Here is a 461,373-nt window from a genome sequence, read left to right on the forward strand (position 1 = left end):
GCAGGCCCGCAATCACCGGCCGCGACGTCGACGGGGCCGTGCGAAACGGCTGGCGGCTGCGGATTACCTTGAAGTCGCACTGGAACGGCTCTTCGCCGTCGTCCCCTCCGCCACCCGACGCATAGTCCGGTTCCACAAGACGCGTCGTGGTGTCGATCACGAGGTATTCCTGGTTGGCTTGTGTAAGCGGAAAGTCCTGGAGCGTGAAAAGCACGCCGGTCGCGAGACCGCACGCATCGGTGCTGCCCACACTCGTCGCGAGCGGCACGTTTAGCGCGTCGGCTCGCACCTGGGCATAGCGCTGACCATCGGAGAGACGCTCGTCGTAACCGACGTAGTCGTATGCGTAGTCGTAGATGTCGAGGCCGCTCACGTTGTGCACGTCCTCCGTGTCGGTCAACTCTTCGGTGGCGAGCAGCGACGCCTTCGGCTTGAGGTAGTCGTAGTCGTCGAGCTGTACCTTCGTCGTGTTCACCGCATGGGCAGTTTCCCAGTCGCTGATCGACGCTTTCATCCGCTTGCCACGCTCGATCGGCGGCGCATACGGTATCTGCTCGAAGCCGGGCACCGTCGAGTGCGCGCCGAGCGCGTCCGCTAGCACCATCGTGTGCGTGCTCTGCGTGTGCGTGAAGTAGTAGTAGATGCCTTCCTGCTCCATCAGGCGGCTGATGAAGTCGAAGTCGCTTTCGCGGTACTGCACGCAGTAGTCGCGCGCCGGATAGCTGCCGCTCAGACTCTGCTTCAGATCGCTATAGCCGACATCGCCAAGTACCGACTGGATGATCTGCGGCACGCTCATGCTTCGGTAGATGCGGCAGTCGCGCCGGCGCGTGGCGAGCCAGGGCTTCGGCACGAGCCTGAACGTGTAGACCGCATAGCGCACGTTTTCGATGTTGACGAACCCGCCCTGCTCGGCTTCGCAGACAATCCCGTTGAAGTAGCGCGTATAGCCTTGCGGAGAGACGAGCTTCACTGTCATCGGCGTGCCCAGCAGCGAGCGCAGATCCACTTCGATGTTCTTGCTGATCGCTTCCAGCCGGTACGAAAACAGCTTGCCGAGCGACTCGCTAGCCGTCATGTTCGCGAACAGAAGGCTCGAGCCGAGCGTGGAGGTGAGCGTGATTGCGTGTGCCATGAGATGAGTTGCGTGCCGAGGCGCATGAGTCGTCGTGTTGTTACTTAGAACGACTGGGCTCCGCGTTTATTCCGTCGCTACGCACTTCGATGTCGGAACACGCCAGACCCGTTCAAGATGCACGCGGTCGTATCATTCGGCGCCTACCCCCGCTTGCACCCCGGAGATCAGTCTGGCAAGGCCTGATGCCTGAGCGCGCTTTGCGGGTTGCAGGTAAATTTCAAACTCCGGCACGGTGCTGGAAATTTCAAATCCCGTTTGCTCGAGGTATTCCGACGAGAATTCAATTAACGTTTGCAGGTGCGCTACCGCTGCATCAAAGACAGACTGATCGACTACGGCATCGTCCTTGATCAACTGGTAGAAGGAGACCTTGTCTACCAGGATGCCACTGTTGAGAATGACCGCCGCCACAGCCGGAGTCCTACTAATACTGTCTGAAAACCAGGAATTGAAATCTCCCAGTGTCAGCACGTCCTTCTTCTGATACAACGCCTGGGCATCCCTGAACATCTGGTTCATCCGTTGGATCTGGAAATACCGCCTGATCATTTGCCACAGAATCTCCAACGCCGACAAAATAATCGAATAGACAGGGGACGCAAGCGCCGCTGATTTTGCGTCAACCGCCAGTTTTCCTGAAGTCTTGGCAATGTTGTACACCCCTTCCGCAATGTCACTTGTCATCTCCTTACGGAGAGTGCTGGCGAGCATCTGGCTGATGCCGGGTTTTATTGAAATTTTTCTCTCGCGAGCCCGCTGCTCGATTTTCACCAGCGACGCCGCCGCTGTATCGAGCAAGCTATCGAGCACATCGAAAGAATCGGTCACCACTGCCCCGACAATGGGACACAAAAAAGTCACCAGACTTTTAGTCAGATTGCGCTGGACCTGCCCGGCCTTCTCAAACCGTTCATCGAGATCGATAGTCCGTAAGCGGACAGGCTGACCAAACTCGGCGCGAAAGAATTCCTCGATCGATTTGGCTCTGGCCTCAACAAACTGGGTAACCTTGGTGACCAGCGCCTGGTTCATGGCTGGCAGGGGGCGCGAAGCAAGTTGCAGCACATCTTTTGCCGACATCGACTTCGTACGCTCGACCAGCCGGTCCAGCACGCGCTCCTTGAGGTTCAGGTTATTGAAAGTGCGTCCCGCTGCATCGATAGACGAGGCCACCGTCTGCGCCTGCAACGAGGCAGCATTGTTGGCAAAATCGAATAAATTATCTATCACGCCGTCCGTTATGAACTGGTAACTTGACTCGGAGCATTCCAGCTTGGAGAGAAACATCAGAATGGTTTCCCGCGTCTTCCTTTCGTATTTAAGATAATTGCTCTCTCCAAATATCTCCTGCATGACCGAAACGAGGCTGCCTTTCTTCGAAATATTCCGCTTCGATTTACTCCAGTTCTCGTAGCTTTGCTCCTTCAGCCTTTTCCATTTCTCAAAGGCCGCAATCAAACGGTCGTAGCGATCCCTCGCAACCACAAAGGTATAATTCTCGATGCATAGATTGAGCGCGACCAATTCAGGACTAGCGGGACGCGTCATTGCCAGTATTTTTTGCGTCCGGTTCGCATCTTCCGCAGGTTGGCCCGTTTGCTCCAACCATTGCGCATATGTGAAAGGCAGTACGGGAAGTGTTTTGTCGAGTATTTGCATTATTTCCTCAGAAGCGTCTTCGCACGAAGGATTAAAAAAACGTGGCGCTTGGGGAATGCCCCATCACAACGTTGCGGCGGCCATGTCGATGGCAACCTGCTCAAGCGCATCGAAGCGATAGGCAAATTCACCGTCCTCCACGCTGACGTCCACGCACTCCACTTCCTCGCCTCGCATCGTCCGCGCCAAAAACTCACGGCTGATTTCCGGCAGCAGGGTATTGGTCAGAATCGCATCGATCATCCGCCCGCCTGATTCGCTCTCGGTGCAACGGCTCACCACCAGTCCCACTACTGCGTCGTCATACTCGAACGGCACGCGATAGCGATCTTCCACACGCCGCTTGATGCGCTCCAGTTGCAGCCTCACGATCTTCGCAAGCATGTCGCCGCTCAGCGGGAAATAAGGCACCGTCACAAGCCGCCCCAGCAATGCAGGTGGGAACACGTCCAGCAATGGCTCTCGCAAGGCCTTCGTGAGGTCTTCGACGTCCGGCATCCGTTGCGGATCCCTGCACAGCGCGGCAATCAGATCCGTGCCCACATTCGTGGTGAGCAGGATCAACGTGTTCCTGAAACTGATCGAGCGCCCTTCGCCGTCCTCCATCACGCCCTTGTCGAAGACCTGGAAAAAGATCTCGTGCACATCGGGATGCGCCTTTTCGATCTCGTCGAGCAGCACCACCGAGTACGGCTTGCGACGCACGGCTTCGGTCAGCACGCCGCCTTCGCCATAACCGACGTATCCCGGCGGCGCGCCCTTCAAAGTCGAGACCGTATGCGCTTCCTGAAACTCGCTCATGTTGATGGTGATCAGATTGTGCTCGCCGCCGTACAGCGCTTCGGCCAGCGCCAGTGCGGTCTCGGTCTTGCCCACCCCCGACGTGCCGGCCAGCATGAACACACCGATCGGTCTCCCGGGATTGTCGAGACCGGCACGAGACGTCTGGATGCGCCTCGCGATCATCTCCATCGCATGGTCCTGACCGATCACACGCTCGCACATCACGGACGCGAGATTCATTACAGTCTGCAGTTCGCTGCGCAGCATCCGGCCCACCGGGATGCCGGTCCAGTCCGCGGTCACCGCAGCGACGGCCTGGTAGTCGACGTTGGGCAGGATTAGTGGGCTTTCGCCTTGCAATTCGACCAGTTGCGCCTGGAGTTGCCTGAGTCCGGCGAGTGCGACGGCTTTTGCGTCGTCGTCCATCTCAGGGTCTTCGCTTCTCAAGCGCGCGCGCAAGGCCAGAATCTGCTCAACCAGAGCTTTCTCTTCCGCCCACCCGGCTTCGAGATGCCGCAAACGCTCACGCTCACTCGCGAGCATCGCGGCAGCTTGCGGCTCGCGCTCTCCAACGTCGACTCCGACCGTCTTCTCGCGTGCAATGATGGCTTGCTGCGTTTCCAGTGCCTCGATGCGCTTCATCGCATCGTCGATCTCCGCGGGTACCGCATGCTGGCTGATCGCGACGCGCGCACAAGCCGTATCGAGCAGGCTCACGGCCTTGTCCGGCAATTGCCGCGTCGGGATGTAGCGATGCGACAGCTTGACGGCCGCTTCGAGTGCCTCGTCGAGGATCTGCACGCGATGGTGCTGTTCCATCACGTTCGCGACGCCGCGCAGCATAAGGATCGCCTTCTCCTCCCCCGGCTCGTCGACCTGCACTGGTTGGAAGCGGCGCGTTAGCGCCGGATCCTTTTCGATGTGCTTACGATATTCGGCCCAGGTGGTCGCACCGATCGTGCGCAGGTTGCCGCGCGCCAGCGCGGGCTTCAACAGATTCGCCGCGTCGCCGGTGCCCGCGGCACCGCCCGCGCCCACCAGCGTATGCGCCTCGTCGATGAAAAGGATGATCGGCTTGGGCGAGGCCTGCACTTCGTCGATCACCTGACGCAGCCGGTTTTCGAATTCGCCCTTCATGCTTGCCCCGGCCTGCAGCAGACCGATGTCGAGCACGCGCACCTGCACCGCTTGCAACGGCGGCGGTACGTCGCCACGCGCGATGCGCAACGCGAAGCCCTCGACTACCGCCGTCTTGCCGACGCCGGCCTCGCCGACCAGCATCGGGTTGTTTTGACGCCGGCGCATCAGCACGTCGACCAGTTGACGAATCTCGCCATCGCGGCCCACTACCGGATCGATCTTGCCGTCGCGGGCCTGCGCGGTCAGATCGACGGTGAACTGGGCAAGCGCCTGCTGCTTGCCCAGTTGCGCGGGTGCCAGCGCACCGCTGCTCTCACCGGGCGCGACCTGATCGGCACGAAAACCGTCAGCGGCATGCTGACCGTCTTCCGGCGACCCCGAGACAATGCCTGCGAATTCATCCGCAAGGGTCTCGGCGCGCACCTTCTCGAACTCGCTGGACACGTTAAGAAGTGCATGGCGCAGATGGCGCGTTCTCAGCAGCCCAACAATCAGATAGCCGCTGCGCACCTGGCTTTCGCCAAACATCAGCGTGGCGAAGACCCAGCCGCGCTCGACGGCCTCTTCCACTTCGGCGGACAGATCGGAAATGCTGGTTCTGCCACGCGGCAGCCGTTCGAGCGCGCCGGTCACGTCGCGCGCAAGATGCGAAGGATTCAGTCCGAAGTGACTCACGATGCGATGCAGATCCGAATCCTGCAACTGCAGGATCTGGTGAATCCAGTGCGCCAGTTCGACATACGGGTTGCCGCGCAGCTTGCAAAACACGGTGGCACTTTCGATAGAGCGGTAGGCAAGCGGATTGAGCTTGCCGAACAGCGCGCCGCGACTGATTTCAGCCATGGTTTCCGATCCTGTATAACGTGAGGCAGCCGACGTACGGCCGCCGTTGGGTTGAACGATGCGCGCGCCACTGCGGCGCGGACTTTATTTCACGGGCCTCAGTACGACTTCGTCCGCATCGGCGGGCTTCGGATAACGACCCATCCAGGTGTTGAAGCCCATGCGGCCGGCCTTGCCGAGGTAAGTCAGCGGTACGTCCTCTTTCTTCAGGACGAGTTGCAGATCCCATCCCTTCTCGTCGCCGACATACATCCTCACCGCGGCCACCAGTTGCCGTAGCGCGTCGCTGCCGGGCAGGAAGCGGTTGAATTCGTTGCGGTCCAGCGGCCCGATACGCAGCCGGAAACGCTCTTGCGCGCCTCGCACATGTGCGCCAAGCAGTGCGTCTCTGCCCAACGAAGCCATGCCGCGCCCCATGTGCAGACAGGCATCGCGCGGCAGCTTCATCCAGCCCGCGACAAACTCGATCACACGCACAGGCACGCCGAAGTAATGCTCGAGAAAGCTCATGAGTCCCTCGGCGTTGCGCGACTGCGCGACAAGGAGCCCAGCGAAGAAGCGCTTGTACTCATCGGGCAATGCATCGCGTTTCTCCAGATGCGGCGTAGCGATGCCGATCAGCGCACCGATATAGGTGCGAAACCGGTCCTCTTCCGGACGATCCATCTGCACGGTCGGTTGCGCATCGGCCCACGCGCGATAGAAGAGACTCAGCATCCGATGATGAAACACGTCGGCAAACGCGACCAGCGTGCGATCTTTCGCATTGCGCTCGCGGTCCACGGCATGTTCGGTCAGATGCAACGGCAGAGGTCCATACGGACCGAACAGGCCGAGAAACAGCCCATAAAGCCGTCCAGGTCGATCAGCGGTGCGTGCTTCGAAGCGCTCGATGCTGCGCGCCGGAAATTCCAGCGAAACCGCATGACCCAGCCGCACCGGATCTTCGGCCGGCCGCGTGGAGTGTCCGAGCCTGGGCAACGCCGGGTACGCACATTCGAGAAGCCGCATGGCCTCGAAGAACTCGAATGCTTCGGGCCGCGCGCGCAGCGCCGCCTCGAGCGCTAGAGGATCGGCCGTTTGCCGGGATTCGCGTGCCATCGGGCAACCTCGTTTCGTTCGAGTGTGCGCAACACTGTCTCGACAAACGAATTCAGCGAAACGTAGCGCGCAAAGAAGTGCTGCAGAACCGAAGCAAGCAGAAATGCGCCGCTGCCCTCGAAAGCCGCATCGTCGCAGGTCAGCGTGACTTCCAGGCCGCGGCCATAAGTGACCGGTCCCGGCACAGGAATGCGGCGCGTGACCGGCACGGCCGCAACGTGCTTGATGCCTTCGATCTGGCGGCGCGTGGCGGCATCGAACTGGTCGTGATACAGACTGAGCATTTCGCGCAAGGCAGTTGCACCTGCTTCACCCTCCTCATCGAGCAGCGACAGGTAGTTCAGTTGCAGATGGCTGATCAGACGCCAGGCGGATTCGCCTGTCGCGGTGGGCGCACGCGGCCGGGTCGGCCCGGCCACGCAGCGGATCGACGCCACCGGCGCATCCGTATCCAGCGTGAAGTCCGTGTACGACTTGCCCACCGGCATATGCAACGGCAGATCGCGATTCGTGCACAGCAGGCGCAAGCCCAATTGACGCAACGAGGTCGCATAGGGCGCGTCGTTCGCGTCCACCAGCGCGATAAAGGTCTCGCTGCCGACGTAGCTGGAGCGCGCGCCCCGCTGCTTCTGACGGCTCGATAGCACGCGCGGCTCGCGACGTAGCGTATAGAACGCGGACTGCGGACTGTGCCATGTCCGCGCGGTGCTGTCGTAGAACGGCCGGAAACTTTGCTCGGGCTCCTGACGATCGCCGTAACCCTGCACGTCCAGCACGCTATGCACTTCGAAGTCCATCGGGCGCGTCCGGTCCCCCAGCACGTGATATTCCGTGGCCCCTTGCTGCAGATGGATACGGTCTGCGCGGCGTTCGAACAGATTGACTGCCGGTGTGCAGAAGAGCCGGAAATTGCTGGCATGGATGGCGTTATGCAGACGCGCGACGCTGCGGTCGAGCCACACCACGATCTCGAACTCGTTGCCGGCGGCACGCGCAAGCAGCGTGCGCAGGCCAGTGAACTCGACGAACAGGAAGCGCTCCGGACAGGCAAAGTATTCCTGCAGCAGACGATAACCGCTGAACGAACGGCCTCCGTACGGCAGCAGCGACTCATCCTCGTCGAAGCCCGCTGCGCGCAGCGCTGAGGCCTCGCGATGCACCTCGACGGCCGTCCCGTCCTGCGCAGCCGCACGCACCGTATATCCGGCGCCATTGGCCAGAAGTTGCTCATAGACCAGACGCGGCAAATCGTCGGCGCCGCCGAGAAAGACGGGCAAACGATCGAGCGCGAGGGCCTTCGCCGGCACACCCGAGAGCGTCCTGAACTTCAACCGCAAACCCGCGCGCGCCTGCGTGCCGGGTGGCGGCACGAGCCCTGCGGCGGCCAGCGCCGCGGGTGTGTCGAAGTATCTCGCCTCGGCAATCGCGAGCGGCCACAGCGTGACTTCGTGCGCGGTACGGTACTCGCAGGCTGTCCGCTCGCCGAAGCCAGTGAGGCTGCGCATCACGGTATGCCGCGCGATCGGGTGGCCGGCCGCCGGCAAGTCTTCAGCCTCATCCGGATGAAACTGCACTACTGCCATCGACGGTACCGGCGTCAGGTAGTGCGGGTAGATCATCTCCAGCAGATGTTGCGTGAACACCGGGAACTGCGCGTCGATCTTCAACTGCACGCGTGCAGCCATAAACGCGAATCCTTCGAGCAAACGCTCGACATACGGGTCCGCGCATTCGAACCCTTCCAGCCCGAGCCGCCCCGCGATTTTGGGGTGCTCGCTCGCGAATTCCGCACCCATTTCCCGGACATGCTGGAGCTCGCGGTTGTAATAGCGTAAGAGTCGTGGATCCATTACATTCAGCCGAAAAGTTGCGAGACGTGAAACTCGCCAGTCTCGAGATCGACGTCGGTGCGCAGATACAGGCTAAGCGGCATCGGCTGCGCCCACATGTCCGCTTCGATCCGGAAACGCAGCGAGCGGCTGTCCATGCGGGCATGGTCCGGCTCGACACTGACCTGAACCGTACCGGCGATCAGACGCGGCTCGAAATCGCGCAGCGCCGAGCGGATACGCTCCTGCAACAGCGCGATGTCGATGCCCGACAAGGCCGTACCGGTAAGATCAGGAATCCCGAAGTTCAGAACTGACTTACCCGCGTGCGTGAAACCCGCGGATTCTTCGCTGCTCCATTGACGCGTGCAGTTGAGCAGCCAGGCGATATCGCGAGTCACGTACTCGCGAAGACGCAGCGCGGTGATAACACGCTCCTCCCGACTCTCTTCACGCTGTGCAGGAGCAAGGTCGGTCAACCGGTCGAGCAGCGAAGGCTGCAGGCGCTCCTGGGGTGTCAGCTCTGCCATGCGGCGGGCTCCGTAACATTAGGGGATCCGGACGGACCCCCGGTATTGCGCCGGCTGGCTTATTCCTTGGTGACCTGCTGGATGTCGTAGGTGAAATCCTTGGTGCCACCGCTCGCCTTGCCCGTATCGTCCTGAGGCTGGAACGAATACTTGAACTTGCCGAAGTGCAAGGTGATGTTTTCGGTCAGCCGCTCGTCGCCGCCGCTGCCACCGGTCGATACCGACGTGACCAATACGCCTTCGCTGAGCTCGATGGTCACGTAGTCGGTCTGCTGACCGGTCGCGTTCGTCACGTATAGATAGGCGGTATCGATTCGCGCACCCGTGCAGCACGCCTGCAACAGCGCGTTAGAGCAGGCGTCGACGTACTTGGTGACGGTAATGTCCTGGATGTTTGCCTTGCCGCCCGACGCATAGCCGGCGCCGGTGTGCAGGTTGCCGGTATTGCTGCAGCCCCATGACCAGGCGATGATGGGCACCTGGTTCTTGTGCTTCGAATGGGCGGAGGCGCCCTGGATTGTCACCGCGCCAGAGCCGAATTTCAGGTGCATGTCGAATGCCATATATTCCTCTACTTGTGTGCTGTAAAAGTTTGCCTGCCAGGCTGACAGGCCTTTGGACCCGGAGCATTGCCCTCCGGGTAGCGACTAAAAGTGACTTACGTGTGAGCTCAGGCCGCCTGCGCAGACGGCAAGCGCGAGACGAGGCGTAGTGAAACGGTCAACCCTTCGAGCTGGTAGTGCGGCTTGAGGAAAAACTTCGAGGTGTAATAGCCGGGGTTGCCTTCCACTTCTTCCACCACGACTTCCGCGGCAGCGAGCGGCTTGCGGGCCTTCGTCTCTTCACTGGAGTTCTTGGGGTCGCCATCCACGTAATTCATGACCCAGTTGGAAAGCCAGCTTTCCATCTGCTCCCGCGTGCTGAACGAGCCGATCTTGTCGCGCACAATGCACTTCAGGTAATGCGCGAAACGGCAGCAGGCAAACATGTAGGGCAAGCGGGCCGAAAGATTCGAGTTGGCCGTGGCCGAGGGATCGTCGTACTCTTCCGGCTTCGCGACCGATTGCGCCCCGATGAACGCCGCGATGTCCGTGTTCTTGCGGTGCACGAGCGGCATCAGGCCCATCTTGTCGAGTTCTGCCGAACGTCGATCGGTAATCGCGATCTCCGTGGGACACTTCATGTCCACGCCGCCGTCGTCACTGGGGAAGGTATGAACCGGCAGGTTCTCGACTGCACCACCCGACTCGACGCCGCGGATCCGCGTACACCATCCGTAGTATTTGAACGAGCGGTTAATGTTCACCGCCATCGCATATGCTGCGTTCTGCCATGTGTACTTCGACGAATCCGCGCCTTCCGTGTCTTCTTCGAAATCGAATTCTTCGACCGGATCGGTCTTCGCACCATATGGCAAGCGAGCGAGGGTACGGGGCATCGTCAGCGCGAGATAGCGTGCATCGTCCGTTTCCCGCAGTGAACGCCAGGCGGCGTAGTCAGGCGTCGTGAAAATCATCGACAGGTCACGCGGGTTGGCGAGTTCGTTCCAGTTCTCCATACCCAGCAAAGAAGAGCCGGCCGCCGATATAAACGGGGCATGCGCTGCCGCCGCGACCTGCGCGATGCCGCGCAGCAACTCCACGTCCTGCGGACCGTGGTCGAAATAGTAGTCGCCGATCAGACAGCCATACGGCTCGCCGCCTAACTGGCCGTATTCCTCCTCGTAAATGCGCTTGAAAACAGGACTCTGGTCCCACGCGACACCCTTGAAGCGCTTGAGATTTTTGGCAAGCTCTTTCTTCGACACGTTCATCACCCGGATCTTCAGCAGCGGATCCGTTTCGGTGTTGGTGACGAGATGATGCAGCCCGCGCCACGCGCCTTCCAGTTGCTGAAACCCGGCGTCGTGCAGAATCTGGTTCAACTGCTCGCTGAGCTTGCGATCGATTTCGGCGACGTACGCATTGATAGTCTGCGTCAAATCGTCGGATACGACGTTGGAATCCTGAAGCACGTGCTCAGCCAGCGTGCGTACCGCAGCTTCGACCTCTTCCCTCGCGCGCTCATTCTTGGGCCTGAATTCCTTGCTCAGCAGTGCCGAGAATTCGCTGACCTCGGTGAGGGCGCCCTGTACACCTTGCTCGATCTGGTTCTGGCTTTCCATGACTTTGCCTCACTCCTTCCCGGATTCATCAGCGGCTTTCGGTACCGCGCCCAGTGCCTGCAGCAGTGCCGGATCCTTGATCGCCTGGGCAATCAGCTTTTCTGCGCCCGACTTGCCGTCGAGATACGTGCCCAGATTGGCTAGCTGCGTGCGCGCCTCGAGCAATTTCCTGAGCGGTTCGACCTTGCGCGCCACCTCGGCAGGCGAGAAGTCGTCCATGCTTTCGAAGGTCATGTCGACTGCGAGGTGGCCTTCGCCCGTCAACGTGTTGGGCACACTCAGGCTCACCCGCGGCTTCATCGACTGCATGCGGCTATCGAAGTTGCTGACATCGAACTCCAGTGCCTTGCGTGCTTCAATCGCAGGAAGCTCGGCGGCATTGGCACCGGACAAATCCGACATCACGCCCATCACGAACGGGAGCTGTACCTTCTTCTGCGCCCCATACAGCTCGACGTCGTACTCGATCTGCACGCGCGGCGCCCGGTTGCGCCCAATAAATTTCTGACTGTTCTGCCTCGTTGACATTGGCTGCTTCCTTTCAGTGTTGACCATGTGATGGATTCGACGATGCGCTCGATCTGTACGGTGAACGCTGTCCGCACCTACAAAACGCTCAGCGTCGCGATCTATTCCGTCTAAATTTTTCCGCGTTCGTCAGGTGCTGTGCTTGCCGGCGTGATCCCCGCCCGCTGGCTACACAACGCCCCAGAGTTGGGGGATATTCCGCAACCACTTTAAATTTGCGCGCTTTGTCATTCGCGGCGGCCACGGAATAAACCGCGCGTTCGAGCGTTTTATGGGGACGCCTTCTCCGTACTTCGTCGATGTCATGGCGCTTCAGGACATGAAACTCTCAACTCAACCCAGCAGCGCATTGCGTGGCAAACAGACCTTGTTGGCCCTGCTCGTCTTCGTCGCGATTACGTCACGGGCGCAAGCGGCGTGGCAACTCGTGCGTGCCGATGCACGCCCGGTCGCCATCCACGACACGGGGCTGTATCAGCCGGACATCGGGCAACGCTTCGGGACGGACGACATCGTCGAGACACCGGCAAGCGGCGGCATACAGATTCAGGACGAGGCGGGGAACATCGTCGCGCTGGGTCACGACACGCGTGTGATGTTGTCGCGCGACGCGCATATCGCGTTGCTAAAGGGATGGATGAAGGTGCGCAATGCGTGCAACACGAATGATTGCGCCGCACCGGTTATCGAAACAGAGCGCAGCCGATTTTTGCCGGCAGCCGATACGGCGCTCGTGATTGCGGCGAAAGCCGCGGGCTATCAGGACACCGACGCGGTGTTCTGCGAGAGCGGCACGGCAAGCGTCAGCGCAATTGCAGGTTCGCACGGCAAGCCGGTGTCATTACGCGTCGACGCGCACGGCTTCGCCACGCACTCCACGGCACAGGAACCCGTCACTTTCGCGACGCGACCCGATTCCGCATTTATCGCGTCGATGCCGGTCGCCTTTCGCGACGCATTGCGCACCATCCCCGCGCTAACCACCGTGCACAACGATCCGCCCAAAGACATGCGTCCCGTCGCTTACGCCGATGTGTCGGACTGGCTCGCAAGCAGCCTGGCAGTGCGTACTGCGCCGCCCACACGTTTTACGGCGCGGTTCCGCGCACGTCTTTCCGATGGGGCGTTTCAACACGCCATCAAGCAGAACATCCGTGAGCTGCCCGACTGGCGTCCGCTCGTTTATCCGCCGCCACGTGTCCTCGCGCGCAGCACAGCATTCCAGCCGCGATCACCCTATTCCTCCGACTCCGTACACCCATGAAGATCTCGCTCGCCATCAAGTTCAATCTCGTGTTTATCGCGATCTTCGCGATCGGGCTCACGGCTATCGGTCTCGTTGCCGATCGGGTTCTGCAACAGCAGGCGCTGGAGGAAACACGTCACGATGCCGACGTGCTGTTGAGCGCCGCCGGCGCCGTGCAAAACTACACCGCCCAGCACATCACGCCATTGCTCGCAACGCAGATCCAGTATTCATTCGTGCCAGAATCGGTGCCGGCGTATTCTGCAATCGAAATGTTGAATACGCTGCAAAGCGCGTTTCCAAACTTTTCGTACCGCTCGACCATGGTCAACCCGACCAATCCGCGCGACCGGCCCACTGACTGGGAAACCGAGGTGATCAACCACCTTCACGACCATCCCGAACTGAAGGAAATCACGGGGCAACGCCGCACGCCTGGGGGCGAACAGTTGCTGTTCCTCGCGCACCCCAGCAGCATCACCGATTCGAGCTGCATGCAATGCCACAGCACGCCCTCCGCGGCCCCGCGCACGATGCTCGACAAGTATGGTCCGGCGAACGGCTTCGGCTGGACCATGAACGAGGTCATTGGCGCGGAGTTCGTCTCGGTGCCGATGTCGGAGTCGATCGCTCGCGGTCACGCGGTGTGGCGCAGCCTGATGGTGTCATTGAGCGCGGTGTTCGCGGTTGTGCTCGTCGTGCTCAACCTCATGGTGCACTTTCTGGTAACGCGCCGTCTGCAGATGCTGTCACGCGCGGCTGACGAAGTGAGTCTTGGCAAGTTAGGAGACGTTGCGTTGCCGGCAGGCGGGCGCGATGAAATCGCATCGTTGGCCGTTTCGTTCGGACGGATGCGCACGAGCCTCATCGCAGCCTTTGAGATTCTCGAGGAAGGTCAACGGTAACCAGGCGACGCGTCATGGACCACGAAGATACTTCGCGCACGGCCAGCTTGCCACGGCAGATAGGCCGCTATCAGGTCGAACGGGTGCTCGGCCGCGGCGCAATGGGCACGGTATATCTCGCCACAGATCCGCATATCCAGCGGCAAGTGGCGTTGAAAACCATTCGCTCTGCACTGCTTGACGACACAGGAACCGGCGACGATCGGCCTTCCGGCAGCGAATTGACCGAACGCTTTCTCAACGAAGCGCGCGCCGCCGGGCGTCTCGTGCATCCGCACATCGTCAGCGTATTCGACTACGGGGAGACCCATGGTGTCGCATTCATCGCGCTGGAATACGTGCCGGGCGAAACGCTCGCGCAACGTCTCGCCCGGCGTGTCCGCAGCGGGAGTGCAATACCGGTGCTCGAGGCGCTGAGCTGGTTCGCGCAACTGCTGGATGCGCTCTCATATGCCCATGAGCTTGGGGTCATCCATCGGGACATCAAGCCCGCCAATCTTCTGATTACGCCGCGCGGCGACTGCAAGGTGACGGATTTCGGCATCGCCCAGCTCGATACCGGGCGTCTGACCCAGGCAGGCATGATGATCGGCACGCCGAGCTACATGTCGCCTGAACAGTATGCGGGCGGGAATATCGACGCGCGTAGCGATCTCTTCTCCGCCGGTGTCGTTCTCTACGAAATGTTGACGGGTAAGTGCCCATTCAGCGGAACGTCAGCGGCAATGATGCACCAGGTCATCAACGAGATGCCGTCGCCTCCGTCCAGCCACGTGGCAGATCTTCCTGCTGAACTCGACGCCATGGTGATGAAGGCGATCGCCAAGCGCCCCGAGCAGCGCTTCGCGACTGCCCTGAGCTGGCGGAACGCATTGCTTGTCCTGCACGACACCTTGAAGGACACGCTCGATCCTGACCATACCGTGATCGCTGCGAAGCTGCCGCGCAAGGCGCTCGAACCCCTGCCGGTAGCCGCGTCCGACCTGTCAGGCAGCTTTCTCGCTACATTAGAGGAGCGGCTTGCCAGCCACGTTGGGCCGATCGCCTCGCTGCTGGTGCGGCGCGCCGCATCGCAGGCGACCGATTCACGAGCGCTCGCCGCGCAGTTGGCCCGACATCTGCCCGACGAAGCGGCTCGCCGCGAATGGGGCACCATGCTCAAGCAGCATCTGATGGAGTCAGGGCAAGGCTCTTCGTTTCAAGTTGTGAGCGAGACACGGGCCTTCGAAAGCGCGCACGCAGCGACCGCGACGCTCGATCCCGCTCATATCGAAGCCGCCACGCGACAACTGGCGGTGCACGTGGGCCCCATTGCGCGGATTGTCGCAGGACGCGCAGCACGAGGCGCGGACACAGCCACCTTCCATACGCGTCTCGCCGATGCGCTGCCGTCGTCAGTGGATAGAGAGGCTTTTCTGCGTGCACTTCGCGAGTCGGCCACCTGACCTTCGTCGACTTACCTGAAGCTCGTGCTTCTCGTCAGTTCTTCCCATGTATCAAGCTCGCGACCCAGGTCGTCGAGCTTGCTGCGAATCAGATCGAGCGCGTCGCCACCGAGCACCAGATGCAATGGCGGCTTATCTGCTTCGAGCGCGGCTATGATCGCCTTGCCGCCGAGCACGGGATCGCCCTGCTGCTTGCCGTGCGCAGCCGTCACGCCGTCCCGCGCCTTGCCGACGGTGTCCGCATAGGCCGCAAGACGCACGTTCGATTGCTTCATCGAGCCACCGCGGAAATCGGTGCGAAAAGCACCTGGCTCAACGACGGTCACCCCCAGGCCAAAGGGAGCGAGCTCTTTGGCCAGTGTCTCTGACAGCCCCTCCACTGCGAACTTTGCCATGTGGTAAAACCCGACGCCCGGGAAGGTTGTCAGTCCACCTACCGAACTGATGTTGACAACATGTCCACGGCCACGCTCGCGCATACCTGGCAGGACGGCCTTTATCATGTTCCAGGTGCCGTACACGTTCGTCTCGAACATCGCCCGGACGTCGGCATCCTCGCCTTCCTCGATCGCGCCGAGGTATCCATACCCGGCATTGTTGACCAGCACGTCCACCGCGCCAAACTGGCGCTCAGCAGCACGGACGGCGGCTTTCGCCTCGTCGGGTTTCGTGACGTCGAGCTGGACAGCCAGCGCGACGGCCGGATGCTCCTTGACGATGTCTTCGACAGCGGACACATCCCGTGCACTCACGACGACCCGATAGCCCGACTCCAAAGCCTGTCGCGCAAGTGCACGGCCCAAACCCTTCGAGCATCCAGTAATCAGCCAGACCGCGTTCTTTCCGAGCATTGTCAATCTCCTACGTTATCAGTTCATCGCCGCTTGACCCGCAAGCCGCACCCCGGCTCGCTCGCGCCTAAACCCGGCACCTCTGGGCTGAGTATAGAAAGGGTTTCGCTTCTTATCAGGCTGGATAACCAGGATGAATCATGCGATCTGATCGAACAATCGCAGCCGCGCTGCCGCTATTACTTCGGAGGTAGTTGGCGCATTACCGGCACAAACTTAATCTACGTCTGTCGTGCGATCACTACCTAACGTACGCACTTAACTCTTAAGGAAAAAATCATGGCTAAGTTTCCCGTTTATACGCTCGAATCCGCACCCGAACAGTCGAAGCCGTCGCTGCAGGCACTCGCGCAAGCGTTTGGCATGGTGCCCAATATTGCAGGCGCGATCGCCGGATCGCCGAAGCTGATCAACGGTCTGGTCGGCGTGTTCCAGCAGGTTCATACCGGCAGCTTTACGGAAGCACAGATCCAGACACTTCTGCTGACGAATGCCGTCACGAACGGCTCCACCTGGGCGGTCGCCTTCCATACGTTCCTGGCACTCAAGGAAGGCCTTCATGAAGCAGACGTCCAGGCGATCCGTACGCGCGGCTTGCCGCAAGACAGCAAGCTCGCCGCGCTTTCGCGTCTTGCACGTACGTTGATCGAAAAGCGTGGTCGTCTCGACGATCGCGATGTCACGTCGTTCACGGCTGCCGGATTCGACCAGTCTCTGGTGCTCGAAGTCATCCTGGTCGTGGCCGCATCGACCATCACCAACTATGCCGGCAGCGTCGCCAATCCTCCGCTGGAGGAAATGTTCGGCGAATACGCCTGGACTGCCTGACTATAAGTTGAACGTCGAACCTGTTGTTGAGTGGTGAGGCATTCGTCAATTCGGATGCCTTACTAGCTCCTTGATTGACGAAGTCACTCCGAAGTCCGCGCGGTGAACAGTCTAACGACCGTCCGCGCTATCGATACCGATGCGGTTCACGCCAGAGGCAACTTATAAAAGAGCGTATCGATCTCGGCCGCAAACCGCTCAGTGGGAAGCTCACTACGTGGCACTCTCTGGAAACCATTTTTTTCGTAAAACCGCTGCGCAGCGACGGTTAGTTCGATGGTACCGAGGCATAGAGTTGTTGCGCCACTCTGACGAGCATGCTGCACGAGATGGTCCAGAAGACGTTGCGCCGTGCCTATCGTGGTGCCGCGGAATTCCTTGAGGACATAGAACCGTTTCACCGCAATCAACCCGTCGCCGAGGTCTTTCAAGGAAGCGGTACCGACCACCCGGCTGTCGCTGATCGCAATCCAGAACCCGCTGGCACCCTCTTGATAAGCGTGGGCCAGATCGCCAAGATCACTCTCCGCGCGTGGGTCGTCGTGAATGCCGAATTCCGCCCAGACTTGCGAAATGAGCGACCAGACATCACTCTCCCAGGACTGGGAGAATCGTTCGATCTGAACAACGGCGATGTCTGATCTCATGGTTTGAGCCCGATCTGATACAACACATCTAGCTGCCAGCGAAGTGATCGTTCAAGCCGGCAAACTGCTTTGCATAACCTTCACGTCCCTGCTCTGCCGCAAAGCGCAGCGGGAGCACACGCTTGACCAGCACTTCGTGCGCGTCAGGCTGCGACTCCAGAATCGACATGACTTCGTCAATATACTCCGTAAGCGGCATCGCGTTGGGGTCGCTGGCCTGTTGCTCGCCCATCAGTTCGGTCTGCACGTAAGGCGGCGCGATTTCCACAACATCCACATTCGTGCCCTTAAACTGATAGCGCAGTGACTCGCTAAACGAGTGGATTGCTGCCTTGGTGGCGCTGTACGCCGGCGTGATGGCGAGCGGCAGGAATGCCAGTCCCGACGACACGGTCAGCACCGTCGACTTCGCCTGCTTACGCAGCAGTGGCAACAATGCAGCAGTGAGACGGATAGGGGCGAGCAGGTTCGTGGCGATCGTCGCCTCGGCGATACTCGTATTCACATCGGCCGCACGCCAGTCTTCAGGCTGCATGATGCCAGCATTGTTGAGGAGCGCGTTCAGCGTGGGATAGTCGCGAGCGATTTGCGCCGCAAAGCGGGCAATGTCTTGCGGATCCGTGAGGTCCAGCGTGGCTGTCTCGATGCCTGGATTGGCCTCGCGCACAGCATCGAGTGCGGACTGGCGGCGCCCCGCGACGATGACCTTGTTGCCACGACGATGAAATGCTTCCGCGAGCGCGCGCCCAATGCCCGAACCGCCGCCGGTGATCAGAATCGTGTTTCCGCTAATTTGCATGACTGTTCTCCTGTATGAGGTTGTGCTAGCGTATGGCAAGCACTCTCATTCGGGAAGTAGGCACCGGTTTGTGTGGTACGAACATCAATGTGCGTAATGCGGATTCTCAATGGCGAACGGCAAAAAAGAAAATCGACGGGTCGTATTCAAATCGACGACCGGGCACTCGTCCTCAGCGGAACTCGATGCACTTGTGCTCGACGTGCTCGGCCGCGTCGCGGACAAATGGACGATGTGCGTCCTTGAGGTGCTCAATCAGAACGGCGTAGTGCGTTTTACGCGCGTCGGCGAACTGGTCGGCTCGATCAGCCAAAGAATGTTGACGAAGACGTTGCGACAAATGGAGGCCGACGGACTCGTGTTGCGTACCGTGCATCCGGAGGTTCCCCCACGCGTCGAATACTCGTTGACTGAACTGGGCACGAGCCTGTGCGCAGCATTCTGCGAAGTGTGGCAATGGGCCGAAAGACACGAACCGGAACTACGCGAATTGCGCAAGAAAAGAGAACCCTCATGAACCGCGTCGCCGCCCTTCCGATGTACAACGTCACGCCCGCGCTCGCCGCCGAGTGGCGCGCATTCCTTGCTGACGTTTTAAAGGCAGTGGACCCGCATGCCGCCCTGATCGATCCGGGTGAAGACCTGCATGCGCTGTGGCGCCGCCCCGACCTCCTGATATCCCAGACCTGCGGTTATCCGCTTGTCAGCGGTTTGCAGCGTCACGTTCAATTGATTGCGACGCCGCAATTCGACGCGCCAGGCTGTGCGGGCGCGAACTACTCGAGCGCGTTGATCACCCGAGCGAACGCGCCGTTCGACTCTCTGGACGCATACCGCGGCACACGCGCTGCTTATAACCAGGACGATTCGAATAGTGGCATGAATGTATTCCGACATGCGGTGGCGCCGCTTGCAAAGCACGGTCGATTCTTTAGCGAAGTCATCCGCACCGGTTCGCACCTCGGCTCGCTGCGAGCGGTGGTGGAGAACCGCGCGGATGTCGCCGCAATCGACTGTGTCACGTTTGCGTTTATGTGCGACGAGTTGCCCGAACTCGCGCAGCAGGTGCGAGTGCCAGGCTGGACAGCTGCATCGCCGGGCTTACCGCTGATTGCCGCGAACGATGTGCCGCAGAGCACCGTCGAATCGATGCGCGCGGCGCTGGACGACGCCCTCGCTTCACAACCCATGCGTGCGAAGCGACTGCGTCTCAAGGGATTTTCACGCCTGTCGCTAGGCGACTATGCGCGCATCAACCAGATGGAAAACGAGGCGCGGGCCCTGGGGTATCCGCACCTTGCCTGAGCGGTCTGGACTACGCGCAATCAGCCGACATCCAGCACCAGCAACTGCGCACCGTCCGCTACCTGATCGCCCACCGCGTACAGCACCTCCGACACCGTACCGGCCGCCGGCGCTCCGATGGTGTGCTCCATCTTCATGGCTTCCATGACGATCAGCGGCGTACCTTTCTCGACAACCGCACCCGGTTCGACAAGAACCGCGATCACCTTGCCGGGCATCGGCGCGGTGAGGCGCCCTTCGCCATGTTCGGCATCGGCCGCGTGCGCGAGCAGGTTTTGCCATTCGAAAGCCAACGCCTCGCCCAGACAGAACACATGGAACACGTCGCCATCCACGAAGACGCGCCCGGTGACGTGCGAGTCGCCGATCGTCGCACCGAACTCATGTGCACCTGTTCCGCTCCACCACGTAAAGCCGTCGCGCTGACCATCATGTTCCAGTGTCTGCACGCCGCCATCGCGAGCAAACGTCACTGCAAAGGCGCTTTCGTTTTCGACGTCGCGCCATGCAAGGGTCTGCGTATAGCCGCTATTTAACCGCCAATGCGACAGCGCATCCCACGGCGATGCGCCATGGGCCGTACCGCCTTCACGCGTCAGCAAGGCCGCACAGGCCAGCGCCACGGCTTCGCGAAATGGCTTTTGCACCGGCGCAAACAACGCAGCGTGATGCCGCTCGATCAGGCCGGTATCGAGATCTCCACTGGAAAACGGCTCGCTCGTGACGATACGCTGCAAAAACTCGACATTGGTATGCGGACCCACCACCTCGCAAGCGCGTAACGCCCGGCTCATCCGCGCCAGCGCCTCGGCACGCGTCGCACCGTGGACGATCAGCTTCGCAATCATCGGATCGTAGTACGGCGTAATCGTGTCGCCTTCGCGCACGCCGCTATCGATCCGCACCGCAGCGCGCGAACCGGGTACCCCTGGCGAACCGATCGCAAACTCCACGCCCTCAGGCATGCGCAGATGCTTGAGCGTGCCCGTCGACGGCAGGAAGCCGCGTGCCGGATGCTCGGCGTAGATACGCGCTTCGATGGCATGACCATCGAGTTTCAGTTGCGTTTGTGTCAGCGGCAACGGCTCGCCTGACGCTACGCGCAATTGCCATTCCACCAGATCGAGGCCCGTTACCATTTCGGTGACCGGGTGCTCGACCTGCAGGCGCGTATTCATCTCCATGAAGTAGAAGTCGCTCGCACCGGTCATGATGAATTCAACCGTGCCGGCGCCGACATAATTCACCGCACGCGCCGCCGCGACCGCCGCTTCGCCCATCGCACGCCGCAACTCGGCGGCAAGGCCCGGCGCTGGGGCTTCTTCCAACACCTTCTGATGGCGACGCTGCACCGAACAATCGCGGTCGAACAGATATACGGTGCCGCCCTGCTGATCGGCGAACACCTGCACTTCGACATGGCGCGGCCGCGTCAGATACTTTTCGATCAGCACACGATCATTGCCGAAGCTGCTTGCGGCTTCGCGCTTGCACGATGCAAGCGCCGCCGCGAAGTCTTCGCTGCGCTCGACCACGCGCATGCCTTTGCCGCCACCACCTGCGCTCGCTTTGAGCAGCACCGGATAGCCGATTGCATCTGCTTCACGTTGCAGCAGTTTGGCATCCTGATCGTCGCCATGGTAGCCCGGCACCAGCGGCACGGCAGCAGCATGCATCAACGCTTTGGCAGCCGCTTTCGAGCCCATTGCCGCGATCGCTTCGACCGGCGGTCCGATGAACGCAATGCCTGCGGCTGCGCACGCCTGCGCGAAGTCTTCGTTTTCCGACAGGAAACCGTAGCCTGGATGCACCGCCTGTGCGCCGGTTGCGAGCGCCGCCGCGATGATGCGTTCGTAGCGCAGATAGCTCTCCGCCGCAGTCGCGCCGCCGATATGCACCGCCTCATCGCACGCCGCGACATGCTTCGCGTTGGCGTCCGCATCGGAATACACCGCTACGCTCGCGATGCCGAGACGCTTGCAGGTTGCGGCGACCCGGCAGGCAATCTCGCCGCGGTTAGCGATCAGAATCTTGTTGAACATGAGGTGTCTCGATGAAGTGTCCCGTTCAGGACCGTTGTTCTGCGGGTAATCGTGGCGTCCGGCGGCATCTTGCCCAAGGCCTCATGTGCGCCACGACGGCGTGCGCTTTTCGAGGAACGACGCCACTCCTTCGCGACCTTCCGCACTGGCGCGCACGCGCGCGATACGCGAGGCCGTGTCCGCGATCAGCGCTTCATCCAGTTCGCGCACCGCGATGTCCTGCACGAGTTGCTTGCAGGCTCGCACGGCGTGCGGGCCGTTGGCGCACAGCGTGTCGGCCAGTTGCTTCACGGTGGCGTCGAGTTGCTCTTCACTGACCGATTCGCTGACGAGGCCCAGGCGCAGCGCCGTTGCGCAGTCGAACAATTCCGCGGTGGTGAAGTAGCGACGCGAGGCCTGTTCGCCCAGCGCGCGGATCACATACGGCGCGATGGTGGCGGGAATCAGACCGAGGCGTGCTTCGGAAAGGCAGAAGCGCGCGGTATCCAGCGCCACTACGATGTCGCACGCGCAGATCAGGCCCATGCCACCCGCGTAGGCGTCACCACTGACGCGAGCGATCACCGGCTTATTGCAGCGGTAAATCGCCGACAGCATGGCGGCGAGGCGCATTGCGTCGGCACGGTTCTCCTCGTCGGAGTAACCGGCCATCTTTTTCATCCAGTTCAGATCCGCGCCCGCGCAAAACGCCTTGCCGTTTGCTGCCAGCACGACCGCTCGCACGTCGTCGCGCCCGTCGAGCGACTGGAACGCCGCGGTCACTTCGGCAATCATCGTTTCGTTGAATGCGTTGCGTACATCGGGTCGGTTCAGCGTGACTGTCGCTACCTGACCGGCTATCGTCAGGATCAATGTTTCGTATTGCATATCGATTCGCTCCTTCCGTCGAGCTGCCGCGTTACATCCTGAACACGCCGAAACGCGTGTCTTCGATCGGTGCATTCATTGTCGCGGACAGTCCGAGGCCGAGCACATCGCGGGTCTGCGCCGGGTCGATCACACCGTCGTCCCACAGGCGTGCACTTGCATAGTACGGGTGCCCTTGATGCTCGTATTGCTCGCGGATCGGCTGCTTGAACGCCTCTTCCTCCTCCGCACTCCAGGCGCCGCCCTTGCCTTCGATCCCATCGCGTTTAACGGTGGCCAGCACGGAGGCCGCCTGTTCTCCGCCCATCACCGAGATGCGCGCGTTCGGCCACATCCACAGGAAACGCGGCGAATACGCGCGACCGCACATGCCGTAGTTGCCCGCACCGAACGAGCCGCCGATGATCACGGTAAATTTCGGCACCTTGGCCGTCGCGACGGCCGTCACCATCTTCGCGCCGTTGCGTGCGATACCTTCGTTTTCGTACTTGCGACCCACCATGAAGCCGGTGATGTTCTGCAGAAACACAAGCGGGATCTTGCGCTGGCAGCACAGCTCGATGAAGTGTGCGCCCTTGAGAGCCGACTCCGAAAACAGAATGCCGTTGTTAGCGATAATGCCGACCGGATGGCCCCAGATATGCGCGAAACCAGTGACAAGCGTCGTGCCGTAGCGGGCCTTGAATTCGTCGAAAGCGGAGTCGTCGACGATACGCGCGATTACCTCGCGGATATCGAACGGCTTGCGCGTATCGACAGGGATCACGCCGTAGATGCTCTGCGCGTCGTAACGCGGCGGTTTCGGCTCCTGCAGCGCCACCGGAACCTGCTTGGTACGGTTCAGATTACCGACGATGCTGCGCGCAATCCCCAGCGCATGCGCGTCGTTTTGCGCCAGATGATCGACCACGCCCGACAGGCGCGTGTGCACGTCGCCGCCACCGAGGTCTTCCGCGCTCACTACTTCGCCGGTCGCGGCTTTCACGAGCGGCGGCCCGCCGAGAAAAATCGTTCCCTGGTTCTTGACGATGATCGACTCGTCACTCATCGCCGGCACGTAAGCGCCACCCGCCGTGCACGAACCCATCACCACCGCGATCTGCGGAATGCCGGCTGCGGACAGGTTCGCCTGGTTGTAAAAGATGCGCCCGAAGTGATCGCGATCGGGGAACACGTCATCCTGATTCGGCAGATTGGCGCCGCCCGAGTCCACCAGATACACGCACGGCAGATGGTTTTCAGCGGCAATCTCCTGCGCCCGCACATGTTTCTTCACGGTGACCGGATAGTACGTACCGCCTTTGACGGTGGCGTCGTTGCAAACAATCACGCATTCCTGCCCGGCGATGCGGCCAATACCGGTGATCACGCCGGCACCCGGCGCATCGTCGCTATACATGCCGAACGCCGCCAGTTGCGACAGTTCCAGAAACGGCGTGCCCGGGTCGAGCAGTTGCGCGATCCGGTCGCGCGGTAGAAGTTTTCCGCGTCCCACGTGCTTGTCGCGCGCGGCCTGCCCGCCGCCAAGCGCAAGCTTCTCGACTTTGGCGCGCAGGTCGGCAACCAGCACCTCGAGCGCAGCCGCGTTGTTGCGGAAATCGTCCGAGCGGGGATTCAGCTTTGTTTCGATGATCGGCATTGCTTGGCTCTCCTGAGCGCCGCTGTTCTATTCGCCGCCCGGTTCGACCAGGCGGGTTGAGTGGCAACTGAGTGGCAACCGGGTGCCACCAGTCAGACCGTTTCAGCAAACAGTTCGCGGCCGATCAGCATACGGCGGATCTCGCTGGTGCCCGCGCCGATCTCATAGAGCTTCGCATCGCGCCACAGACGGCCCACCGGGTACTCGTTGATATAGCCGTTGCCGCCGAGGATCTGGATCGCTTCGCCGGCCATCCACGTGGCCTTTTCAGCGGTGTAGAGAATCACACCGGCGCAGTCCTTGCGCATCTGGCGCACGTGCTCGGAACCCATTGTGTCGAGTTGGCGACCCACCGCGTACAGATACGCACGGCAAGCCTGCAGCGTGGTGTACAGATCGGCCACCTTGCCCTGGATCAGCTGGAATTCGCCGATCGACTGGCCGAACTGCTTGCGGTCATGAATATACGGAACCACCGCGTCCATCACCGCGACCATGATGCCGGTCGGGCCGCCTGCCAGCACGGCGCGCTCGTAATCGAGCCCGCTCATCAACACCTTCACGCCGCCGTTCAACTGGCCGAGGATATTTTCTTCCGGCACCTCGACGTTCTCGAACACCAGTTCGCCCGTGTGCGAGCCGCGCATGCCGAGCTTGTCGAGCTTCTGCGCCACCGAGAAGCCCTTCATGCCCTTCTCGACGATAAACGCCGTGATGCCGCGCGGGCCGGCTTCGAGATCGGTTTTCGCATAGACCACCAGGGTGTCGCAATCCGGGCCGTTGGTGATCCACATCTTGGTGCCGTTCAGCACATAGTGGTCACCCTTCTTGTCCGCGCGCAGCTTCATGCTGACCACGTCCGAGCCGGCGTTCGGCTCGCTCATGGCGAGTGCGCCGACGTGCTCGCCGGACACGAGCTTCGGCAAGTACTTCCGCTTTTGCGCCTCGGTGCCGTTGCGATGAATCTGGTTCACGCAGAGGTTCGAATGCGCGCCGTACGACAGACCCACCGAGGCCGACGCCCGCGAGATTTCCTCCATGGCGATCATGTGGGCCGTATAGCCCATATTGGCGCCGCCGTACTCTTCCGACACCGTCATGCCCAGCACGCCCAGGTCGCCGAATTTCTTCCACAGGTCCATCGGAAACTGGTCGGTGCGGTCGATTTCAGCGGCGCGCGGCGCGATTTCTTTCGCCGCAAAACCCGCGAGGCTGTCACGCAGCATTTCGATCTCTTCACCGAGCGGGAATTGCAAACCGGGCAGGTTACTCATTGCAGTGTCTCCAGGAATACGTGGGATTAGCGAATTTCACGCTAGATTTACGTATACGTCAATAGGTATTTTTGAGTGATACTCAGATACGGTAAATGTACTCCAAAGCGCCGTTTCAGCATGCTAAACTCGCCCACACCGGCAGCCTCCAAGGCTCAAAACTGAACTGGACTCATATGATGGCCGCATCGAAGCCTGCACCGACCGCCATGGCGAGGGCCACACCCAAGACAGAGGCGCTTGCATCGCGCCGCGAGCCGGCAGGGCGTAAATCGCAGCAACGCGTGAAGGAAATCCTTCAGGCGGGCCGCGACGTGTTCTCCGAAAAGGGTTACGAACGTGCGACCACGGCAGAGATTGCGCAACGGCTCGGCATCTCCGAGGCGACCGTGTTCAGTTATTTCCGCGGCAAGCGCGAGTTGTGCGCACGGGTGATCGGCGACTGGTACGACGAAATCATCGATGCAATTGAAACGGGTCTGCCGCGCGATGGCAGCGTGAGGCAGCAATTCGCGTTCATCGTCCGCATGCATCTTCGTTTGATGCTGGTGAACGGCACGGATCTGTGCGCGCTGGTGCTTTCCGAGGGACGTGCGCGGCATCACGAGTTGAGCGAAGCGTTGACCGATCTGCAGCGGCGCTACACGGCACCGCTGATGCGCGTGCTCGCCCATGGCCAGGAAACCGGTCAGATTCGTGCGGATGTGCCGTTACGGCTGCTGCGCTCGATGGTGTTTGGACCCATGGAACACGTGCTGTGGGATGCGACGCTTGCCAATCGCCGCACGGATATCGAAGCCACTGCCGACAGTCTGATCGAGGTGCTGTGGGCGGCATTGCAGCCGCCCGATGCGGCGCTCGCCGCCCTGGTGCAGTTCCGGCATGAGGTGGGTGAAGCGAGCCGGCGGCTGGAAAAGGCACAAGCGGCGCAAGCGGCAGAAGCGGCGAAGGCAGCACACAAGGCCGCCAGCGCCTAGGAATGCGCGAGGTTCACACCGGCGCCACGCCAACATAGTTCTCCGCCATCGCAGTAGCCGCTGCCCGCGAGGTAGTGACATGCTCGAGCTCCGCCACCTGAAGTTGCTGCTCGAACGGCGAGGCATCGTCGAGCCGGTGCATCATGCGCGTCATCCAGTACGAGAAGTGCTCCGCGCGCCAGACGCGCTTGAGCGCGGTAGCGCTGTAGTTATCCAGCAGATCCCGGCGGTTTTCCGCGTAAAAGGCCCGCAAGGCAGCGGTCAACACACGCACATCGGCGATCGCCAGGTTCATGCCCTTGGCGCCCGTCGGCGGCACGATATGGGCCGCATCGCCAGCCAGAAAGAGCCTGCCGTGCTGCATGGTGGTCGAGACAAAGCTGCGCATGGCAACAATGTTCTTCTGGAAGATCTTGCCGTCCACCACTTTCTGACCGTCGGAAGAATCGACCCGCGCGTGCATTTCGGCCCAGATGCGATCGTCGGACCAGTTGTCGACGGAGTCCTTCGGGTCGCACTGGAAATACATCCGCTGCACGTTCGCCGAACGGGTACTGACCAGCGCAAAACCCCGTTCGTGGCGCGCGTAGATCAGTTCGCCGGAAGACGCCGGCCCTTCGCACAGGATGCCAAACCATCCGAACGGATAGACGCGCTCATAGTCCTTGCGCAAGACCGCAGGAATCGACGCTCGCGACACTCCTTGCGACCCGTCGCAGCCAATCACGAAGTCGCACTGAAGCTCGCACGCCTCGCCTTGATGGCGAAAGCGGATCGAAGGCGTATCGGTATCGATACCGTGAATCGAAGTATCCGACACGCTAAACAGCAAGGTGCCACCCGCCTCCACCCGCGCCGCCACGAGGTCCTTGATGACCTCGTGCTGGGCATAGACGGTGATCGAGTGGCCCGTTAGTCCGGTCAGGTCGATCCGGCGGCGCTTGCCCTCGTAAGCGAGTTCAAAGCCATGATGCAGCGCGCCCTCGGCCTTCATGCGCGCGCCGACACCGGCCTCGCAGAGCAGATCCATGGTGCCCTGCTCGAGCACGCCGGCGCGGATGGTGGATTCGATCTGCGCGCGCGTGCGCGATTCGAGCACGACGGACTCGATGCCACGCAGATGAAGCAGATGGGAAAGAAGCAGGCCTGCCGGCCCGGCGCCGATGATGCCGACTTGGGTACGCATAGATGTCTCCTGTCGCGGTCGGTGAGAGTTGGCGCTTTAGCGCCGACTCTCACCCATGCAACGCAGTTGCGATTGGCGGTAATTGATTTGTGGATCAAGTGTGCCGACCGCGGACCGTATCGCGCAACGCTATATGACAGATAACAACTATGCCGTTTTGAGATAAGGCCGTGACTTCAGGTCAACATCGGCGTCAAGTCCGGATCGCCTTTGGCCATCGCCCGCTGATAAGCAGGCCTTGCACCGATGCGCTGCAGGTACGCGAGTATGTTGGGATAAGGCGTGAGGTCGAGAGGATGGAACAGGCGCATCGTGGTCAGCAAACGACCATGACCATAGCAGGCGAGGATGAACTCGACGATAGCAGCGGACCCGGCCAGCAACATGGCGTCGACTTCCACAAGCGTGCCACCTCGCGTTTCAGGTTCCATGTAACCTGAATTCCAATACGTTAGCGTGAAAGTCGCCACTCTTGACATGGTCGCGCTCGCAACTCATGGACACATGCAATCGGATTTGCCAGGATAAGGGAAGGCATCGAACTTGCTGAGCCCCTTGGAAAAGTCGTCGCACCACGCGGCACCCCAAACAACGAGGACAACCGCATATGGCAACGCGCACGAAACCGCAGATCAGGGTCGGCATTGGCGGCTGGACGTACGCCCCATGGAGAGGCGTGTTCTATCCAGAGGACCTGACGCAAAAGCGCGAACTGGAATACGCGAGCCGCCAGTTGACCACCATCGAAATCAACGGCACCTTCTACGGTTTGCAGAAGCCCGAGAGCTACATGAAGTGGCACGACGAGACACCCGACGATTTCGTGTTCTCGCTCAAGGCGCCGCGCTACGCAACCAACCGGCGCGTGCTGGCAGAAGCCGGTGACAGCATGGAGCGCTTCTTCGCCAGCGGCCTCACCCACCTGAAAAACAAGCTCGGGCCGATCAACTGGCAATTCGCCACAACCAAGCAATTCGATGCAGAGGATTTCGAAGCATTTCTGACGCTGCTGCCCAAAAAGCTGGACGGGCTCACGTTGAGGCATGCGGTCGAAGTCCGGCACGAGAGCTTCCGCAGCGAGGCCTTTGTCGCGCTGGCGCGCAAATACGGCGTCGCTATCGTGCTCGCGGTAGACGGCGAGCATCCGCAGATCGCCAACCTCACCGCGCCCTTCGTGTACGCCCGGATCATGGGGACTTCCGAAAATCAGGCCCAGGGCTACTCGAAGAAGGCGCTCGACGCATGGGCGGAACGGGCCAGCCAGCTCGCCGCGGGCACTGTACCGGACGACCTCGAACCGGTCGCAGCAGACACCGGCGCGAAAAAGGGACACGACGTATACCTCTACGTGATCGGCGGCTTCAAGGAACGCAATCCCGCCGCAGCGCGAGGGATCATCGAGCGACTACATCAATAACTCATCCGCCCTCGAAAGAAACAGCTTCAACACCGCAGACGTATTCGATTTGCTGTAGCCGATCACCAGATCGATCGTCGGCGCCTCGCCTTCGAGCGGACGGCTCACCACCGACCATGGCAGCAGATTGTTCGCGTACTCGGGCATCAGCGCGAGACCGCGCGTAGAGGCTACTAACGACATCGCCATCGCGAGGTTGTCGACACCATGTTCGGGCGCGACCTCAATCGCCTTGTCCTTCAGATACTTCAAGATCACCTGATGCAGCACCTTGGCCTTGTTGGTCGCCATGATGAAAGGCTCACCCGCGAAATCCCCGGGTCGGATGGTGGCCCGCTCAGTGAGGCGGTGATCGCTCGGCATCAGCACGACCAGTTTCTCCTGGCTCACGACGCGATAGTCGAGATCGAAGCCCGGTTCCGCGCGTAGAAACGCGAGATCGAGCTTGCCGCGCGCAAGGGCGTCCGCCAGATCCGGCGAGTAGTGGCTCGACACCGTCACGTCGACCTTCGGCAATTCCTCGCGCAGCACCTGCATCGCGCGCGGCAACCACGTCATTTCCTGCCCTGTCAGAAAGCCAAGCGCAAAGACCGGCTTGCTCGGCTGCGCCGCGCGCCGCGCCGCTTCGCCCGCTGCATCCACCTGGGAGAGCGCGAGCCGCGCGTGATCGAGAAACGCCTTGCCTGCGGCCGTCAGTTCGACCCCGCGCGCGCTGCGGCTAAACAGGTCGGCGCCGACCTCCTCCTCCAGATCGCGGATCTGCCGGCTCAAGGACGGCTGCGAAGTGAACAGCCGACGCTCGGCCGCGACCGTCAGGCTGCCGGTCTCGGCAACCGCAATGAAATACCGCAAATGGCGTAGTTCCATAGGCCCTCGAATTCGATCCATGCCTGATAGGCATGCCTGCCAGCTTACAAAGTCGTTTAGCTTTCGACAAGACCTCACTACATTACCGATCAGGCGGCGACGGGACGGCGGTCCACTCAGGACGGCGACCCGAAGCCGATTTCAATCCATGCTTGCAATATATATCTACCCAGCAACGGAAAGATCGTGGCTCACCTGTTCACTCCCAGAAAAGTCGGCGATTTCGGTGTTCGGCGCCGAGCGCGTAGGTGTGCGGATCTCGCCGTCCGGCGAATGGGGCGGTATCTCCGATAGCAACCCGGAAGCCACCTTTAGCTACGTGGCTAAAGTACTCGACGGTTACGGTTTGGCCTATCTTCACGTGATCGAACCGCACATCAAAGGAGACGACACGTTGCATGAAGGTCACGCACCGGCGGCGGTGAAGTATCTGCGCCCGCACTTCTCAGGTCCGATCATCGCCGCAGGCGGCTTCGATGGCGCCAGTGCCGAAGCGATCGTCGCGTCTGGCGACACCGACCTGGTGGCTTTCGGTCGTCACTTCTCGTCGAACCCGGATCTGCCCTATCGCCTGCAGCACAACCTGCCGCTCACGCCATACGTGCGCTCCGCGTTCTGGGGCGGCGACGAAAAGAACTACTCGGACTTCCCGGCTTACGAAGAAGCCGAGACGGTGTGCTCCTGAGCACTCGCCGTAACGCTCAACGCACGACACCACCAGCATCCACTCACGTCACGAGGTTTCTATGTCACGCACAGTTCAGTTTGCCAAAGCCGGCGCTCCCGAAGTGCTCGAATTCGTCGAGCATCAGGTGCGCGCCCCCGGCCCGCATGAAGTTCGCATTAAAGTGAAGGCAATCGGCATCAACCGCGCCGAATCGATGTGGCGTCTCGATGACTATATCGAGCCCGTCAAGTTTCCGGCCGTTCTGGGGTACGAGGCCGCCGGCGTCGTCGATGCGGTGGGACCGGAGTTGAACGGGATCGCGGCCGGCGACGAAGTCAATGTCATGCCGTCGTTTTCGATGAACAGCTACGGCACGTACGGCGAAATCGTCATCGTGCCGGAACATGCGGTCGTGAAGCATCCCAAGTCGCTGTCCTATGCTGAGGGCGCCTCGGTGTGGATGATGTTCGTCACTGCATACGGCGCGCTGATCGAAGACGCCAAGGTCACGAAGGGCGACTTCGTCATCATTCCGGCGGCCTCGAGCAGCGTGGGCCTTGCGGCGATCCAGATCGCCAATTACGCGGGTGCAACCTCGATCGCGCTCACACGCACCTCGGAAAAGCGTCATCAGTTGCTCGACGCCGGCGCGGCACACGTGATTGCCACGGAAGAAACCGACCTGGTGCAGGAGGTCAAACGCATCACGGGCGGCAACGGCGCACGCGTCGCCTTCGACCCGGTCGGCGGCCCGACCTTGACCAAGCTGGTCGAGGCGTTGTCCTTCAACGGCATCCTGTACATCTATGGCGCGCTCAGCACCGATGTCACGCCGCTGCCGATCCTCGACATGATCGCCAAGGTCATCACTGTCAAAGCTCACAACATCTGGCTGACGAGCGGTGACGAGGCCCGGCGCAAGGCCGCGGTCGAATATGTCCTGAAGGGGCTGGAAAGCGGCGCGCTCAAGCCAGTGATCGACCGCACCTTCAAGTTCGACGAAATGGTTGAGGTGCACCGCTATCTGGAGAAAAACGGCCAGTTCGGCAAGATCGTCGTCACTGTCTGAGCACAAGGGGCGCCTCGCCGCGCCCCTTCATTGTTGGCCGAACCCAAACATTGTTTTCAGGGAACGCGCATTTATCTCACGTGAGCCGGCCGATAAGATGCGTTCGAGGGTGTCGCCAATGACACCAGCCTTCCGCCTTCAGCCCCGTTGTGCCGCGCGCCGTCACGACGGGCGTTCGCGTCTTTGCGACGCGTCGCGGGTTGCCGCGCTCAGCCGTCCCGACCCGTCGTGGCGGGCAGAAGCGGTCCTGGAGAGCGGAATCAGATAAAGGATTCGACGTGAACGTTACAGGACCCGAGCCAGACCTGGCAGCCACGATGAACGCACCCACGGGGCGCAGCCGGCACCTGAAGGCAGATGCGGCGCAGCGTAACAGTGTAGTTGAACGTGCCTTTTCGACCGCTGGCGAGGCGCTTGCGCGTCCCCGCCTCGCAGATCCATGGGCAGTGGTGATTGCCGGATTGAAAGAAAGCGCCTTGTCCACGCAGGACGAGATGCTTGATAGCGATGTGGAAGAAGCGGCGGGTACGGGCCGCATGCAAGGCGCGCCTCGCCTCTCCGCGACGCGCTCGGGTCGCGATTGCGCCAATCCGGCGCGCCGGGGTGCAGCGGCGGATCGTTCGCGCGGAAGGGCCGCCGACAACAAAAGCGCCGTGGTGACGTTTGTCGAGCGTTTCACCGCCAAATCGGTTTCGATTACGTGGCGCGACTCCACCGCCGCCAACTACTGCGAACAGTTGTGGATTCGCAGGATCGCGCGCTCGCAGGGCATTTGCGCCATCACGGGATCCAGCATCGTACGCGGCGACGCGGTTTATGGGCCTGCAGGCCGCACTGCGGCACGGCCGGCCAATGCCGCGCAAATGGTGCTCGCCGAAGCGATCGAGGAACTCGAAGCGTCGCTGTAACGCGCATCGAATCTGCAGGGTGGTCTTCTGGCCGCGCGACGGTACAACAGCGCGGCCAGATCACCAGGCTGTGGCTGCCTGGGAGGTTTTTTTGATCTTCCGGTCATGCAGCCCCAACATACTTTCATTTCCCCGACACCCTCCTATAGCAAGCCTCATTGGGCCACTCAGCGCCCATCATGCGGCATTGCGTTTGCAGCACATGCCCACGAGGCATGGCCACCAGCCCACAAAGTCTTTTTCCTTTGTGCTGTGCACCCCTAAATTAGCTCTCATGGCAGCGACGCGAACGTCTACCCCTTCGCGTCACAGCTCTGAACTACCGGATGACGAACACGCATCCGAACTTCACAGGCACAGCAGCTTTTAACCTCACTGGAGATTGACCATGACTAGCCTGACTGGAAAAACCGCCCTCGTCACCGGCGCTTCGCGTGGCATCGGCCGCGCCAGCGCCCTCGCACTCGCCAGACAGGGCGCAGAGGTCCTGATTCACTACAGCAGTGGCGAGAAGGAAGCCGACGCTGTCGTTGCCGAGATCCGCGCAGCCGGCGGCAAGGCACAGAAGGTCGGCGCCAATCTGCGTGCGGCAGACGGTCCGCACAAGCTGGCAGCAGCCGTGCGTGAAATGGTCGGCGAACGGCTGGACGTTCTGGTGGCCAATGCCGGCATCTCCAAGGCCGCGAGCATCGAGGACACCACCGTTGAAGATTTCGACGATCTGTTCGCGGTGAATGTGCGGGCGCCCTACTTCCTCGTGCAACAGTTGCTGCCGGTGCTTGGCCAGGGCAGTAGCGTCGTGCTGCTGTCGTCGCTTGCCGCCCATTCCGCGGTGGGCGTGCTGTCGGCCTATGCCTCGACCAAAGGCGCGGTCGATACGCTCGTCAAGCATTTCGCCTCCGCACTCGGCGAACGTGGCATTCGCGTGAATGCGGTTGCGCCTGGCGTAGTCGCCACCGACATGTCGAACTTCACGAAGACGGATGCCGGTCGCGACATCACGCTAGGCATGCAGGCATTGAAGCGCATCGCGCAGCCCGACGACATTGCCGGTGCGGTCGCGTTCCTCGCTTCCGATGCAGCCCGCTGGGTCACGGGCGACACGCTGCACGTGGATGGCGGCTCGAAGCTCTGATTGAACAGTAATCCGGAGGCGGCCTTTGTTATTTCGCCGGACGTCCGAACGCGTATGGTCTAGCCTGTCTTCATGTGATCGAACCGCGTGTGACAGGCACCGAGACACTCGTGGAAGACCTGGCACCGGTCGCGTCATGGTTCCTGCGCAAAATCGTCAAAGGGCCGATCATAGCGGCAGTGGCCCGCAACACCCGTCTCGCCGAGCGCGGCCCACGCTGCGCGGCGAATCAACCCAAGGAGTGTTTCAATGTCAAGCAACCTGAACCAGACAGGCAAGACCGTCAAGATTCCAGGCGCCGATCATCCGATCACCGTCGAGCCGAATCCGGCGCGCATCGTCGTCAAGCTCGGCGGCAAGGTGATCGCCGACACCCGCGAAGCATTGACGTTGCGCGAAGCGGCCTACCCTGCTGTCCTGTACATCCCCAGAAAGGACACGGACATGACGCTGCTGGAGCGCACCGAACATACGACCTATTGTCCGTACAAAGGCGATTGCTCGTATTTCTCGATCCCGTCCGGCGGAGAGCGTTCGGTCAATTCGGTCTGGACCTATGAACATCCGTACACGGCAGTCGCGGCAATCAAGGATCACCTCGCCTTCTATCCGGACCGTGTAGATTCGATCGAAGTGCACGCCTGAGCCGGCGAACTTCGCGACTTCATGACGGTTATGACTTACCGCGTGAGCAGCCTCCCGGCTTGCTCACGCGGTCCCTCTCTTCAACGATCTTCCACAGACGACCGCTCACCCGCCAAACACCTCGACCATCTGGGCATTGAACCCGTTCACGAGTTCATGCTCACCCGGCCCGGGATTGCCGCGGAACAGCATGGCCGCGTCCACCAGCACCTCATCGGTGTCCGTACCGAGCACTGCGATAGTCTCGTTGATAAACGCATCCAGCGGCATCGCCTGTTCAGCTTCGCGGCTGTTCATCAGGTCGGTGCGCACCCACGGCGGCGCGATTTCGAGGACTCGCACCGTGGTATCGCGCAACATGAAGCGCTGCGACATGATGTATGAATGCAACGCGGCCTTGGTCGACGAATACACTGCAGTCACGGCCAGCGGCACGAACGCCAGCACTGAGGTCGTATAAGCGACCACCGCATTGTTCTTCGTCTTGAGATGCCCGAGCAGCGCCGAGGTCATGCGGATCGGCCCGATCAGATTGGTCTCGACGGTAGAAACCAGCAGCACATCGTCGATCCGGCCCGCAGCGCTATCCGGTTGCATGATGCCGGCGTTATTGATCAGCACGTTGAAGTCGGGATAGTCGCGGATCAGTTGCGCCGCGGCCCGCTCGATGCTTGCCGCGTCAGTCATGTCCAGCTCGATGGCGGCCATGCCGGGGTTGGCTGCGACCACCTCGTCGAGAAGGCCGCGACGGCGTCCGCTAATGATCACCTTGTTGCCGCGCTGATGCAGCGCCTCGGCCAATGCACGCCCGATACCCGAGGTGCCGCCTGTGATAAAAATCGTGTTTCCTGTCAGTTTCATGATGGTGTCCTAAATAATTTTCAAGGCATCGTGGTTTCGGAGTCCAATGTTTCTGGGCTAGGACTTTACTCCGGGAAACGGTCGCCGAACATCGGCAGACCGCTCGCGGATTGCTCCCTGGTTGCCTCGTCCTGCAATACGTCCCAGTGCTCGGCGAGCTTGCCGTCTTCGAAGCGGACCACGTCCGCTGCAATCCACGCGGCTGGCCTGCCGCTGCCGGAGAAACGGCCATGCGCGATCACGTAGTCGCCTTCGGCCACGATCAGCTGGTTCTCATAACGTAGCGTGTCAGGCAGCGTGCGGATCAGACCGAACAGCCCGTCGCGCCCCGGTGCAATGTGTGCGCTGTGCTGGATATAGCGGTCCGACCAGAAGCGTTCGGCGGCCGCGTAGTCGCGCTTGTTGAAAAGCGTATCGAAAGCCTCGAGGACGAGGGCCTTGTTCTGCTCAGGCGTGGTTGTGCTCATGTCAGTCTCGATAGATGAAGGTAGATGAGTCGAAGCGCCGCCGGACGTCCCGGACGTCGACGGAACGCAGAGCCGGAACGGTTGCGTGGTGAAGTAAAGATAACGGCGGCTGAGCGGCAGCGGTAGCCGCTCTTTTTCGCTATCTCTTATGTATGCGGCGCATAGATGGCCGCGCTTCACGGCGCAGATCGGCCATGAGGTGTTCGACGACTGCGCGCCCTGCCGCGCGGGTTGCCCGGCCCATTGGAAAGTACGCATGCACTGGGACGTCGTCGGTCGTCCAGTCGGCCAGCAGCCTGACGAGCGAACCATCGGCCAACTCGCGCCGGCACGCCCATTCGGTCGTGGAGGTAATGCCGATGCCCCCTACCGCGGCAGCGACGGCGCCCTCGTTTTCGTTGGTCGAAAAATGCGCTTCGAGATCGACCACCACCTCTTCGCCCGCACGCTCGAATTTCCAGCCCGACGGGACCACCGACGCCGGCCCGCCGACGATGCGATGCCGCGTGAGATCCTCCGGCCTCTCCGGCGCGCCATAACGGTCCACATAGTCGCGCGAGGCGATGATCACGCGCTGGATCTGCGTAATCAGCGTGGCGGTTGCGCTCGAATCGACCAGCCGCCCGAGCCGGATAGCGACATCCACCGCATCCTTGACGAGATCCTGCGGACGGTCGCCCAGCAAAACCTGCAGACGTAGCTCCGGATGAAGTTCGAGAAACGGTGTTAGACGCGGGATGACCTCGCGAATCGCCACACTGGCCGGCATGCTCATGCGCAGCATGCCGCGCAGTTCGCCGCCATCGCGTACGCTGTGTTCGGCGTCTTCGAGCGCGATCAGGATTGAATCGAGGCGCGCGAGGAACTCGGCGCCGGCCTCGGTCAGCACGACGGCACGCGTGGTCCGCGTGAGCAGCCGCGCGCCGAGGTCGGTTTCCAGATCGGCGATGATGCGCGATACCTGCGATTGCGACAGCCCGCATTCGCGCGCCGCAGCGGAGAAGCTGCCAAGACGGGCGACACGGGTGTAAAGCTTGAGGGAGAGGATGTCCTTCACGGTGGCGGCTGTAGGTGGTTGCTGGAGGCGGGTGAGCCTGGGCAAAGGCTATACGATTGATGCATATTTCGCAAATGTCAGGCGAATCCAGTGCATGGTTGCCGGGTCGCGTGTCATCCTGATGTTCGAACCAGGCCGCATTACAGAAATCGCTTGCCCAATCTTTTGGGAAAGGCTACCTTTACGCCGTTCTACACGCTGTCGCGGGAGAGACTGTCACGCCGAAAGGCGGTGGCGGCGCCGACGGAGCAACCGCCCCGGAAACTCTCAGGCACAAGGACCGCCCAGCGGGAACATCTGGAGAGCGGCGCTTTCAGCGCCCACCGAAGGGGATTTCCGTCCGCCCGGCAACGGGATGCACACGGAAAGAAACTCTCAGGTACATGGACAGATGGGGCATGGAAGCCGGAAACGGCCGTGCTCACTCACTCTGGACCATGACATGTCACGTATAGCCATCATCGGCGCCGGCATTACCGGCGTCACGACCGCTTACGCCCTTGCGCAACGCGGCTTCAACGTCACCGTGTTCGAACGCCATCGCTATGCTGCGATGGAAACCTCTTTCGCCAACGGCGGCCAGCTCTCGGCCAGCAACGCGGAAGTGTGGAACAGCACCGCGACGGTCCTCAAGGGCCTGCGCTGGATGCTGACCCGCGACGCACCGCTCCTGCTCAATCCCCTGCCGAACTGGCACAAGTACTCGTGGATGGGTGAATTTCTGCGGCAGATTCCGCACTACCGCGCGAACACGATTGAAACCGTGCGGCTCGCGATTGCCGCGCGGCAGCATCTGTTTTCGATGGCGGAACGCGAGGGGATCGATTTCGACCTCGAACGGCGCGGCATCCTGCACGTGTACAAAACCCGCAAGGAGTTCGATGCAGCCGCGAAGGTGAATGCATTGCTCAAGGAAGGCGGTCTCGAGCGCGAGCCCGTAAGCGCTGACGAAATCCACCGGATCGAGCCCGCGCTCGACGGCACCTTCCACGGCGGTTTCTTTACACCGTCCGATTCGACCGGCGATATTCACAAGTTCACGCGCGGTCTCGCTCAGGCATGCGAACGCCAAGGTGTCGAATTCCATTACGACACGGAGATTGCTTCGATCACGCGTGATCAGACGGGCGCGTTCAGCATTGCGGCCACGAAAACGGGGCAGCCGTTTCAGCAGTCGTTTGCGCGGGTCGTGGTGTGCGCCGGTGTCAGGAGCCGCGAATTCGCCTCGATGCTGGGCGACCACGTCAACATCTACCCCGTCAAAGGTTATTCGATCACCGTCTGTCTCGACGATGAAGCGAGCCAGCAAGGCGCTCCGTGGGTCAGCCTGCTCGACGACAGCGCGAAGATCGTCACCAGCCGCCTCGGCGCCGATCGCTTCCGCGTGGCAGGAACCGCTGAAATCAACGGCTTCAACCGCGATATCAGGGCCGAACGGATTGCGCCCCTGGTCGACTGGACGCGCCGTTATTTTCCGCAGGTGAATACGTCGCGCGTCATACCGTGGGCCGGTCTGCGCCCCATGCTGCCGAGCATGTTGCCGAAGGTGGGCAAAGGCCGTTTGCCGGGCGTGTTCTATAACACCGGCCACGGGCATCTCGGCTGGACACTTTCGGCGGCCACGGCTGCAGGTGTAGCGGACGTGATCGAGCAGACCAGCCGGCGCGCGGCCTAGCCCTCTCCGGCTGCTCGCGGGCGTTCAGAAGCAGCTTGCGCTCTCGCCTCAACGTGTGCATCATGCATATATGCACACTGCACACGTTGAGGCATCGTCATGACGCAGCGCACCGAAAACCTCCTCGGCGTACTCGCCCTGCTGGTGACAGACGAGATGAACGCGCTGAACACCGTGGCCGCCCTCGCCGGCCCCACGGCGCGCGCCATGCTCAACGCCGTTGGCCAGTACCCCGATTCGTCCATCGAAGTACTGCGCGATGCGGTGGACCTTTCGCATCCGGCGGCGGTCCGTGCGGTGGCGGGGCTCGTCGAAGCGGGCCTGATCGAGAAAAAGCCCGGCCCCGACAAGCGCGCTGTAGCGCTCGCCCTCACCGCCACCGGCAAGCGTGAAGCAAAGCGCATGCAGACCGCGCGCGAACGGATGTTGCAGCGCGTGGTCAGCCGTCTCGACGCGGACGAACGCATCGTGTTCGAAGACCTGCTGATCAAGATTCTCTGGCATGAAACGCGTGATCCAGCGCATGCCATGCAGCTGTGTCGTCTGTGCGACGAGGGCCCTTGCCTGAAGGCAGGCTGCCCGGTCGAATGCCGCGACCAGGGCTTGCCCATGCCACAGCGGAGCGGCGCATGAATTCCGCGGTCTCTGCACGCTGGCGTGCGATTGGAGCGCTGACCGCCGTGTCGGCGTTCACGCAGATCGGCCAGTTCGGCATCGGCTTCATGGTCTTGCCTGTGTGGCTGGCTCATCAAGGGCTCGACGCACCGCGAGCCGGGCTCTTTTCCGCAGTTCAGTGGGCGGGCATGTTTACCGGGTTGCTTTCGGCGCCACGGCTGGTGGAGCGGTTCGGCGCCAGGCGCACCGTGTTGCTCGCGCTGGCGGCAACGGTCATCGCCTTCGCCAGCATCCGCGCACTAACCTGGCCTCTATGGATCGTCCCCGGCTTTCTGATCGGACTCGGCATGGGGCTGCGCTGGATCGCGAACGAGACCTGGCTTTACCGGCTGGTTCCTGCGGATGCCAGCGGGCGCGTGGTCGGCATGCACGAAGCGTTGATCGCCGTCGCGGGGGTGATTGGTCCAGCGCTTGCTGCGTGGTGCGGGGTCGACGGGCCGATCATTTTTATAGCCGGCGCGGCATGTACGTTCGCCGCGGCCGTCCCGCTCTGGCTGGCAGGTTCCGATGCCGCCGGTGACGCAAACACACAAAGCAGCCAACTCGCTCGCGCGTCCGGGGTTCATGAAGTTCCTGATGAAGTTCCTGATGAAGTTCCTGACGATACCGAATCTGACGAAGCCGCCGATGCTCTCCAGGCCGCCCGGTCCGCTCAGCACGCCGCCAGCAGGCAGGCAAACGGTATCGACCCGCTGATCGCCCTGGGCATGGTGGTCGTGGTGGTAGGCGGCCTGGGCGATGGCGCGCTATTCGGCCTCTTTCCCCTCTTCGCCAATGGCCGCGGCCTAAGCGTCACACAGACCGCCACACTGCTGACCTGTTTCGGCGTTGGCGGCATGGTCCTGCAGTTTCCAGTCGGCTGGCTAGCGGATCGCACTGACCTGCCGACGGCGGTCATGTTTTGCGCCGCAATCAGTGCGCTATCGATTGTCTCATTCGGACTCGCAGCGCCCGCTTCATGGCTGCTCAGCGCGAGCGCGCTGCTGCTAGGCGGTCTGAACAGCGCATTCCTCACGCTCGGTGTCTACGCCGCGGCCTCCGGCGCGAAAGCCGCACTCATTCGCAATATGCGGCTGATTTCGCTGACTTTCTGCGCCAGTTCGATTGTCGGCCCTTTGCTCGCCGGTTTTGCAATGAAAGCGCTCGGCAACGACATGCTGATATGGCAGTTGGCGCTGGCGAGCGGCGCACTCGCCGTCTACACGCTGGGTCTGCTCGAGGGCCGGCGTCAGCCGCGCGGAGCGTCCTCCACGAGCTAACGCCAACGTCAGTGCCGCTGAAGCATCAACGTGTACCGGCTACCTTGCGCTGCCGCCACAGGCACAACACATCGCATGCAATATGCGCCGCGGCAATCGCGGTGATCTCGCTCTGATCATAGGCCGGCGCCACTTCCACGACATCGGCGCCAATCAGATTCACACCGGTCAGGCCGCGCACGATCGCCAGCCCTTGCGCCGACGACAGGCCGCCTGCGACCGGCGTGCCCGTACCCGGTGCAAAGGCCGGGTCGAGGCAGTCGATATCGAAGGTCAGATACGCGGGACGCTCGCCGACAATCGACATGATCCGCTCCACCGAGGCTCGCGTACCGTGCTCGTGCACCCACGCGGCATCGAGGATATTGATGCCCATGAAGTCGTCGTTCCACGTGCGGATGCCGACCTGCACCGAGGTCTGCGGGTCGATCAGGCCGTCCTTGACCGCCTTGTAGAACATTGAGCCGTGATTCAGGCTGTCCGGGCTGTCGTCGGCCCAAGTATCGCAGTGTGCGTCGAAGTGGATCAGCGACAGCGGCTTGCCATACTTCTCGGCATGCGCGATCAGCAGCGGATAGGTGATGTAGTGATCGCCACCCAGCGTCAGCATCTTCGCATCCGAGCGCAGGATCGTGCGCGCATGCTCGACGATTGCGGGCTTGATAGTCAGCGGATTGTGCGCGTCGAACCAGCAGTCGCCGTAGTCGGTCACGGCGAGATCGTCGAACGGATTGAAGCCCCACGGATAAGGGTACAACTCGGACAACTGCACGCTTGCCGCACGCACCGCAGCGGGACCGAGGCGCGCACCGGAGCGAAAGGTGGTCGCCAGATCGAGTGGAACACCCGAAATAGCCACGTCGACACCGTCGAGCTCGCGCGTGTACTTGCGTCGCATGAACGACAGCACGCCCGCATAGGTGTTTTCGATCGAGGAACCGTACAGGGACGGACGGCGGATTGCACCGTCGCCATAGAGAAGTTCAGTCATGGGATGACCTGATAAAACATGCCGGCAACACGCGCGAGGTTTCCCGAGGTTGTACGCGTATCGCCCGGCTTCGGATTCATTGGGAACGCGACGGTGCCGTAATCGCGCACCGCCGCGCTGGCTTGCGAATCCTTTAGCGCAGCCGCACCAGCGTAGACTTCAGCTCGGTGTACTTCTCCAGTGCGTGCAACGACTTGTCGCGGCCGTTGCCCGATTGCTTGTAGCCGCCGAACGGGAAATTCATGTCTCCCCCTTCGTCGTAGCAGTTGACCCACACAGTGCCGGCCCGCAGGCTGCGCGCCATTTCGTGAGCGGTGGTCAGATTCGAAGTCCAGACTGCAGCAGCCAGACCGTATTCACTATTGTTCGCAATCCTGATGGCTTCTTCCGCCGTATCGAACGTGATGACCGACAGCACCGGTCCAAAGATTTCTTCACGTGCAATTTTAGCATCGGCCTGGGTGTCGAAAATGGTCGGCTCGATATAGTAGCCACCGCTCTCCTGCTTCACGCGGCCGCCCCCGAGCAGCAGCTTCGATTCCGCGCGGCCCGCTTCGATATAGCCCAGCACGCGGTCCAGTTGCACCTGGTCGACAATTGCGCCCATCGAGGTCTTCGGGTCCAGCGGATTGCCCGGTGTATAACCGCGTGCAGCGGCGATCAGCTTGTCGAGGAACACGTCCTTGATGTCGCGATGCACGAGCAGGCGCGAACCAGCCGTGCACATCTCGCCCATGTTGTAAAAGATCGCGCCCGCGGCGGCGTTGGCGGCGCGGTCGAGGTCCGCACAGTCCGGCATCACGATGTTGGGCGACTTGCCGCCCAGTTCGAGCCATACGCGCTTCAGATTCGACTGCCCGGCGTACTGCATGATGAGTTTGCCCACATTGGTCGAGCCGGTGAAGGCGAGACAATCTACGTCTGGATGCAGCGCGAGCAGCTTGCCCGGCTCACCGGCGCCCGGCACGACATTGAACACGCCCGCCGGAATACCCGCTTCGTGGGCAAGTTGCGCGATACGGATGGCCGTCAGCGGCGACTTCTCGGAGGGCTTCAGCACCACGCTATTGCCGGCCGCCAGCGCCGGGCCGAACTTCCACGACGCCATCAGGATCGGAAAATTCCACGGCACTACCGCCGCCACGACGCCGATCGGCTCACGCGTGACCAGCCCCACCAGATGATGATCGGCCGGGGCCACTTCGCCACCGATCTTGTCGATCGCCTCGGCAAACCATTCAACGCAGTACGCGGCGCCCGGCACGTCCACCGAAGTCGTATCGCCGATCGGCTTGCCGGCGTCGAGCGTTTCGAGCAGCGATAGCTCGTCGAGGTGCTCGCGCATCAAGCCGGCCCAACGCAGCAGGACAGCTTTGCGCTGGCGCGGATTCAGCCCGGACCACACATGCGAATCGAAGGCGCGGCGCGCCGCCGCAACCGCCGCGCCGACATCGTCCGCCGCGCTATCGGCCACCTTGACGAGCAGCTTGCCGTCGATCGGGCTCAGGCAATCGAAGGTGCGCCCGCTCGCAGCATGGCGATATTCGCCGTCGATAAACGCGCGGCCTTCGATCGAAAGCGTTGCGGCCTTGTCCTGCCAGTAAGCCAGAGTCTTTTCCATCAGGATGCCTCAATGTTATGCGTTCGACGTCCAGCGTGAGAGCCGCCCTCGCAGCCATCACGAGCGTCGCAACGACGTTGACGCGGAAAGTCTAGAAGCTCGGCGGCGAATTCGCCGAGACGATTTCGCAGACGTGTTCCGCGCTGGGATTGCGAAAACGGTGCGGCAAACGGCTTTCGAAGTAGTAGCTGTCACCGGGGTCGAGCAGCCACGTAGCGCCGTCCACGGTCAATTCGATCTGACCGCTGACGATCACCCCGCCCTCGTGTCCGGTGTGCACGAGCATCTCCGGTCCGGTGTCTGAAAGCGGTTGATAGACTTCCCGCAAGATGCCCATGTTGCGGTCTTTCACACCCGCACCGGCGAGATAGAACTCGATCGACTCGTTGCCGAGATTCGGCATGTCGGCGCGGCGCGACACCACGGAGCGGTCAGCTTCCACTTCGAACGTGAAGAATTCGGCGAGGCTCATCGGTATGCACTCGAGCAGCTTCTTGAGCGACCCGACTGAGGGACTCACGCGATTTTGTTCGATCAACGAAATAGTTCCGTTAGTGACGCCCGCCCGTTTGGCCAGCTCGCGCTGAGACAGGCCATTCTTCTTACGGATGTACTGCAGGCGGGACGCAACTTCGATGGACATCGCTGCACTCTCAGAGTGGATGAACCCGTTTAAGGAATCAGCAGGATCGCGTCGGGTCTGCGCGAGTGTTGAATATTCTAATCACTTTAAGGCTGCCGCTGCTGGGGAAAACCCTTTGATGCATTCGAAATACCGGCTATTGCAATACGCATACCCAACCCGCGGGTTTTGGCCTATTGCCTCGGGTAAGCCCTGATAAATCTTTTATAAAAATGATTTGACGGCAATATTGGCTCGTATATGCTGGTTCACAGGGGGTCGTCATGCCAACGTCACAGATCCTCCAGCGAGTGTTTTGCGACGAAGCGAAGCAGTTTCGCTGCGGCACCAGGCGATCAACCCGCGTCACGTTTCTTTAAACGCCCTGTGCGTTTCTGAACGAGGCGTTCAATACTTTCAACGTCGCTAGTCGAGTGTAATCGTGAGAGTCCGAGGCCCTTTGGTTAGGTGGGAACGCAGTCAGGCGAGATGTCTTCGTCCTGAAGGCACCATCGCCGACGGCAGCAACGGCAGCCTTGCGTTTCGCCGCTTTCTGTCCGTCTTCACGATCCTGTCCCGCCGTTCTGTCCGACGCCACAATTCCGTCTCTGCGCGCGCTTTCATCGCCGTACGCACCGACGAAGTCGCTTCCCTGCTGCCCTAGCGCCTCTCTATTTACCGTTCGGTTCACCTGTTTGCCTGAGCGTATGCGTGTGCCTTTACCGGCACCAGCGCTTGTGCGTGCATCGTTTCGTCTGTTGTCTGCGCATTCGTATCCGTTGCGCCAGGTAATGGGCTGAACCGAACGGCTTTCCTGATAGCAATGCGCGGCATGGTCCGCTAACGACCTCCGCCTGCACTTCCGGTGGCTTTGCGCCCTGCGCACGGCTGCGGAATCGTGCCGCGCCTGTTTTAACGTTGTTCGCGCCGCGTCCCGCGGGGAATAAACACGTCCATTCATTTAGTCATGCGAACCAGACCCCTGGTCGGCATTAGCGCCGACAGAACGATGACGGGAGTGCACCCGTCGCACACGGTCGGCGAGAAATATATCGCCGCTGTCGTCGACGGCTCACACGCGCTGGCGATGCTGCTGCCCGCGCTCGGCAACCGTCAGGCCGCTGCCGAGATTCTCGCGACGGTCGACGGCTTGCTGTTTACCGGCAGCTATTCGAATGTCGAGCCGCACCATTACGGTGGCGAGCCCAGCGTACCGGGCACGCTGCACGATGCTGCACGCGACGCGACGACGCTGCCGCTCCTCGCTGCAGCGATCGACGCCGGTGTGCCGGTCCTCGCCGTCTGTCGCGGCTTTCAGGAAATGAATGTGGTGTTCGGCGGGACGCTGCATCAAAGCGTTCACGCGGTGGCAGGTTTAAACGACCACCGTGAGAACAAGGAAGACGAACTGGACGTGCAATACGCACCGTCGCATTCCATCGCGCTGACCGAGGGCGGCCTGCTGCAGCGCCTTGCAGCGGGAGCGAATGAGGCACGTGTGAATTCCTTGCACGGACAAGGCGTCGAGCGGCTAGGCAACGGCCTCGTGGCCGAAGCCACTGCGCCGGACGGATTGATCGAGGCGGTGAGCGTCAGGAATGCGCGTGCCTTCGCTTTGGGTGTGCAGTGGCACCCCGAGTGGAAGCACGCGAACGACGCGCTGTCCACCGCGATCTTCCGGGCGTTCGGCGATGCATGCCGCGATCGAATGCGCACCAGGGCCGGCTATGGCGCGGCATCCGCCGCCACGCACGCCTGAGCTGGTCCGCGCAAAAACTGAGAGAACAATCATGCAAGACATCGACGAATTTCTGAAGCAACACCGCATCACCGAGATCGAAGCAATCATTCCCGACATGGCCGGGATCGCGCGCGGCAAGATCATTCCGCGCAGCAAGTTCGAATCCGGAGAATCCATGCGCCTGCCGCAAGCGGTGATGATCCAGACCGTCACGGGGGACTATCCGGAGGACGGTTCACTGACCGGCGTCACCGATCCCGACATGGTCTGCGTTCCCGACGCTTCGACCATCCGCCTGATTCCGTGGGCAGTCGATCCCACCGCGCAGGTGATTCACGACTGCGTGCACTTCGACGGCACACCGGTCGCCATCTCGCCGCGCCGGGTGCTGCGCCAGGTGCTCGAACTGTACAAGGCCCGTGGCTGGAAGCCGGTTATTGCGCCGGAACTCGAGTTCTACCTCGTCGACATGAACAAGGATCCGGATCTGCCGCTGCAACCGCCGATCGGCCGGACCGGCCGTCCGGAGACAGGCCGCCAGGCGTACTCGATCGAAGCGGTCAACGAATTCGATCCGCTGTTCGAAGACATCTACGAGTACTGCGACATTCAGGAGCTCGAAGTCGACACGCTGATCCACGAAGTCGGCGCAGCGCAGATGGAAATCAACTTCATGCACGGCGACCCGCTCAAGCTCGCGGACAGCGTGTTTCTGTTCAAGCGCACGGTGCGCGAGGCCGCGCTGCGTCACAAGATGTATGCGACGTTCATGGCCAAGCCGATGGAAAGCGAGCCGGGTTCGGCGATGCACATGCATCAGAGCCTCGTCGACGAGGAGAGCGGGCACAACCTGTTCACCGGCCCCGACGGCAAGCCCACGCGACTATTCGACGGATATATCGCCGGCCTGCAGAAATATACGCCCGCGTTGATGCCGATTTTCGCACCGTACATCAACTCCTACCGCCGCTTGTCGCGTTTTATGGCGGCTCCGATCAACGTGGCGTGGGGCTACGACAACCGCACGGTGGGCTTCCGGATTCCGCATTCGGGGCCGGCTGCACGGCGCATCGAAAACCGCATTCCAGGCGTGGATTGCAATCCCTACCTCGCCATTGCCGCAACGCTTGCGGCCGGCTACCTCGGCATGACGCAAAATCTGCGGCCTACCGAGCCGCTGATCAGCGACGGCTACGAACTGCCCTATCAATTGCCGCGCAATCTCGAAGAGGGCCTGACGCTGATGGGCGGGTGCGAACCGATCGCCGAAGTGCTCGGCGAGAAATTCGTCAAGGCCTATCTGGCATTGAAGGAAACCGAGTATGAAGCGTTTTTCCGCGTGATCAGTTCGTGGGAACGCCGGCACCTGCTGCTGCACGTTTAAGACGTGCGTAAGCCAAGAGAACAACTGGAGGCAACATGAGCTACAGAACAGAAGAAGTCGCGTACGTGCAACCGGCCCAGCCGGCGGCGTTCGCGCAGGTATCGCAACAACGCAGCACTGCTGAGTATCGCGCGCTCGACGCGGCACACCATATTCACCCGTTTTCGGACATGGGTTCGCTCAACAAGGCCGGCAGCCGCGTGATCGTCAAGGCCAAGGGCGTGTATGTATGGGATTCCGAAGGCAACCAGATCATCGACGGTATGGCGGGTCTGTGGTGCGTGAACGTCGGCTACGGCCGCAAGGAACTCGCCGACGCCGCCTACCGGCAGATGCTGGAGCTGCCCTACTACAACACCTTCTTCAAGACCACGCATCCGCCGGTGATCGAACTGTCGGCGCTGCTCGCGGAACTGGCGCCCGCTCCGTTCAATCACTTCTTCTATTGCAACAGCGGTTCGGAAGGCAACGACACCGTGCTGCGCATCGTCCATCAGTTCTGGGCCACGCAGGGCAAGCACGCGAAGAGGTACGTGATTTCGCGCAAGAACGGCTATCACGGTTCGACAATCGCCGGCGGCACGCTCGGCGGCATGGGCTACATGCATGAGCAGATGCCGTCGAAAGTCGAGAACATCGTTCACATCGACCAGCCGTATTATTTCGGCGAAGCCGAGGGTAATCTGACGCCGGAAGAATTCGGCCTCGCCCGCGCACAGCAGCTGGAAGCCAGGATCCTAGAGATCGGCGCGGAGAACGTCGCCGCGTTTATCGGTGAGCCTTTCCAGGGGGCGGGGGGCGTGATTTTCCCGCCGTCGACTTACTGGCCGGAAATCCAGCGCATCTGCCGCAAGTACGACATCCTGCTGGTGGCAGATGAAGTGATCGGCGGTTTCGGGCGCACCGGTGAATGGTTCGCACATCAGCACTTCGAGTTCGAACCCGACCTCATCACGCTCGCCAAGGGCTTGACGAGCGGCTATGTGCCGATGGGCGCGGTCGGTCTGCATGACCGCGTCGCCAAAGTCATTGTCGAAAACGGCGACTTCAATCACGGCCTCACCTACTCGGGCCATCCGGTTGCGGCAGCGGTGGCGGTCGCCAACCTGAAGCTCTTGCGCGACGAGAAAATCGTCGAGCGCGTCAAGACCGACACCGGTCCGTACTTCCAGAAGCAGTTGCGCGAGGCCTTCGCGAACCATCCGATCGTCGGCGATATCTCCGGCGCCGGGCTGGTAGCCGGTCTGCAACTCGCGCAGGAGCCTAAAACGCGCAAGCGTTTTGCCAATGGAGGTGAAGTCGGCACCATCTGCCGCGACTTCTGCTTCAACGGCAACCTGATCATGCGCGCTAGCGGCGACCGGATGCTGCTGTCGCCACCGCTCGTGATCACGAAGCAGGAAATCGACGAGATCGTGTCGAAGGCGAAAAAAGCCATCGACGCGACCGCACAACAACTCGGAATTTCGTAACGGCAGTTCTTTTCCGGCCCGGGCGCAACAACCATGACACGCGCCCATGCCGGGATTCTAACTTCAAGGGAAAAACGCCATGAGCGCTAGTCATACTGGACGTCATCTTCGACATGCGGTTGCGGGGGCCGCGCTTCTCGCCGTCACGAGCTTTACTGCGCTGTCGGTCTCACCGGCGCTTGCGGCCGACACGGAACTGAACGTGTACAACTGGTCGGACTACATCGCCAAAGACACGATTCCGAACTTCGAGAAGCAGGACGGCATCCACGTGAAGTACGACAACTACGACAGCGACGATACCTTGCAGGCCAAGCTGCTCGCAGGGAGTTCGGGTTACGACATCGTGGTGCCGACGTCCAACTACATGGCCAAACAGATTCAGGCCGGCGTCTACCAGAAGCTGGATAAATCCAAGCTGCCGAACCTGGCGAACCTCGACCCGGTTCTGATGAAGATGATTACCGACGCCGATCCGGGCAACCAGTACGGCGTGCCCTGGGCATACGGCACCGACGGCATAGGCTATAACCTGCAAGCCGTACAGAAGGCACTCGGCGCCGATGCGCCGGTGGATAGCTGGTCGCTGGTGTTCGATCCGGCCAACCTCTCCAAGCTGAAGGGCTGCGGCGTGTCGTTCCTCGACCAGGCTGTCGACGTGTTCGCTGCCGTGCTGCAATACATGCACAAGGATCCGAACAGCACGAACCCGGCTGACTATCAGGCCGCCTTCGAAGTGCTGAAGAAAGTCCGCCCGTATATCACCCAGTTCAACTCCTCCGGTTACATCAACGACCTCGCCAACAACGACATCTGCGTCGCCGTGGCGTGGTCGGGCGACGTCGGCATCGCCAGCCGCCGTGCCGCTGAAGCGAAGCGCTCGTACACGGTCAAGTTTTCCAACGTCAAGGAAGGCGGCCTGCTGTGGTTCGACGTGATGGTGATCCCGAAGGATGCGCCGCACGCTGAAGCCGCACTGAAGTGGATCAACTACATCGAAGATCCGAAGGTCAACGCCGCGATCACCAACGAAGTCTTCTACCCGACCGCCAACAAGGCTGCACGTCAGTTCGTGACGCCGGGCGTCGCTCAGGACACCACTGTTTATCCGGGTGACGACGTATTGAGCAAGATGACGCTGATGAAGCCGATGCCGAGCGACATTCTGCGCCTCGAAAACCGTCTTTGGGCTCAGCTCAAAACCGGCCACTAATCTTTAGACACCGCATATCAGCGGATATAACCGCGGAGCAGGGATCGCTCGATCCCTCTCCGCCTGAATCAGGCAATAAGGCAGTCAGCCTGCGCCTTGCAAGCGCAGTCCCATGTTTCCCGATCGCAGCAGACCTTTGTGAGCCGCCCCGCGCGCCCCACACGGGGACGCTTACGCCCGCGATCCGTAAGGAATGGTTACGCCATGAACTCGACGACCTCAAATAGCGCCGCCCAGGCGGCTCGTAATGCTGCAAAAGCCGCGGTTACGACTAAAAGCAAGTCCGACGAATTCGTCCGCATCGAAAACGTCGTAAAGAAATTCGGCGACAGCACCGCTGTCGATAACGTCAATCTGACCATCGCGAAGAATGAACTCTTCGCACTGCTTGGCAGCTCGGGCTGCGGCAAGTCCACGCTCCTGCGCATGCTCGCCGGGCTGGAAACGGCCACCTCGGGACGCATCTTCGTCGACGGCGAAGATCTCGCGGCGATGCCGCCGTACAAGCGCCCGGTCAACATGATGTTCCAGTCGTATGCGTTGTTCCCCCATATGAGCGTGGAGTCGAACATCGCCTTCGGCCTCAAGCAGGAAGGCACGCCGAAGAACGAAATCAAGGAACGCGTTGCCGATGCGCTGCATCTCGTGCAGATGAGCCGGTTCGCGGGCCGCAAGCCGCACCAGCTCTCGGGTGGCCAGCAGCAGCGTGTGGCGCTGGCCCGCTCGCTCGTCAAGCGTCCCAAGCTGCTGCTGCTCGACGAGCCGATGTCCGCGCTCGACAAGAAGATCCGCCAGAAGACCCAGCTCGAGCTGGTCAACATCATCGAGAAGGTCGACGTGACCTGCGTGATGGTGACCCACGATCAGGAAGAAGCGATGACCATGGCCGGGCGCCTCGCCGTGATGAGCGAAGGCCGCATCGTGCAGATTGGTACGCCCTCCCAGGTTTATGAGTTTCCGAACAGCCGTTTCTCGGCCGAGTTTATCGGCACGACCAACATGTTCGAAGGCGTGGTGGTGGAGGACGAGCCCGATCACATCTTCGTCGAAAGCGAGGATCTCGAAGCACGCATGTATGTGAGCCACGGCATCACGGGTCCGCTCGGCATGCCGGTGGGCATCTCGGTACGCCCGGAGCGCGTCAGGGTTTCGCTCGAGAAGCCGGGCACGCCGCACAACTGGGCCCGCGGGGTCGTCTCGGATGTCGCGTACATGGGCAGCTATTCGCTGTATCACGTGCGCCTGCCGAGCGGCAAGACCGTGGTGTCGAACCTGTCCAGCTCGCACCTGATGAACGAAGGGGCGCCTGCCTATAACGACGACGTGTTCGTCCATTGGTCGCCGGCGAGCGGCGTGGTGGTGACGCAATGACACCATCCGTCTCCACCTCCTCCGTGGCGCCCAGCGCACTCGCCCGGCTGCTGAAGCGCCTGACCGCCCTGCTGCCGTCGGGCCGCACAACGGTGATCGGCGTGCCGTTCATCTGGCTAACGCTGTTCTTCGCACTGCCCTTCGTGCTGGTACTGAAGATCAGTTTCGCCGATCTGCGCCTGAGCATTCCACCGTACTCCGACCTCGTCAGCATGAAAGACGGTGTCGTGCATCTGGCGATCCAGCTCGGTCACTACGCGTTTCTGCTGCAGGACGACCTGTATATCGCGACCTACATCAGTTCCCTGAAGATGGCGGCCATCTCGACCTTCTTCTGCCTGCTGATCGGCTATCCGATCGCGTACTACATTGCGCGTTCGGAGCCGGCCAAACGCAATCTGCTGATGATGGGCGTGATGCTGCCTTTCTGGACCTCGTTCCTGATCCGCGTCTATGCATGGATAGGCATCCTGAAGGACGACGGCCTGCTCAATCACACGCTGATGGCGATCGGCATGATCCACTCGCCGCTGCGGCTATACCACACCGATATCGGGGTCTATATCGGCATGGTCTATTCGTATCTGCCATTCATGGTGATGCCGCTGTATGCGCACCTGGTGAAGATGGACCTGACGCTGCTCGAAGCCGCCTACGACCTCGGCGCCAAGCCGTGGACCGCCTTCACGCGCATCACGTTGCCGCTGTCGAAGAACGGCATCATCGCCGGCAGTCTGCTGGTGTTCATCCCCGCAGTGGGCGAATACGTGATCCCCGAACTGCTCGGTGGCGCAGACACCCTGATGATCGGCCGCGTGATGTGGGACGAGTTCTTCAACGATATGGACTGGCCGATGGCGTCCGCCGTCACGGTCGCGATGGTTCTGCTGCTGCTCGTGCCGATGGCCGTGTTCCAGTACTACCAGGTCAAGGAACTGGAGGGCGCGAAATGATCCGGCCGAACAGAAAGCTTTCCAACACCGTCCTGACGCTCGGGTTCCTGTTCCTTTATATCCCGATCATCAGCCTCGTCGTGTACTCGTTCAACGAGTCGAAGCTCGTCACCGTGTGGTCCGGCTTTTCGCTGAAATGGTACGGGGCGCTGCTGCAGGACGACGAGTTGCTCAGCGCGGCGTGGCTGTCGCTGAAGATCGGGCTGTTGACGGCATGCGCCTCGGTCGTGATCGGAACGTGGGCGGGTTTCGTGCTCGCGCGCTTCGGGCGCTTTCGCGGCTTCACGATGTTTGCCGGGATGATCAACGCGCCACTCGTGATTCCTGAAGTGATTCAGGGCATCTCGCTGCTGCTGCTGTTCGTCGCGCTCGAACAGATGCTCGGCTGGCCAAAGGGCCGCGGCCTGTTCACGATCTGGATCGGCCACGTGATGTTGTGTGTCTCCTACGTCGCAATCATCGTGCAGTCACGCGTCAAGGAGCTGAACAAGTCGCTCGAGGAAGCCGCGCTCGATCTCGGCGCAACGCCGTTCAAGGTGTTCTTCCTGATCACGCTGCCGCTGATCTCGCAGGCGCTGATGTCCGGCTGGCTGCTGTCGTTCACGCTCTCGTTCGACGATCTGGTGCTGTCCGCGTTCCTTTCCGGTCCCGGTTCCACCACGCTGCCGCTTGTCGTGTTCTCGCGAGTACGTCTCGGTCTGAATCCGGAAATGAATGCGCTCGCAACGATCTTCATCACGGTTGTAACGATCGGTGTGATTGCAGTGAACCGCTGGATGCAGATTCGTGAACGCAAGCGCACCCGCGATATGCAAATGGCGTTTGCCGTTGCCGAAGCCGCCGATGCGGCAACCGTTACCCCTCAACCCGCCGCCGTGCGCAAGTCGCTCGGTACCGTCCGAGTTTAAGCAGTTCCTGGCAATACGACCAACAAGGAGAATGTGCATGAGAAAGAAACTCATCTGCCTGCTAGTGGCGGGGAGTCTGCCTGGCGTTGCCATGGCGGACGCCACCAGCGATGAGATCAAGGCGCTTCAGGCCCAGCTGAACGCCTTGCAAAAAGAAGTGAAGCAATTGCGCTCGGAGGTCGCAGCCAAACCCAAGGCGGTAGCCGCCGCACCGGCGCCAGCGCCGGCTGCGGCACCTGCCGTGGCCGCAGCCCCGGTGGACATTTCGTCGCCTGACTACGGCAAGTCGCAAGCGACGCTGACCAACGACCAGGTCGACTCGATGAAGCAGCAGATCGCCAACCAGCAGCTGAAGGTCGATTCGCTGGTGGATGCGCAGAACACCGGTCCGATCGCAGGCCTCTCGATCACCGGCTATATCGATCCGACCTATGTCTATAACCGCGCGCCAGGCACCTCGTCGTTCCTGTTCGCGAACCACGAAAGCAGCTACAACTACTTCAACAGCACGTTCGGCGATCTCTACCTCGACATCAAGAAGACTTTCGGTGTCGGCCCGATGGCGCCGTCGGCCGAAATCACGCTGATGCCGAACCGCGGCAACGGCATTACGCTGCTGCAGAACGAGCACGGTACGATCAGCGACAACATCCTGAACACGGCAGTCGTGACGGTACCGGTGACGGCGACGACGACCTTTGTGGCCGGCTTGATGCCGAGCTTCGGCGGCTATGAAGTGCAGCAGTCGAACCAGATGACCACGCTCACGCACAACCTGCTGTATGACTTCTCGGATCCGGGCAGCTATGTTGGCGTAGGTGTGAACTACACGGGCGACGGCAGCAACTGGGCGTGGAAATTCATGCTGGGCAACGAACAGTACCGCACGTATGGTTCCGTGGTGCAGACGGGCACCAACGCGTTGGGCGATCCGATCACCAGCAGCAACAAGATCCCCACTTTCACGGCACGGGTCGACTACACGTGGTCTAGCGCGCTGGATCTGGGTGGCTCGTTCAACATCGGCCGGCAAACGCTCGCCTCCGGACTCGACTCCAACGGCAATCCGGTGTACGGCGTGGGCGGTGCAGCGCCAAGCGCCTTTGGCACTTTCTTCTTCGCTGAAGCCGATGCCGCTTACACGCTCGCGGACGTCCAGTACAACGCCGAGCTCGACTACGGTCAGCAACAGAACGCTGCATTCAACGGCGGCCAGGCGCAGTGGTACGGCATCTCGCTGCTCGCGCACCGCAAGTTCACTTTGCCGACGGTGGGCCGCATGGGTGTGACGGCGCGTTACGACCTGCTAGCCGACACCAAGAACGGCGGCGGCGGCGGTGGCATCGCGCTGAACTCGAACGGGATGGACACGGCAGACGGTTTTGGCATCGGTGCAAGCTGCCTCGCGAATTCGAAGGCGAACGGCGGCCTGGGCTTCGAGTGCAAGGGCGCCGTCCACCAGGACGTCGCACTGGACCTGCTGTTCTATCCGACCCAGCAGATCACCGTGAAGGTGGAATACCGGCATGACTGGGCCACCCAGGATACGTTCCTGCGCAACGATGGCTCTTATAGCAAGTCCAACGACATGCTGGCCACGCAGTTCATCTACGCGTTCTAACCTGTACCGCCGAAGCGCGATTGCCTGCCTCGAGGTGTCGCGCCTCGGCCCTTATTGTGTTTTCTGCCTATGCTCCGGTTCTCGAACCAGCCCCATGCCGCGTCGTACTACGCCGCGACGCTCAACGATACGACCCGTCATGCCCCGCTCGACGGCACATTGAAGGTGGATGTCTGCGTGATCGGCGCCGGCCTCACCGGCATCTCGACCGCGCTCAACCTCGCGGAACGCGGCTATTCCGTTGCGGTGCTCGAAGCCTCGAAAGTCGGTTGGGCGGCGAGCGGGCGCAATGGCGGCCAGTTGATCGGCGGCTTTGCGTGCGATATGGATACGTTCGCAAAGCACATGCCCGCCGAAGACGTCAAACGTATGTGGGAGATGGGACTCGAGACGCTGGATATCGTCAGGGATCGCGTCGCCAGACATCAGATCGACTGCGATCTCAAGTTCGGCTATTTTCATGCGGCGAACAAACCGCGCGATGCCGCAGCGCTAAGGCAATGGCGAGATGAAGCACACACGCGCTTCGGTTACGACCGTTTCCGTTACATCGAGCAAGACGGCCTGAGCCACTACGTGCAGTCGACACGCTATCTGGGCGGCCTGTTCGATCCGGACAGCGGCCACTTGCATCCGCTTAATTACACGCTTGGCCTCGCGCGTGCGGCGTGCGCAGCGGGCGTGCAGATTTTCGAAGACAGTTGCGTGAGCCAGATGCGTAGCGAGGGCAATGGACATGTGATCGAAACCGCTCATGGCGAGGTGCAGGCACAATTCGTTGCGCTCGCCTGCAACAGCTGGCTGGGTGCACTGGCACCTGAACTCGCGCGCAAGATCATGCCGGTGGGCACGTACGTGATTGCCACCGAGCCGCTCGACCCCGCGCGTGCGCGGGCCTTGATGCCGGCGCAAGCCGCCATCTGCGATAGCCGGTTCGTGCTCGACTACTTCCGCCCCGCGCCGGATCACCGCGTGTTGTGGGGCGGCAAGGTCAGTTACTCGACGTTTGCGCCGCGCGATCTGGGCGAAGCAATGCGGCGCGATATGCTGAAGACTTTCCCGCAACTGGCCGACGTCAAGGTCGACTATGCGTGGGGCGGTTTCGTCGATATCACGATGAACCGCGCACCGCATTTCGGACGCCTCTCGCCCACTGTGTACTTCGCGCAAGGCTTCTCCGGTCACGGTGTCAACACCACGGGGCTGGCAGGCAAGCTGATCGCCGAGGCGATCGACGGCCAGGCCTCGCGCTTCGACCTGTTCGGCAAGATTCGCCACCGCGATTTTCCGGGTGGCGCTACACTGCGCACCCCTGCCCTCGTGCTCGCGATGGCCTGGTATCGAATGAAGGACCTGCTTTGATGGCTGACAGTCTCGACCGCCGTGCGGATGCACTGATCCGCGACTCCTATTACGAAGCGAGCGCCGTGCGCCCGCTCGCGGATGATCCGATGCTCGATGCCGCACTCGAAGCCGACGTCTGCGTGATCGGCGCGGGTTTTGCCGGGCTCTCGGTTGCGCTCGAGTGCCGGGCGCGCGGCATGTCGGTGATCGTGCTCGATGCGCACCGTCCCGGCTGGGGTGCGTCGGGGCGCAATGGCGGACAGACGCTGGTGGGTTTCGCCAAAGACGAGATCATCGAAAGGCAGCTCGGGCTCGATGGGGCACGCGCGGCCTGGGCAATGTCCGTGGAAGGCGTGGCGCTGGTGCGCGAGCGCATCGAACGGTATGGGATCGATTGCGATTTCACACCGGGCTATCTGACCGTCGCGACCAAACCGAAGCGCGTGCCCGATCTGCGCTCGTGGATGGACGATGCTTCGTCGCGCTGGGGCTATACGAAGCTTTCGTGGATCGACACCGATGAGATCCGCGCTCGCGTCGCATCCCAGCGTTATCTGGCCGGCGTCTATGATCCGTTCTCCGGGCATCTGCATCCGCTGAAATACTGTCTGGGTCTTGCCGAAGCGGCGGGCCGCGAAGGAGCGTTGCTGTTCGCGCGTTCGCCGGTGGTCGAAGTGGTCCGCGGCGAACGGCCGGTCGTGCGGACTGCGACTGGTGAAGTGCGTTGCCGCTTTGTCGCTGCGTGCGGCAACGCGACCATCGGCAATGTGCTGCCCGCGACGGTCGCGGCGCGGATCGCGCCGATCGCGTCGTATATCGTCGCCACCGAGCAGCTCGGGCAAGCGCGTGCGTCCGCCTTGATCGCCAGACGGGAAGCCGTGTGCGACAACAATTTCTTCCTCGACTACTTCCGCATCTCGGCCGATCATCGTGTGCTGTTCGGCGGCCGCGCCAGTTCGACGGGTGCGTCGCCTGCGCAGCTGTCCGAGCAGATTCGCAAGCGAATGGTGGACGTGTTTCCGCAGGTGGCCGATGCGCGGGTCGAATATGCTTGGGGCGGCTTCGTGGATGTCACGCGCAATCGCGCGCCGGATTTCGGCTCGATCGATCCGAATTACTTCTATGTGCAGGGATTTTCCGGGCATGGCGTGGCGTTGACCGGGATTGCCGGGCGCGTCATTGCTCAGGCCATTGCCGGTGAGACAGCGGCATTCGATCTGTTCGCCGGGCTGCGTCATACGCGCTTTCCGGGTGGGCCGGCGTTGCGCGGACCGGCGCTTGAGCTTGGGATGCTGTATCACCGGATTCGCGAACTGCTGTAGCTGTCACTCGGCAAAACGGACCCGCGCCACCGCTGGCGCGGATCGCCTCGCCCGAACTGAAGGACCGGAACGGCGTGATCAAGGCACAATGACGTACCGCACTACTGCTGTTGACCGTCAACACCGTGCTGATGTATCTCTTCATATTCCGCTTCCGACCCGCTACAGGCGAGACGCCATGACTGCCCAACTCACCCCCGCTATCGCATCCAAATTCGCTAATCTGGCGCTGGATCACCTCACCCGCGAGTATCCGAACAAGCTGACGCATTCGCTTGAAGGTCCGCAAGACGTCCAGGGACCACGCGCACTGCACCCGATCTTCTACGGCAGCTACGACTGGCATTCCTGCGTGCATGGCTACTGGCTTATCCTCCATCTTCTCGAACGCTTTCCCGGGTTGCCCGAGGCGGCGCGCATCGTCGCCGTCGTCGACGAGCATTTCACCGAAGCCAATGTAGCCGGCGAGCGCGCCTATCTCGACCTGCCGCAAAATCGCGGCTTCGAGCGGCCGTACGGCTGGGGCTGGCTGCTGGCGTTATCCGCACAGATCGACGCGCTGAAACTGCGCAAGCATCCCCACGCCGCGCGCTGGAGCGAAACCTTCGCACCGCTAACCGAAGTCTTCATCCAACGCTTTGAAGAGTTTCTGCCCAAGGCCACCTATCCGCTACGCGTGGGCACGCATTTCAACATGGCGTTTGCGCTCGCCCTGACGCTTGACTTCGCACGGCAAACCTCACATGAATCGCTGGCGGCGCTGGTGATCGAAACCGCGCGCCGCTGGTATCTGGATGACGTCGCGTGTCAGGCGTGGGAACCGGCGGGAGATGAATTCCTCTCGCCGTCGTTGATGGAAGCCGAGTTGATGCGGCGAGTGCTGCCGGGCGCGCAATTCGCCACATGGTTCGACGCATTTCTACCGGAGCTCGCCGCGCAAAAACCAGCCACCCTGTTCGAACCGGTCACCGTGACCGATCGCAGCGACGGCAAGATCGCTCACCTCGACGGCCTCAATCTGAGCCGCGCATGGTGTCAGCGCTCGATCGCCCGCGCGCTGCCGGACGACGACGCGCGTCGCACGCTGCTCAACGAAGCGGCCGAGCGGCATCTGGACAGCGCGCTCGAGCATGTGGCCGGCGACTACATGGGAGAGCACTGGCTCGCAACCTTTGCGACGCTCGCGCTCGAAACGTAATGAGTGCCTCGGCTCCGGCGCACTGACACACCACCCCTCACGACCCACGTCCACTGTTTCTGTAAACGGTGGACACAATTGTTCTGGAACTTGGCGAGCGCGTTTCTTTCTTAAGAGAATCGAGGGAGACAATCATGCTTCGCCTAATTGCGGCGCTCGGGGTGGTGGCAGTTCTGGCCGGCTGCGCCGTCGCGCCAGGTTATGGATATCCGTACTACGACGGGCCGGCCTACCCGGACTACGGACAAGCCTACTATCCCGACTACGGTTACGGGTACGGCTATGGATACGCACCGGCCTACGGTTCGGTCAGCATCTGGGGTGGCGGCGGCGGTTGCTGTTACTACGGGCACGGCGGCCGGTACTGGCATGGCGGCAGCGGCTGGCACGGAGGCGGTGGCTGGCATGGTGGCGGTGGCCACGGCGGTGGCGGCGGTAACTGGCACGGTGGCGGCGGACACGGTCAGGGGCATTGAGCCGTTCGGCCCCTCTCGCTTCGGCCGGCCATGAAGCCGGCCGGTCAGGTTTTTGCAATTCCTTAACATTAACGTTCCACAACTGGGGCTAAGATAGCGGGCCGTTCACCAACAAGGTCGATCTGACCCAGGAAAACCCCATGAAGAAAATTTTGCTTGCCATCACGCTCGCCGCCGTCACTATTGGCGTCATCGCTCCGGCTTCCGCCGAGGAACACCATCCGGTGTGCCACAAAGTAAAGGTTCATGGCCACTGGCAAAAGCGCTGCCACTAAGGCGCTGCCTGAGCCGCGGCTGACGCCGGGGCTTGCTGCCGCTGGAAACTACAGCGGCTGCGCAAACCGGCAGCAAAGAAAAAAATGGCCGCAGATTGCTCTGCGGCCATTCCATATGCGCGGCTTCACTTCACCACGTTCTCATCACTGTGCGCCCAATCTGGCGCGGCCCCGTTAATCATCCCCGTAATCAGAATTAGCAACACTTAGTTACGTTTGGTTACAGTCTAGGCGTTTTGGGAAAGCTTTCTATCATGGTTTTCCTTAGTATCCTCGCGACCCGCCACAGCCCGGCCGCAACCGCCCGTAGCGCTTTCCTGGCGCTTCATGCAGCTTGCCATCCTGCCAATTTGAGCTAGAGTTTTAATTAGACAAAACAACAAAAAGCTGGCGCAGACCAGGTACAAACCACCGCGGGGGCGGAAGATGCTTACACTAATCGATCAGGACATCGCGCATATCACGCGCGTTATGAAGCCATCGGTGTGCGGGGATTTCGGCGGATGCATCCTGCCACCGGACTACTGGCGCAAGCGTCTGTTCAGACTGCTCGACGCCCATCACGTCACCAAACCCCAACTCTGCTCAATCGACGACTTGCTGTTGCAACTCGATGAGCTCGATGCGGCCATCAGGCACGGCAAGGTGACCGCCGATACGTAGCTCCATCGCTTTACTGCAGTCCCGGTCAATCCATCGCTGCGCTTCAATGCGGCGCGGCGGCGGTCTGCGCGTCATTCACATGCGTGTCCCGGCTCGGCTTCGATGCGGAATCCTCGTCGATCCGCAGTAGCCGTCCGGCGTTCGCGATCACGATGAACGTGCCGACGTTGTGCAGGATCGCCACCCACACCGCTCCTAGCAAACCGAGCGCAGCAAGCGCCATGATCTCGACAGTCCACAGCAATCCGATCGCCGCATTGATGCTGGCGGTGCGGCGGCAGCGCCGGCCAAGCCGGATGCAGGTCGGGATGCGGCGCAGATCGTCGCCGAGCAGCACGATATCGGCAGAGGCCACCGCGATATCGATCCCGCGTTCGCCCATCGCGATGCTGGTCGCGCCAGCCTTGATCGCCAGCACGTCGTTCAGGCCGTCGCCGACCACGAGCGGATGATGGCCCGCTTCGAGTTCGTGCATCACGTAGTCGAGCTTGTCGTGCGGCAGCGCTTGGGAGACGACCGTCTCGATGCCGACCTCGGCGGCCACCTTGCGCGCCACGGCATCGCGATCGCCCGTCAGCAGGGTTTGGCGCACGAGGCCAAGCTCGCGCAGTTCGGCGAGCGCACCGGCGGCTTCGGCGCGCAAGGCATCGGCGAAGCCGAACCAGGCGAGCAGCTTACCGTTGAGCGCGAGGCCGACACACGGGCCGTCGATGGAATCGGGCGACGGTTGCAAAGCCGTTACGTGGTCGCGCAGTAATTCCGCGCGACCGAGCACGGCGGTGCCGTCCGGCGTTTCCGCGACGACCCCGAGGCCGCGCAATTCGCGGGTGCGCTCGAACGGCGTGGCGTCGTGCCCGGTGGCTGATGTGGCTGACGTGGCTGAAGTCGCTGACGCGGATGATGTAGCCGATGCAGTAGACGCGTCCAACGCCGCATACCGCGTCAACGCCCGGCTCACCGGATGCGCACTTCCAGCCCCCAGCCGCGCCGCCAGCGCAACGGCCTCCGCTCGCGCCACGCCGGGCTGCGCGAACACATCCGCCACGCGCAGTTCTCCATGCGTGAGCGTGCCGGTCTTGTCGATCACCAGCGAATCGATCTCGGCAATCCGATCGAGAAATGCGGCGTTCCTGAACAACACGCCGTGCCGCGCACCCACCGCGATCCCGGCAATCGCCGTGGAAGGCGCGGCCAGCACCAGTGCGCACGGACATGCAGCGACGATCACCGCCAGCATCGCCGACGCATTGGCCGACGCGAACCAGACAATCGCCGCGATCAGCAGCACCAGCGCCAGATAACCGCCCATGTAGCGCTCGAGCACCTGGGTGATCGGCGGCTTCACCTGTTCTGCGCGTTGCAGCAGTTCGACGATTTTGCCGAGCGTCGAGTGCTCGCCCGCATGCGTAACTTCGATGCGCAGCGGGCCGTCGAGATTCAACGCGCCGCCGAACACCGCGGCGCCTTCATCCACATCGAGCGGCAACGACTCGCCGGTGATCGGCCCGTTGTCGACGCTCGAGCGGCCGCGCCGCACCAGGCCGTCGGCGGGAATCCGCGAACCGGCGGCCACCTCCACCATATCGCCGGCGCGGATCGCCTCGTAAGCCACTTCTTCGATCGTGCCATCGGTCCTGACGCGCCGGACGTTGCCCGAGGTCAGCCGGCCAAGCGCGCGGATCGCCTCTTGCGAACCCAGCACGCTGCGCTCTTCGAGCGCATGTCCGAAGGTCATGACGATCGGCAGCAAGGCCGCGGTCGTCATGTCGCCGGTCGCCCACGCTGCCAGCATGGCGAGCGCAATCAGCCGGTCGGTGACGCCATGCAGACTCGGCGACTTCAGGCTGTACCAGGCGCCGGTGAATACTGGCCCCGCCACCAGCAGCGACGAGAGTCCCGCCAATACTTCGGCGAGCTGCGCGCCGCCGGGTGCGAAGTAGCGCCATGCCATCGACAGCAGCAGCAGGCCGCCCGCCAGCAAAGCAAGCGCGATCTGCCGCGTGACGATGCTCCGTTCTGTAGCTGAGAGCGCGATGCCCGGTCCATCGTCATCGTGCGAATGAGCGGCGTGCGGGTCGTGGTCGTGGCTATGGCCGTGTTCATGCCCGGCGCCGTCAGCACCATGGGCACCATGCGCCAAATCACCCTCCCCACCGGGCGTAGCACGCTCAACCGGATCGATATGCGCGCTCATTGCATTTTCCCCGGCAGCACCAGACTCGATGCATCGTGCGGATCGATCGTCGTCACGCGTCCAGCCTTTGACAGGATCTGCTGGATCCGGTCGCGGTACGCACGCGCCAGCAAGCCCGGATCGCTGTTGGCGTCGAGCGGCGTTTCGAGTTGCAGGATCGTGGTGGTTTCAGCCTGCGCCGTCGCGACACGCTCGCTGGCGCTCGCCTGCGCGCTCTGCAGAATCTGATCCGCTGACTGCTGCGCGCCCTGGCGGATGTTCTCAGCCGTCGTGCGTGCATCGGCAATATTGCGGTCGGCGGTCTGCAGCGAGGTGAGCACCGAGTTGAACGCATCGACCGCAGTTGCCGGAAACTGCGCCTGCACATCCATGCGCGCTACCTCGATACCGAGGCCCGTATGCGCAGCCGCGAGCGCATTCAAATGGCGCTGCACCGCCTGCGCCATGTCGCCGCGCAACTGCTCGCGCTTGACCGCCATCTGCTGGTCGGACGACAGCAGTTCGGGACGCGCCACCAGAATCGAATCGAGGTCGCGCCCCGCCGTCACTTCGACCACCGCCGCTGCAACCACACGCTGTAACGCCGATTCGAGGCGCTCTTTTTGCAGCACGTAGGCGTACGGATCGACGACGCGATAGTAGAGCGTCGCGCTCAGTTGCACGACGCCTTCGTCGCCGGTCAGCACATAGCCTGAGCCGGCCAGCGCATCGGGCAACGTCGGGCCGGCGTTATCGGGCGAGCCGGCGTCGGAGTCGGGCGAGGCAGAGCCGAGCGATGTAGCTTCTGATGGGATTCCTAACGAATTGGCCTCACCAGGCGGCAGCGGCATCGTCTGACTGGATTGAGCCGATTGACTGGATTGCGTCGTAGCAGCCGGATCCGCAGCGCGAGCGCGCGGGTCGCGATCAAGCGAACTGATGCGCTGTTCCAGCACACGCGCGCCGCCGGGAATCAGCAGCACGGTTTCGAACGGTTGCGGCATCGCCACCAGCAACCCCGCGTCCTGCGTGCGCACGAAGGCGCCGAAACGCATCACGACAGCCCGGCTATCCGCGGGAATACGGCGGATATTCGAAGTGGCCCACACCCCTGCCGCGAGTAGCGCAATCACCACCACGAACCAGAACGCAAGGCGCACGGCCTGTGCGCCGGGTCCGAGCGACGGTGGTGTTGGCGACGACGTCTCCATGGCGGTACTCATGGGGTGTGCTTGCCCTTCTTCGATGGCGCAGGAGCTTGCGCTTGCGCTTGCGTCTGCTCGGCTTGCGTCACACCGAGTCCTGCGGGACCCTGCACGAGCACATTGAACGGCGCGGCGTCGGTGCGCAGGATCAGGTTCGTATTGGTGTTGACCACGCCGTTCAGCGTATCGAGCGAGCGCAGCATCGTATAAAGATGCGGGTTGCCCGCATAACTCTTGCCGTAGATCGCCGCCGCATCCTGGCGCGACTGCGCCTCGATCTGCGCAGCCTTGACGTTGGCATCGGCAATGGCAATGCGCGCATCACGATCCGCATCGGAACGAATCTGCGCGGCTTGCCGTTTGCCATCCGCGGTGCGTTGCGCAGCCACTGTTTCACGTTCGGCCCGCATGCGCTCGACAGTCGCCGAGAGCGTCACGGCGGGCAACGTCAGTTGCTCCAACCCGACCTGCACCACATGCACGCCATACGCCTGATAGAGCTGCGAATCGACCTGACGTCGCAGTTCATCTTCGAACGCGGCGATGCGCACCTGGCCCGGATTGGTGTTCACGAGCCAAGCGAGATCGAAGTCGGCCGAGGTGGTCTGCAACGCGGAGCCGAGCAGCGAGCGAATCTGCCGCGCCGCCTCATCAGGTTCGTTGCGCACGGCGCGCACAAAACGGCCGACATCGCTCGCGTTGGCCGGCACACGCCACGCCACATAGGCTTGCACGATGATGCGCAAGCCATCACGCGTGCCGACGTCCTGCAGGCCACTCGAGGTCGTATGCAAACGCAGGTCGACCGGCACGGCTGCTTCGATCGGCGCCGGCAAGCGCCACGCGAGGCCAGGCTCGAGCAGCACTCGCACTGGTTCGCCGAAGCGCGTCACCACGGTAGCCTGACCCGCCTGGACCTGAATGAAGCTCGCGACCGCAAACGCGATCACGACGCACAGCGCCGCCAGCGCCACACGCCAGTAGAAACCGGGGCCGCCGGTTGCCGCACCGCCGTGGCCGTGCGCATCACCGCCGCGGTGGTGATGCGCGTGACCATGAGCGTGCGCATGCGAATGATTCAAACTCACAATATCCCCCGAAGCCGTCTGTCCGATGCCACGCGGCGAGTACGTCGCCGTCAATAAACCCGCCGCGCCCCTGCCGCGTCGCCCGCACCGTATGAGCGCAGATCGATCGTGGCGCGGTTGCCGTCGACGAGCCGGTCGTCGATCACCGTGATATGGGCGTTCTGCAAACCCTTCTGCAGGCTATGCAGGTAGTACTCGAGCACAAACGCCGGGCCGCCTGCCTGGGCTGCGATCACGTCGGCGCTGAAACTGGTTTGCTGGACTTGCGCGGCCGAGGTGATATCGGCGGCCTGCGCGGTGGCTTGCGCAACCGCGGTCTCGGCCTGCTGCTGCGCATCGCCGAGCGACTGCGCGGCAAGCCCGCGCGCCTGCGCGACGCTCGCCTCCGAGCGGATCTGCGCTGCCTGCACGCTGTGCCACGCCGCCGATGCCCCCGCCGGCGGATGCACGCTTTCGATCACCACTGCCACCACATCGATGCCGCTCGACAGGCGATCGAGCTGGGTTTGCACCGCCCGCCGCAGCGTGTCGGCCATCACGGTCTGCCGCGTTTCGAGCAACGAATCGATCGTATGCGAGGCGAGGTAGCGCACCACTTCGCGATTGGCAATGGCCCGCACGGTGCCGGGTACGTCCTCGGCGCGATATAGCGAGGCGCGCGCCGCGGCATCCGAGAGACCAATGCGGTAATCGAGCCGCACGTCGGCGCTGACAATCTGGAAGTTCTGCCGGTCGCCACTCGCACCGGCGATCACCTGGCTCGTCTCGCCCTGATGCACGACGTCCCACAAGCGGTTCACCTGCTCGGGCGTCTGCGCGTCGGCGGGCACCAGCGGCGACGCGGCCGCGCTCTCTTCCGGCGAACCGGAGACGATCAGTTGATGGACCGCGCCGTTATCGATTGCGCGCGCCTTGCCAAACGGCCACGGCAGCGCCACATGCAGACCCGGTTGCCAGACCGCGACCGGCGCGCCGAATCGCTCGTAGACCGCACGTTGCTCGGGTCCGAGGATCACGATGCCCGTCAGCAGCCAGGCACACACGACGATCGTGCCAATGGCCGCGGGCAGCAAACGCACCACGCTTTGCAAGACCCAGTTCTGACGCAGATCGATGCCGTAGCGATTGCGCAGTTGTGCGCTGAAGCGGGCCAATGGCGAGGGCCGCAGACGCAGCAGACTCGCGATGAGACTGTCGGGCACGCTGGCGTCGCCGCTGCGCATATGGGGCGGCGCGAACCACGAGAACACGGCACGCAAGGCGAATTCAAGGGCAATGGCTGCGTTGAAAACCGCGAGGGCCCGCACCGGCCACACCGCGGCGATTTCCGCATAGGCAAGCAGCACGGCGCAGATCGCTGCGACCATCGCGCTCAGGAGCGCCACGCGCAGCACATTGGCGAGCGAGCCCCAGGCGCGGCCACGCGCGGCGTGCATCGCAAAGTACAGCTCAGCGACGAGCGTGCCGAACGCCAGCGCGAAGGCGGCGAGGCCGGCGATCAGCGCGGCGCTGGGCGGCCGCAGCACGGCAGCAAGCGCAAACTGGACCGGCGCGCGCCACGCGAGCGAGGCGACGGCCACGGAAAGCGCCGCGCACAGCAGCACCGCGAAGGGCTGCCAGCGAATCGCGCGCAGCGTCGCAAAGATCGTGTTGCTTAACGCGCCCCACCACGCGCGTTGCCACACACGGAAGCCTTGCGGATGGGGTGTTTTTTCCGCGGCGCGCGAACCGCCGGTATGAGCGAGACGGGCCGCCAACGCGACCGTAAACACATCGAGCCATGCGCTCGACAAGGCGGCACACCAGCGGATATCGAACCAGCCACCCTTGATGAGCGGCAACGCGGCGAGCACGAGAGCCAGCACCAGGCTGACCGAGGCGATCCGAGTGGCGGAAACCGGATAGCTGTGCGGTGTTTCTTCGTCGCTTTGCATCTGATGCAACATCGCTATCCTTGGATGACCCGCGCCGGGCCCCTGAACCCGGTCAACTAAAAACTGTATGTATTTCGTCAGGATTTTTTGGCAGCGCCGGCGGCGTGCGAGGCGAATTTAACGCGTCGGGATTCGAAACTCAAGCGAATCATGAACCTGGTGTGTTTAACGGCCGGCACGCTATTGCTGGATTGCATCCGGCGAATATCGACTTTCAAAGAGGCTTGAAAACGATTTACGCTGCCGGTTTAGTGACTGCCCCCGCAAACCCATTGCCGGCAGCAGAATCCGCAACGCACCTGCCTTGAAAATAGATAATCTGAAAAGCGAGGGCTTTTAAGGCGGTGGCGCCGTGGCTTGTCCGGGTTTTATGCGCGCGGTATGATTCTTCCTGAACGCCTACGAGATCACCTACGTAAAAACGGCCACCCAGGGTGGCCGTTGGTTTTTCTACCGCTTAATCGACGCCCGACACCCGGGCGTGCGCGCGAGCTCAACTCAAGCGCGTCAACTTTCTTCTTCGCCACTATGGACATCAACAAACAACTCGCCGCTCTCACCACGTCCGAACTGCAGACGGCCGGCGCCAGCCAGGCGACCGCCATCGCTGTGAGCGTGCTGCTTCGCCACTTTCAATCGCCCGCGCTTTCGAAGCTGCTGACAAATGCGTTCGAAAATCATCAGGCTGTGATGCTGCAGACGCCGTGGCCCGATCAGATGCTGCAATCGTTCGAAGCGACACGGCGCTTTCTCGAAGGCGCCGCTAAACCGGCCGCCAGCGACGACATTGCGCAAAACGCAGGCTGAAACTGACGCGGCTGAAACTCACCGCGCAAATGCGCCGGCCGGCGCCAGCACATTACGACTGACGAGCCACTACAGCACGCGTACGCACGCGAAGCTTGCCGACCATCTGGCTCTGCAACGCGGTGCGGCTTTGAGCGTGCGCCACCAGCTTGTCGATCGTCACGCGCGCCACGGCCCGATGCGTGCGCCTGACCAGATGGGTCAAACGCTTTTCGGTGGCTGGGCGACGTGCCCACATGAAAGCCGCAAGCCAGCCGATCACCGTCCAGCCGAGCAGCACATTGACCATCGTGATCGCAAAAGCGTCGTCGCGGTTATGCGCGTCCGCTTCGATCGACGGGATCATGTAAAGCGTAAATGCGCCGAGAACGGCTATGCCTTCAAGTATTTGCGTCATGACATCACCTCATTTTTCTGCCGCTCTAGTGCGCGATGACGTGACGGGCGGACCGGCTGCCTTGAGCCTTCAGGCCCACGCACACGTCCGACACCGTCACGCGACGCAATCAATGACCTGCGTACAGGCTGCGCGTCGTGGCCGAGAACTGACGGCTGCCCGATTCCGACGTAGCGCTAGCCACGCCGCCGTAAGAGCTGTCTGCCGTTGCGTTGCCGGTGCTGTCGCGTTCGGCGGCAACCACTTGCGCGCTCTGGCCGCGTTGCGAGACCGGTGCGCCGACCGACGGACGATAGAACGGTGCCGGGCCGTAGCCGCTGGCAAAAGCCGGAGCAGCCACGGCTGCGGAAACGGCGACGAGCAATGCTGCGATCAGTTTGGTTTTCATGATGAACCTCCAATGTGCTTTCGAGTAACGGGGTGCGCTGCGAACTGCCCTGTGCAGCGCGACATTGGAAGGTAGTTTAGGGGAACCCTATCGAAAGTCTATGTCGATAGGGCGAAATCACAATTTTCAGATTTCGAACAATTCCGCTGGGCAACCCTACTGGCGAGTCAATCTCGGTCCGGTGCGCCGAGCGGGAAGTACGCGCGGTATGGACGCGCTTCGTCGACGGCGCGCGAAAGACGGTCGCGCAAGCAGGCGTCGACGGTAGGCCAGCACATTGGCAAACGAAGCATCGATCCTATGCGTCCAGTCCGCGTAGAACAGAAACGGCGCAGCGGCGCAATCGGCCAGACTAAAGGTATCGCCTGCCGCCCATTCGCGGCCGGACATGGCCTTGTCGAGCCATGCGTAGGCGGTATCGAGCATGGCGCGGGCATCGGCCACGCCACGGGGATCGCGCTCGGCTTCGCCGCGCAGGCAGTCGCCAACCACTTTCTGCTGCGGCGTCGAGATGTAGTTGTCGAAAAAGCGGTCCATGCTGCGGACCTCGAGCGCCGCGCGCGGATCCGTCGGCAACAGCGAGACCGGCCCAGGATGGTAAAGGCCCAGATATTCGATGATGACAGTCGCCTCCATCACCGGACGGCCAGCGTCGACGAGCACCGGAAACTTTCTGAACGGCCACAACGCCGTGAGCTCTTCCATCACCTCCGGTTTGTCGTGGGACAGTTGGCGGAACTCGAACGGCGTGTGGTTTTCGTACAGCGCGACCAGCACCTTCTGGCAATACGAGGAAAAGGGGTGAGCGTAGAGCTTCAATGTCATCGCGATCTCCGGGCGTCAGGAAAGCTGCCCGGGCAAGGATAGCCGGGAAAAGCAGCTTTACCCTACGACGAACCGCGGTCGCCTGAATCGACAAGCACACCAGTTTGAGCGCGCCTGGTGGCGAACGCCTGACGCGACACCCTCAATTAGCCGGCAAAACAAGCCGCACCCACAGACCACCATCGGGATGATTACCCAGTTTCAGACTGGCGCCGCAACTACGCGCCAGTCGCGCGACCACCGAAAGCCCCAGGCCCCAGTGCTGGGTCAGGCTGTGTGTCTCGTTCAGACGCACGAACGATGGCGTCGCGCCCGGCATCTGGCTCGCGCTGATGCCATGGCCATGATCGCGCACGCTGAGGTGCCAGCCGTGCTGATCGCGTGACGTCCTGATCTCGATGGGCGGCTCGCCGTGCGCGAGCGCGTTGTCGACCAGATTGGTCATCAGGCGTTCGAGCAGCGGCCGCGACATCATGAACTGCGGCCCCGCCTTCAGATCGCAGGCGAACAATGCGCCGTCCATGGTGCCGATCATCGAAAAGCGGTCGCGCAGGAAACTATCCACGGAAACCTGTTGCTCTTCACTGTCGCCGTGTCCCGCCACGTCGAGCAGTTGCTGTGCGATGTCGGAAAACGAATCGATATCTTCGACGAAGCCCACCCGCTTGTTCCACTCGCTGACTTCGAGCGCACGGGTTCGCAGGCGTGCAGCCTGGTACTCCATATGCCGCGCGAGTCCGGCAAGCACCGCAGCCTGCGCTTCGATCGCCTCGTTGCGGCGCCGGGCCATTTCGTTGAAGGCGCGCACCACGTGACGCAATTCGCTCGGTCCTTCCTCGCGGACGGTTGGCGCGACGCGGCGGCCACAAGCTGTTTCGCGCGCGGCGTGTGCCACGTTGCGCAGCGGGCGCTGCACGCGCCAGAGGCTCAGACACGCGAGGATGAGCATCACGAGCGACATCACCCACTCCGCGACCGCGAAGCGCGAGTCCAGCGGCGCTGCCGGAGCAGCGCCGGCGAAAGGCGAATCGTCATGAAGTCCGTTCGACGAACCCGGCGTCGACGGTGCGGCGATGTCCATCAAAGCGCCGGCAGCGGGTACTTCATAGACGGCCGGGCGAACGTCGACAATCCTCGGCCTTGCTGCGAGATCGAGCTTCATCGTCGCCGGCACCAGCGAGACGGGCGCCACTGGCGCACCCCACGTCCCGCCGGCGTTGTCCAGCGGATCGTCGGCGAAAGCGCGCCCGGTGAAGACAGCAGTCTGCAGAGCACGGTCGTCGCTACCCGCGGCCGGATCGGAAACCAGCAGCGTGACGCAGGCATGGACCGAGATCAGCACCAGCATCGACAGCAATATGGTTCTTACAAACAAGGTATTCAACGATTCCTCTTCGTTGTCAGTCGAAGGTCACTCGGGCCGGATGGGGCGCCGGGCAAACGGGATGTTTGGCGGTCAGGGTAAAGAATCTGCTTTTGCGTCCGTTAACCTTAAGAGAGACGGTAGTGTATGGATGCGAACCGCACGTACGAACCCGCACCCTGATAGTCCCCCACTCCGGCCACATTAAAACCTGCGAATAAGCCCCTGCGCGCGACAAGTCCTTACACAATATTTCCTAGACTTTCAAAAAGTAAGATCAGCGGGAGATTTTCTCCAGCTCCAGGCCCTTGGTGCGCGGGCCCATCAGACCGATCGCCAGCATCACGATCAGCATCGCGCCTGCGATAAACACGAACACGCCCGTGGTACCGAACGCCTTGAGCACGGCGGCGATCAGAAAAGCCGTAAAAATCGCCGAGAAGCGGCTCCACGAGTACACAAAGCCGACGGCCCGCGCACGGATGCTGGTCGGAAACAGTTCCGACTGGTAAGCGTGGAAGCTATACGACATGACGTTGTTGGCCAGCGTCAGGCCCACGCCGAGGCTCACCAGCAGCACAGCCTCCGAGACCTGACTGAACCATAGCCCGCAGACGATGTTGGCCGCCGCCATCACGACGATCACCGTCTTGCGCTCGAAGCGGTCGCCGATAAACAGGCCGATGATCGGCCCGATCGGCGCCGCGAGCGCGATCACGCTCGAATACATCAGGCTCGTGGTCACCGTGATGCCCTGCCTGATCAGCAGCGTGGGCACCCAGTTCGCAAAACCGTAGAAACCAACGGTCTGAAACACGTTGAAGATCGTCATCATCAGGGTGCGGTTGCGGTACGGCGGCACCCACATGTCGCGAAAGCTGCCGCGCGGAGCAACCGGCATCGGCGCAGCGGGCGGCGGCAGTTCGCGGCCATATTCGCTGCGCACGCTGGCTTCGAGTTCGCTCATCACGCGATCCGCTTCGGCGAGCCGCCCCTGCTGGGCAAGCCAGCGCGGACTCTCCGGCAACGCGCGGCGGATCCACCAGACGAACAGCGCACCATGCGCGCCGATCAGCACCACCCAGCGCCAGCCGTCGAGACCCAGCAACGCGTGTGGCACGAGCAGATAAGAAAGAAACGCCACCACCGGCACGGACACGAAGCCGACCGCCTGCTCGCAGGCGAAGGCCCGTCCGCGGATTTCCTTGGGCACCAGTTCAGAAATGTACGTCCCGATCGTGACAAGTTCGACGCCGATGCCGACGCCCGCCAGGAAACGCCAGAAGTTGAGACCCGTAGCGCTCTCCTGGAAAGCCATCACGACGTTGGCGACGGTGTACCACAGCAGCGAATACGTGAAGACTGCGCGGCGGCCGAAGCGGTCGGCAAGAAAGCCGCACGCGATGGTGCCGATAAAGAGGCCGGCGAACAACGCGGCGATAAAGCTCGCGACACCGGTCGTGCCGAACAGGCCATGGGTCGTAGCCGTCAGCAACCCGCTTTTGACGAGACCCGGCGCGACGTAGCCGGTGTAGAGCAGATCGTAGAGTTCGAAGAAGAAGCCGAGGCTCAGCAGAACCACGAGCTTCCAGATGGAACGCGTGGCGGGCAAGCGGTCGAGGCGCGCGGAAATCGTGCCGGCATCCAGCACCGCTGCGCCGTGCGCGGACGTGATGGACCCGGACGGGTCGGGGCTTGCCATGAGGTCTCCTTCTTCGGGTATGAGGCCGGTCTTGAGCCGGCGCTCCGAAGCAGGAGTGCCGGGCCAAAGACCCGGCGAGCATTCTAGCCGCGTGCGCGCTTCACGTGTTCGAAGGATGCGATCGCGTCATTGCAGACCTAGCGGATTTCTCTGGCCACGTTCTGCAACTGCTTGAACGCGCGGAACCGGGCCTCGTGCCTTGCTGCGACGTCGCCAGTGGCCGGCTCGTAGGTCTTGCTGATCTGCGACATCCGCGCCATTGCCGTGCGCACGTCGTCGAACTGTCCGCCCGCCACGCCGCCCAGCATGGCTGCGCCGAGCAGGACGGGCTCTTCCGCCTGGATGGCGAGAACGGGCTTGCCCGTCGCATCGGCGAGCAGCTGGCGAACCAGATCGAGCCGCCCCGCTCCACCGCTGATCACCACGCGCTCGATCGGCGCACCAGCCGCAGCCTGCACTTCGATGATCTGGCGCAGGCCGTAACCGATGCTGCAAATGCCGGCAATGTAGAGAGCAACCAGGCTGTCCAGGTCGTCTTCCATTCCAAGGCCTGCAATCACGGCTCTGGCGTGGGGATCGGCGAACGGCGCACGGTTTCCGAGGAACTCTGGAACGACATGCAGGCCGTCGGCCAGCGATACCACCCCGGACAGGTTGTCCGCCGCCTGCGCGGCAAGCGAGGCCAGCAAGGTAGGCAAGGATTGGCCCTCCTGCTCGGCACGGCTTCGGGCATCGGAGGCCGCGGGATGCATCGAAATCAGCCGTTCGATCGCAGCGCCCGCCACCGATTGACCGCCCTCGTTGAGCCATGCGTCCGGTACCATCGCCGAAAAATAAGGCCCCCATACGCCGGGCACGAACACAGGCGTGCGGGTCGTCGTCATCGTGCATGACGAGGTGCCGAAGACGTAGGCGAGACACGACTCGGGCGCACCATCTGCGCCCACCGTGCCGATGCCACCGGCATGCGCATCGATCACGCCTGTGGCAACCGGCGTTCCCCTGCGCAGGCCAAGCTCTGCCGCGGCCTCTGCCGTCAATCCGTTGCCCAACGGCGTCCCCGCGTCGACGACACTCTGCCCGATACGCGCAAAGCCCTCGTCCGCCAGCACGCCCAGGCCGACGCTGCGGAAATAGCTTTCGTCCCAGCGCCGCTCGTGCGCCAGATAGGTCCATTTGCAGGTGACAGTGCAGGTGGAACGCGAAAGATCACCGGTCGCGCGCCAGGTCAGGAAGTCGGTCAGATCGAAGAACTGCCATGCGGCCGCGAAGACCTGCGGCCTGTTCTCGAGCAGCCAGAGCAGCTTCGGCGTCTCCATCTCCGGCGAAATCTTGCCACCGACAAACTTCAGCACCTCGTGGCCGCCCGCGTTGATGCGCTCGGCCTGCTCAACCGCACGATGGTCCATCCACACGATGATGTCGCGCTCAGCCTGCTCCGACGGCCCCACAGGCAACGACTGCCCGCTCTCGCCCAGCACGACGAGCGAGCAAGTGGCGTCAAAGCCGATCCCGGCGATCTGATCGGGCGACACTGCAGCCTGCGCCAGCGCCTCCTTGACGGAATCGCAGACGGCGCTCCAGATCTCGGCGCTCGACTGCTCGACAATCGAGCCGCTCGCGTGAAACAGCGTGATGTCGCGTTTTGCCGTGGCCACCATGTGGCCGGCGAGGTCGAAGATGCCGGCCCGGGCGCTGCCCGTGCCCACGTCCACGCCGACGACGTAGCGCGCGGCGTGCGCGCTGCCTGCCGCGCTGGAGGTTGGATTGTCAGAAGTCATAGTCACAGATCGACGCTATTCGGAAGTATCACGATATCGCGAATGGTCACATTGCGGGGCCGCGTCAGCATGAAGAGCACCGCTTCGGCGACCTCGTTCGGCTGCATCAGGCTGCCGGAGGCGAGCGCCTCGTCCATCTTCGCCTTCGGCCAGTCGTCGAGCAATGCCGTGACGACCGGACCTGGCGCCACCGCGCCGACCCGCACGCCGTGCTTCGAGAGCTGGCGCCGGGTTGTATGAACGAAGGCCTGCACCGCGAATTTGGAAGCGGTGTAGATCGGCTCCCACACTACCGGGACGATCCCCGCGATCGAACTGGTGAAGACGATATCACCCGATTTCTGCGCGACCAGATGCGGCAGCACGGCGTGCACCGAGCGGAAAGCGGCATTGATGTTCAGGTTCAGCATGCGGTCCCACTCGTCGGGATTGCCGTCCTTGATTTCACCGCCGACGTAGGCGCCGGCGTTGGCGTGGAAGATATCGAGGCCGCCGGCGAGGTCGAGGATCTTCGGCAGCATTCCCGAAACCTCTGCGGGCTGAAGCAGATCGACGACTAGCGGAAAAGCGTTCGGTCCCAGTTCGGCGCAGAGTTGTGCGAGCCGGTCCTGTGCTCGATCGATCAGCACGACTTTCGCGCCTTCCGCGATGAGCGCACGCGCGCATGCGAGGCCGATACCCGAGGCCGCACCTGTGATGGCGGCGACCTTTCCTTTGATGGATTCAGACATTGATTACTCTCCAGTCCCATGCAGTTGACTGCGGTCGACCAGCGTTTGCGCTTTAGCGCGTTACGCTGGTCCCGCGCAACGAAGTTACGAAATTCTCTGGATTTACGCGCGGCCATGTGAAACGCGGGACTGACGCGCCAGCGAATCGACGATCACCGCAATCGCCAGCACCGCGCCAGTGATCATGAAACGCAGCGACGACGACAGATTCAGCAAGGTCAAACCACTCGCAATCGACTGGATCACAATGATCCCCAACACCGCCGAATACGCGCTGCCGCGCCCGCCGAACAGACTGGTGCCGCCGATCACCGCCGCCGCAATAGCGTTCAGATTGACGTCGCCGGTGCCCGCCTGCTGACTGGCCGAAGCCAGCCGTGCCGCGGTCAACACGCCGCCGAGCGCGGCAAGGCTCGCGCACAACACAAACGCGCTCGTATAGATAGCGCCGACATTGATACCCGCCCGCCGCGCCGCCTCGTGATTACCACCGACCGCATGCATCGAGCGGCCCCAACGCGTCCTCTTCAGCGCATAGTCCATGGCGACCGCGATGCCGAGAAAGAGGCCAAACATCAACGGAACACCTCGTCCGCGGTTAAGGTAGGCCACAACAATCTCCAGCAGCACCGTGATGGCAAGCGCGCGTATGACGAGGCTACCGACCGACGGCGCAGAAAGATTCGACGCCTGACGCCGCTCCCGCGTCCGCAACCCAAGCACCAGCATCACCGCACCCGGTACCAATGCAATGACATACGAAACGAAGGCGGGAATGACGATCAACTGACCGAGGTTCACCATCGCGGTGTCATAAGGCAGATTGATCGACCCGCTGGCACCAAGCACGTAGAGCTGCATCCCGAGTATCGCGAGCAGGCCAGCCAGCGTCGCCACAAAGCTTGGCATGCCTAACCGGTTGAGTAGCAGCGCATACACTGCACCCACCACCGCGCCGACGACGATGGCCGCGAGAATAGCCAGCAGCACTGGCCAGCCGTGATTGACCCACAGCATCCCGAGGAGGGCCGAAGCGAAGCCGCTCATCGAACCTACCGATAAATCGATCTGCCCCACCATCAGCACGCAAACGATGCCCAGCGAAATCACGCCCACCGTGGAGCAGTCGAACAGCAGATTGACCAGGTTATCGGCCGATAGAAACACCGGGTTCAGGCTAGTGAACACGGTCCATATGATGATCAGCCCCGCGACCACCGGCAGCGATCCGAGATCGCCCGAACGCACCCGCTCGACGAACGCGGACACGGTGCCGCCAATCCCGCTGGCGTGCTTGACACGCACGTCGCTGCGATCGAGCAGCGTGGCAGGCTTCACCGCGCCCTGCGTATCAGGCTGTGGAGCGCCTTGCAGTTCTTTACTCATGATGGTTCCTTTGTCTAGGCGCCCTGCTCGGCCTGGCGCCGCCCGGCGCGGCGCGACACAGCGTTCTCGGTGGCACCGGTAATCGCCGCCACCAGTTCCTGATTCGACGAGTCGGGATAGAACACGCCGTTGTTGCGTCCGAGACGCAGCACGACGATCCGGTCCGCCACCGCGCGAACGTCCTCCATGTTGTGGCTGATCATGATCACGGCATGGCCACGGTCGCGGACCCGCTCGATCAGGTTCAGCACCTCGGCGGTCTGCGCTACGCCGAGCGCCGCCGTCGGCTCATCGAGCATGATCAGCTTCGGATCCAGTAGCAGCGAGCGGGCGATCGCCACCGTCTGGCGCTGGCCGCCCGAAAGCGACGCGACCACATCGCGCACACTCGGGATGCGGGCCGAGAGCTCGTTCAGCAGCGTCCAGGCCTTGACCTCCATTGCAACCTCGTCGAGGCGCAGCGGATTCATCTCGCGCCCAAGGTAGATGTTCGCGACGACATCGAGGTTCTCGCACAGCGCGAGGTCCTGAAACACTGTGGCGATGCCGAGATCGAGCGCCGCGGCCGGATTGGTCAGCGCGACCTCCTTGCCGCCGAAGGTGATCGTTCCGGAGCTGGGTTGATGGACACCGGCGAGCACTTTCACCAGTGTCGATTTGCCGGCACCGTTGTCGCCCACCAGGGCGACGACTTCGCCGGCATGCACGTCGAGTTCGATGTCCGTCAGAGCCGAGACCGCTCCGAAGTGCTTTGAGACGCCACGCAGGCTCAGCACCAGCTCGCCTCGCGTGGACCGTGTGTTGGAGTTGTCAGTCATGGGACGGATACCTCATCAAAAGTAGCCGGATCCGGCACGAGCCGGATCCCATCCAGCGTCTGCTTGCGCTGGATCAGTTCGCTATACCGAGTTTCTTGCACCCGTCGGCATAGCGGTCGGTGCACAGATCCTTGGCGTTCGCGAACCCCTTGTCGACCACCTCCGCCTTGAGGTTCTTCGCCGTGATGACAGCCGGTTTGAAGAGTTGCGTCGGTGTGTTGAAGAGCGTCGTTTCACCCTTCGGCGTCTGGCCGTTCAGGAAGCCAACGGCCACCTTCGCTGCCGCTGCCGCGACGATCTCGCTCGGCTTGAGAATCGTGTTGTACTCGTCGCCTGCGATGATCAACTGCAGCCCGGCGAGCGTTGCATCATTGCCCGTCACCGGCGGCACCGGGTTGACGCCAGCCGCCTTGAAGGCCGCGACGGCCCCGCCGCCCGTGCCATCGTTGGCCGCCACCACGCCCACGATCTGCGAGCCGAAGCGCGTGATCTGACCGCTGACCCACTGCTGCGCCTTCGGCGGCGCCCAGTCCGGCGTGTCATATTCGGCGAGCGTCTTGTAACCGCTGCCCGCTAACCCGGCGTGGATGCCCTTCTTGATCAGCCCTGCCGCTGCGTCAGTCGGCGAACCGTTGACCTCGAGCACACCACCCTTGGTCGTCGGCACATTGGTTTCCTTCAGATGCTCGACGAGCGATTGCGCAATCGCCTTGCCGATACCTTCGTTGTCGAACGACACGTAGTAGTTGGCCGGCGTCGATGGCACCGGGCGGTCATACGCAATCACCTTGATGCCCTGCCCCTGCGCCATATGCACCAGCGAAGCGGCGGCCGTCGAATCGACCGGGTCCAGCACGATCACCTTGGCACCCTGTGCGATCACCGAGTTGAACTGTTGCTGCTGCGTCGCGACGTCGGCATTGGCGTTCTGATAGAGCACCTTGCAGTCCGGACAGAGCTTGCTCATTTCGGCCTTGAAGCCGGGGAAGTCATGTTGTTCGTAGCGGGTCGACGCCTGATCGGGCATCAGAAAGGCGACCGTGCCACTGGGTGCGGCGAACGCCGCCGTCGTGCCGAGCATGCTCAGGGTAAGTGCGCTGGCGCCGATCAGTTTGTTAGGAAAGCTATTCATTGAGTGTCTCCGTTTATTAGAAAATTCCGGCGCTATTGCTGCCGTGGTGGGGCGTAAAACAGGTGCTGACCGAACGCCTACGAGGCGTGCGCGGCCTCGGGCGATTCCTTGGCGCTTGCAGCGTTGAGCTGCTGATACGCGCGCCATCGCGACGGCGGCATTTCCTTTAGCAACAGGAACTGCCGGTTAAAGTTCGAGAGGTTGTTGAAACCGACCTGATAGCAGATGTCGGTGATACTCAGTTCGCCCGCCATCAGCAACTGGCACGCGAGATTGATGCGCAGCCGGTTGACGTACTGCACGAAGGTGAGGCCCGCCTGCCTGCGGAAGTATCGTGAGAAGGCGCTCACGCTCTGCCCCGCGAGTTCGGCTAACTCTGTTTCCCGCAACTCCTGCGACAGGTTCTTGCCAATGTAGGCAAGCACGTGATTGATATGAGTCTCGACGTACGAGGTCGGATCCGAACGATAAGCGGCGCTCGCCAGCTTGACCTGTTCGGTGCTTTGCAGAAGCACATCGAGCAACGCAACGAACAGCGTGATGCGCCGGATGCCTTGCGCGCCCAGCATCTCGCGCATGATCGGTTCGGCCGCGATGCCGGTTTTCGGCGTGAACAGGACACCCCAGCGCGAGGCGTCGAGCAAGGGCTCCACGCGCTTGAGTTCGGGGAAAGCCGCGATGGCACGCGCAGCGAATTCGGCATCGAACTGCAGGACAAGACAGCGTTCGTCCACACGCGTCTCTTGCGGCACACTGCTCACCCAGTTGTGCGGCAGGTTCGAGCCTGTCATCACGAGATTGCCGGGCTCAAAGCTACCGATGTGATCGCCAACGAAGAATTTCCCTGTTGTCGATGTGATCAGATGAATCTCGTATTCGGGGTGGAAATGCCAGCGCACGGTGCGATAGGGGTACCCGTGCGACCAGACCTTGAACGATTCGTCGCGCGGCACGGCGACCAGTTCCAGATCGGGCTGGGCGATATTGGCGCTGCGGACATCCGCGCGCGCCGTGGCACCCCGGGTGGTGTGCATCTGTCTTCCTCCTGAGTCTCTTTTCAGCCAGTCCGCGTACGCTGCACCGCGCCTAGCCATGACTGAAAATTAACCCTCTTGCAGATGTTCCACCACTGAAAATCGGGCCGCTAACCGATACTTTCTTGCATTCGGGTTAGCCCGTATGACATGACGATTTCAGGCGGGAGAACACGAACTGGTGGTGGTAACCCTTGGCGGCGAGAACGCGCGCCATGTCCTCGTTGGCCGCGGTCCAGTCATGCATACCATCGGCAAGCGGCGCGACCGGCCATCCGGATCCTTCGTCAACACCACATGCGCATTCTGTTCGACACGCGGCAACACCTCCTGCTCGACCCATTCAGCACAGGTGCCGGACACCGCGTCATATTCGCGGCCCCGTTCGGCACCCTGCGCATCCTGTCCGCCGGCGCCTGTACCGATCGCTATCATCGGGGACAGTTTGTGCGAGTGGATAAGATTGTCCTGCGCGTTGAACAGCTTCTGCGCCTTGAAGAAGCCGTGCGGGCCGCCGTCGCCTTAAACGATGAAGGGTGCTGCCGTACCTGGGATGTAGCCGGCCGGGACATAGACATCGACCTCGCGACTCCAGTTGCGATGACGCTATCTGCCGAGTCCATGATGAAAGTATGGACCGTGCCGTGAGGCACATCGGCTTGGGCAACGATCTCTGGTGACGGCTGATGCGTACGGCGCGAGTCTGGAATCGCTGCATCATCTGTCGAAGCGCAAAGGCTTTGAACTGGTGTGTTGCGACGGCATGGGCAACAACGCGTTTTTCGTAAGACGCGACCTGTACCCGCTTCTCGGCATCGTCAGCAACGATCCATCAGTCCTGTTCCGGCCTGCCATGTACAAGCTGCGCTACGTCGGCCACAACACGTTCCTGAGCGGCCATCCTTATCGCTACGCTCCAGCTGAGCAGATCTGAATGGACCAACCGCACGCCACCTTTGCCGCGATTTGCGAGGCCTATGCGCTAAAGCCAGGCGGCCCGGCACGCCGGATCAGCGAGCGGGGCTGGCATTTGCCAACCAATCGCGGCGAGTTCGAGTGGTTCGTGGCGGTGTGGGTTTCGGAGGCTGGCACGGCGGCGCCGGCGACGCGTTCCGTGCGAACCCCGACTACCAGTTCATGGTGGGGGGCCAATGGGTTGCGCATCCCGGCAACATCGTGGACTACACCGTTCAGATCACGGCACCCGATGATCCCGTTATGCACGGTCTCGCCGATTTCTCGATGCACTCAGAGCAGTACTTCATGCATTTTGATCCGAGCAACGAGGTTCTTGCGACGACCTGCTTCGACGGGCCGTATGTTCGGGAACATGAGCCACAGGTAACGGGTGTCGTCATGCCAGTCGCGTGGAAACGCAAGTGGGGCAAAGGCAGGGTGTTCTATTCTTCGCTAGGGCACGTCAACGCCGATTTCGAGGTCCCGCAAGCGCGCGAAGTCATGTTGCGTGGACTGCTTTGGGCCGCGCGCTGAATAGGGTGACGCGGTTGCCCGGACGTGAACCAGCATTGATGAATAACAAAAAGCGCCCAGACCGTGAAGGCCTGAGCGAAGCCATCGGGAATCCGACGGCGGAGGTGTTCAAAACAAAACCGGCTCGCTACTGCGGTCCAACCCGCTAGCGAGCCAGTTTCGTGGATGGTGACGTGTCGCGGCGCAATGCCTTGACTGCACGGTATTCGCTATGCCGACGCGTCAACATCGTTCAACGTGTGCCTGGCTAAACCTTAGTGGCCGTACATCTCGTTCCACTCAGCCTTCGAAATGGCCCGGTGTCCTGTATCCGACGAACCGTTTGCGACGCCGCCGACGTCAGTTGCACCGTTTTGTGCAGCGACTTTGGCTTCTGCAGCCTGCAGGTCAGCCGGGTACGTGGCATTGTCGGCCGAGGCGGGGTTATAACCGGCCTTTTCCAGTTGAACCAGTTGACTGCGCACTTCTGCACGCGTCAAAGGTTGATTCGATTGAGCAAATGAAACCACCGGAGCGGAAAGAGCGACAGCGATGGCGACAGCCTTGATGATCGAGTTCATGATTAAAACCTCCACAAATTGTTTTACACGGCGCTGCAAACAGGTTGGTGTGCAGCAGGTGAATACAGTCTATGAGGCGAGCAGCCCAGGGTAAATACCTAAGTTTGGAAATGACTTTTCTCGGAAATCTGACAATCGGGACGCCCGCTCGGCGCAATGCCGACGGCCGCGGGCAGCGGGGCCGGATCAACACCTCGCCCCGGATCCTGCGCTCAGCCCACTCGCGCGCTCAGAAGTCGGTCGCCCGCGGTGGCGGCAGGAATGCCCGCTTCAGATGCGAACTCGAGTCGTCGTTATGGCGGAACAATGTGCCCTTCAGCGCGCTTTTCGACAGACCACGAACGCTCACCATTCAATTTGAATTGGTGTCCGAACTATCGGTCTTAACCATCCGTGCCTGCGTATTGTTGTCACCGACGCCATGCTCGAACAGGCGCCGAAACACGCGCGTGTGAAACATCCGAAGCACATCGAATTGCACATCAAAGCCGACATCGAAAAACTCGAGGCGTCAGGCGCGAACAACATAATACGAATGCTCTGAGCAATGCATCGCTCATCTCATTCCCAGGTTTACCCTCGGCCACCCTTGCATCAGCGGATGGCATTCACGCAAATTCGGTCGTTTTTGCAGTATTTTTCTCGCCGAGGAAATTTTTTACACTCGAGCAATGATCAGATCAGAGTCTCTCCCAGATTCTGAAATCCCCTTACCACGAAATCTGTTCGACCGATGTTTGACGGAGAAATCGCATCGGCCTCTGCGGGCGCAATCCCCTGTATCAACGAACTCCCATCTGTTTAAAACCATCACGTTTAATTCGGATTCCATATTGATTGTCCGAAAATTCCAATCTCACTCTATCCCGGTAAATCTAACGCTATTTGACAGTTTTTAAGTTCGTATTACGAGTAAATCCGCTCGCACCCGCTCTATGCGTGTGGTGCCGAACAGTGTGTCTGTACCTGCTCCACTACCTTTCATTTGCGTCTGTATCAACGGGATGCATCCCCTTTGCGTCGGGTATAGAGGTGTACGCGCCACGCGCACGGATCACATTCCGTCATATCCAGATCTGTTCTACGAGCGGACTTCGGGGAATGGTTAGGAGACCCACGATTCCGCCTGACACGGTCACGAAGACCCGGCCTCTGTAAATGGGAGGACTTTGAACGGCTCCCCAGGAACCGGCTTCGAATAGATAATTAGGGGTACGATATGAAAAGATATAAAAGTGCATCCGGCTCGATCGGAATGTGCAGGATAGCGATTGCAACCGCAGTGACCTTATATGCGGGAATGGCTTGTGCCCAATCGAATCCATACGCCGCGCAAACTGCGCCACTCTGGAAGAGCGAGAGTAGTCCCCCGCAATTTGTGTTGGCTCAAGACCCGACACAAGATTGTCCCCAGTCAAGCACGCATGGATGCCGCAAGGAGGACGGTAATGGCCTGCCGGCGTTGCTCAGTGGCCTGCAAGATTCGGATACCGGTGGCACGGTAGGTCCGCAAAGCGCATTCGGCGCGGGCACCCCGTCGAGTGGAACGAATGGCACGGCGTCCGGAAGCCAGGGATCAGGGAGTGGTGGAACCGGCAATGCCGGGGCCGGGGCTGCAGGTGGTGGTAAAGGTAGCGGTGGTGCGGGTAGTGGGAGTGGTGGGTCTGGGAGTGGTAGTTCGGGCAGTGGTGGATCTGGTACGGGCGGATCTGGTACGGGTGGATCTGGTACGGGCGGATCTGGTACCGGTGGTACTGGCACGGGCGGCTCGGGTACCGGTGGTACTGGCACCGGCGGCTCGGGTACGGGTGGCTCTGGTACGGGTGGCTCTGGTACGGGTGGCTCTGGCACGGGTGGCTCTGGCACGGGTGGCTCTGGCACGGGTGGCTCGGGCACGGGCGGCTCGGGCACGGGTGGCTCGGGCACGGGTGGCTCGGGTACGGGTGGCTCTGGTACGGGTGGCTCGGGCACGGGTGGCTCGGGCACGGGTGGCTCGGGCACGGGTGGCTCGGGCAGTGGTTGTGCGGGCGACAGCGGCCACGGTAGCGGCGACGGCGGTCACGGCTCTGGTGACGGTGGTCACGGCTCCGGTGACGGCGGTCACGGCTCCGGTGACGGTGGTCACGGCTCCGGCGACGGTGGTCACGGCAGCGGCAACGGTGGTCACGGCAGCGGTGACGGTGGTCACGGCAGCAGCAACGGAGGCCACGGCTCCGGCGATGGCGGTCACGGCAGCGGTGACGGAGGCCACGGCTCCGGCGACAGCGGCCACGGCTCCGGCGACAGCGGCGGTCACAGCAGCGGCGGTCATAGCGGCGGCTTCGGCGGCTTCGGTAGTGGTGGCTTCGGCAGTGGTGGCTTCGGCAGCGGCGGTCACGGGGGCGGCTTCGGCAGTGGCGGCCACGGAGGCGGCAGCAGTGGCGGTTGCGGCGGTGGTCACGGCGGCCACTAACCTCAACAACTCCGCACTAAAACCGCTCTAGCGAACCAAAAGCATCTTCGCGTAAGCCCTACGCGAAGATGCTTCATCCCATGCGCGAACGTCGTCCAGACCCAACGCAACGAAACCCACACAACCACCAAAATCAAACCATCCGGGCCTTCACAACGTGCACTGAACACGCACCCCAAGCCCGCGAATCGGCACTCCCCGCTCGCCCGAAAACGAGCCAATCACCTCAATAAACTCACCCTATCCCCCGCCACGGCAGAAAACGTCGTGCGCCTGGCAGTGATGCACGGTTCTTCGTCATTGCCCGTCAAGGGGCGTTGACCAATACTGGTCTCCATCAACGCGACTTCGGACGGACATCATGAACCACCCTGTCGAACACCTCTCACTCGCTGCCGCGCCCGCTTCGGCTAACGTCCGCGGCGCCACGTTTCGCGCACTCGCCGAACACGCTGTGCATGCGAGTGAAGACGATGTCCTCGACGAGTATTTGATGCTGACGTTTCCCGCCAGCGATCCAGTCTCACCTGGCTTTTTCACCTGAATAGCAGCATCGGGTCGCAGGCGCCCCGCTTCACCGCTCGCGGCCAGAACACTCGCCAGAACCGCTATCAACAGCTCCTCAATTATCAATAAGGAATACTATATGACTACCACCATCGCCGGAATCAAGATCCCCGACAGCATCATGGCACGTGCTGCTACTGAACTGGTCCGCGACACCGAACCGGACCTGCTCTACAACCATTCCCGGCGTGTGTTCCTGTTCGGCGCACTCTCCGGTCAACGCAAAAATCTCAAGTACGATCCGGAGCTGCTGTATATCGGCGCCATGTTCCACGACATGGGGCTCGTCGACGCATACAGTAGCAAGACAGACCGCTTCGAAGTCGATGGTGCAAACGCAGCGCGCGACTTCCTCACGCAGTATGGCGTGAACGAATATGACATCGAGCAGGTCTGGACGTCCATCGCACTGCATACGACTCCGGGAGTTCCCGAACACATGAAGCCCGTCGTCGCGCTGGTCACCGCCGGCGTCGAGATGGACGTGCTCGGTCTCACCTATCACGAGTTCAGCGAAGAACAACGGATCCAGGTCGTCGCCGCGCACCCGCGCGAGAAGTCCTTCAAGAACGACATCATCGATGCGTTCGCTCAAGGCACGATCAAGAAACCCGAAACCACGTTCGGCAACGTCAAGGCTGACGTTCTCGAGCTTCGCGACCCGACCTACAAGCGCCTGAATTTCTGCCAGATTATCCTTGGCTCCGCATGGGACGACAGCCAGGCCGGTCACTCTCACCACGCCGGCTGCGGCTGCGCGGACTAAAGGAGGATCGTCATGCAGCACCTCGCACACGGAGAAAACGCAATGGGCGCGGCCAATCGCATGGGAGCGCCCGATACGCCGGCGCAGCTGGAACGGATCTTCCAACGCGCGAGGCCTTCCTCGTAATTCTGGACAGGAAACGGCGAGTCCGCAGGCAATGACCGCCTCTGCGCCTCTCGCCGTCCCTCTATATCTTTGGAATCAAAGGAGTTGATTAGCATGGCGAAGCTCACAACCGTATTCGGCGCGCCCGTCGTCGACAACCAGAACATCAGGACTGCCGGACAACGTGGCCCCGCATTGCTCGAAGACGTGTGGTTTCTCGAGAAGCTGGCGCATTTCGACCGTGAGGTGATCCCCGAAAGGCGGATGCACGCGAAGGGATCCGGCGCATTCGGAACCTTCACCGTCACACACGACATCACGCAATACACGCGGGCAAAGATTTTTTCGGCAATCGGCAAGAAGACCGAGATGTTTGCCCGCTTCTCGACCGTTGCCGGCGAACGCGGTGCGGCTGACGCGGAACGCGATATCCGCGGTTTTGCGCTCAAGTTCTATACCGAGGAAGGTAACTGGGATCTGGTTGGCAACAATACGCCGGTCTTTTTCCTGCGCGATCCCCTTAAATTCCCCGACCTGAACCATGCAATCAAGCGCGATCCGCGCACGGGTCTGCGCAGCGCAGAAAGCAACTGGGACTTCTGGACGCAGCTTCCTGAAGCGTTACACCAGATCACGATCGTGATGAGCGAGCGAGGCATTCCTAAAACTTTCCGTCATATGCACGGATTCGGAAGCCACACATTTAGCTTTATCAATGCGAAGAACGAGCGCTATTGGGTCAAGTTCCACTTCCGTTCGCAGCAAGGAATCGAAAACCTGACGGATGCCCAAGCTGAAGCGCTGGTCGGCCGCGATCGCGAAACACATCATCGCGACCTTTACGAAGCGATCGAGCGCGGCGAATTTCCTCGCTGGACTCTGTCCGTGCAGATCATGCCGGAGAAGGACGCCGGCAGCTATCACATCAACCCATTCGATCTGACGAAGGTCTGGCCGAAAAGCGACTATCCGCTCATCGAAGTGGGCGTGATGGAATTGAACCGTAATGCCGAAAACCACTTCGCCGATGTCGAGCAGGCAGCGTTCGCGCCGGCCAACGTCGTACCAGGCATCAGCTTCTCGCCCGACAAGATGTTGCAAGGGCGCCTCTTCTCGTACGGCGACGCCCAGCGCTATCGTCTGAGCGTGAACTACCATCAGATCCCCGTGAACGCTCCGCGCGGCGCAAGGTACGTGCACAGCTATCACCGCGACGGGCTCATGCGCGTCGACACGAACTCGGGTGGCGCGACCTCCTATGAGCCGAACACGCGCGGCGAATGGCAGGAACAACCCGATTTCCGCGAACCGCCGCTGTCAATTGAAGGCACGGCCGATCACTGGAATCATCGTGTGGACGACGACTACTACTCTCAGCCCGGCGCGCTGTTTCGCCAGATGACCCCCGCGCAAAAGCAGGCGTTGTTCGAGAACACCGCGCGGGCCATGAACGGCGTATCGAAGCCGATTCAGCAACTGCATATCGAGCATTGCACGATGGCCGACCCCGCCTACGGCGCGGGCGTCGCCAAGGCCATCGAGGCGCTGGAAAAGCAGTCTGTGTAGTCTTCGTCGCGGCGTGGCGGTCTACAGCCTGATCGAAACTTCTACATCGTCCGCCAAGCCTTGCGAGAAGTATCTGCCGCTCGAACGCACGATTTCCAGGTACTCCGGGCTCCAGTCGGCGTTGTCGGCCACGAGCACGGAGCCCGCGCGCAGGCGCGGTTCGAGCAGCGAGCAAACCGCCGGGTACAGCGCCTTCGCTCCATCGAGCAGGACCAGGTCGACGTGCTCCGGCAGTCCGCTCGCAAGCGTTTCGAGCGCATCACCCTCGCGCACCTCAACCAGGTCGCCGAGACCGGCAGCGGCAATCGTCCTGCGCGCCGCGGCAACCTTCGAAGGCTCGAACTCGGTGGTGATCAGCAGTCCGCCGCCGTTGTCCCGCAACGCTGCGGCCAGGTGCAAAGTCGATACGCCAAACGACGTACCGAACTCGACAATCGAGTTCGCCTTCGTCATGCGCGCATACATATAGAGCAGCGCGCCGGTCTGTCTCGAGACGGCAAGATGGAATTCCTTCGCACGCCTATAAAAGCCCTGATAGTCCTCGGATCGCGCGCTTGCCATCAATGCATCGCGTTCCGCGGATGAGAGCGCGGCCATCTGCCTGTGCATAAGCGCCCGCGATGCGTCTGCATCGGCGAATAGCTGTTCCAGAACGGTAGATACGGGCGGTTGAGTCAGTGTGATCATGAATGAACCCTTTGAACGGAATACACGTTGTTGTGCACGTGGATAGAATACGAACAATTAGTCGCATTTACTATTCGCATTCGGAAGGCACAGACATGAAACGCCGGCAAGGCCCCGTCGTGACAGCACGTAAGCGTCCACAGCAGGAACGTTCAACCCGCCTTGTAGCGGACATTCTTGAAGCCGCAGTTCGCGTTTTAGAGCGGGAAGGCGCGCCGCGTTTTACCGCAGCACGGGTAGCGGAAGCGGCTGGGGTGAGCGTCGGCTCTCTCTACCAGTACTTCCCGAACAAAGAGGCCATGCTGTTCCGGCTGCAGACAGAGGAATGGACCAGAACCCACGCGTTGCTGGAGAGCATCCTCAACGACCCGACGCGCCCTCCTCTGGACCGGCTGCGCTCAGCCGTGCAGGCATTCTTCCAGACCGAATATGAGGAAGCTGCGTTTCGCATTGCACTCGAGGATGCAGCGCCGCTTTATCGCGAATCGCTCGAGGCGCGCGAGCAGAAACAAGCCGGTATGCGCGTGGCAGTCGCCTTCGTGAAAGAAGCGCTTCCTGATCTGACGACCGCGCGCCGTGCGTTTGTTGCCGAGGTGTTGGTGACAACCATGTCGCAAGTCGGTGAAGCGGTTTCCGAAAAGGCGAAGTCGAAAGCCGATGTCGAAAAATGGGTCGCGGAAATGGCCGACATGTTATGCGCGTATGTGGAACACCTGGCCGCACGATAGCCGGCCAGCGCATCTAAATTTGATCCGTCAACATCACATAATCGCATCCGTCGCCTGCAAGGTCAGGAGTGCCATCAGTTGTGCGATTTCGTCGCGCATCTTGCGGCGGTCCACAATCATGTCTATCGCGCCCCGCCGCAGCAGGAACTCCGGGCGCTGATATCCTGCCGGCAACGTCTCGCGTACTGTTTGCTCGATTACCCGCTCGCCCGTAAACGCGATCATTGCCTTCGGTTCGGCCATCACCACGTCGCCGAGAAAGGCGAAGCTTGCCGATACGCCACCTGTGGTTGGATTCGTGAGCACGGAGATGAACGGCAGTCGCGCGTCCGCCAGCCGCGTCAACATGGCGGTGGTTTTGGCCATTTGCATCAACGAATACACGCTTTCCTGCATGCGTGCGCCGCCAGACGCGGCAATGCAAACGAAAGGCGTACGTTGCTCGAGGGCGTTTTGTACGCCGCGCACAAATCGTTCGCCGACAGCCGAACCCATCGAACCTGCCATGAATCCGAACTCGAAGCACGCCACCACGGCCGGAATCGAGTGGATGGCCCCTCCCATGACCACCAGGGCGTCAGTCTCGCCCGTGTCTTCCATTGCTTCGCTCAGGCGATCGGGATAGGTGCGGTTGTCCTTGAAATTCAGAGGGTCGACCGGCAACACTTCGCGGCCAATCTCACAGCGCCCTTCCGCGTCGAGCAGATGATCCAGCCGCTCACGGGCGCCAATAGGCATGTGATGAGAACATTTAGGGCAGACATGAAGATTCGCTTCGACGTCGCCGCGATAAAGCACCGCTTCGCATGCTGGGCACTTGAACCACAGGCCTTCAGGAATGACCTTGCGGCGCGCCGGATCGCTTTGCTTGATCTGCGGCGGCAATAAGTTGTCGAGCCAGTTCATACCCTCTCCCGTTCACAGCGTCATCGCAACCACATTCAGTGCGACGACATGAATGACAAAAGTCAGCGAGCAGATAATCAGTAACTGGGCGTCCATGACCGATCCGGTAGTCGCGAGCCGTCCAAAGTCTACCTGATCGAGGAACGGCAACCGTGGGCTCGCCAACCAATCAAGGCCGAAGTCCAGGCAAGCGCGGGCCAATCTGATATTCGGGCAAGGTCACGATCGCCAGATCGCTACGAGCCCCCATTTTGCCGCTGTGAATGCCGTGCGGCGGACCTCCTGCCTGCGTAGCTGCGCACGCCAAACTCCAGGATCGTGGACAATTAGCGAATTCACGCCGTTGTACGTTCAACCTGCGTACGTTCGACCTGCATCCAGAGGAGCGTTTTATGTTCAAACCTGTAAGACATGTCGCTGCTGCGGCCGCGATCATGGTGTCCGGTTTTGCTGTAGCGGCGGACCAGCCCGCCCCCACGTATCTGCCGGCCTCAGCAGCGGCGACGTTCGAGAACGCGCCGGCGATCGTGGAAGGCGCTTCGGGCAAAAACGTCAAATCGACGATCTATGTTTTCATGGACCCCAACTGCATCTTCTGTCACTACGCATGGAAAGCGTTCCAGCCCTACGAAGCCGCCGGCTTGCAGGTGCATTGGATCCCGATGGGCTTCCTGAAACCGGATTCGGCCGGCAAGGCCGCCGCACTGCTCCAGGCGCCGGATGGTCCGGCGTTGATGCATGAACTCGAGACGAAATTCTCCGAGAAAGAAGAGTCGGGCGGCATCGCACCGTTGGCAAAGGTGCCGCCAGCGACGCAAACCAAGCTGGACGGCAATATAAAAACGTTCCAAAGCCTCGGCTTCGACGGCACGCCGACCATCATCTACATGACGAGCGGCGGCCGCTGGGCAGATGTCAGCGGCTTGCCGCCTTTGAGCTCATTGCCGGCCATGCTGAATCTGCCGGAACAGCCGATTACCGATCCGTCTTTGCAGCGGTTCCGCTAGATCGCCACTGCTTTCCACAGACATTTTCATTTTGTGACTATCAATCTCATGCAAAACCGGGCACTTATTATTGGCGCAAGCGGTATCGTCGGCAGCAACCTGGCCGACCAGTTGCTTTCGACCGGCTGGACTGTTGCCGGTCTTTCGCGCGGCCGCACAGCGTTGCCGCAGGCGGTCGAACCGATTGCCGCCGATCTGACCTCCGCCGCATCCGTAAGCGAAGCGTTGGCGGGAAAATCCTTTAGCCATATCTTTTTCACTGCATGGTCTCGCCAGGCGACGGAGAAGGACAACATTCGCGTGAATGGCGGCATGGTTCGTCACGTGCTGGATGCCGTTGGGCCCTCGGGCAGTGTTTCGCATGCGGCGCTTGTCACGGGCCTGAAACATTATCTCGGACCGTTCGAAGCGTACGCGACGGGCGCGGTACCCATTACGCCGTTTCGCGAGGAACAGGGCCGCCAGGTCGTGGAGAATTTCTACTACGAGCAGGAAGACCGTGTGTTCGAAGCCGCGCAACAGTATGACTTTAGCTGGAGCGTGCACCGGCCGCATACGATCATTGGCTACGCGATCGGCAACGCAATGAATATGGGCGTCACGCTCGCCGTCTACGCGACGCTTTGCAAACAGACGGGCCAACCGTTCCTGTTTCCCGGCTCCGCAGCGCAGTGGAACAGCCTGACCGACATGACCGACGCGCGCCTGCTCGCACGTCACCTTGAATGGGCCGCCACGTCCGACGCTGCGCGCAACGAAGACTTCAACGTGGTCAACGGCGATGTGTTCCGCTGGAAATGGATGTGGTCGCAGATCGCCGGCTATTTCGGCATCGAAGCCGTGCCGTTCGACGGCGAAGTCCGTCCGCTCGAGACACGCATGCAGAAAGCCGCGCCGGCATGGACCGAGATCGCTACACGCTTCAACCTGAAGGAAGCGGATATTGGCAAGCTGGTGTCATGGTGGCACACCGACGCTGACCTTGGACGCCCCATGGAAGTGGTCACGGACATGACGAAGAGCCGCAAAGCTGGCTTCCTCGATTATCAAAGCACCCCGGACTCGTTTTTCGCGCTGTTCGACAAGCTTAAGACCGAGCGGATCATTCCGCAGTAAGGTACGAACTCCTGACTATCCCGCACGGTCCGGAAAAGTCAGCGTGACAAGCAAGCCGCCGTCCGCCGCATTGACCAGACAAAACGTCCCGCCATTGCGGCGCACCAGTCTTCGCACGATCGAAAGTCCCAGCCCGCAATGGGCATCGCCGCCACGAGCCTCATCGAGACGGACGAACGGTTGCAAGGCGTGCTCGAGCTGGTCGTCGGGAATCCCGGGGCCGTGATCGCGCAGCGTCAAAACGCATTTGCCGTGCTGCAGGCTGGTCGCGATTTCGACGGGCGGTTCGCCGTACGTCATGGCATTCTCCAGCAGATTGGCCAGGATGCGGTCGAGGTCGACCAGCGGCAGTCTGAAGTGTCCAGCAGCACGCAGATCCAGCGTCACGAGCGAGCTTTCCGTGTCCCCGTCCTGCGGAACGTTGCCGTACTGGCTCTGACAAAACGAGTCCACGGACACGAGCGGCGATCCATCCGCACGGTCGCGCACGAAATCGAGGAACTGCTTGACGATGCGCCCGAGCGATTCGACATCGCCCAGGAAACCCATCCGCTCTGCGCCGTGCGGCAGCAGATCGGCGCGAACCTGCATCCGTGTGAGCGGCGTGCGCAGATCATGAGCGACGCCCGCCAGCATCATCGCCCTCTCCTGTTCGTATTCGCTGATCTCGCGAATCATCTCGTTGAAGCTGACGATCAGTTCCGCCACCTCGCGCGGCCCGCTCACACTGACGACGGGTGTGCTGACGCCAATACGAAACTCGCGTGCCGCATTGGCCAGCCTGCGCAGCGGGCGCTGGGCTTGCCAGGCTCCGAGAAACGCCACCGCGATGGCCAACGCGAGCATCAAGGCCAACGCGGTGTGCATGCGGGCTTCCGTCAACGTAGCGCCCGGTATGCGGATCCAGTTGGCGTCGCCGGCATAGCGCACCCAGACCGTACCTGTGTCGCCGGACAACACGACCTGACTGCCCGGCGGCAGATTCTCACGCAACGCGTTCTCGTACAGTCCGTGTGTTTCGCGCCGTGAAGGCGGTCCGTCGCCTGGGTTCGTATCGCGCCCGTCGAGATAGGTGGCGCCGAGCGCCGAAGCAATGTGCCTCGTCGCCTCGATACCATCACGCCGCGACTCTTCGACCACCTGGATGCCGCGCGACGCATGCTCGGCATGCATCTGGTTGGCTTCGCGGCCGAGCATGAACACCATGGCCGCGTAGGCCAGCACGAGCAGGCTCGTGGTCATCAGTGCCGCGCGTCCAAAGAGTGTATTAAACGGATTTTTCATTGCCGTCGCCGCCATCGCTCGGAGCAAACATATAGCCCACCCCGCGTACGGTCTGGATCACGCAGGGTTGGGAGGGGTCCTCTTCCAGCAGTCTGCGCAGGCGCCACACGGCCAGATCCATGCCGCGCTCGGTGATGTCCGCGTCGGGGCCGTACAGCATGTCGAGCAGTTTCGTGCGCGACAGCGTCTCCATCGGATGCGTCACCAGCACTTCAAGCAGCGCGTAGTTCGTGCCCGTCAGCTTGATGCGCTTGTCGTCGCAGAACAGGGCGCGCGCAGTGAGATCGAGGCGAAACCGGCCAAAGCGGTAAATCGCCTGGCGTCCATTGACAGCTGGGGACGGCTGGCCCGAATGACGGCGCAGCACCGCTTTGATACGCGCCAGCAGCTCGAGCGGCGTGAACGGCTTGCCCAGATAGTCGTCGGCGCCGAACTCGAGCCCCACGACCCGATCCATTTCGTCCGCAAGCGAAGTCAGCATGATGACGGGAATAGTGTCGCCCGCCTCGCGCAATTGCCTGAGTGCGGTCAAGCCGTCCACGCCTGGCATCATGACGTCAAGCACTACGATGGATGGCCGCTCGAGCGCGAGGCGATTGGCGATATTGGTGGCGTTATGCAAAACCGAAAACTCGATGCCGCGCTGCTGGAAAAATTTCCTGAGGAGGTCACGCAGACCGGCATCGTCGTCTACGAGCAGGACCTGAATCGCTTCACTCTCCATCCACACCCTCCTGTCAGCCCTGATTGAAACGTGAACCCGCAGGCGAGTCGCCGGGGGCTCATGTCAGTGCCGTGACAGGCACTGAAACGTCAAACCGACAATGCTACCCAGATTCAGCCTGGTGTTGTGCCGGCGTCTCAGCAGGTCATTTCGAAAGACTCCTGTAAGGGTGGCGTGAATAAACAAGGCGGATTGGTACGCGTCGAGATCGGCGGATAACTGGTCGCACGAGACCGCGTGGAGCAACGCCTGCTCGATCTGGGTCTCCGCCAGACGGTTGGCAGCCCGGACGCGCCGCCAGAATTGCGCCGTCTCCTCAGTCGATTCGCAGCGCGCAAACACGATGCTGTAGAGGTGGCGCATGCGCGTTTCGCGCAACGCCCGCGAGAGCCGCACTTCAAGTTCCGTGCGCAGCGTACCCAGTGGATTGGGCTCGTCCGGAGGCAGGGGAACGCCGAAAGGGTCGAGCGGCAGAGCAAATCGCTCAAAAATGGCATCGAAGATCGCGTCTTTATTTCTAAAATGACCGTAGATCGCCCCTCGGGTCACCCCGGCCGCATCGGCGATTTCGTCCAGCGTGGTTTGCGTGACGCCATGACTGAAGAACATGGCCTCTGCTGCATCGAGAATCGTTGCACGCGTGTCGAGCGCTTGCGCCTTCGTCCGCCTCATTAGCATTCAGCCGCTTTCTGTCGCGCATCCATGCCCTGCGACACCGCGGCTGCTCAATAGCTCAGATGATGCGATCATAGCCGCCGTGCATGGGAGCGGACGTTAGGCTTTTTTTCGGATTATTTCAAAGTGAAATTTATCGAAGTGCGATTTCATTTAACGTGCTCCTGCTTTTTGCACATCGAGTAAGATCACCGCTCATTCTGCTGTTGCGGTTCCACCGATGTCGGGTGCGCAAATCAGTGTGGCGCTCATCTGTTGCCCGACAACATAGAAGTTTTGAATACGGCTAAACGGAGTTCACTTGAGCAACCAGTCTCCACTCGGTCGACTCGCTCTATATGTATCCAGGATGAGTAGTCCGGTTCGCACGGACGCTTCCTCCCGGTCGACCTTTGTATCACCCGACTCACGCCGTCCCCGCAAGCCAGCGCCAGCAACGGCGCCGCTGCGCACCCTGCGCACCGGCTGCGCGCTGGCGGCTACGCTATGCCTAGCGGCTTGCGCCGTCGGTCCCGACTATCACAAGCCGCCGCAGGACATTCCCGCCACCTTCAAGGAAGGCGCCGACTGGCAGCGCGCGCAGGCCAACCCGCAAGGGGCGCTTTCCAGCACCTGGTGGCTCGACTACCACGACGACACGCTGTCCCACCTTGTGGATCAGTCGCTTAAGGCAAACCAGTCGATCGCCGCCGCGGAAGCCGCCTACCGGGTCGCCAAGGCCACGATCGATGCGAATGTCGCGAGCCTGTTCCCCACCATCGGGGTGGATGCGTCGGGCTCGCGCTCCCGTACGGCCGCGGTCGAGAGCATCACGGGTCAGCCTTATACGAGCAACCTCGTGTCCGCCAGCGCGTCCGCCAGCTGGGAAATCGACCTGTGGGGCAGCGTCCGGCGCTCGATCGAGTCGGCCAAGGCCAGCGCTCAGGCCAGCGACGCCCAGCTCGCCGGCGAGCGTCTGTCGATCGCCGCCAGCCTCGCCATCGATTATTTCGCACTGCGTCAGGCCGATATCGACATCGATTCGCTGAAGCAGCAGCAACAGATCGACGCCAAAATTCTGGAGATGGACCGCGCGGGCTTCCTGCAGGGAACGGTCTCGAACGACACGCTCCTCGATGATCAGGACAACCTCGAACTCGTGATCGCCGACCTGCAAGCCACGGAGACCTCCCGCGAGCAGGACGAACACGCCATCGCGGTGCTGATCGGCGAGCCGCCGGCCAGCTTCACGCTGCCGGCGCAAAGCGACTACACGTTCGCGACCCCCGCCGTGCCGCTCGGATTTCCGTCGGAATTGCTGGAACGGCGCTATGACGTCGTGAGCGCGGAACGTACGGCCGCCGCGGCTAACGCCAAGATCGGCGTCGCCGAGGCCGCTTTCTTCCCAACGCTTACGCTCTCGGCGCAAGGCGGCTTCGAACACAACGCCCTGGCGCATCTGTTCTCGATGCCGAGCCGCTTCTGGACGCTCGGCCCGGATCTCGCCGCGACGATCTTCGACGGCGGTGCGCGCTCTGCGGCGGTCCACGAGGCCGAGGCCACGTACGACCAGCAGGTCGCCACGTATCGCGGGACCGTGCTGTCCGCGTTCCAGAGCGTCGAAGACAGCCTGTCGTCTTACAACCATCTGCAGCAGCAGGAGCAGGCGTTCGCCAACATCTACAAGCGCAACCAGCAGCTTTTCTCGAGCCAGCAGGCCCAGATGCAGGCAGGCACAGCGAGCCAGGAAGCCGTGTTGACGCAGCAGCTCACGCTGTTGCAGGCCGCGCAGAATCTGAAGGACACACAGGCAGCGTTGACGGAAAGCAGCGTCACGCTGGTCAAAAATCTCGGCGGCGGCTGGCAGTGGGATGACGCCAAGGGTGTAGCAGTCAGCACCAGTGCGAATGCCGCGCCGCAATCGTCGAATCAAACATCGGGAGCCCCGTCGCAATGAAAGATCGCCTTGAACGTGATCGCTTTGGAGAGCGAAGCGTCCAGTCCAGCGACGGCCGGTTGCGTCGGAAATCGGAAAAAAATGGAGTCTCCATGAAGTCAATACCGTTGCTGTGCGTTGCCCTGTTTGCACTGTCCGCGCTTTCCGGTTGCGGCAAATCCGGTCAGGCGTCGGCGCCGCCTCCGCCGCAGGTCGGCGTGGTTACAGTCCAGCCGACCACCGTGGCGCTGACGCGCGATCTGGTCGGACGTCTTTCGCCTTACCTGAGCGCCAATGTCACCGCGCGCGTTTCCGGCGTGCTGATCAAGCGCGTCTACAAGGAAGGCAGCGACGTCAAGGCCGGCCAGGCGCTGTTCGAGATCGACCCGACCTTCTATCAGGCGCAGTTGAACAACGACCTCGGCATTCTCGGCGAAGACGAGGCCACGTACCTCAACGACAAGGTCAATGCAGCGCGCTTCCACAAGCTGTTGCCGGTTGGCTCGGTTTCGCAACAGACGGTCGACAACGCCGATGCGCTGGTGCGCACCGACGCGGCCAAGGTCAAGGCCGACCAGGCACTCGTGGATAGCGCGAAGGTCAACCTCGGCTATACCAAGGTGACCTCGCCGATCAGCGGCATCGCCAGCCAGCAGCAGGTTACCGTCGGCGCCGTGGTGGGCAGCAGCACCGCCGACGCCGGTTCCAGCGGCACCTTGCTGACCACGGTCAATCAGGTCGATCCGCTCTACGTGAACTTCACCATCAGCGCTTCGGATCTGCTGACTCTGCGTGAAGCGGCCAGCCGCGGCAACGTCGCGCTGAGCCAGCAGGACAAGACGACCGTGCAGATCGTGTTGCCCAATGGCAGCCCGTACAACCAGACAGGCACGCTGGATTTCTCCGACGTCACCGTGAACGCAACCACCGGCGCCGTGAACCTGCGCGCGCTGGTGCCGAACGCACAGCACACGCTGCTGCCGGGCATGTACGTGACCATGAACGTCAACCTCGGCCAGCAGCACGACGTTTTCCTCGTGCCGCAGGAGGCGCTGCAACGTGACACGGTCGGCGCCTATGCGCTCGTCGTCGATGGAGGCAGCAAGGTCGTGCGCAAGGACGTCACGGCAACCGACAACTCCGGCAACAACTGGATCGTCACCGGCGGCCTCGCAGCCGGCGATCAGGTGATCGTCACCGGGCTGCAAAGCGCGCACGAAGGTGCTCAGGTGAAGGCAAGCCCGTGGCAGGCACCGGCTGCTGCACAAGGTGGCTCGGCCACCGCCGCAGCATCAGGGGTTCAGACCGCCGGCAACGCACAATAAGGACTTCGTCCCATGCCAAAGTTTTTTATCGATCGCCCAGTCTTTGCCTGGGTGATCCCGATTCTCATCTGCCTGATAGGGGTGATTTCGATGCTGAATCTCGGCATCGACTCCTATCCGGACATCGCGCCGCCAGAAGTAACGGTCACGGCAACTTACCCTGGCGCCAGCGCGGCGACCATGGAATCGACCGTGACCCAGGTGATCGAGCAGCAGCTGACCGGCATCGACAACCTGCTGTACTTCAACTCGGCATCCAATTCCAACGGCACTGTCACCATTACGCTGAGCTTTGCGACCGGCACCAATCCGGATACGGCGGAAGTGCAGGTGCAGAACAAGGTTGCGCTGGCCCAGCCGCTGCTGCCGGCCGCGGTGACCCAGCAAGGTGTGGTGGTCGCCAAGGCGAGCCCTGACATTCTGCTGTTCATCTCGCTGCAGTCGAGCAACCCCGCCATCGACGCTTACCGTCTGAGCGACATCGTCGCCTCGCAGATCCAGCCGGTGATTGCGCGGGTCAACGGCGTGGGCAACACGTTCGAGCTGGGATCGGAATACGCCGTGCGCATCTGGCTGAATCCGGACAAGCTGCAAGGCTATGGCCTGTCCACGACCCAGGTGCTCAACGCCGTGAGCGCACAGAACGCGCAGTTCGCCACGGGTTCGCTCGGTGCCGATCCGGCAGTCAAGGGCCAGGTCTTCACCGCGACGGTGTCCGGCGATTCGCTGTTCTCCTCGATCAAGCAGTTCAACAACATCATCCTGCTCACCAACAATAACGGCACGGTGGTCAGGCTGAGCGATGTTGCACGCATCACCTTCGGTGCGCAAAGCTACGGCTCGGCGGCGGTCTATAAGGGCAAGGCTGCCGGCGGTATGGGCGTCTACCTGCTGCCGGGCGCCAACGCTCTTGCCGTCGCCAAGGCGGTGAAGGCCGAAATGGGCGTGCTCGCCAAGGATCTGCCGCCGGGCGTCACCTGGAATGTGCCTTACGACACGACACCGTTCATTACCGCTTCGATTACCGATGTGGTGCGTACGCTGATCGAGGCCATTGCGCTCGTGTTCGTGGTGATGCTGATCTTCCTGCAGAACCTGCGGGCCACGATCATTCCGACGCTCGTCATTCCGGTCGCGCTGCTGGGCACGTTTATCGGCCTCTCGCTGCTGCATTACACGCTGAACCAGCTGACGCTGTTCGGGATGGTGCTCGCCATCGGCATTGTGGTGGACGATGCGATCGTCGTGATCGAGAACGTCGAGCGCATCATGACCGAGGAGAACCTCCAGCCTCGAGAGGCGACCCGCAAGGCGATGGGCCAGATTACCGGCGCCATCATCGCGATCACCGTGGTGCTGTCCGCCGTGTTCATCCCTTCCGCTTTGCAGCCTGGCGCCACCGGCATCATCTATGCGCAGTTCGCGCTGACCATTGCGGTCTCGATGGCGATGTCGGCGTTCCTCGCCATGTCGTTCACGCCAGCCCTTTGTGCCGCGATTCTCAAACCGACGGATCACCACAAAAAGAATGTCGTGTTCCGCTGGTTCGACAAGGGCTTCGACCGGGTCAACGCAACCTACTTCAGGCAGATCGGCGGCGCGGTACGTCACGCGCCGCGCTGGATGATCGTGTTCCTGCTGCTGGTTCTGCTGACGGGCTTCCTGTACACCCGTCTGCCGACCAGCTTTGTGCCGGACGAAGATCAGGGCTTTATCCTCGCCCTCGTCAATCTGCCGACTGGCGCCACGCTGCAGCGCACGGATGCGGCGATGACCGCGATGTCGGAGAAGCTCGAGCATAGTGCGATCGCCAAGGACATCGACAGCGTGTTCCAGGTCGAAGGGTTCAGCTTCGTCGGCAGTAGCGAGAACGTCGGCATGGCGTTTATCAAGTTGACCGACTGGGGCCAGCGCTCGCAAACCGCGATGCAGCTCATTCCGCAGGTCAACAGGCTCTTGCATGGCCAGCAGGACGCGCAGATCTTCGCCGTCAATCTCCCGACCATCCGCGGCTTGAGCCAGTTCGGCGGTGTCGACATGTATCTGCAGGCGCGTGCGGGCCAGTCGCGTGCGGAACTGGCGAAGGCGGAAGGCATCCTGCTGGCCAATGCTGCCAAAAATCCGACGCTGTACGGCATTCGTCCCAATTCGCTGCCCGAAGCGCCGCAGTTGCAGGTGTCTGTCGATCGTGTGCAGGCGCAGGCCATGGGGCTGTCGCTCACGGATGTCTACAACTCCATCCAGATGGAGCTCGCGCCGTTCTATGTGAATCAGTTCACTTATGGCGGCCGGGTCAAGCGCGTGTATCTGCAGGCCGATGCCCCGTACCGGATGGGCGTGGACGCGTTCGAGCACATCTACACGCCGAGTGGCATCACCAGCGCATCGACGGGCGCGACCAGTACAGCCACGAGCACGACCAACACCAGTGGCTATCTGACCAACGTCAACCCCTCGGCAACCGATACCTCGCTGAGCCCGTACAACATGGTCCCGTTGTCCAGCGTGGTGAAGTCGCACTGGGATGTGGGTCCGGTCGCGCTGCCGCGCTATAACGGCTACTCGGCAATCGAAATCGTGGGCAACCCTGCGCCGGGCTATTCCACGGGTCAGGCCATGGATGCGGTCCAGAAAATCATCAACACCCAATTGCCATCGGGTTTCGCCGCGGACTGGACGGGTCAGTCCTACCAGGAAATCATCGCCGGCAATTCGGCAACGTTGCTGATGATCCTGTCGATCGTGGTGGTGTTCCTGTGTCTCGCGGCCCTGTACGAAAGCTGGTCGATTCCGGTCGCCGTGCTGCTGGTGGTGCCGCTGGGCATGCTCGGTATGTTGTCGTTCTGTCTGTTGACCGGCGTGCCTAACGACATCTACTTCAAGATCGGTCTTGTCACCGTGATCGGTCTGGCTGCGAAGAACGCCATTCTGATCGTGGAGTTCGCGGTGGAAGGACAGGCCCACGGCATGACGCTTTACGATGCCGTGCTGACCGCGGGCAAGCAGCGCTTGCGCCCGATCCTGATGACCTCGATGGCCTTCATTCTTGGGGTATTGCCGCTCGTGCTGTCGTCAGGGGCTGGCGCCTCTTCCCGGCATGAAATCGGCACGGGCGTGATTGGCGGGATGATCTTTGCGACCTTCTTCGGGCTCTTGCTGATCCCGGTGTTTTACGTGGTCGTGCGGCGTGTGCTGGGCGATAAGCTCGACGAGGTCTCGCACAGGCTGCCGCACCATGGTGGAGATGATGCAGGTGGCACAGGCGGCACGGGTGGCACAACGGCCACAGGTGACGCGAATCCCTGAGACGGGGTCTCCGTGATCTGAAACGCCTCGGTGCTACCGAACGGGCGTTGCCGGCAGAGATGCGCGGCAACGCCCGTTTTTTATTGAGGCTCGTCAGCGGTCAGTGACGCTCGGGAAAGCGCAGCTTCGAATGATTGCGGCCGTACGAAAAATAGATGATCAAGCCGATCACCAGCCACACGACGAGCCGCATCCACGTGACGAGCGGCAGTCCCACCATCAGCAACAGGCAGAACAGAATCCCCAGCACCGGCACGATCGGCACGCCCGGGGCCCGGAACGGGCGCGAAGCGCCGGAGTCGCTGCGCCGCAAATAGATCACGGCGCCGCAGACGAGAATGAACGCGAACAGCGTGCCGATGCTGACCATCTCGCCCAGCACGCTGATCGGCGTCAGCGCCGCCACGATGGCGACGATCGTGCCGATCATGATCTGGCTCAGATGCGGAGTCTGAAGACGCGGATGAACCCGCGCGAAAAGCGGCGGCAGCAAACCGTCCTGCGACATCGTGAAGAAGATCCGGCTCTGTCCATACAGCAGCACGAGAATCACGGTGGTGAGCCCCGTCAGCGCGCCGATCTTGATCAGGACTGAGAACCATGTGAGGCCGATGGCATCCACGCCCTTGGCGATCGGATCAGGCACGTTCAGATCCGCGTACGGTACGAGCCCGGTGAGGACCCCGGCGACGAGGATATACAGCACGGTACAGATAATCAGGGATCCCAGGATACCGATCGGCATGTCGGTCTGCGGCTTTCTCGCCTCCTGCGCTGCGGTGGATACTGCATCGAAACCGATGAACGCGAAAAACACCACGGCCGAGCCACGCAGAATGCCGCTCATGCCGAAGTTGCCGAACTCCCCTGTATTCGCCGGAATGAACGGATGCCAGTTGGCCGGCTTGATGAAAAACATCCCCAGCGCGATGAAGGCCACCACCACGATCAGCTTGACCGCCACCATGATGTTGTTGAGCCGTGCGGACTCCTTCGTACCGAGCACCAGCATCGTAGTCAGGATGGCGATGATCACGATGGCCGGCAGATTGACGATACCTGTGGCCGTGGTGCCGTCGGCGAGCTTGATGATGGTGCCGGGGGCGGTCGACAGGGTCGGCGGGATGTTGATTCCCGCGTTATGCAGCAGACTCACGATATAACCGGACCAGCCGACTGCGACGGTCGCGGCGCCCATTGCATATTCGAGGATCAGGTCCCAGCCGATGATCCACGCGAAGATCTCGCCGAGGGTTGCATAGGTGTACGTATAGCTGCTGCCGCATACGGGCAGCATGGCAGCCAGTTCCGAGTAGCACAGGCCAACGAACGCGCACGCAATGCCACCGAGGATGAACGAAAGAATGATGCCCGGGCCGGCGAACTGCGCCGCCGCGGTGCCGGTCAGGACAAAGATGCCGGCGCCGATGATGGCGCCGATTCCCATCGCTGTGATGCTGGTGGCGCCCAGCGTTTTCGACAGCGAGTGGCCTCCCTCCGTATCCGCGCTTCCGACGATATCGGCGACGGATTTCCGTGCCATGTAGCTCGTATCAGCCATGATGAGTCGTCCCGTTCAAATGGTTTTTGGACGCGAACCGACTCGGCTTGCTTCGGCCCGCGAAGCACGACAAAAGCATCTGTTACCGAATACTGGCAGGGCTAAGGTGGAGAGAAAGTGGAATTAAGTGTAGTCCGAATCAGAAGTAAAGTGAAATAACGGCTCGGCGCCGCTTGCAGAGTCTTGTCAGCCCTGGTCCGTCTCGAGCATCCTCATCGCGGCTTTTTCCGCATTCGCCACGTGTAGCCGGGCGGCCGCCTCTGCAGCTTGCGCATCGCGCGCCTTGAGCGCTTTGTAGAGCTTGTCGATTTCCCGCAAGCTGGCTGGCAGGCGGTCGGGATGCATCAGGGACGTGGCGCGTAGCAGATTGACGCGTGAATAGAGGCTCGTCAGGATCTCCTTGATCAGGCCGTTGCCGCAGTTGCCGAGCAGCACGTCATACAGGTCGCCCTTGGCCTTCAGCACGGCATCCTGATTGCCGGAGTGTGCCGCCACCTTCAATGCCTGGGCGCGCTCGCCAAATTGTGCGATCGCCGCATCGTCGGCGTGACGGGTAAACTCGGCGGCGGCAAATCCTTCGAGCAGGCCGCGGATCGCATACAGCTCGGTCGCTTCCTCCCTGGAAATGACCGCGACAGTCGGCCCCTTGTGCGGCACAATGCGCACCAGCTTCTCGGCTTCGAGCCGGCGCAGCGCTTCGCGGATCGACGTGCGGCTCACGCTCAACGACTCGCAGAGTTCACGCTCGATCAGGCGCGCCCCAGGCGCAAAGCGTCCCGACATGATCGCCTGCCGGAGCACGTGCTCCACCTGGTGACGTAGCGTCTCAGGCCGTATCAGCTCCATATCGGCTGCCATGATTGTATTCCCGTCTGACAATTCACATGGCTGCTATGGTACTCGAATCCCTGTGACAGGCAAAATCCCCGGCAGGAACCGGGGCTGAGGCTTCGCTCAGAACCGGTAGCTCGAGAACAACCCATATGTGAGCTGGGTTTTCTTCTCGACAATGGGACTCCCGCTGACATCGCCGCGGAGCCTGGCGGCGATCACGGTAGCGCCCACGTCCCATTGCCTGGAAAGCCTGTAGTCAGCCTTGACGGAGACGTTCAGCGAAGCGACGCCCGCCCCCGGCGCGTATTCAGGCAGACCGGAACGCTGGCTCTGGCCGGGGTCGACACCGTAGAAAGTCCGGTTGTACTGGCTGCTGCCCCACGTCAGTCCGGGCCCAGCGCTCAACGTGAGCGCGTCCACCGGCTGATACTTTCCTTCCAGGCCCAAGGTGGCCACCGTGCCCTCGTGCTTGCCGAGAATGTCGGTCATGACGCTGCCGCGCGCCGTGAACCAGTCGAGCGTATAGCTGCCGAACAGGCCGGCATGGGCGGTACGGGAGATGTCGCCGATGCCTTGCAGGCGTGCATCGTCGGACTGGTCGCGCGGCTGGATGAAATCGTACGACAGCAACGCGGCGAGCTGCCAATGCGAGTCCTTATAGAGGTAGGCACCCATCCCCAGCGGCGTATTTGCCTCGGGCACCGTACCGATGAAATAACGCCCGTTGCTCGCGCCGAGTAACGGAATCGGCTCAAATTTGCGATCGCTCGCGCCCGGATATTCGGGCAGGCTCAAAACTCCCGTGCCGACGGTGAAATGCCAACCGTCGGGCAACATCGCGTTCGGCGATGCGGGCGCTGTAACGTCATCAGCCATAGCGTCAATCGAACCGGCACACAGTATTGCGCCGAGTAACAGATATTTTGAATAATGATGGACGCGTACTTTCATCGAAATCTCCGGGCTGGAAGCTCATGACTTCAGCCGATCAGGGAAGGGAAGCGGCATGATGCGCAGCGCGGGCATGGGCGGCCAGCCGCTTGCGATGAAACGACGGGAGGTGGCGCGAGAAGGGATAAAGACGGCGCGAGTCGCGGGAGGCTTTCAATCAAAAAAGCCGTCAACCGGTTTCAACAAAAAAACGACATTTATCGTTCGAAGCTATTACCGCTGTAATCGTTGAAACGGCTTTATCGTAAAATCAGCCCGCGGCGGTAAGGGGTATTAACAAAGCCATCGCGCTGCACAAAAATAGTCACGGATCTTCATAATCAGATCCCTCGACAAAAACTCGCTCAGCTGCGTGCGCTCGCCTCGAAGACCGCCTAAACAAATTTTCAAACAATAGAAAAGATGGAGAGACGGATGAAAAAATTCCACCTGATGGCGAGTTCCGGCGCAGCCGCTGCAGCACTCGCAATGTTCGCGCCCAGCGCATTCGCCCAAAGTTCAGTCACGCTGTACGGCCTCGTCGATACGACGGTTCGTTACCTGTCGAATGCAAATGCGAACAACGACGGCCAGGTTGCGATGGGAGAAGGCGTCGAAACACCGAGCCGGTGGGGCTTGAAGGGTACCGAAGACCTGGGCGGCGGCCTCTCGGCCGTGTTCCGGTTGGAGAACCAGTTCCAGCTCTGGTCAGGCAAGCTCGATAACAGCAGCAACCAGTTGTTCCAGCGTCAGGCGTACGTCGGGCTGTCGAGCAGCCAGTACGGCACGGTGACGTTGGGCCGCCAGCAGACGCCGTTCTTCGAGCAGATGGGCAACACCTACGACCCGTTGACCGTCGCCGACTTCTGGCAGGACAGCTACGTGTATAACCCGGTCGGCCCGTTCCTGTTCACGAACAGCTCGGTCAAGTACAGCGGCACGTTCGCCGGCCTGACGGTCGAGGGCATGTACGGCTTCGGCGGCGTGCCGGGCAGCGTCGGCTCGAACAGCATGTACGGCTTGACGGCTTCGTACTCGATTGGACCGCTGTCGGCCGACGTCGGCTTCCAGCAGAATGACGTCGAGGGCAAGAAATTCAACATCGTCAACGTAAGCACCGTGTATGCGTTCACCCCGGCCGTGAAGGTGCTTGCGGGCTGGCTGCATTCGCAGGACGAAACCGGTACGGCCGACTTCGCCCAGCAGCAGGTCGGCGCGCCGTTGCTGGCATCCGCGAGCCCGGACCGTATTGACGACAGCTTCTATGTCGGTTCGAGCTGGCAAGTGACCTCGCCGCTGACGTTGACAGTAGCGGGCTACTACGATCACGCCCGCAACGCGGCGTTCCTCGACGGCGCGCTCGGCGTCGGTATCAACTACTCGGCCACGGTGCTCGCCGAGTATGCGCTGTCCAAGCGCACCGAGGTCTACGGCACGGTCGACTTCACCCGCGGCAACGGCGCGTTCCTCTCCGACTACCCGGGCCGCAACAACCAGACCGGCGTCGCAGTCGGCCTGCGAAATCTGTTCTAAATCCGCAGCATCTCCGCGAGGTGGCTGAAACGGCCGCCTCGCGGACGATCCTTTGCTGCTGGCCTCACCCTCTGAAGGCATCGCGTCAACAATGGCGCTCCAGGGAATGCACGCTAACTGCTGGTCGTTGCGACCAGCAGTTCCTCAGCGTTGTTCGGCGGGCGCAAGCCATCGGTCCTGCCGGCGAAGTAGCGTTGTGTCAGATCAGCCGCGGATACGTGCCGTGCTTCTTCAAAGCCCGCTTCGCAGGCCATTTCCCGGATCTCCGCCGGGGTGAAGAAACTCACGAAAGGCGTACCGCTTGCCCGCGCGCCCTTCTCCGCCATCTCGAGCCCGGGTCGCACCTCCGGGTCCGCCAGTTCCAGCGGTAGCAGAAACGTCATGGCGAGCGTCGACCCTCGGGCGAGCGCCGCCACTTCGCGCAACGTGGCCGAGTTCGCCTCTTTGCTGAGATAAATGCTGACGCCCGTCGACACGACAATGGCCGGCTGGCTCTCATCGAAACCGGCGGACACGAGCCCTTCCCGCCAGCTTCCCCCCGCCTCGAAGTCCACTGGCACGAAACGTAACCAGTCCGGCACGCCGAAGCCGAGTTCGATCAGGCGCTGACGCTTCCATGCCTGCGGGCCGGGCTGATCGATCTCGAAGACCTTGAGATGGGACGCAATCTCCGGGCGCCGCTGCGCGAAGCTGTCGAGGCCGGCGCCGAGAATCACATACTGACCGACGCCGCGGCCGGCCTGTTCCACGACCAGATCCTCGATGAAGCGGGCACGCGCCACGATCGAGGCGCGAAACGGCCGCGTGAACTGCGGGTCCATGTCACCACGGCTGCGCCAGTTCTCGTCCGGCGACAGCAGCTTGAGGCCGATCTCGTCTTCCAGCACATGCGGCAGCGAGTCGGACTGGACATGCAGTGCACGCCACAACGCGACTCGCGCTGCGGTGCTGTCGGGTGCGATATCGTGCCCGTCGGTCATGACTGTGGCTCCTGTGGGTTCGTGTTCGTCTGGACAAAAAAACGATGCGCAACGCTAGGCCACGACCGTCTTCAATGAGGCGATATCGCGCCGGGGCGGCGCGCCAAACATGCGCGCGTATTCACGGCTGAATTGCGATGCGCTTTCGTAGCCCACCTGATACGCGGCCACTTCGGCGTTGGCGTCCCCTGTCACCATCAGATGACGCGCTTCGAGCAGGCGTAGCTGCTTCTGGTATTGCAGCGGCGTCATCGAGGTGAGCGCCTTGAATTGCCTATGGAATGCGGAGGGACTCATTTGCGCCACGGCCGCCAGTTCCTCGATGCGGATCGTCTCGGCGAACTGGTCCCGTAACGTATGGATCGCTGTAACCACTCTCTGCGCATGACTGTTCGCCAGCACAACCTTGGCGACCTCGCCGCCATGAGGCCCCGTCAGCAGCCAATAGCAGATCTCCCGCATGATCATCGGCGCGAGGATGGGAATCGCCCGCGGCGTATCGAGCAGACGCACCATACGCAGCACGCAGTCGGCAAGCGGACCGTCGAAGTCGGTGACAAATACACCGCGGCCCAGATTGTCTTCCAGTTCGGGCGGCGCCTCGAGACGCTCCATCACATCGCGCATCACCGCAAGGTCGAATTGAATCACGATGGCGAGGAACGGTTCGGCTGGACTCGCCTCAACCACCCTGCTGAATGCCGGCATCTCGACGCTAACGACCAGCGCTCGCCCTGCCGGATAGTCGTAGCGCCGGTCGCCGAAAGTCGTCCACTTGGTGCCTTGCACGACGACACACAACGCGGGCTTCATGATCAGATGAGACGCAGGCTTTTCATGATCCGCGCGGAGGATGGCCATTCCATCAATCGCGGTAATGAACGGGCTCCCCTTACCGGCCTGCTGATCGGTATAGCGTTTGACCGCTTCAATCAAGGCATTGGACATATGCATTCCCTCCTTTCCTGAATGGTACATGCTCACGTATCCAAAGGAGGGGCTCCGAGCAGGATCAGGCAAGAAGCGAAGCAGTTCGGGCATTCAGTGTCCCGGGCGGCCGGAATAAGCTTGACTCCTGTTCAACCGGAAGTGGAGCACAGCATGACCGCAGGAAATACAGGCACAAAAATCGCAATCGTTACTGGAGGCAGTCGCGGTCTGGGACGTAATACGGTGATCAACCTTGCGCGGCGCGGCGTCAATTCGCTCTTCACCTATCGCGCGAATCGGGCAGAAGCCGACAAGGTCGTCAGCCTCGTGGCAGAGGCGGGGCAAAAGGCCATTGCACTGCCGCTCGATACCGGCAAGGTGACCGCGTTCGACGCCTTCGTGGAACAGGTTCGAAAGTCGCTTCCCGAGTTGGGCGCCGAGCGTTTCGACTTCCTCGTCAACAACGCCGGCACTTCGAATCACACCCCATTCGAGAAGACGACCGAGGAAGAACTCGACGGTCTCTACAACGTCCATTTCAAGGGCGTTTTCTTTCTCACGCAAAAACTTCTGCCGCTCATCAACGATGGTGGCCGCATCGTGAATATCTCTTCGGGACTAACCCGTGTCGCTTTTCCGGGCAGCGGGTCGTACGCGTCCATGAAGGGCGCGGTCGAAGTGCTGACCCGTTATCTCGCGAAGGAACTCGGTCCTCGCAAGATCGCCGTCAACACCGTCGCTCCGGGCGCGGTCGCGACCGACTTCAGCGGCGGCATGGTGCGCGACAATCCCGAGATTAACAAGCGCGTGGCGGAAGCGACCGCGCTCGGCCGCGCGGGCGTGCCCGACGACATCGGCCCGATGATCGCCTCGCTGCTGTCCGAGGATAACCGCTGGGTCAATGCCCAGCGTATCGAAGTCGCCGGCGGCATGGTGATCTGAGACGAGGCGCTCGTGCCCGGTTAGCCCCTCTGCGTACCAAGGGCTACCCAGCCGCCTGCTCAACCAGCGCGCAAGGCCTTAGCGAGATCGGCGAGGCGATACGGCTTGTGGACGAACGTGAACTCGCCGAGCTCGCCATGTTCGCGGCGCAGCACCGCAAGTGGATAGCCCGAGGCAAGCACGATCTTGACAGCCGGAAACTGCTCGCGAACCAGCCGCGCCAGCTCCAGTCCACTGATTCCGTGCGACATCACGATGTCGCTAAAGAGAATGTCGATCCGCGAACGCCGCATCAGGATATCGACGGCGTCCAGGCCATTACTGGCCGTCACCACCTCGTAGCCGATGCTTTGAAACAGCTCGGACGCGGCGGCCAGCAGGTCAGGCTCGTCTTCCACAAGCAGGACGGTTTCCGCCGTCAGATGCGCTGAATAGTCCTTGGCAGGGACGGGAGCGCCCGCTATGGCGGGAAGATAGATCTCGATCGTCGTGCCATTGCCGCCCACGCTGCGGATCACAACATCGCCGCCCGACTGGGTAATGAACCCATACACCTGGCTCAAGCCGAGTCCCGTCCCTTTGCCTATCTCCTTCGTGGTAAAGAACGGCTCAAACGCTCGTGCAGCAACTTCGGGCGACATGCCCGTGCCGGTGTCCGATACCGCCGCCCTGATATAAGTGCCGGCCGGAAGTCCTCCGACGTCGCCAACCTTGAGCTCGACGCGCTCAGTGCTGATCGCGATTGTTCCGCCCCCGGGCATCGCATCGCGCGCATTCACTACCAGGTTCAGCAAGGCGGCCTCGAAACGTGCAGCGTCCAACAGCACCACCGTCTGCTCCGCGGCCAACTCGACCTCGAGACTGATTGAGTCGTTCACGGCCCGATGCAGCACCGGTTCGAAGGCCCGGATGATCGTGTTCACGTCATGGGACTCGGCCTTGAGTGGCTGTTGCCGGGCGAACGAGAGAAGCTGCTGGGTCAGCGAGGCACCACGGTCGACGGCACGCTGCATCGCATCCAGCATGCGCGTGTCCAGATGGGTGCGCGATTGTGCGGAGAGCACCTGCAGCCCGTTCGAAATCACGGCCAGCAGATTATTGAAGTCATGCGCGACACCGCCCGTCAGCTGGCCGATCGCCTCCATCTTCTGCGATTGAAACAGCGCGGCATTGGCGCGTTCCAGTGCAGCGGCCGCTTCCTTGCGCTCGGTGATATCGCGAGTCACTTTCGCAAATCCGAGGAGCGTGCCGAATTCGTCGCGGATCGCATCCACCACCACGTTTGCCCAGAAGCGGCTCCCGTCTTTGCGAACCCGCCAGCCCTCCAGTTCCGCCCGGCCGTCGCGCGCCGCCATCGCGAGCGTCAGCGCCGGCACACCGCGGGCGCGATCTTCCTCGGTATAAAAGCGGGAAAAATGCTGACCGACGATCTCGTGTTGCTGATATCCCTTGATACGCGCTGCCCCGGCATTCCAGCTGGTTATTTCTCCGGCGGGGGACAGCAGATAGATGGCGTAGTCCGTGACCCCATGAACAAGGAGACGGAACTGTTGCTCGCTCTTGCGCAACTCTTCCTCAGCCACCTTGCGTTCGGAAATATCACGCGTGATTTTCGCAAATCCCACCAGCTCGCCGGAATTGTCGCGGATGGGATCGACCACAACGCTGGCCCAGAAGCGCGTGCCGTCCTTGCGCACCCGCCATCCCTCGTCTTCGAACTTGCCTTCCTCGAGTGCCGTGCGCAACGCCCGTTCCGGGACGCCGGATGCGCGGTCCTCATCCGTATAGAACTGGGAAAAGTGTTTTCCTATGATCTCGCTGGCGACGTAGCCTTTGAATCTTTGGGCCCCGGCATTCCAGCTGACGATGTAGCCGCGCGTATCCAGCATGTAGATCGCGTAGTCCTTTACGCTGGTCACAAGCAGTTCGAATCGCTGGGCATCGGTCAGTCCGGCGGGCGCTGCGTGATTGTCGGTTGTCATCGTCGTGGGTGGAAAAGTCGATACCTGGCCGGAGACACTCTATCCTGCCAGCGAAGTCAGCACACAACCTCCTATGAGGCAAATTCTAGATCAACCCCACCGGCAGGGGTGGCGTATTACCGATTTTTGACAAGAAACCCGCCTACGCCCCTGAACCTCGTGGGTCAAATCACCCACGTACGGCCGGAAACACCACCGAAGCAGTCAGCCCCACCCCACCGGCGCCATCGCCCAGCACGACTTCGGCCCGATGCGCCCGGGCGATTTCGCGGACGATCGACAATCCGAGCCCGCTGCCCTCCTCGCCGGAGGCCCGAAAGAACGGCTCGAACACCCGGTCGCGTAACTCGGGGCCGATCCCCGGGCCTTCATCCGCGATGGTCAGAACGACCCGGCCGTCCTGCGAGCTCAAGGTAAGCGCGACATGGCCACCGGCTGGCGTGTAACGAATCGCGTTGTCGAGCAGATTGAACAGCAGCACCGAAAGCAGCGGCTCGTTGCCCATCACTTGCCCTGGTTCGTCGAGATGCGCGGACAATTCGACGCGGCGTCGTTGCGCGAGCAATGCGAGCTGTTCAAGTGTCCCGGTCGCAACCACGCGCAGATCGACGGGCGCACCTTCGAAGTCGGCGTAGTCCGCGGCCTCCGCTTGCGCGAGCAGCAACAACTGGTTGGTGAGCGCCACCAGCGACTGGTTGCTGCGGTGCATGGCCAGCAGCGTCTCTTTCAGTTGACCAAGATCGTCCTGGCGTCGCGCGTATTGCAGTTGCGTGCCGAGCAAGGTGAGCGGCGTACGCAACTGATGCGCCGCATCTGCGATAAAGCGCCGCTGCATGGCGGTCTTCCGTTCGATGATATCGAGGCACTGGTTGAACGCGGTGACGATGGGGCGCAACTCATTGCGCAAAGGATCGGCATGCACTCGCAGCGAGGCATTCGGCGCACGCGCCAGCATGTCTTTCGCGAGCCGCATCAATGGCTGCAGTTCGAACGTGAGTCCGACGCAAACCAGCACCACGGCAATCGTCACGATGCCGGCAAAATGCAGCATCTGCGGCCGCCATAGTTCGGTGGCTGCCGCATCGCGTTGCATGAGCGTGCGCCCCACCGAAACGACAACCTGCTTCGTTGCGCCCGAGTCGTACATTGGGCGGATCAGCGACACCGCGCGAATCGGGTGTCCGCTCACCGCTGCGTCATACCAGAGCGGTGTATCGCCCGGCACGCGCAACGGAAAATCCGAGGTGCCCGCAATCGTCGCACCGCCCACTTCGCGAATGCTGAAATACACCTCGTCGCCATACGGCGAACTCAGGATCTCGATCGCGCTCGGCGAGATCTCCGCGTGCAGATAGCCATTTTCCCATTGGATGTCACCGGCCATCACGCGCGCCGACGACAGCAACGCTTCGTCCTGCAACAGGCTCGCTGTGCGCTGCGCGTTGTCGCGAGCGATCAGACCCGCCGCGAAGACATACACGGTCATCGGCAATAGCAGCCACAGCAGAAGCCTTAAGCGCAGGCTATTCGTCATCGGCGCCGTCTTCGAGCAGATAGCCGAGGCCGCGCAGCGTGATGATGGTCGCGGTGCTCTTTTCAAGCTTCTTGCGCAGCCGCGACACGTAGATCTCGATGGCGTCTTCGCTGGTCGCCGTATCGGCGTTGCTGAGCGAATCCGCCAGCAGGGCCTTGGCCACCGTCTTTTTGGCACGCAGGATCAGCGCCTCGAGCACTGCGTGTTCACGCGGCGTCAACGTCAGCGGCTCGCCCTCCACCGCGAACTGGCAGCGGTCCATGTCGTACGTGAGATTGCCGCATTTGAGGCGGTTCGAACGCGACGACGATTGCCGCCGCGCCAGCACCTTCACGCGCGCAACCAGTTCACGCGCATCGAATGGCTTGACGATGTAGTCGTCGGCGCCTGCGCCTAGACAGATCACTTTTTCGTCGACGGCGCCGGTCGCTGTCAGGATCAGCACCGGCGTTGCATCGCCCCGCTCGCGCATACGGCGCAACACGCTCTTGCCAGAGAGCTGCGGCAGATTCAGATCGAGCAGCACGACGTCGTAGGGCACGGCGCGCACGGCGGTGTCGGCCGCTTCGCCATCGCTCACACGGTCGAGCATGAAGCCATCGTCCTGCAGAATCCGCGCGAGCCAGTGCGCGAGCTGATCGTTGTCTTCGACGAGCAGTAGCCTCATCGCCTCTATCCCCAATGCGTTCATGCCGTCCTGTACTGCTCCCGCGACTGGGTCGAACGGTACAGAACGAGCGTTGCGACTATCCCGCACAGCGCAGCAAACGACATCCATGCGCCCGGGGAAGCCTTGTCACCCGTAGTATGAATCAGCCAGGTCGAGATGGCCGGCGTAAACCCGCCGATCACCGTGGCGAGACTGTACGCCATCGAAAAACCGGTGGTCCGCACATGCGCCGGCATAAGCTCCGTCAATGCGACGACCATCGCACCGTTGTACCACGCATAAAGCAGCGACAACCACAGTTCGACCAGCAGCAGACGGGCGAACGACGGTTGCGTCACCATCCATTGCATGACCGGATACGCAGTCAGGATCGCGAGCACGGTGCAGGCGATCAGCACAGGACGACGGCCGATGCGATCGGACACGGCACCGGCGATGGGCAACCAGATGAAATTCGACACGCCCACACAGACCGTGACCAGCAGCGAATCGAGCGAAGACAGCTTCAGCACGACTTTGCCAAACGTCGGCGTGTAGGCCGTGATCAGATAGAACGATGCCGTCGTCATGATGACAAGACCCATGCCGGCGAGGATCAGCCGCGAATGCTGCACCATCGACTTCGCGATCTCGCCCATAGCCGGACGATGGCGGCGCGCGGCGAATTCTTCGGTCTCCTGCAGAGAACGGCGCACGTAGAACAGGAACGGCACGATCAGACAGCCGACGATGAACGGGATACGCCAACCCCATGCGTTCATCTCCGAAGCAGGGATGAGACGGTTGAGCAGCACGCCGAGCGACGCCGCGAACACCACCGCCACCTGCTGGCTCGCGGACTGCCACGAGCAGTAGAAACCGCGATTGCCCTTGGTCGCGATCTCCGACAGGTAGACCGATACGCCACCCAGTTCGACGCCCGCGGAAAAACCCTGCAGCAGCCGTCCAAACAGGACGATAGCGGGCGCGAGAAGACCGATCTGCGCATAGCCCGGCACAAACGCGACGCACGCAGTGCCGACCGCCATCAGCATCAGGGAGAGGATCAAGCCCTTGCGGCGGCCGTGATGGTCGATGTAGGCGCCGAGCACGAGCGCGCCGATCGGACGCATCAGAAAGCCCGCGCCAAACACGGAAAGCGCGAGCATCAACGAGGCGAACTCGTTGCCGGTCGGAAAGAACGTGGCAGCGATTGCGGCCGCGTAATACCCGTACACGGTGAAGTCGTACATCTCGAGAAAATTGCCGCTGGTGACGCGAAACACCGAGCGCAGGCGCGATTCCCTTGAAGCAGCAGGGACGGCAGCGGCAGCCGTTTCGTTCAATGAAGTTGCAGATGTCATGGTGACCTCGATTGGGAGGGACAGGCCCGTGCCCGGCGGCCATCGGGGCAACCAGGTACGGCTTCGTTCAAAGTGGAAATGCGTCGAATGCCTCAGTGGGCCGGTACGGCATTGGCCTCGTCGGCAAAGCGGTTGGTGTAGGTTCGCGCCAGATCGACATGGCGCGGCTCAATGGCCGGATTGACTGCCGCGAGCGCAGCCAGGACCGTTTCGGGCGCGCCGACCGGCATCCTGCCGTCGCGCGAAAACGCTGGCATCGATGCAGCGAGCGTCTGTTGATAGAGCGCCCCGTTCGCGCCGATAAAGTCCTTCGGCAAAACCGCCATGACGTCGCCGGCACTGTGCGATGAAATAAACGCGAGAGCCCGTGTCATCGCGCGGACCAGGTGCCGGGTTTCGTCCGGATGGGTGGCGACCCACTTGCGCTGCGCATACACGCATGCGCCGGCAAAGGGGCCACCCAGCACCGCACGCGTGCCCTCGACGCTGCGCATGTCCACCAGCACCTGCGCGGTGCCGGCGGACAGCAGCCGCGAGGCCGTCGGCTCTTCGATCATGCCGGCGTCGACCGTGCCTTTCGTCATGGCATCGACGAAGCTGTTGTCCGAACCGAGCGGCACGACCGTGTACGAGTTGGTGGTGAGGCCCGCACGCTGCGCGAGATAACGGCTCAGGAAATACGTGGAAGCGCCAAACCCCGTCACACCGAGCCTGCGGCCGTTAGCGTCAGCCATGGTCTGCATCGGCTGCGGCACTTTGGTCGACGCCAGTTCGGCGAGTCCTGCCGCGCGGTTCAGAACGACAATAGCTTCGACTTCGAGACCGCGGCTCTGCAGATCGATCGTATGGTCGTAGATACCCACTGCGCCCTGGACGGCACCCGCGATCAGTTCGGTGGCGGTATCGACGCCGGCCGGTTCCGAGAGAATCTCGACGTCCAGCCCTTCGTCGCGGAAGTAGCCGAGGCGGGCCGCCAGCGTGACCGGCAGATACATGATCTTCGACGCGCCACCCGTCATCAGCGTCAGCTTCTGCGCGTCAGCAGGCGGCGTCCAGCACAGAACCGCGCAAGCGGTCGAAGCTAGCGCCGTGAAGCGGGCGAAGGGTGGCATATCGGAAGGGTCTCCATGGTCAAGGGCGCCGGCCCGCTATCTACGGATCGTCTGGTGCAGCGCTTGCCGCGAGTATAAAAAACCGACGCCTTCTGCCTGCTTTCGGCAGGGAGGAAATGTTGTGGGTGTTTACCCTCGTCCGGCATGAGCGCCGCTCAAGCTCCGTCGGCCCGATCCCACGGAGGCACGCCACCAAACGCATCGACCAGGAAATCGATCACCGCGCGGGTCTTGGCGCTCAGGTGCCGGCGACTGGGGTACAACGCGAGCACGTCGATGTCGGGCAACCGATACTCCGGCAACACCTGAACCAGCTTGCCGACGCGCAGGTCGTTGCCGACCAGAAACGTGGGTTGCCAGATCACGCCTTGCCCAGCGAGTGCGGCTGCGCGCGCCGTATCGCCGTTGTTTGTATGCATGTGACAGTTGACCTTCACGGTGTGAGCCTTGCTGTCGCTGTCGATCAGTTGCCACTCGTCGCCGGTGGCCGCATACGAGTAGCCGATGCATCGATGCTCGATCAGGTCGGCTGGTTTAACGGGGTGTCCGCAACGCGCCAGATAGGTTGGCGACGCACAGAGGATATTTCTCGATGTCGCCAGCTTGCGGGCTGCCTGGTTAGTCGAGCCGGCGCGGGAGATGCGAATGGCGAGGTCATAGCCTTCATCGACAATATCGACGACGCGGTCGATCAACGCCACGTCGAGTTCCACTTCGGGATATTTCCGCATGAACTCGGGCCATAGCGGCGCCAGGTACAGAATCCCAAAGCTCACAGGTGCATTGATGCGCAGACGGCCACGCGGTTCGACCGAGGCCGAGGATACGAGCCCCTCAGTCTCGGCGACATCGTCGAGGATAGATTTGCAGCGCGAGTAAAAGGTCTCGCCGCCCTCGGTAAGAGACAGCCTGCGTGAAGTGCGATTCAGCAGGCGCGTGCCGAGATGCGCTTCCAGTTCATTCACGTAGCGGGTCACGTTGGCAGGCGACGTCTCGAGCACATCGGCTGCGCGCGTGAAGCTGCCGCGGCTCACCACGGTCACGAAGACTTCAAAAGCACGCAGCCTGTCCATGGGGCTCCCCGATCATTCATAAATACTGAATGATATACCCATGTTTTGTGCCTTTCTGCATTTATGGCTGAAGCCTATATTGCTTCTCACGGACCAGGGCATTGGGCACTGGTCAACAAACTGCAGCAGGAGATTGAACATGCAACGCTTGACAGGGAAAGTCGCCATCGTGACCGGCGCCAGTGCTGGAATTGGCCGTGCCACCGCAAAACTGTTCGCCGCGGAAGGCGCAAAAGTGGTGATCGCGGCGCGCCGCGAAGCCGAACTTGAAACGCTCACTGCCGAGATCGCGAGCGCAGGCGGTGAGGCCGCGTTTCTGGCGGGCGACGTGCAGTCAGAGGACTTCGCGAAAGCGCTGGTCGCGCTCGCAGTCAGCCGCTTCGGCCGTCTTGACATCGCCTATAACAACGCCGGCACGCTGGGCGAAATGGGCCCGACCACGGGTGTGTCGGAGGCAGGCTGGTCGTCCGCATTGGCGATCAATCTGACGAGCGCCTTCCTCGGTGCGAAGCATCAAATCCCCGGAATGCTGAAGCAAGGCGGTGGATCGATCATCTTCACGTCGACGTTCGTCGGTTATTCATTCGCTTTCCCGGGCACCGCCGCATACGCTGCGAGCAAGGCCGGGTTGATCGGACTGACCCAGGCACTGGCTGCCGAGTACGGGCCACAAGGGGTGCGCGTCAACGCCATCCTGCCGGGCGCAGTGGACACGCCGATGTACCGGGACATGAATGACACAGCCGAGTCGCAGGCCTTCGTGACCGGGTTGCATGCGCTCAAGCGGGTCGCACGGCCGGAAGAACTCGCGCGCTCGGTGCTGTATCTCGCGTCCGATGATTCATCCTTTGTGACCGGCACCGCTTCGCTCGTCGATGGCGGTGCGTCGATTACGCGTACCTGAATCCCCTCGCGCCATGAGACGTTCAAGACGCTTCGTTTGACGCCGTCGTCGGCGTCAAACGAAAGCGCCTTGCCCGGATCTCGCTCATCGCATGATGAAACCCCCATCGACGGAAATAGACTGACCAGTCACGTAGCTCGAGGCATCGCTGCAAAGCCAAAGCACAACATCGGCTATCTCTTCCGGTTTCCCATACCGGCCCATCGGAACCGCTTTCAGCAGTGCGTCGAGAGCCTCGCTCTGGCCGGAGGCCGCCATCTGCTCGGCCATCGGCGTCCAGAACAAACCTGGACAGATGGCATTGATCCGGACACCGCGTGACGCGTATTCAAGGGCGGCACTCTTCGTCAGCCCCAGTACCCCATGCTTCGCAGCGTGATAGGTGCCGCGCTCCGCTCCGCCAACCAGTCCGCCCAGCGACGAACAATTGACGATCGCACCATTGCCCTGCTTGCGCATCTGTTGCAATTCGAATTTCATGCAACTCCAGACACCGCCCAGATTGATCGACATCACGCGGTCGTAGTCGTCCCGGGACGAATCGGCGGTTTCAGCAAGGACATTCTGAACGCCGGCGTTGTTGTAGGCGACATCCAGCCTTCCAAAGACCGCCACGGTTTGCGCAACCATTGCTTCCACCTGCGCATCGTCGGCCACATCGCACTGGACGGCGAGGACCGCACAACCTTGGGCCTTCAGTTCGTCTGCCGCTGACTCCACGGCGTCTTTGTGCCAGTCTGCCAGTACGACCGAGGCCCCCGACAAAGCGAAAGCCTTCGCCGTGGCCAGACCAAGCCCGGAGCCCGCGCCCGTGACGAGTGCGACCTTGTTCTCAAAAGTTATATTCACAACGCGTTCCTCCAGCCTCTTACGGCTCAGGTTTTCAGTGCTGTTTCTGCCTGGCGCGAGCGGCAGATCAGCCGATCACGCGCCGGCCTTCCACCGGGTAGTTCGGATCCGTATATCCGGGCGTCGATGCATGGCCCGGAGGGACGAGACTGTCCACAAACTTTTCGTCTTCCGCTCCCAGTTGCAGCGTCAGTGCGTCCATGTAGCTGTCCCAGTGCGCTTCCGTGCGTGGCCCGGCGATGGCGGAACTCACCAGCTTGTTCCTGAGCACCCACGCGATGGCGAATGCGATCGAGGTGGTATTGCGCTCAGCGGCGTGCGCCGCGACCTTCTGTGCAATGGCGAGAGATTCCGGACGCCACTCGGTCTGCTGGATGCGCTTGTCACCACGCGCAACGCGAGAGTCGGCAGGCGGAGCATCGTCGAGTGCGTATTTGCCCGTCAGCACGCCCCGTGCGAGCGGGCTGTACGGCACGACGCCGATGCCGTAGTGTCCGGCGGCAGGCATCAGTTCGACCTCGGCCGTGCGGTCGACCATGTTGTAAACCGGTTCGATTGCAACGGGACGATCAATGCCGAGCTGATCGGCCAGGCGCACGATTTCCGCGATACGCCAGGCGCGGAAGTTGGACAGACCGAAGTAACGCACCTTGCCTTGGCGAATGAGGTCGCCGATGGCACGAACCCCTTCCTCCAGCGGCGCGTCAACAAGCGACCGGTGGAAGTAGAGAACGTCGATGTAGTCAGTGCCGAGGCGCTTCAGGCTGGCGTCGACTGTCTGGCAGATCCATTTGCGCGACTGCCCCTGTTCGTTCGGACGGGCGGTTGCCGAGGCCGGGTAGCCGAACTTGGTTGCCACGACCCAGTCGTCGCGTCGTTCCGCGATTGCCCGGCCGATAATTTCTTCAGATCGGCCAGCGTGGTAGACATCCGCGGTGTCGAGGAAGTTGACACCTTGATCAAAGGCCTTGTCGATAATCCGGCGGGAGGTAGCTTCATCCGTTTCGCCGCCAAACATCATCGTGCCCAGACACAAGGGCGAAACCTTGAGGGCGCTGCGACCCAGATACCGATAGTCCATTCTCATCATCTCCATGCAGGCTGCGCCTGCGGTTACCAGAGCGTGCGCGCCGGAAACGGCGCACCTGCCGGCGTTTTGATCGCCGTCTGTATGGAGGATGATAGGTCGAGGGTATCTAGCGATAAAGCCCGTAAAACGGCAAACCCTCATGAACTGAAATCATGAATCCCGTTTTCGGCGTCCGGGCTCTTCCGTGCGATAACGGATCGCATCGATCACCACGGTCATCGCCCGCGAGAACTCACGACGGGTCGCGTAGCAGGCGTGCAGCCCTGGGAACGTAGGACACCATTCGTCCAATACCTTCACGAGACGACCCGCTTCGACATGAGACTGGGCGAGATCAGCCGGGATGTAAGCGAGGCCATATCCCGACAACGCTGCAGCCAGCATCTGATACGTCCCGTTGAACGCGAGCTGTCCGTCCACGCGAACCTGCACTGCACGGCTGCCTTTCTTCAACTCCCACGGATAAAACCCGCCCAGCGTCGGCAAACGAAGATTGATGCAGTTATGTGTGGTCAGGTCCTGAGGCTTCTTTGGCAACGCACGCGTCTTCAGGTACTCCGGTGCTCCGACAATTGCCATGCGCATTTCGGGCGCGAGGCGGACCGCGATCATGTCCCTGGCTACCTGGTCGCCGTGACGAATGCCGATGTCGTACCGGTCTGCCACGATATCCGAGAGACCGTAGTCGGTGATGATCTCCACCTTGAGGTCTGGATATTCACGAAGGACCGGCGACAACCTGGGCCACAGGACTGTCTCGGTCGCGTAATCGGTTGCGGTGATGCGGATCGTACCCGCGGGTTTGTCCCGAAACTCGGTGACGGCTGCCAGTTCGGAATCGATCTCTTCAAAGCGGGGCGCGATGGTCCGGATGAGTCGCTCGCCAGCCTCCGTCGGCGCGACGCTGCGCGTGGTTCGGGTCAGGAGCCTCATGCCGAGCCGGGTTTCAAGCGCCCGGATGGTATGGCTCAAGGCCGATTGCGATACGCCGAGTTGCGCAGCCGCACGCGTGAAGCTGCGCTCGCGCGCCACGGCAATCAGCGCCAGCAGGTCGTTGTAGCTTTCTCGACGCATTGATGAACTCATCTCATAGGTGTTTGCCGATTCTAGCGCCTAGTCGGCCATGAGTGGGTACGTTAAATTTCAGATATGGCGCTATCGAGGAAACTGCCGATGAGGATATTCGCAATGGCCATGATGTCGCTTGCGCTAGGCACCGCGGCCTGTTCGCAGTTCGAAAGGAAACCTGATATGGAAACTCTGGATCGCTCGTCCTCCGTCAACCTGCTTGCCGGGATGGACACCGTTTCACCCGCCCTTGAGCGCTATACGCACGATGTGGTGCTGGGCGACCTGTGGAAACGTCCGCAGCTTTCCGCACGGGACCGCAGCATAGTCACCCTCTCGGTATTGATTGCGCGTAACCAGAGCACAGAGTTGCCGTTCTACCTCGATCTCGCACTCGACAGTGGCCTTAAGCCGAGCGAGATTTCGGAAATCATCACGCACCTGGCGTTCTATTCCGGTTGGGCCAATGCGACCGCGGCGGTGAAGATAACGAGCGCCGTTTTCGAGCGCCGCGGGATTACGGCGGCGCAACTCCCGCCAGCGGCGGTTGACCTTCTCCCTCTCGACGAGGCGGCAGAAGCCCAGCGCGAAAGCACCGTGCAGCAAAACTTCGGCGCCGTCTCACCCGGAGTCGTTCAGTTCACCCGGGACGCGTTGTTTAACGACCTGTGGCTGCGACCAGGTCTTGCGCCCCGCGACCGTAGTCTCGTCACGGTCAGCGTGCTGGTTGCCACCGGGCAGGTCGCGCAACTGACCTATCACCTGAACCGTGCAATGGATAACGGACTGACGAAGGCACAGGCGTCGGAGGTGATGACACAACTGGCGTTCTATGCGGGTTGGCCGAATGTATTTACGGCACTTCCAGTCGTTAAGGACGTACTTGAAAAGCGACCCGGCTGAGGTCTCGCGCCGGGTCTGATGGCAGGAGCAAACGTTCCTGCCGATTCAGCACAAGAGAAACTGGATGTCACAAAAACTGAATGGCGCCACCCGGCTGTACCCGATTATCGGCGACCCGATCAGATTCGTGAAATCGCCGCAACAGCTGACCCGTGGTTTCGAGGCACGAGGCCACAACGCCTTGTGCCTGCCCATGCAGGTCGCGAAGGACAACCTCGATGCGGTCATGCATGCGCTGACACTGACCGGCAATGTCGATGGCCTGCTCGTCACCATGCCGCATAAATTCTCGGCATTCACATACTGTGCGACCAGTTCCGACACTGCAAGGTTGCTAGGTGGAGTAAGCGTCATGCGGCGCAATGCGGACGGCACATGGCACGGCGACATGCTCGACGGACTCGCATTTGTAAAAGCGCAGATCGATCACGGCGCGCGCGTGAAAGACGGTCGTGCATTACTGGTGGGCGCCGGCGCTGCGGGCAGCGCGATCGCTATCGCTTTGCTCGAAGCAGGCGTGGGCGAACTCATCATCCACGATGCCGACGAATCTCGCGCAACCCGCCTGAACGGACTTGTTGCCGAACTTGCCCGGGGTCGTATACGCGTTGGCGCAGCCGACCCCGCGGGATGTACTTTGGTATTCAACGCAACACCCATGGGCCTGGCAGAGGACGACCCGCTTCCGGTCTCCGGCGAACTGCTGGATTCGTCGATGTTCGTTGGCGATGTGATTGCGGGGCATGGAGTGACACCGTTGCTGATTGCCGCCCAGTCAGCGGGCTGCAAAACGGCGAACGGCGTCCAGATGGTCGACGCAGTGCAAGAGATGATGCTTGATTTCTTGCTGCGCTAGAAGCACGACGCCATCCAAAGTCACACGCACAAATGTAGCGTTCCGGATGCGCCTGCCAGATCGGATGCTCATGGTAACGCGCGTCGGCGCTACTGCTTCAATACGATCCACGCATCCCTATCGACACCCACCCGAATCGCATCCAGACTCGACCCTGCGCACGGACCTTCGATGCAATGTCCGTCCTCGAAGCGAAACAGCGCGCTGTGGTGCGCGCACATCACCACCTGCTTGCGATAGCACAAGACTTCGCCGGGCTCGAAATCGAGCGGCACCGAAAAATGCGGGCAGCGGTTGGCATAGGCCCAGACCTGCTCGCCACGCCGCACGATCACCATGGGCACACGCTCATCCGTTCCATCCACAACCCGCGCGCCGCCATCCGGCACGTCGGCGAATAGGCAGAGGCGCGTCCCGTTCATTGCCTACACCCTCCGCTCGGGATTGCCGAGGCTCCAGTCCCACGGCCGCACTTCAACGCGATCGAACAGTCCCGCCTGCATGTACGGATCGTTGCTCACGAACGCCATCACATCGTCGATACCTTCCGCTTCGACGACCAGCAAGGTGCCGTTCATCGCGTCGCATTGCGGCGCCAGCGTCGGACCGCCGAGGCGCACGAGCACCCCGTGTGCGGCGCTGCGCAGCCAGCTTCGATGATTCGGGCGCACGCGTTCGCGCACGTCGCGCATGCCAGGTTTATCGGTGGCAAATACGGCGAAGAAACGTCGCATGTCTTCCTCCATGAATTCGTCTTTGCGCTCAGGCCGGCGCCGAACCTTGCCACGCGCGCTGCAGCAGCGCGCGAATCGCGTCGCGTTCGATGGGGCGTGGATTCGCATAGGGATTCTTGCACGCGAGATTCGCCGCTTCGTCGAGCCCTTCTTCCGGCATGCCGATCTGCTCAAGCGCCGCCGGAATATCGAGTGTGCGGTTGAGCTCGAACAGCAGCGGACCAGCATCGGCCGCAACGTTGCCGCCGAGCGCACGCGCCACTCGCGTCAGCGCGCCGGGTGCTGCGGCATGGTTATAGTGCGCGGTATGCGGCAGCATCGCTGCATGTGTTTGCGCGTGCGGCAGATTGAACGTGCCGCCGAGCGTGTGACACAGTTTGTGATGCAGCGCCATGCCCACCGATCCGAGGCACGTTCCCGCGAGCCACGCGCCGTACAGCGCGCGGCTGCGCATCGCCTTGTCATCAGGTGTACGGACGATGACGGGCAACGCTTCGCCCAGCGCGCGGATCGCTTCTTCCGCCATCAGGCTGATGACAGGGTTCGCGTCTTCGGCATAGAGCGCTTCCACCGCGTGCGCCATCGCGTTGATGCCCGACGCTGCCGACACCGCCGCCGGCAACGATAGCGTGAGCGACGGATCGTAGATCACCGTGCGCGGCAACACGCGCGTGTCGCGGCCCGTTCGCTTGAGACGGCCTTCGGTGAGCCCGTAGATCGGCGTCATCTCGGAACCGGCGTAAGTCGTGGGCACTGCAACGATCGGCAGCGACGATTCGAGCGCGATCGCCTTGCCAAGCCCGATCGTCGAGCCGCCGCCCACGGCCACGCAACAGTCGGCATCGAGCGCTTGCGCTGCATCACGTGCGGCGCGCGCCACTTCGACCGGCACGTGCATCACGGCCTGCGCATGCACGCCTGCGGCGCGTGCGCCGAGCACGCGCGCTACTTCATCGGCTAGCGGACGCTGGTCGGGCGTCGCGAGAATCAGCGCGCGGCGGGCGCCGAGGCGCTCCACTTCCGCGGGCAGCGTCGCGAGCGCGCCCCATTCGAACACTACGCGCGAAGGCGTGCCCTGATAGACGAAGCGCTCCATGCGAACCTCAGCGCTGGAAATGCGGCGGCACATTGCCATCGACATTGACCCATACCGATCGCGCTTCCGTGTAGTCGTGCATCGCCTCGAAGCCCATCTCGCGGCCGTAGCCCGATTTCCCCACACCGCCGAACGGACTACCCGGATTGACGCGCTTGTAGCAGTTGATCCAGCACATGCCCGCCTGAATCTGCCCAGCGATGCGATGCGCGCGCGACAGATCGCGCGTCCACAGTCCGCTGCCAAGGCCGTAGTCAGTGCCATTGGCGATCGCCAGTGCTTCTTCATCGGTACGAAAACGCAGCACCGTCACGAACGGCCCGAACACTTCTTCCTGCGCGATGCGATCGTTCGGCGTCGCAGCTTCGACGACGGTCGGCCGCACGTAATAGCCGTTCGCGAGCGCAGCGTCGCGCGGCGCGGTGCCGCCGGTCAGCACGCGGCCACCCTGTTCGCGCGCGACATCGACATACGCGAGCACGCGTTCGAGATGCTGCCTGGATGTGAGCGGCCCCATTTCGGTCTCGGGATCGAGCGGATTGCCAACGCGAATCGTCGACGCCAGCGCGACAAAGCGCTCGAGGAAGGCATCTGCGATACGCTCGTGCAGGATCAGTCGCGATCCAGCGATGCAGGCCTGCCCCTGGTTGTGGAAGATCGCCCACGCTGCACCGTTGATGGCTGCGTCCAGACTGGCATCGTCGAAGACGATGTTGGCGCCCTTCCCGCCCAGTTCGAGTTGCACGCGCTTGAGATTGCCCTGCGACGCCTCGACGATACGCCGCCCCGTCGCCGTCGAACCGGTGAACGCGATCTTGCCGACACCTTCATGTTCGGCGAGCCGCTGTCCGGCCGTGTGGCCGTAGCCCGCGACGATGTTGACGACACCCGCCGGAAAGCCGACCTCGGCCATCAGCTCGACGATGCGCAGCGTCGAAAGCGGCGTGATTTCCGAGGGCTTGAGCACAACCGTGTTGCCGGCGGCCAGCGCGGGGCCCATCTTCCAGCTCGTGAACATCAGCGGGAAATTCCACGGCACGATCTGCCCCACGACGCCGATCGGCGCGCGTTGCACGTAGTTGAGAAAGCCGGTTTCGACGGGAATCACGGAGCCTTGCAGCTTGTCGGCCATGCCTCCGAAGTAGCGGAAGCACGCGGCCGTACGCGGCACGTCGAGCGCACGCGAATCGCGGATCGGATGGCCGGTGTCGAGCGATTCGAGTTGCGCGAGCTCTTCGGCGTTGGCTTCGATCGCGTCGGCAAGACGCAGCAGCAGACGGCCTCGATCCGCGGCCGCCATCGCGGACCACTTCGGGAATGCGCGCGCGGCGGCTTCTACGGCGAGATCGACATCGGCGGCAGTGGCGGCGGCGATTTTCGTGATCAGCGAGCCGTCATGCGGATTGAGCACATCGATCGTGCCGCCTTCGACGGCATCCGTGAACCGGCCGTCGATGAACAGTTGGGTTTGCATAGTAGTCCTTCAGGGAGTGCAGGCGCAGTGAACCGAGTAACCGGTGGCTCAGAAGTCGACCGGATAGGGCTTCAGTTCGCCGCTCTCGTAGCGCTTCGGCAGGCCTGGCGTAGCGTTCTCCCAGACGAGCAGCATCGAGCGTTTGGTCGAATAGCCTTGATGGCGGATATCGGCCGGCATCGCGCAGATGTCGCCCGCGCGCATCGTGATCCGCGCGCGCGGCGCGCCCGTGTTCTTGTCGCCGATGTCCCAGACGATCTCGTCCGAAAGCTGCAGGAACCACTCGACGCGATCGTTGCCATGAAAAACCGGCAGGATGTATTCCTCGGTGGTCGGACAGAACAGGCTTTGCCCGCACACCGACGTGACCGACGGATTCCACGTGACGTCCGAGCGCGACAGATACTTGAACAGATTGAACGCGTGCAACTGCCCTTCGAAGCCGGGTTCGACATGCACTTCGGGCTCGTCCTGCACGACGTCGGCGAATGCGCGGTTCACGGGAAGCTCGTCGCGCAGCGGCGAGTCGCCTTCGAGGCCCGGCATGCGGCGTGTCGCAACACGCGTGCGTTCGATCGCTGCGTCGTTGTCGCCGTGCTTGCGGCCGAATGCCGTGCCGGTTTCTTCCGGCGCCGCGAACGGATCGAAACCTTCGTTGGTCCAGTCGTGCAGGATCGCCTTGAAGGTCGCCATGATCGTCGGCGTTTCGAAGGTCTCGATATAGTCGACGCCCGCCTCCTTCATGATGCCGTTAAACGAGCCCGCGTACACATCGACCTTGCCGTAGTGATTACGCGTGCCGAACACATGATCGAAATTAACCCAGCCGTAGAAGAAGCCCCACGCGACATCGCGCATCATGGCACGCAGGAAAGCGTCGGCGGGAACGTTATGGGTGCGGATCTGACCTTTGGCCGGCCAGTTGATCTTGACGAAGTACTCGTCGCGCTTGAATTCGAATTCGCCGAGCGTGAAGCGGCGATAGCCGGTTACGGTGTCGGGTTCGCTTGCGCGCACGGTGTCCGCGGCAAAGCCGGCCGGATGGTCGTTGGTCGTGAGGGTTGCCATGGCTTGTCTCCTGAATGGGGCGATGTTCGGTTCGGCGATGCGTTTCAATGCAGGCAGATGTCGGCCCACTTCTGTACCGAGAGCTCGCCGACCATCGTCTGCACGAGCGCGACGCCGCTTTTCTCCGCGCTGAAGCGGTACGCACAGCCGGCCGGCAGCAGCGCCTGGTGGCCACGGCGCAGTACCACGTGGCCCATCGGACGGCCAGCGGGGTTGGCGCCCGCGTGAACGGTGCCGATGCCGCTCTTCGGCGGCGCAGCCAGCTGGATAAAGTCGATGCGGACTTCGCCATCCATCAGGATCACGAATTCGTCGTGCGCGCAGGCAAACCAGGCGGACTGTCCTTCGGTACGCAACGTCTCGATCACATAGTCGAGGTTCTTGCCGACCACGACCTTTTCGTAGGGCGTGGAGTGGGCCGCGACTTCGAAGACGTTGGAGAACACGTAGTGGCGCGCGTCGCCGCTCGTGATTTCGATCTCGCCCTTGCGGTAGCCGTCGAGCGAGGCAAAAATGGTGTGGAATGACGACTCGGTCATCGCTGTCTCCTGTGATGAAAAGTGTTTGTCGTTGGATTGAACTTTAGGAGCACAGCAGGACGGCAACAACCGGCAATCGGGCGACTACGGCATTTGCGCTTTGCAAATAATCGCCGCGCTAGCTCACCCAGCCGCGCTCGATCAGCGGCCGATCCCATGCAGGCTCGGGGCCGAGATATTCGGCGAGAAACTCGACGAGCGCTTTCACCTTCAGCGCCTGTCGTTGCGTTGCGGGATAAACAGCTGCAAAGCTCAGCGCCGACAACGTGTACTCCGTCAGGATCGGCACGAGCGAGCCGTCCAGCAGCGCGGCGCTCGCCACAAGCGTCGGCAGACATACGACACCGCCGCCCGTCAATGCGTAGTCGCGCAGCAGGTGCACGGAGTTCGACCGGATCATGCCCGGCAACTCCATTTCGACGACTTCGTCGCCGCGTGTCATGGTCCATCGATTGCGCGACGGATAGCCCGAATACAGCGCCGTGGTGTGCTGCAGCAAATCGCGGGGATGTTGCGGCGCGCCATGCTCGCGGACATACGCCGGGGTCGCGCAGAACAGCCGGCGCACCGCGAAGAGCCGTCGCTCGATCAGTGATTCGGAAATGGGCGGGAAGATCTGGAACGCGACGTCGAAACCTTCTTCGATGGGATCGACGACCCGGTCGTTGACGATCACGTCGAGCTGGATGCCGGGATAGCGACGATTGAATTCGGCGAGGGGCGCTCCGAAGTGGCCTAGTGCGAAGCCCGGCAGCACCTGGATGCGCATCCGGCCAGTGGGCGTCGCGCGCAGTTCGCGCATCTGGTCGGTCAGTTCGTTGACGCGCCCGACCACTTCCGCGCATTCGCGATAGAACGCTTCGCCCACTTCGGATAGCCGCACATGCCGCGTGCTTCGATGAAAGAGCGGTGCGTTGACGAACTTCTCCAGTTGCTGGATGCGGGTCGTGATGACCGAGCTCGTCACGCCGAGTTGCCGCGACGCTTCGGCAAAGCTGCTAGTCTCCGCTACGCGCACGAAGGCTTCGATACTCAGAAAACGGTCCACGCTGCTTCCCTCTCCGCCGATCGCACCGGCCGCTCCGGTTCAGCACGTCAGTGTACATGGGCCGTGCTGCAACAGCCGGCGGCGCATCGCTCCGGAATGCCTGGGGTTTTTCCGGAGCAATGCGCCGCGCGTAATCGTGCGGAATCGGATGAGCTAGTCGGGCCGTCCAGTCGCTGGCAATTCGAGCGCAGCGCGGATATTGCGCCGGCGCAGGATAGCCGGCGCAGTTTCTTCGAGCAGCAGACTCACGCCGATACCGAGCAACACTGCGCAGATCGGCAGCCAGAGAATGTTCTGGATTCCGAAATGCGTCGCGACGAAGCCGGCGAGCGCCGGGGCGACGCCGCCGCCAAAGATCTCGCCCGCGCCTACCACGACACCGATTGCTGTCGAAATCATTCCCACGGGTGCGGCCTCCGTCGCGACGGGTCCCGACAACAAGGAAACCAGGCCAAGCGTGAAGAACGACGCGACGAACAGCACCGCGAACAGTTCGACCGGCTGTGCGCCGAGTCCACGGAACAGGTACAGCATGACCGCTGTGCCCGCAAAGCCGACGATGCTCGCCACGCGCCGCCCGACGAGATCGGACAGGCCCGGCAAGCCGAACTGTCCGATGAATCCACCGAATCCGATCGCCGATACGACGACGCCCATGCGCTGCGTGTCGAGCGACAGATATTCGGTGAGATAGAGCGGCAGCATCGCGCCCAGCACAAACACGCCCGTCATCGCGCAGAACAGCGCTGCCATCGCGACGCGAATGTTGCGGCTCTTCAGCACGTCGCGCCAGTTGCCACGGGCGGCGGTCGTCGCGACGGGCTTCGGCGCGCCTTGTGGCTCGCGGATCACGCGGAACATCAGCAGACCGAGAATCAGGCCAGGAATCGACACCAGCGCGAACACCCCGCGCCACGACATCACGCTAAGCAATTGCGTTGCGATGATCGGCGACAGTGCAAGTCCGAATAACGCGAAGCCACTTTGCTGGAGGCCGAGATTGAAGCCGCGCCGCTTCGGATGAGACGCATCGGCGGTGGCGGCGAAGCTCGTCGGACAAAACGATCCTTCAGCGACGCCCATCAGCGCGCGCACGGCAAGCAGACTCATCAGGCCGCCGGCGAGCCCGGAAAAGCCCGAGAGCAGCGAAAAAACGATGATTGCAGGAATCAGTACCTTGCGACGTCCGATCTTGTCGGAGATGCCGCCCATCAGTGCTGCGAAGATGCCCCACGAAAGCCCGAGTATGCCGATGCAGTTACCGACGTCCTGCGCGGTCAGGTGCAGGTCTCGCATGATGGACGGGAACAGCGGCGCGATCAGCCACCGGTCGAGGCCCACCAGCCCGAAGCCGAGTGCCAGCAGCACCACGGCTTTCCACTCATACGCCACATCCCAGTCGTTCGATTTCATCTTTGTCTCCTTGAGCCGCTCGCCGCATGCGGGGCGCCTGGCGACCGGCGCCTTCGCTGCTGACGAACGACGTTTGCATGCTCCGGCCGCGCCGTCGGGTTCGTTGAACAGATATCGATCGGCGCGCGTGGATGCACGACATCGATGCTGCAAAGATAGGTGCAAGAGCGGCATGGCCGGTACGGCACAACCGCCGAATACGTCATTCGCGAATCGCAAACAATGACGGGGGGATGCGCTGAAAACGAGAGTGGGTAAGGCCAGGCGGTGGGACCCGGCAGGAAAGCGAACCCGTTTTCAGGCGTACCAGGAGAAGTACGGGGGTATGGGAATCCGGCGAAATCAGCGCTTTGAACGACGCTTGCGAAGGCTTATGGCGCCACGCGAACAACTGCGAGAGGCGTTACTGCAAAGACCCTCTCGCTTGCAACCAGACGACGTCACGATTCGCGCGGGATGGGGTGTGCGATTAATTGTGGCTCAGGCTGCCTGATGTCGCCTGAACGTTCTGCATATCAAAGATCTGACATTCGCTCATGTTCCCGGAAGCAAACCCCCGGGAACCTCGCCACACCTAAAATCAGGCGCCGCTGCCGCCCACCGTCTTGATACTCTTCCACTGCCCCTGCTCGACTTGAAACAACGTATAAGGCGGCTTGATCAGATCTCCATACGGGTCAAAAGTGATCTTGCCCGTCACACCTGTGACTGTGACCTTAGATAGACTGTCGACGATCTTCGCACGGTCGAGCGAATCGGCGTTGTGAATCGCCTTGATCATCGCGAGCGCAGCGTCGTAGGCAAACGGCGCGTAGAGTTCGACATCCTGATTAAAGCGCGCCTTATAGCGCTTGCCAAATTCCTGCGCGGCAGGAAGCTTGTCGAGCGCCGGTCCCGGCTCCAGATCCTGCGTACCATCGCCCGCCGCACCGGCGATCTGCAGGAACGCATTGCTCTTCAACGCGCCCGCGCCAAACAGCTGGGTAGTCATACCCAGCGAGCGCATCTGCTTGACGAGCATCGCCCCCTGTTCATCGAGGCCGCCAAAGAAGATCAGATCGACGTTCTTGCTCTTCAGCGTGGTCAGGATGGAACGAAAGTCGATGGCCTTGTCGTTGGTGAACTCGCGATCGACCACATTGCCGCCCGCCTCCTTCACGCCTTTTTCGAACGCATTGGCGAGGCCTTCGCCAAACGCAGTGCGATCGTCGATGATCGCGATACGCTGAGGCTTCAACTGCTCGACCACGAAGTGCCCGGCAACGACACCGCCTATGCCGTCGTGACCCATCGTGCGAAACACGTTCTTGTAGCCCTGTTTGGTGAGGTCCGGATTGGTTGAGCCCGGCGTAATCATCGCCACACCCGCCTGGTGATAAACCGCGGATGCCGGAATGCTGCAACCCGAATTGTAGTGGCCGATCACGCCCACCACGCCGTCATCGACGAGCTTCTGCGCGACCTGCACCGCCACGTGCGGATCGGCCTGATCGTCTTGCACGTCGAGCACGAACGTGACCGGCTTTCCGCCGATTGTGGGATGCCGGGCGTTCTCTTCGTCGATGGCCAACTGCGCGCCGTACTGCAAATCTTTGCCCACACGGGCAACCGGGCCCGTCAGCGGCCCGACAAAACCGATCTTGACGACTTCGGGATCGGCGGCCCACGACGGCGCCATTTGCGTAGCTAGCGCGCAAGCGGCCAAACTCAAAAGCCAATAGCGGCGATTCATGATGCGCTCCTTGCGAGAAGTGACGTCGCGCTGTCTTTAGGTTTATCGGTTCGATGCGCGACGCGTCGAGACCGTCCTGTGGATACTTGCGGCCAGGCTACCGCCTCGATCTAGAACCGGGTGGCTGCGTAGGGAGCGAGATCGAGCGGCGGCGCGCGACCTGCGATCAGGTCTGCAACGATCCGTCCGCTGATACCCGCTAACGTCAGTCCAAGATGCTGATGACCGAACGCATAGATCACGCGTTCACTAGCGCTCGAGCGGTCGAGCACCGGCACGCCGTCCGGTAGCGTCGGACGAAAACCGAGCCAGCTGCTGTCCGGCTCGTCGAGCGTGGGCAATGCCCGCTTCGACGAGAACGTCAGGAGATCGAGCAGCGAGCGGTTCTGCGTCGCCTTGAAGCCGCCAAGTTCGACCGTGCCGGCGACGCGGATACCGTCGCTCATCGGTGTCATATAAAAGCCGCGCTCGGCCCAGCCGACCGGCCGCGAAATCAGTTGCTGCGCGCCCGGATAGCGCACGTGATAACCGCGTTCCGTATCGAGCGGCACGGTATCGCCGCACTGTTTCGCGAAGCGTGCAGAGTGAGCGCCGGTGGCGATCACCACGTGGCTAAAGCGCCTTGCGACACCGTCGGCCGTCAAGGTCGCGCCGTCCGCCGCCGGTTGCACCGCACTGACGACTGAGCGCTCCAGCGTCAGCCCTTGCGCCGCGAGCCGTCCATAAAGTGTCTGCAGGAAACCCTGCGGATCGGAGAAGTGCCAACTGTCGCTGAACAACACGCCGCGTTCGAAAATCGGCGCAAGCGACGGTTCGAGCGCGCGAATGTCAGTGGCCGACAAAACATCGAAGGCAACACCGAGCTTCCGCCGCAGATCGAGGGCAGGACGTGCCGCGTCGAACGTTGCCACGCTGGAATACAGATACAGACACTCGCGCGGCCGGACAAAGCGCGCCAGTTCCGCGGCCTTGAGGAGCGGCGCGTACCCGTCCTGCGCGCAGCCGAGCAATGAGGCGAGTGCTCCGGCGCTCGCCTCATAACGGCGCGGCAACGAACTCAGCATGAATCGCACGAGCCATGGCGCCAATTGCGGCAGATAGCTCCAGCGCAAGCGAAACGGACTTTCGTTCGACAGCAGAAAACGCGGCAGATCGCGGAACACGGACGGGTTGTTCACCGGGATGCACGCGTAGTGCGCGAAGGTCCCGGCGTTCCCGTACGAAGCCCCCTGCCCGACGCCGGACGGATCGAACAGCGTGACTCGATGCCCGTCGCGCATCAGCGCCGCGGCACTCGCGAGGCCGATGAATCCCGCTCCGACGATGGCGATATCCGACATCATGCGCGCCCTTCCATCGCAGGCCCGCCGGCTGGCAAAGCGCATTCAGTGGACCGCGATACGTTCATCGACACACTCCTGTTGACCCATTTGTCTGACGCTGTCCGGTGGAGTCGAAGCACTCGTCACCAGACAAACTATGACACTCAGAATCACACAATATTTTTTTGTATGCAATTGAAACGCTCATTGTGTGGTCCTGGCATTTTCCCTGGATAGCCACTGGCGTGGACCTTGCTGTGACCTGTGTGCCTCGATGCCGCCGGTCTGGCAAGGTTGCAGCGAGGCGTATGTGGTATAGAATCGGCCCAACTCCGCACAATCGCGGACAAAGCTTTTTTGTATGGAGACACCCATTCCTATGGCTTCAGGCAAAGACGCGGCACGCGCCGCCAATGGCACGTCAGGCGAAGCAAAGCGCGCCACCTATGTCGAGGTGTCCAGTTCGATCGAGAGTGAGATTCGCAGCGGCGTGTATCCGCCCGGTAGCCGCCTGCCGCCGCAGCGGCAGCTCGCCACCGAGCTGGGTATCAACGTGTCGACGGTATCGCGCGCTTACAAGGAATTGCAGTTGCGCGGTCTGGTGATCGGCAGCAAGCGGCGCGGCTCACTGGTGACGGGCGGCGCGATGCCAAGCGTCGACCCCGCCCAGACGGCGAGCAACGCAGCGATCGACCTGACCGTGAACCGGCCGGCTACCGGCGAATTTCTGGCCTGCCTCGCACGCACCCTCGCGGACTTGCCACGCGATCCGCGCTACCCGCAATTGCAGGAGTATCAGCCGCCGCAGGGACCTTTATGGGCACGCGCCGCCGGTGCCCGCTGGATGGCCGCGCCGGGCTTCGAGCCGGCGGCCGATCATGTGGTGGTGACAAGCGGCGCGCAACACGGCCTGTATGCGGTATTGAACAGCCTGATCGGCACGGATGGCGTGATCCTCGCCGATCAGCTCACCTACTATGGCCTGAAGGCGCTCGCACCGGTCTTCCAGTTTGAGATCGTCGGCATTCCGAGCGACCAGGATGGCCTGCTGACCGACGCCGTCGAGCGTGCGTGCCAGCGCATGCCGGTCAAGGCCATCTTCACGGTGCCGAATCTGCAGAACCCGACCGTCATCACGATGAGTCTCGAACGCAGGATGGCGCTTGTCGATATCGCGCGCCGCCATGGTGTCGCGATCATCGAAGACGACGTCTACGGGCCGCTCGTGTCGCAGCGGCTGCCGACCATCGCGAGCCTGTGTCCGGAACGGACGTTTCACATTGCGGCGACCTCGAAAATCCTCGCGCCGGGGTTACGGCTCGGTTATCTGCTGAGTCCGCCGGACAGCTCCGCGCTGTGCGCGGAGGCCGTGCGCACGACCGCGTGGATGCCGGCGCCGATGTCGATGCTGATCGCGTCGATCTGGATCGAGGACGGCACCGCCCGCCATATCATGGACGCCCAGCTTGCCGAAATTCGCGCGCGCCGGGATCTGGCGCGCGAACTGCTGCCGCAGGCCTACCTGCGAACCGATCCGGCCTGCATGTTCGTGTGGCTGAAGTTGCCGCCGCCCTGGCGCGCCGACGATTTCGCCGCCAACGCGAAGGCGCGCGGCGTGGTGGTGATGCCGTCGTCGGCGTTTGCGGTAGACCGCTCCGAGATCGAACATGGCGTGCGGATCAACCTCGCCTGCGCGACGAGCCGCGATCAACTGGTGAGTGCGTTACGGTTGTTGACGGGCACGCTAAAAGACCGTCCGAGAGCGCTGTTCGGCACGATCTGAATCTGACTCGTACGCCGCTGCGCTCACTCAGCCGCGGCAGCCTGCACGAGCGAGACAACGGCGTCTATGGGTTTCATCAGATCCGCGGCGAGGCCATGCCGTTCCTGCAGATAGCTTGTCGCGTTATACGAGTACCAGACGCGGCCGTCGCCGTCCTGCCACACCAGCACCTTGAGCGGCAAATCGAGCGCGGCGGTGGGCACAGCCTGCATCAGCGGCGTACCGGCTCGCGGATTGCCGAACACGATCAATTGCGACGGATTCATCGCGAGCCCGGCGCGCTCCGCATCCGCCGCGAAATTGATGCGTGCAAACAGGAGGATGCCCTTGGCTTCGATCAGCGAGGCGAGTCTGTCGGCGGCTTGCTCCACCGTACGATGCGTCGGCACCGTGACGATGCCGTTTTCAGTTGCGGGTATGGACATGGTCGCTCCGAAGATCGCAGAAAGGACGGACGCTATAGCATAGGCCGGATTTCCCACTCCTCTTCAGCTTTCACGCGCTTCACGCATAGCGCGCCAGAAACATATCCACTGCGGATTCCGCTACGTGCGTCTGTTCGGCCTTGCCAAGCGGCGGCTGCCCCATCGTCACCTGCGGCCAGAAAGCGAACGCTTTCACAAGACTCTGCAACTGCAGCGAAGCGAACACCGGATCCGTGGTCTTAAGACGCCCATCGGCCGCCGCCGCGCGGACCCATACGGTCAGGTCTTCTTCGCGCTCACCCATGCGGGCCACCATGTCGCGTGCGCGCTCCGGCGAATGAATGCCCGCCGCAATCGCCACCCGCGCGAGCGAGAGAAACGCCTCGTTATTCAGCAGGCTGAGCTTTTTCAGCAACAGTTGGAGCAACTGCGGGCGCAACGGCTCCGAGGGGGAATAAGCCGGCGCCGCACCAGCGTCGCTCGACTCCCACAGTTGCCGCATGATCGCGGCGAACAGCGCTTCCTTGCTCGGAAAATGGTTGTAGACCGTGCGTTTCGAGACGCCGGCCCGAGCGGCGACGCGGTCCATGCTGGTGGCGTCGAAACCGGCCGCAAGGAATTCCTCGATCGCCGCACTGATGACGGCGGCGCGCTTGCGGTCGGTCAGACGAAGAGGCGTATCGCGGGTATCCATAGCCAAATTTTACACTATGCAGTTTACTTTTTTTCAGGATAAACTACACTGAACAGTCTACTTTCCGCCCACCTTCTGCATCGGGACGCCTTACATGACATCGTTCACCGGATCTATCCGCCGCGCTTTGGGCCTGACAGCAGCCCGTCGCGGGCGTGAGTCGTTCGACTCTTCAGCCCAGCACGACGGGGAACGCTTTCGCAACGTCAAGCCGCGTCCTGTCGAAGGATTCGGCAAGACCTTGAGCATCGCCTGGAACGTGTTGCTCAACAAGCCGGACGGCACGGTGCCGGCGGCCGCGATGCCCGTCGACGCGCTGACTCGCGAACAACTCGATGCGGCGCCGGATCGCAGCCTGTATCGCCTCGGGCATTCGACCATGCTGCTCAAGCTGCGCGGCGAATTCTGGATAACCGATCCGGTCTTCGCCGAACGGGCGTCGCCTTTCCGGCGCTTTGGCCCGAAGCGTTTTCACGCGCCGCCGATCGCACTGGCCGATCTGCCGCCGCTGCGCGGCGTGATTCTCTCGCACGACCACTACGATCACCTGGACCGCGAGACGGTGCTCGCGCTCGCCTCCAAAACCGGCGTGTTCCTGACGCCGCTGGGTGTCGGCGACCGCCTGATCGAGTGGGGCATCGATGCGTCGAAGGTCCGTCAGTTCGACTGGTGGCAAGGCACCGACATCGACGGCCTGACGTTTACCGCAACGCCTGGCCAGCATTTCTCCGGCCGCAGCCTCTTTGACGGCAACAGTACTTTGTGGGCCTCGTGGGTGATCGTCGATGGCGACCTGCGCGTGTTCTTCAGCGGCGACACCGGCTATTTCGATGGTTTCAAAGCCATCGGCGAGCGGCTCGGTCCGTTCGATGTGACGCTGCTCGAAACGGGCGCCTACGACGCGCAATGGCCGTATGTGCACATGCAGCCCGATGAAACCGTGCAGGCTCACGTCGATCTGCGCGGCCGCTGGATGGTGCCGATTCACAACGGCACGTTCGATCTGGCCATGCATCGCTGGCAGGAACCGTTCGAACGCGTGGTAGGACTCGCCATGTCACGCGGGATTCTGCTGGCGACGCCGCGCATGGGAGAACGGCTGGATCTGGGCGCGCCGCATCGCGGTCAGCGCTGGTGGCGCGAGGTTGCGGAGGCTGGCGTGGTGGTGGAAGAACCTAGGACGCTGCGGCGTCTGTTGGGTTGCCGCAATGCCGAGCAGACAAACTCGTCGAGCTAGCCTCTGCGGCGCGATTAACGGTAACGGTCAGCGCTAGCGGTGTTTGGCCCGGGCGCCCTTCTTCGCGCTTCCGGCACGCGGCGCGTCTTTACTCGCTGCAGTGTCGTCACCGTTCAGTTGCTCCATCCACGATAAGGCGTCGACGTACGACAGAAACTGCTGCAGATAACCCGGCGAGAGCTCACGCATTAGCGAAAGCGACCGATGCACGAGGCTGCTCGAATTGAGCGGCCCGGCATTGCCAGGCACCTGCTCCAGCGACTGGCGCAACTGACTCTCGGCGCTGAGCTTCGACCAGATCTCTCTGAAGTAATCGAGCAGATCGAGTTCGGGATACGAATGCAAGCGCGACGTGGGGTCATGCGCCGTCCGCGCATGATTGGCGATATAGGCGGTCAATTCAGCAAGCGCTCCGCGAGCGGACGGCACATTGCCCAACGACGACGCCACGGCCGTAGATCCAGCATCTGTATCACACGACGCGGTGCGTTCAAGATCCTGCGCATACGCCTCGACCAGCACAGAAAGCCTGTCGTCGAGAATACGTCGTGCCTCGCCGTTATGGCCGGCGGCCCGCCGCTCCAGCGCCTCAATGAAACGAAAGCGAACAGGGTTCAGACGATCCGCGCCGCACTCGCGCCAGGCGTCGAGAGTCGCGCGGACTCCGCTTTCCATATCGCTGCCGCTCATCTCGCCGCTGCCGTTACTGTTACCGCTAGTCACCGGATTTCACCGTAGCGCCAGACGACGGCCTCGGAACCGGTGCGATTTCCACGCGCCGATTGCGGGCACGTCCTGCTTCGTCGGCATTCGAACCGACCGGCTGCCCGGAGCCAAATGCGGCCGCAAATACTGAGGATGCCGGAATACCTTCATCGATCAACGCACGCGTCACCGTCAACGCGCGCTGGGCCGAGAGCTCCCAGTTGTCGGCAAAGCCGCGGTTAGCCCCCTTCACCTGACGGTCGTCGGTAAAGCCGCTCACCATCAGGATCTGGTCACTGGCCCGAAGATAGGCAGACAGCGGTCCGGCCAGGCTCTTCAAAACCTCGCGGCCCTCAGGCTGCAACTGATCCGAGTTCAGCGCGAACAACACGCTGCCATTGATGCCGATACGTCCGTTCACCAGCGTGACGCGTCCCGCTGCCAGCGGCCCCGCCAACGCCTGCTCGAGGGTCTTGCGGCGCTGCGTTTCCATCTGCCGCTGCTTGACCTCCTGTTCGAGCCGCGTCGAAAGTTCGAGCTGTACGCCAATCACACACACGAGGATCAGCACGAACGCGCCCAGCAACGCCGACATCAGATCGGCGAAGGCAGGCCATATCGGCGCGATCGCTTCCGCGCCGCCATCGATATCCTCGCTCATGCCGCATCGGCTCCGGCGGAAGCGCGCTGACTCGCGATCGTCTGCAGATCCTCGACGATCTGCTTCTGCGACATCATGCTCAGGTCGATCACTTCGCGAGCCTGCGCCACGTAGTAGGCAAGCTGTTCGTCGCTGCGCGCGAGGGACTTGTCCAGCGCGGTTTCGATGCGCTGCAGATGGGCGACGAGCTTGTCGTTCGACTCGCCGAACATCTGCACGGCCGCCCCGAACGCTTCGCCGAGACTCGCCACTTCGACGGCGCTGCCGGTCACCTGCGCGGCCACAGCGCCGAGCTTGCCGGTTTCAGCTTCGACCTTGTCGGTGAACTGCGTGCCGACGCGATCCAGCAGATCTGCCGAGGTGGACACCAGCGCATCCACGGCCGAGCGCTGTTCCGTGGACGCGTGGTTGACGGCGTCGAGCAGCGTCTCCAGCGTAGCCAACAGACGGCTGCGTTCTTCGAGCATCGCGGTATCGCGGACCATGCTGTCGGAGAGTTTCTGGCGCAATTCGGCGACGACTTCAGCCGCCGCTTTCGGTGCTTCCGAAGCCGCTTGCACGAGCCGCGAAATCTCGGCAATCGTCTCGCTGGCGTGCGCCTGACTCTGAGCGGATATGTCCCGCGCGGTTTGCTCCAACGTTGTGCAGATTTCCTGTTGCCGGTTTGCGGTGCTGGTGCCTGCCTGCTCCCACTCCCTGGCAAGGGACGCCGCCATCGAGCCAAGCACCTGGGTCCACGCCGCCAGACGTTGTTCGTCGCGCGAAGCCAATTCCGTCTGCAAGTTCGCATGCGATTCGCTCACGGCGCGCAGGAGCGTCGCCGAGTGCTGTTCGAAGGTCGCCGCGGCGGCAGCCAAAGCCTGCTCGTTGTGGCCAGCCAGCGTCTCGCCCGCGCGTTCTTGCCGCGTCAGGGCTTCGCTCCACGCTTGCGACACGCTGCCTGCCGTGGCATCCATGCGTGTAGATACGCTTTCCAGCAACGCCGCCGAGCGTTGCTCGAACGTCTCGGTGAAGCGCTGCAGCGAAGTATGCAGATTCTCCGCGAGCGCCTCGCTCGAACGTTGCTGTCCTGCCAGCGCCTCGGTCCAGATGCCCGCCACGTTCGTGGTAGCCGCTGCGAAGCCGCTCGACAGCCCATCCAATTGCCGTTCTACGGCCTGCGTCACGGTGTTATGCAAGCCAGCGGTTTCGCGCGCGAGACCGGCCATCGTTGCTTCCATGACCGGTTGCAGCGCCGCGCTGGCGGCGCGGGCGCTATCGGCGACGCTCGCCCTCATCGACTGCTCCACCGAAGCCGCGAGGCGCGTGTAGGCGGCCGCAGCCTTGCTGTGGAAGGCATCCTGAGTGGCGATCTGCCGCTCGCTCAGGGCGACGCTCTGTTGCTCGATGGTGGCCATCATTGCCTGCAGACGATCGACCAGCGTCGGCATCGTCTCAGCCTGCCGCTGCAGCAGCTTGAAGGTCTCGTCACGCTGATGGGCCTGCGAGTAGACGCGTAGAGTCGTCGCCACCTTGAGGTCGAGCAGTTGCGCCGCTTCGACCCGTTCGCGCCGGCACAGCGCGGAGAGCAGCCCAAGCATGGCGGAGGTGGCCACCCCGGCAATGGATGTACCGAACGCGAATCCCAACCCTTTGACCGGTGCGGCGAGCGAGGAGCGGATCGCATCGAGATCCGTCGCGCTCTGCAGCGCCTGGCCGGTGCCCCGCAGGGTCGCTACCATGCCCAGCAGCGTCCCCAGCATGCCCAGCAACACGAGCAGGCCGACCAGATACGGCGTCAACGCCGGTCCCGGCATGGCCACGCGCTCGCCCTCGACGCGCAGACGCACTGCATTGCGTAGGCTCGGATCGATCGGTTCGAGCCAGGCGCCCAGGCTGGACGGTCGCGCGGACAGGCCGGCGACCGCCCGCGTCAACGTATTCGTACCCTGACTGTAGCGCCACAGCTCAAGCGCGCCAGCGACGTAGCACGCGCCCACAAGCAACGTCACGGTCAGCGCCAGCGGATTCGAGCCGATGTAGCCAACCCCGATCCAGCACACGGCGGCCAGACCGGCCAGAAAAACAGCGAGATTAATCAGATACTTGGACATAGCGTCCCGGTTACGGGGTGCAAAGGGGTGCGAAGAGCCGCAAGCAGCCCCTCGACCGGTTGAAAACGAACCTCCAGTTCGGCGAGCAACACGCTCTGCATATCCTTGCGGAACACGTTCTGCCATGCGCCGGCTTTGACCGCTGCGCTCTCCCCTGCGGCTTCGGTGTCGGCCAGGGAAGCCTGCTCGGCCAGACGCAGACGGTCGAAATGTCCGGCGAGCATGCCGGGGACAGCCGTCAGCAGATTCCGCTCACGCGGGCTCAGAGCACGCTCCATGACGGCGTCGACGACCGCGAGGCGGGCCATGGCGGGCGTTCTGGCGGCCAGCATGGCCCGCAGCCGGCCGCGCAGGTTGCCGATGTCGGTCTCCATCGTCTGCTGGATCGACTGGTATTGCTGACGAAACACCGCGTAATCGAGCACCGTCCCGGTAGGCTCAGCTTGAGCACGCTCTCTCGGCGAACCGCGCCGGTTGGCGGCAGAGAGCGTGGTCTCGCGGACGATGGTACTCGTCAGCGAAGCGCGCACGCGGGCGCACTCGCTCTCCTCCGCGCTGCCGAACGCCCGCGCACCGGGCGCGACGACCGGCGGGTTGCCGCTCAGCGCGGTGGAAAGCCCAATGGCGTCGGTCCAGCCGAGCCATTGGCTGAGCCGGTCCGAGAGCGATTGGCTGGATTCGGCGACCTCGACGTCCGTCAGACGGGCGAGTAAGCGAATAAGTGCCGGACCGCTGGAAGCTGCTGTACGCTGCGAAGCTTGCACCATTCCGTCAGAGGCAAAAAAGGCAGCAGTTTACACTCAGACGGGATGAAGGCGGCCGGATTGCCTCGCGGTTAGAGTCGGGCGACGTCGAGGATGGCGTCGGCAAAGGCCTTCGGCGCTTCCTGGGGCAGGTTGTGTCCGATGCCGCCGTCGATGTTCCGGTGTTGATACTTGCCGGTGAACTTCTTCGCGTAGGCGGCCGGTTCAGGATGCGGCGCGCCGTTGGCATCGCCTTCCATGGTGATGGCCGGAACCGAGATGGCCGGCGCTGTCGCGAGACGCGCTTCGAGTGCGTCGTACTGCGGCTCGCCCTGAGCCAGACCAAGACGCCAGCGGTAGTTGTGAATCACCACGGCAACATGGTCCGGATTGTTGAACGACTCAGCCGAGCGGTCGTAAGTCGCGTCGTCGAAATTCCACTTAGGCGACGCGAGGCGCCAGATCAGCTTGTTGAAGTCGTGACGGTTCGCTTCATAACCCGCCTGGCCACGCTCCGTGGCGAAATAGAACTGATACCACCACTGCAGTTCCGCCTTCGGTGGCAGCGGTGCCTTGCCCGCCGCCTGATTGCCGATCAGATAGCCGCTCACAGAGACGATCGCCTTGACGCGTTGCGGCCACAGCGCGGCGATGATATCGACCGTGCGTGCGCCCCAATCGAAGCCGCCCAGGATTGCCTTGTCGATCTTCAAGGCGTCCATCAGCGCAATGATGTCCACGGCGACCACAGACTGCTGCCCGTTGCGCGGCGTGTCCGTAGAGAGGAAGCGCGTCGAACCATAGCCACGCAGATACGGCACGATGACGCGATAGCCCGCGGCAGCAAGTATCGGCGTCACCTCGGCGAAGCTGTAGATATCGTACGGCCATCCGTGCAGCAGAATGACGACAGGGCCGTTCTGCGGGCCCGCTTCTGCATACCCAATGCTCAGTGTCCCGGCGTTGATCTGGCGAAGGTTATCGAACGAAGCAACGCGCGTTGCGCCCGGTGTATTCGCCGACGTGCTGTTCGATTGTGCTTTGGCGAGTCCGCTCAGGCCCAACTCCAGCAGGCTGATCCCAGCCACGGTCGTCCCCAGCAGAAGACGACGTCGATTGTTGATCTGTTCCGGCATCACTGATTCTCCTCAAAGAATGGTCACAGGTGGTTCGCATACACGCCCTTTAGGACGTCTGATTTGCGAAGCCAGAGCGTCTGGCGTGGAAGTATTAAAGCCCGTGGACGTATCTGGCTTGTGTCCTGGAGTAGCGCCAGTGCAAGCATTTGTATTTATCGAGGATGCCGATACATTGCGATACAAAACGACGGAGGCGGCAGGTTCAACCGCCGCCTCCGTCCGGAAACGCTAGCGAACGCTCTTCAATACGAGCCTGGCTTCCAGACCGCCTTCGGGACGGTTCTGCAATGAGAGCGATGCGTCCATCGCCAAAGCGAGTTGACGAGCAATCGCGAGGCCGAGTCCCGTACCCCCCGTGCCGCGGTTGCGCGATCCTTCCAGCCGGTAGAACGGCTCGAACACCGCGTCAAGCAATTCGGCCGGAATACCCGGCCCGCGATCGAGCACGGAGATTGTCACCTGCCCGTCCTGCGAAGCGGCCAATCTGATTTCAGCCGAGCCGCCGAACTTCAGCGCGTTGTCAACCAGATTGCCCACGATCCGGCGCAACGCCTGGGGGCGCGTCACTAACGCGGTGGAGATTTGCCCATGCAGCGACACGTCCTTGCCGGCATCCACGTAGTCGAGCACAAGGCTGTCGAATAGTGCATCCGGATCGATCCGCAACGGCGCCTCGGTGGCGCCGTGCATGGTGCGCGCGTACGTGACACCTTCCTTGACCATCGTTTCCATTTCCCGCAGGTCCTGCTGCAGTTTTACGCCCTCGGCACTGTCGTCCATCACATCCAGGCGCAAACGCATGCGCGTGATCGGTGTTTGTAAGTCATGCGAAATTGCCGCGAGGATCTGCAGGCGCTCGGTCATGTACATCTTTATACGGTCCTGCATGGCATTGAACGCCCGCGCTGCGCGCGCCACTTCGTCCGGCCCGTCTTCGGGCAGACGCTCCGCTTTGAGATCGGGGCCGAGCGTATCGGCCGCCCGCGCCAACTGGCTCAATGGGCGCGTCGCGATGCGTACGGCCAGCCAGCAGCATGCGGCCAGCACCACCAGCTGCAGCACCAGCACCCACGACAACCACGGTGACAGCGGCGCGCTTGGCATGGGATGGTAGTCGATCGTCAGCGGCGTGCCGTCACTCAGTTGCAGATGAACCTGCAGGCGATCCGGGTCGCCCGGTACGGCGTTGGCCGTGAGCGGATAGCGCTTGCCGATGCCATCCGCGATGGATTGCGCCACCTTCGCCGAGAGCGCCGCGTCAGGAGGCGTACCGCTTACGCCGGGCCCCAGAGCGAAGGTATAGGTGCGCCGCGCCAGCCGCGGCAGCCATTCCGCACGCTCGCTGGGCGGCAGATGATCGAGCAACGCAACCGAGCTCGTAACCTCGCGCTCGATGTAACCCATCATCACGTTGGTCATGGTCTGGTCCCGCTCCGTCCTGGTGAGCCAGACCGACAGCGTTTGCACCAGCGCAAGGCTGACAAACAGAATCAGCGCGAGCCGGGCGAACAGCGTGCGCGGCGGCCATCGCAGCAAGGCATTGCGTTTCATTGATCGCCTTCGACCATGGTCACGGCAGCGGAGAACACGTAGCCCTCGCTACGCAGCGTCTTGATGTAGCGCGGTTCGCGCGCGGTGTCCTGCAGGCGCTGCCGCAAACGGCTCACCAGCAGATCGATCGAGCGGTCGAACGCGTCGGCCTGACGGCCCTGGGTCAGATTGAGCAACTGGTCTCGCGTCAGCACGCGTTGCGGGTGATCGAGAAATACGCGCAGCAGGCGGTACTCCGCGCCGCTCAGGGCCACCATGGTGCCCTCGGCGTCGAGCAGATGACGCGCGACAGTGTCGAGCCGCCAGTCGCCAAAGCTGATCATCGGCGAGGTTTCCGTCACCTGCATGCCGGGCGGCAGCATCCTCGCGCGGCGCAAGACCGAGCGGATGCGCGCCAGCAGTTCGCGCACGGCAAACGGCTTGGACAGGTAATCGTCGGCGCCCATTTCCAGCCCGACAATGCGATCCGTCTCTTCGCTGCGGGCGGTCAGCATCAAAACCGGCACCGCGCGAAACTTGCCCGCACGCAATTCGCGGCACAGGACCAGACCGTCCTCTCCGGGCATCATCAGGTCGAGCACGATCAGATCAGGCGCACCCTGCTCCAGCACGGCGCGCATCTGGCGACCGTTAGCGGCCAGCGATACGCGCATGCCGTTCTTCTCGAGATAGGTCGCAATGAGTTCGCGGATGCCGCGATCGTCATCGACGATCAGGATGTGGTCGGTGTTTTCCATCAATGGCTCAATCCTTCCGACGATTGACGCGCACACGGTTCACGTTGACCAGCAAACACTGCACGGGGTGCGCCATCTCCGCTGCAAGTCCGCCCGCCAGGAAGGCGAGAATTGCCATCAGCCGCCTCATACGTCCTCCGCGACTGACTGGTTCGCGCCATTGGCCACGATGACCTCCAGCGTATACGGGTCGATGCCTTCAAGGCAATCGACGGGCAGTTGGGCACTCATGGGACTCTCCACCATAGGAATGGCTGCTTTATAGCCTGGTACCGGCGAGGCTTTGTATCCCAATGTATCTGGGCATTCCCGCGACACAAAACATTGCACTGCAGCCACCGCGGCGACACAAGCCAGATACGAACGGGCGTTCCAATACAGCCATCCCGTTCAACGAAAGGCCCCTGAGATGTTCTCCAACTTCAAATCCGTCGCCGCCACGATCCTGTTTGCCGCCACCGTGGCTGGCGGTGCCGCTGCCATTACCGCTCTCGCGGCGAGTCCGGCAGCGGCCCCGGCTGCCACCCTTCCCGGCAAAAACAATACCGCTCCGGATTTCACCGGTATCGACAACTGGATCAATAGCAGCCCGCTGACTATTCAGCAGTTGCGCGGCAAGGTGGTGCTGGTCGACTTCTGGACCTACACCTGCATCAACTGTATCGACGTGCTGCCTCACGTGAAGGCCTGGAATCAGCAGTTCAGCAATCAGGGGCTGGTGGTAGTGGGCGTCCACACGCCCGAGTATCCGTTCGAACGCAACACGGACAACGTCAAGGAAGCGATCAAGCGCCTCGGCATCACCTACCCGGTCGCGCAGGACAACCACTATGCGACGTGGAACGCCTACGACAACGAGTATTGGCCGGCGTTCTATCTGGTCGACAAGAAGGGACGCGTCGTCTACACGCATTTCGGTGAAGGTGCTTATGACCAGACCGAAGCGAAGATCAAATCCTTGCTGGCGGAAAACCCGTGATTCGTATCGCCATGCATCTGGGCATCGCGGTGATACACGACATTGCAATTCGCCGCTTTCCCAACACAACCCCGATACGTCTGCGGGTTCAAATGCATCAACGCCGGCAACGACCGCCGCTCAACCGACGGTCGCCGCACAAACGCAGCAATGGAGTCCGAATCAAATCAACGCGGCGCCGAAGGCGCGTGCCGAAGTTCGTCATGAACTGGCTCAGGCCGAGCACGATGGCGAGATCGCCCGTCTGAACAAGTTGTATCAGGGTGGTTGATCGGCCTGCGCCACGGCTAGTCTCCGAAGAAGTCGTTGAGCAGGCGGTTCACCTCCGATGCAGCCTCCATCTGCACCATGTGTCCCTTCCCTTCAACGACATGCACAGAGACATCTCCCGCCAGTCCTTGCGCGTGACTGGCGGGAATGATCTGATCCTGCGCGCCCCAGATCACCAGCGTGCGCGGTGCGAGCGTTGCGAGGCGATCGCGATAGAGCTTGCGCTGCACGTTGCCTTCGAAGGCCGACGCGGCGATCTTCTGCAAAGCCTCGTTCACACCCTCCAGACGCTTGTACTTGACGATGTCTTCGACCAGTTGACGGGTCACCAGCGACGGATCCGCAAACAGCTTCGTCAGATGCGGTTTTATCGTGTTGCGGCTGCTGCCAGCCACAAAGCCGTCGATATACTCGCGATTGATCTCCTTGCCGAGACCTGCGCCCGCGATCAACGACAACGAAGCAACCCGCTGCGGCGCCTTATCGGCGACCGTCATCGCGACGAGACTGCCCATCGAATGTCCGACCAGATGCGCGCGCCCGATACCGCGATCGTCGAGAAACGCGATTACGCTCGCCGCCAGTTCGTCCGCGTCGCCTGCCTCGACCGCCTTGCCTGACTCGCCATGCCCCGGCAGATCAAGCGCCCATACCGCGCGATGAGCGGCAAGATCGGCGTGATTGAAGAGCCAGTTATTCAGGTCCCCCCCGAAACCGTGGATCAGGACCACAGGCGTGCCGCCCTCGCCGATCTTCAGATAGCGGATGGTGCGCCCGCCGATCTGCGCCTTCTCGGGTTGCGGCCCCGCGTCGGCGGTATCGGCGCTGGCCGGCACGAAGTCGCGCTGGAATGCTTCGACTGCCTGATCGATTTCCGCATCCGTGGTCGCTTCGTCGGACACCACCGCCAGCAGTGCGCCCACCGGCAACGTATCGCCCTCCTGTGCGATCTGACGACGCAGGATGCCATCGAAAGCGCACTCGACGCCGGACGCGATCTTGTCCGTTTCGACGTCGAGCACCTCATCGCCTTTGCCGACTTTCTCGCCCAGCGCCTTGAGCCATCCGTTGACCTGCCCCTGCTCCATCGAGAGGCCCCACTTGGGCATCGTAATCATGTGAACCGGCATTGCTAGCTCCTCACTTTCCGCACCGCAGCGGCGATTTTTTCGGCCGACGGGATGTACATGTCTTCGAGCACTCCGGCAAAAGGCGCCGGCGTGTGCGGCGCCGTGACGAGTTCGATCGGCGCCTTCAGCGAGTGAAACGCGCGTTGCGCGACCAGCGCGGCGATATCCGTTGCCATCGAGCAGCGCGGATTGGCTTCGTCGACCACCACCACGCGTCCAGTACGTTCGGCGCTCTCGAGGATCGTTTCTTCGTCGAGCGGCGAGGTGGTGCGCAAATCGATGACTTCCACCTGGATGCCTTCCTTGGCGAGTTTCTCTGCGGCCTCGGTCGCGAAGTGCACCATGCGTCCATAGGTCACGATGGTGACGTCGTCGCCTTCGCGCACCACGTTCGCTTCGCCGAACGGAATCGCATACGACTCTTCGGGCACATCGCCTTCACGGCTGTAGAGCAGCTTGTGCTCACAAAAAATCACCGGGTCGTTGTCGCGGATCGCCTGGATCAGCAGGCCCTTTGCGTCATACGGTGTGGACGGACACACCACTTTCAGCCCGGGAATGTGAGTGAATAGCGAGGTCAACATCTGCGAATGCTGGGCCGCTGCCCGCAAGCCGGCGCCCTGCATCGCGCGGATCACTACCGGCGTCACCGCTTTTCCGCCGAACATATAGCGAAACTTGGCGGCCTGATTGAAGATCTGATCGAAGCACACGCCCATGAAGTCGATAAACATCAACTCCGCGACCGGACGCATTCCGCAAGCGGCCGCGCCCACTGCCGCGCCGATATAACCGCCTTCCGAAAGTGGCGTATCGAGCACGCGCCCCGGATATTTGTGAAAGAGCCCCTTCGTTACACCGAGCACGCCGCCCCATGCGTCCTGCTCGCCGGGCGAACCTGCGCCGCCCGCGTTGTCCTCACCCATCACGATGACGCTTTCGTCGCGCGCCATCTCCTGACTCAGCGCTTCGTTGATCGCCTGAGAAAATGTGATCTTCCGTGCCATTTCCGCCTCCAATGCCAATGGTTAGATATGCTTTGCGTTTACGGATAAGACACGTAGACATCAGTCAATAGATCCTCGGCGGTCGGCAAAGGCGCCGCCTTGGCCTCTTTCACCGCATCGTCGATCAGTTGCCTGACCTTGGCATCGACACCACGCAACTCATTGGAAGTAAGCATTTCCGCGCGTACAACACGCTCTTCGAAGCGCTTCAGGCAATCCTTCTCGTCACGCAGCTTCTGCACCTCACCCGGCGCACGATAGGTTTGCGCATCGCCTTCGAAATGGCCGAAATAGCGCGAGAACTTCACTTCGACGAGCGTCGGGCCGCCGCCATTGCGGGCACGCTCGATGGCTTCGCCCAGCGCCTCATGCACCGCGAAGAAATCGAAACCGTCGACGATCACGCCCGGCATGCCGAAGCCGCTCGCCCGGTCGGCAATGTTGTCGGTAGCCACCGACCACGTCGACGAGGTCGCCTCGGCATAGCCGTTGTTTTCCGCCACGAAGATGGCCGGCAAGCGCCACACCGAAGCGAGATTCATCGATTCGAAGATCACCCCCTGATTCGACGCACCGTCGCCGAAGAAGCACACGCCGACGCCGCCGGTTTTCTTGTACTTGGCGGCGAGCGCCGCGCCGCAGATCAGCGGGCCGCCCGCTCCGACGATGCCATTCGCGCCGAGCATTCCCTTCGACAGATCCGCGATATGCATCGAGCCGCCCTTGCCATGGCACACCCCTGTCTGACGACCATAAATTTCGGCCATCATGCCGCGCACGTCGACGCCCTTGGCGATGCAATGGCCGTGACCGCGGTGCGTGGTGGCCACATAGTCCGCAATATCCAGATGCATCATCGTGCCCACCGCCGACGCTTCCTCGCCGGCATACAGGTGCACAAAGCCGGGAATCTCGCCGGTGGCGAATTCGACGTGCAGCCGCTCTTCGAATTCGCGGATTGTGCGCATCAACCGGTACGCCTCCAGTAGCTTTTCCTTGCTCAACTGACTCGAAACCGACATGGCTTGTCTCCTTGGAATGAATCAAATGCACTGCTACCTAAACAAGCGTCGCGCACGGCAGTTTGGAGCCACGGCTGACGCTGACTCAAATACGCTCTGCTAAGCGCCTGCGCCGGCCGCCGTCTGCATGACAGCGCCAGCCCTATAAGCCGCCTCGCGCATGAGCTGATGCGAAGCGCAATAGCGCAAGGTGCGGTCGACATCCACCGTGAGCGGGCCGTCCCAATCGAGCGAAATCTCATAGCAGTCGTCGCGCTCGAGCTCGATCTCGCGCTCACCGTCGAAGGCGAGCGTGCCGTGCCCGGTATTCAGCGGCGTCCACACGCCGGCCTCAAAGCGTTCGCAGGTGCGCAACGTCACCTGCTCGACGCGGCCAGGCGCGATCGGCGCGACGAGCGGCACACCCGGTTCGCCGTTGCGCCCAAAACACAGATGCAAGCCGTGTGGCGCGCTGCGTTCCACCGGAGCCCATGCGCCGCCAATCGACGACAGTCCGATGCCGTCGGGAGCCGCAAACGTCAAAAACAGCGTTTCGATATCTGCTGGTTCCGATACGGCCCGCGCGCCAACGAAGCGTTGACGGCTGACACACACGTCGACCAGCGCAGTCTCTTCGCGGCCGCGATTTGGCCCTGCCACGCAGCGGACCACGAGGCGTTTGTTGCGCCTCAACGCGACCTCGGCCGGCACCGCGCCGGACGCGACGAGCGCGCCCGCGAGGCCGGCGACGGTTGCCTCGCGCATCTCAGGGAAGGCGTTGTTGGTGCCGGTGGAGAGCGTCAGCAAGGGCACTTGCGCGCAATGCGCGGCCACCGCGCGATGCGTGCCGTCGCCGCCCAGCACCGCGATCAGCCCAACTTCTGCGCGCACCATCGCAGCGACGCCGGCATGGGTGTCCGCCACGCTGTCCGCAATCGGTTGTTCGAGGAATTCGACTTGAGGCCAGGGCTGTGGGCCGGCGAGCGCCGTATGGGTATCGATTGCGCGCAGCAGGAGCGCCGCGACGCCGGTGCGATCACGCAAGGTCAACACGCGCTCGACACCGACCACGCCGAGTCCCGCGAGCAGCCGCACGACCATGTTGGCCTTTTCCGATGTCGGGAACACCGACGCGTGGCTGGTGAGCCGGCGAATATCGCGTCCCGATGCGGGGTTCGCGATCACGCCGACGGTGATGGGCGATGGCACTGTCTTGTCTCCGGTCTTTTTCTGTGAAGCGCTGCCGACTGCTGCGCTTTCATGCGTGACAGAGACACTGCAAAGGATGTGCCAAAAAACCCAAGCGGCACCGCATGACAACGAAAACCGCTTGTTTAAAGGGGTTTCCGCGTACGGCGCACTCGCTGGTCATGCGGAACGAACAGCATCAGATAGCCATTGAGACGTCTCAAGCCCTCGACTCGTACGCTCGCAGGCGTCTCACCGGGCCACGCAAAGATCACGGCAAGCCCCGCCGCATAAGCCTCAACGCGACAACCCCGCAGTCTCACGACCCGCTTGAGACAATCGTCTCAGCCGTCTCGTATGCTGCATTGCAGTGTGATTGCGCACGTCAGATGTGCTACAAAAACAGCCTGCACTCACCGCGTGACTCGACGGGAGCCGGCCATGCCCTATGTCTCTCAAACCCAGCACGTCGACCGGGTGCGCGGCGCCATCGAGGGACGGCTGCCTGCGCCCGCTGGTTCGCCGCGTCTCGTGTCGTCATGGCAGCGCTCGTTCGAGGAATACCGGCTCGATCCGAGCTCCGTGATCGGGCCGCGGGTCCTCACCTCCAATGAACTGCGCGAAGTGCGAAGCAAGGAGGAGGCCTTTCTGCGCGCATCGGGCCAGTGTCTGGCGCGCCTGCACGAGATGATTCGCGTGGCCGACTATTGCGTGATGCTGACCGATGCACATGGCGTCACGATCGACTACCGGATCGACCGCGACCGCCGCAACGACTTCAAACGCGCGGGGCTGTTCATCGGTTCATGCTGGTCGGAGCGCGAAGAAGGCACCTGCGGTGTGGCAAACGTCCTGACCGATCTGGCGCCGATCACCGTCCACAAGACCGATCACTTCCGCGCAGCCTTCACCACGCTGACCTGCAGCGCGGCCCCGATCTTTGCACCGAACGGGGAGATGATCGGTGTGCTCGACGCGTCGGCGGTGCAGTCGCCGGATAATCGCGATAGCCAGCGCCTCGTGCTGCAACTGGTGCGGCAAAGTGCGGTGCTCATCGAAGATGGCTATTTTCTCAATCAGACGGCACAGCACTGGGTTCTCTTCGGCCACGCGAGCCGCAACTTCGTCGAAGCGCAACCCGAAGTGCTGATCGCACTCGACGAAGGCGGCAACGTGGTCGCCGCGAATCGCAAAGCGCACGAATGCGTCCCAGGACTCAAGGAACCGCGTCACATCGACGAAGTCGTCGATGTGTCAGCCGAGCATCTGCATGACGCCGCGCGCAGCGATGCGATTGTCGGACTACGGGTGCGAGCCACCGGCATGATGCTGTATGCACGAATCCGCGCACCGCTTAGGCGCTCCGCACGCCACAGCAGCAACAGCAGCAACAGCAGCGGCAACGGCGGCAATCTCACGGCGGCAAGCACGGCGCGCGAAGCGCAGGCGGACAGCAACCTCGGTTCCCTCGCTCGCTTCCTGCATAGCGCGGATCGCCGTATCGCACAGAACGCGCAGGTAGCGTTGCGCGTTGCCGGCAAACGGCTACCGCTTCTCGTGCTTGGTGAGACCGGCGTCGGCAAGGAAGTATTCGCGCGTGCCGTGCACGACGCTAGCGAGCGTCGCACCCGCCCCTTTGTTGCGGTCAATTGCAGCGCGATTCCCGAAGCGCTGATCGAAAGCGAGCTGTTCGGCTATGCGCCTGGCGCCTTTACCGGCGCTCGCAGCCGTGGCGCAACCGGCAAGATCGCGCAGGCCCACACGGGCACACTGTTTCTCGATGAGATCGGCGACATGCCGCTGAATCTGCAAACGCGTCTGTTGCGCGTGCTCGCCGAAGGCGAAGTGATACCGCTCGGCGGCGATGCACCGCAACAGGTGGATATCGACGTGATCTGCGCCACCCATCGCGATCTCGCGCAGATGGTGATGGACGGGCTCTTCCGCGAGGACCTGTACTACCGGCTGACCGGCGCGACGCTAAGCATGCCGCCGTTACGCGAACGCGCGGACATCCGCGATGTGATCGATGCGGTTTTCGACGAGGAAGCACGCACGGCCGGCCATGTGCTGACGCTCGATGCGCAGCTCGCAGCGCATCTGTGCACGTATGCGTGGCCTGGCAACATCCGCCAGTTACGCAACGTGCTGCGCTACGCGTGCGCGATGTGCGAGTCGACGCGTGTGGAGATGCGGCATGTGCCGCCGGATATCGCGGCGCTGCTCGCGCCTGACGGCGATGGCCGGCGTGCGCAGGAAGCCAGCGGATGCGATGAACACGACGAACGCGCCCGGATCATCGAAGCGCTCACGCGTCACCAATGGCGGCCCAATGCAGCCGCGGTCGCGCTCGGCATCTCGCGAGCGACCTTGTACCGGCGCATTGCCCGCCTGAAAATCTCCGGCCCGCATCGCGTGTGAAATGCCGCGGCCCGGCGGCTCAGCGGCACAGTCAGGCGCCTCCGCTCAAGCAGCGGGCAGCTTCCAGCCTTGCCGCACGAAGTGGCAGGTATATCCGTTGGGAATCCGCTCCAGGTAATCCTGATGTTCCGGCTCTGCCTCCCAGAACGGACCCGCAGGCGCGATCTCGGTGACGACCTTGCCGGGCCACAGATCCGATGCATCGACATCTGCCACCGTCTTCAACGCCACCTGCTTCTGCTCTTCGCTGAGATAGAAGATGGCTGAGCGGTAGCTCAGCCCAATGTCGTTGCCCTGGCGGTTTTTCGTGGTCGGATCGTGGATCTGAAAGAAGAATTCGAGGATCTGGCGATAGCTGATCTTGCCCGGATCGAACACGATCTCGATGGCCTCGGCGTGCGTGCCGTGGTTGCGGTAGGTGGCGTTGGGTACGTCGCCGCCCGTGTAGCCCACACGCGTGGACAGTACGCCGGGGTAGCGGCGCAGCAGGTCCTGCATGCCCCAGAAGCACCCGCCAGCCAGGAGGGCGGTTTCGGTTTGCGTCGTCATATCGATTCTCTCCATGAGTGCGGTGACTTTACTGAGTCCGTCACTCGTCAATGAACAAGTTAGCGTGTTGGGGTTTGCCGCCGGGAGCTGCGGTTCGTATCAGGCAGGCATCGGAAGCAGCATGCCAGAAGTCGACCATTTCCGTCGACTCACAGGTCAGGCCGGTCGTGTCGCGATTGGCATCGACGCACCTGGCGGCGAATTCGGAAACTCCCGTGGTCTACGAGCCGACAGGAATACGGACGGAAAACCGGGTTCCAAACTCCACGGTAGACTGCACTTCCAGGGCTCCCGCGTGGGCACTCACGATCTGCTTGCAGATGTAAAGGCCGAGGCCAAGGCCGCCTCCGGGCGCACTGGACGCTGGACGCCAGTACGGCTCGAAGACACGCGACAGCGTTTCCGGCGCGATCAGGTCGCCGCCGTTGGCGACGGAAAGCACCAGCTCACCGGCATCGATCGATCCTTCTATCACGATGGGCGCATCCGGCGCGCCGTGGCTGATGGCATTGCCCAGAAGATTGGACAGCAACTGCTGCATACGCGCCAGATCGCAACGAACGGGAGCGGCAATGGCCAGATGACACAACACTTCGCGCGACGGGTTCGCTTCGCACAGTTCGTCGACGACGGCACGCAGATGCTGCCCCAGGTCATCTACCGGCTGAAGAGAAACCGTGATTCCCGAGCCCAGACGACCGCGTGCGAAGTCCATCACATCGTCGATCAGCCGCGCCATGCGCGACGCGGTGGTTTTCAGACGCTTGCCGATATTTGCAATCTCGGGGTCCTGGACGCGGCGGCTCAAAAGCTCCGCGGTCGCTCCCACTGCAGCAAGCGGATTGCGCAAGTCATGCCCCAGCACCGCAATAAACTGCTCGCGCAGGGTCGCCGTCTCGCGTTCGTTCGACAGCAGCGCCTCCGTCGACCATTGGCGCTTTTCGCTGTCCAGTTGCATCCCGATCAGCGTCGCAAACACCTCGAACATGCGAACGATGCGCGGTTCCGAAACCTTCGCCGGGCGCGCATCGATCGCGCACAGGTTGCCGAAGTATTCGCCACTCGGCAGGATGATCGGCACCGAGATGTAGCTTTCCAGACCGTAGATTGCAGGCGTGTGATGCCCGCAATAGGTCGCGTCCTGACTGAACTGGTCGATCACGATGGCGGTTCTCGCGGCGCGCGATTCGAAGCACAGCGTAGTGTGCAAGTCCAGCTGCCCGCCAGGTTGCAGGCCGAAGTCGACGGTATCGCGCACCGCACAGGCTGTCCAGGTCGCGTCGGTGACGCGTGCAACGGCCGCGAAACCCATGCCGGTTTCGTCGCAAATCATTTGAAGCATGGACGGTACGGCCCCAATGCGCGCGACTGCGCCTATGTCGCGCGCGAGGGACTCCCGCGAGTCAATCGAGCTTGGTAAGTTGTTCACGTGTGGGATGTTGGCCGTCCGGATGGGTTTTATTTTGCCCTATTCCGGATCGGACTGGGGCCGCGAACAACCGGCGTTGCCCGCGGCAGGCGGATGCGCTGGGGGCGATCGCTTACCGTCAGGCTAACAGACCGCCGTCATCCGGTGTCACGAATGCTCGAAATAGCCGGGCTGGTCGATGTCGCCCAGAAGGTCCGGCCCGACTGCGTGCCAGTCCAGCGTTGCCTGAGTGCGATGGCTCGAGGTCGGCGCATCCATTGCCGCGAACATCCCAAACCAGCCGAAATGCTCGTTCATTGCCTCTGGACGCTTGCTGACGACCGGCAGGTTCAGACGACGGCCGATCACGCTCGCGATCTCCCTGAACGGCACGCCCTGATCGGCAACCGCGTGGTATCGCGCGCCGGCCTCGCCTTTCTCAACCGCAAGCCGGTAAAGACGGGCCGCATCGCGACGATGAACGCCAGGCCAGCGGTTGAGTCCTTCGCCCACGTAGGCCGACACTCCTTTCTCACGCGCGATAGCGATCACTCTCGGAATAAAGCCGTGGTCGCCGACGCCATGCACCGAGGGCGCAAGCCGCACGGTGCAGACATTGATGCCGCGCGCGAACAGCGAGGCCGCCACCTGCTCCGGCGCACGCGGGAAGGCGGGATCGAAAGGCCGGACGTCTTCTTCGGTCCCGAGGCGCCCCGGTGCCAGCAGCGCGACCCCGGAGGTGACGATCAGTTGCCGGTCGGAGCCTTCGAGCGCGTCGCCGAGCGCCTCGAGCGCACGCCGTTCCGTCTCGCAGTTCTCGGCAAACTTCGTGAAGTCATGATTGAAGGCGGTGTGAATCACGCTGTCCGCAGCGAGTGCGCCGCGCTGCAGGCTGTCCGGCTCTTCGAGCGAGCCGCGCTGTACTTCGGCGCCTGCCGCGACAAGCGCCGCGGCTCCGGCGTCCGAGCGCGCGAGACCGAGCACCTCGTGCCCCGCCTCGATCAATTCCTTGACGACCGCAGAGCCGACAAAACCCGTTGCCCCGGTCACAAAAACTTTCATGGAAACTCTCCTGAGCCAAAGTGGACAGGAGAGATTCTTGGCGCGTACCCTATCAGGGTAAAGTAGTGACGTTATACAGGTATATCGACTAACAGCGTGAGGGTAAGCATGCCGGCCGCGAACGAAAATCCGCTGGGCACCTATTTGAGGGATCGCCGTACGAAACTGGATCCCGCCACCTTCGGCATTGCGTTGACCCGCCGGCGCACACCGGGGTTGCGGCGCGAAGAAGTCGCGCAGCGCGCCAACGTCAGTGCGACCTGGTACACCTGGCTCGAACAGGGGCGGGGCGGAGCGCCCTCCGCTGAAGTGCTGGAACGCATCGCGCGGGCGCTGCTGCTGACCGATGTCGAGCGCGAGCATCTGTTTCTACTCGGCCTGGGCCGCCCGCCGGAGGTCCGCTATCAGACAAGCGGTGGGGTGACGCCGCGCTTGCAGCACGTGCTCGATGCGCTGGAACCGAGCCCCGCCCTGATCCGCACTGCCACATGGGACGTCGTCGCATGGAACCGCGCCGCCGCTGCCACGCTCGTCGACTACGGCGCGCTGCCGCCGGAGCAGCGCAATATCCTGCGCAGTGTTTTCTGCGACCCACGCGTGCGCGCCGCGCAAACCGATTGGGAAACCACCGCGCGTTTCGTCGTAGGCGCATTCCGGGTGGATGCCGCGCGCGCCGGAGCCACCAGTCAGGTCGCCGCGCTAGTGGAGGAACTTTGCCAGGTCAGCCCAGAATTCGCCGCGATGTGGCGCGACCATGACGTGCGCGCACACGGCGAGGGGGTCAAGCATTTGCGGCATCCGATCGCCGGTATGATCGCGTTCGAATACTCAGCGTTTGCCGTCGACGGTCGACCGGATCTTCATATGGTGGTCTACAACCCGGCAACGCCACACGATGCGGACCTGGTAAAGTCGTTGATCGAGTCGCGTGCCGTCACGGCTTAGTGACAGCACGACAGCACGGGCACGCTGACGTAACGGTGATTCGGGCGTACCGTGCCCTCACCGTACCCAGGCCGCGCCACCAGGCCAGCCGCTTTTGCCATATCGCTCCACCGCGTCCCGAACCACCCGCGCCTCCACTTCTCCCTCATCGGCCAGCGCCTTCAACGCAGCAATCGCGATCGAAGCCCGATCCACTTCGAAGAACTCCCGCAGCGCGGCGCGAGTATCGCTGCGGCCGAACCCGTCGGTCCCAAGCGTCACATACCGGCGCGGCACATACGCCCGAATCAGTTCCGGCACTGCACGCACATAGTCCGTCGCGGCAATTACAGGTCCTTGCGAGGCGCCAAGCGCCGAGCTCACATAAGGCTGAATCTCCACGCCGCCCAGTCTGGAAGACCGCTCGGCCGCCATGCCGTCGCGCTGTAACTCGGTGAAACTGGTCACGCTCCACACGGCGGCGTCGATGCCCCAATCGTCCTTGAGCATCGTCTGCGCGGCGATCACTTCGCCGAGAATCGCCCCCGCACCGAGCAACTGCACACGCGCTACTGCGGTCGACCCGGTAGGCAGCGAGTAAATTCCCTTCAGAATTCCGTCACGTACCGCCTGCAAATCGCCCGCGGGCACCGAAGGCTGTGCGTAGTTCTCGTTCATCACCGTGACGTAATAGAACACGTCGCGCTGCTGCTCGACCATCTCGCGCATGCCCTCATCGACGATCGCCGCTACCTCATACGCGAACGCAGGATCGTAGGCACGGCAATTCGGAATCGTCGATGCCGCGAGGTGGCTGGTGCCGTCCTGATGCTGCAAGCCCTCACCACCGAGCGTCGTTTTGCCCGAGGTGGCGCCGATCAGAAACCCGCGTGCGCGCTGATCCGCCGCTGCCCAGATAATGTCGCCAATCCGCTGAAAGCCGAACATCGAGTAGTAGATGTAGAAGGGCAGCATCGGCAGGTCATGCACGCTGTACGACGTGGCCGCCGCAATCCATGACGACACCGCGCCCGCTTCCGAAATCCCCTCCTCGAGAATCTGTCCTTTGGTGTCCTCACGGTAATACAGCATGGAACCGAGATCCTCCGGCTCATACAACTGCCCGAGCGGCGAATAGATTCCAACCTGGCGAAACATGTTCGCCATCCCAAACGTGCGCGCTTCGTCGGCCACGATCGGCACCACCCGCTGACCGATCTCGCCATCCTTCAACAGCGCGGTCAGCATCCGTACAAGCGCCATCGTCGTGGACATCTCGCGCCCGTTCGCATCCAGCGCGAATTGCCCCCAGGTCTGGATCGAAGGGACGGTCAGCCCCTTCGATGCCACTCTCCGCCTTCTGGGCAGATAGCCCCCCAGGGCAGTCCGGCGTGCATGCAGGTATTGCATTTCCGGGCTGTCTTCCGCTGGTTTGTAAAACTTGACCTGCTCGACGTCTTCGTCCGGAATCGGCAAGCGGAAGCGGTCGCGGAATGCCTTCAGGTCGTCGAAATCGAGCTTCTTTTGCTGGTGGGTCGTCATCCTGCCCTGCCCGGACGTGCCCATGCCGAAGCCCTTCATCGTCTTCGCAAGGATCACCGTAGGCTGGCCGCGGTGGGCCAAAGCCTTCGCGTAGGCTGCGTGCAGTTTGCGCACGTCGTGACCGCCGCGGCGCAAGCGGTCGATTTCCTGATCGCTCAGTTGCGCAGCGAGCGCCGCGAGTTCGGGATTCTGGCCGAAGAAACGTTCTCGGTTATACACACCGTCATTCGCCGAAAATGTCTGGAACTGGCCGTCCACGGTGTGAGCGAAGGCACGCGCGAGAGCGCCGGTACGATCGCGCGCAAACAACGCGTCCCAGTCCGAACCCCACACCACCTTGATCACGTTCCAGCCGGCGCCGCTGAAGTGCGCTTCGAGTTCGTCGATGATGCGGCCGTTGCTGCGCACCGGACCGTCGAGCCGCTGCAGGTTGCAGTTGATCACGAAGATCAGGTTGTCGAGCCCTTCGCGCGCCGCCAGCGACAACGCGCCGATCGATTCCGGCTCGTCCATCTCGCCGTCGCCGAAGAAACCCCACACCTTGCGGCCTTCGGTCTGCGCGAGGCCGCGATTCTGCAGATAGCGCATGAAGCGCGCCTGGTAGATCGAATTGATCGGCCCAATGCCCATCGAGCCAGTCGGAAACTGCCAGAAGTCCGGCATCAGCCACGGATGCGGATAAGAACACAGGCCAGGCCCGGCGATTTCGCGCCGGTAGTGCTGCAGATTTTCTTCGTTCAGGAATCCTTCCAGATATGCCCGCGCATACACACCCGGCGACGAGTGCGGCTGGAAATACACGAGATCGCCGCCGCTGCCCTCGCCTGCGTCGGGCGCTGCGGCGCGAAAGAAGTGATTGAAGCCCACTTCGAACAGATCCGCCGCCGATGCATAGCTCGCAATGTGGCCGCCGAGTTCGCCGTACGCCTTGTTGGCCCGCACCACCATGGCGAGCGCATTCCAGCGCAACGCGGCGGCGAGCCGCTCCTCGAGTTCGAGATCGCCCGGATAACGGGGCTGCTGATCGAAGGCAATCGTATTGACGTAGGGCGTCACCCGCGCCCGGGAAGATTCAACGCCCTGCGCGAGCGCATGCGCCGCGAGCCGCTCGAACAGAAAGTGCGCGCGGTCGCGCCCGACGTGTTGTACGACGGCATCGAACGCTTCCAGCCACTCGGCTGTTTCCTCGGGGTCGCTGTCGTCCTGAGCGCGTCCAGGAGAACCCAACTGCAATGCACCGCTCGACAAATCCGTCATGACGCCACTCCAGGAGGAGGTATCCGGTTAAACAGGGTTGGCACCATGGTAACCATCAATCCGCAAAATAGGCCTCTGATTTGCTTGTCATTCCGGGTCTGGATAGTGTATTTATTCTTCGTAGACGCCAATTTACGGAATATATCATCTATGACAACAACGCCGAAGCGGCTGGATCGCATCGATATCGGCATCCTCAGCCAGTTGCAGCAGAATGCGCGCATCACCAATTCCGAGCTGGCGCGCGCGGTCAACCTGTCGCCCACGCCGTGCTTTAACCGGGTGCGCGCGCTCGAGAAACTGGGGTTGTTCAAGCAACAGGTCACGTTGCTGAATCCGGAGCCGCTCGGGCTGCGCATCAACGTGTTCATTCAGGTGAGTCTGGAGAAGCAGGTGGAAGAAGCGCTGCAGCGCTTCGAACAGGCCATCGCCGAGCGCCCGGAAGTGATGGAGTGCTATCTGATGACGGGCGACGCGGACTACCTGCTGCGCGTCGTGATGCCGGACATGCAGACGCTCGAGCGCTTCATCCTCGAACATCTGACGAAAATACCGGGCGTCTCGAACATCCGTTCCAGCTTTGCACTCAAGCAGGTGCGGTATAAGACGGCCCTGCCGTTGCCGTCGTCGGGACTGACGCTGATCGACCCGGACGATGTTTCAACGGACTGGCGGTGAGCGGCATACGGAGGCTGCGTTTTAGTTCACGCAGTTCACGCCGCTTCTGACCCAATATGGGCGCGAAGTGCATCGACAAAGGCGCGCACCTTGGGCGGCGTATAACGCGCAGGCGGAAACAACGCGTGGATGCCGGCGGGGGGCGTCGACCAGTCCGGCAGCAGACGGACGAGGCGTCCTGCCGCGACATCCTCGCCCACCGAGAAATTCGTCAGTGCGCCGACTCCACCACCCGCTAGCGTCGCTGCCAGGCACGCCGGCGCGGTGTCCGCAAGAAAGCCCGCGGTGAATCGGACCGTCTGCTTCTTGCCACGTGAATTCTCGAGCGAGACCGTCAACGGCTTCGGCAACACTGCGTTCCCTACGAACGGCAACCGCGCCAGCGCCGCGGCTGTGGTCGGCGTACCCCACGCCTCGACAAACGCGGGGCTCGCCACCAGCCAGCGCTCGAAGCTGTCGACCTTCACCGCGCGGTGGCTCGAATCGGCCAGCTTTCCCACGCGGATCGCCACGTCGATACCTTCCGCCAGCAGATTCACCAGCCGGTCGTTCGATACCATTTCAATGTGCAACTCGGGATGCTGCTGCCGCAGCGCGACGAGCACGGGTGCCACCACGATCGCACCGTAGTCGACCGGCGTGGCCACCCGCAATGTGCCGCGCAGCGCGCCGCCGTCATCTCCCGCCGCCTGCAGCGCCTCGTCGGCAATGCTGAGGATTTGCCGGCTCGCTTCGTAGAACGCCCTGCCGGCCTCGGTGACGCTGATCCGCCGCGTGGTGCGCACCAGCAGGCTCGCCCCCACTTCCGCTTCGAGCCGCTGCATATGGGTGCTGACCATGGTCTTGGCGATGCCCAGCCGCTCGGCGGCAGCCGTCAACGAGCCTGCTTCGATCACCGCGACCAGAACCGCCAGCCGGTTGAGATTCACATCGCTCGCGCTTGCCATTCGATTGTCCACTTTGAGAGGATAGAGTAACCACGATTATCCATCTTCTCAGGCCAGTCCGCGAAGCATAAGCTTCATCAACACCCCGAATTTAACTTTGCTTTACGGAGCACCCGATGTCCTCTACCAAGCCCGCTCAACCCATCAGGCTGCATACGACGCTGCTGTCCGGCCATGGCCACCGAGTCAAACTATTCCTGACGATGCTCGATCTGCCGTTCACGGTGGTCGAACTCAATATGGCAGCCGGCGACAACCGCACGCCCGCTCATCTCGCGCTCAATCCGTTCGGCGAGGTGCCGGTGATCGAAGACGGCGACGTGGTTCTGAGCGACTCGAATGCGATCCTGGTTTACCTCGCGCGCAAATACGGCGATCCGTCCTGGCTGCCCCAGGATCCGCTCGGTGCCGCTGCTGTGCAGCGCTGGCTTTCGCTGGCTGCGGGCAAGATTGCCTACGGCCCGTGTGCCGCACGCCTGGTGACGTTGTTCGGCGCACCGCACCACCTGGAGACCGCGCAGAAGATCGCCGCCGGTCTGTTCAGAGTTCTGGACGCCGAGTTGAGCGACAAACGGTTCGCAGCCGGCGAAACGCCGACGATTGCCGATATCGCGGCGCATTCGTACATCGCGCACGCGCCTGAAGGCGGCGTGTCGCTCGAGCCGTACCCGCATATCCGTGCGTGGCTCAAACGAGTCGAAGCGTTGCCGCGCTTCTTGCCAATGCCTGTGAGCAAAGCCGGTTTGCTCGCCGAAGCCTCATAGCTCATGCGGGCGTGCTACGCCTGCCAACGCTGACCGTCGATCGAGGTCATCATGTCTACCCCTGCTCCCGCCCCTGCCCCAGTTCGTGTTCCCGCGCCCGGCTGGCGCGCCGCGGAATCGCCGTTTCATGTAGGCGAACTCGCCGCGCAGGAGCGGGTCGGCGTGCGGGAACGCATGAACGTCGACGCACGCCGCGGCATCCGCGACTACATGCCCGAGCAGCACCGCACATTCTTTGCGGAACAGCCGTTCATGGTGTTGAGTGGACTCGATGCGAGCGGCCAGCCGTGGGCCACGCTCCGCGTGGGCGAAGCGGGTTTTGTTTCGACTCCTGATGAACGGACCGTGCGCATCGCCGCACGTGCCCTGCCGGGCGATCCGTTGGCAGCATCGTGGCAGGTCGGTTCGCTGATCGGCGGCCTTGGCATTCAGCCGGCTACGCGTCGACGCAATCGTGTCAACGGTGTGATTAGCGCGCTCGATCACGACACGCTGACTTTCAGTGTGAGCCAGAGCTTCGGCAATTGCGCCAAATATATTCAGAGCCGCGCGCCGAGTTTTATCTCGTCTGCGCAGGGCGAAGCTGCCACGCCGGAGGTGTCTGCCGAACTCAGTGACGCGGACCGCGCGCTGTTGTCCCGTGCGGACACGTTTTTTATCGCCACCGCCAACGCTTCCAGCGAGGCCGGTCTGGCTCGTGGCGCCGATGTCTCGCATCGCGGGGGCAAGCCCGGCTTTATCCGCGTCGACGACGCGCACACGCTGACCGTGCCGGATTTCAGCGGCAACCTGTTCTTCAATACGATTGGTAACCTGCTTGAGGATCCGCGCGCGGGTTTGCTCGCGATCGACTTCGAAAGCGGCGATCTGCTGTACCTCGCCGTGGATGCCGAGATCATCTGGGAAGGCGCGGAAGTGGCGTCGTACGAGGCGGCCGAGCGCCTCATGCGCTTTCATGTCCGGGAGGTGCGGCGCACGCCGCGCGTGTTGCCGTTTCGCTGGTCTGCGGTGCAATACGCGCCTCAGCTTGCGAAGACGGGTAGCTGGAAAACGCAGCCCGAAGCGGTTGCTCCGGCTGCAGGCGCGTGGCGTCAGATGAAGGTGGTCGAGGTGCGCGAAGAGACGCCGACCGCGCGTTCGTTCTATCTGCAACCGGTGGACGGCGCTCCATTGCCGCGCTTCGAACCCGGTCAGTTCCTGCCTATTCGTTTGAACGTGGCGGGACATGCTTCACCGCTGATCCGGACATACACGCTCTCCGACGCCGCCGACGGCCGCCACTACCGGATCACCGTAAAGCGCGAAGGTGTCGCATCGACGTGGCTGCACGAGCACATCACCGAAGGCGCAATCATCGAGGCCAAGGCCCCGTCGGGCGCGTTTACGCTGGTGCGGGCTAACACGCGTCCGGTTGTGCTGCTGTCGGCAGGCATTGGCATTACCCCGATGATCGCGATGCTTAACAGCCTGCTCGCCAGCCAACCTGGGGACGCGCAGCCCGAACACATCTACTTCGTTCACGGCGCGCGCAACGCCAACGATCATCCGTTCTCCGAACAGTTGATGGCCGTGGCCGCGGCGCATCCACAGGTTTCGGTGCATCTGCGCGACAGCCGGCCCAACGAGGTTACCCGGGAAGATGGAGTGCGCTCCGTAGGACGCGTGGATATCGAGTTTCTCAAACGCGTGCTGCCGTTCGGCGATTACGATTTTTACCTGTGCGGCCCTGGCGCGTTTATGCAAGACCTGTATAGCGGTCTGCGTGCCCTGAATATCGCGGATGACAGGATTCGTTTCGAGGCTTTCGGGCCCGCGAGCGTCAAGCGGACTCAAAGCGCTGCGGTTGTTCCGGTTGCAGAGGCTGCTGCGACTGCTCTGGCCGCAGGGCAGCGCGCGTCGGCTCCGGACCCCACGAAGGTGTCGAAAGTCGTATTCATGCGGACGGGGCGCGATGCGATGTGGTCGAAGGAAGCGGGAACGCTACTCGACTTCGCTGAAGCGAATGACGTGCCGGCGCAATCCAACTGCAGATCCGGCGTATGCGGGACATGCTCGACACGCGTGCTGTCCGGCGAGGTCAGTTACCCCACCCCGATAGAAGGGGACGTTGCGCCGGGGCATGCGCTGATCTGCTCAGCGATTCCCGCGAGAACGGGAACCGGAGAAGAGTCCACCGTGGTGTTGGACCTGTAATGCCCAACCCGGCGATGCTTAATTCGGGCGGCGATGTGCTTCGGCAATGATGGCGCACGTTTGCAGATGCAGTTGCAGGGCATGGCGCGCGACGGCGGCGATACGGGCAAACCAGCTGCTGGCGACGGGGGTAGAAGTCGTGGTGATGTGGCTCATGGCAAGCTCCAGTTCAGGCTACGCTTAAGAGATCTAGGTTAACTACCTAGGTAATAACCCTATTATAGACCGATCATGCCGCAGCGCAACAAGAGAAAACAATTCCGCTAGACCTCCCCTTCCGCCTGAGTTTTCTTACATCCAAATAACAATCAAATTCACCGCGTGGCGTCATTTGGCCTCCAGACTTACCCCAATCCGGCGCCGCCGTTTCCGCATCGCATCAATCTGGCCAGACCTATGCCAGTCAAGCCAGAGCGGGTGATTCAGACCGCTTCGTTCGACCGCGCCGCACCAATTCCCCTCCTTGACTCTGCTCCGTCGTCCTGCTGTACTAAATAAACCAAAGTGATTTAATCGAAAACGGCCAACCGAACTGCGTCATTCGTCGCAGCCAGCGCGGCCACAAGAGGCGCAGCAGCGCCCATCAGCTATTGAATCGACCGCAGTCCAAAAACGTCGTTGTCAATTATCCGGAGGAGCGTCCCCATGAATCAGAAAACCTGCAGGCAACCCGTCGCCCGGCGTCTCGCCACCCTGTGCGTCGCCGCATCTGCCGTATGGTGCGCAAGCGCCACGCTGGCGGTCGCTGACCAGCCCATCGTCGGCCTGATCACCAAAACCGACACCAACCCGTTCTTCGTGAAGATGCGTCAGGGTGCAGAAGCCGCTGCGCAGAAGGATGGCGCCAAGCTGCTGACCGCGGCGGGCAAGTTCGACGGCGATAACGCCAGTCAGGTCACCGCGATCGAAAACATGATCACCGCGGGCGCCAAGGCGATTCTGATCACGCCGAGCGATACCAAGGCTATCGTGCCGAGCATCAAGAAGGCGCGCGACGCCGGCTTGATGGTGATTGCGCTCGATACGCCGACCGAACCGCAAGACGCAACCGACGCCCTCTTCGCCACGGACAACTTCAAGGCCGGCGTCCTGATTGGCCAATACGCGAAGTCGGCGATGGGCGGCAAGCCGGCCAAGATCGCCACGCTCGATCTGGCGCCGGGCGTGTCGGTGGGCGTGCTGCGTCATAACGGCTTCCTGCAGGGCTTCGGCATCAAGGAAGGCGATCCGTCCATCGTCTGCAGCCAGGACACGCGCGGCGATCAGTCCAAGGGACAAACGGCCATGGAAAACTGCCTGCAGAAGTCGCCAGACATCAATGTGGTCTACACGATCAACGAACCGGCCGCAGCCGGCGCGTATCGCGCGCTCAAGGCGGCAGGCAAGGATAAGGACGTGATGATCGTCTCGATCGACGGCGGCTGCGAAGGCGTGCGCAACGTCAAGGCCGGCGCCATCGCGGCGACGTCGCAGCAGTATCCGTTGAAGATGGCTTCGCTCGGCGTGGACGCAGGTGCCGAATATGCCAAGACCGGCAAGAAGGTTTCGGGCTATCACGATACCGGCGTCACGCTGATCACCGACAAGGCAATGAGCGGCGTCGACAGCAAGGACACCAAGTTTGGTCTGGCCAACTGCTGGGGTCAATAAGGCAGGCAATCAGCCTTCCTAAGCAACTGGGAGACCCGCGCACGGGTCTCCCACAGATTTGCCGCGTGGCCGCCGCGCCACGGCTCTAGCATCGAGGAAACACATCATGTCGACCCCTTCTGCCCCGGCTGGTGGCCACCGCCCTCTCTCCGAGCGGCTGCCTTCACTCGCCGAAATCGGTCCGCTTGTCGCGCTTGTGCTCGCCTGCATTTTCTTTATCTCGCAGAGCAACCGCTTTCTGTCGTTCCAGAACCTCTCGCTGATTCTTCAGCAGACCATGGTAGTCGCCGTCATCGCGATCGGCCAGACGCTGATCGTGCTGACCGCAGGCATCGATCTTTCCTGCGGCATGGTGATGGCGTTCGGCTCCATCGTCATGACCAAGTTCGCCGTCAACCTCGGCGTGCCGCCGATCCTCGCGATCCTCTGCGGCATCGGGGCCAGCGCATTGTTCGGCGCGCTCAACGGGGTCCTGATTACGCGCATCAAACTGCCCGCGTTCATCGTCACGCTCGGCACGCTGAACATCGCCTTTGCGCTCACGCAGATCTACTCGAACGCAGAAAGCGTCTCGAACCTGCCTGATGCGATCATGTTCCTCGGCAACACGTTCAGCGTCGGTCCGGCTCAGGTGACCTACGGCACCGTGCTGACGCTGCTGATGTATCTCGTCACCTGGTTCGTGTTGCGCGACACCGTGCCCGGCCGGCACCTGTACGCACTCGGCAACAACGCCGAAGCCGCGCGCCTGATGGGCCTCTCGTCGCAACGCATCCTGCTCACCGTCTACACACTGGCCGGCGCGATCTACGGCGTTGCCGCGCTGTTGTCGGTTTCGCGGACCGGTGTGGGCGATCCGCAAGCGGGTCAAACCGAAAACCTCGACAGCATCACTGCGGTCGTGCTCGGCGGCACCAGTCTGTTCGGCGGACGCGGCTCGATTGTCGGCACCCTGCTCGGCGCGCTGATTGTCGGCGTGTTTCGCAATGGCCTGACCTTGATCGGCGTGTCGTCGGTCTATCAGGTGTTGATCACCGGCATGCTGGTGATCCTCGCCGTCGCCGCCGACAAGCTGTCCCACCGCGGCGCTCGATGATCCACCAGGAGCCTGTCATGTCTACACCCCAAACTGCTTCCCAAACGCCGGTTCTGCAGGCGCGTGGAATCGTCAAGCGCTATGGCCAGGTTACGGCCCTCGACGGCTGCGACTTTGAAGTGATGCCCGGCGAAATCATGGCCGTGATCGGCGATAACGGCGCGGGCAAGTCGTCGCTGATCAAGGCGCTCTCGGGCGCGACCGTGCCGGACGAAGGCGAGATTCTGCTCGACGGCAAGCCGGTAAGATTTCGCAGTCCGCTCGATGCACGTGCCCAGGGCATCGAAACCGTGTATCAGGATCTCGCTGTGGCTCCGGCCATGAGCATCGCCGAAAACCTGTTCCTCGCGCGCGAACTCGTCAAGCCAGGCTGGCGCGGCTCGATCTTCAAGATGATCGACAAGCGCCGCATGCTCGAAGAGGCCACCGCACACATGAAGGGCTTGCAGATCGGCATCCGTTCGATGCGTCAGGCGGTAGAGACGCTCTCGGGCGGCCAGCGCCAGGGTGTCGCGGTGGCGCGTAGCGCAGCGTTTGCGCGTCACGTGGTGATTCTCGATGAGCCGACCGCAGCACTCGGCGTCAAGGAAGGCAACATGGTGCTCGAACTGATCCGGCGCGTGCGCGACCGCGGACTGCCGGTGATCCTGATCAGCCACAACATGCCACACGTGTTCGAGATTGCCGATCGTATCCATATCCAGCGGCTGGGCCGGCGCGCGGCGCTCGTCAACAAGAAGGACATTCATATGTCCGACGCGGTCGCCATCATGACCGGCGCGAAGGAAGCGGACGTCAAGGCAATCGCATGACGCACGCACCCTGCTGACGGGCCGCCCACGATGGATACCACCGGCACCCGCTCGCCGCTCAAGCGCACCGTCGGCTCGAATCAGGTCGGCATGCGGCAATTCAACGAGCGGATCGTGCTGCAGGCGATCCGCCTGCATGGCCCGCTCGCGAAAGCCGACGTGGGCCGCCTGACGCGTCTTTCGATGCAGACGGTTTCGATGATCGTCGACCGTCTGATCGACGACGGCCTGCTCGCGCGGCAGCCGCGCGTGCGCGGGCGCATCGGACAGCCGTCGGTGCCGATCGCGTTGCGTCCCGAAGGCGCCTACACGATCGGCATCAAGGTCGGGCGCCGCAGTCTGGATGTGCTGGCGATGGACTTCGTCGGACACGTGTGCAGCCGCGACGTGCTCGAGTACGCGTATCCCGATCCGCGGGTGCTGTTTCCGGCGCTCGAAACCAAGCTCGCGCGGCTGAACGAAACGCTCGGCGAACGGACGCGGCAAGTGGTTGGGGTAGGCGTGGCTGCGCCTTTGTGGCTCGGCGGCTGGCGCGATTTTCTGGGCGCGCCGCCGGATGCGCTCGATGCGTGGCACGACATCGATATCCGCGCGCGTATCGCGGCGATGACCGGCTTGCCGGTCGAATTCGCCAAGGACACCACTGCCGCTTGCGCCGCCGAACTGGTGATGGGTCAGGGACGCGGCATCCATAACTTTCTCTATTTGTTTGTCGGCACGTTCATTGGCGGCGGGATGGTGATCGACGGACGGCTCCACAGCGGTCCGCACGATAACGCAGGGGCTGTTGGCTCGATTCCTGTCGCGGGCGGTGGCGGCGGTACTGGCGAAGTCGGGGCGAAGCAACCGACGCGTCAGTTGCTGCACGCCGCATCCGGCTTTGTGCTCGAACAACTATTGAGTGATGCCGGAGCGCCAGCCGCTGCCGCACACGATCATCGGGCCTTGTCGCCGGAATGGTGGCGTGTGACCGAACAATGGCTCGATACGGCTTGTCCGGCGATTGCCGGCGCGCTGATCAATGCGACTGCGCTGCTCGACCTCGAAGCGGTGGTGATCGACGGCGAACTGGACCGTCAACTGGTGCGAGAAATCATCCGCCGTACCGAGCGCGTTCTGGATGGTTTCGTCTGGGAGGGCATGGTGCGGCCGCAATTGCTGGAGGGCACCATTGGCGCGGACGCGCGTGCGATGGGCGGCGCGATCCTGCCGCTCTACGCGCACTTTGCCCCAGTGCATGAGCTGTTTCTTAAGCCGGCGACGGAAGCGGGATATTAAGAGCCCGGCACCATGAGCCGGCATGCGGCCGTTAAGCGCGAGGCGCGAAGCGCTAGGCATGTGAAAGCGCTAAGAGCCGGGTACTAAGCGCCGGGGATGCGGCCAACACGTTAGATGGAACTTCGAGACCAAAGCCGACTGCAGCGGCGAGCAGCCTCGCAGAAGCCGCCCTCGCCCTTCTCCCCCACTCAGCTCCGCTTCACCGCATCCGCACCCGCCGTCGGCGCAGCCGGCGCCTTCGGTTCATCCATCAACGGCTGCAACGCGGGCGCAAGCGACTTCAGCAGTTGCACCGACATCGCACTCGTAAAGTCATACCGCGCCGCATACGGCTCGTGAACGTAGGCAGTCAGCGTGCCATAGAACCGGTCGCCCATAATGAACACAAACGTCGCACTCCGGTTCACCTTGCGCGACTCGATCAGCCTGCCGCCCTTCGCCCACACCTCGAACCGCTGATCGCCCGTACCGGTCTTGCCGAATACCGGCAGGGTCTTGCCATCGGGGAACGTCATGCCGTCCGCGAGACGCTTGGCCGTGCCGCCCTGCACCACATCGCTCAACATCCCGTGCACGACATTGACGATCTGCGGCGACAACTGCGTCTGCGACGCCACGCTTGCGCGCACGAAATGCGTTTCGTACGGCGTGCCTTTTGCGAAATCGAGTTGCGTGATGTTCTCGGTCGGCACCTTGTTGCCGCCGTTGGCGATCACGCCAATCAGTTCCGCCAGCGCCGCCGGCCGGTCACCCGATGCGCCGATCGCCGCCGCATACGAAGGCGTCAGGTTGGAGAACGGATAGCCGAGCGCCTGCCACGACTTGCCGATCGCATCGTAAGCGCGCAACTCGATCATGCGCTTGATGCGGCGGTCCTGAGTCGCGTGATAGCGCGTCTTAAAGAGCCAGGAATACGTCGAGGTCCGCACGTCGGCGCTCGCCTGCTGAACCTGATCGAGCGTAGCGTCCGGATGTTCGCGCAGATAGTTCACCAGCCACAGTTCCAGCGGATGCACGCGCGAAATATAGCCCCGGTCGTTCAGATTGAAGCTGTCCATGCTGTACTTCGTATAGAGCTTCGCCAGATCGTCGTCGCCAAGCCACTGCGCCGGCGTGCCTTTTAGCTGGGCACGCATCTGCGCATCGAACCAGCTCTGCGATCCGTTAGGCGCCACACTGCGCAGCACGGTCGCAATCCGCGGCGGCGACTTGTGCACGCTGTGCAGCATCACACTGAGCGCGTCGTCGGGCGTCTTGCCGTGGTACTTCGCGTAAAAGCGCTTCATATAGACGCGGCTTTCCTGATCGGCGAAGCTCTTCAGGTAAAGCTGGCGCGCGGCTGGATCGTCGAGCCATGCTGTCGACGGCCCGGAAGTCTGGATCATTTCGTAGCGCACGATGTCACGCATCAGCCGCACGAACACCAGGTTCACCGAGTGCTGGAACGCCCGCTGGATGGTCAGAATCTGGCCGTTGTCGCTCGATTCGAAATTGGTGAAAGTCTGCGCACCGCCGCCGGTGTAGAACGTTTCGCCTGCATTGGCGGAGTATTTGCGCTGCACGGCGGCATCGAGCATCGCCTGCAACGAGCGGTCCTGAGTCTGCGCCAGATAGTCCAAAGACCACTTCGTCAGTGCATCTTGTGGATCGGGCTGAACCTTCTTGAGATCGGCCGCGCTCATCGACGAGTAACGCGCGTGCAGATCGGACACGATCTGCAGATAGGTAATGACCGTGCGCAGCTTCGCGGTCGAACCCAGATTCAGGCGCGCGCCCGAGTTGATATCGAACGGTTCGTTGACGCTGTCCGTTTGCACGCGCACGAGGTTCGAACCGTTGTGGCGTTCATAGAGCGTCAGGCTGTAGGTGATCTTCGACGGATCGTCGCCGGGACGCAGCATTTCGAAACCATACAGCCCGGCGGCCTGCGCACCGTCCTTGGTCGCCGCACTCGCGAGCCGGTCGCTCACCGCCTGCTGAACCGCGTTGTTGAGCGTGCCGGTAGCCTGCAGGTCGAGCCGGTCGAGTTCATAAAAGCTGCGCACGCCAAGGGCCGCCAGCAAATGCGCACGCATCGACGTGACCGCTTTGCGGCTGATAAACGACGCGTCCGCTTCCGGAATCTGCGTCGGGCTGAGCGCAAGCTGCGCGTTCAGTGCCGCGTCGCGCAATGACGTGGAGATGACACCTCCCGCCGCGAGCAGCCGCAAATAGCTGTCCGTCATGCGCCCAAGTTCAGCGTAGCCGTGGTGAAGAAAGAACGATGGCGCGCGCTGCGCGATCATCAGCGAGAGCACCTGGCGGAACGCCAGCGCCTGCTCGGTGAGATTGTCGGCTGACGTCGGCGCGTTCAGCAGCGCATTCACTTCCGCGAAATCGCGTCCGTACCACGCAGCAAGACCATCGCCGATACCGTTGATTTCGCCAGCCCCCGCCTGCGCCGATAGCGGCACTGTATTAAGGTACTGCACGACGATTTCGCGCCGCGCCGGCATGGTCTGCGGTCCGTCAAGATAAGCGCGCACCGAAGCGGAAGCGATCTGGCGCAATTTCTCAGGCGGCGTCGCGGTGCGCCCATCCGGCGAGTGGCGGAATTTTTCGATCTGCGTGGCGAGCGTGCTGCCGCCCGGCTGCGCCTGATGGCGGTTGAAAAAGCGCGCGCCCTGGTCGAGCAGCGCATGGCCGAACCGGCCCCAATCGATGGCCGGATTACGGTTCGGCTGGTTGGGGTCCAACAGTTCGCGGTCCTCGATAAATAGCAGCGACTTGACGACGAGTGGCGGCACCGCGTCGAAACTGCTATAGATCCGGCGCGGATAGTTGGCGTCGAAAAGCGGTGCGCCGGTGCCGTCGAACAGTTGCAGGCCCGCCTGATCTTTCTCCTGATACGGCAGGAACAGGCCGTTATCCGCGAGCGAAAGCATGCGTTCGGAGTCGCGCGCCTGGGAAGCCACGACGAAACCGTGCGCGGTCAGACGTTGCTGAAACGAAGGCAGCAACGCGTAGCCGAGCCGTTCGTCGTACGGACCGTTAGCGGGAAAACGGATATTGGGGCTCGCTCCGTCCGCGAGCGTGAAGTCCACGTCGCGTGTCAACTCGGACAGGTAGCGCGCCTGCAGGCGGGAGGTTTCTATTTCGATCTGGCAAAGCTTCGCCAGAATTGCTAGCGCCACCAGAACGGCAGCGACCAGCGACCATTTGATCCACTTCCACACCGACGGAGCGGCGGCAATGCGAAGCGGTAACCGAACAAGTGGCCGATTCATGGCGGCATCCCCCTAGCAGGCGTTTATCTGTGAAACGTGCCTGCATCCGGTTCAGTGTAGCGCGGATTGAGAGCGCACAAACGGTCCGAAATTACCCCACAGTCTCGCGCCAACAACACCATTTTCGCGAGACGTAGCGCAGCGGCTTGCGAAGTGCGATATTCATGGTTTTCGCGCGCGCAATAGCTGGACAAATTGCTCCGCCGGCGGCGACAGCACCCCTCCCTTGCGCGACACAATCCCGAAAGTTTGCGACTGCGACTTGAGCTTGACTGGCAGGATGCGCAGCATCTTGTGCTTCGCGAACAGTTCGGCAATTCCGGTCGGCAGAACCGACACCAGATCCGCCGCTTCCTGAAGCAGCGCGACCGTGACGAACGTCGACGCGGTCGAGATCGGGCTTACCGGCATGCTCATGCCGGCCAGATCCATTTCGCGCTCGAGCAGCGCATGCAGCGGCATATGGCTCGGGTAGGTCACCCAGCGGTGTCCGGCCAGATCGCGCAACGTCAGTTTCTTGCGCCAGATGGGCGGATGCGCGTATCCCACCACCAGCGAAAGCGGTTCGTCACCCAACGACTGATACTGATATCTCGACGGATCGGCGCTGACTGCCGCGCGCCCGATTACCAGATCGAGCCTTCCCTCGTCGAGTTGCAGCAACATGCGCGCGCTCGTGTCTTCGACAATCTCAATCGACAGATTCGGCTGGCTCGCGTGCAGTTCGTTGAGCACCGGCACGACCTGCTCCGGAATCGCTCCCATGATGGCGCCGATCGCCAGACGTCCGCCGCGCCCCGAGCGGAGTTCCGCAATGTCCTGGCACAACGAAGTGAGATCCGTTGCCAGTAGCCGCGCGTAGCGGATCACGCAGTGGCCGAACTGGTTCGCGATCATGCCGTTTTTCGAACGCTCGAAAAGCGGCGCTTCCAGCATCGACTCCAGTTCCTGCAGCGCCTTGCTCGCTGCGGACTGCGTCATCGCCATGGCGCCGGCCGCCTTGTGCAGCGACTTATGGTCGTCGAGCGCGATCAGCAGTTGCAACTGCTTCATGCGCAAGCGCGACAGCAGCACGTTCAACGTATCTTTCATGTGAGATGTGAAATGTGGGTTTCGTATAAGCGCGGGACGAATCCGGGTGAGTCGTAAAAGCGATCACAGGATGGAAACATTTCACTATACAGGCCGGAACGGACCGCCGTATAGTCGGTCCTGGAGACAATCAGATGCCCCCACGGGCGACCGAGCCGCGCGGCTGCCTACGCTTGCGCCGGGCGACACCGACCTTTATCTCTACCCTCTGGCAAAACGTTTTAGCCCATCCATCAGGTCAACACGAAAGCTCATCGTCAAGCACACCCAGCCATGAACCAAGCAACCCACCCGACACCTTATCGCGGCGTATTTCCCGTCGCGCCGACCATCTTCGACGACAACGGCCAGCTCGACCTCGAAGGTCAAAAGCGCTGCCTCGACTTCATGATCGACGCGGGCTCCAACGGCCTGTGCATCCTCGCGAATTTCTCCGAGCAGTTCACGCTCTCCGACGACGAACGCAGCACGCTGATCAACGTAGCGCTGGAGCATGTCGCCGGACGCGTGCCGGTGATCGTCACGACCACGCATTTCAGCTCCTACCAGTGTGCACAGCGCAGCCGCGCCGCGCAGGATGCGGGCGCCGCGATGGTCATGGTCATGCCGCCGTATCACGGCGCGACGATCCGGGTGGGTGAGCGCGGCATCTATGAGTTCTATAAGAAGGTCTCGGACGCGATCGATATTCCAATCATGATCCAGGACGCGCCGGTTGCCGGCACGGCCCTCTCGGCACCTTTCCTGGCGAAGATGGCGCGCGAGTTGCGCAACGTCTCGTACTTCAAGATCGAAGTCCCGCAGGCGGCCTCGAAGCTGCGCGAACTGATCGAACTCGGCGGCGACTCGATCGTCGGCCCGTGGGATGGCGAAGAAGCGATCACGCTGATGGCCGATCTGGATGCGGGCGCAACCGGTGCGATGACGGCCGGCGGCTATCCCGACGGCATCCGGCTGATCGTCGATGCCTATGCGGCCGGCGACACCGAAGAGGCCGCGGCTCAATATCAGCGCTGGCTGCCGCTCATCAACTTCGAGAATCGCCAAGGTGGGCTCGCGGCCTGCAAGGCGCTCATGAAGGAAGGCGGCGTGATCCGCTCTGAGGCGGTACGTCATCCGCTGCTGCCGATGCACCCCGCTACCCGCGCCGGCCTCTTGACCATCGCGCGTCGTCTCGACCCGCTGGTGCTGCGCTGGGGCAAGTAATCCGGCTCATTCCGGTCAGGCCGGTGGCGTTTTTCGCCAACCAGCCTGACCATCCCGCCGAATGAGCCTGCTCTACTCCATCTTTACTGCCTGCCCGCCAGACGCTTGCTGTCCCGCCCGGCGTGACGCTGTTCCCGGCACCTGCCCCCGTCGGAATACAGCACTGGTCACCACCCCTACCCCGTCCTCCCTTCCCTGCGCGGCCATTGGCACACGGCGGTTATGGCTCTTGGCGCAGGACTGCCTACGACCCCTATACGTAGCCACAGGCGCAACGGATGCAGATAAGGCGTTAGAAATGCGGATATAACCCTCGACGGAAATTGAGTAACATACCTCCGCATGCCATCACTCATTTCCCCATGACCGCAAACACTCACGAACTAACGCCGGAGACGCTCACCGAGTTGCTCGAACGCATTGCCAGGGAGGATTCTGCGGCACTGCGGGAGCTATATGACGCCGCGGCACCGAAACTGTTTGGCCTTGCGCTCCGTATATTGAGCAAGCATGAGTGGGCCGAAGAGGTCCTGCAGGATAGCTTCGTCAACATCTGGCGGTTTGCGGGAGACTACCGGCGCGGTTTGTCGGCTCCCATGACCTGGATGTCGGCGATCGTCCGCAACCGTGCGCTCGATCACCTGCGGCGGGTGAATACGCAGGAAACAGAATGGAGTGATGCGTTGGACGATCTTGTGGCCACGGGGGATCCTGATCCGGAAGCGCTGTCGGCAGTGAGCCTGCAGGCACGGCTTCTGGACGGCTGCATGCAGCAGCTCGAACCGGCGCAGCGGCAGGCAGTCGCGCTGGCGTATCTGCGCGACCAGAGCCATAGCGAGATTGCGGAAACGCTGACCGTTCCGCTCGGCACGGTCAAGTCGTGGATACGGCGCGGCCTCGCCAAACTGAAAAGCTGTCTGGGGGGTGTGCAATGAATCTGCACCGCTATCCCCAACTGGTCGATATGCTGGCCGCCGAATATGCCGTCGGCACACTGCGCGGCGGCGCGCGGCGACGGCTGCAGTTCTACGCGGAACACGACGTCGTGATTCGCCGCTTGCTGGAAGAATGGCAGCAACGGCTCGAGCCGATGGCTGAACTCGTCCCGGCGCGCATGCCGTCGGCGGCGGTCTGGGAGGCCATCGAGCAGCGGCTCGGTTTCGTCTCCGCGCGCAGCGCGGCGGCTGGCCTGCAGCCGGTGCCGCCAGTGCCTTCGGAAGCAGCCGCCCGCCCGGCGCGCAACTGGTTCGACAACCTAGCCTTCTGGCGCGGCTGGGCGATCGGCGTCACCGCGCTCGCGGCGATTGCCGTGGTGGTCGCCGTCCGTTCGCTGCTGCCATTCGGCGCCGGTCCGTCCGGATCTTCGCAGACGGTGGCGGAGCAAGGCGAAGCCGTGGTGTCGCACGTGGCGGTGCTCAACAACAAAGACGCGCAACCGGTCTTGCTGGTGGCATGGGACGAAGCTCATTCGTCCATGACGCTGCACCGCCTCGGCGATGTCCAGTTGCCACCTGACCGGGCAATGCAGTTGTGGGGTATCCCGGCAAGCGGCCATCCGGTCTCGCTTGGGATCATGCCCAACAGCGGCAACGGCAAGGTCACCGCGGGCGAGCAACGGCCTGAAAACTACGCCGCCCTCGCCATCTCGATCGAGCCGCCCGGCGGCTCGCCGAATCCGGACGGCCCGAGCGGTCCGGTTGTATTCAGCGGCAAGCTGTTGCCGGTGTCCTGATCTCAACGTCTTATGCCGGCGCCTGCCAGACAAAAGCAGGCGCCGGCTCTCTCCCTCTCATGCAAAGCTTTTACGAAGCCACCGTGGTTCGCCCCGAGCGGGCGTCTCTGTCCGGCAAGCGCGCCGCCGACGTATGCATTATCGGCGGCGGCCTCGCCGGTTTGTCGACAGCGCTTGGACTTGTCGAGCGCGGCGTGCGCGACGTGGTCGTGCTCGAAGCGCAGCACGTGGGGTTCGGCGCGTCCGGGCGCAACGGCGGTTTCGTGTTCGGCGGCTATAGCCTCGACTGCGCCGATCTGCTCAACGTCCTCGGACCTGCACGGGCTCGCGAGCTCTACGCGCTCACCACCGACGCGGTCGATCTGATGCGGCAGCGTATCAGGCGTTACGGGATCGAATGCGACGACACCCACGCCGGTGTGATTCTCGCGAACTGGTTCGACGAACCGGCACGCCTCGAGACGCAGCGGCGTCTGATGAAAGACTCGTTCGCTGTCGAGTGGGAGCCAGTCGACGCCGCCACGCTTGCCACGCAACTGAAAACGCGCCGCTATCACGGCGGCCTGCTGGAGCGCAACGCGTTCCACTTCCATCCGCTGAAGTATGTCCTCGGCGTCGCGGCTGCCGTCGCCGCGGCGGGCGCGCAAATCTACGAGCACTCGCCAGTCGTACAGCTGCAGCGGCAGGGCAGCGGCTATCTGGTTGAAACCGCCAGCGGCGCCGTCGAGGCACGGCAAGTCGTGATGGCAGGCGGCGGGTACGCGCGCAACGTCTACCGCCAGGTTGAACGCGCGGTGCTGCCGATCGCCACCTACGTCATGGCGACAGAGCCGCTGGGCGAGCGTCTGAAAGAGGCGATCAATACCGCCGCGGCGATCTACGACACGCGCTTCGCCTTCGACTACTACCGCCCGCTGCCCGACACGCGCATCCTCTGGGGCGGCCGGATCTCCGTGCGCAACCGCGAGCCGGAGGCCATCGCCAGGCTGCTGCGGGCCGATCTGCTGAAGGTCTATCCGCAACTGCACGACGTGCGGGTCGAGTATGCATGGGGCGGCCTGATGAGCTACGCGCGGCACAAGATGCCGCAGATTGGCCAGAGCGCCGACGGTGTCTGGTACGCGGTCGGCTTCGGCGGACACGGGATGGCTCCCACTACCGTTTCAGGCGAACTGCTGGCGGCGGCGATTGCCGGCGAGCGGGCGGTCCCGGAAGCGTTCGCCACGTTCGGACTGACGCCCACGTTCGGCACGCTCGGGCTGGCCGCCGCGCAGTTGACCTACACCGCCATGCAGGCCCGCGACGCTCTCGCGGCACGCCGCCGGACGCGTTCCTGATACCCTCCGCCCCCGCGCCCGACATCAAGCAGCAAACCCGCCGCAAGCGGTAAAACGCAGCAACAAGCGCCGATTTTCGCCATGCTAGAATGCGCCGTCATCGCCGCTTAAGCACACAATGAAAAAGGGAAGCAAGGCCGCCGCGCCAGATCAGAGCGGCATCCCGTCCGAACCTCGGGGCAGCGACGCCCGCCGCAAGTACGATCCCGAAGAGACGAAACGCAACATCCTCGAAGTCGCCACCCAGGAGTTTTCCGCCATGGGGCTGACCGGTGCGCGCGTGGACGCCATCGCCGAGCGCACCAACACCACCAAGCGAATGCTGTACTACTACTTCGAGAGCAAGGAAGGCTTGTACCAGGCCGTGCTGGAGAAGGTGTACGGCGACATTCGTGCGCTCGAACAGGATCTGCACGTCAGCGAACTCGATCCCGTGGAAGGGATGCGCAAGCTGGTCGAATTTACCTTCGATTATCACGACCGTCATCGCGACTTCGTGCGCCTCATTACCATCGAGAACATTCACGGCGCCAAGTACGTCGAGCAGTTGAAGACGTTCAAAAACCGCAACGCGAGCGCGATCGAAACCATCGAAGATCTGCTGGCGCGCGGCGTCGCAAGCGGGCAGTTTCGCAGCGACGTGGATGCGATCGATCTGCACCTGCTTATCAGCTCGCTGTGCTTTCACCGGATCGGCAATCGCCATACGTTCGGCACCGCGTTTGGTCGCGATCCGTCGCATCCGCGTCTGCGCACGCGGCACCGGGCCATGGTGGTCGACGCCGTGCTGCGCTTCGTGCGCAACGAAGCGCAACACTGACGCGCGCTGCCGGACAGGCGCGCGCTGGCTGGCTTAATCGGTCAGCACGATCCGCTTGATATCGCCGACGATAAAGATGTACGACAGTGCGCCGATCAGCGCGATCGCGCCGATGAACACCAGCGCGCCGACGAACGAGCCGGTCCACGCCACGATCAGCCCCACCGCCAGCGGCGTAATGATCCCAGCCAGATTCGCCGCAAAGTTGAAGATGCCGCCCGTCACGCCGAGCAGGCCGTCCGGTGCGATGTCCGAGACGAGCGTCCAGCCGAGCGCCGCCATCCCCTGCGCAAAGAACGCCACAGACAGAATCACGATCACAGTCACGTTGCTTTCGACGTAGTTGGCCAGCACGATCGTCGAGGCAAGCAGCAGCCCGGCGATGATCGGCAGCTTGCGCGCCACGTTCGGCGAGACGCCGCGCCGCAGCAGCCAGTCCGAAAACGTGCCGCCGAACATCACGCCGATCGACGCTGCAATGAACGGCATGATCGCGAAGAAGCCGATCTTGAGCCAGGCCATATGACGCTCGGTGGCCAGATAGGTCGGGAACCACGTGAGGAAGAACACCAGCGTCGAATTGCCGGCGAACTGGCCGAGACAGATGCCGGTAAGCTGGCGATGCTTGAGCAGTTGTCCAATGGTGCGCCACTCGAAGCCGCCCGACTTCGGCTTCGCTTCGCCCGTGTTGTTCTTGCGATGGGTAAGGCCGCCGCCTGCTTCGATGTAATCGAGTTCCGCCGCGTTGGCCGCCGGATGATCGCGCGGTTCGCGGTAGCAGAACCACCAGACGAGGCCAAACACCAGGCCTACGGCACCCACCACGTAAAACAGCGAGCGCCAGCCGAACGCACCCATCAGCGCGAACAGGAACGGACTGAAGAACGCGAGGCCGATATATTCGCCGACGGTGTAGGTGCCCGTCGCCATCGCCCGCTCGCTTTGCGGAAACCACGTCGCCACGACGCGGCTGTTGGTCGGAAAGCACGGCGACTCTGCGACCCCCAATCCAAGCCGGAATGCAAACAGCGGCGCAATGCCGTGCACCAGTCCCTGGGCGAGCGTGCACAGGGACCAGAACGTCATCGACAGAAAGTACGTGACCTTGCTGCCGAAGCGGTCGAGAAACAGTCCACCCGGAATCTGCGACGCCACGTAGCTCCACGAGAAAACCGAAAACATCAGGCCCATCAGCGCTGCATTGATGCCCAGTTCCTTCGTCAGCTGCGGCGCCGCGATGCCGAGCACGGTACGGTCGAGATAGTTGATCATCGTACCGATCGCTAGCAGCGCGAGGATGCGGTAGCGCACCTTTGTACGGCGCGCGCCGGCCACGGCGGCGTTAGCGGTCTGCGGGCCCGGCTCCGGAAGATCGGAATGGGCGGAATGAAGCGGATGCGGCATCTTTGTCTCCTTCATGTCTCGTTGGATTTGCGGCACGGCCGGCCGCTGTCTACTCGCGCGGCAACAGCGTCTGGAAGTGAGCGAACATCCGCTCGGCATCCGGCTCCAGTCCGGTAAAGATGCGGAAGGCGTCGACCGCCTGATAGACCGCCATTCCGCCACCGGACAGCGTGCGGCAACCCGCTGCTTCGGCTGCCCGCAACAGTGCTGTACGAATCGGGAAATAGACGATATCGGCCACCCACAAGCCGCTGTGCAGCAACTCGGCCGGCAGCGGCATGCCGGGCAACTTGGCCATGCCGGTCGGCGTCGCGTGAATCAGCCCGTTGGCGTGGGCGAGCGCATCGGCAAGCGAGTCGCCTGCACGCACGATCGAAGCGGGGAAGCGCGCCTGCAATTCATCGGCGAGGATGTGCGCGCGGGACGCGTCCACATCGAATAGCGTCAGCGTCTGCGCACCCATCTGCAATGCCGCATGGGCGACAGCCGCACCCGCGCCGCCTGCGCCCAGTTGCACGACGCGTTCGAGCGATACGTCCGGCAAACCTCGCTCGAAGGCGCGGGCAAAACCGGACCAGTCGGTGTTGTGGCCGATACGCTTGCCGTCCTTCAGCAGTACTGTGTTGACGGCGCCTAACGCATGAGCGTCAGGAGATAGTTCGTCCAGCAGAGGAATGATCTGCTGCTTGCATGGGTACGTGACGTTCAGGCCGTTGAAACCCATCCGCTCGGCCGCGACGAGAATGTCGGGCAACGCGGAGACGTCGACCTTCAGCGCTTCCAGATCGATACGGCGATACACGTAACGCAGACCGAGCTGGCTACCCTCTTCCTCATGCATCGCCGGTGTCAGCGAACCGCCGATGCCGGAGCCGATCAGCCCGACCAGATACGATTTGTTGCTAGCCGACATCGTCATTTTGCAGTCCTCGCCTTCAGAATCACCGCCATCCGTTCCAGTGCCAGCACGTAGCCCTGCGTGCCGCAGCCGATGATCACCGCCTCGGCAATCGGCGACACATACGAGTGATGCCGGAACGCTTCGCGGCGATGCACATTGGAAATGTGCACTTCGATCACCGGCTTGTCGATCGCGGTCAGTGCATCGGCTAGTGCCACGGACGTATGCGTATAGGCCGCAGGATTGATGATCACGCCGTCCACCTTGATACGGGCCGCGTGCAGCCAGTCGATCAGTTGATGCTCCGCGTTCGACTGGCAGAAGTCGAGCGCCAGATCGAGCCGCTGTGCTGCGTCGCGGCACATGCGCCCCACGTCTTCGAGCGTTTCGGAGCCGTAAATGGCCGGTTCACGCGTGCCAAGCAGATTGAGATTCGGTCCGTTCAGGACCAGTACCGAGGCGAAACTCATTGCAGCCACTCCATAAGATCAGTGCCGAAGTCAGGCGGCCGGCGCGCGGCCGCTTTTCCCCATCATGGCGCTAGTGTGCGCCCGATCGACAGTTTGGTCTTCTGGGGTTTATACGAATTTGTACGATCTAGTTAGTTTGTATAGAATCACGAAAAATCCAGCTAATGTGGCGGATAGCACCCGTTGAGTCGATACTCATAGGTAACGGATTGGTCCATTTCTCGCTTGCAGGAGCCGTTGATGCAAACTTCGATCGCCACCGTTTCGATTAGTGGAACACTGGTAGAGAAGCTGACCGCGATTCAGGCGGCGGGCTTCGACGGCGTCGAGATCTTCGAGAACGACCTGCTCTATTTCGACGGCTCGCCCGCCGACGTGCGCCGCATCGCCGCCGATCTCGGTCTGAAAATCATGCTGTTCCAGCCGTTTCGCGATTTCGAGGGCGTGAGCGCCGAGCGGCTCGCGCGCAATCTCGATCGCGTGAAGCGCAAGTTCGATCTGATGCATGAACTGGGCACCGACCGCATTCTGGTCTGCAGCAATGTGCAGGCGGATACGCTGCGCGACGACGCGCTGATCGTCGATCAGCTGGGCGCGCTTGCGCTGGCGGCGGAGCAGGCGGATGTGATTGCCGGTTACGAGGCGCTCGCCTGGGGGCGTCATGTGAATTCGTACCGGCACGCGTGGCGGCTCGTGGATGCCGTCGGTCATCCGAATCTCGGCATCGTGCTCGACAGCTTCCATACGCTGTCGATCGACGATCCGGTGGACGAGATTGCGGCCATTCCAGGCGAGCGCATCACCTTCGTGCAGATCGCCGATGCGCCCAGGCTCGCGATGGATGTGCTTGAATGGAGCCGCCACTACCGCTGCTTTCCGGGCCAGGGCGATTTTGATGTTGCGGGGTTTACTGCGCGTGTGGTCGAAACCGGCTACCAGGGGCCGCTTTCGCTCGAGATTTTCAACGACGGATTTCGCGCAGCACCCACGGCAGCGACCGCAGCGGACGGGCATCGTTCGTTGCTGTTTCTTGAGGAGCAGACGCGTGCGAGGCTGGATCAGCAGGGCCACGGCAAGCAGCGGACCGAACAGCTCTATCAACCGTCTCCTGCCCCTGCGCACATCGGTTTTCAGTTCCTCGAATTCGCAGTGGACGACGCGGCACGCACGCATCTCGCCGACTGGCTCGGCAAACTCGGTTTCCGAAATGCCGGACGGCATCGCTCCAAGGACGTCACGTTGTATCAGCACGGCGCCGCTTCGATCGTGCTGAACGCCGAGGCCGATTCGTTCGCCAGCGCGTTCTTTCAGCAACACGGACTGTCGTTGTGCGCGTCGGCGCTGCGCGTCGACGACGCGAGACTCGCGTTCGAGCGCGCGGCCGGGTTTGGTTATGCGCCGTTCTCGGGCCAGGTCGGACCGAACGAACGCGTGCTGCCCGCCGTGCGCGCGCCGGATGGCAGCCTCAACTACTTCGTCGACGAAACGCCCGACGAACCCACCCTGTTCGAAGCCGATTTCCTGTTGAACAAAAGCGGCAATATTGCCGAACCTGCGCTTCTGACAAACATCGACCACGTCGTACTGTCGCTGCCCGCGGACTCGCTCGATACGTGGGTGCTGTTCTTCCGCACGGCCTTCGGCTTCGAGGCGGAGCCGAGCTGGCTGGTGCCCGATCCGTACGGCCTCGTGCGCAGCCGGGCGTTACGCAGCCGCGACGGCTCGGTGCGCATCGCGCTGAACGCTTCCGTGGATCGGCATACTGCGGTGGCAGAGGCGTTGCACGCCTATCGCGGCTCCGGCCTGAATCACGTGGCGTTCCGCACAGGGGACATCTTCTCGGCGATTCCTCGATTCGTTGAAGCCGGTCTGCCGATCCTGCGAATCCCGCGCAACTACTACGACGATCTCGCCGCTCGCTACGCGCTGCCGGACGAGACGATCGAAGCCCTGCGCGCCCGCAACATTCTCTACGACCGCGACGAACGCGGCGGCGAGTTCTTCCACGCCTACACCGCACAACTCGATCAACGCTTCTTCCTCGAAATCGTCGAACGACGCGGCGGCTACGACGGCTACGGCGCTGGGAACGCCGCGGTCCGTCTGGCTGCACAGGCACAGCACCGCAAGCAGTAGATCAACCAGGCGCTCCACCAGGCAGCGCCCCAAGGGGCGTTCAACCAGACCCTGGCATTTTAGAAAGATGTACCCGAGCACCGAAGCAGTGTTCGGTAAGTTACGGGCCGCGACAGGCCACGTACAAAAATCAACGCTTTACCTTGGCGATCTTTTCTCACAACGAAGGAGACACAGTCGATGAAGCAGTCCCGTAGCACACTCACCAAACTCGCCTTTACGGCCAGCGCAACCCTCCTCGCCAGTCCGGCTTTCGCGCAAAGCAGCGTCACGCTGTACGGCGCAGTGGACGACGCAATTGTCTATGCCAACAACCAGAAGGGCGCGTCGAACGTCTATCTGCGCCAGGGCAACCTGTATGCGTCGAAATGGGGTCTGCGCGGTGTCGAAGACATTGGCGGCGGCACCACCGTCGTCTTCGATCTACAGAACGGTTTCGATCCGAATACCGGTGCGCTGTCGTCGTCCACCCAGATCTTCAACCGCCAGGCGTATATCGGCATGCAAAACCCGATGTACGGTACCTTCACCGTGGGCCGGCAATATACGACGTATTACCAGTTCGTGGGACCGCTCGCTTCTTCCAACTGGCTGACCGGCGCGACCGGCGCGCATCCGGGCGATATCGACGGACTCGACACGACGATCCGCATCAACAATTCGCTGATCTACACCACGCCGAACTGGAACGGCCTGCAAGCGAGCGGCATGTACGCGCTGGGCGGTATTGCCGGCAGCACCGGCAAAGGCGAGACGATCAGCGCCGGCGTGCGCTACACCACCGGCCCAGTCAATCTCGCCGCGGGCTATCTGCGCATGGACAACGCGCAAGAGACCACCGGCTTCGATGCGGCTTCGACAGGCAGTTTCGGCACCTCATCGCTCAACACCGGTTACGTGTCGGCGAAGGCGCTTCAGCACATCGCAGCGGCAGCCGACTATACGATCGGCAACCTGATGATGGGTCTCACGTACACCAACGTGCAATACGTAGCAGGCGGCCGTTCCATCTTCCACGACACCGCGATCTTCAATACCTACGCTGCCCTGGCCACCTACCGCTTCGCACCGGACTTCGACGTGGCCGGCGCATTCTCGTACACGCTGGCATCGCAAGCCAACGGCATCACCAGCGCCGCGCGCTATCAGCAGTATTCGCTCAAGCAGACTTATCACCTGTCGAAGCGCACCTCGCTGTATGCAGTGCAGGCCTATCAGCGAGCTAGCGGCGAGACGCTCGGTTCGAAGGGAGCGGGCAACATCGTCGAGGCGACGCCGGCGGTCGGCGACTCGCAGAACTCGACGCCGTCATCGACGAACGCGCAGTTCGTCGGCATGTTCGGTATCGCGATCCTCTTTTAAAAGACGGCTGGGCAGATTTGTGCCGCGCGCGGGGCTGGCCATGCGTGAGTTTGAACGCGTTTTACGGATGCTTTACTTAGGCTTCACATGCGTTCAGGGTTTCGCAAGGTTCCCCCGGCGTCCGCGTCTTCCGAGGGGCACGCTTTTTGCGCCGATATAATGGCGTTTGATCCGCCATCCGCCACCTGACGCGGCGCGCTATCCGCGGCCGACGCCCGTCCGGCGCCGCCCCGCAGGCCGCGAGGACCGATACCCCTGGAGACCTATGAAGAAGTTTGCCGTAGTCCTGTCCGTTCCCCTGCTGCTCAGCGCATGTGCCTATTTCCAGAATCCGGATTCGGGCGAGCCCGTGATCGACGGCAACACGCAGCGCCCCGTTAGTGACGTGGTGGCGTGCATGACGCAGGAAGCCGCCAAACACAACGCGACGTTCAAGACCACGCCGTTGCCCGAAGGGCAAATGCTCGATTTCGGCGACTCGAACGTCGTCAAGATCCGCGCCGACAACGGCGCTACCACCTACCGCTTTTACGCGGGCAAACGTCACGCCAGCAACCTGTGGATCGAAGGCGCGAGCAAAACCTGCGCTCCGTGACATTCCTGTGACGTAAGTGCCGGTAATCCGCGCGACATCGAATGCAACACATTCCTACCGAATGAGGCTCGAGTCTTAAGAATCGTTTAAGACTTGGGCCCCATGATCCACCGGACAATGAAAAGCTGGAGGTGGATATCTTGAACCTGAACAAAACAAATCGCGACGTAAGCGACCCGGCGGTGCCGGCCAAGCGGACCATGCTGCGCCGCCTGTTGAGTCACCATGAACTCGCTACGCTGTTGCTGTTGCTGCACGCGCCGATCGATGCATCTGCGAAACCCGAGATTCCGATGCTGCATGAGGCGGGGCTCGTCGAAACGGTCGCTACCGAAGCCGGTGCACCGCACATTCGTCTGACGCCGGAAGGCAATGCAGTCTTGCGTGGACTCGGCATCCGTTAATTTGGCGGATTGTCTGCCTGCGCAACAGAGCCGGTAACGTTTCCGTTACTCGTCGTGCCATTCGTTTGACTATTGGCAGTTTTCACGCCTGCCATACCGCGTAGCCCGCTTCACGCAGGCCGATCGCCAGCTCCACTTCCATGTCGCGCGCGCCGTCGTAGGGCATCGGATTGAATACTTCATACAGCTCCGGCAGTAGCCGCAGGCCGTAATCGCGCACATAGCGATTCGCCTGGATATCCGCCTTGTGCCGGTCGAAGCGCAGGTCCGGGTCCAGCCCCGTCATTCCCACATACACGCAAGGCTTGTCGAACCGGTAGTCCGGATTCGCACGGCGAAAGCGCGCCTCGTTCCAGACGGTGTCTTCCAGTACGACCACGTAGACGTAATAGTGATGACTCGGACGGCGACGGGCCATTGCGACGCGAACGCTCAGCTAGAGGTGGTCCCGTGCAGCAGCATGCGGTACTCGGTCGGTGTAATGCCGACGGTCGCCTTGAACTGCCGCGTGAACGCGCTGTGATCGGTATAGCCGCACAGGGCGGCCACATCCGTGACCTTGTCGTGCGACACCAGGAGCGCAGTGGCCGCATCCAGCCGCGTTTTCAGCAGCACCTGGCGCGGCGTCAGATGAAAGACCTTGTGAAAGTAGCGTTCGAGCTGCGCTACCGACATATCCGCCATGGCCGCGAGCTGCTTCAGGTTCAGCGGCTGCACATAATTGTCCTGAATGTACTGCACGACCGCGGCGAGCCGGCTGTACGCGGGATGACTGCCCTCGTCCGCTTTCAGATCGCGCGAAATGCCCGCCAGCCCCACCACCTGCCCCGCCGGATCGCGCAACGGCTGCTTGCAGGTCAGGCACCAGCCCGGTTGCCGTCCGGGGTACAGATGCAGTTCCAGCTGATCGACCATCTGGTTGCCGACATTGATGATCGCGATGTCCTGCGCCGTGTAGATGCGCCCGAAGCGGCGCGGGAAGACGTCCTCGGCGGTCCTGCCGAGCAGCGCCGCCTTGTCCTTGTAGCCGCAGCGCGAAGCCAGCGTGCGGTTCACCAGCGCATAGCGCGCCTGGACGTCCTTGACGAAAAACACGACGTCCGGCATCGCATCGAAGACCGGTTCGAGCAGCGTGAAATGCGAGAGCATGCCGGTCAACGTGGCGTCGGGCGGGTCGAGCGGGTGAGCCAGCGTGTTCATCTTGCGTATCCCGTGCATCCGGTGCGTGATCTTGTGCGCTCGATTATAGGTCCGCGCGATGGGGCGAAAAAATCAGGGGGTCGACGAGGGCGATGCGACCCAATCGGCGGCCTTGATGAGCGTGCCGATCTGCGCCGGATGAAATGGCGGACGCGGCTGCGCTGTCTGCCAGCCGAAATACGTGCTGGCGGCCGTGCCGCAGATACGCCCCTGACACGCGCCCATTCCACAGCGGGTGTGCAGCTTGGCGTCGCGCCAGTCGCGATGCACGCGCACTTCGCCGAGCGTCACGTCTTCACAGCGGCAGAGTATGGTCTCGTCAGCAGGGAGCGCGCGGGCTGCGTCGCCTAAGGCGAAGGTCGTTTCTACTCGCTGCGCGAAACGTTGCCAACGCTGGCGTTGCGCGCGCAGTGCGCGCAGGTCCAGCGTGGCATCGCCGCTCGCAATGCATCCTGCCAGCGCGCCTTCGACCCGCGCCAGTTCCATGCCGCCAATCCCCGTGCATTCGCCCGCAGCGAGGACGCCTTCCACTGAGGTGCGCTGCATGTCGTCGACGCGAATCGCGCCGTGTTCATCGAGCGCACAACCGAGCGCCTGGGCGAGCGTCACGTTTGGCACCAGACCATAGCCGCATGCAATACGGTCGCAGGCGAGCGTGACTTCGCGGGTGCCGCGCACGATCGTCGCCTGCTCCACTCGTCCTGCGCCGCGCGCTTCGCGCACTACGCTGCTGGTCCAGTAGGGCAACCCTGCTCCTCCACGTGTGAGCTGCGCGGCCTGCAGCAACTTCGAAGGCGTGGCCGCGAGCGAGGCGACGAAGCGCGCCAGCGCGAGCGCCGGTGCCTGTTCGACCACCGCCACCACGTGGGCGCCCGCCGCGCGAGCGGTGGCGAGCGCGGCGAGCAGCAATGGGCCGCTGCCGGCGATCACGACGCGCTCGCCGCGTACCGGCGTGCCGCCTTTGATCAACGCCTGCAACGCGCCCGCGCCGGTCACGCCTGGCAGCGTCCAGCCGGCGAACGGCAGCAGCCGCTCACGCGCACCGGTTGCGAGGATCAGTTGGTCGTAGCTGACGCATACGCCACCGTGCCCGGCCGATTCGAGCAGCAGCGCACGTGGCCCCAACGGAGCAACGACACGCGAGGATGACCACACGGTGACGTTCGGATGCTTGCGCAAGGCCGCGTCGACTTCGCTCAATGGCGCCTGCGGGGCGTGGCCCGGCCCTTGCCGCCAGACCTGACCGCCGACGCACGGATTGTCGTCGAACACCGCCACGCGCGCGCCCTTCTGCGCTGCGGCTCGCGCCGCATTCAGCCCGGCCGGACCGGCGCCCGCGACGACGACGTCGTAGTGCTGATCCACGCTCACAATGGCCCCGTCGTGTGAATGATCTGGCCGTCGCGACAAAGCGTCTGGCACGCGAGCACATGCGCGCGGCCGTCGATGGTGACGCGGCATTCCTGGCACACGCCCATGCCGCACAAGGCAGCACGAGGCTGGCCAGCCACCGAAGTGCGCGTGCCACGCAAGCCTGCAATCGCGAGCGCCGCCACGACCGTCGTTCCGGCTTCGACCTCGATCGTGCGAGAGTCGATCGTCACGCGAATGCACGCTTTGATGCCCCGGCTAGACATGACACACGCTCTGCGCGAAACGTTGCGGCAAATACGGCTCACATGGGATCGGCGTGGCATCTCCCGTGATCTGCGATGCAAGCAGTTTCGCCGTCGCAAGAGATGTGGTGACGCCAAGACCTTCGTGCCCCACCGCCACCCATAGATCTGCTGCAGCATCGCTCATCCGGCTCATCCGCCCCATGCGGCCGATCAACGGCAAGCCATCCGGCGTCGCGGCCCGAAACCCCGTCCACGCACGAATCCCGTTGAGCGATGGCAACGCCGGCAGATAACGCGCCGCGCGCTGCAACATCTGCGCGAGCACGGGCATTTCGACAGCGGGATCGGTCGTGTCGAACTGGCGCGACGAGCCGATCAGCAGTTGGCCCGTCGGCCGCGGCTGCGCGTTGAACGCCACAGAGGTGCCCACCGCGTGATGGGCGCTTTTGATGTATCCGAGTTCGAGCAGTTGATGCCGGATCAAACCGGGGTAGCGGTCCGTGATCAGCAGATGACCCTTCTTCGGCTGCAGCGGCAGCGACGGCACCAGCTTCTGCGCGCCCGTGCCGTTAGCCACGATCACATAGGCCGCCTGCTTGCGTTCGCCGTTCGCGAGGATCACGCCATGCGCGTCGACGGCTGTCACTTCCGTTGCCAGTCTCACGCGAATATTCGCCGCCGCAGGCGATTGCGTGAGCAACCACTCGGCCGCGGTCGGCGCGTAGACGATGCTGTCGTGTTCGATCCGCAGGCCGCCCGCCATGCCAGTTGCGAGCGCGGGTTCGCAGGCACGCAACGCGGCGCTGTCGAGCAGTTGTGCGGCGACGCCTTGCGCGACAAACGTATCGTGCATCGCGCCCGCGGCTTGCCATTCCTCGTCGTCGGTCGCGACCCACAGCGTGCCGCAGCGCGAAAACGCGTCACGTGTTCGCAGTTGCGGCGCAAGTTCGAGCCACAAGTCGCGCGAATACGCGCTTAAAGCAAATTCCGCGGGGGAGTCGTTCATCACGACAATGTGGCCCATCCCGGCAGCCGTTGCACCACCACCGATGCCATGCGTATCGAGCACCTCGACCTGCATGCCGCGCGCGGCGAGTTCCGCCGCGCATGCCGCGCCGATAATCCCCGCACCGACGATGAGCGCATCCGCCGTCATGCCGCGCGCAGACCCCAGGCAAACGGATCGCGCTCATCGAAACACAAACGCCCTTCCGCCATGATGTGCGCATGACCCGTGATGGTCGGCATCACCGTCTTGCCGTCGCCGCTCCCTTGATACGTCGCTTCGAAGACGCTGCCGATAATGCTTTCCTGACGCCACACCGCTCCCTCGGCGAGCTTGCCGTCAGCGGCGAGACAGGCCACTTTGGCGCTCGTGCCGGTGCCGCACGGCGAGCGGTCGTAAGCGTTGCCAGGACACAGCACGAAGCTGCGGCTGTCGAGACCGTCGCGCGAGCCGGGTCCGAACAGTTCGATATGGTCGATCAGGGCGCCGTCCGCACCCGTGATGTGCTGGGCGATCAGCGCGTCGCGGATTGCCGAACTGAATGCCGTCAACTCGGGAATATGGCGCGCCTCGAGCGTATGACCATGCTCGGCGATGAGGAAAAACCAGTTGCCGCCCCACGCGATATCGCCGGTCAACACGCCGTGACCGGGAACGTCGACGCTCACCGCCTGACGGTAACGATAAGACGGCACGTTGCGCACCGCGACGCTGCCATCGCCATTGAGCGTGGCCTCGACGATGCCGACCGGCGTCTCGATGCGGTGCTGCCCCGCGCCGATGCGGCCCATATGCGCCAGCGACACGACGAGTCCGATCGTGCCGTGTCCGCACATGCCGAGGTAGCCGACGTTATTGAAGAAGATCACGCCGGCCGCGCAATCGGCGGCATCCGGCTCGCACAGCAGCGCGCCGACGACGACGTCCGAGCCGCGCGGTTCCGTGACGATGCCGGCGCGCCAGTCGTCGAAACGCGTGCGAAACACGTCGAGCCGCTCGGCCAGCGTCCCGTTACCGAGATCCGGGCCACCGGACACAACCAGGCGGGTCGGTTCACCGCCGGTGTGCGAATCAATCACGTTCAAGGTTTTCATGCTGCAATCTTAGAAATGCCGGCACGGCCAGTCTTGGTGTCATTATGCGCGGATTGTGACGATTTCAGCATAGTGATCGGCGTGGCTCGTCCGCCTTGGCGACGGTCGCCCCGGACTTCCGTTCCGCGAGCCCGAACGCTTCCGCACAGCATTGGCTCCGTATGCCGGGAAGTCTCCCTCGCGCGGTCCCGACGCGGTACGCCCAGATCCCCGTAAGACAGCATCGTCACTGGGCATTCAACGGCCTGGCCGAGCGATTCCCGCATACCGCTTGTGCTGAAATCGTCATCGAAGACGCGCGAATCGCGCAAGACGGCGGCTTTTTCCCTGCTTACACTGCGGTCAACTCATCACATTCAGGAGAGACGTCGTGGCGCACATCTGGGAAGGTGTATTACCCGCAGTCACCACCAAATTTCACGCGGATTTCAGCATAGACCGTGCGTGGACGGCGAAGAATATCGAAGCGCAGATCGAGGCCGGTGTGGATGGCATCATCGTGTGCGGCTCGCTCGGCGAAGCCTCGACCCTGTCGCTCGACGAAAAGCTCGAAGTGCTCGATATCGCCGTGGACGCCTCGCGGGGCCGCGTGCCGGTACTCCTGACGATCGCCGAAAACAGCACGCTCGACGCCTGCCGCCAGGCCGAAGCCGGCACGAAACATGGCGCGGCTGGCTATATGGTGCTGCCGGGTCTGCGCTATCTGTCGGACCGGCGCGAGACGCTGCACCACTTCCGTAGCGTCGCAAAAGCTAGCGCGTTGCCGCTAATGATTTATAACAACCCGCTCGCGTACGGCGTCGACACCACGCCTGAGATGTTCGCCGAACTCGCCGACGAGAAGAAAATCGTCGCCATCAAGGAATCGTGCGGCGACGTGCGCCGGGTCACGGACCTGATCAACGCGGTGGGCGATCGCTACGCGATTCTGTGCGGCGTGGACAACCTCGCCATGGAAGCCACCCTGATGGGCGGTCACGGCTGGGTGGCGGGTCTCGTATGCGCGTTTCCGCATGAGACGGTCGCGATTTACAAGCTGATCAAGGCAGGCCGCGTCGACGAAGCCCGCGCGATCTACCGCTGGTTTGCGCCGCTGCTCGCCCTCGATGTCTCGCCGAAGCTGGTGCAGAACATCAAGCTCGCCGAAGCGATGGTGGGACTCGGCACGGAGCATGTGCGCCCGCCGCGTCTGCCGCTTGCAGGCGACGAACGCAAGGCGGTCGAAGCGCTGGTTCGCCACTCGCTCGAAACGCGGCCCACGCTGCCGTCGCTCTGAGCAGATCAGGCCGCGGCTTTCTCGATCTCGGCTTCGGCCTGATGCAGGCTTAGCAACCGGTAGCCGCTCTTGTAGACCGGTTGCAGACGAAAGCCGTTGTCCTGATCGATCTCGAGCAGCAGACGCAGGCGCGACACGTGGCTGTCGATGGTCCGCGTGAACTCGCGGAATTCGCGGCCCCACACCATCGCGAAGATATGGTCGCGCGACAGGACGCGGCCGATGTTGGCGAAGAACAGTGACGCCAGACGATACTGCGTGCCGGACAGCTGCACAGGCACACCCCGCAACGTCACCAGCTGGCGATGCGCGTCGAAGTGATACGGGCCGGCGTCGAACGTCGCCACGCTAAGGCGGTCCGGGTAGGCGCGCCGCAACAGCGCCGCGATGCGCTCGCGGAATTCCGCCGGGCGCACCGGCAACGGCACATAGTCGTCCGCACCCGCCGCGAAGGCGCGCACCGCGGCGGCCTCCGAGCGGTCGTGCGAAGCGAATACCACCGGCATCCGGTCGCCGCCTACGGCGCGCACCGATTTCAGCACGTCGATACCCGATAGACGCATGCCGTTCCAGTCGAGCACGAGCAGGTCTACGGTCGAACGTGCGAGGGCCTTCGACATGCTCAGACCGTCGTCAAAGGTCGCGCAGGTGTGCCCCGCCTGCTGCAGGATCTGTTCGATCGACTGACTCTGCAGGGGGTCGCGCTGAAGGATGGCAATACGCATGAGAAAAACTCTTAACTGTTGGATCGGACGCGATTCTGTTAGTCGCCCGGCCGCCAGCCCATAGGAGCAATCCTAATTTACCCAATGATCGGCATTGTCCGACAGATGAGCCCTGCGTTCTGACGCCGGCGTTCTCCGCCATGCATTGACACTTCATGCCGCGCCGAAACGTCGGCTGCCGCTGAGGCTTACGATGGGTCTTATGAAAACGACCACCGCCCCCTTCACCCCCGCTATCTCGCGCATCGTCGCGACGGTCAGCGTGGGGTTCGTCGTCACGCAGCTCGACGTGACTATCGTCAACATCGCGCTCGCCAAAATCGGCGGCGATCTGCACGCGGACGTCACGGGCCTGCAATGGATCGTCGACGCCTACGCGCTGGCTTTTTCGGTCCTGATGCTGTCGGCCGGCGTGCTCGGCGACAGGCTCGGCGCGCGCCGCATGTATGCCGTCGGCATCGTGATCTTTGCCCTCGCGTCGCTCGCCTGCGGGCTCGCGTTCGACGCCACTATGCTCGTGGCAGCGCGGGCGCTGCAGGGCATCGGCGCCGCCGCGATGTTGCCCAACTCGCTCGCGCTGCTTAACCAGGCCTGCGGACACGATCCAAAGTTGCGGGCGCGGGCTGTGGGTCTGTGGACCGCGGCAGGCGCTGTTTCGATTGCGGCCGGACCGGTGATCGGCGGTCTGCTGATCGCGGGCTTCGGCTGGCGCAGCATCTTTCTCGTCAATCTGCCGATTTGTGCAGCCGGCCTGTTCGCGACCTTCGCCTGGGTGCCGCGGCCGGATGCGACCGCCGTCCCGAACACAACCGTCCCAGGAAATGCACAATCCACCGCACAGGCTGCCCCGCAGCCACGCAGCGTCGACCTGCCCGGCCAGTTACTGGCGATCGTCGCGCTAACGGCGTTTACCGGCGCAGTTATCGAAGGACGTCCGCTCGGCCTCAGCCATCCGCTGGTCGCAGGCGGCTTCATCCTCGCCGTGATCGCGGTCATTGCGTTTGTGACGGTGGAAGCGCGCGTGGCTACCCCGATGTTGCCGCTCTCGCTGTTCCGCAAGCGCACCTTCAGCGCTGCGGTGCTGTTCGGCATCTGCGTGAATCTGACGTACTACGGCATGGTGTTCGTGCTGAGTCTGTATCTGCAACACGTGCGGGGCTACACGCCGCTCGAGGCTGGATTGGCGTTCCTGCCGCTGACCGGCGGATTCCTCGCTTCGAATGTGCTTAGCGGCTGGGTGGTCGGGCGCTATGGCGTGCGTGTGCCGATGATCTGCGGTGCGCTGACCGCTGCGCTCGGCTATGGGCTGCTGCACCTGGTGGGCGCGACGACGCCGCTGATCGGACTGCTGGTGCCGTTCCTGCTGATTCCGTCGGGCATGGGCCTCGCGGTGCCGGCCATGACGACCGCTGTGCTGGCGTCGGTGGAACGGCAGCGTGCCGGCACGGCGTCAGCAGTATTGAATACCGCGCGGCAAGCAGGCGGTGCTGTGGGTGTCGCCGCGTTCGGCGCGCTGGTGAGCGGAGCGGGCGCGGCGCATATCGTGTTCGGCATGCAGGTCGCTACCGCGATCTCGACGGGTCTGTTGCTCGCCGCCCTCGTGCTCGGTTGCCTCGTCCATCCGGAACCGCATGCACAGCAACCGGAGAACGATGGCCGCAAGGAATCATCGGGACGTCGTCTGCGAGCTATTGATCGCGGTTAGCACCGCTAGCGCACAATTCAGATCCATCCCCTGAAAGTACAACGCCCACGCTGAGCCCAGCGTGGGCGTTGTGCGTCGCGGCGAACCAGGCAGCGGTGGACCCGCCGTCCGCCTATCGCGCTACAGCTACAGCGAGGTCTCCTGAATCTCACCGGATTCGAGCGCGCGCGCAATCAGGCCCTCGCTTTCCACCTTGCTGATCGCATCGGCAATCAGCTTGGCCGGTTCTTCAATCTCGGCCTTGATCGTACTGATCAAACCGGACGCGTCGAGGACCACCAGCGTTTTCGCGGAATCGGCGAGGCTGATGATCACACGATGCGGCGTCGGCCCTTCGCCGAGGCTCGCGCAAAACTGCATGACGTTGCCACCGATCGTTTGCTCAAAATTTTGAATCATTGTCGACTCCCTTGAAGACACCTTGAATCGGAACGGCATGTTGGATGGAACATGCCCTGCGCAAACGGTCCTGATGCAGCTATCCCAGCAGCAACCTCCATACCGGGCCCAATTAACGCCGCTTTGCTCACGCTCTCGCGCTGGGGACGCGATTCTTCAGCGCCCCAGACCGCTACGCGGCGCGCGGGCGCCGTCGATACTGATACGGCCCGCACCCGTCACGAACAACAGCAGGAAACCACCCGCAATGCCAATGTTCTTCCAGAAGTGAATCACCATGTCATGCTGCACCACGGCATCCGTCACATTCCAGAAATCGTGTCCGAGGACGGCTGTTGCTACCGTGTACACCGCCATGATGAGCGCCAGCGGGCGAATCTTGAAGCCGAGCACGAGAAACAGGCCGCCGAGCGCCTCCACCGCAGTGGCAAGCGGTGCAGCAATCTGCACGAACGGTACACCCTTCGAGTGCAGATAGCCCACGAAACCCGCGTAACCCAACAGTTTCATCACGCCGCCCCAAAGGAACAAAACGGCAAGGGCAAGACGTGCAATGAGGATTACGCCGGAATCGACGGGTCGCGTCATGAGAAAGGACTCCTGTGAACAGATAAGCAAAAGACCGGGCGATGCGCTGTCAGTTCCCGGAAGGTGCATGTCAGAATATGTGCATTGACTCGCTTCTCCAAGCGAAAACGCGTCACGTCGAGCCCTGATACGGAGAATTTTTCCCTTCGAAAAGCGTCCGATTACACTCCTGATTGCTCGCCGCGCGCGCCCGGTCTTGTTATAATCCTTTCACGATTCCGAACAAAATATAACGAACCCATTGCGTCAGGGCCCGGGACTTCCATGCTGAAAACTGACCGCCTGCGCGCGCTCGCTGACGCGCTGGGCAGACAAAACGTGATGCGCCTGCGCGATGCCGCCGCACTGCTCGGCGTGTCGGAAATGACGGTGCGCCGCGACGTCGCCGCAAGTCCGGGGCAATTCACTTATCTGGGCGGCTACATCGTCAGCGCGACCGACGTACCCAACACCGCCGGGTATTCGCTGGAGCAGGAGAAGGACCACTTCGCGCAAGCCAAGGCTGAGGCCTCGGCGTTCGCCGCGAAGCTGATCGCCGACAACGAAACGCTCTTCATCGATTGCGGCACTACCCTCACCACACTGGCGCGGCTGATTCCTGCCGAGCGACACGTTACCGTGGTCTGCTACTCGTTGAACGTCGCGGAGATTTTACGGCGCAAACCCAACGTGCGGATGATCCTGCTGGGCGGCGTGTATGTGCCGTCATCGGATTCGTTCGCCGGGGAAGAAAGCATCGAGATGCTGCGCCGCATGGGCATCAACAAGGCGTTCATTTCAGCAGGCGGAGTAGATCCGGCACGCGGCGTCACCTGCTGGAATTTTCATGAGGTCGCGCTCAAGCAGGCGGCCATGGCGAGTGCGGTGGAGCGGCATCTGGTAGTCGATACGAGCAAGTTCGGCGCGGTTAAAGCGGTCCGGTTCTCGCAGGTCGACGATTTCGATTCGATCATCACCGAGAAAGGCCAGGAGTTGCGCCGGCGCAAGTGAGCGCGATCACGGATACGGCACTGGCCTCCACATCCGCTACATTCAGAACGATGTGGTCGATGCTGTCTATCGAGAAGCTCATGATCGTCGAAAGTAAGTTGGTGCATCATCAGGTTGAAGTGAGCAGCAGCCTGCCGGAGGATGCGTCGGCAGCGCCGGCCAGGTGGGTGCCACTCCTGAAAAGTACCATGTGGAGGAGATTTGCATCGGCTCACTCCTGAATACCCGTCAAAAAGGAAACCCAGATGACTCAGCTATTTGATTTGAGCGGCCGCACTGCCCTCGTCACCGGCTCGGCGCGTGGCATCGGCTTCGCGCTCGCTGAAGGGCTTGCTGCCGCGGGAGCCCGCGTCGTATTGAACGGCACGCGCGCCGATACGGTCGCTCAAGCTGTGGCGCGGCTCAAAGACAAGGGCCTCGACGTCCAGGGCCGTGCCTTCGATGTGACTGACGAACAGGCTGTGGCCGACGCATTCGCGCAGTGGGACACAGACGGTATAAAGATAGATATCCTGATCAATAACGCCGGCATCCAGTTTCGCAAGCCACTCGTAGAACTCGAGTTGAGCGACTGGCAGCGCGTGATCGACACCAACCTCACGAGCGCCTTCATTGTCGCCAGGCAGGCCGCCAAACGCATGATCGCGCGTGGCGCGGCAGGCAAAATCGTCAATATCGGCTCGATTATCAGCGAGAACGCGCGTGCCACCGTGGGCGCGTACGCGGCAGCCAAAGGCGGCATCAAGATGCTCACCAAGGCCATGAGCGCCGAGTGGGCGTCATCGAACATTCAGGCCAATGCGATTGGGCCCGGCTATATCCTGACCGATATGAACAAGGCGCTGGTGGAAAACGCAGCGTTCGATGCGTGGGTCAAAAGCAGCAACCCGTCTCAGCGCTGGGGTACGCCCGAGGAACTCGTCGGCACCGCGGTTTATCTTTCGTCAGCGGCATCGAGCTACGTGAACGGCCAGATCATTTACGTCGATGGGGGTTGGCTCGCAGTGCTGTAAGCGATCCTCAGCTCTCCAAAGCAAGCGGCGCCGCGAATTCCACCATACACGCTTCACGAACCCGCTCGACCACCGCGGGCCAGCTTTCGCTTGCCGCTTGCCGGAACAGTCGCACCGTGTGCGGATACCACGGCGAGTCGCTGCGTTCATGCATCCACCGCCAGTCGATACCGTGCCCTGGCAGCATGATCCAGCAAGGCTTGCCCATCGAGGCAGCCAGGTGACCAATCGACGTATCGACGCAGATCACCAGATCGAGCTGCGCGATGATCGCAGCACTATCGGCCAGATCTGCTACTTCCGAGCCGAGATGCAGCAGTGGCTGCCCATCTGGAGGACACTGCGCCTCGTCTTCGGCCTGGCCTTTCTGCAGGCTCACGAACTGGACATCCGGCACACTCCACAGCGGCGCCAGCGTTGTCAAGGACGGTAGTGACCGGTTGGCGTCATTGTGATGTCGCGGGTTGCCTTTCCATACCAGCCCGACCTTGCGCCCTGCAGGCAGCGCCGCGAGCCGCGAGCGCCACTGATCGAGAAGCGGCTCGGCGAGCTTCAGGTGACCGGCAGGCGGAATGGTGTCCGGGGTGGTATGCAGATGCAGCGGCGCACTGAGCAGGCTGGTCCAGCGGTCGAATCCGGACGCCAACCGCAACCCGCCTTGATGGTCGAGCACCGCATCGACACCCTCCACCGCAGCCATCAGGCGGTGCAGCGGGGCCATGCAGACAACCGTAATCGTGGCCGCGCCCCGCGCCTTGAGGAGCGGAAGATAGCGGCTGAACTGCAGAATGTCGCCGAGGCCATCCTCTTGCCAGATCAACAACGACTTGCCGGCGAGGTCATCGCCACGCCAGTGCTGACAGGGCAACATCGCGACAGTCTTCGGGTGGATATAGTCCGGCTTCTGATAGCGAGACTCATAAAGCCGCCAGCCCTCTTCGAACGCACCGGTGCTGAGCAGCAGTGTCGCGAGAGCGAATTTCGCATCGGCATAGTCTGGGCGGATCGCGATCGCCTGCCGGTATGCTGCTTCGGCTTCCTCTAGCCGATTGAGCTCCTTCCGGACGTTGCCAAGGTTGTAATGGGCCTCGACGACATTGGGGCGCAGCGCGATCGCCTGCTGGTATGCAACAGCAGCTTCCGACCAGCGCTCGAGTACCTGGAGGACACTGCCCAGGTTGTTATGCGCTTCGACGCCGTTCGGATTGATGTGCAGCGCCTCGCGATAGACCGCCTCCGCATCGGCGAGCCGATTCATCCCGTGCAGCACGATGCCAAGGTTGTAGCACGCCTCCGCGTAATCGGGACGCAACGCTAGCGCCTGCCGGTAGCACGCCTCGGCTTCGGGCAGCTTTTTGAGGTCGGCCATTACGGTGCCGAGATTGTTGTGCGCCTCGGCGTAGCCCGGACGAATCGTCACGGCCAGCCGGCACGCGAGTTCCGCTTCGGATAGCCGCGTGAGCAGCTTGAGCACGCTGCCCAGGTTATTGAGCGCCTCGGGATACTGAGGGCGGATCGTCAACGCCTGACGGTAAGCCTGATCCGCCTCGGGCAAGCGGCCCAGTTCCTTGAGCACGTTGCCCAGGTTGTTGTGCGTCTCGGCAGAACCGGGCCGCAACGCCAGCGATTGCCGGTAAGCGGCCTCAGCCTCATGCAAACGGCGCAGTTCGTAGAGGACGATGCCCAGGTTGTAGTGCGCCTCCGCGTAATCGGGACGTACGGCGAGCGCCTGTCGGTAGGCCGCCTCTGCGTCAGGCAGACGCTTGAGACCACACAGCACTGCACCAAGGTTGTTATACGCCTGGGCCTGATCGGGGCGGATGGCCACGACGCTGCGGAACATTGCCTCCGCTTCTGACAGGCGGCCAAGCCCCTTCAGCAACATGCCGAGGTTGTTGTAGCCATCTGCGAAATCGGGCTTTAGCGCGATCGACTCGCGCCAGTAAGTCTCCGCTTCGGTCGATCGGTTCAGCCCGTGCGCCGCGATTGCGGCGACGCTAAGTGTTCCGACGAGTACGGGTACGGCGACGCTGGCACGCGTTTCAAGGATAGGCTGTACCAATGCCAGCGCCTCGGCGAATTTCCCGGTGGAACAGAGCATAGCCGCGGACTGTACGGTTTCTGCATGGGAGGGCGCGAGCGTCGATGCCGGAGTCATGAATAGGGGTTGCCGATGTCAGCGTCTGTAAGGTCAGGGAAAGCGATTTGCTAGCAGCAGGTTCAACGCGCACGTGTCGTGCGGATGCGCCCACTGCTGACGGAACGCCCCAAACGCAGGTTAAGGCAATTGAGGCTAATGCGATGGGAGGAAATGAACGTGTTGGAGCACGTTATTCAGGAGATGGGGGTATAGAGGACCGCACGGCTGAGTCTGCAGTGCTCCAGTGCGGTACCCACAGACACCTTACGCCTGTAAGGCCATATGCAGGAGTGGCAGGAGTAGAGACGGTCTGTCCACGCCGTCTGGCGGAGGCGATCCGCACTACCCGATAGCTATTCGAAATGCACATCCCCGGAGCCGGTCCGGTTCACTATTTTCGTTGGTGGATTGCCAACAATCCGAACGTCACCGGATCCCGTTAGAGAGACGATTGCCGTGTTCGCCGCATATCCTCGCAAATCGCCGGAGCCCCTCATACTCGCATTTAGCGTTTTCGCATGGACCGAACGCGCGTCTACTCCGCCCGAGCCTTTGATCGAGACATTGACCGTGGCGACGTGGCCCGATGCCACGATCGAGCCAGAACCGGAGACGTCGAGGTTCAGAGAATCGCCGCTGAGGCCGGAAGCATTCAGCGATCCCGAACCCGACAGACTCACCGCGAGCAGCGAAGGACTGGTAACCGTCACCTTGATCGGCCTCCTCAGCATCACCGAATCCGTAAGCTGGATAGTCAATACATTGTCTTTCACGGTCGTAAGCACCAGTGGCACGACATCGGCCGGACCGGAAACCGTAACGGACGTATTCGCGCCGGTAGAAAAAGTCACATCCACGGGCGCACGCAAGTCAATGCCCGAAAACTTGCCGGGCTGGCGCGCTTCCGATTTATCTGCGCCTGCGCCGGGGGACACCGCTACCGGTGAATCGACACGCATGATGGCGCCGTTGTTGCTCTGGGCGAGCGCAACACTGGCGAGGATGCTGCCAGCCGCTACGACGGCCAGGCGAACGATGGACGGTCTCATAGTTCTCCCGATCAGTTCAGTCAAGTCAAGCCGGTCTAAAGCAGCTCCGGTTGCAGATCATGCACCTCACGAGCCGGTCGCGTCAAACCACTAGACGCTTGAGATTTCGACGGCCTATGAGAAGCGAAGCAGTGTGCAGGCCTAACGATCGCTGCGCAGCAGACCGTAGAGCGCGCTGTCCGGCACTTCGCCGCCGACAATCCAGCGCTCGGCAAGCGGATGGAGAGCAGCGCTTACCCTCATCCGAGCATGCTGTATAGCGGCTTAGCTTTGCCGGCGAACCAGTCCTTCAGCGACTCGTCGTCCCAACCTTCCGCTATCGCAGCCGCTTGCCGAAGCCACCCCGCGCCCTCCTCTCGCCGCTCAAGTCCGAAAAGCGCTTGCGCCGACTCAAGCATCAGGAAGGCACGATCGACGTCTTCGCTGCCATGGGTTTCAATCAGCTGCCTGCCGCGCTCCGCCGCTTCAAGTGCCTTTGCGCATTCGCCAAAACGATTGAATACCAGCGCACAAAGGTAATCCGCCCGCTCGTGATTGACCCACGTTCCCGCGCGATGCCAAAGCTCGCGCGCGGCAAACGCTCCGTCTGTCATCGCCTCTCGAACCTGAGACTGCGCTAGCGTTTCATCATCCAGTTCGAGCAGCGCGGAGACGATGTTGTTCAGGCTTGCCGCCACGAGCGTGTCGGCATCCTTTGTTTCGTCCCATTGTCTGACCGCTGCCACTACGGTCTGCAAGGCAATGGCTGCGTCGACTGCGCGCTCGCGTATCGCCAAGAAGCTGAGCGCTGCTGCGCGCACGACCGTCGTGGCCTGATCCGGTAGCAATCCGTGCTGTGTCATCCGGCGCTCCAACTTGAGGCCGGTCAGAAGATCGCCGCTGAGATGTGCCGCCACCGCCGCATTGCGCAATGCGGCGAGGGGTATGGTTTCATGAGCCGAGGATGCTTTGACAATCAGCTCGTACGCCTCGCTCCAGCGTTGATATTTTTCGCCAATCACGTGAACGCACAGCCACGAGAAGCGCCCTAGCTGATCGGCAGGTACTGGCGACTGAGCGATGTGCCTAAGCTGGCCGGCGGCAGCTTCGGGTTCGTCGTCGTGGTTCTGCATTAGCAGGCTGAGTTCTTCTGCGACCGTCATCGTGCGTATTCCCTTGTTGGCAATCGGAATATTCAAACAGCGTGGCGCTTGTGGTGTTTAACGGCGGGAGCTGGCCGGCACATCGCGTGGGTTGCCTGCGCTTGCCTACGACCTTGAGCAAGGACGCGTAACCGTGCCACAGACATTCATTCGATCAGTCACTCAAAGCGCGATGGTAACGAAGTTCAACAAGCGACGCACCACCGATTTGCGTTGACTTGCTCGAACCATCATGAACAAAGCCCAGCTTTCGATAAGCCGCTATCGCGCGATGATTCTCCGCCAATACCCAAAGCGCCACGTGCTCATATCCCGCGTCTCGCAGCTGCATCTTTACTGCATCGCTCAAGCGCCGGCCCACTCCTTTGCCCCACCACGACGGCAACACATAGAAGGCTTCCACTTCGGCCCATTGACTGTCCTTGTCCTCATCGCGGCTACGGCCAAACGCGATCCAGCCGACGAGCACGTGGCCGGTGTGCGCAAGCAACACGCGGATGCGCCCACTTCCAAGCGCCTTCTGCCATCCAGCGGTGCGCCCTGCGACGGTCAGGTCGTTTAGAAACTGCTCCGGAATGATTCCGATGTAAGCGGCCTGCCATGTCGCCACGTGGACCGTCGCGATCGCCTCGGCGTCTTCGAGATTCGCTTCTCGTACTTCAATCGACATCGATACGGTTTCCTGATTATTTGCAGCAGGCCATATTATCTAAAGACACCGCCCGCTGGCCAGCGATAACCCAACACCGACTCACGCGGATAGGCGTTTTCGCAGACGCGACCCAACTGGTTGCCGCCCCACAGGTAAACGTTTTGTGCATCCTGGCGCAAGAAAAAGCCAACATGCCCTTTCCAGCTATCGGGCTCGTCACGATACAGCACGGCAACGCATCCTAAAGCCGGTTGCTCGAGCGCCTCACCCCACTCAAGCCACGAACGGGCTAATGCCGATCCAGTCCCAGCGATGTCAAGTTGCGCCAGACACCAGTTCACGAACGACGAGCACCACGAGGCTTTATCGTCATAGCCGCGAATATTCGTGTGCGAATGGTATTCGGTGATGCGTGGATTGCTTTGCCCCAGCGGATACTGGGCCACGCCAGTTTCCCCGCGGGCGACGGCAAGCCAGGGTGGCCCCACGCCCGCATCGGGTTGGTATTGAAGATCGTCCATGGATCAAATTGCAAAGGAAACGACGCCTACCCTACACTTGCGTGCCCGCTCAATGCAAGTCCGCTCAATGCAAGCCGGCTCGCACGCGAATTTCATATTCTTCTTCGATACGCGGCGCGGGTTCGAGCAGGCTATTGACGAAATCTTGAGTGGCGGGATCTTCGATGAAGCTCGCGGCCGAACCGGCAGTCAGAATCGCAGCGCTTTCCTGCGGTCTCGCGATAACATACCCCTGCACGTAGTCCACGCCGATCTCTTTCAGCGCGCGCAGCGTATCGGCATCTTCCACCCACTCGGCAATGCTGCGCATGCCGAGGTTTCGCGCAAGCGCGACGATCGCCTCCACAATCGCCGTATCCGCAGGATGCGCGCACATCGTACGAATGAACTCGCCGTCGATTTTCAACGCGTCGGCCGAGAGATCTTTCAGATACTTGAACGATGTATAGCCTGCGCCGAAATCATCGAGCGCAATCTTGCCGCCCATATCGTGGACGCGAGCAATAAAGCGCTGTGTATTCTCAAGATCGTGCAGCGCCACGCTTTCGGTGATTTCGAGGCACAGGTAGCGAACAATCGGGCGATAGCGTGCGAACAGCGCAAAGATGTCTTCCATGAACTGCTCGTCGTTGAGCGAGCCGCCGCTCAGATTGACGCAGACAAAACGCGTCTTCGACAACGCATGCCGGTTGGTCTCGATCCAGTCGAGCACAGTAGCAAGCACCCATTTGTCGATGGCCGCAATGTTGCCGGACTCTTCCGCCGCCACGATCACCTTGCCGGCCGGCAGCGTCGTACCATCCGGCGCGCGCCAGCGAAGCAGCACTTCGAAATCGAGCGAAGCGGTCGGCGCCGCGAGCGACATGATCGGTTGCATCACCAGGAACAGACCGGGCGGCAGGCGGTTTTGACCCAGCGTCTCGACCAGCATCAGTTCCTTGGCGCGCTCCTCGAAGGCGGCCGCGCCCTTGCGATACGTGACGAGATGCCCGTGTGCCACGTTCTTCGCCTCGCGGCACGCACCGTCTGCGTTGGATAGCGCGTCCTGCACGCGTACCCCGTGCGAGCACTCCACCAGTCCGATCGACGCCTTGACCTGAAACGCGCAATTGCCTACCTGATACGGCGCGGCACTGAGCACGGTGACCAGCTCGCGGCATTGCTCGATCGCATCGTCGATACCCGTATTGCTCATCACACAGATAAACTCGTCTCCACCGATCCGTCCCACCGAATAATCGGACCTCACCACCGAGCGGGTACGCGCTGCAACCTGCTTGAGCACCTCGTCACCGGCGCGGTGACCGAACAGATCGTTGACGAGCTTGAAGCGGTCAAGATCGATATACGCGAGCGCCCACGGTGCGTTTTCGTCGCTTTGTTCGGCGATGGCCCGCTCGACTCCGCGGCGATTCAGCGAGGCGGTTAGCGGATCGTGCTCCGCGAGAAAATGCAGCCGCTCGATAGCCTTCGAGCGCTCCGTCACGTCCTGCAACGATGCTTCGATCCAGCCGTTCGAATGCGTGGCCTTGAGCGAATAGCGCCGCTCAGCCGTGCCGGTTTCGAGCGAGCCGCCCAGTTCGAGTTCGGCCTCACTGCCCTTCTGCGCCAGCGCCTGCAATGAACCCCAGGCGCCCGGTTCGAAATAGTCCTTCCAGTGACGGTCCCTGTATTCGCCCTTGCGCATATCGAGCATCGCACGCAGCGCGGGATTGGCCCGCACGAACCGTCCGTTCTCATCCAGGGTGAAGAGACCGATCGGCGCAACATCATAGGTATTGCGCAACTCCGTCTGCATGCGGCGGCGGCGCTCGCGATCGGCGCGCATCTGCTCCGCAATCGCGAATGCAGCCATCATGCTCGACGACAGCGCTGCGATCACGGGATTCACGCCGCCAAACAGCAGCTTGATGCCGAACGCCGCACCCAGCACCTCGGAGAAGATCGAAAACAGCACGACCGCCATCGACGCCACGTACCACAGCACAGTACGCGAACGCGTTGTCCACACCAGCCGCGCAAGCAGGAAAATCAGCACGACCATGCCCAGGCTGCTGAGCGCCCACAGCACCGGGATGAACTGCGCATAGCGCAGCGTGGCGGCTGCCACGAGCATCAGAAGACCGTTGTATTGCACGATCCGCAGCATCCAGCGAAAGCCTTCTCCTTTCAGCTCGCGGCGGAACAGTTGGCCGAACAAAGCTACCGTGAGCATGTAGTACACGGCGAAGGTGGCCTGACGCAGCAACTGCATGTGATCGGGCGGAATGATGCGGCCGATCCATTCCATGTCCCAGCCCATCGCATTCGCACAGAGCCGCAGATTGCCGACGAGCCACGCCGCGAAAATCACATACGTCCATTCACGATTGATCAGCGCGGTCACGAAGACGAACACAGCCAGCGTCAACAGACCGCCCGCAATCAAAGCCGAGTTTTCCTGGAAGTCGAGCGCTGAACGATCGAGGTCGTGCGCGCTCCAGGCAAGTGCGTTCAGATACGCAGGACCCGAAAATGTTCCGCGGCACAAGACAGTACTTGGGGCAGACACCGGCGCGTCGACGGCGAGCTCGAACCCCGCCTTGATCGGGCTGATCTTGCCGCTGACACCCCGGCGATCACCTTGCCCAAGCGGCGCCAAAGTCGATGCGTTCCAGCACGCGATTGTCTGTGCGTGACGAGACGGAAATTCAATCAGCGTGGGCTGCCCCGATTTGATGACGGGTACGTCGAACAAAAACCAGAAAGGAGTTTCGGCGAGCCGCGTGCTGTAGCGCCGCGTAGAAGACGCCTGCAATTGCCCGCTCAGGGCTTGCAGCGCCTCGGCCGGCGTAAGCGAACTGGTCTTGTCAGGGACGACATGAAGATTCACAACAAGCGAGCCGTTCGACTCGAATTGTCTTGGCGCCCACAGAAAAGCGACGACCGTCGCGGCCGCGATGAGTCCCGGCACGAGATACACCGAGAATGCGAACAGCAGCCAGTCGATGAACGACCCCGCACGCATGTACCTCGATCGCGAGAAGAAAGTCGCCAATTCCATACCTGGAATTCCCCTAGTGCGGCAGCGCTTCTATTTGGGCAATGACAGAGCCTGAATGGCTCTGCCATCGCCACACTCCATTAGTTGGCCTGCCGGATGGCCGGACTATGTTGTTTTAGCTACTTTGAGCAATTTGCGAAGCCTCCAGGCATCCTACCGTTTCTCGCGCAAAAGATAAATCTACCGGGGATAAATCGATGTCCGGGTGGTGTGTTTCAAACACGTACTGGAACAGCGGGTGCTGAACCGCCGCCCATCGCTGGCGAGCTACCGCCACGGGCTTGGCCAAAACCCGGTGAGGTAATCCGCCTACATGCGCCATTGGCAAAAACTGATTTTTTGCGAAAACGTCGTCGAAAAGCATGGCTTCGTATTCGCGATCCAATGGAGTGCGCGCAGTAATCACCATCCAGTCGATCTGCTGTTGCTGGCAATATAAAAACAATGCCTTGCACAACCCGATCTTTACCATCCGTCCCATTACCCCGCCGGCCACTCCCAGCCGGGTCGCCTCCGCCATGCGGGTACCCTGCAACCAGTCCGGCAATTCAACTGATTGCTCGACCGCCAGTGGTGCAAACTGGTTGGTCTGGATGCGCATGGTTCCGAGTGGGCCCCCGTCCAGCTTCGATTCCGCGAGAAGCACGGCTGTGCCGGCCGCGTAATCGCCTATTTCTATCGTCATTTGGCGGGCGAAGTCAGGCAGATGCCTGCTGTAAGCCATTTGGCGCATTTCGACAGCTTTTTGAAGGGATTCTTCGTCCGCGACGATTCGAATGGTAAACGGCATTCTTTCGGTTTTTTTCACCGGCAGGTTCAAATCTACCGAGTCGGCGGCCCGTCCGTTGTGCGATTCGGAAATTAATACTGCAGGATTGAGTCGATCCATTTTGTAACCCCAATTGAGCGATAAGAGAAGAAATCGCCGCACTGGGCACGCCATATATCCGTGCTTCAGCACGACAAACTAGACTCTCATGAACTCAAATTTACGTGTGAGTCCTATCTAATCTTTCTGGGTAACTTACTGAATTGCCTTACCGGCGGGCGATCCGCGCGAAAGCCGAAGCGAGGCGCAAACGTTATCGTCCGATTGCTGCACGATGAGCGCGAGCGGGATCATCGGACTTGCACTACACTTGGCGGCTTTTTAGCAATGCGGCGGCGCATGCATGGCGTCGGATCCGCAACCGACTTCGCAATCAATGAACCCTCAGCCCGCAGAGCCCCCCGCAGATTCGAATCCCACTCCCTCCAGCGAATCACGCGCCGCGACAACCGGCGCTACGCTGCAAAGCTTGCCGCGCAGCAGGCCCTTTCAGCGCTTCTGGTGCACCCGCGTCCTTTCTTCGCTCTCCTTCCAGATGTTGGCAGTTGCCATGGGCTGGCACATCTATGCCATCACACATAGCGCCTTCGCGCTTGGCCTGCTCGGTCTTGCGCAATTTCTGCCGATGTTCACGCTAACCCTCGTGGTCGGCCACGTCGCCGACCGCTACGACCGCCGGCGCATCGCCGCCGTCTGTCAAAGCATCGAAGCCGCTGCTGCGTTGCTGTTTGTGTTGGGCACCTTTGGCGGATGGCTGGGCGCACCTGTTATCTATGCGCTCGCTGCTTGCGTCGGCGCGGCGCGCGCCTTCGAATCACCCACGGTGTCTTCGTTGTTGCCGGGCGTCGTGCCTCGCGCCCAACTGCCCCAGGCGACCGCATGGGCAACCTCGGCCGGCCAGACCGCGCAAATCGTCGGCCCGGCGTTGGGCGGCCTGCTGTATGGCGTTGGCCCTGGGTTTGCGTACATCGTCTGTACGTTCACGTTTGCATTGGCGGCGGCGATGGTCTGGGGTATTCCATTGCAGGCGAAGCCACCCACGCGCGCACCCGTTACCCTCGAGTCCGTCTTTTCAGGCATCGCTTTTATCCGCCAGCAACCAGTCATTCTCGGCGCGCTGTCTCTCGATTTATTCGCGGTCCTGTTTGGCGGTGCGACCGCGCTGCTACCGATCTTCGCGCGCGACATCCTGCATGCCGGACCGCTCGGACTCGGTCTGTTGCGCTCGGCGTCCGCCATCGGGGCGTTGAGTGGCACCGTCTGGCTCGCGCATTTTCCACTGCGTAATCGGCCAGGGGCGGCCATGTTCGGCGGCGTGATTGCGTTCGGCGTGGCGACCATCGTGTTCGGCCTCTCGCATCAATTTCTACTCTCGTGGCTCGCGCTGGCGGCGCTCGGTGCATCGGACGTGATCAGCGTGGTCGTGCGCAGCTCCTTAGTGCAACTACGCACACCGGACGAGATGCTTGGACGCGTGAGCGCGGTCAACTCGCTGTTTATCGGCTCATCGAATCAGCTTGGCGAATTCGAGTCCGGGTTGACCGCCGGATGGTGGGGTGCGCAACCTGCCGTGCTGGTGGGAGGCGTCGCCACCATCGCGGTTGCCCTGCTCTGGATGAGGTTGTTTCCGGCCCTGCGAAAGGTGCAATCACTCGAGCACGAAGAGGTCAGTTCGTAAGATCTGCCAGGAAAATATCTGTTGCGCATACGCAACGTCAAGCGGGAGCGAGTCGGCGTTCCGCGACGGGTCAATTTTACCGATCCACTATGTGGCAGGACAAAATGCCCGTCGCGCAGGTACAGCAACCTTTGCGATCGCACCTTTCTGCAGAACCTCAGTCAAACTTTTTAGCATTGGTCCGAGACTGACGCGAACAGGAGGAGACATGCAGACTGCTCACCACTCTCATCACTTTCATCTCGAGCTACGCCACGCAACGGTACCCACCTACGTGACCAGCTATCTCTTTCCGATCCTGCTGCTTGCCTACGAGGCGTACCGGGTCGGGCGATGGATCTACGATTACGGCATGAACTTCGCGAACTTCAAGTACATGGGCTATGAATTCCTGCTCATGCTGACGTTCGTGGGCCTGCAGATTTTCGTCGAAGTGGTGTTTCTGGCCTGCGCGGGTATTACCCGCCACCCGGACTTCGAGCACCGGGTCGCCAATGTTCTAACGGGTATCGGTTGCTCGCTCGTGGTGATCGGTTTCGATCTGGCGTTGCAGCACGCGTTTTAACGCTCAGGACTTTCGCTGCAGGGCGAACAGTGTGCCGGCGATCAGGATGAACGCGCCGATGATCACTTTTTGCCACGTGCTGGGCACGCCGACGAGGATGAGTACGTTGTTGATCAGCGTGACCAGCACGACGCCGAGCAGCGTGCCGACCACGGTGCCCGTGCCGCCGGTAATGCGTGCGCCGCCGAGAATCACCGCGGCGATCACATCGAGCTCGGAGCCGACCAGGTCGAACGGGTTTGCGAGCCGGTTATTCGACACGTGCAAGATCCCCGCGATGCCCGCCAGCATGCCCGTATAACCGAACACGAACAGGTGGATCGCGCGTACGTTGTAGCCGAGGCGCTCCGCAATCGCGAGGCTGCCACCCATCGCATAGACACCGCGGCCCATCATGGTCCGGTTCAGCAGCCACCAGGTCACTACGGCCGCCAGCACCAGCGCCAGCACCGAAACCGGCAGCACTGCGCGCAAACCGTCCGCCGTTTGATAGAAAAACAGCGGGATGCGCCCAAAGCGATCCATGCTGTGCGGGATGTTCATGAAGAACGTCGTGCCGATGAAAGTCAGCAGGATGCCGCGATACAGATATTGCGTGCCGATCGTCACGATCAGCGAAGGCGCTTTGAGCCGGTGCACGAGCATGCCGTTGATCAGGCCAAGTAGTGTGCCGCCCACTGCGCCGGTGATCAGGATCAACGCAAACGGCTCATCGGGCCACCATGCGAACACGGCCTTGGTGATCCCATACATCGTCAGCGCACCAATCGCCGTGAACGACACGTCGATGCCGCCCGAGGCCAGCACGACCAGCGTGCCAAGCGCAAACAGCGAGACCGTGGTCGCCGAATGCAACGTGTCGAATAGCGTCGCAAACTGGAAGAAGCGCGGATTGATCGCGCCCACGACGACGCACATCACCACGATCAGTCCGAAGGTGAACCACTCAGGGTTACGCGCCAGTTTGGCCCGCAAGCCAAGCGGTTTGACCTGCGGGGCAATTTCGACGACGGATGGTGTGGTCATGGTCTGGTTCATGCGCGGGTTCATGCGTGTAACGTCCCTAACGTCTTTTAAGCGGCTTCCGACAGCAGCGCGTGGTACAGGTCGGCTTCTTTCATCTGGTCGGCCTGGTATTCGTTCGCGACGCGTCCCTTCTTCATCATCAGGATGCGGTCGCAGTTCTGCAGCAGCTCGGGCAGGTCGTCGCTGATCAGGATAATGCCAATGCCGCGCTGCGACAGCCGCTGCATGATGCGGTAGATGATGTCCTTGGAGCCGACGTCCACGCCGACAGTCGGGCCGTGCAGGATTAGCACGCGCGGATCGATGGCGAGCCAGCGGCCAATCAGCACGCGTTGCTGGTTACCGCCCGAGAGCGACTGCACAGGCTTGTCGACATCGGGCGTGGCAATCTGCAATTCCTTGACGGTCTCCACGGCGAGCGCCTGCGCCCGGGCGCGGTCGATCTGGCCGAAGCGGTCGCGCAGGCCGGAAATCATCGCGGTGATTACGTTGTCGCGAATCGGCTTGTCGAGAAAGAGCCCTTCATTCAGGCGGTCTTCCGGCACGTAGCCGATACGGTGATCTTTCGCCTCCGAGGGCGTACGCAATGTAATGCGCTTGCCGTCGAGCACGACCTCGCCATGCTGCGCAGGCGCCACGCCGGCCAGGGCGCGCGCCAGTTCGTTGCGTCCCGAATCCAGCAGCCCCGTCACGCCCAGAATCTCGCCGCGATGAAGTGCAAACGACACATCGGCAAATTGCCCAGTGCGGGTAAGACCGCTCACATCGAGCACGACCTCTGCGCCAAAACCGCCTTCGCGGTAGCGCTCGCTCGACAGATGCCGGCCCGTCATCAATTCGCTGATCTGCGCCTTGGTGTAGTTCGTGATCGGCCCTTGCGCCATGGTCTGGCCGTCGCGCAGCACGATCACCTCGCCGCCGATTGCATAGCATTCGTCGAGCTTGTGGCTGACGAACAGAACCGTCACACCCTGCGCGCGCAGATTGGTTAGCACTGCAATCAGGTTGTCGACTTCCTTTTGCGTCAACGAAGTCGTGGGCTCGTCCATGATGACGAACTTCGCCTCGCTCGCGATGGCTCGCGCAATGGCCACGAGCTGGCGTGTCGCGAGCGGCAGCTGTTCGATCAGGGTTGCCTGGAAATCCGCATCGCCCGGCAGACCGACCGACTCGAGCGCGCGCGCTGCCGTCTTCGCCAGCGCGCGCCGGTCGAAGGTGCGGGCCAGACGGCCGTTATGCGTAGCCAGCTCCGAGGTCAGCGCGACGTTTTCGACCACGCTCATATTCGGCAGCAGGGAGAGGTCCTGGTACACCGTCTCGATCCCGGCCGCGAGCGATTCGAGCGCCGAAAGGCGCGCATGCGACACGCCCTCGATAATGAGCTCGCCTTCATCGGGCGGCTGCGCGCCCGAGATAATCTTGATCAACGTGCTCTTGCCGCAGCCGTTCTCGCCAAGCAGATGATAGATCTGCCCACGCTGAAACGAGAGGCTCACGCCACGCAATGCGTGCACGCCGGTAAAGCGCTTGTGCACGCCAACAACCTGCAGGAACGGCACGGAAGCAGCGTCTGAATTCATATTCCAATCGCAAACTTAAGAAATGCACCCGCACGTGGAACTCACGCGCGGGCACACCGTTACAGAGGAATCTACAAGCTTAGAACGAGTAGTTCTTGTAGTTCGACTTGTCGACGTCAACCCAACCCTGGCCGCGCACGATGATGCCCTTGCCCGGACCCTTGGTGACGGTCACCTTGGTGTAGCCCGGAATGCCGAGGTTGTCGCCGTCATGCACGGTCTGGCCGTGGATCAGCATCAGTGCGATCTTGTTCATCGCAATGCCAGCAAGCTTCGGATCCCAGAACGAAATACCGTTGATGGCGCCGCTTTCCAGGAACTTGCCCGCCTCGCCCGGCAGACCCGTGCCGTACACGCAAATCTTGCCCTGCAGACCCGCTTCTTCAACGGCGCGGCCAATGCCGATCACGTCCAGCGACGACGAACCCTGGAAACCCTTCAGGTCCGGATGCTTGCGCAGCACTTCCTTCGCGACTTCATAGGCGCGCTCGCCGTCGTTATTGGTTTCGAGCTTCGGCTCGACCAGATCCATCTTCGGATACTTGGCCTTCGCGTTGCCGATCCCGCCATCGGCCCACTGCACCTGCGAGCGGCTGCCGAGCGAGCCCACCAGCACGGCCCATTTGCCATCGTCGTGCATGCACGAGGCCAGGTGTTCGTTCAGATTGGCGCCATAGGCCGTGTTATCGAATGCTTCGATGTCGACCATGGTGTTCTTTTCATTGTCGGCCTCGTGCGTGACCACCTTGATGCCGCGGTCCATCGCCTTCTTCAGCACGGGTTCGAGCGTCGGCGGATCGTACGGCACCACTGCCAGGGCATCGACCTTCTTGGCGACCAGGTCTTCAATGATCTTTAGTTGCTGTGCTGCGTCCGCCTGGCCCGGGCCGGTCTGATAGGCCGTGACACCGGGGTTGTCTTTCGCGAACTCCTTGACGCCTTCGTCCATCCGGTTGAACCAGTTGATGCCGGTCACCTTCACCACTGTCACGATCGTGACATTATTCGCCGCCTGCGCTGCAGCGATCACGCCTACCGTGAGGACACCCGCGGCGATCGCGGCGCTCAATCGAGTCAGTTTCATACCAAGTCTCCATTTTTCTTTCGATGTCGCCCTGCTTCACGGTTGCGGACATCCAGGGCCCCGATGTACGCCGTGTACTAAACCTTGCCTATGTGCCGATGTTCACGCTGAGCTCACTAACGCCGCGTGGACGGATCGGATCGCGTGAAGCCGAAGATCGCGCTGACCCGCTCGCCGCCACCAAACGCCAGCGACAGCAGCAACAGAAAACCCCATGCGCAGTCGCCGAAGAATTGCGACACGCCCAGCAGATTGAAAAGGCTCGCGAGGAACTGCAGCACCGTCGCCGCGAAAAACACGGAGATAATGCGGCCGCGGCCGCCAGCGGGATTCACGCCGCCCATCACCGCGATCAGGATCGAGATCAGCAGATACGAATTGCCGTAGTCCCACTTCGCGCTCGACGTATGTGTGGCACTGATCAGGCCGGCCAGGGATGCCAGCACGCCGCACATCGTGTAAGTCACGATCAGCATGCGGTCACGCGGAATCCCGGCGTAGAAAGCGGCCTTGGGGTTGGTGCCCATCAGATACAGCCGCAGGCCGAACGGACTGCGCTTAAGCAGCCAGCCCAGCACGATGATTGCGGCGATGAAGATGACGAACGAGACCGGCACCTGGAACCACGTGCCGTTACCGATATCCGAGAGCTGATCGACATACTCGACCGGCACCGAGGCGCCGTTGCTCAACACGACCGCAATGCCGGTGAACAGCAACTGGGTGCCGAGCGTGCAAAGAATGGGGGTGAGCCGCAGCTTCGCAATCACGATGCCGTTCAGCAGGCCGCCGAGCAGTCCCATGACGACCGTAATCGCACAGAAGACCGCTGTGTAGGCGACGGGCGAGGCGTCGCTGCTGATGAGTTTCGGCAACGCCAGCGCGGCAACCATGCCCGACAGATTGGCGAGGCCGACGCCCGACAGGTCGATACCGCCGTTGCCGGAGATCATCGAGAGCATGATGCCGAGCGCGAGCAGACCGAGCTCGGGCAACTGGCTGCCCATCGACTGCAGATTGTCGATGTCCACGAACTGGCCGTGCGACAGGCCTGTGGCCACCAGCACGACAAGCACGTTGACGATCAGCAGAAAATTCAACTGCCGGTCGGAGAACAGCTTTCCAACAGCGAACGAGGACTTCATGGTGAAGACAGACTCCTTCAAACTGCATCGAACTTCAGTGAGCCTTTGAGGCGCGTCTAAAGCGGTCTCAATGCACCTTTAGTACGCAGGCTTATTGCGCAGACGCCGGTTGGCCCGACTGACTCAATACCTGATTCACTTCGCTCAAGGTCGGCATGGACGGCGCCGTGCCGGGCCGCGTGACGGAGATGCCAGCCAGCGCACAGCCGAAGCGCATCGCTTCCACGGGATCGGCGCCGCGTGCCAGCGCAGCTGCAAAGCCGCCCGTGAAGCCGTCGCCTGCGCCAGCCGTTTCCACAACACGGCCGCACTGGAACGCCGACACGAGTACCGATTGCGTGGCCGAGTGCAGCAACGCACCCGCTTCGCCCAGCGTGACGATCACCGTGCCGACGCCTTTAGCCAGCAGAACGTCAGCGGCACGACGCGCGTCGTCGGCGTTCTGGATCGGCACGCCCGTCAACGCGGCGGCTTCCGTTTCGTTCGGCGTGATGTAGTCGCACAGCGGGAAAATATCGTCGTCGAGCGGTAACGCAGGCGCCGGATTGAACACCGTGGCGACACCATGCCGGCGCGCCACTTCGAGACCGCGGCGCGCGGCAGAGATCGGCTGCTCCAGTTGCGTCACGAACACCTGCGCAGCGGCAATATCCGCTTCAATCGCGTCGACGTCGCTCGCGTTCATCGTGCCCGCAGCACCGGAAGCGACGATGATCGCGTTCCTGCCGTCGGTCTCGTCGACAAAAATATGCGCCGCTCCCGTCGACACGCCCTCTACGGCAGTCGCGCGTGCCGTGATGCCTTCGGCAGCCCACGTCGAGCGGGCGATCGCGCCGAACGCATCGTTGCCGAGGCGCGTGCAGAACACCACTTGTGCGCCAGCGCGCGCCGCCGCAACCGCCTGATTCGAGCCCTTCCCGCCGGGGCCCATCGCAAAGGACGAGCCCGCGATGGTTTCGCCGATCAGCGGCATACGTTCGGCGCGGAAAGTCAGATCGGTCACATAGATGCCGAGAATGACAACGCGCCCATTCGCCTGGGACTGCGTACTCATTTGCTGCGCTCCGTCGCACTGGGCGCGTCCGGCGCCAGCAACACACCCTTCTTGAACACAAAGCAGCCGTACCCACGCTGCTCGCCGGTCGCGATCACGCAATACGCCTGCTTCGCCCGCTCATAGAAAGCGAAGCGTTCAATCGAGGCAAACGGCACATCGCGCCCTTCGGCGGCGTTCACTTCAGCTTGCGCCTCGCGTTGCACGGCAGGAATCGTGTTCGGCTCGCCGACCACTTCCATGCGCAACGCCGGATCGTCGACGAAGCTATCGAGCGGCATGACAGACAGCACCGCGCGAACCGCGCTCGCTGCATCCGCGCCGTCGAAACGCAGCAGTTTGCCCAGCACCGTTTCACGCGCAACGGAATCGCCGGGGAAATTCGCATCGCAAATCACCACTTCGTCGCCGTGGCCCATCGCACGCAGCGCGTACAGCACATCGGCGTTCAACAGCGGGTCCAGATTCTTCAGCACAGTGTCTTCTCCATGTTCTAGTGGACTGCCATCGGATCAGCGTTCGACGGTCAGTCTCCGTAAGGTATCCAGATGTTCTTCACTTGCACCGCCTGACGCAACCAGGCCGGGCCTTCTGTCGAGCGGTCGAACCAGTCGAACTCGCGGCCATGATCGACAAAGGTGCGCTTCAGGTTGCCCACCGAGGCGCGTTCGACCAATGCCGAATCCGCCGCGCTGCCGAAGCACCAGAGCGCATCGACGTCATCGTGTTTGGCCAGCGCAGGCAGCAACGCAGCGCGCTCGCCGGTGACGATGTTCAGCACGCCGGCAGGTATATCCGATGTCTCGACCACCTGATACAGATCCGTCGCCGTCAACGGGTTCGATTCGCTCGGCAGTACCACCACGCGGTTGCCCATCGCCAGCGCCGGCCCCACCAGCGAGACGAAGGCCAAAAGCGGTGCCTCGTCGGGACAGGCAATGCCGATCACGCCAAGCGGCTCGTGCATTGCCAGCGCGACACCACGCAACGGCGGAGTATGCACCGCGCCGTCGAACTTGTCCGCCCACGCGGCATAGGTGAAGAGTCGCGTCACCGCCGCTTCGACTTCCGCTTGAGCGGCGGCTAGCTCAACGCCGGTGCGCGCCACCAGTTGCCGCGCGAATTCGTCGCCCCGCACCGTGAGATTCTCGGCGAGGTAGTACAGGACCTGGGCGCGATTATGCGTACTGGCCTGCGACCACTTCCCTGCACCGCGCGCCGCCTCGACAGCATTGCGAATGTCCTTGCGATTACCCTCGCCCACCTCGCCGACAATCACGCCGTCTGCACCATAGACGGGCAGCGAATAACCGCCGTCTGGCCGAACCTGCTTGCCGCCAATGAACAGCTTGGCAGTGCGATCGATCGGCGTGACGTTTGCCACCGCGGCGAGCGACGGGTCCGTTGCGGCGCGCTCATTCGCAACTCGCGCAGGACGCTCAACGAGCTTAAGCCATGCACGCGGCTTCAGATATTCGTAAATGCCCTCGCGACCGCCTTCACGACCATAACCCGACTCGCGATAACCGCCAAAGCCGACCGCGGCATCGAACAGATTGGTTGCGTTGACCCACACGACACCCGCTTGCAGGCGCGGCGCGATATCGAGCGCACGGCCAATCGTTTCGCTCCACACGCTCGCGGCCAGTCCATAGCGCGTGTTGTTGGCAAGCGCGACCGCTTCGTCCGGCGTGCGGAAGCTCATCGTCACCAGAACGGGGCCGAAGATTTCTTCCTGAGCGAGCGTCGAAGCAGGAGCAACACCTGTTACGAGTGTGGGCGGGTAATAGCAACCCTGACCCGGCACGGCCGCATCCGGCGATTGCCATACCGAGCAGCCTTCCAGACGGCCCGCTTCCACGAGCGACTGAATTCGCTCGAGCTGCACCGGATCGACGATCGCGCCCATATCGATGCTCTTGTCGAGCGACGAACCCACGCGCAGCGTTTCCATGCGCCGCTTCAGCTTGTCGATGAAGCGCGCTTCAATGCCCTCCTGCACCAGCAGACGCGAACCGGCGCAGCAGACCTGTCCCTGGTTGAACCAGATGGCGTCCACGACGCCTTCGACTGCACCGTCGAGGTCGGCATCGTCGAACACGATGAACGGCGACTTGCCACCGAGTTCGAGCGTCAGCGATTTACCGGAGCCGGCCGTCACCGAGCGAATCTGCCGGCCGACTTCAGTCGAGCCGGTAAACGCGAGCTTGTCCACATCAGGATGTTCGACGAGCGCAGCGCCAGTGCGGCCATCGCCGGTAACAACATTCAGCACACCCGCAGGCAAACCGGCGCGATACGCCAGCTCCGCAAACAATAAGGCAGTGAGCGGCGTGTATTCTGCAGGTTTCAGCACAACACAATTTCCGGTTGCGATAGCCGGCGCGATCTTCCACGCGAGCATCAGCAGCGGGAAATTCCATGGCACGATCTGACCGACTACGCCCAGCGGCGCAAAATCGGCAAACTCGCTGTCCTGCAGTTGCGCCCACCCGGCGTGATGCAGGAAGTGACGCGCGACCAGCGGCACGTCGATGTCGCGCGTCTCGCGAATCGGCTTGCCGTTGTCGAGCGCTTCGAGCACGGCGAACAGACGGCTATGCCGCTGCACCATGCGCGACAGCGCATACAGATGACGCGCGCGTCCAGCGCCACCGAGCGCTAGCCAGGCAGGCTGCGCGGCGCGTGCGGCAGCAACCGCCGCGTCGATATCAGCCGCATCGCCTTGAGCGATTTGCGCAAGCAACTCGCCCGTGGCAGGTTCGCGCGATTCGAAGCGCTCGCCCGAAGCCGGTGCATGCCATGCCCCGCCGATAAAATGCCCGAAGCTCGCCTCGTGCTGCGCAAGCCACGCGCGCGCAGGCTGATCGTCCTCGGGTGCGGGACCGTACTCCATCGAAGAAAAATATTCGGCTACGCTCATGGGATCGATCTGCTCAGGCTACGGGGTGACGATTGAAGGAGGAATAACGGCCGCTCACGTGATGTTCGAGCTGGCGTTCGATGTCCGCGAGAAGACTCGACGCGCCGACACGGAACAGTTCCGGCTCGAGCCACGCACGCCCCAGTTCCTCTTTCATCAGGATCTGATACGTGAGCACGGATTTCGCACTGGACACACCGCCCGCCGGCTTGAAACCGATCAGGATGCCGGTACGCTCGTAGTAATCGCGGATCATGCGCACCATCACCAGCGACACGTCGAGCGTCGCATTCACGCCTTCCTTGCCGGTTGAAGTCTTGATGAAATCGGCGCCCGCCATCATGCAGATCATCGAAGCGCGCGCCACATTCGAGAGCGTGCGGATATCGCCGGTGGCGAGAATCGCTTTCAGATGCGCCGGACCGCAGGCCGCACGGAAATCGCGCACCTCGTTGTAAAGCGCTTGCCAGTTGCCCGTAAGCACATGTTCGCGCGTGACGACGATGTCGATCTCTTGCGCGCCATCGGCCACCGAGGCTTCGATCTCTTTCAGTTTGAGCGGATGCGGAATGAGGCCTGCCGGAAAGCCGGTGGACACTGCCGCAACGGGGATGCCGCTGCCCTGCAATGCATCGACCGCAGCGGCCACAAAGCGATGATAGACGCACACCGCGCCGGTCGTGATGGTCTGCGGTGCGATGCCGAGCGCGCTGAGGATATCCGCACGCACCGGCTGCCGCGCTTTTGCGCACAGGCGCCGCACGCGGCCTTCGGTGTCGTCGCCGCTCAGCGTGGTCAGGTCGATGCAGGTGACCGCCTTCAATAGCCACGCGGCCTGCGCATCTTTCTTGACGGTGCGCCGCGTGCCGAGCGTAGCGGTGCGCCGCTCGACTGCAGACTGATTCACGCGCAGGCCGTCGAGCCAGGCGGCGTCGAACGGCACGCCGGGATTACGTTCGGGATGTACGGCCACGCCGCGCCGAAGCGCGATGACCGAGGAAGACGAAGATGGAGCTTCAGGCATGGGTCGTCCGTGATTTTGTGCAGTGCACAGCAACCAGTGATGGTTTATTCGCAACCATCGTACATCGAATGATAGGATCGTAACAAGCTTCGTTACGATCATTTCCTTATATCGTGTTTGCGGAACTGGCGCGCATTGGCAACCGCCGGGTGGTCACGGGTTTGGCCATCGGTATTTCCACTAGGCGCTGTACTGCGAGTGCAGATATCGTTGAGCCCGCAGCGGTGCCTGGTTGGATGACCCCTGTTCGAAAACGACCCTGCTCAAAACGTGGAGTTGCAGCACGATGATTGACGAAGCTCGTGTCGTGAGCGCCCTGGCGGCGCACGCGATCGTGCCGGATGACAGCCAGCGCCGCGGTCTCGCGGCAATGGCTCGACGGCGTCGAGCTGCTGTGCTTCGATGAATTCCACGTGCACGATATCGCCGATGCATTTCTGATCGGCTGCTTTCTCGAGATCGCACTTGAACTGGGCACGCGCATCGTGCTGACGTCGAACTACGCGCCGCAGGGTCTGCTGCCGAATCCGGAATTTCATGAGCGCTTCGATCTGTCACACACGCTGAGCCGGTTAGCCGAAATGCAATCGCGAACCTATCCGAATCTTTTCGATAGCCCTGCGGCAGCGTCCGAGATGACGACATCCCTCACCTGAGCGATGCCGCCTGTTCTACGGTTGCGCGCTCAGGCCGCGGCGGCAACCACCTCGATGCGCAACGCCTCTCCTCCCGCCGCAATGACAAGCAGACGGTCGACGTTGGGATGTGCACCCGGACGATTACGGGCGTCGGACGTATGCTCCGCGAATACTGCCATGCCGTGCTCGGCTGCCTTGGCATCCAGCGCGCCGAATACCTGCTGCAGATAATGGTAAACGGCGACCGAACCTTGCTTGCCAGGCTTGTTCTCAATGCTTGCCACCGCAGCACCCTTGCCGTCCAGCAGATCGATACGCTCGATGCCGTCGATCGAAGGCAGTTGAGCCAGATTGTCCTTGAATACGTTACTCGGTTGAATCACTTAAGGGGCTCCATCGGTTAGATAGTGAACGTTGCGGCGGTATCTTATCCGATAGGATTCTGCACAACGCGCAAGCTCGTCCGGCGACCGGTTCGCAGAATGCGCACCAGAAAACTTCTAACTATCAGGACGATTCTTTGCCCATCTCTATCACGCGTCGGCGCCTGGCTCTCGGGCTACCGTTCCTGCTCGGCAGCGGGCTCACCACTCAGCTTTACGCAGCCACCAACCCCATCAGCAACATCGAACGCCGCCGCGGCGGACGCCTTGGCGTGTTTGCCATCGATACCGGCTCCGGCCGAACGCTCGCTTACCGGGCCGACGAACGTTTCCTGATGTGCAGCACCTTCAAGGGACTTCTCGCCGCGCAGGTGCTCGCACGCGTGGACGCGGGCAAGGAGAATCTGGACCGCCTCGTGCATTACACGGAGAAGGACCTGATCTTCACGTCCCCCGTGACGAAGGCCAATGTCGCGCAAGGCGCCATGTCGGTCCGCGCGATGTGTCAGGCCATCGTCGAAGTCAGCGACAACACAGCGGCGACCCTGTTGATGAGAGACGCTGGCGGCCCGCCCGCGCTGACCCAATTCGTTAGAGGCCTCGGCGACACCGTCACGCGTTCGGATCGCTATGAACCCGACTCCAACCAATACAGCGGCGCGCGCGATACCACGACGCCGAAAGCGATCACGAAATCAGTCGGCAAGATACTCCTGGGCAATGTGTTGAGCGCGCAGTCGCGTCAACAACTTGAAAGCTGGATGATCGATTGCGAGCCAGGCCTCGACAGGATCCGCGCAGCGTTGCCGACGGACTGGGTTGCCGCAGACCGGCCGGGAACCAGCGTCGAAGAAGAAACGAACGACTACGCGATCGTGCGGCCACCGGGACGTGCGCCTCTACTTGTCGCGGCCTATTACGATGCACCGTATGTCGACATGGACGGCCGTGAAGCCGTCATGCGCGAGGTCGGTGCCGCGTTTGTCGACTGGGCCAAGCGCAGCGCGTAATGAGAGCCGGCCTGCGCAATCGGCATTGCTATCACAGCAATACGATCGGCAGCGCAGGCCGTCTCAGCTATTTGACGTCGAAATTTTTAAAGAACGATCCGCTTCAGCCCGCGCTATCCACTTCTGCACGCGTAGGTATCGACGGTTGCGCGCCAGCGCGCGTGACCGAAATCGAGGCCGCCCGTTGCGCCAGACTGATCGCGCCTTCAAGCGGCTGCCGCGCGGCAATTTGCGCGGCAAATACACCAATAAACGTATCCCCAGCAGCAGTCGTATCGACCGCCTGAACCTGCGGCGCAGGGAAGTGCGTCCCTTCGCCACCTTCGAGCAAAAGATAGGCGCCTTGTGAGCCAAGCGTCACGATCACATTGCGCGCGCCGCCACGTTGCAACTCTGTCGCCGCCCTTCTCGCGCCACTCTCCGATTCGACCGGCAGGCCGGCGAGGATTGCGGCTTCGACCTCGTTCGGCACGAGGTAATCGACCAGCGGCAACCATTCAGCGGGCAACGGCCCGGTTGCCGGCGCCGGATTCAGCACCGTGATCTTGCCAAGGCGCCGCGCAAGACTAAGCGTCGCGAAGACCGAATCCCATGGCGTTTCCAGCTGGCAAACCACGACGTCGCAAGCCTTGATTGCGGCCTCGTGACGCGCGACGCTATCCGGCGTGAGCTGGCCATTGCTGCCCGCAACCACGACGATAGTGTTCTGTCCGTCGTCCGAGACCGTCACCATCGCGACACCGGTAGGCTGCGCCGGGTCGACATCAATACCTGCGCAATCGATGCCTTCCGTTTCCAGATCCTTGACGCGCTGCGCGCCGTTGGCATCCTTACCGACGCATCCGACCATCGCCACACGCGCACCGATGCGCGCTGCCGCCACCGCCTGATTGCCGCCCTTGCCGCCGGCAACCTGAGAAAACTCATGTCCGCTAATGGTCTCGCCCGGCCGCGGCAAATGCGGCGAACGCGCCACGAGGTCGGTATTGATACTGCCCACCACGAGAACCCGGCCCTGCTTCACTTCTTTCGACACTTTCTCTCTCCTGCCGATCATTCGCCGAATGACGGGATCATGCGGCGCGACGCCGGCTTCTATAGGTATCCAGCACGACCGCCACGACAATGACGGCCCCTGTAATAATGCGTTTGGTGGGTTCGGTAGCGCCAATCTGCGCGAGACCTGCGGCCAGCACCGAGATGATCAACACGCCGAAGAAGGTGCTGGTCACCGAGCCACGCCCACCCATCAAACTCGTCCCGCCAATCACCACCGCTGCAATCACCTGCAATTCGATGCCCGAGCCGGCATTCGGATCTGCCGCTTCGAGACGTGAGATCTGGAACAGCGCGGCGAGGCCGGAGAGCAGACCCATCATCGCGAATACCGCGATCTTGTAGGGCCGCGGATTGACGCCTGCGAGACGCACCGCTTCCTCGTTGGTGCCGATACCGACCAGATAGCGGCCAAACACCGTGCGCGTCAACACGAACTGCGCAACGACCATCACGATGATAGCGATCAGAAACGCGGGCGAAATGCCAAACGCGATCGGGTTGGAGAGGAAGTCGAACGCATCGCCGATGTACGCCGTGCGCGAGTTGGTCAGTTGATACGCAATGCCGCGTGCCCCCTCGAGCACGCCGAGCGACACGATAAACGACGGAATCCGCCACGCCACGGTAATCGTGCCGGTCACGCAGCCCGTCAAGGTTGCGCCCGCCATGCCGAGCAAGGCAGACGGCAGCGCCGGCCAATGCCATTGCAATGCCGCGATGCTCGTCAACGCCGCGCCGAGCGCCAGCACGGAGCCGACTGACAGATCGATGCCCGCGATGATCAGCACAAAGGTCATGCCGATCGACATCACCACCAGATCGGGGATCTGGTTAGCGATCGTGCTGAACGTGTCGTAGGTGAGGAAGTGCGAGCTCAGCAGCGAAAACAGTACGATCATGCCGAGCAGCGCGCCAAGCAGTCCCAGGTAGTTCGAGAAACCAAGACGCGTGCCGACCGGCTTTGCGTTCTTGGGCGGTTCGTTCTGCAGCGTAGGCAGGCTGGTTGGTGCGGTCATGCTTAGTACTCCACTAATTTGTCGCCGGGCTTGCCGCCGGGCACGTGTGCATCGGGAGCGATCGGCTCATGCAGGATTTCGTCGCGCTGCGTGTAGCCCGCGAACGCCGCTGCGAGCAGCGCGTCCTGGGTCCAGGCGCCGCGCTCGAACAGTCCCGTCATCCGTCCTGCCGACATCACGCCGATGCGGTCGCAAATCGACATCAGTTCGCGCAGATCGCTCGACACCACCACCAAAGCACGGCCTTCCCGCGCTAGGGTGCCCATCAAGGCGTAGATATCGAACTTCGCGCCGACGTCGATGCCGCGCGTGGGTTCGTCGAACAACAGCACCGTGCAATCGCGCGCGAGCCAGCGGCCGATCACCACCTTCTGCTGATTACCACCCGAAAGCTCGGATACGACCTGAGCCGGTCCTGAGCAACGCACGCGCATGGCGTCGATCTGCTGGCCCGCCATGGCCGCCTCGCGACGCGCGTCCACCACGCCGTTCTTCGACACGGCGCCCAGATGGCCGAGCGAAATATTGGCGGCGATCGGCTGCGTGAGCAGGAGGCCTTCGCCTTTGCGATCTTCCGTAATCAGGGCGACGCCATGCTTCACGGCGTCTACTGGCGAGGTGATCTGCACTTTCTCGAGCGCACCGCCGCCATATGCAATCGACACTTCGCCGGCATCGGCGCGATCCGCGCCGTAGATAAGCCGCATCAGTTCGGTGCGGCCCGCGCCGATCAAACCGCTGATGCCGAAAATCTCACCGGCCTTCACTTCGAAGGAAACGTCGTGCACCACGGGCTCGCGGGTCATCCCGCTGACCTTCAGCGCGACCTCGCCGATGCGCCGCTCGCCAAGATCGATCGACTCGCCGATGTCGCGCCCGACCATCAGCGTCACGAGACGGTCGGCAGAGAGGTTCGCCATTTCGTCGACATGCACGAGCCGGCCGTCACGCAGCACGGCGGCGCGCTTCGCGATACGTTTCAATTCTTCCAGCCGGTGCGAGATATACACCAGCGCGACGCCACGGGACTTGAGCCGCTCGATCTGCTCGAACAGCAGATCGACCTCGCGCGCCGTCAGCATCGCGGTGGGTTCGTCGAGGATCAACACGCGGCAATCGCCGATCAGATTGCGGGCGATCTCGACCATCTGCTGATGCCCGATGCCCAGGGTACCCACCAGCGTATCGGGATGGATCGCGTCGAGCCCGACTTGCGCCATGGCGTGCCGCGCATCCTCGCGCAGTTTGGTGCGGTCGATCCAGCCGAACACGCCGCGCTGCGGCAAGCGGTTCAGGAACAGATTTTCGGCAACAGAAAGCGTCGGCAGCAGGTTCAGTTCCTGCATGACCATGCGCACGCCAAGCGCTTCAGCGTCCTTGCGGCTCGCGGGCGTGTAAGCCGTGCCGCCTAGCGTCATCGAGCCGGTCGTCGGCGTCACCAGACCGCCGACGATCTTCGACAAGGTGCTCTTGCCCGCACCGTTTTCGCCGGTCAGCGCCAGCACCTCGCCTGCGCGCAGGTCCAGCGAGATATCCGCGAGTACGGGCTCGGCGTAGGTCTTGCCGATGCCGTGAACCTGCAGCACGGTTTTGGCATCGACAAGGGAAAGGTTTGGAGTAGACATCAAATTGACCGAATCAGACCAGAAGCGGGCGCGTGGCACCGGGCGGCGCCACGCGTTATACCGTTCTTACTTGGTGACCAGATCGACCGGCGTTTCGACCACGCCAGACAATTCCGACTGCTTCTTGTGTTCCGACAGTGCCTTCAAAGCGGTATCGATACCGAATACGGCCTGCTTGGCGGCGTATTGATCCGCCGTCGCGAGGACACGGCCATCGGCGAGCATCGGCTTGATCGCGCTGATGTTGTCGTAGCCGACCACCTGGATCTTGCCAGCCTTGCCAGCTGCACGTACAGCCGAGACCGCACCGATCGCCATGTTGTCATTGCCGCACAGGAGCGCCTTGACATCAGGGTTTGCGTTGAGGATCTGGCTCGCGACCGCGTTGCCCTTGTCGATTTCCCACTCGCCCGATTGCAGCGATACCACCTTCATGCCGCCGGCCGCCATCGAATTCTTGAAGCCCAGCGTGCGTTGCTGCGCGTTGGTCGTCGTCGAGACGCCTTCGATAATCGCCACGTTGTCGCCCGACTTCAGATGCTTGGCGAGGTAGTCGCCTACCTTTTGCGCGCCCTTGGCGTTATCCGGGCCGACGAACGGAATGTTCAGATCTTTCGACTTGAGCACGTCCTTGTCCAGCTGGTTGTCGATGTTGACCACGATGATGCCCGCGTCGACAGCCTTCTTCAGCACCGGCACGAGCGCCTTCGAATCAGCCGGTGCAATCACCAGCGCATCGACCTTCGACACGATCATCTGCTCGACGATACGGATCTGGTTGGCGGTGTCCGTCTCGTCCTTGATACCGTTGGTGATCAGGTCGAACTTGTCCGGATTCTGCTTCTGATAATCCTTGGCGCCGGTTTCCATGGTGAGGAAGAACTCGTTGGCCAACGACTTCATCACAAGCGCGACCTTCGGCTTGTGCGGGGTCTGCGCGAACGCGGTGGACATGGGCAGAACCGACGCGGCCAGGAAGGCTGCACCGACTACGATAGCGCGACGTCGCGCCGGTTGGAAATGGCGAATCATTGATGTGTCTCCTGTTCGCTCGTTCGGTCTACGTACTGATAGCCGCCGAATCGTGTGATGGGTTAGGACGTCACGTTTGCCACCAGATGCTGGGACAAGCGTGAGCAGGTCCAATCCTATCCTCGCGATCTCGGTTATGCTATGCCAAATTTCAAAATCGGGCGTTTCAAAAATGGAACACGTGGACTGGGACGATCTGAGGATTCTGGTGGCCATCGCGCGCGGCGGCACCATGCGCTCCGCCGCGGCGGCATGCGATCTGAGCGCGCCCACCCTCTCGCGGCGCCTGACCGAGCTCGAGCGCCGGCTGGGCGAACCGCTGATCGACCGGGTGCCGTCGGGCTGTACCGTGACGGCCTTCGGCGCACGGGTGCTGGCGTGGGCCGAGCAGATGGAAGACCTCGCCCATCAGATCGAGCGCGCCGCGGACGTGACCGGCAGCAGCGGCCCGCACGGCACGGTGCGGATCAATGCGGTCGAGTGGCCATCGTACATTCTGTTGAAGCTGCTTGGCTCGTTTCAGGAGCGGCTGCCCGGTCTTCAGATCGAAGTGCTGACGTCTCGGCGGCCTTATAGCCTCGCGCGGCGCGAAGCCGACATTGCACTGTGGTCCGAGTGTCCGGAAGAAGGCGACCTGTATGTGCGCCGGATTGGCCGCATCCGCTTCGGGCTGTTCGCTTCGCGCGATTACTATCTGCGGCACAAGGCGGCCATCGCCAGAAAGGAGTGGGACAAGCTGTCGTTCGTCGGTTATGACGACCGGCAGCCCGATCATCCCGCCACGCAATGGCTGAAAACCCTGACCGGCGCGCCGGCGCCCTCGCTTCGAAGCAGCTACGGCATGGGGGTGTTCGATGGCGTGCTGGGCGGCTCCGGGCTCGGCGTGCTCGCCCAGCTCGCGGGCGACACGACGAGCGATCTGGTCTGCGTGGAGCGGCACATCAAGCCGCTCGACCAGGACGTGTGGATGGTGCTGCATCCTGCACTGCGCGACAGTGAGCGCATCCGCACCGTGGCGAATCTGATTGCCGAGATTTTCCGCTAGGCATGGGGTTGACCCGAAGGCCGGATCGAACTGGCCGCATGAGATCCCGGTGTGACAGGCTGGTTATTCCTGACGCTGAACGATCCGGCCGTCGGCGAGATCAACCGTTTCGCCAACCTTGAGCGCCTGTACCTGCTGGACCTGTTCCGCCGAGAAGCGGTGCTCGGGGTCATGGAAAACGTGCAGCGGATAGACAAACGTCCCCTGCTTCCAGTAGCGGCGGTCGAAGGTCACGGCGAACTTCTTCTCGCTCTGCCTGACCGGCGTAAGCGAGGTCAGCTTCGCGCGAAACTTCACCACCTCGCCGCGGACGAGATCGCGCTGCGACGCCACCATCATCCCGACTTCGCTTGCGGGATCGTTGGCCTCCGGGCAGTTTTCCGCCGCCTGGACAGCAGCCTCACCGGCCTGAACCAGTCCTTGCAACCACCGCTTCGTGTCGGACAGCGGGTTATCTTCCATCATGATTCGCATTTCCTGTTACTGACTCAATTTGCTAACCGGTGCCTGGACCTGGGCCTGGACCTGCGCGTGAAAAATCACCGACGCGGGCTTGCCGGTTCTCGGGTCCAACGGCTCCTGCAATGCACGCAGGACGAGCCCGCTATCGCGCATCAGTTCGACCCATGCCTGCAAGGTACGGAAGTACCACGGCGGGGCGTCGGTAAATGCCGGGCCGAAGCCGGCCCACGAACCCGTGCGCCAGCCATCAACGTACGGCAGATCGCCGCACGAAACAAGAGGATGGAGCGTCTGCACAAGCAGGCTCCCATCTGCTTCGAGCAGCGTTGGCATGATCCGCAGCAGACCCTCTACCGATTCCTTGCCGAGCAGCGAAAAATTGCAGACTACGACATCGGCGCTCGCTTTGAGCTGCCCTGTAGCGATCTCTTCGTACGACTGAACCCTGCCATCGATTACCCCCGCCTGCTTCGCTGCAGCCACCAGTTCAGGCACCACGTCCACCGCCGTCACGCCGATCCCGCGTTGCTGCAACGCGAGCGCTAGCCACCCCTCTCCGCAGCCGAGGTCGATGACAGTCCTGGGCTCGCAAGCCAGCACCGCATCCACGATGGCCCGATCCGTAACCAGACGGCGGCTTTCGATTTCGCGGGCACGTACTGCCTGTGTCCACGGCGAAGCATTGTGCCGCCACGAGTCGATGATCTTGCTGTCGCTCAGAGGGTCGAGGTTCATGGGTCGTTCCAACGACAAGTCAGGCCGTATCCTACCTCTCGCTGCGCAAGTGGCGCATACACCGCTGCGTCCCCGGGATGGGGAAACTGTTATTCTCTCCTCTCCCGACTGCCGCATGGTCGCATGTGATGGACCAACCGCCTGGCATCAAGCCAGACAGGACGTTGAATGTTCGGTTTTCTGCGCAGCTTCTTCTCCAACGATCTGGCGATCGATCTCGGCACCTCAAACACGCTGATTTACATGCGCGGCAAGGGTATCGTCCTCGACGAGCCATCGGTCGTGTCCATCCGGCAGGAAGGCGGCCCGAACGGCAAGCGAACCATTCTCGCGGTCGGCAAGGAAGCCAAGCAGATGCTGGGCAAGGTGCCGGGCAACATTGAAGCCATTCGCCCGATGAAGGACGGCGTGATCGCCGACTTCAACATCACCCAGCAGATGATCAAGCAGTTCATCCGGATGGTGCACGCGCCGCACATTTTTGCGCCGTCGCCGCGCATCGTGATCTGCGTGCCGTGCGGATCGACTCAGGTCGAGCGTCGCGCGATCAGGGAAGCGGCCCACACCGCGGGCGCGGCAAAAGTCTATCTGATCGAAGAACCGATGGCCGCCGCAACCGGTGCAGGCCTGCCCGTTTCCGAAGCCACCGGCTCGATGGTGGTCGATATCGGCGGCGGCACCACGGAAGTCGGTGTGATCTCGCTCGGCGGCATCGTCTACAAAGGCTCGGTGCGCGTGGGCGGCGACAAGTTCGACGAGGCGATCGTCAACTACATCCGCCGCAACTACGGCATGCTGATCGGCGAGCAGACCGCCGAAGCGATCAAGAAAGGCATCGGCTCCGCGTTTCCCGGATCCGAAGTCAAGGAAATCGAGGTGAAGGGCCGCAACATGTCCGAAGGCATACCGCGCAGCTTCACCGTTTCCAGCAACGAAATCCTCGAAGCGCTGACTGATCCGCTGAACCAGATCGTATCGGCGGTCAAGATCGCACTCGAACAGACCCCGCCGGAACTCGGCGCCGATATCGCCGAGCGCGGCATCATGCTCGCCGGTGGCGGTGCGCTGCTACGTGATCTCGACCGGCTGCTCGCCGAGGAGACCGGCCTGCCTGTATTCGTCGCCGAGGCGCCGCTGACCTGCGTTGTGCGAGGCTCCGGCATGGCGCTCGAGCGCATCGACAAATTCGGCGACGTCTTTTCCTACGAATAAGCCGATGCTTACTGGCTGAGTTCCTGAGCCTTGAGGCGCTTGCGGTGGGCCGCAACCTTCGCGCGGTTACCGCAGAGCGCCATGCTGCACCAGCGGCGCGCGTGACCTCGCGTGTGATCCGCAAACAGCAGCGTGCAATTCACCCCTTCGCACGCTTTCACCAGCGTGAAGTCCTCCTCGCAGACGAGTCTGGCCAGCGCTTCGGCCACCGGCATCAGCAGCGACTCGGCTGACTGCCAGCGCCGCTTCGCGCGAAGCTCGAAAGTCGTCACGCCATCCACGGTGTTCGCGTCGATTTGCCGATGCTGTTCGTCACGCTCCAGCAACTGATTCACCGGTTCGAGCTCGCGCAGATCTTTGGCGCTCAGAGGCCGTCCCTTGTGCTGCTTCACGAATCCCCTGAACCACTCGCGCAACTCGCGCGCCTTCGCTGCCACCTCATCGAGTTCGGCAAGCGTCGAACGGCGCCGGATGGCTTCGAGTGCTTCACGCGGCACAAACGCTGCCTGGTCCAGCCAGGCCAACAGGCCCTCGCCGTCGCTGATCCAGTCAACTTCCTCATCCACCGGCGTCGCCACCGAATTCAGAAAATCCAGTCCGGGCGCGTCGGCCAGGAACATCGCGGGTATTTGGCGGTAGTCCATCTCTTGTGACGAATACAGAGTGACGATAGACACATCGTAACCACTAAAAAAGCTCTTGACAAGTTACATCTGCACTTTGTAACCTATATATACGCACTAGACAGGTTACAAAGAGACGTCGATGTGTGCGCACCCAAGCGGCACCCACTATCTTGTAAGGAGCGAAAAATGGCGATTGGCAACGTAAGCGTGGTGCTTGTGCACGGCGCATGGGCAGACGGTTCGAGCTGGAGCAAGGTCATCGAACGTCTGGAAGGACAAGGCATCCGCGCGGTCGCGGCACCGTTGCCGCTTACGTCGCTGCAGGACGACGTCGCGGCGCTGAACAGAACACTCGAGCGGATCGACGGTCCGGTTGTGCTTGCCGGACACGCTTATGCCGGCGGAGTGGTCGGGTTGGCGCGCGCAGACAACATCAAGGCGCTGGTCTATGTGGCGGCTCTGGCGCCCGACGAAGGTGAAACCGTTGGCGAGGTGTTCTACCGCGCTGAACCGCATCCGCAGGCGCCGAAGCTTGCACCGGACCAGCACGGTCTGATCTGGCTGCCTGGCGATGCCTTCCCGGCGGCATTCGCACAACACGCGGCTTCACAGGAACTGACGGTGCTCCGCGCGGTTCAACGGCCTATTTCGGTTGCCTGTATTGGCGAGCCGGTGGGACGTCCGCTTTGGAAGGACGTTCCGAGCTGGTTCCTGATCGCCGAGCAGGATCGCATGATCAGTCACGACACCCAGCAGTTCATGGCGCAGCGGATGAACGCGCGGGTGCATTCGTACCCGGTCGATCACACGCCCATGATCACGGCCCCTGACGCCGTGACGAACGTGATCGTCGAAGCGGTCAACGCAGTATCGGCTCAATAAAGACGCGGGCCACATTCGTATTCGTGCACATCCCCTGCTCTGCACCGCAGGCAGACCGTTGATTCATTCAGGAGAAAACTCATGTCATCTATTAGCTATCGTTCCGCCGACGTAGACGGCGTCAAGGTGTTTTATCGTGAAGCCGGTCGTCAAGGCGCCCCGAAACTGCTGCTTCTGCACGGCTTTCCGAGTTCGAGCCACATGTTTCGCGATCTGATTCCGAAGCTGGCGGACCGCTTCCATATCGTCGCTCCGGACCTGCCGGGTTTTGGGCAGTCCGACATGCCGGCTCGTGAAAGCTTTGCGTACACGTTCGACCACATTGCAGAGGTGATTGGGCGTTTCACCGAGGTGATTGGCTTCGACCGCTTTGCCATGTACGTATTCGATTACGGCGCGCCAACGGGCTTCCGGCTTGCCGTCAAGCATCCCGAACGGATCGCCGCAATCATCTCGCAGAACGGCAATGCGTATGAAGAAGGGTTGAGCGACGGATGGAATCCGATCCGCGCCTATTGGAAAGAGGCTTCGCCGGCTAATCGCGAAGCGCTTCGTGCGCTGCTGACACATGAAACGACCGTATGGCAGTACACGCACGGTGTGCCGGACGCGTCACTCGTGTCACCCGACGGCTACTCGCTCGACGAGTTTTATCTGAGCCGTCCGGGTGCAGATGAAGTCCAGCTGGATCTGTTCCGCGACTATCGAAGCAATGTGGCGCTGTACCCGGCGTTCCAGCAGTATTTCCGCACCCATCAACCGCCGCTTCTCGCGGTGTGGGGGAAAAACGATCCGTTCTTTCTGCCCGCTGGCGCCGAAGCATTCCGGCGCGACCTGCCGGCGGCAGTGGTGCGCTTTCTCGATACCGGGCACTTCGCGCTGGAAACGCATGCTGCGGAAATCGCTGCGGCGATTGGCGAATTCCTGAGTGCGCAGGAACATTCCTGAAATTCAGTCGTTGCCGGCGATTCTCGTTTACGATACATTATGCTCGTTTATGATCGATTCACCCAACCGAGCAAGGATCGCCAGATGCAACGAAGCCGACAGGACGCCATGGATGGGCTGCTGCCCGACGAGCGCGAGCAGCTCATCCTCGAGCGTCTGCGAACCCAGGGCCGGGTGCTGGCATCCGAAATCGCGGCCGAACTCAACACGTCGGAACACACCGTCCGCCGCCACTTGCGCGACCTCGCCAGCGCGGGGTTGTGCAAGCGCGTGTATGGCGGCGCCCTGCTGACTTCGCCGTCTAATCTGAACGCTTCGACGCGTATGAAGGCGGATGTGGATCGCAAGCAACGCCTTGCCCTTGCTGCTGCGTCGATCGTGCAGCCCGGGCAGGTGATCCTGCTGGACGCGGGTTCGACCAATGTTGCGATCGCGCAGGCGCTTCCGGACAACGCAGGGCTGACCGTCGTGACGAACTCGCCAGAGGCTTGCCTGCGTCTGCTGGATCGGCCGGGTTTCGACATCGTTCTCATCGGCGGCAGGGTCGGCGGCGATGTCGCGGGCGCGCTCGGGTCGACCGCGCTGCTGCAGGTCCAGCAGATCAAAGCCGACGTCTGCTTCCTGGGCGCGTGCGCGCTCGATCCCGTCGAAGGCATTGCCGCCTTCAATGCCGAAGATGCCGAACTCAAACGCGCCATGCTCAAATCGAGCAGCGTGCTCGCGATTGCGATGACGACCGAGAAGCTGATGACAGCGGCGCCTTTCGTTGTCGGGCCAGCGTCCGCCATCGACTGTCTGGTCGTTGAAGCCGATCTTGCCGCGGATCGCATCAGCGAACTCGAAGAGGTCTGCGACAACGTGATGGTGGCAACATCATGAAGCCGATCAGGGAACGCCTTGCGACTCTCGCCGTTTTTCTCGCGAACGGCTTTGGGATCGGTGCGTGGGCGGTCGAAATTCCGCGCATCAAGGAGCACCTCTCGCTAAGCGACAGTGCGTTGGGGATAGCGCTGTTCTGTTTCGCGCTGGGCGCCATCGTCGCCATGCCGCTTGCGGGCAGGCTCGCTCCGCGCTTCGGCAGCGGCCGGGCAACCGCACTGCTCGGCGTGGCGTTTTTTATCGCGCTGCCACTACCCGCGTTTGCGCCCAATCTTCCATTGCTCTGCCTGGTACTCCTTCTGCTTGGCGCGGCAAATGGTGCTCTGGACGTTTCGATGAACGGTCACGCAAGCGCGATCGAAACGCAGTGGCGCTCGCCGATCATGTCGTCATTCCATGCTGCATGGAGCGCAGGAGGCCTAACCGGTGCGGCGACGGGCGCGCTGATACAGAAGTGGGGCTTCGGCGCCGCCGGCGGTCTGTTGCTTCCCGACGCTTTCATTGGAGCGCTGATTGTCGCGGCGGCAGTTCTCGCACTGCGCGATGTCGGGGTCCGCGCAAGCAAGGCAGCCGGTGGCTTCGCTTTACCAGACGCAAGTGTGATGAAGCTCGCTGCGTTGGCCTTTCTTTGCATGATGGTTGAAGGCGCCGTGGCCGACTGGAGCGCCGTTTTCCTGCGCTCTGTCCTGAATCGGGAGGCGAGCGTTGCGGCCATCGGATATTCTGCTTTTGCCTTCTCCATGGCGGCGTGCCGTGTGATCGGCGACGTGTCCGTGCGTCGACTGGGCGCGAGTACCGTGGTCGGACTCGGTGGTTTTCTGGCAGCAAGCGGCTTCGCCCTGGTACTGGGCTTACCCAATGTCTGGACCGCCGTCGTCGGGTTCGTGCTTGTCGGTCTTGGCCTCGCCAATATCGTGCCGGTCATTTTCAGCGCTGCGGGCCGCTCGGCTGCGACACCTGCTGTCGGCGTATCGATGGCAGCCACTGCAGGTTATGCGGGTTTTCTGGTGGGGCCACCGTTGATTGGATTCGGCGCGGGTTTCGTGGGCTTGCGGCTGGCGTTGTGTGCGCTGCTGATTGCAGCGCTGATCGTCTGCGCTGTGGGTGGCAGGGCCGTGCGGAGTGCGGGGATGTCGACTCGTCTGGCGACGTCGAAATAGGATGCGCTAGCGCCAATCCTGCTCGACAGTACAGCGCCGGCTCAGTTGGTGATACGGCCATCCCGCAAGTCGGCCGACGGTTGGCCGCGCACGTTTTCCGCCACGCCTGAACCGGCCTTGACGCTGCCGTCAGGCTGCGGCACTTCAACCGGCTTGACTTCGACGGGAGCCGTGCCGTTCTCCTTCAAACCCAGCTTATCGGCAGTCTGGGGAGACACATCGACGATTCGGCCCTTGACGTAGGGGCCCCGATCCCTGATTTCGACGACCGTACTGCTGCCGTTTTTCAGATTGGTGACTCGAGCCTTGGTGCCAAGCGGTAGCGTTTTGCTCGCGGCGGAATTCGATTGCGGATCCATCGGCATACCATTGGCCATCTTCTTTGTGTAAAAGTTACGGCCGTAGTAAGAAGCCTTGCCCTTGCGAGTCTTGCCGGAGAGATCGAGATGAGGCTTGTGAGTTGCGCTTGGGTTTGCGTTTGCTCGGCCGGCATTCGCTGATACCTGCTTTTGCGCTGAAAATGCCGTGCTGAAACAGCATGACATCACCAGAAACAGAACCGGTCCGAGCGCATGCCTTCGGACCGGCGTCCATGGCTCCTTCAGGCCCACCGTGTCCGCGTCAGGGAGAAAGCCCAGTGGCCGATTCTCCCTGGTATGAAGATTACTTTTCACCTGCCACTCCTCTTCAGCCTGACGAAAGCGGCGGGCACCGGTTCAGCTATCAGGAGCGCTCCGGTCAACAGACCTTAGTTATCCCGATCGACGGAGAGCGCCAGATCTTTCTGTGCCTCCAGCGACTGTAGCCGCTCGGCCAACGCCTGGCTGATCGAGGCGTAGGCGGTACTGCCCAAGGTCAGCCGCAAAGGCGGCCGATCTGCATCGACCGCGTCAATCATCGCATTGACCGTTTTGGCAGCATCGCCCTTGAGAACGAAACTTCCGGAAGACACCGCCTTGCGCACTTCACCGGCTGGTGTACTGTCGTAGCAATTCATGGGCCGCGCGTGCTCCAGACCCTGGCGAAAGTTGGTGAGAGTCGGCCCCGGTTCGACGATCAGAAAATCGATGCCGAACGGCGCGACCTCCTTGGCAACGGATTCGACGAAACCTTCGATCCCCCACTTGGTGGCGTGGTAAAGACTGAAGTTTGGATAAGCGATTTGTCCACCCTCCGACGACACCTGAACGATCCGCCCTCCACCTTGCTCCCGCAGATACGGCAGGACTGCGCGGATAAGCTGGATCGAGCCCGCAAGGTTGGTCGCGATCTGCCGCTCGATCTGCGCGTCGCTTAGTTCTTCGGCAGCACCGAAGAGACCATAGGCCGCGTTGCTGACCACCACGTCGATGCGCCCCATCCGTTCGAAAGCATCTGCAACGGCGCCTCTGATTGCCTCGACATTGGTCACGTCGAGCGTGACGACATGCAGGCGATCGCTGTGCCGGGCAAGTAATTCGTCCAATGCTCCGGGTCGCCGCAAAGTTGCAACGACGCGGTCCCCACGCTCCAGTAAACGTTCGGTGAGGATGCGGCCGAGGCCGGTGGATGTTCCCGTAATGAACCAGGTTTTGGCCATGATGCGCCTCCAGTGAAGAAAAGGTGTGGGCTGTAGGGATCCATGCTATGGCGCTATCATTGTTGCGACAATCACCAATGAATGGCATGAGCAAGTGAAAATAGGCCACCAATGAACAAGCCGACACTGAGCGATCTACGCGCTTTTATGGCCGTTGCCGAACACCGCAGTTTCCGGCGCGCGGCCGACCTGCTTGGAATCACCCGCTCAACGCTAAGCCATGCCGTGCGTGGATTGGAGGACAGCGTGGGAGCCCGTCTGCTGCACAGGACGACACGCAGCGTGTCGCTGACCGAGGCAGGCGAGCGCCTGCTGGGCCGTCTTGATCCACTGATGAGCGATCTCGACGCCGCACTGGAGGAAGTCGCAGGCGAGCAAGGTCACACGACCGGTACGCTGCGGATCAACGGCGGCGAAAACGCCATTCGATTATTGCTTCAGACAGTTGTGCCGGAATTCCTGGCGCGCTATCCCGGCGTGGAGTTGGACCTGGTAGCGGACGGACGACTGGTGGACATTGTTCAGCAAGGCTTCGACGCAGGCGTGAGATTGGGAGAGGCTGTGCCCAAGGATATGGTGGCGGTTCGGCTTGGACCTGACATGCGCTTTCTCGCGGTTGCTTCGCCGGAATATCTGGCGGCTCATCCGGCGCCCAAAACACCCGATGCACTCATGCAGCACCAATGCATCCGGCAGCGTCTGCCTAGCGGCAAACGCTATCGTTGGGAGTTTCTCAAGCGACGGCAAGAAGTGGCGATAGACGTTCCAGGCGCGTTGACGCTGGACAATAACCAGTTGATCGTCGAAGCCGCGATGAATGGGCTCGGTATCGCGTATGTTCCGGAACCCTATGCGCGTGCGGCATTGCGCGATGGGCGACTCGTTCCGGTGCTGGAGGATTGGTGCCCGACGATAGCTGGCCTGTTTCTTTACTTTCCGCGCACCCGCCATATGTCGACGAGCTTGCGGGCGTTCATCGACATGGTGCGGGCGGTTACCGGATGAGTTCTCTTTCGCAGACCGCAACGGCAATGGTCATATGAAACAGCCCGCACCCAACAGCAGCGGGTTGGTAAAACAGCGCGTGTCAGTGTGTATTTCTGACCGGATGGAGCGCAACTGCGGAGACGTGGTCGCGGCGTGTGCGGCGCACCGCGTGCATCTTCTGAAGGTGTCGCAGCGTTGTACGCGCCGCTCTCACTGCATCGGATAAACGCTCGACAGCGCCCGCAGTGAAGATGAGGAACAGTGCGCCAATAATGACCGCATACGCAGTGACCGACATCACCGCGAAGCGTGCATTTTCGTCGTTGCTGTGCGACGCCCAAACATCAGGCAAATGCAGCAGGATGAAACCGGCCCCGGCAGCAAGCGATGCCCATAACGAAAACACGGCGATGGAAAAAAGAAAGTAGCAGACGCTGCGTGTGACTCTACCGGTGACGCGTACATAGCTCATGATCGACTCCAAGAAAGTCGCCCCGGCGTTCTTACCGGAAGCAACCGGCCCTGATGCCTCAATTACGGCAGTCCGAACTAATGACTTTAGGTCGAACAACCGTTTCAAGTGCGGTGAACAGCCGGCGCGGACCGCCCGTGCTTTCAGACGCGATGTCGATTAAACATATTATCTGGCAGTCCAAAGATTCGGAGGGAAGCTAATCCTCAGACAAAGTCCGGAACGATTTTAGGATCTCCGCAAGGCCGCCATACAGACGCTTGTCGCGTCTCACTACCGCAACCAGTTTGCGATGAAGACGCGGGGACAAGGATCGAACCACCATCCTGCTTCCGGACTCCTCGTTGCGGACCGCGAGTGCGGGAAGGATCGCGCAACCGAGACCGGCTCCGACCATCGCCTTGGTCGCTTCCACACTTCCCAGCGACATCACAGGCCTGAGCTTCGTACCGCTCCTCGCAAACCATTCGTCGGTAATCCTACGGGTATGGCCACCGGGTTCGAACAGAATGACGGGCCGGGTGGCAAGCGCGGCGGCGGTGATACGAGTCGGCAATTGCATGCCTGATGGGGCCACGAGAACAAATTCGTCATCCATGACCGGCGCAATGTGCAGGCTGCGGCTCGATACGGGCATCGTCACGAGCCCGACGTCCAGGATATTACCCTCGACCGCCTTGACGATATCCGCGGTATTGCCCGTCGTGACCGTGATTTCGAGGTTCGGAAATCGTTGGCGCAGATTGGTCAGGATAGGCGGAAGCAGAAAGATGCAGGCCGTCGCGCCGGTGCCGATGCGAATGCGCCCCACGCCCTCCTTCGCATGACGGAAAACGGCGTTCACTGCCGAGGTGACCGCTGCATCAATTCCCGCGGCATGTGCCAGTAGCTCCTCCCCTGCGACCGTCGCTCTCGCTACGCGCCCGACGCGCTCGATCAACACTGCGCCGAGGCTTTTCTCGAGCTGGCGAATCTGAAGGCTCACGGCGGGCTGAGTGAGCCGGAGATGATCGGCTGCAGCAGAAAAACTACCGCGCTCGACAACGGCAACGAAGGTCTTCAGGTAGTCGAGATTCAAGCTCTTCATATCAAAGAATTCCTTATCGATTGCATACGATACCAAATCTTCCTTTATATCTACGATCGGGGCATCATGCATGTCGAACGTATGGGTTGAGCCGCCCGTGACGTGTCTCCTACATCGAGGCTCAGGAGTGAGGTAAATGGTGGAATCAGAAGTTGAGAGTGCAATTCGGATTCGCGACGCGGCGACAGCCGACATGGCAGCCGTGCAGGCCATCTACGCGTACCACGTGTTGCACGGTAGTGCCTCGTTCGAAGAGACGCCCCCTTCCGCCGACGACATGCTCGGACGCCGCGACGCGGTGTTGAAGGCGGGGCTTCCTTATCTGGTGGCGCAGAGGCAGGGCCGTGTAGTTGGCTATGCGTACGCGACTCCGTATCGGCCGCGTCCGGCATATCGCCACACCATCGAGGATTCGATCTACGTAGAACATGGGCTCGACCGTCTCGGGATCGGCCGAGCGCTGCTCGCGGAATTGATCCAACGGTGCGAGCAAGGACCATGGCGGCAGATGCTTGCCGTTGTCGGCAATAGCGAGAACACGGGATCGCTTGTGTTGCATGAACGTCTCGGCTTCCGCACAGTGGGAACGCTGAAATCGGTCGGATTCAAGTTCGGCCAGTGGGTCGACACTGTGCTGATGCAACGGGAGTTGGACTCTCACCAGGAATAGGCGGTCGACCCGTCTCCGAAGTCTTCTTTTCATGCCACCGGTGCCCTCGACAGCGCGCACCGGCCGGCGCCGCGCACCTGACACAAACACAAGCACGATGCCGTGGGTCGGTCATTTGACCGATACCGCTGTCGTGGCGCGCCTGCGATCCTGTCGTCAATCCAATCCACCTGGGCCAGACAGCGCAAAACTCCGCTTTCTTGACTGCACCGTCGCGCCAAGGTCCCGGCACGCTGAACTACGTCTTATGCAATGCACACTCGCCGCCCCATTCCTGTTTGCAAGTGCCAATCGTTCGTGAGGTCGCTTTGAATCACGCCACTATTCACCCCGTGTGGGTTCGCATTTTTCACTGGATTAATGCCGCCGCTGTTATAGCGATGTGCCTGAGCGGTTGGGCGGTGTACAACGCGTCCCCGATATTCCCGGCGTTCAGGTTTCCGGCGTCCATTACGCTGGGTGGCTGGCTAGGTGGCGCGCTGCTCTGGCACTTCGCGGTCATGTGGTTGCTGGTCGCAAACTTTCTCGCGTATCTGGGACTGGGCCTCGTAACGGGGCGTCTGCGCAAGAAACTCTTCCCGGTCAGCCCGCGTGCAATTGCCTCCGACCTCGTTGCAGCCCTGCGAGGCAAGCTCAATCACGGCGATCTGAGCCGTTACAACGCCGTGCAGAAGTTCGCCTATCTCGTCGTGATCGTGGATATCGCGCTGGTCGTGCTGTCGGGATTGACGATCTGGAAGCCCGTTCAATTTCCGCTCCTGCGCACGGCGATGGGTGGCTTCGATAACGCACGCACCGTTCACTTTGCCGCAATGAGTGTACTCGTCGGCTTTTTCGCGGTGCACGTCGCGATGGTCGCTCTCGTCCCGCGTTCTTTGCTCACCATGATTCGAGGCCGGTAACCATGAATTCCCGAAAAGGTCACCCGACGCCCGCGCCGGCATACCGGCCCGACGCCCAATCGATCATCAAAGACGCACAGAAGGAGCTCTCATCGTCCTCACGGCGTTTGTTTGGCAAGCGGATCCTCACGCTGGGCGGCTTGATGCTCCTGTCGGGTTGCGATCTGACGAACGACAAATCCGTCGACACGATGCTGCGCCGAATCTCCTCCTTCAACGACGACGCTCAGGCATTGCTGTTCGATCCGCGCAAGCTGGCGCCGACGTACCCGGAATCGATGATCACACGGCCATTTCCGTTCAATGCTTACTACGACATTGATCAGGTGCCGGATGTCGATGCACAAACCTACCGTCTCGAACTGAAAGGACGGGTCAAGGGCAAAGCCGACTGGAAGCTCGACGAACTGCGTGCGTTGCCGCAACAAAGCCAGGTCACCAGGCATATCTGCATTGAAGGGTGGAGCGCAATCGGCAAGTGGGGCGGAGTGCGATTCGCCGACTTCCTGCAGCGAGCCGGAGCCGATACCACCGCGAAGTACGTTGCACTGCACTGCGCCGACAACTACTGGACGAGCATCGACATGCCCACTGCACTTCATGCGCAGACGCTGCTCACGCTGACCTATGACGGCAACACCCTGCCTGCGAAGTACGGCTTCCCGATGAAGCTTCGGATGCCTACCAAACTGGGCTACAAAAACCCGAAGCATATCGTCGCCATTACCGTCACAAACGAATTTCCCGGCGGGTATTGGGAAAACCAGGGTTACAACTGGTTCGGCGGCTCCTGAACCGCGAACCGATGATTTTTAACTGCAATCAACCACACGGAGCACCTATGTCCATTCGTCTCAAACTCGCTGTTTCAGCTGTCGCATTGACGCTCGCTGGCGCTGCATTCGCTCAATCCTCCGCCAACAAGCCCGAACGGATCAGGGGCGAGATCGTATCGCTTTCTGGTAACACCTTGCAGGTCCACCGGCGCAGCGGCGATACAGTCAACATTGACCTGAAGGATTCGACGGCGCTGAATGCCGTGAAGGCAATCCAGCTTTCGGATATCAAGGCCGGCTCATACGTCGGCGCGGCGGCGATGCCGGGCCCGGACGGAAAGCTGGTCGCCAAGGAAGTGCTGGTCTTCCCGGAGGCCGCGCGCGGCACCGGAGAGGGTCACTACGCGTGGGACCTCGGTGCAAACAGTTCGATGACGAACGCCAACGTCGACACTGTTGTGGAAGGTACGAGCGGACGCGACCTGAAGCTTTCGTATAAAGGCGGCAGCAACACCATCAACGTGCCGGCCGACGCTCCAGTCGTGACGGCCATTCCCGCGACCCGCGACGACCTGACTGCGAACAAAAAGGTATTCATCGTGGCAATCCCGGCGAAGAACGGCTCGTATGACGCGAATGTGGTCGTCGTCGAGAAAGATGGTGTAGTACCTCCCATGTAATTCCGGACCGGGACGCGATCACCTTTCTGTTGTAGTCCCAGGTTATTAAAGAGTCCTGGACCACAGAAAGGGGATCGCGTTGTCTCCCGCTTCGGCTCATCAAGGATGACCCAAGCGCCATATCTGATGCATATGGATAGTGCATCACATATGTATTTTACATTTACATCGGCCGCCTCTACGATTTGCTCCATTGCGTTGTTTGCCCCCTGCCTGCCGCAACATCACCCGGCTTGCGACGCAAATGAAAACAGCAAATCTCAGGAGACAGTCAGTGAAAAAGAAATGTCTTGTCGCCGCGCTCGCGGCGACCGGATGCGCCTGCGCGCACGCCCAATCGTCCGTGACCCTCTACGGCGTAGTCGACACCAACATCGAATATCTGACTCATGCAAGCGCGACGGGTGGGTCGCTGGTTCGGGAAAATTCAGGTGGACTTAGCAACTCGCGGTTTGGTTTTCGTGGCACGGAAGATCTGGGTGGCGGCACCAGCGCGTGGTTCGTACTGGAAGCCGGCTTTAACAGCAACGACGGCACGCCTGCCACCGCCGGTACGCTGTTCAACCGCACTGCAGCGGTGGGGTTGTCGAACGCCTTGGGATCGCTCTCGGCCGGCCTGCAATATACGGCCATGTACGACACACTCGAAAAGTACGATCCGATGGGTTACGCGCCTCAGTACACGTGGTTTCCCACCACCGGATCGTCGGACGACTTCTCCTACAAGGCGCGCCTCAACAATTCCGTGAAGTACGTAGGGCAGTTTGGCGGACTAAAGGCGATTGCCGATTACAGCTTCGGCGGCGACGCAGACTCGTTCCAGAGCAGCGCGGCCTATGGCGGTTCGCTGGAATACAGCACCGGCACGTTCGCGGCAGCGGTGGCTTACGATTATCGCAACGGCGCGATCACTTCGACCGGCACATGGACCAAGACGCGCAACCTCAGTTTCTCTGTCCTGGAGCATATCGGCAACGGTGAAATCATGGGTGGCTATGAGCACTACCTGAACGATCCGACCAAGGGCTCGACGGTTTCGGCCGCAATGTGGTTTGGCGGGGTGCGTTACCGGTTCGTACCAAGCTTCCAGCTAACGGCCGGCACCTACTATCAGTCCAACAAGACGGCGAACGTATCGAACTCGTGGATGGGCGTGCTAAGCGGCGACTATTCGCTATCCAAGCGCACCGATCTCTATGCGACCGTGGCGTATGCCGCAGCGACACGCTATGCGAATGGGACTTACACGCCCATTGGCGTAACGGACGCCACTGCCTTTGCGTCCAATCAGACAGGTGTCACGCTGGGTATCCGGCACCGCTTCTGAACGTTGTGCGCGGTGGGCCGGGCAGTCGCCATCATTCAGGATGCCTGACTTGCTCGACTCAACGGTCCACCTCGAAAGAATCGCCCGCCCAGCGCCAGGCGCTGCGGCCGGCCTCTTTCGCCGCGTAGAGCGCCATGTCCGCGGATTTATACAGCCCCTGGGCATCCCGTGAGTCCTGTGGACAACGCGCAACACCGATGCTCGCCCTGACCTCCAGCGAAAGGTTGCGGTACGGAATCGGTTCAGCGAAGGTGGCGATGATCCGCTCGCACACCTCGGCCACCGCATCGCGCTCGCCTGGATCTCTGAGCAGCACGGCGAACTCGTCGCCGCCAAGGCGCGCGACAAGATCGATCTCGCGCGTGATCAGCCGCAGACGCGAGCCAACGGCCTTCAACACCACGTCGCCAGCATCGTGGCCGTGGATATCGTTGATCGGCTTGAAGCGATCGAGGTCGACCAGCACAAGCGCGAATTCCGCGCCGCGACGCGCCTGCTCGATCAGGAGTTGCAGATCGTCGTTGAAATGCCGCCGGTTCGCGAGGCCCGTCAGACTGTCGAAGTAAGCCAACTGCTCGAGCCGCTGTTCGCTGGCCTGCAATTCCGCCGTGCGGCGCACCAGCTCATCGGAACGTTGCTGGAGTTCCTGGGTCCGCTCCGCGATCACCGCCTCCAGCGTCAATGCACGTCGCCGCAGCAGGCGCATGCGCACGTGCATCAGCAGGCCGAACAGCGCCAGCAGCAGGAGTGCCATGATCACGCGAAACGTGGTCCTCTCGTACCACGTCGGCACAACGTGGACGGGCAAGCTCACCGACTCGGTCCATTGACCTCCGGCACGGTTCGACGCCCGCACCTGCAGCGTGTAATTTCCGGGCGGCACATTCGTATAGTGCGCGACGCGCTGCTCGGCGGATGACTCGGTCCACGTGTCCTCCAGGCCAGCCAGGCGATAGGAGTAGCGCGTGCGTTCGGGGGCCGAGTAATCGAGCAACGCGAAAGCCACTTGCACCGTGCGTTGTGAAGGGCCGAGCCTGAGCCCGGATGGCGGCAGCGGCCGGCCATCGGCATCGGTCAGCACGATGGAAGCCTTGAAACGTGCGGGCTGGAATTCGCTCGGATGCACGATGGTCAAACCGTTGCCGCCGAACAGCAGATCGCCTTGCGGTGTCGTCCCGGCCGCTGAGGTCCAGTACGGCAGCAGCCCCACCCCGTCGGCCTGCTGCAGCAGCGTCGTGGTCAGCGTGTTACCGTCGATGCGCAGAATGCCGCTGTCGGTGCTGACCCAGGCGTTGCCCTGCTCGTCGAGCAGCAGGGCATTCGCGGCGTTTTTCTGCAGACCCTGATCGTGACCGATGCTGTCGATTCGCGCAGGCGCGCCGCCCACCCCGGGATCGACCACACGCACGCCTCCGCCATAGAAGGCAATCCACAGCCGCCCGCGCTTGTCCTGCACAACCGAAGTCACGTGGGTGCTGGGCAGGCCGACACGCCCAGGTCCCTCCGGCCAGGGCCGCTCGAGACGGCCGGTTGCCGGCCAGTACCGCGCAAGTCCTGTCTGCGTGCCGACCCACAGCGTCCCGTCTGCGCCGGCGCTGAGGTTCGTGATGTCTTCGCCCTGCAGGCCGGGGACACTGTACGCCGTGGCGCCTTGCGCGGACAGGTCGACATAGCTCAACCCGTCCGTACCGCCGATCCAGAGCTTGCCATCGGCGAGCGACACCGCCCTCACCAATGCAGTGGGCGAAATGCCGGGGAACTCCATCCGCTCGACACTGAGACCGTCATCGCGCGTTTGGTACAAACCCTTAGCAGTCCCGATGTAGACGCTGCCGTCCGGTGCGCGTGCCATCGAAAGCACTGCGCCCCTGGGAAGCGCGGTCCGCGACAGACCGTCCTCCGCCGTGAGACGCCGGCCGTGCTCGCGGTCAGGCGGGACGATGTCGACGCCGCCGATATCGGCGCCGAGCCAGACGCTGCCGTCGGGCTGGACAAGCACCGCCGTGACCTCTGCCCGCTTGCCGCCGAGCAGGTGGCCGTCGCTGCCGTACCACGTGGATATCGCCCGCTGGGAGGGATCGATCGAATCGAACACATTCGGTCCGCCGGCCCACACAAACCCACTGCGATCGCGCAGTAGCGCCGCCACGTCGTCCTCGCCCAGGCTCCCTGGAATCCCGGCATCGTGGCGCAGACGCCGCGTCGCCCAGCTGCGGGTGTCGACCTGCACGATGCCCTGGGCCCACGTGCCGAGCCACACGTGACCGTTACCGACATCGACGATCGCGCCGACCCAGTCGGTCTCGACACCCTGCCCGTCGCTACGTTCGCTGTCGCGCAATTGCTGCGCCGTCGTGGCACCTGGTTCGATCACGAAGGCACCGGTCGCTCGCGTCCCGACCCAGACCCGCCCTTCCCGGTCCTCCGCCAGTTGCCAGACCTCGATAGCGGCGCCCGTCAGGCTCGTCGCCGGCACCGCCACAAATGCCTGTGCGCCGGCACGCAATACGTAGATTCCGTCGAGCGTGCCGGCCCACAGGTTGCCGCCGCGATCGACGAGGAGCGCGCTGATCCGGTGCGCGGGCAGGCCAGCGGGGATGGCCCCACCGCCTGCGCGCCGCACCTTGCCGGTGTTGAGATCCAGCCGGTCGAGGCCGGCCTCCGTGCCCACCCAGAGGCCGTCCGGGCCGTCAGGGGCAAGGGAGAATACGCGTACGCTGCTCAGGCCCTGAGGGCCCGCGCCCAGCGTAGAGAAGGTGCCAGCTGCCTTGTCGAGTCTTGCGAGACCGCCACTGTCTGTGGCCGCCCAGAGGCGGCCCTCGCGGTCCTCATACAGCGCATTGATGTAGGAAGAAGGCAAGGTGCCAGGCTTGCTCGGGTCGGCAATGTAAGTGCGGAAGCGATAGCCGTCCCAGCTGGCGAGACCGGTTTGCGAGGCGATCCAGATCAGGCCGTCCCGGTCCTGCAGCATTGCCGTGGGCGTAATGTCGCTCGGCATTTCGACATGGCGAAAAACCGGCGTCGATCCATCGTACCAGGCATCGGCTGCTCTGGCGGGCGGTACAGCCGCGACCATCTCCACGCAGACGAGAAGGCAACTCAGGATACGCAACGAATGGCGCCTCCACTTATGCATGGAATTCTGGTCCTCGATAGGTCGTTCGCCGCGCAATGCCGGCGCGCCGCATTCGTGCCACGCGATATCTAACTAAATATCGGCAAACGATGCAGCTACTTTAGGTTTCCTCATAAACATGACGCATGGGTTTTGCTGCTCATTCAGAACGACTGATCAATACTCTTCTATTACGATCCGAAGGCGGGCAGAACACCTCATGGCTACTCTCATACACCACGACGCATGTAAACGGCAGCATCGCACTGCAACTTGAGGACTTTTTGCGTAAGGATTGCCTGAAAACAGGGTAGGCAAATCAGGCAGTGGACGGCGCATGCGCGCCGTTAGCGATGGCCTAGCCTTTGATCACACCGTCGGCGGCGAGCCGCTCTTCCCGGTGCGCGATGGTCTCCGCCCGCTCCGGCCTGCCAAGCAGGTAGCCTTGCGCGTGGGTACATCCGCAGCCGCGGACGAAGTCGAGTTGTTCGGGGGTCTCGATACCTTCCGCGGTAGTCGGCATGCCCATCTCCCGCGCCAACGCCACGATCCCGCGAACCACCGCCGCGGATTCGCGCCGGTGCACGGATTCCTTGACGAAGGAACTGTCGATCTTGAGTTCATCGAACGAAAAACGGACGAGCGTCGACATGGTTGAAAAGCCGGTTCCGAAATCGTCCAGCGCCAGCCCGATACCTAATGCACGGAGCGTAGCGACGTTGCGCCGGGTCGCGATGTCGTCGCTTAGCAGCACCGTTTCGGTCACCTCGATATTCAGGCGCTGCGGCGGCAACTTCGTTTTATGCAGGATCGACTCGACCGTCGCAGCGAACGACTCCTCGCGCAATTGCACAGGCGAGACGTTGACCGCAACCGTGACCGCATCGCGCCAGGTGACCGCTTCCATGCACGATTGCCGCAGCGCCCATTCACCCAGTTCGAGTACCAGGCCCGTGCGTTCGGCCGTGGGAATGAATGCGATGGGCGACAACTCGCCGCGCGTCGGGTGGGTCCAGCGCAGCAACGCCTCGCGTCCGGAGAGGGTCCCGTCGCTAAGATCGATGATGGGCTGATACTCCATCCGCAAGCCGCTAAAAGACTGCATCGCGCCTTCGAGGTCGCTGCGCAGGAGACTCAGACTTTCGTCGGAGGCGTGCTTGTCGGCATCGAAAACGGCAAAGGCACTTTTGCCATTACGTTTGACCGCGTACAAGGCGCGATCCGCGCATATCAGCAATTGCGGCCCGGTTTTGCCGTGCTCCGGATAAAGCGAAATACCAACACTCGCGCCAATGTGGACGCGTGCCTCGCTCAGCACGAACGGCCGGGCCAATGCCTTGACGATGCGATCGGCCAGCACACGCACATCATCGATCAGGGAAGCACCATCGTGGATGGCGACGAATTCGTCCCCCGCCAGGCGTCCGACGATACCGCCGGCCGGCAGGATATCGCGCAGCCGTATCGCCGCTTCCTGCAGGATCTGGTCGCCCGCAGCGTGTCCAAGACTGTCGTTGATCGCCTTGAAGCCGTCGAGGTCGATCAGTAGAACAGCGAACGATTGATCGTCGACCTGCTGCACGGTCCCCGTGCGCTCGAGCAGGAGCTCGCTGATGCGTGCGCGGTTGGGCAAGCCAGTGAGACTGTCGTGGCGCGCCAGACGGTGGCTGTTTTCGCGTGCCGTCAGCAACGCGACGGTGTCGCGGTTGCTACGCAGGGCGACGGTAAAGAAGCCTGCCGCGCAGAATGGCGCCTGAAACAGCAGGACGAGCTTGCCGGAGCCGGGAGAGAGTGCCGCGCCCAGACCGAGTAGCCCGAGAATGAGGGTAATCTGAATCAGCACAAGGTGGGGAATGCCGGCATTGCGACCTGCCAGGCCGCCTATCACGCCGACGGCGCAAACATTTCCGAGCAGGAATAGCGTCGGGTCGCCGCTGACATTGCATAGAAGGCTGCCGAAGCCGAACAGCGCGCTCCAGACAATGCTCGCCAACAGAAACGCGGAGGTGGGCGTAGGCTCGCCGCGGGCACTACGTTGGCAACAAACGTAAATCAATACCAGCCGGGTAAACAGCAACGCGAGGACAGCAAGTCCCCAACCGGCATAAAGCGCAGTCCGATGGAGGTAAAAGGCGGTGGCGCAGACACTGATTTCACAAATCGACGCAAAAATAATGGATGCCGTTCTGGTGAACAGATTGGCAAGCAATATTTGCCGATTTTCGGCACTCAGATTTTGAGCGGAAGAGACAATCCACTTGAAAAATGGAGACCTTGGTTCGCTGAAAGCCATGACCTGCGCATTTTTGACGGTTAGCGGAACGACGGAGGCTACAGTGCAATTATTACGTAAACCACATATAGCGGGTTAATTCTCCTTTGGCCGGCGCGCAATGCTCGGGCAAAGACAGGCGAAATGCCCCGAAACGCCATAAGAGCCTGGAAAGAAAACGCCTGACAAAGCGAAATAACCTTGTTTTAAGCTTGCTGGCGCTGCGTCTCCTCGAAAATAAAAGCGGCGTCTCTAACCACGATCGAATGCCACCTGGAACCCTTCAATGGATCACCACTCCGAGCCGACCACACATAACGAGCCCGGTCAGACGTCCGTCCCATTCATCACGCAGGGTTCCTATCCGCAACGGCCCGGCAACCGGGTTCGTCCGCTTATAGATAGCGGTCCTGCATTTCGCCGCATCTGCGAAGCGGTGGAAAACGCCCAGCACCGTGTCTGGCTCACCATCACCTTCGTATCAAGGCATTTTCAGATGCCCGACGGACGGGGCACGCTGTTCGATGTGCTCGATGCTGCTGCCCAGCGGGGTGTCGACGTCCGCGTGATTTTCTGGCGTCCCAACCCCGCGAGCAATGGATACGGACAGACATTTGAAGGCACGCAGTCCGACTTCGACTGGCTGGCGGAGCGGGGCTCGCGTTTGAACGCTCGCTGGGATCGCGCGCCCGCCGCCTATTGTCACCATCAGAAATGCTGGCTGATCGATGCAGGAGCGTCCTCGGAAACCGTGTTTGTCGGCGGCATCAACCCGACTTTCGCGCCCGTCGAACCTGGGCACGCAGGGGGAGAACAACGCCACGATGTCTACGCAGAGATAACCGGTCCATGCGCGAGCGATGTCCATCACAACTTCGTTCAGCGCTGGAACGAAACCAGCGAGCGCAATAGTGCGCTTGGCGTGTACGGACCTGACGGGCACTCGGACCTCGCGTTCCCAACCCGCTTATCGAAGGTGCAAGGTCCGAGCACCGTGCAGATTCAACGCAATGTGCACGCCGGATGTTATCGCAACGCGCACGCAGCCCCCGGCGTTGGAGAAGCCTATCCCATCGCCAACGGCGAGCGGTCCATCACCGAACAATATCTGTTGGCCATCGACGCCGCGCGTCGTTCGATCTACCTGGAAAATCAGGCGCTTCCGGTGCCCGCCATTGCCGGTGCGCTCGAAAATGCCTTGAAACGAGGGGTATTCGTGGTTCTTCTGGTGCCGGGAGAGCCCGAACCGTATGTCGCGCAGTGGCGACAAAATCCTGAACGCGCGGCGTTTTTCGAGCAGATCGAAGCACTCGGCCGCCATGAGAATTTCACGCTCGCCGCACTCGCAGGGCCCACGCAAACCGATGGCCGGCGTTACGTCTACGTCCATGCCAAGCTCATGCTGATCGACGATGCGTGGGCCACCATTGGATCGTGCAACCTTCATGCGAATTCGCTGTACGGCCATAGCGAAATGAACGCGAGCGTGTGGGACTCCAACGCGGTAAAAGCCCTGCGCTGCCAGCTTTTCCTCGAACACCTGGGCCAGGACACAAGCCATCTGGACGATCGCTCAGCCGTTCAGCTTTATCAAAGCATCGCACACCGAAACGATCGCCGCTGGCGAGACGGCAATACCGATTGGGACGGTAGTATCGCCTGCAGTCTGGAGCCGCAAGCCTACGGTAAAACGCACGGACCGGACAACGTCCTTGCGCCTTCCTCAGGAAAAACGGCTTAAAGAAAACGCCGAGAGGTCGATCTGACTCTTTCCGCTCAGACAGCGTTGCGCGACCGCCTCGCCAATTGCCGCCGAATGCTTGAAGCCATGACCCGAACAGGCCGACACCACGGTGACATTCTTGAGCGCAGGATGCTCGTCGATAATGAAACCATAGTCAGGCGTCACGGTGTAGGTACAGACACTCGCCTTGACCCGTTCCGCGGTCACGCCGGCGATCTTGCCCGCGACATGCGTGCGGAACATGGCCACCACATCGGCGTCCGACACCGTGCGATCCAGCGAATCGGGCTCGCTCAGCGCCGTGTATTGCTCGGTCGCAATCTTCATGCTGCCTTCACCGGGAATGGGTGGAAAGCCGTAGCAAAAGTCGGTGTCCAAAGGACCATGCGAGAGGATGAAGCTCGGGGAAACCTCAGGAAAAATCACAGGCTCCTCAAGCTTGAACCAGAATAGCTGTTGCCTGCAGACCCTCAGCAAGCTTTTGAACGGCTCGCCCAACAGCTCGGCGGACCACATGCCGGCGCAGACAACGACCTTATCCGCCACCACTGTCCGATCGCCCGCCCTCACCCGGACCACGTTGCCCATCGATTCCACAGCGGAAACCGTCACACCGGCGATCACGTCGGCCCCGAGCTCGCGCGCCGCCTTCAGTTGGGCGGCGATACACCGTTCGGGTCGCACAAAGCCCCCTTCCGGTTCGTAGTACGCGATCGTGTCGTCGCGAAGCGGCGCAAATTGCGGGAAGCGTGCGCGGAGCTGTTCGGCCGTGAGAACCTCATGAGCGATGCCATAGGTCCGTGCCAGCTCGATCGTGCTCAGCGTGAAATCAGCCGCGCCGTGGTGCGATGTGTGCGTCGCGCCCGAGGTCATGACGAGCACCCCGCATTGCTCGAAAAGCGCGTCACCGTCGCGTGCTTCCAGTTCGCGCCAGATCTGCTGCGACCTGCGCACCAACGGCACGTACGCGGCGCCTTCGCCCACGGCCAGCCGGGTAATGCGCGTGTCTCCGTGACTCGATCCCTGATCATGCGGCGGGGCATATCGGTCTATGCCTACCGCTTTCGCGCCAGCCTTGGCCAGCTGGTAAAGCGTGGCCGCGCCCATGGCGCCGAGTCCCACCACCACGACATCGCATCGTTCTTCGAGCACGGCATGTCCTTGTTCGGTTCAAAAGGTACGGGATCAGCCTGGCGTGAAGGCCAGCTGCAAGCGCTGATTGCGCACGGCAACCCGACTGATCAGCTTCCTGCCTGCAGTGCCGGCTTCGCTCTTGCCTCGCCCCGTCTCGCCTTCGGCGGCACGCGCGACGGCAAGGTGGACAGACGCATCACGTGACGCAGCGCCATCATCGCGCCGATCGCTTCGAGCACCCCGGCGGGCACCCACATGATGAGGCCGCCGAGGCTCTGATCGAGCGCGGGCGGAACGGACGTGAACGCGCGGCCGCAGAGCGTGAACACCGGATAAAGGTCATGCGAGGAAAAGGTGATGATGGCGCCCACGAGGATCTGCGGCGTCATGGTGATCACCGGAGACAGCACCCGCAGGCCCGGACGCGTGCGGCTCGGCGGACTCGGCCGGTGATCGAGCAGCATCCACCAGTACAGCAGGCCGCTCACCGCGACCGACCAGTTCATGAACGTGTAGATGCGCCAGTCGAGCATCGCGACGAACTGGACGGACGGAATCAGCCAGAACACCACGGAAACGACGAAAGCGATAGAGATAAAGGCCGAATTGAACAACACGGCAGCAACGATCCGCACGGGCTTCAGACGCTGCCAACGCCGCAGCGCGCCGCGCCAGCGCAGCGGCAAGCCGGCGCGCAGCACACTGCCCGGATACGAAGCCATCAGGATCAGAGGAGCCAGGTGATGCAGCACGAGATGCTGGAGCCGGTGCACGAAGAACTGGTGCTCGGCGTAGTAGTCGAGGCGTGTGTGCAGCGCAATATAGAACAGCACGAGCCCGATCCAGAACGCCCCCCGCCTGGCAAAGCTGACGCGGATGTGGCGCGAACCGCGTGCATACAGCACCGCGACGGCAACGAACACGGCGACGAGCACAAACGACGGCTCCCACGGATCAAGCAGACTAATGAGCGACATGGCGGATTCGACGGTAACGGCAGGGTGCGCGTCCGGACCTGGCGTCCGAGGCGGCGGGTTACATGTTAGCAGGTGCAACCCGGATGCCGTGCGGGCACGGTCTGATAGGCACTATGCGCCGCAAAACCTCACTTGACCCGGCTGAATGTCGCCGAGCCGGTCATGGTCGGCAAGATGATCGTGTCGTGCTGCTTGTCGTAGGGGATGCTTTCAATGCGGCCAGTCGATTCGACCTCCAGCACGCCGTCCCGGTAGACGGCAGATGCCACCCCGGGCCTGACACTGCCGCCACTGGTGTTGGCGATGACAAAGCCATCGTCATTACGGCTGATCTCGACGCTTTCGCGGCCCTTGGTGCTCTGCCACTTACCGACGAACTCGTCGCCTTCCTTGTTGCCGCAACCGCCGAGCACGGCAAGTGCGACGGCGGCTAACATCACTACACAACCCCGTATCATGTACTCCCCCTCTATTTATGATCGTTTCGCCGCCCGATCAGGTACACCTGCGCCGGGTGGCGACGAGGCAGGCTGATCCACGCGAACGCTCGTCCACAGAAGCCAGTCGCGTGCGGTTGGCAAACGGTCAGTCATTTTATCGTGAAGCCGGCGACCCCGAGCCGCCGCCACTCTTCTTTGACCGCTAAACCAGCGCAGCCAGCCCACCAGTCCCAGCAACACCAGACCCGCACCGCCTAACACGGGCTCGCGCCATGCCAGCAATGCGGTGAAGGTGAACGCCCGCGCGCCGGCCAACAGCGCGAAGCCGGCAATGGCGGTGCTGACTGCGTCGAGGGTGCCGAGCACCCGTTCGAACGCGAGTGTCACCGCAAATCCTGCGGCACTTTGCTCGCGCATGACCATCTCCTTGAAAGTGGGAAGGTGAAGGCCTGAGGTGGCCTCAGCTGTTTTTGATTGGCTCAGGCCGCGCCCGGCGTTGCGTCGAGAAAACCCGTCACGGCCTGCAACCGTCCGGCCGGATCGACCACGCCAAAATCCGAGCCCTTGACGATCGGCGTGCCATCGGGCGTGGTCAGCTCCCACGAAAAACGCAGACGGTCGGCGAAGCCGTCGACATCCGTGGTGCGACGGAAGGTATGGCGCGGAAAGCGCTCGTGGACCGCGCGAATCATCGCGTCGATTCCGTCATGACCGTTGCCGGCGAGCAGCGGATCCAGATACGCGGCATCCGTGCTCCACGTCGCGGCGATCAGTTCGCGGCGGCTGACCGCGTCTGTTTCATTCCACGCCGCGAAATAGCGGTCGATCAGATCGGTATGTGCGTTCATCACAGACTCCTTCAGTAGCTTGGCTGAGCGCGACGCCTGGCAAACAGTGCGTTTGGGGCGGGCTCGGACTGAAGGATCGGTGAGCGGGTGCGGGGAGTCGATTACCTGGGAGGTAACGTTGCTGGCTAACGAAAGACGGCCCGCCAAAGCGGGCCGTCACTTAACGCTATTCCAGCAGCGCGCGAACCAAGCGATCCGCGCCATCATTGGTGGGCCAACGCTTCCAGCGCTGCGCGCGCGAGGAATCCGCTGCGGGTTTCGTGACGCGCCTCGACGTAGGCGTCGATCTTATGCAAAACAAAGCGCGGCAGGCTGATGTTGATCCTCTCTGGCTTCGAGTCGAGCTTCGACAGATCGACGCTGACCAGCGCCCAGATTGCCCCACAGTATTCAGGCTGTGCGGCCAGTTCTTCCACGGTCGAGCAAGTGAAACCGACCTCTTCACCGAGCTCTATTAGCGTCGCAACGTGACCCACAATGGCCTCTTTTGCGTTTCTGATTGCGTCATCGATGGTGTCGCCCCAGGAGTGGACGCCCGGAATATCCGGAACAGTCACGCCGTAGACGCTCCCATCGTCCTTATGGACAGCGATGGGAAATTCCATTTCCGTTCCTTTGCAGTCAATGTTCTCCGACATCCTGAGCCGGCAAAAACCGCCGGTCAAACAAGACCAGCGGTCTTCAGGATGCTCTTCGCCGGCCCGATCGGCAGATCCTTCTTAGGGTGCGGAACCGTCACGAGGCCCTTCCTTTCAGGGTGTTTGAAGTGGTGATGACTGCCGGTAATTCGCACCAGTTTCCAGCCATCTTCCTCGAGCATCCGGATTAGCTTCGATGAATTCATCTGGCCTCCGCATGTCTCGTGTGTAATTTTACACACGACTCGGCGCCGGGCAAAGGAAAGTGTGTAGTTGTGTGTTCGGGAGGAGCCGAAGTTGTCTGACTGCTTCCCCCCAATTCACTTACCTCCCAGGTAATGGAATCCCGCCGCGCCCTGGCTATGATTCCCCCATGAGCACTCTCTCCCTCCCCCAAGCCGGCCCGTCGGGTCCAGCGTCGGCCAGCCGCACCGTCGGCGAACTGCTGCGCGACTGGCGGCAGCGGCGCCGCATGAGCCAGTTGCTGCTCGCAGCGGAAGCCGACATCTCGACCCGTCATCTGAGCTTCGTCGAATCGGGCCGCGCCCTGCCGAGCCGCGAAATGGTGATGCACCTCGCCGAGCGTCTCGACGTTCCGCTGCGTGCCCGTAACATGCTGCTGGTGGCGGCCGGCTATGCGCCGCTGTTTCGCGAGCGTCCCTTGACCGACCCGCAACTGACGGCCGCGCGTGAGGCAGTGGAACTGGTGCTGAAGGGACACGAACCCTATCCGGCGCTCGCAATCGACCGGCATTGGACCATCGTCACCGCCAACCGCGCGCTCGCCCCACTGCTCGGCGCAGCGAGCGAAGCCCTGCTGGCGCCGCCCGTCAACGCGCTGCGCCTCAGCCTGCATCCGGACGGGATCGCCTCCTCTATTGTTAACTGACACGCCTGGCGCGCACATGTGCTGGCGCGGTTGCAACGGCAGATCGACGTCAGTGGCGACGAAACGCTCGTGGCCCTGCGCGACGAACTTGCCGGCTATCCCACGCCGCCGGGCGCGGAAAGCCCGGAAGCGGACAGCAACGCCACCCTCAATCAGATCGCCGTGCCGCTGCGTCTGCGCACGCCGCTGGGCGTGCTGTCGTTTTTCAGCACCACGACCGTGTTTGGGACGCCGGTGGATGTCACGCTCTCCGAACTCGCGATCGAGGCATTCTTTCCGGCCGATCCGCAGACCGCCGCGGCCTTGCGCGCATACGCAGAAGATCAGGCAGAAGGTCCGGCCACAGCGGCGTCGAACGACACCGCAAGTCACCCCTGAAGGCCGCCCCCAGTGGGCAGTTGCACCGTTACCATGCGAAGCCCACTCGAACCCCCGCACGGAGAAACACGCATGGAGCACGCCCCGCTGATCCGGCAACTCAACCTCACCGATCTCGACGCTTTCTTCCAGTTACGCCTGCGCGGTCTGCAGGCGCACCCGGAGGCGTTCGGTACGAGCCATCAGGAGGCACTCGAGAAAGGCCCGGGGCAATACGAGGCAATCCTGCAAGGCACTCAGGCGGCCGACGGCAATTTCATACTCGGCGCGTTCGCCACGCCGGAGCTCGAGTTGATCGGCACGGTCGGGCTCAGACGCGAGCCGCGGGTCAAGGAGCGGCACAAGGCGGTGGTGGTCGGTATGTATGTCGCGCCTGAAGCCGCCGGCCGCGGCGTCGGCCGTGCGTTGCTGGGCGACCTGCTCGCGCGCTGCGAACGCATCGAGGGTCTGCGGCAAATCCAGCTAGTTGTTACAAAACAGAACGAAGCCGCGCGCCATCTATATGAATCGCTCGGATTTCGCTGTTACGGCCGGGAAGTCGACGCGCTCCGCATCGACGGGGTATTTCACGACGCCGACCTGATGGCGCGCCTCATCTGAGGCCACGGGCAACCCGCGGGAAGTTGTAACGTCGATTTGTCTTATCGATTTAACCAATCCCGGCCTGGTGTCAGGCAGATTCCGAGGCTGTCGGGCCGATCGCGGCTTCGTCAGCCGGCCGGTTCTTACAGCGCCCGGTGGCGCCCATCCGGATCCAGCAGAATCTCGTTGCCGATACCTCTGACCGAACGTTCGGACGGAACCGGTAACTCTCCCCACCCACCCGTTACATTTGCCGCCGAGTTTGTAACTGGGTCTCCCGCAACGTGTTACATCCGCTTTTGTCCCCCAAACTTCGTTCCGGTAAGTAGTTATTACTGCATTTCGTCGCTTTCTTTCTTTTAGCTTTCCGTTTGAAGCGCCTATTAGCGTTATTACCGAGATTCAAACGGATTTCCTCAGACCATTCCGACAAGCCCCATTCTGCAAGGCCTGTGGCGGCTCAGACACGGTCTGCACATGCTCCAGAACCCGCGCTGCAGCCTATATTACGGCTCCGTGAAAGAGTTACCGAAAATTGTTGTATTTTTGTGAGATATTTTTTTGAGAAGGTATTGATTTCCTGAAATGCACTTCATACAATTGCTTCCAAGGTGTTACGAGTTGTAACACCTTGTATCAAACAGTCAGGACACGTTTCAAGTCGTAAATGTCGCCGGAGGTCACCAGTGTCCGGCGAGGGTACAAAAAGCATAACGGCGCAAAAAAGCCGACATAGCAATTCGGGGCTTCGGAAACACAAAAATGGACCGTAGCAGCGAGACGCGGGAATCGATCCGCGAAATCAATTTGTCTTACATCATGCTCGCACAACGTATGTTGCGCGAGGACAAACCCATCGGGATGTTCCGATTGGGCCTGTCGTCGGAACTGGCCGATTTGCTTGCCGGGCTGTCGCTCGCGCAAATCGTCAAACTGGCCTCTTCCGACCAGCTTTTGTGCTTCTTCCGCTTCAACGACCACTCGATGTTGTCGGCGTTGACGCAAACGACAAAGCACGCAGAGGTATCGCCGACTCATGCGGCTATCTTGCTGGCCGGCCAGCCAGCAGAGCAATTCGCTTAACCGGAGTGACTGCGATGCTCAAGCGAAGCCTGACGGAAGATGCACAAGAAGTATTCCGCGCAATCGCGCTGATCGAACTCGGTGCACGCATGCAAGTGCTCGAGAGCGAATTGACGCTGTCGCGCGACCGCATGATTCGCCTCTACCGTGAGGTGAAGGGTGTTTCGCCACCCAAGGGAATGCTGCCGTTCTCGGCGGACTGGTATATGACGTGGCTCGCGAACATTCATGCTTCGCTGTTCTACAACACGTACCTGTTCCTGAAGAACGAAGCGCGTTGCTCGCATCTGGATGCGCTGACCAAAGGTTACCGCCTGTATCTGGAACACTGCAAACACAGTGAAACGGAACCGGTGCTGGACCTGACGCGTGCGTGGACGCTGGTGCGTTTCTTCGACGCCAAGATCCTGCAACTCACACCGTGCTGCCGTTGCACGGGCAAGTTTGTCGCGCACAAGCACGATCTGCAGCACAACGTAGTATGTGGCGCCTGCCAGCCGCCGTCGCGCGCCGGCAAGACCAAGAAAGCCGCTGCTGCAGCCAAACTGGAAGCGCAAGAAGCGTTGGAAGCAATGGAAGCTACGCAGATCGCGGAAGCTGCCTGACCCGACTGATTTCCGGTCGGTTTGTTTTGTACCGATTTTTTGTGCCGGCTATCCGGCTGACGGTTCATCCTGCTGCATATCCAGCAGATTCGAGCCTCGCCTTCGCATCCGGCATCATTGTGTCGACCAGAGGCCGTTACAACCTCTGGTAGCGCATCTCATCCGGTTTTTCGCCGCATCTCATCTGCTTTGTTACACGTCACACGATCTCCCGATCGCGCGGAAACGTGCGCGCTCAGCTGATCCATCCCACCGTTTGCACCACCAGCCACAGGTTCGCGGCCGTAATCACGACGAACAGCGCCCACGCGAGCAGCCGGGTCGGCAGACGATTGGCAAACTCGCCCATCAGCGAACGATCGTTAGTCATACGGATCAACGGATAGAGCGCGAACGGCAACTGCAGGCTCAATACCACCTGACTTGCGACCAGCAGCGTGCCGACCGCGCCGTTGCCGAGCGTCTGCACGCCGATCAGGGCTGGGATCAGCGCCAGCGCGCGGGTAATGAAGCGGCGCTGCCAGCACGGGATCTTCAGCTTGAGAAAGCCTTCCATGATCACCTGCCCGGCGACGGTGCCGGTAAACGTCGAGCTTTGCCCGGACGCGAGCAGCGTGATGGCGAACAGCACAGCCGCGAAACCCGTACCGACGATCGGCGCAAGCAGCCGGTAAGCATCTTCGATTTCCGTGACCTGGTTGTGCCCGGTCGCATTGAATGCAGCGGCGGCGAGAATCAGGATCGCCGCGTTGATCAGCAGCGCGATCACCAGCGAGACGATCGTATCGAGGCGTGACAAACCAATAGCCGAGGCGATACTGCGCGAATCGCGCTTTACGGCGCGCGTTTGCACGATGGACGAATGCAGATACAGATTGTGCGGCATCACGGTCGCCCCGAGGATGCCGATGGAGAGATAGAGCGGTTCGCGCGTGCTGATGGCGTGCCACGAAGGCACGAGCCCTGCCATCACCGAGGGCCAGTGCGGATGCACGAGCACCAGTTGCACGATATAACCAATGCCGATCGTGGCGATCAGCCCAAGAATGATGGCCTCGAGGTCGCGGAAATTTTTTCCCTTCAGACCGAGCACGATCAGCGTATCGAACGCGGTCAAAATCACGCCGGTGGTCAGGGAGCACTTGAACAGTAGATGAAACGCGAGCGCGCCGCCGAGCACTTCGGCAAGATCGCAAGCGATGATCGACACCTCGGCCAGCAGCCATTGGACCCGGGCGATGGCCGGTGAGTAGCGGCTACGCGACAGTTGCGCGAGGTCCTGACCGGTGGCGATGCCAAGCCGCATGCTGAGGCACTGCAGCGCCATTGCCGCGAGACCGGACAGCACCACCACGAACAGCAAGCTGTAACCGTAACGCGAGCCGGCTTCGATATCGGTGGCCCAGTTGCCCGGGTCCATGTAGCCGATTGAAATCAGCAGGCCTGGGCCGGCGAACTGCATGATCCGCTTCCAGAGCGGCGCACCCTGCGCGACGGCGACGGTTCCCTGGACTTCGGACGGACAGAACGGCGCAGTGGCCGTAGTCGGTAAATTAAATGGCAAGCCGGCGACCTCTTGAGATTGACGTAGCAACGGCACCCGCCAACGGGCGCCGCAGTCGACCTCAAGTGTACAAAGAAACGTCCGGCAATGTGCCGCTAAGCGCGTAACGGCCAACGTCGCGCACCCGGTAGTCGAGCGGATCGTGCAGCGTATGGACGCGAGCGTTGCGCCAGAAGCGGTCGAGCGCGAGCGGCGCATGTGTGGCGCGCGCACCGCACGCATCGAACAGGTTCTGGCTCACCTCAAGGGCGGCCCGGTGCGCGAGAATCTTCGCTTCAGATGTGGCCAGTGCAACCCGGCCGCGCTCTTCGGCGCTGAGTTCGGTGCCCTTGTTCCAGGCGTCGTCGAGGGCCCGCGCGGCGCGTTCCGCCAACGCGTCGGCACTGACTGTCTGCAAACGCATCTCGCCGAATCGTGCGATCAGGTAGGGATCGTCCGTGGCCTTGTCGACGCCGGAGGTAATCCAGGGCCGTCCATTTTTGTTCACGTATTGACGCGCTTCCTCGAGCGCGCCCTGCGCAATGCCGACGAACAGGTTCGTCAACACCAGTTGCGACACCAGTGTGCGTAGCGTGGCGTGCGGTGTAGGCGGTGTTTCCGAGCGGTGCAGCACTTCTTCCGCCTCGACCTTCACGTTCGCAAACGACACACTGCCGCTATCGGTCTGCCGCTGACCGATCGGGTCCCAATCTTCGTTGACGGTGATGCCATCGCGCGTCGTCGGTATGACCGCGAAAATCGGCTTGCCGGTCTGCGGATCGTGCGCCGATACGGTCATCATCTGCGAGCCGCGCGTACCCGAGCAGAAGCCCTTCTGTCCGTTGAGACGGAAACCGCCGTCGGCGGTTGCGCTTGCAACCAGTCGCGTGTCGAGCGGATTGACGGCATTGCCCCACCACCAGCGGCCCTCGACGGTGCCACGCAGATAGCGCGCCCGTTGCGCCGGATTGCCCCACACATCGACGCTCACCACCTGCAGGCACTGAAAACCCAGCAGATGCGCGAGCGCGCTATCGACGCGCGCAATCGAACGGATCGTTTCGTAAACTTTGGGCCAGGCCGCGCCAGTGCCGCCGAATTCGCGCGGCACGGCTATCGTCAGCAGACCTGCCTCGGCAATCCACTGTTTCTCCTGCGCCGCGTGACCGCCCTGGCGGTCACGCTCCGCTGCGCTCGCGCGCAACGCTTCCAGCAGGCTCGACAGACCGTGTGGCACCGATGACGCCTGCGGGTCACGCGCCGCGGGATGGTCCAACTCGTTCATGCAAACTCCAAACCAGGTGTCGGATACCTGTGCATTATGCGCGATGACCGAGCCGACGCACAAAGCGGTCGCCGACGAACTGCACGGCCGTGACAATAACAATCAGCAAAACGATGACCGTCACCATTACCGTGGTATCGAAGCGCTGATAGCCGTAGCGAATCGCGAGATCGCCAAGACCGCCGGCGCCGACCGCACCGGCCATCGCCGACGAACCGATCATCGCGACTATCGTGATCGTGAAGCCGCCGAGAATGCCAGGCAGTGCTTCCGGCAGCAGCACATGCCAGATGATATGACGGCGCTGCGCGCCCATCGCCTGCGCCGCTTCGATCAGACCGCGATCGACCTCGCGCAGGCTCACTTCCGCGACGCGCGCGAAAAAAGGAATCGCGGCGATGCTGAGCGGCACGATGGCTGCCCACACTCCAATCGTAGTACCAACGAGTAGACGCGTGAGCGGCAGCAAGGCGACCAGCAGGATGATGAACGGCGTCGAGCGGAATGCGTTGACGAGCGCGCCGAGCGTCGTGTTGACCGAGCGCCGTTCGAAGATGCCACCGCGCGTGGTGGTCACCAGCACGAGCGCCAGCGGGATGCCGACCAACAGCGCAATCACGGCGGACACGCCGACCATCACGAGCGTGTCGCGAATCGCTCCGGCCAGTTCGGAGAGCCATATATCAGACATAACCGAGCACCTCCACGTGATTGGCATGCTGCCGTGCACGGTCCACAAGAGCGGCAATCTGCGCGCGGACAGCGGGCGTGTCGGCACCGCGATCGCCGTGTGCACCATGTGCGCCATCGCCCAACTCCGGGACCGCTGCCGCAGCAGGAATCTGCGCGGTCACCACAAGGCGTCCTTGCGCATGCCCTTGAATCCGGTCGATGCCGCCGTGCACGAAGCTCACGCGGCCACCGTCCACACTCAAAGCGTGAGCGAGCGCGCCGAGATCTGGTTCGCGTTCGTCCGCGCCGGTAAAGCGCACGTCGAGCAGGACCCGCGCTTCGCCCGCCGTCACCTCATGTAAAGGCTTCACACGCGCGGCGAGATCGGCAGGCAGATCGTGCACCAGCGTGCGCAGCAATGCCCGTGTTGCATCGTGCTGCGGCGAGCCGAACACTTGCCACACCGGCCCCGTCTCCACCACCTGACCGCGCTCGATCACGGCCACCGTATCGCAAACCTCGCGGATCACCTCCATCTCATGTGTGATGAGGATGATCGTCAACCCAAGGCGCCGGTTGATATCGCGCAACAGCGCCAGAATCGACTGAGTCGTTTCGGGATCGAGCGCCGAGGTTGCCTCGTCGCACAGCAGAATATCGGGGTCGTGTACCAGCGCGCGAGCAATCCCAACGCGCTGCTTTTGCCCTCCCGACAGACTCGCCGGATAGGCATTACGCTTTTCGGAAAGTCCGACCAGTTCGAGCAACGCATCGACCTTACGCTCGATCGCCGCCTTCGAGGCACCCGCGATCTTCAGCGGCAAGCCGATGTTCTCACGCACCGTCTTGGCCGAGAGCAGGTTGAAATGCTGGAACACCATGCCCGTGCGGCGCCGCAAGGCCACGAGGCCGCGCTCATCCAGTTCGCCCACGCTGACGCCATTTACGCTAACCGTCCCGGACGTGGGTTTTTCCAGACCGTTGACGAGCCGCAGCAACGTCGACTTTCCCGCACCACTGCGACCGATGATGCCGAACACCTCGCCGCGCGCCACCTGCAATTGCACATCGGCGAGCGCCGGGGCCGTGCCGGGCGAGTTGCCAAACACCTTGCCGATCCGGTCGAACACCACCGCCGGACCTTGCGCCTCAGGCGATGCCGGCCGCGCGGACCAGGCCGGCGCGGCCGCGATAAAACCGGGCGTGTCGAACAGAGAAGGCATCGTATCCGTCCTTGCTAAAGCTTTAAATCACGAGCGGGCGCAGGCCGGTACGACTACCACGCAACCGCGTAGAGATTGCCGAACGCCTTGTCGAGCTCAGCGCGCACTTGCGGCGAGTGCTGATAGATCGAAATGAACTTGAGAATACGCGGATCGTTTGCGCTTTCCGGACGCACGACAAACTGAATCGCGAAGATCTTGTTTTCGACGCCATCGAACAGCAAGGCGCTATTCGGGTCTGCGGTGCCGGCGAGCTTGATGAAGCTTGGATAACCTTCGGCCAGATCCACGTCGCCAAGCGAGCGCGCCAGTTGCGACGCTTCGAGCTGGACGATCTTTAGATGCTTGGGGTTGTCGACAATGTCGAGCGTCGTTGCGCGATAGTCGACGCCCGGCTTCAGTTTGATAAGTCCAGCACGCTGCAGCAACAGCAGTCCACGGCCACCGTTCACCGGATCGTTGGCAATCGCGACGGTGGCGCCGTCCTTCAGCTGACCGAAGCTTTTGACCTTCTTCGAATACAGGCCGATCTTCATGATCGTGCCGGGGGCAATCGCCACGAAGTTATAGCCGCCCTGCTTCTTCGCATTCTCCAGAAACGGAATGTGCTGGAAGTAGTTGACGTCGATATCCTTGTTGGCGAGCGCCGCGTTCGGTGTATTCCAGTCGGTGAACTCAATGATCTTCACATCGAGCCCTTGCGCCTTGGCTTCACGCGCCGCCTCCTGCAAAGCCCCGATTTGGGGCGTTGTGGCGATGCCGATTGTTAGCGTCGGCGTGTCGGCAGCGTAGACGCTCGACGCTGTAACCGCAAACGTCAGCGCCATCATGACGACACCGCTCAAGCGCACAAACGACGCGCGCGGCGCAAGCAACAGCCGGCGCAAGTTGGAAACAGAAAAGCTCATGACGGACCCGTTCAATGAAGTGTTTGCCTGGCGCAAGCGAACGCTGCAGCGTGCATCAATGCATGCTGCAGGTAAGCGGATAGCAGGATCAGAGCCGCTGACGCGGCTCGAAAGGCGTGACGCGCAGATGGATCAGCGCGGACAACGGAACGGTTGACAGGTCATCGCCTCTCTCCAGATGAGGTGCGAATCATGATAGACGCCACGCAGACGGCGGTCTACGAAGCGATTTTGGAAAGGAAATCGCGCCAGGCGATATACAAAAGGGGCTGAGCGCGCTGCTCAGCCCCTCGATGCGCTAGTACTCGTGTTACCAACCACCAAGGCTAGGCCATTACTGCTTTGCCAGCTGTTGTGGCGCATCCTTCACAGCGGCAACAACGGCGGGGGCAGCAGCAGGAGCAGTGGAACTCGCATCTGCCGTACCTGCACCACCCGGCGCAGCCGCCCCCGGCACACCGGAAGCCGCAACATCCGAACCCCAACCGCCACCCAGCGCACGAATCAGGTTCACCGTCGACACCGCCTGCGTGCCTTCCAGATGGGTCGCCTGCAACTGCGTCTGCAGAACCTGCCGTTCGCTGTCGATCACATCCAGGTAGCTCACCTGTCCTTCCTGATACTGCGTTTGCGACAGATGCGAAGCCCGCTGCGATGCGTTGACCGCATCGTTTTGCGCCTGAATCTGATCGTCGAGCAGGCGCAGATCGGAGAGGTTGTCTTCGACTTCCTTGAACGCCTCCAGCACCTGCTGACGATACTGCGCCACGTCTTCGTCATACTTGCCGCGCGCCTGAGCGAGGTTCGCCTTGCGACGGCCGCCGTCGAACAGCGGCACCGTCAAGGCAGTACCCGCCAACGGCCCGAGCAGGAACGTGCGGCTCGACCACATGAACAGATCGCCCAACGTGGCCGATTCGAACCCAGCCGCACCGGTGATATCGAGCTTCGGGAAAAACGCCGACTTCGCCAGCCCGACTCGTGCATTGGCCGCAGCCATCGCACGCTCAGCCGCCGCCACGTCAGGACGACGTTCGAGCAACGCAGAAGGCAGCCCCGGCGGCACGCGTGCGGCCACCGGCACAAGCGGCGTTTCCGGGAACGAGAAGTTCGCCGGCGCCTTACCAAGCAGAATGGCGAGGCTATGCTCGGACGCGGCACGTTGCCGGGCGATGCCCACCGAATCCGCACGTGCGCTCGCCAGTTCGTTACGCGCCTGCGCCAGATCCAGTTCGCTGATGTCGCCTTCGTTGAAACGCCGCTGGATCAGCTTGAGCGTGTTCTCACGCAACGCTACCGTCTGACGGTACAGATCCTGATCCGTATCGAGCTCACGCAACTGGAAGTAGTTCTGCGCAACATCAGCCTGCAGTGCAAGCTGCACCGAACGGAACAATGCTTCGCTCTGCTGCGCATCTGCCTGAGTCGCGTTCACATTCGAACCAACCCGGCCGAACAGATCCGCCTCGTACGACGCGGTGCCTTGCGCGCGCCACAGCGTCGTGGTCTCCGAGCCATTGCTCTGCGGCAGGAACTGCGAAGCCGCTGACGCGGTTTCGCGCGTCGGCCCAAAGCCCGCATCGAACTTAGGGAACCAGTCGGAACGTGCCGCCTGCAACGACGCCCGCGACTGCTGCACGCGTGCCGCCGCTGCCTTCAGATCCTGGTTGGCCGCTGCGGCCTGCTCTTCCAGATCGTTCAACTTGGGGTCGCCAAAAATCTGCCACCATTCGCCGCGATGCGCGTCGTCAGCCGGCTGAGCCGGCTTCCACGTGCCCGCATCCTGCGGCGCGATAGTCGGCGCTTCCTTGAACGCCGCCGACGTGTCGACATCGGGACGCTTATAGGTCGGCTCGACCGAGCAGGCGGCGAGCAGCGCCAGCAGCAGACCGCTCGCTGCAGCGCGGCCCCAACCGCTCAAAGACTGATATTGCTTCATTATTGTTTTCCTCTTCAAGCGTCCGTGACCGGCAACGCGTAATGCGGCGAGTCCTTTTGCGCGACGTGAACCTTGCCGCCTGCAAGCGTACGCAGCACCACATAGAACACCGGCGTCAGCATCAGACCGAACAGTGTCACACCCAGCATGCCGAAGAACACCGCGATACCCATCGCGTGGCGCATTTCCGAACCGGCGCCGCTCGACAGCACCAGCGGCACCACGCCCATGATGAAAGCGATCGACGTCATCAGGATCGGGCGCAGCCGCATACGGCTCGCTTCGATCGCCGCGGACAGCGGTGTATGCCCGTCGTGTTCGAGTTCGCGAGCAAACTCGACGATCAGGATCGCGTTCTTCGAGGCCAGCCCCACCAGCACCATCAAGCCGATCTGCGTGAAGATGTTGTTGTCGCCGTGCGTGAGCCAGACCCCGGTCAACGCCGACAAAAGACTCATCGGCACAATCAGTATCACCGCGAGCGGCAACGTCAGGCTTTCATACAGGGCGGCCAGCACCAGGAACACCAGCAGCACGCTGATCGGGAACACCCACATGCCCGCATTGCCGGCGATGATCTGCTGATACGTCAGGTCGGTCCATTCGAGTTTCACGCCACGCGGCAAGGTTTCCGCAGCCACCCGTTCAGCCGCGGCTTGCGCCTGGCCCGACGAATAGCCCGGAGCGGGTCCACCGTTGATGTCGGCAGCCGTATAGCCGTTGTAGCGCACCACCATTTCCGGACCGAACGTCGGCGTCACCGTCACCAGCGACGACAGCGGCACCATTTCGCCCGCGGCATTACGCGTCTTCAGTTGGCCGATATCGTCGGCATGCTGACGGAACGGCGCATCCGCTTGCACCCGCACCTGGTACACGCGGCCAAAGCGGTTGAAGTCGTTCACATACAGCGAGCCCAGATAGATCTGCATCGTGTCGAACACGTCCGTCACCGGCACGCCGAGCTGCTTGGCCTTGACGCGGTCCAGGTCCACGTTCAACTGCGGCACGTTGATCTGATAGCTCGAGAAAGTCGGGCCCAGTTCAGGCGTAGTCGCCGCCTTCTTGATGAACGCTTCCGTTGCCTTGTTCAACTCCGCGTAACCCAGCGCACCGTGATCCTCCAACTGCATCTTGAAGCCGCCCAGCGTACCGAGGCCCAGCACCGGCGGCGGTGGGAACACGGCCACGAACGAATCCTTGATCGCACCGTACTGCTGGTTCAACGCGCCTGCAATGGCACCGGCGGAGAGCGCCTTGTCGCCGCGCTCCTTGAACGGCTTGAGCGTGACGAACACGATGCCCGCGCTCGAGCTATTGGTGAAGCCATTCACCGACAAGCCCGGAAACTCCACCGCGCTTTCGACACCCGGCTGCTTCAGCGCGATCGCGCTCATATCGCGGATCACCTTTTCGGTGCGGTCGAGCGACGCGCCGTTCGGCAACTGCGCAAACGCGATCAGGTATTCCTTGTCCTGCGCCGGCACGAAGCCGCCCGGCACGATACGCGTGATCAGTACGGTAGCGCCGAGCAGGATCGCGTAGACGGCGAGCATGCCGCCCTTACGTCGCAATACGCCCTGCACGCCTTTGCCATACCCGGTCGAGCCGCGATGAAACACCTTGTTGAAGCCCTTGAAGAAGCGGCCGAACACCAGGTTCATCCCCCGCGTAAGCCAGTCTTCCTTCGCGCCATGGCCGCGCAGCAGCATGGCGGACAGTGCCGGCGACAACGTCAGCGAATTGAACGCCGAGATCACCGTCGAGATCGCGATGGTCACCGCGAACTGCTTGTAGAACTGACCCGTGAGACCCGTCATGAACGCGAGCGGTACGAACACGGCCACCAGCGTCAGCGCGATTGCGATAATCGGCCCGCTCACTTCCTGCATGGCCTTGTACGTCGCATCGCGCGCACTCAGCCCGGCCTCGATATTGCGCTCGACGTTCTCCACCACCACGATCGCATCGTCCACCACAATCCCGATCGCGAGCACCATGCCGAACAGCGACAACGCGTTGATCGAGAAGCCGAACGCCAGCAGCAGCGAGAACGTCCCCACGATCGATACCGGCACCGCAATCAGCGGAATGATCGACGCACGCCACGTCTGCAGGAACACGATCACCACGATCACGACCAGCGCAATCGCTTCGAGCAGCGTGTGAATCACGGCCTCGATACTGGAGCGCACGAACTGCGTCGGGTCATAGACGATCTGGTAATCCACGCCTGCAGGCATGTCTTCCTTCAGTTCCTTCATTTCCGCGCGCACCTGGTCCGAGATCTGGAGCGAGTTCGCGCCCGGCGCCTGGTTAATGGCGAGCGCCACCGCCGACTTGTTGTCGAGCAGCGAACGCAGGCCGTATTCCGACGCAGCCAGCTCGATACGGGCAATGTCGCGCAGATAGGTCACCGCGCCATCCGGGCCGGTCTTGACGATGATGTCGCCGAACTCGCCCGTGGTCTGCAAGCGGCCACGCGCATTCACCGACAACTGCAACTGTGTGCCCGGCAACGACGGTGAAGAACCAATCTGACCGGCAGCCACCTGAATGTTCTGCTCGCGGATCGCGTTAACCACATCAGTTGCGGTCAGGCCGCGCTGCGCCACTTTCTGCGGATCGAGCCACACGCGCATGGCGTAGTCACCCGAGCCCCACAGCTGCACTTCGCCCACGCCCTGAATACGCTCCAGCCGGTCCTTGACGTTCAGCACTGCGTAGTTGCGCAGATACGTCATGTCGTACTGGTTGTTCGGCGAGATCAGGTGGACCACCATCGTCAGCGTCGGCGAGCTCTTGATCGTCGTCACGCCCAGACGCTGCACGTCGTCCGGCAGACGCGGCAGCGCCTGGTTGACGCGGTTCTGCACGAGTTGCGTCGCGAGGTCCGGATTGGTACCGAGCTTGAAGGTGACCGTCAGCGTCAGATTGCCGTCGCTATTCGCTTGCGACTGCATATACAGCATGTTTTCCACGCCGTTGATCTGCTCTTCGAGCGGCGACGCCACCGTTTCGGCAATCACCTTCGGGTTGGCGCCCGGATACTGCGCGTGCACCACCACCGAAGGAGGCACGACTTCCGGGTACTCGGAGATCGGCAGCTTGAAGAGCGAAATCACGCCCGCCAGCAGGATCAGGACCGATAGCACGCCCGCGAAGATCGGCCGGTCGATGAAGAATTTGGATATGTTCATGAGAGGCTCTTGAAATTAAAGCGCTGGAATGCGGCGCGCAAGCAGCAATCGTTAAGCACCAAGCTCACGAATTGCCCTGCGCTTTCGCATGACCCTGCGTTTGTGCTACCGACGCGCTGTCCGCATCTTCGTCGCCGTTCATCGGCACAGCATGGGCGCGTACCGTTTCGCCCGGCCGCACACGTTGCGTTCCGTTGACGACGATCCGGTCACCGTTTTGCAGACCCGACTTGACGACGCGCAGGCCGCCTTGCATCGCGCCAAGCTGCACCTCGCGGTACACGACCTGATCGCTCTTGTCGACGACGAACACGAACTTCTTGTCCTGATCGGTGCCCACTGCAGCGTCGTCAATCAACAGCGCCGCGTGCGGCGCGCTGCCGCTCACCTTGATGCGGGCGTACAGACCCGGAATCAGTGTGCCGTCCTGATTGTCGAAGCGCGCGCGTACGCGGATCGTGCCGGACGAGGTGTCGAGCTGGTTGTCGACCGAATCGATCACACCGTTGCGCGAGTAGCCCGATTCGTCAGCGAGGCCCAGTTGCACCGGTACTTTGGTGCCGTCCTTCTCGCGGCCGATGTACTCCAGATACGTCTGCTCGTCCGCATCGAACGATGCATAGATCGGCGACACCGACACCAGCGTCGTCAGCGGCGGCGAACCTGCGCCGGCCGAGACGACGTTGCCCACGGTGATCTCCGCACGCGACACGCGGCCCGACACCGGCGCAATAACCTTGGTGTAGCCAAGGTTAATCTGCGCGGTTTCGAGCGCTGCCTGCGCTGCCTTGACGTTGGCGCTCGCGCCACGCGCGGCGTTCTGCTTCTCGTCGTAGTCGCGCTTGGCAATGGCGTTATCGCCGATCAGGCGCTGTGCGCGCTCCCAGTCGCTTTGCGTATAACCCGCCTGCGCCTGCGCCGCCGCCAGTTGCGCGGCGGTGCGGTCTACTTCGGCCTGATACGGGCGCGGATCGATCACGAACAGCGTGTCGCCCTTCTTCACCAGCGCGCCATCCTTGAAGTTCACCGAAACGATCGTGCCCGACACCTGCGGACGTACTGCAACCTTCTCGACCGCTTCGAGGCGCCCCGAATAGCTTTGCCAGTCGGTGATGGTTTTCTGGATCACGGCTGCCACGTCCACTTCCGGCACGATGGTCGGCGCGGCGTGGGCGGGCGAGCTCGCATCGACGCGAATCGCGCCGAATGTGCCGAGCCCGGCAATGATCACAACGGTCAGAACCGCTAGCGCCAGACGGTGGCGCGAAGGAGAAAAAATAGACATGAAAGGCTCCCGGCGTTTGTTGATTGAAATACGTTTATCGTTGGGTGCGCGCTGCGAGGCGGCACTGGAAAAAGCGCACAGCCTCCTGCAGCGCTTCCGGATGGTCGGCGAGCGCGGCATGCGAGACGCTCGGATAGCGGACCACCTGGGTCGCCACGCCTGCATCGATCAGGCTGCTGGCATATTTCTCGGCCTCGACGTGCAGCACATCGTTCTGCGCAGTCGCGATCAGCGTGGCGGGCAAGCCTGCAAGCCGTGACGACTCGAGAGGCGCGGCATACGGATGCATACGCTGCGAGGCTTGCGGCAGATACGCGCGATAGCACGCTGCGCATTCCTTGGCGGTAATATCGGAGCCAAGCCGCTGTTCGTCGCCAAGGCGCGTGAGACTCGGATCGAGCATCGGGCCGAACAGCGCCTGCGCCGAAATCCGCACGTCGCCACGGTCGCGCGAGATAAAGGCGAGGCAATTGGCAATCTGGCCGCCCGCGTCATGTCCCGCGACGCCGATATGTTTGGTGTTGCCGCCGAACGCCCGTGCGCGGGTCTGCACCCACAGCGCAGCGCGGTGTGCGTCTTCCGGCGCCGTGGGAAACGGAAATTGCGGCGCAAGCGAGTAGCCGACCGAGACAACCAGCGCCGGCAGGTGCTCTGCGAAATAGCGTGCGGGGAAGTCCGCATCGTCCAGCGAGCCGCGCACAAAGCCGCCGCCGTGAAAATAAAGCAGTACTGGCAGTGCGGTTTTGCCCGTCAGGCGGTACAGCCGCAGCTTGATGTCCTGCGCGTGCCCCTCAATCGTCACGTCCGTCACGTCGAGCGCCGCATGTGCCGAACCGACATCGTCCGCCTGAGCAAGGTCAAGCGGTACAAAGGTGTACGGCGAGGAGTACGGCGGTTTGAATGCATTCATGTCGAACGGCGCAATACGCATAGAACTGGAATGGTGCGAATTGTGGGTTCGGCAGACTTCTAAATAAATGCCTATAATCCGGCAACACAATTCGGTACGCCCAAACAATCGAATTCGGCGCCCGGCGAAACCGGGCTAATCCGTGCCTATTCGATTGGCGCTGCGCGCCGCCAGCCCCTTCTTGGAGGTTAGCCATGGACCGTCTCCAGGCCATGCAAGTGTTCACCCGTGTCGTCGACACCAACAGTTTCACGCGTGCCGCGGAGACGCTCGACCTGCCGCGCGCTTCGGTCACCACCATCATCCAGAATCTGGAATCGTTTCTCGGCACACGGCTCATGCACCGCACGACGCGGCGCCTGTCGCTCACGCCGGACGGCGCGGCGTACTACGAGCGCTGCGTGCGAATTCTCGCGGACGTAGAAGAAACCGAAACCAGTTTCCAGAGCGGCAACAAGAAGCCGCACGGCAAGCTGCGCATCGACATGCCGGGCTCGATCGGCCGGCTGCTGGTGATCCCTTCCCTGTGTGAATTCCACACTCGCTACCCGGATATCGACCTGCAACTCGGCCTGACCGACCGCCCGGTCGATCTGCTGCAAGAAGGGGTGGATTGCGTGGTGCGGGTCGGCGCGCTGCAGGATTCGTCGCTGGTTGCGCGCCGGATCGGCATCTTCGAAGGCGTGACGTGCGCCGCGCCGGAATATCTGCAGAAGTACGGCACACCGCTTACGCTCGACGATCTCGAGTCGCATAGCGCGGTGAATTATTTTTCGAGCCGCACTGGCCGCGTAATCGACTGGGCCTTCAAGGTCGACGGCAAGGAAGTCGAAGTAAAAATGAAGGGCACGGTGTCGGTCAACGACGCGGATGCCTACGTCACCTGTGGTCTCGAAGGCTTTGGGCTGATTCAGCCGGCGCTTTTCATGGTGCTGCCGCATCTGCAGTCGGGCCAACTGGTGGAGGTGCTGCCCGAGATCAAGCCGATGCCCATGCCGATTTCCGCGGTCTATCCGCACAGCCGGCATCTGTCGCCGAAAGTGCGCGTGTTTGTCGACTGGATTGCGGAGCTATTCGACCGCTGCCCGTTGTTGAGCGGCCGCGGCAGTCTCGACACGCCTTGCTCGAAGCGCACCATCGAGGAGCGCGAGTCCGCGCCTACGCTCGATACACCGGTAATCACGGAGTGGGTCGCCTGATCCGCCCCGCAATACAGATGACGGCAATCGCGGCCTCCACACCGCGATTGCCGCCATTGTTCTGAATTCACAACAATTCATTTCGCCGATCCGCCGTTTATCCGCGCGTCGCGAAAGCCTACAGTTCACTCTGTCGCAGCGCCATCGTGCACCGCAAACGAATCGACAGGAGTGAATCATGAATCCATCCGAACTCGACCATTGGGACAGCGATACGCCAGTCTGGACGCCGTTCCGCTCGACGCAGCACTGAGGGCCGGTCGCCCGCGTTCACCCGCGTTTAGCTCTTGCCTGCCTGTGGCACTGCAGTGTCGGCGATTTTCAAATATGCTTAAAAGAGGCATGCGACCGCATCATGTATGCGGTCGCGCCGCTTGTTGCATTTGAAAGTCCGTACAACACATCGGCATTACACACAGGAGCGTGACATGGAGTATGTGAAACTGGGCCGCACAGGCCTCGATGTCTCTCGGCTTTGCCTCGGTTGCATGAGCTACGGTGTATCGGACCGGGGCAACCATGAGTGGACACTCGGCGAGAGCGATTCGCGCCCGTTCATCAAGCAGGCGCTGGACCACGGCATCAACTTCTTCGATACGGCCAACGTCTATTCCGACGGCACCAGCGAAGAGATTGTCGGCCGCGCGCTGAAGGACATGGCCAAGCGCGACGAGATCGTGCTCGCCACCAAGGTTCACGGCCGCATGCATGCCGGCGCAAACGGCATGGGCCTGTCGCGCAAGGCGATCATGGCTGAAATCGATGCGAGCCTGCGGCGTCTCGGCACGGACTATGTGGACCTGTATCAGATCCACCGCTGGGACTACACCACGCCCATCGAAGAAACCATGGAAGCGCTGCACGACGTCGTGAAAGCGGGCAAGGCACGCTATATCGGTGCGTCGTCGATGTATGCGTGGCAGTTCTCGAAAGCACTGCACGTTGCCGAAAAACACGGCTGGACCCGCTTCGTAACGATGCAGAACTACGTGAACTTGCTGTATCGCGAGGAAGAGCGCGAGATGCTGCCGCTCTGCGCCAGCGAAGGAATCGGCGTGATTCCGTGGAGCCCGCTTGCCCGCGGACGTCTCACGCGTGACTGGAACACCAGCAGCGCGCGCTCGGAGACCGACGAATTCGGCCGTACGCTGTATGCGAAGACGGAAGACGCGGACCGCCGCATCGTCGAACGGGTTGGGGAGATCGCGGCAGCCCGCGGCGTGCCTCGCGCGCAGGTTGCATTGGCATGGGTTCTGCAAAAGAGCGTGATCAGTGCACCGATTGTGGGTGCAACCAAAGCGCATCACCTTGACGATGCGGTTGCGGCGCTTTCGCTCAAACTGAGTGCGGAAGAGATCAAGCAGCTCGAAGAGCTATACGTGCCCCACGAAGTGACCGGTTTCAAGTAAGCCACGGCACGGCATTGCACGCGGCGCCGTGCCGCGTGCGTGCTCGCTTCGCGCTTAGCCTGGATGGGGCTGATCGTGTCTGGCAGGATGACTGACGATCAGCCCCGTTGATCGCGCGGCACGTCCGGCTCGAAAAACACCCAGCGCACCTGCGGAAACGTTTCCTGCAGATCGGCTTCGATCACATTGATCGCGTCGACCATCGCGCGGCCGCTCGGATACGCGATCATCTCGGCCTGCACCGCGACCACGACTTCGCGGCCCCATTGGAGGGTGATGAGATTGATGATGCCGCGAATCTCGGGCCGCGCCCGCAGATGAGCTTCGATTGCACGCCGCACTTCCGGACTCGCCGACTCGCCGACGATCATCGATTTCACTTCGCGCGCCACGAGCCACGCGATCACCATCAGCAATACGCCAACGCCGATTGAGCCAAATGCGTCGAAGGCCGGATTGCCGGTGATCATCGTCAGCAAAACGGCCACGAATGCAATCGCAAGACCCATCAGTGCCGCGATATCCTCGCCGGCTACGACCAGCAGATCCGATTCGCGCGTTTCGCGAAACCAGCGCCACATGGATTTGTCCGGATGCGTCTTGCGGATCTCCCTGACCGCACCCGCAAGCGACAACGATTCGAGCACGACCGAGACACCCAGTACAGCCAGCGCCAGGTAAGCGTGCGACAACGGTTCGCGCTCAAACAGCCGGTGCACGCCCTCGTAGACGGAAAACGCGCCGCCGACAAAGAACAGCAGCAAGGCGACCAGCAGCGAGTAAAAATTGATTTCGCGCCCGGCGCCCATCGGATGCAACGGACTGGGCGGCTTGCGCGCCTCGCGCAGACCGAACAGCAGCAGAAGCTGATTGCCGCAGTCGGCGCTCGAGTGAATGGCCTCGGCGAACATGGAGCCGGACTGCGTGAAGATCGCAGCGGCGAACTTGAAAACGGCAATCCCGATGTTTGCGGCGAGGGCGTAAAAAATGGCTTTCGGCGATTCTTCTTTCATCGTTCGATCACGCCACCTCGACGCGCGGCGTGCCGTCGCGCATCTCACCAATCACTACCGCACGATCGAAGCCGTCGGCGCGGAAAATCGCCAGCACGTCATCGACGCTTTCCGGCGTGCAGGAGACCAGCAGACCACCTGAGGTTTGCGGATCGGTGAGCAACGCGCGAGCGCGCTCCGGCAGTCCCGCGCTTAAACCGACGCTCTCGCCATACGAAGCCCAGTTACGCCCCGACGCGCCGGTAATCACGCCCGCATCCGCGAACGCTTCGACACCGGTGAGCCACGGCAGGTCTGCATAGCGCAGATGGGCGCTCAGCCCCGCCCCGCGCGCCAGTTCTAGCGTATGTCCAAGCAGGCCGAAGCCCGTGACGTCGGTCAGTGCATGCACGCCCGGCAATGCAGCGAGATCGGTCCCGGGGCGGTTCAGCTTGGTGGTGTTCGCAATCATCTCGCGGTAGCCTGCGTCGTCGAGCTGGTTCTTTTTCAGGGCCGCGGACAACACACCCACGCCGAGCGGCTTGCCCAGCACCAGCACGTCGCCGGCGCGAGCCCCCGCGTTGCGCTTGACGCGCTGCGGATGGATCACGCCCAGCGCGGCGAGACCGTAGATCGGCTCGACGGAATCGATCGAATGACCACCGGCCACCGGAATGCCCGCCTGCGTGCAGACATCTTCACCGCCGCGCAGCACCGCCGCGATCACGTCGTGCGGTAACACGTTGATCGGCATGCCGACCAGCGCGAGCGCGAGAATCGGCTTGCCGCCCATTGCATATACGTCGGAGAGCGCATTGGTCGCCGCAATGCGGCCGAAATCGTACGGATCGTCGACAATCGGCATGAAGAAATCGGTGGTGGCGATAATCGCCTGCTCATCGTTCAGGCGGTACACGGCGGCATCGTCGGCGGTCTCGGTGCCGACCAGCAGGTCGGGAAACGCCGGTAGCGGCACACTGCGCTTGAGCAGATCGGCCAGCACGCCCGGCGCAATCTTGCAGCCGCAGCCGCCGCCATGCGAAAGGCTCGTGAGGCGCGGCACAGCGGGATTCGATGCTACGTGATCGGTCATGGCGGGTTCAAGGCGGAATGGCAAGAGTCGCTATTATGGGCAATCAGGGTGCCATGCGTCCAACTCCCGTCTACGAGCCCCTCGCCGCCGCCTTACCTCGCCGTTGCCGGCCACCTTCAGGTCCGCTCCAACAGCGCCATTTCCCGCACGATCACAAGCAGCACCGAGAGGCTCGAACCGCCCGATGCGCGCAGGTCGGCAACCAGTCGCGCATATCGCTCGAGCGGCGCCGCACGTTGGGCTTGCCATCGTTCGACCAGTTCGTCCGGCGTCGACGATTCCGTGGCGCCCGCCAGCGCGCTCGTCGTCAGGGCACGCTTGAGGCGAGCCAGTTCGGCGAGCGCAGCGGCGCGCGCGAGCATGTCCCAATGCGTCGGCGCAGGCAGCGCGTTGGCGCGTTCGGCGATCCAGCCATAGTTGAGCTGCGTGCCGAGCGCGAAATACACGCCTGCCACGAGTTCAAGATTCTTGCCGCAGGTGGCGGCCACCTCGGCAATGTCGAGCAAGGCCGCGGAGATTTCGCCGCTCGCCACCCGCACCGCCAGTTCGCTGTCGACGCCGGCGTCCACCAGAATCCGCTGCCGTTCCATCAGCGCTTCCAGATCGGCGGCGGGCAGCAATGCAGGCCATTGCGACGCGAGCCGCTGCGCGGCATCGCGGCAACGCGCCAGCAGATCGGTCACGTCGACGACGGCGCCCGATTGCAGTTGCCGCAAGAACCACAGCGCGGTTCGCTCCACGAGTCGCGCTACCTCGACGAACATGCGCGCCTGGACATCGTCGGCCACGCGGTTATCGAGCGCATCGATGCTGTGCCACACGTCGTCCAGATCGAAGACGTCGCGCGCCATGATGCAGGCCCGCACGATCTCGCCCGGCTGCGCATCGGTCTCTTCCATAAGACGGTGCACGAATTCACAGCCCACGCGGTTGACAAGCGCGTTAGTCAGATACGTGGCGAGAATCTCGCGCCTTAGCGGATGGCGCTGTATCGGCTCCCTGAAGCGGTGGCGCAACGGTTTCGGAAAATAGTCGATCAGCATGCTGCTGACCAACGGATCTTCCGGCATATCGGATTCAAGCAGCGCGTCGTACAGCCACATCTTGCTGTAGGCAAGCAGGACCGCGCGCTCCGGTGAGGTCAGGCCTTGCTTGGCCGCCTGGCGCTCGGCGATTTCCTCGTCGGTCGGCAAGAACTCAATCACGCGATTCAAACGCCCCGCCCGTTCGAGCCAGCGCATGAAACGTGTTTCGGCGTCGAACAGTTCGATACTGTAGCGGCCCGCGATCGACAACGCCTGGGTCTGATAGTAGTTGTCCTGCAGGACCAGAAGTCCGACTTCGTCGGTCATGTCGGCAAGCTGCGCGTTACGCTGCTTTTCGGTCATCTCGCCATCTTTCACGACGAGGCCGAGCAGAATCTTGATGTTGACTTCGTGATCCGAACAATCCACGCCGGCCGAATTGTCGATTGCGTCGGTGTTGATGCGGCCACCGCGCAATGCGAACTCGATCCGCCCGAGGTGCGTGAGTCCCAGGTTACCGCCCTCCGCCACCACCTTGCAGCGCAGATCCGCGCCGTTCACGCGCAACGCGTCGTTGGTGCGGTCGCCGACCTGCGCATGGGTCTCGCGGCTCGCCTTGACGTAGGTGCCGACGCCGCCGTTATAGAGCAGATCCACCGGCGCCTGCAGAATCGCGCGGATCAGTTCGTTCGGCGGTAGCGCGGCGGCATTAATGCCAAGTATGGCCTGCATCGCAGCCGATACCGGAACGGTCTTGGCCGTACGCGGAAATACGCCACCGCCGGCCGAGATCAGCGTCGGATCGTAGTCGGCCCAGCTTGAGCGCTCGAGGATAAAGAGGCGCCCACGCTCGGCCAGACTGGCGCCCGGATCGGGGTTCGGGTCGAGAAAGATATGGCGATGGTCGAACGCGGCCACGAGCTTGATATGCGGCGACAGCAGCATGCCGTTGCCGAACACATCGCCGGACATATCGCCGATACCCACCACCGTAAAGTCCATGGTCTGGGTGTCGACGCCCATCTCACGGAAATGCCGCTTCACCGATTCCCAGGCGCCGCGCGCGGTGATTGCCATCTTCTTGTGGTCGTAGCCGACCGAGCCGCCCGAAGCAAACGCGTCGTCGAGCCAGAATCCGTACTCCTGAGAAATTGCGTTCGCATAGTCGGAGAACGTGGCGGTGCCCTTGTCCGCGGCCACCACCAGATACGGGTCGTCGCCATCGTGCCGCACCACATCGGGCGGCGGCACGATATCGGTGCCGGCCAGGTTATCGGTCAGATCCAGCAGGCCGCGCAGGAAGGTCTGATAGCAGGCGATGCCTTCGCGCATCCACGCTTCGCGGTCGCCGGGCGGCGGCGGGTTCTTCACGACGAAGCCACCCTTCGAGCCCACCGGCACGATCACCACGTTCTTCACCATTTGCGCTTTCATCAGGCCGAGGACTTCCGTACGGAAATCCTCACGCCGGTCGGACCAGCGCAGGCCACCGCGCGCGGCTCGCCCTCCTCTCAGGTGCACGCCTTCGACGCGCGGTGCGTACACCCAGATCTCGAACATCGGCTTGGGCTCAGGCAAGCCTGGCACATGCGCCGGGTTGAACTTGAACGATAGATAGGGCTTGGGGCGCCCCTGCTCGTCGAGCCGGTAGTAATTCGTGCGCTGGGTGGCCTTGATTACGCCGAGAAACTGCCGCAGGATGCGGTCCTCGTCAAGATTCGGCACCTGGTCGAGCGCGCTATCGATCCACTTGAGCAGCAATTCCACACGCTGCTCGCGCGTGTCGCCCAGCGACGGGTCGAAGCGCGCCACGAACAGTTCGACGAGCTTGCGGGCAATCGTGGGATTGCCGGTCAGTGCGCGTTCGATGTAGGCATCGCTGAAGGTCGAACCGACCTGCCGCAGATACTTCGCATAGGCACGCAAGATCGTCACTTCACGCGCCGCCAGTTGCGCACGCAGCACGAGCCGGTTGAAGTCGTCGCTTTCGATCTCACCGGTCCAGACCTGCTGGAACGCATCCTCAAAGAGGTTTTTCACACGCTCGATATCGAATTCGGCGTCGTCCGCGAGTTCGAGGCCGAAGTCATGAACCCATGCGGGCGTCGCGTTCAGCGCTTCAATCAGATAGGGACGCTCTTCATCGACTCGAACGCCGAGATGCTCGAGCATCGGCAGACTGCGTGACAAGGCGATCGGATGCCCCGCCCGGTACACCTTGAAACGAAACGCACGCGGGCCGGATTCGATCGGCCGATACAGGTTCATGGCAATGCGCTCGCTGCCCTGAAGCCGCTCGATCAGTTCGATATCGCGCACCGCCGTGCGGGCCGGATAGTCGTCGCGGTAGCCGGCCGGAAAAGAATCGGCGTAGTGCTGCAACAGACGGTTGCCCTGTTCTTCGCCAAACGCATCGATCAGCGCATCGGCCAGATCGTCCTGCCAGCGGCGCGTCACCTGCACGAGCCGTGCTTCGAGCTCGCGGGTGTCCACATCCGGCATCGCGCCAGGCTCGGCATGCACGACGAAGTGAATCCGCGCGAGAGTCGACTCCGAAAGCAAGGGGGTGAACTCGACGCTGGCGCCGTTGAATGCCTCCATAAGCAGGTTGGCAATGCGGCGCCGCAAGTCGGTGTTGTACTTGTCGCGCGGCACGAAGACGAGGCACGACACGAAGCGATCGAACCGGTCGCGCCGTACGAACAGGCGGGTGCGCTGATGCTCCTGCAAACGCAGCACGCCAAGCGCGATGTCGTAGAGCTGGTCTTCTTCGGCCTGAAACAGTTCGTCGCGCGGATAGGTCTCCAGCACCGTCACCAGCGACTTCGCGAGGTGCCCCTTCGGCAAAAAGCCGGCGCGACGCACGATATTGGCGCATTTACGGCGCACGATAGGTATTTCGGACGCCGATACGATATACGCCGTCGACGTATACAGCCCGATGAAACGGCGCTCGCCGATGATCTTGCCGTCCGCGCCGGTCAGCTTGATACCCACGTAATCGAGGTATCCGGGCCGATGCACAGTGGCGCGCGAATTCGCTTTGGTCAAAAAGATCGGCGAGGGACCCGTGATGATCTGTGCGGCGGCGGCCGGCAACGGCGTGACATCGACGGCGCCCACCGGCCGCAGCGCATCGCGCAGAATGCCAAGGCCCGAATCCGGCAGTGGACGCAGGCCAAAGCCCACGTCATGCGAAACCAGTTCGTAGTCGCGCTGCCCGAGAAACGTGAAGTGGTCGTCCACCATCCACTCAAGGAAGGCACGCGCTTCCGCGCCTTCGACGCCGGTGTCGCGCAACTTCATGTCCTTGATGGTGCCGCGCGCAATTGCAACGATCTTCGGCCAGTCTTCCACTGCCGCACGCACGTCACCCAAGACCTTGGCAATATCGTCCCTGAGCGAGTCGAGCTTGGCGGCGTCGCCGCAACGATCTACTTCGAAGTGGATGAAGGACGCGAGTTGCGACTGCGTGTCGGCCGCATCTTCCGCACCCTGGCCGACGCGCACGATACTGCCGTCGGCGCCGCGCCAGATGCGGAACACCGGGTGCACGACCGAATGCAAGGCAAGCCCGAGCCGGTTGACCGCCATCGACACCGAATCGACAAGGAACGGCATGTCGTCATTGACGATCTCGATGACAGTGTGATCGGAATGCCAGCCGTGCTGTTCGAGAATCGGGTTATAGACGCGCAATCGTTCGCTGCCGGGAACGAAGCGCTGGGCGGTTTGCCAATGCGCGAGTGCCGCGCCGTAGAGGTCGGCGATTGCGCGACTTTGCAGATCGTCCGCGTCGACGAAATCGTAGTAGTGCCGCAGAAAGGGTTCGACGATTGCGAATGTCGGTTCGGGCAATCGCCCGCGTGCGAATTCGATGACGTCGTTCAGCAGGTGCGCAACGGATTCTTCGTTCTTCGCTTGCATGATCTCCTCCACAGCGGGCGGCAATCGACTGCATCGTGATACGAATTATGCGCCAGATAGTTGAAAGTCAATGTGCATCCGCACATCGACTTTCAGATGAACGCTTACTAAGGTGTTGCCCCAAGTGGCAAACCGATTGCGAGGTCTCAGCCGAGAAACACGTATTCGGCTATATATGGACTGCGCCCTTCCTGTCCTTCCTGCGTGCAGGGTCCGCTTGGCGCGACACCGCCATGCGTGTCGAGACGTTGCACGTAGCGCACCGTAGAAAGCAGGCCAGGGCCACCGGCATTAGTCGCCCGCAGCAGCAGAAGAGGGATGCTGCCGGCCTGATCGGTATTCGGCGCTTGCTGGAGTACCGCGCCGGTGATCCTGCTGCCGTCCGCTGCAGCCCATGAGGGGCCCGCGCTATGCGTGACGATCAGTGTGCCCGATGCGTCGTACAGCTCGGCGCTCGGCGCCTTGAACGCCCAGGACAGATTGTTGCTGGCGTCGCGCTTGCACGTGTAGATCTGCGTGCCGCTCGCCTTGAGTGCTGCGACGACATGGGTCGCTTCGCCCGGGGTCAGGGAAGCAGGAATGGTGGCCTGGGCGAACGCTGCGCTCAGGCAGACGGCGTTGCAGGCGAGCGCCAGCGAAGCGGTTGTAAAGACACGCGCCAGGGAACGGCGCGAGGCGATTCGTGAAAACATGCAGTGATCTCCTTGTGAGCCCAGTAAGCCCGGTCAGGCTGGGCGAAGCTATTCCTCAGACAGATTAGCATGGCCGCCCAAAGCGCGAGCACACCTGATATGTCGACAAAAGCATACTGGCTTACCGGACGCACGGAGCGGCAAATACAGGTCAAGTACAAGGAAGATCGTTGAGTCTACGCGCGCCGTCGCCTCGAACTGCGCTCATACCTCCGGTTGTGCCGTAAGGGTTGCGGGCCGAAGCTCGAAGCCGCTCAGTCCTGCGGGCAGGTCCATCAGTCCGCCTGGGATTGCCCTGCCCGCTCTGCCGCGAGAAATTCCAGTATCGCCTCACTCACCTGCGCCGGCCGTTCCTGCTGGATCCAGTGGCCTGCGCCCGGGATTACGAGCTTCTTCCGAAGACGGGGGACGTTGAGTTCCAGTTGTTCGAAATCTTTCGCAGCCATCTTCAGCACGCCATCAAGCTCCCCTGCGATGAACAACGTAGGCTGCGAGATCCGCGCGCCGTCGAGAAACCCGGTCAGTTCCCAGTTCCGGTCGATGTTGCGATACCAGTTGATCGGCCCGCGAAAACCGCTGCGCTCGAACTCCGCCACGAAGAATTTCAGCGCCGCTTCGGGCAGCCACGACGGCAGCTCATCCGGCAGCGTCAGATTGTCGACCAGCCGCGTGGTCTTGTCGAAGGACGCGAAATTGACCGACGGCGCCGCCCTGACGCCATCTCCGGATGCCGTATAGAGAATGCCGAGCAACGCGCGGCCAATGTCTTCCTCGAGTTCCCGCTCGATGCGCCCCGGCTGTTGAAAGTACTCCTGATAGAAGTGGCGCTCCTGCGTGATCTGCTGGAAGTGCAACGCCGGACGCCTGGCCCGCCGCGGCATATACGGCACGCTCAGCAGCCCGAGCGTGTGGAACCGGTCGGGCCGCAGCAACGCCGCATGGGCGGCAACGGCCGCGCCCCAGTCGTGCCCGATCAGCACGGCCGGCTCGTCGCCGAGCGCGTTGACAAGACCGACGAGATCGCCGGCCAGATGCAGGATGTCGTACGCTTCGACCGCTTCGGGCGCCTCGGTCTGCCCGTAGCCGCGCTGATCCGGCGCCACCACGCGGTAGCCGGCGGAAGCGAGCGCATCGATCTGCCAGCGCCACGAGTACCACGACTCCGGCCAGCCGTGACAAAGCAGCACCAGTGGACCCTCGCCCTTTTCGACGTAGTGCATTCTGATACCGTTGACATGGGCGAATCGCTGCTGCAGACCCTCGATCATCGGGTAGACCTCATTGAAGCCGGATTGCGGCCAGGTGAAGATAGCAGGTCGCCGGCTGCAAGATCCCGGTCACCTGTGCACCCCGGTATGATGCGTATGATTGAAAATTGGCTCCCGACCTTAGCAACGGACTTCCCGGCTGTGAACCGGGGATTTACCCGGGCCGTCCAGAAATCACCCAGCCGGTGGCCGAATCGCCCCTTTCGCCACGCGAGCGCGGCTGGAAAATAGCCGGCACCCGGCGATCACAAGGAATCAATATGAGCACCGTCAACCACCAGATCCGTCTCGCCTCGCGACCGGCCGGCCTGCCGACAGCGGAGAACTGGCGCTTCACCGAAGAGGCCGTGCCCGCTGACAGCGAACTGGCCGACGGCCAGCTGCTCGTCAAAACACTCGCGCTGTCGCTCGATCCGGCGATGCGCGGCTGGATGAACGAGGGCAAGAGCTACATCGCGCCGGTCGGCATCGGCGAAGTGATGCGTGCCGGCGGTATCGGCACCGTCGTCGCATCGAAACATCCGGCGTACGCAGCCGGCGACCAGGTGAGCGCGGTGCTCGGCGTGCAGGAATTCGCGCGCATCGACGGCGCGCACGCGCAACGCTTCGGCCTTTTCAAAATCGATCCGCGGCTCGGTTCCCCCACGCAGTGGTTGAACGTGCTCGGCATGCCCGGGATGACTGCATATTTCGGACTGCTCGATGTCGGCGAGCCGAAGGCGGGCCAAACCGTCGTCGTCTCCGGCGCGGCCGGCGCAGTCGGGCAAACGGTTGGCCAGCTCGCGAAAATCAAGGGCTGCCGGGTGGTGGGCATCGCCGGTGGCGCGGCCAAATGCGAATGGGTCGTGCGCGAACTCGGCTTCGATGCGTGCATCGACTACAAGGCGTCTCCGTCCTCGGTGCGCGACGGGCTGAAGCAGCATTGCCCGGACGGCGTGCACGTCTATTTCGACAACGTGGGCGGCGACATTCTCGACACCGTGCTGACACGGCTGGCACGCGGTGCGCGCATTATCATCTGCGGCGCCATCAGCCAGTACAACAATCCGGGCAGCACGCCCGCCGCCGGACCGAAGAACTACCTGTCGCTACTGGTCAACCGGGCGCGTATGGAGGGGATCGTCGTGTTCGACTATGCATCCCGCTATCCGGAGGCCATCGCCGAACTGGCGGGCTACCTGGCTGACGGCCGCATGCAGTCGAAGGAGGACGTCGTGACAGGCGGTGTCGCCGCGTTCCCCGAAGCGCTGCTGAAGCTCTTCTCAGGGGAAAATTTCGGCAAGCTGGTATTGAACGTGGCTGACCGGTAACGCTAGCGCGTAGAGGCCGCAGCGCGGCAAACAAGCGGCATGGCGCTTTCATCTTCGCCATGCTGACTGCCGTCTTCAGAATCTCTTCCCCGTCGCGTCCACGATCTCCGGCAACCAGGCGCCGACCGTCTCGCTGGTCCACACCGGATCGTCGTGCGGCAGATCGTGGCCCGCCCACGGATGCTGGATATGCGCCGCACCCCACGCCGCCGCCAGCTTCGCCGAACACACCGGATTCACCAGCCGGTCCTGCGCCGACGACAGGATCAGGGTCGCGCAGCGCGGCACCGCATCGCCGGCGCTGAAGCGGGCCGCGGCCCATAACTGGCGCAGCGCATTGCCCCGGCTCACCGGCGCGCTCTCGCGGATCGCGGCCCACGCGGCAAGATCGTCCGCCAGCGCCTGCGAATCGTTGCATGTCAGCCGATGGATAATCGCCTCGGCCTCACGGGCGTCGCGCCATCCGGCCGCGACGCGCAGCAAACGAGGCCACGCCTGGGGGCGCAGACGCTCGGTCATGCTGCTAAAAGGCCGCATGCTCGTGTTGACCAGCACGAGCCGGTCGATCTCCTCAGGATAGTGCTGCGCCCATGCCGTCGCCACCATCCCGCCCAGCGACATCGCCAGCACGCGATACGGACCGGGCACGCTGCTCTGCAATACCGCCTGCCGCACGAACTCAATCATCGAGGGCACCTGGGCCGGCGCACGTAGATCGACAAGTGCGCCGTTGCCAGGCAGATCGAGCTGCAGCAAGCTGTCGGTCTTGACGGCGTCACGCAGGATGGCCGGGAAGCGGCCCCAGTGACGCGTCTCACGCGTGAGTCCACGCAGCAGGATCCACGTACTCATTCACCCGCCGTCCGATACCAATGCTGAATCGCATTGTGCAGAAGCTGCTGGCGCCCGTTGCCCTGCGGCAGCCAGCGATGCCACGCAAAGGCGGCGCGGGTCAGGAAGTCCAGCAGGTTCGCGTGACGCCGCAGGACACGCGCGGTGCGATGCGCTTTCACCGGATTGAACATGCCTTGCCGCGAAAACAGTTGACGCGGATTCTTCTTGATCCATAGCCATGAGCCGAGTTCGAGCGTCATCGGCAGAAATACGCTCTCCGACGGCGCGCGGTCGTAGGCGTAGTCCCATAGATCGCCGTGCAGCAGATATTGATGGCTCTGCGGCTCGAACGCGTAGCCGTGATGCGGATGGGCACGCTCGAACATCGTCTTGAGCGCGTACATTTCCGGCAAATGCGGCATCAGTTTGCGGGTACGCGCATACGGAAACCAGATGCTATCGCGCCAGCCGTAACCCGAATGACAATCGAGCGCGAAGCTAAGCGGACGCGAGGTCAGTTCGCTGTCGACCAGCTTGAGCAGCGCGGCGGCTTCGACTTCCATGGGTGCCCCGCGACGTCCGCGATACCACGGCAACCAGGCACCGAGACGCTGGCCACCCGCGAGCAGCGGCACGCGTTCATCGGCATCTTGCGGCGCGTTGCGCATCAGGTCGACGCCATTCGGATTGGCGCGCGTGGCTGCCCACATACCGCCCGGATTGCAGATGGGCATAAAGATCAGACGAACCGATTGCAACTGCCGCACCAGCAGTTCGTCCCATTCGAGACGTGAGAGCAGCGAGCGCATGTAGTCGAGTACGAGTTGCGTACCGATGCGCTCTAATCCGTGGATGCCGCCGAAGAATCCGATGGCCGGGGCTTGCGGATCGCTTGAGCCGATGCTTGCGGTCAGGACGGGGAAGGTTCTGCCGTGGACGCGCGCCTCGCAAACCGTGCGGATGTCGAAGCTTGCGCTGCCGGCGTCGAGGATCGTCTTGAGATCCTCGTATTCCGCGAAGCTGTCGGGTAGGAAACTGAGAGCCTGCATGGCGACGCCGGTGTGGTTTGCAAGGTTATTGGAGATGGCATGCGCTTTGTTTCTTTCTTCGTTTTAGCAATATAGCTGAAGGAAGGCTTAGCGCGGGATTCACCTGCCGCCCTTCTTCCTCCCCTTAGGCGCCGCCGGCAAACCCTTCCACCGATCCTCGTCCAGCAACCTCTCAAACAACCCATCCCTGGTGGAATCACTCAACGGCGAAAGCCCCAACAACGAATGAAATGCGATCCCGCTAGCAGCAAAATACCGCAACAACGCCAAATCCGGATCACTCGCCTCCGCATGCAGCGTCTTCATTTTCACTTCATCGCTCGTCTTGCTCTCTTCAAGCAAATTCGGACTCTCGATAAGCGCCGCCAGAACCGCCCGTGCCACCGAATGCGGCTGCTTCACGGCCGCCCGGTAAATCGCAATCTGCGCCGCCAGCGTCGGTTCGGCCTTGGCCGCGCCCTCGCTCGCCATATAGTCTCGCGCAATCTGCTCGAACTGAAGCCGCTGATGCTCCAGCAATGCGCTGAGCACCCCCTGCTTCGTACGGAACTGATGCAGCAATCCACCTTTGCTGATACCACTTTCGCGTGACAACGAATCGAATGTCAGTCCGCCCACGCCATCACGGCTAAGAATGGTCAGCGCGGCTTCAATCGCTTTCTTGCGGGAAATCTCCGAACGGGTCTGGTTGTCCATTTTCAAATCTGATGGCGTCGCGACGATTCGGCATGCCCCTAAGGCCGCCGCGTCACGAACAGGTCTGGCAAGTAATCCGGTGCAGTAACTCAATCTCAGTGAGCCGTCCCGCGGGGCCCCGCCCAGCAGGCGCTCGTGCGAGCGGTGGAATTGTACGCTCTCAGTTACACCCTAAACAAACCGGATAGACGGTTTACATTTAATAATGGCGATGGTACTCTGCGGCCACATCGGCTCTCGCCCCAACCAAACGCCAGTCGGCGCCCAACCTGCCTTTTCAGGAACACAGCATGTTCAAGCACAAATTCGTCCCGCTTCTTTTCACTGTCACAGCGGCGCTGACTCTCGCGGCATGCGCCAGCGTGCAGCCGGTCGCCTACAACGGCATCGCCTCTTCGTCACAATTGCAGCGCAACCGGGATGACGATTCGGTCAAGATTCCCTACCGGTACACATCCCCGGTGACCTGGTCGCGCTACACGCAAGTAATGCTCGATCCTGTCATCGTGTATCAAGGCAGCGATAACCAGTTTGGCGACATGAAAGACGCCGACAAGACAGCGCTCGCCGACTACATGGCAAAGACATTCGCGGAGAAACTGACCAGGCGATTCGAGGCCGCGAATCAGGCCAGCCCTCACACCCTGCGGGTCAAGCTGACGCTGACCGGTGCCGAAAAAACGACGTTGCTCGTCGGACAGGCCATGCATTTCGACCTTGCAGGCAATCTGTATAACGGAGTGCAGGCAGTCCGCGGTGGTCAAGGCGCATTCAGTGGTTCGGTTTCCTATGCAGTTGAAGTCTATGACAGCGAAAGCGGTCATCTGCTGAAAGCATACGTTTCGAAGCAGTATCCAAACGCCATGAATCTGCCGGCAGCCTTCGGTTCGCTCGGTGCGGCAAAAACCGGTCTCGACAAGGGTGCTGATGCGCTGGTGGCGCAACTCAATTAACGGCTCGAAAGTCGCAAAAGCGAGCGTGGTGCGGCGGGCTCTCGACGCGCGCCCCCCGCCGGAAATACGGGTCATCGGAACTCGCCGTAGTCGAAACCCGGTTGCACCGCTCCTTTACGAGGTCCGTGCATGCGCGCATTTGCCAATGCTGTTGTGTCACTAGCGCCTCCGCCCTTGATGGTCGCGATCGTGTTCTCGATCGCGTACCTGGTGGTAGGCATTCCGGTTCATTTCACCCGCGGCGTAGCTTCCAGAGACGTGTTAGGCACGTTGGCCGGGATCTTCGCGTCACTCGTCTATATCACGCTGGTTGTTGGCTTCTGATGCGAAGTCGTCCGTTAACTTCGGCCGTGTGGCTCGTCCCGCTTGCTGCTGCTTTGCTTTGTCTGGCGCTCCTTGTTCCTCGGTTCATGCAACAGGGTCCCGAGGTCGACGTCAGCTTCCTCACCGCCGAAGGGCTCGAGGTTGGCAAAACCCGTGTGCGTTACAGGGATGTCGAAATAGGCAAACTGACGGGACTGCAACTCTCAAACGACCGCACACATGTGCTCGCAGCCGTGCAGCTTGATGCCTCAGCCCGTCGGTTCGCAACTTGCGGCACTCGCTTCTGGGTCGTCCGTCCGCGAATTGACACAGCCGGTATTTCCGGGCTGGCGACGCTTATCTCGGGTTCTTATATCGCCGCCGATGTCGGCAGTTCTTCAAAACGATGCAAAGAATTCGCCGGTCTGGAAACACCCCCTTTAATGACTAGCGGCCAGGACGGCCGGAGATTCGTTCTGCATACCGAATCACTTGGATCGCTCAATGTGGGCGCGCCAGTCTATTTCCGGCACGTACAGGTTGGACAGGTGATCGGCTACGCTCTAGCCGGAGACGGCGCCCAGGTCGACATCGATGTCTTCGTGAAAGCGCCATACGATCGATACGTTACTGCCGCCACGCAATGGTGGCATGCGAGCGGAATCGACTTGCGCCTCGATTCCAACGGTTTGAAACTCGACACCCAGTCGGTGGCGACGATCCTCTCAGGAGGCGTCGTTTTCGATTTGCCCCGATCACAGGTTGCCCAGCCGCAATCTGCTGATGGCACCGCATTTGATCTTGCCGCCAACCGCGAGGACGCGATGCATCGTGCCGACGATGGACCGGCCGCAGCCGTGAGTCTGCGGTTCACGCAATCGGTGCGCGGACTATCGGTCGGCGCACCGGTCGACTTTCACGGCGTCGAGTTGGGCCGGGTGAGCGCGATCGACGTCGACTTCAACCGGTCGCGTGGTAGCTTCGACATGGTGGTAGCACTCAATCTGTACCCCTACCGGCTCGGCCAACGCTACCGGGAAGCGATCGGAAAGGGCGATAGCGAAGCCGGCAGGGCGCTGCTGCGTCAAATGGTTGCCCGAGGTCTGCGTGGACAATTGCGCATGGGGAGCGTCCTGACCGGCCAGCGCTATGTGGCGTTAGACTTTTTCCCGCATGTATCGGCTGCCAGCATCGACACCCGGCGCAGCCCGGTCGAACTCCCCACCGTACCCAGTACGCTCGACGAGCTTCAGGACCAGCTCGCCAGCATAGTGAGCAAGCTGGACCGCGTGCCCTTCGATCAGCTTGGCAACAATCTGAACAAGGCGCTAGTGAACGCGAATACCCTGTTTCAGCAGGTCAACACGGAGCTGATCCCGCAGGCTCGCACCACGCTCACGGCAGCCACGCAGTCGTTCAATGCGGCCAATGCCACGCTGCAGCAGGACTCTCCAATGCAGTCCGACGTTCACGAGGCGTTGACCGAATTGCGCCGCACGCTTGTCTCGCTCAATGCCCTCTCCGATTATCTGGAGCGTCATCCGGAAGCGATCGTCTGGGGGAAGTCCGACGGACATTGAGGTAGGTGGGGCTTGAATGGCGAACGACGCCAGCTCAAAACGCCGTTCCCTTCCCCAGCCCAAGCTTCTCCATCGCCTCATGCGCATCGATCACCATCGTGGCGATCTCTCCTACCGTCACCCTGAGTCCCGTCGCCCGCGAACGCATATGCTCGTACGCCTCGCTTTCGCTTAACCGGTGCGCCTCCATCAGAATGCGAATCGCGCGTTCGATATGGCGTCGCGCCTTGATCGCCTCTTCAAGCTTGCTGATCTTGTTGTGCAACCGCTGCTGGTAACCGGACGCTGCGCGCGCAAGCACCAGCGTACTGAGAATACCGGTGGAGCGGTACGGTTTGGTGATCACGCCATGTGCCTGCGTATCCAGCAGCATCTTTAGTGCGGTGGGATTCTCGTAGTCGGACAACGCAATTAGCGTCGCCTCGGTATCGGCCGCGCACCAGTTTCCTGCACTTCGCGTCTCAGGGCCGACGAGAAAAAATATCGCGTCGACATCCGCAGGAAGTTGAGACGGAAACGGCCATAGCACGCGAACAGGGCAACCGATCCGCCGCAACTGCTCCTCGAGAACGCTGCGATCGTCGCCGGGCGGGTGAATCACGAGGACGCGCAACGTGCGCAAATCGTCAAATAGCCGACGAGCCCCCGAACTCATGCCCGTTCTCCGTCGAGCCAGAATTCGGCAAAGCCGTACGACGTCAGATAGGGATCGGGCTTGATCGGGCCGCGCCCTTCCCAGACGATGTCGAACGAGCCGTCCGGCCGGCACACCGCAATGCGCGGAGTCAGGATGGCGTGGTTGTTCTCCGGATCGATTTTCAGCACACCCTCAGGCGAATCGAATTCGACCTCGTGAATCGCCTCCACCAGTCTTGCAGTGTCGAGGCTTCGGGTGCGAGCCAACGCCAGCGCAAAGAGATGAACCTGGTTGTAGGCCATCTCCGACCACAAGCTGGCCGGTTGATCTCCGAAACGCGCATGCCACAAATTCAGGAAACGCCTGTTGCCTGCATAGTTGAGCGTGTTGACATAGCTCGCGGAGATGATGTGACTGCCGCACAGTTCAGGGCCGATCATCCGCGTTTCGCCTTCCGCCATTGTCAGGCTGGCGATCGGAATCTGCGCCGGATCGATACCGTGCTCGCGGTACAACTGATAAAAATTCCGCGCACCGCGGCCGATCACGGTGGAGAACACCACGTCGGGTCCGACCGCCTTGATCTGTTGCACGACCTCTCTCAGCGCCGCCGGATCTGCGTCACTAGGTAGATAGATTTCCTCAACGATTTCACCGCCGTGCTGCTCGACCATATCCCGCATGATCCGGTTCGACTCGCGTGGATAGACGTAGTCGGTGCCCACCAGGAAAAAGCGGCGGCCGTGATTGCGCAGCAGATAGGCGGCTAGCTGCATGCTGTTCTGGTTCGGCACGGCGCCGGTATAGATCACATTCGGCGAATACTCGAAGCCTTCGTAGATGGAGCAATACCAGAGCAGCGCATTGTTGCGCTCGATTACCGGCAGCACCGCCTTTCGACTCGACGACGTCGAACAGCCGAAAATCACCGTGACGTCGTCCTCCTGCAGCATCCGGGTGGCCAGCCGGCGATATTCATCCGGATCGCTCTTTGGGTCGTACACGACAGGGTCCAGCAGGCGCCCGTCGACGCCGCCTGCGGCGTTGACCTCTTCGATCGCCAATGCGGTACCGAAGAAATGTTCCGATTCCGTCGCAGCGGTAACGCCCGTGCGGGAATACAGCACGCCGATGCGCCAACCAGCGTCGGCCGATGGCGAGGCGTCTGGGTGTCGCGAGTTCGTCGGCATTCGGTTCCTCCTTGTATTACTTTAGCCGGTCGAGCAGCGGTTTGCTTCCATAGCACTCATGATGCCTCAGAAAATGTGCCGTGTCAGACGCGCAGATGTTCGAAGATCGATGCCGCCGCGGTCTCATCCTTCGCGTTTCCGTCGTCGATGATTTCGCCTTGCTTCAGCACCGCATAGCGGTCGGCGACTTTCAACGCGAAAGGCACGTTCTGCTCGATCAGCAGCAGCGTCGTGCCGTGCTGCTTGCGTTCCCATAGCAACGCGTCGGCCAGGCGGTCGATCACAGTCGGCTGCAGCCCTTCTGTGATTTCGTCGAGAAGAATGATCGACGGGCGCATCATGAGTGCGCGGGCAACCAGCAACATTTTCTGTTCGCCGCCGGAAAGCGTGCCCGCGAACTGCTTCAGCCGGTTCGTGAACACCGGGAAAACCGGTTCGATCTGCGCAAATCGCTCCTCGAACACCGATGCCTTCTCAAGCCCGATGCGCAGGTTGTCACGAATGCTGAGATCCTGAAACAAGGCGTGTTCCTGCGGCGCATAGGCGATGCCTGCGCGTGTAATCCGATGGGGCGCCATGCGGGTGATGTCTTGCCCGCGTACGCTGATTGCGCCCGTCTTCTTCGGCAGATAGCCCATGATCGTCTTGAGCAGCGTGGTCTTGCCCATGCCGTTCTTGCCGAGCAGCGCGAGAGCCTCGCCATTGGCGACGGTCATCGATAGATTGCGAAGTACCACTGAGCTCCGGTATCCACTCGTCACGTCCCGGAGTTCCAGCGCGTTCTGGCTCATGACGCCTCCCCGTGCATACCATCGCTGACCGGTCCCGTACCCTGCGCCGTCCCGGCATAGATTGTCTTGACCAGTTCCGAATTGACCACCTCGTCGAAGGAGCCTTGCATCACAATGCGCCCTTGATGCAGGACGACGATGCGAGTGGCAACCTCTGCAACGAAGTCCAGGTCGTGCTCCACCAGCAGACAGCAAAGCTGATACCGGTGAGCCAATGCGGCCAGCACGTCGCCGATCTGCGTGCGCTCCGTCTTGGTCAACCCGGCGGTGGGCTCGTCGAGCAGCACGATCCGTGGTTCCAACGCGAGCACCATTGCCAACTCCAGCGCCTGCTGTTCGCCGTGCGACAGATCCTTTGCGACCGCGCTCAACTTCCGGTCGAGTCCAGTGGTACGGACAACCTCGATCGCATACGGCGGTAAAGCGAGGGTCGCCGAGCGCCGGATGAGCGAAGGCCTTTCGACGATCGCGCTCGCGATCCTCAAACATTCCGCCACCGTCAGGCTCTCGAACACATTTGCGTTCTGGAACTTCCGTCCCAATCCGAAATGCACGCACCGCTCCGGCGCCAGTTGCCGGATATCGTTGCCGCACAGCACGACTGTCCCTGCAGAGCGTTCGGCACCGTCGCTCATACAACGCATCAGCGTCGTCTTGCCGGCTCCATTGGGACCGATGAGGCCGACCAGTTCACCCGCGTTAGCTTCAAGGTCAATGCCCTGCAGCACCTTGAGGCTGCCAAAGTGTTTGGCGACTCCGTTCAATTGCAGCATGGGTTCGGACGGCGCCTGCTGCCGTTCCGCTTTAACAGCGCGCTCGACGATCTCCGGTTCAGCAACGTTGTCAGCAAACCTAAGCAACGGTTTCAGAAGCGCTGGTACTAGCCCTTGCGGCAACAGTACGATCACCGCCACAAACGCGGCTCCGAGAATAAGTTGCCACGCAAACGGCATGCTGCTGCTCAGATACGCTGTGCCGACGTTGATCAGGAGAGTGCCGATGACCGGCCCCCACAGCGTTCCCCTGCCGCCAAGCGCGACCCAGATGATCATCTGGGTACCCAGCACGAATCCGGTCAACTCCGGCGCGACGACCCCGCTAAAGGATCCATAACCGAAGCCTGCAAGACTGGCGATAATCGCGGCCACCACCAGCAGAGCGATCTTGAGCAGCGACGTATTGATCCCGAGGTACGAGCAGCGCGACTCGTTATCACGGATCGCTGCCAGCACGCGGCCGCCGTCGCTGCGCACGAATATCCAGGTCAGCGTTGCGACGCTCAGCAAGGCCGCTCCGGCGATCCAGTACCAGGCCGGCAACGAGAGATCGAAAGTCTCGTAGCCGGTGAGCCCGGAACTCGATCCCGTCCACTCGCCACCTGACAGCAGCAACTGGCTGAGTACGATCGGCAAGACCAGCGACATCACGGTAGCGAAAAACGGCGAAGCACCGCGATAGAACGAAAGCCAGCCCAGCACGAGCGCGACGGCCGGAGCCACGACGATAGCCGCCCCCAACGCCAGTACGACATAACCAGTAGAGAAACCACCGTGAGTAAAGACCAGCCCAGCCGCGTATGCGCCGAGACCGAAAAAAGCAGCCTGTCCGAACGTTAGATAACCCGTGTAGCCCCAGAGGATATCCACCGTGATGGCGGCTATCGAAAAGAAGAATGCCTGAATCAGGATGTTCAGCAAATACGTGCCGAACACGAACGGACCTACAGCCAGCAATAGAAGAGCGCACGCACCGCACAGAACGATGCCGCGCCCACGAGGACGGCGCCGCTTAGGCGCAAGCGTCCCCGTCGACGCGGCGCTATTGTCCGGGTGATTGGCCGCCGCATCGAGCTTAACCATGGGAGAACCCCTTCGGACGAATGCGCAGCGTAAGCGCGGCCAGCACGGCAATGGTCAGGCCGCCCAGCACAGGACTGACAAACGTACTGACAAGCACCTGACACGCTCCGAATACCAGGCACGTAATCAGCAGGCTAAGCATCGAGTACCCTGACACCATGACCAGCATGAAGGCGCTTACCAGCCAGACAAGTCCCATGTCGGGATCGACGCTCGACAGCGGCGTAATCAGCGTGCCGGCCAGCGAGCCCAAAGCAGCGCCGAGACTAAACGTGATAAAGCGGATGCGACCCGAGTGAATACCCAGCCCTCGTGCCAGATCCTCGTTCATGATGACTGCGCGGGTCTTGACGCCAAAGCGCGTGCCGGCAAGCAGGCCTGTCATCAGCGCGCACAGGACCAGAGCGACCGGAATCAGCAGGAGGCGATAGGCGGAATAGTCGGTGCCGGCAATCGAAATCGCCCCCTTCAAGGGCGTTTCCACAAACTGGACCTCCCGGCCAAAGGCCATCACGATCAGTTGCCCAATCACGATTCCGAGGCCCCATGTAGCGAGGATTGCGTCAAGCGGGCGTTTGTAGAGCGGGCGCACGATCACCTGCTCCACCAGCATCCCGACAGCGGTACCCACCACGATCGCCAACGGCACGCTGAGCCAAGGGTTGAGCTTCAACTGCGTAACGACGAAGCTCGAGTACGCACCCATCGTCAGCAATGCCCCGTGGGCAAAGTTGACGATCTTCATCACGCCGAAAATCACCATTAAGCCCGCCGTGACGATGAACAGCACGGCGGCAGTCGTCAAAATATCCAATGCGAGGACCATTGTTGTCTCCAGTCACATCCGCCCGGCGTTCACTTGATGTTGGGACACTGTGCACCCGGATCTACATCAGGAAAGGATTGCAGGATTTTTACGGAACCGTCGGCCTGAATCTGTCCCAGGCGCATGGCAAGCGGTGTATGACGGCTCTTGTCCATCGTCACAGGGCCGCGGGGTCCGTCGAACGACACCTGATCCAGTGCCTTGATGACCTTTGAGGAATCGGTCGAACCGGCCTTCTCGACTGCGGCCTTGTAAAGGAAGAAGGCCTCGTATTGAGGTTCGGACAATTCGTTTGGAGTCTTGAGGTCTTTGCCGAAACGCTTGTCCATGGCAGTGAGAAACGCCTTGTTGCCCGCGTTGTCGATACTCGTCAGATAGGACGCCGACATGTAAGTGCCCGTAGCGGCATCGCCCATGCTTTTCGCGGTCCCTTCGTCGATGGCGAGATTACCGTACGGCAACGTCAGCCCCGCCCCCTTTATCTGCTTCGCCAGCGAGACGTTCGGCGCGCCGCCGGCCGTCGCGCTGATTAGCGCATCGGGATGCGCGGAGCGGATCTTCGAGAGTATCGGCGTCCAGTCCGTGCCGTCGATCGGCAGATACTCTTCGCCGACCACCTTGCCACCGTGCTGCTCGATGTACTTTTTAGTGAACTCCAGCATTCCCCGGCCGAACGCATAATCGTTACCGACCAGGTAAAACGTTTTGGCGCCCTTGTTCTTTACGAAGTAGTCGACGACCGGCGCCACCTGCTGTTCCGGCACCCAACCATTGACGTACATCCACGGGCTGCACGAGCGGCCTTCATAGAACGAGGTATAGATGAACGGCTTCTTGCCGCGCGCTACGATAGGTAACGCCGCATTGCGCGCCGCACTCGTTTCCATTGAGATGATTGCGTCAACATTGTTCTGGAAAACCAGCGTGTCGTAGGCCTTCTGTGCGCCGACTGCGCCAGACGCGTCATCGGTAATCTCCAGTTGCACCTGGCGACCCAGGATACCGCCAGCGGCGTTAATCTGCTCGACCGCAAGTTGCGAGGACTGCACGACCGCGGGCGCTACCACGCTATTTGCGCCGGACAGTCCGACCGCAACCCCGATCTTGATGGGGTCGGCGGCCAGCACGGTCGTGCATGCGCCCGCTGCGGCGGTTGCCGCGATGATGCCAACCAGAAACTGCTTCTTGAACTGACTCATGGCGTTTCCTTCGTAGAGGTGGTCGTAGTGGTAGTGGTATTGCTGGTTTGGAAGGAGCAGGTATGCACTGTCCGATGTCTCACGCGCTTGAGGATGGCCAGCCTGTGCCAAGCATCGGGTCATAGACGTCGGCCCGACGATCGCGCAGGACGTGATTGGAGGCGCTAAGCGTGCGCTGGGCTCGCGTGCGCTTCAGATCAATTGCGGCGTAGAGCAGTTCTTCCTGGTCGCTGCTGGCCGGCCCCGCCAAAGGCCACCCATCGCCTCCGACAATCAGGCTCTGGCCGATGAAAGGCTGACCACGTTCGGTCCCAATCCGGTTTGCGCAGGCAATCGCGAGACCGTTGCTATGCGCCGCCGCCATGGCGAGCGTCGTCGCCATGGCGGGGCGGTCGTCTGGTTGTGCCGGCATCGGCACCCAGTTCGTCGGTACGCAGACAAGGTCCGCGCCTTGCGTGGCCGCGAGCCGGTATGTCTCGGGAAACCAGCCGTCGTAGCAGATCGCAATCGCGATTCTCCCCAACGGGGTATCGAAGACGGGAACGCCGAGGTCGCCCGGTTCGAAAAAGCGCTTTTCGTCGCCCCAGAGATGTAGTTTCCGGTAAACGCCAATCGGCCCGGACGGCCCGGTGAAGATGGCCGAGTTGTACAGACGCTCACCTGCCCGTTCGGCAATTCCGGCAACGATGTGAATGCCGAGTCGTTGCGCCGCTTCCGTAAAGATCTGGGCCGTCTCTCCGTTCGGCAACTCCTCGGCTAGCGAAAACGCCTCGTCCCGATCGGCAAAGACATAACCGCTATTTGCCAGTTCGGGCAACACCACCAGCGATGCGCCACTCCTAGCTGCGGATTCGATATGACGAATCGAACGCGCCACGTTATCGCGCTTGGCGCCGACATGCGGCTCCATCTGAATGCATGCAATAACGAAGCCGTCCAAGCCACGTTCTGCGGGGGTTTGCTGCAATGTCACGAATCGGTCTCCCAAAGCAAAAAGCCCCCGAACCAGCGTTGGACGCAAGTTCGGGGGCTGCATAGCCTTTCATGTGTAGCACGGCAACGTTGCCGTGGAGCCGCCGGACAACACGACGGCTCAGTGGTAGCGAATTTAAGAAGTCAAATTCACGGTGTCAAGGGTTTTGATGATTTTTCGAATACCCGGGACCGATGCCGCCAAGGCATCGCGCCAGCCAGTCATCGGCATTGGCATAAAGCCTCTCGATTTCCGATAGTACGCACATCGCCGCCGCAGCCGGACCTGCGCGGCATGCAAACATTCAGGAGACGAATGATGGCAAACAACCGTTCCCGCATTTCAACGGACATCGATTTTGAGCAAGAGGGCTTTCAGACGGGCACGCTAGACGTGCCCCATTCCGTGGACCGATCCGGCTATGGACACATCCCCATCCCGATCGCCGTCCTCAAGCACGGCAACGGGCCCACTGCGTTGCTCACTGGCGGTAATCACGGCGACGAATACGAAGGCCCTATTGCGCTGATGAAACTGTTGCAGCGTCTGCCTTCGATGCAGATCAACGGCCGTCTTATCATCGTACCGGGCTTGAATTTCCCAGCGTTTCTCGCTGGACGACGGACCTCGCCAATCGATGGCGCCAACATGAACCGCATTTTCCCGGGCCGTCGCGACGGCTCCGTCACGGAGATGATCGCTCATTATGTGGATACCGAACTGTTTCCGCGCGCCGACTTCGTGTTCGACATTCATGCAGGCGGAGCCTCGTTCGATCACTTACCGACGCTACTGGTGGCCCCGCCTGCCGATGCCGAGCGCCGTCGCGAATACCGGCGCATCGTCGAGGCGTTTGCTGCTCCCCATGCAATGGTGATGGATCTGCTCGGCGAGGACCGCACCTATGGAGCTGCCATCGAGCGGCACGGCAAGCTGTTTCTGTGCGGCGAATTCGGTGGTTATGCTACGTTGAATCCGTCCGGCCTTGCGATCGTCGAAGAGGGTGTGCAGCGCGTGCTGGCGACGCTCGGCATCTGCCCGGACAACTCGCTGCCCCCGCCGCGTTACGACACCCGTTGGCTGCGCGTCGACGGCAAAAAGCATTACGTTTTTGCGGACACGCGCGGCATTTTCGAACCGGCATTCAAGCTCGGCGACCAGGTAAAGGCCGGCGACCTGGCCGGGCGCATCTTCGATCCGCACGCACCGTGGGCGGCCCCCGTCGAACTGAGGTTCGACACCGCGGGACTAGTCGTCATTGTCCGTTCGTTTGCGAGCGTCGAACCTGGCGACTGCGTCGCGCTCGTAGCAAGCGACGACGTTTCCGGCGGCCACACGCATTGACCACGGAGACGGCCATGTCCGCAATCCCTGTAGCCACTATCGCCGACGGGCGCGATGCACTCTATCGCAAGATCACATGGCGTCTGCTGCCGTTTCTGACGCTGTGCTACATGCTCGCATATCTCGATCGCATCAATATCGGCTTTGCGAAGTTGCAGATGCAGAATCAGCTCGCGTTTTCCGATGCCGCTTACGGGGTCGCTGCGGGCATCTTCTTCATCGGCTACGTGCTATTCGAAATTCCGAGCAATCTGCTTCTGCCGAAGATCGGCGCACGCAAGACGTTATCGCGCATCATGGTGCTGTGGGGGCTGACCTCCGCGTCGATGCTGTTGGTGCGCGACGTCCACGCGTTTTACGCGCTACGCTTCCTGCTTGGTGTCTTCGAGGCCGGTTTCGCGCCTGGGATGGTGCTGTATCTGACGTACTGGTACGCGCCAACGCGTACCGCACGTGCGATGGCCGTCGTGATGTGGGCCGGTCCGATTGGCGGTGTGATTGGCGGCCCCTTGTCGAGTTGGGCCATGACGTCGCTGGCAGGTGCCGGTGGCCTCGCAGGCTGGCAATGGATGTTCATCGTCGAAGGTCTGCCTTGTTGCATACTGGGTGTGGTGGCGTTTTTCTTTCTCGATGATCGCCCGCAGCAGGCACGCTGGTTGTCCGATCAGGAGAAAGCACTGCTCGACGCCGATCTCGCTGCGCAACGCATCAGGCGTGCGGCGAGCGAAGCACGGCATCTCTCGCTGCGAAGCGTTGTAGCCGATCCCAAGGTACTCGCACTCGCGTTCAGCAACTTTTGCGTGATCGCCGGAATCTATACGGTGAGCTTCTGGTTACCGACCATTCTGAAGACCGCCGGTGTTGCCAGCACGACGGAGATCGGCCTGTGGTCGTCCATTCCCTACGTCGCCGCGATTGCGGCGATGGGATGGCTGTGCCGCAGTTCCGATCGTCGTAACGAGCGCCGCCGCCATAGCGCCATTGCCAGCATCGTGGGAGCCGTCGCCCTTGCCGTCGCGGGTTTGTATCCGCATCAACTCGGAATAGCGTTACCTGCCATCACACTCTCCACTGCCATGCTTTGGGCTTCATATACGGTACTTTGGGCACTGCCAGCGGGCTACCTGGGCAGCGCAGCGGCGGCGGGAGGCATTGCCTTCATCAACATCTGCGGCGCGCTTGGCGGCTTCGCCAGCCCGATCATCATCGGTTACGTTAAAACATTGACTGGCGGCATGCAGGCGGGAATGCTGACGATTGTCGTCATCGCGCTCGCCGGTGCGTTTGCGATGCTCTGCAACCCTATTGAATCCCGCACGGAGGCACGGCATGGATGAACCATCGAAGATCTACCGCGTTGGCGATGCGACGATTACCCGCGTCCTCGAGCAAAGCTTTCCTTTCAAGGCCCAAACGCTATTCGCCGATTTCGACCCTGCGGTGATCGAGGAGCATGGTACGTGGCTCAAAGACGGGCACATTGACGCTACGGCGGAACACTTCATTCTGAGCGTCAATACATGGGTAGTTCGGTTAGGCGGCAAAGTCATTCTGATCGACACCGCCAGCGGCAATCACAAAAACCGTCCGTTTAGCGCCCTCTTTCATCAACTGAATACGCCTTACCTCGAGCGGCTGGCGCGCGCTGGCGTCACACCCGATGAAGTCGATTTCGTACTTCTTACCCACCTGCATGTGGACCACGTCGGCTGGAACACTCGGCTCAATGATGGCCGCTGGGTACCGACCTTTCCGAACGCGCGCTACGTGTTCTCGAGCGCAGAGCGCCAACACTTCGACACGGCAGCTGGCGCAAGCCGGCGGATGGTTTTCGATGACAGCGTATTGCCGGTAATCGAGGCGGGACTCGCAGAGGAGATTGGCCCGGAGGGTGGAGAATATCTGCCCGGCATCCGCTTTTGTTCGACTCCAGGGCACAGCGCGGGACATATGTCGATCGAGCTTGAATCGGCAGGTGCGCACGCGCTCTTTAGCGGCGACGTATGGCATCACGCAATCCAGGTCTACCGACCCGCCTGGAGTTCGATGTTCTGCGCCGACAAGTCACGCGCGAACGCATCGCGCGAGTGGGTGTTGGAGCGGGCAGCCGACACGGGCGCTACGGTGTTCACCCCGCATTTTTCCGGCACATCGGCAGGTGAGGTGACGCACGCCGGCAGCGGCTTTACATGGCGTTTTTTATAGTCAACGGACCTAATCGCTTTCGCCAGCCTGCAGAGTCGCGTCAAACACGCGTAGCAGGCGCTGCAATGCAGCGTTCGGGTTCGTGTCGATATAGGCGAACGCCAGTGGCATCCGGATTGATAGATCGGTGAAGCGCAGAAACTGCGTGCGCGCCGGCGGACGCCCCAGATTCGCTGAATTGACAATTGCCGCGCCGATGCCTGCTGACACCAGCGAAAGAATCGCGGCTTCGGTCGGTACTTCCTGCACCACGTTCAACGTTAGATCAAGATCGTCGCAGGCACCGAGCAGTCTGTCGTAATACGAGGGATAGGTTTGTCGGGGAAAGCAGATCATCGGTCGACCGTTCAGGTCTCGTGCCGAGATTGCCTGGTTATCCGGAAGATTCCAGCTTCGGGGAACCGCGGCCACCACGTCATTGACGGCGAGCTGCACCAGCCGCAGTTCACGAGGAAGCTCCCCATAGGAGTAGATGAAGCCGCCGTCGAGCGTACCGGCGAGGATCTCGTCTACCTGCTCCGGCGTATTGAGCGGTGCTACATGGAGGCTCACCTCCGGTGCTTCGCGCTGAAAGCGATTAAACGCGTCCGGCACGAAACCGTCCCAGCTCGCATTCTCGACGACCCCAAGCCGCAAAGTGCCTCGCAATCCCGAAGCAACGAGTTTGACTGCACGCGCCGCCGATTCGAGGATGCCGAGCGACTTGCGAACTTCGGGTAAAAATAGCTCGCCCGCCGCCGTGAGCCTGACACCCTGCGGCGTCCGGTCGAACAGTCGCGCGCCCAGCAGTTCCTCCAGGTCGTGAATCTGACGGGTAATCGCCGGCTGCGTGATGTTAATACGCTCGGCGGCCATACGGAAACTCTGGTTTTCAGCGACCGCCATAAAGTACTTCAGGTGTCGTAATTCCACTGTGCTTTCCCTGCTTTGCCCGGCTGGACTATTGGCTTGAGCGCCAGCATCCCTTACCGCAACGACGTTGGCGATCGAAACCGCGGCGGACCGCGCGATGTTTTCACCATCGCTCCCGGTTCCGCCGCATCTCTGTGTTATCGACGCTTTTTGACCAGTGCTGAAGGGTAAAGAGGGATTCTAAGGAAATATCCGATGTGGAAGGTTTGAAGCCGAGCCGCGGCGCGTCACAGCACCGCTGGCCCGTGCTTACTGAACAGTAATGGTCGCCTTCATGTTGGGGTGTATGCCGCAAAAGATCTGATACACCCCGGGCTTATCGAACTTGAACTGGTAGGTGTCGTTCTGATCGAGCGCGGCGGAGCGGAACAGCCCGGCATCGTTGACCACGGTGTGCGGTTCGCCGTCGAGATTTTTCCAGGTTACCGTCGTGCCGGTCTTGATGGTGAGCGCCATCGGCGAGAACATGAAGTTCTTGATCACCACGGCATTCGACTCCTCCGCTTGAGTGGCAGAAAATCCGGCGGACACAGCCAGTAGCAGGATCGCCCCGAGCAACACAGCCAGTGATACTTGAATAGTATTCCTTATCATGATTTCGTCCTTGATATCAGTATCGGTCGATGGGTTTAGACAAGCGTGGCGTCGTCGAGGCTAGCCTTGAGCGGATGATGCGTGATCTTGATGCTCGTCACGCCCAGCATGTGCGGAAGCTGATCACTCGCCACGGTCAAAGGCATGGGTCCGGGCCCCTCACCCGCGGTAGGTTGCGGGTAAGCTGTCGAGCGCGCGGTATGGAAAGTAATGTTCCCCTCCACCTTCGACACGATCTGGTGGATATGACCATTCAGCACTGTGACCGAGCCGAATCGCTTCAGATAACTCATGGCCTGCCCGGCATCGCCGGTTCCCCAGCCCCACGGCTCATAGATCGTCCACAGCGGCATATGCGCGAACACGACGATCGGCGTGCTGGAAGAACGCCCCTTCAGGTCGTTTTCGAGCCAGGCAAGCTGGTCGTCCCCGAGTCCTCCGAGACCGTTCGGCTTGAAGTGCATCACGTTGACGAGAGCGATGAAATGCACGCCGTTATGGTCAAAGCTGTAATAGCCTTTGTTGTCGGAGGCCTGGCCAAAGCGCTTGAAGTATTCGGTGCCCGGTCCGTCCGTCACGTCATGCTCGCCGGGCACCGTATGCAACTCGGTGATATTCAGACCTGACATCAACTGGGCCGCGAGGTCGAACTGCTCCGGCTTCGAAAGATGCGTGATGTCGCCCGTGTGGATCGTCAGCGCCGGCTTGACCGGCATGGCATTGACGAACTCGATGGTCTGCTTGAGCGTGCCCGCTACGTCCGGATTGGCTTCCTTGTTGAAGCCGATATGCGTGTCGCTGATCTGCAGGAATAGCGGCACGCCGGAAACCGCTGAGGAATCCTTGGTACTGGCGGCAAGCGCGAGCTCAACGGGCGTCAGGATACCGCCAGCCAGTACAAACAGCGTACCCACGCCCCCGAAGGCCAGGCACTTCAACGCGCCACGGCGCGACGGATCGGATGGAAGATCTAATGACATGGTCACCTCACGATTAAAGTTCAGGAGACGAACCGCCGGATCATCCGACGGTCGTCCTGACTGGATTCAATGAGGAGACTGCAGCGGGGTACGTCTTATTCCACGACTCGCCACTATTTTTTTAGCGGCCTCGTCAGGAAGCGGAATGTGCGCGCAGATCGGTAATGAAACCGTTGAGTTCGGCGTCGCCCGCATCGGTAACGGCCCAGTAGTTCATTCCCGCGGCACTCCAGTGCGCGAGGTGATAGCCCTGCCGCTCGTAGATATGCGGTGTCGCGCCCGCATCGTTACCCGGCCAGACATACAGATTGATCGGGTGCAACTTGTAGCGATAGACCATCACAGCGACCGAGCGTCCGTTCAGATAATCGAGCCGGCCGCCCACCAGCGGATACCCCTGCTGCGCGAGGTCCACCACCGGTGGCGCAAAGTCGATCTTGCCGTCGAACCACGGTTTGACGGTGTGCCGATCGGTCGAGATCACATCATAAAGATGATCGAACTGCAGCGAGCGGACATGGCTGTCCACCAGTTCTTCGGTCAGACGCGTATCGCCGGACGGCATGGTGTAGTACAGCCCGGCACTCCACGTCAATGCGACCAGACTCACCACCATCGCACCGAGCGGCGCCCAGCCAAGCGTCCTGACGCCACCATTGCCGCCTCCCGCAACGCCGAATGCACCGCCGAAAACACCACGCCCGCCGAAGCGTTCGCCCAGCCGTTGCCATACGGAGCGGCGCACCGGCAGCGAAGCCTGGATGCGGCGCACCAGTTCCGGTGGTGCGTCCATTCGCATGTCCGATTCCCGTAGCCGCGCGCTGACCTGACGCTGCTGCTCATAGGCCTGCGTGCACAACTCGCAACTGGCCAGATGACGCTCGAACTCGAGCGCCTCGGACAAACTCAGTTCCTCGTCGATATAGCCCGGCAGTAATTCAAACGCCTGTTCGTGATCCATCACGCCTCCTGATCTGTCGGTGCGAGCAGCGCCGCAAGCTGCTGTCGGCCGCGCCCGAGGCGAGACATCACGGTTCCCATCGGGATACCCACGATGGCGGCGATTTCCTTGTATGACAATTCCTCAAGCTCCCGCAGCACGACTACCTCCCGGAATTCCAGACGCAAGCTGCGCAGCGCCTGGTGCACCCGCTTCTGGCTCTGGCTGCGAATCAGCGCCGCTTCGGGACTGTCGTCCCGTCCGGCCCCGCTGCTTTCTTCGAGGCTGTGCATCTCTTCCTCGAATTCCGTGGTGTCCGCTGCATGATCCCGGTTCTGCTGGTGCCACGTGTAAAAGGTGTTACGTACGATGCTCAATAACCAGGCACGCGCGTCATCGCCGCGGAATCCGCCGAAATAGCGGAAAGCCCGCAGATACGCCTCCTGGACCACGTCCTGGGCGTCCTGATCGTTACGGGTCAGCCAACGCGCAACGTTGAAGGCCGAATTCATATGAGGCAATAGCAGCGCCTCGAACCGCTTGGCGATGATTGGATCGGCCATTGTGAAATCCCTGCGGTAACCCCTATCCGTAACCGATAACTAGCAGACTGCCGGTACGTCGCTTTTATTCCCGGAGAGTCGGCCAGACCCGTTTTACTGCGGCATGGCAAGCGGACGACTGATTTCAGAGGGCATTGTAGCTGCCTTGAGAGGGGCAAAACCAGGTGGCGCGGTGGGGGAGCGGTGTACCGGTTACGCCACGACTTGGGTCACGGAATCCAGTTCGTTGCGCAAAGCCAGTGCGAGTTTGGGAAGGGCAAACTCCAGAAACAGACGTGTCGATACGGTCGCGCCACGGCGCGCAGGCAGCATCGCATACATGGTTGCGGGTTCCGGTTGCCACCCGGCCTGAACCTTGAACGCGTCGACCAGCCGGTTCGCACGCAGCGCATCTTCACACAAATGGCGCGGCATACAGGCCGCCCCAATCCCTGCGACGACTCCAGCCTGCAAGACCGCGACGCTTCCCGTCATCACGTGCGGCGTGTATTCGATGGCGTGCCCGCCATGCTTCGGATGAAGGAACCGGAGCGTTTTCACGCCAGCCTGAGCTGCACGCGCGAACAGTCTGAATCCGGCTAACTGGTCGGGATGCGATAGTTGCCCGGACTGCTCCAGCAGGGCCGGGCTGATGGCCATGATCATAGGAACGTCGCCAATGGTCCGGGCTACCAGGCTCGAGTCGGCAAGCGGCCCGGTCTGCGCACAAAACCCGAGGTCGAAACCTTCTGCTACCAGATCGGGCACCCAGTTGCGGGTGTCGATCAGCAGGTCGACTTGTGGGTACAGGCGGCAAAATTCGGCGATCACCGGCATCAAGGCCGCTGCCGAAAACGTGGCCGGAGCAGTGATGCGCAGTACGCCGCGCGGTTCGCCATTCATTTCCGCAGCGACGCTAAAGGCTGCCCGCGCCTCATCGGCAAGCTTGCGCGCGTGACCATAGATCTGTTCGCCGGCGGTGGTCAGAGATATGCAACGCGTGTTGCGCTGGAGCAGACGCACACCCATGCGTTGCTCCAGTTCTGCCACGCGGCGGCTCACCTTGGAACGCTGCATGCCGAGACTGCGCGCAGCGGCCGCGAACCCTGCTTTCTGAACCACCTCAGCAAACAGGAGGAGGTCATCGAGCCTTTCCATATTTCACCATCCCCGAGTTGTTGCCATGCTACAAGCTTCATCGTACGATCGTTCTATTTAATCTGTATTCCTACCTAAACGGTTCGCACCGGCAACTTTTCGCCGTGCAAGCCTCAGGGAGACCGGGCAAGCTAAAACGTCAACAGCGTTAGTTATGGTCAGAATAATGACCAATGTTAAAAAGCATTGCAAGACAACAATCGTTAAAACAATGTCAAACAAATTTATGGCTTCAAATACTGCTTCGTATAACCAACTATTCTTCTTCACTTCCCGCTATTCAGGCGAACTGGCGATGTCCGCCGCGCAGTAAGCGGAGACAATCGCTGCTCCCTGGATTCAGCGCTTCGACGGCGGAAACAACGAAAAACGCGCGCCCGGCGCGCCGCCCCCCGCAGGAACCTCAGTACTCGACTGTAAAACCATGTAATCTCTCGGTTTTTCCTACAGTTGTGAAGCGCATGATCCCAGCGTTGGCGAGCCCAAAAAAACCACTAACGAAGGCATATACAAGGCTCTGCCATGCCCCCACCCGACTGCTTTGCGCCGCCACACTGCTGGCGCTCGCCCTTACCTCCTTCGTGAAGTCCGCCCGCGCGGCGGACACCGCCTGCACGCCTGACGGCGGCCCAACTGGCCGCCCCGCCGTCGGCCTTGTGCTGTCCGGCGGCGGCGCGCGCGGCTACGCCCACCTGGGGGTGCTAAAGGTACTGGAAGAGAATCGCATTCCGGTTGACTGTATCGCCGCCACCAGCATGGGCTCGGTGGTCGGCGGCCTGTACGCGAGCGGGATGACCGCGCAGGAAATGCAAAACCGCCTCGGCCAGGTGAACCTGGCCGACATCGCTTTCGATGTGGTCGAGCGCGCCGACCTGCCCCAGTCGCAACGCGAAGACGAGGAGCTCTACGCAGGCAGCCCCGCTTTAGGCTTCAACGCTAACGGCTTCAGGCTGGCGCCCGGCCTCGTGCAAGGCAATCGTTTGCAGGCGTTGCTGCAGGACTGGACCTCGGCGGTGTCGGCCAATAACTCATTCAACCAGTTGCCGATTCCGTTCCGCGCCATCGCCACGGATCTGCAAACAGGCGAGAAGGTCGTGCTCGAGAAGGGCTCGCTGCCGCAAGCCATCCGCGCCAGCATCGCCCTGCCGGGCCTGTTCGCGCCGACGGTGGTGGACGGCCGCACGCTGGTCGACGGTGGCATTGTCAGCAACCTGCCCATCGAAACCGCACGCGACATGGGCGCGCAAGTGGTGATCGCGGTCGATATCGGGTCGCCGCTGCGTTCGCTCGACGCGCTCGCCTCGCCCGCCGACGTCATGCAGCAGATGATAGGCATCCTGATTCATCAGAACGTCGCGCAACAACGCAAACAGCTCGATGCGGATGACGTACTGATCACGCCATCCCTCGGATCGCTTAGCTTCACTGACTTCGCCAACGCCCCGCAAGCAATCGCAGCCGGCGAAGCCGCTGCTCGCGCAGCACTACCGAAGCTGCAGCATCTCGCCCTGTCGCCGCAAGATTACGCGGCGTGGCGTGCCGCGCATATGACGCCTGTCGTGAAGCCGGTGCGGATCACGCGCATCGTCGTCAAGTCGCATGGCCCGATCCCCGAGCGGCGCATCGTCGAAGCGCTGCACGTCCATGCCGGCGACGTCTACGATCCCAAGGCGCTCAACCAGGACCTGCTGGCCCTCACTACGGCGGGCGATTTCGAAAGCGTGACACAGCAACTGGTCAGCGACGGTGACGAAAACACGCTCGTGATCGATGCCCACGACAAATCGTGGGGACCCAACTTCCTGCTGTTCGGCCTCGGCCTGTCGGCGAGTTCTTCGGACGTCGGCGGCTTCCGCCTGCATATGGGATACCGTCGGCCGTGGCTGACATCGTCGGGACTGGAGGGGTTGATCGACGGCACGGTGGGCAGCGATATGCTCGCGTTGCATGCCGAGCTGCGGCAACCGCTCTCGGATTCGTTTGGCTATTACGTCGCGCCGTATGTGGAGTTTCAGCGCAGCTACGCGAATATCTATCAGGACGACCCTTACATCAAGCTCACTCAATACCAGCAGCAGACTGAACGCGCGGGTCTCGACTTCGGCCTGCCGCTTGCGAACCTCGGTGATTTCCGGCTGGGCGTTGCGTACGCACACGGCTTCGCGTCGCCGCAATACAATCTGCAGTACTACGATGAGAATAATAATCTCACGCTGGCGTATCCCGACATCTACGGCCGCGAGTTTACGGCACGCGCGCGTCTCGTGATCGACCAGCTCGACGACCCGCTCTTCGCGCGCAAGGGCTATTACCTGGAACTGCGCGGCGAACGTTCGCTTTTCGCGCAATCGCAGAACAGCTTTACCGAGGCCTACGGCAAAGCGTTGGTGGCCGCGAGCTATGGGCGCAACAGCCTCAACGCCAGCATCGAGGCCGGCAAGGACTTCCAGAACGTCAACCCGGTCAATCCGTTCGGCTTCACGCTCGGCGGCTTCCAGCATCTGTCCGCGTATGCCGCCGATCAACTGGCTGGCAACTCGATGCTGTACGGCCAGGTCACGTACATGAACGAGCTTACGACGTTCACCGCATCGCCATTCCATGCGTTATTCGCAGGCATGAGCCTCGAAGCGGGCAACGTGTGGGACGGCGAGATTCAATACGGCGGAGGACCGCTAAAACGCAGCGTCACGTTCTTTACCAGCGCGACTACGGCGTTTGGACCGATCTATCTGGGTGTGGCATTCGCACCGGGTGGGCGCAACAACTTCTACATCCAGCTCGGCCACACGTATTGATAGGTATAAAGAAGAAAGCGAACGGTAATAGTCCGGTGGCCGTTAAGCGGCAGCTTGCGCCGTACCCACCGGCCAACTGATTTCGAAACGCGCGCCTGGCAGCGTCAATGGGTCCGTCACCGCAATGCGGCCTTTGTGCGCGCGCAAGACCTGTTGCGTGATCGCAAGCCCCAGACCGTATCCGCCGGTGTGGCGATCGAGCCGCACGAAGGCGTCGAAGATGCGCTCGCGCTCGCTTTCCGGCACACCAGCGCCGTCGTCTTCGACAAAGATCTCTACATTGCCGTGCCGCACAGCCAGTCCGACCAGAATCTGGCTGCGCGCATATTTGCTGGCGTTGCGCAGCAGATTGCGCATCGCGTACGACATCAGGCGTTTGTCCATCACTACACGCAGCGCCGCGTCGATCTCGACGCGCGGGACGATTTCATTATCGGTGTAAGGCAAGGCCGCGTCGTTGATCTGACTGTCGAACCATAAGGCGAGCACGGTTGGTTCGAGATTCGACTGCAGCGAGCTGTATTCGAGCCTCGCGTAGGTGAGGCTCATGTCGATCAGTTCGTCCAGTTCAGTGACGTCCTGATCGATGCTTGCCAGCGCGCTTTCGTACTCGGTGGCGGAGCCCGGTTCGCGCAACACCTCCAATGCAAAACGCACCCGTGCAAGCGGCGTGCGCAGTTCGTGCGAGATGCCATTGGTCAGTTCGCGCTGCGCGGCGATCAGCCGTTCCATCCGTTCGGCAAGCGCGTTGAGCGTGCGCGCCAGCGGGCCGATGATCGTGCTAAAGGACTCCCGTGCCCGGGTGTTGAAGCGACCGCCGGTGAAATCGATCGCACGTTCGCGGACCATCACCAGATCGACCCACACCGGACGCATCCAGCGATACGCCACCACGGCCGGCACCCCGAACACCACGACCAGGACCGGCACGATGCCACCCGGCAACGCCACGAAGCCGCGCCATACGACCGCGGCGGTCAGCTCGAACGACAGGCCGAGCAACGGAATCGCAGCCACCACCAGCGAGAGCCCCAGCAAACGAAGATAGGCACGCAGATAAAGCCGCGACCAGCTCGGCATGCGGTCGGCACGCGTATCCGTCCACGAGCGGCGAAAATTCAGCCAGCGCCATTTGCAATAGCGGAAAGCAGAGAGTTTAGGTGCGGCAGGATTCATGATCACGAACGTCGGGAAAGAAGGTGCGCCGGCCGCAGGAGGCCGTCCAGTCCATCCGTTCCTCTGGCGTGCGCGCGGCTCACGTTAGCATAGCGGGACGCTGCAGGAAGGCAAGCGTGTGGTCGGCAACGGTATCGCGCTCGTTGTCGAGTGTGATCATGTGATAGCTGTCGGTCAGGCGCACGAGCGTGACATCGCGGCTACCGAGGTGTTCGCAGACGAATTCCGCAGAACGGATGCTCGTCACTTCGTCCTCTTCCGAGTGCATCACCAGCGTTTCACAGGCCACCTGCGGGAGCGCGCGTCTGACTGCAAAACGCATCCAGTCCACCTGAGCAATCGCTGCGAGCGGCACGTACGGATAGTGCACGCCACTGCCTTTTTTCAGCGCGCGACGAATCAGGTTGCGGATACGATCGTTCTTGATGCCGAACGGCTCACCCTCCGGCACGCGAATCAGATGACGCAGTCCCGGCACGCAATACATCAGGTAACGCAGCGGACGCAGGCGCGAACCGCCCCATCCGTCGAGGAAGAGCGGCGGCGACAGCAGGATCAGGCGGCCGTGCGTCATCCGCTCACGGGCGCTCAGCATCACCGCGAGCAAGGCGCCCATCGAGATGCCCGCCACGTCGACACGTTCATAGCGCGTGATCAGATCGCGATACGTGCGGCTAAGCAACTGCATGTAGTCGCGCAGGCTGACGCCGCTCAACTGATCGGGACGCGAACCGTGTCCCGGCAACGACGGCAGATACACATCGCAGCCGATCTGCTCGAACTTGCGATCGAGTGAGCCGAAGTCGTGCCGCGTCCCGCCCAGGCCATGGATCATCAATACAGCGTGTCTGGAAAGAGGTAAGACGCGGGCGGACATGACGCAGCTCGTAAATGAACAAGCTTGCGATACTAGCTACGCAACGCGCGCGCGACTGTCGATTTGAAACAGGTCTATGTGGAGTTTTGTCGGCTATTCAAAGGCAAGTCCGGGGCTCTTCCGAGGCTATTTGCAACCCGGTTGCCAAGTTACTCCCATGCCACCTTGCTGAACTGATAGCCCTTGCCGCGCACCGTCTTGATACACTGCGGCGTGCCGGAATCGTCATGCAGCTTGCGGCGCAGCTTGGAAATGCCGCCGTCGATGGAGCGATCGAGGCCGTCGAACTCGATGCCTCTCAATTGCCGCATCAGGTCGTCGCGGCTCACCACTTCGCCTGCACAACTTACTAGCGCCCACAGCAGGTCGAATTCCGCCGAGGTCAGATCGGGCCGCGTGCCGTCGGGCAGCGTCACCATCCGGGCAGCCCGGTTGATCTCGAACTTGCCGAACGTAAAGCGCTCCGGCTGGCCGGAGATTTCCGTGGCGCGCCCCGAAACGCGGCGCAACTGCGCCTTGATGCGAGCGAGCAGGACGCGCGGTTCGACCGGCTTGTGGACATAATCGTCTGCGCCGAATTCGAGGCCCAATACTTCGTCGAACTGTTCGTCGCGCGCGGTCACCATGATAATCACGCCGTTGAACTGCTCGCGCGCCTCGCGGCAGATCTGGAAACCGTCCTTGCCCGGCAGGTTGACGTCGAGGATCAGCAGGTCCGGCTGCCGTTTGAGAATGGCGGGCACCGCTTCGTTGCCGTGCAGCACGACCTCCACTTCATAGTCGTGCTTGCGCAGATAGCCCGCCACTAACGCGGACAGGCGGATATCGTCTTCAACGAGCAGGATACGGAAAGGCATGAGTAAATTGTCCGGCGCTGACGGAGTTTCAGCCGCTGCGAGGCTGTTGGTAACCTCTCAGCATAGCCGATAGTTTTTGCGCAACTCGAACCACGCGACAAAACTCGACAATTATCCATGCAACTCGACACGAAGACAGGACGAATGCGGGCCGCAATAACAAAAGCCCCATTCGCCAACGAATGGGGTTTCTACAACGTACTAAAAGAATCAGACGCGTTCGATCGCGATCGCAATGCCCTGACCGACGCCGATACACATCGTGCAGAGGGCGAAACGGCCCTGCGTGCGTTGCAGTTGATACATCGCCGTGGTCACGAGCCGCGCGCCGCTCATGCCAAGCGGATGACCAAGCGCAATCGCGCCGCCGTTCGGATTCACGCGAGCGTCATCGTCCGCGACACCCAGCGTACGCAATACCGCGATCCCCTGCGACGCGAACGCCTCGTTCAATTCGATCACGTCGAACTGATCGATCGTCATGCCCAGGCGGGCCAGCAGTTTTTGCGTGGCCGGCGCCGGGCCGATGCCCATCACGCGCGGTGCAACGCCAGCGGTCGCGATACCAAGCACACGTGCCCGCGGTGTCAGGCCGAACCGCTTGGCCGTCGCTTCGTTCGCGAGCAGCAGTGCCGCGGCGCCATCGTTCACGCCTGAGGCGTTGCCCGCTGTTACGGTGCCGTCCGGACGTACCACGCCTTTCAATTTGGCAAGCGCTTCGAGACTGGTTTCCCGCGGATGTTCATCCTGCGACACCACCAGCGGATCGCCCTTCTTCTGCGCAATCGTTACCGAGACGATTTCCTGCGCAAGCGTGCCGTCGCGTTGCGCACGCGCGGCCTTCTGCTGGCTGCGCAGTGCAAACGCGTCCTGATCCGCACGGCTCACCTTGTAGTCGGTTGCGACGTTTTCGCCGGTCTCCGGCATCGAATCGACACCGTAAAGCTGCTTCATTAGCGGATTGACGAAACGCCAGCCAATTGTCGTGTCGAAGATATCGGCCTGGCGCGAGAAGGCGCTGGTTGCCTTGCCCATCACGAACGGCGCACGGCTCATGCTTTCGACGCCGCCCGCCACCATCAATGCCGCCTCGCCCGATTTGATCGCGCGCGCCGCGATGCCGACGGCGTCCATGCCCGAGCCGCACAACCGGTTGACGGTGGAACCCGGTACGTCTTGCGGCAAACCCGCCAGCAGCAGTGACATGCGCGCGACGTTGCGGTTATCTTCGCCGGCCTGGTTGGCGCAGCCGTAGATCACGTCGTCGATGGCGTTCCAGTCGACTTCCTTGTTGCGCTCCATCAGCGCCCTGAGCGGCACAGCGCCTAGGTCGTCGGCACGCACCGACGACAACGAACCCGCATAGCGGCCAATCGGCGTGCGAATCGCGTCGCACAGGAAAGCTTCAGTCATGTGATGTCTCCAGTTGAATACTTGCACCGCTTGCCTCGCCGTAACAGGCGCGGCTGGCGCGTCGCGCGGGTGGAACCGCGTTCGCGGCCACCCGTCGCAGCGAGCGGAAGGGTCATTCGGAGCTTATGCCGCGACGCGACGTGCCGCAAACCCTTCACTAGCCCAATCAGGATAGCAGCGAACCGCGTCGGCCGACTCCGAATTGTTCTATATACGAACAATGGATCGCATATCGAACATTCAGTCCTGATGATAGGCGTGGTGCGGAAACCGTGTCAAGTGCGGCTGGTTTGCCAACGGGAGACAAACATCGGAAGAATCAGGCTTTGTCGCCTGTCAACGAGGCTGAATGTGCTCATCCTCGATGTAGCTGCGGATCACATCTGCAAAGCTCGACTCGCCTTTCAGGCCGAGCTGCTCCGCACGCGCGGTGTCCCACCGGCCTGGCCAACTGCCGACAATCTTCTCGATGCGTGGGTCCGTCTGCCATTCGATGCGCTTGACCACCTCATCACCTGCGACTTCGCGCAGCGCGGCGACCATCTCATCGACACTGACCGAAATACCCGGCAAATTCACCGTACGAAGGTTGCCGAGCGCGGCGGCGTCGATTTCGAGCCCCGCGATCAGACAGGCAATCGCTTTGCGCGGCGAAAGCAACCACAGGCGCGTGCCGCCGGCCACCGGGCAGATCGCCGCCTCGCCGTTCAACGGCTCGCGAATGATGCCGCTCGCAAACGACGACGCCGCAGCATTCGGCTTGCCGGGGCGCACGCTGATGGTCGGCAGGCGCAACACCCGACCGTCGACGAAGCCACGCCGCGTGTAATCGTTCAGCAGCAACTCGGCAATCGCTTTCTGCGCGCCATACGAGGACTGCGGATTCAACGCCGTATCGTTGCGCACGACGTCCGGCATATCGCCACCGTACACGGCGACCGAACTCGTGAACACGACGCGCGGCCGATGCCCGCGCAACCGGCAAGTTTCCAGCAGCAGACGCGAGGCATCGAGATTGATGCGCATGCCGAGATCGAAATCCGCCTCGGCCTGCCCACTGACAATCGCGGCCAGATGGAAGATGGCTGAAGTCTGCTCGTCGATCACGCGCTCAAGCACGTCGGACTCGGCGATATCGCCCACTTCGGCGCGCACCCGGCTGTCGCTGAATCCGCTAGCGGCGACGACGTCGAGCAGCACGAGTTCGGTAATCGGTTGCGGCTGGCCGTCCGGTCCCTTCAGTTCGCCGCGCGCCAACAGTTCGCGTGCGAGACGTTGACCGAGAAACCCCGCGCCGCCGGTGATCAGTACTTTCATGATGTCTGCCGTCCCTGATAGTTCCTGAGCCACCCCAGGCCTTCCGACGTCCCTGCCCGCGGCCGATATTCGCAACCGACCCAGCCGTCGTAGCCGAGCTTGTCGATCAGATCGAACAGATACGGATAATTCAGTTCGCCGATATCCGGCTCGTGCCGCTCAGGCACACCGGCAATCTGGATATGCCCGATGCCGGCCATATCGCGTTTCAGCTTGAATGCAAGGTCGCCCTCGACGATCTGGCAGTGATAGCAGTCGAACTGCACCTTCAGGTTGGGCGCGCCCACTTCCGCGCAGACCGATTGTGCGTCGTCCTGACGATTGAGAAAGAAGCCAGGGATATCGCGCGTATTGATCGGCTCGATCACGATCGTGATCCCATCGGCCTGCGCAGTCCTGGCGGCATACGCCAGGTTCTGCAGATACACCTCGCGATGCCGTTCGCGCGATTGATCCGCCCCAATCAGGCCGGCCATCACATGCAGCGAGCGATTGCCGAGCTGGCGGGTGTAGTCGAGCGCGGTATCGAAGCTGCGGCGAAACTCTTCTTCGCGGCCCGGCAGCGATGCAATCCCACGCTCGCCGCCCGCCCAGTCGCCCGGCGGCGCGTTGAAGAGCGCTTGAGTCAGGCCGTGATCGGCGAGGCGTTGCTTGAGTTCCTCGGCCGGAAAATCGTAGGGAAACAGAAACTCCACGGCCTTGAAGCCGTCTTGCGCCGCGGCGGCAAAACGGTCGAGAAAACCGTGCTCGGTGTACATCATGGTCAGGTTGGCAGCGAAGCGAGGCATTGCAGCAACTCCTTTTCTGGGGAACAGCGAAGCGCTCCACGCGCTTCGCTGATAGGTAAATATTTTGCGCGGCGCACCGAACCCGGCGTGCACGACGCGCGCTGAGCGCTACCAGCGCGCGCCGAATACGCTACGCAACTCTTCAAGCGCTGCGTCATCGAGCGGTGCCGGGCGCGGGTTAGTCATCAGCCATAGTCGCGCCGTCTCCTCGAACTCTTCCAGCGCATAGGACGCCTGCGCCACCGAGCGCTCCCACACCACCGGCCCGAGCCGCTCCAGCAGCACACCGCGTACCGTGCCGGCGAGCGCTGCAATCTGCTTGGCCACCTGCGGGTCACCCGGACGGCGGTAGCGGATCAGCGGGATGTGGCCGACTTTCATGACGTAGTACGGCGTGATCGGCGGCAGGACGTCGGCTTCGCTCCACACCCCCGCCAGCGTCAAAGCCACCAGGCGCGTCGAATGTGTATGGATAACGCCGCGTGTTTCCGCATTGCTGGCATAGATGCCGCGGTGCAAGGCCAGCGTCTTCGAAGGTCTGCCGCCCGAAACCGCATTGCCCGCCAGGTCGACCTTGGCAATCTCCGCAGGATCGAGCCGGCCGAGGCAGGCATCGGTCGGCGTGATCAGCCAGCCGTCGTCGAGACGCGCGCTGATATTGCCGGCGGTGCCCACGGTATAGCCGCGCTGATACAGGCTTGCGCCGGTGGCGCAGATTTCCTCGCGGACCTTCGATTCTTCACCGCTATGGATTCCTAACGTCATGACGCCGCCCCGTCGAGATGACGCAAGGCCTTGGCAAAGAAATCGGTAGCGCCGAAGTTACCGGACTTGAGTGCGAGTGCCAGCGGCACATCGCCCGTGGTCGCGGTGGCCGGTACGCCTGGATCGATCTGCGCGCCGATGCGCAGCGTGTGCACGTCGAGTGCCTGAACCACGGCCCCCGAAGTTTCACCACCCGCCACCACAAACTTGCGCACGCCTAGTTCATGCAAACCGCGCGCGATCGACGCCAAGGTACTTTCAACCAGGTGTCCGGCCTGCTCGACACCGAGTTCGCGCTGCACAGCCTTCACTTCATCGGGCGTCGCAGTCGCGTAGATCAGTACCGGTTGCTTTTCCGCGAAATGCTGGCGCGCAAACGAAAGCGCCTGTTCGACCACCGGCTCGCCGCGCGCAGCCGCCAGCGGATCGATCCGAAAGGCCGGACGGCTTTCGCGCCAGGCCGCTACTTGCGCGTTGGTCGCCTTCGAAGCGCTACCCGCCAGCACCACCGAGAGACCCTCGATTGAAGGCAACTGTCCTGCGTCTGCGGTCTTTGAAAGCAAACCAGCGCGGCGGAAATTTGCCGGCAACCCGATTGCAATGCCAGAACCGCCCGTGATCAGCTTGAGATCGGCGCACGCTTCGCCGAGTGTATGCAGATCTGCATCGGAGAGCGCATCGGTAATCGCCATGCGCACGCCGTCCCGCTTTAATGCGTTAAACGATTCGCGTACCGCCGCAACACCCTGCGCCACACTGTCGTAGCGAACGAGGCCAACTTTCGACTCCGTCTGCCGCCGCAGGACGCGCACCAGATTCGCATCGGTCATGGGCGTGAGCGGGTGGTTCTCCATGCCGGATTCGTTGAGCAACACGTCGCCGACGAAGAGATGACCGCGGAAAATCGTGCGGCCGTTCTCCGGAAACGCCGGACAGGCGATCGTGAAAGCGTCAGCGGCGCCGTGCGATTGCCCGGCAGGGCCGGATAAGGCATCAAGTAACGCATCGGCCACCGGACCGATATTGCCCGCATCGGTCGAATCGAATGTCGAGCAGTACTTGAAGAAAAATTGCCGGCAACCTTGCGCGCGCAACCACTCGAGCGCGGCGAGCGATTGCGCGACCGCGTCGGCGGCTGGGATCGTGCGGGACTTTAGCGCCACCACCAATGCATCGGCTTCCACCGGTTCATCGGAGTTCGGCACGCCGATACTCTGAACCGTGCGCATGCCGCCGCGCACCAGCATGTTGGCGAGATCTGTGGCGCCGGTGAAATCGTCGGCGATGCAGCCGAGTAGCGGCTGCGAAGATAAAGTCGTCATGACAGCGCTCCTGCTACGACTTCGCCGCCGGCACGTCGATGCCGGGGAAAATCTTGATCACCGCCGAGTCGTCCTCGCCGCCGTGCCCCGCCGACGAAGCCATCATGAACATCTGATGTGCCGCAGCCGAGAGCGGCAGCGGAAATTTCGAACGGCGCGCGGTATCCAGCACGAGACCGAGATCCTTGACGAAAATATCGACCGCGGAGAGCGGCGTGTAATCGCCCTTGAGGATGTGCGGCACGCGGTTTTCGAACATCCACGAATTGCCGGCGCTATGCGTAATCACGTCGTACAGCGAGTCGGCGTCGACGCCTTCGCGCAAGCCGAGCGCCATCGCTTCCGCGGCGGCAGCAATATGCACCCCCGCGAGCAACTGGTTGATGATCTTCACTTTCGAGCCAAGCCCATGCACGGAACCCAGCCGGTAAACCTTGCCGGCCATCCCCGTTAGCACGTCTTCGCAGGCGGCGTAGGCCGCAGCAGGTCCCGAAGTCATCATCGTCATCTCACCGGACGCGGCTCGCGCTGCGCCGCCCGAGACGGGCGCGTCGAGCATCTGCAGACCGGCGGCCTCGACGCGCTTGCCGAGGTCAAGGGCGAAGTCAGGGGAAACCGTTGCGCTCGCAATTACTACGCTGCCAGGCTTCATGCTGGCCACCGCGCCGCGCTCACCGAACAACACTGCGTCGGTTTGCGCCGCGTTGACCACCAGCGTGATCACCACCTCGCACTGCGCCCCCAGTTCAGCAGGGTTTGCACAGGCCACGCCGCCGTCCGCAGCGAAACTCTCAAGCACGGCACTGCGCAGATCGCACGCGTGCACCCGAAAACCTGCCCGCAGCAACGAGCGGGCGACGCCCAATCCCATTGCACCGAGGCCGATGACTCCAACGTTTCTGGACATGCTCTACTCCGAGTGAAATTCGTATGGTTCGACGTGGCCGCGCCAACGGCATGTACCGCTGCGCGCTCGCGTCTCGAGCATCAATGCTCAAGGCTCAAGGCTCAGCAAATGCCAGCCTCTGCCAGACGGCGGGCTGCGTTGTACATATGCGTGCGGGCAGCGTTGCGCGCTTCCATCGGATCGCCTGCGCGAATCGCGGCGACAATCGCCGCGTGTTCATCGCGCACCTGGCGCGAAAAGTCTTCGCGCAACGACTCGTTGCGGCGCGTGACGACGGTCCCAGCTTCCAGGTATTGATTCAGAAACGCGAGCGTCTTGAGGAAATAGGGATTTCCGGTGGCCACGGCGATTGCGCGATGAAAGGCCACGTCCTCGGCAACGCCGTCCTGGCCCTCGGCCGCCGCCTCATCGATCTTCGCCAGCGCGGCGTCAATCGACATCATGTCGGCGTCGCTGCGTCGCATCGCGGCTTCGGAGGCGACCTCGGCTTCGATCGCCCGGCGCAACGCGAGAATCTGCAACACCGAGCCGGTCTCGACCGCTTCCGCGTAGTCAATGCGCAACGGCCGGATCGCGCCGTGTGCCGCGATGAAGACCCCGCTGCCCTGACGCGGCTCGACCACACCTTCGTTCTTCAGGCGCGAGATCGCTTCGCGAATCACCGTGCGGCTCACACCGAACTGCCCGGCCAGCACGGCTTCCGTTGGAAGCTTGCCGCCGCGCGCGAAGGTGCCTTTATCGATCTGCTTGAGCAGTTGCTGCGCGACCGTGTCGCTGAGGGCACGGGCGGGAATCTTCTCGAACATGCGAGTCCCGATTGATCATGTTATAGGGTCATCATACAAATTTATGCCATCGGCTGCATCCGCGAAAACCCTGGGCGGATCACCCGCCCCGCCCGATAATCCGCCTTGTGCAAATCGCCCGTCGATACGCCGCATTCGGCTCAGCTCCGCCAGGAAACAAAATCGGCGAGGTTGGCGAAACGCAGGGCATAAGCTATCTTCACGGCTTTCTGCGCCTGCGCGCGGCCGGGCAACGCACCGTTGGCCCAACTTCGCTGCGCAGGCCAGCGGCGTGCCCATCCTTTACCCCATGCATTCCTGAAGAGGCCCATGAGCAAAGCCCCCCAAGCGTCTCCTGCCGATCCGTCCAGCGCCCCCGACGCGGCGGACGCTCCGGACAGACCGGGCGATTCCTACGTGCAGTCGTTCGCACGCGGTCTCGCGGTGATTCGCGCCTTCAACGCGGAACGGCCGGAGCAGACGCTAACCGATGTTGCTGCCGCGGCCGGTCTCACCCGAGCAGGAGCACGACGCATTCTGCTGACGCTGCAGACGCTCGGCTATGTCGAAACCGAGGGGCGCCTGTTCCGCCTGACGCCGAAGATTCTCGACCTCGGCTTCGCCTATCTGACGTCGATGCCGTTCTGGAATCTGGCCGAACCGGTGATGGAAGAGCTTTCGGCGCAGGTCCACGAAAGCTGTTCGGCGGCGGTGCTCGATCGCACCGAGATCGTCTATGTGCTGCGCGTGCCCACCCACAAGATCATGACGATCAACCTGTCGATCGGCAGCCGCCTGCCGGCGTATTGCACGTCCATGGGCCGCGTGCTGCTGGCTGCGCTCGACGACCAAGCGCTCGACGCCACGCTCGGCTCCACGCCTTTGTACGCTCACACGGCGCGCACGGTCACCGACAAGGAAGAGTTGAAAAAGATCATCGCCCAGGTGCGCCGTCAGGGGTGGGCGATCGTCGATCAGGAACTGGAAGGCGGCTTGATTTCGTTGTCCGCACCGATCCGCAACCGGCAAGGGCGCGTGATCGCGGCGATGAACATCAGCGGCAATGCACAGCGTAATTCCGCCAAGCAGATGGTGAAGGCTTTTCTGGAGCCGCTGCAGCAGGCGGCGCAAAACGTGTCGGACCTAGTGGCGCGGCGCGGGTAGGTGGTCGCACCCGCTGTGTTCTCACCCGCGCTCGCCTCAGTCCACTACCCTATCCACCGCTCTATCTGCCGCGTCCCGCAGCGTTAAAGTCAGGGTATCCAACGACTCGCTCACTGGCCCAGATAGCGCTCGACGAGCCGCGTCCAGTACGCCGCACCCACTGTCAGGTTGCGGTCGTTGAAATCGTAGTGCGGGTTGTGCACCATACAGCCGTCCTCGCCCACGCCGTTGCCAATGCGCAGAAACGTGCCCGGCCGCTTTTGCAGCATGAACGCAAAGTCTTCGCTGCCCATCAGCATGTCCGTCTGTGCGACCACCTTGTCGTCGCCCACCAGTTCGCGCGCCACTTCAATGGCGAAATCCGTTTCGGTATCCGAATTTACTACCACCGGATAGCCTTCGATGTACTCCACCACCGCCTTCGCGCCATAACTTTCCGCCTGGCTCTCGGCCAGCTCAGTGATGCGCTTTTTCAACAGCGCGCGCACTTCCGGATTAAACGAACGCACGCTCAATTCCAGCCTGGCTGTACTTGAGATCACGTTGTTTGCGGTGCCCGCATGCATCGAGCCAACCGTTACAACGGCGGCCTGTGACGGGTCGACGTTGCGCGCCACGATGGTCTGCAAGGCCATCACGATGCTGGCCGCTACGACCACGGGATCCACCGTCATGTGTGGACGCGCGGCATGCCCGCCAACGCCTTCAATGGTGATGATGGGCTTGTCGCCCGCAGACATGAACGGCCCCTTGCGAAACAGCAATACACCCGGTTCCGCGCCCGGATGGTTGTGCATGCCAAACACCGCATCGCAGGGAAAGCGTTCGAACAGACCGTCTTCGATCATCTTCTTCGCACCGCTGTCGATCCCGCTTTCTTCAGCCGGCTGGAAATATACGTGTACCGTGCCCGAGAACCGCCGCGTCTTCGCGAGATGCTCCGCAGCGCCGAGCAGCATGGTGGTGTGACCGTCATGGCCGCACGCATGCATCTTGCCGTGGTTACCGCTCGCGTACGGCAGGCCGGTCTCTTCGACGATCGGCAGCGCGTCCATATCGGCGCGAATGCCGATGCTGCGCTTGCCGTCGCCCGCCTTGAGCGTGCCGACCACACCCGTGCGCCCCACCCCACGCGTCACCTGCCAGCCCCATTGTTCGAGCTTGCCGGCCACCAGCTCACTCGTCGCGACCTCTTCGTAGGCCAGCTCCGGACGATGATGAATGTGGTGGCGGATTTCCCGCAGGCTCTCGGCAACAGGCGCGAGATGTTCGACTTCAGTGAACTGGCCGGCGGGATGGGATGCTTCGCTCATCGTGGACTCCAAATGGTTTTAGCGCCGCAATCAATACGGCGAACTGACGACGACGATAGTATGCCCTTGCTGGGAAATCAAAGTCCGAAGGCGACAGCGCCGCGTACTACTTCGACGAAGGCGTGGCCGGCGTCTTCGAGCGCGCCGGAGTTGTCGATCGTGGTCATGTGCACGCCATCCGGCAAGGAAAACGGTGCCCGCCGCGCGAGACGTGCCGCGACCTGTTGCGCGCTTTCGCGTGCCCGTGCGCCGAGACGTGCTTCAAGCACGTGAGGCGCAGCGTCGATATGAACCACGTCGACCGATGGATAACGCTCGAGCGTTTGCTGCAGATGCTGGCGCGAACCGTTGATGACCACGGTGCAACCCTGCTCGAGCCACGCGTCGAGCTCGATGCCGATGCCGTAACGCAGCCCATGGCTCGACCATTCGAGCGCAAAAAGACCAAGGGCGGAGCGCACTTCGAACTCCTCCAGGGTCAGCTCGACGTGATCCTCGCCGTTGCCGCTGGCCCGCGTAATGTATCGATGCGCAAACAGGATGGGCTCCCCTACGACACGCTTGCGGGCGAAGCCCAGCAGCGAATCCTTGCCGGCGCCGGACGGGCCCATCACATAGATCAGACGGCCATTCACTGTTGCTCCACTCCCTCAGTCTGAAACGGCAGACGTTGCCATAGCACGAAGGGTTCGCCCGGCGCCGGTTCGACGAACAGCGCCGCACTGTCGACCACCAGCGGACCTAGCGCAGCAATCCTGTCATGCCACCACGCGACGAGCGCCGCGCGTTCGTGCGCGGCTTCGAGCGAACTGGACAACGTCATGTGAAAACGGAACTCGTCGAACACGTATGGATAGCCCCATTCGACGAGCAGATCGCGCTGGCGATCGGTCAGCGGCGTAGCGAGACGGCGCGCCAGGTCCGCAGCGGAAGGCTTGGCGCGCAAACCGTCGAGCGTACGCAGAGCGCTCGAGGCCAACTCGCGCATGCTGGCTTCGCCCATGGGCTCAGCCGGCCGCAGCGCGACAAAATCGCCAAGCGTGGCGGCTTCCACCGGCAAGACAAAGGGCTTTTGCTGTTGCGCCCAACGACGCGCATCGTCAAGTACCCCACGCGGCGTGACACCGTCAGCAAGCCGAAAGGGAGCGACCAGCGTGCCGTGCCAGCCGTAGCGGCGCGGTGCTTTCGTCAGCTCGCTGACGCTGCGCGTGAGCGCCGCCGGTTGCGGCGGCGTGTAAGGAGCACCGCTCTCCACATCGCCGCCGAGCCATTCGGAACCAGCCAGCCACCACGCGGAATCGCGCGACGGCGCGTAATACACCGCGAAACGCGCCTGCCCAGACCATTCGAACGCTTCGTTCGCCTTGCACGCCGCGTCGCTCATACGTCGTTTTCCACCAGCAGTTGCACGCGGTCCGCCGCGAAATGCGTCACGCCATATTTGATCGGCGTACCTTCCACGTCGACGTCGACGTTCTCGACCCACAACACCGGCTGCTGCCGGTTGATATTCAGCCGCCGCGCGACTTCCGGCTCGGGCAGCACGCTGCCGATGCGGCTCCACTTACGCAAATAGTCGGTTACGCCGAACTCGGCCAGCGCCTTCGTGATGCCTCCGGTGCGTTCAAGCACGTCGGGCAGATCCGCGAAACGCGCAGCCGGATACCAGCTGCGTGCGAAGGTCAGCGGCACGCCGTCCGACTCGTGCATCGACTCGATCCGGTAGACCGCCGCGCCGGCGCGCAAGCCGAGCGCCTTGGCGACGTTCGGTTCGGCCTTCGCCCGGGCCGCCGACAACATGGCACCGGCCGCCGCGTGATGCTGCTGGCGCAGGTTCTCGGTGAAGCGTGTACGGCGGCCAATCGTATAGTCGATCGCGCCGGGCTGCACAAACGTGCCGCGCCCCTGCTCCACACTCACGAGGCCGAGCGCCGCCAGCCCAAGCATGGCGCGACGCACCGTGTGACGGTTGACGTCAAAGCGTTTGGCAAGCTCGCCTTCGCTCGGCAGGCGCCCTTCCGCGCCGAAACCACTGGCCGCGATCTCGGCCGCGAGGATCTGCTCGATCTGCCGCCACACGGCAACGCCCGCGCCCCGTTCGAGCTGTTTGCCCGGCGTAGCGGTGTCGTTCGATGTCATGGTGCTGTCATTCCCTTCAGTTCAAATATTCATTGTGACGTGCATTGTAGTGCGCAAGCCGTGATGGAAATATGAAAACACGAGCGTCCTGCAAGCACAACCATCTTACCTCTAAACGTCTAGACGTTTAGACGAATAGATGGTCAAATGTCTACTCGCCGGACCAATAGGAACCTCGATGAGCGCCTTTTCCGCCACGCCCTCCTCCGCCATGCGGCGCGCATGGATGGCCGTGCTTGCCCATACGCCGCGCGCCGAACTTGAAGCCGCACTAAGCCACGCGCTGGACGGCGCGAGTCCGCCGGAATTCGACTGGCTACGGCCGCCCGAAACCGGTCTCGCCATGGTGCGCGGTCGCGTCGGCGGCAGCGGCGACGCCTTCAATCTCGGCGAAGCCACCGTCACCCGCGCCACGCTGCGCTTGCGCAGCCCGGCCGAGCAGGCGCCGGTGGGCGTGGCCTGTCATCTGGGCCGCGACCGGCGTCGCGCCGAACTCGCTGCGCTGGCCGATGCGCTACTGCAATTGCCTGAGCAGCACGCGCGGCTGCATGGCCAACTGATCGAACCGCTCGCCGCGCAGCTCGCCGAAAAGCGCGCGGCACGGCGAGACGAAGCCGCGTCGACACGCGTCGAATTCTTCACCATGGTGCGGGGCGACTGATGGACAACCTGACAAAAAACGCGATGAACTCCTCACAGATTGCCCTCTCCACGCTTGCCCCTGGTTTTGTGGATCCGGTGCACGACACCCAGGCGGTGTTCCGCACGCTGCTCGATGCGCTATCGCGGCCGGGCACGGTAGGTGTCGTAGAGAACGTGCTGCCCGCATCGCAGGCATCCGGCACACACCGCTCGCGCGCCGAACTGGCTGCTTTAGCGGCGCTTCTGACACTGTGCGATTACTCGACACCCGTATGGCTCGCGCAACCGGACGCCGCGCTGGCCTCGGCATTGCGCTTTCATACCGGCGCACCGCTCGTCGACGATGTGCACGACGCTGCGTTTGCGTATATCCATGACGCCGCGCTGTTGCCGGAACTCGAACACTTCTCGCTCGGTGCGGCGGAAACGCCGGAGCAATCGGTGACCTTGCTGATCCGCGTCGATGCGCTGACCGGTGGACCCAGCGTCGTGCTGAGCGGCCCTGGCATCGAACGCACGGCCACCATCTCGCCGCTCGGGCTGCCCGAACATTTCTGGCGCGAGCGCGCCAGCCTCGCGCCGCTGTTTCCGTGCGGCATCGATTGCTACCTCGTCTGCGGCAACACGCTGATCGGTCTGCCGCGCACAACTCATGCAAAGGTGAACTGATGTACGTTGCCGTCAAAGGTGGAGAACGCGCGATCGAAGCATCGTGGCGTCTGCTCGACAAGTCGCGCCGCGGCGATACGCGGCTCGCCGAATTGGGCGTCGGGCAGATCCGCGAACAGTTGCGGCTCTCGGTGGCCCGTGTGATGACCGAAGGTTCGGTGTACGACGAAGATCTCGCGGCACTCGCCATCAAGCAGGCCGCCGGCGATCTCGTCGAAGCGATCTTTCTGCTGCGAGCGTATCGCACGACGTTGCCGCGCTTCGGATATACGCAGCCGCTCGACAGCGAAGCGATGGTGGTCGAGCGCCGCATTTCGGCGACCTTCAAGGATCTGCCGGGTGGGCAGTTGCTCGGCGCTACTTACGATTACACGCAGCGTTTGCTCGATTTCTCGTTGATGGCTGACGAACAGGCAAACGGTGGGAATACTGATAACGCTTCACACAGCGCTGCTGCTACGGCCGCCGCTCAGCGTGCAGCGCTCGGCGACACCGGGCCCGAATCGATGCCCCGGGTCGTCTCCCTGCTCAACAAGGAAGGCCTGATCGAACAGGAAAGGCCTGCGCCCGGCTCAGCGGAGCCCGGTGATCTGACACGTGAGCCGCTCTCGTTTCCGGCAGACCGTGCAACACGTTTGCAGAATCTCGCGCGCGGCGACGAAGGCTTCCTGCTGGCTATGGGTTATGCGACGCAGCGCGGTTACGCAAACTCGCATCCGTTCGCGGGCGAAATCCGTTTCGGCTCGATCAGCGTCGAGATGGAACTCGATGAACTGGGCGAAGCCGTCGAGATTGGTGAGATCGACATTACCGAATGTCAGATGATCAACCAGTTCGCCGGCAGCCTCGAGGTTCCGCCCACCTTCACGCAGGGCTACGGTCTCGCCTTCGGTCACTCGGAGCGCAAGGCGATGGCCATGGCGCTGGTGGACCGTGCGTTGCGTGCCGAAGAGCTGGGCGAAACGCTCGCATCGCCGACCCAGGATATCGAATTCATGCTGTCGCATAGCGATAACGTCGAAGCCTCCGGCTTCGTCCAGCATCTGAAGCTGCCTCACTACGTCGACTTCCAGGCCGAACTCGAACTCGTGCGCCGTTTGCGTGCGCAACATGCGGCACAAGTTGCGGAAGCGGAACCGGCTACAGAAGCGACGCAGGCGAAATCGGCAGCAGAACCCGCAGAAACGCCGCAGACGCTGCAACCCGCTAACGGCCACGATCATCAGGAGCAAGCCGCATGAACGCGCCCGATCCACAACTTGCCGGCGGCGCGCCATACGACCGCGCGGCCGAAGGCTACAACTTCGCCTATCTCGACGAGCAGACCAAGCGGATGATCCGCCGCTCGCTCCTGAAGGCCGTCGCAGTACCTGGCTATCAGGTGCCGTTCGCTTCGCGCGAAATGCCGTTGCCTTTTGGTTGGGGCACGGGCGGGATTCAGGTGACCGCTGCGATCATTGGCCGCGACGACACGCTCAAGGTGATCGACCAGGGTTCCGACGAGACCACCAACGCGGTCAATATTCGCCGCTTTTTTGCGCGCACCACCGGTGTAAAGACCACACGCCGCACGTCGGAAGCGACGATTGTGCAGACCCGTCACCGCATTCCCGAAACGCCGCTGACCGACAAGCAGATTCTCGTCTATCAGGTGCCGATGCCCGAGCCGTTGTACCGGCTTGAGCCGCGCACCGCCGAAACCAAGAAGCTGCATGCGCTGGCCGACTACGGTCTGATCAGCGTGAAGCTGTACGAAGACATCGTGCATCACGGTGGGATCGCTACGACGTACGACTATCCGGTGATTGTCAACGAGCGCTATCTGACGTCGCCCTCGCCGATCCCGAAGTTCGACAATCCGAAGATGCACATGAACGCCGCGCTGCAACTGTTCGGCGCGGGCCGCGAGCGGCGCATCCATGCCATTCCGCCGTACACGCGAGTGCGCAGTCTCGACTTCGATGACCATCCGTTCGAAATCCAGCACTGGGAACATGCGTGCGCGCTGTGCGGATCGAGAGAAAGCTTTCTCGACGAGATGATCGTGGACGATCAGGGCACCCGCATGTTCGTGTGCTCGGATAGCGACTACTGCCACGACCGGCGCGAACAGCAGACTGGCGAGGCGGGCGAAAGCGACGCGCCAGGCGCGCTCGTCAAGCACGCCGAAGGAGAATCCGCATGACCGCACGCCTCACACCGCTGATGAGCGCCCGCGCCATCACCAGGCAATACGGCGGCCGTAACGGCTGCAGGAACGTGAGCTTCGATCTGTATCCGGGCGAGGTGCTGTGTATTGTCGGCGAATCGGGTTCGGGCAAAACGACCTTGCTGAACACGCTGGCGCTGCGAACCGAGGCCGATAGCGGCACGCTGCACTATCACGCCACGCACGGCGAAAAGCTCGACTTGCTGGCCATGTCCGAGCCGCGCCGGCGTTTGCTGATGCGCACCGAATGGGGCTTCGTCCAGCAGAATCCGCGCGATGGCCTGCGCAGCGGCGTATCCGCGGGCGCCAATATAGGCGAGCCGCTGATGGCGGTCGGCGCGCGCCACTACGGGCAGATTCGCGCTACCGCGACGCAATGGATGGAGCGAGTGGAACTCGACGCAACGCGCATCGACGAATTTCCCGCCGCGTTTTCCGGCGGCATGCAGCAGCGTCTGCAGATCGCGCGCAATCTCGTCACCGGGCCGCGCCTCGTGTTCATGGACGAACCCACCGCCGGTCTCGACGTCTCCGTGCAGGCGCGTCTGCTCGACCTGTTGCGCACACTCACCAGCACGCTGCATCTGTCGGTGCTGATCGTCACGCACGATATCGGCGTGGCGCGTCTGCTCGCGCATCGTTTGATGGTCATGCAAGGTGGTGAAGTGGTCGAATCGGGTTTGACCGATCAGGTGCTCGACGATCCGCAACACCCATACACGCAAACGCTGGTTTCTTCCGTCCTGCCGGTTTGAGGTTCACGATGTCATCCATCGAATCACGCGCGTCTGAACGCGCTTTTATCGACAACCCAGCGCTGATGTTGCGCGCCGTCGATATCCGCAAGACCTTCACGCTGCATGCCCAGGGCGGTGTGCAGATCGATGCGCTCGCGGGCGTCTCGCTGGACGTCGAGCAGGGCGAATGCGTCGTGCTGGTCGGGCCGTCTGGCATCGGCAAGAGCACGCTGCTGCGCTGCCTGTATGGCAACTATCTGGCGAGTTCAGGCTCCATTGCGATCCGCTCGGATGCAGACGAGGCGCAGCACGTCGCCCTTACCGGCGCCGAACCGCATGACGTGTTGCGTTTGCGGCGCAACGTGGTCGGCTATGTGAGCCAGTTTCTGCGGGTCATTCCGCGCGTCACCACGCTCACGCTCGTTGCCGAACCGCTGGTGTCGCGAGGCGTGGCGGAAGAAGAAGCGCTCGAGCGAGCCGCCGCGCTGCTGGCGCGTCTGAACGTGCCCGAACGGCTGTGGTCGCTCGCGCCCGCCACGTTTTCCGGCGGTGAGCAGCAACGCGTGAACATTGCGCGCGGGCTGATCGCCGGTCATCCGTTACTGCTGCTCGACGAGCCCACAGCTTCGCTCGATGCCGGGAATCGCGACGTGGTCGCCGATCTGGTCATCGAAGCGCGCGAGCGCGGCGCGGCCATTGTCGGTATCTTTCACGATGAAGACACGCGCGCGAAGGTGGCGACACGCCGCCTCGAACTTCAGCCACCGCTGCGTCATCAAGCGGCGCTACACTGAGCAGTGAAACCAGCAGACTGACTACGGAGCATGTCGATGTTGATCAGGAACGCTCGCATCGTGACGCGAGACGAAGTATTCACCGGCGTGGTGCGCATCGAAGACGGCAAGATCCACGACGTCGAACGCGGCACCACCTCGGCACGCGAAGCAGAAGACTGGGACGGCGATTTCCTGCTGCCGGGTCTGATCGAACTGCATACGGACAATCTCGAGAAACATCTCGTGCCGCGTCCGGGCGTGGAATGGAATACAGATGCGGCCTTCGTGATCCACGATGCACAAGTAGCCGCTGCGGGCATCACCACCGTATTCGACGCGCTCGCCATCGGCACACGCTCGAATGCCGGCATCCGTGGCCGCGATCTGCAAACGAAATGCGCGCGGGCTCTCACGCGCTTCCATGAAAAGAATCTGCTGCGCGCCGAGCACTTTTTGCATCTGCGTTGCGAGATTGCCACCGCCGACGTGGTCGAAGTGTTCGACTCGTTGTGCAAGCATCCATTGCTGCGCCTGGCTTCCGTGATGGATCACACGCCGGGTCAGCGGCAGTGGCACGACCGCGAGCAATGGCGCCGCTTCCAGGAACGCAATGGCAAGCTCACCGACGAGCATGTGACAACCGCGTTGGCCGAACTGGCTGACGAGCAGGAGCGTTATGCGGATGCGCACCGCCGCGAGATCGTCGCGCGCTGCAAAACCCTCGGTGTGCCGGTAGCGAGCCATGACGACACGCTCGTCGAGCACGTCGCACAGGCCGCAGCCGAGGGCATCGTGCTGGCGGAATTCCCAACCACCCGCATCGCCGCCGAAACCGCACGGGAGTACCGTATCTCCACCATCATGGGCGCGCCGAACATCGTGCGTGGCGGTTCGCATTCGGGCAACGTGTCCGCGCTGGAACTCGCCAAGGCTGATCTGCTCGACATCCTGTCGTCCGATTACGTGCCGTCGAGCCTGCTCACTGCCGTCTTCGACCTGGTGGACAAGGCCGGCTGGACGCTGCCGCGCGCCATGGCGACCGTGTCGGCCGAGCCTGCGCGCACGGCGGGGCTGCACGACCGCGGTGCGATCGCGCCGGGTCTACGGGCGGACTTCGTACGGGTGACGATGCTCGATACATTGCCGGTGCCCCGCGCCACCTATCGCGAGGGGGCGCGGATCGTGTAAGGACTGTGGCCAATCCGGCTAACCCCGCGATGAACGATCCAGACTGGATGAACGAGATGCTCCGGACTCCGACACGTTTTGCGACGTTGAACGTGTGGAGCTGTTACCTCCGTGGAGAGCGGTTTGGAACCGCCATGTGGCAACCACGCTACGCACAGGCTCCGGCACCCGTTGCGGCACGGCGAAGTCTGAAGAGGCGGATCGCCCAGTGGCTTAAACGTTGAACATGCCGTATTCAATCCGCCGGCGAGAATGGTGGACAAATCTGTTGGCGCGATCGTCACGCGTGCGGCCCGATGGGCGCGCGCACGCAAACTTGCTCATTTGCGTCACGTATTTGCGTTTTTTAGCCACGTAGGTCACACGCACACGCCCGATTCACTCGAAGCGTCGCTGCCACGCGAGCCGTGGCGAGAAAGCCCGCATGAGCGGCATCAACGCTTGGCAGACATCCGCTCACGCAGCCTGTTCACGGCCCGAATGTCCTTGATTCAATTAGCAAATTCCTGGAATTCGTCGTCCGCGCTTCACGCACTTCATGCATCGCGCATGAGACGCTCCTCGTTCGGGTATGACCGGCGGCTAGTTGAACGTACGTCAATTAGCCCACTTGATTTAACCGCAGTCCGCACGCAAACTCTTCTCGCTCTGTCAAGACGCCATCCGGTGTTTCACTGAGTACGTAAACTTTTTGACCTGATAAGCTTTGCCCGCGCTGCTGGCCGCCTGGGCCGCAGCCGGTCAACCTGCCCGGTCGTGAGTCGCGCCGGGCACTATCTCGCGGCGGCACAACCGTCCGCGGGAGTAACACGAACTACCACCGAGGAGTAAAACAGTGAAAAAACTGCTAGCGGCTTTGACGGTTGCTCTGCTTGCCACCGTCTCGATTGGCGCACATGCGAAAGACTGGACCACCATCCGTTTCGGTGTCGACGCCAGCTATCCCCCGTTTGAATCGAAGGGTTCGGACGGCAAGCTCGTCGGTTTCGACATCGACCTCGGCAATGAAATCTGCAAGCGTCTGAATGCAAAATGCGTATGGGTTGAAAACGACTTCGACGGCATGATCCCGGCGCTGAAGGCGAAGAAGTTCGACGGCGTGCTGTCGTCCATGTCGATGACGCCGCAACGTGCGGAACAGATCGCCTTCTCGTCGAAGCTGTTCAACACGCCGACGCGCCTCGTGACCAAGAAGGGCTCGGGTCTGCAGCCGACGCCGGCATCGCTGGCGGGCAAGTCGGTTGGCGTCGAACAAGGCACGATCCAGGAAACGTACGCGAAGACCTACTGGGAGCCGAAGGGCGCCAAGGTGATCTCGTACCAGAACCAGGATCAGGTCTACACCGACCTGCTGTCGGGCCGTCTGGACGCATCGCTGCAAGACGCGGTCGAAGCGGACATCGGCTTCCTGAAGACCCCGCGTGGCGCAGGCTATGAGTTTGCCGGTAAAGACATCATCGACGAGAAGGTCCTCGGCAATGGTGCAGGCATCGGCATGCGCAAGGAAGACACCGACCTGAAGGCCAAGGTCGACAAGGCGATTGCCGACATCATCAAGGACGGCACGTACAAGAAGCTCGAGAACAAGTACTTCACGTTCGACGTGTACGGCAGCTGATCGCAGCTGGCGCGGCTGGCCGCGCCACCGCGAAGTGGCTCAAACGGGCTCCGCTCCAGGCGGGGCCCGTTTCGTTTGGGGTAGCGTGCAATCACCGCTCGCGCTGGTGGGCTACTCCACATTGCGTTCGCTTATCGGCTAAGATCGAGCGATTACGCTTCGCGGCGCCGGCCATGCCCGACGCATTGCAAGCCGCTGCAAAATTCGATTTTCCAAACTGAAATCAACGACATAGCGCGACTCCCCGCGAGGTCGCCGCGCTTCAGAGACCATGCAAACGCTAACCCATCCGCTGATTTCCCCGACACTCGGCACCGCACGCAACCTGACGAGTTTTCACTACGGTCCCGGCGGCGGGCAAAAAATCTATATCCAGTCTTCGCTGCACGCCGACGAACTGCCCGGCATGCTGGTGTCCTGGGCCCTGCGCCGCAAGCTCGAAGCGCTCGAGGCCGCCGGCAAGATCAAAGGCGAGGTGGTGATCGTGCCGGTGGCAAACCCGATCGGCCTGAACCAGCACTTTCTCGGCCATCACATGGGCCGCTTCGAAGCCACCACCGCGCAGAACTTCAACCGCAACTTTCATGATCTGGCGGCCCTCGTCCTGCCGGTGATCGAAGCGCGCCTGACCGACGACGTCGAGCACAACCGCCAGGCGATCCGCACCGCGACGGGCGAGGCGCTCGACGCAATCAAGCCGGAAACAGAACTGCAATCGCATCGCCTCGCGCTGCAGAAGCTGTCGTACGACGCCGACGTCGTGCTCGACCTGCACTGCGACTGGGAAGCGGCCATGCACATCTACACCAATCCGGACCTGTGGACGGAGGTCGAGCCGCTCGCGCGCTATCTGGAAGCCAAGGCGTCGTTGCTGGCGCTGAATTCGGTCGGCAATCCGTTCGACGAGATCCACAGCTTCTGCTGGTCCGATCTGCGCGGCCGTTACGGCGACCGTTTCCCGATTCCGAACGGCTCGGTATCGGTGACAATCGAACTGCGCGGCCAGCGCAACGTTTCGTATGAGTTCGCCGAGCACGACGCGCAGGCGATCATCGAGTATCTGACGCACCGCGGCGTGATCGACGGTACGGCGGCGCCGATGCCCGCGCTCGAGTTCGCTGCTACGCCGCTCGCCGGCGCTGAACCGATCGTCGCGCCGATCAGCGGCGTACTGGTGTACCGCACTGAAGTCGGCACCTGGGTCGACGTCGGCCATGAGATCGCCGATATTGTCGACCCGCTGACCGATCGCGTCGTGACGCTCAGGAGCAGCGTGGCCGGTGTGATGTACGCGCGGCACCTGTCGCGCTTTGCGACCGCCGGGCTGGAATTCGCCCGTATTGCAGGGGCCAAGGCGTTTCGTTCGGGATCGTTGTTGTCAAACTGACCGTGTGAACTGACCAGCGAGAGAGCGGTGGCATTAGCGATGCCACCGCTGCTTCATTGGCTAACTCAGCCGCCCTGCATAACTTAGTCACCCTAACTATTACCAATCGCGCAGACCGATAATAGAAGAGTCGCGTGGTTCACCAGCCCTCCTCGCCGCCCTCCGCGAAGGCACTCAGGGTATACGCACAAACGACGCCCAAGCGCCGGACTATTTCAAGTTTTGAAATTGAATTGTTGCATTTGTACGACGATTTCAATTATTACATGTCTGTCACAGAGCCTTCACCCCCTTCCCTTACATTTCACGCCATCGCGTGACCGGCCAAAAGAGTCAGGCGCGCGTTCGCTTCTCGCGCGATTGCATCATTTAAACCGGAGAATCTCTTGAACAAGAAAGTCTTAGCCACCGCGATCCTCGCAGCGTTCGCTGGCGCCGCTCACGCACAAAGCAGCGTGACCCTGTACGGCTTGATCGACGCAGGTGTCACCTACGTGAACCATGCAGGCACTGGCGGCAAAAGTCTGTATCAATATGGTGACGGCGTCTCGCAAGGCAGCCGTTGGGGCCTGCGCGGCTCCGAAGATCTGGGCGGTGGTCTGAAGGCCATCTTCCTGTTGGAAAACGGCTTTAATTCGGGCACGGGCGCGCTGGGTCAAGGCGGCGCACTGTTCGGCCGCCAGGCCTACGTCGGCCTGACGAAGGACACCATCGGCTCGCTCACGTTCGGCCGTCAGTACTCGTTCTCCACCGACTATCTGGGCGGCGCGTATGCCAACGGCGGCGAGACCGTCGCAGGCAACTACGGCTACCACATCAACGATATCGATCAGCTCACGTCGAGCCGTATCAACAACTCGGTCAAGTTCACCAGCGCGAACTTCTACGGCCTGACGTTCGGTGCGATGTACGGCTTCTCGAATCAGGCTGGCGCGTTTGAAGGCTCGCCGGGTTCGAGCGGTTCGTCGTCGGCCTACAGCTTCGGCCTGAACTACAACAACGGCCCGTTCGGTATCGGCGCCGCGTACACCGATATCCGCTTCCCGGGTTCGGCAGCACCGTCGTTCTCGACGACGCTCGCCAATGCATCGTCGGTTACGGGTGCGGCAGGCGTTGCGAAGGACCTGGCTACGGCTGGCGTCGGCGCCAAGTACTCGATCGGACCGGCTACGCTGTGGGCATTGTGGACGCACACGAACATCGAGCAGATCGTCGGCCACATGACGACGTTCAATGCGTATGAAGCGGGCGCCAAGTACGCTATCACGCCGGCACTGACGGGCGCGTTGGGCTACACGTACATGCAGGCGAAAGATCTGACCAACGGTCACTGGAACCAGGTCGACGCCAGCGTCGACTATGCACTGAGCAAGCGCACCGACGTGTACCTGCTCGGCGTGTATCAGGACGCCAAGGGCAAGGCCGCAAACGGCGCCGCCCTGCAATCGCAGATCGGCGTGAGCACGAGCAGCTACCTGCCGGTTTCCGGTACGGACTCGCAGCTGGCAGTTCGCGCGGGCATCCGCGTCAAGTTCTAAGCGGAATCTGCGTCCCGGGCGGCAGCACGCCCCCGGGACGTACCGTGAGAACAGCAAACGCCTGAACGAAGGCGCCTGTCATGGGCACTTCGTTCGGGCGTTTGTACGTTTAAGTAACCGTCTGCGTCACCCCGCCCCTTCCTGCTCGCGCCCCGCTTCTGGTACCCTGCGCCCTTTGCTACCGCTTGCATTCAACCTGATGGAAATCCCCTTCAACGACCGTGGCGTCTCGGTCACGCGCAATGCACTCTCCTCCGCCGGGCAGGTTTTCCCGCTGCGCGAGATCCAGAGCGTGCGCGTCGTTACCGTGCAAAAGAACAAGATCCTGCCCGTGGCGATCTCGGTGATCGGCCTGATCGGCGCGATTGCCGGCGGCGTGTTCCGCTCATCTGTCGGCATTGTCTGCGGGATCATGCTGGTGGTGGTGGGCTGGCTCACGTGGATCACCCAGGACGTCACGCATCGTCTGATGGTCCAGACCAGCAGCGGTGAGCGCGAGGCGCTTTCGAGCGTCGATCTCGAGTTCGTCGAACGGGTGGCGCAGACCGTTCGGGAAACGATGGCGGCAGCGCCGGCTCAGGCTCCGAAAGATTGACCTGGCGGCATCAGGTGATAAACGCGGCGGTAGAAGCAGCGGCAAAAAGCGACGACGCTCGCCGTTTGCACCGACCCTCCCCCGTTAACACAAAATTAACCTGAACACGGCGAGCTTTTGCACTCGCTTGAGACTCGCGCGGCTAAAGTGGACTCGTCTCCACAACACGCCGCCGACCTCCGTGGCGGCGCCCCACGATGTTACAGTCCACCGCCACGCCTGCTACGGTCGCCCCGCGAGGTTTGCGCTCACCTGCTTCTTCCGCACCCTCCGCACCAGTCCGTGTACCTCTCGTCACCCTCGATGTGACGGTACCCGGCACCTCTTCGACAACCGGCAGGCGGGCGTTGCAAGCCGCGCTCGGCAAGAATCTGCGGCTCTATGTCGTGACCATCGACAAGCGCAACGAGCGCATCACCTTTCGCGTAGAAGTCATCTCACGCACCCTCGATGAAGTGATCGGCGCATTAGCCCGCGCGCTGGACCGGGCCATCCTCGGCCGCGCGGTGGAAAGCGTGATCCGCCAACCACGTGATTTTTCGCTGGGTCGTTGATCCGGATCAAGCTGTTACATTTTTCTTCATTTCGGTATAGGGAGGCGGGTAGAGTCTGCGGTTCTGTTGATCCCGCGTTCCCTCCCGCAGGCTCCGCAAGCGCCCCATTCCACCGCCCACAAGGCGACGGGCCTTCGCGACAGTTCGTCACTGCGGCTCGCCTCACCGTTTACGATGCACCGCCTCCGTCTGGGACACGCTCTTTTGCAAAGTGTGCCCCATGTCCCTGCTGTCCCGAAATTCCCTGAGCTTCATTCGCAGCCATCTCCTGAGTGCTTTCACAGTCGCGGCGCTTGCTGGCGGCGTCGTTTCGCTGAGTGGTTGCAGCGTCACCTTTCCGGTTCCGACGCCTCCCGCCCCCGCAGCCACGCTAATTAACGGCGGCAATGACGGCGTGCTGATCCCGCTGCATGTCGAACGTGCCGATGAAGGTCACGCGCGGCTCGGCATGCCGGTTCAGCTCGACGGCAAAGCCGTCTACATGGCCTTCGACAGCGGCACCGAGGGCGTGCGCGTGCTCTCCAAGGTGTTGCCGGGAACGAACTATCCGGTCACGGGCGCCACGACGTCCATGACGTTTGCGAATGGCGCCCAGGTTTCCGGACCGTCTGTCAGGCTGCCCGTTAGCGTGATTGGCACCAAACCGGTTGAAGTGAGCGCACAAACTGTCAACGACGTGCGCTGTCAGCGCAACAACAAACACTGCCTCGCCATGGATGGCTACACGGGCGAGTTCGGCTTTGCGTTCTCAGGTGTCTTCGGCGCCGGCGCCGCACAACCGTTCGACGGTTGCTGCACGAATCCGCTGCGGGCATTGCCGGGCAATCTCGGTCAGCGCTATCTGGTGCATGCGAATTTCGACAAACCTTTTGTGATCCTGAGCCCATCGCCGGGCCTCACGCACAATTTCACGATGGTTCCGATGACAGTGTCGCAAGCCGGTGCACTGCAGTGGCCGGCGGGTTGCGTGCAGATCGCCGACAAGATGCGCTTCTGCGCGCCGGTGGTGTTCTCGACCGGCAGTACCGAGATGATTCGCGTAGAGACCGACAAGGCGCCCAACTGGACCGGCGACGGCGAGGAGAATGACGTGCTCGCGCAAGGTAACTACGACGTGGGGCTTGGCGTCGGTTCGTGGGGACATCGCTATGAGAGCGCGCAGATCACGATCGCCAAGACGAAGCCGGGTGCGAACCGGATCGTGGTGGGGCTGACGGCAATGCAGAACATTGACGTGCTGCTTGATTTCCAGCACGGGCAGTTGGGGCTGCATGCGGTGAAGACTTCGGAGACGTTGGCGCCGTGAGGGAAACCGGATCGTGGTGGGGCTGACGGCAATGCAGAACATTGACGTGCTGCTTGATTTCCAGCACGGGCAGTTGGGGCTGCATGCGGTGAAGACTTCGGAGACGTTGGCGCCGTGAGGGAACGTGAATCGCCAGTGTCGCAAGCGTTTTCTGTCTGGATTCTGTAGCGAATGAGTCGGCGACGACCAATTCCACAAATCTCACGAAGAGTTGCGCAGAAGCGCCTACAACTATGAGCCAGATCACCACATCACCCGCCGAATTTGCGACGAGTACGAGTTCATGGGACTCGTTATTCGTCACTAGCGATGCTCAAACGTGTCAGTCGTCCGCCTCGGCATTGGCACTTTGGATCGACGCCCGTGAGGCAGCAGCACGTCCGCGGCGACCCGGCGCAGTCTCTGCCGCGAACATCCTGTCAGCCCGCGAAAAAGCCAATCCCGAGTACGCCTCCCGCTTGTCTGCGGCACGGAAGCGACTGGCCAACGAGTTTTATGGAACACCAACATCGCTTTCGCAGATGCGCCTCAGCAAGGGGCTTTCTCAGGTGGCACTCGCCGAGAAACTCGGCACGAGCCAACCTCACATCGCAAAAATTGAAGCAGGCAAGGTAAAATACAGTTCGCCACCGCCGTGCAGTTGGCCGACGCGTTGGGCATCACACTGGATGAGCTTCGGCCTTTGATCGAGCAGGCAGTCGCTGAATCACTCGCGGAGAAGTAATGACCCGCTATGCCTTTTGTCATTTCTGCGACGACGTACGAGTTGAAATAGGCTTCAAGACTTCAATCATGGGGCTCTACGGTGGGGATCTTTTAGTGCCCGCCAATCCGACGGTCCTACCCAAGCTTTGCATCGTAGCCTTTGCGATCACGGATACCGATCATCCCTTCCACTCTCTGACCGTCCAGATCAGCGAGGGCGACCGTGTCTTGATCGACAACCCGATTCCGTCCGAAACGCTTGCAGGAATTCAGCGCGACATCCAGGCACGAACTGACGCGGAAGACACGACGTCGCGAATTTCGATCGGGACGAATTTGTTCATCAGCCCGTTTGTGGTCGACAGAAACATGACCATCAAAACGATGGTCATCGCGGACGGCGAAGAGATGGTTGCTGGACGCCTGCACGTTAAGTTCGCGTCTGCTACGCGCACACGTTGATCTGCCCTTAGAGACGCGCGGCGCGTCTTTTAACAACAGTTCAGTTGACGCTGTGCCGCACACATCCTCGCGGCACAGCGCTGACTCATTACGACATATCCAGCGGCTTCACATGCCAGATTTCCCGTGCATACTCGCCGATCGTACGGTCAGACGAGAATTGCCCCATGCCGGCCACGTTCTCGATCGCGCTTTCGGTCCATGCGCGCGGGTTGCGGAAGCGTTCATCCACTTCCTTCTGGGCCTCGGCAAACGCCGCGAAGTCCGCCAGGACCATGTAGTGATCGCCCCAATCCACTAGCGTATGGAAAATGTCCGAGAAGCGCAGCGGATCGTCGGGCGAGAAAAAGCCCGTGCGAATCTGGTCGAGCGCCATGCGCAGTTCGGGGTTTTCCTCATATAGCTGACGCGGTCTGTAACCCGCTGCGCGCAGGTTGTCGACCTCGTCGGCCGTATGACCGAAGATGAAGATATTCTCCCGCCCAACCGCATCGCAAATCTCGATGTTGGCGCCATCCATCGTGCCGATCGTCAGCGCGCCGTTGAGCGCCAGTTTCATGTTGCCGGTACCCGATGCCTCCGTACCCGCCATCGAAATCTGCTCAGACAGATCCGCAGCCGGAATGATCAGTTCCGCGACGCTCACACCATAGTTCGGCACGAACACCACCTTCAGGCGATCGCCGATCAAAGGATCATGGTTGACCTTCTCGCTGACATCGCCGATCAGCTTGATGATGGTCTTCGCCATCCGGTAGGCCGAGGCCGCCTTGCCCGCAAACATCACGACGCGCGGCACCCAGTCAAGCTCAGGATTCGCGCGAATCTGGTTGTAACGCACGATCACATGCAGCACGTTCAGAAGCTGCCGCTTGTATTCATGGATACGCTTCACCTGCAGATCGAACAATGCATTCGGATCGAACGAGATTTTCGTATGGTGCGCCAGGTGATGCGCAAGGCGCAGCTTGTTCTGCCGCTTCGCTTCGCGAAACGCGTCGACAAACGCGCTGTCGTTGCGCAAATCGCGCAGCCTCTCGAGCTCGAACAGATCGCGGCGCCAGTGGGTACCAATCTGCTCGTCGATCAGCGACGACAACGACGGGCTCGCCTGCGCCAGCCAGCGCCGCGGCGTGATGCCGTTGGTCACGTTGGTAAAGCGTTCCGGGTAGATGCGCGCGAAGTCGGCGAAGATATCGCGCGTCATCAGTTGCGAGTGCAGTTTCGAGACGCCATTGACCTTCTGGCTTGCCACAATTGCGAGATAAGCCATCCGCACGCGCCGCTGGCCATATTCGTCCACCAGTGAAATGCGCCGGATCATTTCGGCATCGTGGCCGGACTGTTCGCTCACGTGCTTGAGGAACTGCGCATTGATCTCGAAGATAATTTCGAGATGGCGCGGCAACAGACGCGCCAGCGTCTCGACATCCCACGTCTCCAGCGCTTCGGGCATCAGCGTGTGGTTGGTGTACGAGAACATCTGCTGGATTTGCCCCCACGCCTTGTCCCAAGGCACGTGATGCACGTCGATCAGCAGGCGCATCAGCTCGGGAATCGCCAGCACAGGGTGGGTGTCGTTCAGATGCACCGCGACCTTTTCGGCGAAACGTCCGAAGGTGCTATGCGTGCGCTGATAGCGGCGAATCAGATCCTGCATCGTCGCCGAGACGAAGAAATACTCCTGCCGCAAGCGCAGTTCGCGGCCCGCCGGTGTGGAGTCGTCCGGGTACAGCAGGCGCGAAACGTTCTCCGACATCGTCTTCGCGTCGACGGCGCTGCGGTAATCGCCACGGTTGAACGCTGACAGATCGAGCTCTTCCGACGCCCGCGCGGACCACAAGCGCAGCGTGTTCGTCGCACTCGTTGCGTAGCCAGGGATGACCGTGTCATACGCCATCGCGTTGACATGCTGGGTATCGATCCATTCGACGTAGTCGCCGCGCTGCACCGTGCGGCCGCCGAAGTGAACCAGATACTGGATCTCGGAGCGCGGAAATTCCCACGGGTTACCCGCGCGCAGCCAGTAGTCCGGCGCTTCCACCTGCTCGCCGTTGACGATCTGCTGACGGAACATGCCGTACTCGTAGCGAATGCCATAGCCGAAGCCGGGGATGCCGAGCGTCGCCATCGAATCAAGGAAGCAGGCCGCCAGACGGCCAAGGCCGCCGTTGCCGAGCGCCGCGTCCGGCTCCATCTCGATCAACGCTTCCATGTCGACGCCGAGGCCCGCGAGCGCTTCGCGCATCGGCTCGTAGATGCCGAGCGCAAGCAGCGCATTGGTGAACGTGCGGCCGATCAGGAATTCCATCGACAGGTAATACACGCGCTTCACATCCTGCTCGTACTGCAGGCGCGTGGTCTTCATCCAGCGGGCGACCAGCCGGTCGCGCACCGCAAGCGCAGCGGCGTGCAGCCAGTCATGGGGACGCGCAGTGACGGCGTCCTTACCGACGCCGTACATCATGCGGTTTGAAATTGAGCGCCGTAGCGCATCGACAGTGCTGTTGAGCTGGTCGAACTCCAGATCCACGGCTGTCATTGAGGCCTCCGGTAAGTGCTGCGACACAGCACACGCAAACCGCACAGATGACGGACGGGAGGCGCGTGCCGGTCAGGCGGGTAAATATGCAGAGTAGGACATTTCCGTCATCCCGTCACCGGGACACCGGGCCACCGGTGTTGCACGCAACATGCCTGCTGCGACTGCTGAAGCCGCGCAAGAGCAAGTTAAGCACACATACGGTGCAAGCGCGCCTCAATCGACTGGCCTGCCTGCACTAGTATGGAGGAAGAAGAAGGCAGGTCCACGACGGCATGGCCAGCGCAGGCATGCACTGCGCCCGCTCTCTTCATCCTGCTACAACGGAGGTCGAGATGAACGCACAATCCATGCTCGGAATGTTCCACGCCCAGGAACTGCTGCTGGTCTCGCTGATTCGGGCACTTCCTCCGGAGACGCGGCGCCAGATCGCCGACGAATTCCAGCAGCAGGTTGAACTGGCCGAAGCGCCGCATTTGAGCTCGGGGCATGAGCGCGATACGACTGAGGCATTCAAGGCGCATATTCGTAAGCTGTCGATTTTGTTGGCTTCTTTCGCTTAAGGCTTACGGAAGTCATAAGCGCCGGTGCTTGTGGTCGCTGTGCTGGCTTGACCGTTAGTTGCGTTTCACTGCCAAGGTTCCCATTCCGTAAAAAGCGCCACCCTGCGTATCTGCCAGCAGGATTTTGCCCGCTCTGTAACAATCTGCTCATCCGTAGCGTGTCGGCGCATCGCATCAGTCAAGCGCCCGCGCGCCCCTTTGATCTGCGCGGTTGCATCGGTCCCGGAAGGCGAGCGCTTCATCGCCTCGCGCCTGCCCGCTCGCCACCCGAACAGCCTGTCCCTCGTCCGTGAACACACCGCTTTCCCCCGACTACGCCCCGCCTGGCGACGCGCCGATGTCCGCCAGCAACCGCCGCGCGATGGCGGCGCTCATGTTGGCCGTCGCGCTTGCCACGCTCGATACGGCGATCGCCAATACCGCGCTGCCGGCTATCGCCGCCGACCTGCACGCAGCGCCCGCGGCATCGGTCTGGATCATCAATGCCTATCAGCTCGCGGTAGTCGCGACCCTGCTGCCACTTGCGGCGCTCGGCGACATCATTGGCCATCGGCGGATCTATCTCAGTGGGATCGCCGTGTTCACCGTTGCGTCGCTCGCCTGCTCGCTGTCGGGCACGCTGCCGCTGCTCGCTGCGGCGCGGGTGCTGCAGGGCCTGGGCGCCAGCGCGATCATGAGCGTCAACGCCGCGCTGATTCGCGATCTATACCCGCCCCACCGGCTCGGGCGCGGGCTCGGATTGAACGCGCTAGTGGTCGGCGTGTCGTTCGCGGTGGGGCCGACGGTGGCCTCGCTGATCCTCTCGCTCGGCACTTGGCCGTGGCTGTTCGCCGTCAACATTCCGCTTGGGATCGGCGCGCTGGTGTTCGCGATGCCGGCCCTGCCCCATACCACGCGCGGCACTCACAATTTCGACCGGGTCGCCGCCGTCCTGAACGTGATCACGTTTGCCGCGTTGATCTTCGCTCTTGGCGAAGCCGCGCAGCGTGAGCCGCTGCAATATGTGCTGATTGCTGCGGCGGTTGCCGTCGTGTTCGGTTTGCTGTTGATGAAGCGTGAAGCCGGCCACCCGGCGCCGATGCTGCCCGTCGATCTGTTCAAGCTGCCGGTGTTCGCGCTATCGGCGGTGACCGCGATCTGTTCATTCGCCGCTCAAGGGCTGGCGTTCGTCTCTCTACCGTTCTATTTCGAAGACGTGCTGCATCGCACCCAGGTCGAGACCGGCTTCCTGATGACGCCCTGGCCTGTGGTCGTTGCGCTGGCTGCGCCGTTCGCTGGACGCCTGTCGGATCGTTATCCCCCCGGTCTGCTGGGCGCGATCGGGCTGGCGGTGCTGTCTGCGGGCATGGTCTCGCTTGCGCTTTTGCCGGCGCATCCGCAGGTGCTCGATATCGGCATCCGGATGGCGGTGTGCGGAGCGGGCTTCGGCTTTTTCCAGTCGCCGAACCTGAAGGCATTGATGGCGAGCGCCCCGCCCGAGCGCAGCGGCGGCGCGAGCGGCATCATCGCCACCGCGCGCCTGCTGGGTCAGACGACAGGTGCCGCGCTGGTGGCGCTGAGCTTTGGGATCGCCGGGCGCCATGGGCCGACGCTAGCATTGTCGGCGGGTGCGGTGTTTGCCGGCGCGGCGAGTATCGCCAGTGGCTTGCGGCTGTTCGCTCCATCGCATCGTGCGGCGGGGGGTGCGCAGACGTCGGCGAAGTGACGGTGGCGATAGCCGTGCGGAGTATTGGATAAGCGGTCGCCGTGGAGCAAGCGGCGGTCGCCGTTCGGCCTTTCAATGCGCCGTGAAATATCCCTTCACCGCGGCCAGGAAGGTATCGATATCCGCACGCGACACGTCCATATGCGTGACGAAACGCGACGCGTACAGCATCTGGGTCAGGATGCCGCGCTCCTTCAGCCACGCTTCGAGCGGCGCGCAATGTTGCTTTGGAAACTGCGCGAACACCATGTTGGTGGCCTGCGACTGCACCTTGACCTGATCGATCTGCGCGAGACCCGCGGCCAGATGCGCGGCGTTCGCGTGATCCTCGGCGAGGCGCTCGACGTTGTGATCGAGCGCATACAGGCAGGCCGCCGCCAGAATGCCCGCCTGACGCATGCCGCCGCCGAGCACCTTGCGCCAACGGTGAGCGCTCTCCAGCAACGCCTTGCTGCCGACCAGCACCGACCCCACCGGCGTCCCTAATCCTTTTGAGAAGCAGATCGAAACCGAATCGAACGGTGCGCATAGCGCTATCAGCGGCTGGCCCGATGCGACCGCGGCATTGAAGACGCGCGCGCCGTCGAGATGGGTCGCGAGCTTGTGCTCACGCGCGAGTTGCACCGCTTCGGCCACATAACCCGCCAGCAGCACCTTGCCGCCGATCGTGTTCTCCAGCGCCAGCAACCGCGTGCGCGCGAAGTGATCGTCGATGGGTTTGATGGCGGCCACGATCTTGTCGAGCGGCAGCGAGCCGTCTGCGGCATTTTCGATCGGCTGCGGCTGGATGCTGCCGAGCACCGCTGCGCCGCCGCCTTCGTATTTGTAGGTGTGGGCCGCCTGACCGACGATGTATTCATCGCCACGTCCGCAATGCGCCATCAACGCGGCCAGGTTGCTCTGTGTGCCGCTCGGAAAGAACAGGCCCGCTTCCTTGCCGGCGCGCTCGGCCACAGCGGCTTGCAGACGCAACACGGTCGGGTCGTCGCCCCATACGTCGTCTCCAACTTCGGCGGACATCATGGCCGCCAGCATCGCCTGACTCGGACGGGTGACGGTATCGCTGCGCAAATCGATCATGTGGAATTCCTGTGTGAGGGCGCCATGGCCCGCGCCAATTTCGGCTCGCGCCCGGCCTGGGCGACGACGTGATAATCGACCAGTGTATTCAATTATGGAGGCGCTGAAAACCGGTCGAAAACAGCGCATGGCCCACAGACAAATTGCAAGCGGCGTTTAAGGCGCGATGGCAAGCGGACGAGCCACCCACGCTATGGTTGACGCCCGCTTCCTATGCCACTAACGACCGCGCACTAACCGCCCGTCTTCGGCAACCAGTTCAGCGGATCGACAGGGTGTCCGTCCTGACGCACCTCGAACTGGATCGAGCCGATGCCCCGGCTATCCGCCCCCACCTCGCCGATGGTCTGCCCTTGCGTGACAGCATCACCTTCCTTGACCAGCAACGTGCTGTTCTGGCCATACGCCGTAATCAGCGAGTCGCTGTGCTTGATGATGATCAACGGCCCATACGCTTCGATGCCGGTGCCCGCGTACACGACCCGTCCCGCGGCGGCCGCCTTGACCGGATCGCCGATCCTGCCGCCAATCACGATACCCTTGGTGCTACCCGGCATGAACGGTCTGAGCACGGGTCCACGCAGCGGCCACACCAGTTGCCCCTGCTGCGCCACTGCACCCGAGCCTGGCGCCGGGTTCCCCGGCACCGGCGGCGGCGGCGACACGCGCAGCACCTGACCCACCGTCACGCTGGCGTTGGGCTGAAGGCCGTTCCAGCGCGCCAGATCCTGTGGACGTTGTCCATAAGCGGCAGCAATGCCCGGCAGCGTGTCGCCAGGATTCACGCGATAGTAGCCGGCGGCCACCGCCCCGGTTGGCGCGCCGTTGGTCTGGTACCCCCCCGAAGTATTGTCGTAGGATGTTCCGCCCCACGGCATCGTCGTGCAACCACTGAGCGCGGCCGCGATGGAAACAGCAATCAGAACCTGTGTAGCTGCACGTTGCGACTTTTCTGTCATCTGATAATCCTCGGCACGTGAGTCAATCAATCTTCAAGCGTCGGCGTGACAAACATGAGGCCCGCCAACGTCAAACGCTACCCTCGGACTCGACCACGAGAATGCGCGCCTCGCCCACCGGATGCGCAACGTGTTCGGTCCCGACCGATGCGTAGAAGACATCGCCTGTCTCCAGCATCGCCGAGCGCTCCTCGCCCGCTTCGCGGTAACGCATCTCAACCCGGCCGTCCAGAACGGCGAAGACCTCCTCGCCGTCGTTGACGTGCCATTTGTACGGCTGATCCGTCCAGTGCAACCGCGTGGTGATGCCACGCATGTTGGCGATATCGAGTGCGCCCCATGGGCGCTCAGCCGTAAATGTCTTGCTGCGGATAATCTTCATGATGGATATGCCAACCGGATAGTCCACGCAGACCGTGTGCCACACGGCATGCTGCACTGCACATAAAACGGTCCTCAGGGGAGAATCCGCACGCACCATTATAGGGTGCGCAGCCTGCCGGCCACGCTGCAGAACGTTGTCCAGAGCGGGCGAGAATTCGTGTGAGCATTGAATCCCTCCCCGCCTCGCCTATACTGGGTCTTGCTGACGCAACGCACAGCAGGCGAACCGCTCGCCGCCATGTACAGTCCGTGAGGAGCTCGGGGATGAACAAAGCCACGTTTCTGGCCGTGCAGTTAAACGTCGAAGATGTTGCGACATCCCCGGGTCTGGTCGAGCTGCTCAATACTCACCTTGTGTTCGCAGCGGACGTCGCCGAAGCGGCGGATGCCTTGGTGCAACTGGCCAGCATCGCGCGTCTGTCGAGCGGCGTCGAGGCCAGCGTCGAGCTTCCTGCGGTCGCGCTGGAGCGGCTGCGCGAAGCGCTCGACAACCTGAGCGGCTACGACGAGTCGTGGCTTCTCGCGCTCGAACCCAGCAGCGAGCTGTTCGGCGATCTCGCGCGCCGGCAGCGCACGCTGCACTGAGTCGCACTGCTGCGGGCTGGCGGCTTCTGGCCGCTGCGCCCCTCCGTTTTCGTTCACCGCACGCACCGCCTGGTAGCCCGGCATGCTGCACTGTCGGCGCCGCCTCGCGGTTTCGGGCGAGTCACTTTGAGGAACTGCCGTGAAAAGTCTCCTGAACCGACGCAGTGCACTGCTCGCCACTGGCCCATCCCACCTTGTCCAGGTGGCCCACGACAACACCACCTCGTCAGACGACGAGCCAGCGGCAAACGTCAGCAGTTCGCCCAGTCCGTCCGCTTCGACACCTGCCGAGCCACCGCGGCCTGTCACGACCTTAAGGCCCGTTCCGGTCGTACCTTCCCAGACAAGCGGCCGGCCGGTACAAATGGCCGACAGCGCGGAAATCGAATGGCTAGCCGAGGAAGAAGCCTTAACGCCGTTCCGGGTGTTCCGAAGTTTCGACTACTCGGTGAGCCTGTTGTTCCATGCGCGCGAGCTGGCCTATTACGTGGCGCTGTATCAGAACGGCACACTCTGGCGTGCGCTGAAAGCCGCGGACCTGGATGCCGCCGAGGCCGCTTTCCATCACTTCGAAGAACAGGCCACGCGTCTCTCGGAGGGCGAGACACGTCGTGCGCAACTGGCTGCGCAGAACGAACAGCTCGCACGGATGATCGCGGAATCTGAAGCCCAGGCTGAACGCCTGCGCTGCGATTTGCAGCGCAATAGCGTGCAGGAGCAGGCAGTGTCGGGGCGGATGCATCAGGTGCGCAAGGAGGTCGCGCAACTGGAGGCGCAGCGCGTCGCCGCGCAGGCGCAATTGAACAAGGCACACCGGCAGATTCATCAACTCAATCTGACCAGCAATGAAGGCGTGCCGCATCTGCCGGGCCGTTGATTGGCAAACAGCCCGGGCCGCCCCTTAACAGGGCGCCCGGGCTGTTGGGCGCAGCAGATGTCCAGGTCCGGCGGCGCCGCTGTCCTACATCGTAACGATCAGGACCAATTGGCGTGGAAGCTGCCCGGCTTGTCGACGCGCTCGAAGGTATGCGCGCCGAAGAAGTCGCGTTGAGCCTGCACGAGGTTGGCCGGCAGACGCTCGGAGCGATAGGCATCGAAGTACGCCACCGCCGATGCAAACGTCGGCACCGGCACGCCCGCCTTCACCGCAGCGATCACCACGTCACGCAACGCTCCCTGATAGTTCGAAGCGATGTCGTTGAAGTACGGGTCGAGCAGCAGGTTGGCGATCGCCTTGTCCTTCGAATACGCGTCCGTGATCTTCTGCAGGAAGCGGGCGCGGATGATACAGCCCGCGCGGAAGATCTTCGCGATCGTGCCGAAGTCCAGATCCCATTTGTACTCTTCCGAAGCCGCCCGCAATTGCGCGAAGCCCTGCGCGTACGAGATCACCTTGCTGAAGTAGAGCGCGCGGCGCACCGACTCGATGAAAGCGGCACGATCGCCGTCGAACGCCTTGGGTTCCGGTCCCTTGATGACCTTGCTCGCGGCGACACGCTCGGTCTTCAGCGACGACAGCACGCGCGCAAACACCGACTCGGTGATCAGCGGCAGCGGCACGCCGAGATCCAGCGCGTTCTGGCTCGTCCACTTGCCCGTACCCTTTTGCGCGGCGCGGTCGAGAATCACGTCCACCAGATCCTTGCCCGTCTCGTCGTCCTTCTTGTTGAAGATCTTCGAGGTGATTTCCATCAGGTAGCTGTCGAGCTCGCCCTTGTTCCACTCGGTGTAGACCTCGCCCAATTCCTTGTTCGACAGGCCCACCACCTGCTTCAGCACCGAATAGCTTTCGGCGATCAGTTGCATGTCGCCGTATTCGATGCCGTTGTGCACCATTTTCACGAAGTGGCCTGCGCCGTCCGGGCCCATATACGCCACGCACGGCTCGCCATCCGGCGCCTTGGCAGCGATTTCTGTCAGGATCGGTGCAACCAGGTCGTACGCGTCACGCTGGCCACCCGGCATGATCGACGGACCTTTCAGCGCGCCTTCTTCACCGCCCGAGACGCCCGTGCCGATGAAATGCAGGCCGGCCTTGGCCAGTTCCTGATTGCGGCGGATCGTGTCGGTGAAATGCGTGTTGCCGCCATCGATCAGAATGTCGCCCTTGTCCAGCAGCGGTTTGAGCGAGGCGATCGTGTCGTCGGTGCCTGCGCCCGCCTTGACCATCATCAGAATGCGGCGCGGCTTTTCCAGCGACTCGACGAACTCTTCGAGCGTGTAAGTCGGCACCAGCTTGCGATCGGGATATTCTGCGATCAGTTCATCGGTTTTCTCACGGCTGCGGTTAAAGACGGACACCGCATGACCGCGGCTTTCGATGTTGAGTGCCAGATTGCGGCCCATGACCGCTAGCCCCACTACGCCGATTGCCTGTTTGCCCATTTGAATTCTCCAGATTCCGAATTGTCGAGACGCCGCGCCCAAAATGCCGCCGACGGGGCGTCGAGGATGAAAGCATAAAAGAAATGGCCGATTGCCGCTCGTTAGTGCGCTTCCCGGTTCAGATTCGAGTCGCGCCCTGGCGTTTCGTGAACACCAGACTGAAATTGTTGGCAGGCATCGCAATAGGCTCGCTACAGACGAATCCCTGCGCCTCGCCGAGCGCCACCACGGCCTCCATGTTGCGCACGCCGAACGCGGGATTGCGGTTGCGCAACTGCTGATCGAAAGCTTCGTTGCTGGGCGCGGTGTGCGCCCCGTGACGGCGGTACGGCCCGTATAGATACATTACACCGCCGCTGCCCAGCAAGCGGGCCGCTCCGTCGAATAACGCCTGGGTGGCAGTCCATGGCGAAATATGAATCATGTTGATGCAGATCAACGCCTGTGCTGAATCGATGCCCCACGGGCCATGCTCGACGTCCAATGCGAGCGGCGCCCGGATATTCGTCAGACCGGTATGAGCGGTCCACGCAGCAATCGACGCGCGCGAGCCGGCGTCGGGATCGCTCGGTTGCCAGACGAGGTCGGGCAGCGCCGCCGCGAAGTGCGTCACGTGCTGGCCGCTGCCGCTGGCGATCTCAAGCACGAGGCCGCTCGCCGGCAACACCTGCCGCAGGACGGCGAGGATCGGATCGCGATTGCGTTCGGCGGCGGGGGCGTGCTGACGTGCGTCGGAAGTGGATGGGTTGCTCATGGGGTGCAGGATCTTAGTACAGGGTCGTACGCACTCTTTCGGCCAGTTCGAGATCGTAGGCGAGTGCGTCGAAAGTTTGGCCGTTGATACGCCGGTGAATCGCGCCGGCGCTCGGCAGGCGCGAGCGCTCCACATGGCGCTCCGGATCCCACAGTCTGGAGCGAACGAGCGCCTTCGAACAATGGAAATACACGGCGTCGACGTCGACCAGCAGCACGGTGCGCGGGAGCTTCCCTTCGACTGCGAAGCTTTCGAGCAGCGCCGCGTCATCGGAGATACGCCCGCGGCCGTTGACCCGCAAGGTCTCGCCGACACCCGGCACGACGAACAGCAGCGCGAGGCGCGGCTCGACGATGATGTTACGCAGGCTGTCGATGCGGTTGTTGCCGGGACGATCGGGAATCGCCAGCGTCCGTTCGTCGATGATGCGTACGAAACCGGCCGCGTCGCCGCGCGGCGAGCAGTCGAGCCCCTCCGGCCCGGCGGTGGCCAGCACGACAAACGGCGCGAACTCGATAAATGCGCGGTAGTCCTCGTTGACGTAGGGAATCTCTTTGCGCACCGCGCGCTCGTGCGGCTGGCCGTAGATCGTCTCGAGTTGTTCGATGGTCGTCAGCATGGGCGTTCCTGTGTCGAACAGAGTCAGGCTTTGGCTGTCGGCCAGAGTTCGCGCTTTAGCGCGCTACTCTGGCCCATGCGAAGCTCTTCCTCTGGTTTCGTGCAAAGCGGGTTCGTCGCGGACGTTCGCACAGCGAGACACCTGCGGCGCGGCAAACGGCTTTCCATTATCGACGATCCGGGGGCGATTCGGGCATGCTTTGGGACTGATCGAGGTCCAATCGAGGCGCAATCTGGGCCATATCCGGGCTCCATCCGGATAAAGGACCGCCGGTAGGCGCCTCAGTCGAGCGCGAGACGCGCAGCCAGCGCGGTCAGGGTCTCCGCGCACGGCGCTGCGACTTTCAGCGCCAGCAACGGATCGGCGCGCGTGCGGCCCAGATTGATCGCGGCAATCGGCTTGCCCATCTTTTGCGCCCAGACACAGAAGCGGTAACCCGAATAGACCATCAGCGAAGAACCCACCACCAGCATCGCGTCCGCCGCTTCGAGTGCGCGTGTGGCGTCGTCGACGGTCGCGCGCGGCACGTTCTCGCCGAAGAACACCACCGAAGGCTTCAGTTGGCCCCCGCAATTCGGACATGCCGGAATGCGGAAGCCACCGAGGTCGTGCCATTCGAGGTGAGCGTCGCCGTCGGCGGCGGGTTCGGCGACCACATCGAGCAGCGCCGGGTTGTCGGCTTCGAGCGTCTGCTGGATCGCCGAGCGCGCATGCCGCGTGCCGCAATCGAGACACGTCACCGCGCCGATGCTGCCGTGCAGTTCGATCACGTCACTGCTGCCCGCACGCTGATGCAGCCCGTCGACGTTCTGCGTCACGAGCGTCGGCACGTGTCCGGCGGCTTCTAGCCTTGCAAGCGCACGATGCGCGTCGTTCGGCTTGGCCTGCGCCACCACCGGCCAGCCGATCATGCTGCGGGCCCAGTAACGCTGCCGCGACGCCAGCGAGCCGAGAAATTCCTGCAAGGTGATCGGCGGCGAGCGCTTCCATTCGCCGTTTTCGTCGCGATAGCCGGGAATCCCGGAATCGGTACTGATGCCCGCGCCCGACAGCACGAACAGACGCGGATGACGCTGCACGAAGTCATGCAGATCGTCGAGCGCGGGCGTTTCGATGAGGGCGGGCTGGAGATCGGTCATGAGCGGCTTTTCGGCTGGCAAGGTTTGAGCGGCTGCCGAGCCTGCCATTCGGCAAGCGCCGCCTGATACCGGTCAAAGGCGTCGTCGTACAGATCGAAGACACAGGGGCTGCAGCCGCTATGACAGCAATCGTCGAGGTCGGGACGCACAGGCGGGACCGGGGGCGGATCGTCGAGCGGGTCGTTCTGCGGCCTGTCGCGCAGTTTGTCCTTCGGCGAAGCTTGAGGCACGGCTGAATCCGGGTGACATGGGATCAAACAGTATAAGTTGATCCGGTGCGTGGCGTGCTGCGAGCCGCGCGTCAGTCATGCTCCACGCTCCCTCACCCGCGCCCGACGAACGGCATCTTGCTCGCCATGATCGTCATGAACTGCACGTTCGCCGACAACGGCAGGTTCGCCATATGCAATACGGCATCGGCAACCAGTTCGACATCCATCAGCGGCTCGATCACGATCTCGCCGTTGGCCTGCGGCACGCCTGTCGCCATCCGCGCGGCCATCTCCGTGGCGGCATTGCCGATGTCGATCTGCCCACAGCAGATGTCGTACTTGCGGCCGTCGAGCGAAACGGATTTCGTCAGACCGGTGATGGCGTGCTTGGTCGACGTATAGGCGATGCTGTTCGGACGCGGAGCATGCGCCGAGATCGAACCGTTGTTGATAATGCGTCCGCCACGCGGGCTCTGCGCTTTCATCATGCCGAAAGCCGCGCGCGTACAAAAAAACACGCCGTTCAGATTGATGTCGACCACCGCGCGCCAGTCTTCGACGCTGAGCTCGTCAATCTCAACCGGTGGTCCACCGCGTCCCGCGTTGTTGAACAGCACGTCGAGGCGTCCATAGCGCTCGCGGATGGCGTCGAACAGCGCGGCGACACTCGTGGGGTCGCTCACGTCGCACGGGACAGCGAGCGCATCCTCGCCGCGTTGCCGCGCCTCGTCGGCTAGCGCATCGAGTGGCGCCTGCCGGCGTCCTGCCAGCACCACGCTGTAACCGTTCTGAAGAAGCCTGCGTGCCGTCGCGAGGCCAATGCCGCTGCCCGCGCCCGTGACCAGCGCGATCTTGTTTGTAGCCGTCACCCCCCGTCTCCCTGGAAATAAGCTGTCCGCCAACGTACCACGTCTGCGCTTTCGGCGGCGGCGAGACGCACCTGTCCGCTTACGCTCACCTGACGCTCACCCGACATTCATCGGCAATAGCACCATCTGTCTGCCTTGCTGATGCAGGCGCGTCTGGATTTCGACGGGGGTCTGGTTATGCAGCCATGCGGTCAGGAAGTTGACCCGCTTGAAGATCAGCTTGCTGGCGAAGCACACGCTGTTCGGAAACTCGTCCATGGTGCTATCGGCCAGCTTCATGAATTCGATCACCGGATGCGTGCCGAAGGCGACGCGATAATCGGCGGCGATGCCATGCTGACGACAAAACCCGACGTAGTACGCCAGCGATGCGGTGATGGTTTGCTGCAAGCGCTGCAGGTTTTCTTCGCCTTCGTAGCTCTTCGCGTCCACCTCGCCCACCGCGAGAAACACGATGTTTTTGAAGTGGCCAGGAAACAGGCGGTTGACCCACAGCAGCGCATGCATACTCGCGCCGCGATGCTTGCCGACCAGCAGGATAGCGGTAGGCAGCGAGGGATCGGGCTCGAGTGGCGCGGCGGCGTCGGAGAGCGCCGGCGGCGCGCCGGAGAACAACGCATCCTCCTTGGCGAGTTGCGCGCGCGTATCGCTGTAGTGGCGTCTGATGAGGAAGCACAGCGCCACCACGGCGCTTGTCACCAGCACGGTCAGCCAACCTCCTGCGGTGAATTTCTCGATCAGCGTGATCACCAGCACCGTGCTCGTCACAGCCAGTCCAAGCGCCGAGAGAGCGAAGTGCCGCACCCAACTCCGGCTTTCGCGACGATGCTTCCACCAGTAAGTGCACAGGCCCAGCAGCGACAAGCTGAAAGTCAGGAACACATTGATGCTGTACAGCACCACGAGGATGTCCACGTTGCCGTGCGTCCACATCAGGATCGCCAGACTCGCAACGCCCATTACGACAATGCCGTTCTGCCGCACGAGGCGCGTCGACAGATCGCGAAAGTGGCGCGGCACCCATGAATCCGCAGCCATGTTCGACAGCACCGCGGGACCATCGAGAAAGCCGGTTTGCGCGCCCACGAGCAACAGACCCGCTTCGAAAGCGAGCACGGCGGCCAGCAAGGCATGACGAGCGAACGCCGAGCCCAGGCCGAGGTGATCGATCACGCTGCCGAACACCACGGCGTTAAGCGTTTGCCCTTCCACTGGCGTTGCATGCCACAGCATGTATAGCAGGATGATGCCGCCCGCCGTAAATGCCAACGAGGTGGCCATGTAGAACATCGTGACCTTGCCCGCCGGCACGCGCGGTTCGGCCAGCATGTTGACGTTGTTGGATACAGCTTCAAGACCGGTGTAGGTGCCGCCGCCCAACGAGAACGCACGCATCAGCAACGCCACGACCACCAGCGGTCCGAGCCCATGCGACATGCTATGCGCTTCGGCCACCGCGTCCGGCACGACCGCGGCCAGATGATTGCCGTGTACGGCGACGCCGTAGACGATCAACCCCAGGTGCAACACTACAAAGCCCATGAAGATCGGCAGCAGGACCATGATGGATTCCCGCATACCGCGAAAGTTGAGACCTGTCATTAGCACGATCAGGATCAGTTCGGTAGCGAGCTTGAACTCCTGTGCACTGACCGGCAGCAGACTGAAAAAAGCATCCACACCGCTTGCCAGCGAGGTCGCTACCGTCAGCACGTAATCGACCAGCAGCGCGGCGCCTGACACGAGTCCTGGGCGCGGTCCCAGCAGCGCCGTGGCGACCCTGTAGCCGCCTCCGCCGGTCGGGAACAGTTCGATGACCTGGTTATAGCCGAGCGCGATGATGAACACCGTCGCCGCAGTGGCGAAGGCCAGCAACAACGCAAGCTGGGTATGCTGGCCAAGTGCGAGAAACGCCTCTTCCGGCCCGTAACACGACGAAGACAAACCGTCGGCACCTAGCCCAACCCAGGCCAGGATCGGCGTAACGGCGATCGCATGACGGGTGCGGGGATCCAGGGGATCGAGCGGTTTGCCGAAGAGCAGTTGCCAGATCCTGTTGACTGCTGTCATGGCGTCTCCCGGCGAGAGTGTCGTCGACCTGCGTTGCATGGAAATGTAGAGCAGTTACGGGTTATCTGCCAGACGGCCTTACCCGTGATGCGACAACGCGTGAGCCGCTCTCGCTGATCGGGTCAAGTCTCGTCGTTGCACGAGATGGCCCTTCCTTTCAACCTGGCTTCGATTTGCTGTCGGATCGCGCAGCAGGTATTTCGATGTGTGCGTTCTTCCCCGCCACAGATTCGAATCCGCGATTGCACAAACAATTTGTTATGTTATAACATCACGAAATTCGCAGACCGGACCCACGCCTGAAACACGGCGCTTACCGCTAAGTACGGCCAGTCCGGCGCGACAAGAGGATCATCCACTCGCACAACAAGAACATGAAACATCACATACTCATCTCGCGTGCCGTGTTGCTGCTGTTTGCGCAGACGGTTTCGCTGCACGCGCTTGCCGCCTCCGCAGGCGCCCCGTTGACCGGTACCGTCACCGATACGCAGGGACACGCGGTCGACAACGCCGCGGTGTCGATTCAGGATGCCGACGGCCACACGCTCGCGCAAACGCACACCGGCCACGACGGCCGTTTCGCGCTGTCCGACGTCCAGCCCGGCACCTACGCGGTCACCGTCAACGCGAAAGGCTTCGGGTCGAATACCAGCATCGCCACCGTCGACGGCAACACGCCTCCCGCGCTGAAAGTCGCGCTCGAAAAAGGCAGCGCAATCGACGTCAATGTTCAGGCGCAGCGCCTCAACGAGGCCCGCAACGGCCTGCAACCGGACGTCGGCGCGAGCGTCTACCGCTTCACGCAAGCGGACATCCAGGCGCTGCCGCAAGGGGACAACACGCCTATCAACCAGGTGTTGCTGCAGGCGCCGGGCGTCGCCAACGATTCGTATGGCCAGCTCCACGTACGCGGCGATCACGCGGACCTGCAATACCGGATCAACGGCATCATCATCCCCGAACCGATCAGCGGCTTTGGGCAGTCGCTCGATACGCACATCGTCGATCAGGTCAACCTCATCACCGGTGCGCTGCCGGCGCAGTACGGCTACAAGACGGCCGGCATCGTCGACATTACGACGAAGTCGGGAGATCTCGGCAACGGCGGCTCCGTCGATGTCTATGGCGGCAGCCATCAGACACTGCAGAGCAGCGCCGACGTCTACGGATCGGAAGGTGCGCTCAGCTATTTCTTCACCGGCTCGCTCGGCGAAAACAACCTCGGCATCGAGGCGCCGACTGCGGACGGTAGTCCGATACACGATCACACGCGCCAAGGTAACGGCTTCGGCTATCTGTCGTACATCATCAATCCGCTCACTCGCGTGACGTTGATGGCGGGCACGGCCGCCAATCAGTTCCAGCTGCCGAACACGCCAGGCCTGCCGACCAATTTCGCGCTCGCCGGCCACGCGACCTTCAACTCCGCCGATCTGAACGAAACGCAGTCGGAGCTGAACAACTTCGGAGTACTAGCGTTGCAGGGCACCAATGGCGGCGCACTCGACTATCAGGTGTCGCTGTTCACGCGCTATACGCGGACCCAGTTCAATCCGGACCCCATCGGCGATCTGATGTTCAACGGGGTGGCCTCGACCGACTTCCGCAGCAACCAGGCCGAGGGCGTGCAGGCCGATACGACGTTCCGGCTCAACGACGCACACACGTTACGTGGCGGCGTGTGGGTCGAGCAGGAGCACGCCGTCTTCAGCGACAATGTTTCCGTGTTCCCCACCGACGCCAACGGCAATCAGAGCTCGGACGTCCCGTTCAACATCAACGACGCGGGTGCCAACACGGGCTATCTGTATAGCGCGTACCTGCAGGACGAATGGAAGCTCAATAGCAAGCTGACGTTGAACTACGGTCTGCGTTACGACGGCATGGACGAGTTTGTGCACGCCAGCCAGTTGAGTCCGCGTATCGGCCTCGTATTCGAGCCGACCAACGCCACCACGCTGCATGCCGGTTATTCGCGCTACTTCACACCACCTGATTTCGAACTGGTCTCTGCTACCACGGTCTCCCGTTTCGTCGGCACGACCAATCAGAGCGAGGTGTCCGCGGACAGCCCGGTGCAGCCCGAGCGCAGCGACTATTTCGACATCGGCGTGACGCAGCGCATCACGCCCGCGTTGACCATCGGCCTCGACGCTTACTACAAGATCGCAAGAAACCTGCTCGACGAAGGACAGTTCGGCACCGCGCTAATCAATACGCCGTTCAACTACCAGTACGGCCGCGTGTATGGGCTCGAATTCACCACCAACTACAAGCAGGGCAACGTCTCCGCGTATCTGAATCTCGCGTATAGCAAGGCCCAGGGCAAGGACGTCGATTCGGCGCAGTTCAACTTCTCCGCGGCCGAACTCGCGTATATCGCCAATAACTGGGTGTTCCTCGACCACGATCAGCGCGTGACCGTGTCGCTCGGTGGTGCCTATGAACTGGGGAGGACCACGTTCACTGCCGACGCGATCGTGGGCAGCGGCTTGCGCAGCGGCTTTGCGAACACCGACAAGCTGCCGTGGTACGGACAGCTCAATCTGGCCGTGATCCAGCATTTCAACGAACCGATCGTCGGCAAGTTCGATGTCCGCCTCGTGGTGATCAATGCAATCAACAGCGTGTATGAACTGCGCGACGGCTCGGGCATCGGTGTCGAAGCTCCGCAATTCGGTCCGCAGCGCGCGATTTACGCCGGCATCACCAAGCTGTTCTGAGAGCGGTGCCGATAGCGCTGACGCCAGTAAAGAAACACGAAGGAGCCTGACCATGAACGACTGGACCAATCTCGCCGACGCGGCACGCCTCGGTGGCTGGGTAATCTATCCGCTGACGGTGCTGGCGATCGTCGCGCTCGCCATCACGCTCGACCGGGCATATGCGTTCTGGCGGTTTGCAAGCATGCCCGGATTGGTGGACCTCACGCAGCTTCCCGGTAGCCTGCCAAAACAGCACGCATTCAGCCGGATTGGCCAGTTGCTGCGCGACCCGCGGACTCCGTTGTGGCGCATCGAAACGCGGGTCGAGGCTGCCGCCGCGCAGATCGAGCGTGATATGAGCCGCGGCTTGTGGCTGCTGGAGACCATCGTGACGGCGGCGCCGCTGCTCGGACTGCTCGGCACGATCGTCGGCATGATGCATTCGTTCAAACTGATCGGCGGCGATGGCCTGGTGAATCCGTCGGGCGTCACCGGCGGCGTCGCGCAGGCGCTGATCGCCACCGCGATTGGCCTTGTCATCGCTCTCGTCGCGCTGTTTGCGTTTAACTTCTTTTCGCGCCGTATCGATCGTCTGATGGACGAACTCGAATCGTTCGCCAACGAGTCGCTCAGCGACCTGCGCCTCGCTAGCGAAAGCGCGGGCCTTCCGTCATGAAACTGCGGCGCTCACGCCGCTCGAAGCGCGGCCGCATCGAAATCATTCCGATGATCGATGTGATGTTCTTTCTGCTGGCGACCTTCATGCTGACCTCGCTGGCCATGCAGCGTCTGGACGCCGTGCGGATCAACCTGCCGCAAGGACGCGCGCAACAGATGACCCAGGACAAGCCGCTGACGCTGTCGGTGAACGAGGCCAATCAGGTATTTATCAATCAGCAGGCCGTGCGGCTCGATCAGGTCACGCCGACGATCGCGCGCCTGTTGCGTCCCGACGCCAACGTGGTGGTCGCCGCCGACGATCACGCGTCGCATGGTGTCGTCGTGCAGGCCATGCTGGCCGCACGCCAGGCTGGAGCCGAGCACTTTCTGGTCGCCGTGCATCGTGAATAGCGGCTTGCAACGGCTATTGGCGCTTGCTGATCGCGAGGACACGCGTTTTGCGGTCGCGTTTGTGCTGGCTGGGATGCTGTGTCTGACGCTACTGGCGCGCTCCGTGGGCTGGCTGACCACCCATGAATCTCCACCGCACACGCATGCGCCGACGACGATCGACATGCGTCTTGTCGAACTTGCGCCACCTCCGGTGCCTGCGCCGCTCACGTCCGTGCAACGAGCCGCACCTGCACAGGCGGCGCCCTCTCCGCCCGTCGCGAAGCGCACCCAGACCACCCCGGCGCCGATAACGCACGCGATCCAGCCGCCGCGTAGTAGTCCAACACAACCAAGGCAACCACCGCAGCCGCACGAAGAGGCGCACTCCCCGATTGAGCCGGCAACACCCGAGCAATCCGCAACGTCAACCACATCCGCGCGGGCAGCACCCGCAGCGGCCACGGCAAGCAACGCTGCCGCGCCGTCGAACAGCACAGCAGCCGCCACGCCCGCGCCGCCATCTGGCAGCACGCAAGCACGCCTGCTATCCCAACCGATGCCGGTACTGCCGGACGACCTGCGGGAGCAGGGTTATCAGGTCACGGCGCTCGCTCACTTCAAGGTACATGCCGACGGCACGTTCGAAGTCGAACTGGTGAAGCCTACGCAAAATCCGCGGCTCAATCAGATTCTGCTGGAAACCTTGCACCGCTGGCGCTTTTTCCCGGCAATGGAAAACGGCCACCCCGTCGAAAGCGATCAGGACGTGCGGGTGCACTTCTCGGTCAGTTGAGCGACGTCACGCCGCTCAACTGAACTGCCAGGGACTACATACGGAAATCCGCCGCCATGTCCTCGTCGCTGCGCGCTTCAAGCTCGCCGTTGCGGCAGGCTTTCATGAAGACGTCGTAGTCTTTCTCGACCTGGTCTGCGTAGGCGAGTGCGTAGTCGGTCAGCGCTTCTCCAAACTGATCGCCGCGGCCGATATAGGCGCTGATTTCAATGGCCTTGCCGCTCGCCTTCGCATGAGCACGCGCCATCACCCAGCCGCACAACTTCGCGTACCCCAGCAGGAGGTCGTTATCGAACAGCTCGATATTCGCCGAGAGCTTCATATCGCGCAGTTGCCGGAAATAGAAATGCCGGCTCGACGGGCCGGTAGCCCACCCGAGGAAGATGTCGCTCGCTGCCTGCAGCACGCGCTGCCCGCGCACGACGCGCTCGCCATCGTGCTGCAAGGTTTGTCCCTTGAAGTATTGGGCGACCACCGACTGGCGCGCTTCCTTGATCTGGAGGAAGAGCGGCTTACCCATATGATCGGTGCTCAGCAGAACCAGACAGCGCGTGCCCACGCTGCCGACGCCCACCACCTTGAACACCAGATCCTGGGCCGTAAAGTGGCTCAGCAGTTCGCGCCGGTCATGCGTCAACGTCTTCAGGTACTCGCCGTACATGGGCCCGATGAGCTTGCGCCAGTCGCCCAGAGTGAACCAGTCGTCTTCAGCCTCGAACATCGTATTGGCGCCGTGCACATGAAATAGCCCGGGCGGCGCGTCACGGATGACCAGATGGTCGCCCACGTGCTCGCACATCTTGTCGAGCATGCTCTCCTGAGTACGCCCAGCCGCCTTCTCCATGCCGCGCCTGACGGTGCGGCGGCGCTCCGGCGTCAACGCGGTTTCGGCCATGTGTTCGAACGTAATGCGCTCGTACCACAGTTCGAGCGCCCCGCATTGCGCATACTGCATCATGCGATCGCGGTATTCGCTGACCGCCGTCATCACCAGTTCGGCGGAGAAGCCGCGGCTCAGGCGCATATGCCTCGCGGCCACCACGAGACTGGCAGTCAGGCGTTTGAGATCCCATTCGAACGGACCGAGCGCCACCTCATCGAAGTCGTTCAGATCGAAGACGAGTTGCCGTTCCGGTGTCGCGAAACCGCCGAAGTTCATCAGATGGCCATCGCCGCAGATCGGCATCACGATGCCCGTGTCGGACGTCCGGCTCAGGTCGTGAGCCTGGATGATCGCACTGCCGCGAAAGAACGTGAAAGGCGAAACGGCCATGCGACCGTAGCGCAATGGCACCAGCTTCTGCACCCGCCCTTCGCTGCTTTGCTTGAGAAGATCGACCGGGTTGCGGTGGACATCGCCAGTCGCGCGATGACTCGAGCGCTTCGAATGTTCGCGCGCTGCCCGGCCGCTGGCCTCCCGTTCCGCGATGGTGCTGGCTTTCATGCTCCGCTCCGGTTATGGTGACTCGCCGCAACCGGCGTGGCTCTCAGTCCACACCGGCTGCCGTGCCGACGCGCCTTAACTGCGAACGCGCCGGATTGCACTATTCATTGTGTTCTTCGAAGATCGCCCCACTGCCACGCCGGCAAGCGCCATTGCGTTGCCGTATTAAATCCTGTGGGCAACGCGGGCGCAAGTGCATTCGCGCCGGATAGCAGAAGGGGCTGGCGCCTCGACCAGGCGCCAGCCCCTTTCTTGCGCGGCCTGGTGCTCTGCCGCGAGAAAACAGCGGACCGGCAAAGCCGGTGCTGTCATGGTTGTGTCATCGGACCGTGTCGTTAAACGAAACAGTTGCGCCCGCCCCGGAAACCTCCAAGGCTGTCAACACAGCGATGCTCAGTTCAGGTGGCTGGGGAAACTCATCGCACAGGAAACGGCGTATTCGCGGCCGTGCGCACATCGCCCGGCATTGCGGGAAGCCCGGCAAGTGCGACACTCGCCAATTGATCGAACGCGGCACGCTGGCGACCCGCCAGCGGCACCGCGCTCGAACGGCTCGTCAGCTTGAGCGGATCGGTAGGCTGGTTGTTCAGGCGAACCTCAAAGTGCAGATGCGGACCAGTCGCGACTCCCGTCTCTCCGACTGCGCCCAACGACTGTCCCTGGCTGACCTGCATGCCTGCCCTCAGTCCCTTGGCAAACGCCGATAGATGCGCGTAGTACGAGGTATAGCCCTGCGTGTGACGCAGCACGACATGATTGCCATAACCGCTGTCGTAACCAACGAACTGCACCGTGCCTGCGGAGGCAGCAACGACCGGCGTACCGGGCGCCGCAGTGAGGTCCACGCCCGTATGCAGCAGACGCTGCCCGGTCACCGGATGAATGCGGTAACCGAATGGCGAACTCACGCGCACGAAGTTCAATGGCATGGCGAACGGTTCGGCGGTCAGACGCTGGCCGTCGAACGAATAGTAGTCGCCAGCTACCCTTCCTGGCGCAACAAACCAGACCGCGCGATGAGTCTGACCCGCGAGTCGCAACTCGACCGCCGTGATGCGTACGCCGGCCGCGCTGGCCGGCTTGCCGTCGACCGGTTCATAGGCAATACGGTAGTAGTCGCCCGCTTGAGCCGGTTGAGTGGCGTCCAGACGTCCCGCAAAGATACGGCTGAGTTGCACGACCAGATCCGCCGGTAGGCCCACCGGCGTCCACGCTGCGTGCAAACCACCTTTGATCTCCCCCGCGTAGGTGTTCGTTTGCGCTGGCGGCATCTCCAACGGGGCGACGCCTGAGAGGGTGGTGGGATGAGCAACATCGGCGGCACGCGACCCGGAGGTGTCGGCGAGGCTGGCCGTCTTGCCAGTACCGACGGCTACCCGCCCGGTCCATTCGTGGGCACCCGCAGAGGGAGCCAGCGGGACGCACACGGAAGGGCTGAGCCGGCACATCTTCATCAGCACCGGCTCGTCGAGCGACAGGACAAGCGTTGGGCGCGAATGCAGATCGTCGCGAAGGAACGACAGGTTATGCAAGCCATCGAATGCCATTTGCATCACGGATGTGACTGGCCCATCGGAGGCCGGCAGACGGTTTGTGCCGTCCGGAGTCGGGGATTGCGTGCCCGGCAGCGGTCGTTGCACTGCAGGCTGGTTTGGGCCCGGCACTGACGCCTGACCGGGTGGCTTTGAAACCGCACGCGACTCGACAGGCGCGCCCAGCGTAGCAGCCAACGCGCTGCTCAGCATGAACACTCTGGCCGCAACACCCATTGGAGAAGTGCGTTTGAGATCGGGCGACGCATTCGCATCGGTGGAATGAACCGGCTCGGGGACAAGGATGTTACGTAGATACAGCCACATGATGGAGAACTCTCGCAGTCGAAAAGAAGGCTGCGGGGCATGGGCGACGGTGTAACGACACTTGGTAGCCGCGCGGAAAAGATGGCAGATCCCGTGTAGGGCATCTCTGACATCGGACTACACAGCCCGGCAACAGGAATCGAAAGTCTACTGACAGAGGAAGGTCAGAAAAATAGGAATAGTCTCGACTTGTCCTATCTGTTCGGCGTCCGCGCCCCGATACGCCGCGCGATCGCATCGATCGTAGACACCCACCGTTCATCCACGCGCCTCGACAAATATCACGTTCAAGCGATTCGTCACGGCGCTTTAATGCAGATCAATATTTACACTTGATTAACACAAATTCCATTTCGGATTACTCTTATTTGACGCTCAGGATCATGCAATTAGCCTCTCACACGCCCGTGAATTCCACAGGCAAACCGTGAATCCTGATTTTTAAAAAAAATTACATTTATAAAATAAAACGGGATTCACGTAAATTGACATTTACATTTCCGTTTCACTAATGAAGACAAAGAAGATTTTTTACACCGTTTGCACCACCACGCTCGCGATTATTCTGACCGGCCTCACGCAGGCTCATGCCGGTACCGCCCCCGAGGCAGTCCAGCCCCAAGGCAGCGAATTCTCCGGAGGGTATGTCGGCTTCAAACTTGGCGAGAACCGCTCCAACGCCTCGGGCGTCGCAGCCACAGCCAGGCACGACACAACGTTTCCCGGACTAGTCGCAGGCTACGCGTTCGATGCCGGCCCCCTGGTGCTCGGCGCCGAGGTGTTCACCGATTTCCACCATGGCTCGGCCACCGGGAAGGATGGTGGTCTCGACGCCAAACTGGGTGTTCCCGTCGGCAAACTGATGCCGTATGCGCGACTCGGCTTTACGGGCTCATGGCCGGACACGCGACTGCATGGTGGATTGGGAGTGGAATATAAGCTATCCAGTCAATTCGGACTTGCCGGCGAATGGACCGCCGACGCTTCCCGTTCAAGCGGCACTAAACGCAGAAATGACAGCTTTACTTTTGGATTAAATTATCATTTTCAATAATCCGAATATAGGATCGCAAGGTCAATTTGCTAAAAATATGGATTCGATTTCAGGGAAAGAAGAAATCTCTCCGTAAAACGCTTGTCTCAAAACGCGCGAAAACAGCGCTCTTGTCGAGGTGGGGCGAGCAAGCATTAAAGCTCAGGTGAGAAGTAGACGACCATTCAAAGCAGCGGTTGCCGGGCAGGCAGCCTCTGCTTTCCGCAGGAGGATCACGGCATTTCAGACACGTCCCATTCCAACCAAATTGTTTCTGCCGCAAAATCTCGCTCTTTCCCGTACAGCATCGTTACCGGTCACACGCAGGCCAATACGCCTTCTCAAGTATCCGAGGATCTGAAATGTGGTCTGCCATTAGCGATCTCGGCGACGCAGCCATGACGCTACCCCTTGCTGTTGCCTGCTGCGCATGGCTAGCCATGTCCTTGTCTGGCTGGCGCGCCGCGCTCGCGTGGCTGGCACCGCTTTGCGCCGGCATGTTGATGGTCGGATTGACCAAGATTCTCTATGCCGGATGCGGCGTGCAAATCCCCGCGATAGGTTTTCGCGTCATAAGCGGCCACACCATGCTTGCCTCGGCAGTCTGGCCAATGGCGTTCCTGCTTGCCTCGCGCAGCGGAACGAGCACGGGCACGCGCGCCGCATTGATGTTGGGATTCCTGCTGGCTGCATTGATCGGCACGGCCCGCGTTTTCGATCAGGCACACACGACTTCGGAAGTTATCGCGGGTTGGGCTCTGGGCGCGGTGGTGACCGTGATCTTTGTACGCTGGAAGGACACACCCGTACTCCCCTCGCGCCTGCGGCCATTCGCGATCGGCTCGATGCTGTTAGTGTCGGCGGCTGCGTATGGACACCATGCACCGATTCAAACGGCCATCGAGTCTTATTCGCCAGTTCTTTGTGAACGGCTGTTTTAGGTAACGCCCCGCCATCAGGACGGGCAACGAAGCAGGGTATCTCTATGCGGCGCGCTAGCGTGTCTACATTTCTATTTGCCGCGAGCATCGCTTTCTTTTCGCTTAGCGCGTTCAGTGTTCGAGCAGCAGCATGTGCATACGTCTTGATAGGCGCTTTGGCGTTTCTGAAGATGCCAACCTTGCTGGCGCGGCAGATCGGCCTGGCGCCGGTTCTCGCATACTGGGCGACCATTCTTTGCCTGTCGTTTATCCAGTCTGCGTTTGGCGACTTCTATCCGAACTATTTCATCAAGTTCATTTTTATCCAGACCTATATCGCATTGATCTTCTGGATGTTCCGCAGCAAGATCCTCACACTTGGGTCGCTGACGCGCGCATGCGAAATCCTGATCTACGTTCATGCTGCATTTTTTATTTTCCAGCTTACGTACTATCTGCTCACCGGCCATTTCATTGACTTCGACAGTTACGTTCGCGAAGGCAGTGCTGAAGCGCTCTATGAAACCAAGACGCTAAGTGACAGCCTGATACCCATCCGCGCGCTGGGATTGTTCTCGGAGCCATCGTTTTATGCCATGACGGTTGTCCCGCCAGGTATCGTCCTGTTGCTGGCGAAACGCCAGTTGACCTTCGCCACATGCCTCGCCTTTTTTACTGCATTGCTGAGCTTCTCGGTTGCCGCGATCATCGTATGCGCGATGCTTTGTATCGTGCATTTATTCCTTGGGCGTGTCTCGGTTCGATTAAAAATTGCGACGATTCTAGTCGCCGTTTTATGTACCCCTCCGCTCTACACGGTCTACGACAGACGTGTCAATCAATCGGAAGATTACAACGCAGTCGCCAGCCGAACGCTCGTCTTTAACGAACTGGCCGTGCGCGATTCCGTTTCGGGCATGTTCGGCAACGGTCTGTTCTGGGACGAACGCAACAACGTCGGGAAAACCCATTTGCGCGGTTACGAAGTTCGCGATAGCTCCTTCTATGTGTACATGATCTTCAGTGCGGGAGCGGTGGGCGCCACTGTGTTCTTTGGCTCGCTTTTAGCCCTGTTCAATGGCCACGGACGAAGACGATACCTGCTCTATTTACTCCCGATCCTGCTATTCAAATACCACTTCCTCCACGGAATGCTGTGGCTCACACTCTTGCTGTTCCTCATTGTGTCACGCGAAATTCCGATGGGAAGGCATCCGGGGAGACGCAAACGCTTCTACCTCGGTTCGCTCGGTTCGTTGGCACAGATTCGGTGTCGACAATGACACGGTGGATCCTGGCTATCCTTCTGTCCGCATTGGCCGTCGGCGTCTCGGTCGCTCAGGTCGCGCCCGAATCGCCACCTGGCCGGATCATTGCCCACAGCGCCGCGTCGACACAGATCTTTCTTGGATCGCCCTCTCTCGCGGTACTCCCGGACGGCACCTACATCGTGTCTCACGACACGTTCGGTCCCGGTTCAAAAGAAGATCAAGTTTCGCTCTTTGCTTCCCGTGACAAAGGTGTCACCTGGAAGAGCCTGGGACAAGTATCGGGGCAGTACTGGTCTTCGATATTCGTTGCACGTGGCGCGCTCTATCTGTTTGGCACCGACCGTTCCATGGGCACACCCGTGATTCGACGCTCGCACAATGGAGGGGCGACATGGACGACGCCACTCGACGCATCGACGGGTCGCTTCCCCATGCCGGGCCGTTACGTTACGGCGCCAGTACCGGTGCTGGTTGATCATGGGCGCATCTGGAGAAGTTTCGAAATCGCCGAGGGCGGCGACCTGCGGGAAGTCGTCCTGTCAGCCCCCGTCGACGCCGATCTGCTCGATACGACGGCCTGGAGCAGTACGACCCATCTCCGATCGGACAAGAGGTGGCTGAACGGCGACTTCCTTTCGTGGGAAGAGGGCAATATGGTGTCGACGGGGCAAGCTCTACCGTCCGTCGTGATGCGCGTGAACAGCAGGCAGGGACAAGAAAAAGCCGCGCTGGTTTCTCTGACCGCTGGCGCAGACGCGCTCTCCTTCGATCCAGCCCGTGATTTTGTCGACATGCCCGGCGGCGGCAAGAAATTCACGATCCGGTTCGATGCACGAACGAAGCTCTATTGGTCGCTCACCAACGCCGTGCTGCAAAACAACGGACACGAAAACCTCGAACGGGTCCGCAACACGCTGGCGTTGATATCGTCACCCGACCTGCGCCACTGGACTATCCGGCGCGTGCTGATGGAACACCCGGATCGCCAAAAGCACGGCTTCCAGTACGTCGACTGGCAAATCGAAGGAAACGACATCATTGCCGTAATCCGTATGGCGTTTGACGACGCTCAAGGCGGCGCACAGAGCCAGCACAACTCGAATTACATTAGCTTTATGAGATTTCCGGATTTCAGAAAAACGCTTATGCAACGCCCGGCACCAGCCCCCGGCTGAAAGCAAGGCACCCGAAATAAGTGCCCAGCCTTCGCGCTTGCCAATGACTACTCGCGTCCGCTCAGCGGATGTCCAACACGGGCATGCCCTTCACCAGATCGTCAATCGCCTTGATTTGCGTGAGGAACGCCTCAAGCAAATGGAGCGGCAGCGCGCTAGGCCCATCGCAACGCGCGTTGTCCGGATCAGGATGCGCCTCCAGGAACAGGCCACCCAGACCCACTGCCATACCGGCTCTCGCCAGATCCAGCACCTGACGCCGACGGCCTCCCGATGCCTCGCCTAGCGGATCGCGATTCTGCAGGCTGTGAGTTACGTCGAAGATCACAGGACATCCACCGGTCGCTTCCGCCATCTGGCGAAAACCCAGCATGTCCACCACGAGATTGTCGTAGCCAAACGAACTGCCACGCTCGCAAAGAATCACTTGGTCGTTACCCACCTCGCGGCACTTCGTCACCACGTGTTTCAGCTGCGTGGGGCTCATGAACTGCGGTTTTTTGACGTTGATCGGCTTACCGGTCTTTGCAATCGCCACGACGAGATCCGTTTGGCGCGCCAGAAATGCCGGAACCTGTAGCACATCCGCAACCTGGCCGACCGCTGCCGCCTGCTCGACCTCATGAACGTCGGTGATCACAGGGACGCCGAAGCGCTCCTTCACGGCGCTGAGAATGGTGAGTCCCTCATCGAGGCCCACGCCGCGATAAGAATGGATCGACGACCGGTTCGCCTTGTCGAAAGACGCCTTGAAGACAAACGGGATGTTGAGTTTCCGCGTGGTCTCTACAAACTGGCCGCAGACGTCAAGGGTGAGATCGAGGTTCTCGAGAACGTTGAGTCCGCCGAACAGCACGAACGGCAGATTGTTCCCAATGTCGATGCCTGAACCAATATGTACTTTCACTTTCTTCTCCAGATTGTTGGGTAAGTCACGGCAATGCCGATTCGAGCCACGCACGCAAACGCGTGGGACCGCCCCTCCGCAAATGCCCTTCCCGACCCGCAATATAAACCGGTATCAGTTCCTTGAAGAACCTGTCCTCGCAAAATCGTGCCTGCGCCTCCGCGTGAGCGCGTGCCGCGATAGCCTCCCGAAGCATCTCATCTTCGGCAAGCCTGGCAAGTAGTTCGACCGCCTCGTCCGCGGTTCTGAAAATCGCCCCGGTATCCAGGTGGCGCACGACGTCTACATTTCCCGCACAGGCAAAGACAACGGCCGGCCGCCTCAGTAGCATGGCTTCGATAACCGACACCGGCATGCCTTCCCACGACGCCGTAGACAGATACAGGCTGGCTCGCTGGAGACAATCCATGACTTCAGCTCGACCCAGCCAGCCACTCACCTCGACGCCTGCGGCCAGCAGCTCATCCTTGAGCGCCTGATCGCCATCGCCGATCCAGAGGAACCGCATGCCACGCCCCTTAAACCGGCGGGCGATCTCGGCAAACAGGCGCGGATTCTTTTGCGCCCGAATCCCACCAACAGTAACGATACACCCACGAGCCATCGTGTCATACCTCGTTTTGTCGGGACTCGCAGCCGGTACGCTAGCAACCGCATTTTCGATCACCACGACCGGCCGTCTCAGATAGGCTCGTATTGCAAGGCGCTCGCTCTCGGAGCAGGCGATGTACAGGCACCTCCTTAGACAGGCAATCAATTCAAGGCCCGCGAACGACAGTCTCCTGAGCATGGAAACATCTCTGCGCATAAAGGAAATGCAGTGCGGGCTATAAAAGAATGCGGTTTTGCGGAACGAAAACATCGCCGCGATCCGACCCAGGAAGCCCGCGAAGGATGAGTGCAAGTGCACGATGTCGGGCTCAACCTCTTTCAATGCGGCGCGCACATCCGCGAGAACCGAAAGCACACGCGAGTTTTTCATCTGGATATGCCGCAACACGACGTCCTTGTGGAACAACGCCCTGAGATCGGAAGGCGTATCTTTCCGAACCGAGTAGATCACATGCACGTGGTGGCCTTCCTGCGCGAGCCGGTTTGCGATCATGCAAACCATCGACAATGTTCCGGTTGCGCTCGACTCCAGTAGCTGAACAATCTTTAGGGCTTTCCCTTGCGTGGGCTGAGACAACATTTCGAACATATTTCCAGTTTTAGACGGGCAGTCGTCAATGCCCCGTCGGCGCAAAGGCGTTGCACCGCCGCAGCCCCTAATTACCGAGGACGCGTCAGTTATTGACGAATTAATGGATTAACCGAAGTTGCCGCGTTCAATGCGCGGCAATTGACTACTTTCGAGTTCTGACCGGATTTATCTGTGCTACCGCCGCTTCAACCAGAGCACCATCGAATACGGAATAGCCATCAACGCCAGCGTTTTAATCACGCCATATACGGTCGTCGCATTGGCGCGGGCATGCCGCAATTGCAAACGCAATCTAGACTGCAATTGCTGCTTGCGCCTGCTAATTGAGAGCCCATTCGGATTGATTTCGCAACTTACCAACGCGGCCTGCAGGTTGGCCGTCTCAAACCTGCTGACAAACTTCCAGAAGAAGGCGTAGTCCTCGGCCATCGGATAGTCGATCGGATAGCTACCCAGTCTGCTCATGACCGAGCATCGCCACATCACTGCGGGGTGTACGAAGGCACAATTCAGATGCATGGCACGTCGGATTTTTCGGGCCTTCACCGGCAGTGTCAGCGTGTATTGGGGTTCGCCTTCGGTGTCTACGAAGGTGACCGCACTCCCCAACAGCATGATTTTCGGATTATTATCAAGAAACTCCATTTGCAAGCGGAAGCGATTGGGAGCACACGTATCTCCGCAATCCAGTCTGGCGACATATTCATAGTGTTGTTCAATCTCGAGCAGTCCCGCATTCAGCGCGAATTGAATACCCTGATTTCGTGGCAAATAGCCAAACCTGATGCGTCCGTCAAATGCTTTCTTCGCAGCAGTCTCATCGGGTTTTCGCTGGCTGCCGTCGTCCACCACCCAGACATCCACCGCTTCGTCTTTCCCGATAGAGGACAACGATTTCAGCAGCCCCTCGGGGTTGTTGTAGTGAGGGATCAACACAGCACATCGAGCTGTGCTCAGTTCAGTACGGCCGCGCAAGCCGCGATTCAACGCCGACAAATCGTTCATTTCTATACCGCCCGGGCAAAAACATTTCGCGCCGACAGCGTAGAAATCTCACCAGAACCAAAATAGTCGATGCCGTCAATCAAAAACGAATGAATGTATTTGCGGAGCCTTGCCTGATCGAAGTCCTTGTAGAAACATCTCCCCAGCGATACGACCTTCTTCCCGTACAGCAGCGCTTCGAGGCCCACCGTCGAGTTGATGGTCACGACCATCTGCGCATGCCTGATCAGTTCCGTCGTAGGCGCCGCGACCAGATCGAATAAGTAAGCGTTCTTAAGACGCACAATTTCCGCGATCATCGCGGCATCGTTCTCCGCGGGGTGCAGCTTCACCAGCAGTCGAGCCCCGGCCTTCGCTGCCAACCCGGACGCAATCTCAATCGCGCCAACATTGTTCACATCGGAGTGCAGTTTGATCTGCGTATCGCCGGAAACCTGCAGCGGCAAGAACACGTAAGGCTGCGCGGACAGGTCCTTCGGCGAAACGTTCTGTGCCTGCCGATGCGCTGCCTTGCTGCTTCCGATCCGGATGGTACGCAACGAAGTCCTGGCGACACCTCGTGTGGCGAACTTCAACGCATAGTTGAGCACGGCCACAGCCTTGCGACTCACGAACGTTTGCGACTGAGGTAACGGCCTGGATTTGTATTGCTCGTAATCCACGAGCCAGCGACGATGTTCGTCTTCACTGGGCATCTGCAACGCATCGATCACCGCGGGATCTGCACTGATAGTCGAGAGAGCATTGACTCCCAGGCTATCGACGAACAGCTTGTTCGGGAGATTGGATATCTCGAGGAATTTGCGCTGCACGCCATGCTGTTCGCAAACCTTACCAATGGTTCGACCGAGTAGTTGCTGACCGTTCCATATGACGCATTGCGAAACCGCGAATCTACGAAACGCCCTGGAAACGCTGCTGCAGATCGCAGCAGCATCGCGTCGTGCGCGTTCCATGGAAACGTGCCCATTCAATACTTCAATGGCGGCGGCATACTGGGTCCCTGTCGGGCATTCATTGGGACTGGAGCGCAGCAAACCCGTCTTGCGCAGATAGATCGAGCGCAAACCCGACAACGAGAGCCGGACATGCGCAACCGGCTCACTCGTTAGAAACAGGAAATCCAGTTCTTTACCGACAGCCTTCACCAACCTTCTCGCGAAGTAATAGCGCTCCATCGAATCAACAACAAAAGCAATCATGGTCCGTTTTTCTACTATGTTTGTGGAAATCAGGTCGAAGCGTGAACACGTGAGACGCTGCCGCTCACCACCTTGAATGTCAGCGCGATGCCGCAGATCATCAACATGGCGCCGGCTAGCGAAAAGCTCCGGATGCTCGCGTGTGCCGACAGATTCATGAGACGGGCCGCGAACAGCACACTCATGAGCGTTGCGCCGCACGACAACTGAAACAGGAAATCGGTTCGCTGCTGTCTGACGGCCAGAAATACCTGGGACAACGGCACATAAATCATCTGAAACGCAAAAAGAGGAATCAGGTCGTAATAGAAGCCGATCGCTCCGTCCCATCGATTGCCGAACACCATCTTTACAAGCGGCCCGAAGAGCAGAGCGCCGCCAACTGCGTACAGCAATGCAAGCACCACGAGCGATCGCGCGTAAGCCAGAAACACCTTCGACAAGGCATCTGGTAAGTCATCCTGAGCGATAGCCGAAACCGCATCGCGCCGGAACACGCCGCCAAGACTCTGACCGATCAACGAGACAGGGAAACACCCCAGCCGATAGGCCGCGGCGAAATACCCCGCGCTTTCGGCGCCAAACCAATGTGGGATGACGATCGCCAATGCGTAAGTCGACACCGATCCGCACACGGTTGAAGGCAGGATATATTTTGCGAATCGACTGTTCGCTACAAAGAACTCGCGCGACACCCGAAACTCGTACCCCCGTCGTTTTCCCCGCAGAAGAATCCAGGCGAGCATCAGGACTGCGACCACTACATTGACTACGGTATAGGCAACGAAAACGTCCAGTCCTCTAGTTGCGAGCACCCCCCATCTTCCAGCCAGGCACGTCAGAAATGCAAGGTTCACTGCCAAACGGCACGCCGCTATCCATCCATAGCGCCGCATGCTGTTGAGATAGGCGCCGGCGGCCTGCTGAATGAAGTAAGCAAACGCGAAGGCTTCAACGATGTACGGGTCGGAGCGCCCAGCAACGAAGCTGATCGCCACTGCAATGAGAATGACGCCTGCGCTGAGGCTAGTCACATTGACAAGCGCGTTGAAGGATTGCTGCGGGCTATCGCTGACGCAAGCGAGCTCATAACGACACGCCAGCAGCGTCCCGGCAAACGTGCCGAGCGCGAGCGTGTAGTTAAAATGTCCCAGCACCTCCGGTCCGCTCGAACGCCCGATCAGCGAGATGCACAGAAAAAGCACGATCTGAGCACTTACCACGCCAATCAGCGACACAACGGAGTCTTTCGCCTTGATCATGACAGAGCGCTCATCTCAAGCATCCTGATCGGCTCCGTATTCGTACGCGACATAGCGATAGCCGCCATATTTCGAGCCGAATCGGGACTGTTCCAGGCGGGGATTCGCACCGTTAAACACGATGCCGTTCAGACGAACGCCGTTCTGAGCCAAACGCTTGGCAGACTCGGTCAGTTCACCCAGTCTCGTTGCCTCTGCGCGCGCAACCAGGAAGGTCGTACCCGCCATCGAGGCCAGCGTGCCCGTATCGGCCACCGCGAGAACGGGTGGCGAGTCGATAACGACAACGTCGTAGCTCTTCGAGAACGCTTCAATCAGTTTCGCCAGGCGACTATTCAGGAGCAGCTCTGCGGGATTCTTCGGCAGCGCGCCTGTGGAAAGAAAATCCAGTCCGTCGATCACGTTGGAATGCAGCACGTCGTCAAACGGCGCATTGCTCTCTATCAGTTCGGATAAGCCGCGTCCACGGACGAGTCCCAGGTATTCGTGCAAGCGGCCTTTGCGCATGTCACCGTCGACCAGCAGGACGCGTTTTCCTGCCATTGCCAGTACGGCGGCGAGGTTTGACGAAATAAACGATTTGCCGGCCCCCGGCGCGGGTCCCGCGATCACCACGACATTGTTCTTTGCCTCGACAATCGCGAACTGGAGCGCGGTACGCAAGCTTCGCAGGCTTTCAACGGCGGGATCATTCGGAAACACATACGACAGGAGGAGCACATCGGGGCCGCCCCTTTTTGTCTGCTCAGAGAGCGCTTTCTGACGATTGCTCAACGGGACTGTTGCATAGACGCTCAGCCCAAGACACTGCTCGATCTCGTTAGCGTCGGAAATACCGCGAAACAGCATCGTGCGTGCAAGCGCCGTACCGCAGCCGACGAGCAAGCCAAGCATGGCAGACGCCACCATGACCAGCAGCTTCTTCGGTTTAACTGGAGTTTCCGGAACCGCCGCCGTATCGACTAGCCGCACGTTCCCCACCTTGCCGGCGCGAATCAGTTGCAGTTGCTGCATGTTATTCACGAGCGCCGTGTAAAGATCGGTACTGACCTTGACGTCGAGCATGAGACGCAGCGAATCCTGCTGCAGATCGGGAAGCTGACGAATCTGCTTTTCTGCCTGATCGCGGTAAGCGCCCAGTGCGGCAATCTGCTCGTCAATCGCGACGACATCCGGATGCCGGTCCATCAAGCGGGATAACAGCTCCTGCCGCTTCTGCTGCAGCTCCAGCAAACGGGTTTTGGCGTCCGCAGTCTGCGCCAATGAGAGCCTGGCCTCTTCGGTGAGATCAACCGTTCCATGCTGCGCACGGAATTTCGTCAGACGTGCCTCCGATTCGTTCAACTGGTCCTTGAGTTGCGGCAACTGACCGCTAAGGAACTCGAGCGATTGCGCAGCCTCCGCCGACTTTCTTTCGACGTTCTGGCGGATGTACTGGCGGCCGATCTCGTTCATCGCGCGGCTGACCAGTTGTGGATCCGTGTCCTGCAGGCTCGCAACCATCACATCGGATTGCTTGATCTTTTCCTGGACGTTGAGCTTGTCCTGCAGATCGAGGATCGTTTGCAGCCTCGACTTGCGCACCACCTTGAAATTGGCGCCCGGCATCGCCGAGATGGCATCGATGCGCAGTTCGATCGTGCCGCGGCTCGTCGTAAAGCGCTCAAGCGTGCCGACTGTGCCCTCAATGCTTGCCTCGAGATCGCTTCCTGAGAGCCTGTAACGACCACCGCCAAGAGCGGTCACCGTGAACGCATCACCCTCTAACGCTTCCGGCACGTTAAAGATGGGCACGTCGATACTCTCACCGCCCCACGTGTAGCCACCCAAGCCCATGAAGCCCGGCTTCGACAAACCACCGTTGCGGTGCGCAATCCAGTTTCCTATCACGGGAAAGCGTAGCGGCCTGGCGATCACGAACAGATGCAGATTGTCGACTGCCCGCGACACGACGAGGCGCGACGCAAGAATCTGTGTCTCAGCCGAGGCAGACGACTTCACGTCGAACATCGACGAGACGTCGCCAAGCAGGCTCTTTGCAGCCGACGTGTCGGGACTGTCTTCGACCTGAACCAGAATGTCCGCCTGGTAGACGGGCTTTGCCAGCAGCGCGTACGCTGCACCGAGGAAAATAAAACCGGCCATCACCGAGGCGATCAACCAACGGCTTCCAATGAGAACGTCGAGCATGGCGACGAAGTCGGCATCGCCATTTGTATCGATGGGAGGCTGAGGATCTTGACTGATTTGATTCATATTCGTTAATCATGTACGGGCGGGTTCGGCCGCACTCAGCGATTCGCGCGCTCGAACAAGCTGGAGGCGCGTCAGCCAGCGAGCACTGCCCGCCTCGATCAGCCGCGCGCAACGCTCAAAAACGAAGCGTGGCTGGCGGTAGGGATCGTGAATGTCGAAATCGTCATGCTCGCCAAGGCGAAAGACCTTGCCGCGTGCAAACGAGTAGCGCTCTTCCAGAAATCTGCGTTGATCCCGGTCCATAACCAGGATCAGATCGGCTTCCACACACAGGCTTCTACTGATCTGCCGAGCCCGATGTTCTCCGATGTCAACGCCACGCTCGCGCATGACCTCCTGGGCAATGGCCGTTGCAGGCTTGCCGGTCAGCGCGTTGACTCCGCAGGACGCAACTTTCACGTCAGGCAGTGCCGCGCCGAGCAATGCTTCGGCCATCGGGCTACGGCATACGTTGCCCTCGCAGACGACGAGAATCGTCCCGATCACTTCGCCACCACTGCGGCCGTCAAACCGGCGTTGATGGCCGGCAGCAACAAACTGAGCACCCGGCTAAAGCGCACGAGGCCGTTACCGTCGACATAGACGATGTCCTTAGGCTGCAATTCGAACTGGTTCGCCAGCACCATCGCTACTGGCGAGCTGGCGTCGAGATGAAACACCTGCGGCTTCGACTCGAGCGATCCGCGAATCACGTAGAGTTGCGCGGCATCGGCAGTTGTCGCATTCAAACTACCCGCCTGCGACAGCGCATCACTAAGCGTTAGCTTGCCGTTTCTCTTCGGAAGCGCAGTAACGGGTTTGTTGACTTCGCCCATCACAAACGCCCCGCTGTCTTCGCGAGACAAAACATGAACGAGGTCACCGCCCCTCAGGACGATTTGAGCAGGATTACCTACCTGTCCTGCACCGTCAGCCAGGTTGATCTGCTTCGAGACGCCGTCGCGCACGAGAATGACGCGGCTCTGATCTGCACTATCGATAAAGCCGCCCGCGCGGCTGATCGCGTCATACAGCGTCATCGGAATATCGTTGACTGGTTGAGACCCGGGAGTGTGGATCTCGCCCTCGATGTATACCTGCCCAGATCGAAACGAAGCGACGCGCACCGTAACCTGAGGATTGCGAAACGTACTGCCAAGCGCGTTCACCAGCTGTGTCTGGATCTCCTCAGGCCGTAAGCCGCCTACATGCAGCCGACCGACGTAGGGAAACTGCAGCGTCCCATCCTGATCGATAACGAATCCTGCGGGAGCATCGGATGGACGCGCTGCGGTGGCAGGTTGAGCCCCAAGTGCAGCCGCCAGCTCGGGATGATCCCAAACGATGATTTGCAGAACGTCACCGGGCCCGACGACGTACGCGGTGTGTGCCGCGACAGGAAGGTCCACGACGACAGACGAATCCAGGCTGCGTGCTTCTTCCCGCAATTTCCTGACCAGTGCAATAGAGATATCCGTGACCGGAACGGGCAATTGGGATTCCGTGGTCTGAGCATCGCCACTCTCCGCCGGAATACGTGCCGGTTCCTGCATGCGCATGCCGGGTGCAACCGCGCACGCGCACAGGGTCGCGCACAAAGGTGCCAACGCCACCCACTTCCGAATTCCGGAGACACGTCCACGCGATAGCGGACCGCCATTGCGGACTACCCTCAACACACCCATATCGACCTCAAATTTGCGCTTAATACGCACCGCTCCCGGTGACGACCACCTTGACCGTCCTGATCAGGATTCCCAGGTCGCGACGAAGCGACCAGCTCTTCACATACGACACGTCGAGCGACACGCGCGTGGCGTAGTCCGTGTCATTCCTGCCGCTGACCTGCCAGAGACCGGTCATGCCGGGCCTGGCCATCAGGTAATAGCGCACGTCGTCGCCGTAGCGGACCAGTTCTTCTTCCACTACCGGGCGCGGGCCGACAAGGCTCATCTCGCCTCGCACCACGTTCAATAGTTGCGGCAGCTCGTCCAGACTCGTGCGACGCAGAAAACGACCAATGCGCGTGATCCGGATATCGTCCCTAAGCTTGAATTCAAGCTCCCATTCCATGCGTGCCCGTGGATCCCGATCCAGAAGATCCTTCAGCACCGCATCGGCATTCACCACCATCGAGCGGAACTTCAGACATTTGAATGCCTGACCGTGCTGCCCTACGCGAGTGTGTCCGAACATGGCCTTTCCACCGTCAAGCCTCACCAGCCATGACACTACCAACAGCGCAGGAGACAACACGACGAGCAAGCACGACGCAGCCGCAATATCGAAGGTGCGCTTGATCAGCGTTCTTACCCGCCGCCTTGCCGCACCGCTGCCAGGCCGGGTCTGGCCGTACCGTCTGCCATGATTCGTGGTTGCTCGTCCTGCACTTTCCGGCACTTGACACTCCTGAGACACAATCGCTTAAAAAACAGAGTTTCTGTACGCTCGCAACAAAGCGTTACTCGTCACTAAATCAGGATGACTAATTTAATATGGCACTTATGGAGTCGAACTACGTCTCTCTATGCCGCGCCAGTCAGCGAGAACTCGAGCGCCCAATCTTCGTTCGTCGAGAGGGCGCAATTGTGCCCGCCACAGACAGATGGGCATATAAGACATTTCTCAATGAGATTGAGATAAGTCCTCAACGAGTCTGGCTAATCGATGTACGGGGGGCGAGGTCGGAGTCAATTTGACGCATAACCCATAGCGAATGGATCAGCGCATAAACTTTAACTATCATTAATCGTAGCCACCCCCTATTCTTGAACCGTGACTCTCTGCGGGCGTGTCGTGCTGAGGGCAAGCGGCTTTTCACTACCACTGGGACGAAAACATGAAAATCTGCATCTTCGGAGCGGGAGCGATCGGCGGGCTGATGGGTGTTCAGTTGGCACGTGCTGGAGCGGACGTGAGCTTCATTGCGCGCGGCCCACATCTGGCCGCGATGCGCGAACACGGCGCGCGTTTGCTCATGGATGGCGAGGAGTTCAGCGCGCCCGTCAAGTGCACGTCCGATCCCCGTGAGCTCGGCGTACAAGACTTCGTGATCGTGACGCTCAAGGCGCACTCGCTGCCGGGCGTGGTCGAATCGATGCAACCGCTGCTCGGCAAGCACACGGCCATCGTGACGGGCGTCAACGGCATCCCCTACTGGTACTTCTATCAGCACGGCGGCAAGTTCGCCGGCACACGCCTGTCCAGCATCGACCCGGACGGTACGCAATGGACGCGGCTCGGCCCCGAACGCGCCGTTGGTTGCGTGCTATACCCCGCCGCTGAGATCGTCGAGCCGGGGCTGATCAAGCACGTGTATGGCAAGAAATTTCCCATCGGCGAGCCGAGCGGCGAGCGCACGCCGCGCATCCAGCAGCTTCACGAGATCATGCAGGCGGCGGGCTTCGACGCGCCGATCCGCGATAACATCCGCGATGAAATCTGGCTCAAGCTGTGGGGCAATCTTTGCTTCAACCCAATCAGCGCGCTCACTCACGCAACACTTGACGTGCTCACCAGCGACCCTGGTACGCGTGCCGTGTCACGCACCATGATGCTCGAGGCAAAGCGCATCGCCGATCAGTTCGGCGTGCACTTTCGCGTCGACGTCGAAAAGCGGATCGATGGCGCCGGCGCAGTGGGCGCACATAAAACCTCGACGCTGGTCGATCTGGAAAACCGCCGGCCGATGGAAATCGATCCGCTGCTCACCGTCGTGCAGGAAATGGGACGCCTCGTCGGCGAGGCCACTCCGACTATCGACGTGGTACTTGCGCTGGTGAAGTTGCGCGAACGCATGGCGTTGCAGGGTGCATAAATCGTACTCCGCATCACCGATGCTTAAAGAAGGAGTGCCATTAAGGAGTGCGGAATCGAGTCTGGCAGGCTCGATTCCGCAACCGGCCCTGAAACACTATTGATCGATCGCAAGCCAGACAGCCTTGGGTTCCGTAAAGTTTTCGATCGCCACGTCCCCATGTTCCCGGCCGAAACCCGAATCACCCGCCCCACCCCACGGCAAGCGCACATCGGTATACCCATAGGTGTTGATCCACACGGTCCCGGCCTTGAGTCCATGCGCGACCCGATGCACCCGGCCAATATCGGCACTCCACACGCCTGCAGCGAGACTGTATAGCGTACCGTTAGCAATCCGTAACGCGTCTTCTTCGTCGTCAAACCGGATCACGCTCGCCACCGGCCCAAAAATCTCCTCCTGCGAGATACGCATCTCGTGCTCGACGTTGGCAAACACAGTGGGTTCGACAAAGAAGCCCCGCTCGCCAACGCGCTTACCACCCGTCACGAGCTTTGCCCCCTCTTCCTGGCCTATCTCCACGTACCCGAGCACGGTCTTCATTTGCGCGGCAGAGATAAGCGGCCCCATTGAAGTTTCGCGCGCCGTGGGGTCGCCGATCTTCATCGATTTCGCGCGCGCCGCAAGCCGCTCGACCACTTCGTCATAAACATCGCGATGCGCCAGAATACGCGAGCCGGCCGAACACACCTGACCGGTGTTAAAGAAAATCCCGGATGCCGCCGCACGCACCGCGTTGTCGAGGTTCGCATCCGCGAAGATCACGTTGGCCGATTTGCCGCCCAGCTCGAGCGTCACCCGCTTGAAGTTGCTGGCGGCGCCCTGCAGGATGCCACGCCCTACAGAGGGTGAGCCGGTGAACGTCACCTTGTCGACACCCGGATGGGCCACCAGTGCATTACCAACCACACTCCCCTTGCCCGTGACGATATTCAGCACGCCGGGCGGCACGCCGGCTTCGAGCGCGAGTTCGCCCACACGCAAGGCGGTGAGCGGCGTAATCTCGGCCGGCTTGACAATCAGCGTGCAGCCGCACGCTAGCGCAGGGGCGATTTTCCACATGCCGATCATCAGCGGGAAATTCCACGGCACAATGGCCGCGACCACGCCGACTGGCTCGCGAATCGTGTAGGTCAGTGCATCCGGCCGCACAGGTACCACCTGACCGGTGATCTTGTCGCACCAGCCGGCGTAGTAAGCGAGCGTGTCGATGGCGGCCGGTAAATCCTGGCGTTGCACGGCCGAGATCGGCTTGCCTGCATCGAGACTTTCAAGCGCTGCGATTTCTTCCTGGTTAGCCCGCAACAAATCCGCAAAGCGGTTCAAGATCCGGCTACGTTCGGCCGACCGAAGCGCATTCCACACCTTCAGTGCGGCCCTCGCCGCACGCACCGCTGTATCGACATCGGAGACGCTGCCTTGCGCCACGTAAGCAATGGGCTCTTCCGTAGCAGGATTGATGTCGACCGAGTATTCACCGCTACTCGGCGGTACACGCTTACCGTCGATCAGGAGATCGTATCGCTTGAGATCGAGTTGGGTGTCCATCGTGGTACTCCTTGCTTTTGGGGTATTACATTAATTTGCGCGGTGCCGTTATTCACCTGTCTGCTCCGGCCAGTGCGTGAGCCGTGACGGACCATTGGCGGCAGCGGCAGGCGCGTTGTGCAAGCCGATCCAGCGCGAGCGCATCGGCGCGAGAATGAACTTTGCGCAGATGGCTGCCGCGATCGTCACGACGGCCGACACGATGAACACCAGATTCCAGCCACCGGTTGTGGACAGGATCGAGGCGAGCGGCACGAGCAATGAAGCCGTACCCTTCGCTGTGTACAACGTGCCTGCGTTGGCCGCCGCATATTTACTGCCGAAGGTGTCGGCACAGATTGCCGGGAAGATCGAAAAGATTTCGCCCCAAAACAAAAAGATAAGGGCTGCGAAAGTGATGAACGCATACGGATTGCTGCCGTATTGCATGAGTCCGAGCAACGCCAGTCCTTCGCCGCTGAAGATCAGGAACATGGCGTTTTCGCGGCCAATCTTGTCGGAGATGAAGCCGCAGAGTGGCCGCGTAAAGCCGTTGCAAATATTGTCGATCGACAGCGTCACTGTCAGCAGCGGCAAGGTCATACCGAAGAAGCTCATCGGAATGCGCGCGAGCCCCCAGTCCTTCGCGATCGGACCAAGTTGCGCGGTGGCCATCAAGCCACCGGCCGCGACGGCGACAAACGAAATGTAGATCACCCAGAACAGGGGTGTCTTGATCATTTGTCCCGGTGTGTAGTCGACCTTGGTAACGAGGAATTTCTTGCTCGGTGCGCGTACCTGGCGCGTGTCGGGCTTCTTCAACAGCATCGCGAGACCGAGTATGCAGACACCTTGCAGAATGCCGAAAAAGAAGAAGGCCTGCTCGTAGCCCGAGCGCACAATCATGTTGGCAATGGGAATCACGGTCACGGCAGCACCTGCACCGAAGCCCGCTGCAGTGAGCCCGGCTGCGAGGCCGCGCCGATCCGGAAACCACTTCAGCGCATTGCCGACGCACGTACCGTACACACAGCCCGCGCCAATTCCGCCAATTACCGCGGCCACATAAAGATGCGGCAGCGTCGTCGCATACGAGTCGATCACCCATGCGAGCCCGGCGCACACCGCACCGCCCGCGACCACCGGTCGAGGGCCGAACCTGTCGACCAGCCAGCCCTCGATGGGCACGAGCCACGTTTCAGTCAGAATGAAGATCGAAAACGCGAGCTGGATGGAGGCGTCCCCCCAGTGGTGACGCACGCTCATTGGCGTCACGAAGAGCGTCCATGCGTATTGCAGGTTCGCAACCAGGGCCATGCACAGCATGCCAATCACGAGCTGGCACCACCGGTTCGCGCCAACGGCAGGGGCCGGCTTTTGCTGAGTAAGATCGTCCATGCGCCTTGTCTCCGCTATCTATTCAGGGCAGCCGGCCACTTCGCCGTGCTGTGTGCACCCCACCTTATAGTTGCGACCCGAAACGTTGCAATCGGGCATATTTTCTTATTTGCATCACCCATTTCCGTCATTTAAATCGCAATGCGCGGAAGTCCGGATTATTCCCTGGTTAAATCGGATCGATTACGCGCACACGGTGACGTGCCTCACCCTGCAGCGCCTTTCTGCAAGCGTTAACCCGATAGCCACTCTTCTCCACTCTGCTTTATAAATTCATGCTAGGGTCATCACTGAATTACGGATAATTAAAGTTTGTTAGTATGTCGATTCATATTCGCTTATACATCGGCCACGACGATGAGAAATGCGACACTCCGGCAATTGAAGGTCTTCGAAACGGTCGCACGTCATCTGAGCTTTTCGCGCGCGGCGGAAGAACTGCATCTGACTCAACCCGCGGTCTCCACTCAGGTGCGTCAACTTGAAGAGCATGCGGGGCTGCCGCTCTTCGAGCAGCTCGGCAAGAAGATCTACCTGACGCCTGCCGGTACTGAGATGCTCCATTACAGCCGCGCGATCATCCAGCAGTTTCACGAAGTGGATGAAGCGATGAGCCAGTTGAAGGGCGTCTCGGGGGGCAAGCTGAATGTCGCGGTCATCAGCGCGGGCGACTACTTCTTCCCACGGTTGCTCGCCGAATTCACGCGCCGCTACGCCGGCGTCGTGCTCAATCTGGCAGTGCATAACCGCGAGGAATTGCTGCATCAACTGTCCACTAATCAGACCGACCTCGCGATCATGGTGCGTCCGCCGCATGAGATGGACGCCACCAACGAACCGTTTGCGCCGCACCCGTACGTGATCGTCGCTGCGCCGAACCATCCGCTCGCCCACAAGCGCAACATCAAGTTGAGTCAGTTGGCGAACGAAGCGTTTATCGTTCGCGAGCGCGGTTCGGATACGTGGAATTCCATGGAAGAAGGTTTTGCCGGCCGTCTCACCAACCTCAAGATCGCCATGGAGATCAAGAGCACCGAGACCATCAAGCAAGCCGTGATTGCCGGCATGGGCATTGCCTTCCTGTCCGCACACACGATCAGCCTCGAACTGCAGGTGGGCCACCTCGTGGTGCTCGACGTCGAGACCTTTCCGGTCATGCTCAACTGGTACGTCGTGCATCGGCGCAACAAGCGCCTGCCGCCCGTTGCCGTCGCTTTCAAACGCTTCCTGATGGAGGAAGGCGCCGCACTCATCGAGACGATCACGCGCGTGAAGGAATTGAGCGTGCATAAACAATAGGCTATGGACTTCCAATAAAACTTTAACTATTGCGAATCCACCGTCGCTCCTATGCTTGAGTCGAATCACCACACTCATTTGCATAGGAGTCCGATCATGAGTCACGCTTCGTTCGTATCGCATGCCAGCACGCGTACCGCCCGCGTTGCCCCGGACAGTCCCGATGATGCACATCTGAGCGCCTACAACGCTGCCTTCAGCGACCTTGGCCTGAGGTTCCGCTGGGACCGCGACACGCTCGATGCGCTTCATGAATTCGAAAGTGAAGTGGCACGTATCACCGCTTATATCAACCGGCACCACGCCCATCTTCACAAGGCTTACGACGCTGAGTTCCTTGCCCAACTGATTCTGCGCAAGAAGACCCAGTACTACTGCCAGTTCGCACCGTTCGGCGACAGCAGCTTCTAATGCTTCGACTACCTTCCCGCGGCGCATTCACACATCCTGGCGGCCGGCTTTGCGGCCGGCCATGCCACTACTCTCGAGATGTCGCACGGATCGCGCGATCTCCTTCCCGGTAGCAACAACGCCGGCGACACTTGCCCCGAGCACTCCACGCGAGAACGTCACGGGCGCGGCGTCCCGGCCGGCGGGCATCGAAACGCCTGGGGCCAGGCACATTGCGTATTCCATCCACCAGCGACCACTTCCGCGCGAAATCATCGTCCAGAAGAGCCGGCATCTGCTCGTCGGGCCATTCGAAACCGTCCGTTACTGCGAGCGCGATGCGACGCTGCACGACCCCACAACGCACCGGCGAGCGCTCATCGAAACGGCCGTCAAGCCCGTAACGGCCAGATCCGACGCCGCCGCTCACCATCAGATGCGCGCCCAAAGCGGCCGCGAGCAGACTCTCCGCCAGCAACACGGCGACGCCGAACGTCGGCGCGTGCTCGGTGACGAAGCCATAACCCATCCACACCGAGAGCAGGAGTGCCGTCAGATTGACCACGCCGCCGCCCGGATGCACCGCCATGCGTGCGGCGAACCTGCCGCGCAAGGCCAGCCACAAAACCGCCGATCCGGCAAAGATTAATGCTCCGGCAAACACAGCGATGTACAACACGATGCGCATGAGGTTTTCGCAGGACGTCGCGCAGAGATAGCGTGCGAATCCTCCTGCCATCGCCGCGAGCCCCGTTGCGGTGCCAAGCACTGCAGCGAAGTGCGGCCTGCGGGTAAGTAAATCCGGCATTCGCTTCCCCCTCATGCGTGCTGTGCTGCGACCGCTTTCAGGCGGCGTTCGCTGCGCCCGCTACCATGGCGGCAGCGGCGTCCTGCGTCCCGACTAACGTATTGCTCAATGTGCCGATGCCCGCAATCGTCACCGCCACGGTTGCGCCGTCCTTGATCGAACCCACGCCAAGCGAGGTGCCGCAAGCGATCACGTCGCCAGGTTCCAGCGTGAGATCCTGCGAGATCAGACTCACCTGCTCAGCAGGAGAGAACACCATGTCGGCCAACGGATAGTTCTGCCGCTCCACACCATCAAGCGTCGTTACCACGCTACCCGCCCGCCAGTCGAAACCGGAGACGATGGCCGGTCCGATGCAGCAAAACGTATCGAAGCCCTTTGCGCGGCACCACTGCGGAAAATGCGGGTTCTCGCCGAGCAGGTCGGCTGCTGTCACGTCATTGACGATCGTGTAGCCCAGGATCGCCGCCTCGGCCTCCTCGAGACTCGAGTCACGGCAACGACGTCCGATCACGATGCCGAGTTCTCCCTCGTAGACGATCTTGCCCGCGTAGCTCACCGGCCGCCGTATTGCATGGCCGGCGCCGACCACCGAACTCGCAGACTTCAGCAAAAACAGCGGATGCGCGGGTACCGGTTTATCGAGTTTCGCCGCGAGCGCGTGATAGTTGTTCCATAGCGCGACGATCTTTCCTGGCGCGCAGGGTGCAAGCGGCGTCAACGCCCGCGTCGACAACACCTCGCCGGTAGGCACACGCCGATCCAGACTTTGATACTCGTGCAGGTAACCACCTTCGACTCGGCCGAACACAATCTCGCCGTCGCCCGACATAAAGCGCATCCACGTATCCACAGCCTGCTCCTCGTTCAGATCGCACCAGCCGCGCGCAAAGCGCCGATCTGTTCAGGCGAATAGCCGAGTTCGGCCATCACCTCGTCGGTGTGTTCGCCCAGTAACGGCGAACGCGTTACATCCGTCGGACTATCGGACAGTTTGATAGGATTGCCAACCGTCAGATATTTGCCACGCACTGGGTGATCCACTTCAACGATCGTGCCGGTCTTGCGCAACGAAGGTTCTTCCGCAAGCTCCTTCATGGAGAGGATCGGGCCGCACGGGATATCGTATTCGTTGAGAATCTGCATGGCCTCGAACTTGGTCCGGGTCATGGTCCAGCGCTCGATCTCCGCGAAGATTTCCTTCAGCCGCGGCAAGCGTGCGGCAGGCGTCGCGTAGTCGGGATCCGTGGTCCACTCTTCCTTGCCGATCACATTGCAGATCTTCGCCCAAACGGGCGCCTGCGCGATGAAGTAGATATAGGCGTTCGGGTCCGACTCCCAGCCCTTGCACTTCAGGATCCAGCCAGGCTGGCCGCCACCCGATGCATTACCGGCACGCGGCACCGCTTCGCCGAACGTGCCGTTCGGATACTGCGGGTATTCCTTCATCACACCGGTGCGATCGAGCCGCTGCTGGTCGCGCAACTTCACGCGGCACAGGTTCAGCACGCCGTCCTGCATGGCGGCAAGCACCTTCTGGCCACGTCCCGTCTGCGTGCGCTGGTATAGCGCAGTGACGATGCCAAGCGCGAGATGGAGACCCGTGCCGCTATCGCCGATCTGCGCACCGGTCACGACCGGCGGGCCGTCGTCGAACCCTGTGGTCGACGCCGCGCCGCCCGCGCACTGCGCGACGTTTTCGTAGACCTTGCAGTCCTCATAGGGTCCGGGGCCGAAGCCCTTCACGGACGCCACGATCATGCGCGGGTTGAGTTCCTGGACGCGCTCCCAGGTGAAGCCCATCCGGTCGAGCGCGCCCGGGGCGAAGTTCTCGACCAGCACGTCGCATTTCTGGATCAGCGCTTCGAGCACCAACTTGCCTTCGGGGTTCTTCGTATCGATCGTGACCGAGCGCTTGTTGTGATTGAGCATCGTGAAGTAGAGGCTGTCCGCCTCCGGAACATCGCGCAACTGCTCGCGCGTGATATCGCCGGCACCGGCCCGCTCCACCTTGATCACATCCGCGCCGAACCAGGCGAGCAGTTGCGTGCAGGTCGGGCCCGATTGCACGTGTGTGAAATCGAGGATGCGCACACCGTCGAGTGCTTTACCCATGTCGTATCTCCAATATTTCCGTCGTTTTTACTTGTACATGGTCTGGTTCTTCGTACCCGGCGCGTACTCGCGCGGATCGACCCAGATGTTCACCACCGCCGAGCGTCCGGTGCGATGAATCGCCTCACGCGCGCGTTGCAACGCCCCTGCGATAGCCGCCGGATCGCGCACTTCTTCGCCGTAGCCACCCAGCATTTCGGCAAACTTGCTGAACGGCACGTCCCCCAGCAGATTGCCGACGTTGCCGCGCTCCTCGCCGTACTTCGCAAGCTGGCCGTAACGGATCTGGTTCATCGCAGAGTTATTGCCGATCACGGCGAGGTACGGCGCGCCAAAGCGATTGGCCGTTTCCATATCGAACGCGGTCATGCCAAACGAACCGTCGCCGTAGTAGCAGAGCACTTCCTTGTGTGGATGAGCGAGCTTCGCGGCCAGTGCGAAGCCCGTGCCGACACCGAGCGAGCCGAGTGCGCCAGGATCCATCCATTGCCCCGGACGGCGCGGGCGCACTGCTTGCGCCGAGATGGTGACAACATCGCCGCCGTCGCCGATATAAACCGTGTCATCCGCGAGAAATTCGTTGAGTTCGTAAGCGACGCGATAGGGATGAATGGGCGTGTTGGCGGACCTGAAAAGCGGCATCAGCTTTTCCGTCGCGGTGACTTCGGCGTCCTGCAGTTGCGCCATCCATTTACGGCGCGCCTGGCGCTTGTCGTCTTTAAGACGACCGCTTGCCGCCTGCAACACTGCGGCGAGAATCGCGCCTGGATCCCCGACGAGACCGAGATCGATATCGCGGTTCTTGCCCACTGTGCGGTAGTCCATATCGATCTGCACCAGCGTCAACTCTTTGCTGATGCGTTTGCCATAGCCCATGCGGAAATCAAAAGGAGTCCCAACGACGATCAGCACATCTGCGTTTGCAAAAGCCTGCGAGCGCGTTCGATCGAAGTGATGCGGATCGCCCGGCGGCAGCAGGCCACGACTGGCGCCGTTGAAGTAGCCCGGAATATCGAGTCCGCGCAACAGCGCCACCGCCTCTTTGTGGCCGCGCGCGGTCCACACCTGCTGACCGTAAAGGATCGCGGGACGCTCGGAATTGACGAGAATGTCAGCCAGTTTCTCGATGTCGCGCGGGTCGCCGATCGACTTCGTCGACGCCCGGTAATGGCCCGGCAGCGGCACTACGGCGCGCGTCAGCTCGACTTCGCGGTCGAGCACGTCGCGGGGAATTTCCAGGTACGCGGGACCCGGCGCGCCATTGAAGCATTCGCGCACAGCCATCGAAACCATGTCCGCGACCCGCTCCGTGCTCGGCACGCTGGCGGAAAACTTAGTAATCGGCGCCATGATGTCGACGTGGGGCAGATCCTGCAGCGAACCCATCTTGTGCTGCGAGAGCGCACCCTGGCCGCCGATATGGAGGACCGGGCTCTCCGAACGGAACGCCGTAGCGATGCCGGTCACCGCATTCATGCAGCCCGGCCCTGCGGTCGTCACCACGCATCCGAGCTTGCCGGTCTGCCGCGCATAACCATCGGCGGCGTGCGCCGCAACCTGTTCGTGACGCACGTCGATGATGCGAATTCCCTCGTCGACACAACCATCGTAGATATCGATGATGTGGCCGCCGCATAGCGTGAAGATCGTGTCGACCCCTTCGTTCTTCAGCGCCTTGGCGACCAGATGGCCGCCCGAGACGACACCGGCGTCGCGGGTCTTCTGCTTGAGCGTGTCATCGGCCGTCGTGCTGCCCTTAGCGGTACTGAGGGATGAAGCAACTGCAGACATGGTCGTCTCCTTGTCGGCACTTCGTAAGCGTCAGCGGCCTGTTCAATACGGTATGTGATATATCACGTTCAGGCAAGACCAATTTCGACCTGATGATTGACGTGAGATTCGAGCGCGGGAGGCTTACCTGGAGCGGCTTTCGCCGCAAAAAGCGGGCTATTCACCGTTCCGGGGCAAGGGAAAATACTGAGGAAGGCTGAAGGTCAGACGGGAGAGATAGAGACGAGACGAAGCAAAGCGCGGCGAAGCGAGCGCGGGCAAACACCAGCCATTAACCGCTCAATCCAGAAAGTCGCAATTCGCTTCGACAAATGCAGCGAGATCGAGCGAGTGCTGCCGCGCAAGTCGCTCAGCTAACTCGGTATCGCGCTTCTCGAGCGCCTCGATGATACGCAGATGATCGACGATAGAACGCGACGCGCGGTCGCTCTGCGAAATCGTCATGCGACGGATAGCCCGCACATGGATGAAGATGTTCTTGATCGTATCGAGGATGATCTGCGACTTCGACAACTCGACAATTGCCTGGTGGAAGGCAATGTTCGCGTCCGAGTATTCGGCAATATGCTCCGCCGGCGTCGTGTCCTTGAAATTGTCGAACATGTGGCGCAGCGTGGCGATTTCCTCGTCTGTGGCATGCAGCGTGGCGAGCCGCGCTGCCATGCTTTCAAGGGCCGCCCACATCTGGATCATCTCGACGATTTCGCGCTTGCTCTTGCGCACAATATAGATGCCGCGCCGCGGCACCATGCGCAGAAAGCCTTCCTGTTCGAGCAGCGTCATCGCTTCGCGTACCGGCGTGCGGCTGACGCCTAGCGATTCGCTCAGCACGCGTTCGTCAAGACGGATCTCGTCGCGCGACTGGTAGATGTCAGCGTCGGCAATGGCCTGGCGCAGCATCGCATAGGCCTGATCGCGCAAGCTTGCGCTCACGCCGATCGGCTGCAATGACAGTGTCAAAGGAGTGGCCACTGCTTCAGTTTGAAGTTCTGACGACATTCATCGCCTCTTGTTGAACATGAGCAGCCGCGTGGGCGCCCGCATTTGTCCTGGCACGAACACCCGAGGGCGGCGCGGGTGTGGCCGGGCTGTCCTGTTCGCCAAGTCCCGCAAAGCGGCCATGTTGCGACGCGAGTACGGCAACCGGTTGCGGAATCCAGCGAGTCAGCAGCACGGTGGCAGCCGAACCCAAACCAACCACAGCAACGGCCAGCAAGGCCAAAGACACCACATCCATTTGCAACTCCAGACGATTGAATGAGCAGATCACTCAATCATATGCTGCAATGCCGCAAATATCAATATTCCGTATGTAGTATATCAATCAATTATGCGCTGCTACTGTAACATCAAGGTACCATGGCCGTCGCTGAATGGCGTATTCGCGCGCAAATAGCGCGCAGCTTGCGCGGTAAGCATGGACTCACTACACGGCTGGATGCGCCGGCCGCCCTCCTCGCCCTCTTGGTGTTAACGCGGAAAACGCGCGCTATGCGCGCATACTCGGCCGCCAATCGCGCAATATGCCTCAAACGCCGATTGTCGAAGAGGTGCTGTCTCTCTATGCTTCGGAAATCCTGCAGCGGACCAAACGGTACCTGGTCACAGAGCCTGGCCACCTCCCGATCACCCCTGCACTTCCGATATCAGGTAGGAGACACTTCATGACCACGGCAGTATCGACAGCGGCCCCACGCGACGCCGCCACTAACGTCAGCCGCGCCCGCCGGGCCGCGCTGGGCAGCTTTATCGGCGCGGTGGTCGATTGGTACGACTTCCTGCTGTACGGCATCGTCGCCGCGCTCGTCTTCAATACCGAGTTCTTTCCGCACGTCAGCCCGGCGATGGGTACACTCGCGGCCTTCGCCACCTTCGGCGTCGGCTTCCTGTTCCGGCCGCTCGGCGGCTTTATCTTCGGCCATTACGGCGACCGTCTCGGCCGCAAACGCATGCTGGTGCTGACCGTCATGATGATGGGCCTCTCCACTGCCGCAATCGGCCTGCTGCCGTCGTTTCTCAGCATAGGCTGGTGGGCGCCGGTTTTGTTGGTGACGCTGCGTGCCATCCAGGGTTTCGCGGTTGGCGGCGAATGGGGCGGCGCAGCGCTGATGGCCGTCGAAAGCGCGCCTGAGAAAAAGAAGGCGTTCTACAGCAGCGGCGTGCAGGTCGGCTATGGCGTCGGCCTCGTGCTCTCCACTGGCCTCGTGTCGATCATCAGCCATTCGATGGACAACGCCACCTTCCTCGCCTGGGGCTGGCGTCTGCCGTTCCTGTTCAGCGTGCTGCTGGTGTTGATCGCGCTGTGGATCCGCTCGAACATGGAAGAGTCGAAGGAGTTCGTCGAGAAGGTGGTCGAAAAAGGCGCGAAGCGTGCGCGTCTGCCGATCGTCCAAGCGTTGCTCACGCATCCGAAGGCGTTTCTGCTGATCATTGCGCTGCGTCTTGCCGAACTGTTCACGATGTACATCGTGACCGCCTTCGCGCTGAACTATTCGACCGCAAATCTCGGCATGCCGCGCACGTTCTTCCTGAATATCGGCCTGCTGGTGGGTGCGCTGAGCTGCTTTACGATTCCCTGCTTCGCAATCGCCGCCGACCGCTTCGGCCGCCGCCGCGTCTATATGGTCGGCGCGCTGGTCGGCATGCTGAGTGCCGTGCCGTTCTTCCTCGCACTCGATGCGCGCGCAACGATATGGATCGTGATCTTCGCGGTGATGCTCGCCAACGTTGCACACGACATGATCGTTAGCGTGCAGCAGCCCATGTTCACCGAACTGTTCGGCACCGAGTACCGTTACAGCGGCGCCGGCGTCGGTTATCAGGTGGCGAGCGTCGTGGGCGGCGGGTTCACGCCGTTTATCGCCGTGGGCCTCGTGAGTCTCGCGGGCGGATCCTGGCATCCGGTGGCGGCGTATCTCGGCGTCGGTTGCCTGATCTCGCTGCTGGTCGCGGCGCGGATGAAAACCGGCCGTACTGTTTAAAACGACGATGCAGTAAAACCCCGCAGCGGTGCCCCGTCCTCGGGCGCGCCGTCAATGTCCTGCTATTTCGCGGTTCGATCAGCCCGAAAAAATGCCGCCCTGGGCGGCATTTTGCTTTCTTTACCTTACAGCGAAGCGAGCGAGACGCGCCTGCGCCCGTATGCCAGGCGTATTCCTTATGCATTCTCATCTCATATTGCCAAGGCGATCCGCGAGACCTATCGTTGCTTGACGGCCCAGGCGTCGTGCAGAAGTTGAATCAATATGAAATTGAACAACATATGTGCACGGCGCATCTCCCGTGCGATGCCGCGCCTTAAAGCTCAAGCATTGCCCGCGAGCGCCGATAACAAGTAAGAATCGTAATCGGAGACCCAAATATGAGCAGTATTACCGAGCCGCGCAACAACCCAGGCTCCGCACCCTTCTTTTCCAAACAGGCGACCGTTGCTGGTCCAGGCTTCTCGCGCTGGATGGTGCCGCCCGCGGCGCTCGCCGTGCATCTGTGCATCGGCCAGGCGTACGCGTTCTCCGTGTTCAACGGACCGCTCACCAAGGTGATCGGCATCACGCAATCCGCGCCGGACGACTGGTCGTTGACCACGCTCGGCTGGATTTTCTCGCTGGCAATCGTGTGCCTTGGTTTGTCGGCAGCGTTTGGCGGCAAGTGGCTCGAGCGGGTCGGCCCGCGCCGTACGATGTTCACCGCGGCATGCTGCTTCGGCGGCGGCTTCCTGGTATCGGCGCTTGGCGTGTGGCTGCATCAGATTGTGTTGCTGTACCTCGGCTATGGGGTGATCGGCGGCATCGGCCTGGGACTCGGCTATGTATCGCCAGTCTCCACGTTGATCCGCTGGTTTCCCGACCGTCGCGGCATGGCGACCGGCATGGCCATCATGGGCTTCGGCGGCGGCGCGATGATTGCAGCACCGCTCTCCGTCGCGCTGATGAACCACTTCCACAGCGCGACCAGCAACGGTGTTTGGGAAACCTTCGTAGTGCTGGGCATCGCCTACTTCATTTCGATGTCGATCGGTGCGCTCGCGATTCGCGTACCTGCGCCCGACTGGAAGCCGGCAGGCTGGACACCGCCCGTCACTAACCAGAACAAGATGATCTCGCGCAATCACGTGCATATCGATCAGGCATTGAAGACCCCGCAGTTCTATCTGATCTGGCTCGTGCTGTTTCTGAACGTGACGGCCGGCATCGGCATTCTCGGCCAGGCGTCGGTGATGATTCAGGAGAGCTTCAAGAGCACAGTCACGGCGGCGGCCGCAGCGGGCTTCGTCGGACTGCTGTCGCTCTTCAACATGGGCGGCCGCTTTGTGTGGGCCTCGGCATCCGACTGGATCGGCCGCAAGAATACGTACTTCATCTTTTTTGCGCTGGGTGCCGTGCTGTATTACCTCGTGCCGGGATTTGCCGCCTCGGGGCAGATCGCATTGTTCGTGCTGGCCTACTGCGTGATTCTCTCGATGTACGGCGGCGGCTTCGCAACTGTGCCGGCTTACCTCGCGGATATGTTCGGCACCGCTTTCGTCGGCGGTATTCACGGCCGCTTGCTGACCGCATGGGCAGCAGCAGGGGTGGCAGGCCCTGTGCTGGTGAATTACATCCGTGCCTATGAAGTCGCACATGGCGTGGCCAAGGCCGACGCCTATACGATGACGGTGCACATCATGGCAGTCCTGCTGGTGGTCGGCTTCGTGTGTAACCTGCTGGTCAAGCGGGTGGACGAGAAGCACCACATGAGCGACGCACAACTCAAGAGCGGACAATAAGGAGACCTGATATGAGCACCAATCAAGCTGCCCAACCTACTTCCGCACTCAAGCTCGGTGTGTTCTGGCTATATGTGTTGATTCCCCTTGCATGGGGCGTGGTGAATACGCTGCTGCAAGCGATGAAGCTCTTTAGCTGATCGCGATATCGACATTGACATTGGCGTTGCAACGCGGACGCCCTACGCAAAGACGCGTAGGGCGTCCGTCCTCAAATGCACACGTAGTACTCAGTCCGGCGATTCCAGCCGCAGCGGAAACGTAATTTCAAAGCTCGTCCCTTCACCCTCATAGGAGTCGAAGCGGATCTGCCCGCCAAGCACTCGCGACAACTCCCGCACAATCGCAAGCCCCAGCCCAGCACCGGGAATATCGTCCCCAGTCGCGCGCTCGAATTCCTTGAACACGCGCTCACGGTCCGACACCCCGATCCCGACTCCTGTGTCCGATACCCGCAAACGCCACCGGTCGTCGCCATCAGTCGTCATCGCGAGTTCGACCTGCCCCACCTTGGTGTATTTCGACGCGTTAGTCAGCAGATTGAGCGCTACCTGTTTCAGCTTGAGCCGGTTCGACACCACCGTGCTCAAGCCGGCATCGAAGATAGGGCTTAAACGCAAGCCCTTCGCTTCGATCGCCGGACCGCACGATGCCACCAGTTCGTCGAACAGTTCGCGCAGCGGGAACGCCTCGACGACAAGCGGATTGGTATCGCCAAGCACAACGGAATACTCGACCAGTTCGTCCACGAGGACCTTCATGTCGACCGCCTGGCGATTGGCGAGCGCCAACGCCGCTTCGACCTTGGTGGGTGCGCGCGACATCAATTGCAGCGCCATCGAAAAGACGTTCAGGAAGTTGCGCAGATCGTGCACGACGCTGCGCGTGATCTGCATGCGCGACTCGTACAGATCGCCGACCAGCTTCTGCTTCAGGGTGAGTTCGTGATTGGCGCGTTCGAGCCGGCCAGTGTAATCGTCGATCTTGCGGTCGCGCTCGGTTACCACCTCGCGAATCGACGTCAGCGTAACGAAACTGACAGCTTCATCGATAAAGTGCCGCGCGCGCTCTTCGTGACGCCGCGTGAAATACGGCCGGGATTCGCTGAACTGGACAATCTGGCCGGCCAGCATCTGCCGGAACAGGTCGAGCTCGCGCACCAGTTCGTCGATCCGGTAGCCCTGCTTCCAGCGCAGCTTGCCATGCTTGCGCGCGTTGCGCTCGATGGCCGGCTCGACCTGGTCCAGATCCTGATCTTCAAGCGCGCTGCAGATTTCCTCGAGAATGGCCGGGATATGATCGGAGAGCTGCTCATACGTCAGCCGGTCGGCATCGCTCAGCTCGGTGTCATGGAAGACAGCCCGCATCCAGCGCTCGGTCAGATTGACCTGATCCAGACGAAGGCTTTCGGCAAACGCACGGAGTGGACGTACTTGCGTATCGGACATGAATCAGGGCCTGCCGCCGCGTGGGAACGGGAAAAATGAACGCTCGCCCCTGCCAGCGGGGCTCGCTCGATCACCTACCGTACCAGCGTATCACGCCCGGCTGACGCCAAGCCTCGCGGCCTTCCCTCAGACGATTGACTAGACCAGCTCGAACAGCACGTCCTGGGCACCTTCCCACAGCACCTTGGTGCCGAGTTCACGCAGACGCTCCTTGCCTTCGACGATGGTCAGAAAATGGTTGCCGGCCAGTTGTCCCATCTTGCTGGCAAAACAGCACGAGCCATAGGCGAGGATGATCTCGGTTTCGCTGTAGCCGCCGGGATAAAACAGAATATCGCCGACCGACGGATGGCTCGTGTGATTTTCAAAGCCCACGGCCTTGCCGTCGTTTTCGAGCTTGAAATCGCCGAGCGGCACCCAGCAGCCCTCGCCGCTCCAGCGAACGTGGATGATTTTCTGGCGATACGGCAAGAGCTTCAGGAAGGCGGCGACCGTTTGCGGTGCATCCGGATTGGTTTCGGCAATAAATTCGTAGCCGCAGGAGGTGAGACGAAGTCGGGTCATTGCTGTTGGTCCGCTAGATCAGGTTGAACGGGATGGTCGGCCGGTCGTCATTCTGTGGGCTCCAAAAAGAGCACGACAGGTACAGTTCGGACACCTTCGGTCAGGCCAGTTACGCTGGGAGCGCAAGCCGGATCTTCATCACGGTCAACGCAGCAGTGCCGGCACGATATCCACGAACAGTATCTTGATGATGGTCATGCCGGGGAAAATCATCGCATAGCCGATGTCCGGCTCATCCGTCGGCGCCAGCTTGCTCGCGTAGGCAAGGATAGCCGGATTGCCGCAAGCCCCAGCGACGATGCCCGCCACCTGATCGAACGACATATGGCAAACGAACAGCCCCAGCACGATGACGGGGATAGCGAGCGCCAGCAGTACTACCGCGCCGAGGCCGAGCATCAACAAGCCCGTCTGCGATACCGTCGAGGCAAAGCGCGGGCCCGATGCCATGCCGACCTGGGCGAGAAACAGCGTCAGCCCCAGGTTACGCAGCACAAGGTTAGCCGAGAGCGGAATGGTCCAGTTCAGCCCACCGGTGCGACGCAATTTTCCGAGGATCAGCGCTACGATCAGTACGCCTGATAATCCCAGGCCGATCTTGCCGATGCCAGGCAGAGGGATGCTGATCGCGCCGAGCAGGAAACTTAACGCCATCCCAAGGCCGATTGAGATGTAGCTGAATTCAGCGGTTCCCTTGATCGAATTGCCGAAGAACCTGCGTAGCCCCGCGAAATCCGCGGGATTCGCGAGCAGACCCACGCGGTCGCCGAACTCGAGAACGAGATCCAGGCGCGCCAGCATATCGGCATCGCCGCGCCGCACATGAGCAATCACCGCAGCGTTTTCACCCGGCAAGCCGAGTTCGGCCAGGGTTCTGCCCACCACCGCCGGGCGCGATGCAAATACCCGCAGGTAATCGAGGTGCTGGCGGTCCTTGACCATCCGTCCCGGCTCCGCCTCGCCAAGGCTTTCTCCCGCGAGGTCGAGCGTGGCGCGGTTCGGACCGACCATCAGCAGCAAGTCATGTTCCGCCAGCACCAGGTCGGGCCTGGCCGGTTCGTTGTGATGCGCCCGGCGACGCGCCACGATCTGCACATCCGCAGGCAGACCGCTCATCAACTCAGCCAGCGTTTTCCCCGCAAAATGCGGGTTATCCAGCGAGACCTCGAGTATTTCCATGCCGGCAGCCGAGGGCGCCGCAATCTTCGGCTTCACCAGCGCGAAGGTGATATAAAGCAACAAAATCGGCCCCGCCACGCCGAACGGATACGCGACCGAATAGCCCACCGCCGCATCGTCGTTACCGAGCTCCGCGAGCGCCGCCTGCAGCGTTGCCGTGCTGGTGCCTGCGCCGGCGAACAGGCCTAACGCGTGACCCGGATTGAGCTGATAGATTTTCATGCAGACCAGACTCACGACGCCGGATAGCAGCACGCCGACGAGCGCAATGAGATTCGCCCGGCGTCCATAGGCGCTGCTGAAGCCGAGGAAAAACTGCTTGCCGTACTGCGCTCCTACCGCATACAGAAACAGCGCGAGGCCGAGCGTACCGACCATTGCCGCAGGCGCCGATTTCGGCGCAAACCAGCCGACCGCCAACCCGACGAACAAAACCGCCCCTACGCCGAGAGAAAATCCCTTGATGCTGATTTCCCCCACCACGTAGCCAATCGCGATGGTGAGGAACAATGCGAACATCGGCTGCTGTTCGAGCAGCGCCTTGACGAACTGCATGGCGACCTCCGACTTCGGTTCAGCCGTGGTGCAACAGAGGTTCGGCGCACGTCATAAGATCGCCTTGGTGGGTTGCGCCCGCCTCCAGTTTGCAAACAATGCCGCCACCGCACAGGACGCAAGACGCGCCGTCAGCGAGTCGGCCCGGCTGGTGAGGACGATGGGCAGCCGCGCACCGAGCACGATTCCCGCGGCATCGGCGCCGGCCAGGAAGGTCAGGCTCTTGGCGAGCATGTTGCCCGCTTCGAGATCCGGCACGATCAGGATATCGGCCTGGCCCGCCACCGGCGAGTCGATGTGCTTGATCTTCGCCGCATTCAGATCGATGGCGTTATCGAGCGCAAGCGGCCCATCGAGCAGCGCGCCGGTGATCTGTCCGCGATCGGCCATCTTGCACAGTGCGCCAGCTTCAACCGTTGTGGGCATAGTCGGGTTGACCGTTTCGACGGCCGAAAGTATCGCCACTTTCGGCAACCCGACGCCGAGCGCATGGGCAAGATCGATCGCGTTCTGAATGATATGCACCTTGTCCTGCAAGGTCGGAACAATGTTCACAGCAGCGTCGCTCACAATCAGCGGCTGCTTAAGCGCAGGCACGTCCATGACGAAACAATGACTGATGCGCCGCTCGGTACGTAACCCGGTCTCGCGCTTGACCACCGCGCCCATCAGTTCATCCGTATGCAGGCTGCCTTTCATGAGCGCGTCGACCGCTCCTTCGCGTGCCAGGCGCACTGCCGTGTCAGCGGAGGCGTGGCTATGCTCGGCGTCGACAATCGAGTAGCCCGAAATGTCCAGTTCGCAAGCGGCAGCAACGGCACGGATTTTTTGCTCCGGCCCAATCAGGGTGGGGATTAACAGATGCTGCCTGGCGGCATCCACGGCGCCGCGCAGCGCACTCTCGTCGCATGGATGAACCACGCCGCAGCGCATCGGTTCGAGCGCCTGGCAACTGGCGATGAGACGCGCGTATTTCTCGTGCTTGTTTTCCATCGGCTACGGCTCCCTGGACTGCGTGCGGTCGGAGACTGCTGGATAACTGTAGTTGGTCTGATGAATGTTTTCAATGAGCGAACGCTCGACGCATTGTGCGGCCGGCAGTCAGGACAGCGCGTCGAGCATGCGGTACCAGGCGACTCCCGCAGCAATGTAGAAACGCTGCAAGCCATGCAACGGAACGGGCCGGATCGGAGTAGCCGGAAACGGAAACGCCGTACTCGCGTCGCCGCACAAGCGGGCGGCAAGGTGCTTGCCCAGTGTCGTCGCCATAGCGATGCCACGTCCGTTGTAGCCGAGTGCAATCGTGAGGCCCGGAGCCGGTTCGTGAACGTGCGGCAGAAAGTCCGCGGTAATGGCAATGCGTCCCGCCCAGCGGTATTCGTATTCGATCCCCTTGAGCTGAGGAAACAACAGTTGCACAGACCGTTCGAGGTGTGACCAGTCGCTGGCGCTGCGCGGTTCGGAAAACGGCCCGCGCCCCCCCATCAGTAAGCGACCCTGCGGATCGCGGCGAAAATAGAGCAGCAGACGGCGCGAATCGGATGCGACTTCGCCGCCGCTCAGAATGCTATCCGTCACCGTGGGCGCGAGCGGCCGAGTCGCCACGATGAAGCTGTTCGCAGCAATCACCGTTCGCTCCAGTTTCGGCCAGAGCGGGCCCGTATAACCGTTGGTCGCCAGCACGACCCGGCTCGCCGTCACAACCGGGCCGCGTGCGGTTGCGACGCGCCACATGTTCCCCTCGTGAACCAGCGAAGTCGCGAGCGTACCGCCATGCACGGTCACCCCCAGCCCGACCGCAACCCGTGCAAGGCCGCGCGCGTAACTGAGCGGCTGGATGCTGCCGGCACGGTGATCGACCCAGCCACCCACGAATGCGTCCGTTCCAACGCGTTGCGACACGGCTTTTGCATCGAGCACGCTCACGGACGCGCCGCGCGCCTCCCACTGGCGCGCGCGTCGCACCACCGTCTCGAGCATCGCAGCTGAATGCGCAGGCTGAATCCAGCCGTGGCGCAACGCAGCGCAGTCGATTCCATACCTGTGAATCAGATCGAAAACCGTATCGGCCGCGCCGCCCACGATCTCGACGAGCGCGTTGCCTGCCGTTTCGCCATAGCGCCGCACGAGTTCATCGGGGTCGTATTTAAGGCCCGGGATCACCTGGCCGCCGTTGCGGCCCGATGCGCCCCACCCTGGCTCCGCGGCATCGAGCACACACACGCGCACACCGCGCTCGGCAAGATGTAATGCAGTGGAAAGCCCCGTATAGCCGGCCCCGATGATCGCCACGTCGAACGTTGCGGATTCAGTTAGCGGTGGAGTAGCAGTCGCGGGCGTCGCGGTGGCCGCCCAGAGCGAGTCGGGCAAAGACATCTCAGCGTTGACTGCAATCATTTCGGAGTGCTGGAAGATGGAGAAGATGAAGCGGAGTCATGAGGCGACAACAGACGCCGCAGAAAATCCTGGGTGCGCGGATGCTGCGGATGTTCAAGCACCTCGCTCGCCGCGCCCTCCTCACAGATCGTGCCGCCGTGCAGAAAGCAGACCCGCTCTGCCACTTCGCGGGCAAAGCCCATCTCGTGGGTCACGACGATCATCGTCATACCGTCGCGCGCGAGCGTACGCATCACATTGAGCACTTCGCCGACCAGTTCCGGATCGAGCGCCGAAGTCGGCTCGTCGAACAGGATGGCCCGCGGTTTCATCGCGAGCGCCCTCGCAATCGCCACGCGCTGCTGTTGACCGCCCGACAGTTCCCCCGGATAAGCGTTGATCCGATGCGACAGCCCCACTTTGTCGAGCAGTTGCTGCGCTTCCTCTCGCGCCACAGCAGGCGCGACCTTCTTGACGTACACCGGACCCTCCATCACGTTTTCGAGCGCGGTGCGATGCGGAAACAGGTTGAAGCGCTGAAACACCATCCCCACCTGGGTACGCAGTTCGTGGATGTTCTTCGCGTGCGCATCGACGCGCGCGCCGGCAATTTCGATCAAGCCGTCGTCATACGTCTCGAGGCCGTTGATGCAGCGAAGCAGCGTCGATTTCCCGGATCCAGACGGTCCGATCAGACACACTACCTGCCCCTGTTTCACGCCGAGCGACACGCCCTTCAGCACATGCTGATCGTGAAACCGCTTGTGAACCGCCCTGACCTCGATCATGTGCTTTTCCTCAATCCAAGCCGCTTTTCAAGCCGGTGCAGGCCAAACACCAACGGCAAGCTGAGTGCGAGATAGAGCAGCGCGACCAGCGTAAACACGGTCATGTTCTGGAATGTCGACGAGGCGATCAACTGGCCCTGACGGGTCATTTCGGCGACGGTAATCGTCGAGGCAAGCGACGAGTCCTTGAGCATCATCACGAGCGTGTTGCAGTACGGCGGCAGCGCGATACGAAACGCCTGCGGCAACACCACGCGCCGCATGATCAGCGCACTGCGCATGCCGATCGACTGCGCGGCCTCGATCTGCCCGTGGTCGATCGCTTCGATGCCTGCCCGGAAGTTCTCGGCCTGATAGGCCGAGTAGGCGAAACCGAGCCCTGCAACACCGGCCTGAAATGCCGAGAGCTGAATGCCGATATCCGGCAGCACGAAGTAGATGTAGAACAACTGGACGATAATCGGCAGCCCGCGGATCACGTTGATCACGGTGGTCGCGAACACCGACGCGGCCCGGTTGCGCGATACCTTCAGCAACGCCAGCACCAGACCGAGTACCGAGCTCAATACGAACGAGCAAACGGTAATCTCGATCGTGACGATGGCGCCTTTCAGCAGGATTGGCAGGAACTCGATCGCATTCTGCAGGAACATGGTTCTCCCCGAATTACACCGAAGATGCGCGCGGCACGGACACGGCCAGGCTGGATGAAGCGATGCGCGGCGTTACTCCATATGCCATTTCTGCAGGACCTGCTGCAGGGAACCGTCTGCCTTCATCTTCTTGATGGCCTGATTGAGCATTTCAAGCGTCGCCGAGTCGCCCTTACGGACTACGAAACACACCTGGCCCTTCACATCCGGTTGATACTCCTTCACGAGTTTTACCTGCGGATTCGCACCGTGTTCGAGCTGATACGCAATGATGGGCTGGTCGCCGAATCCCGCCTTGATACGGCCAAGCGCGACGTCGCGCATGATGTCGGCCACCGAGTCGTATGTGCGCACTTCCTTGAAGATGCCCCGCTTGTTCAAGGCATCGACGAATGCCGTGCCGACCTGAGCGCCCACTACTTCGCCCTTCAGGTCGTCCATCGACGTGTAATGCCCGGTATCGTCTGCCTTGACCATCAGCCCTTCGCCGTACGAGTAGACCGTGTCGGAGAAATCGACGACCTGCTGGCGCGCCGGCGTCTTCAGCATTGCCGCAGAGATGATGTCGATTTTTTTGGTGGTAAGCGACGGAATCAGCGCGGAGAACGTCGTTTGCTGGACACTGACCTGGAAACCGCCTTCCTTGCCCGCCGCCGTGATGGCGTCGACCATCATGCCCTGAATCGAACCGGTCTTCACGTCGAGGAAGGTGAACGGCACACCGGTTGCCGTGGCGCCTACCGTGTAAGCCGGCTGCTCGGCGGCCACCGCAATGGCGGCCACCGCAATTACACAGGACAAAGCGATAGCAAGGCCGGTTGCAGCACCGGCGAGGCGTTTGACGAGCGGAATCATACGGATCTCCAGATTGGGATGGTTTGAACCTACTGCGACTCTTCCACAGCGATACACGGTGTTTGAAGCATGATAATCAAATCAAAAAAATCGCAAAGAAATTTGTGTGTATCGATATTCGATACGATAGACTGTATCCAACCTGGCAAAACAAGATGGATCAAAGGCGCACATGAGCGAGCTGAACGAGGACAAAGAGGTCGACCTGCTGTTCAACCAGTCGCTGGAAAAGGGCTTGGCCGTGTTGCGCGCCTTCAGCGCGAAACGGCGCACCATGACGCTCGCAGAAGTAGCCGAAGCCACCGGCATAACAAAGAGTTCGGCCCAGCGCATGATCTACACGCTCGAGAAGCTCGGCTACGTGCGCAAACATCCGCTCACCCGCCGCTATCAGTTGACGCTGCGCGCGATGCAGATCGGCTTCAACTATCTGGCGGCCGACACGTTGATCGACGTGGCCAACCCGTTCCTCTCTGAACTGACGAACGTCACCGGCGAGACCACCAATCTGACCGAGCCCGACGACGACGAAATGGTCTACGTAGCCCGTTTTGTATGTACGAAGTTCGTACCAATCCACATGCCGATCGGCAGCCGGATTCCGATGTACTGCACCGGGTCGGGCCGTGCCTACCTCAGCGCGTTGCCGCGCGATGAGGCGCTCGAGCGGCTCGCGAAAATGGATCTGATCGGATACACGCCACACACGCTGACGGATATCGGGGAGATCGGGCAGCGCCTTGCCGACGCACAGCGCAACGGCTATGCGACGAATCGCGAAGAGTTGTTCATCGGCGATATGACGATCGCAGCACCGGTAATCGATAGCCAGAGAAGGCCGGTAGCGGCGGTGCACGTCGTGGCGCCCACCAGCCGGTGGACGCTCGCCGAGGCGCAGGAGCGGCTCGCGCCAGCGGTGATCGACTGCGCCCGCGGTATCAGCAATTCGATCAGGACACTCGAGCTGATTTCATAACAGGCGCGCGCCAACCTGCAGCGTCGCGCGAAACCGTCACCGCACGCACGATTTCGATTCACAACCGCTTCGCCTGCCTCTTCGTGTCTCTCCCGAGGCACGGAAATGGTGCTTCGGCTTCCCCGTCCACCGATACCGGCGCTTTCCGGCCGCCCTCCTCGCCATCGGCCAACCCATTGTCCGTCCGCCGTTTCACACCCGCTCGCCGCTTTCGCACACCTCATTGGCATACATTCTGCTTGGTGGCACTTTAATTGTTCAACAATTATTTTCTTATTGTTGAACAATGTATATTGTCACCACACCGACGAGTGAGAGCCCATGAAAGCCCATCTTTGCCTCAATTCTTTGCTGAACGCCCTGCTGAAACTGGCGAAATTCGCTACCGCTACCGGGGCGGTCTGCGCAGCCACCCATGTCTTCGCGGCCACGGGCATCCCGACGGTCACCTCTGGCGCCTTAACCGTCGGCGCCGATTTGACCTATCCGCCGTACGACTACCTCGAAGGCGCCACCCCGAGCGGCTTCGACCCTGCGTTCATGAGCAGGCTCGCGGAGCATCTGAAACTCAAACCCGGATTCGTCGACACGCGCTTCGCCAACCTGATCCTCGGCGTCAACGCGAACCGCTTCGACGTGATTGCATCGGCACTCTATGTGACGCCGGAACGCGCGAAGCAGATCGATTTCGTGCCTTACCTGAAAACCGGCGGCTCGCTGCTCGCGTTGAGCCATTCCGGCTTCGCCCCGAAGACGCCGGAAGATCTTTGCGGCAAGCGCGTAAGTTCGATCAAGGGCGCGTCGTGGATTCCGAAACTCAACGACGTGTCGAAACAGGTCTGTGCGCCTGCCGGTCGCGGCGCAATCGACGTGCGCGAGTTCGAGACTTCGCCGGAAGCGGCCCAGGCCGTGCTGGCGCACGCGGTCGACGCGCAGTTCGAAGACTCGGCCGTGGCGCAGATGACCGTCAACAAGCTTGGCGGACGCGTGGCGATTACCTCGACCACCCCGCTCTATCCGGTCGTCATCGGTCTCGGCGTCAAGAAAGGCAATGACGCGCTGCTCGCCGAGCTGAAGAGTGCGTTTGCGTCGATGAAGCAGGCGGGTGAATACCAGGCACTACTCAAGCAGTACAACGTCGCGGAGCCGACCGGCAATGACATTGCCCTGGCGCTCGGTACGGCACAGAACTAACGGCACACCGCGCGCAGCCTGAGGCCGGGCACTCGCCCGTGTCCTCGTGGCTGCACGCCGTAGGGGAAAGCTCATGGTATTCGACTGGCACTACACGGCTTCATTGCTGTTTGACGCCGCTTTCTGGAAGGCCACCTGGCTCGTAGTCGAACTGAGTGCCGCGACCTGGCTGATCGGCATTGTGGCAGGCTTCGCGCTTGCACTCGGCAAACAGTCCGTCTTCACGCCGCTACGCGTGGCGTGCAGCACCTACATCTGGCTGTTTCGCAGCCTGCCGCTGCTGGTGCTGCTGATCTTCGTCTATAACCTGCCGCAGGTCCTGCCCTGGACCGGCGGCCTGTTGTCCGATCCGTTCTGGGCCGGCCTGCTGGCGCTGTCGATCAGCGAAGCGGCCTATATCGCCGAGATCCATCGCGGTGGCCTGCTGTCGCTTCACAAAGGCCAGCTCGAAGCGGGTAAAGCGCTCGGCATCCGCTTCGTCGGACTGCAACGGCTGATCGTGCTGCCGCAGGCGTTTCGTGTCGCGCTGCCTGCGCTCATCAACGAGTACATTACGATCGTCAAGCTGACCTCGCTCGTGTCGGTCATTTCGCTGGCGGAAATCCTGCTGGTGGGTGAGCGTCTGTACACGCAAAACTTCAAGGTGCTCGAGACGATGCTGGCCGTATCGTTCTACTATGTGCTGATCGTCACCGTGTTCGGCCATGTGTTGAAGCTGCTGGAAAAACATCTGGACGTCACGCGCCGCAAGCAGGCCGGCATCGCCGCCGTTGCCATTGAGGTGCCGCGGCCCGCGTCAACACCGGCGGCTGCGAAGGTCACGCGTGCAGCGCGAGCCGGCGGTACGGCGCGCGCGCTGGAGGCTATCGGCATCCGCAAACGTTACGGCAATCATGAAGTGCTTGGAGGGATCGACCTGACGGTGCACTCCGGCGAAGTGGTATCGATCATCGGCCCGTCGGGCTCCGGCAAGACCTCGCTGATACGCACGCTGAACGGCCTGGAGACGCTCGACGATGGTGAAGTCCGGCTGCACGGCGAGGCATTCCTGTGGCCGCCCCGCGGCAGGCATGGCAAGGTGCCGCACGCACAGTACGTGCGCGGCATCCTCGATATCGGCATGGTGTTTCAGAGCTTCAACCTGTTTCCACACCAGACAGCGCTGCAGAATGTAACGCTGGCGCCCCGCTATCACGGGCGCCGCAACGGGGCCGCGCTCGAAGAGGCCGGCATGCAGTTGCTGGCGAAGGTCGGCATGGCCGCGCATGCGCAGAAGTATCCGCATCAGCTTTCCGGCGGCCAGCAGCAGCGTGTCGCCATTGCGCGAGCATTGGCGATGCAGCCGTCGATCGTATTGTTCGACGAACCGACCTCGGCGCTCGATCCCGAACTGGTCACCGAGGTGCTCAAGGTAATCGAGGAACTCGCCCGGGAAGGCATGACCATGATCATCGTCACACACGAAATCAACTTCGCGTTCCGCATTTCAGACCGTATCGTGTTCATGGAAGCGGGTACGATCGTCAGCGACGCGTCACCGCACGAACTGGCTGCGCTGGACAAGACCTCGCGGATCGCCAGCTTCCTTAAAGACGTCCACATTGCCTGAAAAACACAAACACCGTATGCCTACCTCGCATCCAGCTGTTACCACCCTCACCGGCCAGGAGCCCGAGCAATCGGTCACAGATCGGATCCTGTCGACGATCCGCGACGAAATCATCGAAGGCAAATTGCCGCCGGGCACGGCGCTCGTCGAGAACGACCTCACCCAGATTCACGACGTCTCGCGCAACACGCTGCGTGAAGCGCTGCGCCTCTTGTGCCGCGAAGGACTCGCGGTGCATTACCGGCATCGCGGTGTGATCGTGCGCACCTTGACGCGTCACGACGTGCGCGACATCTACCGGGTACGGCGTACGCTCGAACTGCAAGCCCTGTTGCGCGAAGACCCGATCGAAGAAAACGAAATCGCTTCCATGCGCGAAGCCGTCATGCACGCGCAAGCGGCGACGGACGAAGGCGACTGGCGCAGCGTCGGCACCTATAGCCTCCTGTTTCATCGGCGCATCGTGCAGTTGCTCGGCAGCCCGCTGTTCGACACGTTCTTCACGACGATCCTGGCGCAACTGCGTCTCGTGTTCGCTTCCGCTCCCGACGAGCGCCGCTTCCAGCGACCCTGGATCGCGAAGGATCAGCAGATTCTCGAGCTGATCGCCAACGGCTGCACCGCCGAAGCCAGCGCCGCGCTCGCCGACTACCTGAAGCAGTCGGAGCATGCGTTGCTCGATTACCTTTGAGTCACTTCCCTCTCATTCACACCTCAGTCAACGACCACTGCGCAAAACGGCTGCCGCGCGTAGCAAGCGCAGCCCGTAGGCCTGTCTCATGAAGGAGTCACCAGCATGTTGAATTACCCCGCCGCCTATCAGTCCACCAAGGGTTCCGCGCTCGACCCCGACAAGGCCTTCTATCAACGCATTGCCTCCGAACACGACTCGCGCACGCTGATCGAGTCGATCGTCGTGCCGATCCGTTCGGGTCAGGCCTGGAGCGTGCCGGCCGGTCACGTGTTCCGGATTGTCACGATCGAAGGTCCGCAAGTCGCCGACCTGAACATGTGGAACCTGCATAACCCGCGCGAGCGCATGTGGGCATCGCGTACGCGCCAGTTGCAGCAGGCGCACGTCAGCACCTTCGACCGCCTGTGGTCGACACTGCCGTTTCTGCGCCCCATGGTGACGATCACCGACGACAGCCTCGCCGACTACGGCGTCGACGAACATGGCGGGCGCGTTCACGACCTGCTCGGCACACGTTGCGATCCGTATGTGAACCGGATGCTGACCGGTGAGGACTTTCATTTCCACTGCCACTCAAACCTGACGCGCGCCATCGCTCCGTACGGCCTGACCGAATACGACGTGCACGATGTGCTCAACGTGTTTCAGTGCACCGGACTGAATCTCGAAGACAAATACTTCATGAAGGCGTGCCCGGCCAAGAAGGGGGATTACCTGGAGTTCTTTGCGGAAATCGACCTGCTGTGCGCGCTGTCGACCTGCCCGGGCGGCGATCTGTCATTGCCCATGTGGGGACCTGACGCGCGCGATCCGCTGGAAGTGTGCCGCCCGCTTGGCATCGAAATCTACCGCCTCGCGCCGCAGATGCTCGATGGCTGGACGCCGCCCGCCGTTGCTGCGTACAAGGGCCAGCATGGCATGGCGCTGCAGCCGCCGCAGTGGAAATGCGGTTGCTGACCAAGGCCCTCTGCGCATCGTTCTTCCAGCCATGACGTAGCGTTATGCCCGCTCTAACAATTCGGGAATTGCGAGCGGGAAAATGGTCCCCTACATTTTGACCACGACGTATCCGGCGCAATGTGCCTCGCGGGCTCCTCGCGCCGCCGATACGCTTCGCAGATAGCGGCCTGCACTCCTAAGTGGCATGACATCCGGACACGGGCCTCGCTAACGAACCATCCAACCTTGGGGATAGCCGCCGTGAAAATGATGAAGCCAGGTCGCGTCACTGTTCTGTCGCTCGCCATCACGCTGCTGAGCACACCTGTGCTGGCTGCGAGCGGCCAGATCACCTTCGTCTCGCAAGGCGGCGTCTACCAGGAAGCGCAGACCAAGGCCATCCTCGATCCGGCAGCCAAACTGCTCGACATCACCGTCAATCAGGACAGCGTGCCCGACGCGTACCCGGCCATCAAGGCGCAAGCTGCGGCGGGCAAGCCGATCTGGGACGTGGTGGACACTCCCGCGTCGAACTGCCTGCGCGGCGGCAAGGAAGGCCTGATCGAAAAGCTCGACTTCTCGAAGATCCCGAACGCCGCGTCGATACCGGAAAAATACCGCACGCCGTACTCGGCGGCCTACGAGTTTTACTCGACGGTGATTGCGTATAACAAGAAGTCGCTCAAGAAAGTCCCGCAAAGCTGGGCCGACTTCTGGAACGTCAAGGACTTCCCGGGCACGCGTGCCCTGCGCAACGATCCGCAAGGCACACTCGAGGCCGCGCTACTCGCAGACGGCGTGGCACGCGACAAGCTCTATCCGCTCGACGTGGATCGCGCCTTCAAGAAGCTGCAGCAAATCAAGCCGGACATCACGGTCTGGTGGACCTCGGGCGGCCAATCGGCGCAGTTGCTGCACGACGGCGAAGTCGACATGGAAATGATCTGGAATGGCCGCGCCAGCGCCGTGCGCAAAGACGACCCCGATGTCGACTTCACCTTCAACGATGGCCTGCTGCAGAACACGCAACTGTGCATCGTGAAGAACGCGCCGAACCAGGCGGCCGCAGTGAAATTCCTCAACGCGGCGTTCTCGCCCGATCTGCAGGCTAATCTGCCGCTTTATATCGACTACGGGCCGGGTAATCCGGCTGCCTTCAAGACCGGCAAGATCACCGCGCAACGTGCCAGCGAGCTGCCGAGTTCGCCCGCCAATGCCGCGAAACAGGCCCTACTCTCCGAAGAATGGTGGGCCTCCGATGCCGGTATCGCCGCTCGTGCCCGCTGGCTCAAGTTCATGCAATAGACGCAACGCGCCACGTGATCGACTATCTGATTCTGGGTGGAGGCTCGGCGGGCTGCGTGCTCGCCGCGCGTCTTTCGGAAGATCCGCAGAAGACCGTGTGCCTCGTCGAGGCCGGCCGGGATATCTCGCAGGCGAGCATGCCGGATGCGATCCGCAGCCGCTATCCCGGTCGCGCGTATCTCGACGTCAGCAATATCTGGCGGCGGCTTACTGCGGTGATGTCTACGCGGTTCGCCCCTGGCACCACTGCGGCCGGCACGAGCACAGGCACATCCCGGCGCTACGAGCAGGCGCGCCTGTTAGGCGGCGGTTCGGCGATCAATGCGCTGATGGCCAATCGCGGCGCTCCCGCCGACTACGATGAATGGGAAGCGCTCGGTGCGCATGGCTGGAACTGGCAAGCCTGCCTGCCGTATTTCCGCAAGCTCGAAACGGATTGCGACTTCGACGGCGAACTGCATGGCCAGCAAGGTCCGGTGCGCATCCGGCGTACCGAATGGGCTCGCTTGTCGCCGTTCGTTCGAGCCGTGCTGGGTGCGTTGGAACAGCTCGGCCATCCGCGGCGCGCAGATCAGAATGGCCCATGGCAGGACGGGACCTATGTCGGCTCGATAGCGGTAAGCGAGAACGGTGAGCGCATTCCGACCTCGGTCTGCTATCTGAGCGACGCAGTCCGGAAACGGCCGAATCTGACAATCCGCACTCACCTCCTCGCCGAGCGCATCCACTTCGAAGACGTGCGTGCGACAGGTGCGCGATTGCGGCACGAAGACGGTTCGACAGAAGATCTCTACGCGAAGGAAACCATCGTTTGCTCAGGCGCAATTCATAGTCCCGCGCTGCTGCTGCGCAGCGGCGTCGGCCCAGCCGCCGACCTTGCCGCGCTCGGCATTCCCCTCGTGGCCGATTTACCCGGGGTGGGCCGCAACCTGATGGAGCATCCTTCGATCGCCGTTTCCGCCTGGCTGCCGCGCGCCGGCCGCACGCCGTACCCGGAAGAGCATCACGAGCAGGCCATTGTGCGCTTCTCCTCCCGCTTGCCGGACACCGTAGCCGGCGACATGCACGGTGCGATTCTGTCCCGCTCCGGCTGGCATTCGATCGGATACCGGCTTGGTACGATATTCTTCTGGGTGAACAAATCGTACTCGCGCGGCCAGCTAAAACTCACCTCAGCGGATCCGCGCGACGAACCGTCGGTCGAATTCAACATGCTGTCCGACCCGCGCGACCTCGAGCGCCTGAAGCTCGCAATGCGCCTTGGCGCTACCACGCTTGCCGGGAGTTCAATGGCAGGGATGCGCGGCACGATCTTTCCCTCGAGCTATTCGCCGCGTGTCGCGAAAGTCGCAGTGCCCGGCAGGTTCAACGCACTACAGCGTGGCGCGCTCAGCGCACTGCTCGATGTCGCGGGGCCGCTGCGTGGCTGGCTGATTCGCCGGCTGATTACCCAGGGCGTCACGATCGAAAACCTGCTCGCCGACGATGCAGCATTAACCCACTTCGTCACGCGCTCAGTGGGCTGCACCTGGCATCCATCCGGCACTTGCCGGATGGGCTCGCCCGACGACCCTCAAGCGGTGACCGACGCGAGCGGCTCGGTGCGGGGCGTCGAAGGCTTGCGTGTGTGCGATGCATCGCTGATGCCGTCGATCCCCTGCGCCAACACGAATATCCCGACCATCATGATCGCCGAACGCATCGCCGATATGATCAGGCTCGTGCAGCCGGCCTGCGAGTCACCACAATCGTTACAACCAGACATAAGGTCAGCGCAGTCAGCAAGGTACTGATCGCCGCAATCGTCGGATCGATTTCATCGCGCAGCGCGACGAACATCCGCCGCGTGAGCGTCTGATTGTCGCCACCGGAGACGAACAGTGCGACCACGGTTTCATCGAGCGCCTGAATGAACACGAACACCGCGGCGGAAATCACGCTCGATCGAATCTGCGGCAGCGTCACCGTCATAAAGCTGCGCAAGCGGTTCATGCCGAGACTGCGGGCGACCATCTCCTGGGTCTGATCGAAGGTCCGCAGATCCGCGCTCACGGAAATCAGCACGTACGGCAGACCGAGCATCGTGTCGGCGAGAATCAACCCGGTCATGCTGTTGACGAGCCCCGTATGCGCATATACGAAGAACACCCCGACCGCAACGATGATGATCGGCACCATCAATGGCAGCATCAGCACGAGACGCACATAGCGCATGCTCCAGTGGGTGCCGTTCTGGATCCCATACGCCGCCGCGACGCCAAGCGGCGTAGCGATCACGGCCGCGGACACGGAAGCCGTCAGCGTGGTGCGTGCGGCAGCCATCCATGTCGGACTGCCGACGAATGCTTCGTACCAGCGCAGCGAGTAGGCCGGCGGCGGGAAGGTCATAAAACGCGTGTCGGAAAACGACAGCGGCACGACGATCAGAACCGGCACGATCAGAAACAGCAGGATCAGCACGACCACCGCGCCTAAAACAAGCTTGCCGGATGCGGATCTTTTCATTTCGCCCCCAGGGTCTTCTCGAGCGGTATCACGCGGCTCACAGCGTAGAAGATCGCAAACACGCAGACGAGCAGCACCACGCTGACGGCGCTCGCTGCCCCCCACCTATCGTAGAGCTCCACGTTACGGCTGACGAGCATCGACACCATCATCGATCTGCCGCCGCCCATCAGCTCCGGGGTGATGTAAAAGCCGAGGCAAAGAATGAACACAAGGGTGGCGCCCGCGAGCACGCCGCTTAACGACAGCGGCAAAAACACCCGCAGAAATACGTGCAACGGCGAGCCGCCAAGACTCGCTCCCGCATGCACGAGATTCTCCGGAATCTTCTGCATTGCCGAGTACAGCGGCAAGACCATGAACGGCAGCAGGATATGCACCATGGCGATGATCGTGCCCAACTGGTTGTAGGCCAGTTGTAACGGATGATCGATCACGCCCATCGACAGCAGCGTCTTGTTGACGAGCCCCGTACGCTGCAGCAGCACGAGCCACGCGTAGGTGCGCACCAGCACGCTGGTCCAGAACGGCAGAATCACGAGGCCCAGCACGAGCGCGCTCAGTTTCGGCGGCAACGCGGCGGCCGCATACGCGACCGGGTAGCCCAGCAGCAGCGTAACGAGCGTGACGATAAAGCTAAGCTTGAAAGTAAGCGCGAACGTGGCTCCGTAGGCGCTGTCGGTGAAAATGCGCCGGTAATTCTCGAGCGTAAAGCCGTCGGCATAGATCGATTGCCAGGAAAGCCACGCGAGCGGCACCACCAGCAACACGACGATCACGATCAGCGCCGGCGCGATCAGCAGCAGCATCGTGCGGTCCTCGCGGCGCTGATACCGCACTGCCGCGTTGGCCCTGTCGACTGCATCGGCCGCATCGGCCTTGTCGGCCGCGAAAGAAGGCATCCACCCGTCTCCTGCAGAAGTTCGCCCCGCGGTAGCGTCGCGCTGAGCTGACATCACGCACCTATTGCATCGAGAAACTGATACCACGCCGCGACCATCCGCACACCCGGCGAGCGCAACGCATGAAAAGGCACCGGTTGCAAACCGTTCGTTGCGAGCAGCGACAATTCCGGCTTGTCGCCGAGCGCGAGCGCCGCCGCCTGCTGACCGAGCAGGCTGGCCATCGCCACACCTGCTCCGTTGTACCCCAGACAAAATGTCGTGACAGCATCGCTGCGCCCGATATGCGGCAATTGATCGAAGGTCATGCCGACGTAACCCGACCAGCGGTACTCCACCTTTACACTGGCGAGATCCGGAAACAGCGCGACCATCGCGCGCTGCAGCGCATCAAAACCGGTGAGTTGTCCTTCCTTGCCAAAAGCATCGCGTCCACCGAACACCATCCGGCCATCTGCCTTACGGAACCACTTCATCATGCGCCGCGTTTCGGTGTAGCTGCGCTGCTCCACCATCAGACGTGCATCGAGTTCGGCGGGTAAACGCTCAGTTGCAATGATCGCGCTGCGAAACGGCACGAGCGTACGCTGATAAGCACCGGTGGCCGGCGTCAGACTGGAATACGCGTTCGTCGCGACTATCACCTGTTTGGCCCGCACCGTGCCGCCCGGCGTGCGTATCAGCACGCCTTCGCCGTCGCGCTGCATGTCGATCGCCGGACACGACTCGTAGATCGGCACCTTGCGGGTCGTCAAGCCGGCGGCGATACCCTGCACGTAGCGCAGCGGCAGGATCGTGCCGGCATCGGCGCTCAATACGCCGCCGACGAAAGCACTCGAACCGGTCTCGCGCGCCACCTCGGCCCGCGATTGCACGGACATCGACGTATCGCCGAGCGCCTGTCGCACCCAGTCCGCTTCGGCACGAATCGTTGCGAAAGCACGCTCCGTATGCGCGCAGCGCAAGCTGCCAGTGTGCTGAAAATGCGTGTCGTGAAGCTTGAATTCGTCGACCAGCGACTCAACCACTCGCACGCCTTCGTGCGCGAGGCGATGCATCGTGCGCGCCGTATCAATGCCATGCAGCCGCGCGATGGTCGGAAACGAGAGGCGGAATTTCGACGACACCACGCCACCGTTACGGCCACTCGCGCCCCAACCGACCGGGTTGGCATCGAGCACCACCGTCTCCGCGCCGCGTTTTTGCAATGCGTACGCAGCACAAAGCCCCGAATAGCCGGCGCCGATCACCGCCACCTCGGTCACCAGATCGCGGGCCAACGGTGTACCGGTGCTAACAGGCGCCGTCGCGCCGCCCATCGCGGACCACAGCGACGCAGCGGACTGCCGGGCGGCAGGCGGTTTCATGCGGCGACCTGCTCCTCGGCCTCGACCGCGTCAGCGAGTGCCTTGAGCGTCGCAAACCTGAAGTCGGGTGTAGTCACGCGCTCGGGTATCGGCGTGGCGCCGAACCCTTGCAGCCCCTGACGGCGCTCGATCCAGCACACCGTATACCCAAGCTCGCGAGCCACGCCGATGTCGTGATACTGGCTTTGCGCAACGTGCAGGATGTCGCCGAACTTGTAGCCGAAGGCGGACTGGCGTCCGCGGTTATAGGCGAAGAACTGCGGGTCCGGCTTCGCAACACCGGTTTCGTCGGCGGTAACGCTGTCGTCGAACGGATCGCCAAGCGTGTGCGCATACGCAGACAAGGCCACGCGATCGGCATTGGTCATCGCCACCAGCCGGAAGTGCCGGCGCAGGCGCTGCAACGCCGCCACCGAATCGTCAAACGCGGGCCAGTCGAGCACGTCGCGCTGAAAAGCAGCGGCCGTCTGCGGATCGGCGGGCAGGCCCAGTTCAGCCGCCAACGAATGGTAGACGCTCGCCATCGCGTGGCTGGAGCGGCCCGGATACGTCGCGCGGCCACGGATGTACGGTTCGAAGATCTGGTCGTCGGTCAAATTGCGGGCCGCTTCGCCGCCGAGCCGCCGGACCGATTCCAGCACGCCTTTTTCAAAGTTGATCAGCGTGCCGACGACATCGAACGTCAGCACCTTGAAATCGGTCAGTTTTTTCATTCGTATTCCTCTTCAGTTTGATGTGAACCCTGGATGAGAGAGCCCGGCAATCCGGGCACATGAATCAGGCCGGCACGACTATGGTGTCCTGCGGGTCGAGCACCACGGTCATCTCCATGCCGGGCGCGGGAATCTGCAGACGGGCGTGGTAACTGCCCGGCTGGCGCAAGCTGATTGCCGTACCATCCGGCAGCGTCGCGAAGACGCGCAGGCTTTCGCCCTGATACAGCACCTCGGTCACGCGGCAACGCAGCTGGTTGAGCTGCGCACCGTTGCCATCACGACTGTCGTGGATGCGCAGCTTCTCCGTCTGCACCGCCAGCAGCAAAGCCTCGGCACGCGGCAACGGATGCGCTGTGCGCAGCACGGTCGCCCCGAGCAGCACCGCATCGGCGCCGGCACGCGTCACGCTCAACAACGTCGCTTCACCGATAAAACTCGCCACAAAGGCATCGCGCGGCCGGTCGTACAGATGCTCCGGCGTATCGACCTGCACGAGGCGGCCGTTGCGCAACACGGCAACGCGGTCGCTCATCGTCAGCGCCTCGCGCTGATCGTGCGTCACATAGACGATCGTCGCGCCCAGCTTTCTGTGCAGGCGGCGCAGTTCGATCTGCATGGTTTCGCGCAGTTGCTTGTCGAGCGCGGAGAGCGGCTCGTCCATCAGGATCAGTTGCGGCTCGAATACCATGGCGCGGGCGAGCGCCACGCGCTGACGCTGGCCACCGGATAGCTGCGCAATGCGCCGGCTTTCATAGCCGCTCAACTCGACCATCGCGAGCGCATCCGATACTTTCTTCGCCCAGCCCGACTTCGGCTGGCGCCGCGCGCGCAGAGGATAGGCGACGTTCTCGCCGACCGTCATATGGGGAAACAGCGCGTAGTTCTGAAACACGATGCCGATGTCGCGTTTATGGGGCGGCGCAAATGTAATATCACGGCCACCCACCCATACCGAGCCCGAACTCGGCTGCACGAAGCCGCCCAGAATGCCGAGCAGCGTGGTCTTGCCCGACCCGGACGGCCCGAGCAGCGAAACGAATTCGCCCGGCGCGATGTCGATGGACACGTCGTCGAGCGCGACCACCGGACCGTAGCGCCGCGCTGCCGAACGGATCGACACGTCTGCTTTCGCTCTTGCGTCCATGCTTGTTTCCCGTCCACAGGACCATCGGTTAGAAAAATATACGTGGCTGTTATTTCGTCAGCAATTCCCAAATTGTTGGATCAGGCATAACATCACGTCATGCCCAATCTCCGCCGCAAACTCCCTAGCGCCAATGCCCTGTTCGTGTTCGAGGCCGCGGCGCGGTGCGGCAACTTCACGCGTGCCGCCGAAGAGCTATATGTCAGCCAGCCGGCCGTGAGCCGCATGCTGGCGCGCATGGAAGACCACCTTGGGGTGCAACTGTTCGAGCGCGTGCGCGGCGGCATCGAACTGACCGAGAACGGCAAGATCCTGTATCGGAAGATTTCGGAGGGGTTTGGCGGGATCGAATCCGCAATCCGCGAAATCGAGGCCAGGGCAACCGGCATCGAAACGGTGACCCTCTCGGTTTCGACCGCTTTCACCACACATTGGCTGATGCCGCGCATGAACCGCCTGAACCAGGCGTTTCCGGGCGTCGATTTGCGTTTCCAGCTGATTTCAGGCCGCATTGGCGGGCCGCTCGTCGACGTCGACCTCGGTATGCGCTTCAGGACCGACGAAGAAATCGACGAGCACTCAGCGCTCGTGATGCCGGAAGTCCTGTTACCGGTATGCAATCGCCGCTATCACGAGCAACTGTTGCTGGACGCCGGCAGTCCGCACGACGACACCGTAATCAACATGGATGACGGCGAACGCGGCTGGCAGGAACGTTTCGCCGCGTTCGCCGAGCATCAGCGCAGGGCCGCGAACGTGCTGAGCTTTTCCGACTATGCGATCGTAGTGCAGGCCGCCTTGCTGGGCCAGGGAGTCGCGCTGGGCTGGTTGAACGTGCTGTCGCACTGGCTGGCCGACGGTGCGCTGATCCCGGCTGAGCACGAACTGATCGTGACGGACCGGCGCTGCTGTCTGGTGTGGCCGGCGAGCCGTCCGTTGCGCCCGGTAGTGGCTGCGCTGCGCGACTGGATCATCGAGGAAGTGCATGCCGACATGATTCGCGTCGACGCGGCCTACCCCGATCTGTGCCTCGCAGCCACGCTGCGCAATGGTAAAGCGCTTTAGCGGCAGCGCCGACGCGCGCCGCTAACCATAAGCTCAATGCATCACGCCGAAGATCACATCCGCGCCTTCCACCGGTGTGAGGCCGACCTTGAAATACCCTTCGAGCCGGTCCGCAACCGCTTCGTCGAGTGTAAACGGCGGCCGGATAAAGCCGACCTTGACCGCATGTTCGTACCACGCAGTGATCCACGCGCGCAGGTCGACCACATACTGCGGCAGTCCGATATATTCGTCGTAAGCCATGATCTCTCCTTCCCCTTGGTCATGCCATCAGGCGGCTAACCGGCCAACGCTCATTGCAGGCTGGCGATTCGCTGGCGGAAAAACATGCCAGCTGCCGTCGTCATGGCGGAAGAAAAACAGGGTGACTGGACCACTCGGGCAGTTCGCTTCGATGCACACCCGGCAAATGCGGCCGGATTGCGAACGTTGTGTCATCAATACGCGGAGCGGTTGGGCGCTGGCCGCACCAAGCCACTTCTCGACCAGAAAACGCAACGACCTTTCCGCAGTACTCATAGCCCCTCCGAGGTGCCCATGAAAGCATCGTAGGGTCAACGGAAATGCACCTGTATCGGGAGTGGCGGATGTTGGACGCCGGATCGGCTGATTCTCCGCTCAGGATTTCCCTAATAATCCTTAGACATTTAATGCGCGCTGGCTATTCGGCGGCCAGACCGTGCCTGATCGCATAGCGGATCAACTCGGCGTTGTTCGCAAGACCCAGCTTTTGCATGAGACGCATCTTGTGAGTACTGATGGTTTTCGCGCTGAGCGCGAGGGCCTCGGCGATGTCGTTGATGCTTTTGCCCGACGCCAGCATCTGCAGCACCTGAAATTCGCGGTCGGACAGAATTTCGTGCGGCGGCGCATCGCCCGAGTGCGTCTCGAAGATGATCGCGTCAACCAGCTTCGGGTCGATAAAGCGGCCGCCGCTTGCGAGTTTGCGAATCGCGGTAAGCAGGACCTCGGGATCGCTGTCCTTCGTCACATAGCCGGTCGCGCCCGCGCGCAAGGCCCGCGACACCACCTGGGCTTCATTGTGGATGCTCAGCACCAGCACCGGCAACGACGGCTGCTCGGCACGCACGCGCCGGATCAGGTCGACGCCGCTGATGCCCGGCATGGTCATGTCGAGCAGCAACAGGTCGATCTCGGACGTGCGCAGCTTCTCGACCACTTCGGAGCCTTGTGCCGCCTCTCCGTTCACGACGATGTCGGCGGTCGTCGCGATGATCTGCTTCAATCCGCCGCGCACGATAGCGTGGTCGTCTGCAATAAGTATCTTGATCATGTGTGAGGTTCTTCGTCTAGCGGAATGTGAATCGAAACTGAGGTACCTGTACCGGGTGAACTGTCGATCAGCAGCGAAGCGCCAATCAGGCGGGCGCGTTCGCGCATGCCAAGCACACCGTACGAATCGCCTTTGCGCGCTGCTTCCTGATCGAAACCGCAGCCGTCGTCGCTCACGTGCAGATCGAGCCCGTTCGCGGAGCGCGTTAGCGTAACGTCTGCCCTGGTAGCGCGGGCATGGCGCGCAACATTCGTGAGCGAGGCCTGAACGATGCGAAATACCGCCGTTGCATGAGCATCCGGAAGCACAGGCTCGCTGCCGTTGATGCGAAACTGGCAGGGAATGTTGTTACGCCGGCTGAAATCTTCAACCAGCCACTCGAGCGCGGAAACGATGCCGAAATTGAGCGCAGCGGGCCGCAGATGGCTCGCCACGTTGCGCACCATCCAGATGGTCGTTTCAACCAGTTCGCGCATGTCGTCGGCCTTTTTCGCCGCATCCGAGTCGCCGGCGAGCCGCATCTTGAGCAGCGAGACATCCATTTTCAACGCCGTGAGGAGTTGCCCCAGTTCGTCGTGAATCTCCATCGCGATGCGCTTTCTTTCTTCTTCGCGAATCGCTTCCATGTAGGCCGACAGCTCGCGTAGCTGTTCCCGCGATTCGAGCAGCGCCTGTTCGATGCGCTTGCGCTCCGTGATGTCGTTCAGGCCGACGTAAATGGCGGGCGCCTCGTTGTAGGTCGCCACGCGGGCCGTCGCCATCGCCCAGAATACCGAGCCATCTGGCCGCGTGAACTGAATCTCGCTGTTGTGAAAACTCCCCTCGCGCTGCAAATGATCGACCAGGCTGTCGCGCTCCAGCGGATCGGCGTAAAAGTCCACGACATTCGCAGCGTCGTTGAGCAGGTCGAGTCCGAACAGTTCCTGGAACGGCCCGTTCGTATAGAGGAGCTGCCCGCCCGGCATCGAGGTAATGCATAACGGCACCGGGCTCGTCTCGACAATCGCACGAAAACGCGCCTCGCTCGACAGCAGTTTCGCCTCGGCGCGTCTGCGCTCCTCGACCTGCGCCAGCAGACTCTGGTTCGCTCGCGCCAGTTCGGCGGTGCGCAGCGCGACGCGCCCCTCCAGCTGGTCGCGCGCACGCGATAATGCTGCCTCGGCCTGTTGACGCACCGACACCTCCGCGAGCAGTTGCCGGTTCTGCACAACCAGTTGCTTGTGCATCGTTCGCAGTGCGAGATGTGTGCTGACGCGCGCGATCATTTCCTCTACGTGTACGGGCTTGGTCAGGTAATCGACGCCGCCCGCAGAAAATCCTTCGACCATGTCCTCGCTGCCGGTACGCGAGGTCATGAAGATCACCGCGATATCCCGGGTGCGATCGTCCATCTTCAGGCGCCGGCAGGTTTCGAAGCCGTCGATGCCGGGCATCTTGACGTCGAGCAGAATCAGATCAGGTTGCGAGAACTGAGCGCGCTCGAGCGCTTCCGCGCCGTCGAGCGCGACAAGGACGCGAAAGCCGCGTTCAGTCAGACTGTCGACGACGACGCCCAGATTGGCGGGCGTATCGTCGGCGATGAGGATGGTGGGCTGCTCGCTGAGTTGGCCCGTTGTGTCGCTCATGGTGCCGGCCTTTGCACAAGATTTTGTTCGACCAACTCAAGAATCGCCTTCGACTGGTAGCCCTTCGCCAGTAGACGCACCTGCTCCGCGAACGGGGCATAGCGTGCGTCGAGTGCCGCGACGCGCTCGCTCCAGAGCGAAATTTCCCTCATGTCGCCATGCCGGGCGAGGCGGTGCAACTCGTTCATTTCCTGCGGCGGCACGGCAAGACTCGCTTCGGACAACGACACGCCCTGTTGCGCCGTTGCGGGTGCCGTCGCCGGTGCTGTTGCATACGTCCACTCCAGGCCGAGCAACGCCGCGATCTTCTCAAGCAGCCGGTCGAAATCGACTGGCTTCGGGAGAAAGGCATTCACGCCGGCGTCGAGGCTCCGTTTCTCGTCAGTGCCGGACGGACTCGCGGACACCGCGATGATCGGCACATCCGCAATGCCCGGCGACTGGCGCAGCCGCTGGGTCACTTCGAGGCCATCCATGTCGGGCATCACGATGTCTGTAACAACCAGCGACGGCCGCTCGTGTTGGGCCTGTTCAAGCCCTTCACGGCCGGTCGCCGCTTCGACGGTGTCGAACCCGAGCCGCTCGAGCAAAGTAATGACAACCGCACGATTGACCGGCACGTCGTCGATCACCAGCACCTTCCTGCGCGGACCGTCGTAGCCCGTCACATCCCGAGCGGGCGGCGCAGTCACCGGGGCGTCCGGCAGCGCGAGCGCTGCCGCAAGCTCGAACCAGAACAGGCTGCCTTCTCCAACCCGGCTTTCGACGTGAATCTCGCCACCCATTGCGCGGACGAACTGGCGGCTGATCGCAAGACCCAGCCCGGTGCCGCCAACCCGGCGCTCGGGCCGGCCGACCTGTTCAAAGGGCTCGAAAATCGTCTCCAACTGCTCAGCGAGCATGCCGACACCCGTGTCCCGTACCTCGAAGCGCACCGCCCCCGGCTCAGCCCTCATGATATGCAGACTCACGCTGCCATGGTCCGTGAATTTGACGGCATTCGCGAGCAGATTGAGCAGCACCTGGCGCAGGCGCTGTCCGTCTGCACGCACGCCGGCACGCGCATCGCCGGCGATTTCGCAGATGAAATCCAGACCCTTCTGCTCCGCCTTCACGCCGATGATCTCGCGCAGCACGTCAACCAGCCCCGCCAGCGGCACGTCGCCGATCTGGACGCGCAATTTGCCGGCTTCGATCTTTGCGAAGTCGAGCGTGTCGTCGATCAGCGTCAACAGGTGCTCGCCACTGCGCTGGATCACCGCAACACCTTCGAGCTGCCGCTCGCCGAGCGCAGGGTCACGCCGCAAGATCTGGGCGTAGCCGAGAATGCCGTTCAGCGGCGTGCGCAATTCGTGGCTCATGTTGGCGAGGAATTCGCCCTTGGCGCGATTCGCCGCCTCGGCGGCCTGGCGTGCCTCGCGCTCCCTCGCGGCCGCGCGCTCCTCGAGATACGCACGATGCAGCCGCGCGCCCATCGCGTTGAACGCCGTCACCACGCGATCGAGTTCATCCGGCGCGTCGGGTGCCCGCCGTTGCAGGCCAAGCGGCTGCGGCGTCTCGTGAAAGTCGTAGTCGCCGACACCGCTCGCGATCGCAGCAAGATGCCGCGTCACGAGCCGGGACAGGATGTAGATTGCAAACAGCGAAACGAGGAACGTATTGGCCGCCTGGCTCACCAGAATGAGCAGCGCCGTATGCGTCAGTTCGTGGTACAGATTAGCCAGAGTGGCCTGGACATAGAGCGTGCCGATCCGCTGATCCTTGCCCTGCACCCGGTAAAGCAGCGGAAATTCGCGGGCTATTGCCGGACCAGCCGTGCGCCGCCCTGCCGTCACGATCATCGGCGCGGCACCCGCACCGGCTTCGATAACCTCGGCGGCGCAGATATCTTCGAGACGCAGAATGCCGTCCAGCTCGATTTGCAGTTGCGGCTGATCGAGCCGCCAGAGCGCCTCGCCGACGCCGCCGCTGTAGCTTCTGTCGATGTCCGCGAGACGATTTTGGACCCGTTCGATTCCTCGGTCATAATCACGGTAGAGTTGCAGCGCAGTCAGCAAAAGCGTGACTACGCAGCTGAAAAGGAATACCGTCGCGAGAAGCCGCAGAACCACGCTGTGGCGAAAGCGATTGAGCGAACTCCACCATGCGCCGAACGTGTTGAGAGCCATATTCCCCCGCGAGTGCCCTGGTTCTCGTTTTCCCTATTCTGCACTCGTTGCCGATCCGCGGTCTACCCATAGAGCGCCGGGTAGCAGCGCGCCACGGCGCCGAAGCGCCCTCTCGGTGGTGCGTGGCCTCGCCGCGGGGCTGCTTGTCTGCGCTGCGACCGTCCTGCCCGCGTTCGCCCTGGATACCGTCAAACCGCTAAAGTCTGATGAATTCCGGGTTCGCTACGCCTACCCATTCGAACTCCTTACGGAAGTACTCAAACGTACGACGCCAGCCTACGGCCCTTACGTCGAAGAGCCCTACACCGAAACCATTTCGGTCGCGCGTTCGCATGAAGAAGCCCTGAAGGGCGACCGTATCAACATCATGATCAGCGATGCAGGGCACAAGGAATTCGACGAGGACATGATTCCCGTTCCGTTCCCGATCGACAAGGGACTGCTCGGCTACCGCGTTGCGCTGATCGACTCGGATAACCAGTCGAAGATCGACGCCGTTCAGACGCTCGAGCAACTCCGCACGCTGTCGGTCGGCCAGGGAAGCAACTGGGGCGACGTCCGCGTCTATGAATACAACCATGTGCCCGTAAGAACTGCACAAACCTACGAATCGCTTTTTCTGATGCTTTTACATGGACGTTTCGACCTGTTTCCACGGGGCGTCACGGAAGCCCCGGGGGAAGTACTTGCCTATGGCCCTCAGTATCCGCGCCTCGTGATAGATCGGCACCTGCTGATCCGCTATCCGTTCGCGCAGTTCTTTTATGTCAGCAAGTCGGAGCCGCGGCTCGCCGCCCGCATCCGCGATGGGCTCGAGCAGATGAAAAAAGACGGCAGCTTCGACGCGTTCTTCAACCAGCACTTCGCCCGGCAACTCATCGATCTCAAACTGCCGGATCGCACCGTCATCGAGCTCAAGAATCCGTACTTGCCGGCATGGGTTCCGTTGTCGCGCAAGGATCTCTGGTTCGATCCCAATTCGCTGCGCTAGCCGGCTTGCCAGCCTGTTAGATCATACAGATCAGCCGGCCATGGCGAGCGTATCCGGTATCGAGGCGTGTAACAGGACCTCGTCCACCAGATCTGCCACATTCAGCAAGGTCCGCTCGACCGCGCCACCTAGCATTTCACTGTGGGTTTTGCGCAGTTCCCATAAGGTCTCGCCGAGCCTGCGAATCGATGCAGGCTCGCTATCGGTCAATGGCCAGCAATGCAGCAGATACGCCAGCGAGGTAACGTTTCGCTGCTCACACCATGTGTCGAACAGATGCATGCAGATCGAGTTGATCTGCTCCACTGCATTTTCGCGCTCGGACAGATAGGGGAACATGGCGCACCAACCGGATAAACGATTTCGATATCCAATGCTAGGCGCGCGGTCAACGGGTTGCAGTCAGGAAGCGTGGAAAATGCCCGACATGGATGCTGAATCGCGGGTCAGGAAATCCTTAATGCAACGCGACAGGGTCGATAAGGCTGAATCGCCGGACCGGAGCATAGCAGACCGTCAGCTCTTCAACCGGTACCCCGTCTTGAAGATCCACGCGACGATAACCAGAAAAATGGCCAGAAACAGCGCGGTCATGCCGAGACTCACCGCGACGTCCACATCTGCCAAGCCGTAAAAACTCCAGCGAAAACCGCTCACCAGGTACACGATCGGATTGAACAGGGTCACGATCTTCCAGAACGGCGGCAACATATTGACCGCATAGAAGCTTCCGCCGAGAAACGTCAGCGGCGTGATGATCAGCAGCGGCACGAGTTGCAGCTTCTCGAAACTGTCCGCCCAGATGCCGATGATGAAACCAAACAGGCTGAACGTAACCGCGGTGAGCACCAGGAACAGCACCATCCAGAACGGATGCAGCACTTGCAACGGCACAAAGAGCCCGGCAGTAGCGAGAATGATCAGTCCCAGCAGAATCGATTTGGTTGCTGCCGCACCGACGTAGCTCACCACGATCTCGAGATACGAGACCGGCGCGGACAACAACTCGTAAATCGTTCCTGTGAACCGTGGAAAGTAGATCCCAAACGACGCGTTCGAAATGCTTTGCGACAACAGCGACAGCATGATCAGCCCCGGCACGATGAACGCGCCGTAAGTGATGCCGTCCACTTCCTTGATGCGCGAGCCGATTGCCGCGCCGAACACGACGAAATACAGCGAAGTGGAAATCACCGGCGCGATAATGCTCTGCATCAGCGTGCGCCAGGTGCGCGCCATTTCGAACTTGTAGATTGCGCGGATTGCGTAAATGTTCATTGATCACCTCTCAGCAGACTGACAAAGATGTCTTCGAGCGAACTCTGCGTCGTCTGCAGATCCTTGAAGCGAATGCCTGCGTCTTCTAGCGCTTTGAGCAAGGCGATGATGCTGTTTTGCTCGCGTTCCGTGTCGTAGGTATAGATCAACTCGTTGCCATCCGCGGAGAGCGTGAGGCGATAGTCGGCGAGCGCCGGCGGCACCTGTTCCAGCGGACTTTCGAGTTGCAGTGTCAGTTGCTTCTTGCCGAGCTTGCGCATCAGTTCGGCCTTGTCTTCGACCAGCATGATCTCGCCCGCGTTGATCACGCCGATGCGGTCGGCCATTTCTTCGGCCTCGTCGATATAGTGCGTGGTGAGAATGATGGTCACGCCGCTCGCGCTCAGCGAGCGCACCAGTTGCCACATGTCGCGCCGCAACTCGACGTCGACACCCGCCGTGGGCTCGTCGAGAAACAGCACGCGCGGTTCATGCGAAAGCGCCTTGGCGATCAGCACACGGCGTTTCATGCCGCCCGAAAGCTGGATGATCTTGTTGTTACGCTTTTCCCATAGCGACAGGTCCCTGAGCACCTTCTCGATGTACGCAGGGTTCGCCGGTTTGCCGAACAGTCCGCGGCTAAAAGAAACCGTGGCCCAGACCGTCTCGAACGCGTCGGTAGTGAGTTCTTGCGGCACCAGCCCGATCAGCGAACGCGCCGCCCGGTAAGCAGTGCCAATATCATGACCGTCCACCACCACGGAGCCTTCCGACGCCTTCACGATGCCGCAAATGATACTGATCAGCGTGGTTTTGCCGGCACCGTTCGGTCCTAGCAACGCGAAGATCTCGCCACGGCGAATCGACAGATTGATGTTTTTAAGCGCGTGGAAACCGGAAGCGTAGGTCTTGGAGAGATTCGTGACAGAGACGACAGGCTGCATGGAGGACAAGGGTACGGACGCAGCTGCCGGTTGGGTTTGCCGGGCCGCAGCCCGGAGAGATGTTTCGGAATCGATGATGATCCTCGCAATGTAAAGGGAAGCGCGTTATCGCTGGGGCATCTCGAACACGAGACAGGTCGTCGTAGCATGCGCATACAAGGTGCCGTCGGGCCCGACCAGGCGCGCTTCAGCGGTTGCCAGTTGGCGGCCGCAATGAATCACTTTGCCCTCAGCGCGCACGCGTTTTACGCGGGGCGTCAGCCCCTTCACGTAGTTCACGCTGAGTTCGGCCGTGGTATAGCCTCGTCCAGGCGGCATCTTCGTGTGTACGGAACAGCCGAGTGCCGAATCGAGCAGCGTGGCGACCCAGCCGCCGTGAATCGTGCCGAGCGGGTTCAGATGCTGTGCCCGCGGTTCACCCTGAAACACGCAGCCGCCGTCACTGACTTCCACAATCGTGAAGTCCAGGGTCTTCGCTATCGCTGCGTAGGGGACTTCGCCGCGCAGCATGGCCTGCAGGAATTCCAGCCCGGTCTTGCCGGCAACCTGTTCGGGGCTTGCCAGTCCGGGGCCCGGTCCCGCTTCCAGCCGGCTCACAATCTCCGCCTCCTCGGCGAGCCATGTCTCGATCACTTGTTCGGATGTCACTGCAAATCTCCGTGTTTTATTGATGTTTCGCGCGGGCTGGGGCCGCTCGGCCGCCCTCCGCGCGCGCCATCTTTCGCTCCAGACTGGCGCGCATCGCCGGCCATTCGGTGTCAATGATACTGAAGCGCACGGAATTTCGCTTACGGCATGGCGTAACCCCGCCATCGCGGCGAGGGTGTAAAGCGCTCCCAGGAAATGAGAGACGCAAATCCGCGGCCATTGCAGCCGCGGCAATCCAGGCGTGCGTAGGCTAAGCGCCCCTGCACACCCTGTGTCAATCAGCTTGCCAGCTTCCTGAACGTCTCCAGCACGGCATCGCCCTTGAACGGCTTGACGATCCAGCCCTTCACGCCCGCTGCCTTGCCGCGTTCCTTCATCGCCGGGCTGCTTTCGGTGGTCAGCATGATGACGTTGACCGTGCTGTTGCCGAGTTCACCACGAATCTTTTCGACCATCGTCAGGCCGTCCATGTTCGGCATGTTGACGTCGCTGATCACGAGTCTGATGCCCGGATTGCCCTTGAGCTTGGTGAGGCCGTCCTTGCCGTCCACTGCCGTATCGACGTCGAGACCATTTTTCTTCAGGAAGCCGGCTACCTCGTCACGCACCGTGCTCGAGTCATCCACAACAAGAATTTTCGACATGTCTATTTCCTATGGCATCGATCAAAATAAGTCGAGGCCGGTTTCAAAACAGTTCAAGTTCACCGCTAGTATCTTCGAGCGCGCTCGCTTCGGCGACAAAATCGATCGGCGCATGCGCACACATGCAGATCGTCGCCCCCAACCTGACGGCATCGTTGATCGACACGGAATACGACGCCAGAAACTCCGGCTTGAGCGCCTCCAGATAGGGCCTGCAACGTGCGCTCAGCACATAAGGCGTCGACATGCCCAGATCCGGAAAGTACTGGAGCAACTCCTGATTCACGGCTCCACAGCACAGATTGCAGATCTCAAGAAACATTTCCAGGAAGGGTCGCTCCGACTCTTCTCTTAGGAAGTAGCTTTGCATACGCTCGTCTTCATCGTACTGAAGAATCAGCAGCAGACGGAACGCAATGCCGGAGATCGTCAGGATAACCAGGTTGCCATCGGACAGGCTGTGTGCGCCATGCGCACCCGTCGGGACGATCTCGCAGACGTCGCTCGCCTCCATCGTCAGGCGCGATCTGATCGCCCTGAAGAAGATGTGTTCAACGCTTTCCTTTGCATGAGCACTGATCACGTCGATACCCACTAGTGAAGCGTTGCGTGAAACTGGTTGGCCAGCGACTCGACGCTCGAGAGCGAAGCGGCAATCATCTTGCCGCCTGCCTGGATGTCCTGGAAGGTCGCCGTGGTCGTCAGGTCGTTTCTATGCAGACTGTCGCGGTAACTCTTCGACAGCTCTTCCGAGCGCGCAGCGAGTGCCCGCACTTCGCTCGCCACCACCGCGAAGCCACGGCCTGCCGTGCCCGCACGGGCCGCCTCGATCGACGCATTCAACGAAACGATCACCACGTGACGAACAATCGAAGACAGCTCGTGGTTTTTCGTGTGCATGTCCTGGTTCTGCGTCATCAGCGAGATCATCTGTTCATGCCAGCGTTCGAACGTGCCCGCCAGACCTTTGAGGCGCGCGGCTTCCGCCGCAAGCTGAGCGGCCTTGTGCCCCAACTGGTCCTTGCTGTCGAGCGCGGCCTTCAGCTCCGTGCGCACTGCGTCCGCGCTGTCCGACTGCGTCTTCAGCTCGTCGCGCAACTGGGCGAGCGTGGCTTCGAGTTCCTGCATGTGTTGCTCGTGCACGCCGATCAACTCGCGTTGCGCGGCGCTCGCCTGCGATAGCGTTGCCGTCTGACGATCTGCTTCCGCGCGCAAGCGGTGCACCGCCCTGGCGCTCGCCAGGCGGTACGCGGCCAGCGCCACGAGGGCGGTGACGGCGCTGCCGGCCAGCGCTGCTACTAGAACCTGTTGAATCACAGCCAATCCTTCCGAATGTCCATTACAGTGAGCGGCAAGAGTCAGCCGCTCAATCGGCCAGCGTATCAAGTTCCAGCTGGTCCGCATCGCCGCGTGTCGGGATGCCCGCGGTATCGACCGCGAGGCTCGCCGGCAGACTCACGATGGTCTGGAACTGGCGGAAACCGGCGCCCTTGTGGTCGTCGGTGAAGCGCAGGGCGATGCTGCCGTGCTCACGCCTGAGGAAGTCGCGCACAGCGTCCATACCGACACCGCGGCCCGATACTTCGGTAACCTTATCGGCCGTCGAGAAGCCCGGACGGAAGATCATCTCGGCGATTTCCTCGTCGCTCAGCTCCTGATCGGCTGCAATCCAGCCCTTCTCGAGCGCCATGCCGCGAATCCGCTGCAGCGCGAGGCCGCGGCCGTCGTCGCTGAGCGTGATCTGCACCGTTTCCCCGTGCATGCCCACTTCGATATTGATCGCGCCCGCGGCGGGCTTGCCTTGCGCAGTGCGCACGTCGGCGGTTTCGAGACCATGGTCGACGGAATTGCGCAGCAGGTGCATAAACACGTTCTTCAGCGCACCACCCGCCTCACGCCGCAAGCGGTAGCCGTTGTCGTCAATCTGCACTTGCGGCGTTGCCTTGCCCAGTTCCTGCGCCAGCGACGGCAGCGATTCGAGCACGCCCGACAGCGCCTCGCCCACGCTCTCCGTACCGAGAATGCGCAAAGCCTGACGCACGTTGTGGCGCATCGACTGGAGAGCGTGCAGATCGTCGGCCTTCGCGGCTTCAAGCAAACGCAGGCTCTCCTGAATATGCGCGATGTCGACCATCAGGAAACGCTCCGCGCTTTCGCGGCGGCTCGCACCCTTGCGGCCAAGGCTGACTTCGTTGATCGTCGCGTAGCTCTCGACAGCGGCGCGCACACGGGCCAGTTCCTGCATCAGACTGTCCTGATCCCACGCCGCGTGCACCTCTTCCGAATGACGCAGTTCGTGATAACGCTGCTCAGTCTCGTGCACGATGTTGGTCAGATGCTGCAGGTTGTAGGTCCGCGCGTTGCCCTTGATGGTGTGCATGTTGCGGAACAGCTCCGAGATCGCTTCGCGGTCCGCCTGCGAATGCTGGCGAATGATGCGCTCGTTCTCGTTGATAAAGCCTGCGGAGCTCTCGATGAAGTGATGGAACTTCTCTTCGCTCACCGCCAGAATTTCGCCGATCATTTCCAGCTGGCGCCTCTGCTCGCCAGCCTCTGCCGCGAGCTTGCGCAACTCGGTGACGTCGCGAATGCACAGCATGAGACGCACGATCGTGTCGCTGTCATCAGTGATGGCCGACCAGTTCAGATCGAGAATCTTCACGCGGCCATCGGGCATGCGCTTGGAGATCTCGGTGACCAGCAGGTGTTCGTTGAATGCAAAGTTGATTGCATCTTCGCCGAGACATGCAAAGCTCGCGGCATCAACTTGCGACAACACGTCCGCGCCGAGATCGGTGCCCGCGAACACCAGGTCCATCAGACTGCGGCCAGCAATGTCGTTGGTCTCGAAGATCGCTTCCAGATAGGCGGAATATTCGGAGTGGACGACCGCCCCTTCCACCACGGTCAGAATGCCCTGTTGCATGTTCTGCAACATCGCCTGAATGTCCGCGGTCTTCTGCTTGAGTTGCAGCGAGCTTTCCTGAATCTTCTCGATCATGCCGTTGAACGCCACGATCGAGTGACCGATTTCGTCCATGCGGCCCACCGGCACGCGACGAGTGAAGTCCTGGCTCGATGCGATCTCGCTCATCATCTCCTGCATGCGGGTCAGGGGGCGCGTGATCTGGCGATACAGCAGCGAACCGATCGATGTCAGCAGGATGATCGCAATACCGGTGACGATTGCAATGGCGGTCGTGGTCGTCGCCAGCGTACCGTTCAGCGTGGTGATGGCCTCGTCTTTTTCGCGGTTCTTCTCGATGCGCAGCGTCTCGACGATGCCTTCGAGCTCGTCGCGATACTGGGCCACGTTAGCGAACAGATACGCCTGCGCCAGTTCGTTCTTGCCGGCGGCCTTCATCTTCGCGGTGTCGTCGATTGCCGAGAAATAGTTCTCGAGGCTGTCGGCTGCCTGAGATACGAGACCCTTCTGCGCCTGGCTGGCGGCGTCGTGAGCCTGCAAGGCAAGCGCCTGCTGCAAGGTCGCTTTCTTCTTCGTGAGTTCGTCCTGAGCCTGTGCGACGACGTTGCCGTCCGGCGCATACACGAGCGTCATGATGGCGAGCTGCACGTCCTTAACCTGAGAGACCAGATCGGCCGAGGCGAGCGCGCTAGGCACTACCCCTTCTGTGACCTGCTTGACCTCGGCGGCGCTGTGCCGGGTCTGATAGACCGCATAGCCGCCGATAGCGGACAGTGCGACGAACATCAGAATTACCAATAGCGTGATGCGATGACGGATGGTCATTTGTGCAAATCCCCGAGGTCTGGCGTGTGATTTTTGCTCTTCATGAGAGCTGCCCGACCTTGTTGTGTTGGTCGGAATTGTCGGGCGCCACGATTATCGTAGACCGCATGCGACAGATCGATGACTAAAGATAGCGCCCTGATTTAAACGCCTAAGAAATTAAAGCGGAATAAAACGTAATTATTGCGAATCTTGAATACGCGCAATTTCTTTAGGATTTCCCTAAAGTTTTTTCGCTTGATGCCGTTAATACTTCGCCCTTTGCTTTCCATGCGTCGCGTTCGACGTCACGATCTAGCTCAGCACCCTCAGGCGGCGCCACCGCGTATCCATGTCTTTCAGCAGAGCGATGTAACTCACGGCGCGCTCGGTACCGAGGCTCGCGCTCGCGGCTTCGTTGGTCTCATTCCACAATCGCTCGAAGCGATTCGCCGCCTCCAGTCTCGCAAGCGGCTGGTTCAACAGAACAACAAATGCAAAAGACAGTTCTTCCACGCTTCGATGCATCTGTGAATGCACCGACATCGATTTGGCAAAGTGATTCAAACGGCCCTCAAGCGTTAGTTGTCATAGGTACGCAAAACTCCATCAGCACAATTCTCAACAAAGATTGTCACCAGAATATTACGGGGGTAGTTCAGATGAGCCGGAAATGCAATGTGTTGTTCCTGTGCCGCGCGAATTCCGCGCGCAGCGTCATGGCCGAAGCGCTGCTTCGCGAGCTCGGCGGCGAGCGTTTTGAAGCGTTTAGCGCCGGCATTGAACCAGCTGACGACGTGCACCCCCTCACGCTTGCACAACTACGCCCCACGATAGGCGATCTCGGCAGAGTGCGGCCAAAAAGCTGGAACGTCTATACGAAAGCAGATGCACCCGTGATGGACGTGGTGATCGCAATGTGTGAAGAAGCCGGCGAAGCGCATGCGCCCGCGTTTCCCGGCAAGCCGATCTTCTGCGAGTGGAATTTTGCGGACCCGCTCGCAGCAGGCAGCGACGACGCCGAGCAAAAGCGTGTCTTCGAACAGGTGTTCCGGCAGATTCTGCGTCGCATCAGCGTGTTTGTTGCGCTTCCGCTGCACTCGATGCAAGCATCCGAACAGCGGCTCGCGGTCAATTCGATGGACGAACACGCGCCGCCCTCGATTGCAGTCGAGTAAGCACCGCACCACGAGCGGAAATGAACCCTTCGCAGGCATGCCGCGTGCTGCCGCAGTCGTCGCACGGTGCAAAAGCAGCGCACCGTCGCTGACTTAAAAGGTTCATCGGGGCAACCTAGGATGAAACGTTCGCACTCACGGAGCAGCCAGCCGACATCCGCGACTTTGCCCCCCACCGCTTCCGGGAGTGCAAATGCTCGTTCACTTCATGCCGTCATCCGGCATCGTCGTCGCCATGCTGGTCGTCTGTCTCGTGATGGTGCTGGCATTCGAGGCGACCAACGGTTTCCATGATTCCTCCAACGCGGTCGCCACCGTCATCTACACGCAGTCGCTCAAACCTGGCCAGGCCGTGATCTGGTCCGGTCTGATGAATTTTATCGGGGTGATGGTGGGGGGAATTTCTGTCGCCTATGCGCTCGTCGAAATACTGCCGCCCGATGTGTTGACGCCACCGGACGGTTCGCCCGCCGTCCCGATGCTGGTGTCGATTTTCGCGGCGGCCCTGTTCTGGAACATCCTGACGTGGGCGTTTGCGATACCCAATAGCAGTTCACATTGCATCATCGGCGCGCTGATCGGCGTCGCGGCAGCCGACGCGCTGATCAAGGCGCGCAGCATGACGCAAGGAGTGGACTGGAAGCAGATCGTGATCGTACTAAAGGGGCTTGCCATTTCGCCGATACTGGGCCTGCTGCTGGCTGGCGGACTGTACGGCATCATGCGGCTCGTGGTGCGGCGCGGTCATCTGTTCGAAACACCGAAGGAAGGCCAGCCACCGGTCTGGTGGCTAAGAGGGCTGCTGGTTCTCACGTGTACCACGGTCAGCTTTTCGCACGGCACCAATGACGGTCAGAAAAGCATTGGCCTCATCATGTTGACGATCATCGGTCTGCTGCCGGCTGCATACGCGCTCAATCCACAGGCCACCGGTCAGATGACCGAACTCAGCCAGAACGCGGCAGCCGCAATTCCACTGATTCAGCGCTATGGCGACGACGTCAAGGATCAGGCGCTGAAGTCCGCGACCTTGCTGCAAAACGCCGGCCCGCAACTGGCCAGCGAGGCGCACGAACTCAAGACCCGCGACGATTCTGCGAATTCACCGCAAACGGTGGCGGTGCGGGCACAACTGCGCGGAGCCGTGTACGATGTGCTCTCGGAACTCAAGCACGTCGGCGAGCAGAACGGTGCCAGCAAGGACGAGAAGGCGCAGGCAACGGATCTGCTGAAGAAAATGGGCCCGCCGGTGCAATATGCGCCATGGTGGGTTCGTGTGCTAAGCGCGCTATGCCTGGGTATCGGCACGATGATTGGCTACAAACGCGTGGTACGTACGTTGGGCGAACGGCTCGGCAGGCAACATATGACGCCGGGCCAAGGGGCCAGCGCGGAACTGGTCGGCTCGGTGCTGATCGGCACGGCTGGATTTACTGGACTACCGGTCAGTACAACTCACATCATTACGTCGGGAATTGCCGGCACGATGGTAGCGGGTGGCCAGGGTGTGCAAGGCGGTATGCTATGGCGTATCGCACTCACCTGGCTGGTTACCTTGCCTGTCACGATCCTGCTTTCCGCATGTTTATTCTACTTCCTTGCGAACCCCAACTTCTGACGACCAACACGCGCGCGGTGCCGGTTCCGCGCAACGCTCCGAGCCCCCGGCGGGGACCTGGGCGAAACTCATGACGCGACTGCACATACGTCATGCGGCAACCACATTGGCCGTACTCGGCGTCGGACTCGCAATGGGTGCGCCGTTTATCCTCGGCGCGCATGACGTGCTGACCGGCTTACGCAGCGTCTCCCTGCAGATCTTTGCGGTGCTGGCGGCAAGCGCCGCGCTAAGCGCTGCTGCCAAGGCGGGAAAACTGCATCTGATGCAAGGCGCGCTTGGCCTGCGGCTACGCTTCCTGCGCACGCTAACGATTACCGTCGTCACCGATTTCGCATTTCTCGTCTCGCCGTTGGGCGCAGCGGGCTACGGCGTGAATATGGGCCTGCTGCAGCGTTCGGGAGCCTCGTGGGCACTCGCCACCACGGTGGTCGGCGCGGACCAGGCGTTAGACCTGACGTTCTTCGCGGCCGCCGTGCCGCTCTCGTTGCTGCTCGCGCTCGGACCGCTCAGTCAGGTGACGCCGAACTTCCCGTTATCCACCGTCCTCACCGTACTGGCGGCGCTCGCGATCGTCGTGGCTGTGCTGTGGCTCTGCCGCCGCCCCGCCGTCGCCGCGCTCGACGCAGCGGGGCGACGCATCGTATGGCTGCGGGCGCGGCGCGCGCGCTGGACCCGCTTTCGCCAGAGCGTAGGGCGGCAATGGGTGCTGCTGCTGACGGGGCCGCGCTGGCGTCTTGCAGCGCTGCTGGTGTTGACCACCTTGCAATGGCTGCTTCGTTACAGCGCGCTGTGGTTCATCCTGCATGAACTCGGCTATCGCTTGCCACTTGGCTTCGTGCTGGCGGTGCAGGCCGTCGTATTGCACGCGGCGCTGTGGACAGGCGTGCCTGCCGGAGGCGGCAGCGGCGATCTGGCGCTGGCCGCCGCATTCGCGCCATGGGTGCCGCGCGCGGCCATGGCGACCGCGCTCGTGCTGTGGCGCTTTGCGACGCTCTATTGCCCGTTACTGCTAGGCGCTGCAGGCTTTATCGCGCTGGCGTGGCGCCGCCGCGGTGCCGTACCGCTCGCACAATAGAGTGCCGGGCACCACGTCAAAGCCAGGCGCTTTCTCAAAGACCCTTACGCGGCCGTATCGCGCGGCTTTCTGATTCTTACCGAAAGCCGAGCGCGGCCCGGATGATCGACCCGCAGGACAAATAGCTGCAGCGTCTGGGTAATCAACGCAAGTGGGTAGGTCACCTTCAGCAGATCGGAGATCATGCGCCACTCGGCGCGCACGCCCTTCCAGTAGCCGAGCTTTTCGGTCTTGCGCGCCTGCGTGACGTGCGGCCAATGCGTGACCGCAATCGAAAGCCGGCGCGAGATGATGCGCCGGTTCATGAACATTTCAATGCCGAAGCGCGGCAAGCCATGGATTTCCTTGAGCGCTTCGTCGAGCAACTGCTTTCTGACGACGCGCTCCCCGGAGACGAAATCAAGGCCGATAAAGCGAAACAGCAGCAGGCTGTTCTGCCGCAGGCTCATGCTGACGTCGGCGCATCCACTCAGGACGGGGGCGGCCAACGCGCTGATGTGGTCGAGTGCCAGGCCCTTCAGATCGGCATCGAGCAGCATAAGCCACTCGTGCTCCGCGGCTGCTATACCCACAGCCATCGCCGCGCTCTTGCCGCGGTTCTGCGCGCATTGGATCAGTCTGACCGAAGGAAAGCGCCTGACGATGTCGGCCGTGCCGTCAGTCGAGCCATCGTCGACGACGATGACTTCGGCTAGCAGCGGATGGACCGACGCCACCGCCAGCACCGCAGCGATACGCGGTGCTTCGTTATAGGCGCAAATGATGCATGAAACCCGGTGACCTCTAGATGGCATAGAAAATAGTCGTCGTATTGCGGGAGGGGACAGCCCGGTCAAGCGGACCTGGCGAACGGCAGACGTCCGATTTTGACCGCGTTTTATGACCGTTTCATCTGCTTCACGATTGCCGAGCAGAGAACCACATGAAAAAGTCGTTAGCGTGACAAGCGAACGAAAAATGCGTGAATCATGAAGAGCCCGTGCCTCCATTACGCCGCATCGTGCACACCCGCTCCCCCCGCTTTACATTCGCGTAAGCACCCGACCGTTGCGTGCGCCGCGGGGCGCGCCATGCCGCCAGGTCAGCATGCCGTTGACGATCACCGCTTCGATGCCTTCGGCGGTCTGGATAGGGTCGTCATAGGTCGCGCGATCGCGTACCGTGGCCGCATCGAACACGACGACATCCGCATGCTTGCCCACTTCGATAGTCCCGCGATCCTTGAGGCCGAAGTTTTTGGCGGTCAGTCCGCTCATCTTCCAGACCGCCGTTTCAAGCGGAAATAGACGCACGTCACGACTATAGTGGCCTAGCACTCGCGGGAACGTTCCCCACAAACGCGGGTGAGGCTTGCTGCCGCCAGCGAGGCCGTCGGAGCCGATCATCGTGTCCTCGAAGGCCATGATGTTCCTGACGTCGCCCTCGTCCATGCTGAAATAGACCGCGCTTGCCGGCTGCAGACGCTGTGCGGCTTCCACACGGCTTACTTTCCATTCGTCGGCAATCTCGGCAAGCTCGCGTCCCGAGTATTCCGGGTAAGGCTCGCTGGTCGCGATCACGACACGCCCCTGTAGTTTTTCCTCGACCGTATGCAGCATCGTCGAACTGGCGGTGTACGGATAGCAATCGAGCGCGACGCATTGGCACTGCATTGCGGCACGGATCAGCGGCAAGGTTACAACCGACTTGCCGAAGTTCGCTTCCCGCATCAGTTTGTGGTGCGAAATGACGACACGTACATCCAGCGCCCGGCCAATGGCAAAGGTTTCATGCAGAGAATCCACACAGCCTTCCGCCTCGTTGCGCATGTGCGTCGCGTACACGGCGCCGGTGCCCGTCAGCGGACGGCACACCTCGATGACTTCCGAAGCAGGTGCTAGCGCTGCGGGCGGATAGTAGGTACCCGTCGATACACCGATTGCTCCCGCGTCTAACGCTTCGCTCAGCAGGTCGCGCATCGCCGCGATCTCTTCATCAGTGGCCGCGCGATCGAGCGAGTCCATTGTCATCACGCGCAACGTGGTGTGTCCCACCATGGCGGCGACGTTCACCGAAGCAGGGGCCGCGCGTAGCGCATCGAGGTAATCGGCAAACCGCCCAAAAGCGGATGCCGTCGACGGGTCGCGTTGCTGCAGCAGACTAAGCGGTAAAGGCAGCGCCATGTTCGCTTTGAGTGGTGCGAGGCTAACGCCGCAATTGCCAGTGACCACGGTGGTCACGCCCTGCGAGATCTTGCAGATCATCTCGGGGTCGGACAGCACGGACTCGTCATCGTGAGTGTGCGAGTCGATAAAACCCGGCGCTACAATCTTGCCACCGGCATCCAGGTCAGCACGCGCGGCTTGCCCGGACAGATCGCCGATGGCAACGATCATGCCGTCGCGAATGCCGACATCCGCATCGAAGCGCGGACGGCGCGTGCCATCGACGACCGTGCCGCCGCGAATCACCAGGTCGAAAGGACGCGGAGTGTGCTCGCTCATAGTAGGGGTCTCAGTTCAATGAACCTGATTCAGGTTGCTCAATCGGCCACTTCGGATACCTGATCTTTCCATAAGTCAGCGCATTCCAGTCCGGACTAGCAGAACCCGGGGCGCCGACGTACAGGATATCCTCAGCGATCGTCGCAAACGACGCATGAAAGTGCTGTGCCGACTTGACCACCACAATCCGCTTGCTGGACAGGTCACACTGAAGTTGCGTGAACAGATCCACATTCATGGCCTGGCCGCGCAACGTGTTGAGGACGATCTCGATGCCCTCCATCTCGATCAACGCGCAATCGCCCATTTGCGTCGGCGTTCCGCCATTGCCGGTCATTTTCAGGTCGCGCATGAGCGCCTTGACGACACAGCGGCCGTCCACCGGGTCGCCCGACAACGGTCCGATCTTGCCGCCTATGCGCATATCGAGCCGCGAGCCGACGCCCGCGTCGAACGCAATACTGACCGCAACAGGATCCCATAGCGGACCGAGCGCCGCATTGCGGATACCGCGTTCGAGCATGCGCCGCAGGATAAACGTGGAATCGCCTGCCGCGCCGCTGCCGGGGTTATCGGAGCGGTCTGCCAGCACCACTGGCCCGCGCGGCGCAACCGTGGCCCGGTCGAGTGCGGTGTCGATGTCGAGATAGCGCACCAGCAGCGTGTCGCGCATCGCCACCAGATCGTCGGCCAGTTCACGCGCAAGTTGCTGCGCCGCCTGCGCGTCGCCGTCGGCATAGACGAGCACTTTCGTGCCCATGTCGGGTACGTCGCCGGTTGCAAAACCCTGCACGATCGAAACAGTCAGAATGCCGTTGTGGCCTTCGAGCGACTGGATGCGCGCGACCAGCGAACGCCCAGGTTCGCGCGTCGTGTGAATCGGCACGACCATATCGCAATCGATCACCGCTGAAACCGGCGCGATCTCACGCTGTGCGAGACGCCTGCATAGATCGGCCAGTTCGTAAGCGCGCTCGAGGATGTCGGTATGCGGATACTCCTTGTACGCCACGAGCACGTCGCTATGCGCGATCATCGCTTCGCTCAGGTGAGCATGCGGATCGAGTTCCGCGCCGATCACCACACCGGGCCCGACGATTTCACGCACCCGCGCGAGCAGATCGCCTTCGCAATCGTCATAGCCGTCGGCGACCATTGCCCCGTGCAGGCCGAGCAGCACGATATCGACGGGCAACGCGGCGCGCAGGTCGGCCAGCAATTCGTCACGCAGCGACTCATAAGCCTCGCGCGTGACGGTGCCGCCAGGCTGCGCCGAGGCAACCATGCCTTCGATCAGCGTCCAGTCATAAGCCTGCGCGCGTTGCCGTGCAGCCCACAGCGGTCCACCAAACGACGACATCTCGGCAGGATGGCAACCCGCTGGAAAATAGCGACGCTCCTTGAATGCGGCGAGGCCAGTCGGCATCGGCGCGAAGGTGTTGGTCTCGGTCGCAAGACTGCCGGTAAACACACGCATCGGATCTCCTTTCACGGACTACCCGCCAACGGACGAACCGCAACGGCGCGGGCCGGGTTCCACGTCGCCGACACAAGCGTCGCCAGCACCCCGGAAACCAGCAACAGCCAGAATGCCGCAAGATACGAACCACCGCTCGCGGCAATCAGTGCGCCCATCGCGACCGGGGCAATCGAATTGCCCAGTTGCCCGCCGAAGTTCATCAACCCCGTCGCACTGCCGATCAGATGCTCCGGGAAGTGGCGCAACGGCGCGGAAAACACCGTGGCATAGACAAAGTTGAAGGCCAGCAGAAACAGCGTCCAGTACATGACGAGCAGCGCGATCGAGGTAGTCGTGATCATCAGCGCAAAGAATACCGCGCTAAACAGCGCGCCAAGCAGCATGAAGACGCGCTCGCGCCCGTTGCCGTACTTGTCGAGCAGCACGCCAACCGCATTGGTCCCGGCGAACGCAATGAGGTTGGGAACGGTCGCGGCGAGACCGATGTGCAGCAGATCGATCCGGTACGCTTTCATCAGATAGGAGGGCATCCACGACTGCACCCCGACATACAGCATGCTAGTGAAGAACCAGATTGCCGTCAGTTTCCATGCCATCGGCGTGCGCAGCAACGCGCTCCACGAAACGCGTGAACGGTCTGCTGCGCGCTCGCGCTGGCTCGCCATGCCGCTGCGCAGCGCGAACCACAGAATCAGTGCTACACCCATGCCGACCACTGCGAGGATATGAAACGAACCACGCCAGCCGAGCCGTGCAACCGTCAACCCGATCAGGCCCGAACCCGCAGCATTGCCGAGAAACACGGTGGAAATCAGAAACGACTTGGCGCGCGCTCTTTCCGGCTTGGGAAACACTTCGGCCACCGTCACCGAACTGGCCGGCGAGAAGCTGCCCTCGCCGACGCCGAACAGAAAGCGAATGACGAGCAACGAGCCGAACGACCATGCCATGCTGGTAGCGCCCGTAAACACCGACCACATGACAATGCACAGCACCACGACAATACGCGAGCCGAAACGGTCCGACAGCCAGCCGCCGGCCAGCTGCATCAACGCGTAACTGATGTAGAACGCGCTGAGCAGCATGCCGGCTTCACGCGCATCGAGCGAAAGTTCGTGGCCGATCGGAATGATCGCCGTGCTCATGAGGATGCGGTCCGCGTACCCCACCGCCCAGGCAAGGAACAACCCCGACAGGCACGCCGCCTTCTGTGAGCTGGAGAAACTGGCTTCCACGCAACCTCCTTATGTACTACGGATTGATCCGGTGTGGCCCGGACTGCGGTGTTGTTCTGTTCATTGCAAGCTTCATTGCGAGCCGTATTGCGAACCTCACTGCAAACTATATGAACCGCGCCGTGCTGCGCCCAATGAAAATAAAACGCTGTAATATAACCTCGGGCTATAGGCGCGTCATCATGCGGGCCTCACGTTACTCCACAGGAGCCTCGGGTGCGTTTGCGACATATCGAAGTGTTCAGTGCCATCATGCTGACCGGTTCCACCAATGCGGCGGCGCGGCTCCTGCACATCTCGCAACCGGCTGTCAGCAAGATGCTTCAGCACGCGGAACGCACGGTGGGCTTTCCGCTCTTCCTGCGCAGCAAGGGCAAGCTCGTGCCGACCCAGGAGGCATTGCGCCTGCAGCAGGAGTTGACGCCGTTCGACGAGCAATTGAAGCGCATCCGCCGACTCGTCACGAGTCTTTCGCAAGGCGCAGCGCGTCCGTTGCGCGTCGCGGCAACACCCGCGCTGGCGCATCATCTGTTGCCCCAGGCCGTTGCACGCTGGGCACAAGCGTTTCCGCAATTGCGTTGTGAACTTGCTGTTTCCCATACGCGCGAGATCGAGCAGGCCCTGCTGCTCGACGAAATCGAACTTGGCCTGACCATGAGTCCGGTGTCACATCCGAACCTGCTGCTCACGCCGCTGCGCCGCTGCAACCTGTGCGCGATCGCGCCGGCCGGCTGGTGGTCCGCGAAACTGCTCACACGACCGCTGCAGGCGAAAGAACTCGCCAATCAGCCGTTCATTACGATCGACGCCAACGACTACCTTGGCGCCATTCTGTCGAACTGGCTCGCCGACGCCGGACAAAGCCCGGCAAGCGCCATCTCGGTTCAGACCTACCCGCTCGCGAAGTCGCTGGTGCAGGCGCGTGTGGGCGTGGCCCTCGTCGATTCGTTCACCGCGAACTATCCGCCCAATGGCGCGGAGATCCAGGTGCGGCCCCTCGATATCGACGCCAGCCTGAACGTCTATGCGCTGACCCAGCATGAGCATCCGCCGCCGCGCAGCGCGGAGCGTCTGATCGAATTCCTGCGCGAAGGCGGCGAAGCGACCGATACCTGAGGCCCGCTGACAGGCTGTCTATAACCCGGAGCTATAACCCGCCTGCAGATCGGTATTGGACGGCCCCAACGGCACTACGGAACAATGGTTGCTCATTCACCTGGGTCTCCCAATTACCCCCTACTGCCATGCATGTACTTGTCATCGGAGCCGGCGTAATCGGACTCGCCGCAGCATGGTATCTGCGCGCCGACGGGCATCAGGTCACCGTCGTCGAACGCAACCAGGACGTCGGCCTCGAAACCAGCTTCGCCAACGGCGGTCAGCTCTCCTATAGCTATGTCGCCCCGCTCGCGGGCCCGGGCGTCCTCTCCAAACTGCCTGGCTGGCTGCTGCGCCACGATTCGCCCGTCCGCTTCCGGCCAAGCGCCGACCCGGAGCAGTGGCGCTGGCTGCTGCAGTTCGTGCGTGCCTGTACGCTCGAGCAGAGCGAGGCGTGTACCCGCAAGCTGCTGTCTTTGTCGTTTTTCAGCCGCGATCTGATGCATGAACTGCTCGTGCATGAACCCGACATACGCTTCGAACACGCGAACGCGGGCAAGCTAGTGGTGTATCGCACGGACGCTGCTTTCGATGCAGCGTGCCGTCTGCTGGACTACCAGCGCTCGCTAGGCTGCGAACAGGACGCGCTCGATGCGAAGGCGTGCATCGCGAGAGAACCCGCCCTCGCCCATCTCGGCAGCCAGTTGTGCGGCGGCATTTTTACCGCCAGTGAAGACAGTGGCGACTGCTACCAGTTTTGCGTGAGCATGATGCAGCTATTGCGCGAGCGCGGGGTTGGCTTTCGTTTCGGCACCGCGGTCACGCAACTGCGCGAGGTCTCGGCACAAAGAGTTGCTGCGTATGCGGGTGAGGAACGGCTCGACGCGGATCACATCGTGCTCGCCAACGCTGCGCCAAGCGTACCGCTGCTTCGTGCCTTAGGGATTCGTGTGCCGCTTTATCCGCTCAAGGGCTACAGCCTGACCGCGCCCGTTGTGGCAGATGCAGCCGCGCCGCGCATCAGCATCACTGACTTCGAGCGCAAGATCGTCTATGCACGATTGGGAAACCGGCTGCGGATCGCGGGCATGGCCGATATCACTGGCCGGCTCGCTGACATCGATCTCAAACGGGTAGCGACGCTGCGTGCGCAATCGACCGCCACCTTTCCCGGTGCTGTCGATTTCGACACCGCCGCCGTGTGGTGCGGACTTCGCCCCGCCACGCCGAAGAGCATGCCGGTCATCGACGGCACGCGTTTTGCCAACCTCTGGCTGAACCTGGGACAGGGTGCGCTCGGCTTCACGCTGGCGCTTGCGTCGGGACGTCTGATTGGAGATCTGGTCGCACGCCGCGAACCGGCCATCGCACTCGATGGTTTCGGACTCCGCAGCATGTAAAGCCGCATTGCGGCTCTCAGTTGCATCTCAACCGGACGGTCCCATGCCATTGGCCAACTGGGTCCCGTCCGGCTGCAACGCATACACCACATCGGGACATCCTTCTTCGTTGTCGCTGCCGTCACCAAAAGCGATCGCGACAAATCCATGTCGCTCGTAAAACGCGCGCGCCCGTTTGTTTTCGGCAAAGCAATGCAGATGAATGGGCAAGCGCGCGTTCGCCCTCACCTCAGCCAGAAGGCTCGTGCCAACACCCTGGCCGACTCGCGACGGCATGACGTAGAGTTGATCGAGCCACAGCACGCCGTCGACTGTGGAGATCGCGGCGATGCCAACGATCAGCCCTCGCGAGTCGGTCGCCACCGTGACGCCACCCGTCGGGATCAACCAGTCTGCGATCCACCGGCAGACGGCGAGATCGGAATGCGCGAGCGGCGCAAACGGCATCAATTCCTTGCGCGCCCGGAGAAAAACATCGGCGACGCCACCTATATCAGCAACCGTGGCTGGGCGGATGATGAGTTCCAGCTTCAACTCCATTTCGATGCGGTTTTCAGAGCGAGGTTTTTATAAGCACTCAGTGCAGGATACGCGTCTTTCAACTCGACAATCCCGGCACACTGACGCCGAAAGTTTGCAACAGCAGGACCACGTTCAGCACAAGCACCACGACCCCCGAGAACCCGGCCGCGAGCATCATCGGCACGCCGTTTCGATACTGGCCCATCACCCGCTCGCGGCAGGTAAACCAGATCAGTGCCGCCATCGGCACGGGCAGCGCAAAGCTCAGCACCACCTGGCTGATGACGAGCGCATGCGTCGCATTCACTCCCAACGCGACGACGATAAACGAAGGCACCATCGTAATCGCTCTTCGCAACCACAGCGGAATCTGAAAGCCGACGAAGCCCTGCATGATCATCTGCCCTGCCATGGTCCCGACCACCGAACTCGAGATTCCCGACGCAATCAACGACAGCAGGAAGATCCCTGCCGCGCCAATGCCGAGCAACGGTGCAAGCGTGTGATACGCCGTTTCGATTTCGGCGACCTCCGGATGACCCGCATGGAAAGCCGCGGACGCCATGATAACCATGGCGATATTGATCAGTCCCGCAATCGTGAGGGCGATTACCACTTCGATATTGGAGAATCTCAGCAGCATGACCCGTTCGCCCTCGTTGCGCGCGGGAGCGCGGTTTTGCGTGAGGCCCGAATGCAGAAACAGCGCATGCGGCATCACGGTGGCGCCGATAATGCCCACGGCAATCGTCACCGCACCGGCATCCGGCAATTGCGGCGTGAAAAGGTGGCCGAATACGCTTGGCCACGCCACCCGCGTGATGAAGAGTTCGGCCAGATAGGAGAGCCCGATGATGCCGACCAGCGCGCCGATCGCCAGTTCCAGAGGCCGGAAACCGGCCTTCTCGAACAACAGCAGGAAGTACGTGACGAGCGCCGTGACGATCATGCCGGCCAGCAAAGGCATATGAAACAGCAACGCAAGACCGATTGCACCGCCCAGAAACTCGGCCAGATCGGTCGCCATTGCGGCAATTTCACTCACCATCCACATCGCGAATACGAGCGGCGCAGGAAAATTTTCCCGGCATAATTCGGCGAGATTGCGCCCCGTGACGATGCCGAGTCTGGCCGAGAGCGCCTGAAACAGCATGGCCACGATGTTGGCGAGCAGAACCACCCACAGCAAGGCGTAGCCGTAGCGGGCGCCGGCCTGGATGTTGGTCGCGAAGTTGCCGGGGTCCATATAGGCCACCGAGACGACCACCGCCGGTCCTGCAAACGGCAACACCATGGCCGCGCCGCGGCGGCGCCCTTCGAGCACCTCGCGGATCGCCAGGGTGGTGCGCCCGGTGACCGTGCCGGAGGCCGTTTTGTCGCGCACACGTTCGTCCATCTGTGCCTCGTCGGATTGCCCCGAATCGCAAAAGATGCGATCCGCAGGCATTTGATCGGCCCACACGTGCTAATTTCTCACATTTGCCGCGAGCGTGCGTCATCGAAAACCGCGCTCAGGACGTTAATGAAGTGCGGCTTTGCCGCACTTCCATGAAGGCACAGCTTTTCGGTGTCGCTTTACACCTTCGGATACTTTACAGAATGCCTTACTCGCCGGTTACATTTCTTTCGAGAGCCACCCTTTCCGCCGCGGTCGTCTTCTCCCTGATCGGCCATCTGAATACCGCTTACGCCGCCGACCGGGTCATCGTGCTCGACTCGGGCGAGTCCGAACTCTCGCTGATCGACGAAGCTACCCACAAAGTGGTCGGCACCGAGCCGACCGGCAAAGAACCGCATCACCTGATGATCACGCCGGACGGCAAGTCGCTGATCGTCGCCGATTCGATTTCGAACAACCTGATGTTCGTCGACCCGCACACCGGCGCGGTGCAGCGCACCGTCGACGGTATCGAGGACCCGTATCAACTCGGTTTCTCGCCGGATCACAAGTGGTTTGTCACGGCTGCGCTGCGCATGGACCGCGCCGACATCTACCACTATGACGGCACCAACATGACGCTCGTCAAGCACATTCCGCTTGCGAAGACGCCGAGCCACATGACGTTCGCTTCCGACAGCCGCACCGTATTCATGACGCTGCAGGACTCGGGCGAACTCGCCGCCATCGACCTGCCCACGCAAACCGTGCTGTGGAAAATGCACGTGGGCAACGAGCCGGCCGGTCTGTGGATGACGCCTGGCGACAAGTACCTGCTGGTCGGCATGACCGGCGAAGACGACGTGGCCGTGGTCGACTGGCGCAAGCAGCAGATCGTCAAAAAGATCCACACGGGCCGCGGCGCGCACAACTTCCGCAACCTCGATGACGGCAAGCACGTGGTGGTCTCGAATCGCGTCGAAAGCACGATCAGCATTATCGACTACACCACGCTCACCAACGTCGGCGATATCACCGGACTGATGCCCGGACCGGACGACATGGAACTAACTCCGGACAAGCGCTATCTATGGGTCGGGTTCCGCTTCGCCAAGCACGTCGGCATCATCGACCTGACTACGCGCAAACTGATCGATACCATCGCGGTGGGCCGCTCGCCGCACGGCATCTATTTCGACAATCGCGCACCGGTAATTGCACCGAACCCGGACTAAACGAACGGCCTGCTGAAAGATGCATTGCATGACCAGTCATTCACGAGGATCCTGATGTTCCATGAAATCGTCGCGCAGCTCGACAACATGGTGTCCGCCCTGCAGACGCTGCTATATGTCGACGTGGTGCAGCCGTTTTTCTACCGCTTCGGCCTGATGGGTTACGACGAAGACACCTATGACGCCCTGTACTGGGTGATCATCGGCGCGCTGCAAATCGTCGTCATGTATCTCGCGCTGCGTCCGCTCGAAGCGCTGCGCCCCATCGAAGAGTGGAAGGACCGCAAGGCCTTGCGCGCCGATGTGCTGTACACGTGGATCGCCAAGCTGGGCATCATCAATATCGCGTTCTTTTTCATGCTCCAGCCGCTGTTCGATCACTGGCAGAGCCTGATCTCGATCTACAACGTTCCGAACATCGATATCGACAACCTCTGGCCAGGTGTGACGGATCAGCCGATTGTCTCGTTCCTGATCTATCTGGTGGTGCTCGACTTTGCCGGCTACTGGTATCACCGCTGGCAACACCGCTTCGGCGTGTGGTGGGAACTGCACGCGGTGCATCACAGCCAGCAGCAGATGTCGTTGTGGAACGACGACCGCAATCACTTCCTCGACGACATCATCCAGGCTGCATTCTTTGCAGCGATCTCGCTGTTTATCGGCGTGCAGCCGAACCAGTTTGTCGTGCTGATTGCAGTCAGTAACTTCATGCAGAGCATTCAGCACGTCAATGCGCGCTTGCCGTATGGGTGGCTACTCGAGCGCATTGTCGTCAGCCCGATCTTTCATCGCCGCCATCACGCGGTCGGTTATGGTCATGAAGGCACGGCTTATGGCTGCAATTTCGGTGTGCTGTTTCCGTGGTGGGACATGATGTTCCGCACGGCATCGTGGAATCGCACGGTCGAGCCGACCGGTATTCGCGATCAGTTGCCGGCACCGCTCGGCGATAACCGCCCTTACGGCCAGGGCCTGCTCGCCCAGCAATGGCTGGCGTTCGGCCGCATCGCCGCACGTCTGACCGGCCGGCGCGCGTACGCGCCGGGCACAACCGACGCGGCAAACTGACCCGTCGACGCAGGGCGGCCTGCCGCCCTGCGCTATCACGCTCGCTGTAAATCAATCTATTCACGGTCACGCCAGACGCGCCGCTGTCGTACCCCGCCACGCAGTACGTCCTCCACTGTTCGAACCTTCGCGTATCCTTGCGTCGCACTGCATCGCAAGCTCTCACCAGCAAGCCGATTACGCAATGGTTGCATGTCCTTACAAATCGGCCTGCTTTTCGATAGGTCTCCAAGGGATCGAATCTGGCGCCGCAAAGCGCGCTCTTACGATCGTCCAACGGGCTCTATGCAGCGCTCACATTTCGTTGCAAACTCGCGTCCCGGTTACACCGCGAATGTCATCCGCTCCCACGTTCGCGGCGTTAGCCAGTTGGACGTACCCATAAAGGCCGCTTTCGACTTCGGGCCTGACAAAATGAAACCTTCGGAGCAGCCGATAATGACAACAACCTTCCACCGCCTGCGCGCGACCGCGCTCACGGTCTCCGCCGTTCTTGCCATGATTCCGTTCGCGGGCCACGCTCAGGTGCCCTCGCCCACGGCGCCCGCTGCTTCGGCTGCCGGTGACCCACCTGACCGCATCGCACGTTTGAATTACTTCGCCGGCACCGTGACGCTGGAACCCGCCGGCCTGACCGACTGGTCCTATGCCGTACTGAACCGGCCGCTGACGACCGGCGACCAGTTGTGGGCCGACGCCAACGCGCGCGCGGAACTGCATGCCGGTTCGACGGCGCTGCGGCTCGATCAGCAAACCGCGCTCGACATCGTCAACCTGAATGACACGATCACGCAGTTGAAGGTCACGCAAGGCACGCTGTCCGCTCACGTGCGCGCATTGCCGGGCGGTCAGAACTTCGAGATCGACACGCCGAACGTGGCGCTTGTCGCCACCGCGCCAGGCCTGTTCCGCGTCGACGTTGCAGCCGACGGCAGTTCGACCACCGTCACGGTGCGTGCAGGCACCGCCACGGTGTACGGTGATGGAGGCTCGTTCCAGGTGAACGCGGGCCAGCAGATCCAGTTTGTCGGCACCAACCTGCAACAGCAGGCAGGCGGCGCCGTGCCGGCACCCGATGCGTTCGACCAGTGGGTCGCCAGCCGCGATCGCGCGGAAGACAACTCGGTCTCCGCACGCTACGTCTCACGCGAAATCCCCGGCTATGAAGACCTCGACGCCAACGGTACGTGGCGTAGCGACCCGACCTACGGCGAAGTGTGGGTACCGACTGTAGCTGTCTCGGCCGGCTGGGCTCCGTATCACGAAGGTCACTGGGCGTGGATCGCACCGTGGGGCTGGACGTGGGTGGACGACGCGCCGTGGGGCTTCGCGCCTTTCCACTATGGACGCTGGGCCTATGTCGGCCACGCGTGGGCATGGGTGCCGGGTCCGGTGGTCGTGAGCCAGCCGCCGGTGTATGCACCGGCGCTGGTGGCCTTCGTCGGCGGCGGTGGTGGTGGCGGCGGCGCGCATTGGGGTGTCGACCTGGCGATTGGCGGAGCAGTAGGCGCCGGCGTGGCGTGGTTTGCACTCGGGCCGGGAGAGCCGTGGCATCCGGCGTATCACTACAGCCCGACGTACTACAACCGCATCAACAACGTGAACATCACCAATGTTCACAACACGACGATCATCAACAACATCCACAACACGTACATCAACCAGAACGCACCGGGCGCCATTACGGCGGTACCGGCAAATGCGTTCGTACGCGGCGAGGCGGTTGCGCAGGCAGCGCGTCCGTTCAATGCGCAGAATCTGGCCCATGCGCAGATCGGTGCCGGCGCGCCGGCTATCGCGCCGGTTCAGCAGAGCTTTGCCGGCGCGCTGCGCCCGGCTCACGTGGGTGCACCGGCAGCGCTCGCGCAGCGTCAGGTGGTTGCGACCCGCGCACCGGTCGTGCCGGCCGCTTACCACGACACGTTAGCCCAACGCTTTGCCGCGGGCGGCGGCAAGGTGGCGGGGGCCGGCGCACCGGTGGTACGCACTGCAGCGCCTGCTGCCTTCACTGCCGTGGCACATCCGGGCGCGCCGGGTACAGCAGCGCCTCGTGGAGGCTTCCAGGTGATCAACCGGGCACAGGTTCATCCAGTCGGTCCGCAAGGCGCTCCTGGGCACGGCAATGAGGCGCAAGCGGGTCATGCTCCGAATGCAGCGGCTCCGGGTGCAGCAGCACCGAATGCCGCCGCTCCGAAGCCGCAAGCCAGGGAGCAGTTGCATCCGAACGCAGCTCAGGAGAACGGCGTACCGCGTCCGCAAGGCGAAGCTCCGCACGCACAGCCGGAAGAACGTAACGCGCGCCCTGCCGAAGCCGGCGCCGCGGCACCGCATGCACCGGAAGCCGGGCATGCCCAGCCGGAAGCCCAGCATGCGCAGCCCGAGCCACAGCGTCCTGCCGAAGCCGCCGCCGGCCAGCAGCCACAGCATGCTCAGGAAGCCGCACCCAGGCCGCATGAAGCGCAACCGGCCCAGGCGCCACACGCGAACCCGCATCCGGCCGAGCCTCATGCCAATCCGCACCCGGCAGCGCCGCATCCGGAACCGCACCCGGAGCAACATGCACAGCCGCATCCGGCTCCAGAGCAGCACAAGCCGGAAGGTGAGCATAAAGACGAGCATCCGCACTAAGCTCGTTGCGGCTGCCCGTTCTGCGGGCAGCCGCCGTCAAGGCGTCATCACCCCGGACGCAGCGATCGCGCCGTGGCCACCAGATTGATCGGACTCACACGAATGATCCCGCCACGCGGGCTGTCGATGTCCGCGATCAGCGCGAACGATGTCGCGACCACCAGCGGCAATACCAGCAGCAGCGTCAGGCCCACTTTGGCCGAGCGTGCGCCATAACCGACCAGCAGGTTGCAGCACACCGCGATCGCCACCATGAGCCCCCACGCGGCGATCGGAATGCGATTCCACCACGCGGCCTGCGTGTACCCCTGCGAGTTCAGCACATCGTTCATGCCGGCGACAGCCAGCGCAGTGACGGGCGTCGGCTGCGCCCCAGCAGCGTCGCGCACTGCGGCCCACAAACCCGACTGCAGTTGCGCAGTGGCCGTGTTGATCTGTTCGAGCTCCTGCACATCGCGTGTCGTGTAAAACAGCACGCGTTGTTCGAGGTAGTGACCCAATAGCGTTCTCACCTGCTGCGCATCCGCAGCGGGCAGCAAATCCGCACGCACGAATTCCGTGCCGATTGCGTTGGCTTCTTCTTCCTCATAGTTCTTGCGCTGATCGTATCGCCCCACTGCCATGGAAAAACTGAAGCCGATCATGAGCGCAAGCAGCGTGAGCGTCGCGGCCTGAACGACGTTGAAGTCTTCGCGCGACTCTGCAGTGAGGGCCTTCACACGCCTGAGCAGACTCGCCCCAATCCACGCCGACAAGGACATCGCCACCAGCGTCGACACAAACACCACCGCCGGATAGTCCATTGCATTACGCATACGCTCCCCCGGATTGCGAATCTCGAACGAGGCTTAAGAGCCTGTCTTCAGATAATATCGGCCATCGGCCGCGACATTCGGACCGAAGCCGCATGCGGCCACTGCACCGTGCGTCGCGATGTCGAGCGTCTCAGGCGCGGTCAGCCTGAACTCGAGCAGGCATTTATCCCCGTGGCCGTCATACGCGCCAAGATTGCCCGCTTTCGCAGTGGCCTCGATCGTGGCGCCGACCGGCTCTTCCGAGACGACCACTCGCGCAATGGCGCCAAAAAACCGCACGTTTGCCACGACGGTTCCAGTGTTGACCACCGGCTGACCTTCATTGCTGACGCTTGGATAGACGAACCGTGCCTCGAGCCGATACACGCCGTGACGCCCTTTCACCGGGGCGAGTGTGACGGTGCTCCATGCGCCCAGGCTCAGATAACGTGCGAAGCTCACCCCGGACGCGGGCAGACCCTGCACCACCTGCTTGTCTGCGATACCGGACAGACGTTGCTGCGCCACCTCGACGACGCGGCTTAGCATCGGATCGTCGGGCGCGTCCTTGCCGCGACTTGCGGCAGTGCGATAGTACGCACGGGCATTCGAAAACGCGCCCAGCCCCGCCTGCACATCGCCCTCGTGGATCAAGGCCATCGTGGCGCGTGCATGCGCCGAATTGAGGGCCTTCGGCGAGTTCTCTTCTTCGGCCTGCAAGGTGGCCGCATCGGCCAGCATCGATTCCATGTCGACCAGCGTCTGCGCATCTTTGATGCGTCCCGCATCTAGCGCTGCAACACCGAGCGCCGCGCATGAGGCGTTGGTGCGGCACTGCACGTCCTTGCCGGCGAGCACGTAGCGACGGTACGCCTCGGCGCGCGAGCCGGTATCGAACGCCTGGGCGGCAGCGAACGACGGCACTAGCACAGCGATAGCAGCAAAGACGAGAGGTTTTCCGAGCATGAGTGGAAGTGAGGGCAATTACGTACTCGATAAGGAGCGTCCTGCATGAACTTTTGCATGAACGCGCCCGCTACGCGAATGTGCTTTCACAGGTTCAGGTGCTACCAGTGATGCTGACAGAAAATCGACGAATGTGCGAACTCGCGCCGAAAGTTGTTGACGGGGTGAACAGGCCGCATCGGTATCGGCACCCGGCTCGTTAGCTTCCATACGCCATAGCCATCATCGCCCTGGCGGATACCGATGCAATTGTGCTGGGCGACATGCGTGCTGATCGCCGCGCTAGACAGGCCCTGTTCGCGCGCCCACTCTCACCCATCACCCGCATCCGCGCCAAACTTCTTCCGATACGCTCCAGGACTCGTCAAAGCGATGCGCCGGAAATGCCGGCGCAGCGATTCCTCCGAGCCAAAACCGGCCATCTGTGCAACGCGGGCCATCGGCAATGGGGTTTGCGCCTCCAGCAGTTCGCGCGCGATCGCCACACGTTCACGCACCAGCCACTCGTAGGGGGCCATCCCGGTGGCATCATGAAACTGACGCTGCAACGTTCGCGGACTCATCGCCGCTTGCCCGGCAAGCGAGCTCAATGTATGCGGCAATGCCGGGTTCGCCCTGATCCAGTCCATCAATCTGGCGACACGACCGCCCTCGTCCTGAGGCATCGGTCGCGGGACGAACTGCGCCTGGCCGCCCTCACGATGCGGCGGCACGACGAGTCGCTGCGCCACCCGGTTCGCGATCGCGCTACCGTGGTCGCGCCGCACCAGATGCAGCAGCATGTCGAGCCCCGCGGCCGATCCGGCCGAAGTCATCACCTGCCCTTCGTCGACGTACAGCGCGTCTGTCTGTACACGCAGTTGCGGATAGCGTTGCTGCAGCTTGTCCGCGTAGCGCCAGTGAGTGGTGACGGTTTTGCCGTCGAGCACCCCCGCTGCCGCAAGAACGAAAACCCCGGAGCAGATCGAGCAAAGCCGTGCGCCTCGCCGGTAGGCTGCACGAATTTTGGCCAGCAGGGGCGCGGGCGGCAATTCGTCGGCATCGCGCCAGCCCGGCACAACAATCGTCGCGGCGCGATCGAGCAGCCGCAGCGAGTACGGCGCCGTAACAGTAATACCGCCTGCCGCGCGCAGCGGTCCTGGCTCGACTGCGCATACAGCGAAGCGATACCACTCCCGCTCGAGCTCCGGACGCTCGAGTGCGAACAGTTCGGTAACGCAGCCGAATTCGAAGGTACAGAGCCGGTCGTAAACCAGCGCGGCGACGAGATGATCTTGCATGGCGTGATGTTACCGTAGATTGACGATCACGCCACTTCTCCGCTGACTCGCCATCCGCAACAATGAAGGCTCATCCACCGCTAACAGGAGTTCCTTCATGTCGCCCGCTGACAGCCTCGACCCAGTAACCGCCATCGCCGCAGCCGACAGCGCTGCCGCCCTCGCCCATTTCCAGGCATCGCTTCGCTTCGAAACCGACTGCTCGGATGTGTTTGCCGCGTGCGCCACAGGGAAACCCGCTTTCGTGCTGCTCGACGTGCGCAGTCCAGCGTTATATTTACAGGCACATATCGCTGGTGCGATCAATCTTCCGCACGGAAAAATCGTCGCCTCGAAGCTCGTGGATTACCCTGACGACACGCTATTCGTCACCTATTGTGCCGGGCCCCACTGCAACGGCGCCACGCGCGGCGCTATCCGTCTCGCCCAGCTGGGGCGGCCGGTCAAAGTGATGATCGGTGGTGTGACCGGTTGGCTCGACGAAGGCTTCGAACTGATGTCAGGGAATGCTTAGGAAATACCTCTTCAAAACTCTCCCAAACCCTGAAAATCTATTAAAAAAATCCTCACAATAAATTAAACAAATCCTGCCAGCGGTCGATAACCAGTTGAGCTGTTCCCCCCTATTCGGCTGGACTAAACATGCCTGGCACATACAACTTCTGGCTGGTAGGCGCCTCGTTCGTCGTAGCGACCCTCGCGTCCTACACCGCACTCGACCTCACCGGCCGCATTTCTCTGCTCGCCTCGTCACGCCTGCGGCATGCATGGCTCGCCGGCGGCGCGGGAGCAATGGGCGTCGGCATCTGGTCGATGCACTTCATCGCCATGCTGGCGCTGTCGCTGCCCATTCCGCTCGGCTACGATTTCCCGCTGACCGCACTCTCGCTCGCCATCGCCGTGGGCGTGTCGTATCTGGCGCTGCTCTCCACGACGCGTGCGCAGCTGACGCTCACGCACCTCGCGACCGGCAGCGTGCTGCTGGGTCTCGGCATTGCGGGCATGCACTACACCGGCATGACGGCAATGCGCATGCAACCCGGCATCGACTATCAGCCGGTCTGGTTCTGCGCATCGATTGCGATCGGGATCGGCGCCTCGATGGCCGCGTTGCTGATCGCGCGCCGGCTGCGCAACGACGACGAGCGCAACGTCACGCGCTGGCGTGTCGGCGCGGCGCTGGTCATGGCCGTCGCCATCAGCGGTATGCACTATGCCGGCATGGAAGCGGCGCACTTTCCTGTAGGCGCCATCTGCGGTGCCGCCAAAGGCGTGAATACCGAATGGCTCGCGACAGCCGTGATCCTGTTCACCTTCGCAATCCTGATCGTTACGCTGATGCTGTCCCGCTTCGACGCCCGCACCACCTTCCTCGCCAGCGCCGTAACCAACCTGAACGGACAGATCGTGCGCCTCGCCACGCTCGACACGCTGACCGGACTGCCGAACCGCACCACGCTCACAGAACGGATCCAGTCGGCCATCGAACTGGCAGGCCGCCGCCACAATGTCTTCGCAGTCCTGTTCATGGATCTGGACGGCTTCAAGACCATCAACGACTCGCTCGGCCATTCCGTCGGCGACCAGGTGCTGGCCGCCTTTGCGCAGCGCCTGCAAGCCTGCGTGCGCGCCACCGACACCGTGGCGCGGCTGGGCGGCGACGAATTCGTGGTGCTCGCGGAAAATCTGGTGGCGCGCCAGGACGCCCGTCTGATCGCAGAGAGCGTCCTCGAACGCATGCGCGAAGGCGTGTGGAACGACAACGAGCCGCTGCAGGTCATGCCGAGTATCGGGATCGCGCTGTTCCCGCAGGACGGCGACACCGTCGAGACCCTGCTCAAGCACGCGGACGCGGCCATGTACGAGGCCAAGCGCGCGGGCCGCAGCACGTGGCGCTTCTTCGAAACGAGCATGAACGAAGCGGTGACGCGTACGCTGCAAATCCAGAACGCATTGCACGAAGCACTCAGCACCGGCCTTTTCACGCTGAATTTCCAGCCTAAATTCCGTGGCGACAGCAACGAGCTGGCAGGCGCCGAAGCGCTGATCCGCCTCAACCATCCGGTGCTTGGCACGCTGCCGCCGCTGGAATTCATTCCGATTGCCGAACGCTCCGGCCAGATCGTGCAGATCGGCTACTGGGTGGTGCGTGAAACCTGCCGGCAAATCCGCCGCTGGATCGACGAAGGCCTGCCGTCGATGAAGGTGGCGATCAACCTGTCGCCGCGTCAGCTCTCGCAGCCGAATCTGGTCAGCACCGTGCTGGACATCGTCAAGAGCGAGCACGTGGCCTGCGACCAGATCATGTTCGAGATCACTGAAACCGTGGCCATGCAGGACGCCCCAAAAACAATCGAGATGATCCGCGAGTTTCAGGAATGCGGCTTCGAAATCGCCATCGACGATTTTGGCACCGGCTACTCGAGCCTCGCCTATCTGCAGCGCTTTCGCGTCAAGCAACTGAAGATCGATCGCTTCTTCACCAACGGTCTCGACGATCAAGGTCCGGAAGGCGCGGCGATCGTCTCCGCGATCATCGCGCTCGCCCACTCGCTCGATATGGATGTGGTCGCCGAAGGCGTCGAAACGTCGTCGCAACTCGGCAAGCTCAAAGCCATGATGTGTGACGAAATGCAGGGCTTTCTGCTCGGCAGGCCGCTGGCGGCGGACGCCTTCAGCGACCTGCTCAAGGAGCGGATGGCGGAGCTTTCATGAAATTCGACGTAGCAACGTTCAATTCGATTTGCCTGATGACGTTCTTGTGCAGCGGCATCGTTTCAATTGCGCTCTCGCGCATCTTCGAACGTGTTGCGGCATTCCGCTTCTGGTCGGCCGCATTTTTCCTGATGAGTGCGGCGGCTGCATGTTTCGGACTGCATCTGATCTGGAATACCAGTGCGCTGCTGGTCGCAACGGCCACCTTTAGCCTGCAGTCGCGGATCCTCATATGGGTGGGCACACGCGCACTGTTCGGCGCTACCACGTCGCTTCGCGTTGCTTTAGCGGTGACTGCGGCGTTCTGCGTGCTGTTTTCTCTCGCCCATCTGCTGCACGCGCCGATCGTCGTTCGCGCTTCGCTGCTGACGTTGTTCTTCTTGCCGTGCCGCGCGCTGACACTCTATGAGGTCTGCCGCAGACGCCGTCCGGACCTCGGACCGGCACGCATGATGGTGGCGATCGCGAGCGTGATCGCGTGCCTCAACGCGGTCGTGCCGCTCACGCTGGTACTGCTGAACCGGGCCAATGCGTCGCTGATACTGGGCAATCCGCAATCTACATCGGCGGTGTACGCGGTCGTGTTTGCCGGCGATCTGCTGCTGGTCATCGGCCTGATCATGCTGGCCTTGCAGCAGGTGCTTGCCGAACAGCGCATGCTCGCTAATCTCGACAAGGGTGCCGCACAGCGGCCCGGTCTGCTCAATCCGGCGCTGCGCCCCGAGGGGCCGAATTTGTCCGGGTCGGCTGCGCTGCCGGATTAGGCCTGGCCCTTGCTTCAGGTCTTGAGGCCTGATTTGATCTGAGCTGATTTCCCATAGGCCGATACACTGCGCCCCGCGGCTCAGATGAGGTGAGGCTCCGTTTCGTTCATCTCGCGGCCGAGCACCGTAGGAGGCACCAGCGCCGGGTCGCGCCGCGTCAGCTTGCCATCTACGGAAGCGCCGCAATCCATGCGCAACTGCTGGTAATGAATGTTGCCCGTGACGTGCGCGTTAGGTTGCAGCTCGACAAAGTGATCGGCGATTACGTCGCCGACAATCTTGCCGTTCACCACCACGTCGTAACCATGCACGTTGCCCTCGATCGACCCGCGATCGCTCAGCACGAGCAACGTCTGCGTGCCCGCCTTACCGTTGACATTGCCACGCACGTGGCCGTCCATACGCAGTCCTTCACTAAATTCGAGGTCGCCGGTAATGCACACGTCGTGAGCGATCAGGGTGGCGAGCTTGGTGTGCTGAATGCTCGTGGGTTTCTTCTTGCTAAACATAGGTCATCTCTAACGGGGAATGGAAACGTTCGTCGCGCTGCGTGGCCGGGCGACGGGCCGGCTTGATTGGCCAATGGCCTGGTTGGTGGGCACGTCGCCGCCGGCCGCTCAGCGGCGCTTCTGCCCTTGGCCGCGCAGAAACAGCAATTCGGTATTCAGGCGGCTGGCTTCGGCAGCTGACGCGTCAGCGGTCTTTTGCACGTTGGCGCGAGCCGTGGACTCCTGTGCGAGCGCGAGGCGCGTGCGCTCCAGTTCTGCCTGCACTGCGTCCGGCGAAACCGGCACGCTTGCACACCCTGCCGGCACCGCGGCGTGCTGCGAGTCACGCCACCGCATTGCCGTAGCGCCCACAGCAATACCGCACGCAAGCACGCCGGCCCAGATCGCCACGCGAACGGCGCGCGAGCGCACCGGCTGCAGCGTATAGGCACGCTGCGTGAGACTGCCAGCGGCGCGGGCCGAACGAAGATCAACCATGGGACGTGGCGCCGAACAGCGCAAGGTAGGCGGTCGGATCAACCGGGGCGCCGTTCACCAGTACTTCGAAGTGCAGATGCGGCCCGGTGGAGCGGCCAGTGGTACCGATGTCCGCGACGTGCTGGCGCGGCAGCACCAGATCGCCTTCGTGGACGAGGATGCGCGACGCGTGACCGTAGCGCGTGATGAGACCGTTGCCGTGATCGATCTCCACTGCATTGCCGTAGCCGCCCTTCGGACCGGCATAGACCACGCGACCACCGGCCGCGGCAAGAATCGGCGTACCGCTCGGTGCGACCAGATCGACGCCAGGATGAAAACTGAGCTTATGCGTAAACGGATCGATGCGGTTGCCGAACGGCGAACCGAAGCGCGCGCCATCGGCCGGCATGCGGCCAGGAAACGCGCTGAAGGCGACCTCGTGCACGTCCGTCTCATGCTCGAGCGCGGAAAGCGTCGCACGCATGCAATCGAGCTGCTGCTGGGTCGAAGCCGCATCGCCACGCGAAGGCCGCGTAGCGATTTCGACGCAGCGCCGCGGCGGCAGCGACGGGCCGCCTTCGCCGTCCGCATCCGAGGTGTCCTGATCCGCAGGATTAGCCGGCGCGCGCGGCGGTGCTTTCGGTGTGTTCAGGCGGGACTCGAAATCGCGCAGCGCGCCGACCTGCGTCGTCAGGCGCTCGAGCCGCGGCTCGAGCTGCGCCATCGAGGCATTGAGCTTGCCGAGTTGATCGATCGCATAGTCGTGTTCGACGCGGCCTATCGCCGGCGCGCCCTGGCCCGTTGCATCGTGAGACGGTAAATGGATGCCGATCGCCACCCCTGCGGCGAGCGACAGAACGGAAGCGCCTGCGACCGCCGCAATCGCAATGCCAAGGGCCGCGCGCCGCGTAACGAAGCGGACCTCCCCGCTACTCAGCCGGCTACCGGCACCGAGAATGGAGGACATCAACGGCTCTCCGCCGGCGGCGCGCATTGCCACGCGGACTCGCAAGAGCGCTGACAAGCGCGGCGCGCAGACAGGACGGAGACAACAACGACAGCGAAGAGGCTAACCGGCATGCAGCATGAGTCGGACGACGACCGACGTGGGATGAAAGACAAGGGCGCAAATTATCCCCTCTCATCGTCCAGCATCATCTCAAATTCGGATGCCTCAGCAATCACGCAAGCTTGCGCTCACGCATCGACCAGTTGCCGCAATCGCTCGCGCAGTGCTTCCGTGGCCCGTGTCATCGGCGCGCGCAGTTCGTCGCGGATCAGTCCCTGGGCCGCCAGCGCTGCCTTCACCGGACCAGGATTGGGCTCCGAACACAGTGCCCCGATCAACGGTGCGAGCGTGTGGAAAATCGCCCGGCCATCTTCGAGACGGCCCTCCGTTAACGCACGGTACAACGCCACAAAACGCTCGGGATGCACATGCGCCGAAGCGGCAATCGCGCCGCTGCCACCAAGGCAAAGCGTAGTGAACAGATTCATGTCGTCGCCAGCAAGCACCTGCAGGCGGCCGTCGAGAATCAGCGCGAGCGTCGTGTCGAGCGAACCGGCGCAGTCCTTCACCGCCCGAATCCGCGGATGCGCGGCCAGCGTCAACAGCGTCGCAAGTTCGAGACGCACGCCAGTGCGATACGGAATGTCATAGAGGACCACCGGCTTGCCGCTGAGATCGGCCAGACCGGTGAAATGTTCGATCAGCCCGGCCTGCGAAGGCCGGATGTAGTACGGCGCCGAGATCAGCACGCCCGCGACCGGCAGATCGTTCAACTGTGCGATGCGCGCGCGCAGACTCGCGGTGTGATTGCCGGCCACGCCGGCCAGCACCGGCAGCGCGCGGGCTTCCGCAAGGATGGTCGCCAGCACCGCATCCTGCTCGGCGGTTTCGAGCGCTGCCGGCTCGCCGGTGGTACCGAGCGCAACCAGCCCTGCTACGCCTGCCTCTGCATAGAAACGCACCAGGCGCCGCAGCGCGGCGTGATCGACAGCGCCGCCGGCGAACGGCGTAATGACAGGAACCCAGATACCCGAAAAGATAGACATGACTTAACCTCGAACGCGACCGTATCGATTCCGTTCAGCGTGGCGAGGGGGTCAAAAGCGGGGAAATAAAACGCAGGCCCTGGTGACTGTTCCGTCGCACATCTGACGGAACAGCAGGCTCCGGTCAGATGAGCAGCTGTTTTTTGGCTTTGGCGCTAGCGGCCGCGCAGGCAGACGCCACGCTCGCGAGCGCGAGGCGGGTTGCGGTTGAGCGGAGCATGTGGCCAGTTTCCATGCCCCGCAGTGTAACACTGGAACCAAAATTCCTTGACTTCTCATGCCGTCGTTCTAATATACGCACCGCGTACATCAACCCAACCCAAAGGTGACCGGCATGAGCGTCCCGCAACAAGCCTTCCTCCGCGACGCCATGCGCCGCATGAACATGACCCGCGACACCTTCGCGAGCCGCATCGGCGTGTCTCGCCGGGCCTTGGACACGTGGCTGCTGCCGGACGATTCGCAGGAATCGCGGGCCATGCCGGAGATCGTCGAGCGTTTCGTGTCGGAAATCGTCGTGCACGGCGAACCGGGTGAAAGCTATACGCAAAGCGTAGACTCCCAATCGCTCGCCAGCCAGATGCTGTTCGAAGGCAAGCCGCAACTGCTATCGGTCGATCAGTTCTCGCGCGACTCGGTCGAGGCCCTCTTCCGGGTCGCGGACATCATGCAGCCCATCGCCCGGCGCCGCAAAATCTCCCGCGTGCTGGAAGGCGCGGTACTAGGCAATCTGTTCTTCGAAGCCAGCACCCGCACGCGCGTGAGTTTCGGCGCGGCGTTCTGCCGGCTCGGCGGTTCCGTCTGTGACACCACGGGTTTTACGTTCTCGTCGATGGCCAAGGGCGAGTCGATCTACGACACGAGCCGCGTAATGAGCGGCTACGTCGACGCGTTGGTGATCCGCCATCCGGAGCAAGGCTCGGTGGCCGAATTCGCGCGAGCCACCAACGTGCCGGTGATCAACGGCGGCGACGGCCCCGGCGAGCATCCGAGCCAGGCCCTGCTCGACCTGTACACGATCCAGCGCGAGTTCTCGCGCCTGGGCAAGATTGTCGACGGCTCGCACATCGCGCTCGTCGGCGACCTCAAATACGGGCGCACTGTGCATTCGCTCGTCAAGCTGCTGGCGCTGTATCGCGGCATCAAGTTCACGCTGATCTCGCCGCCATCGCTGGAAATGCCGAGCTATATCGTCGAACAGATCTCGCGCAACGATCACGTGATCGAGCAGACCCACGACCTGAACGCGGGCCTGCGCGGCGCCGACGTCGTGTACGCCACGCGCATCCAGAAAGAGCGTTTCGCCGACGAATCGTTCGAAGGCTACACGCCGGACTTCCAGATCAATCAGGCGCTGGTGGACAGCGTGTGCGGGCTCGATACGCTGATCATGCATCCGCTGCCGCGCGACAGCCGCCCTGGCGCGAACGACCTGAGCACCGATCTGAACCACGATTCGCGTCTGGCGATTTTCCGCCAGACCGACAACGGCATTCCGGTCCGGATGGCGATTTTCGCGGTGCTGCTGGGCGTTGAAAAGCTCGTGCAGCACTCGATGCGCGACGCCGCATGGCGTCCGCCGGTGTATCTCGGCCCGGACGATGCGGTGTTTCACGGCATCGATTGATGCTGCCCTGGCACAATCATCGGTAAAGTGAAGGGCCCCGGTTGCCGTTAACTACGCAGGAGGGGCCCTGCGTAACCGGCATTACCTGCGTAAGCGGTACGCGCAAGCTAGTGGGTCACGGCCCCGGCCCAATTCGCCGAACCTACGATGATACGTACCGCTCTCCCTTCGATGTCGATAGACCGACGCTTCGGCATCCAGATGGCTGTCGTCTTCGTTCCGGTGCTGGCGTTGTCCTGCTGGCTGCTCGCCTATGAGTGGTCCACCTACGCGGCGGCCGACGAGGCGCTGCATAGCTTCCAGTCATACCGCCTCGCCCTGCTCGCCATGGAGAAGGTCTCCGCAGAGCGGGGACCGAGCAATGGGGTGCTGGGCGAGGATCTGCCGATTCCAGCGGAACGGATGGCCGCGCTACAGAAGGCACGCCGCGCCAGCGACATTCAGGTCACCTTGCTGACCGATTCGCTGCGCCGCAAACATTGCTTGCGCTGCGCCGCCGAGCTTACGATCGTGAGCGACCTGCAGACCGACCTGGCCGCCGCGCGATCGAACGTCGACCGGCTCGCGCGCCTCGCCCGGCCGCAGCGCGACGACCACGCGTTGCAAGGCGCCGTCAACAGCATGATCGCGATCATCCCCGAGTTCATGCCCATCGTGACGATCAATACGGCAACGGCGATCAAGGGCGACCCGAATGCACTCAACTGCATGCTCGTCGGGCGCCTGACCGCGGATCTGCGCGAGCAGGCCGGACAACTGGGCTCGCACTTCACGAGTGCCCTCACCCTGCGCAGACCTCTTACCGGGGACGAACAACTCGGCATCGAACGCACGCGGGGACGCATCGAGCAATTGCGGGCGCTGCTCGACGCCCGAACACCCAGTCTGGCTGCCGCAGATCCGCAAGGGCTCGCCCGCATGACCGACCAGTACTTCGGAACGGGTCTGAGCTACGTCGCCAGTGTGCGCGCGCTCGCCGCCCGGCCGGGTGGCGCGGGCATTTCCACCGCACAGTTTGCGCAGCAGTACGTCGCCACCATGCAGGCGATTACCGGCTTTCGCGACAATGTGATCGCGCTGGCCCACGACGAACTGAGCCACAACCGCAGCGATGCATTGCTGGTACTCATCGGCACCAGTTTCGCAGAGGTCCTGCTGCTCGCGTTGCTGATTACGATTGCCGTGGGTTTCAGGCGTCACGTCATCGGCCCGTTCGTCAAGGCGACCCGCATCATTGATGCGTTGGCGCGCGACGATCTGACCGCGGACATCCCGCGGGTGTCCGGCCGCCGGGAAATCCGCGGCATGTTCGATGCCATGCGCGTTCTCAAGAAAAGCAGCGCCGATCGCATCCGCCTCGAGCAGGAACGCATGTATCTGATTGCGGAACTGGCCAACCTCGCGCAAACCGATCCGTTGACACATCTCCTCAACCGCCGTGCTTTCGAAAACCATGCTCGCGCATTGTTCGAGGAAGTCAGGAGTTCCAGGCAGCAGGTCGCACTCGTCATGTTCGACGTCGATCATTTCAAGCGAATCAACGACACGTATGGCCATACCGTCGGAGACGACGCGTTGCGGCTAATCGCCGGCCTATGCCGAGAGCATTGGCAGGACTCCGATATTGTCGCGCGCATCGGCGGCGAGGAATTTGCCGTGCTGGTGCGCGTCGACAACGCCGCGCATGTGCTCGATCTCGCACAACGTCTGCGCAAGCGGATCGCAGAGACGCGGGTGCCCACTGGGACAGATACCAGCTGCTCGATTACCGCCAGCTTCGGCATTGCCGTTTCTGCGGACCCGGACGAATCCGGTGTGACGGTACTGCTCAAGCGCGCGGACCAGATGCTGTATGCGGCGAAGCTGTCGGGCCGCAACTGCGTGATGATCGACACCGGCGACGCCATGGACGAAGCGCCCAGCGCGTCCTAAACCACCCTCCCGGACTGCGCGTAGGCGACGAATTGCACTTCGGGCATCGGTCTGCCGAACAGATAACCCTGCGCCCTGTGGCATTCCAGCGAGGCAAGCACATCGGCCTGCTGCTGCGTTTCCACGCCTTCAGCGACGACATCCAGCCCAAGCGACTCCGCCATCGAAATCATCGCTTTGACTAGCGCGAGATTCTTGCCGCGAGCGTCGATGTCGCGCACAAACGAGCGGTCGATCTTGAGCGTGCTGATCGGGAAGTGTCCGAGATAACTGATGGCCGAGTAGCCGGTGCCGAAATCGTCGATCGCGATCGCCACGCCCATTTCGTTCAGCTCGTCGAGCGTGCGACCTACGTTCTGATCGTTTTCCAGCAACAGGCTTTCGGTGATTTCCAGCGTCAGCCACTGCGGCGCACAGCCGCTCGCCGCCAGCGCCGCCTGCACACTGCGAGCAAGGTCGTTCATGACGAACTGCCGCCCCGAGACGTTGACGGAGATGCGCATCGGCACGGCACGTCCGGCGTTCCAGCGGACCACGGCTTCACAGGCCGCGGCGAGCACCCAGTCGCCGATCTCGACAATCGTGCCGTTATCTTCCGCTACCTTGATAAAGATGTCCGGGGTCAACAGGCCTCGCCCGGGATGATTCCAGCGCAGCAGCGCTTCCGCGCCGACGAGGCCCGCGTCGCCCAGACCGACGATAGGCTGGTACAGCAGCACCAGCTCGCCCGCGTGGGCCGCGCCGTGCAGCGCCATGCCCAGCTCCATACGCTCGACGGCCGCTCGCGTCGTGGCAGGATCGTGAAAACAGAACTGGTTGCCGCCAATCCTCTTGGCGGCATACATGGCGGAATCGGCGTAGCGAAGCAGCGTCGCGGCATCGCTGCCGTCACGCGGATAGCGGCTGATGCCGATGCTGCCCGTCATGAAGACCTCGTTGCCGTCGATCACCACCGGCTCCGCCAGGGCCATCAAGATCCGGCTCGCGATGATGGCCAGATCCAGATCGTCATCGTGCACCGGCGCAAGGATCGCGAACTCGTCGCCGCCCAGCCGCACGACCGCGTCGTCGCCGCGCTTGCCTTGCAGGAGACGCATCGACACCGCGCGCAGCAACTGGTCGCCACATGCGTGTCCGAGTACGTCGTTGACCTCCTTGAAGCTGTCGAGGTCCAGCACCAGCAGACCGATCTGACGTCTGCCGGCGTCGGCGTACGCCAGTGCCGCCGGCAGACGATCTTTCAACCAGGCGCGATTGGGCAGATCCGTCAGCGGATCGAAGAATGCCAGTTGCCGGACCTTTTCCCGGTAGTGGACGATATCGGTGATATCGCGTCCCACTGCCAGCACGGTTTCCAGCTGTCCTCGCTCTCCGGGTTCGGGGACGAACCTGACTGCCACCCATCTGACATCACCGTTGGGCCCGTCATACTGGAACTCCGCTTCGCGGGCAGACGCGGCCCGAAGCGTCACGCGAATGCAATCTTCGTAGTCGAGTTGTCCGGCCGGCGTGCCGACCTCCGCTGCCGGCGCCAGGCGAAAGCCACCGCCACCAGGAATCTGCTGCATCGCTGGGTTCGCGTAGACGACCTCACGCCGCCGGTTGTAGCGGGCGATGAAATCGGGCGAGTGTTCGATCAGCGTTCTGAAGAGTTGTTCGTGCTCATGCCCGGTCCGCCAGCGCGCGCCTGAAGGTCTGCGCGGCCGTCCGAGCCACTTCTGCACACGGGCGTCGCAGCGAGTCCTGAAGTCGGCAAGCTGGACGAGAAGCGCGCCCATCCGTGAGCCTGCGTTCGTCGCCATGGTGTGTGTGGTCCCTTAAGGGCACGGGCGTGCTGCCCGTGCAGCGTGTGTGGCCTGCCATGACTATGTATACGGTGGAACGCGGGCGCGCCTGAATAGGTAGGGGAGACGATCTGACGTCAAGTTTTGCTGATTATTATGTCAGGCAATCCTTAGCAAACCTGGACTGGAAATAATGCTCAGGTGGTGGGCAAAAAATCGCGTCTCGAAACGCCTGGGATCCCTGCGCTGGCGTCGTCAGGGACCACCGGCAGACATGAACGTGGGCGTGGGTGTGCTCCGCCCACGCCCATCGGAGGCCTTACTTAAGAAGCAGGACTTCTACACCCATCGGCTCCAGAACGAGTGGCTGGGACACAGGCTGATCCGTCAACACGCTTCGAACAACCGGCACGGCAAGCTCGACCTGCGCCGCCTCCTTCGACAGGTTGAGCACGAACAACAGCCGCCGAGCGTCGCCCGAGCGAATCGACAACTCCACCCCCGAGGGCAGATCGTCGACAGCGTTAAGTCCCAGTTCCGCCACAATATCGCCGATCAGGATCCGGTACCCGTGGTCGTCAGGAATGCAGCCGACGTAATACGCCACGCCTTGCCCGAAGTTATTTCGTGTAATGGCCGCGCGCTGCGCGAAGAACTCCGTCGTATAGGTTGCGATCGTCTCGGCGGTGGTCGGCGAGAGTATGTCGCACCACTGCGAACAGGATGCTTGCGATTTGCCGCGCAACAGGATGCCTTGCTGATCGTTTCCTACCGGGTCGTACTCATCGACGATGGTGCCGGCAATCTCGCTCAATCCCCCGGGCAGGCGCGCCGCGAGGCATACATTGTTCATGTTCTTCACGCCGCTACGCGTGGTGAGCAGCACGGTTCCACCCTGCGCGACGTATTCGCGCAACTTCTCCACCACGGCGTCATTTTCAAGGAACAGAAATGGCGCGACGACCAGACGATACGGGCTGATCGCAGCAGTCCAGTTGATGACATCCGTGCCGATTCCCAACCGCACGAAGGCCTGGTGAATCTGCTTGAAATTGTCCAGATAATCGAATCCGTCCGCCTGCGGCTGGATCTTCAACGCATTCAGTTGCTCGTGCGAAAACAGCATGGCGACATCGTTGACGACGTTCGTACCTTCCAGCAACGGCGCGACGTGCCGGACTTCCTCGCTGAAGCGGACGAACTCTTCAAACCGCCGCCCCGGCTCGCCGTGGTGGTCATGCAATCCATGCCAGAACTGTTCGGCGCCGACGCGCGCGGTGCGCCAGCGAAACTGGACCACGGCGTCCGCGCCGCGCGAAACGCTTTGCCAGGCGTGCGCGCGGATCATGCCGGGATACGGTGTGCGCGACATCGGATGCCAGCAGCCTGGCGTCCCGCTCAACTGCTCCATCACCCAGAAGTTCTTCTGCTTGATGCCGCGCGTGAGGTCGTGTGTCAGCGCGCCGTGATAGACGCGCGATTTGCTGTCATTGGCGAGGTCGGTGCTCGGATAGTAGTCCACCGACGCGAAATCCATGCTGTCGAACAGATCGTAGTAGTCGTTGATGACCGGATAACCCCACAGATTGTGCGTAACGAACTGCCCGCTGCAGTGGGCGCGTATCACGCCTGCCTGGAAGCGGTTGAAGTCGGCAACGGAATCCGAGCAGAAGCGTCGATAGTCGAGCAGGTACGACGGGTTCAGGTACGGCGAGCCGCCCAGAGGGGTCGTAATCTGCGACCACTCGCTATATTCGCCGCTCCAGACCACCGTTCCCCACTCACGGTTAAGCGTGTCGAGATCGCCGTATTTGCGCTGCACCCAGAGCCGGAAGTCGCTGTTCGCCGCGTCGCTGTGACTGTCGTTGCCGATCATCTCGTTGTCGGTCTGCCAGCCGATCACGTGCGGGTTCTTGCCGTAGTGCCGTGCCAGCTTTTCGACGATGATCTCGGTGTACCGGCGCAGCGACGGGCTGTTGTAGCAGCGATGCAGGCGCACGCCCGGGTAGATGGGCTGCAGTTGGCTGTTCAACGGCAAGATGTCGGGGCACTTTGCGACGAGCCAGTTTGGCGGCGTTGCCGTCGGCGTACCAATCACCACTTCAATCCCGTGACGCGCCAGCGTCCCGATTGCTTCATCGAGCCAGCCGAAGTTGAACTGGCCTTCCTGCGGTTCGAGGCGCGACCATGCGAATTCCGCGAGCCGCACCAACGTGATCCCCGCGGCTTGCATACGCTGAGCATCGTCCTCCCAAACGCCCGAATCCCAATGCTCGGGGTAATAGTCGACACCGACCTTCATAAAATTTTCCTGAATGTAGAGAATGGACACCGGGTGTCGCAGCCCCGGCACGAAACCGGCAAGACTCAGCCCTTCGTTGCGCCGAATGTCAGGCCTGCTACAAAATGTCTTTGCATTGCGAAGAAGATCAGCACCGAGGGCAATGCGGCCAGTAGTGAACCTGCAGAGACCAGGTTCCATGCGGTGGTCCACTGCCCCTGCAAGGCGGCAACGCCGACGGTCAACGGTGCCGCGTGATCGCCCTCGGTAAGACAGAGCGCCCAGAAATAGTCATTCCAGACAAAGGTAAACACGAGCACGGCAAGCGCGGCCAGCGCGGGACGAATCAGCGGCAGCACGATGCGGTAGAACAGCTGCCATTCGTTCGCCCCCTCCACGCGCGCAGCCTCCACGAGCTCGTAGGGCAATTCCTTGATGAAGTTGCGCAGGAAGAGCGTACAGAAACCGGTCTGGAACGAGAGATGGAACAGGATCAGGCCGCCAACCGAATTGAACAGGCCGAGCTTCAAGGTCAGATCGCGAACTGGAATCATCAACACCTGGATCGGTACGAAGTTGCCGGCCACGAACGTGGCAAGCACAGCCGCATTGCCCTTGAACGGATAGGTCGCCAGCGCGAAACCCGCCATGGCGGACAGCACGATCGCGCCGATGACCGACGGGAACGTGATGAGACAGCTGTTCCACGCATAGTGCAGCATCGGCGAGTCGACCAGTACCGTTCGATAGTTCGTCAGTGCTGCGAATTGATGCGGCCAGCCCCAATAATTTCCTTGCATCAGTTCGTCCGAAGAGCGAATGGACGTGACCAGTACGGCGAGCAGAGGCAACAGCCACACAGCCAGAGCAACGGGCAGCGAAAACCTGTAAAACGCGCGACTGGCGGGCTTCCAGTGAGAAATCGGCAAGGGATACATAGACGCTCCGTGAATCAGTGATCCGTACGCAACAGGCGGCGCAATTGATAGGCGATGAAAACCAGCATGATCAGGAACAGCACGACTGCGATCGCCGCCGAATAGCCGTAGCGGAAATACTTGATGGCCTGGTCATACATGAAATACGCGAGCACAGTTGAGCTATCGAACGGTCCGCCACCCGTCATCACGGAGATCAGGTCGAAGCTGCGCAACGCGCCGATGACGGTCAGCGTGACCGCCATGAAGGTAGCGGGCCGCAATTGCGGCAGCACCACGTGCCAGAGCAGGCTCAGGCCGCGGGCGCCCTCGAGGCGCCCTGCTTCGATCACTTCCGGGTTGATGCCCGTGAGGCCAGTGAGGAAGAGAATCATGCAAAAGGGAATCTGCACCCACAGCGCCGCGACGATGATGCCGAACGTCGCCATATGTTCGTTGCCCAGCACCGGAATGCCGTGCCCCACGATCAGCTTCAGCAAACCGAAGGCAGGATCGTAGAACCAGCTGAACACCAGCCCCACCACCACGCCGGGGATCACAAAGGGCGCGAAAAACAGCGACTTTGCAAGCCGGATGCCGCGCACCGTCTGATTCAGATACAGCGCGAAGGCGAGCCCGGCCGGCGGTGCGAGCAACGTCAGCACCAGCCACAGCACGTTATTTTTGAGTGCGGTGTAGAAGGTATCCGAGTGGAACAGCTCGAGGTAGTTGGCGAATCCGGCGAACGTGGCTGGGCTCACCCCGTCCC

At 61.8% G+C, this 461,373-nt stretch carries 415 protein-coding genes, 6 pseudogenes and 1 riboswitch (2 of these 422 only partly in view); of the genes and pseudogenes, 165 read left to right on the forward strand and 256 right to left on the reverse strand.

What is annotated here, in order from left to right:
* The 9 genes from tssI to tssB all read right to left on the reverse strand — a co-directional run.
* A protein-coding gene (tssI, locus tag P3T20_RS01085; RefSeq protein ID WP_429285777.1) for a type VI secretion system tip protein TssI/VgrG crosses the window boundary here: on the reverse strand, window positions 1-1,135 show its 5' portion. Its footprint begins 752 nt before the window's first position; 1,135 of the gene's 1,887 nt are visible here — the first part of the coding sequence; its start codon is at window positions 1,133-1,135; its stop codon lies off the left edge, out of view.
* Window positions 1,136-1,267: 132 nt separating this feature from the next.
* Window positions 1,268-2,797, reverse strand: a complete 1,530-nt coding sequence (locus P3T20_RS01090; RefSeq protein WP_429285778.1) for a hypothetical protein — start codon at window positions 2,795-2,797, stop codon at window positions 1,268-1,270.
* Window positions 2,798-2,860: 63 nt separating this feature from the next.
* The gene (gene tssH / locus P3T20_RS01095; RefSeq protein WP_429285779.1) at window positions 2,861-5,563 is read right to left on the reverse strand and encodes a type VI secretion system ATPase TssH; all 2,703 of its coding nucleotides are present in this window, start codon (window positions 5,561-5,563) and stop codon (window positions 2,861-2,863) included.
* Between the two features lie 84 nt (window positions 5,564-5,647).
* A complete protein-coding gene (gene tssG / locus P3T20_RS01100; protein ID WP_429285780.1) occupies window positions 5,648-6,664 on the reverse strand; it encodes a type VI secretion system baseplate subunit TssG in 1,017 nt (338 codons plus the stop codon).
* Window positions 6,628-8,514 (reverse strand): type VI secretion system baseplate subunit TssF, encoded by a 1,887-nt coding sequence (tssF, locus tag P3T20_RS01105; protein WP_429285781.1) that lies wholly within the window; start codon window positions 8,512-8,514, stop codon window positions 6,628-6,630. The genes tssG and tssF overlap by 37 nt, the downstream gene beginning before the upstream one ends.
* A gap of 5 nt (window positions 8,515-8,519) precedes the next feature.
* On the reverse strand, window positions 8,520-9,023 hold the full coding sequence (tssE, locus tag P3T20_RS01110; protein ID WP_074268806.1) for a type VI secretion system baseplate subunit TssE: 504 nt from the start codon (window positions 9,021-9,023) through the stop codon (window positions 8,520-8,522).
* A gap of 59 nt (window positions 9,024-9,082) precedes the next feature.
* Window positions 9,083-9,586: an Hcp family type VI secretion system effector gene (locus P3T20_RS01115; protein ID WP_074268807.1), complete on the reverse strand. Its 504-nt coding sequence runs from the start codon at window positions 9,584-9,586 to the stop codon at window positions 9,083-9,085.
* 107 nt (window positions 9,587-9,693) lie between these two features.
* Window positions 9,694-11,187: a type VI secretion system contractile sheath large subunit gene (tssC, locus tag P3T20_RS01120; RefSeq protein ID WP_429285782.1), complete on the reverse strand. Its 1,494-nt coding sequence runs from the start codon at window positions 11,185-11,187 to the stop codon at window positions 9,694-9,696.
* A gap of 9 nt (window positions 11,188-11,196) precedes the next feature.
* A complete protein-coding gene (tssB, locus tag P3T20_RS01125; RefSeq protein WP_074268809.1) occupies window positions 11,197-11,715 on the reverse strand; it encodes a type VI secretion system contractile sheath small subunit in 519 nt (172 codons plus the stop codon).
* Between the two features lie 319 nt (window positions 11,716-12,034).
* On the opposite strand from tssB, the gene P3T20_RS01130 reads away from it, so the two are divergent.
* From P3T20_RS01130 to P3T20_RS01140, 3 genes are read left to right on the forward strand one after another with little or no spacing between them, the layout of a single operon-like run.
* Window positions 12,035-12,979 carry a hypothetical protein gene (locus tag P3T20_RS01130; RefSeq protein WP_429285783.1) on the forward strand — a complete coding sequence of 315 codons (945 nt, stop codon included), beginning with the start codon at window positions 12,035-12,037 and terminating at the stop codon, window positions 12,977-12,979.
* A complete protein-coding gene (locus P3T20_RS01135; RefSeq protein WP_429285784.1) occupies window positions 12,976-13,866 on the forward strand; it encodes a c-type heme family protein in 891 nt (296 codons plus the stop codon). The genes P3T20_RS01130 and P3T20_RS01135 overlap by 4 nt, the downstream gene beginning before the upstream one ends.
* Before the next feature lie 14 nt (window positions 13,867-13,880).
* The gene (locus P3T20_RS01140; protein WP_429285785.1) at window positions 13,881-15,311 is read left to right on the forward strand and encodes a serine/threonine-protein kinase; all 1,431 of its coding nucleotides are present in this window, start codon (window positions 13,881-13,883) and stop codon (window positions 15,309-15,311) included.
* Window positions 15,312-15,322: 11 nt separating this feature from the next.
* Here the strand turns inward: P3T20_RS01140 and P3T20_RS01145 are convergent, their stop codons facing one another.
* A complete protein-coding gene (locus tag P3T20_RS01145) occupies window positions 15,323-16,162 on the reverse strand; it encodes an oxidoreductase (RefSeq protein ID WP_429285786.1) in 840 nt (279 codons plus the stop codon).
* Window positions 16,163-16,441: 279 nt separating this feature from the next.
* On the opposite strand from P3T20_RS01145, the gene P3T20_RS01150 reads away from it, so the two are divergent.
* Window positions 16,442-16,990, forward strand: a complete 549-nt coding sequence (locus P3T20_RS01150) for a carboxymuconolactone decarboxylase family protein (RefSeq protein WP_429285787.1) — start codon at window positions 16,442-16,444, stop codon at window positions 16,988-16,990.
* A gap of 146 nt (window positions 16,991-17,136) precedes the next feature.
* Here the strand turns inward: P3T20_RS01150 and P3T20_RS01155 are convergent, their stop codons facing one another.
* The gene (locus P3T20_RS01155) at window positions 17,137-17,637 is read right to left on the reverse strand and encodes a GNAT family N-acetyltransferase (protein WP_429285788.1); all 501 of its coding nucleotides are present in this window, start codon (window positions 17,635-17,637) and stop codon (window positions 17,137-17,139) included.
* Window positions 17,638-17,665: 28 nt separating this feature from the next.
* A complete protein-coding gene (locus tag P3T20_RS01160; RefSeq protein WP_429285789.1) occupies window positions 17,666-18,436 on the reverse strand; it encodes an SDR family oxidoreductase in 771 nt (256 codons plus the stop codon).
* Between the two features lie 109 nt (window positions 18,437-18,545).
* On the opposite strand from P3T20_RS01160, the gene P3T20_RS01165 reads away from it, so the two are divergent.
* Both P3T20_RS01165 and P3T20_RS01170 read left to right on the forward strand, forming a co-directional pair.
* Window positions 18,546-18,953: a winged helix-turn-helix transcriptional regulator gene (locus P3T20_RS01165; protein ID WP_074268815.1), complete on the forward strand. Its 408-nt coding sequence runs from the start codon at window positions 18,546-18,548 to the stop codon at window positions 18,951-18,953.
* Window positions 18,950-19,741, forward strand: a complete 792-nt coding sequence (locus tag P3T20_RS01170) for a phosphate/phosphite/phosphonate ABC transporter substrate-binding protein (RefSeq protein WP_429285790.1) — start codon at window positions 18,950-18,952, stop codon at window positions 19,739-19,741. The genes P3T20_RS01165 and P3T20_RS01170 overlap by 4 nt, the downstream gene beginning before the upstream one ends.
* Window positions 19,742-19,761: 20 nt before the next feature.
* On the opposite strand, the gene P3T20_RS01175 is transcribed toward P3T20_RS01170, so the two are convergent.
* The 4 genes from P3T20_RS01175 to P3T20_RS01190 form a co-directional block, all read right to left on the reverse strand.
* Entirely contained in the window at window positions 19,762-21,783 is a 2,022-nt protein-coding gene (locus P3T20_RS01175) for an acetyl/propionyl/methylcrotonyl-CoA carboxylase subunit alpha (protein WP_429285791.1), read from the reverse strand.
* Window positions 21,784-21,864: 81 nt separating this feature from the next.
* Complete coding sequence (locus P3T20_RS01180; RefSeq protein ID WP_429285792.1) at window positions 21,865-22,650, reverse strand: enoyl-CoA hydratase/isomerase family protein; 786 nt, start codon at window positions 22,648-22,650, stop codon at window positions 21,865-21,867.
* A 31-nt stretch (window positions 22,651-22,681) separates the two neighbouring features.
* On the reverse strand, window positions 22,682-24,289 hold the full coding sequence (locus P3T20_RS01185) for a carboxyl transferase domain-containing protein (protein WP_429285793.1): 1,608 nt from the start codon (window positions 24,287-24,289) through the stop codon (window positions 22,682-22,684).
* Between the two features lie 92 nt (window positions 24,290-24,381).
* Window positions 24,382-25,563 (reverse strand): isovaleryl-CoA dehydrogenase, encoded by a 1,182-nt coding sequence (locus tag P3T20_RS01190; RefSeq protein ID WP_429285794.1) that lies wholly within the window; start codon window positions 25,561-25,563, stop codon window positions 24,382-24,384.
* A gap of 209 nt (window positions 25,564-25,772) precedes the next feature.
* Here P3T20_RS01190 and P3T20_RS01195 point away from each other — a divergent pair, with 209 nt between their 5' ends.
* Window positions 25,773-26,540: a TetR/AcrR family transcriptional regulator gene (locus tag P3T20_RS01195; RefSeq protein WP_429286180.1), complete on the forward strand. Its 768-nt coding sequence runs from the start codon at window positions 25,773-25,775 to the stop codon at window positions 26,538-26,540.
* 13 nt (window positions 26,541-26,553) lie between these two features.
* Here P3T20_RS01195 and P3T20_RS01200 read toward each other — a convergent pair whose 3' ends face one another.
* Both P3T20_RS01200 and P3T20_RS01205 read right to left on the reverse strand, forming a co-directional pair.
* Window positions 26,554-27,726 carry a 4-hydroxybenzoate 3-monooxygenase gene (locus P3T20_RS01200; protein WP_429285795.1) on the reverse strand — a complete coding sequence of 391 codons (1,173 nt, stop codon included), beginning with the start codon at window positions 27,724-27,726 and terminating at the stop codon, window positions 26,554-26,556.
* Between the two features lie 176 nt (window positions 27,727-27,902).
* Window positions 27,903-28,157, reverse strand: coding sequence for a hypothetical protein (locus tag P3T20_RS01205; RefSeq protein WP_429285796.1), 255 nt, complete (start codon window positions 28,155-28,157; stop codon window positions 27,903-27,905).
* Window positions 28,158-28,333: 176 nt separating this feature from the next.
* Here P3T20_RS01205 and P3T20_RS01210 point away from each other — a divergent pair, with 176 nt between their 5' ends.
* Window positions 28,334-29,143, forward strand: coding sequence for a DUF72 domain-containing protein (locus P3T20_RS01210; RefSeq protein ID WP_429285797.1), 810 nt, complete (start codon window positions 28,334-28,336; stop codon window positions 29,141-29,143).
* Here the strand turns inward: P3T20_RS01210 and P3T20_RS01215 are convergent.
* Complete coding sequence (locus P3T20_RS01215) at window positions 29,132-30,010, reverse strand: LysR family transcriptional regulator (RefSeq protein WP_074268824.1); 879 nt, start codon at window positions 30,008-30,010, stop codon at window positions 29,132-29,134. The two genes, P3T20_RS01210 and P3T20_RS01215, sit on opposite strands and share 12 nt — an antisense overlap.
* Before the next feature lie 211 nt (window positions 30,011-30,221).
* On the opposite strand from P3T20_RS01215, the pseudogene P3T20_RS01220 reads away from it, so the two are divergent.
* The 5 genes and pseudogenes from P3T20_RS01220 to P3T20_RS01240 form a co-directional block, all read left to right on the forward strand.
* Window positions 30,222-30,695: pseudogene (locus P3T20_RS01220) on the forward strand (alkene reductase); the annotation flags it as partial.
* Between the two features lie 61 nt (window positions 30,696-30,756).
* On the forward strand, window positions 30,757-31,746 hold the full coding sequence (locus P3T20_RS01225; RefSeq protein ID WP_429285798.1) for a zinc-dependent alcohol dehydrogenase family protein: 990 nt from the start codon (window positions 30,757-30,759) through the stop codon (window positions 31,744-31,746).
* 278 nt (window positions 31,747-32,024) lie between these two features.
* Window positions 32,025-32,654, forward strand: coding sequence for a DUF3331 domain-containing protein (locus P3T20_RS01230; protein ID WP_429285799.1), 630 nt, complete (start codon window positions 32,025-32,027; stop codon window positions 32,652-32,654).
* A 388-nt stretch (window positions 32,655-33,042) separates the two neighbouring features.
* On the forward strand, window positions 33,043-33,789 hold the full coding sequence (locus P3T20_RS01235; RefSeq protein ID WP_429285800.1) for an SDR family NAD(P)-dependent oxidoreductase: 747 nt from the start codon (window positions 33,043-33,045) through the stop codon (window positions 33,787-33,789).
* Between the two features lie 249 nt (window positions 33,790-34,038).
* The gene (locus P3T20_RS01240) at window positions 34,039-34,434 is read left to right on the forward strand and encodes a DUF427 domain-containing protein (protein ID WP_074268828.1); all 396 of its coding nucleotides are present in this window, start codon (window positions 34,039-34,041) and stop codon (window positions 34,432-34,434) included.
* A gap of 105 nt (window positions 34,435-34,539) precedes the next feature.
* On the opposite strand, the gene P3T20_RS01245 is transcribed toward P3T20_RS01240, so the two are convergent.
* The 3 genes from P3T20_RS01245 to P3T20_RS01255 form a co-directional block, all read right to left on the reverse strand.
* Window positions 34,540-35,295: an SDR family oxidoreductase gene (locus P3T20_RS01245; protein ID WP_429285801.1), complete on the reverse strand. Its 756-nt coding sequence runs from the start codon at window positions 35,293-35,295 to the stop codon at window positions 34,540-34,542.
* A gap of 65 nt (window positions 35,296-35,360) precedes the next feature.
* Window positions 35,361-35,762: a nuclear transport factor 2 family protein gene (locus P3T20_RS01250; RefSeq protein WP_074268830.1), complete on the reverse strand. Its 402-nt coding sequence runs from the start codon at window positions 35,760-35,762 to the stop codon at window positions 35,361-35,363.
* Window positions 35,763-35,901: 139 nt separating this feature from the next.
* Complete coding sequence (locus P3T20_RS01255) at window positions 35,902-36,819, reverse strand: LysR family transcriptional regulator (protein WP_074268831.1); 918 nt, start codon at window positions 36,817-36,819, stop codon at window positions 35,902-35,904.
* Between the two features lie 287 nt (window positions 36,820-37,106).
* Window positions 37,107-37,220: riboswitch (glycine riboswitch) on the forward strand.
* Between the two features lie 41 nt (window positions 37,221-37,261).
* Between P3T20_RS01255 and P3T20_RS01260 the strand changes: the two genes are divergently transcribed.
* The 3 genes from P3T20_RS01260 to P3T20_RS01270 all read left to right on the forward strand — a co-directional run bounded on the left by P3T20_RS01260 (window position 37,262) and on the right by P3T20_RS01270 (window position 40,428).
* Window positions 37,262-38,494 (forward strand): D-amino acid dehydrogenase, encoded by a 1,233-nt coding sequence (locus P3T20_RS01260; RefSeq protein ID WP_429285802.1) that lies wholly within the window; start codon window positions 37,262-37,264, stop codon window positions 38,492-38,494.
* Between the two features lie 99 nt (window positions 38,495-38,593).
* Window positions 38,594-39,127 (forward strand): MarR family winged helix-turn-helix transcriptional regulator, encoded by a 534-nt coding sequence (locus P3T20_RS01265; protein ID WP_074268833.1) that lies wholly within the window; start codon window positions 38,594-38,596, stop codon window positions 39,125-39,127.
* Complete coding sequence (locus P3T20_RS01270; RefSeq protein WP_074268834.1) at window positions 39,124-40,428, forward strand: MFS transporter; 1,305 nt, start codon at window positions 39,124-39,126, stop codon at window positions 40,426-40,428. The genes P3T20_RS01265 and P3T20_RS01270 overlap by 4 nt, the downstream gene beginning before the upstream one ends.
* Window positions 40,429-40,453: 25 nt before the next feature.
* Here the strand turns inward: P3T20_RS01270 and speB are convergent, their stop codons facing one another.
* From speB to P3T20_RS01285, 3 genes are all read right to left on the reverse strand, one after another.
* Entirely contained in the window at window positions 40,454-41,419 is a 966-nt protein-coding gene (gene speB / locus P3T20_RS01275) for an agmatinase (RefSeq protein WP_074268835.1), read from the reverse strand.
* A gap of 133 nt (window positions 41,420-41,552) precedes the next feature.
* Window positions 41,553-43,040, reverse strand: coding sequence for an aldehyde dehydrogenase (locus P3T20_RS01280; RefSeq protein WP_074268836.1), 1,488 nt, complete (start codon window positions 43,038-43,040; stop codon window positions 41,553-41,555).
* A 91-nt stretch (window positions 43,041-43,131) separates the two neighbouring features.
* Window positions 43,132-43,683 carry a cupin domain-containing protein gene (locus P3T20_RS01285; protein ID WP_074268837.1) on the reverse strand — a complete coding sequence of 184 codons (552 nt, stop codon included), beginning with the start codon at window positions 43,681-43,683 and terminating at the stop codon, window positions 43,132-43,134.
* A gap of 421 nt (window positions 43,684-44,104) precedes the next feature.
* Here P3T20_RS01285 and P3T20_RS01290 point away from each other — a divergent pair, with 421 nt between their 5' ends.
* The 15 genes from P3T20_RS01290 (at window position 44,105) to P3T20_RS01360 (ending at window position 59,603) form a co-directional block, all read left to right on the forward strand.
* On the forward strand, window positions 44,105-44,326 hold the full coding sequence (locus P3T20_RS01290; protein WP_429285803.1) for a hypothetical protein: 222 nt from the start codon (window positions 44,105-44,107) through the stop codon (window positions 44,324-44,326).
* Window positions 44,327-44,629: 303 nt separating this feature from the next.
* Window positions 44,630-45,421 (forward strand): gamma-glutamyl-gamma-aminobutyrate hydrolase family protein, encoded by a 792-nt coding sequence (locus tag P3T20_RS01295; protein WP_074268839.1) that lies wholly within the window; start codon window positions 44,630-44,632, stop codon window positions 45,419-45,421.
* Between the two features lie 31 nt (window positions 45,422-45,452).
* Window positions 45,453-46,787: a glutamine synthetase family protein gene (locus P3T20_RS01300; protein ID WP_429285804.1), complete on the forward strand. Its 1,335-nt coding sequence runs from the start codon at window positions 45,453-45,455 to the stop codon at window positions 46,785-46,787.
* Between the two features lie 35 nt (window positions 46,788-46,822).
* On the forward strand, window positions 46,823-48,259 hold the full coding sequence (locus tag P3T20_RS01305) for an aspartate aminotransferase family protein (protein WP_429285805.1): 1,437 nt from the start codon (window positions 46,823-46,825) through the stop codon (window positions 48,257-48,259).
* Window positions 48,260-48,338: 79 nt separating this feature from the next.
* Window positions 48,339-49,472 (forward strand): polyamine ABC transporter substrate-binding protein, encoded by a 1,134-nt coding sequence (locus P3T20_RS01310; protein WP_074268842.1) that lies wholly within the window; start codon window positions 48,339-48,341, stop codon window positions 49,470-49,472.
* Window positions 49,473-49,676: 204 nt separating this feature from the next.
* On the forward strand, window positions 49,677-50,843 hold the full coding sequence (locus P3T20_RS01315) for an ABC transporter ATP-binding protein (protein WP_429285806.1): 1,167 nt from the start codon (window positions 49,677-49,679) through the stop codon (window positions 50,841-50,843).
* Window positions 50,840-51,796 carry an ABC transporter permease subunit gene (locus P3T20_RS01320; RefSeq protein WP_429285807.1) on the forward strand — a complete coding sequence of 319 codons (957 nt, stop codon included), beginning with the start codon at window positions 50,840-50,842 and terminating at the stop codon, window positions 51,794-51,796. The genes P3T20_RS01315 and P3T20_RS01320 overlap by 4 nt, the downstream gene beginning before the upstream one ends.
* Entirely contained in the window at window positions 51,793-52,704 is a 912-nt protein-coding gene (locus P3T20_RS01325) for an ABC transporter permease subunit (RefSeq protein WP_074268845.1), read from the forward strand. The genes P3T20_RS01320 and P3T20_RS01325 overlap by 4 nt, the downstream gene beginning before the upstream one ends.
* Window positions 52,705-52,741: 37 nt before the next feature.
* A complete protein-coding gene (locus tag P3T20_RS01330; protein ID WP_429285808.1) occupies window positions 52,742-54,325 on the forward strand; it encodes a DUF3138 family protein in 1,584 nt (527 codons plus the stop codon).
* 69 nt (window positions 54,326-54,394) lie between these two features.
* Entirely contained in the window at window positions 54,395-55,687 is a 1,293-nt protein-coding gene (locus P3T20_RS01335; protein ID WP_429285809.1) for an NAD(P)/FAD-dependent oxidoreductase, read from the forward strand.
* Window positions 55,687-56,991, forward strand: coding sequence for an NAD(P)/FAD-dependent oxidoreductase (locus tag P3T20_RS01340; RefSeq protein WP_429285810.1), 1,305 nt, complete (start codon window positions 55,687-55,689; stop codon window positions 56,989-56,991). The genes P3T20_RS01335 and P3T20_RS01340 overlap by 1 nt, the downstream gene beginning before the upstream one ends.
* Before the next feature lie 178 nt (window positions 56,992-57,169).
* On the forward strand, window positions 57,170-58,189 hold the full coding sequence (locus P3T20_RS01345) for a DUF2891 domain-containing protein (RefSeq protein ID WP_429285811.1): 1,020 nt from the start codon (window positions 57,170-57,172) through the stop codon (window positions 58,187-58,189).
* A 134-nt stretch (window positions 58,190-58,323) separates the two neighbouring features.
* Complete coding sequence (locus tag P3T20_RS01350; protein ID WP_429285812.1) at window positions 58,324-58,665, forward strand: hypothetical protein; 342 nt, start codon at window positions 58,324-58,326, stop codon at window positions 58,663-58,665.
* 140 nt (window positions 58,666-58,805) lie between these two features.
* Window positions 58,806-58,940 carry a hypothetical protein gene (locus P3T20_RS01355; RefSeq protein WP_429285813.1) on the forward strand — a complete coding sequence of 45 codons (135 nt, stop codon included), beginning with the start codon at window positions 58,806-58,808 and terminating at the stop codon, window positions 58,938-58,940.
* 426 nt (window positions 58,941-59,366) lie between these two features.
* Entirely contained in the window at window positions 59,367-59,603 is a 237-nt protein-coding gene (locus P3T20_RS01360; RefSeq protein ID WP_074268851.1) for a hypothetical protein, read from the forward strand.
* A 43-nt stretch (window positions 59,604-59,646) separates the two neighbouring features.
* On the opposite strand, the gene P3T20_RS01365 is transcribed toward P3T20_RS01360, so the two are convergent.
* Genes P3T20_RS01365 through hflK form a run of 4 tightly spaced genes read right to left on the reverse strand, consistent with a single transcriptional unit; the run spans window position 59,647 to window position 66,015 of the window.
* Window positions 59,647-61,797 (reverse strand): heavy metal translocating P-type ATPase, encoded by a 2,151-nt coding sequence (locus P3T20_RS01365; RefSeq protein WP_429285814.1) that lies wholly within the window; start codon window positions 61,795-61,797, stop codon window positions 59,647-59,649.
* Window positions 61,794-62,999 carry an SPFH domain-containing protein gene (locus P3T20_RS01370; RefSeq protein ID WP_429285815.1) on the reverse strand — a complete coding sequence of 402 codons (1,206 nt, stop codon included), beginning with the start codon at window positions 62,997-62,999 and terminating at the stop codon, window positions 61,794-61,796. Before P3T20_RS01370 ends, P3T20_RS01365 begins: the two co-directional genes overlap by 4 nt.
* A complete protein-coding gene (gene hflC, locus P3T20_RS01375) occupies window positions 62,996-64,069 on the reverse strand; it encodes a protease modulator HflC (protein WP_429285816.1) in 1,074 nt (357 codons plus the stop codon). The genes P3T20_RS01370 and hflC overlap by 4 nt, the downstream gene beginning before the upstream one ends.
* 50 nt (window positions 64,070-64,119) lie before the next feature.
* Entirely contained in the window at window positions 64,120-66,015 is a 1,896-nt protein-coding gene (gene hflK / locus P3T20_RS01380; RefSeq protein WP_429285817.1) for a protease modulator HflK, read from the reverse strand.
* Between the two features lie 516 nt (window positions 66,016-66,531).
* On the opposite strand from hflK, the gene P3T20_RS01385 reads away from it, so the two are divergent.
* The gene (locus P3T20_RS01385) at window positions 66,532-66,810 is read left to right on the forward strand and encodes a hypothetical protein (RefSeq protein WP_429285818.1); all 279 of its coding nucleotides are present in this window, start codon (window positions 66,532-66,534) and stop codon (window positions 66,808-66,810) included.
* 52 nt (window positions 66,811-66,862) lie between these two features.
* Here the strand turns inward: P3T20_RS01385 and P3T20_RS01390 are convergent, their stop codons facing one another.
* From P3T20_RS01390 to P3T20_RS01440, 11 genes and pseudogenes are all read right to left on the reverse strand, one after another.
* On the reverse strand, window positions 66,863-67,207 hold the full coding sequence (locus tag P3T20_RS01390; protein WP_074268855.1) for a superinfection immunity protein: 345 nt from the start codon (window positions 67,205-67,207) through the stop codon (window positions 66,863-66,865).
* A 109-nt stretch (window positions 67,208-67,316) separates the two neighbouring features.
* On the reverse strand, window positions 67,317-67,595 hold the full coding sequence (locus P3T20_RS01395) for a hypothetical protein (RefSeq protein WP_074268856.1): 279 nt from the start codon (window positions 67,593-67,595) through the stop codon (window positions 67,317-67,319).
* Between the two features lie 167 nt (window positions 67,596-67,762).
* Window positions 67,763-68,420 (reverse strand): annotated as a pseudogene (locus P3T20_RS01400) (glutathione S-transferase family protein).
* Window positions 68,421-68,562: 142 nt separating this feature from the next.
* The gene (locus P3T20_RS01405) at window positions 68,563-69,804 is read right to left on the reverse strand and encodes an ATP-binding protein (protein ID WP_429285819.1); all 1,242 of its coding nucleotides are present in this window, start codon (window positions 69,802-69,804) and stop codon (window positions 68,563-68,565) included.
* A gap of 256 nt (window positions 69,805-70,060) precedes the next feature.
* Complete coding sequence (locus P3T20_RS01410; protein ID WP_429285820.1) at window positions 70,061-71,485, reverse strand: MFS transporter; 1,425 nt, start codon at window positions 71,483-71,485, stop codon at window positions 70,061-70,063.
* Window positions 71,486-71,622: 137 nt separating this feature from the next.
* A complete protein-coding gene (locus P3T20_RS01415) occupies window positions 71,623-73,266 on the reverse strand; it encodes an FGGY-family carbohydrate kinase (protein ID WP_429285821.1) in 1,644 nt (547 codons plus the stop codon).
* 2 nt (window positions 73,267-73,268) lie between these two features.
* Window positions 73,269-73,997, reverse strand: a complete 729-nt coding sequence (locus P3T20_RS01420; RefSeq protein ID WP_429285822.1) for an SDR family oxidoreductase — start codon at window positions 73,995-73,997, stop codon at window positions 73,269-73,271.
* Window positions 73,998-74,099: 102 nt separating this feature from the next.
* Complete coding sequence (locus tag P3T20_RS01425) at window positions 74,100-75,383, reverse strand: sugar ABC transporter permease (RefSeq protein ID WP_429285823.1); 1,284 nt, start codon at window positions 75,381-75,383, stop codon at window positions 74,100-74,102.
* A 14-nt stretch (window positions 75,384-75,397) separates the two neighbouring features.
* Window positions 75,398-76,201: an ATP-binding cassette domain-containing protein gene (locus P3T20_RS01430; protein ID WP_074268862.1), complete on the reverse strand. Its 804-nt coding sequence runs from the start codon at window positions 76,199-76,201 to the stop codon at window positions 75,398-75,400.
* Window positions 76,202-76,274: 73 nt separating this feature from the next.
* On the reverse strand, window positions 76,275-77,333 hold the full coding sequence (locus P3T20_RS01435) for an ABC transporter substrate-binding protein (protein ID WP_429285824.1): 1,059 nt from the start codon (window positions 77,331-77,333) through the stop codon (window positions 76,275-76,277).
* Between the two features lie 77 nt (window positions 77,334-77,410).
* Window positions 77,411-78,367 (reverse strand): AraC family transcriptional regulator, encoded by a 957-nt coding sequence (locus P3T20_RS01440; protein WP_429285825.1) that lies wholly within the window; start codon window positions 78,365-78,367, stop codon window positions 77,411-77,413.
* Window positions 78,368-78,664: 297 nt separating this feature from the next.
* Between P3T20_RS01440 and P3T20_RS01445 the strand changes: the two genes are divergently transcribed.
* From P3T20_RS01445 to P3T20_RS01455, 3 genes are all read left to right on the forward strand, one after another.
* On the forward strand, window positions 78,665-79,015 hold the full coding sequence (locus tag P3T20_RS01445; protein ID WP_429285826.1) for a hypothetical protein: 351 nt from the start codon (window positions 78,665-78,667) through the stop codon (window positions 79,013-79,015).
* 28 nt (window positions 79,016-79,043) lie between these two features.
* Complete coding sequence (locus P3T20_RS01450) at window positions 79,044-79,301, forward strand: hypothetical protein (protein WP_429285827.1); 258 nt, start codon at window positions 79,044-79,046, stop codon at window positions 79,299-79,301.
* A gap of 122 nt (window positions 79,302-79,423) precedes the next feature.
* Window positions 79,424-79,858 (forward strand): ThuA domain-containing protein, encoded by a 435-nt coding sequence (locus tag P3T20_RS01455; protein WP_429285828.1) that lies wholly within the window; start codon window positions 79,424-79,426, stop codon window positions 79,856-79,858.
* A gap of 254 nt (window positions 79,859-80,112) precedes the next feature.
* Here the strand turns inward: P3T20_RS01455 and P3T20_RS01460 are convergent, their stop codons facing one another.
* Window positions 80,113-80,418: a DUF4148 domain-containing protein gene (locus P3T20_RS01460; protein WP_074268876.1), complete on the reverse strand. Its 306-nt coding sequence runs from the start codon at window positions 80,416-80,418 to the stop codon at window positions 80,113-80,115.
* Between the two features lie 1,381 nt (window positions 80,419-81,799).
* Between P3T20_RS01460 and P3T20_RS01465 the strand changes: the two genes are divergently transcribed.
* The 4 genes from P3T20_RS01465 (at window position 81,800) to P3T20_RS01480 (ending at window position 85,874) form a co-directional block, all read left to right on the forward strand.
* Window positions 81,800-82,870: a hypothetical protein gene (locus tag P3T20_RS01465; RefSeq protein WP_429285829.1), complete on the forward strand. Its 1,071-nt coding sequence runs from the start codon at window positions 81,800-81,802 to the stop codon at window positions 82,868-82,870.
* A 361-nt stretch (window positions 82,871-83,231) separates the two neighbouring features.
* Window positions 83,232-83,414, forward strand: coding sequence for a hypothetical protein (locus P3T20_RS01470; RefSeq protein ID WP_429285830.1), 183 nt, complete (start codon window positions 83,232-83,234; stop codon window positions 83,412-83,414).
* A gap of 102 nt (window positions 83,415-83,516) precedes the next feature.
* On the forward strand, window positions 83,517-84,203 hold the full coding sequence (locus P3T20_RS01475) for an HD domain-containing protein (RefSeq protein ID WP_429285831.1): 687 nt from the start codon (window positions 83,517-83,519) through the stop codon (window positions 84,201-84,203).
* 219 nt (window positions 84,204-84,422) lie between these two features.
* A complete protein-coding gene (locus P3T20_RS01480) occupies window positions 84,423-85,874 on the forward strand; it encodes a catalase (protein ID WP_429285832.1) in 1,452 nt (483 codons plus the stop codon).
* Window positions 85,875-85,895: 21 nt separating this feature from the next.
* Here P3T20_RS01480 and P3T20_RS01485 read toward each other — a convergent pair whose 3' ends face one another.
* Window positions 85,896-86,561, reverse strand: a complete 666-nt coding sequence (locus tag P3T20_RS01485; protein ID WP_429285833.1) for an O-methyltransferase — start codon at window positions 86,559-86,561, stop codon at window positions 85,896-85,898.
* Window positions 86,562-86,656: 95 nt separating this feature from the next.
* Between P3T20_RS01485 and P3T20_RS01490 the strand changes: the two genes are divergently transcribed.
* Complete coding sequence (locus P3T20_RS01490) at window positions 86,657-87,289, forward strand: TetR family transcriptional regulator (protein ID WP_429285834.1); 633 nt, start codon at window positions 86,657-86,659, stop codon at window positions 87,287-87,289.
* Between the two features lie 33 nt (window positions 87,290-87,322).
* On the opposite strand, the gene accD is transcribed toward P3T20_RS01490, so the two are convergent.
* On the reverse strand, window positions 87,323-88,195 hold the full coding sequence (gene accD / locus P3T20_RS01495) for an acetyl-CoA carboxylase, carboxyltransferase subunit beta (protein ID WP_074268884.1): 873 nt from the start codon (window positions 88,193-88,195) through the stop codon (window positions 87,323-87,325).
* Window positions 88,196-88,587: 392 nt separating this feature from the next.
* On the opposite strand from accD, the gene P3T20_RS01500 reads away from it, so the two are divergent.
* On the forward strand, window positions 88,588-89,202 hold the full coding sequence (locus P3T20_RS01500; RefSeq protein WP_429285835.1) for a thioredoxin fold domain-containing protein: 615 nt from the start codon (window positions 88,588-88,590) through the stop codon (window positions 89,200-89,202).
* 48 nt (window positions 89,203-89,250) lie between these two features.
* A complete protein-coding gene (locus P3T20_RS01505) occupies window positions 89,251-90,318 on the forward strand; it encodes an SDR family oxidoreductase (RefSeq protein ID WP_429286181.1) in 1,068 nt (355 codons plus the stop codon).
* A gap of 15 nt (window positions 90,319-90,333) precedes the next feature.
* On the opposite strand, the gene P3T20_RS01510 is transcribed toward P3T20_RS01505, so the two are convergent.
* The 3 genes from P3T20_RS01510 to P3T20_RS01520 form a co-directional block, all read right to left on the reverse strand.
* On the reverse strand, window positions 90,334-91,602 hold the full coding sequence (locus tag P3T20_RS01510; protein WP_429285836.1) for an ATP-binding protein: 1,269 nt from the start codon (window positions 91,600-91,602) through the stop codon (window positions 90,334-90,336).
* Window positions 91,586-92,326, reverse strand: coding sequence for a response regulator (locus P3T20_RS01515; RefSeq protein ID WP_429285837.1), 741 nt, complete (start codon window positions 92,324-92,326; stop codon window positions 91,586-91,588). Before P3T20_RS01515 ends, P3T20_RS01510 begins: the two co-directional genes overlap by 17 nt.
* 63 nt (window positions 92,327-92,389) lie before the next feature.
* Window positions 92,390-93,004: a TetR family transcriptional regulator gene (locus tag P3T20_RS01520; protein ID WP_429285838.1), complete on the reverse strand. Its 615-nt coding sequence runs from the start codon at window positions 93,002-93,004 to the stop codon at window positions 92,390-92,392.
* Between the two features lie 346 nt (window positions 93,005-93,350).
* On the opposite strand from P3T20_RS01520, the gene P3T20_RS01525 reads away from it, so the two are divergent.
* The 3 genes from P3T20_RS01525 to P3T20_RS01535 all read left to right on the forward strand — a co-directional run bounded on the left by P3T20_RS01525 (window position 93,351) and on the right by P3T20_RS01535 (window position 99,547).
* Complete coding sequence (locus P3T20_RS01525; protein ID WP_429285839.1) at window positions 93,351-94,937, forward strand: efflux transporter outer membrane subunit; 1,587 nt, start codon at window positions 93,351-93,353, stop codon at window positions 94,935-94,937.
* A gap of 92 nt (window positions 94,938-95,029) precedes the next feature.
* Complete coding sequence (locus P3T20_RS01530) at window positions 95,030-96,241, forward strand: efflux RND transporter periplasmic adaptor subunit (protein WP_429285840.1); 1,212 nt, start codon at window positions 95,030-95,032, stop codon at window positions 96,239-96,241.
* Window positions 96,242-96,253: 12 nt separating this feature from the next.
* Window positions 96,254-99,547, forward strand: coding sequence for an efflux RND transporter permease subunit (locus P3T20_RS01535; RefSeq protein ID WP_074268892.1), 3,294 nt, complete (start codon window positions 96,254-96,256; stop codon window positions 99,545-99,547).
* Between the two features lie 100 nt (window positions 99,548-99,647).
* Here P3T20_RS01535 and P3T20_RS01540 read toward each other — a convergent pair whose 3' ends face one another.
* The 3 genes from P3T20_RS01540 to P3T20_RS01550 form a co-directional block, all read right to left on the reverse strand.
* Complete coding sequence (locus P3T20_RS01540) at window positions 99,648-101,108, reverse strand: amino acid permease (protein ID WP_074268893.1); 1,461 nt, start codon at window positions 101,106-101,108, stop codon at window positions 99,648-99,650.
* Between the two features lie 186 nt (window positions 101,109-101,294).
* Window positions 101,295-101,966: a GntR family transcriptional regulator gene (locus tag P3T20_RS01545; protein WP_074268894.1), complete on the reverse strand. Its 672-nt coding sequence runs from the start codon at window positions 101,964-101,966 to the stop codon at window positions 101,295-101,297.
* A gap of 96 nt (window positions 101,967-102,062) precedes the next feature.
* Window positions 102,063-102,893, reverse strand: coding sequence for a MipA/OmpV family protein (locus P3T20_RS01550; protein WP_074268895.1), 831 nt, complete (start codon window positions 102,891-102,893; stop codon window positions 102,063-102,065).
* A 414-nt stretch (window positions 102,894-103,307) separates the two neighbouring features.
* Here P3T20_RS01550 and P3T20_RS01555 point away from each other — a divergent pair, with 414 nt between their 5' ends.
* A complete protein-coding gene (locus P3T20_RS01555) occupies window positions 103,308-104,405 on the forward strand; it encodes a porin (protein ID WP_074268896.1) in 1,098 nt (365 codons plus the stop codon).
* A gap of 113 nt (window positions 104,406-104,518) precedes the next feature.
* On the opposite strand, the gene P3T20_RS01560 is transcribed toward P3T20_RS01555, so the two are convergent.
* Window positions 104,519-105,385, reverse strand: a complete 867-nt coding sequence (locus P3T20_RS01560) for a class I SAM-dependent methyltransferase (protein ID WP_429285841.1) — start codon at window positions 105,383-105,385, stop codon at window positions 104,519-104,521.
* A 54-nt stretch (window positions 105,386-105,439) separates the two neighbouring features.
* The gene (locus P3T20_RS01565) at window positions 105,440-106,333 is read right to left on the reverse strand and encodes an AraC family transcriptional regulator (protein WP_074268898.1); all 894 of its coding nucleotides are present in this window, start codon (window positions 106,331-106,333) and stop codon (window positions 105,440-105,442) included.
* A 153-nt stretch (window positions 106,334-106,486) separates the two neighbouring features.
* Here P3T20_RS01565 and P3T20_RS01570 point away from each other — a divergent pair, with 153 nt between their 5' ends.
* Window positions 106,487-107,257: an SDR family NAD(P)-dependent oxidoreductase gene (locus tag P3T20_RS01570; RefSeq protein WP_074268899.1), complete on the forward strand. Its 771-nt coding sequence runs from the start codon at window positions 106,487-106,489 to the stop codon at window positions 107,255-107,257.
* 59 nt (window positions 107,258-107,316) lie between these two features.
* Here P3T20_RS01570 and P3T20_RS01575 read toward each other — a convergent pair whose 3' ends face one another.
* The 6 genes from P3T20_RS01575 to P3T20_RS01600 all read right to left on the reverse strand — a co-directional run bounded on the left by P3T20_RS01575 (window position 107,317) and on the right by P3T20_RS01600 (window position 114,971).
* The gene (locus tag P3T20_RS01575) at window positions 107,317-109,239 is read right to left on the reverse strand and encodes a PAS domain S-box protein (RefSeq protein ID WP_429285842.1); all 1,923 of its coding nucleotides are present in this window, start codon (window positions 109,237-109,239) and stop codon (window positions 107,317-107,319) included.
* Window positions 109,240-109,408: 169 nt separating this feature from the next.
* Window positions 109,409-110,773, reverse strand: a complete 1,365-nt coding sequence (locus P3T20_RS01580; protein WP_429285843.1) for a sensor histidine kinase — start codon at window positions 110,771-110,773, stop codon at window positions 109,409-109,411.
* Entirely contained in the window at window positions 110,763-111,440 is a 678-nt protein-coding gene (locus tag P3T20_RS01585; protein WP_074268902.1) for a response regulator transcription factor, read from the reverse strand. The genes P3T20_RS01580 and P3T20_RS01585 overlap by 11 nt, the downstream gene beginning before the upstream one ends.
* Window positions 111,441-111,460: 20 nt before the next feature.
* Window positions 111,461-112,786 (reverse strand): MFS transporter, encoded by a 1,326-nt coding sequence (locus P3T20_RS01590; RefSeq protein ID WP_429285844.1) that lies wholly within the window; start codon window positions 112,784-112,786, stop codon window positions 111,461-111,463.
* A gap of 92 nt (window positions 112,787-112,878) precedes the next feature.
* The gene (locus P3T20_RS01595) at window positions 112,879-113,898 is read right to left on the reverse strand and encodes an ABC transporter substrate-binding protein (protein ID WP_429285845.1); all 1,020 of its coding nucleotides are present in this window, start codon (window positions 113,896-113,898) and stop codon (window positions 112,879-112,881) included.
* A gap of 155 nt (window positions 113,899-114,053) precedes the next feature.
* A complete protein-coding gene (locus P3T20_RS01600) occupies window positions 114,054-114,971 on the reverse strand; it encodes a LysR family transcriptional regulator (RefSeq protein WP_429285846.1) in 918 nt (305 codons plus the stop codon).
* A 139-nt stretch (window positions 114,972-115,110) separates the two neighbouring features.
* Here P3T20_RS01600 and P3T20_RS01605 point away from each other — a divergent pair, with 139 nt between their 5' ends.
* Window positions 115,111-115,875: an SDR family oxidoreductase gene (locus P3T20_RS01605; RefSeq protein ID WP_429285847.1), complete on the forward strand. Its 765-nt coding sequence runs from the start codon at window positions 115,111-115,113 to the stop codon at window positions 115,873-115,875.
* 84 nt (window positions 115,876-115,959) lie between these two features.
* Here P3T20_RS01605 and P3T20_RS01610 read toward each other — a convergent pair whose 3' ends face one another.
* The 3 genes from P3T20_RS01610 to P3T20_RS01620 form a co-directional block, all read right to left on the reverse strand.
* A complete protein-coding gene (locus P3T20_RS01610) occupies window positions 115,960-116,724 on the reverse strand; it encodes an SDR family NAD(P)-dependent oxidoreductase (RefSeq protein ID WP_429285848.1) in 765 nt (254 codons plus the stop codon).
* Between the two features lie 67 nt (window positions 116,725-116,791).
* On the reverse strand, window positions 116,792-117,805 hold the full coding sequence (locus tag P3T20_RS01615; RefSeq protein ID WP_429286182.1) for an aldo/keto reductase: 1,014 nt from the start codon (window positions 117,803-117,805) through the stop codon (window positions 116,792-116,794).
* Window positions 117,806-117,964: 159 nt separating this feature from the next.
* Window positions 117,965-118,888: a LysR family transcriptional regulator gene (locus tag P3T20_RS01620; protein ID WP_074268909.1), complete on the reverse strand. Its 924-nt coding sequence runs from the start codon at window positions 118,886-118,888 to the stop codon at window positions 117,965-117,967.
* A gap of 114 nt (window positions 118,889-119,002) precedes the next feature.
* Between P3T20_RS01620 and P3T20_RS01625 the strand changes: the two genes are divergently transcribed.
* On the forward strand, window positions 119,003-119,785 hold the full coding sequence (locus P3T20_RS01625; RefSeq protein ID WP_429285849.1) for a carboxymuconolactone decarboxylase family protein: 783 nt from the start codon (window positions 119,003-119,005) through the stop codon (window positions 119,783-119,785).
* Between the two features lie 64 nt (window positions 119,786-119,849).
* Window positions 119,850-120,641, forward strand: coding sequence for a shikimate dehydrogenase family protein (locus P3T20_RS01630; RefSeq protein WP_429285850.1), 792 nt, complete (start codon window positions 119,850-119,852; stop codon window positions 120,639-120,641).
* An 89-nt stretch (window positions 120,642-120,730) separates the two neighbouring features.
* On the opposite strand, the gene P3T20_RS01635 is transcribed toward P3T20_RS01630, so the two are convergent.
* The 10 genes from P3T20_RS01635 to P3T20_RS01680 all read right to left on the reverse strand — a co-directional run bounded on the left by P3T20_RS01635 (window position 120,731) and on the right by P3T20_RS01680 (window position 131,085).
* Window positions 120,731-121,063, reverse strand: coding sequence for a Rieske (2Fe-2S) protein (locus P3T20_RS01635; protein WP_429285851.1), 333 nt, complete (start codon window positions 121,061-121,063; stop codon window positions 120,731-120,733).
* A gap of 3 nt (window positions 121,064-121,066) precedes the next feature.
* The gene (locus tag P3T20_RS01640) at window positions 121,067-121,375 is read right to left on the reverse strand and encodes a YciI family protein (protein WP_074268913.1); all 309 of its coding nucleotides are present in this window, start codon (window positions 121,373-121,375) and stop codon (window positions 121,067-121,069) included.
* A 28-nt stretch (window positions 121,376-121,403) separates the two neighbouring features.
* A complete protein-coding gene (locus P3T20_RS01645; RefSeq protein WP_429285852.1) occupies window positions 121,404-122,471 on the reverse strand; it encodes a maleylacetate reductase in 1,068 nt (355 codons plus the stop codon).
* A 7-nt stretch (window positions 122,472-122,478) separates the two neighbouring features.
* Window positions 122,479-123,945 carry an aldehyde dehydrogenase family protein gene (locus tag P3T20_RS01650; protein WP_074268915.1) on the reverse strand — a complete coding sequence of 489 codons (1,467 nt, stop codon included), beginning with the start codon at window positions 123,943-123,945 and terminating at the stop codon, window positions 122,479-122,481.
* Between the two features lie 48 nt (window positions 123,946-123,993).
* A complete protein-coding gene (locus tag P3T20_RS01655; protein ID WP_074268916.1) occupies window positions 123,994-125,013 on the reverse strand; it encodes a hydroxyquinol 1,2-dioxygenase in 1,020 nt (339 codons plus the stop codon).
* 44 nt (window positions 125,014-125,057) lie between these two features.
* On the reverse strand, window positions 125,058-125,552 hold the full coding sequence (locus P3T20_RS01660; protein WP_429285853.1) for a hydroxyquinol 1,2-dioxygenase: 495 nt from the start codon (window positions 125,550-125,552) through the stop codon (window positions 125,058-125,060).
* Window positions 125,553-125,670: 118 nt separating this feature from the next.
* A complete protein-coding gene (locus P3T20_RS01665; RefSeq protein WP_074268918.1) occupies window positions 125,671-126,600 on the reverse strand; it encodes a LysR family transcriptional regulator in 930 nt (309 codons plus the stop codon).
* A 153-nt stretch (window positions 126,601-126,753) separates the two neighbouring features.
* The gene (locus P3T20_RS01670; RefSeq protein ID WP_429285854.1) at window positions 126,754-128,013 is read right to left on the reverse strand and encodes an MFS transporter; all 1,260 of its coding nucleotides are present in this window, start codon (window positions 128,011-128,013) and stop codon (window positions 126,754-126,756) included.
* Window positions 128,014-128,593: 580 nt separating this feature from the next.
* Window positions 128,594-129,745, reverse strand: coding sequence for a branched-chain amino acid ABC transporter substrate-binding protein (locus tag P3T20_RS01675; protein ID WP_074268920.1), 1,152 nt, complete (start codon window positions 129,743-129,745; stop codon window positions 128,594-128,596).
* Window positions 129,746-129,855: 110 nt separating this feature from the next.
* Window positions 129,856-131,085, reverse strand: a complete 1,230-nt coding sequence (locus P3T20_RS01680; protein WP_074269502.1) for an NAD(P)/FAD-dependent oxidoreductase — start codon at window positions 131,083-131,085, stop codon at window positions 129,856-129,858.
* Window positions 131,086-131,446: 361 nt separating this feature from the next.
* Here P3T20_RS01680 and P3T20_RS01685 point away from each other — a divergent pair, with 361 nt between their 5' ends.
* Entirely contained in the window at window positions 131,447-132,850 is a 1,404-nt protein-coding gene (locus P3T20_RS01685) for a PLP-dependent aminotransferase family protein (protein ID WP_074268921.1), read from the forward strand.
* Window positions 132,851-132,873: 23 nt separating this feature from the next.
* Here the strand turns inward: P3T20_RS01685 and P3T20_RS01690 are convergent, their stop codons facing one another.
* Window positions 132,874-133,275 (reverse strand): DUF302 domain-containing protein, encoded by a 402-nt coding sequence (locus P3T20_RS01690; protein WP_074268922.1) that lies wholly within the window; start codon window positions 133,273-133,275, stop codon window positions 132,874-132,876.
* Between the two features lie 79 nt (window positions 133,276-133,354).
* A complete protein-coding gene (locus tag P3T20_RS01695; RefSeq protein WP_429285855.1) occupies window positions 133,355-133,969 on the reverse strand; it encodes a TetR/AcrR family transcriptional regulator in 615 nt (204 codons plus the stop codon).
* A gap of 94 nt (window positions 133,970-134,063) precedes the next feature.
* On the opposite strand from P3T20_RS01695, the gene P3T20_RS01700 reads away from it, so the two are divergent.
* Window positions 134,064-135,206 carry an MBL fold metallo-hydrolase gene (locus P3T20_RS01700; RefSeq protein WP_074268924.1) on the forward strand — a complete coding sequence of 381 codons (1,143 nt, stop codon included), beginning with the start codon at window positions 134,064-134,066 and terminating at the stop codon, window positions 135,204-135,206.
* A 33-nt stretch (window positions 135,207-135,239) separates the two neighbouring features.
* On the opposite strand, the gene P3T20_RS01705 is transcribed toward P3T20_RS01700, so the two are convergent.
* From P3T20_RS01705 to P3T20_RS01735, 7 genes are all read right to left on the reverse strand, one after another.
* Window positions 135,240-135,896 (reverse strand): DUF2894 domain-containing protein, encoded by a 657-nt coding sequence (locus tag P3T20_RS01705; RefSeq protein WP_074268925.1) that lies wholly within the window; start codon window positions 135,894-135,896, stop codon window positions 135,240-135,242.
* A gap of 25 nt (window positions 135,897-135,921) precedes the next feature.
* Window positions 135,922-136,572: an OmpA family protein gene (locus P3T20_RS01710; RefSeq protein WP_074268926.1), complete on the reverse strand. Its 651-nt coding sequence runs from the start codon at window positions 136,570-136,572 to the stop codon at window positions 135,922-135,924.
* Entirely contained in the window at window positions 136,569-138,665 is a 2,097-nt protein-coding gene (locus P3T20_RS01715) for a DUF802 domain-containing protein (RefSeq protein WP_429285856.1), read from the reverse strand. Before P3T20_RS01715 ends, P3T20_RS01710 begins: the two co-directional genes overlap by 4 nt.
* Window positions 138,650-139,432: a DUF3348 domain-containing protein gene (locus P3T20_RS01720; RefSeq protein WP_429285857.1), complete on the reverse strand. Its 783-nt coding sequence runs from the start codon at window positions 139,430-139,432 to the stop codon at window positions 138,650-138,652. Before P3T20_RS01720 ends, P3T20_RS01715 begins: the two co-directional genes overlap by 16 nt.
* Before the next feature lie 68 nt (window positions 139,433-139,500).
* The gene (locus P3T20_RS01725; RefSeq protein WP_429285858.1) at window positions 139,501-140,544 is read right to left on the reverse strand and encodes an alpha/beta fold hydrolase; all 1,044 of its coding nucleotides are present in this window, start codon (window positions 140,542-140,544) and stop codon (window positions 139,501-139,503) included.
* Window positions 140,545-140,775: 231 nt separating this feature from the next.
* A complete protein-coding gene (locus P3T20_RS01730; protein ID WP_429285859.1) occupies window positions 140,776-142,098 on the reverse strand; it encodes an ATP-binding protein in 1,323 nt (440 codons plus the stop codon).
* Window positions 142,095-142,835, reverse strand: coding sequence for a response regulator (locus P3T20_RS01735; RefSeq protein WP_074268931.1), 741 nt, complete (start codon window positions 142,833-142,835; stop codon window positions 142,095-142,097). The genes P3T20_RS01730 and P3T20_RS01735 overlap by 4 nt, the downstream gene beginning before the upstream one ends.
* 409 nt (window positions 142,836-143,244) lie before the next feature.
* On the opposite strand from P3T20_RS01735, the gene P3T20_RS01740 reads away from it, so the two are divergent.
* Window positions 143,245-143,814 carry a thioredoxin family protein gene (locus P3T20_RS01740; RefSeq protein WP_429285860.1) on the forward strand — a complete coding sequence of 190 codons (570 nt, stop codon included), beginning with the start codon at window positions 143,245-143,247 and terminating at the stop codon, window positions 143,812-143,814.
* The gene (locus tag P3T20_RS01745) at window positions 143,765-144,085 is read left to right on the forward strand and encodes a DUF4148 domain-containing protein (RefSeq protein ID WP_429285861.1); all 321 of its coding nucleotides are present in this window, start codon (window positions 143,765-143,767) and stop codon (window positions 144,083-144,085) included. Before P3T20_RS01740 ends, P3T20_RS01745 begins: the two co-directional genes overlap by 50 nt.
* Window positions 144,086-144,101: 16 nt before the next feature.
* Here P3T20_RS01745 and P3T20_RS01750 read toward each other — a convergent pair whose 3' ends face one another.
* The 4 genes from P3T20_RS01750 to P3T20_RS01765 form a co-directional block, all read right to left on the reverse strand.
* Window positions 144,102-145,214, reverse strand: a complete 1,113-nt coding sequence (locus P3T20_RS01750) for an acetoin dehydrogenase dihydrolipoyllysine-residue acetyltransferase subunit (protein WP_429285862.1) — start codon at window positions 145,212-145,214, stop codon at window positions 144,102-144,104.
* Between the two features lie 2 nt (window positions 145,215-145,216).
* Entirely contained in the window at window positions 145,217-146,221 is a 1,005-nt protein-coding gene (locus P3T20_RS01755) for an alpha-ketoacid dehydrogenase subunit beta (RefSeq protein ID WP_074268934.1), read from the reverse strand.
* A 38-nt stretch (window positions 146,222-146,259) separates the two neighbouring features.
* Window positions 146,260-147,243: a thiamine pyrophosphate-dependent dehydrogenase E1 component subunit alpha gene (locus P3T20_RS01760; protein WP_074268935.1), complete on the reverse strand. Its 984-nt coding sequence runs from the start codon at window positions 147,241-147,243 to the stop codon at window positions 146,260-146,262.
* Between the two features lie 99 nt (window positions 147,244-147,342).
* A complete protein-coding gene (locus P3T20_RS01765; protein ID WP_429285863.1) occupies window positions 147,343-148,431 on the reverse strand; it encodes an ATP-NAD kinase family protein in 1,089 nt (362 codons plus the stop codon).
* Between the two features lie 420 nt (window positions 148,432-148,851).
* On the opposite strand from P3T20_RS01765, the gene P3T20_RS01770 reads away from it, so the two are divergent.
* Window positions 148,852-150,831 carry a sigma-54-dependent Fis family transcriptional regulator gene (locus P3T20_RS01770; protein WP_429285864.1) on the forward strand — a complete coding sequence of 660 codons (1,980 nt, stop codon included), beginning with the start codon at window positions 148,852-148,854 and terminating at the stop codon, window positions 150,829-150,831.
* 45 nt (window positions 150,832-150,876) lie between these two features.
* Here P3T20_RS01770 and msrA read toward each other — a convergent pair whose 3' ends face one another.
* From msrA to P3T20_RS01785, 3 genes are all read right to left on the reverse strand, one after another.
* Window positions 150,877-151,380, reverse strand: a complete 504-nt coding sequence (gene msrA / locus P3T20_RS01775) for a peptide-methionine (S)-S-oxide reductase MsrA (protein ID WP_429285865.1) — start codon at window positions 151,378-151,380, stop codon at window positions 150,877-150,879.
* 220 nt (window positions 151,381-151,600) lie between these two features.
* Window positions 151,601-152,722 carry a sensor histidine kinase gene (locus tag P3T20_RS01780; RefSeq protein WP_429285866.1) on the reverse strand — a complete coding sequence of 374 codons (1,122 nt, stop codon included), beginning with the start codon at window positions 152,720-152,722 and terminating at the stop codon, window positions 151,601-151,603.
* 234 nt (window positions 152,723-152,956) lie between these two features.
* A complete protein-coding gene (locus tag P3T20_RS01785) occupies window positions 152,957-153,850 on the reverse strand; it encodes an SDR family oxidoreductase (RefSeq protein WP_429285867.1) in 894 nt (297 codons plus the stop codon).
* Between the two features lie 108 nt (window positions 153,851-153,958).
* Here P3T20_RS01785 and P3T20_RS01790 point away from each other — a divergent pair, with 108 nt between their 5' ends.
* Window positions 153,959-154,795, forward strand: a complete 837-nt coding sequence (locus P3T20_RS01790) for a helix-turn-helix transcriptional regulator (RefSeq protein ID WP_429285868.1) — start codon at window positions 153,959-153,961, stop codon at window positions 154,793-154,795.
* Between the two features lie 57 nt (window positions 154,796-154,852).
* Here the strand turns inward: P3T20_RS01790 and mdeB are convergent, their stop codons facing one another.
* Complete coding sequence (gene mdeB, locus P3T20_RS01795) at window positions 154,853-157,573, reverse strand: alpha-ketoglutarate dehydrogenase (protein ID WP_429285869.1); 2,721 nt, start codon at window positions 157,571-157,573, stop codon at window positions 154,853-154,855.
* A 150-nt stretch (window positions 157,574-157,723) separates the two neighbouring features.
* Between mdeB and P3T20_RS01800 the strand changes: the two genes are divergently transcribed.
* Complete coding sequence (locus P3T20_RS01800) at window positions 157,724-158,251, forward strand: Lrp/AsnC family transcriptional regulator (RefSeq protein ID WP_074268942.1); 528 nt, start codon at window positions 157,724-157,726, stop codon at window positions 158,249-158,251.
* Between the two features lie 35 nt (window positions 158,252-158,286).
* On the opposite strand, the gene P3T20_RS01805 is transcribed toward P3T20_RS01800, so the two are convergent.
* Complete coding sequence (locus tag P3T20_RS01805) at window positions 158,287-159,198, reverse strand: LysR family transcriptional regulator (RefSeq protein ID WP_429285870.1); 912 nt, start codon at window positions 159,196-159,198, stop codon at window positions 158,287-158,289.
* A gap of 116 nt (window positions 159,199-159,314) precedes the next feature.
* Here P3T20_RS01805 and P3T20_RS01810 point away from each other — a divergent pair, with 116 nt between their 5' ends.
* Both P3T20_RS01810 and P3T20_RS01815 read left to right on the forward strand, forming a co-directional pair.
* Complete coding sequence (locus P3T20_RS01810) at window positions 159,315-159,962, forward strand: glutathione S-transferase family protein (RefSeq protein WP_429285871.1); 648 nt, start codon at window positions 159,315-159,317, stop codon at window positions 159,960-159,962.
* Between the two features lie 51 nt (window positions 159,963-160,013).
* Complete coding sequence (locus P3T20_RS01815; RefSeq protein ID WP_429285872.1) at window positions 160,014-162,155, forward strand: pyridoxamine 5'-phosphate oxidase family protein; 2,142 nt, start codon at window positions 160,014-160,016, stop codon at window positions 162,153-162,155.
* Window positions 162,156-162,173: 18 nt separating this feature from the next.
* Here the strand turns inward: P3T20_RS01815 and P3T20_RS01820 are convergent, their stop codons facing one another.
* Window positions 162,174-162,311 (reverse strand): hypothetical protein, encoded by a 138-nt coding sequence (locus P3T20_RS01820; RefSeq protein WP_429285873.1) that lies wholly within the window; start codon window positions 162,309-162,311, stop codon window positions 162,174-162,176.
* A gap of 489 nt (window positions 162,312-162,800) precedes the next feature.
* Between P3T20_RS01820 and P3T20_RS01825 the strand changes: the two genes are divergently transcribed.
* The 4 genes from P3T20_RS01825 (at window position 162,801) to P3T20_RS01840 (ending at window position 166,991) form a co-directional block, all read left to right on the forward strand.
* Entirely contained in the window at window positions 162,801-163,805 is a 1,005-nt protein-coding gene (locus P3T20_RS01825) for a sugar ABC transporter substrate-binding protein (protein WP_074268946.1), read from the forward strand.
* A 106-nt stretch (window positions 163,806-163,911) separates the two neighbouring features.
* A complete protein-coding gene (locus tag P3T20_RS01830; protein ID WP_074268947.1) occupies window positions 163,912-164,901 on the forward strand; it encodes an ABC transporter permease in 990 nt (329 codons plus the stop codon).
* A 17-nt stretch (window positions 164,902-164,918) separates the two neighbouring features.
* Entirely contained in the window at window positions 164,919-165,713 is a 795-nt protein-coding gene (locus tag P3T20_RS01835) for an ATP-binding cassette domain-containing protein (protein WP_429285874.1), read from the forward strand.
* A gap of 30 nt (window positions 165,714-165,743) precedes the next feature.
* Window positions 165,744-166,991 (forward strand): ROK family transcriptional regulator, encoded by a 1,248-nt coding sequence (locus P3T20_RS01840; protein WP_429285875.1) that lies wholly within the window; start codon window positions 165,744-165,746, stop codon window positions 166,989-166,991.
* Window positions 166,992-167,179: 188 nt separating this feature from the next.
* Here the strand turns inward: P3T20_RS01840 and P3T20_RS01845 are convergent, their stop codons facing one another.
* Together P3T20_RS01845 and P3T20_RS01850 are read right to left on the reverse strand one after the other, a co-directional pair.
* On the reverse strand, window positions 167,180-170,257 hold the full coding sequence (locus P3T20_RS01845) for a transglycosylase domain-containing protein (RefSeq protein WP_429285876.1): 3,078 nt from the start codon (window positions 170,255-170,257) through the stop codon (window positions 167,180-167,182).
* Window positions 170,258-170,419: 162 nt separating this feature from the next.
* Window positions 170,420-171,349: a LysR family transcriptional regulator gene (locus tag P3T20_RS01850; protein ID WP_429285877.1), complete on the reverse strand. Its 930-nt coding sequence runs from the start codon at window positions 171,347-171,349 to the stop codon at window positions 170,420-170,422.
* A 273-nt stretch (window positions 171,350-171,622) separates the two neighbouring features.
* Between P3T20_RS01850 and P3T20_RS01855 the strand changes: the two genes are divergently transcribed.
* The 5 genes from P3T20_RS01855 to P3T20_RS01875 all read left to right on the forward strand — a co-directional run bounded on the left by P3T20_RS01855 (window position 171,623) and on the right by P3T20_RS01875 (window position 176,444).
* A complete protein-coding gene (locus P3T20_RS01855; protein ID WP_429285878.1) occupies window positions 171,623-172,555 on the forward strand; it encodes a dihydrodipicolinate synthase family protein in 933 nt (310 codons plus the stop codon).
* A 362-nt stretch (window positions 172,556-172,917) separates the two neighbouring features.
* Complete coding sequence (locus tag P3T20_RS01860) at window positions 172,918-173,490, forward strand: RNA polymerase sigma factor (protein ID WP_074268953.1); 573 nt, start codon at window positions 172,918-172,920, stop codon at window positions 173,488-173,490.
* Complete coding sequence (locus tag P3T20_RS01865) at window positions 173,487-174,287, forward strand: anti-sigma factor (RefSeq protein ID WP_074268954.1); 801 nt, start codon at window positions 173,487-173,489, stop codon at window positions 174,285-174,287. Before P3T20_RS01860 ends, P3T20_RS01865 begins: the two co-directional genes overlap by 4 nt.
* A gap of 59 nt (window positions 174,288-174,346) precedes the next feature.
* Window positions 174,347-175,624: an NAD(P)/FAD-dependent oxidoreductase gene (locus P3T20_RS01870; protein ID WP_429285879.1), complete on the forward strand. Its 1,278-nt coding sequence runs from the start codon at window positions 174,347-174,349 to the stop codon at window positions 175,622-175,624.
* Between the two features lie 118 nt (window positions 175,625-175,742).
* Window positions 175,743-176,444 carry a TetR/AcrR family transcriptional regulator gene (locus tag P3T20_RS01875; RefSeq protein WP_074268956.1) on the forward strand — a complete coding sequence of 234 codons (702 nt, stop codon included), beginning with the start codon at window positions 175,743-175,745 and terminating at the stop codon, window positions 176,442-176,444.
* Between the two features lie 33 nt (window positions 176,445-176,477).
* On the opposite strand, the gene P3T20_RS01880 is transcribed toward P3T20_RS01875, so the two are convergent.
* From P3T20_RS01880 to aroQ, 3 genes are read right to left on the reverse strand one after another with little or no spacing between them, the layout of a single operon-like run.
* Complete coding sequence (locus P3T20_RS01880) at window positions 176,478-177,848, reverse strand: MFS transporter (protein WP_074268957.1); 1,371 nt, start codon at window positions 177,846-177,848, stop codon at window positions 176,478-176,480.
* 49 nt (window positions 177,849-177,897) lie between these two features.
* Window positions 177,898-178,767: a shikimate dehydrogenase gene (locus tag P3T20_RS01885; protein WP_429285880.1), complete on the reverse strand. Its 870-nt coding sequence runs from the start codon at window positions 178,765-178,767 to the stop codon at window positions 177,898-177,900.
* Window positions 178,764-179,219, reverse strand: a complete 456-nt coding sequence (gene aroQ, locus P3T20_RS01890; protein ID WP_429285881.1) for a type II 3-dehydroquinate dehydratase — start codon at window positions 179,217-179,219, stop codon at window positions 178,764-178,766. Before aroQ ends, P3T20_RS01885 begins: the two co-directional genes overlap by 4 nt.
* Window positions 179,220-179,459: 240 nt before the next feature.
* Here aroQ and P3T20_RS01895 point away from each other — a divergent pair, with 240 nt between their 5' ends.
* From P3T20_RS01895 to P3T20_RS01910, 4 genes are all read left to right on the forward strand, one after another.
* Window positions 179,460-181,355, forward strand: coding sequence for a bifunctional sugar phosphate isomerase/epimerase/4-hydroxyphenylpyruvate dioxygenase family protein (locus tag P3T20_RS01895; protein WP_429285882.1), 1,896 nt, complete (start codon window positions 179,460-179,462; stop codon window positions 181,353-181,355).
* A 180-nt stretch (window positions 181,356-181,535) separates the two neighbouring features.
* The gene (locus tag P3T20_RS01900; RefSeq protein WP_429285883.1) at window positions 181,536-182,717 is read left to right on the forward strand and encodes a porin; all 1,182 of its coding nucleotides are present in this window, start codon (window positions 181,536-181,538) and stop codon (window positions 182,715-182,717) included.
* A 265-nt stretch (window positions 182,718-182,982) separates the two neighbouring features.
* Entirely contained in the window at window positions 182,983-183,312 is a 330-nt protein-coding gene (locus P3T20_RS01905; protein ID WP_074268962.1) for a hypothetical protein, read from the forward strand.
* A gap of 200 nt (window positions 183,313-183,512) precedes the next feature.
* Window positions 183,513-183,716, forward strand: coding sequence for a hypothetical protein (locus tag P3T20_RS01910; RefSeq protein WP_143787772.1), 204 nt, complete (start codon window positions 183,513-183,515; stop codon window positions 183,714-183,716).
* 82 nt (window positions 183,717-183,798) lie between these two features.
* On the opposite strand, the gene P3T20_RS01915 is transcribed toward P3T20_RS01910, so the two are convergent.
* From P3T20_RS01915 to P3T20_RS01940, 6 genes are all read right to left on the reverse strand, one after another.
* Window positions 183,799-184,134 (reverse strand): hypothetical protein, encoded by a 336-nt coding sequence (locus tag P3T20_RS01915; protein ID WP_074268963.1) that lies wholly within the window; start codon window positions 184,132-184,134, stop codon window positions 183,799-183,801.
* Window positions 184,135-184,148: 14 nt separating this feature from the next.
* A complete protein-coding gene (locus tag P3T20_RS01920) occupies window positions 184,149-184,916 on the reverse strand; it encodes an AraC family transcriptional regulator (protein WP_074268964.1) in 768 nt (255 codons plus the stop codon).
* A 72-nt stretch (window positions 184,917-184,988) separates the two neighbouring features.
* Window positions 184,989-186,281: an FAD-dependent oxidoreductase gene (locus tag P3T20_RS01925; RefSeq protein WP_074269505.1), complete on the reverse strand. Its 1,293-nt coding sequence runs from the start codon at window positions 186,279-186,281 to the stop codon at window positions 184,989-184,991.
* Between the two features lie 2 nt (window positions 186,282-186,283).
* Window positions 186,284-186,553 carry a (2Fe-2S)-binding protein gene (locus P3T20_RS01930; RefSeq protein WP_074268965.1) on the reverse strand — a complete coding sequence of 90 codons (270 nt, stop codon included), beginning with the start codon at window positions 186,551-186,553 and terminating at the stop codon, window positions 186,284-186,286.
* Window positions 186,546-187,691, reverse strand: a complete 1,146-nt coding sequence (locus tag P3T20_RS01935) for an NAD(P)/FAD-dependent oxidoreductase (RefSeq protein WP_074268966.1) — start codon at window positions 187,689-187,691, stop codon at window positions 186,546-186,548. Before P3T20_RS01935 ends, P3T20_RS01930 begins: the two co-directional genes overlap by 8 nt.
* On the reverse strand, window positions 187,688-188,635 hold the full coding sequence (locus P3T20_RS01940; RefSeq protein ID WP_074268967.1) for a 4-hydroxyproline epimerase: 948 nt from the start codon (window positions 188,633-188,635) through the stop codon (window positions 187,688-187,690). The genes P3T20_RS01935 and P3T20_RS01940 overlap by 4 nt, the downstream gene beginning before the upstream one ends.
* A gap of 370 nt (window positions 188,636-189,005) precedes the next feature.
* Here P3T20_RS01940 and P3T20_RS01945 point away from each other — a divergent pair, with 370 nt between their 5' ends.
* Window positions 189,006-189,911, forward strand: a complete 906-nt coding sequence (locus tag P3T20_RS01945; protein ID WP_074268968.1) for a dihydrodipicolinate synthase family protein — start codon at window positions 189,006-189,008, stop codon at window positions 189,909-189,911.
* 5 nt (window positions 189,912-189,916) lie between these two features.
* Here P3T20_RS01945 and P3T20_RS01950 read toward each other — a convergent pair whose 3' ends face one another.
* The gene (locus tag P3T20_RS01950; protein ID WP_074268969.1) at window positions 189,917-190,636 is read right to left on the reverse strand and encodes a response regulator transcription factor; all 720 of its coding nucleotides are present in this window, start codon (window positions 190,634-190,636) and stop codon (window positions 189,917-189,919) included.
* 202 nt (window positions 190,637-190,838) lie between these two features.
* Between P3T20_RS01950 and P3T20_RS01955 the strand changes: the two genes are divergently transcribed.
* Window positions 190,839-192,341 (forward strand): MFS transporter, encoded by a 1,503-nt coding sequence (locus P3T20_RS01955; RefSeq protein WP_429285884.1) that lies wholly within the window; start codon window positions 190,839-190,841, stop codon window positions 192,339-192,341.
* A 126-nt stretch (window positions 192,342-192,467) separates the two neighbouring features.
* On the opposite strand, the gene P3T20_RS01960 is transcribed toward P3T20_RS01955, so the two are convergent.
* On the reverse strand, window positions 192,468-192,740 hold the full coding sequence (locus P3T20_RS01960) for a hypothetical protein (RefSeq protein WP_074268971.1): 273 nt from the start codon (window positions 192,738-192,740) through the stop codon (window positions 192,468-192,470).
* Between the two features lie 156 nt (window positions 192,741-192,896).
* A complete protein-coding gene (locus tag P3T20_RS01965; RefSeq protein ID WP_074268972.1) occupies window positions 192,897-193,328 on the reverse strand; it encodes a DoxX family protein in 432 nt (143 codons plus the stop codon).
* Between the two features lie 264 nt (window positions 193,329-193,592).
* On the opposite strand from P3T20_RS01965, the gene P3T20_RS01970 reads away from it, so the two are divergent.
* Both P3T20_RS01970 and P3T20_RS01975 read left to right on the forward strand, forming a co-directional pair.
* Complete coding sequence (locus tag P3T20_RS01970; protein WP_074268973.1) at window positions 193,593-194,318, forward strand: DeoR/GlpR family DNA-binding transcription regulator; 726 nt, start codon at window positions 193,593-193,595, stop codon at window positions 194,316-194,318.
* Between the two features lie 245 nt (window positions 194,319-194,563).
* Window positions 194,564-195,331: an SDR family oxidoreductase gene (locus tag P3T20_RS01975; protein ID WP_429285885.1), complete on the forward strand. Its 768-nt coding sequence runs from the start codon at window positions 194,564-194,566 to the stop codon at window positions 195,329-195,331.
* Between the two features lie 7 nt (window positions 195,332-195,338).
* On the opposite strand, the gene P3T20_RS01980 is transcribed toward P3T20_RS01975, so the two are convergent.
* From P3T20_RS01980 to P3T20_RS02010, 7 genes are all read right to left on the reverse strand, one after another.
* On the reverse strand, window positions 195,339-197,489 hold the full coding sequence (locus tag P3T20_RS01980) for a tetratricopeptide repeat protein (protein ID WP_429285886.1): 2,151 nt from the start codon (window positions 197,487-197,489) through the stop codon (window positions 195,339-195,341).
* Window positions 197,490-197,824: 335 nt separating this feature from the next.
* Complete coding sequence (locus P3T20_RS01985) at window positions 197,825-198,544, reverse strand: head GIN domain-containing protein (RefSeq protein ID WP_429285887.1); 720 nt, start codon at window positions 198,542-198,544, stop codon at window positions 197,825-197,827.
* A gap of 215 nt (window positions 198,545-198,759) precedes the next feature.
* Window positions 198,760-199,662, reverse strand: a complete 903-nt coding sequence (locus tag P3T20_RS01990) for a hypothetical protein (protein WP_429285888.1) — start codon at window positions 199,660-199,662, stop codon at window positions 198,760-198,762.
* 154 nt (window positions 199,663-199,816) lie between these two features.
* The gene (locus P3T20_RS01995) at window positions 199,817-200,332 is read right to left on the reverse strand and encodes an N-acetyltransferase family protein (RefSeq protein WP_429285889.1); all 516 of its coding nucleotides are present in this window, start codon (window positions 200,330-200,332) and stop codon (window positions 199,817-199,819) included.
* A 35-nt stretch (window positions 200,333-200,367) separates the two neighbouring features.
* Window positions 200,368-200,835 carry a TIGR02594 family protein gene (locus P3T20_RS02000; protein WP_429285890.1) on the reverse strand — a complete coding sequence of 156 codons (468 nt, stop codon included), beginning with the start codon at window positions 200,833-200,835 and terminating at the stop codon, window positions 200,368-200,370.
* A 64-nt stretch (window positions 200,836-200,899) separates the two neighbouring features.
* Window positions 200,900-203,878, reverse strand: a complete 2,979-nt coding sequence (locus P3T20_RS02005) for a putative bifunctional diguanylate cyclase/phosphodiesterase (RefSeq protein ID WP_429285891.1) — start codon at window positions 203,876-203,878, stop codon at window positions 200,900-200,902.
* Between the two features lie 115 nt (window positions 203,879-203,993).
* Window positions 203,994-204,767: an N-acyl amino acid synthase FeeM domain-containing protein gene (locus tag P3T20_RS02010; RefSeq protein WP_429285892.1), complete on the reverse strand. Its 774-nt coding sequence runs from the start codon at window positions 204,765-204,767 to the stop codon at window positions 203,994-203,996.
* Between the two features lie 316 nt (window positions 204,768-205,083).
* On the opposite strand from P3T20_RS02010, the gene P3T20_RS02015 reads away from it, so the two are divergent.
* The gene (locus P3T20_RS02015) at window positions 205,084-206,385 is read left to right on the forward strand and encodes an MFS transporter (protein ID WP_429285893.1); all 1,302 of its coding nucleotides are present in this window, start codon (window positions 205,084-205,086) and stop codon (window positions 206,383-206,385) included.
* Window positions 206,386-206,593: 208 nt separating this feature from the next.
* Window positions 206,594-206,950: a hypothetical protein gene (locus P3T20_RS02020; RefSeq protein ID WP_074268982.1), complete on the forward strand. Its 357-nt coding sequence runs from the start codon at window positions 206,594-206,596 to the stop codon at window positions 206,948-206,950.
* A gap of 3 nt (window positions 206,951-206,953) precedes the next feature.
* Here the strand turns inward: P3T20_RS02020 and P3T20_RS02025 are convergent, their stop codons facing one another.
* The 8 genes from P3T20_RS02025 to deoC form a co-directional block, all read right to left on the reverse strand.
* On the reverse strand, window positions 206,954-207,988 hold the full coding sequence (locus P3T20_RS02025; protein WP_429285894.1) for an ABC transporter permease: 1,035 nt from the start codon (window positions 207,986-207,988) through the stop codon (window positions 206,954-206,956).
* 35 nt (window positions 207,989-208,023) lie between these two features.
* Window positions 208,024-209,556 carry a sugar ABC transporter ATP-binding protein gene (locus tag P3T20_RS02030; protein WP_074268984.1) on the reverse strand — a complete coding sequence of 511 codons (1,533 nt, stop codon included), beginning with the start codon at window positions 209,554-209,556 and terminating at the stop codon, window positions 208,024-208,026.
* A 79-nt stretch (window positions 209,557-209,635) separates the two neighbouring features.
* The gene (locus P3T20_RS02035; RefSeq protein ID WP_429285895.1) at window positions 209,636-210,640 is read right to left on the reverse strand and encodes a substrate-binding domain-containing protein; all 1,005 of its coding nucleotides are present in this window, start codon (window positions 210,638-210,640) and stop codon (window positions 209,636-209,638) included.
* A 116-nt stretch (window positions 210,641-210,756) separates the two neighbouring features.
* On the reverse strand, window positions 210,757-211,785 hold the full coding sequence (locus tag P3T20_RS02040; RefSeq protein ID WP_074268986.1) for an ABC transporter permease: 1,029 nt from the start codon (window positions 211,783-211,785) through the stop codon (window positions 210,757-210,759).
* A 91-nt stretch (window positions 211,786-211,876) separates the two neighbouring features.
* Window positions 211,877-212,839 (reverse strand): ribokinase, encoded by a 963-nt coding sequence (rbsK, locus tag P3T20_RS02045; RefSeq protein ID WP_429285896.1) that lies wholly within the window; start codon window positions 212,837-212,839, stop codon window positions 211,877-211,879.
* A complete protein-coding gene (locus tag P3T20_RS02050; RefSeq protein ID WP_074268988.1) occupies window positions 212,836-213,315 on the reverse strand; it encodes an RbsD/FucU family protein in 480 nt (159 codons plus the stop codon). Before P3T20_RS02050 ends, rbsK (P3T20_RS02045) begins: the two co-directional genes overlap by 4 nt.
* Before the next feature lie 50 nt (window positions 213,316-213,365).
* On the reverse strand, window positions 213,366-215,762 hold the full coding sequence (locus P3T20_RS02055; RefSeq protein ID WP_429285897.1) for an aldehyde dehydrogenase family protein: 2,397 nt from the start codon (window positions 215,760-215,762) through the stop codon (window positions 213,366-213,368).
* Between the two features lie 13 nt (window positions 215,763-215,775).
* Window positions 215,776-216,786, reverse strand: a complete 1,011-nt coding sequence (gene deoC, locus P3T20_RS02060; RefSeq protein ID WP_074268990.1) for a deoxyribose-phosphate aldolase — start codon at window positions 216,784-216,786, stop codon at window positions 215,776-215,778.
* Between the two features lie 356 nt (window positions 216,787-217,142).
* Between deoC and zapE the strand changes: the two are divergent.
* Window positions 217,143-217,334: pseudogene (gene zapE / locus P3T20_RS02065) on the forward strand (AFG1/ZapE family ATPase); the annotation flags it as partial.
* A 137-nt stretch (window positions 217,335-217,471) separates the two neighbouring features.
* Here the strand turns inward: zapE and P3T20_RS02070 are convergent.
* The gene (locus tag P3T20_RS02070; RefSeq protein WP_429285898.1) at window positions 217,472-217,807 is read right to left on the reverse strand and encodes a DUF2322 family protein; all 336 of its coding nucleotides are present in this window, start codon (window positions 217,805-217,807) and stop codon (window positions 217,472-217,474) included.
* 137 nt (window positions 217,808-217,944) lie between these two features.
* On the opposite strand from P3T20_RS02070, the gene bla reads away from it, so the two are divergent.
* Window positions 217,945-218,817, forward strand: coding sequence for a class A beta-lactamase (gene bla, locus P3T20_RS02075; protein WP_083611747.1), 873 nt, complete (start codon window positions 217,945-217,947; stop codon window positions 218,815-218,817).
* Window positions 218,818-218,920: 103 nt separating this feature from the next.
* Here the strand turns inward: bla and rbsK (P3T20_RS02080) are convergent, their stop codons facing one another.
* The 4 genes from rbsK (P3T20_RS02080) to P3T20_RS02095 form a co-directional block, all read right to left on the reverse strand.
* The gene (gene rbsK / locus P3T20_RS02080) at window positions 218,921-219,853 is read right to left on the reverse strand and encodes a ribokinase (RefSeq protein WP_429285899.1); all 933 of its coding nucleotides are present in this window, start codon (window positions 219,851-219,853) and stop codon (window positions 218,921-218,923) included.
* A gap of 37 nt (window positions 219,854-219,890) precedes the next feature.
* The gene (locus P3T20_RS02085) at window positions 219,891-220,892 is read right to left on the reverse strand and encodes an ABC transporter permease (protein WP_429285900.1); all 1,002 of its coding nucleotides are present in this window, start codon (window positions 220,890-220,892) and stop codon (window positions 219,891-219,893) included.
* A gap of 2 nt (window positions 220,893-220,894) precedes the next feature.
* A complete protein-coding gene (locus P3T20_RS02090; RefSeq protein WP_429285901.1) occupies window positions 220,895-222,517 on the reverse strand; it encodes a sugar ABC transporter ATP-binding protein in 1,623 nt (540 codons plus the stop codon).
* A 66-nt stretch (window positions 222,518-222,583) separates the two neighbouring features.
* A complete protein-coding gene (locus P3T20_RS02095; protein ID WP_074268995.1) occupies window positions 222,584-223,549 on the reverse strand; it encodes a sugar ABC transporter substrate-binding protein in 966 nt (321 codons plus the stop codon).
* A gap of 172 nt (window positions 223,550-223,721) precedes the next feature.
* On the opposite strand from P3T20_RS02095, the gene P3T20_RS02100 reads away from it, so the two are divergent.
* Window positions 223,722-224,594 (forward strand): LysR family transcriptional regulator, encoded by an 873-nt coding sequence (locus P3T20_RS02100; protein WP_074268996.1) that lies wholly within the window; start codon window positions 223,722-223,724, stop codon window positions 224,592-224,594.
* Window positions 224,595-224,657: 63 nt separating this feature from the next.
* Here the strand turns inward: P3T20_RS02100 and P3T20_RS02105 are convergent, their stop codons facing one another.
* Both P3T20_RS02105 and P3T20_RS02110 read right to left on the reverse strand, forming a co-directional pair.
* Window positions 224,658-225,059 (reverse strand): hypothetical protein, encoded by a 402-nt coding sequence (locus P3T20_RS02105; protein ID WP_074268997.1) that lies wholly within the window; start codon window positions 225,057-225,059, stop codon window positions 224,658-224,660.
* A gap of 15 nt (window positions 225,060-225,074) precedes the next feature.
* On the reverse strand, window positions 225,075-225,791 hold the full coding sequence (locus tag P3T20_RS02110; protein WP_429285902.1) for a class I SAM-dependent methyltransferase: 717 nt from the start codon (window positions 225,789-225,791) through the stop codon (window positions 225,075-225,077).
* Window positions 225,792-225,959: 168 nt separating this feature from the next.
* Between P3T20_RS02110 and P3T20_RS02115 the strand changes: the two genes are divergently transcribed.
* Complete coding sequence (locus P3T20_RS02115) at window positions 225,960-227,003, forward strand: rod shape-determining protein (protein ID WP_074268999.1); 1,044 nt, start codon at window positions 225,960-225,962, stop codon at window positions 227,001-227,003.
* An 8-nt stretch (window positions 227,004-227,011) separates the two neighbouring features.
* Here P3T20_RS02115 and P3T20_RS02120 read toward each other — a convergent pair whose 3' ends face one another.
* Entirely contained in the window at window positions 227,012-227,647 is a 636-nt protein-coding gene (locus P3T20_RS02120; RefSeq protein WP_429285903.1) for a CGNR zinc finger domain-containing protein, read from the reverse strand.
* Window positions 227,648-227,815: 168 nt separating this feature from the next.
* On the opposite strand from P3T20_RS02120, the gene P3T20_RS02125 reads away from it, so the two are divergent.
* The 4 genes from P3T20_RS02125 (at window position 227,816) to P3T20_RS02140 (ending at window position 231,498) form a co-directional block, all read left to right on the forward strand.
* Entirely contained in the window at window positions 227,816-228,511 is a 696-nt protein-coding gene (locus tag P3T20_RS02125) for an alpha/beta fold hydrolase (RefSeq protein WP_429285904.1), read from the forward strand.
* Window positions 228,512-228,592: 81 nt separating this feature from the next.
* On the forward strand, window positions 228,593-229,459 hold the full coding sequence (locus P3T20_RS02130; protein ID WP_429285905.1) for an alpha/beta fold hydrolase: 867 nt from the start codon (window positions 228,593-228,595) through the stop codon (window positions 229,457-229,459).
* An 84-nt stretch (window positions 229,460-229,543) separates the two neighbouring features.
* Window positions 229,544-230,338: a DeoR/GlpR family DNA-binding transcription regulator gene (locus tag P3T20_RS02135; protein ID WP_429285906.1), complete on the forward strand. Its 795-nt coding sequence runs from the start codon at window positions 229,544-229,546 to the stop codon at window positions 230,336-230,338.
* Window positions 230,335-231,498, forward strand: a complete 1,164-nt coding sequence (locus P3T20_RS02140; protein WP_429285907.1) for an MFS transporter — start codon at window positions 230,335-230,337, stop codon at window positions 231,496-231,498. The genes P3T20_RS02135 and P3T20_RS02140 overlap by 4 nt, the downstream gene beginning before the upstream one ends.
* Before the next feature lie 41 nt (window positions 231,499-231,539).
* On the opposite strand, the gene P3T20_RS02145 is transcribed toward P3T20_RS02140, so the two are convergent.
* Together P3T20_RS02145 and P3T20_RS02150 are read right to left on the reverse strand one after the other, a co-directional pair.
* Window positions 231,540-232,172 (reverse strand): septal ring lytic transglycosylase RlpA family protein, encoded by a 633-nt coding sequence (locus P3T20_RS02145; RefSeq protein WP_429285908.1) that lies wholly within the window; start codon window positions 232,170-232,172, stop codon window positions 231,540-231,542.
* Window positions 232,173-232,246: 74 nt separating this feature from the next.
* Window positions 232,247-233,077, reverse strand: a complete 831-nt coding sequence (locus P3T20_RS02150) for an SDR family oxidoreductase (protein WP_429285909.1) — start codon at window positions 233,075-233,077, stop codon at window positions 232,247-232,249.
* A 111-nt stretch (window positions 233,078-233,188) separates the two neighbouring features.
* Here P3T20_RS02150 and P3T20_RS02155 point away from each other — a divergent pair, with 111 nt between their 5' ends.
* Window positions 233,189-234,082, forward strand: a complete 894-nt coding sequence (locus tag P3T20_RS02155) for a LysR family transcriptional regulator (RefSeq protein ID WP_429285910.1) — start codon at window positions 233,189-233,191, stop codon at window positions 234,080-234,082.
* 82 nt (window positions 234,083-234,164) lie between these two features.
* Here P3T20_RS02155 and P3T20_RS02160 read toward each other — a convergent pair whose 3' ends face one another.
* Together P3T20_RS02160 and P3T20_RS02165 are read right to left on the reverse strand one after the other, a co-directional pair.
* Window positions 234,165-234,644: a hypothetical protein gene (locus tag P3T20_RS02160; protein ID WP_429285911.1), complete on the reverse strand. Its 480-nt coding sequence runs from the start codon at window positions 234,642-234,644 to the stop codon at window positions 234,165-234,167.
* A gap of 91 nt (window positions 234,645-234,735) precedes the next feature.
* Window positions 234,736-235,695, reverse strand: a complete 960-nt coding sequence (locus P3T20_RS02165) for a LysR family transcriptional regulator (RefSeq protein WP_429285912.1) — start codon at window positions 235,693-235,695, stop codon at window positions 234,736-234,738.
* 67 nt (window positions 235,696-235,762) lie between these two features.
* Here P3T20_RS02165 and P3T20_RS02170 point away from each other — a divergent pair, with 67 nt between their 5' ends.
* From P3T20_RS02170 to P3T20_RS02190, 5 genes are all read left to right on the forward strand, one after another.
* Window positions 235,763-236,293: an N-acetyltransferase family protein gene (locus P3T20_RS02170; RefSeq protein ID WP_429286183.1), complete on the forward strand. Its 531-nt coding sequence runs from the start codon at window positions 235,763-235,765 to the stop codon at window positions 236,291-236,293.
* A 308-nt stretch (window positions 236,294-236,601) separates the two neighbouring features.
* On the forward strand, window positions 236,602-237,195 hold the full coding sequence (locus tag P3T20_RS02175) for a cytochrome b/b6 domain-containing protein (RefSeq protein ID WP_429285913.1): 594 nt from the start codon (window positions 236,602-236,604) through the stop codon (window positions 237,193-237,195).
* A 2-nt stretch (window positions 237,196-237,197) separates the two neighbouring features.
* On the forward strand, window positions 237,198-237,989 hold the full coding sequence (locus P3T20_RS02180) for a molybdopterin-dependent oxidoreductase (RefSeq protein ID WP_429285914.1): 792 nt from the start codon (window positions 237,198-237,200) through the stop codon (window positions 237,987-237,989).
* Window positions 237,990-238,036: 47 nt separating this feature from the next.
* Window positions 238,037-238,651 (forward strand): hypothetical protein, encoded by a 615-nt coding sequence (locus tag P3T20_RS02185; protein WP_429285915.1) that lies wholly within the window; start codon window positions 238,037-238,039, stop codon window positions 238,649-238,651.
* 274 nt (window positions 238,652-238,925) lie between these two features.
* Complete coding sequence (locus P3T20_RS02190) at window positions 238,926-239,978, forward strand: porin (protein WP_074269012.1); 1,053 nt, start codon at window positions 238,926-238,928, stop codon at window positions 239,976-239,978.
* A gap of 58 nt (window positions 239,979-240,036) precedes the next feature.
* Here P3T20_RS02190 and P3T20_RS02195 read toward each other — a convergent pair whose 3' ends face one another.
* Window positions 240,037-243,114 carry a diguanylate cyclase domain-containing protein gene (locus P3T20_RS02195; RefSeq protein ID WP_429285916.1) on the reverse strand — a complete coding sequence of 1,026 codons (3,078 nt, stop codon included), beginning with the start codon at window positions 243,112-243,114 and terminating at the stop codon, window positions 240,037-240,039.
* Window positions 243,115-243,451: 337 nt separating this feature from the next.
* A complete protein-coding gene (locus P3T20_RS02200) occupies window positions 243,452-245,086 on the reverse strand; it encodes a putative bifunctional diguanylate cyclase/phosphodiesterase (RefSeq protein ID WP_429285917.1) in 1,635 nt (544 codons plus the stop codon).
* Window positions 245,087-245,128: 42 nt separating this feature from the next.
* Here P3T20_RS02200 and P3T20_RS02205 point away from each other — a divergent pair, with 42 nt between their 5' ends.
* Window positions 245,129-245,410, forward strand: a complete 282-nt coding sequence (locus tag P3T20_RS02205) for a hypothetical protein (RefSeq protein WP_429285918.1) — start codon at window positions 245,129-245,131, stop codon at window positions 245,408-245,410.
* A 241-nt stretch (window positions 245,411-245,651) separates the two neighbouring features.
* Window positions 245,652-247,106: a phospholipase D-like domain-containing protein gene (locus P3T20_RS02210; protein WP_429285919.1), complete on the forward strand. Its 1,455-nt coding sequence runs from the start codon at window positions 245,652-245,654 to the stop codon at window positions 247,104-247,106.
* Here the strand turns inward: P3T20_RS02210 and solA are convergent.
* The 7 genes from solA to P3T20_RS02245 all read right to left on the reverse strand — a co-directional run bounded on the left by solA (window position 247,089) and on the right by P3T20_RS02245 (window position 251,352).
* On the reverse strand, window positions 247,089-248,261 hold the full coding sequence (gene solA / locus P3T20_RS02215) for an N-methyl-L-tryptophan oxidase (RefSeq protein ID WP_429285920.1): 1,173 nt from the start codon (window positions 248,259-248,261) through the stop codon (window positions 247,089-247,091). The genes P3T20_RS02210 and solA overlap by 18 nt on opposite strands.
* 89 nt (window positions 248,262-248,350) lie before the next feature.
* Window positions 248,351-249,220 (reverse strand): cytochrome c oxidase assembly protein, encoded by an 870-nt coding sequence (locus tag P3T20_RS02220; protein ID WP_429285921.1) that lies wholly within the window; start codon window positions 249,218-249,220, stop codon window positions 248,351-248,353.
* A gap of 128 nt (window positions 249,221-249,348) precedes the next feature.
* Window positions 249,349-249,660, reverse strand: a complete 312-nt coding sequence (locus P3T20_RS02225) for a DUF3876 domain-containing protein (RefSeq protein ID WP_429285922.1) — start codon at window positions 249,658-249,660, stop codon at window positions 249,349-249,351.
* A gap of 33 nt (window positions 249,661-249,693) precedes the next feature.
* Window positions 249,694-250,077, reverse strand: coding sequence for a hypothetical protein (locus tag P3T20_RS02230; RefSeq protein ID WP_429285923.1), 384 nt, complete (start codon window positions 250,075-250,077; stop codon window positions 249,694-249,696).
* A gap of 62 nt (window positions 250,078-250,139) precedes the next feature.
* Complete coding sequence (locus tag P3T20_RS02235) at window positions 250,140-250,508, reverse strand: nuclear transport factor 2 family protein (RefSeq protein WP_429285924.1); 369 nt, start codon at window positions 250,506-250,508, stop codon at window positions 250,140-250,142.
* A 203-nt stretch (window positions 250,509-250,711) separates the two neighbouring features.
* Window positions 250,712-251,113, reverse strand: a complete 402-nt coding sequence (locus P3T20_RS02240; protein WP_429285925.1) for a type II toxin-antitoxin system HicB family antitoxin — start codon at window positions 251,111-251,113, stop codon at window positions 250,712-250,714.
* Window positions 251,114-251,169: 56 nt separating this feature from the next.
* Complete coding sequence (locus P3T20_RS02245; protein ID WP_429285926.1) at window positions 251,170-251,352, reverse strand: type II toxin-antitoxin system HicA family toxin; 183 nt, start codon at window positions 251,350-251,352, stop codon at window positions 251,170-251,172.
* A gap of 132 nt (window positions 251,353-251,484) precedes the next feature.
* Here P3T20_RS02245 and P3T20_RS02250 point away from each other — a divergent pair.
* The 4 genes and pseudogenes from P3T20_RS02250 (at window position 251,485) to flhC (ending at window position 254,683) form a co-directional block, all read left to right on the forward strand.
* Window positions 251,485-252,413, forward strand: a pseudogene (locus P3T20_RS02250) (helix-turn-helix domain-containing protein).
* Between the two features lie 72 nt (window positions 252,414-252,485).
* Entirely contained in the window at window positions 252,486-253,013 is a 528-nt protein-coding gene (locus P3T20_RS02255) for a GNAT family N-acetyltransferase (RefSeq protein ID WP_429285927.1), read from the forward strand.
* Window positions 253,014-253,757: 744 nt separating this feature from the next.
* Entirely contained in the window at window positions 253,758-254,078 is a 321-nt protein-coding gene (gene flhD / locus P3T20_RS02260) for a flagellar transcriptional regulator FlhD (protein WP_074269023.1), read from the forward strand.
* A gap of 14 nt (window positions 254,079-254,092) precedes the next feature.
* A complete protein-coding gene (gene flhC, locus P3T20_RS02265) occupies window positions 254,093-254,683 on the forward strand; it encodes a flagellar transcriptional regulator FlhC (protein WP_074269024.1) in 591 nt (196 codons plus the stop codon).
* A 235-nt stretch (window positions 254,684-254,918) separates the two neighbouring features.
* Here flhC and P3T20_RS02270 read toward each other — a convergent pair whose 3' ends face one another.
* The 5 genes and pseudogenes from P3T20_RS02270 to P3T20_RS02290 all read right to left on the reverse strand — a co-directional run.
* A complete protein-coding gene (locus tag P3T20_RS02270; RefSeq protein WP_429285928.1) occupies window positions 254,919-256,247 on the reverse strand; it encodes an Nramp family divalent metal transporter in 1,329 nt (442 codons plus the stop codon).
* A gap of 61 nt (window positions 256,248-256,308) precedes the next feature.
* Window positions 256,309-257,511: an acyl-CoA dehydrogenase family protein gene (locus tag P3T20_RS02275; protein ID WP_429285929.1), complete on the reverse strand. Its 1,203-nt coding sequence runs from the start codon at window positions 257,509-257,511 to the stop codon at window positions 256,309-256,311.
* A 34-nt stretch (window positions 257,512-257,545) separates the two neighbouring features.
* The gene (locus P3T20_RS02280) at window positions 257,546-258,202 is read right to left on the reverse strand and encodes a methionine ABC transporter permease (RefSeq protein WP_429285930.1); all 657 of its coding nucleotides are present in this window, start codon (window positions 258,200-258,202) and stop codon (window positions 257,546-257,548) included.
* Window positions 258,195-259,406, reverse strand: coding sequence for a methionine ABC transporter ATP-binding protein (locus P3T20_RS02285; protein WP_429285931.1), 1,212 nt, complete (start codon window positions 259,404-259,406; stop codon window positions 258,195-258,197). Before P3T20_RS02285 ends, P3T20_RS02280 begins: the two co-directional genes overlap by 8 nt.
* Before the next feature lie 53 nt (window positions 259,407-259,459).
* A pseudogene (locus P3T20_RS02290) lies at window positions 259,460-260,176 on the reverse strand (MetQ/NlpA family ABC transporter substrate-binding protein); the annotation flags it as partial.
* A 58-nt stretch (window positions 260,177-260,234) separates the two neighbouring features.
* Between P3T20_RS02290 and P3T20_RS02295 the strand changes: the two are divergent.
* Complete coding sequence (locus tag P3T20_RS02295; protein ID WP_429285932.1) at window positions 260,235-260,471, forward strand: hypothetical protein; 237 nt, start codon at window positions 260,235-260,237, stop codon at window positions 260,469-260,471.
* A gap of 177 nt (window positions 260,472-260,648) precedes the next feature.
* On the opposite strand, the gene P3T20_RS02300 is transcribed toward P3T20_RS02295, so the two are convergent.
* The 4 genes from P3T20_RS02300 to P3T20_RS02315 form a co-directional block, all read right to left on the reverse strand.
* Window positions 260,649-262,253 (reverse strand): efflux transporter outer membrane subunit, encoded by a 1,605-nt coding sequence (locus P3T20_RS02300; RefSeq protein ID WP_429285933.1) that lies wholly within the window; start codon window positions 262,251-262,253, stop codon window positions 260,649-260,651.
* Between the two features lie 14 nt (window positions 262,254-262,267).
* Window positions 262,268-265,453 carry an efflux RND transporter permease subunit gene (locus P3T20_RS02305; protein WP_074269031.1) on the reverse strand — a complete coding sequence of 1,062 codons (3,186 nt, stop codon included), beginning with the start codon at window positions 265,451-265,453 and terminating at the stop codon, window positions 262,268-262,270.
* A gap of 64 nt (window positions 265,454-265,517) precedes the next feature.
* The gene (locus P3T20_RS02310) at window positions 265,518-266,738 is read right to left on the reverse strand and encodes an efflux RND transporter periplasmic adaptor subunit (protein ID WP_074269032.1); all 1,221 of its coding nucleotides are present in this window, start codon (window positions 266,736-266,738) and stop codon (window positions 265,518-265,520) included.
* A 34-nt stretch (window positions 266,739-266,772) separates the two neighbouring features.
* The gene (locus P3T20_RS02315) at window positions 266,773-267,648 is read right to left on the reverse strand and encodes an alpha/beta hydrolase (RefSeq protein WP_429285934.1); all 876 of its coding nucleotides are present in this window, start codon (window positions 267,646-267,648) and stop codon (window positions 266,773-266,775) included.
* 194 nt (window positions 267,649-267,842) lie between these two features.
* On the opposite strand from P3T20_RS02315, the gene P3T20_RS02320 reads away from it, so the two are divergent.
* Together P3T20_RS02320 and P3T20_RS02325 are read left to right on the forward strand one after the other, a co-directional pair.
* Window positions 267,843-268,847 carry a LysR family transcriptional regulator gene (locus tag P3T20_RS02320; protein ID WP_074269033.1) on the forward strand — a complete coding sequence of 335 codons (1,005 nt, stop codon included), beginning with the start codon at window positions 267,843-267,845 and terminating at the stop codon, window positions 268,845-268,847.
* 428 nt (window positions 268,848-269,275) lie between these two features.
* Window positions 269,276-270,256: an aldo/keto reductase gene (locus P3T20_RS02325; protein ID WP_429285935.1), complete on the forward strand. Its 981-nt coding sequence runs from the start codon at window positions 269,276-269,278 to the stop codon at window positions 270,254-270,256.
* A 98-nt stretch (window positions 270,257-270,354) separates the two neighbouring features.
* Here P3T20_RS02325 and P3T20_RS02330 read toward each other — a convergent pair whose 3' ends face one another.
* The 5 genes from P3T20_RS02330 to P3T20_RS02350 form a co-directional block, all read right to left on the reverse strand.
* The gene (locus tag P3T20_RS02330; protein ID WP_074269035.1) at window positions 270,355-271,269 is read right to left on the reverse strand and encodes a cation diffusion facilitator family transporter; all 915 of its coding nucleotides are present in this window, start codon (window positions 271,267-271,269) and stop codon (window positions 270,355-270,357) included.
* 7 nt (window positions 271,270-271,276) lie between these two features.
* The gene (gene selD / locus P3T20_RS02335) at window positions 271,277-272,341 is read right to left on the reverse strand and encodes a selenide, water dikinase SelD (RefSeq protein WP_074269036.1); all 1,065 of its coding nucleotides are present in this window, start codon (window positions 272,339-272,341) and stop codon (window positions 271,277-271,279) included.
* A 116-nt stretch (window positions 272,342-272,457) separates the two neighbouring features.
* Entirely contained in the window at window positions 272,458-277,293 is a 4,836-nt protein-coding gene (locus P3T20_RS02340; RefSeq protein WP_429285936.1) for an NAD-glutamate dehydrogenase, read from the reverse strand.
* A 146-nt stretch (window positions 277,294-277,439) separates the two neighbouring features.
* Window positions 277,440-277,985 (reverse strand): DUF3455 domain-containing protein, encoded by a 546-nt coding sequence (locus tag P3T20_RS02345; protein WP_429285937.1) that lies wholly within the window; start codon window positions 277,983-277,985, stop codon window positions 277,440-277,442.
* Window positions 277,986-278,260: 275 nt separating this feature from the next.
* On the reverse strand, window positions 278,261-279,253 hold the full coding sequence (locus tag P3T20_RS02350) for an alpha/beta fold hydrolase (protein ID WP_429285938.1): 993 nt from the start codon (window positions 279,251-279,253) through the stop codon (window positions 278,261-278,263).
* Between the two features lie 260 nt (window positions 279,254-279,513).
* On the opposite strand from P3T20_RS02350, the gene P3T20_RS02355 reads away from it, so the two are divergent.
* Window positions 279,514-280,563: an NADP-dependent oxidoreductase gene (locus tag P3T20_RS02355; protein ID WP_429285939.1), complete on the forward strand. Its 1,050-nt coding sequence runs from the start codon at window positions 279,514-279,516 to the stop codon at window positions 280,561-280,563.
* A 75-nt stretch (window positions 280,564-280,638) separates the two neighbouring features.
* Here P3T20_RS02355 and P3T20_RS02360 read toward each other — a convergent pair whose 3' ends face one another.
* The 3 genes from P3T20_RS02360 to P3T20_RS02370 all read right to left on the reverse strand — a co-directional run bounded on the left by P3T20_RS02360 (window position 280,639) and on the right by P3T20_RS02370 (window position 283,142).
* Window positions 280,639-281,415 (reverse strand): alpha/beta fold hydrolase, encoded by a 777-nt coding sequence (locus P3T20_RS02360; RefSeq protein WP_429285940.1) that lies wholly within the window; start codon window positions 281,413-281,415, stop codon window positions 280,639-280,641.
* Window positions 281,412-282,446: a M14 family zinc carboxypeptidase gene (locus P3T20_RS02365; RefSeq protein WP_074269040.1), complete on the reverse strand. Its 1,035-nt coding sequence runs from the start codon at window positions 282,444-282,446 to the stop codon at window positions 281,412-281,414. The genes P3T20_RS02360 and P3T20_RS02365 overlap by 4 nt, the downstream gene beginning before the upstream one ends.
* Window positions 282,447-282,545: 99 nt before the next feature.
* Window positions 282,546-283,142: a TetR family transcriptional regulator gene (locus P3T20_RS02370; protein ID WP_429285941.1), complete on the reverse strand. Its 597-nt coding sequence runs from the start codon at window positions 283,140-283,142 to the stop codon at window positions 282,546-282,548.
* Between the two features lie 290 nt (window positions 283,143-283,432).
* Here P3T20_RS02370 and P3T20_RS02375 point away from each other — a divergent pair, with 290 nt between their 5' ends.
* The 3 genes from P3T20_RS02375 (at window position 283,433) to P3T20_RS02385 (ending at window position 285,978) form a co-directional block, all read left to right on the forward strand.
* A complete protein-coding gene (locus P3T20_RS02375) occupies window positions 283,433-284,095 on the forward strand; it encodes a DUF3313 domain-containing protein (protein WP_074269042.1) in 663 nt (220 codons plus the stop codon).
* A gap of 129 nt (window positions 284,096-284,224) precedes the next feature.
* A complete protein-coding gene (locus P3T20_RS02380; protein ID WP_074269043.1) occupies window positions 284,225-284,419 on the forward strand; it encodes a hypothetical protein in 195 nt (64 codons plus the stop codon).
* Window positions 284,419-285,978, forward strand: coding sequence for an intermembrane transport protein PqiB (locus P3T20_RS02385; RefSeq protein WP_429286184.1), 1,560 nt, complete (start codon window positions 284,419-284,421; stop codon window positions 285,976-285,978). Before P3T20_RS02380 ends, P3T20_RS02385 begins: the two co-directional genes overlap by 1 nt.
* Before the next feature lie 34 nt (window positions 285,979-286,012).
* Here the strand turns inward: P3T20_RS02385 and P3T20_RS02390 are convergent, their stop codons facing one another.
* The 7 genes from P3T20_RS02390 to P3T20_RS02420 form a co-directional block, all read right to left on the reverse strand.
* On the reverse strand, window positions 286,013-286,633 hold the full coding sequence (locus P3T20_RS02390; protein ID WP_429285942.1) for an ANTAR domain-containing response regulator: 621 nt from the start codon (window positions 286,631-286,633) through the stop codon (window positions 286,013-286,015).
* Window positions 286,630-287,805: a transporter substrate-binding domain-containing protein gene (locus tag P3T20_RS02395; protein ID WP_429285943.1), complete on the reverse strand. Its 1,176-nt coding sequence runs from the start codon at window positions 287,803-287,805 to the stop codon at window positions 286,630-286,632. Before P3T20_RS02395 ends, P3T20_RS02390 begins: the two co-directional genes overlap by 4 nt.
* A gap of 83 nt (window positions 287,806-287,888) precedes the next feature.
* A complete protein-coding gene (locus tag P3T20_RS02400) occupies window positions 287,889-288,596 on the reverse strand; it encodes an ABC transporter ATP-binding protein (RefSeq protein WP_429285944.1) in 708 nt (235 codons plus the stop codon).
* Entirely contained in the window at window positions 288,593-290,455 is a 1,863-nt protein-coding gene (locus tag P3T20_RS02405; RefSeq protein ID WP_429285945.1) for an ABC transporter permease subunit, read from the reverse strand. The genes P3T20_RS02400 and P3T20_RS02405 overlap by 4 nt, the downstream gene beginning before the upstream one ends.
* Window positions 290,448-291,281, reverse strand: a complete 834-nt coding sequence (locus tag P3T20_RS02410) for a branched-chain amino acid ABC transporter permease (RefSeq protein WP_074269049.1) — start codon at window positions 291,279-291,281, stop codon at window positions 290,448-290,450. Before P3T20_RS02410 ends, P3T20_RS02405 begins: the two co-directional genes overlap by 8 nt.
* Before the next feature lie 29 nt (window positions 291,282-291,310).
* Window positions 291,311-292,480: a substrate-binding protein gene (locus P3T20_RS02415; RefSeq protein WP_429285946.1), complete on the reverse strand. Its 1,170-nt coding sequence runs from the start codon at window positions 292,478-292,480 to the stop codon at window positions 291,311-291,313.
* Window positions 292,481-292,559: 79 nt separating this feature from the next.
* On the reverse strand, window positions 292,560-293,447 hold the full coding sequence (locus tag P3T20_RS02420; RefSeq protein WP_429286185.1) for a nitrilase family protein: 888 nt from the start codon (window positions 293,445-293,447) through the stop codon (window positions 292,560-292,562).
* 324 nt (window positions 293,448-293,771) lie between these two features.
* Here P3T20_RS02420 and P3T20_RS02425 point away from each other — a divergent pair, with 324 nt between their 5' ends.
* Genes P3T20_RS02425 through P3T20_RS02435 form a run of 3 tightly spaced genes read left to right on the forward strand, consistent with a single transcriptional unit; the run spans window position 293,772 to window position 297,002 of the window.
* Window positions 293,772-294,797 carry a succinylglutamate desuccinylase/aspartoacylase family protein gene (locus P3T20_RS02425; RefSeq protein ID WP_074269052.1) on the forward strand — a complete coding sequence of 342 codons (1,026 nt, stop codon included), beginning with the start codon at window positions 293,772-293,774 and terminating at the stop codon, window positions 294,795-294,797.
* A gap of 14 nt (window positions 294,798-294,811) precedes the next feature.
* Entirely contained in the window at window positions 294,812-296,134 is a 1,323-nt protein-coding gene (locus tag P3T20_RS02430) for an MFS transporter (protein ID WP_074269053.1), read from the forward strand.
* Complete coding sequence (locus P3T20_RS02435) at window positions 296,127-297,002, forward strand: MBL fold metallo-hydrolase (RefSeq protein WP_074269054.1); 876 nt, start codon at window positions 296,127-296,129, stop codon at window positions 297,000-297,002. The genes P3T20_RS02430 and P3T20_RS02435 overlap by 8 nt, the downstream gene beginning before the upstream one ends.
* 9 nt (window positions 297,003-297,011) lie before the next feature.
* Here P3T20_RS02435 and P3T20_RS02440 read toward each other — a convergent pair whose 3' ends face one another.
* From P3T20_RS02440 to P3T20_RS02465, 6 genes are all read right to left on the reverse strand, one after another.
* Entirely contained in the window at window positions 297,012-297,914 is a 903-nt protein-coding gene (locus tag P3T20_RS02440) for a LysR family transcriptional regulator (protein ID WP_074269055.1), read from the reverse strand.
* A gap of 249 nt (window positions 297,915-298,163) precedes the next feature.
* Window positions 298,164-298,508 carry a cupredoxin domain-containing protein gene (locus P3T20_RS02445; protein ID WP_074269056.1) on the reverse strand — a complete coding sequence of 115 codons (345 nt, stop codon included), beginning with the start codon at window positions 298,506-298,508 and terminating at the stop codon, window positions 298,164-298,166.
* A gap of 35 nt (window positions 298,509-298,543) precedes the next feature.
* Complete coding sequence (locus P3T20_RS02450; protein ID WP_074269057.1) at window positions 298,544-299,488, reverse strand: metallophosphoesterase family protein; 945 nt, start codon at window positions 299,486-299,488, stop codon at window positions 298,544-298,546.
* A 133-nt stretch (window positions 299,489-299,621) separates the two neighbouring features.
* A complete protein-coding gene (locus P3T20_RS02455; protein WP_074269058.1) occupies window positions 299,622-300,449 on the reverse strand; it encodes an anti-sigma factor family protein in 828 nt (275 codons plus the stop codon).
* On the reverse strand, window positions 300,449-300,991 hold the full coding sequence (locus P3T20_RS02460) for a sigma-70 family RNA polymerase sigma factor (RefSeq protein WP_074269059.1): 543 nt from the start codon (window positions 300,989-300,991) through the stop codon (window positions 300,449-300,451). Before P3T20_RS02460 ends, P3T20_RS02455 begins: the two co-directional genes overlap by 1 nt.
* A 192-nt stretch (window positions 300,992-301,183) precedes the next feature.
* Entirely contained in the window at window positions 301,184-302,128 is a 945-nt protein-coding gene (locus tag P3T20_RS02465; protein WP_074269060.1) for a LysR substrate-binding domain-containing protein, read from the reverse strand.
* Between the two features lie 461 nt (window positions 302,129-302,589).
* On the opposite strand from P3T20_RS02465, the gene P3T20_RS02470 reads away from it, so the two are divergent.
* Window positions 302,590-304,926 carry a patatin-like phospholipase family protein gene (locus P3T20_RS02470; protein WP_083611753.1) on the forward strand — a complete coding sequence of 779 codons (2,337 nt, stop codon included), beginning with the start codon at window positions 302,590-302,592 and terminating at the stop codon, window positions 304,924-304,926.
* A 42-nt stretch (window positions 304,927-304,968) separates the two neighbouring features.
* Here the strand turns inward: P3T20_RS02470 and P3T20_RS02475 are convergent, their stop codons facing one another.
* The 10 genes from P3T20_RS02475 to P3T20_RS02520 all read right to left on the reverse strand — a co-directional run bounded on the left by P3T20_RS02475 (window position 304,969) and on the right by P3T20_RS02520 (window position 315,154).
* Entirely contained in the window at window positions 304,969-306,102 is a 1,134-nt protein-coding gene (locus P3T20_RS02475) for an ATP-binding protein (RefSeq protein ID WP_429285947.1), read from the reverse strand.
* 79 nt (window positions 306,103-306,181) lie between these two features.
* Window positions 306,182-306,979: an alpha/beta hydrolase gene (locus P3T20_RS02480; protein WP_429285948.1), complete on the reverse strand. Its 798-nt coding sequence runs from the start codon at window positions 306,977-306,979 to the stop codon at window positions 306,182-306,184.
* Window positions 306,980-307,128: 149 nt separating this feature from the next.
* On the reverse strand, window positions 307,129-307,836 hold the full coding sequence (locus P3T20_RS02485; RefSeq protein WP_429285949.1) for a response regulator: 708 nt from the start codon (window positions 307,834-307,836) through the stop codon (window positions 307,129-307,131).
* A 210-nt stretch (window positions 307,837-308,046) separates the two neighbouring features.
* Window positions 308,047-309,249 carry a 3-oxoadipyl-CoA thiolase gene (pcaF, locus tag P3T20_RS02490; protein ID WP_429285950.1) on the reverse strand — a complete coding sequence of 401 codons (1,203 nt, stop codon included), beginning with the start codon at window positions 309,247-309,249 and terminating at the stop codon, window positions 308,047-308,049.
* Window positions 309,250-309,585: 336 nt separating this feature from the next.
* Complete coding sequence (gene denD / locus P3T20_RS02495; RefSeq protein ID WP_074269066.1) at window positions 309,586-310,566, reverse strand: D-erythronate dehydrogenase; 981 nt, start codon at window positions 310,564-310,566, stop codon at window positions 309,586-309,588.
* Window positions 310,563-311,354 carry a 2-oxo-tetronate isomerase gene (otnI, locus tag P3T20_RS02500; protein ID WP_429285951.1) on the reverse strand — a complete coding sequence of 264 codons (792 nt, stop codon included), beginning with the start codon at window positions 311,352-311,354 and terminating at the stop codon, window positions 310,563-310,565. The genes denD and otnI overlap by 4 nt, the downstream gene beginning before the upstream one ends.
* Before the next feature lie 108 nt (window positions 311,355-311,462).
* Window positions 311,463-312,119, reverse strand: coding sequence for an aldolase (locus P3T20_RS02505; RefSeq protein WP_429285952.1), 657 nt, complete (start codon window positions 312,117-312,119; stop codon window positions 311,463-311,465).
* On the reverse strand, window positions 312,116-313,441 hold the full coding sequence (gene otnK, locus P3T20_RS02510) for a 3-oxo-tetronate kinase (protein WP_429285953.1): 1,326 nt from the start codon (window positions 313,439-313,441) through the stop codon (window positions 312,116-312,118). Before otnK ends, P3T20_RS02505 begins: the two co-directional genes overlap by 4 nt.
* A 13-nt stretch (window positions 313,442-313,454) precedes the next feature.
* Window positions 313,455-314,348 carry an L-threonate dehydrogenase gene (ltnD, locus tag P3T20_RS02515; RefSeq protein WP_429285954.1) on the reverse strand — a complete coding sequence of 298 codons (894 nt, stop codon included), beginning with the start codon at window positions 314,346-314,348 and terminating at the stop codon, window positions 313,455-313,457.
* Window positions 314,349-314,449: 101 nt separating this feature from the next.
* Entirely contained in the window at window positions 314,450-315,154 is a 705-nt protein-coding gene (locus P3T20_RS02520) for a FadR/GntR family transcriptional regulator (RefSeq protein ID WP_074269071.1), read from the reverse strand.
* Window positions 315,155-315,463: 309 nt separating this feature from the next.
* On the opposite strand from P3T20_RS02520, the gene P3T20_RS02525 reads away from it, so the two are divergent.
* Window positions 315,464-316,297 (forward strand): IclR family transcriptional regulator, encoded by an 834-nt coding sequence (locus P3T20_RS02525; RefSeq protein WP_074269072.1) that lies wholly within the window; start codon window positions 315,464-315,466, stop codon window positions 316,295-316,297.
* Window positions 316,298-316,407: 110 nt separating this feature from the next.
* On the opposite strand, the gene P3T20_RS02530 is transcribed toward P3T20_RS02525, so the two are convergent.
* From P3T20_RS02530 to phnF, 4 genes are all read right to left on the reverse strand, one after another.
* Window positions 316,408-317,610, reverse strand: coding sequence for a M20 aminoacylase family protein (locus tag P3T20_RS02530; RefSeq protein ID WP_429285955.1), 1,203 nt, complete (start codon window positions 317,608-317,610; stop codon window positions 316,408-316,410).
* Between the two features lie 77 nt (window positions 317,611-317,687).
* On the reverse strand, window positions 317,688-318,245 hold the full coding sequence (gene phnN / locus P3T20_RS02535) for a phosphonate metabolism protein/1,5-bisphosphokinase (PRPP-forming) PhnN (protein ID WP_429285956.1): 558 nt from the start codon (window positions 318,243-318,245) through the stop codon (window positions 317,688-317,690).
* Window positions 318,242-318,994 carry a DUF1045 domain-containing protein gene (locus P3T20_RS02540; protein ID WP_429285957.1) on the reverse strand — a complete coding sequence of 251 codons (753 nt, stop codon included), beginning with the start codon at window positions 318,992-318,994 and terminating at the stop codon, window positions 318,242-318,244. The genes phnN and P3T20_RS02540 overlap by 4 nt, the downstream gene beginning before the upstream one ends.
* The gene (gene phnF / locus P3T20_RS02545; RefSeq protein ID WP_074269076.1) at window positions 318,991-319,749 is read right to left on the reverse strand and encodes a phosphonate metabolism transcriptional regulator PhnF; all 759 of its coding nucleotides are present in this window, start codon (window positions 319,747-319,749) and stop codon (window positions 318,991-318,993) included. The genes P3T20_RS02540 and phnF overlap by 4 nt, the downstream gene beginning before the upstream one ends.
* 178 nt (window positions 319,750-319,927) lie before the next feature.
* Here phnF and phnG point away from each other — a divergent pair, with 178 nt between their 5' ends.
* The 15 genes from phnG (at window position 319,928) to P3T20_RS02620 (ending at window position 334,135) form a co-directional block, all read left to right on the forward strand.
* A complete protein-coding gene (phnG, locus tag P3T20_RS02550; RefSeq protein WP_429285958.1) occupies window positions 319,928-320,410 on the forward strand; it encodes a phosphonate C-P lyase system protein PhnG in 483 nt (160 codons plus the stop codon).
* A 23-nt stretch (window positions 320,411-320,433) separates the two neighbouring features.
* Complete coding sequence (phnH, locus tag P3T20_RS02555; protein ID WP_429286186.1) at window positions 320,434-321,060, forward strand: phosphonate C-P lyase system protein PhnH; 627 nt, start codon at window positions 320,434-320,436, stop codon at window positions 321,058-321,060.
* Window positions 321,060-322,301, forward strand: coding sequence for a carbon-phosphorus lyase complex subunit PhnI (locus P3T20_RS02560; protein WP_429285959.1), 1,242 nt, complete (start codon window positions 321,060-321,062; stop codon window positions 322,299-322,301). The genes phnH and P3T20_RS02560 overlap by 1 nt, the downstream gene beginning before the upstream one ends.
* Complete coding sequence (locus tag P3T20_RS02565) at window positions 322,298-323,245, forward strand: alpha-D-ribose 1-methylphosphonate 5-phosphate C-P-lyase PhnJ (RefSeq protein WP_429285960.1); 948 nt, start codon at window positions 322,298-322,300, stop codon at window positions 323,243-323,245. Before P3T20_RS02560 ends, P3T20_RS02565 begins: the two co-directional genes overlap by 4 nt.
* A complete protein-coding gene (phnK, locus tag P3T20_RS02570; RefSeq protein WP_074269079.1) occupies window positions 323,242-324,024 on the forward strand; it encodes a phosphonate C-P lyase system protein PhnK in 783 nt (260 codons plus the stop codon). Before P3T20_RS02565 ends, phnK begins: the two co-directional genes overlap by 4 nt.
* 8 nt (window positions 324,025-324,032) lie before the next feature.
* Window positions 324,033-324,800: a phosphonate C-P lyase system protein PhnL gene (phnL, locus tag P3T20_RS02575; protein WP_429285961.1), complete on the forward strand. Its 768-nt coding sequence runs from the start codon at window positions 324,033-324,035 to the stop codon at window positions 324,798-324,800.
* 36 nt (window positions 324,801-324,836) lie between these two features.
* The gene (locus tag P3T20_RS02580; protein ID WP_429285962.1) at window positions 324,837-325,970 is read left to right on the forward strand and encodes an alpha-D-ribose 1-methylphosphonate 5-triphosphate diphosphatase; all 1,134 of its coding nucleotides are present in this window, start codon (window positions 324,837-324,839) and stop codon (window positions 325,968-325,970) included.
* An 835-nt stretch (window positions 325,971-326,805) separates the two neighbouring features.
* Window positions 326,806-327,588: an ABC transporter substrate-binding protein gene (locus tag P3T20_RS02585; RefSeq protein ID WP_074269082.1), complete on the forward strand. Its 783-nt coding sequence runs from the start codon at window positions 326,806-326,808 to the stop codon at window positions 327,586-327,588.
* A gap of 271 nt (window positions 327,589-327,859) precedes the next feature.
* A complete protein-coding gene (locus P3T20_RS02590; RefSeq protein ID WP_429285963.1) occupies window positions 327,860-328,975 on the forward strand; it encodes a succinylglutamate desuccinylase/aspartoacylase family protein in 1,116 nt (371 codons plus the stop codon).
* Between the two features lie 386 nt (window positions 328,976-329,361).
* Entirely contained in the window at window positions 329,362-330,513 is a 1,152-nt protein-coding gene (locus P3T20_RS02595; protein WP_074269084.1) for a porin, read from the forward strand.
* A gap of 199 nt (window positions 330,514-330,712) precedes the next feature.
* Window positions 330,713-331,108, forward strand: a complete 396-nt coding sequence (locus tag P3T20_RS02600) for a DUF6232 family protein (RefSeq protein WP_074269085.1) — start codon at window positions 330,713-330,715, stop codon at window positions 331,106-331,108.
* 347 nt (window positions 331,109-331,455) lie between these two features.
* A complete protein-coding gene (locus P3T20_RS02605) occupies window positions 331,456-331,662 on the forward strand; it encodes a hypothetical protein (protein ID WP_429285964.1) in 207 nt (68 codons plus the stop codon).
* 220 nt (window positions 331,663-331,882) lie between these two features.
* Window positions 331,883-332,968: a hypothetical protein gene (locus tag P3T20_RS02610; protein ID WP_429285965.1), complete on the forward strand. Its 1,086-nt coding sequence runs from the start codon at window positions 331,883-331,885 to the stop codon at window positions 332,966-332,968.
* Window positions 332,969-333,201: 233 nt separating this feature from the next.
* Entirely contained in the window at window positions 333,202-333,654 is a 453-nt protein-coding gene (locus P3T20_RS02615; protein WP_429285966.1) for a helix-turn-helix domain-containing protein, read from the forward strand.
* Window positions 333,655-333,691: 37 nt separating this feature from the next.
* Complete coding sequence (locus P3T20_RS02620) at window positions 333,692-334,135, forward strand: hypothetical protein (RefSeq protein WP_429285967.1); 444 nt, start codon at window positions 333,692-333,694, stop codon at window positions 334,133-334,135.
* 88 nt (window positions 334,136-334,223) lie between these two features.
* On the opposite strand, the gene P3T20_RS02625 is transcribed toward P3T20_RS02620, so the two are convergent.
* A complete protein-coding gene (locus P3T20_RS02625) occupies window positions 334,224-336,677 on the reverse strand; it encodes a glycogen/starch/alpha-glucan phosphorylase (RefSeq protein WP_429285968.1) in 2,454 nt (817 codons plus the stop codon).
* Window positions 336,678-337,012: 335 nt separating this feature from the next.
* Between P3T20_RS02625 and P3T20_RS02630 the strand changes: the two genes are divergently transcribed.
* On the forward strand, window positions 337,013-337,240 hold the full coding sequence (locus P3T20_RS02630; protein WP_074269091.1) for a hypothetical protein: 228 nt from the start codon (window positions 337,013-337,015) through the stop codon (window positions 337,238-337,240).
* A gap of 337 nt (window positions 337,241-337,577) precedes the next feature.
* The gene (locus P3T20_RS02635) at window positions 337,578-338,945 is read left to right on the forward strand and encodes an MFS transporter (protein WP_429285969.1); all 1,368 of its coding nucleotides are present in this window, start codon (window positions 337,578-337,580) and stop codon (window positions 338,943-338,945) included.
* A 72-nt stretch (window positions 338,946-339,017) separates the two neighbouring features.
* Here the strand turns inward: P3T20_RS02635 and ltaE are convergent, their stop codons facing one another.
* From ltaE to P3T20_RS02650, 3 genes are all read right to left on the reverse strand, one after another.
* Window positions 339,018-340,025 carry a low-specificity L-threonine aldolase gene (ltaE, locus tag P3T20_RS02640; RefSeq protein ID WP_429285970.1) on the reverse strand — a complete coding sequence of 336 codons (1,008 nt, stop codon included), beginning with the start codon at window positions 340,023-340,025 and terminating at the stop codon, window positions 339,018-339,020.
* A 233-nt stretch (window positions 340,026-340,258) separates the two neighbouring features.
* Window positions 340,259-340,984 (reverse strand): peptidoglycan DD-metalloendopeptidase family protein, encoded by a 726-nt coding sequence (locus tag P3T20_RS02645; protein ID WP_074269094.1) that lies wholly within the window; start codon window positions 340,982-340,984, stop codon window positions 340,259-340,261.
* Window positions 340,985-341,054: 70 nt separating this feature from the next.
* Window positions 341,055-341,366 (reverse strand): cupin domain-containing protein, encoded by a 312-nt coding sequence (locus tag P3T20_RS02650; protein ID WP_429285971.1) that lies wholly within the window; start codon window positions 341,364-341,366, stop codon window positions 341,055-341,057.
* 266 nt (window positions 341,367-341,632) lie between these two features.
* Here P3T20_RS02650 and P3T20_RS02655 point away from each other — a divergent pair, with 266 nt between their 5' ends.
* Window positions 341,633-341,953, forward strand: coding sequence for a hypothetical protein (locus P3T20_RS02655; RefSeq protein WP_074269095.1), 321 nt, complete (start codon window positions 341,633-341,635; stop codon window positions 341,951-341,953).
* Window positions 341,954-342,092: 139 nt separating this feature from the next.
* Window positions 342,093-342,830: a DUF2968 domain-containing protein gene (locus tag P3T20_RS02660; RefSeq protein ID WP_429285972.1), complete on the forward strand. Its 738-nt coding sequence runs from the start codon at window positions 342,093-342,095 to the stop codon at window positions 342,828-342,830.
* Between the two features lie 98 nt (window positions 342,831-342,928).
* Here the strand turns inward: P3T20_RS02660 and gndA are convergent, their stop codons facing one another.
* From gndA to P3T20_RS02695, 7 genes are all read right to left on the reverse strand, one after another.
* On the reverse strand, window positions 342,929-344,338 hold the full coding sequence (gene gndA, locus P3T20_RS02665; protein WP_074269097.1) for an NADP-dependent phosphogluconate dehydrogenase: 1,410 nt from the start codon (window positions 344,336-344,338) through the stop codon (window positions 342,929-342,931).
* Between the two features lie 118 nt (window positions 344,339-344,456).
* Complete coding sequence (locus P3T20_RS02670; protein WP_429285973.1) at window positions 344,457-345,092, reverse strand: DUF938 domain-containing protein; 636 nt, start codon at window positions 345,090-345,092, stop codon at window positions 344,457-344,459.
* A 13-nt stretch (window positions 345,093-345,105) separates the two neighbouring features.
* Window positions 345,106-345,711 (reverse strand): pyridoxamine 5'-phosphate oxidase family protein, encoded by a 606-nt coding sequence (locus tag P3T20_RS02675; protein WP_074269099.1) that lies wholly within the window; start codon window positions 345,709-345,711, stop codon window positions 345,106-345,108.
* A 281-nt stretch (window positions 345,712-345,992) separates the two neighbouring features.
* Window positions 345,993-346,850 (reverse strand): NAD-dependent protein deacetylase, encoded by an 858-nt coding sequence (locus tag P3T20_RS02680; protein ID WP_074269100.1) that lies wholly within the window; start codon window positions 346,848-346,850, stop codon window positions 345,993-345,995.
* Window positions 346,847-347,080 carry an oxidoreductase-like domain-containing protein gene (locus P3T20_RS02685; protein WP_254369061.1) on the reverse strand — a complete coding sequence of 78 codons (234 nt, stop codon included), beginning with the start codon at window positions 347,078-347,080 and terminating at the stop codon, window positions 346,847-346,849. Before P3T20_RS02685 ends, P3T20_RS02680 begins: the two co-directional genes overlap by 4 nt.
* Before the next feature lie 92 nt (window positions 347,081-347,172).
* Window positions 347,173-347,931, reverse strand: a complete 759-nt coding sequence (locus P3T20_RS02690) for an SDR family oxidoreductase (protein ID WP_074269101.1) — start codon at window positions 347,929-347,931, stop codon at window positions 347,173-347,175.
* Window positions 347,932-348,027: 96 nt separating this feature from the next.
* Window positions 348,028-350,001: an APC family permease gene (locus tag P3T20_RS02695; RefSeq protein ID WP_074269102.1), complete on the reverse strand. Its 1,974-nt coding sequence runs from the start codon at window positions 349,999-350,001 to the stop codon at window positions 348,028-348,030.
* A 374-nt stretch (window positions 350,002-350,375) separates the two neighbouring features.
* Between P3T20_RS02695 and P3T20_RS02700 the strand changes: the two genes are divergently transcribed.
* Genes P3T20_RS02700 through P3T20_RS02715 form a run of 4 tightly spaced genes read left to right on the forward strand, consistent with a single transcriptional unit; the run spans window position 350,376 to window position 354,555 of the window.
* A complete protein-coding gene (locus P3T20_RS02700) occupies window positions 350,376-352,727 on the forward strand; it encodes a TonB-dependent receptor (protein ID WP_074269103.1) in 2,352 nt (783 codons plus the stop codon).
* Window positions 352,728-352,779: 52 nt separating this feature from the next.
* Window positions 352,780-353,385: a MotA/TolQ/ExbB proton channel family protein gene (locus tag P3T20_RS02705; protein ID WP_074269104.1), complete on the forward strand. Its 606-nt coding sequence runs from the start codon at window positions 352,780-352,782 to the stop codon at window positions 353,383-353,385.
* Window positions 353,382-353,780 carry an ExbD/TolR family protein gene (locus P3T20_RS02710; RefSeq protein ID WP_074269105.1) on the forward strand — a complete coding sequence of 133 codons (399 nt, stop codon included), beginning with the start codon at window positions 353,382-353,384 and terminating at the stop codon, window positions 353,778-353,780. The genes P3T20_RS02705 and P3T20_RS02710 overlap by 4 nt, the downstream gene beginning before the upstream one ends.
* A 4-nt stretch (window positions 353,781-353,784) precedes the next feature.
* Complete coding sequence (locus tag P3T20_RS02715) at window positions 353,785-354,555, forward strand: energy transducer TonB (RefSeq protein WP_074269518.1); 771 nt, start codon at window positions 353,785-353,787, stop codon at window positions 354,553-354,555.
* A gap of 34 nt (window positions 354,556-354,589) precedes the next feature.
* Here P3T20_RS02715 and P3T20_RS02720 read toward each other — a convergent pair whose 3' ends face one another.
* Both P3T20_RS02720 and P3T20_RS02725 read right to left on the reverse strand, forming a co-directional pair.
* The gene (locus P3T20_RS02720) at window positions 354,590-355,999 is read right to left on the reverse strand and encodes a DUF2252 domain-containing protein (RefSeq protein ID WP_074269106.1); all 1,410 of its coding nucleotides are present in this window, start codon (window positions 355,997-355,999) and stop codon (window positions 354,590-354,592) included.
* 416 nt (window positions 356,000-356,415) lie between these two features.
* Window positions 356,416-357,858: a M23 family metallopeptidase gene (locus P3T20_RS02725; RefSeq protein WP_429285974.1), complete on the reverse strand. Its 1,443-nt coding sequence runs from the start codon at window positions 357,856-357,858 to the stop codon at window positions 356,416-356,418.
* Between the two features lie 511 nt (window positions 357,859-358,369).
* On the opposite strand from P3T20_RS02725, the gene P3T20_RS02730 reads away from it, so the two are divergent.
* From P3T20_RS02730 to P3T20_RS02745, 4 genes are all read left to right on the forward strand, one after another.
* Window positions 358,370-358,912 (forward strand): outer membrane protein, encoded by a 543-nt coding sequence (locus tag P3T20_RS02730; protein WP_429285975.1) that lies wholly within the window; start codon window positions 358,370-358,372, stop codon window positions 358,910-358,912.
* 341 nt (window positions 358,913-359,253) lie between these two features.
* Window positions 359,254-359,832 carry a phosphatase PAP2 family protein gene (locus tag P3T20_RS02735; protein ID WP_429285976.1) on the forward strand — a complete coding sequence of 193 codons (579 nt, stop codon included), beginning with the start codon at window positions 359,254-359,256 and terminating at the stop codon, window positions 359,830-359,832.
* Window positions 359,833-359,876: 44 nt separating this feature from the next.
* Window positions 359,877-361,094, forward strand: coding sequence for a hypothetical protein (locus tag P3T20_RS02740; RefSeq protein ID WP_429285977.1), 1,218 nt, complete (start codon window positions 359,877-359,879; stop codon window positions 361,092-361,094).
* Window positions 361,091-362,257 carry a sialidase family protein gene (locus P3T20_RS02745; RefSeq protein WP_429285978.1) on the forward strand — a complete coding sequence of 389 codons (1,167 nt, stop codon included), beginning with the start codon at window positions 361,091-361,093 and terminating at the stop codon, window positions 362,255-362,257. The genes P3T20_RS02740 and P3T20_RS02745 overlap by 4 nt, the downstream gene beginning before the upstream one ends.
* Before the next feature lie 61 nt (window positions 362,258-362,318).
* On the opposite strand, the gene kdsA is transcribed toward P3T20_RS02745, so the two are convergent.
* The 9 genes and pseudogenes from kdsA to P3T20_RS02790 form a co-directional block, all read right to left on the reverse strand.
* On the reverse strand, window positions 362,319-363,164 hold the full coding sequence (kdsA, locus tag P3T20_RS02750; RefSeq protein WP_429285979.1) for a 3-deoxy-8-phosphooctulonate synthase: 846 nt from the start codon (window positions 363,162-363,164) through the stop codon (window positions 362,319-362,321).
* A 25-nt stretch (window positions 363,165-363,189) separates the two neighbouring features.
* Window positions 363,190-364,365 (reverse strand): glycosyltransferase, encoded by a 1,176-nt coding sequence (locus tag P3T20_RS02755; RefSeq protein ID WP_429285980.1) that lies wholly within the window; start codon window positions 364,363-364,365, stop codon window positions 363,190-363,192.
* Window positions 364,366-364,542: 177 nt separating this feature from the next.
* Complete coding sequence (locus tag P3T20_RS02760; protein WP_429285981.1) at window positions 364,543-365,373, reverse strand: glycosyltransferase; 831 nt, start codon at window positions 365,371-365,373, stop codon at window positions 364,543-364,545.
* A 2-nt stretch (window positions 365,374-365,375) separates the two neighbouring features.
* On the reverse strand, window positions 365,376-366,575 hold the full coding sequence (locus P3T20_RS02765) for a capsular biosynthesis protein (RefSeq protein ID WP_429286187.1): 1,200 nt from the start codon (window positions 366,573-366,575) through the stop codon (window positions 365,376-365,378).
* A 29-nt stretch (window positions 366,576-366,604) separates the two neighbouring features.
* Entirely contained in the window at window positions 366,605-367,837 is a 1,233-nt protein-coding gene (locus P3T20_RS02770; RefSeq protein ID WP_429285982.1) for an oligosaccharide flippase family protein, read from the reverse strand.
* A gap of 15 nt (window positions 367,838-367,852) precedes the next feature.
* Window positions 367,853-370,093, reverse strand: coding sequence for a polysaccharide biosynthesis tyrosine autokinase (locus tag P3T20_RS02775; RefSeq protein ID WP_429285983.1), 2,241 nt, complete (start codon window positions 370,091-370,093; stop codon window positions 367,853-367,855).
* Between the two features lie 9 nt (window positions 370,094-370,102).
* A complete protein-coding gene (locus P3T20_RS02780; protein WP_429285984.1) occupies window positions 370,103-370,579 on the reverse strand; it encodes a low molecular weight protein-tyrosine-phosphatase in 477 nt (158 codons plus the stop codon).
* Window positions 370,576-371,757, reverse strand: coding sequence for a polysaccharide biosynthesis/export family protein (locus P3T20_RS02785; RefSeq protein WP_429285985.1), 1,182 nt, complete (start codon window positions 371,755-371,757; stop codon window positions 370,576-370,578). Before P3T20_RS02785 ends, P3T20_RS02780 begins: the two co-directional genes overlap by 4 nt.
* A 19-nt stretch (window positions 371,758-371,776) precedes the next feature.
* Window positions 371,777-372,451, reverse strand: a pseudogene (locus tag P3T20_RS02790) (sugar transferase); the annotation flags it as partial.
* Between the two features lie 460 nt (window positions 372,452-372,911).
* Here P3T20_RS02790 and P3T20_RS02795 point away from each other — a divergent pair.
* A complete protein-coding gene (locus P3T20_RS02795; RefSeq protein WP_074269118.1) occupies window positions 372,912-373,889 on the forward strand; it encodes a 2-dehydropantoate 2-reductase in 978 nt (325 codons plus the stop codon).
* 96 nt (window positions 373,890-373,985) lie between these two features.
* Here the strand turns inward: P3T20_RS02795 and P3T20_RS02800 are convergent, their stop codons facing one another.
* Both P3T20_RS02800 and oxlT read right to left on the reverse strand, forming a co-directional pair.
* Window positions 373,986-375,437, reverse strand: coding sequence for an aldehyde dehydrogenase family protein (locus P3T20_RS02800; RefSeq protein ID WP_074269119.1), 1,452 nt, complete (start codon window positions 375,435-375,437; stop codon window positions 373,986-373,988).
* 48 nt (window positions 375,438-375,485) lie between these two features.
* Window positions 375,486-376,814, reverse strand: a complete 1,329-nt coding sequence (gene oxlT, locus P3T20_RS02805) for an oxalate/formate MFS antiporter (protein ID WP_074269120.1) — start codon at window positions 376,812-376,814, stop codon at window positions 375,486-375,488.
* Between the two features lie 357 nt (window positions 376,815-377,171).
* Between oxlT and P3T20_RS02810 the strand changes: the two genes are divergently transcribed.
* Together P3T20_RS02810 and P3T20_RS02815 are read left to right on the forward strand one after the other, a co-directional pair.
* Window positions 377,172-378,113 (forward strand): LysR family transcriptional regulator, encoded by a 942-nt coding sequence (locus P3T20_RS02810; RefSeq protein WP_074269121.1) that lies wholly within the window; start codon window positions 377,172-377,174, stop codon window positions 378,111-378,113.
* Between the two features lie 96 nt (window positions 378,114-378,209).
* Complete coding sequence (locus P3T20_RS02815) at window positions 378,210-378,524, forward strand: hypothetical protein (RefSeq protein WP_074269122.1); 315 nt, start codon at window positions 378,210-378,212, stop codon at window positions 378,522-378,524.
* A gap of 67 nt (window positions 378,525-378,591) precedes the next feature.
* Here P3T20_RS02815 and P3T20_RS02820 read toward each other — a convergent pair whose 3' ends face one another.
* From P3T20_RS02820 to P3T20_RS02845, 6 genes are all read right to left on the reverse strand, one after another.
* On the reverse strand, window positions 378,592-379,311 hold the full coding sequence (locus P3T20_RS02820) for an NAD(P)(+) transhydrogenase (Re/Si-specific) subunit beta (RefSeq protein ID WP_074269123.1): 720 nt from the start codon (window positions 379,309-379,311) through the stop codon (window positions 378,592-378,594).
* Window positions 379,312-379,348: 37 nt separating this feature from the next.
* Window positions 379,349-380,164, reverse strand: a complete 816-nt coding sequence (locus P3T20_RS02825) for a fumarylacetoacetate hydrolase family protein (RefSeq protein WP_074269124.1) — start codon at window positions 380,162-380,164, stop codon at window positions 379,349-379,351.
* Window positions 380,165-380,178: 14 nt separating this feature from the next.
* Window positions 380,179-381,426, reverse strand: a complete 1,248-nt coding sequence (gene frc / locus P3T20_RS02830; RefSeq protein WP_074269125.1) for a formyl-CoA transferase — start codon at window positions 381,424-381,426, stop codon at window positions 380,179-380,181.
* Window positions 381,427-381,453: 27 nt separating this feature from the next.
* Window positions 381,454-383,217, reverse strand: coding sequence for a thiamine pyrophosphate-binding protein (locus P3T20_RS02835; protein ID WP_074269126.1), 1,764 nt, complete (start codon window positions 383,215-383,217; stop codon window positions 381,454-381,456).
* A gap of 279 nt (window positions 383,218-383,496) precedes the next feature.
* Window positions 383,497-384,216, reverse strand: coding sequence for a GntR family transcriptional regulator (locus tag P3T20_RS02840; RefSeq protein WP_074269127.1), 720 nt, complete (start codon window positions 384,214-384,216; stop codon window positions 383,497-383,499).
* Window positions 384,194-384,454, reverse strand: a complete 261-nt coding sequence (locus tag P3T20_RS02845) for a hypothetical protein (RefSeq protein ID WP_074269128.1) — start codon at window positions 384,452-384,454, stop codon at window positions 384,194-384,196. The genes P3T20_RS02840 and P3T20_RS02845 overlap by 23 nt, the downstream gene beginning before the upstream one ends.
* Window positions 384,455-384,881: 427 nt before the next feature.
* On the opposite strand from P3T20_RS02845, the gene shiA reads away from it, so the two are divergent.
* The 3 genes from shiA (at window position 384,882) to P3T20_RS02860 (ending at window position 388,122) form a co-directional block, all read left to right on the forward strand.
* Window positions 384,882-386,198, forward strand: coding sequence for a shikimate transporter (gene shiA, locus P3T20_RS02850; RefSeq protein ID WP_074269129.1), 1,317 nt, complete (start codon window positions 384,882-384,884; stop codon window positions 386,196-386,198).
* 380 nt (window positions 386,199-386,578) lie between these two features.
* Window positions 386,579-387,982 (forward strand): L-lactate MFS transporter, encoded by a 1,404-nt coding sequence (locus P3T20_RS02855; RefSeq protein WP_074269130.1) that lies wholly within the window; start codon window positions 386,579-386,581, stop codon window positions 387,980-387,982.
* A gap of 11 nt (window positions 387,983-387,993) precedes the next feature.
* Window positions 387,994-388,122 (forward strand): MFS transporter small subunit, encoded by a 129-nt coding sequence (locus P3T20_RS02860; protein ID WP_074269131.1) that lies wholly within the window; start codon window positions 387,994-387,996, stop codon window positions 388,120-388,122.
* Window positions 388,123-388,212: 90 nt separating this feature from the next.
* On the opposite strand, the gene P3T20_RS02865 is transcribed toward P3T20_RS02860, so the two are convergent.
* The 8 genes from P3T20_RS02865 to P3T20_RS02900 form a co-directional block, all read right to left on the reverse strand.
* Window positions 388,213-389,430: a sensor histidine kinase gene (locus tag P3T20_RS02865; RefSeq protein ID WP_429285986.1), complete on the reverse strand. Its 1,218-nt coding sequence runs from the start codon at window positions 389,428-389,430 to the stop codon at window positions 388,213-388,215.
* Window positions 389,431-389,568: 138 nt separating this feature from the next.
* Window positions 389,569-389,994, reverse strand: coding sequence for a DUF3830 family protein (locus tag P3T20_RS02870; protein ID WP_429285987.1), 426 nt, complete (start codon window positions 389,992-389,994; stop codon window positions 389,569-389,571).
* Window positions 389,995-390,138: 144 nt separating this feature from the next.
* On the reverse strand, window positions 390,139-391,728 hold the full coding sequence (locus tag P3T20_RS02875) for an aspartate:alanine exchanger family transporter (RefSeq protein ID WP_429285988.1): 1,590 nt from the start codon (window positions 391,726-391,728) through the stop codon (window positions 390,139-390,141).
* A gap of 51 nt (window positions 391,729-391,779) precedes the next feature.
* Entirely contained in the window at window positions 391,780-392,721 is a 942-nt protein-coding gene (locus P3T20_RS02880; protein ID WP_429285989.1) for a bifunctional enoyl-CoA hydratase/phosphate acetyltransferase, read from the reverse strand.
* Window positions 392,722-392,829: 108 nt separating this feature from the next.
* On the reverse strand, window positions 392,830-394,125 hold the full coding sequence (locus tag P3T20_RS02885) for an NAD(P)/FAD-dependent oxidoreductase (RefSeq protein ID WP_429285990.1): 1,296 nt from the start codon (window positions 394,123-394,125) through the stop codon (window positions 392,830-392,832).
* On the reverse strand, window positions 394,122-394,892 hold the full coding sequence (locus tag P3T20_RS02890; protein WP_429285991.1) for an amino acid ABC transporter ATP-binding protein: 771 nt from the start codon (window positions 394,890-394,892) through the stop codon (window positions 394,122-394,124). The genes P3T20_RS02885 and P3T20_RS02890 overlap by 4 nt, the downstream gene beginning before the upstream one ends.
* The gene (locus P3T20_RS02895) at window positions 394,889-395,545 is read right to left on the reverse strand and encodes an amino acid ABC transporter permease (protein ID WP_074269138.1); all 657 of its coding nucleotides are present in this window, start codon (window positions 395,543-395,545) and stop codon (window positions 394,889-394,891) included. The genes P3T20_RS02890 and P3T20_RS02895 overlap by 4 nt, the downstream gene beginning before the upstream one ends.
* Before the next feature lie 72 nt (window positions 395,546-395,617).
* Window positions 395,618-396,400: an ABC transporter substrate-binding protein gene (locus P3T20_RS02900; RefSeq protein ID WP_074269139.1), complete on the reverse strand. Its 783-nt coding sequence runs from the start codon at window positions 396,398-396,400 to the stop codon at window positions 395,618-395,620.
* Between the two features lie 172 nt (window positions 396,401-396,572).
* Here P3T20_RS02900 and P3T20_RS02905 point away from each other — a divergent pair, with 172 nt between their 5' ends.
* The 7 genes from P3T20_RS02905 to P3T20_RS02935 all read left to right on the forward strand — a co-directional run bounded on the left by P3T20_RS02905 (window position 396,573) and on the right by P3T20_RS02935 (window position 404,910).
* Complete coding sequence (locus P3T20_RS02905; protein ID WP_074269140.1) at window positions 396,573-397,376, forward strand: IclR family transcriptional regulator; 804 nt, start codon at window positions 396,573-396,575, stop codon at window positions 397,374-397,376.
* Between the two features lie 321 nt (window positions 397,377-397,697).
* A complete protein-coding gene (locus P3T20_RS02910) occupies window positions 397,698-398,570 on the forward strand; it encodes an ABC transporter substrate-binding protein (RefSeq protein ID WP_074269141.1) in 873 nt (290 codons plus the stop codon).
* Window positions 398,571-398,643: 73 nt separating this feature from the next.
* The gene (locus P3T20_RS02915; RefSeq protein ID WP_429285992.1) at window positions 398,644-400,179 is read left to right on the forward strand and encodes an amino acid ABC transporter permease/ATP-binding protein; all 1,536 of its coding nucleotides are present in this window, start codon (window positions 398,644-398,646) and stop codon (window positions 400,177-400,179) included.
* Between the two features lie 16 nt (window positions 400,180-400,195).
* Window positions 400,196-400,870, forward strand: coding sequence for a GntR family transcriptional regulator (locus P3T20_RS02920; RefSeq protein WP_429285993.1), 675 nt, complete (start codon window positions 400,196-400,198; stop codon window positions 400,868-400,870).
* 105 nt (window positions 400,871-400,975) lie between these two features.
* Window positions 400,976-401,830 carry an urea carboxylase-associated family protein gene (locus P3T20_RS02925; protein WP_074269144.1) on the forward strand — a complete coding sequence of 285 codons (855 nt, stop codon included), beginning with the start codon at window positions 400,976-400,978 and terminating at the stop codon, window positions 401,828-401,830.
* 252 nt (window positions 401,831-402,082) lie between these two features.
* Entirely contained in the window at window positions 402,083-403,117 is a 1,035-nt protein-coding gene (locus P3T20_RS02930; RefSeq protein WP_143787778.1) for an ABC transporter substrate-binding protein, read from the forward strand.
* Window positions 403,118-403,131: 14 nt separating this feature from the next.
* Entirely contained in the window at window positions 403,132-404,910 is a 1,779-nt protein-coding gene (locus P3T20_RS02935) for a GMC family oxidoreductase (RefSeq protein WP_429285994.1), read from the forward strand.
* Here the strand turns inward: P3T20_RS02935 and P3T20_RS02940 are convergent.
* From P3T20_RS02940 to P3T20_RS02960, 5 genes are all read right to left on the reverse strand, one after another.
* Window positions 404,831-405,622 carry an ABC transporter permease gene (locus tag P3T20_RS02940; RefSeq protein WP_429285995.1) on the reverse strand — a complete coding sequence of 264 codons (792 nt, stop codon included), beginning with the start codon at window positions 405,620-405,622 and terminating at the stop codon, window positions 404,831-404,833. The genes P3T20_RS02935 and P3T20_RS02940 overlap by 80 nt on opposite strands.
* Complete coding sequence (locus P3T20_RS02945) at window positions 405,619-406,524, reverse strand: ABC transporter permease (protein WP_074269148.1); 906 nt, start codon at window positions 406,522-406,524, stop codon at window positions 405,619-405,621. The genes P3T20_RS02940 and P3T20_RS02945 overlap by 4 nt, the downstream gene beginning before the upstream one ends.
* A 53-nt stretch (window positions 406,525-406,577) precedes the next feature.
* A complete protein-coding gene (locus P3T20_RS02950; protein WP_429285996.1) occupies window positions 406,578-407,891 on the reverse strand; it encodes an FAD-dependent oxidoreductase in 1,314 nt (437 codons plus the stop codon).
* On the reverse strand, window positions 407,888-408,604 hold the full coding sequence (locus tag P3T20_RS02955; RefSeq protein ID WP_429285997.1) for an HAD-IA family hydrolase: 717 nt from the start codon (window positions 408,602-408,604) through the stop codon (window positions 407,888-407,890). The genes P3T20_RS02950 and P3T20_RS02955 overlap by 4 nt, the downstream gene beginning before the upstream one ends.
* 64 nt (window positions 408,605-408,668) lie before the next feature.
* The gene (locus tag P3T20_RS02960; protein WP_429285998.1) at window positions 408,669-409,751 is read right to left on the reverse strand and encodes an ABC transporter ATP-binding protein; all 1,083 of its coding nucleotides are present in this window, start codon (window positions 409,749-409,751) and stop codon (window positions 408,669-408,671) included.
* A gap of 99 nt (window positions 409,752-409,850) precedes the next feature.
* Between P3T20_RS02960 and P3T20_RS02965 the strand changes: the two genes are divergently transcribed.
* Window positions 409,851-410,816 carry a LysR family transcriptional regulator gene (locus P3T20_RS02965; RefSeq protein WP_429285999.1) on the forward strand — a complete coding sequence of 322 codons (966 nt, stop codon included), beginning with the start codon at window positions 409,851-409,853 and terminating at the stop codon, window positions 410,814-410,816.
* Window positions 410,817-410,849: 33 nt separating this feature from the next.
* On the opposite strand, the gene P3T20_RS02970 is transcribed toward P3T20_RS02965, so the two are convergent.
* The 4 genes from P3T20_RS02970 to P3T20_RS02985 all read right to left on the reverse strand — a co-directional run bounded on the left by P3T20_RS02970 (window position 410,850) and on the right by P3T20_RS02985 (window position 415,903).
* Window positions 410,850-411,059: a hypothetical protein gene (locus tag P3T20_RS02970; protein ID WP_074269153.1), complete on the reverse strand. Its 210-nt coding sequence runs from the start codon at window positions 411,057-411,059 to the stop codon at window positions 410,850-410,852.
* Window positions 411,060-411,477: 418 nt separating this feature from the next.
* The gene (locus P3T20_RS02975) at window positions 411,478-412,110 is read right to left on the reverse strand and encodes a response regulator (protein ID WP_429286000.1); all 633 of its coding nucleotides are present in this window, start codon (window positions 412,108-412,110) and stop codon (window positions 411,478-411,480) included.
* On the reverse strand, window positions 412,107-413,735 hold the full coding sequence (locus P3T20_RS02980) for a hybrid sensor histidine kinase/response regulator (RefSeq protein WP_429286001.1): 1,629 nt from the start codon (window positions 413,733-413,735) through the stop codon (window positions 412,107-412,109). Before P3T20_RS02980 ends, P3T20_RS02975 begins: the two co-directional genes overlap by 4 nt.
* Entirely contained in the window at window positions 413,732-415,903 is a 2,172-nt protein-coding gene (locus P3T20_RS02985; protein ID WP_429286002.1) for an ATP-binding protein, read from the reverse strand. The genes P3T20_RS02980 and P3T20_RS02985 overlap by 4 nt, the downstream gene beginning before the upstream one ends.
* On the opposite strand from P3T20_RS02985, the gene P3T20_RS02990 reads away from it, so the two are divergent.
* A complete protein-coding gene (locus tag P3T20_RS02990; protein ID WP_143787715.1) occupies window positions 415,863-416,894 on the forward strand; it encodes a substrate-binding periplasmic protein in 1,032 nt (343 codons plus the stop codon). The two genes, P3T20_RS02985 and P3T20_RS02990, sit on opposite strands and share 41 nt — an antisense overlap.
* 30 nt (window positions 416,895-416,924) lie before the next feature.
* Here P3T20_RS02990 and P3T20_RS02995 read toward each other — a convergent pair whose 3' ends face one another.
* From P3T20_RS02995 to P3T20_RS03035, 9 genes are all read right to left on the reverse strand, one after another.
* Window positions 416,925-417,233, reverse strand: a complete 309-nt coding sequence (locus P3T20_RS02995) for a hypothetical protein (protein WP_429286003.1) — start codon at window positions 417,231-417,233, stop codon at window positions 416,925-416,927.
* A gap of 177 nt (window positions 417,234-417,410) precedes the next feature.
* Complete coding sequence (locus P3T20_RS03000; protein WP_074269160.1) at window positions 417,411-418,172, reverse strand: ABC transporter permease; 762 nt, start codon at window positions 418,170-418,172, stop codon at window positions 417,411-417,413.
* Window positions 418,169-419,095 (reverse strand): ABC transporter ATP-binding protein, encoded by a 927-nt coding sequence (locus P3T20_RS03005; protein WP_074269161.1) that lies wholly within the window; start codon window positions 419,093-419,095, stop codon window positions 418,169-418,171. Before P3T20_RS03005 ends, P3T20_RS03000 begins: the two co-directional genes overlap by 4 nt.
* A 105-nt stretch (window positions 419,096-419,200) precedes the next feature.
* Window positions 419,201-419,743, reverse strand: a complete 543-nt coding sequence (locus P3T20_RS03010) for a PaaI family thioesterase (protein ID WP_429286004.1) — start codon at window positions 419,741-419,743, stop codon at window positions 419,201-419,203.
* Between the two features lie 278 nt (window positions 419,744-420,021).
* Window positions 420,022-420,387 carry a response regulator gene (locus tag P3T20_RS03015; RefSeq protein WP_074269162.1) on the reverse strand — a complete coding sequence of 122 codons (366 nt, stop codon included), beginning with the start codon at window positions 420,385-420,387 and terminating at the stop codon, window positions 420,022-420,024.
* Window positions 420,388-420,430: 43 nt separating this feature from the next.
* Window positions 420,431-420,970, reverse strand: a complete 540-nt coding sequence (locus tag P3T20_RS03020; RefSeq protein WP_429286188.1) for a hypothetical protein — start codon at window positions 420,968-420,970, stop codon at window positions 420,431-420,433.
* A gap of 11 nt (window positions 420,971-420,981) precedes the next feature.
* Window positions 420,982-421,704: a methyl-accepting chemotaxis protein gene (locus P3T20_RS03025; protein WP_429286005.1), complete on the reverse strand. Its 723-nt coding sequence runs from the start codon at window positions 421,702-421,704 to the stop codon at window positions 420,982-420,984.
* A gap of 49 nt (window positions 421,705-421,753) precedes the next feature.
* Window positions 421,754-424,138 carry an ATP-binding protein gene (locus P3T20_RS03030; RefSeq protein WP_429286006.1) on the reverse strand — a complete coding sequence of 795 codons (2,385 nt, stop codon included), beginning with the start codon at window positions 424,136-424,138 and terminating at the stop codon, window positions 421,754-421,756.
* 294 nt (window positions 424,139-424,432) lie between these two features.
* Window positions 424,433-424,684 (reverse strand): hypothetical protein, encoded by a 252-nt coding sequence (locus P3T20_RS03035; RefSeq protein WP_429286007.1) that lies wholly within the window; start codon window positions 424,682-424,684, stop codon window positions 424,433-424,435.
* A gap of 95 nt (window positions 424,685-424,779) precedes the next feature.
* On the opposite strand from P3T20_RS03035, the gene P3T20_RS03040 reads away from it, so the two are divergent.
* The 3 genes from P3T20_RS03040 to P3T20_RS03050 all read left to right on the forward strand — a co-directional run bounded on the left by P3T20_RS03040 (window position 424,780) and on the right by P3T20_RS03050 (window position 427,991).
* Complete coding sequence (locus tag P3T20_RS03040) at window positions 424,780-425,295, forward strand: arsenate reductase ArsC (protein ID WP_074269165.1); 516 nt, start codon at window positions 424,780-424,782, stop codon at window positions 425,293-425,295.
* Between the two features lie 193 nt (window positions 425,296-425,488).
* Entirely contained in the window at window positions 425,489-426,913 is a 1,425-nt protein-coding gene (locus P3T20_RS03045) for an inorganic phosphate transporter (RefSeq protein WP_429286008.1), read from the forward strand.
* A gap of 70 nt (window positions 426,914-426,983) precedes the next feature.
* Window positions 426,984-427,991: a lysylphosphatidylglycerol synthase transmembrane domain-containing protein gene (locus tag P3T20_RS03050; protein WP_074269167.1), complete on the forward strand. Its 1,008-nt coding sequence runs from the start codon at window positions 426,984-426,986 to the stop codon at window positions 427,989-427,991.
* A 44-nt stretch (window positions 427,992-428,035) separates the two neighbouring features.
* On the opposite strand, the gene P3T20_RS03055 is transcribed toward P3T20_RS03050, so the two are convergent.
* The 4 genes from P3T20_RS03055 to P3T20_RS03070 form a co-directional block, all read right to left on the reverse strand.
* On the reverse strand, window positions 428,036-428,785 hold the full coding sequence (locus P3T20_RS03055; RefSeq protein ID WP_074269168.1) for a glycosyltransferase family 2 protein: 750 nt from the start codon (window positions 428,783-428,785) through the stop codon (window positions 428,036-428,038).
* Between the two features lie 228 nt (window positions 428,786-429,013).
* Window positions 429,014-430,474: an N-acyl-D-amino-acid deacylase family protein gene (locus P3T20_RS03060; RefSeq protein ID WP_429286009.1), complete on the reverse strand. Its 1,461-nt coding sequence runs from the start codon at window positions 430,472-430,474 to the stop codon at window positions 429,014-429,016.
* Window positions 430,475-430,484: 10 nt separating this feature from the next.
* Complete coding sequence (locus tag P3T20_RS03065; protein ID WP_074269170.1) at window positions 430,485-431,951, reverse strand: M81 family metallopeptidase; 1,467 nt, start codon at window positions 431,949-431,951, stop codon at window positions 430,485-430,487.
* An 11-nt stretch (window positions 431,952-431,962) separates the two neighbouring features.
* Window positions 431,963-433,189 carry an MFS transporter gene (locus P3T20_RS03070; RefSeq protein ID WP_074269171.1) on the reverse strand — a complete coding sequence of 409 codons (1,227 nt, stop codon included), beginning with the start codon at window positions 433,187-433,189 and terminating at the stop codon, window positions 431,963-431,965.
* A gap of 216 nt (window positions 433,190-433,405) precedes the next feature.
* On the opposite strand from P3T20_RS03070, the gene P3T20_RS03075 reads away from it, so the two are divergent.
* A complete protein-coding gene (locus tag P3T20_RS03075; protein ID WP_074269172.1) occupies window positions 433,406-434,305 on the forward strand; it encodes a LysR family transcriptional regulator in 900 nt (299 codons plus the stop codon).
* Between the two features lie 20 nt (window positions 434,306-434,325).
* On the forward strand, window positions 434,326-435,687 hold the full coding sequence (locus tag P3T20_RS03080) for a D-amino acid dehydrogenase (protein ID WP_429286189.1): 1,362 nt from the start codon (window positions 434,326-434,328) through the stop codon (window positions 435,685-435,687).
* Between the two features lie 27 nt (window positions 435,688-435,714).
* Here the strand turns inward: P3T20_RS03080 and P3T20_RS03085 are convergent, their stop codons facing one another.
* Both P3T20_RS03085 and P3T20_RS03090 read right to left on the reverse strand, forming a co-directional pair.
* Complete coding sequence (locus P3T20_RS03085; RefSeq protein WP_429286010.1) at window positions 435,715-436,221, reverse strand: N-acetyltransferase family protein; 507 nt, start codon at window positions 436,219-436,221, stop codon at window positions 435,715-435,717.
* Window positions 436,222-436,285: 64 nt separating this feature from the next.
* Window positions 436,286-437,605: an Nramp family divalent metal transporter gene (locus P3T20_RS03090; protein ID WP_074269175.1), complete on the reverse strand. Its 1,320-nt coding sequence runs from the start codon at window positions 437,603-437,605 to the stop codon at window positions 436,286-436,288.
* 203 nt (window positions 437,606-437,808) lie between these two features.
* On the opposite strand from P3T20_RS03090, the gene P3T20_RS03095 reads away from it, so the two are divergent.
* The 3 genes from P3T20_RS03095 (at window position 437,809) to P3T20_RS03105 (ending at window position 442,521) form a co-directional block, all read left to right on the forward strand.
* The gene (locus tag P3T20_RS03095) at window positions 437,809-438,822 is read left to right on the forward strand and encodes a beta-propeller fold lactonase family protein (protein WP_429286011.1); all 1,014 of its coding nucleotides are present in this window, start codon (window positions 437,809-437,811) and stop codon (window positions 438,820-438,822) included.
* A 54-nt stretch (window positions 438,823-438,876) separates the two neighbouring features.
* Entirely contained in the window at window positions 438,877-439,893 is a 1,017-nt protein-coding gene (locus P3T20_RS03100; protein ID WP_429286012.1) for a sterol desaturase family protein, read from the forward strand.
* A 438-nt stretch (window positions 439,894-440,331) separates the two neighbouring features.
* Window positions 440,332-442,521, forward strand: a complete 2,190-nt coding sequence (locus P3T20_RS03105; RefSeq protein ID WP_429286013.1) for a DUF6600 domain-containing protein — start codon at window positions 440,332-440,334, stop codon at window positions 442,519-442,521.
* 47 nt (window positions 442,522-442,568) lie between these two features.
* On the opposite strand, the gene P3T20_RS03110 is transcribed toward P3T20_RS03105, so the two are convergent.
* The 3 genes from P3T20_RS03110 to ftrA form a co-directional block, all read right to left on the reverse strand.
* The gene (locus P3T20_RS03110; protein ID WP_429286014.1) at window positions 442,569-443,336 is read right to left on the reverse strand and encodes a hypothetical protein; all 768 of its coding nucleotides are present in this window, start codon (window positions 443,334-443,336) and stop codon (window positions 442,569-442,571) included.
* Between the two features lie 33 nt (window positions 443,337-443,369).
* A complete protein-coding gene (locus P3T20_RS03115) occupies window positions 443,370-444,281 on the reverse strand; it encodes a hypothetical protein (protein ID WP_429286015.1) in 912 nt (303 codons plus the stop codon).
* Window positions 444,282-444,592: 311 nt separating this feature from the next.
* Entirely contained in the window at window positions 444,593-445,561 is a 969-nt protein-coding gene (gene ftrA / locus P3T20_RS03120; protein ID WP_429286016.1) for a transcriptional regulator FtrA, read from the reverse strand.
* A 97-nt stretch (window positions 445,562-445,658) separates the two neighbouring features.
* Between ftrA and P3T20_RS03125 the strand changes: the two genes are divergently transcribed.
* The 3 genes from P3T20_RS03125 (at window position 445,659) to P3T20_RS03135 (ending at window position 449,040) form a co-directional block, all read left to right on the forward strand.
* Window positions 445,659-446,075, forward strand: coding sequence for a rhodanese-like domain-containing protein (locus tag P3T20_RS03125; RefSeq protein ID WP_074269182.1), 417 nt, complete (start codon window positions 445,659-445,661; stop codon window positions 446,073-446,075).
* A gap of 128 nt (window positions 446,076-446,203) precedes the next feature.
* Window positions 446,204-448,276 carry a putative bifunctional diguanylate cyclase/phosphodiesterase gene (locus tag P3T20_RS03130; protein WP_429286017.1) on the forward strand — a complete coding sequence of 691 codons (2,073 nt, stop codon included), beginning with the start codon at window positions 446,204-446,206 and terminating at the stop codon, window positions 448,274-448,276.
* Window positions 448,273-449,040 carry a hypothetical protein gene (locus tag P3T20_RS03135; RefSeq protein ID WP_429286018.1) on the forward strand — a complete coding sequence of 256 codons (768 nt, stop codon included), beginning with the start codon at window positions 448,273-448,275 and terminating at the stop codon, window positions 449,038-449,040. The genes P3T20_RS03130 and P3T20_RS03135 overlap by 4 nt, the downstream gene beginning before the upstream one ends.
* A gap of 80 nt (window positions 449,041-449,120) precedes the next feature.
* Here the strand turns inward: P3T20_RS03135 and P3T20_RS03140 are convergent, their stop codons facing one another.
* The 4 genes from P3T20_RS03140 to dapA all read right to left on the reverse strand — a co-directional run bounded on the left by P3T20_RS03140 (window position 449,121) and on the right by dapA (window position 452,063).
* A complete protein-coding gene (locus tag P3T20_RS03140) occupies window positions 449,121-449,549 on the reverse strand; it encodes a bactofilin family protein (protein WP_429286019.1) in 429 nt (142 codons plus the stop codon).
* Between the two features lie 108 nt (window positions 449,550-449,657).
* Complete coding sequence (locus P3T20_RS03145) at window positions 449,658-450,026, reverse strand: hypothetical protein (RefSeq protein ID WP_429286020.1); 369 nt, start codon at window positions 450,024-450,026, stop codon at window positions 449,658-449,660.
* On the reverse strand, window positions 450,019-450,975 hold the full coding sequence (locus tag P3T20_RS03150; RefSeq protein WP_429286021.1) for a M23 family metallopeptidase: 957 nt from the start codon (window positions 450,973-450,975) through the stop codon (window positions 450,019-450,021). The genes P3T20_RS03145 and P3T20_RS03150 overlap by 8 nt, the downstream gene beginning before the upstream one ends.
* Before the next feature lie 230 nt (window positions 450,976-451,205).
* The gene (dapA, locus tag P3T20_RS03155) at window positions 451,206-452,063 is read right to left on the reverse strand and encodes a 4-hydroxy-tetrahydrodipicolinate synthase (RefSeq protein ID WP_429286022.1); all 858 of its coding nucleotides are present in this window, start codon (window positions 452,061-452,063) and stop codon (window positions 451,206-451,208) included.
* A 334-nt stretch (window positions 452,064-452,397) separates the two neighbouring features.
* Between dapA and P3T20_RS03160 the strand changes: the two genes are divergently transcribed.
* A complete protein-coding gene (locus P3T20_RS03160) occupies window positions 452,398-453,690 on the forward strand; it encodes an aspartate carbamoyltransferase (RefSeq protein WP_429286023.1) in 1,293 nt (430 codons plus the stop codon).
* A 147-nt stretch (window positions 453,691-453,837) separates the two neighbouring features.
* Window positions 453,838-455,622 (forward strand): diguanylate cyclase, encoded by a 1,785-nt coding sequence (locus P3T20_RS03165; RefSeq protein WP_429286024.1) that lies wholly within the window; start codon window positions 453,838-453,840, stop codon window positions 455,620-455,622.
* On the opposite strand, the gene P3T20_RS03170 is transcribed toward P3T20_RS03165, so the two are convergent.
* From P3T20_RS03170 to P3T20_RS03185, 4 genes are all read right to left on the reverse strand, one after another.
* Complete coding sequence (locus P3T20_RS03170; protein ID WP_429286025.1) at window positions 455,619-457,424, reverse strand: putative bifunctional diguanylate cyclase/phosphodiesterase; 1,806 nt, start codon at window positions 457,422-457,424, stop codon at window positions 455,619-455,621. The two genes, P3T20_RS03165 and P3T20_RS03170, sit on opposite strands and share 4 nt — an antisense overlap.
* Window positions 457,425-457,725: 301 nt before the next feature.
* Entirely contained in the window at window positions 457,726-459,708 is a 1,983-nt protein-coding gene (locus P3T20_RS03175) for a beta-galactosidase (RefSeq protein ID WP_429286026.1), read from the reverse strand.
* A gap of 65 nt (window positions 459,709-459,773) precedes the next feature.
* Window positions 459,774-460,625, reverse strand: coding sequence for a carbohydrate ABC transporter permease (locus P3T20_RS03180; RefSeq protein WP_074269192.1), 852 nt, complete (start codon window positions 460,623-460,625; stop codon window positions 459,774-459,776).
* A gap of 14 nt (window positions 460,626-460,639) precedes the next feature.
* Window positions 460,640-461,373 carry the 3' portion of a carbohydrate ABC transporter permease gene (locus P3T20_RS03185; protein WP_429286027.1) on the reverse strand. It continues 142 nt past the right edge of the window, so the window shows 734 of its 876 coding nt (coding positions 143-876); the start codon falls outside the window, past its right edge — the gene reads right to left on this strand; the stop codon is at window positions 460,640-460,642.

It is taken from the genome of Paraburkholderia sp. GAS206C (genome assembly GCF_050435645.1).
In the GTDB taxonomy this organism is placed as follows: Bacteria; Pseudomonadota; Gammaproteobacteria; order Burkholderiales; family Burkholderiaceae; genus Paraburkholderia; species Paraburkholderia phenazinium_B.

Bases quoted from the DNA above. Each gene is read 5' to 3' on its own strand.
- P3T20_RS01415 (WP_429285821.1), bottom strand. From the start codon at position 73,266: ATGACTTCTGACAATCCAACCTCCAGCGCGGCAGGCAGCGCGCACGCC.
- P3T20_RS02845 (WP_074269128.1), bottom strand. From the start codon at position 384,454: ATGGATGTGGTGTCTTTGGCCTTGCTGGCCGTTGCTGTGGTTGGTTTG.
- P3T20_RS01965 (WP_074268972.1), bottom strand. From the start codon at position 193,328: ATGACGCGACCCGTCGATTCCGGCGTAATCCTCATTGCACGTCTTGCC.
- P3T20_RS01305 (WP_429285805.1), top strand. From the start codon at position 46,823: ATGAGCTACAGAACAGAAGAAGTCGCGTACGTGCAACCGGCCCAGCCG.
- P3T20_RS02365 (WP_074269040.1), bottom strand. From the start codon at position 282,446: ATGCAGGCTCTCAGTTTCCTACCCGACAGCTTCGCGGAATACGAGGAT.
- mdeB (WP_429285869.1), bottom strand. From the start codon at position 157,573: ATGACGGATTTGTCGAGCGGTGCATTGCAGTTGGGTTCTCCTGGACGC.
- P3T20_RS02475 (WP_429285947.1), bottom strand. From the start codon at position 306,102: ATGAATCCTGCCGCACCTAAACTCTCTGCTTTCCGCTATTGCAAATGG.
- P3T20_RS01240 (WP_074268828.1), top strand. From the start codon at position 34,039: ATGTCAAGCAACCTGAACCAGACAGGCAAGACCGTCAAGATTCCAGGC.
- P3T20_RS02035 (WP_429285895.1), bottom strand. From the start codon at position 210,640: ATGAAACTGACTCGATTGAGCGCCGCGATCGCCGCGGGTGTCCTCACG.
- pcaF (WP_429285950.1), bottom strand. From the start codon at position 309,249: ATGACTGAAGCTTTCCTGTGCGACGCGATTCGCACGCCGATTGGCCGC.
- P3T20_RS03150 (WP_429286021.1), bottom strand. From the start codon at position 450,975: ATGTCCTCCATTCTCGGTGCCGGTAGCCGGCTGAGTAGCGGGGAGGTC.
- P3T20_RS01750 (WP_429285862.1), bottom strand. From the start codon at position 145,214: ATGCCGGTTCACATGATTACGATGCCCAAGTGGGGCCTCTCGATGGAG.
- P3T20_RS01505 (WP_429286181.1), top strand. From the start codon at position 89,251: ATGCAAAACCGGGCACTTATTATTGGCGCAAGCGGTATCGTCGGCAGC.
- P3T20_RS01515 (WP_429285837.1), bottom strand. From the start codon at position 92,326: ATGGAGAGTGAAGCGATTCAGGTCCTGCTCGTAGACGACGATGCCGGT.
- flhD (WP_074269023.1), top strand. From the start codon at position 253,758: ATGGACCGTAGCAGCGAGACGCGGGAATCGATCCGCGAAATCAATTTG.
- P3T20_RS02450 (WP_074269057.1), bottom strand. From the start codon at position 299,488: ATGTCATTAGATCTTCCATCCGATCCGTCGCGCCGTGGCGCGTTGAAG.
- ftrA (WP_429286016.1), bottom strand. From the start codon at position 445,561: ATGCAAGATCATCTCGTCGCCGCGCTGGTTTACGACCGGCTCTGTACC.
- P3T20_RS01365 (WP_429285814.1), bottom strand. From the start codon at position 61,797: ATGAGCGCGCATATCGATCCGGTTGAGCGTGCTACGCCCGGTGGGGAG.
- P3T20_RS01790 (WP_429285868.1), top strand. From the start codon at position 153,959: ATGCCGGCCGCGAACGAAAATCCGCTGGGCACCTATTTGAGGGATCGC.
- P3T20_RS01955 (WP_429285884.1), top strand. From the start codon at position 190,839: ATGAAAACGACCACCGCCCCCTTCACCCCCGCTATCTCGCGCATCGTC.
- P3T20_RS02775 (WP_429285983.1), bottom strand. From the start codon at position 370,093: ATGAATCAAATCAGTCAAGATCCTCAGCCTCCCATCGATACAAATGGC.
- P3T20_RS03165 (WP_429286024.1), top strand. From the start codon at position 453,838: ATGATACGTACCGCTCTCCCTTCGATGTCGATAGACCGACGCTTCGGC.
- P3T20_RS01480 (WP_429285832.1), top strand. From the start codon at position 84,423: ATGGCGAAGCTCACAACCGTATTCGGCGCGCCCGTCGTCGACAACCAG.
- P3T20_RS01820 (WP_429285873.1), bottom strand. From the start codon at position 162,311: ATGAGCCACATCACCACGACTTCTACCCCCGTCGCCAGCAGCTGGTTT.
- P3T20_RS01970 (WP_074268973.1), top strand. From the start codon at position 193,593: ATGCTGAAAACTGACCGCCTGCGCGCGCTCGCTGACGCGCTGGGCAGA.
- P3T20_RS01335 (WP_429285809.1), top strand. From the start codon at position 54,395: ATGCTCCGGTTCTCGAACCAGCCCCATGCCGCGTCGTACTACGCCGCG.
- P3T20_RS01315 (WP_429285806.1), top strand. From the start codon at position 49,677: ATGAACTCGACGACCTCAAATAGCGCCGCCCAGGCGGCTCGTAATGCT.
- P3T20_RS01470 (WP_429285830.1), top strand. From the start codon at position 83,232: ATGAACCACCCTGTCGAACACCTCTCACTCGCTGCCGCGCCCGCTTCG.
- P3T20_RS01360 (WP_074268851.1), top strand. From the start codon at position 59,367: ATGCTTACACTAATCGATCAGGACATCGCGCATATCACGCGCGTTATG.
- P3T20_RS02015 (WP_429285893.1), top strand. From the start codon at position 205,084: ATGAACCCTCAGCCCGCAGAGCCCCCCGCAGATTCGAATCCCACTCCC.
- P3T20_RS02280 (WP_429285930.1), bottom strand. From the start codon at position 258,202: ATGTCTGATATATGGCTCTCCGAACTGGCCGGAGCGATTCGCGACACG.
- P3T20_RS01180 (WP_429285792.1), bottom strand. From the start codon at position 22,650: ATGCAATACGAAACATTGATCCTGACGATAGCCGGTCAGGTAGCGACA.
- P3T20_RS02925 (WP_074269144.1), top strand. From the start codon at position 400,976: ATGTTGAATTACCCCGCCGCCTATCAGTCCACCAAGGGTTCCGCGCTC.
- P3T20_RS02105 (WP_074268997.1), bottom strand. From the start codon at position 225,059: ATGATGGAAGATAACCCGCTGTCCGACACGAAGCGGTGGTTGCAAGGA.
- P3T20_RS02870 (WP_429285987.1), bottom strand. From the start codon at position 389,994: ATGACCCGACTTCGTCTCACCTCCTGCGGCTACGAATTTATTGCCGAA.
- P3T20_RS01830 (WP_074268947.1), top strand. From the start codon at position 163,912: ATGTCGACCCCTTCTGCCCCGGCTGGTGGCCACCGCCCTCTCTCCGAG.
- otnI (WP_429285951.1), bottom strand. From the start codon at position 311,354: ATGCCTCGCTTCGCTGCCAACCTGACCATGATGTACACCGAGCACGGT.
- P3T20_RS02095 (WP_074268995.1), bottom strand. From the start codon at position 223,549: ATGATTCGCCATTTCCAACCGGCGCGACGTCGCGCTATCGTAGTCGGT.
- P3T20_RS02285 (WP_429285931.1), bottom strand. From the start codon at position 259,406: ATGCCTTCTCTGTTCGACACGCCCGGTTTTATCGCGGCCGCGCCGGCC.
- P3T20_RS03125 (WP_074269182.1), top strand. From the start codon at position 445,659: ATGTCGCCCGCTGACAGCCTCGACCCAGTAACCGCCATCGCCGCAGCC.
- P3T20_RS02385 (WP_429286184.1), top strand. From the start codon at position 284,419: ATGCGAAGTCGTCCGTTAACTTCGGCCGTGTGGCTCGTCCCGCTTGCT.
- P3T20_RS02740 (WP_429285977.1), top strand. From the start codon at position 359,877: ATGCGGCGCGCTAGCGTGTCTACATTTCTATTTGCCGCGAGCATCGCT.
- P3T20_RS01715 (WP_429285856.1), bottom strand. From the start codon at position 138,665: ATGTCCAAGTATCTGATTAATCTCGCTGTTTTTCTGGCCGGTCTGGCC.
- P3T20_RS02590 (WP_429285963.1), top strand. From the start codon at position 327,860: ATGCAAACGCTAACCCATCCGCTGATTTCCCCGACACTCGGCACCGCA.
- P3T20_RS01160 (WP_429285789.1), bottom strand. From the start codon at position 18,436: ATGCAAATTAGCGGAAACACGATTCTGATCACCGGCGGCGGTTCGGGC.
- P3T20_RS01805 (WP_429285870.1), bottom strand. From the start codon at position 159,198: ATGGCAAGCGCGAGCGATGTGAATCTCAACCGGCTGGCGGTTCTGGTC.
- P3T20_RS02530 (WP_429285955.1), bottom strand. From the start codon at position 317,610: ATGAGCGAAGCATCCCATCCCGCCGGCCAGTTCACTGAAGTCGAACAT.
- flhC (WP_074269024.1), top strand. From the start codon at position 254,093: ATGCTCAAGCGAAGCCTGACGGAAGATGCACAAGAAGTATTCCGCGCA.
- P3T20_RS02005 (WP_429285891.1), bottom strand. From the start codon at position 203,878: ATGGAATTGGCGACTTTCTTCTCGCGATCGAGGTACATGCGTGCGGGG.
- P3T20_RS02030 (WP_074268984.1), bottom strand. From the start codon at position 209,556: ATGAATTCAGACGCTGCTTCCGTGCCGTTCCTGCAGGTTGTTGGCGTG.
- phnF (WP_074269076.1), bottom strand. From the start codon at position 319,749: ATGACATCGAACGACACCGCTACGCCGGGCAAACAGCTCGAACGGGGC.
- P3T20_RS02350 (WP_429285938.1), bottom strand. From the start codon at position 279,253: ATGATCGAGGGTCTGCAGCAGCGATTCGCCCATGTCAACGGTATCAGA.
- P3T20_RS02130 (WP_429285905.1), top strand. From the start codon at position 228,593: ATGTCATCTATTAGCTATCGTTCCGCCGACGTAGACGGCGTCAAGGTG.
- P3T20_RS02400 (WP_429285944.1), bottom strand. From the start codon at position 288,596: ATGAGCCAGAACGCGCTGGAACTCCGGGACGTGACGAGTGGATACCGG.
- P3T20_RS02695 (WP_074269102.1), bottom strand. From the start codon at position 350,001: ATGACAGCAGTCAACAGGATCTGGCAACTGCTCTTCGGCAAACCGCTC.
- P3T20_RS01300 (WP_429285804.1), top strand. From the start codon at position 45,453: ATGCAAGACATCGACGAATTTCTGAAGCAACACCGCATCACCGAGATC.
- P3T20_RS02480 (WP_429285948.1), bottom strand. From the start codon at position 306,979: ATGTCCGCCCGCGTCTTACCTCTTTCCAGACACGCTGTATTGATGATC.
- P3T20_RS01475 (WP_429285831.1), top strand. From the start codon at position 83,517: ATGACTACCACCATCGCCGGAATCAAGATCCCCGACAGCATCATGGCA.
- P3T20_RS01370 (WP_429285815.1), bottom strand. From the start codon at position 62,999: ATGAGTACCGCCATGGAGACGTCGTCGCCAACACCACCGTCGCTCGGA.
- P3T20_RS02210 (WP_429285919.1), top strand. From the start codon at position 245,652: ATGGATCACCACTCCGAGCCGACCACACATAACGAGCCCGGTCAGACG.
- P3T20_RS01395 (WP_074268856.1), bottom strand. From the start codon at position 67,595: ATGAAAACCAAACTGATCGCAGCATTGCTCGTCGCCGTTTCCGCAGCC.
- P3T20_RS01530 (WP_429285840.1), top strand. From the start codon at position 95,030: ATGAAGTCAATACCGTTGCTGTGCGTTGCCCTGTTTGCACTGTCCGCG.
- P3T20_RS02520 (WP_074269071.1), bottom strand. From the start codon at position 315,154: ATGTTCGAGAAGATTCCCGCCCGTGCCCTCAGCGACACGGTCGCGCAG.
- P3T20_RS01440 (WP_429285825.1), bottom strand. From the start codon at position 78,367: ATGCACACCACCCGGGGTGCCACGGCGCGCGCGGATGTCCGCAGCGCC.
- P3T20_RS03135 (WP_429286018.1), top strand. From the start codon at position 448,273: ATGAAATTCGACGTAGCAACGTTCAATTCGATTTGCCTGATGACGTTC.
- P3T20_RS02310 (WP_074269032.1), bottom strand. From the start codon at position 266,738: ATGTCTATTTTTTCTCCTTCGCGCCACCGTCTGGCGCTAGCGGTTCTG.
- P3T20_RS01640 (WP_074268913.1), bottom strand. From the start codon at position 121,375: ATGCGACGTTTCTTCGCCGTATTTGCCACCGATAAACCTGGCATGCGC.
- dapA (WP_429286022.1), bottom strand. From the start codon at position 452,063: ATGTCTATCTTTTCGGGTATCTGGGTTCCTGTCATTACGCCGTTCGCC.
- P3T20_RS01250 (WP_074268830.1), bottom strand. From the start codon at position 35,762: ATGAGCACAACCACGCCTGAGCAGAACAAGGCCCTCGTCCTCGAGGCT.
- P3T20_RS01900 (WP_429285883.1), top strand. From the start codon at position 181,536: ATGAAGCAGTCCCGTAGCACACTCACCAAACTCGCCTTTACGGCCAGC.
- P3T20_RS01500 (WP_429285835.1), top strand. From the start codon at position 88,588: ATGTTCAAACCTGTAAGACATGTCGCTGCTGCGGCCGCGATCATGGTG.
- P3T20_RS01845 (WP_429285876.1), bottom strand. From the start codon at position 170,257: ATGAATCGGCCACTTGTTCGGTTACCGCTTCGCATTGCCGCCGCTCCG.
- P3T20_RS01835 (WP_429285874.1), top strand. From the start codon at position 164,919: ATGTCTACACCCCAAACTGCTTCCCAAACGCCGGTTCTGCAGGCGCGT.
- P3T20_RS02465 (WP_074269060.1), bottom strand. From the start codon at position 302,128: ATGGAAAGGCTCGATGACCTCCTCCTGTTTGCTGAGGTGGTTCAGAAA.
- P3T20_RS01910 (WP_143787772.1), top strand. From the start codon at position 183,513: ATGCTGCGCCGCCTGTTGAGTCACCATGAACTCGCTACGCTGTTGCTG.
- P3T20_RS02135 (WP_429285906.1), top strand. From the start codon at position 229,544: ATGCAACGAAGCCGACAGGACGCCATGGATGGGCTGCTGCCCGACGAG.
- P3T20_RS01780 (WP_429285866.1), bottom strand. From the start codon at position 152,722: ATGCTTCAAATGATTTGCGACGAAACCGGCATGGGTTTCGCGGCCGTT.
- P3T20_RS01950 (WP_074268969.1), bottom strand. From the start codon at position 190,636: ATGCGTATTGCCATCCTTCAGCGCGACCCCCTGCAGAGTCAGTCGATC.
- P3T20_RS02000 (WP_429285890.1), bottom strand. From the start codon at position 200,835: ATGGACGATCTTCAATACCAACCCGATGCGGGCGTGGGGCCACCCTGG.
- P3T20_RS01310 (WP_074268842.1), top strand. From the start codon at position 48,339: ATGAGCGCTAGTCATACTGGACGTCATCTTCGACATGCGGTTGCGGGG.
- P3T20_RS01975 (WP_429285885.1), top strand. From the start codon at position 194,564: ATGACTCAGCTATTTGATTTGAGCGGCCGCACTGCCCTCGTCACCGGC.
- P3T20_RS01185 (WP_429285793.1), bottom strand. From the start codon at position 24,289: ATGCCGATCATCGAAACAAAGCTGAATCCCCGCTCGGACGATTTCCGC.
- P3T20_RS01725 (WP_429285858.1), bottom strand. From the start codon at position 140,544: ATGCCGGAACAGATCAACAATCGACGTCGTCTTCTGCTGGGGACGACC.
- P3T20_RS01200 (WP_429285795.1), bottom strand. From the start codon at position 27,726: ATGCGTACCCAAGTCGGCATCATCGGCGCCGGGCCGGCAGGCCTGCTT.
- P3T20_RS02835 (WP_074269126.1), bottom strand. From the start codon at position 383,217: ATGTCTGCAGTTGCTTCATCCCTCAGTACCGCTAAGGGCAGCACGACG.
- P3T20_RS03110 (WP_429286014.1), bottom strand. From the start codon at position 443,336: ATGCGTAATGCAATGGACTATCCGGCGGTGGTGTTTGTGTCGACGCTG.
- ltnD (WP_429285954.1), bottom strand. From the start codon at position 314,348: ATGTCCAGAAACGTTGGAGTCATCGGCCTCGGTGCAATGGGATTGGGC.
- P3T20_RS01745 (WP_429285861.1), top strand. From the start codon at position 143,765: ATGACCAGACCGAAGCGAAGATCAAATCCTTGCTGGCGGAAAACCCGT.
- P3T20_RS01385 (WP_429285818.1), top strand. From the start codon at position 66,532: ATGGACATCAACAAACAACTCGCCGCTCTCACCACGTCCGAACTGCAG.
- P3T20_RS01195 (WP_429286180.1), top strand. From the start codon at position 25,773: ATGGCGAGGGCCACACCCAAGACAGAGGCGCTTGCATCGCGCCGCGAG.
- P3T20_RS02710 (WP_074269105.1), top strand. From the start codon at position 353,382: ATGAAACTGCGGCGCTCACGCCGCTCGAAGCGCGGCCGCATCGAAATC.
- P3T20_RS01135 (WP_429285784.1), top strand. From the start codon at position 12,976: ATGAAGATCTCGCTCGCCATCAAGTTCAATCTCGTGTTTATCGCGATC.
- P3T20_RS01145 (WP_429285786.1), bottom strand. From the start codon at position 16,162: ATGCTCGGAAAGAACGCGGTCTGGCTGATTACTGGATGCTCGAAGGGT.
- P3T20_RS01285 (WP_074268837.1), bottom strand. From the start codon at position 43,683: ATGTCCATCGAAGTTGCGTCCCGCCTGCAGTACATCCGTAAGAAGAAT.
- P3T20_RS01995 (WP_429285889.1), bottom strand. From the start codon at position 200,332: ATGTCGATTGAAGTACGAGAAGCGAATCTCGAAGACGCCGAGGCGATC.
- P3T20_RS01260 (WP_429285802.1), top strand. From the start codon at position 37,262: ATGTCACGTATAGCCATCATCGGCGCCGGCATTACCGGCGTCACGACC.
- phnK (WP_074269079.1), top strand. From the start codon at position 323,242: ATGACCGCACGCCTCACACCGCTGATGAGCGCCCGCGCCATCACCAGG.
- P3T20_RS02955 (WP_429285997.1), bottom strand. From the start codon at position 408,604: ATGAAAAAACTGACCGATTTCAAGGTGCTGACGTTCGATGTCGTCGGC.
- P3T20_RS02765 (WP_429286187.1), bottom strand. From the start codon at position 366,575: ATGATTGCTTTTGTTGTTGATTCGATGGAGCGCTATTACTTCGCGAGA.
- P3T20_RS01680 (WP_074269502.1), bottom strand. From the start codon at position 131,085: ATGTCGGATATCGCCATCGTCGGAGCGGGATTCATCGGCCTCGCGAGT.
- P3T20_RS02040 (WP_074268986.1), bottom strand. From the start codon at position 211,785: ATGAAGTCCTCGTTCGCTGTTGGAAAGCTGTTCTCCGACCGGCAGTTG.
- P3T20_RS02425 (WP_074269052.1), top strand. From the start codon at position 293,772: ATGGCAAACAACCGTTCCCGCATTTCAACGGACATCGATTTTGAGCAA.
- tssH (WP_429285779.1), bottom strand. From the start codon at position 5,563: ATGGCTGAAATCAGTCGCGGCGCGCTGTTCGGCAAGCTCAATCCGCTT.
- P3T20_RS01685 (WP_074268921.1), top strand. From the start codon at position 131,447: ATGGCTTCAGGCAAAGACGCGGCACGCGCCGCCAATGGCACGTCAGGC.
- P3T20_RS01625 (WP_429285849.1), top strand. From the start codon at position 119,003: ATGGCCATGATGTCGCTTGCGCTAGGCACCGCGGCCTGTTCGCAGTTC.
- P3T20_RS02355 (WP_429285939.1), top strand. From the start codon at position 279,514: ATGAGCACCGTCAACCACCAGATCCGTCTCGCCTCGCGACCGGCCGGC.
- P3T20_RS01420 (WP_429285822.1), bottom strand. From the start codon at position 73,997: ATGTCTGAATCCATCAAAGGAAAGGTCGCCGCCATCACAGGTGCGGCC.
- P3T20_RS01115 (WP_074268807.1), bottom strand. From the start codon at position 9,586: ATGGCATTCGACATGCACCTGAAATTCGGCTCTGGCGCGGTGACAATC.
- P3T20_RS01590 (WP_429285844.1), bottom strand. From the start codon at position 112,786: ATGACATCTGCAACTTCATTGAACGAAACGGCTGCCGCTGCCGTCCCT.
- P3T20_RS01980 (WP_429285886.1), bottom strand. From the start codon at position 197,489: ATGACTCCGGCATCGACGCTCGCGCCCTCCCATGCAGAAACCGTACAG.
- msrA (WP_429285865.1), bottom strand. From the start codon at position 151,380: ATGACGACGCAAACCGAAACCGCCCTCCTGGCTGGCGGGTGCTTCTGG.
- P3T20_RS01350 (WP_429285812.1), top strand. From the start codon at position 58,324: ATGCTTCGCCTAATTGCGGCGCTCGGGGTGGTGGCAGTTCTGGCCGGC.
- selD (WP_074269036.1), bottom strand. From the start codon at position 272,341: ATGACCGATCACGTAGCATCGAATCCCGCTGTGCCGCGCCTCACGAGC.
- P3T20_RS02345 (WP_429285937.1), bottom strand. From the start codon at position 277,985: ATGTTTTCACGAATCGCCTCGCGCCGTTCCCTGGCGCGTGTCTTTACA.
- P3T20_RS01210 (WP_429285797.1), top strand. From the start codon at position 28,334: ATGGCAACGCGCACGAAACCGCAGATCAGGGTCGGCATTGGCGGCTGG.
- P3T20_RS02800 (WP_074269119.1), bottom strand. From the start codon at position 375,437: ATGGACACCCAACTCGATCTCAAGCGATACGATCTCCTGATCGACGGT.
- P3T20_RS02960 (WP_429285998.1), bottom strand. From the start codon at position 409,751: ATGGACGCAAGAGCGAAAGCAGACGTGTCGATCCGTTCGGCAGCGCGG.
- P3T20_RS02565 (WP_429285960.1), top strand. From the start codon at position 322,298: ATGAACGCGCCCGATCCACAACTTGCCGGCGGCGCGCCATACGACCGC.
- P3T20_RS01740 (WP_429285860.1), top strand. From the start codon at position 143,245: ATGTTCTCCAACTTCAAATCCGTCGCCGCCACGATCCTGTTTGCCGCC.
- P3T20_RS02795 (WP_074269118.1), top strand. From the start codon at position 372,912: ATGAAAATCTGCATCTTCGGAGCGGGAGCGATCGGCGGGCTGATGGGT.
- P3T20_RS03115 (WP_429286015.1), bottom strand. From the start codon at position 444,281: ATGCTCGGAAAACCTCTCGTCTTTGCTGCTATCGCTGTGCTAGTGCCG.
- P3T20_RS03000 (WP_074269160.1), bottom strand. From the start codon at position 418,172: ATGAACATTTACGCAATCCGCGCAATCTACAAGTTCGAAATGGCGCGC.
- P3T20_RS02975 (WP_429286000.1), bottom strand. From the start codon at position 412,110: ATGATCAAGATACTTATTGCAGACGACCACGCTATCGTGCGCGGCGGA.
- P3T20_RS01190 (WP_429285794.1), bottom strand. From the start codon at position 25,563: ATGAGTAACCTGCCCGGTTTGCAATTCCCGCTCGGTGAAGAGATCGAA.
- P3T20_RS02985 (WP_429286002.1), bottom strand. From the start codon at position 415,903: ATGGCTCTCAACACGTTCGGCGCATGGTGGAGTTCGCTCAATCGCTTT.
- P3T20_RS01235 (WP_429285800.1), top strand. From the start codon at position 33,043: ATGACTAGCCTGACTGGAAAAACCGCCCTCGTCACCGGCGCTTCGCGT.
- P3T20_RS01770 (WP_429285864.1), top strand. From the start codon at position 148,852: ATGCCCTATGTCTCTCAAACCCAGCACGTCGACCGGGTGCGCGGCGCC.
- P3T20_RS02525 (WP_074269072.1), top strand. From the start codon at position 315,464: ATGAGCAAAGCCCCCCAAGCGTCTCCTGCCGATCCGTCCAGCGCCCCC.
- P3T20_RS02235 (WP_429285924.1), bottom strand. From the start codon at position 250,508: ATGAACGCACATACCGATCTGATCGACCGCTATTTCGCGGCGTGGAAT.
- P3T20_RS01785 (WP_429285867.1), bottom strand. From the start codon at position 153,850: ATGAAAGTTTTTGTGACCGGGGCAACGGGTTTTGTCGGCTCTGCGGTC.
- P3T20_RS02670 (WP_429285973.1), bottom strand. From the start codon at position 345,092: ATGAGCAACCCATCCACTTCCGACGCACGTCAGCACGCCCCCGCCGCC.
- P3T20_RS02865 (WP_429285986.1), bottom strand. From the start codon at position 389,430: ATGTCCGATACGCAAGTACGTCCACTCCGTGCGTTTGCCGAAAGCCTT.
- P3T20_RS02540 (WP_429285957.1), bottom strand. From the start codon at position 318,994: ATGAGCGACGCGGCGTGCAAGGCGAACGAAGCGTTCGAATGGTCTGGG.
- P3T20_RS02920 (WP_429285993.1), top strand. From the start codon at position 400,196: ATGCCTACCTCGCATCCAGCTGTTACCACCCTCACCGGCCAGGAGCCC.
- P3T20_RS02370 (WP_429285941.1), bottom strand. From the start codon at position 283,142: ATGGACAACCAGACCCGTTCGGAGATTTCCCGCAAGAAAGCGATTGAA.
- P3T20_RS02610 (WP_429285965.1), top strand. From the start codon at position 331,883: ATGTCCCTGCTGTCCCGAAATTCCCTGAGCTTCATTCGCAGCCATCTC.
- P3T20_RS01140 (WP_429285785.1), top strand. From the start codon at position 13,881: ATGGACCACGAAGATACTTCGCGCACGGCCAGCTTGCCACGGCAGATA.
- P3T20_RS02620 (WP_429285967.1), top strand. From the start codon at position 333,692: ATGACCCGCTATGCCTTTTGTCATTTCTGCGACGACGTACGAGTTGAA.
- P3T20_RS03175 (WP_429286026.1), bottom strand. From the start codon at position 459,708: ATGAAGGTCGGTGTCGACTATTACCCCGAGCATTGGGATTCGGGCGTT.
- P3T20_RS02185 (WP_429285915.1), top strand. From the start codon at position 238,037: ATGTCCATTCGTCTCAAACTCGCTGTTTCAGCTGTCGCATTGACGCTC.
- P3T20_RS02880 (WP_429285989.1), bottom strand. From the start codon at position 392,721: ATGGAAAACAAGCACGAGAAATACGCGCGTCTCATCGCCAGTTGCCAG.
- P3T20_RS01490 (WP_429285834.1), top strand. From the start codon at position 86,657: ATGAAACGCCGGCAAGGCCCCGTCGTGACAGCACGTAAGCGTCCACAG.
- P3T20_RS01755 (WP_074268934.1), bottom strand. From the start codon at position 146,221: ATGGCACGGAAGATCACATTTTCTCAGGCGATCAACGAAGCGCTGAGT.
- P3T20_RS01430 (WP_074268862.1), bottom strand. From the start codon at position 76,201: ATGACTGACAACTCCAACACACGGTCCACGCGAGGCGAGCTGGTGCTG.
- P3T20_RS03130 (WP_429286017.1), top strand. From the start codon at position 446,204: ATGCCTGGCACATACAACTTCTGGCTGGTAGGCGCCTCGTTCGTCGTA.
- P3T20_RS01565 (WP_074268898.1), bottom strand. From the start codon at position 106,333: ATGTCCAATGCCTTGATTGAAGCGGTCAAACGCTATACCGATCAGCAG.
- P3T20_RS02980 (WP_429286001.1), bottom strand. From the start codon at position 413,735: ATGAGCGACACAACGGGCCAACTCAGCGAGCAGCCCACCATCCTCATC.
- P3T20_RS02445 (WP_074269056.1), bottom strand. From the start codon at position 298,508: ATGATAAGGAATACTATTCAAGTATCACTGGCTGTGTTGCTCGGGGCG.
- P3T20_RS01560 (WP_429285841.1), bottom strand. From the start codon at position 105,385: ATGACCGACGGGCACGATATCGCACCCGACAGCACCGCAGCGCGAGTC.
- P3T20_RS01600 (WP_429285846.1), bottom strand. From the start codon at position 114,971: ATGGACAGGCTGCGTGCTTTTGAAGTCTTCGTGACCGTGGTGAGCCGC.
- P3T20_RS01885 (WP_429285880.1), bottom strand. From the start codon at position 178,767: ATGACGATGTCGGCTAGCAACAAATCGTATCTGGTCGGGCTGATCGGC.
- P3T20_RS02380 (WP_074269043.1), top strand. From the start codon at position 284,225: ATGCGCGCATTTGCCAATGCTGTTGTGTCACTAGCGCCTCCGCCCTTG.
- tssB (WP_074268809.1), bottom strand. From the start codon at position 11,715: ATGTCAACGAGGCAGAACAGTCAGAAATTTATTGGGCGCAACCGGGCG.
- P3T20_RS03060 (WP_429286009.1), bottom strand. From the start codon at position 430,474: ATGAGCGAGCACACTCCGCGTCCTTTCGACCTGGTGATTCGCGGCGGC.
- P3T20_RS02720 (WP_074269106.1), bottom strand. From the start codon at position 355,999: ATGAAAGCCAGCACCATCGCGGAACGGGAGGCCAGCGGCCGGGCAGCG.
- P3T20_RS01880 (WP_074268957.1), bottom strand. From the start codon at position 177,848: ATGCCGCATCCGCTTCATTCCGCCCATTCCGATCTTCCGGAGCCGGGC.
- P3T20_RS02725 (WP_429285974.1), bottom strand. From the start codon at position 357,858: ATGTGGCTGTATCTACGTAACATCCTTGTCCCCGAGCCGGTTCATTCC.
- P3T20_RS02025 (WP_429285894.1), bottom strand. From the start codon at position 207,988: ATGAACCAGACCATGACCACACCATCCGTCGTCGAAATTGCCCCGCAG.
- P3T20_RS01155 (WP_429285788.1), bottom strand. From the start codon at position 17,637: ATGAGATCAGACATCGCCGTTGTTCAGATCGAACGATTCTCCCAGTCC.
- P3T20_RS01720 (WP_429285857.1), bottom strand. From the start codon at position 139,432: ATGGTGCAAGCTTCGCAGCGTACAGCAGCTTCCAGCGGTCCGGCACTT.
- P3T20_RS01940 (WP_074268967.1), bottom strand. From the start codon at position 188,635: ATGAAAACCTTGAACGTGATTGATTCGCACACCGGCGGTGAACCGACC.
- P3T20_RS03095 (WP_429286011.1), top strand. From the start codon at position 437,809: ATGCCTTACTCGCCGGTTACATTTCTTTCGAGAGCCACCCTTTCCGCC.
- P3T20_RS03170 (WP_429286025.1), bottom strand. From the start codon at position 457,424: ATGGCGACGAACGCAGGCTCACGGATGGGCGCGCTTCTCGTCCAGCTT.
- P3T20_RS01165 (WP_074268815.1), top strand. From the start codon at position 18,546: ATGGCGAACGGCAAAAAAGAAAATCGACGGGTCGTATTCAAATCGACG.
- P3T20_RS02455 (WP_074269058.1), bottom strand. From the start codon at position 300,449: ATGGATCACGAACAGGCGTTTGAATTACTGCCGGGCTATATCGACGAG.
- P3T20_RS01595 (WP_429285845.1), bottom strand. From the start codon at position 113,898: ATGCCACCCTTCGCCCGCTTCACGGCGCTAGCTTCGACCGCTTGCGCG.
- P3T20_RS02180 (WP_429285914.1), top strand. From the start codon at position 237,198: ATGAATTCCCGAAAAGGTCACCCGACGCCCGCGCCGGCATACCGGCCC.
- P3T20_RS02600 (WP_074269085.1), top strand. From the start codon at position 330,713: ATGGAAATCCCCTTCAACGACCGTGGCGTCTCGGTCACGCGCAATGCA.
- P3T20_RS01520 (WP_429285838.1), bottom strand. From the start codon at position 93,004: ATGCTAATGAGGCGGACGAAGGCGCAAGCGCTCGACACGCGTGCAACG.
- tssG (WP_429285780.1), bottom strand. From the start codon at position 6,664: ATGGCACGCGAATCCCGGCAAACGGCCGATCCTCTAGCGCTCGAGGCG.
- P3T20_RS02375 (WP_074269042.1), top strand. From the start codon at position 283,433: ATGTTCAAGCACAAATTCGTCCCGCTTCTTTTCACTGTCACAGCGGCG.
- P3T20_RS03145 (WP_429286020.1), bottom strand. From the start codon at position 450,026: ATGGTTGATCTTCGTTCGGCCCGCGCCGCTGGCAGTCTCACGCAGCGT.
- P3T20_RS02645 (WP_074269094.1), bottom strand. From the start codon at position 340,984: ATGACAGAAAAGTCGCAACGTGCAGCTACACAGGTTCTGATTGCTGTT.
- P3T20_RS02680 (WP_074269100.1), bottom strand. From the start codon at position 346,850: ATGACCGATCTCCAGCCCGCCCTCATCGAAACGCCCGCGCTCGACGAT.
- P3T20_RS02860 (WP_074269131.1), top strand. From the start codon at position 387,994: ATGAGCACCAATCAAGCTGCCCAACCTACTTCCGCACTCAAGCTCGGT.
- P3T20_RS02220 (WP_429285921.1), bottom strand. From the start codon at position 249,220: ATGTCGCTCATTAGTCTGCTTGATCCGTGGGAGCCGTCGTTTGTGCTC.
- P3T20_RS01870 (WP_429285879.1), top strand. From the start codon at position 174,347: ATGCAAAGCTTTTACGAAGCCACCGTGGTTCGCCCCGAGCGGGCGTCT.
- shiA (WP_074269129.1), top strand. From the start codon at position 384,882: ATGACCACGGCAGTATCGACAGCGGCCCCACGCGACGCCGCCACTAAC.
- P3T20_RS03050 (WP_074269167.1), top strand. From the start codon at position 426,984: ATGACGCGACTGCACATACGTCATGCGGCAACCACATTGGCCGTACTC.
- P3T20_RS03005 (WP_074269161.1), bottom strand. From the start codon at position 419,095: ATGCAGCCTGTCGTCTCTGTCACGAATCTCTCCAAGACCTACGCTTCC.
- P3T20_RS02360 (WP_429285940.1), bottom strand. From the start codon at position 281,415: ATGAGTACGTGGATCCTGCTGCGTGGACTCACGCGTGAGACGCGTCAC.
- P3T20_RS02330 (WP_074269035.1), bottom strand. From the start codon at position 271,269: ATGAAAGAAGAATCGCCGAAAGCCATTTTTTACGCCCTCGCCGCAAAC.
- P3T20_RS01905 (WP_074268962.1), top strand. From the start codon at position 182,983: ATGAAGAAGTTTGCCGTAGTCCTGTCCGTTCCCCTGCTGCTCAGCGCA.
- P3T20_RS02580 (WP_429285962.1), top strand. From the start codon at position 324,837: ATGTTGATCAGGAACGCTCGCATCGTGACGCGAGACGAAGTATTCACC.
- P3T20_RS01810 (WP_429285871.1), top strand. From the start codon at position 159,315: ATGTCCTCTACCAAGCCCGCTCAACCCATCAGGCTGCATACGACGCTG.
- P3T20_RS02460 (WP_074269059.1), bottom strand. From the start codon at position 300,991: ATGGCCGATCCAATCATCGCCAAGCGGTTCGAGGCGCTGCTATTGCCT.
- P3T20_RS03090 (WP_074269175.1), bottom strand. From the start codon at position 437,605: ATGGACGAACGTGTGCGCGACAAAACGGCCTCCGGCACGGTCACCGGG.
- P3T20_RS01535 (WP_074268892.1), top strand. From the start codon at position 96,254: ATGCCAAAGTTTTTTATCGATCGCCCAGTCTTTGCCTGGGTGATCCCG.
- P3T20_RS01855 (WP_429285878.1), top strand. From the start codon at position 171,623: ATGAACCAAGCAACCCACCCGACACCTTATCGCGGCGTATTTCCCGTC.
- P3T20_RS03055 (WP_074269168.1), bottom strand. From the start codon at position 428,785: ATGCCATCTAGAGGTCACCGGGTTTCATGCATCATTTGCGCCTATAAC.
- P3T20_RS02700 (WP_074269103.1), top strand. From the start codon at position 350,376: ATGAAACATCACATACTCATCTCGCGTGCCGTGTTGCTGCTGTTTGCG.
- P3T20_RS02125 (WP_429285904.1), top strand. From the start codon at position 227,816: ATGGCGATTGGCAACGTAAGCGTGGTGCTTGTGCACGGCGCATGGGCA.
- P3T20_RS02875 (WP_429285988.1), bottom strand. From the start codon at position 391,728: ATGCAGTTCGTCAAGGCGCTGCTCGAACAGCAGCCGATGTTCGCATTG.
- P3T20_RS01295 (WP_074268839.1), top strand. From the start codon at position 44,630: ATGCGAACCAGACCCCTGGTCGGCATTAGCGCCGACAGAACGATGACG.
- speB (WP_074268835.1), bottom strand. From the start codon at position 41,419: ATGACTGAACTTCTCTATGGCGACGGTGCAATCCGCCGTCCGTCCCTG.
- P3T20_RS03040 (WP_074269165.1), top strand. From the start codon at position 424,780: ATGAGCCGGAAATGCAATGTGTTGTTCCTGTGCCGCGCGAATTCCGCG.
- P3T20_RS02430 (WP_074269053.1), top strand. From the start codon at position 294,812: ATGTCCGCAATCCCTGTAGCCACTATCGCCGACGGGCGCGATGCACTC.
- P3T20_RS01865 (WP_074268954.1), top strand. From the start codon at position 173,487: ATGAATCTGCACCGCTATCCCCAACTGGTCGATATGCTGGCCGCCGAA.
- P3T20_RS02930 (WP_143787778.1), top strand. From the start codon at position 402,083: ATGAAGCCAGGTCGCGTCACTGTTCTGTCGCTCGCCATCACGCTGCTG.
- P3T20_RS01815 (WP_429285872.1), top strand. From the start codon at position 160,014: ATGTCTACCCCTGCTCCCGCCCCTGCCCCAGTTCGTGTTCCCGCGCCC.
- P3T20_RS02810 (WP_074269121.1), top strand. From the start codon at position 377,172: ATGAGAAATGCGACACTCCGGCAATTGAAGGTCTTCGAAACGGTCGCA.
- P3T20_RS01270 (WP_074268834.1), top strand. From the start codon at position 39,124: ATGAATTCCGCGGTCTCTGCACGCTGGCGTGCGATTGGAGCGCTGACC.
- P3T20_RS03065 (WP_074269170.1), bottom strand. From the start codon at position 431,951: ATGCGTGTGTTTACCGGCAGTCTTGCGACCGAGACCAACACCTTCGCG.
- P3T20_RS02910 (WP_074269141.1), top strand. From the start codon at position 397,698: ATGAAAGCCCATCTTTGCCTCAATTCTTTGCTGAACGCCCTGCTGAAA.
- P3T20_RS02560 (WP_429285959.1), top strand. From the start codon at position 321,060: ATGTACGTTGCCGTCAAAGGTGGAGAACGCGCGATCGAAGCATCGTGG.
- P3T20_RS01580 (WP_429285843.1), bottom strand. From the start codon at position 110,773: ATGACGAATAGCCTGCGCTTAAGGCTTCTGCTGTGGCTGCTATTGCCG.
- P3T20_RS02945 (WP_074269148.1), bottom strand. From the start codon at position 406,524: ATGCCTTCTTTCGCGGCCGACAAGGCCGATGCGGCCGATGCAGTCGAC.
- P3T20_RS02965 (WP_429285999.1), top strand. From the start codon at position 409,851: ATGCCCAATCTCCGCCGCAAACTCCCTAGCGCCAATGCCCTGTTCGTG.
- P3T20_RS01355 (WP_429285813.1), top strand. From the start codon at position 58,806: ATGAAGAAAATTTTGCTTGCCATCACGCTCGCCGCCGTCACTATTGGC.
- P3T20_RS01170 (WP_429285790.1), top strand. From the start codon at position 18,950: ATGAACCGCGTCGCCGCCCTTCCGATGTACAACGTCACGCCCGCGCTC.
- P3T20_RS02705 (WP_074269104.1), top strand. From the start codon at position 352,780: ATGAACGACTGGACCAATCTCGCCGACGCGGCACGCCTCGGTGGCTGG.
- P3T20_RS02055 (WP_429285897.1), bottom strand. From the start codon at position 215,762: ATGAGCGTAGCCGAATATTTTTCTTCGATGGAGTACGGTCCCGCACCC.
- P3T20_RS01990 (WP_429285888.1), bottom strand. From the start codon at position 199,662: ATGACGGTCGCAGAAGAACTCAGCCTGCTAATGCAGAACCACGACGAC.
- P3T20_RS03140 (WP_429286019.1), bottom strand. From the start codon at position 449,549: ATGTTTAGCAAGAAGAAACCCACGAGCATTCAGCACACCAAGCTCGCC.
- P3T20_RS03100 (WP_429286012.1), top strand. From the start codon at position 438,877: ATGTTCCATGAAATCGTCGCGCAGCTCGACAACATGGTGTCCGCCCTG.
- tssE (WP_074268806.1), bottom strand. From the start codon at position 9,023: ATGGCAGAGCTGACACCCCAGGAGCGCCTGCAGCCTTCGCTGCTCGAC.
- phnL (WP_429285961.1), top strand. From the start codon at position 324,033: ATGTCATCCATCGAATCACGCGCGTCTGAACGCGCTTTTATCGACAAC.
- P3T20_RS02390 (WP_429285942.1), bottom strand. From the start codon at position 286,633: ATGAGTTCGGGGGCTCGTCGGCTATTTGACGATTTGCGCACGTTGCGC.
- denD (WP_074269066.1), bottom strand. From the start codon at position 310,566: ATGAAAGTACTGATCACCGGCGGCGCGGGGTTTCTCGGTCAACGTCTC.
- P3T20_RS02020 (WP_074268982.1), top strand. From the start codon at position 206,594: ATGCAGACTGCTCACCACTCTCATCACTTTCATCTCGAGCTACGCCAC.
- P3T20_RS02165 (WP_429285912.1), bottom strand. From the start codon at position 235,695: ATGCATGATGCCCCGATCGTAGATATAAAGGAAGATTTGGTATCGTAT.
- P3T20_RS02505 (WP_429285952.1), bottom strand. From the start codon at position 312,119: ATGACGTTAGGAATCCATAGCGGTGAAGAATCGAAGGTCCGCGAGGAA.
- P3T20_RS02410 (WP_074269049.1), bottom strand. From the start codon at position 291,281: ATGGTCCTCGCATTGGATATTTTGACGACTGCCGCCGTGCTGTTCATC.
- P3T20_RS01645 (WP_429285852.1), bottom strand. From the start codon at position 122,471: ATGGAGCGCTTCGTCTATCAGGGCACGCCTTCGCGCGTAGTGTTCGAA.
- P3T20_RS03045 (WP_429286008.1), top strand. From the start codon at position 425,489: ATGCTCGTTCACTTCATGCCGTCATCCGGCATCGTCGTCGCCATGCTG.
- P3T20_RS02295 (WP_429285932.1), top strand. From the start codon at position 260,235: ATGACGACACCGCTCAAGCGCACAAACGACGCGCGCGGCGCAAGCAAC.
- P3T20_RS02470 (WP_083611753.1), top strand. From the start codon at position 302,590: ATGATCCCAGCGTTGGCGAGCCCAAAAAAACCACTAACGAAGGCATAT.
- P3T20_RS01345 (WP_429285811.1), top strand. From the start codon at position 57,170: ATGACTGCCCAACTCACCCCCGCTATCGCATCCAAATTCGCTAATCTG.
- P3T20_RS01325 (WP_074268845.1), top strand. From the start codon at position 51,793: ATGATCCGGCCGAACAGAAAGCTTTCCAACACCGTCCTGACGCTCGGG.
- P3T20_RS01710 (WP_074268926.1), bottom strand. From the start codon at position 136,572: ATGAGCGAGGATATCGATGGCGGCGCGGAAGCGATCGCGCCGATATGG.
- P3T20_RS02320 (WP_074269033.1), top strand. From the start codon at position 267,843: ATGGACCGTCTCCAGGCCATGCAAGTGTTCACCCGTGTCGTCGACACC.
- P3T20_RS01330 (WP_429285808.1), top strand. From the start codon at position 52,742: ATGAGAAAGAAACTCATCTGCCTGCTAGTGGCGGGGAGTCTGCCTGGC.
- P3T20_RS02840 (WP_074269127.1), bottom strand. From the start codon at position 384,216: ATGTCGTCAGAACTTCAAACTGAAGCAGTGGCCACTCCTTTGACACTG.
- P3T20_RS02630 (WP_074269091.1), top strand. From the start codon at position 337,013: ATGAACGCACAATCCATGCTCGGAATGTTCCACGCCCAGGAACTGCTG.
- P3T20_RS01690 (WP_074268922.1), bottom strand. From the start codon at position 133,275: ATGTCCATACCCGCAACTGAAAACGGCATCGTCACGGTGCCGACGCAT.
- P3T20_RS02100 (WP_074268996.1), top strand. From the start codon at position 223,722: ATGGAACACGTGGACTGGGACGATCTGAGGATTCTGGTGGCCATCGCG.
- P3T20_RS01650 (WP_074268915.1), bottom strand. From the start codon at position 123,945: ATGCAAACCCAACTGTTCATCGACGGCCGGTTCACGGATGCCGTCGAA.
- P3T20_RS01635 (WP_429285851.1), bottom strand. From the start codon at position 121,063: ATGAACGGGACGCGCCTCTGCCTATTCGCCGACGTGCCGGATGGCGGC.
- P3T20_RS01915 (WP_074268963.1), bottom strand. From the start codon at position 184,134: ATGGCCCGTCGCCGTCCGAGTCATCACTATTACGTCTACGTGGTCGTA.
- P3T20_RS02940 (WP_429285995.1), bottom strand. From the start codon at position 405,622: ATGAAAAGATCCGCATCCGGCAAGCTTGTTTTAGGCGCGGTGGTCGTG.
- P3T20_RS02110 (WP_429285902.1), bottom strand. From the start codon at position 225,791: ATGAACCTCGACCCTCTGAGCGACAGCAAGATCATCGACTCGTGGCGG.
- P3T20_RS01850 (WP_429285877.1), bottom strand. From the start codon at position 171,349: ATGAAAGATACGTTGAACGTGCTGCTGTCGCGCTTGCGCATGAAGCAG.
- P3T20_RS02300 (WP_429285933.1), bottom strand. From the start codon at position 262,253: ATGAAGCAATATCAGTCTTTGAGCGGTTGGGGCCGCGCTGCAGCGAGC.
- P3T20_RS01760 (WP_074268935.1), bottom strand. From the start codon at position 147,243: ATGTCGGTTTCGAGTCAGTTGAGCAAGGAAAAGCTACTGGAGGCGTAC.
- P3T20_RS02485 (WP_429285949.1), bottom strand. From the start codon at position 307,836: ATGCCTTTCCGTATCCTGCTCGTTGAAGACGATATCCGCCTGTCCGCG.
- P3T20_RS02315 (WP_429285934.1), bottom strand. From the start codon at position 267,648: ATGAATGCATTCAAACCGCCGTACTCCTCGCCGTACACCTTTGTACCG.
- P3T20_RS01675 (WP_074268920.1), bottom strand. From the start codon at position 129,745: ATGAATCGCCGCTATTGGCTTTTGAGTTTGGCCGCTTGCGCGCTAGCT.
- P3T20_RS01655 (WP_074268916.1), bottom strand. From the start codon at position 125,013: ATGGCAACCCTCACGACCAACGACCATCCGGCCGGCTTTGCCGCGGAC.
- P3T20_RS02615 (WP_429285966.1), top strand. From the start codon at position 333,202: ATGAGCCAGATCACCACATCACCCGCCGAATTTGCGACGAGTACGAGT.
- P3T20_RS02085 (WP_429285900.1), bottom strand. From the start codon at position 220,892: ATGACCGCACCAACCAGCCTGCCTACGCTGCAGAACGAACCGCCCAAG.
- accD (WP_074268884.1), bottom strand. From the start codon at position 88,195: ATGAACTGGCTCGACAACTTATTGCCGCCGCAGATCAAGCAAAGCGAT.
- P3T20_RS02245 (WP_429285926.1), bottom strand. From the start codon at position 251,352: ATGAATTCATCGAAGCTAATCCGGATGCTCGAGGAAGATGGCTGGAAA.
- P3T20_RS01875 (WP_074268956.1), top strand. From the start codon at position 175,743: ATGAAAAAGGGAAGCAAGGCCGCCGCGCCAGATCAGAGCGGCATCCCG.
- P3T20_RS02995 (WP_429286003.1), bottom strand. From the start codon at position 417,233: ATGTTCCCCTATCTGTCCGAGCGCGAAAATGCAGTGGAGCAGATCAAC.
- P3T20_RS01840 (WP_429285875.1), top strand. From the start codon at position 165,744: ATGGATACCACCGGCACCCGCTCGCCGCTCAAGCGCACCGTCGGCTCG.
- P3T20_RS02325 (WP_429285935.1), top strand. From the start codon at position 269,276: ATGGAGTATGTGAAACTGGGCCGCACAGGCCTCGATGTCTCTCGGCTT.
- phnG (WP_429285958.1), top strand. From the start codon at position 319,928: ATGAGCGCCTTTTCCGCCACGCCCTCCTCCGCCATGCGGCGCGCATGG.
- P3T20_RS01920 (WP_074268964.1), bottom strand. From the start codon at position 184,916: ATGAACACGCTGGCTCACCCGCTCGACCCGCCCGACGCCACGTTGACC.
- P3T20_RS02655 (WP_074269095.1), top strand. From the start codon at position 341,633: ATGAACAAAGCCACGTTTCTGGCCGTGCAGTTAAACGTCGAAGATGTT.
- P3T20_RS01930 (WP_074268965.1), bottom strand. From the start codon at position 186,553: ATGTCTAGCCGGGGCATCAAAGCGTGCATTCGCGTGACGATCGACTCT.
- P3T20_RS03030 (WP_429286006.1), bottom strand. From the start codon at position 424,138: ATGACCATCCGTCATCGCATCACGCTATTGGTAATTCTGATGTTCGTC.
- P3T20_RS03180 (WP_074269192.1), bottom strand. From the start codon at position 460,625: ATGTATCCCTTGCCGATTTCTCACTGGAAGCCCGCCAGTCGCGCGTTT.
- P3T20_RS02395 (WP_429285943.1), bottom strand. From the start codon at position 287,805: ATGCCGACGAACTCGCGACACCCAGACGCCTCGCCATCGGCCGACGCT.
- P3T20_RS02970 (WP_074269153.1), bottom strand. From the start codon at position 411,059: ATGGCTTACGACGAATATATCGGACTGCCGCAGTATGTGGTCGACCTG.
- P3T20_RS01550 (WP_074268895.1), bottom strand. From the start codon at position 102,893: ATGAAAGTACGCGTCCATCATTATTCAAAATATCTGTTACTCGGCGCA.
- P3T20_RS02745 (WP_429285978.1), top strand. From the start codon at position 361,091: ATGACACGGTGGATCCTGGCTATCCTTCTGTCCGCATTGGCCGTCGGC.
- P3T20_RS01570 (WP_074268899.1), top strand. From the start codon at position 106,487: ATGACCGCAGGAAATACAGGCACAAAAATCGCAATCGTTACTGGAGGC.
- P3T20_RS03015 (WP_074269162.1), bottom strand. From the start codon at position 420,387: ATGTCGAAAATTCTTGTTGTGGATGACTCGAGCACGGTGCGTGACGAG.
- P3T20_RS02120 (WP_429285903.1), bottom strand. From the start codon at position 227,647: ATGGACTACCGCCAAATACCCGCGATGTTCCTGGCCGACGCGCCCGGA.
- frc (WP_074269125.1), bottom strand. From the start codon at position 381,426: ATGGGTAAAGCACTCGACGGTGTGCGCATCCTCGATTTCACACACGTG.
- P3T20_RS01485 (WP_429285833.1), bottom strand. From the start codon at position 86,561: ATGATCACACTGACTCAACCGCCCGTATCTACCGTTCTGGAACAGCTA.
- P3T20_RS01225 (WP_429285798.1), top strand. From the start codon at position 30,757: ATGTCACGCACAGTTCAGTTTGCCAAAGCCGGCGCTCCCGAAGTGCTC.
- P3T20_RS03160 (WP_429286023.1), top strand. From the start codon at position 452,398: ATGAGCGTCCCGCAACAAGCCTTCCTCCGCGACGCCATGCGCCGCATG.
- P3T20_RS01575 (WP_429285842.1), bottom strand. From the start codon at position 109,239: ATGACAACCGACAATCACGCAGCGCCCGCCGGACTGACCGATGCCCAG.
- P3T20_RS01280 (WP_074268836.1), bottom strand. From the start codon at position 43,040: ATGGAAAAGACTCTGGCTTACTGGCAGGACAAGGCCGCAACGCTTTCG.
- deoC (WP_074268990.1), bottom strand. From the start codon at position 216,786: ATGCCTGAAGCTCCATCTTCGTCTTCCTCGGTCATCGCGCTTCGGCGC.
- P3T20_RS02150 (WP_429285909.1), bottom strand. From the start codon at position 233,077: ATGGCCAAAACCTGGTTCATTACGGGAACATCCACCGGCCTCGGCCGC.
- phnH (WP_429286186.1), top strand. From the start codon at position 320,434: ATGAACTCCTCACAGATTGCCCTCTCCACGCTTGCCCCTGGTTTTGTG.
- P3T20_RS01215 (WP_074268824.1), bottom strand. From the start codon at position 30,010: ATGGAACTACGCCATTTGCGGTATTTCATTGCGGTTGCCGAGACCGGC.
- P3T20_RS02855 (WP_074269130.1), top strand. From the start codon at position 386,579: ATGAGCAGTATTACCGAGCCGCGCAACAACCCAGGCTCCGCACCCTTC.
- P3T20_RS01525 (WP_429285839.1), top strand. From the start codon at position 93,351: ATGAGTAGTCCGGTTCGCACGGACGCTTCCTCCCGGTCGACCTTTGTA.
- P3T20_RS02890 (WP_429285991.1), bottom strand. From the start codon at position 394,892: ATGATCGAGGTCAGGGCGGTTCACAAGCGGTTTCACGATCAGCATGTG.
- P3T20_RS02770 (WP_429285982.1), bottom strand. From the start codon at position 367,837: ATGATCAAGGCGAAAGACTCCGTTGTGTCGCTGATTGGCGTGGTAAGT.
- P3T20_RS01695 (WP_429285855.1), bottom strand. From the start codon at position 133,969: ATGGATACCCGCGATACGCCTCTTCGTCTGACCGACCGCAAGCGCGCC.
- P3T20_RS01800 (WP_074268942.1), top strand. From the start codon at position 157,724: ATGACAACAACGCCGAAGCGGCTGGATCGCATCGATATCGGCATCCTC.
- P3T20_RS02625 (WP_429285968.1), bottom strand. From the start codon at position 336,677: ATGACAGCCGTGGATCTGGAGTTCGACCAGCTCAACAGCACTGTCGAT.
- P3T20_RS01460 (WP_074268876.1), bottom strand. From the start codon at position 80,418: ATGAACTCGATCATCAAGGCTGTCGCCATCGCTGTCGCTCTTTCCGCT.
- P3T20_RS01425 (WP_429285823.1), bottom strand. From the start codon at position 75,383: ATGAGTAAAGAACTGCAAGGCGCTCCACAGCCTGATACGCAGGGCGCG.
- P3T20_RS02760 (WP_429285981.1), bottom strand. From the start codon at position 365,373: ATGAACGATTTGTCGGCGTTGAATCGCGGCTTGCGCGGCCGTACTGAA.
- P3T20_RS02730 (WP_429285975.1), top strand. From the start codon at position 358,370: ATGAAGACAAAGAAGATTTTTTACACCGTTTGCACCACCACGCTCGCG.
- P3T20_RS01730 (WP_429285859.1), bottom strand. From the start codon at position 142,098: ATGAAACGCAATGCCTTGCTGCGATGGCCGCCGCGCACGCTGTTCGCC.
- P3T20_RS02140 (WP_429285907.1), top strand. From the start codon at position 230,335: ATGAAGCCGATCAGGGAACGCCTTGCGACTCTCGCCGTTTTTCTCGCG.
- P3T20_RS01540 (WP_074268893.1), bottom strand. From the start codon at position 101,108: ATGGCTGATACGAGCTACATGGCACGGAAATCCGTCGCCGATATCGTC.
- P3T20_RS01960 (WP_074268971.1), bottom strand. From the start codon at position 192,740: ATGATTCAAAATTTTGAGCAAACGATCGGTGGCAACGTCATGCAGTTT.
- P3T20_RS02240 (WP_429285925.1), bottom strand. From the start codon at position 251,113: ATGGAATTTCCCATCGCTGTCCATAAGGACGATGGGAGCGTCTACGGC.
- P3T20_RS02635 (WP_429285969.1), top strand. From the start codon at position 337,578: ATGTCCGCCAGCAACCGCCGCGCGATGGCGGCGCTCATGTTGGCCGTC.
- tssF (WP_429285781.1), bottom strand. From the start codon at position 8,514: ATGGATCCACGACTCTTACGCTATTACAACCGCGAGCTCCAGCATGTC.
- P3T20_RS01390 (WP_074268855.1), bottom strand. From the start codon at position 67,207: ATGACGCAAATACTTGAAGGCATAGCCGTTCTCGGCGCATTTACGCTT.
- P3T20_RS01130 (WP_429285783.1), top strand. From the start codon at position 12,035: ATGAAACTCTCAACTCAACCCAGCAGCGCATTGCGTGGCAAACAGACC.
- P3T20_RS01735 (WP_074268931.1), bottom strand. From the start codon at position 142,835: ATGGAAAACACCGACCACATCCTGATCGTCGATGACGATCGCGGCATC.
- P3T20_RS02415 (WP_429285946.1), bottom strand. From the start codon at position 292,480: ATGAGTCAGTTCAAGAAGCAGTTTCTGGTTGGCATCATCGCGGCAACC.
- P3T20_RS02650 (WP_429285971.1), bottom strand. From the start codon at position 341,366: ATGAAGATTATCCGCAGCAAGACATTTACGGCTGAGCGCCCATGGGGC.
- P3T20_RS01265 (WP_074268833.1), top strand. From the start codon at position 38,594: ATGACGCAGCGCACCGAAAACCTCCTCGGCGTACTCGCCCTGCTGGTG.
- P3T20_RS02340 (WP_429285936.1), bottom strand. From the start codon at position 277,293: ATGCAAGCGAAGAACGAAGAATCCGTTGCGCACCTGCTGAACGACGTC.
- P3T20_RS01660 (WP_429285853.1), bottom strand. From the start codon at position 125,552: ATGACCGAGTCGTCATTCCACACCATTTTTGCCTCGCTCGACGGCTAC.
- P3T20_RS01320 (WP_429285807.1), top strand. From the start codon at position 50,840: ATGACACCATCCGTCTCCACCTCCTCCGTGGCGCCCAGCGCACTCGCC.
- P3T20_RS02275 (WP_429285929.1), bottom strand. From the start codon at position 257,511: ATGAACGAGTTGGACCATCCCGCGGCGCGTGACCCGCAGGCGTCATCG.
- P3T20_RS01935 (WP_074268966.1), bottom strand. From the start codon at position 187,691: ATGACGGCGGATGCGCTCATCGTCGGTGCGGGGATTATCGGCGCGGCA.
- P3T20_RS02885 (WP_429285990.1), bottom strand. From the start codon at position 394,125: ATGATTGCAGTCAACGCTGAGATGTCTTTGCCCGACTCGCTCTGGGCG.
- P3T20_RS01700 (WP_074268924.1), top strand. From the start codon at position 134,064: ATGACATCGTTCACCGGATCTATCCGCCGCGCTTTGGGCCTGACAGCA.
- P3T20_RS02735 (WP_429285976.1), top strand. From the start codon at position 359,254: ATGTGGTCTGCCATTAGCGATCTCGGCGACGCAGCCATGACGCTACCC.
- P3T20_RS01545 (WP_074268894.1), bottom strand. From the start codon at position 101,966: ATGGCAGCCGATATGGAGCTGATACGGCCTGAGACGCTACGTCACCAG.
- P3T20_RS01585 (WP_074268902.1), bottom strand. From the start codon at position 111,440: ATGAGGCTACTGCTCGTCGAAGACAACGATCAGCTCGCGCACTGGCTC.
- P3T20_RS02090 (WP_429285901.1), bottom strand. From the start codon at position 222,517: ATGTCTACTCCAAACCTTTCCCTTGTCGATGCCAAAACCGTGCTGCAG.
- ltaE (WP_429285970.1), bottom strand. From the start codon at position 340,025: ATGATCGATTTGCGCAGCGATACCGTCACCCGTCCGAGTCAGGCGATG.
- P3T20_RS01705 (WP_074268925.1), bottom strand. From the start codon at position 135,896: ATGAGCGGCAGCGATATGGAAAGCGGAGTCCGCGCGACTCTCGACGCC.
- P3T20_RS01825 (WP_074268946.1), top strand. From the start codon at position 162,801: ATGAATCAGAAAACCTGCAGGCAACCCGTCGCCCGGCGTCTCGCCACC.
- P3T20_RS02950 (WP_429285996.1), bottom strand. From the start codon at position 407,891: ATGAAACCGCCTGCCGCCCGGCAGTCCGCTGCGTCGCTGTGGTCCGCG.
- P3T20_RS02405 (WP_429285945.1), bottom strand. From the start codon at position 290,455: ATGGTTAAGCTCGATGCGGCGGCCAATCACCCGGACAATAGCGCCGCG.
- P3T20_RS01895 (WP_429285882.1), top strand. From the start codon at position 179,460: ATGCAAACTTCGATCGCCACCGTTTCGATTAGTGGAACACTGGTAGAG.
- P3T20_RS02755 (WP_429285980.1), bottom strand. From the start codon at position 364,365: ATGTTCGAAATGTTGTCTCAGCCCACGCAAGGGAAAGCCCTAAAGATT.
- P3T20_RS02230 (WP_429285923.1), bottom strand. From the start codon at position 250,077: ATGCGCGAGCAAAGTGCCGCAGGATTTGCGGTGACACTCGCGTTCGAA.
- P3T20_RS02010 (WP_429285892.1), bottom strand. From the start codon at position 204,767: ATGGATCGACTCAATCCTGCAGTATTAATTTCCGAATCGCACAACGGA.
- P3T20_RS03105 (WP_429286013.1), top strand. From the start codon at position 440,332: ATGACAACAACCTTCCACCGCCTGCGCGCGACCGCGCTCACGGTCTCC.
- P3T20_RS02915 (WP_429285992.1), top strand. From the start codon at position 398,644: ATGGTATTCGACTGGCACTACACGGCTTCATTGCTGTTTGACGCCGCT.
- P3T20_RS01630 (WP_429285850.1), top strand. From the start codon at position 119,850: ATGTCACAAAAACTGAATGGCGCCACCCGGCTGTACCCGATTATCGGC.
- P3T20_RS02895 (WP_074269138.1), bottom strand. From the start codon at position 395,545: ATGTTCCTGCAGAATGCGATCGAGTTCCTGCCAATCCTGCTGAAAGGC.
- P3T20_RS01615 (WP_429286182.1), bottom strand. From the start codon at position 117,805: ATGGACTATCGGTATCTGGGTCGCAGCGCCCTCAAGGTTTCGCCCTTG.
- P3T20_RS01090 (WP_429285778.1), bottom strand. From the start codon at position 2,797: ATGCAAATACTCGACAAAACACTTCCCGTACTGCCTTTCACATATGCG.
- P3T20_RS01860 (WP_074268953.1), top strand. From the start codon at position 172,918: ATGACCGCAAACACTCACGAACTAACGCCGGAGACGCTCACCGAGTTG.
- P3T20_RS02305 (WP_074269031.1), bottom strand. From the start codon at position 265,453: ATGAACATATCCAAATTCTTCATCGACCGGCCGATCTTCGCGGGCGTG.
- P3T20_RS02115 (WP_074268999.1), top strand. From the start codon at position 225,960: ATGTTCGGTTTTCTGCGCAGCTTCTTCTCCAACGATCTGGCGATCGAT.
- P3T20_RS02255 (WP_429285927.1), top strand. From the start codon at position 252,486: ATGGAGCACGCCCCGCTGATCCGGCAACTCAACCTCACCGATCTCGAC.
- P3T20_RS01555 (WP_074268896.1), top strand. From the start codon at position 103,308: ATGAAAAAATTCCACCTGATGGCGAGTTCCGGCGCAGCCGCTGCAGCA.
- P3T20_RS01620 (WP_074268909.1), bottom strand. From the start codon at position 118,888: ATGCGTCGAGAAAGCTACAACGACCTGCTGGCGCTGATTGCCGTGGCG.
- P3T20_RS01670 (WP_429285854.1), bottom strand. From the start codon at position 128,013: ATGAAATCGAACGACTGGGATGTGGCGTATGAGTGGAAAGCCGTGGTG.
- aroQ (WP_429285881.1), bottom strand. From the start codon at position 179,219: ATGAGTTTCGCCTCGGTACTGGTCCTGAACGGACCGAATCTCAATCTG.
- P3T20_RS01445 (WP_429285826.1), top strand. From the start codon at position 78,665: ATGCGCATTCTGTTCGACACGCGGCAACACCTCCTGCTCGACCCATTC.
- oxlT (WP_074269120.1), bottom strand. From the start codon at position 376,814: ATGGACGATCTTACTCAGCAAAAGCCGGCCCCTGCCGTTGGCGCGAAC.
- P3T20_RS02195 (WP_429285916.1), bottom strand. From the start codon at position 243,114: ATGCATAAGTGGAGGCGCCATTCGTTGCGTATCCTGAGTTGCCTTCTC.
- P3T20_RS02155 (WP_429285910.1), top strand. From the start codon at position 233,189: ATGAACAAGCCGACACTGAGCGATCTACGCGCTTTTATGGCCGTTGCC.
- P3T20_RS01340 (WP_429285810.1), top strand. From the start codon at position 55,687: ATGGCTGACAGTCTCGACCGCCGTGCGGATGCACTGATCCGCGACTCC.
- P3T20_RS02820 (WP_074269123.1), bottom strand. From the start codon at position 379,311: ATGCCGGATTTACTTACCCGCAGGCCGCACTTCGCTGCAGTGCTTGGC.
- P3T20_RS01175 (WP_429285791.1), bottom strand. From the start codon at position 21,783: ATGTTCAACAAGATTCTGATCGCTAACCGCGGCGAGATTGCCTGCCGG.
- P3T20_RS02435 (WP_074269054.1), top strand. From the start codon at position 296,127: ATGGATGAACCATCGAAGATCTACCGCGTTGGCGATGCGACGATTACC.
- otnK (WP_429285953.1), bottom strand. From the start codon at position 313,441: ATGACGACTTTATCTTCGCAGCCGCTACTCGGCTGCATCGCCGACGAT.
- tssC (WP_429285782.1), bottom strand. From the start codon at position 11,187: ATGGAAAGCCAGAACCAGATCGAGCAAGGTGTACAGGGCGCCCTCACC.
- P3T20_RS02785 (WP_429285985.1), bottom strand. From the start codon at position 371,757: ATGGGTGTGTTGAGGGTAGTCCGCAATGGCGGTCCGCTATCGCGTGGA.
- P3T20_RS02815 (WP_074269122.1), top strand. From the start codon at position 378,210: ATGAGTCACGCTTCGTTCGTATCGCATGCCAGCACGCGTACCGCCCGC.
- P3T20_RS01150 (WP_429285787.1), top strand. From the start codon at position 16,442: ATGGCTAAGTTTCCCGTTTATACGCTCGAATCCGCACCCGAACAGTCG.
- P3T20_RS01605 (WP_429285847.1), top strand. From the start codon at position 115,111: ATGCAACGCTTGACAGGGAAAGTCGCCATCGTGACCGGCGCCAGTGCT.
- hflK (WP_429285817.1), bottom strand. From the start codon at position 66,015: ATGTTGCATCAGATGCAAAGCGACGAAGAAACACCGCACAGCTATCCG.
- P3T20_RS01435 (WP_429285824.1), bottom strand. From the start codon at position 77,333: ATGAATAGCTTTCCTAACAAACTGATCGGCGCCAGCGCACTTACCCTG.
- gndA (WP_074269097.1), bottom strand. From the start codon at position 344,338: ATGGGCAAACAGGCAATCGGCGTAGTGGGGCTAGCGGTCATGGGCCGC.
- P3T20_RS01205 (WP_429285796.1), bottom strand. From the start codon at position 28,157: ATGGAACCTGAAACGCGAGGTGGCACGCTTGTGGAAGTCGACGCCATG.
- P3T20_RS01410 (WP_429285820.1), bottom strand. From the start codon at position 71,485: ATGGCAAGCCCCGACCCGTCCGGGTCCATCACGTCCGCGCACGGCGCA.
- rbsK (WP_429285896.1), bottom strand. From the start codon at position 212,839: ATGAGTACGCAGTCCCAGGCGAATGGGCGCGTTGTCATTCTCGGCATC.
- P3T20_RS01245 (WP_429285801.1), bottom strand. From the start codon at position 35,295: ATGAAACTGACAGGAAACACGATTTTTATCACAGGCGGCACCTCGGGT.
- P3T20_RS02905 (WP_074269140.1), top strand. From the start codon at position 396,573: ATGAGCGAGCTGAACGAGGACAAAGAGGTCGACCTGCTGTTCAACCAG.
- P3T20_RS02675 (WP_074269099.1), bottom strand. From the start codon at position 345,711: ATGCTGACGACCATCGAACAACTCGAGACGATCTACGGCCAGCCGCAC.
- P3T20_RS01510 (WP_429285836.1), bottom strand. From the start codon at position 91,602: ATGAAAAATCCGTTTAATACACTCTTTGGACGCGCGGCACTGATGACC.
- P3T20_RS02900 (WP_074269139.1), bottom strand. From the start codon at position 396,400: ATGATTCCGCTCGTCAAACGCCTCGCCGGTGCTGCAACCGGCCTTGCT.